The organism is Ornithinicoccus sp. (genome assembly GCF_057176825.1).
On the sequence record NZ_CM169976.1, the window covers coordinates 1 to 450,195 of the forward strand.

At 71.5% G+C, this 450,195-nt stretch carries 423 protein-coding genes, 49 pseudogenes and 3 riboswitches (1 of these 475 only partly in view); of the genes and pseudogenes, 220 read left to right on the forward strand and 252 right to left on the reverse strand.

Annotated elements, in window-relative coordinates; genetic code table 11:
* Positions 1-655 precede the first annotated feature (655 nt).
* On the forward strand, positions 656-787 hold the full coding sequence (locus AC1QRC_RS00005) for an ATP-binding protein (protein ID WP_484204860.1): 132 nt from the start codon (positions 656-658) through the stop codon (positions 785-787).
* A gap of 408 nt (positions 788-1,195) precedes the next feature.
* On the opposite strand, the gene AC1QRC_RS00010 is transcribed toward AC1QRC_RS00005, so the two are convergent.
* Positions 1,196-1,345, reverse strand: a complete 150-nt coding sequence (locus AC1QRC_RS00010; protein ID WP_484204861.1) for a hypothetical protein — start codon at positions 1,343-1,345, stop codon at positions 1,196-1,198.
* Positions 1,346-1,556: 211 nt separating this feature from the next.
* Here AC1QRC_RS00010 and AC1QRC_RS00015 point away from each other — a divergent pair, with 211 nt between their 5' ends.
* The gene (locus AC1QRC_RS00015) at positions 1,557-2,228 is read left to right on the forward strand and encodes a hypothetical protein (RefSeq protein ID WP_484206700.1); all 672 of its coding nucleotides are present in this window, start codon (positions 1,557-1,559) and stop codon (positions 2,226-2,228) included.
* A gap of 582 nt (positions 2,229-2,810) precedes the next feature.
* Here the strand turns inward: AC1QRC_RS00015 and AC1QRC_RS00020 are convergent.
* Positions 2,811-4,207, reverse strand: a pseudogene (locus AC1QRC_RS00020) (DDE-type integrase/transposase/recombinase).
* 1,140 nt (positions 4,208-5,347) lie between these two features.
* Between AC1QRC_RS00020 and AC1QRC_RS00025 the strand changes: the two are divergent.
* A complete protein-coding gene (locus tag AC1QRC_RS00025) occupies positions 5,348-9,082 on the forward strand; it encodes a glycosyltransferase (protein WP_484204862.1) in 3,735 nt (1,244 codons plus the stop codon).
* A gap of 413 nt (positions 9,083-9,495) precedes the next feature.
* The gene (locus tag AC1QRC_RS00030; protein WP_484204863.1) at positions 9,496-10,773 is read left to right on the forward strand and encodes a heparinase II/III domain-containing protein; all 1,278 of its coding nucleotides are present in this window, start codon (positions 9,496-9,498) and stop codon (positions 10,771-10,773) included.
* A gap of 2 nt (positions 10,774-10,775) precedes the next feature.
* Here AC1QRC_RS00030 and AC1QRC_RS00035 read toward each other — a convergent pair whose 3' ends face one another.
* The 3 genes from AC1QRC_RS00035 to AC1QRC_RS00045 all read right to left on the reverse strand — a co-directional run bounded on the left by AC1QRC_RS00035 (position 10,776) and on the right by AC1QRC_RS00045 (position 16,118).
* The gene (locus tag AC1QRC_RS00035) at positions 10,776-11,648 is read right to left on the reverse strand and encodes an asparagine synthase-related protein (RefSeq protein ID WP_484204864.1); all 873 of its coding nucleotides are present in this window, start codon (positions 11,646-11,648) and stop codon (positions 10,776-10,778) included.
* A gap of 653 nt (positions 11,649-12,301) precedes the next feature.
* A complete protein-coding gene (locus AC1QRC_RS00040) occupies positions 12,302-13,525 on the reverse strand; it encodes a class I SAM-dependent methyltransferase (protein WP_484204865.1) in 1,224 nt (407 codons plus the stop codon).
* A 943-nt stretch (positions 13,526-14,468) separates the two neighbouring features.
* Complete coding sequence (locus tag AC1QRC_RS00045) at positions 14,469-16,118, reverse strand: glycosyltransferase family protein (RefSeq protein ID WP_484204866.1); 1,650 nt, start codon at positions 16,116-16,118, stop codon at positions 14,469-14,471.
* Between the two features lie 252 nt (positions 16,119-16,370).
* On the opposite strand from AC1QRC_RS00045, the gene AC1QRC_RS00050 reads away from it, so the two are divergent.
* Entirely contained in the window at positions 16,371-16,709 is a 339-nt protein-coding gene (locus AC1QRC_RS00050) for a hypothetical protein (RefSeq protein ID WP_484204867.1), read from the forward strand.
* Positions 16,710-16,994: 285 nt separating this feature from the next.
* On the opposite strand, the gene AC1QRC_RS00055 is transcribed toward AC1QRC_RS00050, so the two are convergent.
* The 13 genes and pseudogenes from AC1QRC_RS00055 to AC1QRC_RS00115 form a co-directional block, all read right to left on the reverse strand.
* Positions 16,995-18,557, reverse strand: coding sequence for a hypothetical protein (locus AC1QRC_RS00055; RefSeq protein ID WP_484204868.1), 1,563 nt, complete (start codon positions 18,555-18,557; stop codon positions 16,995-16,997).
* A gap of 655 nt (positions 18,558-19,212) precedes the next feature.
* Positions 19,213-20,010, reverse strand: coding sequence for a DUF6270 domain-containing protein (locus tag AC1QRC_RS00060; RefSeq protein WP_484204869.1), 798 nt, complete (start codon positions 20,008-20,010; stop codon positions 19,213-19,215).
* Entirely contained in the window at positions 20,007-20,285 is a 279-nt protein-coding gene (locus AC1QRC_RS00065) for a hypothetical protein (protein ID WP_484206728.1), read from the reverse strand. Before AC1QRC_RS00065 ends, AC1QRC_RS00060 begins: the two co-directional genes overlap by 4 nt.
* On the reverse strand, positions 20,192-20,767 hold the full coding sequence (locus tag AC1QRC_RS00070; protein WP_484206701.1) for an ATP-binding cassette domain-containing protein: 576 nt from the start codon (positions 20,765-20,767) through the stop codon (positions 20,192-20,194). Before AC1QRC_RS00070 ends, AC1QRC_RS00065 begins: the two co-directional genes overlap by 94 nt.
* Positions 20,768-20,830: 63 nt before the next feature.
* Positions 20,831-21,175, reverse strand: a complete 345-nt coding sequence (locus AC1QRC_RS00075) for a hypothetical protein (RefSeq protein ID WP_484204870.1) — start codon at positions 21,173-21,175, stop codon at positions 20,831-20,833.
* Between the two features lie 548 nt (positions 21,176-21,723).
* Positions 21,724-21,849, reverse strand: a complete 126-nt coding sequence (locus AC1QRC_RS00080) for a hypothetical protein (protein WP_484204871.1) — start codon at positions 21,847-21,849, stop codon at positions 21,724-21,726.
* Positions 21,850-22,192: 343 nt separating this feature from the next.
* Complete coding sequence (locus AC1QRC_RS00085; protein ID WP_484204872.1) at positions 22,193-22,801, reverse strand: glycosyltransferase; 609 nt, start codon at positions 22,799-22,801, stop codon at positions 22,193-22,195.
* Between the two features lie 32 nt (positions 22,802-22,833).
* On the reverse strand, positions 22,834-23,034 hold the full coding sequence (locus AC1QRC_RS00090; RefSeq protein WP_484204873.1) for a hypothetical protein: 201 nt from the start codon (positions 23,032-23,034) through the stop codon (positions 22,834-22,836).
* Positions 23,024-23,518, reverse strand: a complete 495-nt coding sequence (locus AC1QRC_RS00095; RefSeq protein ID WP_484204874.1) for a hypothetical protein — start codon at positions 23,516-23,518, stop codon at positions 23,024-23,026. The genes AC1QRC_RS00090 and AC1QRC_RS00095 overlap by 11 nt, the downstream gene beginning before the upstream one ends.
* Before the next feature lie 1,289 nt (positions 23,519-24,807).
* Positions 24,808-25,356 (reverse strand): SDR family oxidoreductase, encoded by a 549-nt coding sequence (locus AC1QRC_RS00100; protein ID WP_484204875.1) that lies wholly within the window; start codon positions 25,354-25,356, stop codon positions 24,808-24,810.
* A gap of 7 nt (positions 25,357-25,363) precedes the next feature.
* Positions 25,364-26,176: pseudogene (locus tag AC1QRC_RS00105) on the reverse strand (hypothetical protein); the annotation flags it as partial.
* A 55-nt stretch (positions 26,177-26,231) separates the two neighbouring features.
* Positions 26,232-27,014 (reverse strand): GDP-mannose 4,6-dehydratase, encoded by a 783-nt coding sequence (locus AC1QRC_RS00110; RefSeq protein WP_484206702.1) that lies wholly within the window; start codon positions 27,012-27,014, stop codon positions 26,232-26,234.
* Positions 26,909-27,262: pseudogene (locus tag AC1QRC_RS00115) on the reverse strand (NAD-dependent epimerase/dehydratase family protein); the annotation flags it as partial. The pseudogene AC1QRC_RS00115 and the gene AC1QRC_RS00110, both read right to left, overlap by 106 nt.
* A 149-nt stretch (positions 27,263-27,411) precedes the next feature.
* On the opposite strand from AC1QRC_RS00115, the pseudogene AC1QRC_RS00120 reads away from it, so the two are divergent.
* Positions 27,412-28,197 (forward strand): annotated as a pseudogene (locus tag AC1QRC_RS00120) (sugar phosphate nucleotidyltransferase).
* Positions 28,198-28,264: 67 nt separating this feature from the next.
* Here the strand turns inward: AC1QRC_RS00120 and AC1QRC_RS00125 are convergent.
* From AC1QRC_RS00125 to AC1QRC_RS00145, 5 genes and pseudogenes are all read right to left on the reverse strand, one after another.
* Entirely contained in the window at positions 28,265-28,768 is a 504-nt protein-coding gene (locus AC1QRC_RS00125) for a hypothetical protein (RefSeq protein ID WP_484204876.1), read from the reverse strand.
* A complete protein-coding gene (locus tag AC1QRC_RS00130) occupies positions 28,725-30,854 on the reverse strand; it encodes a cell wall-binding repeat-containing protein (RefSeq protein ID WP_484204877.1) in 2,130 nt (709 codons plus the stop codon). The genes AC1QRC_RS00125 and AC1QRC_RS00130 overlap by 44 nt, the downstream gene beginning before the upstream one ends.
* Before the next feature lie 356 nt (positions 30,855-31,210).
* Positions 31,211-32,428, reverse strand: a complete 1,218-nt coding sequence (locus tag AC1QRC_RS00135) for a GNAT family N-acetyltransferase (RefSeq protein ID WP_484204878.1) — start codon at positions 32,426-32,428, stop codon at positions 31,211-31,213.
* A 77-nt stretch (positions 32,429-32,505) separates the two neighbouring features.
* Positions 32,506-33,018: a glucosamine inositolphosphorylceramide transferase family protein gene (locus AC1QRC_RS00140; protein WP_484204879.1), complete on the reverse strand. Its 513-nt coding sequence runs from the start codon at positions 33,016-33,018 to the stop codon at positions 32,506-32,508.
* Positions 33,019-33,596: 578 nt separating this feature from the next.
* Positions 33,597-34,791: pseudogene (locus AC1QRC_RS00145) on the reverse strand (IS3 family transposase).
* Between the two features lie 2,247 nt (positions 34,792-37,038).
* Between AC1QRC_RS00145 and AC1QRC_RS00150 the strand changes: the two are divergent.
* From AC1QRC_RS00150 to AC1QRC_RS00175, 6 genes and pseudogenes are all read left to right on the forward strand, one after another.
* Positions 37,039-37,227 carry a glycosyltransferase gene (locus AC1QRC_RS00150; RefSeq protein WP_484204880.1) on the forward strand — a complete coding sequence of 63 codons (189 nt, stop codon included), beginning with the start codon at positions 37,039-37,041 and terminating at the stop codon, positions 37,225-37,227.
* Positions 37,228-37,302: 75 nt separating this feature from the next.
* Positions 37,303-37,437 (forward strand): annotated as a pseudogene (locus AC1QRC_RS00155) (hypothetical protein); the annotation flags it as partial.
* A 109-nt stretch (positions 37,438-37,546) separates the two neighbouring features.
* The gene (locus AC1QRC_RS00160; protein WP_484204881.1) at positions 37,547-38,449 is read left to right on the forward strand and encodes a Gfo/Idh/MocA family protein; all 903 of its coding nucleotides are present in this window, start codon (positions 37,547-37,549) and stop codon (positions 38,447-38,449) included.
* Positions 38,446-39,342 carry a hypothetical protein gene (locus AC1QRC_RS00165; RefSeq protein WP_484204882.1) on the forward strand — a complete coding sequence of 299 codons (897 nt, stop codon included), beginning with the start codon at positions 38,446-38,448 and terminating at the stop codon, positions 39,340-39,342. The genes AC1QRC_RS00160 and AC1QRC_RS00165 overlap by 4 nt, the downstream gene beginning before the upstream one ends.
* Positions 39,339-40,133 carry a CDP-alcohol phosphatidyltransferase family protein gene (locus AC1QRC_RS00170; RefSeq protein ID WP_484204883.1) on the forward strand — a complete coding sequence of 265 codons (795 nt, stop codon included), beginning with the start codon at positions 39,339-39,341 and terminating at the stop codon, positions 40,131-40,133. The genes AC1QRC_RS00165 and AC1QRC_RS00170 overlap by 4 nt, the downstream gene beginning before the upstream one ends.
* A gap of 11 nt (positions 40,134-40,144) precedes the next feature.
* Entirely contained in the window at positions 40,145-41,377 is a 1,233-nt protein-coding gene (locus AC1QRC_RS00175) for an O-antigen ligase family protein (protein WP_484204884.1), read from the forward strand.
* 28 nt (positions 41,378-41,405) lie between these two features.
* On the opposite strand, the gene AC1QRC_RS00180 is transcribed toward AC1QRC_RS00175, so the two are convergent.
* The 9 genes and pseudogenes from AC1QRC_RS00180 to AC1QRC_RS00220 form a co-directional block, all read right to left on the reverse strand.
* Positions 41,406-41,894, reverse strand: a complete 489-nt coding sequence (locus tag AC1QRC_RS00180; RefSeq protein WP_484204885.1) for a hypothetical protein — start codon at positions 41,892-41,894, stop codon at positions 41,406-41,408.
* Between the two features lie 996 nt (positions 41,895-42,890).
* Entirely contained in the window at positions 42,891-45,725 is a 2,835-nt protein-coding gene (locus AC1QRC_RS00185; RefSeq protein WP_484204886.1) for a PKD domain-containing protein, read from the reverse strand.
* A 19-nt stretch (positions 45,726-45,744) separates the two neighbouring features.
* Entirely contained in the window at positions 45,745-47,136 is a 1,392-nt protein-coding gene (locus tag AC1QRC_RS00190; protein ID WP_484204887.1) for a PKD domain-containing protein, read from the reverse strand.
* A 68-nt stretch (positions 47,137-47,204) separates the two neighbouring features.
* A pseudogene (locus tag AC1QRC_RS00195) lies at positions 47,205-47,765 on the reverse strand (LamG domain-containing protein); the annotation flags it as partial.
* 9 nt (positions 47,766-47,774) lie between these two features.
* A complete protein-coding gene (locus AC1QRC_RS00200; protein WP_484204888.1) occupies positions 47,775-50,192 on the reverse strand; it encodes a LamG-like jellyroll fold domain-containing protein in 2,418 nt (805 codons plus the stop codon).
* A gap of 13 nt (positions 50,193-50,205) precedes the next feature.
* On the reverse strand, positions 50,206-50,652 hold the full coding sequence (locus AC1QRC_RS00205) for a hypothetical protein (RefSeq protein WP_484204889.1): 447 nt from the start codon (positions 50,650-50,652) through the stop codon (positions 50,206-50,208).
* A gap of 358 nt (positions 50,653-51,010) precedes the next feature.
* Positions 51,011-52,177 (reverse strand): glycosyltransferase family 4 protein, encoded by a 1,167-nt coding sequence (locus AC1QRC_RS00210; RefSeq protein WP_484204890.1) that lies wholly within the window; start codon positions 52,175-52,177, stop codon positions 51,011-51,013.
* Between the two features lie 427 nt (positions 52,178-52,604).
* Complete coding sequence (locus AC1QRC_RS00215) at positions 52,605-53,444, reverse strand: CpsD/CapB family tyrosine-protein kinase (protein ID WP_484204891.1); 840 nt, start codon at positions 53,442-53,444, stop codon at positions 52,605-52,607.
* Positions 53,387-54,019 carry a YveK family protein gene (locus AC1QRC_RS00220; RefSeq protein WP_484204892.1) on the reverse strand — a complete coding sequence of 211 codons (633 nt, stop codon included), beginning with the start codon at positions 54,017-54,019 and terminating at the stop codon, positions 53,387-53,389. Before AC1QRC_RS00220 ends, AC1QRC_RS00215 begins: the two co-directional genes overlap by 58 nt.
* Before the next feature lie 279 nt (positions 54,020-54,298).
* On the opposite strand from AC1QRC_RS00220, the gene AC1QRC_RS00225 reads away from it, so the two are divergent.
* Positions 54,299-54,988: a winged helix-turn-helix domain-containing protein gene (locus AC1QRC_RS00225; protein WP_484204893.1), complete on the forward strand. Its 690-nt coding sequence runs from the start codon at positions 54,299-54,301 to the stop codon at positions 54,986-54,988.
* A gap of 5 nt (positions 54,989-54,993) precedes the next feature.
* Here AC1QRC_RS00225 and AC1QRC_RS00230 read toward each other — a convergent pair whose 3' ends face one another.
* The 4 genes and pseudogenes from AC1QRC_RS00230 to AC1QRC_RS00245 form a co-directional block, all read right to left on the reverse strand.
* Entirely contained in the window at positions 54,994-55,803 is an 810-nt protein-coding gene (locus AC1QRC_RS00230; RefSeq protein ID WP_484204894.1) for an ABC transporter ATP-binding protein, read from the reverse strand.
* A complete protein-coding gene (locus tag AC1QRC_RS00235; protein ID WP_484204895.1) occupies positions 55,800-56,507 on the reverse strand; it encodes a taurine ABC transporter substrate-binding protein in 708 nt (235 codons plus the stop codon). The genes AC1QRC_RS00230 and AC1QRC_RS00235 overlap by 4 nt, the downstream gene beginning before the upstream one ends.
* A gap of 490 nt (positions 56,508-56,997) precedes the next feature.
* Positions 56,998-57,399: pseudogene (locus tag AC1QRC_RS00240) on the reverse strand (ABC transporter permease); the annotation flags it as partial.
* Positions 57,363-57,803 carry a hypothetical protein gene (locus AC1QRC_RS00245; RefSeq protein WP_484204896.1) on the reverse strand — a complete coding sequence of 147 codons (441 nt, stop codon included), beginning with the start codon at positions 57,801-57,803 and terminating at the stop codon, positions 57,363-57,365. The gene AC1QRC_RS00245 and the pseudogene AC1QRC_RS00240, both read right to left, overlap by 37 nt.
* A 112-nt stretch (positions 57,804-57,915) precedes the next feature.
* Here AC1QRC_RS00245 and AC1QRC_RS00250 point away from each other — a divergent pair, with 112 nt between their 5' ends.
* The 9 genes and pseudogenes from AC1QRC_RS00250 (at position 57,916) to AC1QRC_RS00290 (ending at position 65,405) form a co-directional block, all read left to right on the forward strand.
* Positions 57,916-58,284 carry a phosphomannose isomerase type II C-terminal cupin domain gene (locus AC1QRC_RS00250; protein WP_484204897.1) on the forward strand — a complete coding sequence of 123 codons (369 nt, stop codon included), beginning with the start codon at positions 57,916-57,918 and terminating at the stop codon, positions 58,282-58,284.
* Positions 58,285-60,002: 1,718 nt separating this feature from the next.
* Positions 60,003-61,064, forward strand: coding sequence for an intradiol ring-cleavage dioxygenase (locus AC1QRC_RS00255; protein ID WP_484204898.1), 1,062 nt, complete (start codon positions 60,003-60,005; stop codon positions 61,062-61,064).
* Between the two features lie 111 nt (positions 61,065-61,175).
* Positions 61,176-61,412, forward strand: coding sequence for a twin-arginine translocase TatA/TatE family subunit (locus tag AC1QRC_RS00260; protein ID WP_484204899.1), 237 nt, complete (start codon positions 61,176-61,178; stop codon positions 61,410-61,412).
* On the forward strand, positions 61,409-62,215 hold the full coding sequence (gene tatC / locus AC1QRC_RS00265) for a twin-arginine translocase subunit TatC (protein WP_484204900.1): 807 nt from the start codon (positions 61,409-61,411) through the stop codon (positions 62,213-62,215). The genes AC1QRC_RS00260 and tatC overlap by 4 nt, the downstream gene beginning before the upstream one ends.
* Complete coding sequence (locus tag AC1QRC_RS00270; RefSeq protein WP_484204901.1) at positions 62,203-62,784, forward strand: twin-arginine translocase TatA/TatE family subunit; 582 nt, start codon at positions 62,203-62,205, stop codon at positions 62,782-62,784. The genes tatC and AC1QRC_RS00270 overlap by 13 nt, the downstream gene beginning before the upstream one ends.
* A gap of 62 nt (positions 62,785-62,846) precedes the next feature.
* Positions 62,847-63,568 (forward strand): annotated as a pseudogene (locus tag AC1QRC_RS00275) (response regulator transcription factor).
* Positions 63,569-64,362: 794 nt separating this feature from the next.
* On the forward strand, positions 64,363-64,656 hold the full coding sequence (locus AC1QRC_RS00280) for a histidine kinase dimerization/phospho-acceptor domain-containing protein (protein ID WP_484204902.1): 294 nt from the start codon (positions 64,363-64,365) through the stop codon (positions 64,654-64,656).
* Positions 64,657-64,898: 242 nt separating this feature from the next.
* Positions 64,899-65,156, forward strand: a pseudogene (locus AC1QRC_RS00285) (ATP-binding protein); the annotation flags it as partial.
* 18 nt (positions 65,157-65,174) lie between these two features.
* On the forward strand, positions 65,175-65,405 hold the full coding sequence (locus AC1QRC_RS00290; protein ID WP_484204903.1) for a hypothetical protein: 231 nt from the start codon (positions 65,175-65,177) through the stop codon (positions 65,403-65,405).
* Positions 65,406-65,795: 390 nt separating this feature from the next.
* Here the strand turns inward: AC1QRC_RS00290 and AC1QRC_RS00295 are convergent, their stop codons facing one another.
* Entirely contained in the window at positions 65,796-66,239 is a 444-nt protein-coding gene (locus AC1QRC_RS00295) for a type II toxin-antitoxin system VapC family toxin (protein ID WP_484204904.1), read from the reverse strand.
* Entirely contained in the window at positions 66,236-66,472 is a 237-nt protein-coding gene (locus tag AC1QRC_RS00300; RefSeq protein WP_484204905.1) for a hypothetical protein, read from the reverse strand. Before AC1QRC_RS00300 ends, AC1QRC_RS00295 begins: the two co-directional genes overlap by 4 nt.
* A 213-nt stretch (positions 66,473-66,685) precedes the next feature.
* Between AC1QRC_RS00300 and AC1QRC_RS00305 the strand changes: the two genes are divergently transcribed.
* The 6 genes from AC1QRC_RS00305 (at position 66,686) to AC1QRC_RS00330 (ending at position 71,027) form a co-directional block, all read left to right on the forward strand.
* Positions 66,686-67,942: a hypothetical protein gene (locus AC1QRC_RS00305; protein WP_484204906.1), complete on the forward strand. Its 1,257-nt coding sequence runs from the start codon at positions 66,686-66,688 to the stop codon at positions 67,940-67,942.
* 65 nt (positions 67,943-68,007) lie between these two features.
* On the forward strand, positions 68,008-68,994 hold the full coding sequence (locus AC1QRC_RS00310; protein WP_484204907.1) for an aldo/keto reductase: 987 nt from the start codon (positions 68,008-68,010) through the stop codon (positions 68,992-68,994).
* Positions 68,995-69,072: 78 nt separating this feature from the next.
* Entirely contained in the window at positions 69,073-69,540 is a 468-nt protein-coding gene (locus tag AC1QRC_RS00315) for a nucleotidyltransferase domain-containing protein (RefSeq protein WP_484204908.1), read from the forward strand.
* 128 nt (positions 69,541-69,668) lie between these two features.
* Positions 69,669-69,764 (forward strand): hypothetical protein, encoded by a 96-nt coding sequence (locus AC1QRC_RS00320; RefSeq protein WP_484206703.1) that lies wholly within the window; start codon positions 69,669-69,671, stop codon positions 69,762-69,764.
* Positions 69,765-69,808: 44 nt separating this feature from the next.
* Entirely contained in the window at positions 69,809-70,777 is a 969-nt protein-coding gene (locus AC1QRC_RS00325) for an amidohydrolase family protein (RefSeq protein ID WP_484204909.1), read from the forward strand.
* Positions 70,778-70,799: 22 nt separating this feature from the next.
* Entirely contained in the window at positions 70,800-71,027 is a 228-nt protein-coding gene (locus AC1QRC_RS00330) for a FitA-like ribbon-helix-helix domain-containing protein (protein ID WP_484204910.1), read from the forward strand.
* A gap of 403 nt (positions 71,028-71,430) precedes the next feature.
* Here AC1QRC_RS00330 and AC1QRC_RS00335 read toward each other — a convergent pair whose 3' ends face one another.
* The 8 genes and pseudogenes from AC1QRC_RS00335 to AC1QRC_RS00370 form a co-directional block, all read right to left on the reverse strand.
* Positions 71,431-72,849: a fucose isomerase gene (locus AC1QRC_RS00335; RefSeq protein WP_484206704.1), complete on the reverse strand. Its 1,419-nt coding sequence runs from the start codon at positions 72,847-72,849 to the stop codon at positions 71,431-71,433.
* Positions 72,850-73,073: 224 nt separating this feature from the next.
* On the reverse strand, positions 73,074-73,502 hold the full coding sequence (locus AC1QRC_RS00340; RefSeq protein ID WP_484206705.1) for an FGGY-family carbohydrate kinase: 429 nt from the start codon (positions 73,500-73,502) through the stop codon (positions 73,074-73,076).
* Positions 73,503-73,620: 118 nt separating this feature from the next.
* A pseudogene (locus AC1QRC_RS00345) lies at positions 73,621-74,622 on the reverse strand (FGGY family carbohydrate kinase); the annotation flags it as partial.
* A gap of 5 nt (positions 74,623-74,627) precedes the next feature.
* The gene (locus tag AC1QRC_RS00350; protein ID WP_484204911.1) at positions 74,628-75,386 is read right to left on the reverse strand and encodes an SDR family NAD(P)-dependent oxidoreductase; all 759 of its coding nucleotides are present in this window, start codon (positions 75,384-75,386) and stop codon (positions 74,628-74,630) included.
* The gene (locus tag AC1QRC_RS00355) at positions 75,383-76,279 is read right to left on the reverse strand and encodes a fumarylacetoacetate hydrolase family protein (protein ID WP_484204912.1); all 897 of its coding nucleotides are present in this window, start codon (positions 76,277-76,279) and stop codon (positions 75,383-75,385) included. Before AC1QRC_RS00355 ends, AC1QRC_RS00350 begins: the two co-directional genes overlap by 4 nt.
* A 93-nt stretch (positions 76,280-76,372) precedes the next feature.
* Complete coding sequence (locus AC1QRC_RS00360; protein ID WP_484204913.1) at positions 76,373-77,770, reverse strand: hypothetical protein; 1,398 nt, start codon at positions 77,768-77,770, stop codon at positions 76,373-76,375.
* Entirely contained in the window at positions 77,700-78,290 is a 591-nt protein-coding gene (locus tag AC1QRC_RS00365; protein WP_484204914.1) for a hypothetical protein, read from the reverse strand. The genes AC1QRC_RS00360 and AC1QRC_RS00365 overlap by 71 nt, the downstream gene beginning before the upstream one ends.
* On the reverse strand, positions 78,287-78,823 hold the full coding sequence (locus AC1QRC_RS00370; RefSeq protein ID WP_484204915.1) for a SigE family RNA polymerase sigma factor: 537 nt from the start codon (positions 78,821-78,823) through the stop codon (positions 78,287-78,289). The genes AC1QRC_RS00365 and AC1QRC_RS00370 overlap by 4 nt, the downstream gene beginning before the upstream one ends.
* Positions 78,824-79,062: 239 nt before the next feature.
* Between AC1QRC_RS00370 and AC1QRC_RS00375 the strand changes: the two are divergent.
* The 3 genes and pseudogenes from AC1QRC_RS00375 (at position 79,063) to AC1QRC_RS00385 (ending at position 82,709) form a co-directional block, all read left to right on the forward strand.
* A pseudogene (locus tag AC1QRC_RS00375) lies at positions 79,063-80,376 on the forward strand (enolase C-terminal domain-like protein).
* A 23-nt stretch (positions 80,377-80,399) separates the two neighbouring features.
* Positions 80,400-81,365 (forward strand): aldo/keto reductase, encoded by a 966-nt coding sequence (locus AC1QRC_RS00380; RefSeq protein WP_484204916.1) that lies wholly within the window; start codon positions 80,400-80,402, stop codon positions 81,363-81,365.
* 906 nt (positions 81,366-82,271) lie between these two features.
* Positions 82,272-82,709 carry a hypothetical protein gene (locus AC1QRC_RS00385; protein WP_484204917.1) on the forward strand — a complete coding sequence of 146 codons (438 nt, stop codon included), beginning with the start codon at positions 82,272-82,274 and terminating at the stop codon, positions 82,707-82,709.
* 143 nt (positions 82,710-82,852) lie between these two features.
* Here AC1QRC_RS00385 and AC1QRC_RS00390 read toward each other — a convergent pair whose 3' ends face one another.
* The 6 genes from AC1QRC_RS00390 to AC1QRC_RS00415 all read right to left on the reverse strand — a co-directional run bounded on the left by AC1QRC_RS00390 (position 82,853) and on the right by AC1QRC_RS00415 (position 87,662).
* Entirely contained in the window at positions 82,853-83,893 is a 1,041-nt protein-coding gene (locus tag AC1QRC_RS00390) for a substrate-binding domain-containing protein (protein WP_484204918.1), read from the reverse strand.
* Positions 83,890-84,273: a hypothetical protein gene (locus tag AC1QRC_RS00395; RefSeq protein WP_484204919.1), complete on the reverse strand. Its 384-nt coding sequence runs from the start codon at positions 84,271-84,273 to the stop codon at positions 83,890-83,892. The genes AC1QRC_RS00390 and AC1QRC_RS00395 overlap by 4 nt, the downstream gene beginning before the upstream one ends.
* Positions 84,224-85,045, reverse strand: coding sequence for an ABC transporter permease (locus tag AC1QRC_RS00400; protein ID WP_484204920.1), 822 nt, complete (start codon positions 85,043-85,045; stop codon positions 84,224-84,226). Before AC1QRC_RS00400 ends, AC1QRC_RS00395 begins: the two co-directional genes overlap by 50 nt.
* Entirely contained in the window at positions 85,042-86,559 is a 1,518-nt protein-coding gene (locus AC1QRC_RS00405) for a sugar ABC transporter ATP-binding protein (protein WP_484204921.1), read from the reverse strand. The genes AC1QRC_RS00400 and AC1QRC_RS00405 overlap by 4 nt, the downstream gene beginning before the upstream one ends.
* A 72-nt stretch (positions 86,560-86,631) precedes the next feature.
* Complete coding sequence (locus AC1QRC_RS00410) at positions 86,632-87,057, reverse strand: RbsD/FucU family protein (RefSeq protein ID WP_484204922.1); 426 nt, start codon at positions 87,055-87,057, stop codon at positions 86,632-86,634.
* Positions 87,057-87,662 (reverse strand): glucose-6-phosphate isomerase family protein, encoded by a 606-nt coding sequence (locus tag AC1QRC_RS00415; protein WP_484204923.1) that lies wholly within the window; start codon positions 87,660-87,662, stop codon positions 87,057-87,059. Before AC1QRC_RS00415 ends, AC1QRC_RS00410 begins: the two co-directional genes overlap by 1 nt.
* A 158-nt stretch (positions 87,663-87,820) precedes the next feature.
* Here AC1QRC_RS00415 and xylB (AC1QRC_RS00420) point away from each other — a divergent pair, with 158 nt between their 5' ends.
* The 7 genes from xylB (AC1QRC_RS00420) to AC1QRC_RS00450 all read left to right on the forward strand — a co-directional run bounded on the left by xylB (AC1QRC_RS00420) (position 87,821) and on the right by AC1QRC_RS00450 (position 94,530).
* Entirely contained in the window at positions 87,821-89,317 is a 1,497-nt protein-coding gene (xylB, locus tag AC1QRC_RS00420) for a xylulokinase (protein WP_484204924.1), read from the forward strand.
* Positions 89,314-90,312, forward strand: coding sequence for an NAD(P)-dependent oxidoreductase (locus AC1QRC_RS00425; RefSeq protein WP_484204925.1), 999 nt, complete (start codon positions 89,314-89,316; stop codon positions 90,310-90,312). The genes xylB (AC1QRC_RS00420) and AC1QRC_RS00425 overlap by 4 nt, the downstream gene beginning before the upstream one ends.
* Positions 90,309-91,214 carry a shikimate dehydrogenase gene (locus AC1QRC_RS00430; RefSeq protein ID WP_484204926.1) on the forward strand — a complete coding sequence of 302 codons (906 nt, stop codon included), beginning with the start codon at positions 90,309-90,311 and terminating at the stop codon, positions 91,212-91,214. The genes AC1QRC_RS00425 and AC1QRC_RS00430 overlap by 4 nt, the downstream gene beginning before the upstream one ends.
* Positions 91,211-92,131, forward strand: coding sequence for a phosphotriesterase family protein (locus AC1QRC_RS00435; RefSeq protein ID WP_484204927.1), 921 nt, complete (start codon positions 91,211-91,213; stop codon positions 92,129-92,131). Before AC1QRC_RS00430 ends, AC1QRC_RS00435 begins: the two co-directional genes overlap by 4 nt.
* Before the next feature lie 53 nt (positions 92,132-92,184).
* Complete coding sequence (gene eda, locus AC1QRC_RS00440) at positions 92,185-92,808, forward strand: bifunctional 4-hydroxy-2-oxoglutarate aldolase/2-dehydro-3-deoxy-phosphogluconate aldolase (protein ID WP_484204928.1); 624 nt, start codon at positions 92,185-92,187, stop codon at positions 92,806-92,808.
* A gap of 9 nt (positions 92,809-92,817) precedes the next feature.
* A complete protein-coding gene (locus AC1QRC_RS00445) occupies positions 92,818-93,633 on the forward strand; it encodes a GntR family transcriptional regulator (protein WP_484204929.1) in 816 nt (271 codons plus the stop codon).
* Positions 93,634-93,732: 99 nt separating this feature from the next.
* Complete coding sequence (locus AC1QRC_RS00450) at positions 93,733-94,530, forward strand: FadR/GntR family transcriptional regulator (protein WP_484204930.1); 798 nt, start codon at positions 93,733-93,735, stop codon at positions 94,528-94,530.
* 641 nt (positions 94,531-95,171) lie between these two features.
* Here AC1QRC_RS00450 and AC1QRC_RS00455 read toward each other — a convergent pair.
* The 5 genes and pseudogenes from AC1QRC_RS00455 to AC1QRC_RS00475 form a co-directional block, all read right to left on the reverse strand.
* Positions 95,172-95,570, reverse strand: a complete 399-nt coding sequence (locus AC1QRC_RS00455; RefSeq protein ID WP_484206706.1) for an ATP-binding protein — start codon at positions 95,568-95,570, stop codon at positions 95,172-95,174.
* Positions 95,458-96,114: an ATP-binding protein gene (locus AC1QRC_RS00460; protein ID WP_484206707.1), complete on the reverse strand. Its 657-nt coding sequence runs from the start codon at positions 96,112-96,114 to the stop codon at positions 95,458-95,460. The genes AC1QRC_RS00455 and AC1QRC_RS00460 overlap by 113 nt, the downstream gene beginning before the upstream one ends.
* A 153-nt stretch (positions 96,115-96,267) precedes the next feature.
* Positions 96,268-97,860: pseudogene (locus AC1QRC_RS00465) on the reverse strand (transposase).
* 679 nt (positions 97,861-98,539) lie between these two features.
* The gene (locus AC1QRC_RS00470) at positions 98,540-99,181 is read right to left on the reverse strand and encodes a transaldolase family protein (RefSeq protein WP_484204931.1); all 642 of its coding nucleotides are present in this window, start codon (positions 99,179-99,181) and stop codon (positions 98,540-98,542) included.
* Between the two features lie 18 nt (positions 99,182-99,199).
* Positions 99,200-100,195 (reverse strand): Gfo/Idh/MocA family protein, encoded by a 996-nt coding sequence (locus tag AC1QRC_RS00475; protein WP_484204932.1) that lies wholly within the window; start codon positions 100,193-100,195, stop codon positions 99,200-99,202.
* Between the two features lie 163 nt (positions 100,196-100,358).
* Here AC1QRC_RS00475 and AC1QRC_RS00480 point away from each other — a divergent pair, with 163 nt between their 5' ends.
* Positions 100,359-102,056: a PfkB family carbohydrate kinase gene (locus AC1QRC_RS00480; RefSeq protein ID WP_484204933.1), complete on the forward strand. Its 1,698-nt coding sequence runs from the start codon at positions 100,359-100,361 to the stop codon at positions 102,054-102,056.
* Positions 102,057-102,078: 22 nt separating this feature from the next.
* Here AC1QRC_RS00480 and AC1QRC_RS00485 read toward each other — a convergent pair whose 3' ends face one another.
* The 4 genes and pseudogenes from AC1QRC_RS00485 to AC1QRC_RS00500 all read right to left on the reverse strand — a co-directional run bounded on the left by AC1QRC_RS00485 (position 102,079) and on the right by AC1QRC_RS00500 (position 105,142).
* Complete coding sequence (locus AC1QRC_RS00485) at positions 102,079-103,581, reverse strand: alkaline phosphatase (protein ID WP_484204934.1); 1,503 nt, start codon at positions 103,579-103,581, stop codon at positions 102,079-102,081.
* A 181-nt stretch (positions 103,582-103,762) separates the two neighbouring features.
* Positions 103,763-104,433: pseudogene (locus AC1QRC_RS00490) on the reverse strand (response regulator).
* Positions 104,430-104,615 carry an ATP-binding protein gene (locus AC1QRC_RS00495; RefSeq protein ID WP_484204935.1) on the reverse strand — a complete coding sequence of 62 codons (186 nt, stop codon included), beginning with the start codon at positions 104,613-104,615 and terminating at the stop codon, positions 104,430-104,432. The pseudogene AC1QRC_RS00490 and the gene AC1QRC_RS00495 overlap by 4 nt, the downstream one beginning before the upstream one ends.
* Positions 104,579-105,142: a sensor histidine kinase gene (locus AC1QRC_RS00500; protein ID WP_484204936.1), complete on the reverse strand. Its 564-nt coding sequence runs from the start codon at positions 105,140-105,142 to the stop codon at positions 104,579-104,581. The genes AC1QRC_RS00495 and AC1QRC_RS00500 overlap by 37 nt, the downstream gene beginning before the upstream one ends.
* A 349-nt stretch (positions 105,143-105,491) precedes the next feature.
* Between AC1QRC_RS00500 and AC1QRC_RS00505 the strand changes: the two are divergent.
* From AC1QRC_RS00505 to AC1QRC_RS00525, 5 genes and pseudogenes are all read left to right on the forward strand, one after another.
* Positions 105,492-105,992, forward strand: a pseudogene (locus tag AC1QRC_RS00505) (FAD-binding oxidoreductase); the annotation flags it as partial.
* A gap of 155 nt (positions 105,993-106,147) precedes the next feature.
* Positions 106,148-106,786, forward strand: coding sequence for a hypothetical protein (locus tag AC1QRC_RS00510; protein WP_484204937.1), 639 nt, complete (start codon positions 106,148-106,150; stop codon positions 106,784-106,786).
* An 85-nt stretch (positions 106,787-106,871) separates the two neighbouring features.
* On the forward strand, positions 106,872-107,834 hold the full coding sequence (locus AC1QRC_RS00515) for an ATP-binding cassette domain-containing protein (protein WP_484204938.1): 963 nt from the start codon (positions 106,872-106,874) through the stop codon (positions 107,832-107,834).
* Positions 107,831-108,598: an ABC transporter permease gene (locus tag AC1QRC_RS00520; RefSeq protein ID WP_484204939.1), complete on the forward strand. Its 768-nt coding sequence runs from the start codon at positions 107,831-107,833 to the stop codon at positions 108,596-108,598. The genes AC1QRC_RS00515 and AC1QRC_RS00520 overlap by 4 nt, the downstream gene beginning before the upstream one ends.
* A gap of 63 nt (positions 108,599-108,661) precedes the next feature.
* On the forward strand, positions 108,662-109,474 hold the full coding sequence (locus tag AC1QRC_RS00525; protein ID WP_484204940.1) for a hypothetical protein: 813 nt from the start codon (positions 108,662-108,664) through the stop codon (positions 109,472-109,474).
* Between the two features lie 3 nt (positions 109,475-109,477).
* Here the strand turns inward: AC1QRC_RS00525 and AC1QRC_RS00530 are convergent, their stop codons facing one another.
* The 4 genes from AC1QRC_RS00530 to AC1QRC_RS00545 form a co-directional block, all read right to left on the reverse strand.
* On the reverse strand, positions 109,478-109,756 hold the full coding sequence (locus tag AC1QRC_RS00530; protein ID WP_484204941.1) for a hypothetical protein: 279 nt from the start codon (positions 109,754-109,756) through the stop codon (positions 109,478-109,480).
* A gap of 98 nt (positions 109,757-109,854) precedes the next feature.
* A complete protein-coding gene (locus AC1QRC_RS00535) occupies positions 109,855-110,904 on the reverse strand; it encodes a substrate-binding domain-containing protein (protein ID WP_484204942.1) in 1,050 nt (349 codons plus the stop codon).
* On the reverse strand, positions 110,901-112,256 hold the full coding sequence (gene fucP, locus AC1QRC_RS00540) for an L-fucose:H+ symporter permease (RefSeq protein WP_484204943.1): 1,356 nt from the start codon (positions 112,254-112,256) through the stop codon (positions 110,901-110,903). Before fucP ends, AC1QRC_RS00535 begins: the two co-directional genes overlap by 4 nt.
* A 227-nt stretch (positions 112,257-112,483) precedes the next feature.
* Positions 112,484-112,672 carry a hypothetical protein gene (locus AC1QRC_RS00545; protein WP_484204944.1) on the reverse strand — a complete coding sequence of 63 codons (189 nt, stop codon included), beginning with the start codon at positions 112,670-112,672 and terminating at the stop codon, positions 112,484-112,486.
* 79 nt (positions 112,673-112,751) lie between these two features.
* Here AC1QRC_RS00545 and AC1QRC_RS00550 point away from each other — a divergent pair, with 79 nt between their 5' ends.
* Entirely contained in the window at positions 112,752-113,657 is a 906-nt protein-coding gene (locus AC1QRC_RS00550; protein WP_484204945.1) for a LysR substrate-binding domain-containing protein, read from the forward strand.
* Between the two features lie 45 nt (positions 113,658-113,702).
* Positions 113,703-115,019, forward strand: a complete 1,317-nt coding sequence (locus AC1QRC_RS00555; RefSeq protein ID WP_484204946.1) for a VOC family protein — start codon at positions 113,703-113,705, stop codon at positions 115,017-115,019.
* Between the two features lie 20 nt (positions 115,020-115,039).
* On the opposite strand, the gene AC1QRC_RS00560 is transcribed toward AC1QRC_RS00555, so the two are convergent.
* The 3 genes from AC1QRC_RS00560 to AC1QRC_RS00570 all read right to left on the reverse strand — a co-directional run bounded on the left by AC1QRC_RS00560 (position 115,040) and on the right by AC1QRC_RS00570 (position 116,449).
* Positions 115,040-115,396: a hypothetical protein gene (locus AC1QRC_RS00560; RefSeq protein WP_484204947.1), complete on the reverse strand. Its 357-nt coding sequence runs from the start codon at positions 115,394-115,396 to the stop codon at positions 115,040-115,042.
* Between the two features lie 65 nt (positions 115,397-115,461).
* The gene (locus tag AC1QRC_RS00565; RefSeq protein ID WP_484204948.1) at positions 115,462-115,944 is read right to left on the reverse strand and encodes a VOC family protein; all 483 of its coding nucleotides are present in this window, start codon (positions 115,942-115,944) and stop codon (positions 115,462-115,464) included.
* Between the two features lie 52 nt (positions 115,945-115,996).
* Entirely contained in the window at positions 115,997-116,449 is a 453-nt protein-coding gene (locus AC1QRC_RS00570) for a helix-turn-helix domain-containing protein (RefSeq protein ID WP_484204949.1), read from the reverse strand.
* A gap of 45 nt (positions 116,450-116,494) precedes the next feature.
* On the opposite strand from AC1QRC_RS00570, the gene AC1QRC_RS00575 reads away from it, so the two are divergent.
* Positions 116,495-117,439 (forward strand): hypothetical protein, encoded by a 945-nt coding sequence (locus tag AC1QRC_RS00575; protein ID WP_484204950.1) that lies wholly within the window; start codon positions 116,495-116,497, stop codon positions 117,437-117,439.
* Positions 117,440-117,458: 19 nt separating this feature from the next.
* Here the strand turns inward: AC1QRC_RS00575 and AC1QRC_RS00580 are convergent, their stop codons facing one another.
* Positions 117,459-118,157 (reverse strand): VldE C-terminal domain-containing protein, encoded by a 699-nt coding sequence (locus AC1QRC_RS00580; protein ID WP_484204951.1) that lies wholly within the window; start codon positions 118,155-118,157, stop codon positions 117,459-117,461.
* Between the two features lie 300 nt (positions 118,158-118,457).
* On the opposite strand from AC1QRC_RS00580, the gene AC1QRC_RS00585 reads away from it, so the two are divergent.
* Positions 118,458-118,721, forward strand: a complete 264-nt coding sequence (locus tag AC1QRC_RS00585) for a GlsB/YeaQ/YmgE family stress response membrane protein (protein ID WP_484204952.1) — start codon at positions 118,458-118,460, stop codon at positions 118,719-118,721.
* A gap of 201 nt (positions 118,722-118,922) precedes the next feature.
* On the opposite strand, the gene AC1QRC_RS00590 is transcribed toward AC1QRC_RS00585, so the two are convergent.
* The 7 genes from AC1QRC_RS00590 to AC1QRC_RS00620 are packed head-to-tail and all read right to left on the reverse strand — an operon-like array spanning position 118,923 to position 127,305.
* Complete coding sequence (locus AC1QRC_RS00590; RefSeq protein ID WP_484204953.1) at positions 118,923-120,140, reverse strand: phenylacetate--CoA ligase family protein; 1,218 nt, start codon at positions 120,138-120,140, stop codon at positions 118,923-118,925.
* A gap of 60 nt (positions 120,141-120,200) precedes the next feature.
* The gene (locus tag AC1QRC_RS00595) at positions 120,201-121,049 is read right to left on the reverse strand and encodes an ABC transporter ATP-binding protein (RefSeq protein WP_484204954.1); all 849 of its coding nucleotides are present in this window, start codon (positions 121,047-121,049) and stop codon (positions 120,201-120,203) included.
* Positions 121,046-122,248, reverse strand: a complete 1,203-nt coding sequence (locus tag AC1QRC_RS00600) for an ABC transporter substrate-binding protein (protein ID WP_484204955.1) — start codon at positions 122,246-122,248, stop codon at positions 121,046-121,048. Before AC1QRC_RS00600 ends, AC1QRC_RS00595 begins: the two co-directional genes overlap by 4 nt.
* Positions 122,249-122,285: 37 nt before the next feature.
* Positions 122,286-123,356 (reverse strand): branched-chain amino acid ABC transporter permease, encoded by a 1,071-nt coding sequence (locus AC1QRC_RS00605; protein ID WP_484204956.1) that lies wholly within the window; start codon positions 123,354-123,356, stop codon positions 122,286-122,288.
* 7 nt (positions 123,357-123,363) lie between these two features.
* The gene (locus AC1QRC_RS00610; RefSeq protein ID WP_484204957.1) at positions 123,364-124,236 is read right to left on the reverse strand and encodes a branched-chain amino acid ABC transporter permease; all 873 of its coding nucleotides are present in this window, start codon (positions 124,234-124,236) and stop codon (positions 123,364-123,366) included.
* Positions 124,233-126,215, reverse strand: a complete 1,983-nt coding sequence (locus tag AC1QRC_RS00615; RefSeq protein ID WP_484204958.1) for an AMP-binding protein — start codon at positions 126,213-126,215, stop codon at positions 124,233-124,235. The genes AC1QRC_RS00610 and AC1QRC_RS00615 overlap by 4 nt, the downstream gene beginning before the upstream one ends.
* Before the next feature lie 55 nt (positions 126,216-126,270).
* On the reverse strand, positions 126,271-127,305 hold the full coding sequence (locus tag AC1QRC_RS00620; RefSeq protein WP_484204959.1) for an ABC transporter ATP-binding protein: 1,035 nt from the start codon (positions 127,303-127,305) through the stop codon (positions 126,271-126,273).
* Positions 127,306-127,474: 169 nt separating this feature from the next.
* Here AC1QRC_RS00620 and AC1QRC_RS00625 point away from each other — a divergent pair, with 169 nt between their 5' ends.
* The 4 genes from AC1QRC_RS00625 (at position 127,475) to AC1QRC_RS00640 (ending at position 131,944) form a co-directional block, all read left to right on the forward strand.
* Positions 127,475-128,248, forward strand: a complete 774-nt coding sequence (locus tag AC1QRC_RS00625) for an IclR family transcriptional regulator (protein ID WP_484204960.1) — start codon at positions 127,475-127,477, stop codon at positions 128,246-128,248.
* A complete protein-coding gene (locus tag AC1QRC_RS00630; RefSeq protein WP_484204961.1) occupies positions 128,241-130,094 on the forward strand; it encodes an AMP-binding protein in 1,854 nt (617 codons plus the stop codon). The genes AC1QRC_RS00625 and AC1QRC_RS00630 overlap by 8 nt, the downstream gene beginning before the upstream one ends.
* Positions 130,095-130,324: 230 nt before the next feature.
* Positions 130,325-131,302 (forward strand): hypothetical protein, encoded by a 978-nt coding sequence (locus tag AC1QRC_RS00635; protein WP_484204962.1) that lies wholly within the window; start codon positions 130,325-130,327, stop codon positions 131,300-131,302.
* A 129-nt stretch (positions 131,303-131,431) separates the two neighbouring features.
* Positions 131,432-131,944: a hypothetical protein gene (locus AC1QRC_RS00640; RefSeq protein WP_484204963.1), complete on the forward strand. Its 513-nt coding sequence runs from the start codon at positions 131,432-131,434 to the stop codon at positions 131,942-131,944.
* Positions 131,945-131,969: 25 nt separating this feature from the next.
* On the opposite strand, the gene AC1QRC_RS00645 is transcribed toward AC1QRC_RS00640, so the two are convergent.
* The 4 genes from AC1QRC_RS00645 to AC1QRC_RS00660 form a co-directional block, all read right to left on the reverse strand.
* Positions 131,970-133,247, reverse strand: coding sequence for an alpha-ketoacid dehydrogenase subunit beta (locus tag AC1QRC_RS00645; protein ID WP_484204964.1), 1,278 nt, complete (start codon positions 133,245-133,247; stop codon positions 131,970-131,972).
* Positions 133,248-133,753: 506 nt separating this feature from the next.
* A complete protein-coding gene (locus tag AC1QRC_RS00650) occupies positions 133,754-134,182 on the reverse strand; it encodes a hypothetical protein (RefSeq protein ID WP_484204965.1) in 429 nt (142 codons plus the stop codon).
* 22 nt (positions 134,183-134,204) lie between these two features.
* Positions 134,205-135,803 (reverse strand): L-piperidine-6-carboxylate dehydrogenase, encoded by a 1,599-nt coding sequence (gene amaB, locus AC1QRC_RS00655; RefSeq protein ID WP_484204966.1) that lies wholly within the window; start codon positions 135,801-135,803, stop codon positions 134,205-134,207.
* 40 nt (positions 135,804-135,843) lie between these two features.
* On the reverse strand, positions 135,844-136,050 hold the full coding sequence (locus tag AC1QRC_RS00660) for a hypothetical protein (RefSeq protein ID WP_484204967.1): 207 nt from the start codon (positions 136,048-136,050) through the stop codon (positions 135,844-135,846).
* 1,010 nt (positions 136,051-137,060) lie between these two features.
* Between AC1QRC_RS00660 and AC1QRC_RS00665 the strand changes: the two genes are divergently transcribed.
* Together AC1QRC_RS00665 and AC1QRC_RS00670 are read left to right on the forward strand one after the other, a co-directional pair.
* The gene (locus AC1QRC_RS00665) at positions 137,061-137,267 is read left to right on the forward strand and encodes a hypothetical protein (protein WP_484204968.1); all 207 of its coding nucleotides are present in this window, start codon (positions 137,061-137,063) and stop codon (positions 137,265-137,267) included.
* Between the two features lie 30 nt (positions 137,268-137,297).
* Complete coding sequence (locus AC1QRC_RS00670) at positions 137,298-137,594, forward strand: hypothetical protein (protein WP_484206708.1); 297 nt, start codon at positions 137,298-137,300, stop codon at positions 137,592-137,594.
* A 12-nt stretch (positions 137,595-137,606) separates the two neighbouring features.
* Here the strand turns inward: AC1QRC_RS00670 and AC1QRC_RS00675 are convergent, their stop codons facing one another.
* Entirely contained in the window at positions 137,607-138,788 is a 1,182-nt protein-coding gene (locus tag AC1QRC_RS00675) for an acyl-CoA dehydrogenase family protein (protein ID WP_484204969.1), read from the reverse strand.
* Positions 138,789-138,894: 106 nt separating this feature from the next.
* Here AC1QRC_RS00675 and AC1QRC_RS00680 point away from each other — a divergent pair, with 106 nt between their 5' ends.
* Positions 138,895-139,518, forward strand: a complete 624-nt coding sequence (locus AC1QRC_RS00680; protein ID WP_484204970.1) for a TetR/AcrR family transcriptional regulator — start codon at positions 138,895-138,897, stop codon at positions 139,516-139,518.
* A 26-nt stretch (positions 139,519-139,544) separates the two neighbouring features.
* Here AC1QRC_RS00680 and AC1QRC_RS00685 read toward each other — a convergent pair whose 3' ends face one another.
* From AC1QRC_RS00685 to AC1QRC_RS00700, 4 genes and pseudogenes are all read right to left on the reverse strand, one after another.
* Complete coding sequence (locus tag AC1QRC_RS00685) at positions 139,545-140,408, reverse strand: NAD(P)/FAD-dependent oxidoreductase (RefSeq protein WP_484206709.1); 864 nt, start codon at positions 140,406-140,408, stop codon at positions 139,545-139,547.
* A pseudogene (locus AC1QRC_RS00690) lies at positions 140,311-140,709 on the reverse strand (NAD(P)/FAD-dependent oxidoreductase); the annotation flags it as partial. The pseudogene AC1QRC_RS00690 and the gene AC1QRC_RS00685, both read right to left, overlap by 98 nt.
* Before the next feature lies 1 nt (position 140,710).
* Complete coding sequence (locus AC1QRC_RS00695; protein WP_484204971.1) at positions 140,711-141,181, reverse strand: hypothetical protein; 471 nt, start codon at positions 141,179-141,181, stop codon at positions 140,711-140,713.
* 47 nt (positions 141,182-141,228) lie between these two features.
* A complete protein-coding gene (locus AC1QRC_RS00700) occupies positions 141,229-142,044 on the reverse strand; it encodes an META domain-containing protein (protein WP_484204972.1) in 816 nt (271 codons plus the stop codon).
* A gap of 398 nt (positions 142,045-142,442) precedes the next feature.
* On the opposite strand from AC1QRC_RS00700, the gene AC1QRC_RS00705 reads away from it, so the two are divergent.
* From AC1QRC_RS00705 to AC1QRC_RS00750, 10 genes and pseudogenes are all read left to right on the forward strand, one after another.
* Positions 142,443-143,381: a hypothetical protein gene (locus AC1QRC_RS00705; protein WP_484204973.1), complete on the forward strand. Its 939-nt coding sequence runs from the start codon at positions 142,443-142,445 to the stop codon at positions 143,379-143,381.
* Positions 143,382-143,790: 409 nt separating this feature from the next.
* Positions 143,791-144,054, forward strand: a pseudogene (fecE, locus tag AC1QRC_RS00710) (Fe(3+) dicitrate ABC transporter ATP-binding protein FecE); the annotation flags it as partial.
* A 1,055-nt stretch (positions 144,055-145,109) separates the two neighbouring features.
* Positions 145,110-145,628, forward strand: coding sequence for an ABC transporter substrate-binding protein (locus AC1QRC_RS00715; RefSeq protein ID WP_484204974.1), 519 nt, complete (start codon positions 145,110-145,112; stop codon positions 145,626-145,628).
* 152 nt (positions 145,629-145,780) lie between these two features.
* Positions 145,781-146,302, forward strand: a pseudogene (locus AC1QRC_RS00720) (iron chelate uptake ABC transporter family permease subunit); the annotation flags it as partial.
* A 161-nt stretch (positions 146,303-146,463) separates the two neighbouring features.
* A pseudogene (locus AC1QRC_RS00725) lies at positions 146,464-146,679 on the forward strand (iron chelate uptake ABC transporter family permease subunit); the annotation flags it as partial.
* 271 nt (positions 146,680-146,950) lie between these two features.
* Positions 146,951-147,121, forward strand: a pseudogene (locus AC1QRC_RS00730) (iron chelate uptake ABC transporter family permease subunit); the annotation flags it as partial.
* Between the two features lie 109 nt (positions 147,122-147,230).
* Positions 147,231-147,788, forward strand: a complete 558-nt coding sequence (locus tag AC1QRC_RS00735; protein ID WP_484204975.1) for an iron chelate uptake ABC transporter family permease subunit — start codon at positions 147,231-147,233, stop codon at positions 147,786-147,788.
* An 18-nt stretch (positions 147,789-147,806) separates the two neighbouring features.
* A complete protein-coding gene (locus tag AC1QRC_RS00740) occupies positions 147,807-148,772 on the forward strand; it encodes a siderophore-interacting protein (protein WP_484204976.1) in 966 nt (321 codons plus the stop codon).
* A 69-nt stretch (positions 148,773-148,841) separates the two neighbouring features.
* Complete coding sequence (locus AC1QRC_RS00745; RefSeq protein ID WP_484204977.1) at positions 148,842-149,477, forward strand: type IV toxin-antitoxin system AbiEi family antitoxin domain-containing protein; 636 nt, start codon at positions 148,842-148,844, stop codon at positions 149,475-149,477.
* Positions 149,474-149,812 (forward strand): hypothetical protein, encoded by a 339-nt coding sequence (locus AC1QRC_RS00750; protein WP_484204978.1) that lies wholly within the window; start codon positions 149,474-149,476, stop codon positions 149,810-149,812. The genes AC1QRC_RS00745 and AC1QRC_RS00750 overlap by 4 nt, the downstream gene beginning before the upstream one ends.
* Positions 149,813-150,113: 301 nt before the next feature.
* Here the strand turns inward: AC1QRC_RS00750 and AC1QRC_RS00755 are convergent, their stop codons facing one another.
* The 4 genes from AC1QRC_RS00755 to AC1QRC_RS00770 all read right to left on the reverse strand — a co-directional run bounded on the left by AC1QRC_RS00755 (position 150,114) and on the right by AC1QRC_RS00770 (position 153,845).
* Positions 150,114-151,430, reverse strand: a complete 1,317-nt coding sequence (locus AC1QRC_RS00755; RefSeq protein WP_484204979.1) for an ATP-grasp domain-containing protein — start codon at positions 151,428-151,430, stop codon at positions 150,114-150,116.
* Positions 151,431-151,514: 84 nt separating this feature from the next.
* A complete protein-coding gene (locus tag AC1QRC_RS00760; RefSeq protein WP_484204980.1) occupies positions 151,515-152,306 on the reverse strand; it encodes an esterase family protein in 792 nt (263 codons plus the stop codon).
* 71 nt (positions 152,307-152,377) lie between these two features.
* Complete coding sequence (locus AC1QRC_RS00765; protein WP_484204981.1) at positions 152,378-153,262, reverse strand: phosphotransferase; 885 nt, start codon at positions 153,260-153,262, stop codon at positions 152,378-152,380.
* Positions 153,263-153,293: 31 nt separating this feature from the next.
* Positions 153,294-153,845, reverse strand: a complete 552-nt coding sequence (locus tag AC1QRC_RS00770) for a hypothetical protein (RefSeq protein WP_484204982.1) — start codon at positions 153,843-153,845, stop codon at positions 153,294-153,296.
* Between the two features lie 127 nt (positions 153,846-153,972).
* Here AC1QRC_RS00770 and AC1QRC_RS00775 point away from each other — a divergent pair, with 127 nt between their 5' ends.
* The 8 genes from AC1QRC_RS00775 to AC1QRC_RS00810 all read left to right on the forward strand — a co-directional run bounded on the left by AC1QRC_RS00775 (position 153,973) and on the right by AC1QRC_RS00810 (position 161,440).
* Complete coding sequence (locus AC1QRC_RS00775; RefSeq protein ID WP_484204983.1) at positions 153,973-154,461, forward strand: RNA-binding protein; 489 nt, start codon at positions 153,973-153,975, stop codon at positions 154,459-154,461.
* 163 nt (positions 154,462-154,624) lie between these two features.
* Entirely contained in the window at positions 154,625-155,326 is a 702-nt protein-coding gene (locus tag AC1QRC_RS00780) for a 4-hydroxy-tetrahydrodipicolinate reductase (RefSeq protein ID WP_484204984.1), read from the forward strand.
* A gap of 63 nt (positions 155,327-155,389) precedes the next feature.
* Positions 155,390-156,355 carry a 4-hydroxy-tetrahydrodipicolinate synthase gene (gene dapA, locus AC1QRC_RS00785; RefSeq protein WP_484204985.1) on the forward strand — a complete coding sequence of 322 codons (966 nt, stop codon included), beginning with the start codon at positions 155,390-155,392 and terminating at the stop codon, positions 156,353-156,355.
* Positions 156,352-157,140, forward strand: a complete 789-nt coding sequence (locus AC1QRC_RS00790) for a 2,3,4,5-tetrahydropyridine-2,6-dicarboxylate N-succinyltransferase (protein WP_484204986.1) — start codon at positions 156,352-156,354, stop codon at positions 157,138-157,140. Before dapA ends, AC1QRC_RS00790 begins: the two co-directional genes overlap by 4 nt.
* Positions 157,137-158,297, forward strand: a complete 1,161-nt coding sequence (locus tag AC1QRC_RS00795) for a pyridoxal phosphate-dependent aminotransferase (protein ID WP_484204987.1) — start codon at positions 157,137-157,139, stop codon at positions 158,295-158,297. The genes AC1QRC_RS00790 and AC1QRC_RS00795 overlap by 4 nt, the downstream gene beginning before the upstream one ends.
* Positions 158,294-159,529, forward strand: coding sequence for a diaminopimelate decarboxylase family protein (locus AC1QRC_RS00800; protein WP_484204988.1), 1,236 nt, complete (start codon positions 158,294-158,296; stop codon positions 159,527-159,529). The genes AC1QRC_RS00795 and AC1QRC_RS00800 overlap by 4 nt, the downstream gene beginning before the upstream one ends.
* 78 nt (positions 159,530-159,607) lie before the next feature.
* On the forward strand, positions 159,608-160,213 hold the full coding sequence (locus AC1QRC_RS00805) for a dihydrofolate reductase family protein (protein ID WP_484204989.1): 606 nt from the start codon (positions 159,608-159,610) through the stop codon (positions 160,211-160,213).
* Between the two features lie 60 nt (positions 160,214-160,273).
* Positions 160,274-161,440 (forward strand): nucleotide sugar dehydrogenase, encoded by a 1,167-nt coding sequence (locus tag AC1QRC_RS00810; protein ID WP_484204990.1) that lies wholly within the window; start codon positions 160,274-160,276, stop codon positions 161,438-161,440.
* On the opposite strand, the gene AC1QRC_RS00815 is transcribed toward AC1QRC_RS00810, so the two are convergent.
* A complete protein-coding gene (locus tag AC1QRC_RS00815) occupies positions 161,425-162,093 on the reverse strand; it encodes a TetR/AcrR family transcriptional regulator (protein ID WP_484204991.1) in 669 nt (222 codons plus the stop codon). The two genes, AC1QRC_RS00810 and AC1QRC_RS00815, sit on opposite strands and share 16 nt — an antisense overlap.
* Before the next feature lie 58 nt (positions 162,094-162,151).
* Between AC1QRC_RS00815 and AC1QRC_RS00820 the strand changes: the two genes are divergently transcribed.
* The 4 genes from AC1QRC_RS00820 to AC1QRC_RS00835 are packed head-to-tail and all read left to right on the forward strand — an operon-like array spanning position 162,152 to position 164,954.
* The gene (locus tag AC1QRC_RS00820; protein ID WP_484204992.1) at positions 162,152-163,786 is read left to right on the forward strand and encodes an MFS transporter; all 1,635 of its coding nucleotides are present in this window, start codon (positions 162,152-162,154) and stop codon (positions 163,784-163,786) included.
* Positions 163,765-164,109 carry a cupin domain-containing protein gene (locus AC1QRC_RS00825; RefSeq protein ID WP_484204993.1) on the forward strand — a complete coding sequence of 115 codons (345 nt, stop codon included), beginning with the start codon at positions 163,765-163,767 and terminating at the stop codon, positions 164,107-164,109. Before AC1QRC_RS00820 ends, AC1QRC_RS00825 begins: the two co-directional genes overlap by 22 nt.
* Positions 164,110-164,169: 60 nt before the next feature.
* On the forward strand, positions 164,170-164,478 hold the full coding sequence (locus AC1QRC_RS00830) for a DUF1905 domain-containing protein (RefSeq protein ID WP_484204994.1): 309 nt from the start codon (positions 164,170-164,172) through the stop codon (positions 164,476-164,478).
* A 23-nt stretch (positions 164,479-164,501) separates the two neighbouring features.
* A complete protein-coding gene (locus AC1QRC_RS00835) occupies positions 164,502-164,954 on the forward strand; it encodes a YbhB/YbcL family Raf kinase inhibitor-like protein (RefSeq protein ID WP_484204995.1) in 453 nt (150 codons plus the stop codon).
* Here the strand turns inward: AC1QRC_RS00835 and AC1QRC_RS00840 are convergent.
* Together AC1QRC_RS00840 and AC1QRC_RS00845 are read right to left on the reverse strand one after the other, a co-directional pair.
* A complete protein-coding gene (locus tag AC1QRC_RS00840; protein WP_484204996.1) occupies positions 164,939-165,829 on the reverse strand; it encodes a glycosyltransferase in 891 nt (296 codons plus the stop codon). The genes AC1QRC_RS00835 and AC1QRC_RS00840 overlap by 16 nt on opposite strands.
* Positions 165,830-165,952: 123 nt before the next feature.
* Positions 165,953-166,441 carry an Lrp/AsnC family transcriptional regulator gene (locus AC1QRC_RS00845; RefSeq protein WP_484204997.1) on the reverse strand — a complete coding sequence of 163 codons (489 nt, stop codon included), beginning with the start codon at positions 166,439-166,441 and terminating at the stop codon, positions 165,953-165,955.
* 116 nt (positions 166,442-166,557) lie between these two features.
* Between AC1QRC_RS00845 and AC1QRC_RS00850 the strand changes: the two genes are divergently transcribed.
* The 4 genes and pseudogenes from AC1QRC_RS00850 to AC1QRC_RS00865 all read left to right on the forward strand — a co-directional run bounded on the left by AC1QRC_RS00850 (position 166,558) and on the right by AC1QRC_RS00865 (position 170,184).
* Entirely contained in the window at positions 166,558-167,667 is a 1,110-nt protein-coding gene (locus AC1QRC_RS00850; RefSeq protein ID WP_484204998.1) for a thiamine pyrophosphate-dependent dehydrogenase E1 component subunit alpha, read from the forward strand.
* Complete coding sequence (locus AC1QRC_RS00855; RefSeq protein WP_484204999.1) at positions 167,664-168,695, forward strand: alpha-ketoacid dehydrogenase subunit beta; 1,032 nt, start codon at positions 167,664-167,666, stop codon at positions 168,693-168,695. The genes AC1QRC_RS00850 and AC1QRC_RS00855 overlap by 4 nt, the downstream gene beginning before the upstream one ends.
* Positions 168,692-168,859, forward strand: a pseudogene (locus tag AC1QRC_RS00860) (biotin/lipoyl-containing protein); the annotation flags it as partial. The gene AC1QRC_RS00855 and the pseudogene AC1QRC_RS00860, both read left to right, overlap by 4 nt.
* A gap of 446 nt (positions 168,860-169,305) precedes the next feature.
* Positions 169,306-170,184: a dihydrolipoamide acetyltransferase family protein gene (locus AC1QRC_RS00865; RefSeq protein ID WP_484206710.1), complete on the forward strand. Its 879-nt coding sequence runs from the start codon at positions 169,306-169,308 to the stop codon at positions 170,182-170,184.
* Between the two features lie 120 nt (positions 170,185-170,304).
* Here AC1QRC_RS00865 and AC1QRC_RS00870 read toward each other — a convergent pair whose 3' ends face one another.
* A complete protein-coding gene (locus tag AC1QRC_RS00870; protein WP_484205000.1) occupies positions 170,305-170,889 on the reverse strand; it encodes a TetR/AcrR family transcriptional regulator in 585 nt (194 codons plus the stop codon).
* Between the two features lie 55 nt (positions 170,890-170,944).
* Here AC1QRC_RS00870 and AC1QRC_RS00875 point away from each other — a divergent pair, with 55 nt between their 5' ends.
* The 4 genes from AC1QRC_RS00875 to AC1QRC_RS00890 are packed head-to-tail and all read left to right on the forward strand — an operon-like array spanning position 170,945 to position 175,691.
* Positions 170,945-171,838 (forward strand): alpha/beta hydrolase family protein, encoded by an 894-nt coding sequence (locus AC1QRC_RS00875; protein ID WP_484205001.1) that lies wholly within the window; start codon positions 170,945-170,947, stop codon positions 171,836-171,838.
* Positions 171,839-171,842: 4 nt separating this feature from the next.
* On the forward strand, positions 171,843-172,346 hold the full coding sequence (locus AC1QRC_RS00880; RefSeq protein ID WP_484205002.1) for an N-acetyltransferase family protein: 504 nt from the start codon (positions 171,843-171,845) through the stop codon (positions 172,344-172,346).
* A gap of 46 nt (positions 172,347-172,392) precedes the next feature.
* Positions 172,393-174,906, forward strand: a complete 2,514-nt coding sequence (locus AC1QRC_RS00885) for a helicase-associated domain-containing protein (RefSeq protein WP_484205003.1) — start codon at positions 172,393-172,395, stop codon at positions 174,904-174,906.
* Complete coding sequence (locus AC1QRC_RS00890) at positions 174,903-175,691, forward strand: hypothetical protein (protein ID WP_484205004.1); 789 nt, start codon at positions 174,903-174,905, stop codon at positions 175,689-175,691. Before AC1QRC_RS00885 ends, AC1QRC_RS00890 begins: the two co-directional genes overlap by 4 nt.
* A 190-nt stretch (positions 175,692-175,881) precedes the next feature.
* Here the strand turns inward: AC1QRC_RS00890 and AC1QRC_RS00895 are convergent, their stop codons facing one another.
* The 3 genes from AC1QRC_RS00895 to AC1QRC_RS00905 form a co-directional block, all read right to left on the reverse strand.
* Positions 175,882-176,694 (reverse strand): IclR family transcriptional regulator, encoded by an 813-nt coding sequence (locus AC1QRC_RS00895; protein WP_484205005.1) that lies wholly within the window; start codon positions 176,692-176,694, stop codon positions 175,882-175,884.
* Between the two features lie 117 nt (positions 176,695-176,811).
* Positions 176,812-177,588 (reverse strand): creatininase, encoded by a 777-nt coding sequence (locus AC1QRC_RS00900; RefSeq protein ID WP_484205006.1) that lies wholly within the window; start codon positions 177,586-177,588, stop codon positions 176,812-176,814.
* A gap of 10 nt (positions 177,589-177,598) precedes the next feature.
* Complete coding sequence (locus AC1QRC_RS00905) at positions 177,599-179,227, reverse strand: BCCT family transporter (protein WP_484205007.1); 1,629 nt, start codon at positions 179,225-179,227, stop codon at positions 177,599-177,601.
* Between AC1QRC_RS00905 and AC1QRC_RS00910 the strand changes: the two are divergent.
* The 7 genes and pseudogenes from AC1QRC_RS00910 to AC1QRC_RS00940 all read left to right on the forward strand — a co-directional run.
* Positions 179,154-179,876, forward strand: a pseudogene (locus AC1QRC_RS00910) (glycine cleavage T C-terminal barrel domain-containing protein); the annotation flags it as partial. The gene AC1QRC_RS00905 and the pseudogene AC1QRC_RS00910 overlap by 74 nt on opposite strands.
* The gene (locus tag AC1QRC_RS00915; protein WP_484205008.1) at positions 179,869-180,513 is read left to right on the forward strand and encodes a sarcosine oxidase subunit gamma; all 645 of its coding nucleotides are present in this window, start codon (positions 179,869-179,871) and stop codon (positions 180,511-180,513) included. The pseudogene AC1QRC_RS00910 and the gene AC1QRC_RS00915, both read left to right, overlap by 8 nt.
* A 68-nt stretch (positions 180,514-180,581) precedes the next feature.
* Positions 180,582-181,403 (forward strand): annotated as a pseudogene (locus tag AC1QRC_RS00920) (serine dehydratase beta chain); the annotation flags it as partial.
* A pseudogene (locus AC1QRC_RS00925) lies at positions 181,334-181,822 on the forward strand (L-serine ammonia-lyase, iron-sulfur-dependent, subunit alpha); the annotation flags it as partial. The pseudogenes AC1QRC_RS00920 and AC1QRC_RS00925, both read left to right, overlap by 70 nt.
* A 112-nt stretch (positions 181,823-181,934) precedes the next feature.
* Positions 181,935-182,837: a formyltetrahydrofolate deformylase gene (purU, locus tag AC1QRC_RS00930; protein WP_484205009.1), complete on the forward strand. Its 903-nt coding sequence runs from the start codon at positions 181,935-181,937 to the stop codon at positions 182,835-182,837.
* An 87-nt stretch (positions 182,838-182,924) separates the two neighbouring features.
* Positions 182,925-183,080, forward strand: a complete 156-nt coding sequence (locus AC1QRC_RS00935) for a hypothetical protein (protein WP_484205010.1) — start codon at positions 182,925-182,927, stop codon at positions 183,078-183,080.
* A 55-nt stretch (positions 183,081-183,135) separates the two neighbouring features.
* Entirely contained in the window at positions 183,136-184,419 is a 1,284-nt protein-coding gene (locus tag AC1QRC_RS00940; protein ID WP_484205011.1) for a hypothetical protein, read from the forward strand.
* Here the strand turns inward: AC1QRC_RS00940 and AC1QRC_RS00945 are convergent.
* The 6 genes from AC1QRC_RS00945 to AC1QRC_RS00970 form a co-directional block, all read right to left on the reverse strand.
* Positions 184,394-184,963, reverse strand: a complete 570-nt coding sequence (locus AC1QRC_RS00945; RefSeq protein WP_484205012.1) for a hypothetical protein — start codon at positions 184,961-184,963, stop codon at positions 184,394-184,396. The two genes, AC1QRC_RS00940 and AC1QRC_RS00945, sit on opposite strands and share 26 nt — an antisense overlap.
* Positions 184,960-185,493 carry a DUF4352 domain-containing protein gene (locus AC1QRC_RS00950; RefSeq protein WP_484205013.1) on the reverse strand — a complete coding sequence of 178 codons (534 nt, stop codon included), beginning with the start codon at positions 185,491-185,493 and terminating at the stop codon, positions 184,960-184,962. The genes AC1QRC_RS00945 and AC1QRC_RS00950 overlap by 4 nt, the downstream gene beginning before the upstream one ends.
* 26 nt (positions 185,494-185,519) lie before the next feature.
* Positions 185,520-186,155, reverse strand: coding sequence for a hypothetical protein (locus tag AC1QRC_RS00955; RefSeq protein ID WP_484205014.1), 636 nt, complete (start codon positions 186,153-186,155; stop codon positions 185,520-185,522).
* A gap of 43 nt (positions 186,156-186,198) precedes the next feature.
* Entirely contained in the window at positions 186,199-188,118 is a 1,920-nt protein-coding gene (locus tag AC1QRC_RS00960) for a hypothetical protein (RefSeq protein WP_484205015.1), read from the reverse strand.
* 87 nt (positions 188,119-188,205) lie between these two features.
* The gene (zwf, locus tag AC1QRC_RS00965; protein ID WP_484206711.1) at positions 188,206-189,666 is read right to left on the reverse strand and encodes a glucose-6-phosphate dehydrogenase; all 1,461 of its coding nucleotides are present in this window, start codon (positions 189,664-189,666) and stop codon (positions 188,206-188,208) included.
* 97 nt (positions 189,667-189,763) lie between these two features.
* The gene (locus AC1QRC_RS00970) at positions 189,764-190,615 is read right to left on the reverse strand and encodes a class I SAM-dependent methyltransferase (protein ID WP_484205016.1); all 852 of its coding nucleotides are present in this window, start codon (positions 190,613-190,615) and stop codon (positions 189,764-189,766) included.
* 82 nt (positions 190,616-190,697) lie between these two features.
* Here AC1QRC_RS00970 and AC1QRC_RS00975 point away from each other — a divergent pair.
* From AC1QRC_RS00975 to AC1QRC_RS01045, 15 genes and pseudogenes are all read left to right on the forward strand, one after another.
* Positions 190,698-190,826, forward strand: a pseudogene (locus tag AC1QRC_RS00975) (exodeoxyribonuclease V subunit gamma); the annotation flags it as partial.
* 193 nt (positions 190,827-191,019) lie between these two features.
* Positions 191,020-192,354 (forward strand): exodeoxyribonuclease V subunit gamma, encoded by a 1,335-nt coding sequence (locus tag AC1QRC_RS00980; RefSeq protein ID WP_484206712.1) that lies wholly within the window; start codon positions 191,020-191,022, stop codon positions 192,352-192,354.
* Between the two features lie 465 nt (positions 192,355-192,819).
* Positions 192,820-193,431, forward strand: a complete 612-nt coding sequence (locus AC1QRC_RS00985; protein ID WP_484206713.1) for a hypothetical protein — start codon at positions 192,820-192,822, stop codon at positions 193,429-193,431.
* A pseudogene (locus AC1QRC_RS00990) lies at positions 193,340-193,525 on the forward strand (hypothetical protein); the annotation flags it as partial. The gene AC1QRC_RS00985 and the pseudogene AC1QRC_RS00990, both read left to right, overlap by 92 nt.
* 122 nt (positions 193,526-193,647) lie before the next feature.
* Positions 193,648-193,770 (forward strand): annotated as a pseudogene (locus AC1QRC_RS00995) (hypothetical protein); the annotation flags it as partial.
* A gap of 499 nt (positions 193,771-194,269) precedes the next feature.
* Positions 194,270-194,521 (forward strand): annotated as a pseudogene (locus AC1QRC_RS01000) (UvrD-helicase domain-containing protein); the annotation flags it as partial.
* A gap of 334 nt (positions 194,522-194,855) precedes the next feature.
* Positions 194,856-195,449, forward strand: coding sequence for a UvrD-helicase domain-containing protein (locus AC1QRC_RS01005; RefSeq protein ID WP_484206714.1), 594 nt, complete (start codon positions 194,856-194,858; stop codon positions 195,447-195,449).
* A 444-nt stretch (positions 195,450-195,893) separates the two neighbouring features.
* Positions 195,894-196,160, forward strand: a pseudogene (locus AC1QRC_RS01010) (3'-5' exonuclease); the annotation flags it as partial.
* Positions 196,161-196,314: 154 nt separating this feature from the next.
* Complete coding sequence (locus tag AC1QRC_RS01015) at positions 196,315-196,995, forward strand: hypothetical protein (protein ID WP_484206729.1); 681 nt, start codon at positions 196,315-196,317, stop codon at positions 196,993-196,995.
* Positions 196,996-197,057: 62 nt separating this feature from the next.
* A complete protein-coding gene (locus AC1QRC_RS01020; RefSeq protein ID WP_484206730.1) occupies positions 197,058-197,516 on the forward strand; it encodes a hypothetical protein in 459 nt (152 codons plus the stop codon).
* A complete protein-coding gene (locus tag AC1QRC_RS01025) occupies positions 197,513-198,409 on the forward strand; it encodes a hypothetical protein (protein ID WP_484205017.1) in 897 nt (298 codons plus the stop codon). Before AC1QRC_RS01020 ends, AC1QRC_RS01025 begins: the two co-directional genes overlap by 4 nt.
* Positions 198,379-198,579 (forward strand): annotated as a pseudogene (locus AC1QRC_RS01030) (AAA family ATPase); the annotation flags it as partial. The gene AC1QRC_RS01025 and the pseudogene AC1QRC_RS01030, both read left to right, overlap by 31 nt.
* Positions 198,580-198,676: 97 nt before the next feature.
* Positions 198,677-199,345, forward strand: coding sequence for an ATP-binding domain-containing protein (locus AC1QRC_RS01035; protein ID WP_484205018.1), 669 nt, complete (start codon positions 198,677-198,679; stop codon positions 199,343-199,345).
* 12 nt (positions 199,346-199,357) lie between these two features.
* On the forward strand, positions 199,358-199,675 hold the full coding sequence (locus AC1QRC_RS01040) for a hypothetical protein (protein ID WP_484205019.1): 318 nt from the start codon (positions 199,358-199,360) through the stop codon (positions 199,673-199,675).
* A 4-nt stretch (positions 199,676-199,679) separates the two neighbouring features.
* Entirely contained in the window at positions 199,680-200,012 is a 333-nt protein-coding gene (locus tag AC1QRC_RS01045; RefSeq protein ID WP_484205020.1) for a hypothetical protein, read from the forward strand.
* A gap of 8 nt (positions 200,013-200,020) precedes the next feature.
* Here AC1QRC_RS01045 and AC1QRC_RS01050 read toward each other — a convergent pair whose 3' ends face one another.
* The 4 genes from AC1QRC_RS01050 to AC1QRC_RS01065 all read right to left on the reverse strand — a co-directional run bounded on the left by AC1QRC_RS01050 (position 200,021) and on the right by AC1QRC_RS01065 (position 202,137).
* Positions 200,021-200,350, reverse strand: a complete 330-nt coding sequence (locus tag AC1QRC_RS01050) for a DUF4333 domain-containing protein (protein ID WP_484205021.1) — start codon at positions 200,348-200,350, stop codon at positions 200,021-200,023.
* 58 nt (positions 200,351-200,408) lie between these two features.
* A complete protein-coding gene (locus AC1QRC_RS01055; protein WP_484205022.1) occupies positions 200,409-200,942 on the reverse strand; it encodes a hypothetical protein in 534 nt (177 codons plus the stop codon).
* Positions 200,943-201,098: 156 nt separating this feature from the next.
* Complete coding sequence (locus AC1QRC_RS01060; RefSeq protein ID WP_484205023.1) at positions 201,099-201,689, reverse strand: RNA polymerase sigma factor; 591 nt, start codon at positions 201,687-201,689, stop codon at positions 201,099-201,101.
* 25 nt (positions 201,690-201,714) lie between these two features.
* Positions 201,715-202,137 carry a VOC family protein gene (locus AC1QRC_RS01065; protein WP_484205024.1) on the reverse strand — a complete coding sequence of 141 codons (423 nt, stop codon included), beginning with the start codon at positions 202,135-202,137 and terminating at the stop codon, positions 201,715-201,717.
* Positions 202,138-202,232: 95 nt separating this feature from the next.
* Between AC1QRC_RS01065 and AC1QRC_RS01070 the strand changes: the two genes are divergently transcribed.
* The 3 genes and pseudogenes from AC1QRC_RS01070 to AC1QRC_RS01080 all read left to right on the forward strand — a co-directional run bounded on the left by AC1QRC_RS01070 (position 202,233) and on the right by AC1QRC_RS01080 (position 203,203).
* Entirely contained in the window at positions 202,233-202,619 is a 387-nt protein-coding gene (locus AC1QRC_RS01070; RefSeq protein WP_484205025.1) for a helix-turn-helix transcriptional regulator, read from the forward strand.
* Between the two features lie 46 nt (positions 202,620-202,665).
* Positions 202,666-202,776 (forward strand): annotated as a pseudogene (locus AC1QRC_RS01075) (WYL domain-containing protein); the annotation flags it as partial.
* Positions 202,772-203,203, forward strand: coding sequence for a helix-turn-helix transcriptional regulator (locus AC1QRC_RS01080; RefSeq protein WP_484205026.1), 432 nt, complete (start codon positions 202,772-202,774; stop codon positions 203,201-203,203). The pseudogene AC1QRC_RS01075 and the gene AC1QRC_RS01080, both read left to right, overlap by 5 nt.
* On the opposite strand, the gene AC1QRC_RS01085 is transcribed toward AC1QRC_RS01080, so the two are convergent.
* Entirely contained in the window at positions 203,166-203,504 is a 339-nt protein-coding gene (locus AC1QRC_RS01085) for a mycothiol transferase (protein ID WP_484205027.1), read from the reverse strand. The two genes, AC1QRC_RS01080 and AC1QRC_RS01085, sit on opposite strands and share 38 nt — an antisense overlap.
* 402 nt (positions 203,505-203,906) lie before the next feature.
* Between AC1QRC_RS01085 and AC1QRC_RS01090 the strand changes: the two are divergent.
* From AC1QRC_RS01090 to AC1QRC_RS01150, 13 genes and pseudogenes are all read left to right on the forward strand, one after another.
* Positions 203,907-204,266, forward strand: a pseudogene (locus AC1QRC_RS01090) (solute carrier family 23 protein); the annotation flags it as partial.
* Positions 204,267-204,370: 104 nt separating this feature from the next.
* The gene (locus AC1QRC_RS01095; RefSeq protein WP_484206715.1) at positions 204,371-204,712 is read left to right on the forward strand and encodes a hypothetical protein; all 342 of its coding nucleotides are present in this window, start codon (positions 204,371-204,373) and stop codon (positions 204,710-204,712) included.
* A pseudogene (locus AC1QRC_RS01100) lies at positions 204,628-204,855 on the forward strand (solute carrier family 23 protein); the annotation flags it as partial. The gene AC1QRC_RS01095 and the pseudogene AC1QRC_RS01100, both read left to right, overlap by 85 nt.
* A gap of 285 nt (positions 204,856-205,140) precedes the next feature.
* Positions 205,141-205,857 (forward strand): 2-oxo-4-hydroxy-4-carboxy-5-ureidoimidazoline decarboxylase, encoded by a 717-nt coding sequence (uraD, locus tag AC1QRC_RS01105; protein WP_484205028.1) that lies wholly within the window; start codon positions 205,141-205,143, stop codon positions 205,855-205,857.
* Between the two features lie 28 nt (positions 205,858-205,885).
* Entirely contained in the window at positions 205,886-206,440 is a 555-nt protein-coding gene (locus AC1QRC_RS01110; RefSeq protein ID WP_484205029.1) for a 2Fe-2S iron-sulfur cluster-binding protein, read from the forward strand.
* A gap of 450 nt (positions 206,441-206,890) precedes the next feature.
* A complete protein-coding gene (locus AC1QRC_RS01115; protein WP_484205030.1) occupies positions 206,891-207,013 on the forward strand; it encodes a hypothetical protein in 123 nt (40 codons plus the stop codon).
* Between the two features lie 382 nt (positions 207,014-207,395).
* Positions 207,396-208,490: pseudogene (locus AC1QRC_RS01120) on the forward strand (molybdopterin cofactor-binding domain-containing protein); the annotation flags it as partial.
* Between the two features lie 470 nt (positions 208,491-208,960).
* A pseudogene (locus AC1QRC_RS01125) lies at positions 208,961-209,056 on the forward strand (molybdopterin cofactor-binding domain-containing protein); the annotation flags it as partial.
* A 143-nt stretch (positions 209,057-209,199) separates the two neighbouring features.
* Positions 209,200-209,316, forward strand: a pseudogene (locus AC1QRC_RS01130) (hypothetical protein); the annotation flags it as partial.
* Between the two features lie 106 nt (positions 209,317-209,422).
* Complete coding sequence (locus AC1QRC_RS01135; RefSeq protein WP_484206716.1) at positions 209,423-210,772, forward strand: XdhC family protein; 1,350 nt, start codon at positions 209,423-209,425, stop codon at positions 210,770-210,772.
* 473 nt (positions 210,773-211,245) lie between these two features.
* Entirely contained in the window at positions 211,246-211,371 is a 126-nt protein-coding gene (locus AC1QRC_RS01140) for a hypothetical protein (protein ID WP_484205031.1), read from the forward strand.
* A gap of 33 nt (positions 211,372-211,404) precedes the next feature.
* A pseudogene (locus AC1QRC_RS01145) lies at positions 211,405-211,692 on the forward strand (amidohydrolase family protein); the annotation flags it as partial.
* Positions 211,693-211,759: 67 nt separating this feature from the next.
* Positions 211,760-212,104, forward strand: a complete 345-nt coding sequence (locus tag AC1QRC_RS01150) for an amidohydrolase family protein (protein ID WP_484205032.1) — start codon at positions 211,760-211,762, stop codon at positions 212,102-212,104.
* A gap of 223 nt (positions 212,105-212,327) precedes the next feature.
* On the opposite strand, the gene AC1QRC_RS01155 is transcribed toward AC1QRC_RS01150, so the two are convergent.
* The 5 genes from AC1QRC_RS01155 to AC1QRC_RS01175 form a co-directional block, all read right to left on the reverse strand.
* Positions 212,328-214,889: an ABC transporter permease gene (locus tag AC1QRC_RS01155; RefSeq protein ID WP_484205033.1), complete on the reverse strand. Its 2,562-nt coding sequence runs from the start codon at positions 214,887-214,889 to the stop codon at positions 212,328-212,330.
* Positions 214,886-215,656: an ABC transporter ATP-binding protein gene (locus AC1QRC_RS01160; RefSeq protein ID WP_484205034.1), complete on the reverse strand. Its 771-nt coding sequence runs from the start codon at positions 215,654-215,656 to the stop codon at positions 214,886-214,888. The genes AC1QRC_RS01155 and AC1QRC_RS01160 overlap by 4 nt, the downstream gene beginning before the upstream one ends.
* Before the next feature lie 251 nt (positions 215,657-215,907).
* The gene (locus AC1QRC_RS01165; RefSeq protein WP_484205035.1) at positions 215,908-216,621 is read right to left on the reverse strand and encodes a response regulator transcription factor; all 714 of its coding nucleotides are present in this window, start codon (positions 216,619-216,621) and stop codon (positions 215,908-215,910) included.
* Positions 216,622-216,627: 6 nt separating this feature from the next.
* Positions 216,628-217,875: a sensor histidine kinase gene (locus AC1QRC_RS01170; RefSeq protein WP_484205036.1), complete on the reverse strand. Its 1,248-nt coding sequence runs from the start codon at positions 217,873-217,875 to the stop codon at positions 216,628-216,630.
* 83 nt (positions 217,876-217,958) lie between these two features.
* Positions 217,959-219,719, reverse strand: a complete 1,761-nt coding sequence (locus AC1QRC_RS01175) for a BCCT family transporter (RefSeq protein WP_484205037.1) — start codon at positions 219,717-219,719, stop codon at positions 217,959-217,961.
* Between the two features lie 120 nt (positions 219,720-219,839).
* On the opposite strand from AC1QRC_RS01175, the gene AC1QRC_RS01180 reads away from it, so the two are divergent.
* Complete coding sequence (locus AC1QRC_RS01180) at positions 219,840-220,970, forward strand: winged helix DNA-binding domain-containing protein (protein ID WP_484205038.1); 1,131 nt, start codon at positions 219,840-219,842, stop codon at positions 220,968-220,970.
* A 33-nt stretch (positions 220,971-221,003) separates the two neighbouring features.
* On the opposite strand, the gene hutI is transcribed toward AC1QRC_RS01180, so the two are convergent.
* Genes hutI through AC1QRC_RS01195 form a run of 3 tightly spaced genes read right to left on the reverse strand, consistent with a single transcriptional unit; the run spans position 221,004 to position 224,870 of the window.
* Positions 221,004-222,191, reverse strand: coding sequence for an imidazolonepropionase (hutI, locus tag AC1QRC_RS01185; protein ID WP_484205039.1), 1,188 nt, complete (start codon positions 222,189-222,191; stop codon positions 221,004-221,006).
* Positions 222,192-222,240: 49 nt separating this feature from the next.
* On the reverse strand, positions 222,241-223,614 hold the full coding sequence (locus AC1QRC_RS01190) for a formimidoylglutamate deiminase (RefSeq protein ID WP_484205040.1): 1,374 nt from the start codon (positions 223,612-223,614) through the stop codon (positions 222,241-222,243).
* Positions 223,611-224,870 carry an allantoate amidohydrolase gene (locus AC1QRC_RS01195; protein WP_484205041.1) on the reverse strand — a complete coding sequence of 420 codons (1,260 nt, stop codon included), beginning with the start codon at positions 224,868-224,870 and terminating at the stop codon, positions 223,611-223,613. The genes AC1QRC_RS01190 and AC1QRC_RS01195 overlap by 4 nt, the downstream gene beginning before the upstream one ends.
* A 65-nt stretch (positions 224,871-224,935) precedes the next feature.
* On the opposite strand from AC1QRC_RS01195, the gene AC1QRC_RS01200 reads away from it, so the two are divergent.
* The gene (locus tag AC1QRC_RS01200) at positions 224,936-225,409 is read left to right on the forward strand and encodes an aminoacyl-tRNA deacylase (RefSeq protein WP_484205042.1); all 474 of its coding nucleotides are present in this window, start codon (positions 224,936-224,938) and stop codon (positions 225,407-225,409) included.
* A gap of 49 nt (positions 225,410-225,458) precedes the next feature.
* Positions 225,459-226,088, forward strand: a complete 630-nt coding sequence (locus tag AC1QRC_RS01205; RefSeq protein ID WP_484205043.1) for a VOC family protein — start codon at positions 225,459-225,461, stop codon at positions 226,086-226,088.
* A 37-nt stretch (positions 226,089-226,125) separates the two neighbouring features.
* Here AC1QRC_RS01205 and hutU read toward each other — a convergent pair whose 3' ends face one another.
* The 5 genes from hutU to AC1QRC_RS01230 all read right to left on the reverse strand — a co-directional run bounded on the left by hutU (position 226,126) and on the right by AC1QRC_RS01230 (position 231,521).
* Positions 226,126-227,781, reverse strand: a complete 1,656-nt coding sequence (gene hutU / locus AC1QRC_RS01210) for a urocanate hydratase (protein ID WP_484205044.1) — start codon at positions 227,779-227,781, stop codon at positions 226,126-226,128.
* A gap of 70 nt (positions 227,782-227,851) precedes the next feature.
* Positions 227,852-229,423, reverse strand: a complete 1,572-nt coding sequence (gene hutH, locus AC1QRC_RS01215; protein WP_484205045.1) for a histidine ammonia-lyase — start codon at positions 229,421-229,423, stop codon at positions 227,852-227,854.
* Between the two features lie 72 nt (positions 229,424-229,495).
* The gene (locus AC1QRC_RS01220; RefSeq protein WP_484205046.1) at positions 229,496-229,951 is read right to left on the reverse strand and encodes a hypothetical protein; all 456 of its coding nucleotides are present in this window, start codon (positions 229,949-229,951) and stop codon (positions 229,496-229,498) included.
* A gap of 191 nt (positions 229,952-230,142) precedes the next feature.
* A complete protein-coding gene (locus AC1QRC_RS01225; RefSeq protein ID WP_484206717.1) occupies positions 230,143-230,754 on the reverse strand; it encodes an MFS transporter in 612 nt (203 codons plus the stop codon).
* 140 nt (positions 230,755-230,894) lie between these two features.
* Complete coding sequence (locus AC1QRC_RS01230) at positions 230,895-231,521, reverse strand: ArsR/SmtB family transcription factor (RefSeq protein WP_484205047.1); 627 nt, start codon at positions 231,519-231,521, stop codon at positions 230,895-230,897.
* A gap of 249 nt (positions 231,522-231,770) precedes the next feature.
* On the opposite strand from AC1QRC_RS01230, the gene AC1QRC_RS01235 reads away from it, so the two are divergent.
* The 11 genes from AC1QRC_RS01235 (at position 231,771) to AC1QRC_RS01285 (ending at position 244,563) form a co-directional block, all read left to right on the forward strand.
* A complete protein-coding gene (locus AC1QRC_RS01235) occupies positions 231,771-234,074 on the forward strand; it encodes an HNH endonuclease signature motif containing protein (protein WP_484205048.1) in 2,304 nt (767 codons plus the stop codon).
* A 59-nt stretch (positions 234,075-234,133) separates the two neighbouring features.
* A complete protein-coding gene (locus tag AC1QRC_RS01240; protein ID WP_484205049.1) occupies positions 234,134-234,406 on the forward strand; it encodes a hypothetical protein in 273 nt (90 codons plus the stop codon).
* A gap of 527 nt (positions 234,407-234,933) precedes the next feature.
* The gene (locus tag AC1QRC_RS01245; RefSeq protein WP_484205050.1) at positions 234,934-235,353 is read left to right on the forward strand and encodes a DUF427 domain-containing protein; all 420 of its coding nucleotides are present in this window, start codon (positions 234,934-234,936) and stop codon (positions 235,351-235,353) included.
* A complete protein-coding gene (locus tag AC1QRC_RS01250) occupies positions 235,350-235,589 on the forward strand; it encodes a hypothetical protein (RefSeq protein ID WP_484205051.1) in 240 nt (79 codons plus the stop codon). The genes AC1QRC_RS01245 and AC1QRC_RS01250 overlap by 4 nt, the downstream gene beginning before the upstream one ends.
* A gap of 112 nt (positions 235,590-235,701) precedes the next feature.
* Positions 235,702-236,481, forward strand: a complete 780-nt coding sequence (locus tag AC1QRC_RS01255) for an ABC transporter ATP-binding protein (protein ID WP_484205052.1) — start codon at positions 235,702-235,704, stop codon at positions 236,479-236,481.
* Complete coding sequence (locus tag AC1QRC_RS01260; RefSeq protein ID WP_484205053.1) at positions 236,478-237,323, forward strand: ABC transporter ATP-binding protein; 846 nt, start codon at positions 236,478-236,480, stop codon at positions 237,321-237,323. Before AC1QRC_RS01255 ends, AC1QRC_RS01260 begins: the two co-directional genes overlap by 4 nt.
* Positions 237,320-239,191, forward strand: coding sequence for an AMP-dependent synthetase/ligase (locus AC1QRC_RS01265; RefSeq protein WP_484205054.1), 1,872 nt, complete (start codon positions 237,320-237,322; stop codon positions 239,189-239,191). Before AC1QRC_RS01260 ends, AC1QRC_RS01265 begins: the two co-directional genes overlap by 4 nt.
* Positions 239,191-240,108, forward strand: coding sequence for a branched-chain amino acid ABC transporter permease (locus AC1QRC_RS01270; RefSeq protein WP_484205055.1), 918 nt, complete (start codon positions 239,191-239,193; stop codon positions 240,106-240,108). Before AC1QRC_RS01265 ends, AC1QRC_RS01270 begins: the two co-directional genes overlap by 1 nt.
* Entirely contained in the window at positions 240,105-241,322 is a 1,218-nt protein-coding gene (locus AC1QRC_RS01275; protein ID WP_484205056.1) for a branched-chain amino acid ABC transporter permease, read from the forward strand. Before AC1QRC_RS01270 ends, AC1QRC_RS01275 begins: the two co-directional genes overlap by 4 nt.
* A gap of 30 nt (positions 241,323-241,352) precedes the next feature.
* Complete coding sequence (locus tag AC1QRC_RS01280; protein WP_484205057.1) at positions 241,353-242,771, forward strand: ABC transporter substrate-binding protein; 1,419 nt, start codon at positions 241,353-241,355, stop codon at positions 242,769-242,771.
* Positions 242,772-243,798: 1,027 nt separating this feature from the next.
* Positions 243,799-244,563, forward strand: a complete 765-nt coding sequence (locus AC1QRC_RS01285) for an IclR family transcriptional regulator (protein ID WP_484205058.1) — start codon at positions 243,799-243,801, stop codon at positions 244,561-244,563.
* 366 nt (positions 244,564-244,929) lie between these two features.
* Here AC1QRC_RS01285 and AC1QRC_RS01290 read toward each other — a convergent pair whose 3' ends face one another.
* Positions 244,930-246,195 (reverse strand): PQQ-dependent sugar dehydrogenase, encoded by a 1,266-nt coding sequence (locus AC1QRC_RS01290; protein ID WP_484205059.1) that lies wholly within the window; start codon positions 246,193-246,195, stop codon positions 244,930-244,932.
* A 54-nt stretch (positions 246,196-246,249) separates the two neighbouring features.
* On the opposite strand from AC1QRC_RS01290, the gene AC1QRC_RS01295 reads away from it, so the two are divergent.
* Positions 246,250-246,717, forward strand: a complete 468-nt coding sequence (locus AC1QRC_RS01295) for a MarR family transcriptional regulator (RefSeq protein ID WP_484205060.1) — start codon at positions 246,250-246,252, stop codon at positions 246,715-246,717.
* Between the two features lie 31 nt (positions 246,718-246,748).
* On the opposite strand, the gene AC1QRC_RS01300 is transcribed toward AC1QRC_RS01295, so the two are convergent.
* Positions 246,749-247,579, reverse strand: coding sequence for a siderophore-interacting protein (locus AC1QRC_RS01300; protein WP_484205061.1), 831 nt, complete (start codon positions 247,577-247,579; stop codon positions 246,749-246,751).
* Between the two features lie 97 nt (positions 247,580-247,676).
* On the opposite strand from AC1QRC_RS01300, the gene AC1QRC_RS01305 reads away from it, so the two are divergent.
* The gene (locus AC1QRC_RS01305; RefSeq protein WP_484205062.1) at positions 247,677-248,987 is read left to right on the forward strand and encodes an MFS transporter; all 1,311 of its coding nucleotides are present in this window, start codon (positions 247,677-247,679) and stop codon (positions 248,985-248,987) included.
* Positions 248,984-250,999 carry a pyridoxal phosphate-dependent decarboxylase family protein gene (locus AC1QRC_RS01310; protein WP_484205063.1) on the forward strand — a complete coding sequence of 672 codons (2,016 nt, stop codon included), beginning with the start codon at positions 248,984-248,986 and terminating at the stop codon, positions 250,997-250,999. The genes AC1QRC_RS01305 and AC1QRC_RS01310 overlap by 4 nt, the downstream gene beginning before the upstream one ends.
* A gap of 557 nt (positions 251,000-251,556) precedes the next feature.
* Here the strand turns inward: AC1QRC_RS01310 and AC1QRC_RS01315 are convergent.
* Positions 251,557-251,793 (reverse strand): annotated as a pseudogene (locus AC1QRC_RS01315) (hypothetical protein); the annotation flags it as partial.
* 119 nt (positions 251,794-251,912) lie between these two features.
* On the opposite strand from AC1QRC_RS01315, the gene AC1QRC_RS01320 reads away from it, so the two are divergent.
* From AC1QRC_RS01320 to AC1QRC_RS01345, 6 genes and pseudogenes are all read left to right on the forward strand, one after another.
* Positions 251,913-253,082 (forward strand): acyl-CoA dehydrogenase family protein, encoded by a 1,170-nt coding sequence (locus AC1QRC_RS01320; protein WP_484205064.1) that lies wholly within the window; start codon positions 251,913-251,915, stop codon positions 253,080-253,082.
* Positions 253,083-253,138: 56 nt separating this feature from the next.
* Positions 253,139-254,730 (forward strand): annotated as a pseudogene (locus AC1QRC_RS01325) (circularly permuted type 2 ATP-grasp protein).
* Positions 254,724-255,041, forward strand: a complete 318-nt coding sequence (locus AC1QRC_RS01330; RefSeq protein WP_484205065.1) for an alpha-E domain-containing protein — start codon at positions 254,724-254,726, stop codon at positions 255,039-255,041. Before AC1QRC_RS01325 ends, AC1QRC_RS01330 begins: the two are co-directional and overlap by 7 nt.
* Positions 254,960-255,652 (forward strand): alpha-E domain-containing protein, encoded by a 693-nt coding sequence (locus AC1QRC_RS01335; protein ID WP_484205066.1) that lies wholly within the window; start codon positions 254,960-254,962, stop codon positions 255,650-255,652. Before AC1QRC_RS01330 ends, AC1QRC_RS01335 begins: the two co-directional genes overlap by 82 nt.
* A gap of 1 nt (position 255,653) precedes the next feature.
* Positions 255,654-256,301, forward strand: coding sequence for a transglutaminase family protein (locus tag AC1QRC_RS01340; protein WP_484205067.1), 648 nt, complete (start codon positions 255,654-255,656; stop codon positions 256,299-256,301).
* 64 nt (positions 256,302-256,365) lie between these two features.
* The gene (locus AC1QRC_RS01345; protein WP_484205068.1) at positions 256,366-256,497 is read left to right on the forward strand and encodes a hypothetical protein; all 132 of its coding nucleotides are present in this window, start codon (positions 256,366-256,368) and stop codon (positions 256,495-256,497) included.
* A 6-nt stretch (positions 256,498-256,503) separates the two neighbouring features.
* Here AC1QRC_RS01345 and AC1QRC_RS01350 read toward each other — a convergent pair whose 3' ends face one another.
* A complete protein-coding gene (locus AC1QRC_RS01350; RefSeq protein WP_484205069.1) occupies positions 256,504-256,917 on the reverse strand; it encodes a transglutaminase-like domain-containing protein in 414 nt (137 codons plus the stop codon).
* A 448-nt stretch (positions 256,918-257,365) separates the two neighbouring features.
* Between AC1QRC_RS01350 and AC1QRC_RS01355 the strand changes: the two genes are divergently transcribed.
* The 3 genes from AC1QRC_RS01355 (at position 257,366) to AC1QRC_RS01365 (ending at position 259,839) form a co-directional block, all read left to right on the forward strand.
* Positions 257,366-258,346 carry an NAD(P)H-quinone oxidoreductase gene (locus AC1QRC_RS01355; RefSeq protein ID WP_484205070.1) on the forward strand — a complete coding sequence of 327 codons (981 nt, stop codon included), beginning with the start codon at positions 257,366-257,368 and terminating at the stop codon, positions 258,344-258,346.
* A 64-nt stretch (positions 258,347-258,410) separates the two neighbouring features.
* Complete coding sequence (locus AC1QRC_RS01360; protein ID WP_484205071.1) at positions 258,411-259,184, forward strand: lysostaphin resistance A-like protein; 774 nt, start codon at positions 258,411-258,413, stop codon at positions 259,182-259,184.
* A gap of 37 nt (positions 259,185-259,221) precedes the next feature.
* Positions 259,222-259,839, forward strand: coding sequence for a bacterial proteasome activator family protein (locus tag AC1QRC_RS01365; protein WP_484205072.1), 618 nt, complete (start codon positions 259,222-259,224; stop codon positions 259,837-259,839).
* 157 nt (positions 259,840-259,996) lie between these two features.
* On the opposite strand, the gene AC1QRC_RS01370 is transcribed toward AC1QRC_RS01365, so the two are convergent.
* From AC1QRC_RS01370 to AC1QRC_RS01385, 4 genes are read right to left on the reverse strand one after another with little or no spacing between them, the layout of a single operon-like run.
* Complete coding sequence (locus tag AC1QRC_RS01370; RefSeq protein WP_484205073.1) at positions 259,997-261,025, reverse strand: hypothetical protein; 1,029 nt, start codon at positions 261,023-261,025, stop codon at positions 259,997-259,999.
* A gap of 58 nt (positions 261,026-261,083) precedes the next feature.
* Positions 261,084-261,353 (reverse strand): hypothetical protein, encoded by a 270-nt coding sequence (locus AC1QRC_RS01375; protein WP_484205074.1) that lies wholly within the window; start codon positions 261,351-261,353, stop codon positions 261,084-261,086.
* On the reverse strand, positions 261,334-261,627 hold the full coding sequence (locus AC1QRC_RS01380) for an NUDIX hydrolase (protein ID WP_484205075.1): 294 nt from the start codon (positions 261,625-261,627) through the stop codon (positions 261,334-261,336). The genes AC1QRC_RS01375 and AC1QRC_RS01380 overlap by 20 nt, the downstream gene beginning before the upstream one ends.
* A complete protein-coding gene (locus AC1QRC_RS01385; RefSeq protein ID WP_484205076.1) occupies positions 261,620-262,423 on the reverse strand; it encodes a hypothetical protein in 804 nt (267 codons plus the stop codon). The genes AC1QRC_RS01380 and AC1QRC_RS01385 overlap by 8 nt, the downstream gene beginning before the upstream one ends.
* Positions 262,424-262,487: 64 nt before the next feature.
* Here AC1QRC_RS01385 and AC1QRC_RS01390 point away from each other — a divergent pair, with 64 nt between their 5' ends.
* Positions 262,488-263,291 (forward strand): glyoxalase superfamily protein, encoded by an 804-nt coding sequence (locus AC1QRC_RS01390; protein WP_484205077.1) that lies wholly within the window; start codon positions 262,488-262,490, stop codon positions 263,289-263,291.
* 7 nt (positions 263,292-263,298) lie between these two features.
* On the opposite strand, the gene AC1QRC_RS01395 is transcribed toward AC1QRC_RS01390, so the two are convergent.
* The gene (locus AC1QRC_RS01395) at positions 263,299-264,963 is read right to left on the reverse strand and encodes an FAD-binding dehydrogenase (protein ID WP_484205078.1); all 1,665 of its coding nucleotides are present in this window, start codon (positions 264,961-264,963) and stop codon (positions 263,299-263,301) included.
* Between the two features lie 88 nt (positions 264,964-265,051).
* Between AC1QRC_RS01395 and AC1QRC_RS01400 the strand changes: the two genes are divergently transcribed.
* Positions 265,052-266,770: a metallophosphoesterase family protein gene (locus AC1QRC_RS01400; RefSeq protein WP_484205079.1), complete on the forward strand. Its 1,719-nt coding sequence runs from the start codon at positions 265,052-265,054 to the stop codon at positions 266,768-266,770.
* Between the two features lie 299 nt (positions 266,771-267,069).
* On the opposite strand, the gene thpR is transcribed toward AC1QRC_RS01400, so the two are convergent.
* Complete coding sequence (thpR, locus tag AC1QRC_RS01405) at positions 267,070-267,654, reverse strand: RNA 2',3'-cyclic phosphodiesterase (RefSeq protein WP_484205080.1); 585 nt, start codon at positions 267,652-267,654, stop codon at positions 267,070-267,072.
* A gap of 33 nt (positions 267,655-267,687) precedes the next feature.
* Positions 267,688-267,993: a hypothetical protein gene (locus AC1QRC_RS01410; RefSeq protein WP_484205081.1), complete on the reverse strand. Its 306-nt coding sequence runs from the start codon at positions 267,991-267,993 to the stop codon at positions 267,688-267,690.
* A gap of 202 nt (positions 267,994-268,195) precedes the next feature.
* Here AC1QRC_RS01410 and AC1QRC_RS01415 point away from each other — a divergent pair, with 202 nt between their 5' ends.
* From AC1QRC_RS01415 to AC1QRC_RS01425, 3 genes are all read left to right on the forward strand, one after another.
* Entirely contained in the window at positions 268,196-269,200 is a 1,005-nt protein-coding gene (locus AC1QRC_RS01415; RefSeq protein ID WP_484205082.1) for a DsbA family protein, read from the forward strand.
* A gap of 74 nt (positions 269,201-269,274) precedes the next feature.
* On the forward strand, positions 269,275-270,189 hold the full coding sequence (locus tag AC1QRC_RS01420; RefSeq protein ID WP_484205083.1) for a carbamate kinase: 915 nt from the start codon (positions 269,275-269,277) through the stop codon (positions 270,187-270,189).
* A gap of 56 nt (positions 270,190-270,245) precedes the next feature.
* A complete protein-coding gene (locus AC1QRC_RS01425) occupies positions 270,246-271,160 on the forward strand; it encodes an SDR family oxidoreductase (RefSeq protein ID WP_484205084.1) in 915 nt (304 codons plus the stop codon).
* Between the two features lie 7 nt (positions 271,161-271,167).
* Here AC1QRC_RS01425 and AC1QRC_RS01430 read toward each other — a convergent pair whose 3' ends face one another.
* Positions 271,168-271,461: a YciI family protein gene (locus AC1QRC_RS01430; RefSeq protein ID WP_484205085.1), complete on the reverse strand. Its 294-nt coding sequence runs from the start codon at positions 271,459-271,461 to the stop codon at positions 271,168-271,170.
* A gap of 89 nt (positions 271,462-271,550) precedes the next feature.
* On the opposite strand from AC1QRC_RS01430, the gene AC1QRC_RS01435 reads away from it, so the two are divergent.
* Positions 271,551-271,694, forward strand: a complete 144-nt coding sequence (locus AC1QRC_RS01435; RefSeq protein WP_484205086.1) for a ribbon-helix-helix domain-containing protein — start codon at positions 271,551-271,553, stop codon at positions 271,692-271,694.
* Positions 271,691-272,416 (forward strand): hypothetical protein, encoded by a 726-nt coding sequence (locus AC1QRC_RS01440; protein ID WP_484205087.1) that lies wholly within the window; start codon positions 271,691-271,693, stop codon positions 272,414-272,416. The genes AC1QRC_RS01435 and AC1QRC_RS01440 overlap by 4 nt, the downstream gene beginning before the upstream one ends.
* Positions 272,417-272,423: 7 nt before the next feature.
* Here AC1QRC_RS01440 and AC1QRC_RS01445 read toward each other — a convergent pair whose 3' ends face one another.
* A complete protein-coding gene (locus AC1QRC_RS01445) occupies positions 272,424-273,545 on the reverse strand; it encodes a trans-sulfuration enzyme family protein (RefSeq protein ID WP_484205088.1) in 1,122 nt (373 codons plus the stop codon).
* Positions 273,546-273,554: 9 nt separating this feature from the next.
* Positions 273,555-274,100 (reverse strand): CGNR zinc finger domain-containing protein, encoded by a 546-nt coding sequence (locus AC1QRC_RS01450; RefSeq protein WP_484205089.1) that lies wholly within the window; start codon positions 274,098-274,100, stop codon positions 273,555-273,557.
* 103 nt (positions 274,101-274,203) lie between these two features.
* Here AC1QRC_RS01450 and AC1QRC_RS01455 point away from each other — a divergent pair, with 103 nt between their 5' ends.
* Positions 274,204-275,274: an EamA family transporter gene (locus AC1QRC_RS01455; protein WP_484205090.1), complete on the forward strand. Its 1,071-nt coding sequence runs from the start codon at positions 274,204-274,206 to the stop codon at positions 275,272-275,274.
* A 182-nt stretch (positions 275,275-275,456) separates the two neighbouring features.
* Here AC1QRC_RS01455 and AC1QRC_RS01460 read toward each other — a convergent pair whose 3' ends face one another.
* The 3 genes from AC1QRC_RS01460 to AC1QRC_RS01470 all read right to left on the reverse strand — a co-directional run bounded on the left by AC1QRC_RS01460 (position 275,457) and on the right by AC1QRC_RS01470 (position 278,244).
* Entirely contained in the window at positions 275,457-276,710 is a 1,254-nt protein-coding gene (locus AC1QRC_RS01460) for a mechanosensitive ion channel (protein WP_484205091.1), read from the reverse strand.
* 179 nt (positions 276,711-276,889) lie between these two features.
* Positions 276,890-277,438 (reverse strand): type 1 glutamine amidotransferase domain-containing protein, encoded by a 549-nt coding sequence (locus AC1QRC_RS01465; protein WP_484205092.1) that lies wholly within the window; start codon positions 277,436-277,438, stop codon positions 276,890-276,892.
* Positions 277,439-277,587: 149 nt separating this feature from the next.
* Complete coding sequence (locus AC1QRC_RS01470; protein ID WP_484205093.1) at positions 277,588-278,244, reverse strand: NAD(P)H-binding protein; 657 nt, start codon at positions 278,242-278,244, stop codon at positions 277,588-277,590.
* Positions 278,245-278,530: 286 nt separating this feature from the next.
* On the opposite strand from AC1QRC_RS01470, the gene AC1QRC_RS01475 reads away from it, so the two are divergent.
* Positions 278,531-279,484, forward strand: coding sequence for a type IV toxin-antitoxin system AbiEi family antitoxin domain-containing protein (locus AC1QRC_RS01475; protein WP_484205094.1), 954 nt, complete (start codon positions 278,531-278,533; stop codon positions 279,482-279,484).
* Positions 279,485-279,575: 91 nt separating this feature from the next.
* Here AC1QRC_RS01475 and AC1QRC_RS01480 read toward each other — a convergent pair whose 3' ends face one another.
* On the reverse strand, positions 279,576-281,675 hold the full coding sequence (locus AC1QRC_RS01480; RefSeq protein WP_484205095.1) for an elongation factor G-like protein EF-G2: 2,100 nt from the start codon (positions 281,673-281,675) through the stop codon (positions 279,576-279,578).
* Between the two features lie 79 nt (positions 281,676-281,754).
* On the opposite strand from AC1QRC_RS01480, the gene AC1QRC_RS01485 reads away from it, so the two are divergent.
* The gene (locus tag AC1QRC_RS01485) at positions 281,755-283,101 is read left to right on the forward strand and encodes a multidrug effflux MFS transporter (RefSeq protein WP_484205096.1); all 1,347 of its coding nucleotides are present in this window, start codon (positions 281,755-281,757) and stop codon (positions 283,099-283,101) included.
* A gap of 43 nt (positions 283,102-283,144) precedes the next feature.
* Here the strand turns inward: AC1QRC_RS01485 and AC1QRC_RS01490 are convergent, their stop codons facing one another.
* From AC1QRC_RS01490 to AC1QRC_RS01500, 3 genes are read right to left on the reverse strand one after another with little or no spacing between them, the layout of a single operon-like run.
* A complete protein-coding gene (locus AC1QRC_RS01490; RefSeq protein WP_484205097.1) occupies positions 283,145-285,046 on the reverse strand; it encodes an ABC transporter permease in 1,902 nt (633 codons plus the stop codon).
* Positions 285,043-285,762, reverse strand: a complete 720-nt coding sequence (locus AC1QRC_RS01495; protein WP_484205098.1) for an ABC transporter ATP-binding protein — start codon at positions 285,760-285,762, stop codon at positions 285,043-285,045. Before AC1QRC_RS01495 ends, AC1QRC_RS01490 begins: the two co-directional genes overlap by 4 nt.
* Positions 285,759-286,289 carry a PadR family transcriptional regulator gene (locus tag AC1QRC_RS01500; RefSeq protein ID WP_484205099.1) on the reverse strand — a complete coding sequence of 177 codons (531 nt, stop codon included), beginning with the start codon at positions 286,287-286,289 and terminating at the stop codon, positions 285,759-285,761. Before AC1QRC_RS01500 ends, AC1QRC_RS01495 begins: the two co-directional genes overlap by 4 nt.
* Before the next feature lie 229 nt (positions 286,290-286,518).
* On the opposite strand from AC1QRC_RS01500, the gene AC1QRC_RS01505 reads away from it, so the two are divergent.
* Positions 286,519-287,448 carry a hypothetical protein gene (locus tag AC1QRC_RS01505; RefSeq protein WP_484205100.1) on the forward strand — a complete coding sequence of 310 codons (930 nt, stop codon included), beginning with the start codon at positions 286,519-286,521 and terminating at the stop codon, positions 287,446-287,448.
* Between the two features lie 25 nt (positions 287,449-287,473).
* Here AC1QRC_RS01505 and AC1QRC_RS01510 read toward each other — a convergent pair whose 3' ends face one another.
* The 7 genes from AC1QRC_RS01510 to AC1QRC_RS01540 all read right to left on the reverse strand — a co-directional run bounded on the left by AC1QRC_RS01510 (position 287,474) and on the right by AC1QRC_RS01540 (position 293,406).
* Positions 287,474-288,409 (reverse strand): hypothetical protein, encoded by a 936-nt coding sequence (locus tag AC1QRC_RS01510; RefSeq protein WP_484205101.1) that lies wholly within the window; start codon positions 288,407-288,409, stop codon positions 287,474-287,476.
* A gap of 132 nt (positions 288,410-288,541) precedes the next feature.
* Entirely contained in the window at positions 288,542-289,687 is a 1,146-nt protein-coding gene (locus tag AC1QRC_RS01515) for a hypothetical protein (RefSeq protein WP_484205102.1), read from the reverse strand.
* Positions 289,680-290,192, reverse strand: a complete 513-nt coding sequence (locus AC1QRC_RS01520) for a DUF4188 domain-containing protein (protein WP_484205103.1) — start codon at positions 290,190-290,192, stop codon at positions 289,680-289,682. Before AC1QRC_RS01520 ends, AC1QRC_RS01515 begins: the two co-directional genes overlap by 8 nt.
* The gene (locus tag AC1QRC_RS01525) at positions 290,189-290,524 is read right to left on the reverse strand and encodes a hypothetical protein (protein ID WP_484205104.1); all 336 of its coding nucleotides are present in this window, start codon (positions 290,522-290,524) and stop codon (positions 290,189-290,191) included. Before AC1QRC_RS01525 ends, AC1QRC_RS01520 begins: the two co-directional genes overlap by 4 nt.
* A complete protein-coding gene (locus tag AC1QRC_RS01530; RefSeq protein WP_484205105.1) occupies positions 290,521-292,131 on the reverse strand; it encodes a phenylacetate--CoA ligase family protein in 1,611 nt (536 codons plus the stop codon). Before AC1QRC_RS01530 ends, AC1QRC_RS01525 begins: the two co-directional genes overlap by 4 nt.
* A gap of 40 nt (positions 292,132-292,171) precedes the next feature.
* On the reverse strand, positions 292,172-292,954 hold the full coding sequence (locus tag AC1QRC_RS01535; protein WP_484205106.1) for a GTP pyrophosphokinase: 783 nt from the start codon (positions 292,952-292,954) through the stop codon (positions 292,172-292,174).
* Positions 292,951-293,406: a MarR family winged helix-turn-helix transcriptional regulator gene (locus tag AC1QRC_RS01540; protein WP_484205107.1), complete on the reverse strand. Its 456-nt coding sequence runs from the start codon at positions 293,404-293,406 to the stop codon at positions 292,951-292,953. The genes AC1QRC_RS01535 and AC1QRC_RS01540 overlap by 4 nt, the downstream gene beginning before the upstream one ends.
* A gap of 140 nt (positions 293,407-293,546) precedes the next feature.
* Between AC1QRC_RS01540 and AC1QRC_RS01545 the strand changes: the two genes are divergently transcribed.
* From AC1QRC_RS01545 to AC1QRC_RS01555, 3 genes are all read left to right on the forward strand, one after another.
* A complete protein-coding gene (locus AC1QRC_RS01545) occupies positions 293,547-296,729 on the forward strand; it encodes an efflux RND transporter permease subunit (RefSeq protein WP_484205108.1) in 3,183 nt (1,060 codons plus the stop codon).
* A 90-nt stretch (positions 296,730-296,819) separates the two neighbouring features.
* Positions 296,820-297,365, forward strand: a complete 546-nt coding sequence (locus AC1QRC_RS01550) for a SigE family RNA polymerase sigma factor (RefSeq protein WP_484205109.1) — start codon at positions 296,820-296,822, stop codon at positions 297,363-297,365.
* Entirely contained in the window at positions 297,362-298,492 is a 1,131-nt protein-coding gene (locus AC1QRC_RS01555) for a hypothetical protein (protein WP_484205110.1), read from the forward strand. Before AC1QRC_RS01550 ends, AC1QRC_RS01555 begins: the two co-directional genes overlap by 4 nt.
* 26 nt (positions 298,493-298,518) lie before the next feature.
* Here AC1QRC_RS01555 and AC1QRC_RS01560 read toward each other — a convergent pair whose 3' ends face one another.
* Positions 298,519-299,901, reverse strand: a complete 1,383-nt coding sequence (locus AC1QRC_RS01560; RefSeq protein WP_484205111.1) for a glucose-6-phosphate dehydrogenase — start codon at positions 299,899-299,901, stop codon at positions 298,519-298,521.
* Positions 299,902-300,136: 235 nt separating this feature from the next.
* Between AC1QRC_RS01560 and AC1QRC_RS01565 the strand changes: the two genes are divergently transcribed.
* Positions 300,137-300,826 carry a C40 family peptidase gene (locus AC1QRC_RS01565; RefSeq protein ID WP_484205112.1) on the forward strand — a complete coding sequence of 230 codons (690 nt, stop codon included), beginning with the start codon at positions 300,137-300,139 and terminating at the stop codon, positions 300,824-300,826.
* Between the two features lie 10 nt (positions 300,827-300,836).
* Here AC1QRC_RS01565 and AC1QRC_RS01570 read toward each other — a convergent pair whose 3' ends face one another.
* Positions 300,837-302,849: an ABC1 kinase family protein gene (locus AC1QRC_RS01570; protein WP_484205113.1), complete on the reverse strand. Its 2,013-nt coding sequence runs from the start codon at positions 302,847-302,849 to the stop codon at positions 300,837-300,839.
* A 148-nt stretch (positions 302,850-302,997) separates the two neighbouring features.
* Between AC1QRC_RS01570 and AC1QRC_RS01575 the strand changes: the two genes are divergently transcribed.
* Together AC1QRC_RS01575 and AC1QRC_RS01580 are read left to right on the forward strand one after the other, a co-directional pair.
* Complete coding sequence (locus tag AC1QRC_RS01575) at positions 302,998-304,044, forward strand: sigma-70 family RNA polymerase sigma factor (RefSeq protein ID WP_484205114.1); 1,047 nt, start codon at positions 302,998-303,000, stop codon at positions 304,042-304,044.
* A complete protein-coding gene (locus AC1QRC_RS01580) occupies positions 304,041-304,667 on the forward strand; it encodes a TIGR03086 family metal-binding protein (protein ID WP_484205115.1) in 627 nt (208 codons plus the stop codon). Before AC1QRC_RS01575 ends, AC1QRC_RS01580 begins: the two co-directional genes overlap by 4 nt.
* A gap of 393 nt (positions 304,668-305,060) precedes the next feature.
* On the opposite strand, the gene AC1QRC_RS01585 is transcribed toward AC1QRC_RS01580, so the two are convergent.
* The 3 genes from AC1QRC_RS01585 to AC1QRC_RS01595 are packed head-to-tail and all read right to left on the reverse strand — an operon-like array spanning position 305,061 to position 307,241.
* Positions 305,061-305,525 carry a hypothetical protein gene (locus AC1QRC_RS01585; RefSeq protein ID WP_484205116.1) on the reverse strand — a complete coding sequence of 155 codons (465 nt, stop codon included), beginning with the start codon at positions 305,523-305,525 and terminating at the stop codon, positions 305,061-305,063.
* 7 nt (positions 305,526-305,532) lie between these two features.
* The gene (locus tag AC1QRC_RS01590) at positions 305,533-306,300 is read right to left on the reverse strand and encodes a hypothetical protein (protein ID WP_484205117.1); all 768 of its coding nucleotides are present in this window, start codon (positions 306,298-306,300) and stop codon (positions 305,533-305,535) included.
* Positions 306,301-306,329: 29 nt separating this feature from the next.
* A complete protein-coding gene (locus AC1QRC_RS01595) occupies positions 306,330-307,241 on the reverse strand; it encodes an amidohydrolase family protein (protein WP_484205118.1) in 912 nt (303 codons plus the stop codon).
* Positions 307,242-307,310: 69 nt separating this feature from the next.
* Between AC1QRC_RS01595 and AC1QRC_RS01600 the strand changes: the two genes are divergently transcribed.
* The 3 genes from AC1QRC_RS01600 to AC1QRC_RS01610 all read left to right on the forward strand — a co-directional run bounded on the left by AC1QRC_RS01600 (position 307,311) and on the right by AC1QRC_RS01610 (position 309,686).
* On the forward strand, positions 307,311-308,522 hold the full coding sequence (locus tag AC1QRC_RS01600) for a M20 metallopeptidase family protein (protein ID WP_484205119.1): 1,212 nt from the start codon (positions 307,311-307,313) through the stop codon (positions 308,520-308,522).
* Positions 308,523-308,568: 46 nt separating this feature from the next.
* A complete protein-coding gene (locus AC1QRC_RS01605) occupies positions 308,569-309,102 on the forward strand; it encodes a DedA family protein (protein ID WP_484205120.1) in 534 nt (177 codons plus the stop codon).
* A 128-nt stretch (positions 309,103-309,230) separates the two neighbouring features.
* Positions 309,231-309,686, forward strand: a complete 456-nt coding sequence (locus AC1QRC_RS01610; protein ID WP_484205121.1) for a DUF6463 family protein — start codon at positions 309,231-309,233, stop codon at positions 309,684-309,686.
* A 12-nt stretch (positions 309,687-309,698) separates the two neighbouring features.
* Here the strand turns inward: AC1QRC_RS01610 and AC1QRC_RS01615 are convergent, their stop codons facing one another.
* Entirely contained in the window at positions 309,699-310,049 is a 351-nt protein-coding gene (locus AC1QRC_RS01615) for a VOC family protein (protein ID WP_484205122.1), read from the reverse strand.
* Positions 310,050-310,173: 124 nt separating this feature from the next.
* On the opposite strand from AC1QRC_RS01615, the gene AC1QRC_RS01620 reads away from it, so the two are divergent.
* Genes AC1QRC_RS01620 through AC1QRC_RS01630 form a run of 3 tightly spaced genes read left to right on the forward strand, consistent with a single transcriptional unit; the run spans position 310,174 to position 312,736 of the window.
* On the forward strand, positions 310,174-310,917 hold the full coding sequence (locus AC1QRC_RS01620; RefSeq protein ID WP_484205123.1) for a DNA alkylation repair protein: 744 nt from the start codon (positions 310,174-310,176) through the stop codon (positions 310,915-310,917).
* A gap of 36 nt (positions 310,918-310,953) precedes the next feature.
* On the forward strand, positions 310,954-311,892 hold the full coding sequence (locus AC1QRC_RS01625) for a hypothetical protein (protein ID WP_484205124.1): 939 nt from the start codon (positions 310,954-310,956) through the stop codon (positions 311,890-311,892).
* A 49-nt stretch (positions 311,893-311,941) separates the two neighbouring features.
* On the forward strand, positions 311,942-312,736 hold the full coding sequence (locus AC1QRC_RS01630) for a crotonase/enoyl-CoA hydratase family protein (RefSeq protein ID WP_484205125.1): 795 nt from the start codon (positions 311,942-311,944) through the stop codon (positions 312,734-312,736).
* Positions 312,737-312,873: 137 nt separating this feature from the next.
* Here the strand turns inward: AC1QRC_RS01630 and AC1QRC_RS01635 are convergent, their stop codons facing one another.
* Entirely contained in the window at positions 312,874-316,152 is a 3,279-nt protein-coding gene (locus AC1QRC_RS01635) for a DEAD/DEAH box helicase (RefSeq protein WP_484205126.1), read from the reverse strand.
* A gap of 82 nt (positions 316,153-316,234) precedes the next feature.
* Between AC1QRC_RS01635 and AC1QRC_RS01640 the strand changes: the two genes are divergently transcribed.
* Entirely contained in the window at positions 316,235-317,230 is a 996-nt protein-coding gene (locus AC1QRC_RS01640; RefSeq protein ID WP_484205127.1) for a Rossmann-fold NAD(P)-binding domain-containing protein, read from the forward strand.
* 131 nt (positions 317,231-317,361) lie between these two features.
* On the opposite strand, the gene AC1QRC_RS01645 is transcribed toward AC1QRC_RS01640, so the two are convergent.
* The 8 genes from AC1QRC_RS01645 to AC1QRC_RS01680 form a co-directional block, all read right to left on the reverse strand.
* Positions 317,362-317,979: a hypothetical protein gene (locus AC1QRC_RS01645; RefSeq protein ID WP_484205128.1), complete on the reverse strand. Its 618-nt coding sequence runs from the start codon at positions 317,977-317,979 to the stop codon at positions 317,362-317,364.
* A 19-nt stretch (positions 317,980-317,998) separates the two neighbouring features.
* Positions 317,999-319,168 (reverse strand): phosphotransferase, encoded by a 1,170-nt coding sequence (locus tag AC1QRC_RS01650; protein ID WP_484205129.1) that lies wholly within the window; start codon positions 319,166-319,168, stop codon positions 317,999-318,001.
* Positions 319,165-320,457, reverse strand: coding sequence for a phosphotransferase family protein (locus AC1QRC_RS01655; RefSeq protein ID WP_484205130.1), 1,293 nt, complete (start codon positions 320,455-320,457; stop codon positions 319,165-319,167). The genes AC1QRC_RS01650 and AC1QRC_RS01655 overlap by 4 nt, the downstream gene beginning before the upstream one ends.
* Positions 320,454-322,271, reverse strand: coding sequence for an ABC transporter ATP-binding protein (locus AC1QRC_RS01660; RefSeq protein ID WP_484205131.1), 1,818 nt, complete (start codon positions 322,269-322,271; stop codon positions 320,454-320,456). The genes AC1QRC_RS01655 and AC1QRC_RS01660 overlap by 4 nt, the downstream gene beginning before the upstream one ends.
* On the reverse strand, positions 322,268-323,491 hold the full coding sequence (locus tag AC1QRC_RS01665) for a glycosyltransferase family 4 protein (RefSeq protein ID WP_484205132.1): 1,224 nt from the start codon (positions 323,489-323,491) through the stop codon (positions 322,268-322,270). The genes AC1QRC_RS01660 and AC1QRC_RS01665 overlap by 4 nt, the downstream gene beginning before the upstream one ends.
* Before the next feature lie 13 nt (positions 323,492-323,504).
* Entirely contained in the window at positions 323,505-324,755 is a 1,251-nt protein-coding gene (locus AC1QRC_RS01670) for a glycosyltransferase family 4 protein (RefSeq protein WP_484205133.1), read from the reverse strand.
* Complete coding sequence (locus AC1QRC_RS01675; protein ID WP_484205134.1) at positions 324,742-325,944, reverse strand: glycosyltransferase family protein; 1,203 nt, start codon at positions 325,942-325,944, stop codon at positions 324,742-324,744. Before AC1QRC_RS01675 ends, AC1QRC_RS01670 begins: the two co-directional genes overlap by 14 nt.
* Positions 325,945-326,192: 248 nt before the next feature.
* Complete coding sequence (locus AC1QRC_RS01680) at positions 326,193-327,704, reverse strand: aldehyde dehydrogenase family protein (RefSeq protein WP_484205135.1); 1,512 nt, start codon at positions 327,702-327,704, stop codon at positions 326,193-326,195.
* A 21-nt stretch (positions 327,705-327,725) separates the two neighbouring features.
* Here AC1QRC_RS01680 and AC1QRC_RS01685 point away from each other — a divergent pair, with 21 nt between their 5' ends.
* Genes AC1QRC_RS01685 through AC1QRC_RS01695 form a run of 3 tightly spaced genes read left to right on the forward strand, consistent with a single transcriptional unit; the run spans position 327,726 to position 331,080 of the window.
* Positions 327,726-329,240 (forward strand): sensor histidine kinase, encoded by a 1,515-nt coding sequence (locus AC1QRC_RS01685; RefSeq protein WP_484205136.1) that lies wholly within the window; start codon positions 327,726-327,728, stop codon positions 329,238-329,240.
* Complete coding sequence (locus AC1QRC_RS01690; RefSeq protein WP_484205137.1) at positions 329,225-329,890, forward strand: response regulator transcription factor; 666 nt, start codon at positions 329,225-329,227, stop codon at positions 329,888-329,890. The genes AC1QRC_RS01685 and AC1QRC_RS01690 overlap by 16 nt, the downstream gene beginning before the upstream one ends.
* A 50-nt stretch (positions 329,891-329,940) precedes the next feature.
* Positions 329,941-331,080 carry an MFS transporter gene (locus AC1QRC_RS01695; RefSeq protein WP_484205138.1) on the forward strand — a complete coding sequence of 380 codons (1,140 nt, stop codon included), beginning with the start codon at positions 329,941-329,943 and terminating at the stop codon, positions 331,078-331,080.
* On the opposite strand, the gene AC1QRC_RS01700 is transcribed toward AC1QRC_RS01695, so the two are convergent.
* Entirely contained in the window at positions 331,044-332,846 is a 1,803-nt protein-coding gene (locus tag AC1QRC_RS01700; protein ID WP_484205139.1) for a GMC family oxidoreductase N-terminal domain-containing protein, read from the reverse strand. The two genes, AC1QRC_RS01695 and AC1QRC_RS01700, sit on opposite strands and share 37 nt — an antisense overlap.
* Positions 332,843-333,328, reverse strand: coding sequence for a glutathione peroxidase (locus tag AC1QRC_RS01705; RefSeq protein ID WP_484205140.1), 486 nt, complete (start codon positions 333,326-333,328; stop codon positions 332,843-332,845). Before AC1QRC_RS01705 ends, AC1QRC_RS01700 begins: the two co-directional genes overlap by 4 nt.
* Before the next feature lie 62 nt (positions 333,329-333,390).
* Here AC1QRC_RS01705 and AC1QRC_RS01710 point away from each other — a divergent pair, with 62 nt between their 5' ends.
* A complete protein-coding gene (locus AC1QRC_RS01710; protein ID WP_484205141.1) occupies positions 333,391-334,413 on the forward strand; it encodes an ATP-dependent 6-phosphofructokinase in 1,023 nt (340 codons plus the stop codon).
* A gap of 20 nt (positions 334,414-334,433) precedes the next feature.
* Here AC1QRC_RS01710 and AC1QRC_RS01715 read toward each other — a convergent pair whose 3' ends face one another.
* The 3 genes from AC1QRC_RS01715 to AC1QRC_RS01725 are packed head-to-tail and all read right to left on the reverse strand — an operon-like array spanning position 334,434 to position 336,609.
* On the reverse strand, positions 334,434-334,805 hold the full coding sequence (locus tag AC1QRC_RS01715; RefSeq protein ID WP_484205142.1) for a DUF952 domain-containing protein: 372 nt from the start codon (positions 334,803-334,805) through the stop codon (positions 334,434-334,436).
* 11 nt (positions 334,806-334,816) lie between these two features.
* Positions 334,817-336,112, reverse strand: a complete 1,296-nt coding sequence (locus AC1QRC_RS01720; RefSeq protein ID WP_484205143.1) for an MFS transporter — start codon at positions 336,110-336,112, stop codon at positions 334,817-334,819.
* A complete protein-coding gene (locus AC1QRC_RS01725; RefSeq protein ID WP_484205144.1) occupies positions 336,109-336,609 on the reverse strand; it encodes a MarR family winged helix-turn-helix transcriptional regulator in 501 nt (166 codons plus the stop codon). The genes AC1QRC_RS01720 and AC1QRC_RS01725 overlap by 4 nt, the downstream gene beginning before the upstream one ends.
* A gap of 353 nt (positions 336,610-336,962) precedes the next feature.
* Between AC1QRC_RS01725 and AC1QRC_RS01730 the strand changes: the two genes are divergently transcribed.
* The 3 genes from AC1QRC_RS01730 to ilvA all read left to right on the forward strand — a co-directional run bounded on the left by AC1QRC_RS01730 (position 336,963) and on the right by ilvA (position 339,972).
* Positions 336,963-338,042 carry a metallophosphoesterase gene (locus AC1QRC_RS01730; protein ID WP_484205145.1) on the forward strand — a complete coding sequence of 360 codons (1,080 nt, stop codon included), beginning with the start codon at positions 336,963-336,965 and terminating at the stop codon, positions 338,040-338,042.
* The gene (locus tag AC1QRC_RS01735) at positions 338,039-338,635 is read left to right on the forward strand and encodes a hypothetical protein (RefSeq protein ID WP_484205146.1); all 597 of its coding nucleotides are present in this window, start codon (positions 338,039-338,041) and stop codon (positions 338,633-338,635) included. The genes AC1QRC_RS01730 and AC1QRC_RS01735 overlap by 4 nt, the downstream gene beginning before the upstream one ends.
* Before the next feature lie 74 nt (positions 338,636-338,709).
* Complete coding sequence (gene ilvA, locus AC1QRC_RS01740) at positions 338,710-339,972, forward strand: threonine ammonia-lyase IlvA (RefSeq protein WP_484205147.1); 1,263 nt, start codon at positions 338,710-338,712, stop codon at positions 339,970-339,972.
* A 5-nt stretch (positions 339,973-339,977) separates the two neighbouring features.
* Here ilvA and AC1QRC_RS01745 read toward each other — a convergent pair whose 3' ends face one another.
* The 4 genes from AC1QRC_RS01745 to AC1QRC_RS01760 all read right to left on the reverse strand — a co-directional run bounded on the left by AC1QRC_RS01745 (position 339,978) and on the right by AC1QRC_RS01760 (position 343,753).
* Positions 339,978-340,682 (reverse strand): M50 family metallopeptidase, encoded by a 705-nt coding sequence (locus AC1QRC_RS01745; RefSeq protein ID WP_484205148.1) that lies wholly within the window; start codon positions 340,680-340,682, stop codon positions 339,978-339,980.
* Between the two features lies 1 nt (position 340,683).
* Positions 340,684-341,973, reverse strand: a complete 1,290-nt coding sequence (locus AC1QRC_RS01750; protein ID WP_484205149.1) for a saccharopine dehydrogenase family protein — start codon at positions 341,971-341,973, stop codon at positions 340,684-340,686.
* A gap of 187 nt (positions 341,974-342,160) precedes the next feature.
* Positions 342,161-342,502, reverse strand: a complete 342-nt coding sequence (locus AC1QRC_RS01755) for a VOC family protein (protein WP_484205150.1) — start codon at positions 342,500-342,502, stop codon at positions 342,161-342,163.
* 60 nt (positions 342,503-342,562) lie between these two features.
* On the reverse strand, positions 342,563-343,753 hold the full coding sequence (locus AC1QRC_RS01760) for an ROK family transcriptional regulator (RefSeq protein WP_484205151.1): 1,191 nt from the start codon (positions 343,751-343,753) through the stop codon (positions 342,563-342,565).
* A 67-nt stretch (positions 343,754-343,820) separates the two neighbouring features.
* Here AC1QRC_RS01760 and AC1QRC_RS01765 point away from each other — a divergent pair, with 67 nt between their 5' ends.
* From AC1QRC_RS01765 to AC1QRC_RS01810, 10 genes are all read left to right on the forward strand, one after another.
* Positions 343,821-345,362 carry a sugar ABC transporter ATP-binding protein gene (locus AC1QRC_RS01765; protein WP_484205152.1) on the forward strand — a complete coding sequence of 514 codons (1,542 nt, stop codon included), beginning with the start codon at positions 343,821-343,823 and terminating at the stop codon, positions 345,360-345,362.
* Positions 345,359-346,384 carry an ABC transporter permease gene (locus AC1QRC_RS01770; protein WP_484205153.1) on the forward strand — a complete coding sequence of 342 codons (1,026 nt, stop codon included), beginning with the start codon at positions 345,359-345,361 and terminating at the stop codon, positions 346,382-346,384. Before AC1QRC_RS01765 ends, AC1QRC_RS01770 begins: the two co-directional genes overlap by 4 nt.
* Positions 346,381-347,508: an ABC transporter permease gene (locus AC1QRC_RS01775; RefSeq protein WP_484205154.1), complete on the forward strand. Its 1,128-nt coding sequence runs from the start codon at positions 346,381-346,383 to the stop codon at positions 347,506-347,508. Before AC1QRC_RS01770 ends, AC1QRC_RS01775 begins: the two co-directional genes overlap by 4 nt.
* Entirely contained in the window at positions 347,508-348,812 is a 1,305-nt protein-coding gene (locus AC1QRC_RS01780; protein ID WP_484205155.1) for a substrate-binding domain-containing protein, read from the forward strand. The genes AC1QRC_RS01775 and AC1QRC_RS01780 overlap by 1 nt, the downstream gene beginning before the upstream one ends.
* Positions 348,813-348,964: 152 nt before the next feature.
* A complete protein-coding gene (locus AC1QRC_RS01785; protein ID WP_484205156.1) occupies positions 348,965-349,846 on the forward strand; it encodes a sugar phosphate isomerase/epimerase family protein in 882 nt (293 codons plus the stop codon).
* Complete coding sequence (locus tag AC1QRC_RS01790; RefSeq protein WP_484205157.1) at positions 349,843-350,991, forward strand: Gfo/Idh/MocA family protein; 1,149 nt, start codon at positions 349,843-349,845, stop codon at positions 350,989-350,991. Before AC1QRC_RS01785 ends, AC1QRC_RS01790 begins: the two co-directional genes overlap by 4 nt.
* Positions 350,992-351,018: 27 nt before the next feature.
* On the forward strand, positions 351,019-352,020 hold the full coding sequence (locus AC1QRC_RS01795) for a sugar phosphate isomerase/epimerase family protein (RefSeq protein WP_484205158.1): 1,002 nt from the start codon (positions 351,019-351,021) through the stop codon (positions 352,018-352,020).
* 40 nt (positions 352,021-352,060) lie between these two features.
* The gene (locus AC1QRC_RS01800; protein ID WP_484205159.1) at positions 352,061-352,585 is read left to right on the forward strand and encodes a universal stress protein; all 525 of its coding nucleotides are present in this window, start codon (positions 352,061-352,063) and stop codon (positions 352,583-352,585) included.
* Positions 352,582-353,001 carry a fluoride efflux transporter FluC gene (locus AC1QRC_RS01805; RefSeq protein ID WP_484205160.1) on the forward strand — a complete coding sequence of 140 codons (420 nt, stop codon included), beginning with the start codon at positions 352,582-352,584 and terminating at the stop codon, positions 352,999-353,001. Before AC1QRC_RS01800 ends, AC1QRC_RS01805 begins: the two co-directional genes overlap by 4 nt.
* Positions 352,998-353,384, forward strand: a complete 387-nt coding sequence (locus tag AC1QRC_RS01810) for a fluoride efflux transporter FluC (protein WP_484205161.1) — start codon at positions 352,998-353,000, stop codon at positions 353,382-353,384. Before AC1QRC_RS01805 ends, AC1QRC_RS01810 begins: the two co-directional genes overlap by 4 nt.
* 36 nt (positions 353,385-353,420) lie before the next feature.
* Here the strand turns inward: AC1QRC_RS01810 and AC1QRC_RS01815 are convergent, their stop codons facing one another.
* The 5 genes and pseudogenes from AC1QRC_RS01815 to AC1QRC_RS01835 form a co-directional block, all read right to left on the reverse strand.
* Positions 353,421-354,227, reverse strand: a complete 807-nt coding sequence (locus tag AC1QRC_RS01815; RefSeq protein WP_484206718.1) for an ABC transporter ATP-binding protein — start codon at positions 354,225-354,227, stop codon at positions 353,421-353,423.
* Between the two features lie 83 nt (positions 354,228-354,310).
* A complete protein-coding gene (locus AC1QRC_RS01820; RefSeq protein ID WP_484205162.1) occupies positions 354,311-355,405 on the reverse strand; it encodes a FecCD family ABC transporter permease in 1,095 nt (364 codons plus the stop codon).
* Positions 355,402-356,415 carry a FecCD family ABC transporter permease gene (locus AC1QRC_RS01825; RefSeq protein ID WP_484205163.1) on the reverse strand — a complete coding sequence of 338 codons (1,014 nt, stop codon included), beginning with the start codon at positions 356,413-356,415 and terminating at the stop codon, positions 355,402-355,404. The genes AC1QRC_RS01820 and AC1QRC_RS01825 overlap by 4 nt, the downstream gene beginning before the upstream one ends.
* The gene (locus AC1QRC_RS01830) at positions 356,412-356,819 is read right to left on the reverse strand and encodes a hypothetical protein (RefSeq protein WP_484206731.1); all 408 of its coding nucleotides are present in this window, start codon (positions 356,817-356,819) and stop codon (positions 356,412-356,414) included. Before AC1QRC_RS01830 ends, AC1QRC_RS01825 begins: the two co-directional genes overlap by 4 nt.
* 115 nt (positions 356,820-356,934) lie before the next feature.
* A pseudogene (locus AC1QRC_RS01835) lies at positions 356,935-357,234 on the reverse strand (ABC transporter substrate-binding protein); the annotation flags it as partial.
* Between AC1QRC_RS01835 and AC1QRC_RS01840 the strand changes: the two are divergent.
* The 3 genes and pseudogenes from AC1QRC_RS01840 to moaA all read left to right on the forward strand — a co-directional run bounded on the left by AC1QRC_RS01840 (position 357,146) and on the right by moaA (position 359,186).
* The gene (locus AC1QRC_RS01840) at positions 357,146-357,328 is read left to right on the forward strand and encodes a hypothetical protein (RefSeq protein ID WP_484206732.1); all 183 of its coding nucleotides are present in this window, start codon (positions 357,146-357,148) and stop codon (positions 357,326-357,328) included. The pseudogene AC1QRC_RS01835 and the gene AC1QRC_RS01840 sit on opposite strands and share 89 nt — an antisense overlap.
* Before the next feature lie 358 nt (positions 357,329-357,686).
* Positions 357,687-358,205 carry a MogA/MoaB family molybdenum cofactor biosynthesis protein gene (locus AC1QRC_RS01845; RefSeq protein ID WP_484205164.1) on the forward strand — a complete coding sequence of 173 codons (519 nt, stop codon included), beginning with the start codon at positions 357,687-357,689 and terminating at the stop codon, positions 358,203-358,205.
* Positions 358,205-359,186, forward strand: a pseudogene (gene moaA, locus AC1QRC_RS01850) (GTP 3',8-cyclase MoaA). Before AC1QRC_RS01845 ends, moaA begins: the two are co-directional and overlap by 1 nt.
* A 29-nt stretch (positions 359,187-359,215) precedes the next feature.
* Here the strand turns inward: moaA and AC1QRC_RS01855 are convergent.
* The 13 genes from AC1QRC_RS01855 to AC1QRC_RS01915 form a co-directional block, all read right to left on the reverse strand.
* Positions 359,216-359,455, reverse strand: coding sequence for a MoaD/ThiS family protein (locus AC1QRC_RS01855; RefSeq protein WP_484205165.1), 240 nt, complete (start codon positions 359,453-359,455; stop codon positions 359,216-359,218).
* 76 nt (positions 359,456-359,531) lie between these two features.
* On the reverse strand, positions 359,532-360,155 hold the full coding sequence (locus AC1QRC_RS01860) for an NTP transferase domain-containing protein (RefSeq protein WP_484205166.1): 624 nt from the start codon (positions 360,153-360,155) through the stop codon (positions 359,532-359,534).
* 16 nt (positions 360,156-360,171) lie between these two features.
* Complete coding sequence (gene moeB, locus AC1QRC_RS01865) at positions 360,172-361,314, reverse strand: molybdopterin-synthase adenylyltransferase MoeB (protein WP_484205167.1); 1,143 nt, start codon at positions 361,312-361,314, stop codon at positions 360,172-360,174.
* 33 nt (positions 361,315-361,347) lie between these two features.
* Complete coding sequence (locus AC1QRC_RS01870; protein ID WP_484205168.1) at positions 361,348-361,893, reverse strand: dihydrofolate reductase family protein; 546 nt, start codon at positions 361,891-361,893, stop codon at positions 361,348-361,350.
* Between the two features lie 39 nt (positions 361,894-361,932).
* On the reverse strand, positions 361,933-362,679 hold the full coding sequence (narI, locus tag AC1QRC_RS01875) for a respiratory nitrate reductase subunit gamma (RefSeq protein WP_484205169.1): 747 nt from the start codon (positions 362,677-362,679) through the stop codon (positions 361,933-361,935).
* Positions 362,676-363,464 carry a nitrate reductase molybdenum cofactor assembly chaperone gene (gene narJ / locus AC1QRC_RS01880; protein WP_484205170.1) on the reverse strand — a complete coding sequence of 263 codons (789 nt, stop codon included), beginning with the start codon at positions 363,462-363,464 and terminating at the stop codon, positions 362,676-362,678. The genes narI and narJ overlap by 4 nt, the downstream gene beginning before the upstream one ends.
* Positions 363,464-365,122 (reverse strand): nitrate reductase subunit beta, encoded by a 1,659-nt coding sequence (gene narH / locus AC1QRC_RS01885; protein ID WP_484205171.1) that lies wholly within the window; start codon positions 365,120-365,122, stop codon positions 363,464-363,466. The genes narJ and narH overlap by 1 nt, the downstream gene beginning before the upstream one ends.
* An 11-nt stretch (positions 365,123-365,133) precedes the next feature.
* A complete protein-coding gene (locus tag AC1QRC_RS01890) occupies positions 365,134-366,066 on the reverse strand; it encodes a molybdopterin dinucleotide binding domain-containing protein (RefSeq protein WP_484205172.1) in 933 nt (310 codons plus the stop codon).
* A gap of 9 nt (positions 366,067-366,075) precedes the next feature.
* Positions 366,076-366,666 (reverse strand): molybdopterin-dependent oxidoreductase, encoded by a 591-nt coding sequence (locus AC1QRC_RS01895; RefSeq protein WP_484205173.1) that lies wholly within the window; start codon positions 366,664-366,666, stop codon positions 366,076-366,078.
* Positions 366,667-367,218: 552 nt separating this feature from the next.
* Positions 367,219-368,565 carry a molybdopterin-dependent oxidoreductase gene (locus AC1QRC_RS01900; protein ID WP_484205174.1) on the reverse strand — a complete coding sequence of 449 codons (1,347 nt, stop codon included), beginning with the start codon at positions 368,563-368,565 and terminating at the stop codon, positions 367,219-367,221.
* A gap of 288 nt (positions 368,566-368,853) precedes the next feature.
* Positions 368,854-369,642: a helix-turn-helix transcriptional regulator gene (locus AC1QRC_RS01905; RefSeq protein ID WP_484205175.1), complete on the reverse strand. Its 789-nt coding sequence runs from the start codon at positions 369,640-369,642 to the stop codon at positions 368,854-368,856.
* 496 nt (positions 369,643-370,138) lie between these two features.
* Positions 370,139-370,855: an MFS transporter gene (locus AC1QRC_RS01910; RefSeq protein ID WP_484206719.1), complete on the reverse strand. Its 717-nt coding sequence runs from the start codon at positions 370,853-370,855 to the stop codon at positions 370,139-370,141.
* A gap of 300 nt (positions 370,856-371,155) precedes the next feature.
* The gene (locus AC1QRC_RS01915; protein WP_484205176.1) at positions 371,156-371,884 is read right to left on the reverse strand and encodes a helix-turn-helix transcriptional regulator; all 729 of its coding nucleotides are present in this window, start codon (positions 371,882-371,884) and stop codon (positions 371,156-371,158) included.
* Between the two features lie 115 nt (positions 371,885-371,999).
* Here AC1QRC_RS01915 and AC1QRC_RS01920 point away from each other — a divergent pair, with 115 nt between their 5' ends.
* Genes AC1QRC_RS01920 through AC1QRC_RS01935 form a run of 4 tightly spaced genes read left to right on the forward strand, consistent with a single transcriptional unit; the run spans position 372,000 to position 376,692 of the window.
* Complete coding sequence (locus AC1QRC_RS01920) at positions 372,000-372,290, forward strand: DUF2249 domain-containing protein (protein WP_141783518.1); 291 nt, start codon at positions 372,000-372,002, stop codon at positions 372,288-372,290.
* Between the two features lie 15 nt (positions 372,291-372,305).
* Positions 372,306-372,893 carry a hemerythrin domain-containing protein gene (locus tag AC1QRC_RS01925; protein WP_484205177.1) on the forward strand — a complete coding sequence of 196 codons (588 nt, stop codon included), beginning with the start codon at positions 372,306-372,308 and terminating at the stop codon, positions 372,891-372,893.
* Positions 372,890-373,939: a hypothetical protein gene (locus AC1QRC_RS01930; protein ID WP_484205178.1), complete on the forward strand. Its 1,050-nt coding sequence runs from the start codon at positions 372,890-372,892 to the stop codon at positions 373,937-373,939. The genes AC1QRC_RS01925 and AC1QRC_RS01930 overlap by 4 nt, the downstream gene beginning before the upstream one ends.
* Complete coding sequence (locus AC1QRC_RS01935) at positions 373,936-376,692, forward strand: multicopper oxidase domain-containing protein (RefSeq protein ID WP_484205179.1); 2,757 nt, start codon at positions 373,936-373,938, stop codon at positions 376,690-376,692. The genes AC1QRC_RS01930 and AC1QRC_RS01935 overlap by 4 nt, the downstream gene beginning before the upstream one ends.
* A 152-nt stretch (positions 376,693-376,844) precedes the next feature.
* Here AC1QRC_RS01935 and nagB read toward each other — a convergent pair whose 3' ends face one another.
* From nagB to AC1QRC_RS02000, 13 genes and pseudogenes are all read right to left on the reverse strand, one after another.
* Positions 376,845-377,627, reverse strand: coding sequence for a glucosamine-6-phosphate deaminase (nagB, locus tag AC1QRC_RS01940; protein ID WP_484205180.1), 783 nt, complete (start codon positions 377,625-377,627; stop codon positions 376,845-376,847).
* Positions 377,627-378,349: an N-acetylmannosamine-6-phosphate 2-epimerase gene (locus AC1QRC_RS01945; protein ID WP_484205181.1), complete on the reverse strand. Its 723-nt coding sequence runs from the start codon at positions 378,347-378,349 to the stop codon at positions 377,627-377,629. Before AC1QRC_RS01945 ends, nagB begins: the two co-directional genes overlap by 1 nt.
* Complete coding sequence (locus AC1QRC_RS01950; RefSeq protein WP_484205182.1) at positions 378,333-379,022, reverse strand: ROK family protein; 690 nt, start codon at positions 379,020-379,022, stop codon at positions 378,333-378,335. Before AC1QRC_RS01950 ends, AC1QRC_RS01945 begins: the two co-directional genes overlap by 17 nt.
* A 369-nt stretch (positions 379,023-379,391) precedes the next feature.
* Positions 379,392-380,096: a dihydrodipicolinate synthase family protein gene (locus tag AC1QRC_RS01955; protein WP_484205183.1), complete on the reverse strand. Its 705-nt coding sequence runs from the start codon at positions 380,094-380,096 to the stop codon at positions 379,392-379,394.
* A 79-nt stretch (positions 380,097-380,175) separates the two neighbouring features.
* Positions 380,176-380,901 (reverse strand): annotated as a pseudogene (locus AC1QRC_RS01960) (dihydrodipicolinate synthase family protein); the annotation flags it as partial.
* A 94-nt stretch (positions 380,902-380,995) separates the two neighbouring features.
* Positions 380,996-381,196, reverse strand: a pseudogene (locus tag AC1QRC_RS01965) (ATP-binding cassette domain-containing protein); the annotation flags it as partial.
* A complete protein-coding gene (locus AC1QRC_RS01970; protein ID WP_484205184.1) occupies positions 381,193-383,310 on the reverse strand; it encodes a dipeptide/oligopeptide/nickel ABC transporter permease/ATP-binding protein in 2,118 nt (705 codons plus the stop codon). The pseudogene AC1QRC_RS01965 and the gene AC1QRC_RS01970, both read right to left, overlap by 4 nt.
* Position 383,311: 1 nt before the next feature.
* Positions 383,312-384,268 carry an ABC transporter permease gene (locus tag AC1QRC_RS01975; protein ID WP_484205185.1) on the reverse strand — a complete coding sequence of 319 codons (957 nt, stop codon included), beginning with the start codon at positions 384,266-384,268 and terminating at the stop codon, positions 383,312-383,314.
* Positions 384,247-384,555, reverse strand: a complete 309-nt coding sequence (locus AC1QRC_RS01980; RefSeq protein WP_484205186.1) for a hypothetical protein — start codon at positions 384,553-384,555, stop codon at positions 384,247-384,249. The genes AC1QRC_RS01975 and AC1QRC_RS01980 overlap by 22 nt, the downstream gene beginning before the upstream one ends.
* Before the next feature lie 134 nt (positions 384,556-384,689).
* Positions 384,690-384,848, reverse strand: a complete 159-nt coding sequence (locus AC1QRC_RS01985) for a hypothetical protein (protein ID WP_484205187.1) — start codon at positions 384,846-384,848, stop codon at positions 384,690-384,692.
* A complete protein-coding gene (locus AC1QRC_RS01990) occupies positions 384,848-385,096 on the reverse strand; it encodes an ABC transporter substrate-binding protein (RefSeq protein WP_484205188.1) in 249 nt (82 codons plus the stop codon). Before AC1QRC_RS01990 ends, AC1QRC_RS01985 begins: the two co-directional genes overlap by 1 nt.
* Complete coding sequence (locus AC1QRC_RS01995; protein WP_484205189.1) at positions 385,093-385,332, reverse strand: hypothetical protein; 240 nt, start codon at positions 385,330-385,332, stop codon at positions 385,093-385,095. The genes AC1QRC_RS01990 and AC1QRC_RS01995 overlap by 4 nt, the downstream gene beginning before the upstream one ends.
* Entirely contained in the window at positions 385,332-385,958 is a 627-nt protein-coding gene (locus AC1QRC_RS02000) for an ABC transporter substrate-binding protein (RefSeq protein ID WP_484205190.1), read from the reverse strand. Before AC1QRC_RS02000 ends, AC1QRC_RS01995 begins: the two co-directional genes overlap by 1 nt.
* A 194-nt stretch (positions 385,959-386,152) precedes the next feature.
* Here AC1QRC_RS02000 and AC1QRC_RS02005 point away from each other — a divergent pair, with 194 nt between their 5' ends.
* Positions 386,153-386,884 carry a FadR/GntR family transcriptional regulator gene (locus AC1QRC_RS02005; RefSeq protein ID WP_484205191.1) on the forward strand — a complete coding sequence of 244 codons (732 nt, stop codon included), beginning with the start codon at positions 386,153-386,155 and terminating at the stop codon, positions 386,882-386,884.
* On the opposite strand, the gene AC1QRC_RS02010 is transcribed toward AC1QRC_RS02005, so the two are convergent.
* The gene (locus AC1QRC_RS02010; protein WP_484205192.1) at positions 386,845-387,375 is read right to left on the reverse strand and encodes a hypothetical protein; all 531 of its coding nucleotides are present in this window, start codon (positions 387,373-387,375) and stop codon (positions 386,845-386,847) included. The two genes, AC1QRC_RS02005 and AC1QRC_RS02010, sit on opposite strands and share 40 nt — an antisense overlap.
* A gap of 22 nt (positions 387,376-387,397) precedes the next feature.
* Here AC1QRC_RS02010 and AC1QRC_RS02015 point away from each other — a divergent pair, with 22 nt between their 5' ends.
* Together AC1QRC_RS02015 and AC1QRC_RS02020 are read left to right on the forward strand one after the other, a co-directional pair.
* Positions 387,398-388,069, forward strand: a complete 672-nt coding sequence (locus tag AC1QRC_RS02015) for an amidohydrolase family protein (RefSeq protein WP_484205193.1) — start codon at positions 387,398-387,400, stop codon at positions 388,067-388,069.
* Positions 388,066-388,530, forward strand: a complete 465-nt coding sequence (locus AC1QRC_RS02020) for a hypothetical protein (RefSeq protein WP_484205194.1) — start codon at positions 388,066-388,068, stop codon at positions 388,528-388,530. The genes AC1QRC_RS02015 and AC1QRC_RS02020 overlap by 4 nt, the downstream gene beginning before the upstream one ends.
* Here the strand turns inward: AC1QRC_RS02020 and AC1QRC_RS02025 are convergent.
* The gene (locus AC1QRC_RS02025; protein ID WP_484205195.1) at positions 388,506-388,889 is read right to left on the reverse strand and encodes a DUF2784 domain-containing protein; all 384 of its coding nucleotides are present in this window, start codon (positions 388,887-388,889) and stop codon (positions 388,506-388,508) included. The genes AC1QRC_RS02020 and AC1QRC_RS02025 overlap by 25 nt on opposite strands.
* 106 nt (positions 388,890-388,995) lie before the next feature.
* Between AC1QRC_RS02025 and AC1QRC_RS02030 the strand changes: the two genes are divergently transcribed.
* The gene (locus AC1QRC_RS02030; RefSeq protein ID WP_484205196.1) at positions 388,996-389,247 is read left to right on the forward strand and encodes a hypothetical protein; all 252 of its coding nucleotides are present in this window, start codon (positions 388,996-388,998) and stop codon (positions 389,245-389,247) included.
* Positions 389,244-389,915 carry an EamA family transporter gene (locus tag AC1QRC_RS02035; RefSeq protein ID WP_484205197.1) on the forward strand — a complete coding sequence of 224 codons (672 nt, stop codon included), beginning with the start codon at positions 389,244-389,246 and terminating at the stop codon, positions 389,913-389,915. Before AC1QRC_RS02030 ends, AC1QRC_RS02035 begins: the two co-directional genes overlap by 4 nt.
* Before the next feature lie 41 nt (positions 389,916-389,956).
* Here AC1QRC_RS02035 and mgrA read toward each other — a convergent pair whose 3' ends face one another.
* On the reverse strand, positions 389,957-390,997 hold the full coding sequence (mgrA, locus tag AC1QRC_RS02040; RefSeq protein WP_484205198.1) for an L-glyceraldehyde 3-phosphate reductase: 1,041 nt from the start codon (positions 390,995-390,997) through the stop codon (positions 389,957-389,959).
* A 45-nt stretch (positions 390,998-391,042) separates the two neighbouring features.
* Between mgrA and AC1QRC_RS02045 the strand changes: the two are divergent.
* Both AC1QRC_RS02045 and AC1QRC_RS02050 read left to right on the forward strand, forming a co-directional pair.
* A pseudogene (locus AC1QRC_RS02045) lies at positions 391,043-391,481 on the forward strand (YidH family protein).
* A gap of 74 nt (positions 391,482-391,555) precedes the next feature.
* A pseudogene (locus tag AC1QRC_RS02050) lies at positions 391,556-391,849 on the forward strand (DUF202 domain-containing protein); the annotation flags it as partial.
* Between the two features lie 18 nt (positions 391,850-391,867).
* On the opposite strand, the gene AC1QRC_RS02055 reads toward AC1QRC_RS02050, so the two are convergent.
* Together AC1QRC_RS02055 and AC1QRC_RS02060 are read right to left on the reverse strand one after the other, a co-directional pair.
* Positions 391,868-393,637 (reverse strand): alpha-amylase family glycosyl hydrolase, encoded by a 1,770-nt coding sequence (locus AC1QRC_RS02055; protein ID WP_484205199.1) that lies wholly within the window; start codon positions 393,635-393,637, stop codon positions 391,868-391,870.
* Between the two features lie 59 nt (positions 393,638-393,696).
* Entirely contained in the window at positions 393,697-394,473 is a 777-nt protein-coding gene (locus AC1QRC_RS02060) for a VOC family protein (RefSeq protein ID WP_484205200.1), read from the reverse strand.
* Positions 394,474-394,570: 97 nt separating this feature from the next.
* Between AC1QRC_RS02060 and AC1QRC_RS02065 the strand changes: the two genes are divergently transcribed.
* Complete coding sequence (locus tag AC1QRC_RS02065) at positions 394,571-395,383, forward strand: spermidine synthase (RefSeq protein ID WP_484205201.1); 813 nt, start codon at positions 394,571-394,573, stop codon at positions 395,381-395,383.
* Positions 395,384-395,396: 13 nt separating this feature from the next.
* On the opposite strand, the gene AC1QRC_RS02070 is transcribed toward AC1QRC_RS02065, so the two are convergent.
* A complete protein-coding gene (locus AC1QRC_RS02070) occupies positions 395,397-396,272 on the reverse strand; it encodes a hypothetical protein (RefSeq protein WP_484205202.1) in 876 nt (291 codons plus the stop codon).
* Positions 396,273-396,409: 137 nt separating this feature from the next.
* On the opposite strand from AC1QRC_RS02070, the gene AC1QRC_RS02075 reads away from it, so the two are divergent.
* A complete protein-coding gene (locus AC1QRC_RS02075) occupies positions 396,410-397,090 on the forward strand; it encodes a response regulator transcription factor (RefSeq protein ID WP_484205203.1) in 681 nt (226 codons plus the stop codon).
* An 18-nt stretch (positions 397,091-397,108) separates the two neighbouring features.
* Here the strand turns inward: AC1QRC_RS02075 and AC1QRC_RS02080 are convergent, their stop codons facing one another.
* From AC1QRC_RS02080 to AC1QRC_RS02095, 4 genes and pseudogenes are all read right to left on the reverse strand, one after another.
* A complete protein-coding gene (locus AC1QRC_RS02080) occupies positions 397,109-397,555 on the reverse strand; it encodes a CoA-transferase (protein WP_484206720.1) in 447 nt (148 codons plus the stop codon).
* Positions 397,476-397,676: a hypothetical protein gene (locus AC1QRC_RS02085; RefSeq protein WP_484206721.1), complete on the reverse strand. Its 201-nt coding sequence runs from the start codon at positions 397,674-397,676 to the stop codon at positions 397,476-397,478. Before AC1QRC_RS02085 ends, AC1QRC_RS02080 begins: the two co-directional genes overlap by 80 nt.
* A gap of 245 nt (positions 397,677-397,921) precedes the next feature.
* Entirely contained in the window at positions 397,922-398,248 is a 327-nt protein-coding gene (locus AC1QRC_RS02090) for a CoA-transferase (protein ID WP_484206722.1), read from the reverse strand.
* Positions 398,249-398,318: 70 nt separating this feature from the next.
* Positions 398,319-398,552, reverse strand: a pseudogene (locus AC1QRC_RS02095) (CoA-transferase); the annotation flags it as partial.
* 124 nt (positions 398,553-398,676) lie between these two features.
* Between AC1QRC_RS02095 and AC1QRC_RS02100 the strand changes: the two are divergent.
* Together AC1QRC_RS02100 and AC1QRC_RS02105 are read left to right on the forward strand one after the other, a co-directional pair.
* Positions 398,677-399,483, forward strand: a complete 807-nt coding sequence (locus tag AC1QRC_RS02100) for a PfkB family carbohydrate kinase (RefSeq protein ID WP_484205204.1) — start codon at positions 398,677-398,679, stop codon at positions 399,481-399,483.
* Between the two features lie 206 nt (positions 399,484-399,689).
* Positions 399,690-399,902, forward strand: coding sequence for a YchJ family metal-binding protein (locus tag AC1QRC_RS02105; protein WP_484205205.1), 213 nt, complete (start codon positions 399,690-399,692; stop codon positions 399,900-399,902).
* Positions 399,903-399,926: 24 nt separating this feature from the next.
* On the opposite strand, the pseudogene fgd reads toward AC1QRC_RS02105, so the two are convergent.
* Positions 399,927-400,942 (reverse strand): annotated as a pseudogene (gene fgd / locus AC1QRC_RS02110) (glucose-6-phosphate dehydrogenase (coenzyme-F420)).
* A gap of 469 nt (positions 400,943-401,411) precedes the next feature.
* Positions 401,412-403,226 carry a phosphotransferase gene (locus tag AC1QRC_RS02115; protein WP_484205206.1) on the reverse strand — a complete coding sequence of 605 codons (1,815 nt, stop codon included), beginning with the start codon at positions 403,224-403,226 and terminating at the stop codon, positions 401,412-401,414.
* 92 nt (positions 403,227-403,318) lie between these two features.
* On the opposite strand from AC1QRC_RS02115, the gene AC1QRC_RS02120 reads away from it, so the two are divergent.
* Genes AC1QRC_RS02120 through AC1QRC_RS02130 form a run of 3 tightly spaced genes read left to right on the forward strand, consistent with a single transcriptional unit; the run spans position 403,319 to position 405,660 of the window.
* Positions 403,319-404,392 (forward strand): saccharopine dehydrogenase, encoded by a 1,074-nt coding sequence (locus AC1QRC_RS02120; RefSeq protein WP_484205207.1) that lies wholly within the window; start codon positions 403,319-403,321, stop codon positions 404,390-404,392.
* 33 nt (positions 404,393-404,425) lie between these two features.
* Complete coding sequence (locus AC1QRC_RS02125; RefSeq protein WP_484205208.1) at positions 404,426-405,037, forward strand: ClpP family protease; 612 nt, start codon at positions 404,426-404,428, stop codon at positions 405,035-405,037.
* On the forward strand, positions 405,034-405,660 hold the full coding sequence (locus AC1QRC_RS02130; protein WP_484205209.1) for a ClpP family protease: 627 nt from the start codon (positions 405,034-405,036) through the stop codon (positions 405,658-405,660). The genes AC1QRC_RS02125 and AC1QRC_RS02130 overlap by 4 nt, the downstream gene beginning before the upstream one ends.
* Before the next feature lie 33 nt (positions 405,661-405,693).
* Here the strand turns inward: AC1QRC_RS02130 and AC1QRC_RS02135 are convergent, their stop codons facing one another.
* Positions 405,694-406,032, reverse strand: coding sequence for a helix-turn-helix domain-containing protein (locus tag AC1QRC_RS02135; RefSeq protein WP_484205210.1), 339 nt, complete (start codon positions 406,030-406,032; stop codon positions 405,694-405,696).
* Positions 406,033-406,177: 145 nt separating this feature from the next.
* Between AC1QRC_RS02135 and AC1QRC_RS02140 the strand changes: the two genes are divergently transcribed.
* Positions 406,178-407,089 carry a helix-turn-helix domain-containing protein gene (locus AC1QRC_RS02140; protein ID WP_484205211.1) on the forward strand — a complete coding sequence of 304 codons (912 nt, stop codon included), beginning with the start codon at positions 406,178-406,180 and terminating at the stop codon, positions 407,087-407,089.
* Positions 407,090-407,231: 142 nt separating this feature from the next.
* Here the strand turns inward: AC1QRC_RS02140 and AC1QRC_RS02145 are convergent, their stop codons facing one another.
* Together AC1QRC_RS02145 and AC1QRC_RS02150 are read right to left on the reverse strand one after the other, a co-directional pair.
* Positions 407,232-407,633: a VOC family protein gene (locus AC1QRC_RS02145; RefSeq protein ID WP_484205212.1), complete on the reverse strand. Its 402-nt coding sequence runs from the start codon at positions 407,631-407,633 to the stop codon at positions 407,232-407,234.
* Positions 407,634-407,703: 70 nt separating this feature from the next.
* Positions 407,704-408,405: an NUDIX hydrolase gene (locus tag AC1QRC_RS02150; RefSeq protein ID WP_484205213.1), complete on the reverse strand. Its 702-nt coding sequence runs from the start codon at positions 408,403-408,405 to the stop codon at positions 407,704-407,706.
* A gap of 87 nt (positions 408,406-408,492) precedes the next feature.
* On the opposite strand from AC1QRC_RS02150, the gene AC1QRC_RS02155 reads away from it, so the two are divergent.
* The 3 genes from AC1QRC_RS02155 to AC1QRC_RS02165 are packed head-to-tail and all read left to right on the forward strand — an operon-like array spanning position 408,493 to position 411,638.
* Positions 408,493-409,968, forward strand: a complete 1,476-nt coding sequence (locus AC1QRC_RS02155) for an ADP-ribosylglycohydrolase family protein (protein WP_484205214.1) — start codon at positions 408,493-408,495, stop codon at positions 409,966-409,968.
* 24 nt (positions 409,969-409,992) lie between these two features.
* Positions 409,993-410,649: a nicotinamide riboside transporter PnuC gene (gene pnuC / locus AC1QRC_RS02160; RefSeq protein ID WP_484205215.1), complete on the forward strand. Its 657-nt coding sequence runs from the start codon at positions 409,993-409,995 to the stop codon at positions 410,647-410,649.
* Positions 410,646-411,638, forward strand: coding sequence for an AAA family ATPase (locus AC1QRC_RS02165; RefSeq protein ID WP_484205216.1), 993 nt, complete (start codon positions 410,646-410,648; stop codon positions 411,636-411,638). The genes pnuC and AC1QRC_RS02165 overlap by 4 nt, the downstream gene beginning before the upstream one ends.
* 30 nt (positions 411,639-411,668) lie before the next feature.
* Here AC1QRC_RS02165 and xylB (AC1QRC_RS02170) read toward each other — a convergent pair whose 3' ends face one another.
* The 5 genes and pseudogenes from xylB (AC1QRC_RS02170) to AC1QRC_RS02190 all read right to left on the reverse strand — a co-directional run bounded on the left by xylB (AC1QRC_RS02170) (position 411,669) and on the right by AC1QRC_RS02190 (position 417,817).
* Entirely contained in the window at positions 411,669-413,096 is a 1,428-nt protein-coding gene (gene xylB / locus AC1QRC_RS02170) for a xylulokinase (protein WP_484205217.1), read from the reverse strand.
* Between the two features lie 31 nt (positions 413,097-413,127).
* The gene (locus AC1QRC_RS02175; RefSeq protein ID WP_484205218.1) at positions 413,128-414,618 is read right to left on the reverse strand and encodes a mannitol dehydrogenase family protein; all 1,491 of its coding nucleotides are present in this window, start codon (positions 414,616-414,618) and stop codon (positions 413,128-413,130) included.
* A complete protein-coding gene (locus AC1QRC_RS02180; RefSeq protein ID WP_484205219.1) occupies positions 414,615-415,508 on the reverse strand; it encodes a carbohydrate ABC transporter permease in 894 nt (297 codons plus the stop codon). The genes AC1QRC_RS02175 and AC1QRC_RS02180 overlap by 4 nt, the downstream gene beginning before the upstream one ends.
* Entirely contained in the window at positions 415,505-416,452 is a 948-nt protein-coding gene (locus AC1QRC_RS02185; protein WP_484205220.1) for a carbohydrate ABC transporter permease, read from the reverse strand. The genes AC1QRC_RS02180 and AC1QRC_RS02185 overlap by 4 nt, the downstream gene beginning before the upstream one ends.
* Positions 416,449-417,817, reverse strand: a pseudogene (locus AC1QRC_RS02190) (ABC transporter substrate-binding protein). The gene AC1QRC_RS02185 and the pseudogene AC1QRC_RS02190 overlap by 4 nt, the downstream one beginning before the upstream one ends.
* A 218-nt stretch (positions 417,818-418,035) precedes the next feature.
* Between AC1QRC_RS02190 and AC1QRC_RS02195 the strand changes: the two are divergent.
* Together AC1QRC_RS02195 and AC1QRC_RS02200 are read left to right on the forward strand one after the other, a co-directional pair.
* A pseudogene (locus AC1QRC_RS02195) lies at positions 418,036-418,644 on the forward strand (sugar-binding domain-containing protein); the annotation flags it as partial.
* An 88-nt stretch (positions 418,645-418,732) separates the two neighbouring features.
* Complete coding sequence (locus tag AC1QRC_RS02200; protein WP_484205221.1) at positions 418,733-418,945, forward strand: sugar-binding domain-containing protein; 213 nt, start codon at positions 418,733-418,735, stop codon at positions 418,943-418,945.
* A 107-nt stretch (positions 418,946-419,052) separates the two neighbouring features.
* On the opposite strand, the gene AC1QRC_RS02205 is transcribed toward AC1QRC_RS02200, so the two are convergent.
* The 6 genes from AC1QRC_RS02205 to AC1QRC_RS02230 form a co-directional block, all read right to left on the reverse strand.
* Positions 419,053-419,634, reverse strand: a complete 582-nt coding sequence (locus AC1QRC_RS02205) for a hypothetical protein (RefSeq protein ID WP_484205222.1) — start codon at positions 419,632-419,634, stop codon at positions 419,053-419,055.
* A 513-nt stretch (positions 419,635-420,147) separates the two neighbouring features.
* Positions 420,148-420,678 (reverse strand): SigE family RNA polymerase sigma factor, encoded by a 531-nt coding sequence (locus AC1QRC_RS02210; protein ID WP_484205223.1) that lies wholly within the window; start codon positions 420,676-420,678, stop codon positions 420,148-420,150.
* A gap of 61 nt (positions 420,679-420,739) precedes the next feature.
* A complete protein-coding gene (locus tag AC1QRC_RS02215; RefSeq protein ID WP_484205224.1) occupies positions 420,740-421,981 on the reverse strand; it encodes an MFS transporter in 1,242 nt (413 codons plus the stop codon).
* A gap of 31 nt (positions 421,982-422,012) precedes the next feature.
* Positions 422,013-423,518: a tripartite tricarboxylate transporter permease gene (locus AC1QRC_RS02220; RefSeq protein ID WP_484205225.1), complete on the reverse strand. Its 1,506-nt coding sequence runs from the start codon at positions 423,516-423,518 to the stop codon at positions 422,013-422,015.
* Position 423,519: 1 nt separating this feature from the next.
* Complete coding sequence (locus AC1QRC_RS02225) at positions 423,520-424,068, reverse strand: tripartite tricarboxylate transporter TctB family protein (protein WP_484205226.1); 549 nt, start codon at positions 424,066-424,068, stop codon at positions 423,520-423,522.
* Positions 424,065-425,069 carry a Bug family tripartite tricarboxylate transporter substrate binding protein gene (locus AC1QRC_RS02230; protein ID WP_484205227.1) on the reverse strand — a complete coding sequence of 335 codons (1,005 nt, stop codon included), beginning with the start codon at positions 425,067-425,069 and terminating at the stop codon, positions 424,065-424,067. Before AC1QRC_RS02230 ends, AC1QRC_RS02225 begins: the two co-directional genes overlap by 4 nt.
* Before the next feature lie 139 nt (positions 425,070-425,208).
* On the opposite strand from AC1QRC_RS02230, the gene AC1QRC_RS02235 reads away from it, so the two are divergent.
* On the forward strand, positions 425,209-425,625 hold the full coding sequence (locus AC1QRC_RS02235) for a universal stress protein (RefSeq protein ID WP_484205228.1): 417 nt from the start codon (positions 425,209-425,211) through the stop codon (positions 425,623-425,625).
* On the opposite strand, the gene AC1QRC_RS02240 is transcribed toward AC1QRC_RS02235, so the two are convergent.
* The 8 genes from AC1QRC_RS02240 to AC1QRC_RS02275 form a co-directional block, all read right to left on the reverse strand.
* The gene (locus AC1QRC_RS02240; RefSeq protein WP_484205229.1) at positions 425,612-426,364 is read right to left on the reverse strand and encodes a GNAT family N-acetyltransferase; all 753 of its coding nucleotides are present in this window, start codon (positions 426,362-426,364) and stop codon (positions 425,612-425,614) included. The genes AC1QRC_RS02235 and AC1QRC_RS02240 overlap by 14 nt on opposite strands.
* Before the next feature lie 42 nt (positions 426,365-426,406).
* A complete protein-coding gene (locus tag AC1QRC_RS02245) occupies positions 426,407-427,459 on the reverse strand; it encodes a TerC family protein (protein WP_484205230.1) in 1,053 nt (350 codons plus the stop codon).
* 210 nt (positions 427,460-427,669) lie between these two features.
* Complete coding sequence (gene pntB, locus AC1QRC_RS02250; RefSeq protein WP_484205231.1) at positions 427,670-429,064, reverse strand: Re/Si-specific NAD(P)(+) transhydrogenase subunit beta; 1,395 nt, start codon at positions 429,062-429,064, stop codon at positions 427,670-427,672.
* Entirely contained in the window at positions 429,061-430,611 is a 1,551-nt protein-coding gene (locus AC1QRC_RS02255) for a Re/Si-specific NAD(P)(+) transhydrogenase subunit alpha (protein WP_484205232.1), read from the reverse strand. Before AC1QRC_RS02255 ends, pntB begins: the two co-directional genes overlap by 4 nt.
* Positions 430,612-430,701: 90 nt before the next feature.
* Complete coding sequence (locus AC1QRC_RS02260) at positions 430,702-431,550, reverse strand: alpha/beta hydrolase (protein ID WP_484205233.1); 849 nt, start codon at positions 431,548-431,550, stop codon at positions 430,702-430,704.
* A complete protein-coding gene (locus AC1QRC_RS02265) occupies positions 431,550-432,161 on the reverse strand; it encodes an alpha/beta hydrolase (protein ID WP_484205234.1) in 612 nt (203 codons plus the stop codon). Before AC1QRC_RS02265 ends, AC1QRC_RS02260 begins: the two co-directional genes overlap by 1 nt.
* Positions 432,162-432,245: 84 nt before the next feature.
* Positions 432,246-432,947 (reverse strand): hypothetical protein, encoded by a 702-nt coding sequence (locus tag AC1QRC_RS02270; RefSeq protein ID WP_484205235.1) that lies wholly within the window; start codon positions 432,945-432,947, stop codon positions 432,246-432,248.
* On the reverse strand, positions 432,940-433,521 hold the full coding sequence (locus tag AC1QRC_RS02275; protein WP_484205236.1) for a sigma-70 family RNA polymerase sigma factor: 582 nt from the start codon (positions 433,519-433,521) through the stop codon (positions 432,940-432,942). Before AC1QRC_RS02275 ends, AC1QRC_RS02270 begins: the two co-directional genes overlap by 8 nt.
* 158 nt (positions 433,522-433,679) lie before the next feature.
* Between AC1QRC_RS02275 and AC1QRC_RS02280 the strand changes: the two genes are divergently transcribed.
* Positions 433,680-434,402, forward strand: coding sequence for a CHRD domain-containing protein (locus AC1QRC_RS02280; RefSeq protein ID WP_484205237.1), 723 nt, complete (start codon positions 433,680-433,682; stop codon positions 434,400-434,402).
* A complete protein-coding gene (locus AC1QRC_RS02285) occupies positions 434,395-434,952 on the forward strand; it encodes a class F sortase (RefSeq protein ID WP_484205238.1) in 558 nt (185 codons plus the stop codon). The genes AC1QRC_RS02280 and AC1QRC_RS02285 overlap by 8 nt, the downstream gene beginning before the upstream one ends.
* Here AC1QRC_RS02285 and AC1QRC_RS02290 read toward each other — a convergent pair whose 3' ends face one another.
* The 15 genes from AC1QRC_RS02290 to AC1QRC_RS02360 all read right to left on the reverse strand — a co-directional run.
* A complete protein-coding gene (locus tag AC1QRC_RS02290; RefSeq protein WP_484205239.1) occupies positions 434,953-435,252 on the reverse strand; it encodes a Uma2 family endonuclease in 300 nt (99 codons plus the stop codon).
* A 24-nt stretch (positions 435,253-435,276) separates the two neighbouring features.
* Complete coding sequence (locus AC1QRC_RS02295; RefSeq protein WP_484205240.1) at positions 435,277-436,236, reverse strand: methylenetetrahydrofolate reductase; 960 nt, start codon at positions 436,234-436,236, stop codon at positions 435,277-435,279.
* A 20-nt stretch (positions 436,237-436,256) separates the two neighbouring features.
* Complete coding sequence (gene metB / locus AC1QRC_RS02300) at positions 436,257-437,465, reverse strand: cystathionine gamma-synthase (protein WP_484205241.1); 1,209 nt, start codon at positions 437,463-437,465, stop codon at positions 436,257-436,259.
* Positions 437,466-437,558: 93 nt separating this feature from the next.
* Positions 437,559-437,679, reverse strand: a riboswitch (SAM riboswitch).
* A gap of 113 nt (positions 437,680-437,792) precedes the next feature.
* Positions 437,793-438,881 (reverse strand): LLM class flavin-dependent oxidoreductase, encoded by a 1,089-nt coding sequence (locus AC1QRC_RS02305; RefSeq protein ID WP_484205242.1) that lies wholly within the window; start codon positions 438,879-438,881, stop codon positions 437,793-437,795.
* Positions 438,878-440,539 carry a dipeptide ABC transporter ATP-binding protein gene (locus tag AC1QRC_RS02310; RefSeq protein WP_484205243.1) on the reverse strand — a complete coding sequence of 554 codons (1,662 nt, stop codon included), beginning with the start codon at positions 440,537-440,539 and terminating at the stop codon, positions 438,878-438,880. Before AC1QRC_RS02310 ends, AC1QRC_RS02305 begins: the two co-directional genes overlap by 4 nt.
* The gene (locus AC1QRC_RS02315; protein WP_484205244.1) at positions 440,536-441,492 is read right to left on the reverse strand and encodes an ABC transporter permease; all 957 of its coding nucleotides are present in this window, start codon (positions 441,490-441,492) and stop codon (positions 440,536-440,538) included. The genes AC1QRC_RS02310 and AC1QRC_RS02315 overlap by 4 nt, the downstream gene beginning before the upstream one ends.
* The gene (locus AC1QRC_RS02320; RefSeq protein ID WP_484205245.1) at positions 441,483-442,253 is read right to left on the reverse strand and encodes an ABC transporter permease; all 771 of its coding nucleotides are present in this window, start codon (positions 442,251-442,253) and stop codon (positions 441,483-441,485) included. Before AC1QRC_RS02320 ends, AC1QRC_RS02315 begins: the two co-directional genes overlap by 10 nt.
* Positions 442,213-442,455 (reverse strand): hypothetical protein, encoded by a 243-nt coding sequence (locus AC1QRC_RS02325; RefSeq protein WP_484205246.1) that lies wholly within the window; start codon positions 442,453-442,455, stop codon positions 442,213-442,215. The genes AC1QRC_RS02320 and AC1QRC_RS02325 overlap by 41 nt, the downstream gene beginning before the upstream one ends.
* A gap of 3 nt (positions 442,456-442,458) precedes the next feature.
* A complete protein-coding gene (locus AC1QRC_RS02330) occupies positions 442,459-444,099 on the reverse strand; it encodes an ABC transporter substrate-binding protein (protein ID WP_484205247.1) in 1,641 nt (546 codons plus the stop codon).
* A gap of 5 nt (positions 444,100-444,104) precedes the next feature.
* Entirely contained in the window at positions 444,105-444,692 is a 588-nt protein-coding gene (locus AC1QRC_RS02335) for a flavin reductase family protein (protein WP_484205248.1), read from the reverse strand.
* A gap of 99 nt (positions 444,693-444,791) precedes the next feature.
* Positions 444,792-445,070 carry an NAD(P)H-dependent oxidoreductase gene (locus tag AC1QRC_RS02340; protein WP_484205249.1) on the reverse strand — a complete coding sequence of 93 codons (279 nt, stop codon included), beginning with the start codon at positions 445,068-445,070 and terminating at the stop codon, positions 444,792-444,794.
* 207 nt (positions 445,071-445,277) lie between these two features.
* A complete protein-coding gene (locus AC1QRC_RS02345) occupies positions 445,278-446,675 on the reverse strand; it encodes an NtaA/DmoA family FMN-dependent monooxygenase (protein ID WP_484205250.1) in 1,398 nt (465 codons plus the stop codon).
* A 28-nt stretch (positions 446,676-446,703) separates the two neighbouring features.
* Entirely contained in the window at positions 446,704-447,942 is a 1,239-nt protein-coding gene (locus tag AC1QRC_RS02350) for an LLM class flavin-dependent oxidoreductase (protein ID WP_484205251.1), read from the reverse strand.
* A 241-nt stretch (positions 447,943-448,183) separates the two neighbouring features.
* A riboswitch (SAM riboswitch) is annotated at positions 448,184-448,298 on the reverse strand.
* Positions 448,299-448,695: 397 nt separating this feature from the next.
* Positions 448,696-449,832 (reverse strand): LLM class flavin-dependent oxidoreductase, encoded by a 1,137-nt coding sequence (locus AC1QRC_RS02355; RefSeq protein WP_484205252.1) that lies wholly within the window; start codon positions 449,830-449,832, stop codon positions 448,696-448,698.
* A gap of 25 nt (positions 449,833-449,857) precedes the next feature.
* Positions 449,858-449,973: riboswitch (SAM riboswitch) on the reverse strand.
* A 45-nt stretch (positions 449,974-450,018) separates the two neighbouring features.
* Positions 450,019-450,195: the 3' end of an alpha/beta fold hydrolase gene (locus AC1QRC_RS02360; RefSeq protein ID WP_484205253.1), read on the reverse strand. 672 nt of this gene lie beyond the right edge of the window; the window shows 177 of its 849 coding nt (coding positions 673-849); its start codon lies off the right edge, out of view; its stop codon occupies positions 450,019-450,021.

The window sequence follows — 450,195 nt, forward strand, 5'->3', positions numbered from 1 at the left end:
GCGCCGCCGCTGCCCGCCGACCTCGAGGCGGTGCTGCGCCGGCTGCGGCTGCCCCACGTCGCGGGCGCCAGGCCCCCGAGGTGCTGGCCACCGCCAAGGCCCAACGGTGGGACCCGGCCGAGGTCCTGCGCGTGCTGTTCGATGAGGAGGTCCGCGGCCGCGACGAGGCCACCAAGGCCATGCGCCGCAAAGCCGCTGGCCTGCCCGCGGGCAAGACGTTCGCCGTCCTGGCGATGAGCAGGACTCCTCCATCCCGGCACCCGACCCAGTCCGCCGCTGGCGCGCCCTGGAGTGGGTCCACCGCGCGCGAGAACCTCGTGATCAGCGGCCCCTCGGGCACCGGCAAGACGCATTCCTGCTGGAGGCCCTGGCGCAGCAAGGTCATCGACGAGGGCATGCGGGTGTCCTGGTTCACCCTGGAGTCCCTCGGAGCGCTGCTGCGACCGGGAGGGCCGCGGCCGACGGCACCGTCACCAAGGTCCATGGCCCGCGTCACCGCGGGCCGACCTGATCGTCGTCGACGACATCGGCATGCTGCCCGTCGCGGGCCGGCCGCCGCCGAGGGCGCTCTACCGCCTCGTCGACGCCGCCTACGAGACGCCGCTCCCTGGCCGTCAGCTCAGCAACCTCCACCCCGCCGGGTTCGACGACGATCATGCCCAAGACCCTGGCCACCGCCACCGTCGACCGGCTCCTGCACCACGCCCACGTGTGCCAGACCAGCGGCGAGTCCGTGCGCCTGACCCAGGCCCTCGCCGGACAGGGGGTGAGTCCGCTGAGCACCTGAGCCCACCACGACCAGTGGTGGCCACCACCGGGCAGATCCCATGGCCACCACCGGGCAGTCCTGCTGACCGTCACCGGGCAGGTCTCACGACCGCCCCTGGGCAGTTCCTACTGGCCCTTGACACCGGGTCAAGACGGCATCTGGTGCGACGGCGGTGCAGATCGTGCACAAGCGTGGCCGGCAGGTCCTGGGCCTGGAGCATGTCGGCTCTGCCCACGACGAGGTCGAGCTGGCGCTGCTGATTCGCATGGCTCACGAGCAGATCCACTCCGGGCAGGAGCAGTTGCCGCTGGGTGAGGACCGGCCTGGGCGGGCGCCCGGTGGCTGGGCCGGTCGTGACGGCCACGCCCTCGTTACTGCTGTGGGAGTCCCTCGAGCGGGTCTACGCCGACCTGGGCTTCGACGTGGTCAGGGACCGAGGCGTTCAAGCAGCTCGTCCTGGGCCGGATCATCGAGCCGACGTCCAAGGCCGACACCGTCCGGGTGCTGGACCGAGGTGGGCGTGTGGGCGCCCTCGATCTCGACGGTGACGTTCATGCGCTGCCTGTCCCGGGTCATCGAGCGCGACTACCGCGACGCAGATCAGCGCCGCCTGCTACGCCCACGCCGCCCCGACCGGTCGCCTGGCCGCGGTGCTGTACGACCTGACGACGCTGTACTTCGAGACGCCGAAAGGAAGACGGGCTGCGCAAGGTCGGGATGAGCAAGGAACGGCGGGTCGACCCTCAAGTGACCGTCGGGCTGCTGTGCGACCCCGGACGGGTTCCCGCTGGCGGTGCACCTGTTCGAGGGCAACAAGGCCGAGACCAAGACCCTCATCCCGGTGCTGACGGCAGTTCCAGCAGCGCCCACGAGGTCGACGGACATGATCGTGGTCGCCGACGCCGGGATGCTGTCGGCGGCGAACCTGCTGGCCCTGGAGGATGCCGGGTTGTCGCTTCATCGTCGGCTCCAAGGCGGCCAAGACCCCCTACGACCTGGCGCGACCACTTCAAGACCAAGGGCAACGCACTTCGCCGACGGCCAGACCGTGGAGACCACCCGGGCCATGGGCACCGGGCAAGGACCAGCGCGACCCGGCGGGTGGTGTACCAGTACTCCTTCAAACGGTCAAGAACGACGACCGGGCGATCAACGCGATGATCAAGAAGGCCGAGGACGTCGCCGCCGGGCGGCGGCCGCTGAAGCAGCGACCGGTTCGTCAAGATCGACGGCGCCACCAAGGCGCGTGGACTGGGCCCTGGTCGAGCGGGCCCGCTCGACGACCGGCCTGAAGGGCTACGTCACCAACATCCGCACTCGAGCGGATGGACGGGCCCGCGGTCGTGGCCGCCTACCAGGACCTGTACCAGGTCGAACGGTCCTTCCGGATGGCCAAGTCCGACCTGAAAGCCCGCCCGATCTTCCACCGCGCTGCGCGACTCCATCGAGGCCCACCTGACCATCGTCTTCGCCGCCCTAGCGATCTCCCGCGAGGCCGCAGCGCCGCACCGGCGCCTCGATCAAGAAGATCATCAAAACGCTCCGGCCCCTGCGCTCCGCCGTCATTACCACCGGGGAGGCCACCACCACAGCCCCGCCCGCCATCACACCCAGCGCCGCAGAGCTCTTACAGGCGCTCAACCCGGGTGGTCACTAAACGTAGCCAAGTCAGGTCGGAACCCGCCATGTGGCTGTCTGGCCCGGCGACAGTCGATCTGGCACGCACGAGCACTGTGCGCCTGGGTCGCGGGTTCTATCGACCTCGACGAGACCGCCCGTGACAGCCACACAACCGTGGGAGCACTGCCCCTTAAGCGAGTTCAGCACGAACGCTCAAGACCTGGCCGTATCCGAGTCGTGGCCTCTGTTGCGGGCCTGCGATGGACGAAGGCACCCAGAAGGCGCTGTCCGAATAGCCGACTACAAGGCTCACCTCTGGCCTCGCAGTGTCGGGGAACATCTGCGACCCCTCTCCCGAAGCGTCCAGACCGCAGCCTCAACGGCCGCCCGGAAGGTGTCAAGTCGGGTGAGACAGTTTCGGTCAGGTGGTCTGTATGAGGGCCTCCTGTGAGGGTTGGTTGATCCAGGCCGCCTTGGGCAGTTTCGGGGGCTTGGGGTCGGCGGTGGCCGAACCGCTCGGGGTGGGCGGCGTAGGCGGCGTCGAGGGTCTGCTGGCGCTGGGCGCGGACCTGGCCGGCGGTGCCGAAGTGGACGCTGGCGGGGGTGTGCAGCCCGATCCCGGAGTGGCGGTGCTCGTGGTTGTAGTGGTCCCGGAACTCGTCCATGAAGGCCCTGGCGTCGGCTGAGGGAGCCGAACCGATCGGGGAAGACCGGGGCGTATTTCAGGGTCTTGAACCAGGCCTCGGAGTAGGGGTTGTCATTGGAGACCTTCGGCCTTGAGTGCGAGCGGGTGACCTCCAGGTCGGCGAGCAAGGTGGCGACGGACTTCGAGGTCATCGAGGTGCCGCGGTCGGCGTGGACCACCTCGGGGATGCCGTGGATGGCGAACACTTCGCGCATCATCTCTTCGGCCATGGCGGCCCGGACTCTCGGGCGTGCGACGGTGGACGCCGACGAGGTAGCGGGAGTAGATATCGATCATCGACGTACGCGTCGTAGTAGACACCCCGGATGGGGCCTGCGCAGCTTGGTGATGTCCCAGGTACTAGACCTGCCCCGGTGCGGTGGCGACCAGCTCGGGGACCGTTCGGGCCGGGTGTCTGGCCTGCCTGCGGCGCTCTTTGACCAGGGTGTTCTCCCGCAGCACCCGATACATCGTGGAGACCGAGCACAGGTAGATCCCGCGGTCCAGCAGCGTCGGCGAAGATCTGCAGCGGGGTGGCATCGACGAACTCGTCGCTGGTCAGCACCGCCAGCACCTGCGGACCGCTCGGCCTGCGGTGAGCTTGTTCGGCCGGAGCCGGCCGCGGCGTCCGCGCACGGGCGTGGCGGGGCCGGGTTCTTGGCCCGGTAGTGGCTGGCGCGGGAGCGGCCCAGCAGCGCCGCACGCGCGCTGCGGTGCCGACCTGCTCGGCGAGCTCGTCGACGGCCGGGTTGATCACCGCGGCGACCGCGTCGGCTGGCTCCGCGCTCTCGGAGAGCGTCTCCAAGAGCGCGTGTGCTTTTCCCACCAGGTCCAGCGCGGCCCGGGTGCGTGGCCAGCTCGGCCTCGGCCTTCTCCGCCCGGGCCCGCAGCGCCTGCGATCTCCTTGTCGCGCCGGTCCCGGGGCTTGCCGCCCAGCCCGGTCTTGCGCGCCCGCCTGCGGCGGCCTTGCGCCACTCGATGATGTGCGAGCTGTACAGGCCCTCCCGGCGCAGGATCGCGCCACGCTCGCCACGGTCGGCGGCGTCGTACTCGGCCAGGATCGCCGCCTTGAACTCCGCGGTGAACTTCCGCCGCTTGGGCCGGTCAGCACGAGGGGTCACAGACCCCATCATCGGTGCCGACGTCAGCAGTCGTCATCGTCATCTCAAGTAGTGTCCTAATCTCGCCCCGTGCAGTGCGAAGATCAATCAGTGCTGGTGTCTCACCCCATCCTGACGCACAGGGGCCGGCCAAGCCGAGACCCTGCCACCACCTGCAGCCCGTGGACCTTCTGGTCACCTGGTGGCACCACGCATTGAGCCTGCAACACTCGCGAGGGGCGCACCCCTCGTCTCCGACGGTTTGATAGGACAGTTTGGCTTCTGCCCATCCATCCTGCCGGCCTCAGCGGCCCAGGACCAAGGAGCGCACCGAGGACTGACGTGCCGACGGATCCTGAAAAGACTCTCAACGCGCGAAATCCCGGATAGTCTGCAATCGACGTCCCAGAACCACAGAGAGGTATAGGCGTGCACGAAGATGAGAGACGGGACTCGGGCGCCCTCAGACGTGTCCTAGCGCGAGACTTCGTAGCCGACCCGGAGCGCGCCTACTCGCAGTTCGAGCAACTCCAGGCACACGAACACGAAGCTCGCAGAAGGATCCGCGAACTCGAAGCCAGCCAAAGCGCGGTATCAGAAAAGGACAGGCGTCTACGTGAAGCCACTCAGCAGTTGGGAAGTGCTCTGGCCGCATTAGATGCCTACCGAGCCGAGTCAGCCCGGCTTAAGGCAGACTTGAGATGGGTGCGTGGATCACGGTCGTTTCGCATCGGCCGAGCCATCACGAAACCAGCCACACACCTGCGGTCGCTCTCAAGTATCGTTAAGAAGCACTCCACAGCAGACCATTCGCCCTCCCAGGAGAGCGCGTCAACCGCAAGGGAGGGATCAGGCGACCAGTTGCCAGAGAAGCCAGGCACCCGTCCACTCCGCGACCTGTCCCTCGACGAACTTGTCGAGCAATTCGAGCAAGCCCCCACCGCTGACAGGCTCGGGCACGTCCTGTCACGATCCTGGTTTCAGCATGGCATGATTTCGCGACCTGCCCAATTGGTGTTGGACAATGCCGAACTCAGAAACGAACTAGACCCAGCATCTGATCTTCTTGCGCGGAGGATTCTGGGAGCCAACCGTGTTCTGGCCAGTGGATGGTCCGTGAGCGTACCGCCGCGATCCCCTGGCAGCGCCTACCAGCCCGAACGAGGTCGGGTCATGTATTGCGCTCACTCCACACCAGCCTTCAACACGAACGGGTACTCGACCCGCACTGAAGGGGTAGTGCAAGGCCTCCGGGACGCTGGAGTTGATGTCACGGTAGTCGCACGGTCTGGATACCCATGGGACACCAAAGTGGACGCTCCAGCCCCCCCCGAAAAGCGCCATGTCGCGTCAATCGACTCCGTCGACTACGTCCACCTAACTGGACCCGCCCTGTCGAACACGCCGATCGACGAATACATCATGCAGTGCGCAGACGCCTTTGTTCGCGAGGCCCGAATGCAGCGGCCTGCCCTCATACACGCGGCCTCGAACTTTCAAACTGGCCTAGCGGCACTAATCGCTGCCCGAAGAATCGGCGTGCCTTTTGTCTATGAGGTCCGTGGCCTTTGGGAGTACACGGAAGCTTCAAACCGCCCCGGCTGGGAACTCAGCGAACGCTTCCGAATGCAGCTGGAACTCGAAACGCTCGTGGCACAAGAAGCAGACTCCGTGCTGGCCATAACAAGTCAAGTACAACGGGAGCTCGAGCACCGCGGCGTGGCTCACGAAAAGATAAGCCTTGCCCCAAACGCGGTTGACACGAACAAGTTCTTTCCCCGCCCGCGAAACGTTGAGGTCGCTCAAAGATACGGGATTCGGACAGATATCCCTGTCATCGGCTTCGCGGGCAGCCTCGTCCACTACGAAGGCATCGACCTCCTTATCGACTCGGCTGCCATCCTTCGCGACGCGGGCTTGGACTTTCAAGTCGTTCTTGCTGGCTCAGGGCCAGAGGAAAAGGCACTCAGGCAACAGGTGGCCACGCTGGAGCTCGACGACTTCGTCCACTTCATTGGACGCATCCCCTCCAACACAGTCCCGCAACTCTTAAGTCTGTTCGCAATCATGCCGTGCCCTCGAACGTCCGTCGCTGTAACCGAAATGGTAGCGCCCTTGAAGCCGCTCGAATCCCTCAGCAGCGGGAGCGCCGTCGTGTTGTCAGACGTGGAACCCCACCGCGATCTAGCAGCTGAAAACAGCGGAAATCCCCGCGCGGTCCTCTTTCCCGCGGGCGACGCTGCGGCCCTGGCTACCATACTCAGGGCCCTGATCGACGACCACGACCACCGAGCGGACCTCGGACGCAGCGGCCGCCTGTGGTGCCTCGACGGCAGACGCTGGTCACATGTGGCCGCGAGTATCCAAGCAGCACATACACGGGCAGTATCCACTCATCTAAGTCAATCAACCGCATCTACCAGTCGGTCATTGTCCGAGTTGCGAATTGGCTTGATCGCTGACGAATTTACGACAGAATCCCTCCGCCCCACTGCAGAAATTATCCCACTTGATCGCTCAACTTGGAAAGAGCAACTTGTAGGGCTTGACTTGGTATTCGTAGAGTCGGCGTGGAAGGGAAACGGAGGGCAGTGGCATAGGGGAGTTGGCCGTTATTCCCCCGACGAGCATCAAGATCTCTGCCTTCTCCTCCAGGCTGCGCGCGAACTCGGCATCCCCTCGGTGTTCTGGAACAAGGAAGACCCCGTCCACTACGCGCGCTTTGCCGCAACTGCAGCCATGTGCGACCACATATTCACAACGGACACAGACTGCATCCCCCTATACCAGCGCTCCCCCGATAGCCTTGCGCAGTCCGTCTCCACACTGCCATTCTCAGCGCAACCCAAGATCCACAACCCTCTCCCGAGCGCCCGGCCATTCGAGTCAACCGTATCGTACGCCGGCTCCTTCTATGGCCCCCGCTATCAGCAACGATCCGACGAACTCGCGAAACTGTTGAGGACTGCAGGGCCTTTCGGCATCACAATCTACGATCGAGAGGCATCAAGCCCAGATAGCCCATATCGATTCCCCAGCGAATTCGAAGAGGCTGTCAGGGGAGCCCTTCCGTATACTGAGGTGATACATGCCTACAAGAGCCATCTCGCCCATATCAACGTCAACTCAGTTACGACGTCACCATCAATGTTCTCCCGACGGGTGGTCGAGATCGCAGCAAGTGGCGGAGTCGTCCTTTCTGGGGCTGGCCGAGGCATTGAAGAGACGCTTGGCACCGCGGTACCAGTCTCCGCTGACCAAGATCAATGGAGAATGTATCTGCGTCTATGGACATCGGACCAGGATGAGTGGCGTCGCGAATCCTGGCTGCAGATGCGCGCCGTCCTCAGATCTCACACCATTGACACCGCGCTCACCATCGTTGCACGAACCGCTGGAGTCCCAGTAGCAAGCGCGCCACTGCCAACCTACGCCCTCGAAGTGGTGTCGAGCGAACGAACCGTCCTCGACAGGATCGCCCGACAGTCCGTCCTTCCTACCGATATCTACCTTCCAGCAGTCGAGTCAACAGTCGTAGAGGAATTTGAGCGACTAGGTGTCCGTGTCCACGTCGGCCCATATGACCCCGCACAACCGCACGAATTTGCGTTCGTAGGCCGAGTGGCTCGGCCAATCCCGCGCACACACTTCGAGGATCTATTGCTGACCTGCGCCTTCGGAGCCTGGGAGCGCTTGATCCCAACCGACAGCACTGGCGCTCACTACCACGAACCCTTGGCTCAACAGGCTCACCGCACAGATTCTAGTCACGGTCTGGTCAAGGTTAACCGGGTCCGCGAGTACGGCAGCCTTGACCGTGCCCTGACAGCAGAAGGATTGCGCGGGCTTGCAATTCTTATCCCGCCCAGCAACTCACCAAGGCCACTCACCGTAACCCCAGTCCTCCCTACGCGACCGCCCAACTCCCCCCGAGGTAGCCGCATTCTCGTCGCGGGACACGACATGAAGTTCGCCGGGCAGATCACCGAGTGGCTACGGCGGGAGGGTGCACACGTTGAGGTCGATCTTTGGGAGTCGCACACAGAACATGACGAGTCGCGGTCACGCGCACTCCTGGCCCGGGCCGACGCAGTGTTCTGCGAGTGGGCTCTAGGCAACGCCCACTGGTACTCACGGAACATCGCGCCCCACCAGCGCCTCGTCGTGCGAACCCACCTCCAGGAGCTCGATCGCCCGTACCTGAAATCGATCGATCATGCGAACGTGGATGCATATGTGTTTGTTGGCGAGTATGTCCGAGTTGCCGCGATAGAGGGTCATGGAGTTCCTGAATCAAAAACCCACGTCATATTCAACACGGTGGATACTCGTGATCTCGCTCAAGACAAAGTAGCTTCGTCTCAGAAGACTTTGGGCCTGGTGGGGATTGTGCCGTGCCGCAAACGGCTTGACCGCGCCCTCGACGTTCTTGAAGGGCTTCTCGAGCGTGACCCCGCCTACCGCCTGCGGATCCGGAGCAGGAACCCTGAGGACTACCCTTGGATGTTACAACGCCCGAGCGAAATGCACCACTACAGGACCCAGTTCGCGCGAATGGAGCGAATCAACAACAGACACCCCGGAGCTGCGGTGATCGACGCGTACGGGGATGATATGTCCAGCTGGTACAGGAACATTGGCGTCGTCATTTCCGTTAGTGACTATGAGTCCTTTCACCTCACCATCGCTGATGGTGCGGCCTCGGGAGCAATGCCCGCTCTCCTTGCGTGGCCCGGGGCGGACCTGATCTATCCTCGCCAGTGGCTGAGCGCGAACACGGGGGACATGGTTGAGCGGATTCTCTCGGAACGTCCCTCACCCAACGAGTACCAAAAGTTCGCGCGTGACCACTTTTCAACCGAGAAAACTGCACGCGCCTTGGGATCCCTGATCGTTGGGCTCCCATGACTTCAGCTCTGAAACTGGACGAATCCGACTTCCATCGTCTGGAGTCGCTGATCAGGGGCCGCCTACCACGAGGGACCTCTGGCGCCAGCCGACGGCGTGCAGCACGCTTTTTCAGCGAGGGTGTTGTTGAGAGTCCCAGGACTGGCGAATTCCGTATCGGAGACTGGAGTGCCACAGGGACCTTCCCAGATCGATCTGTGGGTCGTCTCGTTCACGGTTTCGTGTATCTGTCAGACTGGCCACAGTTCCTCCTGACGTCGGAAGACCCCGCGCGGCGCGCGGAACAAGTACTCTCTTTGATCAGAGCATGGGAGTCCGCCTTTCCCCCTGAGAAGTGGCCTCAATACTCGATGCCTTACCATGATGAAGCTACCGCACAACGACTAATCAGCTTTCTGGCGCTGCTATCCTTCTTGGAGGAGCATCTGAAACCGCCAGAAGCGAAGTGGATACACGGATTTCTGGATCGCACAGCGGCACTCCTGGGCGCGCCCCAGTTCTATGCGGGTCAGAACAACCACGGCATGCACCAAAACCTGGCTGTCATATACTACGCCGGTCTGGCTCGTTGGCGGGATTCGGAATCGCGCCTTTCGCTTCTTGAGATGGCGCTCGCTAGACTAGACGAGTATCTGAGCTCGGCCTTCACCGCTGAGGGAGTTCATATCGAGAATACGCCCACGTACCACGTGATGGTGTCGCGAGCGGTCCGCGACCACGAGCAGTTGCTACGGACAATCCGTCACCCTCGTGCCGCCTTCTACCAGGCGCTGATGGCCAAGTTGTCGAGGTACGCAGTCCACGCGTTGATGCCAAACGGGGAGTTCCCACCCGTAAGCGACACCCACCATGGCAGGATCAAAGGTACGGCCCTGTCCACCTATGACGACCCAGAGTTCCTTTATGCTGCGACGCGCGGGCGACGCGGACGAAAACCCCGTCAGCGTGTACTAGTGTTGCCCGACTCCGGCTACGCGATATACCGGTCTGCCTGGGGGGACGAGAAGGCGACCTACATCTTCTTTCATGCGGCGTACAACTCCGACTACCACAAGCATGCAGACGAGAACTCGTTCCTACTCCGGAGCGGCGGGCTCGATCTCATAGCTGAGGCAGGCCCGCATGGATACAACTACGAAGATCCGCTCACGCGTTACGGCTACTCGCAGTTCGCACACAACACCCTCATCGTGGACGGGCGAAGCACGCCTCGAGTTGATGGTCGCGCAGACCGAGTGACCCTCACTGCCTCTCATGTGCGCGAGGACGGATTCAGGGTAATTGGCCGGAACGGAAGAATCGAAGGAACCCTACATGAACGCACCTTCGAAGTGGAGGAGTTTCAAGGGATCCCTCGGGTGGATGTGGTGGACGTGATCCAGAGCAAGGATCACCACGAATACGAACTGCTTTGGAACCTGGGCACGGGTGCGCGGGCCATACTCTACCCAGACGGCTTTGAAGTTAGAGCAGGAGGCACTGCACTGTTGGATGCTTGGATAGAGGCAGATGTAGTGTTCACGCTCTCCGTCAGCAGTGGCCAGAAGTCGCCGAACTATCTCGGTTGGAGCTTTCCTAGTTTCGGCAACGCAACCCCGGCTGACGTGGTGCGTGTCGGGTTCTCTGGCTCAGCCGCGCACGTCAGGACTGCTCTTCGGCTGGTCGACACAGAATTCTGTGCGGATAACTAGCGTTAACCGGCGCTTTCGGCCTGCCTGTGGTCGCGATATTCACTCGGGTCGAATGTCGAATAATCCTTTCCATTTACTGGAATATCGAGCAATTCCGGCCACAGTTCGTGAATAAGTGTGAGGTGGATTCGACCAGACGCCCGGTCACGTCGGGGTAGCGAGAGGGCGGCACGGTATATGTTACGACAGTTTATCGGTACACCTGTCTCAAAAGCGACGTCGCTCTCAATGAGGATGTTCTTCAACCAGACACCAACCCTGTATTCCCAGTGATGGAAGTCGAGTGGGTCGTAGCCGTAGTGTGGGACGTCGGCGAAGGAGGAAGCTGCCGACGCCTCCGCGAAAGCGTCACGGACATGCTCGTCCGTCCCCTGCATATTCGTTGCCAAGTGCATGCGATACTCGGCAGATAGGGGCTTGTCGGGTCGCCCCTTTCGTGCCAGGTATGCAGAGATTATCTCGTAGGTGTTCGAGCGGACGTGAATGGTGTCCCTGGGGAAATGCGATCGGTACGCATTCGCGAGAGCCATTGAGTGAGAGGCGTGGCGGTTAAGGAGCATCGCCTTGCGCAGCGCTGAAGGCACCGACGGGTCATCAATTGTTATCATTTCGTGGTTTAGGGAGAATTTTTCAGCCAATTGCAGGGCCGTTAGTGCGTCATGGCGGTTTGCTTGGATAAGCTCTTTGTAGGTTGTCTCGTATGTAAAGTACTGCAGATGGCTGGCATGACTTCTGCCGAGGGCCAGGGTCATGCGGGAGTCGAAGCCTGCCGAAAGCGAGCAGGCGACCGGTTGCCCCCGGGCAACTAGGAGCGAGAATCCGTGGGTCAGATCTCGTTCTAGTCGAGGGTAGATGTCAGCGAACTGTGCCTCCACTCTTCGCATCGTTGGGTAGATCCTAGTGACACGGCGCGACATTAGTTCGACTTCTGTGTTAGGCAGTTGCAGTAGGATCCCCAACCTCGTTGTCTGACGTCCAGGCGCTGTACGCATCTTTGTCTCGGTCTGATACGTCTTGCGGTTAAATGCATTTGCGGGTGCGCCGACGGCCCGCGCAACAAGATTCATGTGGGATCCCGCGACGGGTGGATAGTTTAAGTCGCTATGGAAGACGGCCCGGAGGCCGGCCGCGTCCTGCTGTAAGCGTAGCGACTCGGACCCAACTCGTATTGCGACGAACCTGCCAAAGAGCCCGTCAAGGCGACGCTGGAACTCAGCGTCATGCTGTGCTGATCGTGCCAGCCAATCGGCGATTTCGGTGTCCGAACAGGAGTCTATTTCGGGTGCCACGGCCCAGCCGACTAGGGCTGTTGAGTAATCTTGGTGCGCGACGACGTGTACTGGAAGATCGGGGGAGTGGCTAATAGTCCACTCGCCAATGCCCGTCTCGTTCCAGCCCGATTCTACGCCTCTTTGCGGTTCCCAGGACCGCGGACGTAGAAGCCAGCCGCGTGCAAACCGGAGTTGCTGGAAGTCGTCTTTCTCCTTGCGCGCACTGTGGACGTCGTGGGGGGACTGTGCCTGCCGAGTCATGATTCTGTTCCGCCCACTTCCCTTGTCAGGTGCATCATTCGACTCTGAGGTTTGAGGTTGACATCTAGCGAGTAGTCTCGGATCCACTCTTGCAGCATCGCTTCTTCGTCCTCTCGGTCGGCATCGTCCACGAATATTTCACATCGGCGGGCGAATAGAGGTTGAAGAAGGGGAAGGGCGGGGTACCTAGCATTGGGCCCTGCTCCCTTAGGCGGCCCATCGACGATCAGCAGTTCGATGCCCTGTACATTTTGCAGCGCGGATTGCGCGTACCACTTATACTCTGTTCCAGTTATGCTCATTGACTCGAGTGGCGCCAGTCTTATGTCAGCGAACTCGGTAAGGCCATGTTCGCGAATCATCGCTGTGGTTAGATCAAAGTATTCTTCGTCATGCTCGAGGGAAACAATTCTTCCCTTTTTTTGTCGTCGCAGCGCCTCAGCCACCCAAAGAGTTGATGCGCCACTCCCGCATTCCAAGACCAGGTCCGGTTTGATCCGGTGCAGAGTGGCCAGGATGCGGACCATGCTCTGGGGTTGGAGCGCCCAGCCACCCAGTGCTGGCAGAGGCAGCGTAGTGGCGTATGCCCGGTTCAATTGCATCATGGCCTGTGCCTCATTCACGACGTCGCGCCCCAACCTTGAAAGGCGGCGCGTTGTATCACGTCGCCAATCCTCGGTGGCAGCCATCGCTTCAGAGAACGTATGCAAATCGTCAAGGTCCTCGTCCGGGTCGGTGCCCAGCTTGTCTTGGCGCTCGGTCACCGCATCATCACGCTGCCCCACCGAGGAGAACCCCTCCTCCAGACGCCCCACCAACGCCGCCAAACTCCCATCCACCTGAGCACGCCACTCAGTCACCGCATCATCACGCTGCCCCACCGAGGAGAACCCCTCCTCCAGACGCCCCACCAACGCCGCCAAACTCCCATCCACCTGAGCACGCCACTCAGTCACCGCATCATCACGCTGCCCCACCGAGGAGAACCCCTCCTCCAGACGCCCCACCAACGCCGCCAAACTCCCATCCACCTGAGCACGCCACTCAGTCACCGCATCATCACGCTGCCCCACCGAGGAGAACCCCTCCTCCAGACGCCCCACCAACGCCGCCAAACTCCCATCCACCTGAGCACGCCACTCAGTCACCGCATCATCACGCTGCCCGCCGAGGAACCCCTCCTCCAGACGCCCCACCAACGCCGCCAAACTCCCATCCACCTGAGCACGCCACTAGTCACCGCATCATCACGCTGCCCCACGAGGAGAACCCCTCCTCCAGACGCCCCACCAACGCCGCCAAACTCCCATCCACCTGAGCACGCCACTCAGTCACCGCATCATCACGCTGCCCCACCGAGGAGAACCCCTCCCCCAACGCCCCACCAACGCCGCCAAACTCCCATCCACCTGAGCACGCCACTCAGTCACCGCATCATCACGCTGCCCCACCGAGGAGAACCCCTCCTCCAGACGCCCCACCAACGCCGCCAAACTCCCATCCGTTCTGATCAACCACTCTGCAATGGTGCGCTGCCGCTGGTCAATCCCCCCGAGCCCACTCTCGAGTTCCGTACGCAGCCTTCGGGACTCTAGAGCGAGGGCCCCGAGTTGCCGATGTTGATCGGCCATCGCATCGAGCCGAAACACGAGTTGGGTCCCCCACGCCGCCAAAGCTCGGCGCTGGCCCTCGAGTTCACCCAAACCCGCGTCGAGAGATTCCCGCAGTTGGCGAATCTCCATGGCCAGGAGACCCAGTTGCCTCAGACGTGGCGCCATACGGTCGAACCGCCGCTCCACCTCTGTCGAGACGTCTTCGTGCCGGCTCGCTAATGCAGTCAACTCTCCCCGAACAGCATCCAGCCTCTGCCTTGCCTCGCTATTCTCTTCCCGCAACTTCGCAAGGAGGGCTTCCTCTCGGGATATGGCGAGACGATCCGAGGCGACGATCTTCTCAGAAATGCTCTCAGACTCGAGCCGGAGGCGATAGAGACAATAAGCAGAAAAGATAGTGGGAACAAGGACAGCGACGACTCAGAAACTCCAGCCTTCCCGACAACATCCCGAAAGTGGCGCTGCCAGCAGTCGCGAGGAAGGTCGCCCAAACCAGCACAACCCGGGCTGATGGCTCTAGCACGTGGGACGGACGCCTCATCACACGCCCCTACACCGTCACATGCTTCGTGGGGTCCCCAAAAAAGACCAAACGCGACTTCTTTGCAAGGAGCTCCTGGTCCGATATTGACCAGGTGTGGCCAGAAGTGTCGGCCGATCGACGGGACACGAAGTTGAATCGGTCCGCGGAGTAAACCTTACCTCCCTCGGCTCGAACCTTGTCCAGGAACGTCGTATCAACCCGTCGCGGGAGATTCTCGAACCGGACATCAATCGCAGCACTCCTCGTCGTAACGAGAGTACCCCCCTGTACCAATTTGACGTATCTGTGTTCTGCACTGGGGAACCGCAACAACGTCGTATCGCTCGATTCAAGATGGGCGTAGTGAGCCCACTTGCCCACCACGGTCGCGTCCGTGTAGTCGAAGGCATTCAATAGGTCACCAAGGTAGTTGGGTGCATAGTAGTTGTCGTCATCCATCTTCGCGATGTATCTACCTCCCGAAATCGACAACCCAATATTCATACATTCGCCAAGCGTCTTTTCCTTCGGAATATCAAGCACGACTAAGTCTTCCAATCCCGCTGCTGCAGCCCTCGACCGAATCTCCTCTTCCGGCACTTTGAAGCCGTGAGTGAGCAGAACGAGCTCCTTGTCCCGGTGGAGTTGAGAACTGCTGAAAGAAAGCACGTTCTCCAGCATGTCAGGACGTCTCGTGGGGACGATCATAGAGACGGTGCGCTCTTTGGCGCGCACCGGTAGCCCTAGCACCGTCAACACCTCCTCGACGCGAGTACCATAGGTATGATGCTTCATGACTTCCCGCTGCGCACGGAGGCCGACTCGCGCCCGCAACTCCTCGTGCTGAAGAAGGCCCGACAGCAACTCGTCTGTCATCTCGGAATCCGTGGATACCAGGATCCCGGATCCAAAGAAGGGCTCGATGGAGCGAGCAGGTCCAGACACTACTGGCGTAGCGGCAGCCGAAAGTTCGAAGAGTCTGCGAGAGCACATAGTCGGCGACTCGGTCACGGTATTCACGTTCAAGAACACCTGATACTGCTTGTAGGCGCTAACCATCGCTTCGTAGGGAAGGGACCCGACAATGTGCTTTTCGAACCGGTCGGGAAATTGATAGCGAGCATCATCCCCCTGGAATCGAGAAAATATCTCGACCCCGTGCTTGCGCGCAGGGTCAAGAATGTACTTCATCTGCTCGCGCCTCGCGTCGTGTTTCTCGGCGAAGTAGCTCCCGGCGAAGGCGACTCCTCGCGTCCTCCCCTCTTTAGATTGAATCGGGTTGTGTATGCGAGGTTGAGCAGCGAAAGGCAAGAGCGCGACGCGATCGTGGCCAAGGTCCCGACGATACTCAGGTAGCTTTTCAGCGTCGACAGTGAAAACGTAGTCTACCAGTCTAGCTGTCCCGATGAATCTGTCGTAGTTCGGCGGGTCCTCTTTGTTCCACATTACTGTGGGAATACCAGAATAGCGGCAATACTCGATGAGATCGATGAGGCTCTGAGATATGCCTCGCCTTCCGGTCATGGCCAAACGCCAGGCCCCCCTGTTTCCATGCCATGCCGACTCGATAAAAAGCAGATCCGGCCGACTCGCGTCAATCTCCTCTTTCCAATTGGTGGGAGTCAGGTACACTTGGCTCCACTCAAACTTGAAGGCCAGTTCGGAGAAGGGGTCCAAGATTACTGCTGCCGTAATCTCTGGGCGACTAATGGGCCCAGACGGAAGGGGCGGAGCCGCGTCGACAACTGTAGCTCCTTGGGTGCTATTCGCAGGAGCATTTGAGCTTGCCGTCGACACCGACGGGCTGGGGTTGCCTACTTTACCGCCCCCCGTCCCCGCGGGGACCCCGCTACCTTGCTCAGGGGCGTTTGGTGGTTGTCCCACGCGTGCCGCGTCAATTGCGTCCCTCAGTAGTTGCGGGGTCACGCGATGTACATCTGCCGCACGCCTGGCCTCGCGCGCCACGCTGTCCGTCACCTTGAGGATGTCCTGTCTCAGGTCATCGAGGCGCCTGCCAACATCGTCTCCGCCTGGCTCTGGCTGAGGCTGTACCGGAGTTCGATCAAGCGCGCCTATCGCGTCCGCCACAACCTGGGTGGTGCGGCCAGTCGAGGTGGAAACCTCTTGCCGAAGCGTCCGGAGCAGTTTAACCGCTTCCACTTCATCGCGCCGCGAACGGCGGCGCATCCTGTTGTTCAGGACGGCGCCCGCGGCCAAAGTGACAATCGCAAGTACCGAGAGTGCGAGGCTCAGCGGGGCTTGCCGTAGGGCTTCTGAAGAGAGGACCGCCAGCACAGCTGCCAGCGCTCCTGAGCACAGCAGCCACTGAGCCGCTGTCGGTCGAGACGACTGATCTCTCTTCACTGCCAATCCTCCTGTTTGATGCGGGCGCGTCGTCCGAGCATGGGCTAATGTACAGGCCAGCAAGTGCCGATGCTCAGCCGATGCCTCCGCCCTCCCTCGCCTTGTGGGTTGGTTTGCCAGACTGAGGTAAGATCTGGACGCGGACTTGGGGAACGTCATCGTCTGCGCCCCGACCCACCTCACAACGCATCACTCGGCGGCAAACCAGAGCAGAGTTGAGTGGAGGTGGTGGACTTGGCGCACTAGGACACGGTTCTTTAGTTCCCGGTGAAGGAGCGCGTGCAATCTCCTTTGGTTAAATACAGCGTCACGCGTAGACCTATCCATTCCTGAGAATATTTCTCGCAATGCCTGACGTGCGCGCTCGAGGTCTCGTATCTGCCAAAGTGGCGCGTTCATGGACTTGGCGCGGGCGATCATCTCAGGCGTTGTCTTGTCGATATCGACCCTGCCACCCCGTGGAGCCACGCCCGCCCGTGGATTCTCCACCCGAGGTTGGTCGAGTGGTTTGGCGAACTGCCTGCGCATGACCTCCCCCCGAAGTGATTCGTATGCCGCATTCACACGCGGAGTATCAAAAGGCAGAGCCAAGAGATGTTCGTCCCAATTCCGCAGAAGGTCGAAGACCACGCAGTTTGCTGCGCGCTCTGGATGTGGCAGAGAGAGCGCTAGCCGTGGGCCGGAGAGTGTGTAGAGCGGATCAAAGCGATGGACGTATGAGTTCCAGGAGCGGGTGGTCTCCATCACAAAGTAGCGGTTTCGCACGGCGATGAATAGCCAGTCGAGCCCGGAGGCAGTGCTAAGTCCGAGGTCTGCCGCTGCCAAACGCACACGGTGGAATCGGCGGATTCGACGATCCAGGATCGACGGGGCATAGAGACCGACGTCGGGATCGGTCGAGTAGGCAGCAGTACCCCAAATTCGCTCGGCAATGCGAGCCGACTCCAAGAGAGAGAGGTTGGAGGTTTCAGCGTCAATCATCTTCGAGTAGTTGCCCTTGAGATACCCTCCAAACCCGCCAGACAACACCACTGTATCGGTTCCAACCATGTACTCGTGCGGTCCCGCCGTAAGTAGGCCGCTAGAGTAATCCATTGGCCAAAGCACCTGCTCAGTGAGAGTAGAGGGTTTGCGCAATGCCTGGGTCCCCCGCCAGTCAGTCATAGTCAGCTCGCGTTCGACTGCCAAACGCTCCGCGATTCGGCGATCTGGCATCGTAACAGGTCCCATCGACAGATACCTTAACTTGTCGGTCAGTCCGAGAGCCCCTGTAGCTGCGAGCACCATCCGTGTGTCCACGCCGCCCGTGAGGTGCGCCAGAATCGGGGGACTTTCCGCGCCCTCCTCCAAGGCTCCGACCGCAGTAAGATTCGTCTCTATCTCGTTTCGTATGGCTTCGAGACCTTCGGCATAGGTGGCGAAAGGAGTGTTGAGCTTAGATGCCACTGGATAGCGGCCAATGTGAGCGCCGCTGCTGTCAATTCGCACGTAGCCAAATACGTCGAGTGCTTCAATGCCGTCGTAGCTGCTCGCGCATAGCCCTCCGCTGCCAGTCGCTGCAACTTCCGTTGCGAAATCCAGACTGCGTCGGGGCCTGATTCCCAACGTGCCTAGTGTCTCGACGAGCGCTTTGAGGTCGGAGGAGAACGCTTGGACGCGGCTGTCTCGATAGTAGTGCACAAGGCCGCCCCAAGGGTCAGGCACGATTTCGGCAGCCCGCTCATGGCTTCGCCACACATAGAGTGTCAGCACTCCACGAATGACGGCACCTAGACTGTCCGAGCCTATGTTCCCAAGTTGATCGAGCCGGACCTGCACGTCTGCTCTCGACCTTACAAAGGCCCCGTCAATCACACCACACCCATGCAGTGCTAGTGCGGTTGTTCCAGAAGGTTTCAAGGGGGGAAGTGGCTGCGCCGAGCGCACGTAGACCCCTGGGGCTAGGCGAGTTGCCCCCGGAACGGTGAGTCCGGGGGCGACCCATACAAGGACCGGCGCAGCGTAGACGTTTGGTTCCGCAGGACCTGCCATTCCTACCCGATCAGCTATCATGAGTGGCCGCAAACATGGCCGTGCGGCCAATACCCTTCTGGCGAATCCGTTTCCTCGGCATGCGAGCACCGATCGATTCGTCCCAACTGCGCGAACGGCTCGTTCTCACCGATCCGGCCAATGTTGGGGACGCCGTCCCACTTGCTAGGGGCGCACGCCCCTACTCTGCCGCACCGACGACATCTTGCCAAGGTTGGTTTCCAGCGAGGAGAGCGCCCGCGGTTGTCTTCCACGTATGAAGGTCCGCACCTCTCTCTGAGCACCACGCCTGTTCCCGCGCACCAACGGCCCCCACGTCCCGGTACGAGTTGGCACTCACCGGTCGAGCCCGCAGGCCCATGTGTACAGGGTTCACTCACGAGGGGTCATAGCTCCTGCCTGAAGTACTGGTGCCAGGCAGCCCACCTGCCCACACCGCTCGGCCAGGCTGCCCAGTCAACTCCTCCACAACCCTTAGATAGACAGCCTCCGTGTAGTGAAATGGGGACTCGCCCCAGGGGTGAGTTGGTCCAGAAGCTACCATCGAGCGAGGGATCTTTATTCGACGAGCGCCGAGTGCCTTCTGTGCGGTGTCGAGATAGCGGCGGAATGCCTGGTTTGCCTGGGTGGAGTCGACCCCAAAGCTCGTGGGAGTGACTCCACCTCCCGCCGACTTGCGTGCCCAAGGGATATCGAGCAGCACCACTTCTGCACCGGGTAGCATCCGTCGCGCCAACCTCCCTACCCACGCGATGGCGGAGGACCAGCGTGCAAAGTGCTCATCGTCACCGAACGGCAAGTATCGACTGCCTTCAGGAAGCAAGTCCGAGTCACCAGCTTGGATGAGCTCGACTGACCGAGTCACGACTGTAGCATCTGGTAGAACGTAGACGCCCAAACGCTCGTCCACCAGGTCCACAAGCAATAGGTCCGTTGCGCCGGCGTTCAACCTGAACTCTCGCTTGAGGCTGGACTTGAAGTCGCCAGCAACCATGCGCCGCTGAAAAGGCGACGGCAGATCTGGTGCAGACACTAGCTTCACCGGGGGACTCGCTGCACTGATTGCGGATTGACGGGCCACATACAAGTGCAGCTGATGACTCGCAGGGTCAATGTGCTCAAAGGTGTCGCGCGAGACGCAGGACCCCCAGATGAACACTCCGGTCTTGCTCACCCCTGCTCCTTGACTGCCGTGCGGCGTCGCGAGCGCTTGTCGGTCACCGGTGAGCCCCGCAGAGCGTCGGCCAGCAGCCGCTCGGCGACCTCGGTTTCGCCCTGGGCGATGTTCCACGCCCACCAACGATAGGCGCGGGCGGTCTCGACTGCAGGGCCGTCGTGCACGATGACGCCGTCGTTCACCCAGATCGCCCGGCTGCACGTCTCCTCGACCGTCTGGCCGGAGTGGGTGACCAGGAAGACGGTGCCCGCCCGCTCCCGGATCTCCTCCATCCGCCGCTCGGCCCGCTCGCGGGACGCATCGTCGCCGGTGGCCAGGGCCTCGTCGATGAGCAGGATCTCTGGCTCGGCTCGCGGTGGCGATCGCGAACCGCAGCCGCGCGCCCATCCCGGAGGAGTAGGTCTTCATCGGCCGGTGGATGGCCCGGCCCAGGTCGGCCTGCTCGGTGATCTTGGCGATCGCTCCGCTCGAGTTGCTCGGGGGTGAATCCCATCGCCAGCAGCCCCAGCCGGGCGTTGGCCATGCCCGAGAGCTCGGGCTGCAGCGCAGCGTTGACCCCGAGCAGGACCGGGCTGGAGGTTGTGGTGACCGCGCCGGAGGTGGGCACGTCCAGCCCGGCGATGAGACGCAGCAGGGTGCTCTTGCCGGACCCGTTGCGCCCGATGACTCCGATCGCCTCGCCGGAGTGGGCGGTGAAGGAGACGTCCTTGAGCGCCTCCAGCGGGACCTTGGGCCGCCACCCGACGCGGGTCATGGCCCGCTTGACGGGCCCCAGGTCCTGCTCGGCCTCCAGGCTGGGCACCTGGAAGGTCCGTGCTCACCCGGTCCACCACGACGGTGGGGTAGCCCTCACCGCTCCTGGCCATAGCTCGCCTCCTGCCTGCCAGAAGTAGAAGTAGGCCATCAGCGGAGACAGCACCGCCCACAGCAGCAGGATCAGCCAGCTGCGCGCAGCGGCGGCACCGTGTCGTAGATCAGCAGGTCCCGCGACATGTCCAGCACGAGGTACATCGGGTTGGCCTGCAGCGCCCACGAGCCAGAATCCCTCGCTGACGAAGCGGGTGATGGAGTACATGACGCCCGAGGCGTAGAACCACAGCCGGGCGATGAAGGCGACGAAGAACCTCAGGTCGGGGAGCGTCGAAACCCAGCCGCGCGGCATACAGCGCCACGCTGGTGTTGAAGAGGACCTGGAGAGCGAAGACTGCCGGGGAAGAGCAACCAGGTGAGCTGAGATCGGGTTCTCTTCCGAGACCAGGAGCACCAGGACCAGAGCATCGTCGCCAGAACCGGCACCATCGAGATCGTCTCGCGGGTGAGCACCGCCAGCGGGATGGAAGCCCGCGGGAAGGAGAACGACTGCAGCATGTTCCTGCTGGTCAGCATGCTGGTCGACAGCCGTGTTGGTGACCCGCAGCGGTGAACGAGAACAGGAAGACCCCGATGAGCAGGTAGGCCGGGAAGTTGTCGATGCCCCGGTCGATCTCGGAGGATCAGCGCGAAGACGATGTAGTAGATCATCCCGTCGAGGATCGGCCGGCCGATGAGCCACAGGTTGCCCGAGCAGGTAAGTCCCGGTTCCCGGAGAACGCCCGCGCCCGCGACTCGGCGTAGATGAAGTGTCGCCGCTGCCAGAGTCTGCCGGGTGTAGTCCTGCAGCGAGGGGCGGCCACCGACGGGGCGCAGCGGTGGGTGCTCGCGCAGTTTGGGTCATGGGCGGGCGACCTCGCGGTAGGCGCTGAGGTAGGTCTCGACCAGCCGGGGCCACGTGCGGGAGGCGGCCGTATGCCGGGCCGCCCCGCCGAGGGAGTCGCGCAGCGCGGGTTCGTCGGTCAAGCCGCACCAGGGCTGCCGCCAGGTCGGTGGTCGAGTCGGGCCTCATCACCAGGCCATTCTGCCCGTCCTGGACCAGTTCGGTGAGCGCCGGCAGGTCGCGTGACGACCACGGGCTTGCCCGCCCCCATCGCCTCAACCAGCTTCAGGGGCGGCACCAGACGGGTCACGTCGTGGTCCATCCGCGGCAGCGCCACGGCGTCGAACCGGCTCAGCCACTGCCTGCGCCCCGTCGCGGGACACCCGCCCGGGCATCTCGACCGACGCCATCGAGGCCGAGCCGCTGCGACCTGGGCGCGCCAGGGACGGCCAGGCCAGCCCGTCACCCACGATGGCGAGCCTGACGTCACTGCCAGCCGCGCGGGCCTCCGCCACGGCGCTGACCAGCGTCGACAGCCCCTCGTAGTGCACGACGGCGCCGACGTAGCCGACCCACATCCCCTCTGCCGGGAGGCCGGCCAGCCTGCGCTGCGCCGCCGCGTCGGTCGGCAGGTCGAGGACGCTCCTCGTCGATGCCGTTGGGGACCAGCGAGATCCTGTCGCGGTCGACCCCGCGCTCCACGAGGTCCTCGAGCATCGGGCTGGAGATGGTGATGACGTGGTCGGCGGCCGCGGCGACCTCGGCCTCCTTGGCGCGCCACTGCAGGAAGCGGGAGCTGCCATAGGGGTCCGGGTCACCGGCGTGTCGGCGGGTCGAGGCCCAGGTCCGTTCGAGCTGACCCCGGACCTCGTGCACCCACGGCAGGTCGAGCGCCGCGGCGGCGGCCTGTGCGGCGAGCGCGTTCGGGTAGTGCGTGGTCGAGTGCAGGTGCGTGGCGCGGTGCGCCGGCTGGCCACGGCGATCAGATCGCTGGCCCACTGGTCGACCCGCTCGGCCTCGCCGGCGGCGAGGGGCAACGGCATGCTGCGCCGGTAGTCGATGCCGTCCACGCTGTCCACCGGGCCCGGACTGCACCTTGCCGATCGTCGCCGGGTATCCCGGTCGGGTCAGCGCTGTGCGCCGCGATCGCCGGCCCGCTGCTGGGCGTGCAGGATGTCGTGGGTGCGCAGGGTGTAGCCCGAGCGGGTGTGCGGCAGGGAGTTGGTCAGCACGTGCAGCACCCGCGGCGGGCCGTCGGCCGGCCACGTCCTCTCCGCCCGGGGGACGGGACGGCCGCCCGGCGCGAGCGCCTCGAGGTCACCCTTCACGCCGCTGCAGTTGCCGGCTGCCGTCGTGATCAGCCAGGGCAGCCGCGGCGGCGTCCAAGTCACCGGTGAGCCAGGCCCAGCGGGCTCGGTCTCGCACCTGGTCCGGGTCCGGCGGCAGCCCCGCATGCAGCGCCAGCGCACCTGTCAGGCGCCCCTGGCGAGCGCCGGTGAGGACCTCCCTCGCACGCTCAGGGTCGTCGAGCATCAGGTGGCCCCAGCGCTGCCAGGGTCCGTGAACGCCCGAGCCGGACTGCGGCGCCTCCCACAGCAGTCCTCGCGGACGGAGGGCAGCTTGCGCCCCGCCTGCACGACGAACCACGCCGGGTCGCTGCGCGCCAGCGTCCAGGTCGCGCGAGGCCACGGCGCCGCGTGTGCCGGAGTCGGCCGGCGCAGTGCCGACCTCACCGCCTGCGCTCGCCGCCAGCGCATGGAGCACCTCCAGGTAGATCTGGGCGCTGCGGGCCTCGTCGGCGTTCTCCTGCACCCACGCGCGCCATGCGCTCGCGGTCGGGTCGGGCCGGCAGGTTGTGCGCCAGCGCGATCCACTCCTTCGCCAGCGCCTCGTCGTCGCCTGGTGCGCGTCGCGAATCCAGCACCAGTCGTCGGTGATGATCGCGGCCGCCTCCCCGTCGACCGACGCCCGAGACGTGCATCCCCATCGCGAGCGCCTCGATGCAGCTTGGAGGGCACTGTCCAACTCAGGGCCGGCCACTCCTGCAGCATGATCAGGAAGGTGTCGGCCCACCGGTAGTGCTCGTGGATCGTGGTGCGGGGCTGAGACGCCGCGGACGGTGACCGGCACCCCGAGCTGCCTCGGCGCGTCTCGCTGCACCGGCTGCCTTGCCGGCACCCGTGCCGATGACCCGCATCGAGACCTGCACCCCGGCGTCCTGCACCCGGCGCAGCGCGCGCACGGCCGTCTCCAGACCCTGGGCCCGCCCGACGGTGCCGACGTAGGTGATGCGCAGCTCGCCGTCAGCGTCCCGGGGCTCGTGGTGGTCGTAGTTCGGGCACCGGGTGGGCGGCGTTGCGGATCACCTCCACGTGCTCGCACCCCCCGGCCCTGCAAGCACCTCGGCGAAGCTGGCGGTGGTGGTCGACGACGTAGTCGGCCGAGCAGCTGCAGGCGCGGTGATGAACCGGGATGCTCCGTGCGGCGACGATGTGCTTGGCCCTGGCATGCCTGCGGCTCCTCCTGACCGTCCCAGCGGTCGACTACGGCCAGCAGGTCGGGCCAGGCGTCGCGCACCTCCATGCACGACAGGCCGACGCAGCGTCGTGGCCACCACCCACGCCGCGAGCAGGGTGGGCAGCGCCGGGGGCGGTGGCGACGATGACATCGGGATCGAGGGCCTTGCGCTCCGCGCAGCACCCGCACGACCGTGGCCAGACGCCGTGACCATCTGGTCGGTCAGGTTCGACCCGACCGTGCCCTTGGTGGGGCGGAAGCGGACCCGATGGATCGACTCCCCGTGCTGCCCGGTCTGCGGTGCTACCCGGCACGGCGTTCTCGTGCCCGTCGAGGAGCCGGCCGAGCGGGTAGTGGGGCGGCGGGGCGACGACGTCGACGTGGTGTCCTGCCTTGGTGAACTCACGCACCAGCGCCGGACCAGCGCAACTGCGGCGGGCCGGTCTCCGGGTCGTAATAGTGCGTGAGGAGCAGAATGCGCATGTCGAGCCGCGAGTCTAGTCACCACGTGTCGCGCAGCAGGGCCACGTCAGACGTGTCGGCCAAGCCTTTACTGCCTGGTGACCTGCTGCAGGTGAGGTGCGCTACGGCCTGTTCCTGTCCAGGTTGCTAGTGAGCGCGCCCCACTGGTCGATCGGCTCGAACCCGGTGGACTCCACCCGGGCCAGTTCCAGCACGCTTCGCGCTGGCCGCGGAGCGATAGGACCCTCGCGGCCCTGCAGGTACTCCTCGGTGCTGACCGGTGTGACATCGCCGGAGTCGCGCCCCTCGTGCTCGAAGATGCGGCGGGCAAGGTCCGCCCAGGAGCATGCAGTCCCACCGCCCGTGACGTTGTAGGTGCCGACCGGCGCCTGGGACTGGAGCAGGTGGGCAGTGGCCCGGGCCAACTCTTCGGTGAACGTGAGTCGGCCGACCTGATCGTCGACGACCGACGGGCTAACCCCGTCGCGGGCCAGGCGCTGCATGGTCCGCACGAAGTTGGCGCCGTCTCCGACGACCCAGGAGGTGCGGATCAGGTAGTGGCGGTCCAGCGTCGAGACGGCCAGGTCGCCGGCCGCCTTGGACTGCCCGTAGACGCCGAGCGGGCGACAGGGGGTCGCCTTCTGCGTAGGCGCCGTCGGGGCCGCTGCCACCGGTCCCGTCGAAGACGTAGTCGCTGGAGTAGTGCACCAGCGTGCACCGCTGCTCCGCGGCGCGGCGCACGAGCTGCGGCGACGCCGTGCGCGTTGGTCGCCCACGCCGCGCGCCGGCCGTCTGCGGTCTCCGCCGCGTCGACGGCGGTGTAGGCGGCCGCGTTGAGCACCACTCCCGCCACGCGGCAGATCCAGGGCCGCGACGGACGCCGGGTCTGCCAGGTCGCAGCTCCGCACGGTCCAGCACCCGTGCGCCGGGAAACTCCGCGGCGAGCGCCTTGCCGAGCTGGCCGCTCCCGCCCAGGATCACCGTGCCCGGCGGGGCGACCGGAGCGACGTCGCCGAGCGTGGGGTGCGCCCGGTCCTTGTCGGACAGCACGGCCTCCGCCAGCGGGATCGGCCAGGGCACCGCGACGGTGCGGGTCGGCGAGGTTGAGGTTGGTGTAGGCGGCGTCCGGCGACCAGTGGTCGTTGACCAGGTAGGAGTAGGCGGTGTCGGGCACCGAGGGTCTGGTAGGAGTTGCCGACGCCCGCGGGGCACGAAGACGGCCGTGTCCTCGGTGAGCTCCTGGGTGTGCACGCGCCCCGAAGGTCGGGCCCTCCCGCAGGTCCACCCAGGCGCCGAAGGCCCGACCCGGCCGCGACCGAGACGAACTTGTCCCACGGCTCGGCGTGGATGCCGCGGGTCGTGCCGCGGCACCGCGTTGTGGGCCACCGATGTGCTGCACCGGCCCGAAGTCCGGGCAGCCCCAGCGGCGACCATCTTGGCGCGCTGCCAGTTCTCCCGGAACCAGCCGCGGGAGTCCCCGTGCACCGGCATCCGGACGACGAGCAGGCCGGGGATCGCGGTGGTGCTGACGCTCAGAGCTCCGGCATCACTGGCCCCTGGGCGGCGTAGCCCGCCTCGACGCTCGGCCTTCGCCGGAGCCCACCAGTCCTCGTGCTCGCGGTACCACTCGATGGTGGCGGCCAGGCCCGCCTCGAAGTCCGGGTAGGCCGGCTCCCAGCCGAGCTCGCTCGCGCAGCCGGGTGGCGTCGATCGCGTAGCGCAGGTCGTGCCCGGCCCGGTCGGTGACGAAGTCGAAGTCGTCGCTGTCCCGGCCGCACAGCCGCAGGACCGCCCGGACGACCTCCAGGTTGGACTTCTCGCCGTCGGCGCCGATCAGGTAGGTCTCCCCGATCGTGCCGCGCTGCAGGATCGCCCAGACCGCCGAGGAGTGGTCGGCCGGCGTGGATCCAGTCCCGCACGTTCGCGCCCGGCGCCGTAGACCTTGGGCCGCCCGCCCGTCGAGCACGTTGGTGATCTGGCGGGGGATGAACTTCTCGATGTGCTGCCACGGGCCGTAGTTGTTGGAGCAGTTGCTGATCGTGGCCCGCACGCCGAACGAGCGCACCCACGCGCGCACCAGGTGGTCGGCGCCCGCCTTGGACGCGGAGTAGGGGCTGGACGGGTCGGTAGGCCGTGTGCTCGGTGAACCGCTCGCGGGTCGTCCAGCTCGAGGTCGCCGTAGACCTCGTCGGTGGAGATGTGGTGGAACCGGACGTCGTGCTCCCGGACCGCCTCGAGCAGGGTGAAGGTGCCGACGATGTTGGTCTGCACGAAGGGCGCCGGGTCGCCGCAGGCTGTTGTCGTTGTGGGACTCGGCGGCGAAGTGCACGACCGCGTCGTCCGGCCCCGACAAGCGCTCACCAGCTCGCCCACCACGGCGCGCGTCGCGCGACGTCGCCCACGACCACGGTCGACCCGCTCCGCGGGCAACCCCTCGAGGGCGGCCGGCGATGCGGCATACGTCAGCTTGTCCAGGACGGTCACGTGCGCGTCGGTGTGCGCGAGCACGTGGTGGACGAAGTTGGAGCCGATGAACCCGGCCCCCCCGGTCACCAGGAGTCGTTGCATGGCGCGCATCGTACTTGACTATCTACTGACTAAACAGAGAGTGACTACTAAGGTGTCCGTCATGCGTGGCATCCTCCTGGCCGGTGGCACCGGCTCCCGACTCCATCCGATCACCCTGGGCGTCGAGCAAGCAGCTGGTCCCGGTCTACGACAAGCCGATGGTCTACTACCCGCTGTCAACGCTGATGCTGGCCGGGATCCGCGACATCCTGGTGATCACCACGCCGCACGACGCGCCTGGCTTCGAGCGGCTGCTGGGCGACGGGTCCCAGCTCGGCGTCTCGATCACGCTATGCCGCAGCAGCCCAGCCCGGACGGCATCGCGCAGGCCTTCCTGATCGGCGAGGACCACGTCGGCGGGCAGCGGCTGCGGCCTGGTGCTGGGCGACAACATCTTCTACGGCCCCGGGCTGGGCACCCAGCTGCGCCGCTTCCAGGACCTCGACGGCGCCGCCGTCTTCGGCTACCGCGTGGCCGACCCGACCGCATACGGCGTCGTCGAGTTCGACGAGGACGGCACGCGCCGTCTCCCTCGAGGAGAAGCCGGCCCGCGCCCAAGAGCCCGTATGCCGTGCCCGGCCTCTACTTCTACGACGCCACGCGTGACCGAGCGCGCGCAGGCCCTGCGGCCGTCCGCGCGCGGGGAACTGGAGATCACCGACCTGAACCGCACCTACCTGGACGAGGGCGGCCCTCCAGGTGGAGGTGCTCCCGCGCGGCACCGCGTGGCTGGACACCGGCACCTTCGACTCACTCAACGACGCCTCGAACTACGTGCGCACCCTCGAGGCCCGGCAGGGCGAGAAGATCGGCTGCCCCGAGGAGGTGGCCTGGCGGATGGGCTTCCTCAGCGACGACGAGCTGCGCCGAGCGCGCCGAGCCACTGCGCAAGTCCGGGTACGGGCAGCTACCTGCTCGACCTGTTGGGGTCAGCCCAGACCTGAGCGAGGGTCCTGTCTCCGCCGGAAATAGGACCCTCGCGCCAGCCGGACTTGCGTTTGGGGGCAGAGGTCAGTCGATGAACGCTCCCAGATGCCTCGTGCCGGCGGGAACTCCGATCAGGTCTGCGACAGAACTAGGGATCTCGATGGCCACGCTGGGGATGGCGTCGACCACCGAGCCGGTCGGGCTGCCGTCTTGGTGCACTGCTTCGCCGCCCTCCAGGGCCAGGGAACGGGCTTCCTGCCCGGTGCCGGACTTGAAGGCGGGCAACGTCGTGAAGATGTCGGGGTTCCCCGAACCTTGCGACCAGACGGTGAGCCATGTCGGCTCGCTCACGGCGTCTCGTTGATAGACGTTGCCGTTGGCGGTGACCTCCATGTCCTCCGCCGTGAACTCTCCGGAGTAGTCCTCGACGCAGAGGAGGCAGTTGCCCGTGGTGCCGGCGACGATGTTGTTGCGCACGGTGACGGGTCCGTTGATCCACGGCATCGTGGGGTCCGGGAAGGGCTGCCGGTAGTCGTGGCCGTAGTCATCGGGGTTGTCGCCGCGGCGTGCATCTTGGACGATGTTCAACGGTCGCCCGTTGTCGGCCAGCGTGTTGTTCCAGATCGTCACTTCGCTGGTGTTGTTCACCTTGATGCCGTTGCGGCCATTGTTCTGGATGAGGTTGCCGGCAACGGTCGCCAAGCGCAGAGATCTCGAGCGACAGACCGTGCCCTTCGTTGTCTCGCACAACACTATTGATGACTTCGATGTCGTAGACCGATGCGTCCACCCAGAACCCGGGACCATCATTTCCTGCAAAGACAGCGTTGGTCAGACTGACACCCCGCGACCGGGCGAACTTGAAGCCGCCGGATACGGGAGCCTGGTTAAAGTGCTCCACATTGTTGTCGGACGCGATCACGTGGGTGCCCGTGAATTCATCCGCCTTGTTTCCTCCGATTCCCAGGAGGCCATTGCGTTCTACCGTAACGCGATTCACGGTGGCATCCGACGCAAAGACACCGAGACCGGTCGTCGAGTTGTCCGTTACGAACAGGTTCTCCACCGTGGCGCCCGGACTCTCCAGCGTGATCGTGCCCATGTGGGGGACCGAGGGCGCGAACCGGCGGACACCGAAGCCCCGCAGGGTCACTCCCGAAGCCCGGATCTCCATGGCCCGCGCGAGATTGCTGGCCCGGACCGCCTTCCCCGACGGGTCGGAGCCGAGGTACAGGCGGTCGGTGTCGTAGTCGACGAAGAACGTGCCCGGGACCACCTGGCCCAGGGTCTCCACCTGCGCCTGTGCCTCGCCGTCGATCCACACCTGGTCCGGGTGGGCCGCCATGGGGAAGTCCGGGTTGATCCACCGCCACCCGTCCTCGGTGCCGTCTGGCGCGTCCCATTCGAACGTCGGGCTGGAGTCGAACTCGTACGTCCACCCGTCCGCACGCCAGATCGACCCGTCCTGGGTGAAGCCCGAAACCGGGATCGACCCGTCGAGCCAGACGGCCTCCCCGGGGTAGTTCTGGATCGTGACGGACTTGTAGACCGAGAAGCGCTCGTTGTAGGTGCCACCGCGCAGCACGATCGTGCTGCCATCCTGCGCCACGCTCAAAGCCTTCGTGACGGTGCGCAGGGGCGCGGACTCGCTGCCGGATGCGCTGTCGGAGCCGTCCGTGGCCACGAAGATCGCTCCGGACGGAACCGGGTACTCCGCTTCCCCGATGGGGAGCGCGCCGGTCGTCCCGATGGCGAGCTCGGGCAGGTCCGCCGGGGGGTCGACAAGGTCGGTCAGGGCTTGGAAGACGTCGGCACTCAGGCTACTCTCGCCGCCGACGACATACGTCTGGCCAGGGTCACGATCCTCCACGGTGGCGATGGCCGCAGAGTGAAGTTGCTGCGATGGAGTGAGCATCATCGGGGCGCCCTGATGGCCGGCCAACGCGGCACCCACCAGCGCGTCCGCGTATCCCTGCCCCGATGCCACGAAGAGCTGATCGCCGGCGGGGAACTTGAGGGCAATCTCCTGGGCCGTTGCGTAGCGGTTCGCACCAGCCAGACGTTGCACCGTCTTGCTCGATGAGTACGCAGCCGCCTCTTCGGCGACGGCTTCGGAGATCGCCTTGGTGCCACCGACCACGACGACCTGCTCCGGCGCCAGCCGTGTCAGCGCAGCCCTGGAAGAGTCAGACAGTTCCACTCCGTCGCTGAGTACGACCGGGGACTCATGGTGCCCGGCCAGCGCTGCAACAGCGAGCGCATCCGGGAAGTCGGCCCCGCTCGCCAGGTAGACACGCGCCGCCCCTGTCGGGTAAGTATCGGCCACCTTCGCCGCAGTCTCGTAGCGGTCGAGGCCAGCCAGCCTGCTGACCTCCCCCGATGTGGCGAACGCACTCAACGCCTCGGCCACCTCGTCCGAGACGGCCGCCGTCCCTCCGATGATGACGATGCGCCCGGGAGCGAGCCGGTCCAGCGCGTCGACGGTCGCCTCTGGCAGCGACTCCTGCTCCGTCAGCAGCACCGGCGACGCCGATGCGCCGGCACGGGCAGCGGCCGTCAGCGCATCCGGGAAGTCTCCGCCGCTGGCGACGTACAGTGTGCCGACCCCAGAGGCCCAGGACTCTGCGAGCTTCGCAGCGGTGGCATAACGGTCGACCCCTGACAGGCGGGTCACTTCACCATTGAGAGTCCCTTTGTCAGAAGGATTTTCGACTTCCGAGGGGCGCCCCTCTGCATTTGCCATTTGCGCAGTCAGCACCAAGGTTGCTGCGGCTAGCGTGGCAGTCAGACGGGCGCTCAGACTGCGTGTAACGTTCAGGTTACTTCTGGTCACAATGCTCCTTCTTGGTCGCACGTGACACTAAGCCAGAAGCAGCTACCGTGGGTTCAGAATCAGGTGGGGAACCCGCTTTCTGGCGGAAACATAGAAGAACCGTAATCGGCGTCCAAGTTTGATCGGCCGACTCGTTACTCAGACCGGGCTAAACCGAGGGGATTGCTTGAGAAACGCGTGTCTTGCCACCGAGGGGTTCAAGGCCTGCGGCTCGTCGCACCACCCGGCAAGTGTCCCATCCCCGCCTTGACCTGCGGTAGGGCTTTCCTCCAACCCAGAACGGCCCGCTTCGCCTGGCGCCGGGCAGCGAGGTAAACCACGTGCGCGGCGTAGGCAGCTGCTCCGGCTGGCGTCCGGGCGAGATAGACCTCAAACAACTCTCTGCGCCTGGCGCCGAAGTCAGCCTTGTAGGGCTCGTCGCCGACCGTTAAGTCAAGATAGGACTGCCCTCGATCGACCACGGCCGCAGCGAGCTGGTCCACGATGAGCAACCCCAACGAGCAGTTGCGATATCGGTCCAGGTCGTACCCAACCAGAACGTATACCTCACCTTCGGTCTCCATGAGATCCAGGGCCACGGCAGCCAGCTCTCCCCGCACCTCCAGCACCGTCAGGCGGCCAGGGCCGCGTCCCGCGACGCCATCGTGGGCGACCGCACGGTAGAACTCGTAGGCATAGGTCTCCTGGAGCAGGTCTTCTGCACCCATCTCTCGGAAGCGGGCGGCGCGGAACTCACGCAGGGCGAGCATGACACGGTCGACTTCCGCTGAGTCCGTGACTACACGGAGGCGATGCTCACCCTTGGGACGGAGGCGCTTGTACTTGCGACCGAGCGATCTGTTGAAGGAAGGATCCAGGCCCTCTCGCCACTCCAGCAGCCCTCCCCGGAGATCCACCACGTGAGCTCCATAGCTATGAGGTCGCGAACTGCCTCCGTCGATGAACGCAAGCACATCGTCAGGAGAGTCGGGCACCCGCTCGACCAGCATCAGGTCGAACTTTCCGAGGACGGACCGGAAGCGACCTGCCACCCTCGTCCGTGATTCACAGTCTTCGGCGAACTGTGGGTCGACCACCGGTCCCGCGTAGTCACAGACTCCCAGGTCTGCATACTCGATCCTTCTGATGAGGCCGCGGCGCCGCCGAACCAAGGGGAGGACCGCTAAAAGTTGCCCTTCAGCGCTTCGCACGGTAACGATGCACGGGGTAGCCCCGCGTCTCGGGGCTAGCGTCGCGTACAGGTGGTGCAGCCACACGCCGTCCTGGAACGAAGTTGCGTCGGACCGAGCGTGCAGGTCCCCATACTCCGAGCTGAGGAAGTCGAACTCGTCCTCCCGAGCCACCAGATAGTCGGAGCGATCGACGGAGTACTTCCGGCGGAGCCGAATCCTGGGTGAGAGGCGCGACCCGTCCACGACTTCCAGTCCCTCTACAGCGTTCAGCGTGTGTAACCGTCTTCCCGGCCATTGGGACCCCGGCTCCAACGTAGAGATCACTTGCTGCTCAAAGGCGTCGTCGTCCAGACCTCGTCACCTCGGCGATGGCAATGGCAGCCCCATAGCCCGCGACGACAGTCCTGGACCGGCCGGAGAAGGCGCCCATCAAGGCTGACGACGCGACCTGCCGGTCGCGCACTGGCGATGTCAACCAGCACCGGGTTGGCCCGATGTGGCACCCAGGGTCCGCGGATATCCGCAGCAGACCAGAGGTACAGACTGTCCGAAAAGGACCCGGCGCCACGCACCGTAGCGCTCAACCACCACCGCCCGTCGTGAAAAAAGGGCGTGGCGTCGCTTGCCTCCAGCCCTTCGAGCAGGACTGCCTCTCGCTCCCACGCATCCGGAAAGCGGACCGCACGGAAGAGTTCCACCGTGCCTGCTCCGGAGGTCTCCGGAATCATCCAGACCTGGTTATCGTGCTCGAAGCACGAAGGGGTACGACAAGTGCACATCGTGGCGCGAGGACTGGCCGTGGGGCGGCCCAACAGGCCTCCGATCGTCCCCATTCAGCGCACCGAGATGACGCCCTCTACCGACCCGGTGATCGAAGTCTTCGACGAAGACGAAGAGGCGACCGTCGTGTCTGATCGGGAAGGGTCGGCATAGAAGTGGTATCCGTCGTCTGGCAGGTCATACCACGGCCCTTTCGGCAAGTGCTCCGGTTTCAAGAGCCTCCGGACCCCCCACAGGCCGCCACCCGACCCGCCAGTGCGGTGCACGGTAGAAGGCTCGATACACGTAGCGGATCACGCCACCCGCTACTCGACGCGCTGCTAGGCCACCGAGTGACCTGGGTCTGCCCGGGCGCACCGTGGGGCGATCCGGAGCTGGCTGCGCAAACGCCTTGCCTGAGATTGCGTCGACGGTGAGGGTAACCACCCCGGCCGCGACGTCTGCCGACGGAAGATGCCAACAGGTCCGGGCGCTCAGTCCCAGGACGGCCGATCGCCTTCGTGACTCCTGAGTCATCCACGACGGTGACGGTCGGGAGCCTCCCCTCTCGAAGCGCCGACAATGCGGCCATCTCACCTAAGCCATCGTCGTAGCGAAACGGGACTGCTGCACGGGTAGGTGACAGGGTGGGTCAGGCTGCGTGAGCGGCCGGTGTGGTCATGATGGTCTCGTACTCGATGGGGGTCAATCGGCCGAGGGCGGTCCTGTCGGCGGCGGCGGTGGTAGGTGCGCTCGATCCAGGTGACGATCGCGAGTGCGCAGCTCCTCGCGGGTGGCCCAGCGTGCTGGCGGTCCAGGACGTTCTTCTGCAGCAGGGCGAAGAAGGACTCCATGGCGGCGTTGTCGCCGGCGCGCGCCGACCTGGCCCATCGAGCCGACCATGCCGTGGCGGCGCGAGGAGCCGCTGGACGTGCTTCCGGCTGCGAAATTGGGACGCCTCGGTCGGAGTGCAGGATCGCAGCCCGGCGACGTCACCGCGGCGGGCGACGGCGCTGCTCAGCGCGGTCGACGGCCAGGCGTGACTTCATCCGGGAGTCGATCGAGTAGCCCGACGATCCGGTTGGAGAAGACGTCCTTGATCGCGCACAGGTAGAGCTTGCCCTCGCCGGTGCGGTGCTCGGTGATGTCGGCCAGCCACAGCTGGTTCGGTGCCTGCGGCGGTGAAGTCGCGCTCGCACGCAGGTCGTCGTGCACCGGCGGGCCCGGGCTTCTTGCCGTTCTTGCCGCGCTTCTTGCCGAACGCGCGACCACCAGCCGTTGCTGTGAGCAGATCCGCCACGCGGTCCGCTCCGCACATCGTCCTGACCGGCGTCGCGGGCCTCGTCGGCCAGGTAGCCGGTAGCCGAACTCGGGGTCGTCGCGTGTGCGCGTCGAACAGGGCGTTGGCGCGGTAGGCGGCTCGCCAGCTCGGCGTCGGTGACCGGGTCGCGCGAGCCACCGGTAGTAGGGCTGGCGAGCGAGCTTGAGCACCCGGCACGTCACCGTGACGGGGATCCCGTCGCCGGCCAGCTCGCGGACGAGCGGGTAGACCATTTTCCCGGCAGGTTCGCCTGGGACAGGTAGGCCGCGGCGCGGCGCAGGACCTCGTTCTCCTGCTCCAGCAGCCGGATCCGCTTCTTGGCCTCGCGCAGCTCGGCGTTCTCGGCCGCGGTCGGTCCCGGGCCGGGCGCCGTCGTCGACGTCGGCCTGCGCGCATCCAGTTGCGCAGACACGACTCGGCGATGCCGAAGTCGGCGGCGATCTGCTTGATCGTCATGTCCAGGCTCACGGTTCCGAGCGACGCGCACGACGTCGTCGCGGAACTCCTGGGGATAGGGCTTGGGCACGGTGCACATCCTTCCAGCGACGCCTCGCAGCGCCACAGATCAGATGTCACCTACCCGTGCAGCAGTCCCAACCACCCAACTACCTGGTTCGGGGGCCTCCGACAGATCGAGAACGACATCGGCACTGGTCCGGTTCGCCGCGCCGTTGATCCAGACACCCCGGAGATCGTCTGGCTCCAGGAGGCCCGGCCCGAGTCGGTACAGCGCCCTTTCCAAGCGCAGCAGACGTTCGATCCTCCGGCCTGAGCGCCTGCGGGCTGACCTCTCCTCACGCACTCGGACACGGACTGACTCTCCGCAACTTGCCTCAATCCGCTCGGCAAGCAGGCGGTGCCAGCGCCTCTGAGCCCCGGCATCGAGCACGATCTCCACACTCACGCATCCTCCGGTCCGCCAAGCTACCGAGGCACGGATGCCGGGGCTGCTGGCTGACAGTCCTCTCGCGTCACCAAGAAATGTCCCACTTCTTGCCAAAAAAGTAAAGTACAAGTAAAGTTCGAGCGACGCTCAGTGACACCCGGCGCCCTCACCCGCGCCACGTCCCCCAGAGGAGTGCCTGTGAAGAGCCTCGGCTCACTCCGCCGCCCGACCCCAGACCTCATCCGGGGATACGCCCCCGGCGTGTTTGACATGTTCCACGTCGGCCACCTCAACGTCATCAACAGCGCGCGGCTCGCACTGCGACGAACTCATCGTCGGCGTGGTGACAGACGAGGTGGTGGAGCGCGTCAAGGGCCGGCCCACCCGTTGTGCCGCTCGCCGAGAGCGCATGGAGGTCGTGGCGGCCATCCGCGGGAGTCGATCGTGTCGTGATCGACGCCCACGGCGACAAGTTCGACTCGTGGCGCGAACTCCGGTTCGACGTGATCTTCAAGGGTAACGACTGGGCTGGGACGCCCAAGGGAGAGAAGATTGGAGCACGACCTGGCTGCGGTGGGCGCTCGCGTGCACTACTTCCCCTACACCCGGCACACCTCGAGCACTCTACTCCGGCAGGCACTCGACCCTGACCCTTGCCAGCGCCACGCGGCCTCGACCCCGCTCGCGCGGTCTCCTGACGTGCCACGCATCGGCAGCGCTGCACGTCGCCAGACGAGCAGTCGGCGAGCAAGGCTCAAGATCTCGTTGACGATTCAGGTAAAGTTTGCGTAAGGTGTCGTGGCATGCTTCCGCACTGACTCAAGGGGGTCGCCTACACGTGTTCTCCGTGCCACCGGACCCGGCCCGACCTCGAGTCGGCGACCACTTCAAGCAGTAACGAGGCCGATGACCACCCCAGTGAGCGCGCACCGCCACTGTCCACATCCTCGGCACTCACGGCGTGCCCGGCGGCGTACGGCGGGTTTCGAGACGGCTGCCCAGCACGTCGGCCTCCACCTTGCCTCCGCCGGTTGGCAACGTCGTCGTGCACTGCCAGGTGCCTGGTCGAGGCGCACGTTTCGACGGACGACGTGGCGTGGACTGACCCGGAGTCCTCATTCCCGAGCACCGCCCGGGCTGGCTCGGCACTGCGAGTTTCGACCGCAAGTCGATCGCACACGTGCTGCGCGGTCCCGGCGCGACGTCGATGTGTGCCTGACGTTCGGATACAACACCGGCGTCTTCAACGTCGCCCAGCGCCTCCTGGGGATACCCAACGTAATCAACATGGATGGCATGGAGTGGACCCGCGCTCGATGGGGACTCGCCAGGCAGGGGATCCTTCTGGCAAACGAGCGATTCGCTGGCCTTGTCGGAAACATCCTGATCGCTGACCACCCCGTGATCGGGGACTATCTGGGCCGCCACTTCGGTCGACGACGGGTCCGTACGGTGACCTACGGCGCCCCAGCGGTCGTTGAGCGCCCAAACTCAACCCGTCCTGGACCTGGGTTTGGAGCCGGGCAACTACGCCACGATGATCTGTCGGCCCATCCCAGAGAACTCCATCCTCGAGATCGTCAACGCCTGGTCGAGGACGCATCGTGGTCTCCCGCTCGTCGTGCTAGGCAACTACTCCGAGGCGGACGAGTACCAGGCGCAGGTCCTGCAGCGCGGCGTCGGACGAGGTGCGCTTCGTGGGGGCGATCTACGACGAAGCCGTGGTCTCAGCGCTCCGATTCCACAGCCGCGTCTACCTACACGGCCACACGGTGGGTGGCACCAACCCCTCCCTCGTCGAGGCGCTCGGGGCAGGCAACCCGGTACTCGCCCACAAGAACGCCTACAACTCCTGGGTCGCTGGCGACGCCGGTCGATACTTCGCGGATGCCGACGAACTCGGCCGTTGTCCTGGACGAAGTACTGGACGACGAGTTGGGCCTGAAGCACATGTCGTCTTCGGCCAGGTCGCGGTTCGAGCAGGAGTTCACCTGGTCCCGGATCGGCGACCAGTATGCCCAGGCCCTCTTGGACGCCATGAGCGGCCGCCGGCGCAAGCAACAAACACCGCAATGACATCCGCGAAGGGCAGGCATCATGATCAACGTTGGCGTGGTGGGACTTGGCAAGATGGGACTTTCGCACCTTGCGATGCTCAGGCCCCACCCCGAGGTGGTCGTCACCGGCGTCTGCGACCCCACGAAGTACGTTGTGGACATCCTCGGGAAGTACACTGGCGTGCCAACGTTCACGGACTACGAGCGCATGCTCGATGAGGCCGAACTGGACGCCGTCGTGATCGCCACCCCGTCCCGACTCCACGCACCTATGGTCGAGGCCGCCTTGGAGACGAGGGCTACACGTCTTCTGCGAGAAGCCGCTGTTCCTCAACCCCATGGACGGTCAACGGCTCACGCAGATCGCCGAGCAGCGCGGCCTCGTCACGCAGGTCGGCTACCACAACCGTTTCGTCGCATCGTTTGCCGAGGCGAAGCGGCTGATCGGCCTGAGGGCGATCGGTGAACCTACCTTCGCGCTGGCGGAGGCCTACGGCCCGGTCGTGCTCAAGGCTGAGGGTCGGTCGTGGCGCTCCCGCAACACCGAGGGCGGAGGCTCTCTCTACGACTACGCGGCCCACCCTCTGGACCTGCTCACGTGGTACCTCGGTCCGGCCGACTCGGTCGGCGGGAGTCGTCTCGGACAGGTCTTCTCACGGGAAACCGACGACACTGTGGCCGCGAGCCTAGGCTTCGGCTCCACCAGCGCCTTGCTGTCCATCAACTGGTCTGACGAGTCCCAGCGCAAAATGACCACGAAGATCACCATCTGGGGGACCCACGGCCGCCTGTACGTCGACCGCCAAGAGATTCAGGTGTACCGCCGGCAGGGCGCTCCTCCCATCGAGAACTACGACGCCGGTTGGACCGTCCGCTACACCACCGACCTGACTCCCGCGCCGTGGTTCTACGTCCGCGGGGAGGAGTACAGCGCGCAGCTCGACGCGTTTATCGACCGGGTAGTCCACCGCCGTACGGACGGCATCAACACGTTTGCGACCGCAAATGTTACGGATCAGGTCATCGCGATGATCGCGAAGGACGCGACCTCGGACGCCCCTTCCGTCGAGGGTGCACCGACCCTTCAACCTGTGCTCCTGCCAACGAACAGCACGCCGTCGCAATCTGTCAGAGTTCGGGCGCACGCGCTCCTCACCCGAGCACGCTCTGGCGCCCATGACCTGCGCGTGCGACTGCTCAATACCCGACGAACCCGCAGGAACTGGAGTGACGCAGCATGACCGCCACCGCGACACAGCCAAACGCCACGATCGATCGACTGCTCTTCGGCGACAACCAGTTCTTCGGTGTTAACCACATGTCGGAGGAGAAGGCTCGCGCCCAACAGATGCGGTTCCAATGCCTGGACGCGGTCCTGAACGTCCTCGACTCCGCCAATCAGGCGGGGGTTCGCACCTTCATGTGCACAACCCACGATCGCGTTGCGGACATCTGCGAAGTGGCACGGGCAGACCCCGCACGCTTCGGAGCCCTGCAGTTCATGCCCTCGATGCCCTATGCCCACAAGTACGCGAACGCCGTCACGGATGATGGTTTCCTGGGCGCGGTCCGACGGTTCCTCCCCCAAGAGGGCCTCCTGGACGCCGCGGCTCGTGGGAGCAAGTCGATTGCGCGCAAGGACATCGACGGCATCGCCACTCTGCTCATCGACGCCGAGATGAAGATGTTCGAGGGTCTACCCACCCCTGTGATCTGGCTGCAGAACGTCGTCGTCGACCTGCTGCTGGGCCTGGGGATGCACGACCCGCTCCGGACCTTTGCGGACCACGTCCAGTCGCGTTACGGGGCGGAGCCCGGCTTCATCACCATGAACCTCCCGCTCCTGCTCGACGGACTAGATTCGGTCGGGATCGACAACCCGCTCGTGTGCTCGAACATCAACAAACTCGGCTTCCGGATGCACGGAGGAGTCGACGCCTACGTCGACGCCCTCACCAACCGCCGCTTCCGGGCGGTCGCCATGTCGGTCTTTGCCTCCGGCGCCATCCCCGCCCGGGAGGCAATCGAGTGGGTGTGCGAGCTGCCCAACCTTGAATCCATAGTCTTCGGCGCCTCCAGCCGGGCCAACATCGAGAGCACCGTAAACCTGGTCCATGAGTGTTGGGGAACATGAGCACCGCACCCAGTCAGACCGACTCGCTGTCCAGCACTTACCGCCGCCTGGCCAGTGCTCAGAAGAACTCAGCCGGCGTCGCGCTGTACTCCCGTTGGGTGAACCGGCCTTTGGGCCGCCTCTTCGCGGTCCTCGCGTTCCGCCTCGGCATGTCACCGAACCAGGTGACGGCTGTGAGCGCCGCATTCACCTTCGGCGGGATCATCCTGCTCGCGGGAATGCCGCCGTCATGGACGCTCGCCGTGTCGGTCACGGCACTGCTGGTGCTTGGCTACGCCCTCGACTCGGCCGACGGCCAGGTTGCGCGGTTACGTGGCGGAGGTCGCCCCTCGGGCGAATGGCTGGACCATGTCATCGACGCTGCCAAGGCAGTGACCCTCCACCTGGCTGTGCTGATCCACTGGTACCTGTACCTGGATCTGCCATCCGCGTCGCTCCTGATTCCACTCGCCTTCGCGGTGGTCAGTTCTACCTGGTTCTTTGCCGAGATTCTGACCCAGATGCTCGAACGACTCCACCCGAGCGCGGATGCTCCACCGCGTGCGAGACCGCGGTTTCAACCGCTCCTTGCGCTGCCCGCCGATCACGGGGTCCTCTCGCTGACATTCATCCTCCTAGCGGTGTCTGACGCGTGGGCTCTGGTCTACTCCGCACTCGCCTTCATCAACTCCGCCATGTTGCTCCGCCAGTTGCATAGTTGGTACAAGAGAGTGAACACATTGGCGCGGACGCCCACTGGGCCCCCAGGGTGGGACGCCTCGCCTTCCGGACGTGAGGCAACGACTCAATGAAACCAGCCCAGGTGTCGGCGTCGGACGTCGAACATCCCGGGCACCCACACGGACGACTTAGCTTTGTCGCTGTCCTCCTGATGGTGGTCGCTACGGTCAGTTGGCGGCGGGGGGTCTACTTCGATGGCGGACTAGACCCGGTCGTGGCGGGCAAAGCATTTCTCAGCCTGGTCGCGTTGGCCCTCGCGTGGTTCGCACGTCAGGCGTGCCGGGCCCCACGTCCCCTCGGCGGTCGCACCTTCTGGCTCCTCACGATCTACCTGACGATCGCAACCTTCGGCGGCTACGCAGCCGGCCAGGTCCTCCCCGCGTTCATCTTGTCGCTGCGGCTCATGATCCTAGGCGTCACGACTATTCTGCTTGTACGGACGTTCCCACTCGAGCGCCTCTTTCGGGACCTGATGGTTGCGCTCTTGTCGGTTGGTCTTCTCGCTGCCGCCACCGGCCTGCCGAGTTATCCAGCAACCGGCCGCCTTTTCGGGGGAGTTCCCCCCCTGCATGCCAACGAGATAGCACTCCTACTCGGCATCCCCCTGATCGGCCTGGCCTGGCTCCAGTTGCAAGACATGGGAAAGACCAGGCACATCGTCCTGATCCTGGCTGCTCTCGCTGGCATTTGGCTCACCGGTTCGAGGACCGGCCTCGCGGCCGTCGTCGTGGCGGTGGCAATCATGTTCCTGCAGGCACGCCGAATGAACGCAGTGCTCGCCGTCAGCACCGCAGCCACAGTCCCGCTCGCGGTCTACCTCGTGTTCGCCAGCGAAGCTCTCACTGGCTACGTCCAGCGTGGGGGGAGCGGCAACGTCACGACGCTCAGCTCGCGGACTATTGCTTGGTCCGCGGCGTGGTCCTTCCCCGAAGATGCCTGGGCCCGCTGGATGGGAAGCGGACTGTCACAGAAGCTCATCCCGGTGAAGGGGCAGTGGTGGGACTCGCAGTTGCTCGACAGCACCTGGGTCTCCGCTCTAGTCCAGGCCGGACTCTTGGGGGTTCTGATCCTCGTGTTGTGGCTCGCCTTCGCCCTCGGGTCGAGTCTCGCCAGCCCCCCACGGGCGCGCATGCTGTTCAGCGCACTCGTGTGCTTTCTCCTCCTGCGAAGTATCCTGGAGAGCGGCCTACTCGACAGTACCCCCGAGTTCCTGACCCTGATGCTGGTCTCCCTAGGCAGCGACTCGAAGACCCGTAGTGGTTGGGCTCCCCCAGTCGATCAGGCAGCTCCCGATGCTGTACGGGCGGACTATTGATGCAGCCCGCGGCGAGCCAGAGTCGGAGTCACCCTAGCCGCGCGACGGGCCTGCTGCTTGTCTTCGACCCGCGCAGTACGAGCAGGCGCATCCCGAGTCCTCCGACAAGTGTTGCGGCGCACAGGATGTAGGGAATGAGTTCCACCGGGAGACCGGCCAGAAGCAACACAAGTGTTGCCACGAAAGAAACCGCCGCCTCCACAAGGCGGATCACCAAGACGCCGACGTGATGCCCACGTACAGCACCCAACTGGCCGTAGGGTGTACTCATGGCCGTTGCGGCCGCGAAGGCAGCCCACCCCCCGACCGCCACGACCGAAACCTCGTAGTGCCCACCCGTCAGAAGTGGGGCCAACCACGGGAGAGTCAGCATCCCGGCACCGCAGATCGCGCAGACGGCCAACAAGAGAAGGACGACGTTGCGGTCCACTCTAGGGATCTGCGTTCGGATCGGGACGGACCGGTCTACCGCGTAGCCGGCAAAGAGCACCGCGCTGACACCGGTCACAACGATCATGGCGGGAGCCATGTAGATCCGTGCGGCCTCTAGTTCCCCGGCAGCTGCAAGGGATGCCAGGGTTACGCAGGCAACCCGGACGCCCGCAAGCAGACTCGGCCGTACGACCTGTTGCGTTGCCCGCCAGGTCCCGTACTTGGCTACGGCCCGCCAGTTCGGGACTACTCCACGGCGCAACCCACTTCTCAACAGCCGGTAACAGGCGCAGACCGACCAGTGTGCCCGAACAGTTGCCCGAATGCCATGCCAAGCAGTATGTCTGCCAGATCTACACGTCCTGACACCAGATACGCCCCGACAATCCAACCCACCGATGCCACCAGTGCGGTCACATCGACAAACACGATCCTCCAGAAGGTCAGAGAGGCCATCGAGAAGTCGCCGTACGACGTCTTCGAGGAGGAAGGCGGTGGTGGCTAGGCCACACGCGATAGCGGTGCGCCAATTAAGAAACCCAATAGCCCAGCTTCCGGCACCCAACAGCCAACCCTAGGAGCACCGAGAGTCCGAACCAGTAGCTCTGGAGCGCGGATCGAATGTTCGTCTGGTGCCGGTCCAGCACGGTGAGCGAGTCGCCAACGAAACCACTGGTGATCGCTGTTGCCATCACGATAAAGGCGTAGAGGGCGGCGAATAGGCCGAGGCCCTCCACGCCGAGCAGTCGCGCGGCGAGTACCTGAAGAGTCAGGCTGGCCAGTGCCTGAGTGCCCTGTGCCGCGACCCCACCGAGCGCTTGCAGCCGTCGGCGTTGAGGTCGCCGTAGACCCCAACGCCGATCGGCTTCCGTGACGTCTCCCCAATGTCCTCACTCGCGGTTGAACATGGCGGCCGCAGCGGCCGCCGCAACCGTGATGGAGCCGATGTGGAGGTTGTCCCAGGATGCGGTGATTGGGTTGTTGGTGGATGACCCTGAGGCGTAGGACTTCAGGCCGATGGCGCCAGGTCCCTGCAAGGCATGGTGTGGTGTCGCTGGTCTGGACCTGCCATGCGGCGGGTTCAGGGGTGCCAGCTGCCCACACCTTGCCAGCGAGAGCGGTCGTGCCACTGCCTTCCACCACGAACCTCATGTGCAGGGTGTCCCCTGCCTGGGCGTTGATCGGCAATGCCTGGGTTGCGAGGATCGTTTGCCGCGCCGTTGAGGACCCGCACGAGCTGGACTTGGACACCAGTCGGGCATGACCCTGAGCAGTGAGGCGGTAGTCGCTCATTGCCAGTCCGACGGACGATCAGGCTGTTGTACACCCCTCCTCCAGTGGCAGCCTTGTCCAGCGCGACCTCAGCCGTTCCCTCCACATCAGCGGCGGAGACGGCGTTGAGATAGATCGTGGGACCAGAGCCAGGATTATTCATCGCGATGTGGCCCTTGCCGCCGCTGACCGAGATACACCGCCGAACTGCCTGCAGGTGTCCACGGTCCGCCCAGATCAGCAGTACCCAATCCACCCGTGACAGTGCGGTTGAACGTGTCCGTGACGAAGGTCTGCGCCACCGGGCGCAGCAGCCACCGTCACCTGTGCCGTGTGTCTCGTCGCTGGCACCGTCGTTATCGACGACCGTCAACGTGACCGTGTAGGTCCCGGCAGCCTCGTAGGTGTGCGAGGCAGTCACGCCAGCTCCGGTCTCACCATCACCGAAGCTCCCACAGGTAACTACTGATGGAACCATCCGGAGTCTTCCGAGTCCGAGGCGTCCACCGAGACCGTCAGGTTGTTCACCTGGTGCTCGAATGTCTGCTGTCGGAGCCTGGTTCGCCGGCGGCGGGGACTCCACCGTGACCTCCTTGGTCACCGAGTCCGTAACTCCAGCATCGTCGGTCACCGTCAGCTCGACCGTGTACGTCCCAGCAGCCTCGTAGGTGTGCGAGGTCACCTCGCCACTGCCCTCCGAGCCGTCACCGAAGTCCCAGTCAAAGTCAACGATCGCGCCGTCGGGGTCAGTAGACGCAGACCCGTCAAGGCTGACCGTCAGCCCTGCTGCCGACCAGTCGAAGTCCGCCTCCGGTGCCTGGTTGACCGGCGGGGCCGTCACCACGACAGGCTGGCTCGTAGTGCCGGTCGCACCATCGTTGTCAGTCACCGTCAACGTGACCGTGTAGGTCCCGGCCGCGGCATAGGTGTGGGAGTCGGTAACCCCCTCACCTCCGTTGCCGTCACCGAAGTCCCACTCATAGGACTCGATCGTGCCGTCGGTGTCGGTCGAGTCCGCGCCGTCGACGGAGACCGTCAGCCCGTTGGCAGCCACGGTGAACCCGGCCTGGGGGGCCTGGTTCACCGGCGGCTCGGTCACCGTGACCGACTCCGAGATGCTGTCCGACGCCCCATCATCATCAGTGACCGTCAGCTCGACCGTGTACGTCCCAGCCGCGGCGTAGGTGTGCGAGGTCACCGCATCGCTAGAGGTCGTCCCGTCACCGAAGTCCCACTCATACGACACGATCGAACCATCAGGATCAGAGGACGACAGCCCGTCGACCGACACCATCAGGTGCTCCACCGAGTGGGTGAACGCAGCCTCCGGCGCCTGGTTGGGCGGCGCAGCCTGCACCGCAACATCCTGGGACACACTGTGCACCGCACCGTCATCATCCGTGACCTGCAAGGTCACCTCATACGTCCCGGCAGCGGCATACGTGTGCCCGACCGTCACACCAGAACCGACCTCACCATCACCGAAGTCCCACTCATAGGACACGATCGAACCATCGTCATCCGCTGACCCCGACGCATCGAAACTAGCCTGCAGGAAGGTCGTGTCCACCTCAAACGCAGCCACCGGCGCCTGATTCGCCACCACCGCCACGCTCTTAGTCACCGCATGAGTCGCACCATCGTCATCAACGACCTCCAACTCAACCTGGTACGTCCCCGACGACGCATACACATGCGACGGACTCACACCAGAACCAGTCGACCCATCACCAAAGTCCCACCGGTACTCCACAACCGACCCGTCCTCATCACTCGAGGCCGAACCATCGAACGACACCGACAAGTGATCCGCCACAAACCCAAACTCCGCCACCGGCGACACATTCTCATCGCCTGGCTCCTCCGGCTCCTCACCACCACCCGGTTCCCCACCGATGGAGCCGATGTGGAGGTTGTCCCAGGATGCGGTGATTGGGTTGTTGGTGGATGACCCTGAGGCGTAGGACTTCAGGCCGATGGCGCCAGGTCCCTGCAAGGCAGGTGTGGTGTCGCTGGTCTGGACCTGCCATGCGGCGGGTTCAGGGGTGCCAGCTGCCCACACCTTGCCAGCGAGAGCGGTCGTGCCACTGCCTTCCACCACGAACCTCATGTGCAGGGTGTCCCCTGCCTGGGCGTTGATCGGCAATGCCTGGGTTGCGAGGATCGTTTCCGCGCCGTTGAGGACCCGCACGAGCTGGACTTGGACACCAGTGGGCATGACCCTGGCAGTGAGGCGGTAGTCGCTATTGCCAGTCCGACGGACGATCAGGCTGTTGTACACCCCTCCTCCAGTGGCAGCCTTGTCCAGCGCGACCTCAGCCGTTCCCTCCACATCAGCGGCGGAGACGGCGTTGAGATAGATCGTGGGACCAGAGCCAGGATTATTCATCGCGATGTGGCCCTTGCCGCCGCTGACCGAATACACCGCCGAACTGCCTGCAGGTGTCCACGGTCCGCCCAGATCAGCAGTACCCAATCCACCCGTGACAGTGCGGTTGAACGTGTCCGTGACGAAGGTCTGCCCACCGGGCGCAGCAGCCACCGTCACCTGTGCCGTGGTCTCGTCGCTGGCACCGTCGTTATCGACGACCGTCAACGTGACCGTGTAGGTCCCGGCAGCCTCGTAGGTGTGCGAGGCAGTCACGCCAGCTCCGGTCTCACCATCACCGAAGCTCCCACAGGTAACTACTGATGGAACCATCCGGGTCTTCCGAATCCGAGGCGTCCACCGAGACCGTCAGGTTGTTCACCTGGTGCTCGAATGTCGCTGTCGGAGCCTGGTTCGCCGGCGGCGGGGACTCCACCGTGACCTCCTTGGTCACCGAGTCCGTAACTCCAGCATCGTCGGTCACCGTCAGCTCAACCGAGTACGTCCCAGCAGCCTCGTAGGTGTGCGAGGTCACCTCGCCACTGCCCTCGGACCCGTCACCGAAGTCCCAGTCAAAGTCAACGATCGCGCCGTCGGGGTCAGTAGACGCAGACCCGTCAAGGCTGACCGTCAGCCCTGCTGCCGACCAGTCGAAGTCCGCCTCCGGTGCCTGGTTGACCGGCGGGGCCGTCACCACGACAGGCTGGCTCGTAGTGCCGGTCGCACCATCGTTGTCAGTCACCGTCAACGTGACCGTGTAGGTCCCGGCCGCGGCATAGGTGTGGGAGTCGGTAACCCCCTCACCTCCGTTGCCGTCACCGAAGTCCCACTCATAGGACTCGATCGTGCCGTCGGTGTCGGTCGAGTCCGCGCCGTCGACGGAGACCGTCAGCCCGTTGGCAGCCACGGTGAACCCGGCCTGGGGGGCCTGGTTCACCGGCGGCTCGGTCACCGTGACCGACTCCGAGATGCTGTCCGACGCCCCATCATCATCAGTGACCGTCAGCTCGACCGTGTACGTCCCAGCCGCGGCGTAGGTGTGCGAGGTCACCGCATCGCTAGAGGTCGTCCCGTCACCGAAGTCCCACTCATAGGACACGATCGAACCATCAGGATCAGAGGACGACAGCCCGTCGACCGACACCATCAGGTGCTCCACCGAGTGGGTGAACGCAGCCTCCGGTGCCTGGTTGGGCGGCGCAGCCTGCACCGCCACGTCCTGGGACACACTGTGCACCGCACCGTCATCATCGGTGACCTGCAAGGTCACCTCATACGTCCCGGCAGCGGCATACGTGTGCCCGACCGTCACACCAGAACCGACCTCACCATCACCGAAGTCCCACTCATAGGACACGATCGAACCATCGTCATCCGCTGACCCCGACGCATCGAAACTGGCCTGCAGGAAGGTCGTGTCCACCTCAAACGCAGCCACCGGCGCCTGATTCGCCACCACCGCCACGCTCTTAGTCACCGCATGAGTCGCACCATCGTCATCAACGACCTCCAACTCAACCTGGTACGTCCCCGACGACGCATACACATGCGACGGACTCACACCAGAACCAGTCGACCCATCACCAAAGTCCCACCGGTACTCCACAACCGACCCGTCCTCATCACTCGAGGCCGAACCATCGAACGACACCGACAAGTGATCCGCCACAAACCCAAACTCCGCCACCGGCGACACATTGGGCACCTGGCCGCTGCCCAGGCTGTAGTGCGCCTGGACCTGTGCGTCGCTGTGAGGGCGGTTGAGTAGACGCTGACCTCATCGAGCGTCCCGTTGAGGAAGTTGCTGGTGGCGCCCGACCAGACCCGGTCGCCACCCGCACGCCAATAACCGCTGTAGTTCTCAGCGACGGGGTTCGGGTTCGTGCCGACAAGCGCACCGTCGACATACATCTTCATACCGTCACCGGACAACACAGACACGACGTGGTGCCACTGCCCATCGTTGTAGGACTGCGGTGACGTCACCCGGTGTTCTTGATTGGTATAGACACCGAACACCAGCCGTCCGTCGTTCTGAATGAACGTGTGCCGATCGTAACTGGACGACAGGGTGGTGCGTTGGTTGCCAAATCCGATGATCTTGCCACCCGACGTGCTCGTGGTCTTGAACCACGCCTCGGTCGAGAACACCTGGGGATTGGTGAACTGCGCGGTTGAGGCCACGTACCCGGTGCTCCCATTGAATGCGACTGCCGGGTTCGAGACACGCCGACCAGAGCTCCAGCCTGGTTTTTGGTGTGCCCGCCCTGGTAGGTACCGTCGCTGCGCATCGGCCCGGAGTCCCTCGCGGTCGATCCGGTGGTCTCAGAGAGCCGCCAGTAGAGAGTCGGCTCCAGGTCGAACACGGAGGCGCCGTATTCGTCGCTCGGCGCCTGGGGGAGGTTCGAGGTCCGCCCTGAAGCAACGTAGTGGGCGTCCACCTGCTGCGCAGTCAGCGCATAGGGGTAGATGGCGACCTCGTCGATCCCCCCGTTCCAGTTCGCGTTGCCGGGACTCGGCCAGCCGCTCTGGTTGTCGCCGCCGGCACGCCAGTGCCCGACGTAGACCTCCGGATTCGTGATGTCCTGCCGACTCACCGACCAGTACGCCGTCGACATACAGCCTTGCCGTCGACCCGCTCAGGGTGGCCACGACGTGGTGCCATTGGTTGTCGTTGTAGGCGTTGGTGCTGGCGACCACCTTGGTCCCATCCGAGCGGAGTCCGAAGTGGACCCTCCCGCTGCTGGTCAGGTAGATCTGCCTGTCGCGGTGACCCGAGTTGCCGACCTGGAGGTCACCGAACCCGAGCAGACGCCCGCTCGTGGAGCTGGTGCGGAACCAGGCCTCAGCGCTGAACTCCGTGGGCGCCACGTGACTCCCACGGGCGTAGATGCGACCGTTGTTGTTGTTGTTCACCTGGACTGCCGTGTCCCCTGGCACCGCACCAGCCACGCCGCGCGTGACGGCGGACCCGGGGACACCGTAGTACCCGCCTACCTTGTCCCAGATAGTCGAGCTGCCGGCCGCGTCGTTCAGTGGCCAGTAGAGGTCAGGGTTGTCTTGGCGGACGGCGGCGCTGTAGGCGTTCTCGTCCACGGAGGTCGGCACGGTGACTGTGCGGGTCGCGCCGAAGACTTGGTTGCCGCTGCCATCGCGGACTCGGATCTGGTAGTTGTACGACTGACCAGGGGTGAGTCCAGAGTCGATATAGCTAAACCCGGGGACATGCCACCAGTTGGAGTCAGCCTGGAACTCTCGGACCACCCCACCCGGGGTCCGTGCAACCTGATACGTCAGTGACTTGTCGTCCATGTCGTAGCCGGCCAGCCATCCCACTCGCACGGTACCCGGAGCGATCGGGGTCAACTCAGGGATCAGAGAGTTGTCCAGGAAGGCTGGGCCCCGGTCGCCTGGCGCGGTTGGCGAGATCGCAAACCGGACCAGTCCTTGTTGGGCCGTGTTGTTGACCCGAGGGAACTCCCCAGCGATGGTGATGTATTCATCGTTGCCCGTGACATGCCATCCTGCTTGGTAGGCGCCACTGACGCTCCCCATCGCCATGGTGGGGAACCAGTGCACAATCGACGGACTGGGCGCACCTTCCCAGTTGTAGTACCCATGAACCTCACGGATGTTCTCGCCAGTGGCCTCCTTGGAAACAGCCATGGAATGCTGGTACTTCCATGTCGAGTACTGCGGGAACCCCTCGCTCACATTGCCGCAGTAGTGCGGGTGGCCCACCATGTACATGGTCTCGGCTCCCAGCCAGTGGCTATAGGTGTCCCCGTGGCAGTCCAGGACCCACTCCGTGTCACCGCTTTCGATGTCTATCCGGAACGGACCCTCGACGTTGCCTCCCGGACCGAAGTGGTAGCCGGTGCCGTAGATGGACCCACCATCGACCGAGATGCTCGTGATCGCGGAGTCGGCACCACCGTTGGACACCCGGTAGTTCTTCGCGACCAGCGCCCCGGTGACCGCATCCAGTTGCGCGATACCGCGCTGACGCACTCCATTAACGTTCTCGAACTCGCCCGCCGCGAAGACATGCTGCCCGTCCTCGCTGAGGGCAAGACCCCATACGGGTCGGTCAAGTTGCGGAGCCCAGGACAAGAGTGCACCGTTGCTGGCGTTGAACGCCGCAATGTGAGTCCTCGACTGTCCCCCCACGCCCTGGAACGATCCGCCGACGTAGACGACATCGTTGGTGGCGACGATGGCCTTGACCTGACCCGTCATCGAAGGAGAGAAGCTCGACACCAGTTGTCCGTTGCTCGTGTTATAGGCCGCAATACGATTGCGCGTCTGCCCGTTCGCCTGGCTGAAGTTCCCCCCGACGTAGACACGTGATCCGTCCGGCGACGCTGCGACGGCCACGACCTGTGCGTTGAGGTTGGGAACGAAGTTGGTGTTGAGCACGCCGTTCGTGATGTTGTAGCTCAACAGGTTGTTGCGCTGGGTTTGGTTCGTCCCCGCCGGCGCACCTGCCGGACGGGCATGCGTGAAGTTGCCACCTGCGTAGACCGTGTTGCCTACGATGGCCTGGGACCACGAGATGCCGTTGATCTGCACTGTCGGCAACGCATCAGCAGTCACGTTCTCGGGAGTACGCGGCTTGATGGGACTGATTGCTGCCTCGGCCTGCGTCGGTGTCGCAATCAGCACCGCGAAGGTGGCCACGATCATGGCGAAGATAGTGAAGACCGCAGTGAACTGGCGCCGAGAGGCCGTGGTGGTTGCCATCTGTCTGTTCCTTCTACTCAGTGCTGCCGACGAATACGGCGAGGGGCTCATCGGCGGCCGGGCTGACCTGCACGCTGAGGGGTTGTACGAGAGAGTCGTCGAGAGTGAATACGTAGATGCCAGCGGCCGACGCGCCGCCCTCCAGTTCCCCCATCAGTGGGTCGTACGGGTCCCCGAACAGAGGTAGAAGCGGCGTCCCCTTGGCGTCCGCCACCTCGACGAAGAGTGCGGAGAGATCCTGGGCCGAGCGGCCCGTGTTGGTGACGAGGACTCTCACTTCGGCAGCCTCACCACCGATCTCTCCAGGCCGACGGGCCTGGACAGTCGTTTCGCCAAGTTCGATCTCCGCCTGGAGTCCGGCCACCAACTCCACCTCTTCGTCCAAGTCGACCGGCGGAAGAGTCTCCACAACACTGACCGAGACGGGAGACAGGTCGCCGGCACCGTCTGGTGGGAGCACGAGTGTTGCCTCCTCAGAGTCTGCGAGCGCCCCATCCCCTTGCGCCGTCTCACCCGGGGTGCTCGCAGGAGAAGTGGCGGTTGCCACCGCGTCGTCGCCGACTGTTGTTTCGCTAGCGCTCCCGCACCCCACGAGGCCCCCGGCAAGCGTCAGCACAAGTGTGGGAAGTAGCACTGACCGGGAGCGAGCCTGCCACGGCCTGACCTGCGTACGCCTTGCGAGCACCTAAACTCCCCAACAGTGTCTGTCGTCACGCTGCCCGGCGCAGCCATGATCTGGGTTGAGTCCCACGTCGGACTTAACTGTCAGAAGAGTAAAGACTTAGTAAGGGCTACGCAAGGGGTGGGGAAAGGAAAGTTTACGGATGCGCCTGCAGGGCGCGGACAGCTCCCCGTACCTCGTCTTGGTACCGCTCCACGGAGAAGTTGTCGCGGGCAGAGCGTTGCCCGGCCCGGCCCAGTCGTGTCGCTTCGTCGGGATGCGCGATCAGGTGCAGGATCGACTCGGCGAGAGCCTGTGCGTCTCGGGGCTGGACCAGGAGGCCAGTACGGCCGTGGTCGATGGTCTCCACGTGCCCGGAAACTCGCGAGGCGACGACCGGTCGTCCGCCGAATTGGGCTTCAATAACGGCGTTCCCCAAGGACTCTCCGTGCGACGTCGCGAGGACGATCTGGGCCCGCGATATTGCCGGCCAGACAGGATCGACATACCCGCTGAACGTCACCGCCCCCGCAAGATCGTCGCGGCCGGCCCGTTCGCGCAACTCGCTCTCGAACCACTCGTACCCCTCGAAGGCTGTCCCGCACACCTCAAGGCGTGCATCGACCCCCTCGTTGCGAACGATGGACAACGCCTCGATCGCCACGTCCACGCCCTTCCTAGGCGAGAGCCGTGCGATCAGGGCCAGGGTGATCGGCTCAGACAACCCACTGATAGGGGTGGGTAGAGGATCCGGCTGGCGCACTCCGTTGTAGACGCGAACGCATCTGTTGCGGACCAGGGGCACGGCCTCGACCACTGTCTCCTGGGTCACCTCGCTGTTCACCATGACCTGGTTCGCCAAGACCAGCGGTCCGTAGAGCGCCCGTCGGATCACAGCCCGGTCCTGTCCCTCGGCCTCGTGGACGTGGCAGGTCACCGGCACACGGGCTAGCCGCGCTGCGAGGAGCCACCATGGGAGTGTCACCGTGTTCACGTAGACCACGCTCGGTCGGAGTTGCCTCAGGAACGCCGCCAACGTCAGCGCACTCCGCCCACCCCGGCCGGCAAGCTGTGCCATACCCACGGCACTCGCCTGCGCGCGTCTCAGCACCGGATACTGCAGGCGTTCAACCTGGGCACCTCGCCCCCGGACCAGGGGGAGAAGTGGGCCCTCGTCCGGGCTTGTGAAGACGACGTCGAATCCCCCCTGAACCAGCGCGGTCACGCTTTCCAGCACCTGGAGGTCCGAACCGTAGACATCGGCTGAAGGATTCGCGATGACAACCAGCGGCGCCGAACCCCCACCCTGCGCGCTCGTACTCACGCAGGCATCGTAGCCCTCCATCCCCGAGGCCTCGCGCGAGATCCGAGGTGGCGGCGTTGCCAATTGGTCTCGACGGTCTCGAAGATTGCCGATAGTTTAATCAACCTAGGGCTTGGCTAAATACGTGGTCAGCTTGCTATCACGAGGCCGGTCAGCCCTGTCAGGGCCACCAGCACGACTGCCCTTCACCTTCGGCGCAAGGAGGTTCGCGGATGCGCGGCTCTACGCGCGGGCACACGCGGGGGGAGGTGCGCCGCGAGCGGGTGCTCCGCCGGATTCAGGCGCTCGGCATCGCCATTCTGGTGCTGGTCACGCTCGCGATCGTGTACCAGGCGCTGAGGAGCACCTCCCCAACCCCAGGTGGAACTTCTGCCAACCTGGGCTCCTGGACGGAGGTCGACCGCACCCCGGCAAGTTGGGAGTTGCCTTACGCCTCCCCCGTGGGAACGGCACCCTTTGAGTGCCTACCCTTCGTCACTTCCTGCGGGTGAGAGGTGTAGGTGTAGGTGGAGATCGGGACTGCATTGGGGCCCTTCTGGGGAACCTTGTTGAGCACCACCCCGAGCACTCGGGCCCCCACGGTGACGAGCATCTCCAGACTGTGCGCCAGCTCGCCGCGGGTCACAGCTTTCCGACCGCAAGCGACAACGACGATTGCACCGGCGCTGCGCTTTGTGAGCACGGCGGCGTCGGTGACCGGCAGCAGTGGTGGAGCATCCAGGATCACCACGTCGTATTGCGCCTCCAGGTCCGTCAGAAGCTTCTCCATCGCCTCGCTGGCCACGAGGTCGGACGGGTTCGGAGGGATGGTGCCCGCCAGCAGAACATCCAGTCGGGGACGATAAGACTGCACCACGTCTGCCCACGCTACCGATCCGATGAGCGTGTCCGTCAGGCCGACAGCACTCTCGAGCCCGAGGTAGTCACCAGCCTGGGGGCGACGCAGGTCGGCTTCGATCAGGCAGACTCGCTGGCCGCCCTCCGCCATCGTGATTGCAAGGTTGATCGCGGTCAGCGTCTTACCCTCGCTGGGCATGGAGGACGTGATGACATACGAGCGTTCTCCCTCGGGTACATCGAGGAACTGGAGATTGGTGCGCAACTGGCGCATGGCTTCAGCACGGACGGTGTGACCGCTCGCTGCGGACACCGCGGGGGTCTTATCCGCCCGTGGGTCGACGGGGATGTGGCCCATGACGGGAGCTTCGGTCAACTGCTTGACGTCACGTTCTCCCTTGATCCGCCGGTCCAGCGCTTCCCGCGCCACGGCACCAGCCAGGCCAGCCGCGAGTCCTGCCAGCAAGCCGAGTGCAATATTGAGCTGGGGTCGGGGCGACACGGGAACAGGGGCGCCCGCGCGGCATCGATCACCGTGATACGGACAACTGCGGTCTGATCGGCGCGCATCGGCTCGAGCGTCGGCGCGACAGTGATGAACTCCTCGGCCACACGGTTTGCCACCGCAGCGGCCTGCTCAGCCGACTCGTCGTCGACGCTTACCTCCACCACCACGGTCTCCGGCACCACCGTGGCTTCGACCCGGCGGGAGAGCTCTCCAACCGAGTCGCCCAAACCAAGGTCCTCGATGACGGGCTCAAGGACGACTGCCTTGTCGATGATCTCCACGTAGGACTTCACGCGGTCCAATACGAAGTCCGAGCCTTGCATCAACTCCGAACTGGTGCTCCCCACCTCGGGGGCGACAAAGAGTTCTACTGTCGCCTGGTACGTGCGGGGGGTGAGCAGCGTAGCGACCGACGCAAGGATGAGGCCGGACAACGTGCAGATCACCAGGATCCTCCACCGGTGACGGAGGACCCTCCAGTAGTCCCTCAACTCCACAGAACTCTCCTGCCTGACGGATGGGCAGCAACCCGCGCTCCGTGGATCCCCACCGCTGCGTGCTCGTCCACGATACCAAGGTCTGACAGGGGCAAGAATCTCCCCAAGGCGCCGTCCTGTCGGAGTGGCTCGTCAGTGCCGCCGGGGGAACCACTCCGGACCTTCGTCGGGCAGTCATCGAACAAGACTTCTGATCTGAGTCATGTTCAGGTAAAGTTTCAGCAAGTGGCACTCCAATCGGCGGTGCCAGTCAGACATGTCGTGAAAGGGGAAGCGCGGATGCCCTCTGAGCACATCGTGGTGGTGCCCTGTGCTGCAACACAATCCGCGTTCGACCACACCCTTCAGGTCCTCGTCGACCATGGCCTCCCTCACGAGTCGGTGTCCACCGAAGCCCTTACCCCCTATCTCGGCCTTTCACCCCGCCCCGTCATGGGACTCGTACACGCTTCCTCCCTGACCGTGGAGGTTCTGGACGTCCTAAGACACCTCACACTTCAGAGCGTCCCCGCGTTCTCCCTCCTGGAGCAGGCGACAGAGGAGCAGGAGATGACGTTGCTTCACTCCGGATCGTGGGAGGTGCTGAATCTGACCCACACGAGTGATCGACGGCTACGAACCAGGATCGCCACCTTCTACCGGAACATGTCGCACCTGGCCCTCACTGCGCCCCGGGAGTCATACGCCATCAACAACCTCCTCGTCGATGCGGCGCGCAGAGTGGCATCGGTGGATGGCGTCCCCATCGACCTCAGCAGAATCGAGTTCGATCTGCTGCTCACCCTCCTCCGGAGCCCAGCCGGGCTGTGCACGCGCGAGGAGCTCGCGTCCGTGCTGAAGGACTCGGCCTCGCCGGACAGTCGCAGCCTCGAGGTCAACATGAGCCGCCTGCGCGTCAAGATCGAGTCGGCAGGCGGTCCCCGCCTCGGGGAGTCGGTGCGCGGCGTCGGCTACCGCCTGACGGCCTGACTCAGTCAATACCTGCGGCCGACGCAAGCCAGCCTCAGCCTGTCTCCCCCGCATAGATCGCCTCGGAGATCCTGTCGCGCAGCGCGACGAACTCCGGAGTGGAGCGCAGCTCCTTGCCCGGCAGCAGCCGGCCGTACTCCGCGGAGATCTCGCACCGGCTCGTCCTGCACGACGCGCCCGGGGCGGGGGCTCATGACGAGCACCCGGTCGCCGAGGAAGACGGCCTCCTCGACGCTGTGGGTGATGAAGAAGATCGTCTTCTTGCGCTCCCGGGCGATCCGCAGCAGGTCGGCCTGCAGCCGCTCCCGGGTGAGCGCGTCGAGCGCGCCGAACGGCTCGTCCATCAGGATGATCTCGGGGTCGTTGGCCAGCACCCGGGCGATCTGGGTGCGCTGCTGCATCCCGCCGGACAGCTCGTAGGTCTTCTTGTCCTCGAATCCGGCGAGCCCCACCAGGTCCAGCGCCTCCTCGGCGGCCTCCCGGCGGGTTGCGGCGGCGATGCCGCGGAACTTCAGGCCCAGCTCGACGTTCTTGCGGACGGTCAGCCAGGGGTAGAGGTTGGCGTGCTGGAAGACCACGCCTCGTTGCCACGACGGCCCGGTGATCGGCTCTCCGTCGACCAGGGCCCGCCCGCCGGTGGGTTTGAGGAACCCGGCGAGCACCTTGAGCAGGGTCGTCTTCCCGCAGCCGGACGGGCCGACGACACAGACGAACTCGCCCGCCGGCACCTCCAGCGAGGTGTCCGCGAGCGCGTGGACCACCTCGCCGCTGTCGGTGATGTAGCGCTGGGAGACGTTCTCGAGGGTGAAACTCACTGCCCCACCTCCACGATGGCGTCGCTGTAGATGGCCTGCTCGTAGGCGTCCTCGCTGTTGACCGCGTCGATCTCCTGCTGGTCGACCAGGAAGTCCGCGGTGTTGATGAGGTCCTGCGTCAGCGTCCCGCCGAAGTAGTCCTCGCCGGCCTGCTCGGAGGCGTCCAGGAAGGTGTAGCCGCCGAGCTGGTCCAGCACCTCATCCTCGGCGATGCCCAGCTGCACGGCGATCGACTCGGCCGCGGCGTCCGGGTCGTCCTGGATCATCGTGACCGCCTCGTCCTGCACCGCCGTCCAGACCTGCATGAACTCCGGGTTGGCCTCGACGAACTCCCGGGTCGCAGCGGCCAGGTCGAACGTCGGCGCCCCGGCCTCCGCCGTGTCGGCGGCCGACAGGATGATCTCGCCGTTCTCGGCGAGCAGCGGCAGGGTCGGGGCCCACACCCACGCGGCGTCGATCTCCTGCCGCTCCCAGGCGGCGAGCATCGCGTCCGGCGACAGGTTGGTGAGCTCGATGTCGGAGGTGCTCATCCCCTCCCGCTCCAGCGCCGCCAGCAGGGAGTAGTGGGCGGTGGAGGCGAACGGCACCGCCACCCGCTGCCCCTCCAGGTCGGCCAGACTCTCGCCAGCGCCCTCCTGCACGACGAGGGACTCGGCCTCGCCGATCACGTCGTGGATCCACACGACCTGTATGTCGACGCTCACCGGCGGCGAGACCGCCTTGGTCGCCGGGCTGGACCCCACCAGGCCCGAGGTCGACCGAGCCGGAGCCGAACGCCTGGATCACCTCGGCGCCGGAGTTGAACTTCTCCCAGGTGATGGTGGCGTTCGGCATACAGCTCTCCAGCCACCCCAGGTCCCGCACCACCAGGTCGCCGTTCGGGATCGGCTGGTAGGCCAGCGTCACGGTCGTTTCGACGGTCTCGTCCACCTCGACCGGGCAGGTGCCGGCGGCCTCGCCCATCACGCTGTCGGGGTGCACCGTGCGGCCGCCCTCGACGCAGCCGGCCAGCAGGAGCGCGACGCCCCCGCCCAGCACGGTGAGCCGTATGCCGATGCTCGCGTGACGCTGCATGCGTCCCCTCTCCCGGGTCATGCTTTGCCGTACCACGGGACGGCCAGGGTGCCCAGGTACTTGATGCAGGGCGTCGAGCGCCACGGCGGCCAGGCCGATGACGATGATGCAGGCGATGGTCAGGGCGGTCTGCAACTGCTGGCCGGAGACGTAGGCCAGGCCGCCGATGCCGGGGATGCCGGCGTTCAGCTCGGCGGCGACGACGGTCGTCCAGGCGAAGCCGACGGCGATCCGGATGCCGCCGATCACCTCGGGCAGCGTGGACGGCAGCACCACGGAGGTGCCGACCTGCCACCGGCTGGCCCCCATCGACTGGGCCGCGTGGATGCTGTCCTGCCGCACCCCGCGCACCCCGTTGATCGTGGCGATCACGATCGGTGGGAAGGCGGCCAGGAAGAGCAGCCAGTACTTCGACAGGTCACCGATGCCGAACCAGACGATCAGCAGCCCGATGTAGCCCAGCGGCGGCAGCGAGCGCAGGAAGTTCAGGTAGGGCTCGAACGCGGTGTTGACCCACCCGATGCTGCGCCATCAGGAAGCCCGACGATCGGGCCCAGCACGACGGCCACACCGACGCCCACGCCGATCCGCTGCAGCGAGGCGATCAGGTGCTCCCACATGTAGTAGTTCTGCTCCCCGCACACGGTGCGGGTCGCGCTGACCTCGGTGCAGCCGTTGGCCTCGACGAACGCGGTCCACACCGCACCGGGCGAGGGCAGGTACAGCGGCCGGACCCAGCCCATCGCGGTGACCAGCCACCACAGGAGGAGGAAGACGACCAGGACGCTCAGGCTGAGTCCGAGCCGGCGCAGCCTGCCCAGCCGGCGCGATCGGCGGTGGTCCGAGGCGACCTTGAGCGTCTGCCCGAGGTGCTCGTCCCCCGGCGCGGCCGACGGGGGCTCCGTGGGCGGTTCCTCACTGGTCAAGCGCCCTGCCGCCTTCCGATCGGATTCGTGTCCGCCGACGAGCGTAACCCCGGCCACCCCGTTGTCGTGCGAACATGGCCGTCACGACCAACCGGCCAGCGCAGAGGACTCCATGGCAACGCCACGCACCGACCCCCGTGACGAGGTCTTCGTGACCACCCGCCCCTGGGGCCAGTTCCAGCAGTTCGCCAGTGGGGTCGCCCTGACCGTGAAGGTGATGACCATCTCCCCCGGCCACCGGCTCTCGCTCCAGCGGCACGGCCACCGCGGTGAGATGTGGCAGATCCTGGACGTCCCGATCCAGGTCACCGTCGAGGACCGCACCTGGATGGCCCAGGTCGGCGAGATCGTCTGGGTCCCCTCCGGCGCCATCCACCGCATCGGCAACCCCGGCGACGTCCCCGGCCGCGTCCTCGAGCTCGCCTTCGGCGACTTCGACGAGGCCGACATCGAGCGCCTCGAGGACGACTACGCCCGCTGAGGGACCCCCTCCCACCGCCATTCCCGACCAGACGCGTCACCTGGCGGCCCCAGGCCCCCGACCGGACGCGTCGTGCTGGCGGTCCACTCGGGGCACCGGACGCGTCGTGCTGGCGGCCTGACCCGTGACCGCACACCCGCACCTGGCGGTCCATGGCTAAAGGTCAAGACCTTGTCCTTTTCTCAATACATCAGGTCAAGTCACCTGGTAGGTCTCACGGCACTCCGTCACCTCCACCGAAGGACGTCTGCCGTGAAGACGAAGACTCCCCTGTCTGGTCATCACGCTGCGCTGTCGCAATGGCTCCTGGCCGCCTGCGGCGGCGGACTCGCCCGCGGAGGAGGACGCCGCCGGCGACCGTCGGCCGCCGCTACCGAGGCCGAGCCACCGACGACAGACCAGGCTCGCGGATGCAACGCCCGACCCCGCCGCGACCGACAGCGCGGGATCCCCGCCGACGACGAGCTGGGAGCGACGACGACCGAGCAGACAGGTGACGAGGAGACACCCGGGGAGGCCGCTACGGCATACGTCATCGCGACCACCCCGCCGGAGCCCCGCACCGAGCTGGCGCCGGGCGACCGTCGTGGCCCAGCAGGTCCAGGACAGATGCGGGCCACCGTCCTGCTACGTCGTGCTGTCCGCCACCCCGGACGGCACCGATCGTGGAGAACTGGCGGTTCACCGTGGACATGGCCACCGCGGGGCAGCGACCCGGCCCACAACACCCAGCTGGTCCCCGGCCCGGGCGCGTTCAGCTCCGACTTCACCAAGGTCGTCGGGCACCGCACAGTTCCGCCTCGACCCGATCGGCTTCGACACCCAGGTCGGCTACTTCGCCACCGGACGGCACCTTCACCAACCTGTCCGGCCGCGACGAGCCCACCAGCGGGCGTCGCCCAGTCGCACCCGACCTTCGGCCCGGACGACCGGCTCTGGTATCTGGCAGCAGGCCCCACGGCGCGACCGTGGAGCTGTGGTCGGTGGCGCTCGACGGCAGCGATGCCCGCGGCAGGAGGACCCCGGGCTCACCTAGCCCGGGACAGGCGTTCCTGCTTCACCCAGGGCGGCCACCCGGTCCCGGTGTACGATCGAGCATGCAGCACAGCGCGGTCTCCGACGACGGCTCGCCTGGCGGTGAGCGACGACTACAACGGGTGGCGGGCCGGGACGTCGACCTGGCGACCCTCGACGACGCGCCCCAGCTGGCCCCGGACCCGACGTCGACGGCGACCCCGGGCGGGACCGCGCGCCCCGTCGCCTTCCTGCCCGGCAGACTACCGACCAGGTGCTGTGCGTCCAGCGGGCAGGTCGCTTCGTCTGCGAGCTCGACGTCGCCGGCGGGACGTACTGCCGTGTCCACCGGAAGAACTCCTCCCCGACCCGCGAGGAGCTGCAGGGCGAGGCGCATCGGGCGCCCGCCTGCTGCCGCGACGGTCACGGCCGCGTGGTTCACCTAGCAACAGCTGGACAGGTCGACGGCACCGATGTCGCGCGGCTGGTGTGGATGGACCCCAGCCGACGGGTCGCTGGTCGGGCAGCGCGGCCCTAGCCTACGACAACCCCAACGCGCCCTTCCCGTGGGTGGTCGGCCAGGCGCAATAAGGAATCCACCGCGCAGCGACGTTCACAGGAACCACATAGGTTCACCACAGCGATGCCATAGGGCCGCCCTCCACAGTGGGTTCACACCCACCACACAGGAGGAGCGAAGCCCGATGAGTTCCACACCCACCAACGACCAGCCCGCCTTCGAGGGACGGCCGCTCCCCCGTCCCGCGGACGACCTCGAGGACCAGGGCGCCGGCTTCGACGCCGCCACCCTGGTCACCCGCCGGCGGGTGCTCAGCGTCGTCGGGGTCGGGGTCGGCGCCGCGGCCCTGGCAGCTTGCGGCACCGACGCGACGAGCACCACCTCGACCAGCAGCACCACTTCGGCCGACGACGGCTCGGCCACCTCGAGCAGCTCGTCCGCCGACGCCGGCGCCACGACCTCCAGCGGATCGACGAGCGCCAGCGACATCGAGGAGATCCCGGAGGAGACCAACGGCCCGTACCCGGCCGACGGCACCCAGGACGTCAACGTGCTCACGGAGTCCGGCATCGTCCGCCAGGACATCACCTCCAGCCTGGACGGCGGGTCCTCCGTCGAGGGAGTCGCCCTGTCGATGGCGTTCCTCGTCCGCGATATGGCCAACGACCGGCCGTTCGAGGGTGCCGCCGTCTACGCGTGGCAGTGCGACGCCGAGGGCCGCTACTCGATGTACACCCAGGGCGTCGAGGACGAGACCTGGCTGCGCGGCATCCAGGTCGCCGACAGCGACGGGATGGTCAGCTTCACCACGATCGTCCCCGGCTGCTACTCCGGCCGCTGGCCGCACATCCACTTCGAGGTCTACCCGGACGTCGACTCGGCCACCGACGTGGAGAACGTCATCGCCACCTCGCAGGTCGCCCTCCCCGAGGACATCCTCACCGAGATCTACCAGCGGTCGGAGTATGCCGGGTCCGCCGAGAACATGGCCGCGGTCGGTTCCGTGGAGCAGGACGGGATCTTCTCCGACAGCCTCGACCAGCAAATGCCCACCATCACTGGCGACATCGACTCCGGCTATATCGCCACCCTGACTGTGGGCGTCGACACCACGACCGAGCCGACCGGCGCCGGTGGTGGACCCGGCGGTGGAGCCGGCGGGCCCGGCGGAGGCGGGGAGCCTCCCTCGGGCGGCGGCCCCAGTGGCGGCGGCGAGCCGCCCTCGGGTGAGCCCCCGACGAACTGACCCTGACCCTTCCCGGTCCCCTCACCGCATACGGCATCTCACGGCATACGCCATCTCACCGCCTACGCCATATCACGCAGACCCGCACCACCCACACCCAAGGAGATCATCATGTTGGCAAACCTCACGGGCTGGCACGCCCTCGTCATCCTGGCCATCGTCCTGCTCATCTTCGGCTCCGCAAAGCTGCCCGGGCTCGCCCGCAGCGTCGGGCAGTCGATGCGGATCCTGCGCGACGAGGTCCACACCTCCGACCCCGCCGATGAAGAGCGGGCCAGGCTCGAGACCACCGACGCCCAGACCCCGACCACCACGGCCCCGCAGGCCTCGAGCCGGCCGGCCGCATGAGCACCGCCACCGTCGCGCGGGGCACCATGCCCCTCGCCGGACACGTCCAGGAGGCGCGTCGACGCGGACTCCGCGTGACGGTGGCCCTGCTCGTCGGGGTGACCGTCGGTTTCCTGCTCGCCGACCAGGTGCTCGACCTGCTGCGCCAGCCGGTCGAGCAGCTCGCGGCGACGCGAGAGGCCAGCCTCAACTACGACACCGTCACCGGGGCGTTCGACCTGCGGCTGCGGATCGCCCTGATCACCGGGATCGTGCTCGCCAGTCCGGTCTGGTTGCTCGAGCTGTTCCTGTTCGTCACGCCGGGCCTGAACCGGCAGGAGCGGCGCTACACGGTCGGGTTCCTGGCGGCGGCGCTGCCGCTCTTCGCGGCCGGGTGCGCCTTCGGTCTGCTCGTCTTCCCGCACGTGGTCAGCACGCTGACCGGCTTCTCCTCCGCGGAGGACAGCACCATCCTCACCGCGTCCTACTACGTGGACTTCGCGCTCAAGTTGGTGCTCGCCGTCGGGGTCGCGTTCGTCCTGCCGGTCTTCGTCGTCATCCTCAATCGGATGGGCGTGCTGCCGGCGGCGACGCTGCGCCGCAGCTGGCGGCTCGTGGTCCTGGCCATCACCCTCTTCAGCGGGCTGGTCACCCCGGCGGCGGACGTGCTGTCCATGTTCCTGGTGGCCGGGCCCATGTCCCTCATCTTCGGCGCCGCGCTGCTCATCGCCACGGTGCACGACCGGCGCCTGGCCCACCGCCTGGCGGGCGCCACCGACACCACCCCATCGCTGACGTCCCGGGAGGCACCGTGTTCGGACTGACCCTCGACAAGCTGCTGCTCGTCGCGATCCTCGCCGGGGTCCTGATCGGCCCGACCCGGCTCCCGGCATACACCCGCCAGCTGGCGGGCGTGGTCCGCAGCTTCCGGGAGTTCCTGGAGCTGACCCGGGCCCGGGCCGAGGAGGACCTCCACCTCACCCGCGAGGAGTGGGAGGCGCTCGACCCGCGCCGATACGACCCGCGCCACGTCGTGCGGGAGGCGTTCAGCCAACCGGAGCCGGAGGCGGAGCCGGCCCCGGCCATCCCCGCGGACGAGCCGGTCGACCCGAGGATCCTGCAGGCAGCCACGATCCGCCCCGGTCAGAAGTACCTGGTCAGCGGGCCGGCCGCACACCCCATACGGATCCTCATCGCCTCGCTGCCCGAGGATGATCCGCGACGCATCGCCGCCGAGGTCGCGCCGAGTCCCGGGGACGAGGTTGCGCCGACGCCCGGGGACGAGGTTGCGCCGACATCCGGGGGCGCGACCGCAGCGGGCGACGACTCCACGCGGCGGCTCGTGGGCAGCTCTGCGACCGGCGGCCTCCCGGCCGCTACGGTGGCGGAGTGAGTAGCTCACCCAGGCCCGGACACACCGGGGCCCCGGACGCGTCCCGGCAGGGCACCACGGGACTGACCCGCGTCGACGGCTCGCCCGTGCGGGTGCTCGTGGTCGACGACGAGGCGGTGCTCGGCGACCTGCTGCGCGATGGCGCTGCGCTACGAGGGCTGGGAGGTGCGCACGGCGGCGACCGGCGCCGAGGCGCTGCGCGAGGCCGCGACTTCTCGCCCCGACGTCGTCGTCCTCGACGTCATGCTGCCCGACCTCGACGGGCTCGAGCGTGCTGCGCCGGCTGCGCGCCGACGGCAACGACGTGCCGGTGCTGTTCCTCACCGCCAAGGACGCCGTCGAGGACCGCATCGCCGGGCTGACCGCCGGCGGCGACGACTACGTCACCAAGCCGTTCAGCCTCGAGGAGGTCGTGGCCCGGCTGCGCGCGCCTGCTGCGCCGCACCGGCACGGCGACCGCGCGGCGACGGCCGACCCGCATGCTGCGTGGTCGGCGACCTGGTGCTGGACGAGGACAGCCACGAGGTGTACGCGCGCCGGGCGAGCCGATCGAGCTGACCGCGACCGAGTTCGAGCTGCTGCGCTACCTCATGCGCAACCCGCGCCGCGTGCTGTCAGCAAGGCGCAGATCCTCGACCGGGTGTGGAACTACGACTTCGGCGGGCAGGCCAACATCGTCGAGCTGTACATCTCCTACCTGCGCAAGAAGATCGACGCGCGGCCGCGCGCCGATGATCCACACCGCTGCGCGGCGCTGGGCTACATCCTCAAGCCCGCGCCGTGAACGCGACGCCGGACCGCGACCCGCCGGCGTGGACCCTGCGCCGGCCGCATCCTGGTCGCGGTCGCCGTGGCGGTCTGCTGCTCGGTCGTGATCGTGCGTCGCCGCGGTCGTCGCCACTGCACGGCGTCTCGTCGGACCGGGTGCGTGACTCGACCTGCGCTCAGACACGCTCAGCTCGCGGCCGCGGCTCGCAGCGCGCCAGGACGCCGCGGACCGGCCGCCGTCTCCGCGACGGGCCCGACGACGGACGCGTCCCGGACTTCCTGGAGCCCCGGCCAGCCCGACGGACACGCGCTCGGCGCGACCGTCGTCGACGGCCAGGTGCAGCGGCCGCCGTGCTCGACCACACCGGCGCCGGACGCAGGCGATGCTCGACGCGAGGCGGCCGCCCCGCTGCTCGCCGTGCCGGTCGACGGGTCGTCCACGCAGCGGTCGAGCTCGTCGCCGACCTCGGCGAGCTACCGGGTGCGTCGCCGTCACCGACCTCCGGCGGCTCGGTGACGTCACCGGCCTGTCGACGGCCGAGGTCGACCAGACCACTGGTCGCCCGACTGGCCGCGATCTTCGCGCTGGTCATCGCGGCGGTCGCGCTGCTGCTCGGCCACGGCCTGGCGCGGTCGCCCTCATCCGCGCGTCGCGCTGCGCCCGCTCGGACCGGGTCGCCGGCCACCGCGCGACGCGCGTCGCCGAGCTGCCGCTGCACCGCGGCGAGGTGGCCATGCGCGACCGGGTGCCCGACGCCGACACCGACCCGGGCACCGAGGTCGGACAGGTGGGCGTCGGCGCTGAACCGGATGCTCGGCCACGTCGACCGACGCGCTCGTCGCCCGCCAGCGCTCAGCGAGCAGCAGGTGCGCCAGTTCGTCGCCGACGCCAGCCACGAGCTGCGCACCCCGCTCGCCTCCATCCGCGGCTACGCCGAGCTGACCCGCCGCGTGCCCGAGCGAGCTGCCCGACGACGTCGCGCACGCCCTGCGGCCGGGTCGAGTCGGAGGCCGACCCGGATGACCGGCGCTGGTCGAGGATCTGCTGCTGCTGGCCCGCCTCGACGCCGGGCGCCAGCGTCGCGCCGGAGCCGGTCGACCTGACCAGCGTGGCTCGTGCGACGCGGTCAGCGACGCCCACGCCGCCGGCCCCGACCACGACTGGCGCGCTCGACGCTGCCCGGACCGAGCCGGTCACCGTCGACCGGCGACCGGCGACGCGGCTGCACCAGGTCGTCGAGCAACCTGCTGTCCAACGCCCGGTCGCACACGCCCGGCCGGGACCACGGTGACGGCCGCGCTCCGGCACACGACACCGACGCCGGGCTCCGGACCGACTCACCGTCGCCGACGACGGCCCCGGCATCGCCCGCCGAGCTGCAGCGCCGCGCGTGTTCGAGCGGTTCGCGCCGCGGCGACGCCTCGCGCTCCCGCGCGCGCCGGCAGCAGCGGGCCTGGGCCTGGCGATCGTCGCGGCGGTCGTCGCCGCACACGGCGGGGGTGTCAGCGTGACATCGGAGCCCGGGCGGACCGAGTTTGTGGTCGACCTGCCGGGGCCGAGCTCGGGAAAGTGGGAAAAGGGGCAGGATGGAGCAGCGAACTGACACAGCAGGAGGCACACCATGGCCACCAGAATCGTCACGGACGACCGCAGCAGAGCCGTGCAGCCCGGCGGGAGTCACCAGGAGTACCTCGTCGAGGACTACGAGGACGGCAGCATGTTCCTTGAACCGGCGGTCACGGTCTCCCGTGACCCGTTGGCGTACAACACCGACGCAGACCTCCGTACGTTGCTGGGCGAGGCAGCCACGTCGCAGACGGTGACGAAGTCCCGGCGGCGGCGTGACCGCTGAGGGCGCCTCTTCGCAGGTCGCACAACGACGTGCTTGAACTGTGCGAGGGCATCTTCGACAGCCCCGGCACGGTTCGGGCACGGTCGAGCGCAATCACGACGGATGACGGAGTCCGGTTTGTGACTACCCGGCGCGGGCACCATCCGTACAAGGTGTTGTGGTCCATGGACAACACCGGGCATCCTCGCAACGAAGCGGTCTTCCCGCGCTCCTGACGAGGCACGCCGACCTGTCGGGCACACGACGGCCGCCTGGCCTTAGGCCAACGCGGCCATCACATCGGTGCTGATGCTCCCCGTCCCACCCTCGGTGAACCGGCGCGTCGTCACGGCGTTCGCCACGGGATCCGCGCATCCCTCGTGACGGCGAGGCTCGTCACCCGCCGACCAACTACGCCCGAGCGGAACTCAACGGGTTGACAACGCGCAACTGGGGGAACCATGAGAAGTCACGATCGGCCGACCAGAGTTCGGTCACGCCGTGACTGAGGCAGATGGCGGCAACCCGGGCATCGTGCACCTTCGGTCCCGTGACACCGGACTCGCGGAGGAGTTGACCCAGGACCACCGGGTGGTCGGCTGCCTCGGTCAAGACCTGCAGGGTCGGGACGGACAGGAGCGTCTCCACGGCTTCGACTGCCACCGCCAGCTCTGTAGCGGGCCGATAGATCTTCGGATGGGTCACGACCGCAAGGAACTCGTGAAGACACGGCCAGGGGATCGCCCACTGCCCGGGCCCGCTGGCGATCCCCTGCAGCACGCGCTGGGCACGCTCATGGCGAGGGCTGTCCTCGCGGTGGGCGTAGACCAGGACGTTGGTGTCGACAGCGATCACGTCGGCAGTCCGTAGGAGCGGCCGACCACGTCGGTGGGATCGAGGCCGGTCGCGAGTCCCTGCCCTGCCACGGTCGGGAAGTGGAAATCGGGTCGCTCGGCTTTGCTTCGGCGCCGCTCCACCTCGGTGCGCAGCCCGGCCACCACCAGCTCACGCAAGGTCACTCCGTCCTTGCGGGCGAGTTGCTTGGCGTCCCGCGCCAGCGCGTCCGGGATCTCGACCGTCGTCTTCATACGGTTCACCATATCTCGTGACCCGTACTCCCGTATCCTCGGTCCCCAACCAGACTCGGCTGGGCCTTGTCTCCGTGGACGCCGAGCAGCGTGGGAGCAGCACCCAGAGCTCGAGCCCAAACCATGAAGTAAAGCGTTGTCCAAGTTTTTCTATACAACAGGCCAAGTGCGCTGGTAGTCTCGCGCCACCCGTGGCCAACCCAAGGATGCGCGATGAGACGGAATGCGGCACTGCTTCTGGCCCTCGCGGCCGCCCTCGCCCTCGCTGCGTGCGGAGGCGAGGATTCGCCCGCGGACACTCCGGCCACGTCGGCTGCCGACCAGCCGGCTGCCGGGGCCGAGGACGCACCCGTCGTGGAGGATGCGGCAGCACCGGCGGACAAGGAGGCCACGGAGGGCGATGCCCAGCAGGAAGGCGCCGAACCCGAGGCCGAGCAGCCCGGCGCCACCGCCTTCGTCATCGAGCAGACGGCCCCAGAGCCACGGGCCGAGCTGGCCCCTGGCGTCGTGGTGGCCCAGGAGGTCCAGCCCGACGGCGGAACGTCCTGGTATGTCGTGCTGTCCGCGGCCCCGGACGGCACCGTCGTGGAGAACTGGCGATTCACCGTCGACCAGGCCACCGCGGACGAGGACCCCGCCCACACCACCGCCCCTCTGTCGCCCGATGCGTTCAGCTCCGACTTCACCAAGATCGCCGGGACGGCACAGTTCCGCCTCGACCCGATCGGGTTCGACACCCAGGTCGGCTACTTCGACCTGTACGGGACCTTCACCAATCTGTCCGGGCGGGACGAGCCGACCGAGGGTGTCTCCCAGTCAAACCCGAGGTTCGGACCGGACGACCGCCTCTGGTATTGGCAGCAGGCACCCGGCGCGACCAGGGAGCTGTGGTCGGTGGCCCTCGACCGCAGCGACGCCCGCCACGAGGAGGTCGGCCTGACCCAGCCCGGGCAGCCGTTCGTCTTCACCCAGGGCGGTCACCCGGTGCCGGTGTACGACATGAACCTCAACACCGCGGTCGCCGACGACGGGAGCCTGGCGATCCAGGACGACTACAATGGCTGGCGTGTCGACACCGACCTGGCGGCCCTGGCCGACGCCCCGCAGCTGGCCCCGACCGAGATGACGACGGCCAAGCCGGTCGCCTTCCTTCCGGGCAGCACCGACCAGGTGCTGTGCGCCAACGGCCCGGTCTTCGTCTGTGACCTCGACGTGGCGGGCGAGACGTATGCCGTGGGTCCCGAACTCCTGCCCGACAGCGAGGACCTCCAGGGCCAGGCCAATGGGCCGCGGCTCCTGCCGGACGGCACCGTCGCATGGACGACCAGCAACAGCTGGACGGTCGACGGCGTCGACGTGGTGCGGATGGTCCGGATGGACCCCGAAGACGGGTCCCTGGTCGGCAGTGCCGCCATCGCCTACGAGAACCCCAATGCGCCCTACGCCTGGGTGGTCGGCTTCGCCGACTGACTCTGCGGCTGCGACGCCGAGTTCGCGATCGTCCCTCGTGACGAGAGCCTGGTTGGATGGCACCGATGAGTGAGACGTTCGACCGCGCCCGGTCCCTGGCCGCATTCGGTTTGCTCGGACTGGGCAGCGCCAACGCCGGCAACCTGTTCACCGCGATGACCGACGAGGACGCCCACGCACTGTTCGAGGCCGCGTGGGACGCCGGGATCCGGCACTTCGACACCGCCCCTCACTACGGGATCGGCCTGGCCGAGGAGCGGCTCGGCGCATTCCTGCGGACAAGACCGCGCGAGGCGTTCCACCTGTCGACCAAGGTGGGGCGCCTGCTCGTGGCGAACGAGGACTTCGCCGGCGAGCCGGACCCGTTCGAACAGTTCGCGGTCCCCGCGACCCGCCGCCGCGTCGTCGACTACTCGGCGGACGGCATACGGCGCTCGGTCGAGGACTCGCTGATCCGGATGGGCCTGGACCGGGTCGACGCGATCTACGTCCACGACCCCGAGCAGCACGGGGACGAGAACACCGTGCCGTTCCTGGAGTCGGCGGTGCCGGCGGTGTGCACGCTGCGCGAGGAGGGCCTGGTCGCCCACGCCGGGGTCGGCACCGGGTCCGTCCCGGCCGCCCGGGCCGCAGTCGCGATCGGCGGGCTCGACCTGCTGATGCTGGCCGGCCGCTACACCCTCCTGGAGCAACCGGCCCACCCCGAGCTGCTGGAGGAGTGCCGGGCGGCCGGCGTGGGCATCGTCAACACCGCCCAGTTCAACTCCGGGCTGCTGGCCACGGCCGACCCGGGCCGGGACGCGCACTACGAGTACGCCGCGGTGCCGCCGGACAAGCTCGAGCGGGCGATCCGGCTGGCCGGCGTGTGCCGCGAGCACGGCGTCGAGCTGCCCACCGCGGCCCTCCAGTTCGGCCTGCGGCACCCGCTGGTGGTGGCCGTCGTGATGGGCGCCGCCACCGCCGACCAGGTGCGGGAGAACGTCGCTCGCCTCGACCAACCCGTGCCCGACCAGTTGTGGGAGCAGCTGCACCAGGAAGGACTCATCCCGTGATCATCGACAGCCACATGCACGTCTGGGACCGCGCGGTCAGCGCCTCCCGTCGAATATAGGATTTGCTATCATATACGCATGCAGGACCTGGCTGCAGTTGCTCACGAGGCCGACAGGACGATCCAGACGGCACGCGCCCGCCTGGTCTCGGCAGTCCGGCAGGCGGCAGCAGAAGGCATGACCCAGCGGCAGATCGCGACCGCGATCGGGCGGAGCCAACCCGAGGTGTCCCGACTCCTGCGCTTCCACGGGACGTCTCCGTTAGGCCGCAAGATCCGCAGCGCGCGCGCCCAGGTCCTCACCTTGATCAAGGCAGCCGGCGGCACCAACGTCAGGGTGTTCGGCTCGGTCGCGACCGGCATCGACCGACCCGGATCCGACATCGACCTGGTCTTTACGATGTCGCGCCCCCTGAGCCTCATGGAACTCGCCGAGCTCGAACAACAGGTCAGCGGTGTCGTAGGAGCCAACGTCGATCTGATCCCGGATCACGCGGTGCGCCCTGACCTGCGCGAGCGCGTGGCCGCCGAGGCGGTACCCCTGTGACGCGACGCTCGAACAGATCAGAACGGGAGATCTTGGACGAGGCGCTGAATCACCTGGAAATCGTCCAGCAGCACGCGACAGGCGACCTCGACCTGCGAGTGATGCGCAACCGCATCGCTCATGGATACATGCTCGTCGATCCCGACATTATCCGCAGCACCCTGGAACGCGACGTCCCAGGAATCATCGAACGCATCCATCACGCACTCGACACACTCGCCTAGACCGGCGACCGGCGGAGCAATCACGCCAGGAAGGACTCATCCCCGTGATCATCGACAGCCACATGCACGTCTGGGACCGGACGGTCAGCTCCTACGACTGGATCACCGACGACCTCGCGCCGCTCACCGAGACGCACACCCCGTCCCGCAACGCCGACGCCCTCGCGGCCTGCGGCATCGACCAGGTGGTGCTGGTCCAGGCCGAGGATTCGGCGACGGACACGGCATACATGATCGACACCGCCCGGGGCCGCCTCGACGGGGCGCTCCCGGCCGACCACCCGACCCGGATCACCGGAGTGGTGGGCTGGGTGCCGCTGGACGACGCCGGGGCGGCAGCAGCGCAGCTGGAGTCGTATGCCGAGGGGCCGCTGTTCAAGGGCGTGCGGCACCTGATCCACGGGGACCCCCGGGCGACGGAGTTCCTCCGGCTGGACGCGGTGCACGCCGGGCTCGACGTGCTCGCCGGTGCCGGGCTGGTGCTGGACCTGCCCGACGCCTGGCCGCTGTTCGCCACCGACATCGCCGCCACCGCCGACCGACACCCGGACCTGACGATCGTGGTCGACCACCTGGCCAAGCCCCCCGCCGACGCCGGTGAGTGGGAGCGCTGGGCCGACTGCATGCGCCAGATCGGCGCCCGGCCCAACACCGTCACCAAGGTCTCCGGGCTGCACCTGGACGGCATCCCCTACACCGCGTCCGCGCTGCGTCCGTCCTTCGACGTGGCGCTCGAGGCGTTCGGCCCCGACCGGATGATGTATGGCGGCGACTGGCCGATGACGCGGCTCAATGACGGCTACGTGAAGACGTTCGAGGTGCTCGCCGAGCTGATCGGCACGCTCAGCGACGGACGAGGCCGGCGGCGATCTGGGCCGGCACGGCGGCTCGCACCTACCGGCTCTGAGGCGCCGCGACCTGCTCGCGTGGAGCTTGGAGGGGGTGATAGGCCCCTTGATGCTCCACACGAGATCTGCCCGCGGCTTCCACCAGATCGCACTGATATCGAGTAGGTGAAACCAGGAGGTGAGTGACATGGAGCAGATCCTCATCCGCAACCTTCCCGCCGGGACCATGGCCGCCCTGAAGGTGCGCGCCACACAACACCGTCGGTCCGTCGAGGCCGAGGTCCGCGAGATCCTCGCCGCAGCGCTGGAGCGCGAGCCGGCAACGCTCGTCGACCTCCTCGTCACCGACGAGGGCGCCGAGATCGAGTTCGAGCCCGAGCGCCTCGGACTGACCGCGCGCACACCCGGCCTGTGACGCCACTCGGCGTTGTCTGTCACAGCCCTTGGGCCGACTCCGCTTGACCTGAATAGATAGCAGAAACGTTATACTCAGGCATGAGTGGTGGTGACCTGATCAGGGAGGCGCGCAGGCGTGCCGGGATCTCCCAGGCCGAACTGGCGCGCCGGGCGGGCACGACCTGGGAGGCCGGGTCGCCCGCTGGGAGTCCTGCCGGACCGCCCCGAGCCTGGACACCATCCGCCGCCTGGTTCGCCTGTGTGACCTCGACCTGGAGGTCGCGATCGTGCCCCGGGACGACAGCGACCTGGCCCAGGCCGAGCGCCTGGCGACACTGACGCCTCAGCAACGGGTCGAACGTCACCAGCGGCTTGCCGCGCAATTGCGGGCCAGCCACGACCCAGCCTGAGTTCGCCCCGGCTCAGCCGGCCGCGGCGCCGACCTCCCCACACAGGTGCACGCTGATCCCCATCCCGTCGAACATCGCGGCCTTGGCCACCAGCGCGGCATCGGCCGAGGCGGCGTCGGTGCCGTAGGCGATCTGCACGTGGTTCGCCTTGTGCCGGGCCATGAACTGGTCCCGGTTCACCCCGTGCAGCACGACGTGCGCGATCGGCCACTCGGGGTTGGTGGCCTCCTTGCGGCGCCGGGTCTCCTCCTCGGGCAGCTCGACGACGGAGGCCCGGCCGATGTCGGCGTGCAGCGCGCCGTCGGCGATGTAGACCCGGGACCACACGATCTCCCCCGGCTTGGAGACGCCGTTGATCGTCGCCCCACCGGCGGGGAAGAACACGTTGCCCTGCCGCCAGCCCTCGGCGTCGGCATACCCGTTCGGGAAGTGCGAGGGCGGCACGGACCCGGAGATCTCGTAGACCCAGACGAACTGCCCGTCGAACTCCTCGCCCCACCGCACGTCGTGCAGCGTGGTCGCCGGGTCCAGGCCCATCGCGGTCCACACCCGGTTGGTCACCAGGGCGTCCACGGCGACCCCCTCGTCCACCTCGTTGAAGTGCGGGAGGGGCGCGCCGGCATACAGCTCCCGCTCCCCGTCGCGGGAGGTGACCGGCGGCCGGGACACGTTGTTGAGCAGGCCCTCGACCAGGTCGGAGGCGGGCGCGAGGTCCTTCAGGCCCTGCTGGTACTGGATGCCGACGGCGTCCAGCCCGAAGTCGTCGGAGATCCGCAGCGCGGCGACATACATCTTGTACTGCCACAGCAGCTGCCGCTCGGTGAGCTCGGTGTCCTCGTCGGTGCCGAGCCGGAACGTCATCCCGGCCTCGGTGAGCCAGCGCCCGACGGCGTCCGCCTCGGCGTCGTCGACCTGCTGCATCTCGGCCCACAGTGCGCTCTGGGAGAGCCGCTCCTTGTAGATCCCGGTCGGGTTGAGCAGCTCGTCGTCGATGATCGCGTTGTACATCCCCATGCAGCCCTCGTCGAAGACGCCGATGATCGCCTTCTCGGTGCGCAGCTGCTCGGCCAGCGCCCGGCCCAGGTCGCCGCTCGGGCGACTCCGGCAGCTCGGGCAGGTCGCGCACGTGGCGAGGCGTCGTGGGTGACGGCGCCGGTCTCGAGCCACTCGCGGACCCCGTCGCGGAACCACTGGTCGGTGCCGTCGACGGTCCACAGCGTGGCGTAGTCGCGGCCCATCTTGGTCAGCCCGGCGTTCAGCCCGAGGAGCCCGACCAGGCCCGGGCCAGTCGCCGGCGAAGTTGGCCACGGTCAGCACCGGCCCGCGGTGGGTGCGCAGCCCGGCGAGCACGTGGTGGCTGTACTGCCACACCGCCTCGGCCACGATCAGCGGCGCGTCCGGCGGGATCGCCTTGAACACCTCGAGCCCCATCCGCTGGGAGGAGATGAAGCCGTGCCCGGTCGCGGGGTCGACGTCGTTGGCGCGGGCCACCGTCCAGCCGTGCTCGCCGAGTGCGTCGGCCACGATCTGCTCCAGCTCCACCTGCACGGGCCAGCCCGCGGTGTTGGCGGACTCGCGCAGGTCACCGCTGGCGATCAGGTATGCCGTGTGCTCGGGGGCCGCGGGAGCCTCGGCGAGGTCGGGGAACTGGTAGGTCACGGTGTCTCCTTGGGGTCGGACTGCGGACTGTGCTGCAGGTCGGCGAGCGCGTGCACGACGGGCTGGGTGGCGGGGTAGAGCTCGCGGTAGTGGCGGTACAGATCGTCGTAGCGGGCACGCCGGGCGGGGTCGGGCCGGGTGGTGCTGGCCGGCGGGTTCCACGCCTCGATGTCGGCCCCCCACCCAATTTTCGTAGCGGGTTTGCTCCCCAATCCCCCATCTTCGTAGTGGTTTTGCTCGGCCGCGGCCGCGAGGAAGGCCATGCCGTAGCTGGCACCGATCGTGGTGCTCGGCAGCACCTGCTCCAGGCCGGTGACGTCGCTGACCACCTGCGGCCAGAGCGGGTGCTGCACGCCACCGCCGACGGCGACCACGCGCCGCACCTCCACCCCCTCGTCGCGGAACGCCTCGATGTTGTGCCGCACGCCGAAGGCGGTGGCCTCCAGCGCCGCGCGGTAGAGGTCGCCCCGGGTGTGCGATCAGGGTGAGCCCGGCCACCACGCCGCGCGCCCGCGGGTCAGAGACCGGGGTGCGCTCCCCGTCGAAGTAGGGCAGCATCAGCAGCCCGCGAGCACCCGGGCCGCTCGCCTCCGCCTCGGCCAGCAGCTCCTCGAACGGCGCCCCGCCGGTGAGTTCGCGCACCCACGCGGTCACCGAGCCCGAGGAGGCCATGCCGCCGGCCAGGTTGTAGGTGCCCGGGTAGGCCCCGACCGTCCCCCACATCACCTCGCTCGTCCGCGGCCGGTCCCCGGTGGCGATGAGGAACATCGTGGTGCCATACATCAGCATCAGGTCCCCGGGCTGCTGCGCCCCGACGCTCACCGCCTCGGCCCACGCGTCGATGGTGCCGGCGACGACGGGCACGCCCGCTGCCACGCCCCCGAGCGGCTCCCGGGTGTGACCGACGACCTCACCCGGCCAGGCCAGCTCGGGCAGCTCGATGCCCGGCGCGACCTGCTCGGCCCACGGCCGGTGCCACTCGCCGGCGGCCAGGTCCAGCAGCGGAGTGCACTGGCCCGCCGAGTGCCGGTCCATCCGGTAGGCGCCGGTCAGCCGGTGCACCAGCCACGAGGAGGGCATGAAGAGCCGCCGCGCCACGGCATACGCCTCCGGCTCCTCCTCGCGCACCCAGGCGACTTTGGGCCCGGCGGCCTGGCTGGAGAGCACGGACCCGCACCGCTGCCGTATGTCGTCACGCCCCAGGTCCGCCTCGATCGCCTCGATCTGGGCACCGGCCCGGCTGTCCACGCCGTAGAGGATGGCCGGGCGCACCGGCGTGCCGTCGGCGTCGGTGAGCACCACGCACGGCCCCATCCCGCTCACCCCGACCGCGGCGACCTCGACGGCACCGTCGCCGGTCAGCTCCTGGGCGATCGAGACCAGCTCGTCCCACCAGATCACGGGGTCCATCTCGACGTGGCCCGGGGCAGGACGGTCCACCGTGTGCGGCCGGGTCGCCGAGCGGGCCACCGTGCCGTCCTCGAGGACGAGCACCCCCTTGGTGCTGGAGGTGCCGACGTCGACGCCCAGGAAGCCGCGCGCCATGGGACTCACTGCCCGACGGGTCGCAGCCGCAGGCCCTGCATGCCACCGTCGACAGCCAGCGAGGTGCCGGTGGTCGACCCGGACAGCGGCGAGGCCAGGTAGGCGATGGCCCCGGCGATCTCGTCGGCCGACACGAGGCGTCCGTGCGGCTGGCGGGCCTCCAGCGCGGCCCGCTCGGCGGCGGGGTCGGGCGCCTTGTCCAGCAGCCGCCCGATCCACGGGGTGTCGGCGGTGCCGGGGTTGACGCAGTTGACCCGGATGCCCTCGCGGACGTGGTCGGCGGCCATCGCCAGGGTCATCGACAGGACGGCGCCCTTGCTCGCGCTGTAGAGCACCCGGCTGGGCAGCCCAGCCGTCGCGGCGATCGAGCACACGTTGACGACCGACGCCGCCGGCGACTCCCGCAGGTGCGGCAGCGCGGCGGCGATCACCCGGGCCATGCCGACCACGTTGACCTGGAGCACCCGGTCCCACTCGGCGTCGTCGTTGTCGGCCACGGTGCCCTGGGCGCCGATGCCGGCGTTGTTGACCACGATGTCGATCCGCCCGAACTCGGCGACGACCTGCGCGATCGCGGCGTCCACCGACCCCCGGTCGGCCACGTCGCAGGTCACGCCCGTGTGCGGCCCGTCGGCCGGCGGCGCCAGGTCCAGCACGGCGACGCGGGCACCCCGGGCAGCCAGCACGTCCGCCGTGGCCGCCCCGATGCCCGAGCCGCCGCCGGTGACGACCGCGACCAGACCGACCAGCTCTCCCGCGCTCATGCCGGGCTCCCCTCGGTCCGGCCCGCGGCGGGTGCATCGCCGACGAACTCCTGTCGCTGCCGGCCCAGGCCGTCGATCTCGACCTCGACCATGTCGCCCGGTTTCAGGTAGGGGAAGCGCCCCGACAGGGCCACGCCCTCCGGCGTCCCGGTCAGGATCAGGTCACCCGGCTCAAGGGTGAGGTACTGGCTCAGGTGGTGCACGACATACGGCACGGAGAAGATCAGGTCGGCGGTGCTGGAGTCCTGCCGCGGCTCCCCGTTGACCCAGCTGCGCAGCCGCAGGTTGCCCGCGTCGACGTCTTGCGCCGGCACCAGCCAGGGGCCGATCGGAGTCGAGCCCGGCAGGCACTTGCCCTTGGACCACTGGCCCCCGGACTCCTCCAGCTGCCAGGTGCGCTCGGACAGGTCGTTGGCCACCAGGTAGCCGGCGATGCAGGCCGCGGCCTCCTCCACCGACGCGAGCTCGCTGGCCTCACGGCCGATGACGACGCCCAGCTCGACCTCCCAGTCGGTCTTCTCGCTGCGCGGCGGGATCCGCACCGCGTCGTCGGGGCCGCCGACCGTGTTGGGCGTCTTGAGGAAGAGCACCGGCTGCGCCGGCGGCGCCGACCCGGACTCGGCGGCGTGGGCCGCGTAGTTCATCCCGATGCAGAGCACCGCACCCGGGCGGGCGATCGGGGAGCCGATCCGTATGCCGTCTGTCGCCACCGCGGGCAACTCACCGTCGGCGAGGGCCTGGCCGGCACGGGCCAACCCGTCCGCCGCGAGGAACGCCCCGTCGATCTGCTGGGTCAGTCCCGAGAGATCATATGTCGTGACGCTCCCGTCCTCGCCCTCGACCTGGACCACGGGGCGCTCCGCCCCACGCTCGCCTACCTGCAGAAACCGCACGGTGAACCCTTCCGGACGACGACACTGGCCGTGGTGCGACGCGCACACCACGACCAGTATCGCGGCCCAAACATCCGATGTCCAAGGCGGGGCTCAGGAAGTCCACGGCTGGCTGAGCGCGATCACCTCACCGTCGGCATTGACCAGCACGGTGACGATCCCGCGGAACCCGTAGAGCCAGGTCATGGCCTCGCCGCACGGCACCGGGTCGGTGATCATCGGGTCGCTGGGCCGCCGGGCGAAGCACCGGGTCTCCTCGGTGAGGGTGAACTCGTCCTCGCCGATCACCTCGACGGGGCTGCTGGGGTCCGGGTCGAAGTACTCCAGCAGCTCCACCTGCACGGTGCTGCCGTCGGTGTCGAGCAGGCGCGCCACGTGGCCGGTGAGGCCGGTGGTGTCGCCGCCGCTCTCGACGCTGGCGAGCAGACCGTCGACGTCCTGACCCGCCGTGGCCCGGATGTGCAGGCCCAGGTCCGGGACCCACCAGAAGTCGGTGGTGCCGGGGTCCTCGGCCTGGCAGTCGCCCTGGGCGTGGCGGGTGCGCGTGGCCTCGTAGCCGCCCACCTGGACGTCCTCGGTCTCGCACTCCTCGCCGGCACCCGACTGGTCCGGCTGCTCCGTGTGCCCGGCGCTCAGCGAGGCGTTGCACACCAGGTCCCCGGCGTCCTCCGGGTCGCGCAGGCACGCCCCCGTCGGCACCTCGGCGTCACCGCTGACCGTGATGGGCTCCATCACCCAGCCCTCAGGCAGCACCGCCTGGACGCCGGTGGTGAGCGGGGTGGGGGTCTGGCCGTCCGAGCGCGGCGGCTCCTCCTCCAGGCCCTCGGCCAGCTCGTATGCCGTGGCGCCGGTCACCAGCAGCTGGTCACCGTCGACCTGGAGCGTGGGCTGCCCGTCCACGAGGGTCACCCAGTGGTTGGTGGCGGTGGCCTCCTCGCCCTCGCACGGGCGGTGCGGCCCGCGGAAGTTCGCCAGGGTCAGCAGGCCCTCGTCGTCGACCTGGGCGTCCGTGCTGCCGATCTCGCACTCGCCCACGCCCAGGCTGAGCTGGAGATTGCCCGCCTCCTGCGCCTCCACCTGCAGCCCGGCCTCCGGCAGTGCGACGAGTTCCTCCACGGGCCCCTCGGGCTCGACCGACTCCGGCAGCAGGCTCCAACTGCCCTGGACGTCCTCCGGTGTGGCGGGCTCGGGCCCGTCGCCGGGCTCCCCGGCCGTGTCGGCCCTGGCGAAGGCCACGGTGACCTGGTCCTCCGGCGGGACGCCGGTCCCGTCCGTCGGCTCCTCGTCGGTGGACTCCTCGTCCGACTCCGGGTCGACCGGTCGCACCGAGAGCAGCAGCGCCTCGTCCTCGACCGTCCGGAGCCAGCCGCCCTGCGGCAGCGCGGCCATCCAGAAGTCCTCGGCCGCCTGCACGTCGGGCTCACACCCGATGTCGGTGCTGGCCACCTCTGCGGGCGGGAACGTCCCGTCGTTGACCTGCAGGCCCTGCACGCCGGCCTCGCCGCAGTTCGGCGATGGCGATGCCCCAGCCCTCCTCGGCGAATCCCAGCGTGGTCTCGTCGCCGAGGTCGGTCACCTCGTCGGGGACGGTGCCACCGGTCGTGCTCTGCAACGTCCACTCCGTGCCGACCAGGTCGTCCGCCGCGGCCGGGCTGGCTGCCGACTCATCGACGGCCTCCGACTCGCCACCAGCCTCCGAGTCCTCACCCGCGGGCACGAAGACGAAGGTCACCGCGTCCGGCGGCACGCCCGCAGGCTCGTCGGGGTCCACCGCCTCGGTGTGCTCCGCGACGGTCGGCTCCTCCTGGTCCAGCCCGATCAGACCGGGCCCGAACACGGCGCCCAGGCCGACCACACTGCATACGGCCACACCGGCGACGACGGCCCGGCGCCGGGTGCGGATGCGGCCCGCCTGCTCCCAGGCCTGGGCGCTCATGTCGGGCATGGCTGCGCCCTCGGCTCCCTGGGACAGCACGTCCCTGATGTCCATCGGCCCCTGCTGCCCGTTCATCGTTCCTGTCCTTCCATCCGGGCGGACGCTTCGGGGTCGGCCTCCCGGTCGACCACGTCCGCCTCCAGCTCCCCCCGGAGGGTCTTCAGCGCGCGATGCGCCTGACTCTTGACCGTCCCCACGCTGACGCCCAGCACCTCGGCCGTCTGCGCCTCGGTCATGTCGTCGTAGTAGCGCAGGACCAATACCGCCCGCTGCCGTTGCGGCAGCGCCCGCAGGGCGTCCCGCACCTGCCAGGACGACAGCCACGAGTCGGAGTCGTCCGGCCCCGGCTCCTCCGGCATGGTGTCGCGCAGTCGCTCCCGGCGCCGTTTGCGCCACCAGCTCACGGTGTCTCTGTAGAGGATGCGCCGCACGTAGGCGTCCGGGTAGCCGTGTTTGACGGTCTTCCATTTCAACGCGAGCTTGATCATGGCGTCCTGCAGCAGGTCCTGCGCCTGGTGCACGTCGCCACACATCAAGGTGGCGGCGCGCAGCAGGTGCTGCTGCCTGGCGGCCACGAACGCCGCGTAGTCCGGATCAATGTCCCTCATCGAGCTCCCCTTCGATTGGTCCACCTGTAACGCATCACACCGGGCCGATGGTTGTCGGCCGACGCGCCCGGGCGCCTCGGATCCGGCGCGGCTGGGTCGCGAGCTCGGGGCTAGACGTCGGACCTTCCTCCGGGTAAGACCCGGTGGACACCGCCAGAAGTCTTGCTTCAGGGGGCAGCGCCGAGCGAACATCTGATGTTTAATGGGATCTGGTCATTGCCGCATCGAGGAGGCTTTTCGTGAGCAGCATCGTGTCCCTGTCGACCATCGACATCCGCTTCCCCACCTCACGGGACCTGGACGGCTCCGACGCGATGAACCCCGACCCCGACTACTCCGCCGCCTACGTGGTCCTGGAGACCGACGCCGGCGACGGGCACAGCGGGCACGGGTTCGTCTTCACGATCGGGCGGGGCAACGAGGTGGTGCAGGGGGCGATCGATGCGCTGCGACCGCACCTGGAGGGTCAGGACGCCGAGGCGCTGCTGGCCGACATGGGCGGCACCTGGAGCGCCCTGGTCCACGACTCCCAGCTGCGCTGGCTCGGCCCGGAGAAGGGCGTGATCCACATGGCCATCGGAGCCGTGGTGAACGCCCTGTGGGATCTGAAGGCCAAGCGGGCTGGCCTGCCGCTGTGGCAGCTGCTGGGCCGGATGAGCCCGGAGGAGATCGTCGACCTGGTCGACTTCCGCTACCTCACCGACGCCCTCACCCGCGAGGAGGCCCTCGACGCTGCTGCGCGCGCGCCGAGCCAGGGCGCGCCGCGCGGGAGGCCGAGCTGCTGGCAGCCGGCTACCCGGGCTACACCACCACCCCGGGCTGGCTCGGCTACTCCGACGAGAAGCTCGAGCGGCTGTGCCGCGAAGCGGTCGACGAGGGCTGGGCCCAGATCAAGCTGAAGGTCGGCGCGGACCTGGCTGACGACATACGGCGATTGCGCATTGCGCGCGCGGCCGTCAGCGCCGGACACCGCGATCGCCGTCGACGCCAACCAGCGGTGGGACGTCGCCGACGCCATCGCGTGGGTGCAGGCGCTGGAGGACGACCAGATCGCGTGGGTCGAGGAGCCGACCAGCCCCGACGACATCCTGGGCCACGCCGCGATCGCCGAGGCCATCGCCCCGATCCCGGTGGCGACCGGGGAGCACGTGGCCAACCGTGTCGTCTTCAAGCAGCTGCTGCAGGCCAAGGCGCTGCGGGTGCTGCAACTGGACGCGACCCGGGTCGCCGGGGTCAACGAGAACGTCGCGATCCTGCTGCTCGCCGCCAAGTTCGGCGTGCGCGTCTGCCCGCACGCCGGCGGCGTGGGCCTGTGCGAGGCGGTGCAGCACCTCAGCATGTTCGACTTCGTCGCCGTCTCCGGGACCCAGGAGGGGCGGATGATCGAGTTCGTGGACCACCTGCACGAGCACTTCGTCACCCCGACGGTGATCGAGCGCGGGCGCTACCGGGCGCCGGTCGCCCCGGGGGCGGGCACCGAGATCCTGCCGGCCAGCCGCGCGGAGTACACCTTCCCCGACGGCCCGGCCTGGCGGTCGGAGCAGGCTCGCTGATTCCGTGCGGGCACACTGACTCCATGACTGCGCTCGGCCTGGGCTGCGCCGCGTTCGGCAACCTCTACTCCGTCGTGTCCGCCGACACGGCCACGGAGTCCGTGTGGACTGCCTGGGAGCTGGGCGTGCGGCACTTCGACACGGCACCGCACTACGGTCTCGGCCTGTCCGAGCGGCGGCTGGGTGCGGCGCTCGTCGGGCCGGCGCTGATCGGGCAGGCGCTGATCGGGCCGGCGCCCATCGGGCAGGCGCTCATCTCCACCAAGGCGGGCCGACTGCTGGAGCCGAACCCGGACTACGTCCCGGGCGACCAGGACCCCGACGGGTTCGTGGTGCCGGCCGAGCTCCGTCGTCGCTGGGACTTCACCCCCGACGGCCTGCGCCGCAGCCTGGAGGCGTCGCTGGAGCGGCTGGGCACCGACCGCGTCGACACCCTGTATCTGCACGACCCCGACGTCTACGACCTCGACACCGGCATCCGCACCTCGCTGCCGGCCCTGGCCGCGCTGCGCGACGAGGGCCTGGTGAGCCGGATCGGCGTCGGCTCCAACGACGAGGCCGCCCTGGCGCGGTGCGTGCGCGAGGCCGACCTCGATGTCGTCATGTGCGCCGGCCGCTACACGCTGCTCGAGCAGCCCGCCGCGCGCGAACTGCTGCCGCTGTGCCTGGAACGCGGTGTGGGCGTGGTGGCCGCGGGTGTCTACAACTCCGGCGCCCTGGCGACCGATCACTTCCCGGAAACGGTGATGTACAACTACCTCCCCGCCCCGCCCGAGGTCGTCGCCCGGCTGCGTGAGGTGCACGCGGTCTGCGCCGCCCACGGCGTGACCGTGCCCGAGGCCGCCGTCCGGTTCGTCGCCCGCCACCCCGCCGTCGAGGTCGTGATGCTCGGCGCGCGGTCACCCGAGGAGGTGCGCCAGGCACACGCCCGCTTCACCGCCGACGTGCCCGAGGGGCTCTGGGCGGACCTCCCGTCCACACCCGCCTGAACTCGCCCGTCCCACCTCGCTCCACCTCGAACCGCCCCCCGCCGCACCTCGCTCCCCCGGCGAACCGCCCCCGGCCGCGCCTCCCCACACTCGCGTGGAGGATTTCGGGGCCTATGACCCCCTTCATCCTCCACGCGAGATTCGCCGGCCCTCGTCATACGTCACACACGCCGCCCCGGGTCGCCTCGCCAGCGGCAGGAAGCACCGCCCCGTCAGCGGGCTGTGGATAACCGCAACGCCGGGAGGGCCGATCGGGGCATCCTGCCGGGGTGACCCCCGAACAGCGAGCCCGCAAGCAGCGCGGCGCGATCACCACCTCCCAGGCGGTGGCGTGCGGCATGACGATCGACGAGGTCCGGGCCAAGGTCGACTCGCAGCGGTGGCAGCGCCTGCACTTCGGCGTCTACGTCACCAACACCGCCAAGCCGTCGTGGGCGACTCGCGCGTCGGCCGCCCTGCTCTATGCGGGCAAGGGTGCAGCGCTCTCCCTGCAGACCGCGGCCTACCACTCACGGCTCACCACGAAGCAGCCCCCAGTCATCCAGATCTACATCCCCGCCTCCCGCCGCGTAGTCCCCATCGCCGGGGTATCGATCCGCCGCAAGCGAGCGCCCTTCCGCAGCAACGTCGTCGAAGGACTCCTCACCACGCCTGCTGCCCCGACCGTGATCGATATCGCCGCCGAGCCCGACCAGACCGCGGACGACATCGTCTCCCTGGTGGCACGCTCCTGTCAGTTGGGACGGACCAGCGCGGACCTCCTGCTCGCAGAGTTGCGCACCCGACGGGCGCACCCTCAGCGGCTGCTGCTGCAGCTCGCGCTCGGCGACGTCTCGGACGGGCGTCGAGAGCGCGGCAGAGTTCCGGTGCCTCAACGATGTGGTCCGGGCCCACGGCTTGCCCCCGATGACCAGCCAGACGCCGACAGGCGACGGTGGCCGACGAGACTTCGAGTCCGACTACGGCGTCATCCTGGAGGTCGACGGCGTCCAGTGGCACCAGGGGGCGCAGCTGCGCCGGGACCGCAAGCGAGACCGGGCAGCCACCCGCGAGGGCAAGGTCACCCTGCGAGCGGGCTGGGTCGACGTCGCCGTCGAGCCGTGCCAGCTCGCGGTCGACCTGGCGTTGGTGCACCGCCAACGAGGGCTGGGACGGCTGGCCCACGCCGTGCTCCCCGACCTGCGCCGTCCACACCATGCAGCAGACCTCCTGAGAGCCGAGGGCGAAGAGTTCCTGAGAGCCACGGGCGAAGACTTCCTGAGAGCCGCGTGGAAACTCGCGTGGAGGATTTCGGGGCCTATCACCCCCTTTATCCTCCACGCGAGACGGAGGCCGTCGCACTGAGGGCGGCTCGGGATGCCAGAGCGGCCGGGACCTCTCGGAGGAAGGTCCCGGCCGCCCGGGCTTGGGGGGCGAGAGCGAGCCCCGTTAGCGACGGGAGTTGCCCGCCACGCGCACGGTCACCGGCTCACGCCACGGTCACCGGCTCATTCGTAGAGCATCGCCCGGATGTCCTCGTCGTCAACGTTGGACTCGTCGACCCAGTAGGACCCGGTGTCGACCTCCTCGTCCACGTCCTCACCCTCGATCGTCGCGACCGCCGACTCGACGGTGGCGCGGCCGATGCCGGCCGGGTCCTGGGTGACCAGGCCGGCCATGACGCCGCTCTTGATGGCGTCGATCTGCGCCTGACCCGAGTCGAACCCGACGACGGTCACGTCACCCGGCGACAGGCCGAGCTCGTTGATGGCGTTCACGATGCCGATGGCCGAGCCCTCGTTGGTGCCGTAGAGGCCCGCCATGTCGGAGTGGGCCGCGAGCATCGTCTTGGCGATGTCCGCGGACTGGAGGTGGTCACCGTCGCCGTACTGGATGTCGACGATCTCGATGTCCGGGTACTCCTCCTCCATGTAGTTGATGAAGCCGTCGCGCCGCTCCACACCGGTGCTGTTGATCTGGCTGTGGGCGACGATGCCGACCTTGCCCTCGCCACCGATCAGCTCGGCCATGTGCTCACCGGCGAGCGCGCCGGCGACTAGGGAGTCGGTCTTGGAGATGTTCACCGCGTAGTCGGACTCGTCGCAGCCGGCGTCGAACTCCACGACCGGGATGCCGGCCTCCTCCGCCTGCTCGTAGAGCGGGACGCAGGCCTCGGGGTCCAGGGCGGCGAACCCGATGGCGTCGGGCTGACGCTCGATCGCGCTCTGCAGCATCTGCAGCTGGGCGTCGATCTCGGTCTCGGAGGCCGGGCCGTCGAAGGTGACGGTGACGCCGAGCTCCTCGGCCTTCTCCTCGGCGCCGGACTGGACGGCCTGCCAGAACTGGTGCTGGAAGCCCTTGGAGACCAGGGCGATGTCGTACTCCCCGTTCTCGGCGCCGCCTTCGGAGCCGCCCTCGTTGCCGCCGGCGTTGCCGCCCTCTTCCTCGGCACCGGGGTCCTCGACGAGCTCGCCGGAGTCGCCGCAGGCGGAGAGGGTGAGCGCGGTCGCGGCCGCGATCGCCAGGAGGGTCATTCTGCTGTGCTTCATATCTGCTCCCTTGCAGAAGTGGGATGCCCCGGGAGGGGCGTCAGGGGTGGGTTGGTGTGCTGTTGTCGTGGCGTATGTCGTGGACGGCCCGGATTCGCTATGCGTGCCCACCCCCCTCTGCGCGACGCTTGCGCAGGTTGTCCGCGAAGACGGCGACGAGCACCACGACGCCGACGACGACGGTCTGCCACTCGGACTGGACCGCCATGATCCGCAGGCCGTTGATCAGCACGCTCATGATGAGCGCACCGATCAGGGTGCCCAGGATCGTGCCGCGGCCCGCCGAGCAGGGAGGTGCCGCCGATGATCACCGCGGCGATGGCCTGCAGCTCATAGCCCATGCCGAGCTGCGGCTGGGCCGAGCTGAGGCGGGAGGCCATGACGACCCCGGCCAGGCCCGTGCAGGCGCCCGGCCAGGGCGTAGATGCTCAGCAGCCAGCGGCGGGTGTTGATGCCGGAGAGCCGGGTGGCCTCCTCGTTGCTGCCGATCGCGTAGGTCATCCGGCCCAGCACGGTCTTGGTCAGCACGATGCCGAGCACGAGCGCCAGGGCAAACAGGATGAGCACCGCGTTGGGGATCCGGGGGATGAACTGTCCCAGCGCGATCTGCTGGAAGCCGGGGACGGCGGACAGGTAGATGGGGCGCACCCCGGACAGCACCAGGGCCAGTCCCTCGGCGATCATCATCATCGCCAGGGTGGCGATGAACGGTGGCAACCCCAGGATCGTGACGTTGAACCCGTTGACGAGCCCGATCAGCGCCCCGAAGGCGATGCCGCCGAGCACGCCCACCACGAGCGGCAGGCCCATGTTGGTCAGCAGCAACCCGGTGACCACCGAGCACAGCGTCATCCCGGTGCCGATCGACAGGTCGATGCCGCCGGTGATGATCACGAAGGTGGTGCCCACCGCCAGGATCCCGATGACGGCCGTCGCCAGCAGGATCGAGGTCAGGTTGCTGATCGTGAAGAAGTTCGAGTTCGCGATGGAGAAGAAGAGCACCAGCGCGATCAGGGTGCCGAAGGCCAGGAACTGCTGGAGACCCTGACCGACCCGGCCGCGCCAGGACGCCGTGGCCACGTGGCCGGGATCGGGCGTGGCACCGGACCGCGGCTCGAGGTCCTGCCCGGCGGGGGGCTGCGAGCTGCTCATGCGACCACGTCCTCGTCGATGTTCTTGGTGGCCAGCACCATCACCTTCTCCTGATCTGCCTCGTCGTTGTCCAGATACCCGGTGACCCGCCCCTCCGACATCACCACGATGCGGTGGGAGAGCCGCAGCACCTCGGGGAGCTCGGAGGAGATCACCATGACCGCCTTGCCGCGGTCGGCCAGCTCGTTGAGCAGCTTGTAGATCTCCTCCTTCGCGCCGACGTCGATGCCGCGGGTGGGTTCGTCGAAGATCAGCACGTCGCAGTCCCGGGCGAGCCACTTGCCGATGACGATCTTCTGCTGGTTGCCGCCGGACAGGTTCTTCACCAGCGCCCGGGTGGACGGCGTCTTGATCCGCAGCGAGTCGATGTAGGACTGGGTCACGGAGCGGCCCTTGCCCTTGTTGAGGAAGCCCAGCGGCCCCCGGACCTTGCCCAGGGAGGACATCAGCATGTTGAACGCGACGTCCTGCTCGAGCATCAGCCCGTGCCGCTTGCGGTCCTCCGGCAGGTAGCCGATCCCGAGCCGCACCGCCTGGTCCGGACCGCTGATCCGCACCTCGCGGCCGTGCACGGCGACGGTCCCGTCGGTGATCGGGTCGGCCCCGATGATGGCCCGGGCGGTCTCGGTGCGGCCGGCGCCCATCAGCCCCGCGAACCCGAGGATCTCGCCCCGGTGCAGGTCGAAGGAGACGTCCTGCAGCAGGTTCTTGGTGGACAGCCCCCGCACCGACAGCACGACGTCGTCGGGGTTGCGCTGCACCTCCTGCCGCTCGCCCTGCTGGCCGACCAGCTCGCGACCGACCATCATCGCGATGATCTCCTCGTCGGTGACCTCGTCGATCTCCCGGGTGCCGACATACTGCCCGTCCCGCAGCACGGTCACCCGGTCGGCGATGCGGCGCAGCTCCTCCATCCGGTGGGAGATGTAGACGATGCCCACGCCGCGGTCCCGCAGCGACTCGATGAGGCTGAAGAGCACCTCGGTCTCGGCCAGGCTGATCGCCGAGGTCGGCTCGTCCATCACCAGGATCTTGGTGGACTCGAAGGAGAGCGCCTTGGCGATCTCGACCATCTGCTGCTGGGCGACGGTGAGGTCACCCACGGTGGCGGTGGGCCGCAGCCGTATGCCGAGTCCGTCCAGCAGGTCCTTGGTGCGGCGGCGCAGCGCCCGTTCGTTGAGCCACGGGCCGGTGCGCGGCTCGCGGCCGATGTAGATGTTCTGCCCGACGGTCAGGTGGGGCAGCAGGTTCATCTCCTGGTGGATGATGCTGATGCCCAGTTCCTGGGCGTCCTTGGGCCCGCCGACCTCCACCTCCTGGCCGTCGATGCTGATGGACCCGGTGTCCTTGGTGTAGATGCCGGACAGGATCTTCATCAGCGTGGACTTGCCGGCGCCGTTCTCACCGACCAGGGCCAGCACTTCGCCGCGGTCCAGGCTGAGGTTCACACCCTGCAGCGCCTGCACACCGGGGAAGCCCTTGGAGACCTCTCGGATCTCTAGGAGCTGAGCCACACACTTCACCTTCCTCGTCGAAGACCGTGCTAAACATCCTACGTCTGACGGAATCCTACGGCCTTCCGGCCGTCACACAACACCCTTCTGCACCAGATAGCACGAGTAGGGGATGGTCTCGCCGGTCTGGATGAAGAGCATGGCGCCCTTCGCCTGGGCGTAGAAGTCAAATCTCTCGACCGGGGTGATCGTGACCTCTGCCCCCTCGGCGTCGGCCGCGAGCCGCCCCAGCGCGGTCGTCGCCTCGGTCAGCCGCTCGGGCTCGTCGTCAATTTCCATCCGCCAGATCGGCGAGGGCACGAAGCCGTCGAGGGGGAACACGCTGAGCAGCGCCCGGGCGGCGGCCTCGGTGTCGGCGCCCCGCAGGTCCACGACGGGGACCTGGTAGCGGTAGGCCGGGAAGTTGCGGTCCACCAGGCCGAGCACGTCGCCGTGGCCCATCTCGTCGAGGAGGTGGAGCAGCGAGCCGGTGAGCAGCGGGTCGACGTTCTTGAGCATCAGGTCCTCCGTGGGTAACCGGTGTGGTCGGGGTTGGGGCGGGTGGTCCAGCCGCCGGCGCCGTCGTCGACGACGAGGGCGGCCATCCCGCCGGCGTCCTCGATGAGCGCGTAGTCCTGCCCGGAGTCGGCGGGGTAACAAAACAGGGTGACGAACGGCTCATCGCCGGTGTTCACGCTGCGGTGCACCCAGTGCCCGGGCACGTGCACGGCCTCGCCCGCGGTCAGCGGGACCGCCTCGGACCGCCCGTCCACGGTCTCCAGGAGCATCACCCCGCTGCCGCTGAGGCAGTGGTAGAGCTCGGCCCGGTTCGGGCGGGCGTGCAGGTGACCCCGGGTGACGGCATACTCCTCGCCGACGCGGCCCGGCAGGAGGGTGCTGGTGCCGATGATGAGCGCGCCGTCGTCCTCGACGTTGCGGTGCTCCTGGACCGTGTAGACCACGGCATCGGCACCGCGCCGCGCCACCTCCTCGGCGTAGGCGGCCCTGTCGCGGTAGACGCCCGCCATGTCGCCGAGACGCTTGGTATAGCTGCCCGTCGCGCCCGCCAGGCTGCCGTCGCGGCCGACCGTCAGTCGACCGGGATCGGGGGGTGCGCTCGTCATCGGGCCGGGCCTCCTCGCAGGGGTGCGCCGCGGGTGCGGTGCAGTGCGGCACACCCTAGAACCAATCGGATGTCATGACAACCCCTTGACAAGGGTGTCATGACAGGGGCACGCTCGGACCGCAACCATCCAACCTCTGGGAACAGGCGGCCGCACAGATGATCGTCGCGCACGACCTCGGGACGACCGGAGACAAGGCGTCACTGCACGACGAGACCGGGCGCACCGTCGCCACCTTCACCGCGGAGTACCCGACCAGGTTCGGGCCCGACGGCGTCGCCGAGCAGGACCCGGAGCGGTGGTGGGACGCCGTCGGCGATGCGACCCGTGGCCTGCTGCAGCAGACCGGGATTGCGCCGGATCGGGTCCGAGTCGTCGGCCTGTCCGGCCAGATGATGGGCGCGGTGTTCCTCGACGAGCAGCACCGACCGACGCGGCCGGCGATCATCTGGGCCGACCACCGCAGCCAGCCCCAGGCGGACCGGCTGCTCGCCGCGGTCGGCCAGGACACGGCATACCGGGAGTTGGGCCACCGCATCCACCCGACGTACACGCTGGCCAAGGTGATGTGGGTCCGCGAGCACGAGCCCGAGGTCTGGGAGCGCACCCGACACGTCTGCGTCGCCAAGGATTTCGTGGTGCACCGGCTGACCGGCACCCTGGTCACCGACCCGTCCGACGCCTCCGGCACCGACGCCTTCGACCAGGGCTCGGGGCAGTGGTCCACCGGGCTGCTCGCGGCAGCGGACCTGTCGGCCGACCTGTTCCCGCCGATCGTGCCGTCCACCACCGTCGTCGGCGGCCTCACTCCGTATGCCGCATCCGCCACCGGACTGCCGGTGGACACCCCGGTCGTGCTGGGCGGCGGCGACGGGCCGATGGCCGCCGTCGGTGCCGGCGTGATCACGCCCGCGGACGCCGCCTACGCCTGCCTGGGGTCCTCCTCCTGGATCTCCTGCTCCTCCCGGCAACCGCTGCACGACCCCGAGATGCGCTCGATGAGCTTCAACCACGTCGTGCCGGACCACTTCGTCCCGACCGCGACGATGCAGGCCGGCGGCGCGAGCCTGAGCTGGGTGATGGACCTGTTCGGCGGGGGCAAGGACGCCTACGACCGCCTGCTGCCGGAGGCGGCCGAGGTGGCTGCCGCCGACGAGGGCCTGTTCTTCCTGCCCTACCTGCTCGGGGAGCGCTCCCCGAACTGGAACGCCAACGCGGCCGGGACCTTCGCCGGGCTGCAGCGCCACCACGGCCCCGCCCACCTGGTCCGGGCGGTGCTGGAGGGCGTGGCCTTCAACCTGCGCACCTGCATGGGTGCCTTCACCGACAGTGGCGTCGCGCTGGACCGGGTGGACGTCATCGGCGGCGGCGCGCAGAGCGAGGTGTGGATGCAGGTGCTCGCCGACGTCTGGCAAGTGCCGGTGCGCCAGCGGACCATCGTGGCCGACGCCAACAGCCTGGGGGCCGCCGTCACCGCCGCCGTCGGTGCGGGCCTCGTCGAGGACTTCGAGGTGGCCAAGTCGCTGTCCGAGCTCGCCGCCGAGTTCACCCCCGACCCCGATCGTGCCGCCCGGGCGCCCGAGCAGCACCAGATCTTCCTCGCGGCCTACGAGTCGTTGGTGCCGTGGTTCGACTCCCGGGTGGGCGCCCGGTGAGCACCACGACCGCGTCCTCGTCCGGGGCCAGGGCCGTCCGCACCGTCCTGGTCACCTCGCGCTCCTTCTCCTCCGGCTCCCTGGACCTGACCGGCCGGCTTGAGGCGGGCGGGCTTCGCGTGGAGCGCGGACCGGCCGACCACGACCTGGCCGAGCTGAGGCCCCTGCTGGCGGGTGCCGCCGCCTGGATCGCCGGGACCGGCCCGGTCACTGCCGAGCACCTGGCCGCGGCCCCGGGCCTGCGGGTGGTGGCCCGCTATGGCGTGGGCACCGACGCGGTCGACCTCGCCGCGGCCGCCGCCGCGGGCATTCCGGTCAGCAACACCCCCGGGGCCAACAGCGAGGCGGTGGCCGAGCACGCCGTCGCCCTGGCCTTCGCGGCGCTGCGGGCGGTGCCCGCGGGCGACCGCCGGGTGCGCGCGGGCGACTGGGGCGTCACCCGCGGTCGGCAACTCGCCGGGTCCACCGCCGGGGTCGTCGGCTTCGGCCGGATCGGACGCGCGGTCGCCCAGCGGTTCGCCGCCCTGGGGTGCCGGGTCCTGGTCCACGACCCGTTCGTGGCCGACGAGGACGTCCGCGCCGCCGGGCACGAGGCCGCGTCCCTGGAGCAGATCCGCATCCAGTCGGGCCTCGTCTCGCTGCACGCCCCGGGCGGGGACGTCGTCGTCGACGGGGCCTGGGTGTCCGACTGCGCCCCGGCGCAGGTGGTCGTCAACACCGCCCGGGCCGCGCTGGTCGACGAGGCCGCGGTCGCCGCCGGGCTCCGCGCGGGGCTGTTGCACGCCTTCGCCGCCGACACACTGAGCACGGAGTCCGACGCCGAGCGCCACTCACCGCTGCTCGACCCCGACCTGGCCGACCGGGTCGTGCTCACCCCGCACCTCGGCGCCCAGACGGTCGAGGCCGTCGACCTGATGGGGTCGATGGCGGTCGAGGATGTGCTGGCGGTGCTCGCCGGCGGGCCCCCGGTCCATCCCGCAGGAGCCACCCGATGACCGCCCGGATGCGCTTCGTGGGCGTCACCACCGGCGCCTCCTCGATCATGCGGATCTTCCCCGTCTGGGCCGACATCCTCGGGCTCGACGCCGAGCTCGTCGGACTGGACATCCCCCTCGGGGCCGACCCCACGGCATACCGGGCCGCGATGACGCAGATGCGCGAGGACCCGGCCTGCGTCGGCGCCCTGGTGACCACCCACAAGATCGCGCTGCACGAGGCGGCGCGCGACATGTTCGACGAGTTGGACCCGTTCGCGGCAACCTGCGGGGAGATCTCCTCGATCGCCTTCCGCGGATCGCGCACGACCGGGGCGGCCAAGGACCCGATCACCGCCGGTCTCGCGCTGGAGGAGGTCCTCGCGGAGGACCACTTCGCGGGCGGCGGCGAGGTGCTCTGCCTGGGGGCGGGCGGCGCGGGCACCGCCATCGGCTGGTACCTCGCCGGGCGTCCCGACCTGCCCGGCCCGCTGACCTTCGTCGACGTCTCCGCCGAGCGGCTAAACCACCTGCGCGCCGTGGTGGCCGACCACGCCCCGGACACCGACCTGCGGACCGTGCGGGTGGAGGACGCGGACCTGCCGACGCTGCTGGAGGCGCTCCCGCCCGGCAGCCTGGTGGTGAACGCCACGGGCCTGGGCAAGGACCGGCCAGGCAGCCCACTGCCCCAGGGGACCGTGCTGCCCGAGGGCGCCGTCGTGTGGGAGCTGAACTACCGCGGCAGCCTGGAGTTCCTGGCGCAGGCCCAGGCCCAGCAGGACGCACGCGGCCTGACCGTGGTCGACGGCTGGCGCTACTTCATCCACGGCTGGACCCAGGTGATCGCCGACGTCTTCGACCTGACGATGACGCCCGAGCTGGTCGCCGAGTTGTCCGCCGCCGCCCGGGAGGCGACGCCGTGACCGCGGTCGTGCGCACGGTGCTGGGCGACATCGACCCCGCCGACCTCGGGCCCACGGACTACCACGAGCACCTCTTCCAGGTCTCGCGGCTGCTCCCCGACGACGACCTCGACGACGAGTCGGCCAGCGCCGCGGAGGCGGACTCGCTGCGGGCCTCCGGGGCCGCCGCCGTCGTGGAGGCGACCCCGCTCGGTCTGGGCCGCAACCCGGCCGCCGTGGCCCGGATCGCCCGGTCGAGCGGGCTGCACGTCGTGCACACCACGGGGGTGCACCGTCAGGAGCACTACCGGGGCGGCGACCCGCTCCTGCGGGCCTCCGCGGCGGCGCTGCACGACCGGTTCCGGCAGGAGCTGCTCGCCGGGATGGACGACACGGGCGTGCGGGCCGGGCTGGTCAAGGCCGGGGTCGGTCTGTGGTCCATCAGCCCGTTCGAGCGCCGGGCCCTGGAGGCGGCCGGTGCCCTCGCCGCCGAGCTCGGGGTGCCGGTCATGGTGCACCTGGAGCACGGCAGCGCCGCCCACGAGGTGCTCGACCTCCTCGCCGCCCAGGGGTGCCCCGCCGACCGGGTGGCCCTGGCGCACGTCGACCGCAACCCCGACCCCGGGCTGCATGCGGACCTGGCCGCCCGGGGCACCTACCTGGGCTACGACGGCGCGGCCCGGCACCAGCGCTGGCCCGACTCGGTCCTCGTGGACTGCCTCGCGGCGACCGTCGCCACGGCCGGTGCGGAACGGGTGCTGCTCGGGGGTGACGTCGCCCGGCGGTCCCGCTACACGGCATACGGCGGTATGCCGGGTCTGGCCTACCTCTTCGACCGTTTCGTCCCGCGCGTGCGGGCTGCCGTCGGGGACGAGGTCACGGACACGGTGCTGCGGGCGAACCCGGCGCGGTGGCTGGCCTGGGAGCCGGCGCCGTGAGCGCGGCACCCCACCCTCGCGACCCGTCCCGCGACCTGAAGGAGACCCCACCGATGACGCCGGCCGATCTGATGGCCCTCTCCCCCGTGATCCCGGTCGTGGTGCTGCCCGACGTCGAGTCGGCGGTGCCGCTGGCGCGGGCGCTGGCCCGGGGCGGCGTCGGCGTCATCGAAGTGACCCTGCGCACCGAGGCCGGGTTGGAGGGGGTGCGCCGGATCGCCGCCGAGGTGCCCGAGATCGTGGTCGGCGCGGGCACGGTCACCACCCCGCTGCAGGCCGAGCAGTCCGCTGCCGCCGGGGCACGGTTCCTGGTCACTCCGGGCACGCCCGCGCCGGTGCTGGATGCCGCCCTCGCCACGGGCCTGGCGTTGCTCCCGGGGGCCGCGACCCTGACCGAGATGATGACGCTGATGGACCGGGGCCTGACCGCGATGAAGTTCTTCCCCGCGGTCCCCGCCGGCGGCACGGCATACCTCAGTGCCGTGGGCGGCCCACTGCCCGACGTGCGGTTCTGCCCCACCGGTGGCATCACCCCCGAGAATGCCCCCGACTTCCTGGCGCTGCCCAACGTGGGCTGCGTCGGCGGCTCGTGGCTCACCCCGACAGACGCTGTGCGGGATGGCGACTGGGGCCGCATCACCGAGTTGGCCGCCGCGGCGACCCGGTTGGGGGGCTGAGGGGACATCATGGGCGTCGTGGAGCCAGATCGGGAGGCAACGCCGCCGACGCGGACCATCGACAAGACGTCGTCGGTCCCGTACTACCACCAGCTCAAGGACATCCTCCGGGAGCAGGTGACCAGCGGCGCCCTGCGCCCCGGCGACCGCCTCGACGGGGAGCACGAGCTGGCCCGCGTCTATGGGGTGTCCCGTCCTGTGGTGCGCCAGGCGCTGGCGGGGCTGCACCGCGAGAACGTGCTGGACCGGATCAAGGGCCGCGGCACCTTCGTGGCCAGCCCGCGCACCTCGCAGAGCCTGGTGCAGAACGTGCACGGTCTCTACGACGACGTCCACGCGATGGGGCGCACGCTGCGCAGCGAGGTGCGCCAGATCCTCGTCGAGCCTGCCGAGCCCGACATCAGCCAGCGGCTCCGGGTGGCGGCCGACGCTGCCGTCGTGCGGCTGGAGCGGCTGCGCTTCGTCGACGCCGAGCCCTGGGTCTACACCATCAGCCACGTGCCCTTCGCCCTCGCGCCCGACCTGGTGCGGCAGGACTTCACCCAGCAGTCCCTCTACCACCTGCTGCACGAGAACTACGGCCACGAGATTGTGCGCAGCGACCGCGTCGTCGAGGCCCAGCGCGCCGACTCACAGCTGGCCAAGGACCTCCAGATCCTCGCGGGTGACCCGGTCCTGAAGCTGACCAGCGTCAGCTTCACCTCCGACGACACCCCGGTCGAGACGTTCGTCGCCTATCACCGCGCCGACCGGTCGCGCTTCGAGGTGAGCCTGACCCGCTCCGAGGCCGGCCGTCCGCCGGCTCCGGTCGTGCGGTTGGTCTAGGCGTACTGCCCGGACAGGTTGGTCGTCCCCGCCCCGGCAGGCCCAGTCCCGGGGTCGCGACCGGCGCTCACCAAAACGTCCGACCTCTAGGATGGCGCCATGTCGCTGACCGACCAGGCCATCGTGAAGATCAAGGAGATGATCATCTCCGGTGAGTTGCGACCCGGGGACCGTCTCCCGCCGGAGCAGGGGCTCAGCGAGAAGCTCGGCCTGTCCCGCAGCTCGCTGCGCGAGGCGATCAAGGCCCTGACGATGTTCCGGGTCCTGGACGTGCGGCGCGGCGACGGCACCTACGTGACGAGCCTGAAGCCGTCCCTGCTTACCGAGGCCATGGCCTTCGTGGTCGACCTGCACCAGGACAGCAGTGTGCTGGAGCTGATGGAGGTGCGCCGGGTGCTCGAGGCTGCCGCGGTGCGCCGGGCCGCCACCCGGATCACCGACGAGCAGGTGGCGGCGCTGTGGGAGGCGATCCCCTCCAGCGAGGGCCTGGGAGCGGAGGAGCTGGTCGAAGCCGACCTCACCTTCCACCGGCTGCTCGCCGAGGCGTCCGGCAACGACTACCTGGTCGGCATGCTGGACGGGCTCTCCGCGAGCACCGTCCGCGCCCGGATCTGGCGCGGCCTGACCGAGGAGAACGCCGTCACCCGCACCATCGACGAGCACGGCGCCATCGTCCGCGCCCTCGAGCAGCGCGACCCCGCCCTGGCCGAGGCCTCCCTCGTGGTGCACATCGGCGGGGTCGAGCAGTGGTTGCGGCACACGCTGACGACCGAGGAGCTCGCTGACCGCGCGGCCGAGGCGGCCGAAGCGAGTGCTGACGAGGTCGGCGCAGCAGGCGCGGAAGATGCGGGTGGCGCAGCAGGCGCGGAAGATGCGGGTGGCGCCGACGAGGGCTGAGGCAGCAGCCCGGACCACGCCGCCCGTTTTCCCCGGCCTGACCTGCAATGTCCTCGAAACGAGGACACCTCCGGGACGGACACCCGGAATGCCGAGCCCCGCCAGTGTCCTCGAAACGAGGACATCAGAGCCTCCCGGCAGCCCACCCGGCCCACCGGCTCACACTCGCGTGGAACATGGAGGGGCCTATGACCCCCTCCACAGTGCCACACGAGATCAGCCCCGCCGATGGCGAGGGCCCTGGCAGCGACCCGGACCGCCCTCCACTTTCCCCAGGCTGACCTGCAATGTCCTCAAAACGAGGACACCCCGAGCGGGCCCACCCACGGCGAGTGTCCTCAATACGAGGACACCCCGGGACCTCGACAGCCCGCCCGGCCCACCGGCCCAGCTCGCGTGGAACATGAAGGGGCCTATAACCCTCTCCAAGTGCCACACGAGATCCACCCCGGCGACGCAGACGGCCCTAGCAACGCCCGGACCCCGGCCCTCCGCTTTCCCCGGCCTGACCTGCAATGTCCTCAAAACGAGGACACCCCGAGCAGGTCCACCCACGGCGAGTGTCCTCGAAACGAGGACACCCCGGGACCTCGACAGCCCACCCGGCCCACCGGCCCAGCTCGCGTGGAACATGAAGGGGCCTATAGGCCCCTCCAAATGACACACGAGATCAGCCCCGCCGATGGCGCCGGCCCTGGCAGCGACTCGGACCCCGCCCTCCACTTTCCCCAGGCTGACCTGCAATGTCCTCGAAACGAGGACACCCCGGACGCCGACAGCCCACCCGGCCCACTGTCAAGGGCCAGTAGGAACTGCCCAGGGGCGGTCGTGAGACCTGCCCGGTGACGGTCAGCGAGGACTGCCCGGTGGTGGCCATGGGATCTGCCCAGCGGCTGGCCACCACTGGCCCGTGGTGGGCTCAGGTGCTCAACGGACTTCACCCCCTGGCCGGCGAGGGCCTGGGTGAGGCGGACGGACTCGCCGCTGGTCTGGCAGACGTGGGCGTGGTGGAGGAGCCGGTCGACGGTGGCGGTGGCCAGGGTCTTGGGCATGAGCTCGTCGAACCCGGCCGGGTGCAGGTTCGAGCTGATCGGCGACGGAGCGTTTCTCGTAGGCGGCGTCGACGAGGCGGTACAGGCCCTCGGCGGCGTCGGTGGCGACCGGGAGCAGGCCGATGTCATCGACGACGATCAGGTCGGCGCGCAGGACGCGGGCGATGGCCTTGGTGACGGTGTCGTCGGCGCGGTGGCGGCGCAGCAGCACGCCGAGGTCTTCGAGGGTGAACCAGGCGACCCGCAGGCCTTGCTCGACGGCCTGCTGGCCGAGGGCCTCGAGCAGGAACGTCTTGCCGGTGCCCGAGGGCCCGCACACGACGAGGTTCTCCTTGCGGGTGCACCCACTCCAGGGTGCGCAGCGCCTGCTGGGTCGGCGCCGGGATCGAGGAGAGGGCCTCCGGTCCCAGGCGTCGAAGGTCTTGCCGGTGGGGAACCCGGCGGCGGTGCGGCGGGTGGCCAGGGCGGAGCGGTCGCGGCCGGCGACCTCCTCGGCGAACAGGGCTCTTGAGGACCTCCGGTGGGGTCCCAGCGTTGGGCCTTCGCGGTGGCGACGACCTCGGGGGCATGGCGACGTATGTGGGGCAGGCGCAGCCGGCGCAGCAGCGCCTCGAGGTCCTCGGGCAGCGGCGCCGCCGCCGGGACGCCGAGGGTCGGGACGGCCCTGCCGTGGTCGTGGTCGGGCTCATGAGGCCACCTCGCGCTCGTGGCGACCTGTCGGCGGTGCTATGTGCTGGCCGAGCGCGGCCCATCCGGCGGTGCCCTGGGTCAGGGACGCGGTCCTCGCCGGCGCGGTGCTCGCCGAGCCTGACCGGTGGCTCGGTGGCGTGGTGGTCCAGGATCGAGGGCAGGTCGGCCTCGGCGAACCGGCCGTGCACGGCGGCGTGGCCCAGGGCCCAGTCGACCTCGGTGGTGTCGAAGAGCTTGGCCAGCGAGACGGCCTCGGCCATCTTGACCCGCATCTTCGTGGTGCCCGGCCGCGGCGGCCTCGGTCAGCCACAGCCTGGCCCCGTCGCCCAGGGCGAGGAACTCGGCCTCGGCGGCGCTGCTTTGCGTCGTGGTTGGCGCGGTCCAGGGCGCCGGGCGGGCGCGGGCGGGAAGTGCTCCATCGTCGAGTCGCGGGCGTGCCGGGGGTGGCTCGCGGGCGTGGCGGGCGACCTCGACCGGCCCGTCGGTCGCCGACGTGGACGATGACGACCTGCTCGCCCGGCGCCGCTGGCCGTGGACCCGCTGACCCACACGCTCTGGCCCCGAGCAGGGTGTGCGGGACGGAGTACTGCCCGCCCTCGAACGTGACCATCGGCGCTGTTGGCCGGCACGTACCCTGGTGGTGCCCAGCGCGACCGTGTGCGGGGCCGGCGGGACCGTGCGTGCAGCCGGGCGCGTTCCTGCAGCGAGCATCTCCACCGGGGCCCGCCTGCGTGACCCGGTGAATGCGGTTGTTGACCTTCTCGCCGAACGCCGCGCAGGCGGCCTCGAGCTCGGCGAACGACGCGTACTCGCCCCGCAGGTTCGTCTCCTTCGGGACCAGGTCGGCCTTGGCGACCTTCACCGTCGACTCCGACCCGCCCTTCGACGCCGGGATCAGCCGGCTCACACGTGCAGCACCGTGAGCCGCGTAGTGCGCGGGCGAAGGCCGACCATCTGCGGGTTGCGCACCGCCATCCCGGCCACGTGCTCGACGGTCACGGTCTTCTCGTTGTCGGTCAGCACGTACGTCGGCGACCCCGCCCAGCCGCCGGAACGTGACGTCCAGCGCGGCGAACACGCTCGGGGCGGTCTTGTCCCGGATCGGGAGCACGACCCGGAACCGTGACCACGCCAGCCACGCGCACGAACAAGCACCGTCTTCACCCCGTCGATGACCGGGCCCGTCGCCGTAGTCGTACTGCAACCACATGCCCGGCTCGGTGACCCAGGGCCGGTGCACCCGGACCTGCCCGAGCCCGGTAGGACTTCTTCACCGCCGCGACCGCGCGACGGGTGGTCCGCTCCGAGCCGGTGTAGCCCAGGGCGAGCAGCCTGTCGTGGGCGACGTCGGCGCGGACCTTCCCGCGCGAGCGTTCCACCCACTCCTCGACCTTGGGCAAGAACTCATCGATCAGCTGCGGACGCGCCGCCGGCCGGTCCAGCTCAGGCGCACCGGCAGCACGCGCGGTGCACGTAACGGGCTTGACGGTGTGGTGCGAGCACCCCGGCCAGCTCGCCGGCGTCACGCAACGACCTGGTCAGGTCGTAACGCATCCAGAATTTCCATGATCTCCTCGGCAGACTTCACGTTGTCCCTCCTCAGGGGCGATGGGCGCTTCAGCACCGTCGATCGCACCCGAGGAGGGGCCCCGAACCGCGGGAACGCGGCGAGGCAACGGAACGTCGTGTCGGGCAGATCCCATGACCGTCAGCGGGCAGTTCTCATGACCGCCACCGGGCAGCTTACCTGGCCGTCTCCGGGCAGTCTGCCGTGGCCGCCGACAGCCCACCGGCCCAGCTCGCGTGGAACATGAAGGGGCCTATAACCCCCTCCAAATGACACACGAGATCCACCCCGGCGACGGAGACGGCCCTAGCAACGCCCGGACCCCGGCCCTCCGCTTTCCCCTGGCTGACCTGCAATGTCCTCAAAACGAGGACACCCCGAGCAGGCCCACCTACGGCGAGTGTCCTCGAAACGAGGACACCCGATCGGGCCCATCCACGGCGAGTGTCCTCACCACGAGGACACTCCGGGACCTCCAGAGCCCGCCCGGGCAACCGGCTCAAACTCGCGTGGAGGATGAAGGGGCCTATAGCCCCCTCCAAATGACACACGAGATCCGCCCCGCCCACGACGACGCCCTAGCAGCAGCCCGGACCGCGCCCGTCCACTTTCCCCCTGCCTGACCTGCGATGTCCTCACCACGAGGACCCGCAACGAGGACACCGCAACGAGGACACCGCAACGAGGACACCGCAGCGCGTCAGAGGCGCCCGGCAGCAGCAGCCTCAAACTCCTCGACAGCCTGCAGCGACAGCTCGTCGTCCACCATGGCCCGGGCAACCGCCTCGCCGACGGTGAAGTCGGGCACGCCCGCGGCGGCGAGCTCGGCGACGGCGTCGACGGAGCGCAGCGACGCCGCCAGGATCCGGGTCGGCTCGGACCCGATCGCCTGCTGCATCCGGATCACCGACTCCACGCCCGAGCGGCCGGCGTCGCTCATCCGACCGACGTACGGCGCGATGCCCTGGACCCCCAGCTCGCGGGCGAGCAGCCCCTGGACCGGGTGATAGACGGCGGTCAGCAGCACCTCGGCGCCGTCGCGCACCAGGGTCCCGGCCACCTGCAGGCCGGCGGACGTCGCGGGCACCTTCACCACGAGCGGCCCCAGCCCGCGCAGCCAGGCCGCCGACTCCAGCATCGCCGCGGGCGTGGTCCCGACGACCTGGGCGTAGAACGTGCCCACCCCCAGCTCGGTCAGCCAGCCATAGAGGTCGGGCAGGTCCTGCTGGCCCAGCCCGGACCGCGCCAGGATCGTGGGGTTGGTGGTGACCCCGCGGAACACGCCGGTGGGCCACAGTTGCTCGATGAGCGCGCGGTCGGCGGAGTCGATGTAGAGCGCCATGCTGGGATCCTCCCGGGATCAGCGGGTGTGGCCGGCTGCGGTGGCCAGCCGGTCCAGGGTGCGGGTCGTGTATGTCGTCAGTCGCCAGTGCGCGTCGTCGCGCGCCCCCGCGCGGACCTGGTGGGCGAACGCGGACGCCTGGGCGGCGTACTGGTCGCCGGTGACGGTCAGCTCCCGCCGTTCGGTCTGGTCCTCGGGGCCGGTCTCCAGCACCATCGCGCCGACGCCGCCCACCCGGTCGGGGCGGAACACGTCGGCCAGCGTGACCGTCCCGCGGGTCCCGATGACGGTCGCGGTGCCGCGGAACGGGCTGTCGAAGCTGCAGTCGAAGGTGGCGACCACGTCCCCGTAGCGCAGGGTGCCGGCGAACCGGGTGTCCACGCCACCCTCCTCGTCCCGCACCGCGACGGCCCCGACCTCGTCCGGCTCGGCGCCGGTGAGCAGGCCGAACAGGTCGACCGGGTAGCAGCCCGACGTCCAGCAGGCTGCCGCCGCCGAGCGCGGGGTCCAGGCGGATGTCGCCAGCCCCGGCGGTGCGGTCCAGCTCGAAGTGCAGCCGTGCCTCGACCGCGACCAGCTCGCCCAGGGTGCCGTCGGCCAGCAGGTCCGCGGACAGCGGCCGAGCTGCGGGTGGTGCCGGTACATGAAGGCCTCGGCGAGGACCACCCCGGCGCTGTCGGCGGCGCGCTCCACCGCCTCGAGCTCGGTGGGCCCCAGCACGAGCGGCTTCTCACAGAGCACGTGCTTGCCGGCAGCGGCGGCGCGCTGGATCCACTCGGCGTGCACCCCGTTGGGCAGGGCGATATAGACGGACTCGACGTCGGGGTCGCCCAGCAGCTCCTCGTGGGAGGCGTAGGCCCGCGCGATCCCCAGCTCCTCGGCATACGGTCCGGCCTTGCCGCTGGCACTGCTCACGGCGACGACCTCGCCGGCCCCGGCCCTGCGGATGGCCGGGATGACCTGCTCCCGGGCGATCCGGGCGGCCCCGATGATCCCCCACGTGGTGCGACTCATGGCAGCGTCCTCTCCCAAGACCTCGGATGTCTGGACCCAGGCTATCGGTCGCGGGAGGCGCCGCAGCGCACCGGGACGCCCTCCGGCTCCCACCAAAGATCGGATAACCTGGCGCCACCGCGGGGCGCAGTGGCCCCGGCTGGCGGCGAGGAGAGGAAGTCCCGTGGGCAGAGTCATCGTGTTCGGTTCGCTCAGTCAGGATCTGCACCTGCCCATGGAGCGGCACCCGCGCAGCGGAGAGACGGTCATGTCGGGGGACATCGAGTACCGGTTCGGCGGCAAGGGCGCCAACCAGGCAGTCGCCGCGGCGCGGGCCGGGGCGGGGTCGGTCTTCGTCGGCAAGGTCGGGGACGACCCGCAGGGGCGGGAGTATGTCGAGCGGCTGCGGTCCTTCGGCGTGGACACCTCGCACATGGAGATCGTGGAGGGTGCGCCGACCGGGACGGCCATCATCTACAACGACCGCGACGGGGAGAACATGATCGTCGTCGCGCCCGGGGCGAACCACCGGATGGGGATGGCGGACCTCGCACGGCTCGACGACCTCACCGACGAGGACGTCCTCCTGATGCCCCTGGAGCTCCCGCTGGACGTGGTGGCGGCCGCCGCCCGGCAGGGCCGCGAGCGCGGGGCCCGCGTGGTGCTCAACCTGGCCCCGTTCGCCGAGCTGCCTGCGGACGTGCTCGCGCTCTGCGACCCGGTCGTGGTCAACGAGCACGAGGCGGGCCTGCTGGCCGACGCCGGCCTGGAGGTCCCCGAGCTGCTCACCACCTTGGGGGCGGAGGGTGCCCGCTGGGGTGACCTGCAGGTGCCCCTCGACACCGGTCACCCCGGTCGACACGACCGGCGCGGGCGACGCCTTCTGCGGCACCCTGGCCGCCGCGCTGTGCCGGGGCGAGGACCGGGAGCGGGCGATGACCCTGGCCGCGGAGGCCGCAGCCGCCAACGTGCTGCACCACGGCGCGCAGCCCCCGCTCCCCTCGGAGGAGTCCGTATGAGGATCGGGTGCCACGGACTGGTGTGGACCGGGGACTACGACGCCGCCGGGATCCGGCACGCGGTCGCACAGACCCGGGAGGCGGGGTTCGACCTGATCGAGTTCCCGCTGATGGACCCGGCGACCTTCGACGCCGCGACCGCCCGCGCGGCCCTCGACGAGCACGGGCTCGAGGCCACCGGGAGCCTGGGGCTGAGCGCGGAGACCGACATCAGCAGCGAGGACCCGGCGCGGGTGCGCGCGGGTGAGGAGTTGCTCAACCGGGCCGTCGACGTGCTCGCCGAGCTGGGCTCGGAGCACCTGTGCGGCGTGATCTACAGCGCGATGCAGAAGTACCAGGAGCCGGCGACCCCAGGGGGCATCGCGAACAGCCGCGAGGTGATCGGCCGGGTCGCGGCCCGGGCCGCGGCGGCCGGCATCACGGTCAGCGTCGAGGTGACCAACCGCTATGAGTCCAACGTGCTCAACACCGCACGGCAGGCGCGGGAGTTCGTCGCCGGCCTCGAGCCGCCCGTCGGGGTGCACCTGGACAGCTACCACATGAACATCGAGGAGTCCTCGATGTTCGGCCCCGTCCTGGAGACCGCGGACCAGCTGAGCTACGTGCACATCGGGGAGAGCCACCGCGGCTACCTCGGCACCGGCAGCGTCGACTTCGCCGGCCTGTTCACCGCGCTGCACCAGATCGGCTACGACGGCCCGATCGTCTTCGAGTCCTTCTCCTCGGCGGTCGTCTCCCCGACGCTGACCAGCGCCCTGGGCATCTGGCGCAACCTGTGGGAGGACGGTGCCGAGCTCGGCGCCCACGCCAACGCCTTCATCCGCGGCCAGCTCACCGCGAACGCCTCGCTGCGGCACCACTGACCGGAGAGGCTCCAGCGGGCCCCTACTCCTCCGAGCCACCCTCAACCAGGTGCTCCCGCACCACGACGGCGATGTCGGTGTTCTGCAGGTAGCCACCGCGGACCGGGTCCTCACCGACGGCGACCTGGTCCAGCTGGGGCGCCAGCGGACCCTTGGCATACAGCGGCACCAGCTGGTGGGTGTGGTAGTGCGGGGCCTGTGCCGGGTCGTCCGGGTCGACGTCGGTGAAGTCGGTGTACTCCGCCGCGGGCAGTCGGCCCTGGCTCCCGGTGATCGGCTGGAACTCCCCGCTCTCCAGGGTCCCCGCCCCCCACAGGTTGCCGGTCTCATGGTCGGAAGTGACGATCACCGTGGTCTCCTCCCAGCTGGAGTGCTGCTCAACCCAGTCCACGGTGGCTTCCACCGTGTCGTTGAGCGCGACCTGCTCCTCGATCTGCCGGCCCAGCTGGCCGTGGTGGCCCGCCGAGTCGATGGTCGCCGCCTCGATCACGGTGAAGAAGCCGACGTCCGAGGCCCGGTCCAGCACGGTGAGGTTGGCCAGGGCCAGCTCGTCCAGCCGGGCGATGTTGGGCGCCATCGGGTCCCCGAACGGCCGCTCCGCCCGCAGCGGGCGGTCGTGGAAGAGCGCCCCGTCGGTCTGGGCCAGCCCCAGCAGCTTGTCCGGCACCGCCGTCTCATCACCCCCGGCGGCGAGCGCCCGGAAGTCCTTGCGCTCGTCGACGAGGGTCCAGTCCGGCAGGCCCGGGACCTCGTCGCCGCCGTTGAGGGCGGCCCATTCGGCCTCGGGGACGTACCGGTGGTAGGCGTCCTTGGGGCGTCCGGTGTTGGTGAACTCCGGGTGGCCGCCGCCGATCAGCACGTCGAGCTCCTCGTGGTAGAGCAGCTGCTCCACGATCCCCTCGGGGTCGTCGTCGTCACCGTGCACCACGAAGCCGGCGGGGGTGTCCGCCCAGAACCGCGCGGTGGTGACCAGGCCGGTCGCCATCCCCTGCTCGGACGCGACGTCCACCATGCCGACCAGCGGCTCGCCGTCCCGGTCCCAGCCCAGGTAGCCGGTGCGGGTCCGCACCCCCGTCGACATCGCGGTCGCGGCGGCCGCCGAGTCGGTGACGTTGAGCCGTTCGACGGGGTTGGCCCGGGTCGCGTGGGCCGGCGACGCCCAGGCGTCGACGGATTCGTAGGACTGGCTGAACACGTAGCCGGTCTCCACCCCGACCTGCGTGGGGAAGGACTGGTACACCTGCGAGGGGACCGACGGGCTCCCGTCCTCGGCGAGGAACGGGTTGTCCTCCTGGGACTGGTACCTCGCCTCACCGTGCTGATAGAGCGAGCCGATGTCGACGGAGTTGTAGCCCATCCCGTCACCGATGATCAGGATGACGTTGCGCCGGGCCTGCTCCCGGGGCTCCGACCCGTTCCCGTCGGGGTCGGCCGCGGCCATCGTCCCGGTGACGGCTACCAGGCCGGCGACCGCGAGGGCGATCACCCGTCGGCGGGTTCTCGGTGCGGCGAACGGGGAGGTCATGGGGGCCCTTTCGAGAGGAGTCGGTATGTCGACCTCCACCGCATCCCGCGCCGTCAACGAGGCGATGAACACGACACGCACGGGCCGAGACGACCACGTGACGCTTGCGTATCGGGCTGCACCCCAGGCGATTGCCCGGCGAGAGCGTCGGGAACGGCGAAGCGACCGGGCCCGACCGGCCTCAGCCGCGTGCCTCCCGCGGCTGGACCAGGCCGGACTCGTAGGCGAAGACGACCAGCTGCGCCCGGTCCCGCGCGTGCACCTTGGTCATCGACGCGGGACACGTGGGTCTTGGCCGTGGTCGGGCTGACCACGAGGCGCTCGGCGATCTCGTCGTTGCTCAGCCCGTGACCGACCAGGGCGACCACCTCCCGCTCCCGGGGCGTCAGGTGCCGCACGTCCCCGGCGCGCACGTCGCTGACTGGCCGCGCGACGAACTCGCTGATCAGCGTGCGGGTGATCCCCGGCGACAACAGCGCGTCGCCCTCGGCGACCACCCGCAGCCCCTGCACGCAGCTCGGCCGGGTCGGTGTCCTTGACCAGGAACCCGGCGGCGCCGGCGCGCAGCGCGGTGAAGACGTACTCGTCCAGCCCGTAGTTGGTCAGGATCACCACCCGCGTCGCCGCCAGGTCCTCGCGCGCCGCGATCCGCCGGGTCGCCTCGATGCCGTCCGTCCCCGGCATCTGGATGTCCATCAGCACGATGTCCGGCCGGTGCTCGACGGCCAGCGCGACCCCCGCGGCGCCGTCGCCACCCTCGGCGAGCACCTCGAGGTCGTCCTCGGAGTCCAGCAGGGCCCGCAGGCCCGTCCGGATCAACGGCTGGTCGTCGACCAGCACGACCCGGATCACCGCGGCTCCTCGGGTGTGGCAGGGGCCGGGGCGGAGTCGGCCGCCCGCACCGCCGGCAGTTCCGCCCGCACGGTGAACCCCCTGCCCGGCCGACCCTGCGCCACGAGGCGACCGCCGAGCGCGGTGGCGCGCTCCCGCATACCGATCAGTCCCAGGCCGGACCCGGACTGTGGCCCCTGCATGCCCGATCCCGTCGTCGTCGACCTGCACGGTGACCTGCTCCGACCCGTAGTCCACCCGCACCCGCGCGCTCGCCCCGCCCGCGTGGCGGCTCACGTTGGTCAGGGCCTCCTGCACGATCCGGTATGCCGCACCGTCGACCTCGGCGGGCACCTCCCGCGGGTGCCCCGTCACCTCCAGCGAGGCCTCCAGCCCCGCCGTACGGCTCCGGTCCAGCAGCGCCGGAAGGTCCCCCAGCCCGTGCCGGCCGTTCCGCCGCACCGGTGTCGCGCCGCAGCACCCCGAGGGTCTCGCGCAGCTCCCGGGCGGCGTCCCCGGCGGCCTCCTGGATGGCCAGCAGCGACTCGGGCACCTCCTCCCCGCGCTTGCGGGCCAGGTGCGCGGCCACCCCGGACTGCACCTTGACCACGGAGATGCTGTGCGTCAGCGAGTCGTGCAGCTCCCGGGCGATCCGCAGCCGCTCCTCGGCGGCCACCCGCTGGATGACGGCCTCCCGGGTCCGTTCGGACTCGGCGAGCTTGTCCTGCACGGCGCTCCAACCGCCCCCGCCACTCGTGGAAGGCCGCCGTTCGCGATGAGCGCGGAGACGATCCAACCGCTGACGAACAGGCCCGTCTTCAGGCCGTTCCTTGCGCATCCTTCGACTGTAGTGAGCACGCCCCCACGGCCGCGTCCTCTTTACGGAGTACGCCTCACCTGCTCCCACCGTCGTATGCCGTGGGCCGGGGTCGTGCCCGGAGCGCGTCGCGAGGTGTCTCCCGCGGGGCCGACGACCCGGCGGCCCCGAACGCGGACCGTGGAGGTCATGAGAAACGACTCCCCACAGACCGCGACCCGACCCACCACGTCGAGCCCCTTCCCGACGCGGCGGACACGACATACCCTGCTCGCCCACCTGGCCCGGGAGATCCCGGGCGGCGTCCTGCTTCCCGGCGACCCGGCCTACGCCGAGGCCGTCGCCACGCTCGCCGGGCCGGGCACGCCGGACCTCGTCGTCCGGCCGCGCACCGCCGCAGGAGGTCGCCGCCGCGGTCAGGTACGCCCGGGAGCGTGGGAACCTGCCGCTCACCGTGCGGGCCGGCGGGCACAGCATGGCCGGCCTCTCCACCCCCTCGGAGGGCCTGCTGCTCGACCTGCGCCGGATGCACCACATCGAGGTGGAGCCGGACACCCGCCTGGTCCGGATCGACGGCGGCGCCTGCTGGGGCCGGGTCGCGAAGGCCCTGCAGCCGCACGGCCTGGGCCTGACCGCCGGCGACACGGCCGGCGTCGGCGTCGGCGGGCTCACCCTCGGCGGCGGCATCGGCTGGATGGTGCGCCGCCACGGCCTGGCGATCGACAACCTCGTCGGCGCCGAGGTGGTCACCGCGGACGGCGCGATCCTGCAGGTCAGCGCCGACCGGCACCCGGACCTGTTCTGGGGGCTGCGCGGTGGCGGCGCCGGGCCTGGGCGTGGTGACCCGCTTCGACTTCCGCGCCCAGGAGGTGACCGACGTGGTGTTCGGGACGGTGCTCTTCGCGGCCGAGGACCCCCGTGCGCTGCTCGGCCGCCTGGCGGGACGCCCAGCGCGGCGCCGACGAGCGGCTCACCACCACCCTGTCGCTGCTGCCCGCGATGGGCGAGCGCCCGGCCGCCGCGATGCTTGGCCTGTGCTTCGCCGGCCCCGAGGCCGACTCCGCCGAGGTGCTCCGCCCGCTGCTGGAGCTCGGGACGGTGCTGGCCTGCCGACGTCGCCGTCCCGTCCGTATGCCGAGGTGCTGGCCGACGAGGAGCCACCGCCCGGGATGCGGGTCGCCGTCGACAACACGCTGCTGCCGGAGCTGGACGACGCGGCGCTGGACGCGATCGCCGCGGCCTACGCCAGCGGCGGCACGGTGCTGTCGCTGCGCGCCCTCGGCGGCGCGTTCTCCCGGGTCGCCGGCCGACGCCACGGCGTTCGCCCACCGGTCGGCCGAGGTCATGGTCACGGCGCTGCGGATGGCCCCCGGCGAGGTGCCGAGCCTGGACGGCCTCCCCGGCTGGTCGCAGCTGCGGGAGGCGGGCACCGGCTCGTACCTGAACTTCCTGTCCGCCACCGGAGACGCCGCCACCGCGGCCTCCCACCCGGTCTGGGCCGCCCGCCGCCTGGCCCGCCTCCGCGCCGAGTACGACCCCACCGCTCTGTTCGCCTAACCCACCGGACGCGCCGTCTGGCGGCCTTTCACCCCCACCGGACGCCCCGACTGGCGACGTCCCCCACCCCTCCCGGGAGGAACCCATGCCCTACGCCTTCGAGACCCACGGACTCACCAAGCGGTTCGGCAGCACCCAGGCCCTGGCCGGCGTCGACCTGCGAGCCAGGCGAGGCACGGTGCTCGGCGTGCTCGGACCGAACGGCGCCGGCAAGACCACCCTGATCCGGATCCTGGCCACCCTGCTGCGCCCCGACGCCGGCCGGGCCGTCGTCGCCGGGCTCGACGTGGGTCGGGACGCTGCCCGGGTGCGCCGGCTGATCGGGCTCACCGGGCAGTACGCCACGGTCGACGAGGACCTCACCGGCGCGGAGAACCTGGTCCTCATCGGCCGCCTGCTGGACCTGTCGCGCGCCGAAGCCAGCGCGCGGGCGGCCGGGCTGCTGGAGGAGGTCGGGCTGGCCGAGGCCGCTGACCGGAGGGCCGCGACCTACTCCGGGGGCATGCGCCGCCGGCTCGACCTCGCCGCCGGGCTGGTCGGCCACCCGAGCATCCTCTTCCTGGACGAGCCGACCACGGGCCTGGACCCGGGCAAGCGCGAGGACCTGTGGCGCACCATCCGCGGCCTGGCCGACGAGGGCCGCACGGTGCTGCTCACCACGCAGTACCTCGAGGAGGCCGACGCGCTGGCCGACGAGATCACGGTCATCGACCAGGGCCGCGTCATCGCCCACGACACCCCGGCCGGCCTCAAGCAGCGGGTCGGCGGGCAGACCCTCGTGGTCCGCCCGCGCGACCCGGACCAGCTCGGGCGGGCCGCCGAGGTCCTCCAGCGGACCCTGGCCCACTCGCCGGAGCGGCGCCACGACGGCACCCTCACCGCCCCGGCCCAGGGAGACCGCGACCTCGCCGCGGCCGTCGACGGACTGCATACGGCCGGGGTGAGGGTGGCCGAGCTCGCGCTGCGCCTGCCCGGTCTGGACGAGGTCTTCTTCACCCTCACGGGTCGCCCCCCGGCGCCGCACCCCACGACTGGAGTCCCCGCATGAACAAAGCCCTGCTGCGCCACAGCCTCGCGCTCGCCGGCCGCAGCGTCACCCGCACCCGCCGCAAACCCGAGCTGCTGGCCGACGCCGTCCTGTTGCCGATCCTGTTCCTCGTGCTGTTCGTCTACCTCTTCGGCGGCGCGGTGGCCGGCTCGACCCGGGAGTACCTGCAGTACCTGCTGCCCGGCATCCTCGTGCTGAGCACCGTCCTGGTCGGGCTGACCGCCACCGGCGTGACCCTCGTGCTGGACATGAAGAAGGGGGTGTTCGACCGATTCCGCAGCCTGCCGATCAGCCGCGCCGCCCCGCTCATCGGGTCGGTGGTCGGGGACAGCATCCGGTATGCCGTGGCGATCGTCGTGCTCTTCGGGCTCGGCTTCGCGTTGGGGTTCCGGGTGCAGACGGGCCTGGTGTCGGCCCTGTCCGCCGTCGCCCTGGCGGTGGTCTTCGGGTTCGCGCTGAGCTGGCTCAGCGTGCTCGTCGCGGCGCTGCTGCGCGATGAGGTCCTGGTGAGCACCGTCGGGTTCATGCTGCCCTTCCCCCTCGTCTTCGGCACCGGCATGGCCGTGCCGACCGAGACGATGCCGGGGTGGCTCCAGGCGTGGACCGACGTCAACCCGGTCAGCCACGCGATCGACGCCAGCCGCGGGCTGCTGCTCGGCGGACCTGTCGCCGGGCCGGTCATGATGACGCTGCTGTGGTCCGGCATCTTCCTCGCCGTGCTGGTGCCGCTGGCCATCCTGGCCTACCGTCGCCAGGCCGACTGACGGCGCCGGTCGTGCCATATTGGTCTGCCGAAGCACACCGACGCCGACGTCACGGGAGCAGTCATGGCAGAGAAGAGGTCCTCCTCGGGCAAGAAGGTGGTCCGCGCCCCGAAGGCACCGGCCGACACCGGGGTCGACGCCCCGGCGGGCGCCGAGCCGGAGCGGGAGTCGACCTGGCAGGCCACCCCCGAGGCCAGGAAGCAGGCCGGGACCCTCCGCCTCGTCGCGGGGCTGCTGTGGGCCCTGGCGATCGCCGGTGAGGTGGTGGCCATCGTCTGGGTGCTGCGCCAGGCCGAGGTCAACATGGTGCTGCTGATCGGCCTGATCGTGCTGATCGGCGGCCTCGCCATCGGCGGCTCGCTGCTGTGGAAGAAGGCCAACCGGCTGGATCCCGCGGAGCGCAAGGACACCGTGCGCTTCTTCGTGCAGAACCAGCTCGGGGCGATCATCACGATCATTGCCTTCCTGCCGCTGATCGTGATGGTCCTGGCCAACGACAACCTCGACAAGAAGGACAAGGCGATCGCCGGCACCGTCGGCGTCGTCGTCGCGCTCATCGCGACGTGGATCAGCATCGACTGGGACCCGCCGTCGGTGGAGCAGTACTCCGAGGAGTCGGCGACGGTCATCGAGATCACCGGGCAGGACCTCGTCTACTGGACCAGCGCCGGCGAGGTGTTCCACCTGTGCCAGGAGGCCTCGGCGGTCAACCTGGAGTCCCAGGACAACACGATCTATTCCGGCACGGTCGCCGACGCCCACGCCGCGGGCAAGTCCCGGCTCACCCTGCAGGTCGACATGGAGAAGCGGCAGTGCGGCTTCGACACCGACGAGACCGACCCGGCCGACGACGAGGACGCCACCGGCGCCCCCTGATCGCTACTGCGCGAAGACCATCCCCGGACTCCACCCGGACGTCCCGGAGTGCTGGGTCGCGTCGTCGACCACAACCTCGGCCTGCCTGACCCCGTGGACGACCCCGGCGAAGTCATCGGTCGCCGCCGACCCAGGGGAGACCCCCAGGATCTGGGCCCCCACGCACACCACCAGCGCCAGCACCGCCACGAGCCAGGACGTGAGCAGGCCAACGAGCTCCTTGCGACCAGGCTTCGGCCGGTCCACCGCCGCCGCCTCCGCAGCGGCCTCATAACGAATCATCGAGACCCCCTGTCGCTTCCCCACGTGCCCGGCCCCTGCCGGACAACGCACTGCAGACTACCAACACCGGGACGATCCCGCCGTCTCTGCCCGCATGCTCAGTCGCCCCAGCAGTTGCGCACCCCGAAGGCCACGTCCCGGGCCTCCACGCCCGGGGTCGGTGCGCCGGTGATCAGCACCGCGCCGGTGTCCAGGAAGCCGCTGGGGGCCGGCCCACCGCGGGCGTGCTCGGCGAGGGCGGTGACCCCCTCGCGCGCCATGTTCTCCGGGTACTGCTGCACCGTCGCGTCGATCCGACCGGGGCGGACCGCGTCCTTGATCGCCTCGCAGCCCCCGTCCACGGCCACCACGACGACGTCGGCCAGGTCGACGTCACCGTCCTGCAGCGCGGTGACGGCGCCGAGCGCGGCGGGCTCGTTCACGGCATACACGACCGTGAGGTCCGGGTGCTCGGCCAGCAGCGCCCGCATCGCCTCCTCCCCCTTGGCCTGGTCGCCCTCGGTGTCGGCCGACCCGACGATCTCGGGGGCATCCTCGGCGATGCCGAAGCCGTCCAGGAAGCCAGCGCGCCGCTGCTCGCCCGAGGCGATCCCGGGGGCCAGGTCCAGGATCGCGATCCGCGGCTCGAGCCCGAGCTCCTGCGCCTTGGCCGCGGCGTACTCCCCCGCGAGCCGACCCGCCTGCTCGTTGTCCGTGGCGAAGACCGCGTCGACCGCCGACTCAGGGTCGGTCGGGGTGTCGACCGCGATGACGGTGACACCGGCGGCGCGCGCCTCCTCGATCGCCGGCACCAGGGCCTGGGAGTCGGTGGGCGCGATGAGTATGCCGTCAGCCCCCTCCTCGACCATCCGCCGGAGGGCCTCCTCCTGGCTCTGCACGTCGACGTCGCTGGTGCCGGTCGCGGTGAGCAGCTCGACGTTCTCCTCGCCGGCGGTGGCCTCGGCGACCTCGCGCATGGTGACCCAGTACGGATTCGCCTCCTGCTTGGTGATCAGGCCGACGGTGACGTCGGGGTCCTGACCGCCACAGGCGGACAGCAGCAGGCCCAGCCCCAGGGCACCGGCGAGGGCGGCGCGGCGGGCACCCCACGGCATACGGAGGGTCCTCGGCATACGCGGGGTCCGGGGGTCGGACGCGTCGGTGGTCATGCGCTCGCCTCCTCGCGCGGCTCCCCCGGTGCGGGGAGGGTGGGCCGGTCCCGCAGCTCGAAGACGGCGTAGGCGGCGACGATCGCCAGGCACCCGGCCGGCACGATGAACCCGAAGGCGGTGTCGCCGACGTTGTCCATGACGGCGCCCTGGACCAGCGGCAGGATCGCCCCGCCGAGGATCGCCATCACCAGCCCGGCCGCGCCGAACTTGGCGTCCTCGCCCAGCCCCTCCAGGGCCAGGCCGTAGATCGTCGGGAACATCAGGGACAGCGACGCCGAGATGGCCACCACCGCGATGAGGCCGACCATGTTGAGGGAGAACATCGCGACCAGGCAGCAGCCGACGCCGAAGGTCGCCATGATGAGCAGCAGCTTGGAGGGGCGGAAGATCCCGAGCAGGTAGACCATGGCGAACCGGGCGAGCAGGAAGACGATGAGGCTGGCCTGGAGGTACCACCCGGCGGCGCCGGAGGAGACCCCGACGACGTCCAGGGCGTAGATGATGGTGAAGGTCCACACGCAGGTCTGCGCGGCGACGTTGAAGAACTGGGCGATGACGCCGAAGCGGTAGCGGCGGTTGGCCCAGAGGCGGCCCGCGACACCGCCCGGTTTGGCAGCGCTGTCGGCGAGCGGGTCGTCCCGTTGCTCCGAGGGCAGCTCGGGCAGTTTGCGGAAGGCGATCAGCAACCACAGGATCACGAGGACGGCGGCGATCCCGAGATAGGGGCGCAGCACCAGGAAGAGGTCGGCCTCCTGCGAGGCGCGCAGCTCCTCCGAGCTCATGATCGTCTTGGCTGCCTCGGAGGTCAGCCCGGGCAGGATCAGCAGGGCGCCCAGCAGCACGCCGACGTTGGCGCCGACCGGGTTGAACGCCTGCGCGAGGTTGAGCCGGCGGGTGGCCGTGGCCTCCGACCCCATGGCGATGACCAGCGGGTTGGCGGAGGTCTCCAGGATCGACAGGCCCGCGGCCAGCACAAAGAGGGCGACGAGGAAGGCCTCATAGACCAGCATCTGGCTGGCCGGGAGGAACAGGATGCCGCCGGCCGCGGCGAGCCCGAGACCGGTGAGCATCCCGGTCTTGTAACCGAACCTGCTGTTGATGAAGGCCGCCGGCAGCGCCAGCAGGAAGTAGGCGCCGTAGTAGGCCGATTGCACCAGGGAGGACTGCAGGTTCGACATGTCGAAGATGCTGCGGAACACCCCGACGAGCACGTCGGTGAGGTTGGCGGCCGCGCCCCAGGCGGCGAAGCAGGCGACGACGAGGATGAACGGGACGAGCAGGTGGCGCTCGACCAACCGGGCGCGACCCTGGTCGGCGTCTTCGGTGGGCGCGTTCGTGGTCGTGGCCACCTCGGTGCCCCCAGACGTCGTCGACTGCGTGCTAGGGGACCGACAGTAGCGCCCGGGGGCGCCGTTGTCTGCGGTTCAGCGGCTTTCGTCGTCCTTGCGCAATTCTTCCACCAATTTTCGCAGCGGGTTTGTCGTCACACCCGGAACTTCGTAGCGGGATTGCTGGCGGCGCAGGGGGCGCCGCAGTCAGCGGCGCATGGGGCGCCGCGGCCAGCGGCGCGGGGCGGTCAGCGGTTGCCGGTGCGGGAGGGCAGGATCGTCATGGCCACACCGCGGGAGGCGGGGTAGGCAGCGATCTCGCGGGCGGCGCGACGGCGCTCGGCGCGCTCGGGGTCGCTCGCGCGGATGGCCTCCAGGCGACGAGCGATCGCGCCGAAGCCCAGGGTGGTCGTGGGGGTCAGGGTGCGGGTCGTCATGCCATCAAGTGTCCCGCGACCAGGGCCTATACGTCCAATGAGTGGAAAGTATCTAATACATGCGCAATCATCATGTGTCATGGAGACGCGAGACCTGCGCTGGTTCCAGCAGGTGGCCGACGGCAGCACGGTCACCGAGCTGAGCGACCTGGAGGGCACCACCCAGCCCGGGGTGTCCCGGGCCCTGGCCCGGCTCGACCGCGAGGTCGGCACCCCGCTGCTGCGCCGCTCCGGCCGCACGCTGCGGATGACCCACGCCGGGGCCGCCTTCAAGCGGCACGTCGACGCCCTGTTGCACGAGCTCGACGACGGGCTGGCCGCCGTCAACCAGCTGATCGACCCCGAGACCGGCACCGTGTCCCTGGCGTTCCACCCCTCGCTCGGGACCTGGCTGGTGCCGGACCTGGTGAGCACCTTCCGGGCCGAGCACCCGGACGTCCGGTTCCAGTTGCTGCCCCAGCCCGACACGACGACCACGGCCGTCGGGCAGCGCAGCGGCGTCGACATGGAGCTGTCGACGGTGCGTCCCCGCGGCGGCTCGACCCGGTGGCGCGGGCTGGTCGAGGAGCCCCTGCTCCTGGCGGTTCCCGCTGACCACCGGCTGGCGGACGGCACCGGCCCGCTCGATCTCGCGGACGCGGCGGACGAGCCGTTCGTGCTCATCCGGCCGGGGTCCCTGTTGCGCGAGACCACGCTGGAGTTGTGCACCCGGGCCGGCTTCACGGCATACGAGGCCTTCGACTGCGAGGATCTGGCGACCGTCCGCGCCTTCGTGGCCGCGGGCCTGGGGGTCGCCGTTGTGCCCCGACCCAATCCGTATGCCGATCCGGCCGGGGGGCGGATCCGGCACCGGCCGCTGACCGACCGGTTCGCCGTGCGCGAGATCGGGATGGCGTGGTCGCCGGAGCACCGGATGCTGCCGGCGGCACGGCTCTTCCACGAGCACGTGCTCGCCCGCGCGGCGGAGGGGCTGTCGCCGGCGTGAGTGCCGACCCTGGTGGACTGACGGGGTGGGTGGCAGCCTGGGGACATGACCGAGAACGACGCGGTACTCACAGCCCAGGAATTCCAGCAGGCCGCGGGCACGGGCGACTGGCGGGTGATCGGGGCGGGTGCCAGCGCCTGGTTCGCCGCCCCGTCCCATGCGGCGGGCGCCGCGCTGGTGCGGCGCATCGCCGAGGTGTGTGGCGGGTCCGGGATGCCCGACATTGCGGTGCGCAGCCAAGGGGTGCGGGTCGACCTCCGGTGGTCCGGGGGCGGGCTGGCCGCCGCCGCCGCGGACACGGCCCGCGCGGTCTCGACCGCTGCCGGGGAGCTCGGCCTGACACCCGACCCGGCGGCGGTGCAGGACGTCCAGCTCGCCTTCGACGTGCTCGACCAGGGCGCGGTCCAGCCCTTCTGGGAGGCCGTCCTGGGTTATGAGGCCATGGGCGAGGAGGACATCGTCGACCCGGGGCGCCGGCTGCCACCGATCTGGTTCCAGGACCAGGACGCACCGCGCCCGCTGCGCAACCGGCTGCACCTCGACGTGGTCACCACCCAGCCGGTGGCGCAGGCGGCGGTCGCGGCCGTGCGCGGGTTGGGGGCGCAGTCCGTCGCCGACCACGACTACTACGCGACCGTCGCGGACCCCGAGGGCAACGAGGCCGACTTGCTCCCGCTGCCCGAGGGCGCCGACCGGTGGGAGGGGGCGGGCACCGAGGACTGGCGGCTCGTCTTCTCCGCGATGGCCTGCTACCCGGTGGGCTCGGCGGAGCAGGCGGCCGAGCTCAGCGGCGCCGTCGCGGCCCTGGCCGACGAGGCCGGGCTGCCGCTCGGCATCGACCTGCGCCCGGGGCTGGTGACCCTGGACTCCGGCAAGGACCTGTGGGAGCAGGATGACGGCTACCAGCCGCTGGCCGCACGCATCCAGGAGGCCGCCCGCGCCCTGGGGCTGACCGCCGACACGACCCTCCCGCGCTTCGTCCAGGTCGGGATCGACGCCGCCGACATCCCAGCGGTGCGGGCCTTCTGGCGGGCGGTGCTGGACTACCAGGACGACCCCCGCGAGGGCGTCACCGACATCCTCGACCCGAGGCACCTCACGATGCCCTTCATCCTGCAGTCGATCGAGGAGTCCGAGACCGAGCGCCGGGCCCAGCGCAACCGGATCCACGTCGACGTCTTCGTGCCCCACGACGTGGCGCAGGCCCGGATCGCGGCGGGGGTGGCGGCGGGTGGCCGCGTCGTCTACGAGGGGAACGCGCCGTTCGGGTGGACCCTGGCCGACCCCGAGGGCAACGAGGTCGACATCGCCGTGACGGTCGGGCGGGAGGAGGCGTGGCGGGCAGCGCAGGAGCGGGGGTGAGCAGTAGCCACGCCGCGTGACTACTCGTGCACCAGCAGGCGTTGCAGCCCGGGGCTGGAGACGTGCAGCGCCCAGGAGCCGGGGGCGATCTCGAACGGCGCGGAGACAGTCACCTGCGCGATCCCACGGAGTCGGGCCGCTACCGGAGCGAGCACGGGGACGCGCACCCCGAAGGCCGCGTCCTCGCTGCTGAGTTGCCCGACCCGTTGCACGAAGATGGGCACCTCACCCGCGAGTTCCAGCCAGTCTGGTTCCCCGCTGGCCGCTGCGGCATCGGCGGGCTCCAGACCCAGCCCGTCGCAGAACACTGCCCGGGCCAAGGCCGGGTCCGTGGTCTGGTAGAACACCGAGCCAACCCGGGCTGGTGTGGTCTCCATTCCGCTCCCTCCGTGCCAGACACTTCGGCGATCCGGCTCTCACCGGGACACCAACCTACGCCGCCTCACCGCGCCTGACCGGACCCCTCGGCATACCGCTCGAGCATCTCGGGGGTGAACTCCCCCATCTGCTCGGCCGGCTGGGTGATCCGCAGGCTGTTGCCGAACGGGTCGCGGATGCCGCAGTCGATGCCGTAGGGCTGCTCCGTCGGCGGGTCGGTGATCTCCACGCCCTTGGCCTCCAGCGCGGCCGCCGTCGCGCGGCAGTCGTCGGTCGTGAGGATGAAGCCCAGGGCCAGGGCACCCCTGCTCATCAGGTCGCGGGTCTGCTCCGCGCTCTCCTCCGAGACGCCCGGGCCGCCGGGCAGGGTCAGCAGGATGTGCCGGTCGTCGCCGGGCACGCACACGGTGAGCCAGCGCATGACGCCGAGGTCGACGTCGGCGCTGACCTCCAGGCCGAGCGTGCCGACGTAGAACTCCAGTGCCGCGTCCTGGTCGGTGACGTAGAGGGAGGAGTGGGTGATCGAGGTGAAGTGGGTCGTCGTCATGCCCTGACCGTATGCGGACCGGTCGGCCGGGCGCTTCTCCGAAACTGCTCGATCAGGCACCGCCCGGCGGGCGCCGTTCCCGGGGCCGTTCCCAGGTCTTGCGGTAGCAGGTCGGTGCTGGCCCGTCCTCGCGGGCGCGGGCGTCCCGCCGGAACTCGGTCGGTGACTGCCCGACGATGTCGCGGAAGGTCCGCCCGAAGGTGCCCAGGCTGGTGAACCCAACGGCCAGCGCCACCTCGGTCACCGGCTGCGCCCCCGTCCGCAGCAGCGCCATCGCCCGCTCGATCCGCCGCCGCTGCAGGTAGCGGTGCGGCGTCTCGCCGAAGGCCTGCCGGAACGTGCGGATGAAGTGGGCGGGCGAGACCAGCGCGATCCGGGAGAGGGCGTCGATGTCCAACGCCTCGGCATACGAGCGGTCCATCGCGTCCCGCGCGCGCAGCAGCCGGCGGTTGGCCTCCCGCCGCTCCTGGGCCGCGGCGCTGGGCCGGGATTCGCTGGCCGTCATGGCGATCAGAGTATGCCGATCGTCACCCCTTGCTACCGTGTCACGATGAAAATCAGGGGAGAAAATCGCAGGTCACGACATCGTCCGGGGGACGGCCGCACCACGCGTCGCCGCGGCACTGGCCTGGCCCTCGTGCTCACCGGCGCGTTGGCACTGGGTGGGTGTGGGGGCTCGGACGGGGACGAGACCGACCCGCCGGGCGGGACCGCCGACGAGCAACCGGATGGGCCGGAGACCACCGACGAGGCAGTCGGCGACGGGGACGAGACCAGCGAGGCAGCGGTCGACGACGGGGAGGAGACCAGCGAGGACGAACCGGACGGTTTCGACGAGGCCCTGCCCCGGTTCGAGCCCGGCGACATCGTGGAGGGCAGCGCCGATGACGACCCGTGGAGGGGTGTGCTGGAGGTTTCGGAACAGTCATTCGTGACCCTGGATGCCCGGCAGCCGTTCGAGTCGGTCACCGGGCGGCGGAACATGCAGGTCACCGACCTCTCCGGCGACGTCATCGCTGAGGCCGAGCGGCAGCGGGGCCTGGCCGTTGACATCGGCGGGATCACGGGCGACCCGATTGTCTACCTCGACCTGGAGCCAGGGGAGTACCTGGTGTCCCTGCGGGTTGACCCGCAGGGTGACGCTGCGGACTTCGCGCTGAACGCCTACGTTCCGCCGGAGATCGAGGTCGGGAGCACCACGGAGGTGCAGGTGCCCACCTACGCCGAACGGATCGAGGAGCCCCTGGGCGACGGGATGCTCTTCGGGATTCGGATTCCCGAGGACGGCGTCTACACCTTTGAGGCGCAGTCTGATTCGCTCGCACAGTTCGTCTCGTTGCTGGGCGCTGAGGACCAGAAGCACTGGAGCGACTACATCATCAACGACACGTGGGGCTCGTTGCAGACCGAGCTGCCGGAAGGCAGCTACACCGTGATGGTGTCCAGTCGGGACTCCGAGGCAGGCACGGCGGTGTTGGAGGTGTCCGGCGGCTGAGCCTGCTCCGGGGCGGGCCTCAGGTGCCACCGCGGAGGACGTCGACGTGGACGTGGTCGAGGTGTCGCAGCACCTCGTTCGCGGGGTCGGGCGACTCGTAGTCGCGCCAGCCCCGGGCTGATCCCTCGACGCCCCAGTACTGGTCGTCGAAGATGACGTACTGCACGTTCAGGTCAGAGGCGTGCGCCACGAGCCAGTGGGCCAGGAGCCAGCCCTGCCGTCGGTTCTCCTCGCTGACCGGGCGGTAGAACACGTCGATGGCGCGGCCGTCGTAGTGGGTCGACTCCGCGCCGTGCCCCGTGCCGACGCCGCCGGGCTGGAAGCCACCGAGGCTCTGCTCGCCGAACACCGCACCCATCTCCTGGCGGACCGTCTCGGCCCGGGGTGTCAGGCCCGAGTCCGTCAGGTCTTCCCGGCTCAGGTCCTCATCGCGCGTGACCCGGCAGGTGAGGCCGGGCCCGGCATCCTGCTCCGGCCCGTTGGTGAGCCGCTCCATGACTGACGCGTCGATGTCGTCGGTCGTCGGTGCGGTGAGCCCCCGCTGCCGGAGCACCACGGCGGTCGTCGCCCGCTGCGCCTGCTCGACGCTCAGCGCCACCGGCCCGTCCGACGTGTCCACGGTGCACTCGGGCCCCCACGGCAGACCTGACCCCGACCCCGTCGGGGCGCGCACCAGGGCCGGGCCGACGAGGACGGCCACGACGAGGGCGACGGGCACCAGGAGCAGCCACCGCCTCGGGCTGCGCCGCGGGCGGTGGCTTGGTGTCGGATCGAGCGGGGGCACGTGGGGTCAACGGGCACAGCCACGCATCGGGTTCCCTGACCGGAGCGGCCCGGGGCTTCCGAGGCCAGGGTGCCGGCCTGTGGATGTGCAGTCGGAGCGAGGGTGCCCTAGGGTGAACGGCCGAGGGGGCATGGGCATCCGGCGCGCATCCAGTCTCGCGCTGGCGTGCCTCACTGTTGCCCACAGCGTGCCCCCACCGACGAAGGACCACTCCCCACACCAAGGAGCATCACCATGGAACTCGGCTTCATCGGCTGGATCGTCATCGGCGGACTCGCCGGCTGGATCGGCAGCAAGATCATGGGCACCGACGCCCAGCAGGGACTCTTCCTCAACATCGTCGTGGGCATCATCGGCGGTCTGCTCGGTGGCTGGCTGCTCGGCCTGCTCGGCTTTGACGTGGCCGGCGGCGGCTGGATCTTCAGCTTCTTCACCGCGCTGCTCGGCGCCTGCATCCTGCTGTTCGGCGTCAAGGCGATCACCGGCCGCAAGGCCTGAGCACACCCGACGGGTCGACGGCCCGGCAGCCCTGGCTTCGTCCGGGCTGCCGGGCCGTTCCCGTTGCAGGGCGTCGAGCGCCACACCACCCGTCCGGTGCCCGATGAGACCGCCACATCACCCGTCCGGTGGGCGGTGGGAGGCCGCCACACCACCCGTCTGGTGCCCGGTGTGAGCCGCCACACCACCCGTCCGGTGGGATTAGGACCAGTCGCGGGTGTCGACGATGGGGCCCTCGCCGGGGGTGAGGTGGCTGACGGCGACGACCTCGGCGCGGAAGCGCAGGCCCTCGCGGACCCGGGGGGCCAGGTCGGCGACGAGCAACTCGGCGTCGGTGCCGGGGTCGGGCACGACCTCGCAGCGCAGCGAGTCGACGTGGTCGACGCGGCCGATGACGAACCGGTAGTCCGCCACGCCGGAGGCCCCGGCCATCACGGACGCCACCTGGGTCGGGTGCAGGAACATCCCCTTGACCTTCACCGCGGCGCCGGTCCGGCCGAGCACGCCGCGCAGCCGCAGCGAGCCGTCGGGACCGGTCGTCCAGCCGGACAGGTCGCCGGTGCCGAAGCGGACGAGCGGGTAGTCCGGCCGCAGCACCGTCACCACGACCTCGCCCTCGGTGTCATCGCTGATCGGCTCCCCGGTGCCGATCTCGCAGACCTGCACCAGCACCCCGTCGGCCAGCACCATCCCGGCGCCGTCACCGTTCTCGTAGGCCAGCAGCCCGGTCTCCCCCGTGCCGTAGGCCATCCGCACCGTCCCGACCCGCTCGGCCAGCACCGCCCGCAGCGAGTCCGGCAGCGGCTCCGCGGTCACCATCGCCCGATCCAACCGCCACGCCGCGCGCTCGAGCCCGGACTCGTCATACCGCTCGATCAGTGCCTTGAGATAGCTCGGCAACCCGGTGTATGCCGTGATGCCGAGGTCGGCGATCGCGCGCACCTGGAGGTCCTGGTTGCCGATGCCGCCGGGCACCACGCGGGCCCCCACGGCGAGGGCGCCCTCCTCCATCATCGCCCCGGCCGGGGACAGGTGGTAGCCGAAGCAGTTGAGCACCGTGTCACCCGCCCCGACCCCCATGTCGCCCAGCACCTGGCCCCAGCGCCAGCTGTCGGCACCGGCCAGCTGCGGCTCGTAGAGCGGGCCGGGCGACTGGAAGACCCGGACCACGTCGGCGTCCTCAGCGAGCAGCCCCCCGAACGGCGGCCGCTGCGCCTGCAACCCGATCACCTCGTCCTTGGGCAGCACCGGCACGGCGGCCAGGTCGGCCACGGACCGGACCCCGGCGGGCTCCACCCCGGCGGCCTCCAGCCGGGCGGCGAAACCCGGAACGCCGGCGGCGCGACCGACCAGGTCGGCGACGGCACGGTCCAGGTCGTGGCCCTCCAGGTGCGCCCTGAGGGCAGCGTTGATCGACATGGCTCGACTCCTCGACTGAGCAGGGGTGCGGGTGGTGCGTGCGAATCCCGGGTGGGTGCCCTACAGCCAGCGCTTGCGCCGCTTGTAGTGCTTGACGTCGCGGTAGCTCTTGCGGCCACCCTCCTCGCCCAGCCCCAGGTAGAACTCCTTGACGTCGGGGTTCTCCCGCAGCTCGGCGGCCGGCCCCTCGAGCACGATCCGCCCCTGCTCCATGATGTAGCCGTGGTGGGCGACCTCGAGGGCGCGGCGGGCGTTCTGCTCGATGACGAGCACGGTGAGCCCGCGCTCCTCGTTGAGCCGCTTGATGTAGCCGAAGATCTCCTGCACCAGCAGCGGCGCCAGGCCGAGCGACGGCTCGTCCAGCATGAGCAGTTTGGGCCGGGACATCAGCGCCCGGCCGATGGCGAGCATCTGCTGCTCGCCGCCGGACAGGTAGCCGGCGACCCGGTTGCGCATGTCGGCCAGCTTCGGGAAGAACTCGTAGACGACCTCGAGGTCCTCCGCGCCGTGACCTCGCGGCTGGGTGTAGGCCCCGGCCACGAGGTTCTCCGCCACGGTGAGGTGCTCGAAGACGTGCCGGCCCTCCATGCACAGGCTCATCCCCTGCTTCACCCGCTCGGCGGGGTCCATCCGGGTGATGTCCTGCCCCTGGAAGGTGACGGTGCCGTCGGTCACCTCGCCGTGCTCGCTGGGCAGCAGCCCCGACACGGCCTTCAGCGTGGTCGACTTGCCCGCGCCGTTGGACCCCAGGAGGGCCACGATCTTGCCCTCCGGCACCGCGAGGGACAGCCCGCGCAGCACCAGGATCACGTCGTCGTAGATGACCTCGACGTTGTTGAGGGAGAGCATGGCCCCCGCCGGGGCAGCCTGGGCTGCCCCGGCGGTCGCCGTGTCGGGGACGGAGCTCATGGCGTGGCGCCGGCCTCGAGCTCGACCATCTCGCCGTCCTGGGCCTGGTAGATACCGGTCGAGGTGGAGCCGCGGTGGCTGTCCTCGGCGAACTCGACGGTGCCGTCACCGATGACGCCGCCGGTGTCGATGCCGCCCATGGTCTCCAGCGAGGCGCGCAGGTTCGGGCCGTTCAGCTCCTCGCCCTCGGCGAGCGTGTGGGCCATGCCCTCGGCCATCACGTGCATCACGTACCAGCCCTGCACCCACGAGGTGCCGATGGTCTCCGGGTCGGTGCCCTCCTCCTCGAGGAACTCGGTGATGACGCCGTGGCCCTCCTTCTCCGCGCTCATCGGCGCGAACGGCTGGATCAGGATGTGGCCCTCGGCCTCCTCCGCGCCCGCCGTGTCGATGAACAGCTCGTTGCCGCACCAGTTGAGGCAGACGATCTTCATGTCCAGGTTCTGGCTGGCGATGTCCTTGGCGACCAGCGCGGCCGGGGAGGCCACGTTCTGGATCACGATGTACTCCGCGCCCTGGGACTGTGCCTGGGAGAGCAGGCCGACGTAGTTCTGGGAGCCGGCCGGCATCGCGTAGGAGGAATAGCCCAGGTCCAGGCCGGACTCATCGATCCAGGTCTGGCCGTCGGCGACCGGGGCGGTTCCGAACGGGCTGTCGTGGTGGAAGACGGCGACCTCGGCGCCACCGCCGGAGTCCTCGTTGATCCAGTTCAGCGCGACGCGCATCTGGTCGGAGTAGGTCGGGGCGACCACGAAGTTGTAGGGCGCCTCCTCCGGGTCGGTCAGCGGCTCGGCGAACGAGCCGGACATGAACGGCAACTCGTCGTTGCCGACCGCGCCGGACAGCGCCTCGGTGTCACCGGTGCCCCAACCCTGGACGGCCACGACGTCCTCGTTGACGTACTGCTTGTAGAGCTGCTCGGCCTTGGGCACCTCGTAGGCGTAGTCGTTGGAGCTCGGGTCGAGCTCGCGGCCCTCGACACCGCCGTTGGCGTTGCGCCACTTGATGTAGGCGAGCATGCCCTGGTTGTAGGGCGTGCCGACGTCGCCGGTGGCGCCGGTCAGGTCGGCGATGATGCCGACCTTGATGGGCTCGTCGGAGTCGGCGTCGCCGCCTCCTCCACCGCCGCCACAGGCGGATAGCACGAGAGCGGACGCGGCGGCCAGCGCCACCGCGGCTGAGCGGTTCCTTGCGAACATGTGGTGTCTCCTTGTGTGGTGGGCTGGTCGGGCAGAGCTAGTAGCGGAACGGCCAGAATCTGATGTAGTCCTTCATCCGGTGCCAGATCCGGTCCAGGCCGCGCGGCTCGAAGATGAGGAAGCCGATGATGATCACGCCGAACAACGCGTTCTGGATGGCGGGGAGCTGGTTGGCCAGGAACGGCAGCGAGGACTCGGCCGAGTTGGCCGCCTCCTGGATGAACTCGGGCAGCAGCGTCATGAAGATCGCGCCGTAGACGGCCCCGGAGATGCTGCCCAGGCCGCCGACGATGATCATCGCCAGGTAGAGGATCGAGACGTCCAGGGTGAACTTCTCGAAGGAGATGACCTCGCTGTAGTGGGCGGTGAGCGCCCCGGCGAGACCGACGAAGGCGGAGGACAGCGCGAACGCGGTGAGCTTGGCCCGGGTCAGGTTGACCCCGATCGCCTCGGCGGCGATGTCCTGGTCCCGCACCGCCATGAAGGAGCGGCCCAGTCCGGTGCGGAACAGGTTGCGGCCGGTGATCACGGCCAGCACCGCCAACACCATCAGGATCCAGTACCACTGCGTCTCGAAGACGTCGCGGCCACCGATCCGGAAGCCGCCGATCTCGAGCCGGTCCACGTTGATGTAGCCGCGGCCCTCGGTGAGCCAGCCGCCGTAGTCGCGGCGGATCAGGAACTCGATGATCATCTGGCTGGCCAGCGTCGCAATCGCCAGGTAGAGGCCCTTGAGCCGGAGGCCGGGCAGGCCGAAGAAGGTGCCGACGACGGCCGTGAGGAGCACCGCGAACAGGATCGCCAGCGGCGTGGGCAGCCCGATCCGGTCGGACAGGATCGCCGAGGAGTAGGCCCCGACGGCCAGGAAGCCGCCCTGCCCGAGCGAGATCTGGCCGGTGTAGCCGACCAGGATGTTCAGCCCCACGGCGCCGATCACGGCGATGCAGATGGTGTTGACGACCGAGAGCCAGTAGTTGTCCAGGACGAAGGGGACGACCAGGAGCAGCACCAGCATCAGGGCGAGCCGGAAGTACTCGGACTTGGTGGCCCGCAGGCGCAGCTCGGAGGTGTAGCTGCGGTGGTGGATTCCGGTAGCGGTGGCGGCCATCGTCAGCTCACACCCTCTCGATCCGGGTCTCGCCGAAGATGCCGTACGGGCGCACGAGCAGGATCAGGACGAGCACGATGTAGGGGACGACCGTGGCAAGGCCCGGGTCCCAGTAGCCGGCCGTGAACTGTTGCACCAGGCCGATGACCAGGCCACCGACGATGGTGCCGGGCACCGAGTCGAGACCGCCCAGGATGACGACCGGGAAGACCAGGAGGCCGAAGGAGGCGATGTTCTGGTCGACGGCGGAGATGTCGCCGAGCAGGATGCCGGCGATCAGGGCGCTGACCGCGGCCAGCGCCCACGCCATCGCGAAGATCCGGCGCACCGAGATGCCCATCGTCATCGCCGCCTGCTGATCGTCGGCCACGGCCCGCATCGCGATGCCGTGCCGGGACCGGCGGAAGAACAGGGTGAACGCGGTGAGCACGACCGCCGCCACCAGGATGGCGACCAGCCGGTTCAGCGGCACCGAGGCGCCGAGGATCTCCACCGAGCCGCGGGGCAGGATCGCCGGCTGGCTCTGGGGCCGGGTGCCGTAGAACATCTGCACCAGGGCCTTGAGCAGTGCCGACAACCCGATCGTGACCATGATGATGCTGATCGGGTTCTCCCCGATCATGGGCCGCAGGATGAGCCGCTCGACGAGCACACCGATCAGAGTGGCGACGACCACCCCGACCAGGACGGCGGCGATCAGCGGCAGGCCGAAGAGCACGAACGCGGTGAAGAACATGTAGGCGCCGACCAGCAGGAACTCACCCTGGGCGAAATTGATCACCCCGGTCGCCTTGTAGATGAGCACGAACCCGAGCGCGGCGAGCGCCAGGATCGACCCGTCGGCCAGCCCGTAGGCGAGCTGGTTGATGAAGTTGCTCATCGGCGGCCACTCCAGACGGGTCGACGTCCCCGGCCCTCCGGGATCGTGTAGGTGGTCAGGTCGAAGATCTGCAGGACCAGCTCGCGCTCGACGCTGCTGCCGTCCTGGTAGGTGATCCGGCTGCGGATGGTCACCCGGTCATCGCCCCGTTGCAGCGCCGCGATGATGTCGGCGTAGCGGTCGGCGATGACGTTGCGCCGCACCTTGCGGGTGCGGGTGATCTCGTCGTCGTCGGGGTCCAGCTGCTTGTGGAGCAGCACGAACCGCTGCACCCGGATGGTCTCCGGCAGGTCCTCGTTCGCCCGGGTCGACTCCTCGGCGATGAGGTCGTAGACCTCGTCCTTGGCCGCCAGGTCGGTGTATGTCGTGTAGCTGAGCCGCTCGTGCTCGGCCCACGACCCGACGGTCGCCGGGTCCAGCGTGATCAGCGCGGTCATCCCGCCCACGTCACCCGGGGCATCGCCGGGCGCGAAGACCACGGCCTCCTCGACATACGGGGAGAACTTCAGCTTGTTCTCGATGAAGGCGCTGGAGTAGCGGGTGCCGTCCTGGGCGGTGAGCACGTCCTTGGCCCGGTCGATCACGACGAGGTGACCGTTGTCGTCCAGGTAGCCGGCGTCCCCGGTGCGCAGCCAGCCGTCGGCGTCGACCGTGTCGGCGGTCGCCTCGGGCTGCCGGTGGTAGCCGCGGAACACCGAGGCCGAGCGGAGCAGAATCTCGCCGTCCTCGGAGATCCGCAGGTCGGTGCCGGGGATCGGGGTGCCGACGGTGTTGAACGGCACGTCGTCGTCACGGTGCACGACGGCGATGCCGCAGATCTCGGTCTGCCCGTAGATCTGCTTGAGGTTGACGCCGATGGCGTGGAAGAAGCGGAACACGTCGGGGCCTAGCGGCGCGCCGCCGGTGTAGCAGCGGCGGATCCGGGCCAGTCCGAGCTGGTCGCGCACCGGGCGGGTGGCGACGGCGTCGGCCAGCCGGTGCTGCAGCTTGAGCCCGGCGCCGGGCTGCTTGCCGGTGACCCGGATGCGGGCGACCTTGTCGCCGACGTCGTAGCCCCAGCCGAAGACCTTGCGCTTGAGCCAGCCGGCCTCGTCGATCCGGACCTGGACCTCCGAGAGCATCGACTCCCAGATCCGCGGCGGGGAGAACATCACGTCGGGGCCGATCTCACGCAAGTCGGACCGTTGCGTCGCCGAGTCCTCCGGGAAGGACAGCGTCAGCCCGCGGGACAGCCCGCAGGCGACCGCCAGCATCTGCTCACCGATCCAGGCGAACGGCAGGAAGGAGACGTAGCGGTCCTTCGGCCCGATCGGGTCGACCTCGGTGAGGTGGTCGGCCATAGCCAGCAGGTTGTGGTGGCTCAGCTCCCCCAGCTTGGGCTTGGAGGTGGTGCCGGACGTCGTGCAGATGACCGCGATGTCGTCCGAGGACCCGGCGGCGACCTGCTCGTCATACCAGTCCTGGTGCTCCTCGCCCCAGGCCCGGCCCTGCTCCTCCAGCGCGGTGAACTCCAGCAGCACCGGGTCGGTGTAGGCCTCCAGCCCGTGCGGGTCGTAGTAGACGACCCGCTCGAGCAGCAGCGGCTCGCTGCCCTCCGGCGGCTCCTCGGCGATGAGCCGGAGCAGCTTGTCGACCTGCTCCTGGTCCTCGGCCACCACGACGCGGGCGCGGGACAGGGTCAGGATGTGCCGCAGCTCCTCCCCGATCGAGGTCGGATAGATCCCGACGACCGCGGCGCCCATGCTCTGCGCGGCCAGCTCGGCGATCAGCCACTCCGGCCGGTTGTCGCCCAGCACCGCCACGATCTCGCCGCGCTCCACCCCGAGGGCGGCCAGGCCGTGCGCCGTGTCCCTGACCCGCTCCGCGTAGCCGGCCCAGGTGATCGGCTGCCAGATGCCGTACTGCTTCTCCTGCATCGCGACGTCGTCCGGCCGCGTCCGCGCCAGCTCGAGCATCAGCCTCGGGAACGTCGCCCCCATTTTCGTAGCGGGTTTGTCGCCCGTTCCCGCATTTTCGTAGCGGGTTTGCTCCTGCTCAGCCACGGTCGCCCTCCTCCCGCTCCCCGCCCTCGAGCGACTCCCCGCCCTCGATCAGCTCCGCCTGGCGCCGCTCGGAGGCCTCCTGCTCGGCCCGCGCCTCCTCGTCGTGCGCGTGCTCGGCCTCGATCTGCTCCTCCATCTTGGCCAGGGCCTCCTGCACCTCGGCGTCCTCCTCCTCGGCACCCAGGTAGGCCTCGATGACGGCCGGGTCGGCCTTGACCTCGTCGGGGGTCCCGTCGGCGATGAGCGCCCCGAAGTCGAGCACGCTGACCCGGTCGGAGATGTCCATCACCACGTTCATGTCGTGCTCGATCAGGACCACGGAGACACCGGCGAGCTCGTGCACATCCAGGATGTAGCGCGCCATGTCCTCCTTCTCCTCGGCGTTCATCCCGGCCATCGGCTCATCCAGCAGCAACAGCGCCGGCTGCAGGCACAGTGCCCGCCCGAGCTCCACCCGCTTCTGGATGCCGTAGGCCAGCGAGCCGACGGGCTTGCCGCGGAACGCCTGGAGCTGCAGCAGGTCGATGACCTCCTCGACCAGCCGCCGGTGCTCGATCTCCTGCCGCCGGGCCGGGCCGAGCCAGAGCATCGACTTCAGCACGCTGTGCTTCATGTGGATGTGTCGGCCGAGCATGAGGTTCTCCAGCACGGTGAGGCCGTGGAAGAGCTCGATGTTCTGGAAGGACCGCGCCACACCCAGGCGGGCGATCTTGTATGGCGGCAGGCTGGTCAGCCGGTGCGTGCGCGTCTCTCCCGGGGTCCCGTCGGCGGCGGGCCGCGCCGAGTGCAACCGGATCTGGCCCTCCTGCGGGTGGTAGAGCCCGCTGATGCAGTTGAGCAGCGAGGACTTGCCAGCGCCGTTCGGCCCGATGACGGCGTGCACGTGCCCCTCGGTCACCGTGAAGGAGATGTCCCGCAGCGCCTTGACCCCGCCGAACCGCAACGAGATGGCATCGACTTCCAGCAGCGTCTCGCCAGCCGGCAGGTGACTGCCGCGCAGCGAGTGCTGGTACGCCCTGGTGAGCACGGGCCACTCCTGAGGGGTTTCGACGGTGAAGCCTGGCGGACCTGACGCTACATTTTCACTATCTGAAAGACAAGCACTGTGATCGGAAAGTTACGAGCACATCTGCGTACCCACTACCGGCTGCCGGAATCGGTAGGGCACTATGAGACGGACGAGAGGAGGCCGCGGCATGACGACGAACGAACTCGCCGAGCCCGGCCCCAGCGGGGGACGCGGGGGCCTGGGGACGGTACGCAACGCGGTGCGGCTGCTGGAGCTACTGGGTGAGGGGCCGGCATACCAGCAGCTCACGGACCTGGCCGAGCGGTCCCAGATGTCGATCCCGACGGTGCACCGGCTGCTGCGCTCCCTGGTGCTCGCGGACCTCGTGGTGCAGGACCCACGCTCGTCGCGCTACGGGCTGGGGCCGGAGCTGACCCGGCTGTCCAACCACTACCTGTCGCGGCTGCCACTCCTGGGCGCTCTTGGCCCCTACCTGTCGCAGCTGCGCGACCAGCTCGGCAGCACCGTCCACGTCGAGACCCTCGTCCACGGGGAGGTCGTCTATGTCGACCGGGTGGACGGCACCGACCGCGGCCCTTACCGGGACACCCACCGGGTCGGACCGGCCCTCTCCTGCGCCGGCGGTCGGCTGCTCGCGGCCCGGGCGGACCATGACGGGTGGCTGCGCGCCCTGGACCGGGCCGAGCCGGTCGACCGCGAGGCCGCGGAGGCCGACGGCGCCCGTCAGGACTGGGCCACCGCGGACCACCTGGTCCTCGAGCCCGACGACCCGACCCTGCCGGCCGAGGTCGCCGTCGCCGTCGTCGACGGGCAGGGCACCGCCGTGGCGGCGCTCGCCGCGAACATCGACGACGCGCTGGACCACGACCGGGTCGCGCGGGTCGCCGCCCACCTGGGCCGGGCGGCACGCGCCGCGGGGAGGACGCTGGGCCATGCCTGAATCGCTGGGCACCACTCCCCCCGCCGCGTGGGCGGGCGTCGCCGACCTGATCACCTTCGACACGGCATACACCGACCTCTGGCAGCCCGGCCCCCGCTCGGGCCACTGGTTCGCCGGCGGCACCCTCAACCTCTCGGTCAACTGCCTGGACCGGCACTTGCCCGACCGCGGCGACCAGGTGGCGCTGCACTGGGAGGGGGAGCCCGGCGACCGCCGGTCAATGACGTATGCCGAGGTGCACGACCAGGTGGCCACGCTCGCCCGGGCGCTGCGCGGCATGGGCGTCGGGCCCGGCGACCGGGTCGGCCTGCACCTCGGCTGGCTGCCCGAGACCGTCGTGGCGATGCTGGCCTGTGCCCGGATCGGCGCGGTCCACACCGTGCTCCCGGCGCCGCTGCCGGTCGAGCCGCTCGCCGACCGGCTGGAGCTGCTGGACCTGAAGGTGCTGTTCACCCAGGACGGCGCGTGGCGGCACGGCACCGTGCTCCCGCTGAAGGCCCGCGCCGACGAGGCGCTGCTGGCCGGTGGGTCCGTCGAGCACACGATCGTGGTGCGGCGCACGGGGATGGACGTCGCGTGGTTCGAGGGCGACCGGTGGTATCACGACCTGGTCGCGGCGAGCCGCCCCGGACCCGGGTCCGGGGCGACCTCGGGTGGGCGCACCGGGGACCCGGCCGCGCCCGTGTCGCTGCCCGCCGACCACCCGATCGCCACGATCCCGCTGGCCAACAAGGGTGGCCACCCCGTGTCCATCGTGCACGGGACCGCGACCATGCTGGCCGGCGCCCTGGCGGTGCACCGCCGGCTGCGCACCGGCGGCGCGTTCTGGTGCGCCGGCGACATCGCGTGGGCGGTGACCCAGATCCACGGGATCTACGGCCCGTTGGCCTTCGGCGACACCGCGGTGATGTACGAGGGCACGCTCGACGTGCCGACCCACACCCGGGCCTGGGACATCATCGCCCGCTACCGGGTCGAGACGATGGTGAGCAGTCCCTCGGTGGTGCGCACCGTCCGCGGCTGGGCCCGCGAGCTGCCGGAGGTCTCGGCGATCCCGTCGCTGCGGCGGGTCGTCACGGCCGGGGAGCCCGTCGAGGAGGAACTGGCAGCCTGGCTCGCCGACGCCTTCGGCTCCGGTGACCTCGACGTGGCCGACGCCTGGGGGCAGCTGGAGCTGGGCGGCATCGTGCGGGTGACCGGTCTGGATGCGGGCGGGTCCGGGGCAGACGCGCTGCCCGACAGCGGGCTCACCATCGTCGACCAGGACGGCGTCCCGGTGCCCGACGGCGAGATCGGCGAGGTCGTGCTGCGCCTGCCGTGGGCCGGGACGATGGTCGGGGTCGAGGGCTCGCAGGCCGCGGTCGCCGAGTCGCACTGGACCCGGCACCCGGGGAGCTACTCCACCGGCGACCTGGCCGTGCGCCGGCCCGACGGCACGGTCGCCTTCCTGGGCCGGACCGACGACGTGGTCTCCATCTCGGGGCAACTCGTCTCGCTCCGGGAGGTCCGGGAGGTGCTCGCCGAGCACCCCTACGTCGCGCAGGCCGAGGTGACCTGGCGCAAGGACCCCGAGCTCGGCCGCTCCCTGGTCGCCGCCGTGGCCCTGGCCGACGAGGCCGGTCCCGAGCCGGACCTGGACGCCGTGGCCGTCGAACTGATGGACGCGGTCCGCGAGGTGATGGGCGGCCTCGCCCGCCCCCGCGCGGTGCTCGTCGTCGACCGCTTCGGCGATGAGCTGGGCCGCACCGAACGGGCCCACGCCATCGGCACGCTCGCCACCCCCGACCGGGCCGGAGCTCCCCGGCAGGTCACGTGGGAGCAGATCCTGGCGGCAGCCGGGCAGTAGGCCACAGCCAGGCGCGAGGTCGACCGGGGCTGCTCCGCACCGGTCGAGGCGTCCATCCGTCCCCGCGGCCACTCCTACCCGCTGTGGCCGACTCGTCACCGCTCTGACGGCGGGTACGAGTCAGCCATACCGGGTACCAGTGAAGGTCGGAGTCCGTCGGCGACCGGGAGTTATCCACAGATTCCGCCGCGCCGCTCCGACGAGGGCTGTGGCACCGCATGCTGTCAGTCATGGACGATGCCGCGCTGTTCGCCCAACGCCTGGTCGCACGCGCCAACCACGACGTGCTGACCCTGGCGGATGCCCGGCGGGCGGGCGCCAGCAAACACGACATTTCCTCGCTGGTCGCCGGGGGCCACCTGGTGCGCCTCGTGGACGGCACCATGACGAGCCGTGCCAGGTGGGAGTCCTGCGCCACGCCCGAGCAGCAGCACGCCCTTCGGGCCACGGCCCTGACGCTGCTGCTGGGTGAGCACGTCGCCATCAGCCACACCTCCGCTGCGGCGTTGCATGACCTGCCCCTGCTACACCGCCCCGGGCGCCGCATCCACCTGTGCCGGCTCGGGCCGGGGCGAGGCCGCACCCGGCAGGGCTACTCCCTGCACAGGACCTACCCCGACACGGGGGATTGGCTCCACCCAGAGAGCGATCCGCTCGTCGTCACCCCCGCTGTCGCTGCTCTCGGCGTTGCGGCACTCCACGGCTTCGTTGCCGGCGTGGTCACCCTCGACGCAGCACTGCACACGCAGGTCGCGACCCCGGAGGAGTGTCACGCACTGCTGGCCGTCATGGAGCGGCGCCCCGGTCTCCGCCTGATGAGCAGAGTGGTGCGCGCGGCCAACGGCAAGGCGGAGTCGGCCCTGGAGAGCCAGGCCCGATTGACGGTCGAGGCGTTGGGCTTCCGGGTGACGCTGCAGGTGGTGCTGTACACCGAACAGGGCGAGTTCGTGGCCCGTGTCGACATGCTCATCGAGGAGCTCGGCGTCGTCATCGAGGTCGACGGCCGGATCAAGTACGTGAACCCGGACAGCTCGGCCTCTGTCGAGTCCGTCCTTTCCGAGAAGCATCGGGAGTCGGCGATCCGCGATCTCGGGTACGGACTCGTCCGGCTCGACCACCCCGACCTGAGCCGGCCAGAGCGCATCAAGGCACGGATCCTCGCGGCCGCGCGACAAGCCGACCCCTCGCGCCAGCGTCGGACCGCCTGACCCTCACTGGTAGCCGGTGTGTCCGACTGGTAGCCGCCCTCACAACGGTGACGAGTCGGCCGCACGGGCTAGCAGTGCGCCCCCCGGTGCTAGCTTTCTTCTGACCGACACCCTCTCGGAGGGACGACGATGAGTGCTCAGAGAAGCGTGGCAGCGATAGCAGCCCTCACGCTCGCAGTCGCCGGGTGCTCAGACGAGGGGCCAGACGACGTCAGCGCCGACGAACCACCGGCAGCGACGACCGACGACACCTCACCGGACAGCGCGGGTGACGAGGCACAGGCCGTTGACGTGATCGGCAGCGACCCGAGCGCACTCGTTCGGCGGCATGCTCCCGACCCCTCGGACGGCAGGCATGCCAGTGCCGTGTCGGGATCGGTTGCGGTCTCGGACAGCGGTTGCCTCGTCCTCGTCGACGAAGGTGACCACGCCTGGACCATGGTGCTGCCCCATGGCAGCGACCTGGTCGACGGCGAGGCGACGCTCCCAGACGGTGAGAGCTTGGCGGTCGGCGACGAGATTGATCGGGCAGGGATGTGGGCTGATCCGGCGTTGGTGATCCTTCCCGAGGAGGCTCAGCAGTGCCCGGCAGACGGGTTCGCGCTCCTGTTCCCACCTGACGACGAGTCGACGACACGCTGACCCGACCCGACGCGAGGCGCAGCGATCACCGAGCCAGCAACGCCCGAGCCGCAGCATCGACCTCATCCTCGCTGACCAGCACCAGGGTGGCCGCGTCACCGAGCGGGATGAAGCTGTCCTTCGCGGCGACCCGCGCCAGGTGCCCTGAGTAGCCGGCGTCCACGAGCGCGGCCAGCACGCCCTCGGACACACCGCCACTCTCCCGGGTCTCGTCCACCACCAGTACCCGCCCCGTGGCGGTGGCCGCCGCGACCAGGTCCTCGACCGGCAGCGGCGCGAGCCAACGCAGGTCGAGCACCCGCACACCGACACCCTCGGCACCCAGCCGCTGGGCCACGCGCAGGCTCATCGGCACCCCGTTGCCGAACGTCACGATCGTCAGGTCCGTCCCGTCGCCGTGCACGCGCCCCCGCCCGATCGGCACATGCTGCTCGGCCCACCCCGACGGCCCCACCCAGGGGGAGGTCCACGCGCCGTCCCCCTCGGCATACAGGTCGGTGGAGTGGTAGAGCGCGATCGGCTCCAGGAACACGCTGACCGTCCCGTCCACCTGTGCCGCGGCGACGCAGGTGCGCAGCATCGCCGCGGCATCGTCAGGCCGCGAGGGCGAGGCGATGACCAGGCCCGGCACGTCGCGCAGCACGCCGACGGCGTTGTCGTTGTGGAAGTGCCCGCCGAACCCCTTCTGGTAGCCATAGCCGGCAACGCGCACCACCATCGGGTTGCGGAACTGCCCCGCGGAGAAGAACGGCAGCGTCGCCGCCTCGCCGCGCAGCTGGTCCTCGGCGTTGTGTAGGTAGGCGAGGTACTGGATCTCCGGGATCGGCAGCAGCCCGCTCACGCCCGCACCCAGCGCCAGCCCGAGGATGGTCTGCTCATCGAGCAAGGTGTCGAAGACGCGGGCCGCCCCGAACTGCCTGGCCAGCCCCTTGGTCACCCCGTAGACACCGCCCTTGACGCCCACGTCCTCCCCGAAGACGAGGGTGTTGTCGTATGCCGTCAGCACATCTCGCAGGGAGCGGTTGATGGTCTGGGCGAGGGTGAGCGACGGGGCGTCCCGGTCCGCTGCGGCGTCCTGACCAGCAGCGACGCGCTCGGCCAGCCGGGCGACCTCGGCGGCGACGGCGTCCGGACGCCGGGGGGCGAGCGGAGCCATGACCGCCTCGGCGGTCGCGAGCTCTGGCCGATCTGCGGCCTCCAGCAGCGTGGTCCGCACCCGCTCGCCAGTGACCTCGTAGCGCTGCAGGATCTCCGCCGGCGACAGCACCCCGGCGCCGACCAGGAGTCGCGCCGTGCCGAGCAACGGGTCGCGCGCCAGGTCGGCCTGGAGGTGTGCCGGGCGACGGTAGGCCGACTCCAGGTCGGTCCCGGCGTGGCCCCATCAGCCGGACCGTGCGCAGGTGCAGGAAAGCGGGGCGACGCTGCTCGCGGACGAACTCCGCGGCTTCCCGGGCTACCGTCCACGTCTGCGCCAGGTCCGAGCCGTCCGCGGCGAAGTAGGGCAGGCCCGGGCGATCGGCAAAGGTGTGGGCGACCCACCCGTCGGGCGTCGGCACGCTGATGCCCGAGCCCGTTGTCCTCGCACACGAGGAGCAGCGGCATCGGCAGCCCGCGGTAGCCGACCTGCACCGCCGCGTTGATCGCGCCGGTCGCGGTGGAGTGGTTGACCGAGGCGTCGCCCAGGCTGCACACGGCGACCGCGTCGGCGGGCCAGGGGCTAGTCGGCACCCAGCCGGGCGGCGCGGCCGATCGCGAAGGCCACCCCCACGGCCCGTGGCAGGTGTGAGGCGATGGTCGAGGTCTGCGGGATCACGGCCAGCTCGTGCCGGCCGAAGACCTTGTGCCGCCCGCCCGAGATCGGCTCCTCGGCCGCCGCGACGAGGCCCAGCAGGACGCGACGATCCCGCATCGACCCGTCCGAGCCGCAGCACGCCGGGCCCGCTCCAGGTAGAAGGCGCCCGACCGGTAGTGCAGCAGCGCCGGGTCGTCGCCCCGCAGCGCCGCGGCCACGGCGGCGTTGCCCTCGTGCCCGGCGGAGCCGATCGTGTAGTAGCCCCGGCCCCGGGCACGCAGCCACCGTGCGGCCAGGTCCAGGTGCCGGCTCGCCAGCTGGGAGTCGAGCAACCCGAGCGCGTCCTGCGCCGCGAGCCCCTCGGGCAGCGCTGCCTCCCCCGCACCGGCACCGCGCGCCAGGTCGCCCAGCCGGTCCCGGACGTGGCGGTCCAGCTGCTCGTGCACCGGGATCACGGAAGTTCGACGATCACGCGAACTCGACGCCCTGCGCCAGGGGGAGCTCCCCGGAGTAGTTCACCGTGTTGGTCGCCCGCCGCATGTAGGCCTTCCACGCATCGGACCCCGACTCGCGCCCGCCGCCGGTCTCCTTCTCGCCACCGAAGGCGCCACCGATCTCGGCGCCGGACGTGCCGATGTTGACGTTGCTGATGCCGCAGTCGGAGCCGTCGGCGGCGAGGAACCGCTCGGCCTCGCCCTGGTCACCGGTGAAGATGCTCGAGGACAGCCCATGCGGCACCGCGTTGTGCAGCGCGACCGCCTCGTCGAGCTCGTCGTAGGTCAGCACGTAGACGATCGGGGCGAAGGTCTCCTGGCGCACGATGTCACTCTGCCCCGGCATCCGGACCACGGCCGGCTCGACGTAGTACGCGTCCGGGGCGACGTCGCCCAGCACCCGCGCCCCTCCGCATACGACCTCCCCGCCCTGCTCGACCGCGGCGGCGAGGGCGGCGGCCATGTGCTCGTATGCCGTGGAGCCGATGAGCGGTCCCACGAGGACCCCGCCTGTGGTCGGGTCGCCGATCGCGAGCGTGCGGTAGGCGGCGGCGACCCGCTCGACCAGCTCGTCGGCCACGGAAGTGTGCGCGATGACGCGGCGCATCGTGGTGCAGCGCTGCCCGGCGGTCCCGGCGGCGGCGAAGACGATGCCGCGCACCGCCAGGTCGAGGTCGGCCGAGGGCGCGACGATGGCGGCGTTGTTGCCCCCGAGCTCCAGCAGGTAGCGACCGAACCTGCCGGCGACCCGCGGCGCGACCTCGCGACCCATCCGGGTGGAGCCGGTGGCGGACAGCAGCGCCACGTCGGGGTGGTCGACGAGGGCCTCGCCGACGTCGCGGCCCCCCAGCAGGAGCTGGCTGACGTGCTCCGGAGCGCCGGTGTCGGCGATCGCGCGGTCCAGCAGCGCGGCGGCGCCGAGGGAGGACAGCGGGGTGGCCTCCGAGGGCTTCCAGATGACCGGGTCGCCGCAGACCAGGGCGACCGCGGTGTTCCAGGACCAGACGGCGACCGGGAAGTTGAACGCGGAGATCACCCCGACGACGCCGAGCGGGTGCCAGGTCTCCATCAGCCGGTGGCCGGGACGCTCGGAGGGCATGGTGCGCCCGTAGAGCTGGCGCGACATCCCGACCGCCAGGTCGCAGATGTCGATCATCTCCTGCACCTCGCCGCGGGCCTCCGAGGTGGTCTTGCCCGCCTCCAGGCTGACCAGCACGGCCAGGTCGTCCTTGTGCTCGGTGAGCAGCTCGCCCAGTCGCTTGACCAGGGCCCCGCGCACCGGGGCCGGCGTAGTGCGCCAGGTCGCGAAGGCCCCCACCGCCCGCTGCACGGCGGCGTCGACGTCGGCGGCACCTGCCCAGGAGACCCGGGCCAGCTCGCCGCCGGTGATCGGGGTCGTGGCCGACTGCTCGCCCCCCAGCGCGGTGTCGTCGACCCCGCAGGCCTGCAGGGCGGCGCGGGCCCGGGCGGCCAGGTCCGTGGTCTCCGGCAGTCCGGGTCGCTGGGCGGTGGGCTGGGTCGGGTCCGTGGTCACGGCGTGCTCCTCGTCGTCGGCGGCTGCACCACGTCCCATGATGCCTCCGGGCACGCGAGGTCGCGCCCGGGGGTCGGGCTCAGCCGGCGAGCATCCGGGCCAGCTGCAGGTGCACCCGGAAGCTCAGGTTCATCGCAGCGGTAGCGCGTGGAAGTTGAGCACCACGTGGGCGTCCTGCTGCGGGGTAGGAGAACATGTGCGTGGCGAAGTACGCCGAGGCCCCCGACGGGCTCGCGGCAGGCCCGCGGAAGAGCGGTGGCGTGAACTCGCCGAACCGGAGCGTCATCGGTCCCGGCGCCGTAGTGGATGCCGCGGCGGAACCGGTGCCGCGGCGCGCCATCCAGGCGCGCAGCGTCTCGGGTGAGACGAGCGCGCCCGCCGTGCAGCGCCTGCTGGAAGCGCGACGAAGTCCGCGCGGCGGCGCCGACGATGCCGCCGCCCGCCCAGTCCAGGCTCACGCTGAGTGCGCGCGCTGAGCTCGTGGCCGCGCCGATCCAGAACGGCTCGACGTCGAGACTCGGCGAGGTCGCGCGGGACCGAGCGTCGCGTCGTAGGGCGTGGAGGCTGCGCTCCATCCCGGCGGGCTCGAAGATCCGGGCTGCGCAGCAGCGTCGCTGAACGGCTCCCCGGCCACCTCCTCGGCGATCCGGCCGAGCAGCACGCAATGCCGTGTCGGAGTAGACGGAACCGCTCCCCCGGGCGCCCGACGGCCGGCAGTCCGGCTGCACCTCGTCGAGCAGCGTCGGCCGGGGTCCACCGTCGGTCCGGGATCGCTCGGCGGCGGTCCGCGACCGAGGCGGCCGTGTCGCTGACCCCGGGGCGGCTCGAAGTAGTCCGGGCAGCCCGCTGGTGTGGGTGAGCAGGTGCTCGACCGTGACGTCCCGTGGCGACGTCGACGCCGTCGGCTGCCGGGCAGGCCCGTCGACGTCGGCCGCCGGCAGCACCGCGCCCGAGCGGTGTGTCGAACGCGCAGCCGGCCCTGCCTCGACCAGCATGCGCGATGAGCGTCGCCGTCATCACCTTGCCGACGCTGGCGCGCGTGGAACGGCCGCTCCAGCGTGCACCGTGCTCGAACTACCACGCCGGGCGCGCTGCACGAGCACCTGCGGCGCGCGGCAGCCGCGCGGTGCCCGCCGTCGTGTCGAGCCGGTCCAGCGCAGCTGCTCGAGCCTGCGCGACTGCCCGCGCCGGTCGTGCCTTGCGTCGTGCTCATGGATCAGCCTCTCGCCGTCATATCTCTCATAGATATGTCTAGTAGACATGTCTATGAGAGTCAAGGGCTCTAGGCTCGGGGTCATGGCGCACGTGATCCTCGGGCTGCTGCTCATCGCACCGCAGAGCCTCTACGACCTGATCAAGAGCTTCGAGGCGGGCGTCTCGCTCTTCTACAGCGCCAGCTCCGGCAGCATCAAGCGCGCCCTGGACCGGCTGCTCCGAGCAGGGGCTCGATCGAGGTCGCGGCCGCCGAGCCGGGCGCCCGCGGCCGCAAGGTCTATCAGGTGACCGAGGCCGGGCGCGCGCGAGTTCCACGACCTGGATGACCGGGCCCGTGACCGGGTCCGACGCCGAGGCGGCCGGGCTACCCCGCCTGTTCTTCCTGGGCCTGGCTCCCGGCCGACCGGCGCCCGCGACGTGCTCCGATCCATCATCGCCCGCATCGAGGACGACCTGGCCGGGTTGGAGCGCCTCAGCGCACAACTCGCCACCTTCGAGGCCCCCGAGGGGCTGGAGGACGTCGCCACCCACCAGCTCGCGACGCTGGACTACGGCCTGACCCAGCACCGCAACGCCCTCGCCTGGTTCCGCAGCCACCTCGCGGCCACGTCGTGACCGGTCGCCGCCTCAGCGGAAGGCGGACTCCCCGGTCAGCGCCTGGCCGATGACCAGCTGGTGGACCTCCGAGGTGCCCTCGTAGGTGAGGACCGACTCCAGGTTGTTGGCGTGCCGCATGATCGGGTACTCCAGCGTGATGCCGGCCGCACCCAGGATGGTGCGCGTCTCCCGGGCGATGGCGATCGCCTCCCGGACGTTGTTGAGCTTGCCGAGGCTGATCTGGTGCGGCGTGAGCGTACCCTCGTCCTTCAGGCGCCCCAGGTGCAGCGCCAGCAGCATCCCCTTGCCCAGCTCCAGGCTCATGTCGGCGAGCTTGGCCTGGGTGAGCTGGTAGGCGGCCAGCGGCCGGTCGAAGATCTCCCGCTCCCGGGCGTAGGTGATGGCGGTGTCCAGGCAGTCGCGGGCCGCACCCAGGGAGCCGAAGACGATGCCGAAGCGGGCCTCGTTGAGACAGGACAGGGGGCCGGACAGCCCCTTGGCCCCGGGCAGCATCGCCGAGTCCGGCAGGCGCACGTTGTCCAGCACCAGCTCGCTGGTGACCGACGCGCGCAGCGACAGCTTCTTCTTCACCTCCGGCGCCGAGAACCCGGGGGTGTCCGTCGGCACCACGAAGCCCCGCACCCCGTCGTCGGTCTGCGCCCACACGACCGCGACGTCGGCGACGGAGCCGTTGGTGATCCACATCTTGTTGCCGGTGAGGACCCAGTCCTGCCCGTCGCGGGTGGCGCGGGTGCGCATCCCCCCGGGGTTGGAGCCGAAGTCGGGCTCGGTCAGGCCGAAGCACCCGATCGCCTCCCCCTTGGCCATGCGGGGCAGCCACTCCTGCTTCTGCTCCTCCGACCCGTGCTTCCAGATCGCGAACATGGCCAGCGACCCCTGCACGCTCACCAGCGAGCGCAGCCCCGAGTCGCCCGCCTCCAGCTCCAGACAGGCCAGTCCGTATGCCGTGGCCGTCGTCCCCGCGCAGTCGTAGCCCTCCAGGTGCATGCCGAGCACGCCCAGGCGCCCCAGCTCGGGGGCCAGCTCGCGCACCGGGACGGTCCCCTCCTCATACCAGTCGGCGATGTGCGGCCGGATCTGGTCGGTGACGAAGCGGCGCACGGTGTCGCGGATGGCCAGGTCCTCCTCGCTGAGCAGCTGATCGGTGGCGAAGAGACCGAGGGGCGAGGTGGGCGTGGTCGTGCTGGCCATGGGAACTCCCTGCGAGACGGCGATCGGGCTAACCCTGAATCTAACACTGTAAGGTTAATGGGACAACAGACCGCGACGCCCGTCGCCCCGCGTGGAAAGGTGGACCGTGGCCCGACCGAGCTCCCCCCTGCTGAGCCGCCCGCGCATCCGCGACACCGCCCTTCACCTCATCGACACCGAGGGCCTGGAGAGCTTCTCCATGCGGCGGCTCGCCGGCGCCCTGGGCGTCAGCGCCCCCTCCCTCTACGCGCACTACACCTCGCGGGAGCACGTGCTGGACGAGGTCGTGGACCTGGTGGTCTCCGACGTCGACACCAGCGGCTTCGACCGGGGGTGGCAGGAGGGGATCCGCACCTGGGCCCGCTCCTACCGGGCGGCCATCGCGGCGCACCCGGCCACCGCGCCGCTGGTGGCGTCCGGCGCCCAGCACCGGGCGCAGTTCCTGGCGATGGCCAACCGCGCCCACGGCGGCCTGATCGCCGCGGGCTGGCCAGCGCGCCGGGCCACGGAGATCTCCGGGGGCGTGAAGTTCCTGGTCATCGGCGCCGCCTGCACCCCCTTCGCCGAGGGGTTCTCCGACGACCCCGGCGTCTACGCCGACAGCTACCCGCACCTGGGCCAGGCACACCGCCTCCGCAGTCAGGCCGAGCGCATCGACCAGGACGCGTTCGAGTTGGCCCTGGGCGCCCTCATCACCGGGCTCGCCGCCGAGCCCGACGCCCCGCGCTGACCCGCCGACCTCAGCCGGCCCGCCGGTCAGATGACGTGGGTCTCCGGGCGGGACCCGGCCCCCGCGAACCGGCGGGCATCGAGCGGGGAGGTGTCGACATACGGCTCCCGCCCCAGGCAGAGGTCGCGCAGCACCTCCCCCACCGCCGGCCCCATCAGGAAGCCGTGGCCGGAGAACCCGGTCGCGTAGAGGAACCGGTCGACGTCGGGCGCCTGCCCGATCAGGGCGTTGTGATCCGGGGTCATCTCGTACAGGCCCGCCCAGCCGCTGGTCAGACCGACCTCCATGAGGCGCGGGGCGCGACGCTCGATGGCCTCGCCCAGCCCGGTGAGCCAGGCGTCGTCGCGCTCCAGCCGGAAGCCGGGGGTCTCGTCCGGGTCGGACATCCCGACGAGCAGACCAGGGCCCTCGCGGTGGAAGTAGAAGCTCGTCGCGAAGTCGAGCGTCATCGGCATACGAGCGGGCAGGTCCGGGACCGGCTCGGTGACCACGATCTGGCGGCGCAGCGGCGTCACCGGCAGCTCGACCCCGACCCACTCGCCGACCTCGCGCGACCAGGCGCCCGCCGCGCAGACCACGGTGTCGGTCTCGATGGTGCCGCGGTCGGTGACCACCCCCGTGATGCTGCGGCCACTGGTCCGTATGCCGTGTGCCCGGGTGCGGGTGAGCAGTCGCCCCCCGAGGTGGCGGGCCGCGCGGGCGAACCCGAGGACGACCGACTCCGGGGTGCAGTGCCCGTCGGTCGGTGAGTACGCCCCCGCCAGCAGCCCGTCCGGCGCCGACCAGCGGCGCGAGCTCCAGCACCTCCTCGACGGACAGCATCCGGCTCGGGACGCCGTGGGAGTTCTGGAGGGCGACGCTCTGGGTGAACAGGTCGACCGCGCCGGGATCGTCGAGCAGGAAGAGGTAGCCGACCTGGTGGAAGTCGATGTCCTGGCCGAACCGCTCCGGGAACTGCTCGAACACCTCCAGGCTGCGCCGCCCGAGCTCGATGTTCAGCGCGTCGGAGAACTGCGCCCGCACCCCTCCCGCCGCCTTGCTGGTCGACCCCGACCCGAGGTCGTCCGCCTCGAGCAGGACGACGTCGCCCACCCCCGCCTCCAGCAGGTGGTAGGCCGTGCTCACCCCCACGACTCCGCCGCCGATGACGACGACGTCCGCGCGGGAGGGGACCTGGTCTGACCGGGACACCTCAGCCTTCGCCCCCGCCGGGCTGCTGTGGAACCTCCCGGGGGACCGCGCGAGACGATCGGAACCGTGCCCGGCCTTTCTGGGTGTACTTGAGCCGACGCAGATCCCGCCAGAGTCGAGTAACGGGGTCCGGCGTGGTGGCGCTGTTGAACTCCTCACGGAGGATGTGCGCGAGATCCTGGCGCGCCTCTGACTTCTCGGCATCCGTATGCCCCTGACCGGGGTCGAGCACAGTCATCACACCGCGAAGGTCATCGATGACGACCGGCGACACGAAGCCCACGTCGTTCAGTTCCACGAGCAGGTTCGCCACACGTGCCCACAGCTGGCCATAGTCGTGGGAATCGTCGTCGATCAGTTCGCTGTAGGCCTCGTGGCACAGCCGCGCCGACCTCAGTCGGCGCGCTTTCTGCGGACGCAACCACCGCGCGATGATCCCGATCGACGCCGAACCGGTGGTGATCGGATCCATGGCTCACCACTCCTCCCTGCAACCACCCTGCCATGCAAGGTATCCGGTCACTCCTCGCCGCGCAGCCCCAGCCCGACGTCGTCGGCCATCAGGGTGAGCGTGTCGCCCTCGATCGTCATCGTGAGCTCGGGGCTGTTGAGCACCTCCATAACCGCGTTCTCCAACTCGCCCTCGGCCCCCTCGCAGAGCACCAGAGTCTGCCCGATGTCGCTCAGCACGAGGGTGTCCCCGTCCACCTCGTAGCTGCCGCTCCCGGTGTTGCAGCCCGGCTCCACGGCCACGCCCCCCTCGCCGTCAAACACCAGGGTCGCCGTCGCACCGGCCGGCGTGGTGCTCACCGCCTCTCCGGAGTAGAGCGACTCGACGGTCCAGGTGGTGCCCTCCAGCTGCAGCGGCGGGTGCGCGACGGCGCGGTCCACCAGGGTCAGCACGGTGTCCTCCGAGGTCAGCACCAGGCTGTCGCCGTCGACGGCGATCTCCGGCTGCGACTCCAGGAACTCCAGCAGCCAGGTGTCCTGCGCGTGCAGCTCGGGGTCGCACCCCATCTCGGTCATCCCGCCCCCGGTGAAGGCCACGGTGCTCCCGTCGACCTGGTAGCTGCCCAGGATGTGGTTGCACCCGGCCCTCGCGGTCACGTCGCTGTCCCGGAAGTCCAGGCTCACTTCGGTCCCCTCCACCAGTGCGTATGCCGATCCGCCCTCGGTGATGTCGGTCGCCACGAGGCTCCGCCCGGCGAGCTCCACCCCCGCTGCGCCGTCCCCTGCGCCGCCATCCCCTGTTCCGCCGTCCCCCGGCCCCTCGTCGGAGCTGCTGTCGCACCCGGCCAGGGTGAGCGCCAGGAGCAGACCTGCCGTTGCCGCCACCGCGCGATTCATACGGATAGGACGCAGGGAGGCCCCGCAGTGTTCCCCGGCGGCTCCGACTCTCCCGCCATGCACGAGCTCCTCGTGGAGGGGTGACCTGTCAAAGCGGGTGCCGTAGCCCTCCTCTGACAGGTCACCCCTTGGCGAGAGGAGTTGTCCACAGCCTCCCCCGCGCCGGTCGGTTGTGCGGCAGGCTGGTGGGCGCACGGGGGATTCGCGAGAAGCACGGAGCAAGGGGGCCTCATGACACAGCCGGACACACCCACGCGGGCGGAGCAGCCAGACACACCCACGCGGGCGGAGCAGCCAGACACACCCACGCGGGCGGAGCAGCCGACAAGCGCCCGCGGGGCGCGCAGCGCGCTGCGCGGAAGCGCCGTCAGGTCGTCGCGCGCGGGATGAGCGTGCTGCGCAACGGCGTGGTGCACCGCGCACACCTGCGGCAGCAGGGCATTACCCGGGAGCACGTGCGGGTCGAGATCCGCGCGCGACGCTGGGTCAGGCTCGGGCGGCACACCGTCTTCGTCGGCGACCCCTGGCCCGACCAGCACTGGAACCCTTCGGCACCGCCCGCCTCCGGTCCCGGGGACTGGACGGCCCGCGCCTGGTGGGCCCTCTGGGAGACCGGGTGGGGCGCCGTCCTGGACGGCCCGTCCGCCCTGATCGCTGCGGGACTGGAGCGCTACGGCGAGGCGGTGATCCACGTGCGGGTGCCGATCAAGGCGCGCGTCCGCACCCTCCCGGGCGTCGTCGTGCGCAGAAGCCGCAGGATCGAGGTGGCTCCCGGAGGGGGGCCGCCGAAGCTGGCGTTGCCACGGGCGCTCCTGAACGCGGCGGCGCACGCGAAGTCCGATCGGCAGGCTGCCTACCTCGTGGCCGCCACCGTCCAGCAGGGGATCGTGTCGTCGCAGGACCTCCTGGAGCAGTGGCGCGCCACGCACCACCGGCCGCACCGCGCAGTCTTCCTGGGCCAGGTCATCTCGGACGTGTGCGACGGTGCGCACGCCCTGTCGGAGCTCGAGTTCGCCGCGTTGTGCCGGGCCCGGGGCCTCCCCGAGCCCTCCCGGCAGGTGGTGCGCCGGGGGCCCGACGGGCGGATCTACCTCGATGTGTGGTGGGAGGAGTTCGGCGTCGGGGTCGAGATCGACGGCGTGCAGCACGGCTGGGGCCTGCAGACAGTGCGCGACGCCCTGCGCGACAACAGCATCCTCCTCCAGAACGGGCTGATCCTCCGCATCCCCGCCCTCGGCCTGCGGGTATCCCCGGACGCCTTCATGGACCAGGTGGCAGAGCTCATCGAACTGGGCCGACGCCGCCGCGCGCGTTCCGGGGCCTGATCGGTGGGTGACGCCACCGCGTGATCGGAGGTGACCTGTCAAAGCGGGTCCCGTAGCCCTCCTCTGACAGGTCACCCCCGCCGAAGGCCTGACAGGTCACCGCGCCGAGGGAGGGGCCGTATGCCGAGGAGGACCTGTGTGAGGACGTTCACAGGCCGCGCCTGGTGAGGGCGCACTTAGTTCGGTTAGCCTGCCCTAATGGACTCCTCCGAGACTGCGGTCGCGACGCCGGAGCGCGCCGACACTGCGGCTGCCGGGTTTGCCCTGGCCGGGCGGGACCTGCACCTCGCCTACGGAGCGCACGAGGTGGTGCACGGTGCCGGGCTGCGGCTGAGCCCGGGCCGGGTCACCGCCCTCATCGGGCCCGAACGGCTCGGGCAAGTCCACCGTCCTGCGCTCGCTGGCCCGGCTGCACCGACCGGACTCGGGCACGGTCTCGCTCGCCGACGTCGACGACGTGCTGACACTGCACCCCAAGGCCTTCGCCCGACGGGTCACCATGCTCTCGCAGAGCCGCCCCACCCCGGGCGGCGTCGCGGTGCGTGACGTCGTCGGCTTCGGCCGGCACCCGCTACCGCGGCCGGTTCCGCACGCTCCGACCCGGACGGCCCCCGGGCCATCGCCCACGCCATGGACGGTCACCGGCATCACCGGGATGGCCGACCGCGGCGTCGACGAACTGTCCGGCGGCGAGCTGCAGCGGGTCTGGCTGGCCACCTGTCTGGCGCAGGACACCGAGCGTGCTGCTGCTGGACGAGCCCACCAACCACCTGGACCTGCGCTACCAGATGGACCTGCTCGACCTGGTCCGCGACCTGGCCACCGAGCACGAGCGTCGCCATCGGCGTCGTGCTGCACGACCTCAACCACGCCGCGACCGTCGCCGACGACGTCGTCCTGCTGCACCACGGCGACGGTCCGGGCCAGCGGCACGCCGGCTGGAGGTGCTGACCACCGAGCTGCTCAGCGAGGTCTACGGCATCCACGTCGACGTCCACCTGCATCCACGGCACGGCCAGGCCGGTCTGCGAGCCCCGCAGCCGGCATGCGGAGCGCGCCGCACGGCACTCCGTCGCCGTCTGCAGCCGCCCGCAGCCAGCCACCGAACTGCACCACCACCACGACGTCCCACAGCACCACCCGCGCCGGCCCGCCGGACCGAGCGGACGACATACACCCGGAGGAACCACGCCATGCGCCTGCCCCGCACCACCCCTGCCGCGAGCATCCTGCTCGCCACCGCCCTCACCCTCACCGCCTGCGGCACCACCGAGGACGCCCAGCCCGACAACGGCGACGGCGGCAGCCGAGGACGCCGGCGCCGACGACACCGGAGCCACCGACGACGGGGCCGGCGGAGAGGCCGCCGGCGGACCCGGTCACCTACACCGACGAGCGGGGCGAGCACACCCTGGACGCGCCGGCGCAGGACGTGGTCGTCGCTGGAGTGGGGGCTGACCGAGAACCTGCTCACCCTCGGCGTGACGCCGGTCGGCGCCGGCGGACGTGGAGGGCTACAACACCTGGGACACCTCGATCGAGCTGGACCCCGACGACCGACCGACGTCGGGATGCGCGGCGAGCCGAGCCTGTCCGACATCACCGCGCTGGAGCCCGACCTCATCGTCACGGTCACCGACGTCCCGGAGAACGTCATCGCCCAGCTCGAGGACATCGCGCCGGTGCTGGCGGTCCGCGGGCTCGGACAGCGAGGACCCGCTGGGCTACATGCGCGAGACCGTCGAGCTGCTGGGCACCGCCACCGGCAAGGAGGCCGAGGCGCAGGAGGCGCTCGACTCCTTCGACGCGGCGCTGGAGGAGGGGCGGACCGCGATCGCCGACGCCGGCCTGGAGGGTGCCGAGTTCGTGATGGCCGACGGCTGGCTCAACAACGGCGTCGTCTCGGTCCGGATGTACACCCCCGGCTCCTACTTCGGCGCCATCGGCGAGGAGCTCGGCATGGTCAACGCCTGGACCGAGGGCGGCGACCCCGACTACGGGCTGGCGCAGACCGATGTCGAGGGCCTCACCGCGTTGGAGGACGTGCAGTTCATCTACGCCGCCAACTCCTCCGAGGCGGACCCGTTCGTCGAGGGACTGGCCGACAACCCGATCTGGGAGCAGCTGCCCTTCGTCACCGCCGGCAACGTGCACCGCATCCCCGACGGCATCTGGATGTTCGGCGGCCCGCTGTCCGGCGAGGCCTATGTCGAACGCCACCCTGGACGCCCTCAGCGAGTGAGGTGACCACGACGAGCACGCCACCTGCCACCGACCCCGTCCTGGAGACCGGACGGGGCCGGACGCAGACCCCGACCCCCGTGGGCGACCCGTCGGCGACCCCGCGACGGGGCCGTATCTCGGTCACCGGGGTCAGCGGCGCGTTCCTCGTCGTGGCCGTGCTGGGGCTGTTGCTCGCCTCGGTCCACCTCACGCAGGGCACCGCTGCCGTCGGCGCGGGCGACCTGTGGCGGTGGGCCACCGGCGGCGACGCGCTGGATGAGACCGCGGCCGTGCTGGTGGCCTCGCGGGTGCCGCGGCTGCTGGCCGGGGTCCTGGTCGGGGTCGCGCTCGGGTTCGCCGGCGCCCTGCTGCAGTCCGTGGCCCGCAACCCGCTGGCCTCCCCGGACACGCTGGCAGTGAACGCCGGGGCCTACCTGACCATCGTCGCGTTCTCGGTCTTCGGCATCGCCGTGCCCTTCTACCTGCAGGGCACCATCGCCTTCGCGGGCGGCCTCGCCGCGGCCATCCTCGTGCTCGGACTCTCCCGGGGTGGCGCCGACGGCCCGAGCCGGTTGATCCTGGCCGGCTCGGCGATCACCCTGGCGCTGCACTCCCTGGTGACGATGCTCCTGGTGCTCTTCGAGCAGGAGACGCAGGGGCTGTTCGCCTGGGGTGCCGGCTCGATCGTGCAGTCCGGCAGCCGCACCCTCACGTTGGCGCTGCCCGTGCTCCTGCTCGGCCTGGTCGCGGCCCTCGCCGCTCTGCCACCGGATGGACCTGCTGGCCCTGGGCGACGACGCCGCGACGGTGCTCGGGCGTCTCGGTCCGCAGCACCCGGGTCGCCGCGATCCTGGTCGCCGTGCTGCTGGCGGCGCTCGCGGTCACCATCGCCGGGCCGATCGGGTTCGTCGGCCTCGCCGCCCCGCTCATCGCCCGTCTCGTGGCGCGCCGGGTCCCGGGGCTCGGCCGGCACGTCCTGCTGCTGCCGTTCGCCGCGCTGCTCGGCATCGTCGTCGTGCTCGGCGCCGACGTCTTCCTGCGGGTGCTGGTGCCGACCGCACGCACCACGGCGGTGCCCACCGGCGTCGTCACCAGCGTCCTGGGCGCCGCGCTGCTCGTCTGGTTCGCCCGCCGGATGCCGGACACGGGCCCCGGTCTGCAGCAGGCCTCCGGTCACCTCGGGCGCCCCCGGACCACCCGCACGTATGCCGTGGTGGCGGCCTGTCTGGCCCTCACCCTGGTCGGTGCCGGGCTGGCCGCCATCCTGCTGGGCGACCGGCTGATCCTGCTGGGCGACGTCGCCAACTGGCTCGGGGACGTCTCCGGGCCGCGAGGTCACCCTCGAGATGGGACGCCGGGTGCCGCGGGTGCTCGCGGCGCTGCTGGCCGGCGCGGCGCTGGCCCTGGCCGGCACCATCGTCCAGGCCGTGTGCCGCAACCCGCTCGCCGAGCCCGGCCTGCTCGGGGTGACGTCCGGGGCCGGCCTCGGCGCCGTGGCCATGATCCTGCTGGTGCCCGGGGTCGGGCTGTGGCCGATGTCCGCGGCCGCCGTCGGCGGGGCGTTCCTGATCACCGTCGCTGGTCTTCGCCCTGGCGCACCGCGGCGGGCTGAGCTCCACCCGCCTGGTGCTCATCGGCGTCGGGATGCAGGCCGGGGTGATGGCCCTGATCAGCCTGCTCATCCTGGTCACCCGCCCGTGGGAGGTGAACCTGGCGCTGACCTGGCTCGCGGGCTCGACCTACGGCCGGACGATGGAGCAGCTCGTCCCGGTCGCGGTCGTCCTGCTCGTGGTGACCCCGCTGGCCGTGCTGCTGCGCCGCGACCTGGACATCGTCGCGCTCGACGAGGACACCCCGCGGATCCTGGGCATCGGCCTGGACCGGACCCGGCTCCTGCTGCTCGGCGCGGCGGCCCTGCTCACCGCCGCTGCCGTGGTCGCCACCGGCGTCGTGGCCTTCGTGGGCCTGGTGGCCCCGCACGCCGCCCGCGCCCTGGTCGGGGCCCGGCACTCCCGGGTCATCCCGGTGGCGATCCTGCTCGGCGCGATCCTGGTCTCCGGCGCCGACACCCTCGGCCGGTGGGCGTTCGCCCCCGTCCAGATCCCGGCCGGCGTGGGCACCGCGCTGCTGGGCACTCCGTACTTCATCTACCTGCTGTGGCGCAGCCGCGGCCGCGACACCTGAGCCGAAGAGGAATCCCCGATGACGACCACGACCACCCAGACCGCTGCCACCTGGCGGTTCTTCGACGTCACCGTGGCCGGCCTGGAGCGGCTCGGCCCCAGCTTCCTGCGGGTGACCTTCACCGGTGCCGGATCTGGAGCAGTACGCCGACCTCGGCCACGACGCCCGGATGAAGCTGGTGCTGCCCGACCGCGGACGGCTACCGAGCACCTGCCCCGGGGCCAGGACTGGTACGCCGCAGTGGCGCGACCCTGCCGGACGGCGCAGCGCAACCCCATCCGCACCTACACGACGCGGGCGGTGCGTCCCGAGCGCGCCGAGGTCGACGTCGACGTGGTGCTGCACGGCGACGCCGGGCCGGCCTCCCGGTGGGCCAACCGGGTGGAGATCGGCAGCCCGCTGGTGGTGATGGGTCCCAACACCGTGGCCGAGGGGCCGCACGGTGGCGTCGAGTTCCGCACGCCCGCGGCCGGTCGCCCGGTGCTGCTCGCCGGTGACGAGACCGCCGTGCCGGCCATCGCCACCATCCTGAGCCAGCTGTCGGCATACACCACGGGTGCGGCGTTCCTGGAGGTCCCCGAGGAGGGTGACGCCCTGCGAGCTGTCCGCCCCCGAGGGCGTCACCGTCACCTGGCTCGCCCGGAACGGCCAGTCGCACGGGGACCTCCTCGTCCCCGCGGTGCAGGCCGCCGCCGCCACGATGACCGGTGCCGCGCGCACGGCCGCCCGCGCCGACGACGCCAGCCGCGAGGTCGCGGACGTCGATGTCGAGGACGATCGACTGTCGAGGACGTCGATGTCGACGAGGACATCCTGTGGGAGGTCGCCGAGGGCGGCGCCGCCGAGCAGGAGCTCTATGCGTGGTTCGCCGGCGAGGCCGGTGTCATCAAGACGCTGCGCCGCCACCTCGTCGGCGAGCTGGGGGTCGACCGGGGCGCGGTGTCGTTCATGGGCTACTGGCGGACCGGGCGCGCCGAGGGCTGATCCGCACCGGTTATCCACAGATTGCCGCCGTCGCCGCCGGGACACCCCCGAATCGGCCAGAGTGGAGCGATGGACCTGGACCTCCCCGCCTCTCTCACTGCGGACGGCGGCATCGTCACCACCGCCAGTGCGCGGCAGGCGGGCCTGACGCGCTATGACCTCAGGACCCTGGTGAGGCGCGAGCGGTTGGTCCGGATCCATCCCGGCGCCTTCGTCCCCCGGGAGATCTGGGACACCGCCACGCCAGGAGAACGGCACCGTCTCCGAGCCGTCGGACTGGTCCACAGCATGACGATCGACGTGGCGATCAGCCACGCCTCGGCCGCCCTGGTGCACCAGCTCCCGCTGTGGGGACCGGCGCCACGACACCTGCACCTGTGCCGGACGGGAGCAGGGCGGGGCTGGCGGCGGGCGGGCTACACGGTGCACGCCGCATTCGGGCCCGAGTCGACGGTGCCGGACTCCGCGCCGCCCGTGGTGCTCCCGGTCCTCGCCGCGCTCGGCCTGGCCGAGAGGGACGGCTTCCTGGCGGGCGTCACAGCCCTGGACGCTGCCCTGGCCCGCGGCCTGACCACCGAGGCCGAGGCCCGGACCTGGCTGCGCACGCTGCGCCGGCGCCCTGGCGTGCGGACGATGACCCGGGTGGTCGAGGCCGCCGACGGGCTGCAGCGAGTCACCCGCTGGAGACGAAGGCGCGGCTGGTGATCATCGGCCTGGGCTACCGGGTCTCGTTGCAGGTCACGCTCCGCACCGTCGACGGCGAGTTCGTCGCCCGGGTCGACCTGCTCATCGAGGAGCTGGGCGTGGTCATCGAGGTCGACGGGCGCAGCAAGTACCAGCGCGAGGACGGGACGGGATCGGTCGAGGTGCTGCTCTCGGAGAAGCACCGCGAATCCGCGATCCGGGACCTGGGCTACGGCCTCGTGCGGGTCGACAACCAGGGCCTGGACGATCCCGCAACCCTGGACCGCCGGATCCGGGACGCCGCCGGGCGCGCCTCGCCCGCTGTCCGCCGGCCACCCCCATCGGAGACGGCCTGAGACCGCACTCTGCTACTCACATGGTCACTATGCACCGCTCCGGACAGTCGCCTAGTGACCACGAGAGTCGCCTAGTGACCACGAGAGTCGCAGAGTGACCACGAGAGTCGCCTAGTGGCCACGAAGCACGTCTCGTCACCTCGTCGCCACCGACTGAGATCGCACTCTGCTACTCACATGGCCACTATGCACCGCTCCGGACAGTCGCCTAGTCGCCACGACAGTCGCAGAGTGACCACGAGAGTCGCATAGTCGCCACGGGCACGTCTCGTCACCTCGTCGCCACCGTTCGGCGGACAGCTCAGCTCTCGCTCGCCACCGACTGGGTCGCCGGGTCGGTGACGGCAGCCTCCGGGTGCGGGGTCTGCGACGGCCCGCCGGCCAGCGCCTTCTGGTCCTTGACCCACAGGCCGACCAGGCCGCGGAAGTGCGCGAGGAACTTCTCCTGCTCATGGGCCGGGTAGGTGCTGCGCACGGTGTCGAGCAGGATCGTGTCGAACCCGTCGGAGTCGACCCATTCCAGGACGGCCTCCGGCAGGTGCGGGAGGTGCTCGTCGCACCAGTTCCAGTAGTTCTCGGTGTCGAAGTGCTCGTCCGCCAGCCGGCGGTAGGCCTCCATCTTGGCCTGGTAGTCGAGGCTGTCGTCGTCGGCGATCTCGTAGTAGCGCCGCGTCTCCAGGTCGACCGTGGCGGGCCGGTTGGTCGCCAGCGAGTAGACCGACCAGCGCACCAGCGCGGTGATGGCCCACGGGAAGTAGTAGTGCAGCGAGGTCACCGCGACGTCCGGGCAGGCGTTGGCGTAGTCGATCGGGTGCACGTCGTCGCCGGCGATGAGCATCTCGGCGGAGTTGAACTCCCACCCGAAGAAGGCGTTGACCACCTTGCTCACCGTCTGGGCCTCCCACCCGGCCTGCGGGGTCAGGAAGTCGTAGCTGACGGCATACCGGTTGTGCATCGGCTGCTCGGGCCGGAAGTCCATCACCATCGTCTCCGGCCCGATGGACAGGGCGCGGGCGAACTTGTCGTAGTCGACCGTGGCCTGCAGGTGCATCAGCATCTCGCCGGACTCGTCGTAGGACCGGTGCAGGCCCTTCTGGTCCTCGATGCGGGACACCCCGCGCCAGCCGCCGCCGTCGAAGGGCTTCATGTACATCGGGTAGCCCACCCCGTCGGCGATCTCGTCCAGGTCGAAGGACTCGTTGTACTTGGCCGAGGTGTAGGCCCACCGCACGTTGTCGACCGGGTTCTTGTAGGGCACCAGCACCGTCTTGGGGATCTTCATGCCCAGCCGGAGCATGGCGCAGTAGGCGCTGTGCTTCTCCATCGACTGGAACGTGAACGGGCTGTTGAGCAGGTAGGTGTCGTTCATCAGCGCGGCCTTCTTGAGCCACTCGCGCGGGTGGTAGTACCAGTACGCGAGGCGGTCGATCACCAGGCCGGGCCGCACCGGCTCCGTCAGGTCGAACGGACTGATCCGCAATCGTTCGGACGTGATCTCGACGGTCTCGCCGCCGACCTTGAGCGGGCCGACCAGGCCCAGGATCTGCTCGAAAGCCCGCGGCCAGTCCTCCTCAGCACCGAGCAGGAGACCGATCAGGGCGTTGCGCTTGGCTGCCATGACGGCAACCTATCGCGACGGGGCCTTCTCCGGTATGCCGTGGGGCAGGTATCCGGGTGACGCGGCCCCGTCGCGCTGGTCCCGTCAGCAGAACCGGGGCAGGTGGTGGGCGATCTGGCGGCGCCACCACGGCCAGTCGTGGGCGCTGTCGTGACCCCACATGTCGAGCTGGTGCGGCACCCCCTTGGCCCGCAGCACCGCGGCGAGCTGCTGCGCACCCGGCAGCGACTTGGTCGGGTGCACCTCGAACGGCCCCTGGCCGACGACCAGCAGCACCTGCACCGCCCGGCGCAGGAACTCCAGGTGATCGCCCTCAGCGTTGGCCAGGTAGGCGGTCGGGTTGTTGAAGTAGGTGGCCTGCCCGATCTCGCCCCAGCCGCGCCACGACGTCGGGTCGTAGTTGCCGCTGAGCCCGATCGCGACCGGGAAGAGGTCGGCGCGCTTCAGCGCGAAGTTCACCGCGTGGTAGGCCCCCATCGAGCAGCCGGTCGTGACGATGCCCTGGTGGCCCGGGGAGTCGGCGTTGATGGTGGGCACCACGTGGTTGACGATCCAGTTCTCGTATGCCGAGTGGCGGCGGGCGCGTTCCTCGGTCGGCAGGGCGTAGTGGGACCAGGACAACCGGTCGAAGCTGTCCACCGCGTAGATCTTGATGCGGCCCGCGTCGACCAGGTCGCTGACGGCGTCGACCATCCCGTTGTTCTCGTAGTCCCAGGCGCGGCCCGCCTCGGAGGGAAAGGCGATGACCGGCCGCCCGTAGTGGCCATAGCGGATGACGGTGCCTGGCCGGTCCAGACCCTCGCCGTAGATCTCGACCTGCTCCCGCTCCACGCCATCTCCTTCGTCCAGGGACCCGCCGGACCCGGCGGTCGGCATACGGGACCCCGTGCTGCCTGGGGCAAGTCTGCTACATCGGCGACCGAGCGCGCGCCCGTGTCCCCGAGCCGCTACCGCCGGTCACCCAGCACCTGGTCGAGCATCGGGCGGACATGGACGGCGTACCGCTCCGGGAAGGTCGTCGCACAGCCGAGCACCCAGGCCAGCACCTCGACCGACCGGAGCCGTCGCCACGGGGCCAGCGCCTCGTCCGTGGGGACGGGTCGTCCGGTCAGGCGGCAGTACTCCGCCAGCGCGGCTGGCCCGTCCGGGGCGCCGGACAGCACCGCCAGGTCCCACTCGATCGGCCCGGCCCCCGCCTCCTCGAAGTCGATCCAGCGCCACCGACCGTCCGCGGCACGGATCACGTTGCCCGGGTGCGCGTCACCGTGCAGCACGACCACGTCGGTGCCACGCCCCTCGATCCCGGCGAGCGCCGCCTGGTGCGCGGCCCGGACGGCGCCGAGGTCGTCCGCGGCGAGTGACCCGTGCCGCTCCACGAAGTCCAGCGCGTCCGTCACGGCGTCCGTGGCCACCGGCAGCCACGGGAGCTGCGGGACGACGTCGGTGAGGCCGGTGTGCAAGCGCGCCAACAGGTCCGCGACGTCCTCCGCCGCAGGCACGGTGCCGTCGTCGCCGACGTCGGTCCACAGCGAGATCCAGAGCCCGTCGACCTGGTGCGGGCCGGGGTCGACCCCGGGTGCCGGCGGCACCACGGGCAGGCTGCGCTCCGCGGCCAGACGTGCCACGAGGAGCTCGGTCGCGAGCCAGCGCCTGGGGTCCGCCCGCTGCGCGCCGGTGTGGGTGGAGACCCGCGCGACGAGGCCCGCCACCCGCACCATCAGGCTGCCCCGGTCGGACAGCACCTCCGGTATGTCGTCAGCCAGGTCGAGCGTGCGGGCGAGGGTCTGCACGGCGGCCAGACCGCGGGCACGCAACGGGTTGGTCGTGCTCACCCGGTGAGCGTGCCAGGCCCGAGAGCGGGTGTCACTGCCGGGGAGCGGGTGTCACTGCCGGGACACCCCACGGGCCGCGCCGCACCAGGGTCGCGGTGAGGATGACCGCCACGGCCAGGGCGGTGCCGATCACGACCATCCCGGGCAGCATGTGCCACCACCCGTAGGCGTCGCCGGCCGCGCTCCACACGGGGCCGGGGACCAGCACCCAGACCAGCGCCTGGGCGATGTTGACGCCCAGGACGGTGCCGAAGAGCCACTCGGGGCGGGCCCACAGGGCCAGGATGCCCAGCGCGTTACCAGCCAGGAACAGCACGCCCAGGAAGCGGAGACCGACGAACGCCGCGGTGGCCGACGCCGGCTCGGCCAGGCCGGCCCCGACCAGCCCCTGCTCGACGACCGGATGGTCGAGCGCGGCGAAGACGTGGAGCGCGGTCGCCACGGTCAGCAGCACCGAGCAGGCGGCGACCAGCACCTGCAGCCGGCCGGGCCGCACCTCGGCCCGGGGCTCGCCCACCAGCTCGGCCAGGGACGGCCCGACCTGCGGCGGGGCTGCCATCGGGTGACGGGTGGTCGCGCTCATGAATCCACCATGCGGCATCCGAGGGCCTGACGACATAGGGTTTTCCCCCGAGTCGCCCCCCAGGTATCCCCCTGACGGGCCAGGGTCGCGGGGCGCAGGGCCCGCCCCGAACGGAGAGGAGGCCGCCGTGGATCCGGAGGCGATCGTCGCGTTCACCGGTCTCGGGCTGGTGGCGCTCACCGGCATCGGGATCGCGGTCTTCGTCCTGCGACGCTCCCTGCGCCGGATCGACAACCCGCTGCCGGTCCAGGTGCAGCGCGACGGCGTGCGGGTGGTCGAGATCCCGACCCGCCAGGCCGCCCGAACCACCCCGGGCCTGCCGCTCCTCGCACTGGGCCAGTTCACGGGCACGGGCCTGCTCCGCATCGTGCCCGGGGGCCTGGAGGTGGAGGGCCTGCGGGAGAAGTTCGTCCCGCTCGAGGAGATCGCCGGGGTCGACACCATCGGCCGACGGGACGACTACCTGGCGCTGACCATGAAGCGGGGCCGCGGCTACGGGTTCATCACCGCCTCCCCCGAGGGCACCGACGCCGCCCTCCTGGAGCTGGCGCCGCACCTGCCGTTCGGTGACCTGGCCCGGGAGCGTCTCGCCCGGCTCCGCCCGCTCCGAGGGTGAGAGGCATCACATTCCGAACTTTCGGCGACCACGGGCGAGCACTTGCGCGGCTCCAGACGGGGCGCCGGAGATCGTCCGGTCAACCTGCCTCTGCGCCGAACGACCTCGCTGACCTGCGGTTTTGTGGTCCTGACGGCGGGTCGGACTCGTCCATACTCGACGGATGGCATTGCGCATCGGGATCTTCGGACGGGGCCGGCTGGGCTCCGCCGTCGCCGCTGCCGTCGACACCGCGCACGACCTCGAGCTGACCTGGACGACCGGCCGGGAGGGCGCGCCGGACGACGCACCGGTCGATGTCGCGCTGGACCTGAGCAACGCCGCCGGCGTGCCCGACCACCTGACCTGGGCGGCCGACACCGGCACCGACCTGGTGATCGGGGCGACGGGCTGGGTCCGAGACCTACTCGCCGCGACCCCTGCCGAGACCTTTGGGGTGCTCACCGCCCCGAACTTCTCGCTCTCCGTGGCCCTGATGCGCCGATTGGCCCTGGTGCTCGGACGGTATGCCGAGGCCGCCCCCGAGCCCGCCGACCTCGCCGTCTCGGAGGTGCACCACACCCGCAAGGTGGACGCCCCCAGCGGCACCGCGGTGCTCCTCCAGCGTGCCCTCGCCGAGGGCTCGGGACGGGACATCGGCGCGGTGCAGACCGCAAGCCTGCGACTGGGCAACGTCGTCGGGCGGCACGACGTGCACTACGAGACGCCGTCGGAGTCCCTCGTGCTCACCCACGAGGCGCACAGCCGGGACGCGTTCGTGCCCGGGGCCCTCACCGCCGCCCGGTGGCTGCACGGACGCACCGGGCTGCACACCTTCGACGACCTCGCCGCGGACCTGCTCGACCCCATGCTCGCCAAGCCCTGAGACCCACCCGACCAGCACGTCCACCCAACCAGCACGTCCACCCACCCACAGAAGGAGGAAACCATGAGCGGTGTTCAGTTCACCGGCCTCGGCGTGGCGCTCGCCACCCCGTTCACCACTGGCGCGGAGGCGGCACGCAAGCCCGCCGATGGCACCCCCGACGGGGTGGTTGCGCGCAAGCGCCCCGAGATCGACCGGGAGGCGTTCCGGCGTCTGGTCTCCCACGTCGTCGACGGCCGCGCCGACTTCCTCGTCGTGCTCGGCTCGACCGGCGAGGCCGCGACCGTGACCGAGGAGGAGCGGGCCGAGCTCATCGGCATCGCCCGGGACCAGGCGCCCCGCACCCCGATCGTCGTCGGCACCGGCCACAACAGCACCGACCAGGCCGTGGCGCTGTCCCGCCACGCGGTGGCCGCGGGAGCCGACGGGCTGCTCGTGGTGACGCCCTACTACAACAAGCCACAACCGGCCGGCATCGTGGCCCACTTCCAGGCCATCGCCGAGGAGCTGCCCGGCGTGCCGGTCATCGCCTACAACGTGCCCGGGCGCACCGGCAGCAACCTGACCCCGGAGACGCTGGCGGACCTGTGGGCGATCCCGGAGGTCGTGGCCGTCAAGGAATCCTCCGGCGACCTGCGCCAGATCGCCCGGATCTGCCAGGAGGCCCCCGCCGGCAAGACGGTGCTGGCCGGCGACGACGACCTGGCCCTGCCCGCCATCGCGGTCGGCGCCCAGGGCCTGATCTCGGTGTGCGGCAACGTCGCCCCCGACGAGACCCGGGCGCTGGTCCAGGCCGCCCGCCGGGGAGACCTGGCGCAGGCCCGCGAGCTCGCCATGCTGCTGACACCGCTGATGTCGGCACTGTTCGCCGAGTCCAACCCGGTGCCACTCAAGGCGGCCCTGGCCTGCATGGGCCTGGCCACCGGCATGGTCCGGGCACCGCTCGCGCCGGCCGCACCCGACACCTGGTCCCGCATCCAGTCGGTGCTGTCCGACCTCGGGATCGGCGCCCGGGCGGTGGCATCGTGACGGCCACCAGCACGCTGCAGCAGACTGACCCGATGACCCCCGAGCAGGCGACCGCCTTCCTGGACGACCTCGAGGCGGGGCGGCGGCGCGCCGCGACCCGCGACGCCGACGGCACCTGGCAGGTGGACGCCTCCGTCAAGGAGGGCATCCTCGCGGTGTTCCGCCTCAGCGAGGTCGTGCCGCTGCCCGGCTGGCCGGGCGGGGCGGTCGACAAGGAGCTGGTCCCGGCCCGGGAGATCACCGCGGCCGACGGGGTGCGCCTGGTCCCGGGCGGCACCTCGGTGCGGCGCGGCGCTGCGCTGCGACCCGGCGTCGTCGTCATGCCGCCCAGCTACCTCAACATCGGTGCCTACGTCGGAGAGGACTCGATGGTCGACAGCCACGTCCTGGTGGGCTCCTGCGCCCAGGTCGGGGCCCGGGTGCACCTGTCCGCCGGAGTGCAACTCGGCGGGGTGCTGGAGCCCGTCGGAGCCCGCCCGGTCGTGGTCGAGGACGACGCCTTCGTCGGCGCCCAGTGCGGCCTGTTCGAGGGCGTCGTGGTGCGGTCCGGAGCCGTGCTGGCCCCCGGCACGATCCTGACCTCGCGCACCGTGATCCACGACCTGGTGCACGAGCGCGAGGTCCGTGGCGAGGTGCCCGAGGGTGCCGTCGTGGTCCCCGGCTCGCGCCCGGCGCGGGGGTCGTATGGCGAGGGGCTGGGGCTGTCCCTGTACGCCCCCGTCATCGTGAAGTACCGCGACGACGCCACCGACGCCTCGACCGTGCTCGAGGAGGCCCTGCGATGAGCATCCCCACGATCAGCGGCTCCGCCCGGGTCGCAGGGCTGCGCCCGTCCACGATCCGCGCCATGGCCGTCGGTGCACCCGAGGACACCATCGACCTGGGCCTGGGCGTCCCCGGCTGGGACCTGCCCGGCCCCGCCCGGCAGGCGTTGGCCGACAGCGCCGCCGGACCCGGACCGCTCGGCTACGGGCCCAACGAGGGCCTGCCCGAGCTGGTCGCGGCGATCGCCGCGCACCACGGGCTGCCCGGCGTCAACGGTGACGCCGGGGAGTCCGCCCAGCGGGTCATGGTGACGGCGGGGGCGCAGGCAGCCCTATACGCCCTGTTCCAGGCCCACGTCTCCCCCGGCCAACGGGTGCTGGTCCCCGATCCCGGCTTCCCGGCATACGGCACCCTCGCCCGGCTGGCCGGTGGCGAACCCGTTCCCTACCGCCTCGGCGAGCACGGCGAGCTGGACCCTGAGGCGTTCGGGCAGGTGCTGGACGCCACCGACGGGGTGGCCCTGGCGGTGCTCAACCACCCGGGCAACCCGACCGGCGGCGGCGCGTCCCCCGAGGCGCTGCGGGCCGTCGCGACCGCGGCCCGCGCGGCGGGGGTGCTGCTGCTTTCCGACGAGGTCTACCGCGAGGTGCACCTCGGCCGGCGGCCTCCGTCGCTGCACGACGTCACCGACAGCGGCGTCGTGGTGTCCTCGGTCAGCAAGGGCTGGGCGGCCCCAGGGCTGCGCGTCGGGTGGGCCGTCGGTGACCCCGGCCTGCTGGCCCCCGCCCGGTTGGTGCACAACACCATGACCACGGCGGCGGCCGTGCCGAGCCAGCGGGCCGCTGCCGCGCTGCTCCGGCACTCCCCGGACGTCCTGCGCGACACCCGCCGCCAGCTGATCGCCCGGTGGTCGGTCGCCCAGACCGCACCCGAGCCGGTGCGCGCCCGCTACACCCCCGCCGGCGGCTTCTACCTGTGGCTGCCGCTGCCGGAGTGGGCCCTCCCGGACCCCGAGGGGCACTGCCGCCGGCTGCGGGACGAGGGCCGCGTGGTCGTGGTCCCGGGCACCGCCTTCGGGCCCGGCGGCTCCGGTCTCGTGCGGGTCTCCTGCGGCGGGGACCCGCGCGCCCTCGCCGAGGGGCTGTCCCGGATGGCGCCCTTCTGGGAGCGTCCGTGAGCGTGGCGGCTCCCCCGCGACTGTTCGCGCTCGACGACGGGCGGATCCGGGAGCTCGCCGCCCGGGGCACGCCCTGCTTCGGCTACGACCTGGACCTGGCCAGGGCGCGGTTCCGGGCACTGCGGGACGTGCTGCCGGAGCGGGTGCTGCTGGCCTACGCGGTCAAGTCCAACCCCGGCCCGCCCCTGCTGCAGGCCCTGGCCGCCGAGGGCGCGTGGTTCGACTGCGCGTCCGCGGGCGAGGTCGAGGCGGTGCGGGTGGCCCGGCGCGAGGCGGCCCTCGCCGGCGCGGTCCGGGACGAGGCGGGGATGGTGCTCGCCGGCCCGGCCAAGAGCGAGGCCGACCTGCTGGCCGGGCTGGACTACGGTGCCCGGATCCAGGTCGACGGCATCGAGGACGTGGCCCGGCTGGCCGCGCTGCACGACGAGCCGGAGCCGCTGCCGGTCAACGTGCGGGTCCACCCGGCGACCGGGGTCAGCGAGTCCGCCTCCATCATCGGCGGCGCCGGGCCCTCGGCGTTCGGGGTCGACGAGGAGGAGCTGCCCGCCTTCGTCGCGGCGGCCGCCCGGCACCCACGGGTCCGCCTCGCGGGGTTGCAGGTGTTCTCCGCCAGCAACGAGCTGGACGCGGCGGCGCTGCTGGCCAACCACCGCACCGCCCTCGAGATCGGCCGGCGGCTGCACCACGACCACGGCATCACCCTGGAGCTGATCGACATCGGCGGCGGCCTGGGCATCCCGTATGCCGAGGGGCAGCCGGAGCTGGACATCGCCGAGCTGGGTGCGGGGCTGGCGCAGTTGCTGGCCGAGCACTCCTGGTTCACCGGGGAGCTGCTGCTCGAGCCGGGGCGGTGGCTCTCCGGCCCGACCGGGGTCTACCTGACCCGGGTGGTGCGGGTGAAGCCGAGCCGGGGCGCCACGTTCGCCGTCCTGCAGGGCGGCATCAACCACCTGTTGCGTCCGCTGCTGACCGGGCAGTCGTTCCCGGTCCGTGCCCTCCCCGCCCCGCGGGACCCTGCGGGTGCCGCACCGGAGCGCCCCGGCGAGCTCACGACATACACCCTGGCCGGGCCGTTGTGCACCTCGCTGGACCGGGTCGGCACGGCCGAGCTGGGGCCGCTGGCGCCCGGCGACCTGCTGGTGTTCGGTCAGACGGGGGCCTACGCCTCCACCCAGGCGATGACGCACTTCCTGTCCCATCCGCCGCCGGAGCAGCACTGGCTCGGCGGCTGAGGGCGCACGGGTCGATGAGTTCTGCCGCCGCCGGTGGTCCATCCCCCGTCAGCGTCCACCACCCCCCGGGAGCCCGCCGTGCCACCTGTCACCGTGACCATGTCCATCTCGCTCGACGGCTACGGGACCGGCCGCGACCAGACCCGGGAGCGGCCCTTCGGCGACCTTCCGGAGGGGATGCTGCACCGGTGGATGGAGGAGGACGCCGAGGCCAACCGGGAGGCCAAGGAGGCGATCCTCGACGCCGGGGCGTTCATCATGGGCCGCAACATGTTCGGCCCGGTGCGCGGTGAGTGGACCGGGGACTGGCGCGGCTGGTGGGGCCCGAACCCGCCCTACCAGTGCCCCGTTTTCGTGCTGACCCACTACCCGCGCGAGCCACTGGTGATGGAGGGCGGCACCACGTTCCACTTCGTCACCGACGGGATCCACGCCGCCCTCGCCCGGGCCCGCGAGGCGGCGGGCGACCGGCAGGTCCACGTCGCCGGCGGGCCGACCACCGCCAACGCCTACCTCGCCGCGGGCCTGGTCGACGAGCTGCGCCTGCAGATCTCCCCGGGTCTCGCGGGGGGCGGCGAGCGCCTCTTCGACGGGGTCGGGCCGGTGGACCTGGAGCAGGTCTCCTCCGTCTCCACCCCGCTGGTGACGCACGTCCACTACCGGGTGGTGCGACCCGGCACGTGACGCCGGACCAGGCTGCGATACTGCTCCGGTGACCCTTGCCCGGAAGACCTCGGAGGACCTGTGAAGATCGCCATCGTCGGGACCGGCTACGTCGGCCTGTCCAACGCCGTGATCCTGGCTCAGCACCACGACGTGGTCGCGCTGGACATCGACGCCGCCAAGGTGGACAAGATCAACCGGCGCGAGTCGCCCATCATCGACGCCGAGCTGCAGGAGTACCTCGCCGAGCGGGAGCTCTCGCTGCAGGCCACGCTGGACCCGGCGCAGGCCTACGAGGGCGCCGAGTTCGTGGTCATCGCCACCCCGACGGACTACGACGAGCGCACCAATTTCTTCAACACCAGCTCGGTCGAGACGGTCATCAAGGACGTCATCGGGGTCAACCCGCAGGCCACGATGGTCATCAAGTCCACCGTGCCGGTCGGGTTCACCGCCCGGATGCAGCAGGACCACCCGGACGCCACCATCATCTTCTCCCCGGAGTTCCTGCGTGAGGGACGCGCCCTCTACGACAACCTGCACCCCTCACGGATCATCGTCGGGCAGGACTCCGAGCGCGGCCGCGCCTTCGCCGACCTGCTCGTGCAGGGCTCGCTGGAGCCCGACGTCCCGGTCCTGATCACCGGCCCCACCGAGGCCGAGGCGATCAAGCTCTTCGCCAACACCTACCTGGCCCTGCGGGTGGCCTACTTCAACGAGCTGGACTCCTACGCCGCCACGCACGGGCTGGACTCCAAGCAGATCATCGAGGGCGTCGGGCTCGACCCCCGCATCGGGTCGCACTACAACAACCCCTCGTTCGGCTACGGCGGCTACTGCCTGCCCAAGGACACCAAGCAACTGCTGGCCAACTACCAGGACGTCCCGCAGAACCTGATCAACGCGGTCGTGGACGCCAACACCACCCGCAAGGACTTCATCGCCCGCGACATCCTGCGCCGTGAGCCCAGGACGGTCGGCGTCTACCGGCTCATCATGAAGTCGGGGTCCGACAACTTCCGGGCCTCCAGCATCCAGGGCATCATGAAGCGGATCAAGGCCAAGGGCGTGCCCGTCATCGTCTACGAACCCACCCTGGAGACCTCGGAGTTCTACCACTCCGAGGTGGTCAACGACCTCGAGGAGTTCAAGCGCCGCTCCGACGTGATCGTCGCCAACCGGCAGGCGGAGGCCCTCGACGACGTCGCCGACAAGGTCTACACCCGCGACCTCTACGGCCGGGACTGACCGACCGAGCCACCGGCTCCCGTGGGCGCGGCCTGCTCGTGCTCCTCGTGGCCGGCGTACTCGCGCAGCAGCGCCTCGCCGTCGGTGGCGATCCCGCGCAGCAGCGCCACGACGACCGCCTCGATCTCCTCCGGCTCCATCGGGTCGGAGCCCAGGAGCAACCGGAAGAACACCAGGGAGCTGAGGGCGTCGACGGTGAGCGGCAGGTCGACGTCGTCGCGCAGGTCGCCCCGCCGGCGTGCCTCGAACAGGGTGCGGTGCACCGCCCGCCGCGGGGGCTCCAGCACCACGGTCGTGAGCTGTTCGTGGAGTGCGGCGTCGTCCGACCCCTCCGCGATGAGCTGCGCGAGAGTCCCTGCGCCCAGGCGGCGGAAGGCGGCGGTGAAGAGCACCAGGCACTCGTGCAGGTCGCACAGCGTGCAGCCCGTGCTCGGCCCCTCGATCCGGCCCAGCCGTTCCGCGAGGACCGCGAGCGCCAGGTGGCGCCGGTTCGGCCAGCGCCGATAGACCGCCGCCTTGCTCACGCCGGCCCGGCGGGCGACCTCCTCGATCGCCAGCCCCCGGTAACCCCCCTCGTCCAACTGCTCCGCCGCCGCCCGGAGCACGTCCTCGTCGATGTGCGCCTGCCGGGGCCGGCCCCTGCGGGTAGCCATCCGGTCTCACCTCCCGTAAAATAAATACGAGTCGTACCGTATCATATAAGGAGTGGGTATGTCGTCAGGCACGGCAGGCAGCGCAGGCGCGGCGGACACCCGGGCGTGGGTGGGCCTCGGCCTGCTCATGGTGCCCATCTTCATGGCCGCGCTCGACATGACCGTCCTCTTCCTGGCGATCCCGACGATCGCCGCCGAGCTGCTGCCGTCGGGCACCCAGCAGCTGTGGGTGCTGCACATCGGCGACATCGCCGGGGCGAGCCTGGTGCTGACCGCCGGCCGGCTGGTCGACCGCTTCGGCCCGCGGCGCCTGCTCGTCCTCGGGATGCTCGCCTACGGCCTGGCCTCGGCGCTGGCGGCCTTCGCCCCCTCGGTGGAGCTGCTCATCCTGGCCCGGATGCTGCTCGGCGCCTCGGCGGTCACGATGGCACCTGCCGGGATGGCCCTGCTGCGGCGGATGTTCCCGCTGGCGCGACAGTTCTCCACGGCGCTGGCCCTGTTCATGGCCGCCTTCTCGGGCGGGATGGCGCTGGGGCCGCCGATCGGCGGGCTCCTCCTGGAGCACTTCTGGTGGGGCTCGATCTTCCTGCTCAACGTCCCGGTGGCCCTCGTCGTCGCGGCGCTGGCGGGGCGACTGCTCCCGGCGGTGCCCGGCAGCGGGCAGGGCCGCATGGATCTGGCCAGCATCGCCCTGTCGGCCGCGGGGATCGCCGGTGTGGTCTATGGCGCCCAGGAGCTCGCGGCGCACGGGTGGTCCCCGGGTCGCGGGCTGGTCCTGGCGGCCGGGCTGCTGCTCATCACCGGCTTCGTCCGGCGCCAGGCCTCGCTGGAGAGCCCGTTGCTGGACCTGTCCCTGTTCCGCTCGGTGCCCTTCACGGTCGGCCTGGTGGCGATCTGGCTGGTCATCACCGCCACCGCAGGGGCGGACCTCCAGTTCGCCCAGCACCTCCAGGTGGTGCTCGGGCACTCGCCGCTGAGCGCCGGGGCGCTGCTGGTCGTCCCCGCCGTCAGCTCGGTCGTGGCCACGGCCGCCTCGCCGCTGCTGCTGCGGTGGCTCCGCCCGGGGCCGGCCATCGGGCTGGGCGTGGTGGTCGCGCTCGCCGGCGCCCTCGCCATGCTGGCCGTCGTGGGGTCCGGGACGGCAGCCTCCACCGGGCCGCTGCTGGCCGCTGCCGCAGTCATGGCGGCCGGGGTGGCGCCCGTCTTCTCCCTCGGGACGAACGTCGTACTGACGCACGCGCCGGTCGAGCAGACCGGCTCCGCCCAGGGGATGCAGGAAGTCGGCGGCAGCCTGGGCAACACCGCGGGACTGGCGCTCGGCGGGACCGTCGCCTACCTCGGCTACTCACGCACCCTCTCCGAAACCCTCCCCGGCGGCCTGGCCGAGGAGACCGCCCGACAGAGCACGCAGAGCGTCGGCGGCGCGCTGGCCGCCGCGCAGGACCTCCCACCCCGGGCCGCGGCGCAGCTCACCGAGGCGGCGCAGGCGGCGTTCACCGTGGCCACCCGGGACGCCTACCTGCTGGCGGCCGGCGGCCTCGCGGCGCTCGCGGTGCTCGTGGTGGTGGGCCTGCGCCACGCCCGGCTCGATGAGGACCCTGCGCCGCAGGACGGAGCCGCACAGCCCGCACCCGCGCCGGAGGGCGCACCCGAGCCCGAGGAGACCACGTCGTGCCCGACGCCCCACCCGTAGTCCGCACCTTCGACACCGCCCGGCACGCCGGGACCGTGCAGCTGGCGCCGCACCGGATCTTCCTCACCCCCGCGGTGGAGGCCGCCGAGGGCGGTCCGCTCAGCGCCTACACCGCCCACCTCGGCGCCGGGGAGCGGGCGGACCTGCCGGCCCCGTATGCCGAGGTGTGGGTCGTCCTCGCCGGGCGCCTGCGCGTCACCGGGGCGGGGGCCGACCGAGACGTCCGCCCCGGAGAGTTCCTGCACGTCCCGGAGCAGACGCCAGGCGCCGTCGAGGTCGTGGAGGACGCGACCCTGGTCTGCGTCTCCGCCCCGGCGCACTGAGTCTCGGCTGCACCCGACCTGCTGCACCCGACCTGCTGGACGCGACCGGGTCGGTCGGGTATGACTACCGGGTGGACTTCACCGTCACCGGACCGGTCATCGAGTGGCGCGGTCCGGCACCGTTCTGGTTCCTCGCCGTCTCCACCGGAGGACAGCGAGGACATCAAGGAGGCCGCGCGGGGCCTGGAGTACTGGGGCCAGGTCGCCGTCGAGGTCAGCGTCGGGACGACCACCTTCAACACCGCGCTGTTCCCCAAGGACGGTCGCTACCTCCTCCCGCTCCGGGTGGCCGTGCGGCGGGCCGCCGGCATCGAGCCGGGTGACCAGGTGACGGCCTCACTGGTGCTGGCCGACCGGTCGCCGGGCTGAGAGCCCTTCGACAGGATGGGGACATGGCTGAGAACCTGACGATCACGAGTGACGACTTCGAGGCCGACGGTCCGCTGCCGGACCGGTTGGCCCGCGACCACGGCGAGGAGACCCCGACGCTGCACGTGTCCGGCGTGCCGGACGGCACCGTCGAGCTCGCGGTCGTGTGCCACGACCCGGACGCCCCACTGCCGCGCGGCTGGGTGCACTGGGCCGTCTACGGCCTGGCGCCCGACACCACCACGGTGGACGCCGCGGTCGTCGCCTCGGCCAGGGTCGGCGCCAACACCTGGGGCGAGCCCTCCTGGGGCGGGATGCAGCCGCCGCCCGGGCACGGCGAGCACCGCTATTACTTCTGGGTCTACGCGCTGTCCGCCCCGGTGGACGGCGCCCCGGGCTACGAGGAGTTCCTGGACCGGCACGCGGGCGACATCCTCGGTCAGAACCGGGTCGTGGGGACCTACCGGGTCGACTGACCCCGGGCCGCTGGCTGCCGCTGCCGGTACTGCTCGAAGGCGTCCACCAGCGTCGGGAACTTGGCTCCCAACTCGGTGAAGTCCTCGATCTTCGGCAGCGAGCGCAGCTTGCGGAGCATCTCGCGCCGGGTCGCCTCCGGGTCCTCCCCCACGTGGGAGTCCTGGCTGGGGTGCCGGACCTGGATGAAGGCCACCGAGCGGGAGTCGACCACGGTCGGGAAGGTCTTGTGCACGTGCCGGTGCGAGACCAGCGCGGGCATGTCCAGGCCGCTGCGGGTGCGGCGCCCCAGGTAGGCCTGCCCGACGGAGTTGAACGGGAAGTCCAGGCCGCGGAACTCCACCAGTTCGCCGTCCCGCATCCGGGCCACCAACCCCCGGCCCAGGGACACACACCACCCGTGGTGCTCGGGGACCACATAGGGCTCGAGCTGGTCCAGGAAGTCGGCCGACAGGATGTCGTCGTCGTCCACCCGCAGCATCACCACCTGGCCCCTGCCGGTGCCGCCGTCGAGCCGCTGCGCCACGGTGTCCCGTGCCTCGACCCACCCGTCCACGGGCACCAGGTCGAGCACGGGGTAGGCCCGGGCGAACTCGTGCAGTTGCTCGGTCCACTCGGCGGGCAACCCGGGTGAGTACTGCACCAGGATCCGGTAGTCGTGCCGCTCGGCCAGCGCCTGGTGGATGGGCAGCGACACCTTCCCGAACATGCGCATCCGGGGCTCCATCCGCTCCGGCGACCACAGGTAGTCCCGGTAGTCCTCCGCGCTGGAGAAGGCCCCGGAGTTGGTGGCCCGCCACCCGCCCCAGTCGGGGTCGAAGACGCTGAACCGCACGACGGCGCGGAACTGCGTCGGCCCTCGCCACGGGATCCTCACAGGGCAACCTCTCTTCGCTGGCGCCGGGCCGGGGGCGTGGCCGCGGGCGCGGTGTAGGGGTGCATCGTAGCCAGGACCGGGGGTGGGATGCCGCATCCGGTCCCTGCCGACCGGGGCGCCCGGTCACCCCGCGGTTTCCTCGAAGATCAACCAGGTCCGGGTCGATTTCACACCGGGGATGGCGTGGATGCTCTCCAGCACCAGGTCGCGCAGTTCGTGGTTGTCCCGGGCCCGCACCTCCACGATGACGTCGAAGTCGGCCATCACCAGGGTGACCCGCTGGATCGCCGGCAGCGCCGCCAGGGCGGGAGCGACGGTGCGGAAGGTGTTCTGCTCGATCGAGATGGAGATGTATGCCGAGGTGCCGTACCCGATCTTGTCCGGCGCCACCTGCGCGGCGAACCCGGTGATCACGCCCTCCTCCTGCAGCCGTTCCAGGCGGGCGTAGGCGTTGGCCCGGGAGATGTGCACCCGGTCGGCGAGGGCGCGCACCGAGAGCCGACCGTCGGCCACCAGCTCCTCCACGATCCGCAGGTCGGTCGCGTCGACGACAGACTGTCCAGCCGGACCGCCCTGAGCGCCGCTTCGATCAGACAGATTGCGCTTCTCCATGCCCAGATCATGCCAGACGTCTTGACAGTGCCGACATTGTTGAGCGCTCTGTCCAGCGTCAGCGACCATAGAGGACACGCATGATCACCGTGGATCCGCCGGAGGAGAGGCCGACAATGACGAGCGCAGACGTGCAGGACCTGCTGCCCTGCCCGGAGCCGGTGCGGTTCCTGGACGAGCGCGGCACCCTCGTGCCGGGTGGCCCGGGCGAGCAGGCGAGCGCCCGGGGGTACGCCATGCCGGAGCCCGAGGCCCTGGTGCAGGTGTGGCGCCACATGGTGCTGGGCCGCCGGTTCGACGCCCAGGCCACCGCGCTGACCAAGCAGGGACGGCTGGCGGTCTACCCCTCCTCCCGCGGGCAGGACGCCTGCCAGGTCGCCCCCATCCTGACGATGACGGAGCCGGACTGGTTGTTCCCGACCTACCGCGACTCGATGGCCCTCTTCGTGCGCGGGCTGAACCCGGCCGACTCGATGGCCCAACTGCGCGGCAACTGGCACTCCGGCTATGACCCCAAGGCGACCCGGACCGGCCCCCAGACCACCCCCCTGGCGACGCAGGCGCTGCACGCCGCGGGATCGGCATACGGGATGACCCGCAGGGGCACCGGCGGCGTGGCCCTGTGCTACATCGGCGACGGCGCCACCAGCGAGGGTGACTTCCACGAGGGCCTGAACTTCGCCGCCGTGTTCCACGCGCCCGTCGTCTATGTGGTGCAGAACAACAAGTACGCCATCTCGGTGCCGCTGGCCAAGCAGACCAAGGCCCCGACCCTGGCCTACAAGGGCGTCGGCTACGGGGTGCGCTCCGAGCAGGTCGACGGCAACGACCCGATCGCGATGCTCGCGGTGTGCCGCGCGGCGTTCGAGCACGCGCGGTCCGGTGGTGGCCCGTTCCTCATCGAGGCGCACACCTACCGGATGGAGGCGCACACCAACGCCGACGACGCGACCCGCTACCGGACCGCCGACGAGGTCGACGAGTGGGTCGGGCGCGACCCGATCGTGCGGCTGCAGACCTGGCTGCTCGCCGAGGGCCACCTCGACGACGCCACGGTGGAGCAGGTCCGGGCCGAGGGCGAGGAGATGGCCGCCGGCATCCGTGCGGTCATGAACGAGGACGCGGTCCTGGACCCGATGGAGCTGTTCGCCCACGTGTTCGCCGAGCCCACCCCCCAGCTGCGCGAACAGGCCGAGATGGTGGCCGCCGAGGAGGCACTGCGATGACCCAGACGACCTTTGCCCAGGCCCTGAACCGGGCGCTGCGCGACGAGCTGGCCGCCGACGAGGACGTCCTCGTCTTCGGCGAGGACGTGGGCCAACTCGGCGGCGTCTTCCGGATCACCGACGGGCTGACCCGCGACTTCGGGGAGGAGCGCTGCTTCGACACCCCGCTGGCCGAGGCCGGGATCGCCGGCTTCGCGGTCGGCCTGGCGCTGCAGGGCTTCCGGCCGGTCATCGAGATGCAGTTCGACGCGTTCGCCTATCCGGCGTTCGAGCAGATCGCCTCGCACATCGCCAAGTACCGCAACCGCACCCGCGGTGCCGTCAACCTGCCGATCGTCATCCGGGTCCCCTACGGCGGCGGCATCGGCGGTGTCGAGCACCACTGCGACTCCTCCGAGGGCTACTACGCGCACACCCCCGGCCTGCAGGTCGTCACCCCCGCCACCCCGGGCGACGCCTACTCGATGCTGCGGGAGGCGATCCGCAACCCGGACCCGGTGGTCTTCATGGAGCCCAAGGCGCTCTACTGGTCCAAGGAGGACCTGGACCTGCCGGCCGAGCGCGAGCCGTTCGGCAGGGCCGCGGTCCGCCGCGAGGGGTCCGACGTCACCATCGTCACCTACGGCCCGCAGGTGGCCACCGCCCTGAAGGCCGCCGAGGTCGCCGCCGCCGAGGAGGACTGGGACGTCGAGGTCGTGGACCTGCGCACCATCGTGCCCTTCGACGACGAGACCGTCGCCGCCTCGGTCCGCAAGACCGGGCGGGCCGTCGTGCTGTCCGAGGCCCAGGGCTTCGCCGGGGTCGCCGGCGAGGTCGCCGCACGGATCTCCGAGCGCTGCTTCCACTCCCTGGCCGCACCCGTGCTGCGGGTCTCCGGGCTCGACATCCCCTACCCGCCCCCGATGCTGGAGCACTCCTACCTGCCCGGCGTGGACCGGGTCCTGGACACCATCGCCCGCCTCCAGTGGGACGACGAGCCAGACACCCACCACCTGCCGGCCGGCGACCGGGAGCAGGTCTCGGCATGACCCAGGTCTTCAAGCTCCCCGACCTCGGGGAGGGACTGACCGAGGCCGAGATCGTGGAGTGGCACGTCGCCGAGGGTGACGAGGTCACCATCGACCAGAATGTCGTCACCGTCGAGACCGCCAAGGCCGCCGTCGAGGTGCCCTGCCCGTATGCCGGCACGGTCCTCACGCTGCACGGTGACGCCGGGTCGGTGCTCGAGGTGGGCACCCCGCTGATCACCATCGGCGGCGAGGTCGCCGGGAACGCCGACGCCCCCGCGCCGGCGGGCGGCGAGCAGTACCGGCACGAGGAGCGCGCCGGGGCCCGTGTCCCGGCCGAGGTCGACGGCGGGCAGCCGGTCGGCGAGGTGCAGGAGCAGGCCGAGCGGCCGCTCATCGGCTTCGGCGCCGGTGAGGGTCCGGCGCGGCGCACCCGGCGGCGCAACCCGCGGCGCAGCGCTGCCCTGCCGTCGACGAGCCCGTCGCAGGCCCCGGCAGCCGCTCCCGAGGCCGCCGCATCCCTCCGCGCGCTCCCGAGGCAGCCGCCCCCGCGGCGCCGGCCGCAGCCGTCAAGGTCATCTCCCCCCTGGTCCGCAAACTCGCTACGGAAATCGGGGTGGACTTGTCGTCGGTGCGCCCGAGCGGTGAGGGCGGGGTCATCCGGCGGGCCGACGTGGAGGCCGCAGCCGCCCCGGCGACAGCCGACGCCCCCGCCACCGCCGGCACCCCCGCCACCGCGACCACCACGGCCTCCCCGGCTGCCCCGACCACCTCGACCGCCCCGACCGCTGCCGACACCGCCGCCGCGATCAGCGGCGGGCAGACGCGGGAGCCGCTCGTCGGCATACGGAGAGTCATCGCCGACAAACTCACCACCTCGCGCCGGGAGATCCCGGAGGCCAACGTGTGGGTCGATGCGGACGCGACCGAGCTCATCGAGGTCAAGGACGCGCTGAAGCGGGTGGCGCCGGACAGCGGCATCGGCATCCTCCCGCTGATGGCGCGCATCGTGGTCACCGGGCTGCAACGGTTCCCCGAGCTGAACTCCTCGGTCGACACCGAGGCGGGCGAGATCGTGCGCCACCACGGGATCAACCTGGGGATCGCTGCCCAGTCCCCGCGCGGCCTGGTCGTGCCCGTCGTGCACGGTGCCGACGCGATGACCACGACGCAGCTGGCCGCCGCGCTCCGCGAGCTCACCACCAAGGCCCGCGAGGGGACGCTGACCCCGGCGGAGCTGACCGGGGGCACCTTCACGCTGAACAACTACGGCGTGTTCGGCACCGACGGCTCGACCCCGATCATCAACCACCCCGAGGCCGCGATGCTCGGCGTCGGCCGGGTGATCGACAAGCCCTGGGCGCACGAGGGTCAGGTGGCGCTGCGCAAGATGACGGTGCTCTCCTTCGCCTTCGATCACCGGGTGTGCGACGGCGGTGTGGCCGGCGGGTTCCTGCGGTTCGTGGCCGACTGCGTCGAGCAGCCGGCGGTGCTGCTGGCGAATCTCTGAGGCACTGACTGCGACGAATCGGTACGCACCGCGTTCGGGCTCGGTCTCGCGTGGAACTGGAGGGGGCCTATGACCCCAGAAATCCTCCACACGAGATGTGCCGGGCGTCTCGGGCGGGCGTCAGGCGCGCTCGGCGCCCCGCAGCGCCGCCGCGAGCAGACCGTTCAGCTCCACCTCGACCTGGTCGAGCGGCTCGATGGACCGGGTGCTGCGACAGAGCACGACCGCACCCTCGATCAGGGCGATCACGGTCCACGCCAGTGACCGGGCCCGGGCCGGCGGGACGCCCGAGCCCTCGACCACCTCGGCGATGAGTGCCTGCCAGGAGCGGAAGGCGTCGGCCGCGGCACGGTGCGCGGCGGTGTCGCCGGCGGGGCCCTCCACGGTGGCCACCGCCAGGACGGGGCACCCGCTCTGGAACTCGCTGTCCACCAGGATCGTGCGCCAGCTCTCCAGGAAGGCCCGCACCGCGGCTTCCGGCCCCTCGGTCCGCGCCTGCTCCAGGTGGCCCCGGATCCGCGCGCTCACATAGCCGAGGGCCTCGTCGACCAGCTGGTCCTTGCCACCCGGGAAGTGGTGGTAGGTCGAGCCTCGCGGCACGTGGGCGAACTCGGCCAGCTCCCGCACGCTGGTGCCGGCCAGCCCGCGGGTGGCGATCATCTGCGCGGCTCCGGCCAGCATCCGCTCCCGGGTGGACGTGCTCATGAGGGTGAGGATACCGGTTGACTATGACACTCGGCATACCGTAGATTCCGGCGCTATGACGATCGTCATAGCCGAGTCCACGGTGATCACCGCCGACGATGGGCGGGAGCTGGCCGCCGCCTGGTACGAGCCGCCCGGCGATCCCGTCGGCGTGGTGGTGATCGCCCCGGCCATGGCCACCCCCAGCCGGTTCTACCGCTCGTTCGCGACCTGGCTGTCCGAGCGTGGCTTCCGCACGCTGACGTTTGACCTGCGCGGGGTCGGCGGGTCTGCCCGCGGGCACCTGCGGGAGGAGCCCGGCGACATGCTGCGCTGGGCCGGTGATGCCGCTGCCGCGCTGCGCCACGCCCGGGACCGTGCCGACGGGCTGCCGATCAGCTGGGTCGGGCACAGCCTCGGCGGTCAGGTCCTGCCGTTCGTGGACCACGAGGACGTCGCGAGCGCAGTGCTCGTGGCGACCGGGAGCGGCTACTGGCGCCTGGCTCCCCCGCGACTGCGCCGGGCCGTGCCGTTGCTCTGGTATGCCGTGGCGCCCGTCGCGAGCCGCCTGTGCGGCTACTTCCCGGGCGGGCGGTTGCGGATGGTGGGCGACCTGCCGGCCGGGGTGATGCTGCAGTGGGCACGGTGGTGCCGTCATCCCGACTACATCGCCAGCGAGTCCCCGGAGGTACGGGAGCGGTTCGCCGCCGTCCGCACCCCGATCCTCGCCCTGACCTTCACCGACGACACGATGATGTCGCGCGGCTCGCTGGACTCACTGTTGAGCTGGTACCGCCGCACGGAGCCCCGGGTCGTGGAGTCCTCCCCCGAGGACCTCGGCGTCAGCGCGATCGGCCACTTCGGCCTCTTCCGACCCGAGAGCCGGCATTTGTGGGACTCCCTGGTGCTGCCCCATCTGGCCAGCAGCGCGGGCACAGTGCGACCGCCCTCCACCGCGCCTGCAGAATAGATCGGTGGACGTCCGCCCCTGCACCCCCGCCGACCTGGCCGCCCTCGATCGGCACTGGCCCTCCGGGACCATCCACGCCGCACACCTGCGGGCCCAGCAGTCGGGATCGGCCACCTTCCTGGTGGCCTGGGACGGTGCCGAACCGCTCGGCTCCGGGATGGTGCAATGGTGCGGTCCGGTGGGTGAGGCCGCGCGCACGGCATACCCGGACGCGGTCGAGATCAACCACCTGCAGGTGCGTCCCGAGCACCGGGGCGCCGGCGTCGGCACCGCACTGATCGGGTATGCCGAGGACCTCGCCCGCGAACGCGACCGGCACCTGGCCGCAGTCGGGGTGGCGGTCGACAACCCCGGCGCCGAGCGCCTCTACCTCCGGCTGGGGTATCGGAGGACGGCGGTCGAGGACGTCAGTGAGTACGACTGGGTGGACGAGGACGGGACCACCCACCACGCCGTGGAGCGCGACGTGCTGCTCGTCAAGGAACTCGGCGCGAGCGGCAGGTCCTGACGGTCCCCCTTCGACATCGACCCCCGGGCACGGGGAGACTGGGCACATGCCCGCCGAGTACGACGTCCGAGCCTGGCTGGACTCCCGCACCGAGGAGCAGCTGCAGGCCCTCCTGGAGTCCCGCCCCGACTTGAGCAGGGGTGCACCGGTGCGGGACCTGGACGACCTCGCCCGCCGACTGCGACACCCATCGTCGGTCTACTCGCTCCTGCTGAGCCTGCCGAGTCCGGCGGTCCAGGTCCTGGAGGCGGTCGCTGCCCTTGGCACGCGCGCGACTCTGGAAGAGCTGACGGCGTTGCTGGACGCCGGTGCCCGAGACGACGACGAGCAGCGGAGGGCGGTGCTGCACTGGCTGCACGGCCTCGAAGCCGTCGCACTGGTCTGGCAGGACGGCGAGCGTTGGACGCCCAACCCCGGGGTCCACGGGGTCCTCATTGCCCCGCTGCTCATGGGCCCACCGGCCAGCGTCCTGGCCCGAGAGCTCAACGTCGACCGCCTCAGGCGGCTCTATTCCGCGTTCGGGGTCGCCCCACCGGCCCGCAAGGCCGAGCTCGTGGCGGGGTTGGACGAGTTGTATGCCGACGCCTCCCGGATCCGGAAGATAGTGGCAGAGGCCCCGCCCCGGGTCGTCGAGTCCCTCACCCGGTATGCCGACGAGTGTGCCCGCGCCTCGATGTCGGGGGCCCGGAGCCGGGAGGATGAGGAGGAGGAGTACTGGTCCGCAGAGGCCCAGCGCCGCCTCCGCGAGGAGATGGAGCGGAACCGTTGGGCCCTCGATGAGGGCCTCGCCTTCGGCGCCGGGGGGACCTCCTACGCCTACGGCTACACGCCGGTCCAGTACCCGGCGGAGGTGCTGTTGGCGCTGGTGCCGCCCACCTACCGGGCGCCGTTCCAGCCCGAGCCCCCGGCGCTGCTGACGGCGCGGGTCTCGGTGGAGCAGACCGAGCGCGACTCGGCGGCGGCGATCACCGGACTGCTGGCCGCGCAGATGGCCGTCCTCGAGCTGACCCTGCGAGCGCCGGTGAAGCTGCTGAAGTCCGGCGGGGTCGGTGCTCGCGAGCTCACCCGGATCGCCAAGGGCGTGGGGGTGTCGACCGCCGAGGTGCGGCTGGCGCTGGAGCTCGGGGCGTCCCTCCGGTTCTATCCACGTGGTCCGGATCTGCGGGCCGGCGGTGAGTTCGAGGCCTGGCGCAGTCGCAGCCCGGCCGAACGGGCCACGGACCTGGTGCTTGCCTGGTGGCGTGAGACGGCGCCGCCGACCCGCGAGCGCGATGCCGAGGGCAAGGCCCGACCGGCGCTGGCAGAAGTGCATCACGGCGGACCTCCTGCGGCCGCGATGGTGATCAGCCTGCTGATCGGCCTGGAGGAGGGCGCCGTCACCGGGCTGGAGCCCGTGCTGGACCAACTGGCCTGGGCGCACCCCCTCGTGGAGCTGGACACCGAGGACCTGCGCTGCGCCTGGGACGAGGCGTCCCGGTTCGGCGTCGTGCGCGACGGGAGGCTGACCCGACTCGGACGGGCCGTCCTGACCGGGGACCGGGAGCCGGTCCGCTCGGTCCTGGAGGAGTTGCTCCCCGCCGAGAGCGGAGAGGTCCTGTTCGGCTCGGACCTGACCGTCGTCGTGCCCGGCAGCCCCGGAGCCGCGGTCGTCGACCTGCTCGACACGGTCGCCGTGCGCGAGTCCCACGGGGTCGGCGCCTCCTGGCGGGTGAGCGAGGACTCCGTCCGGCAGGCACTGGACCGGGGCTACACCGTCGACGTCCTCCTGGCCGAGCTGCGCGAGGTCGCCGGGCGGGCGCTCCCCCAACCCTTGGAGTACCTGCTGCGAGACGTGGAGCGACGCCACGGCCGGATCGGCGTGCGCCCGGCTGCCTGCGTCGTGGTCTCCGACGACGAGAGCCTGGTCGCGGAGTTGGCCGCGACCCGGGTGCTGCGTTCGCTGGGGCTGACGGCGGTGGCCCCCACCGTGCTCCTCGGCACCAAGGACGTGCCGACCACCCTGGCGGCGCTTCGCAAGGCCGGCTACCTGCCGGTGGAGCAGGAGGCCGGCGGCACCCTGACCGTGCAGGTCCGCTCGCGCGGCCCGGTCGCGGAGCGCAGCCCGGAGCCGAAAGAGGCGACCGGGCCGGAGGAGCAGACCACCGAGCAGCAGACCACCGAGGAGGACTGGGCCGCCCTACTGGAGCTGCCCCCTGGCCAGCCGGTGGTGCCCCGCTCGGCACAGCGCACCCGCTATCGCCGGGAGGAACCCGCCGAGCTCGCGGCCCGGCTGAGGGCCGGCGGGCCCCCTCCCGAAGCGGTGGTCGACCCCGGGGTGCTCGCCCAGGTCGAGGGCTGGGGCAGACGGCTGCTCCCCGAGGAGGTGCGGCACCTGGCCCATGCCGTGACGGCCGGCGAGCCGGTGCTGATCCGGTACCGCAACGAGAACGGGAACGAGACCGACCGGAAGGTCTCCCGCCCCCAGGTGTCGGGTGGCTATCTCACCGGCTACTGCCACCTGCGCCATGATGAGCGCTTCTTCCGACTCGACCGGATCCTGTCGATCCTGCCGCTGTCGTGACCGTGCCGGAGACACCGCTCACGGTGCTCGGGATCCCCGTGACGGACGAGCAAATCGATCGCTGGCTGACCTACTACAGCCCCGACCGTCAGCCCTTCCGCACCCACCAGGTCGCCGGAGCCTCGTCCGAGTCGCCCGCACCGGAGCTTGCCGACGAGTTCCGGGACACCTTCTTCATGTACGGCGGCGGGCCGTGGGTGTGGCTGACGGAGGAGGAGTTCAACGAGGTTCCGCCGGCAGTGCGCTCGGAGCTCGTGGCGGAACGTCGCCGGCGCATCCGGCCCAAGCCCGTGCCGGCCTGGCCGTCCGACCCACTGCGCGTCCCCCGGCTGGTCCGGTGGATCGAGGCCGGGGCCCGCCCCAGCCTGCACGCCCTCGCCGACGACCAGCTCCGACGGGCTGCCGCGGGCCCGCTCCCGGGCGCCCACGAGCTCACCGGGACCTTCCCGGAGCGCTCCGGACCGAACTGCTTCGGCACGGTGATGACCGCCGCCGGCGAGCCGGACGCGGCCGGCTGGGTCCAGCTGGACCAGTTCCAGCGGTGGCTCGCTGAGCGCACCGACCCGGACGCGCGTGCCGGCCGGGACACCGACGTCGGTCGGGTCCTCGTCTGGCACCTGGACGGCCAGCTGGCCCACGCCGCCGTCACCATCGGTGGGGGTTGGGCCCTGCAGAAGCCGTCCCAGTCCTGGTCCAGCCCGGTCGTTGTCACGCCCGTGGATGAGGTGATCCGGTCCTGGCGGCTGCCCGGCGCGTCACTCTCCCGGCACCAACTCATTCGGTGACCGCCAGAGGAGATACCGGTCAGGCGGGCGGGGCGGCCCCGCTCGCATGCCCACCTTCGGTATGTCGTGGCGGAGGTCGCCAAGGTGCTCGCCCTGGCCGTCGGCGGGGTCGCGCTGCTGCAGACCTGAGGCGGACACCGGGCGAGTCCGCCGCTCGACCCGGGCGGCCGGCTGGGCCCCGGCGGCCAGCTCAGCCCGGCGGGGCTCCCAATCGCGCCGAGACCTGCGCGGCGGCGGCTGCGACCCGGTCGCCCAGCCCACCGATGTTCTCCGGGGCGACCCGGTAGTAGGGGGCGGCGATGAGCACCCCGGCGACGACCTCACCGCGGTGGTCCCGGACCGGGGCGCAGATGCCGACCTCCTCCGGGTAGGTGTCGCCGTGGTTGACGGCATACCCGCGGTCCCTGGTCTCCTCCAGGCGGCCCAGCAGTTCCTCCACGCCGATGGCCGAGTCGTCCGGCGCCGCGGCCGGCCCGTCCTCGATCAGCGCCCGGGCCCGGTCCGGCGGGAGCTCGGCCAGGAAGACCTGGACCGAGGAGTTGAGGGCCGAGGCATAGCGCGTGCCCAGCGGGCTGGTGTGCTTGATGTTCCGGGTGCTCGGCACCTGCTCGACAGTGACCGCCTCGGTGCCGTCCCAGACCATGAGGGCAGTGGTCTCCCCGACCTGGACCGAGAGCTCCTGCAGCGTCGGGAGCGACACCCTCCGCACATCCAGGTTGGCCAGCAACGGGCCGGCGACAGCGATCAGCCCGAGGCCGAGGCGGAACTTGCGGGACGCCTCGTCCCGCTCGACGATCGCCTGGCGCTCCAGGGTCGCCAGGATCCGGGAGACGCTGGACTTGTGCAGGCCCACCTGCGCCGCGATCTCGGTCACCCCCTGGAGCGGCTCCTGCACCGTGAAGCAGCGCAGGACGTCGATGACGTTGACGATCACCGACGCGGCTCGCTGGCCAGACCCCTCCGCGGCCTGCCGGGTCAGCTCTGTCTTTGGGCTGCCAGCCATCACACTCCCTCTTCGTCGTCCTCGTCCTGCCCAATGCACGGATGGCCGTGCCTCATCGCTCGGTTGGGCCGCCACGGTATCGGAGCCCGACGCCGTGACGGCCCGCACGCCGCAGGTTCAGCCCCTCAGTTCGGCAGTGAGGTCCGCCGCCAGGTCTGCGGTGACCTGGTCGAACAGCAACCTCCCCTGCGCCGCCGTGGCGCCACTCGGGGCCGAGAGGCATCCGCTCGCCGGCGTGCGCTCCGGCCGCGTCGGCAGCCGGTCGAACCGGGGCAGCTGTGCCGGCGGGTGGTCGACGGCCCGGTCCAGCCGGACCAGGTCCGGCTCCAGGTGCAGCATCAGCGCGGTCTCCAACACACCGCCGTGCTCGACATCCCAGCCGGGGAAGGACCCCTGGTACACCTCGTCCAGCGTCTCTTGCGAGACGTAGTCCCAGTAGGACAGCAGGAGCACGCAGGGGTCGTCGTCAGGGCCGAGCCCGGCCTCGCGGACCGCGAGGTCGACCCCTTCGTAGAGGAACTGATAGTTCTCGTAGTGGCCGTTGAGGAAGACCACGTGCCGCACGCCCTGGCGCAGCAGGCTGGACACGAGGCAGCGGGTGATCCCGATCAGCGTCGCGGCGTCCAGGCTGGTGGTGCCCACGAGGTGGTCACCACCGCCGGACTTCTGCTGCGATTTGTAGCCGTAGCTGATCGGCTGAGCCACCTTCGCCCCCGTCGACGCCGCGACCGCCTCGGCGATCCGCGCCGACAGGATCGCGTCGGTGCCCATCGGCAGGTGCGGGCCGTGCTGCTCGAGCGCGCCGACCGGCACCAAGACGGTGCGGGCCGCCGAACCCAGCCATTCGGCGTACGAGTGCGCGTCCAGCCGGGCCAGGGTGACCGGTGCCTCCATGCGTCCTCCTTCAGTCGCCGTGCAGGGGCCGGCCCTCGGCGGTGACCGGCAGCCCGTCGGCATCCACGAACTCGTCCTCCGGCAGGTGCCGGGGGTCGTTGACCACCTTCTCCAGCCGCCGGATCTCCTTGTTCCGGGAGCGTAGCCGCCGGACCAGGTTGGCGATCATCAGCAGGATGACGAACGAGAACGGGAACGCCCCGATGATCGTCCCGGTCTGCACCGTGTCGACCACGGCGGTGCCGCCGATGGACAGCAGGAGCAGCGCCACCGAGCCGATGCTGGCGACCAGCACGACGCGGAACAGCGGGCCGGACTTCTTCGGGGCGGAGACGAACTCGGCCAGCGCGTAGGTGCCCGAGTCGAGGCTGGTTACGTAGTAGGTGGCGACCAGGATCGTGGCCACCACGAGCAGGATCCCGCCGATCCACGGCACCATGTCGAGCATCGAGAAGAGCCCGCTCGCGGTGTCGGCCGCCACGTCGTCGGAGATCGACCGGGAGCTGGCGTCGTCGTAATAGATCGCGGCCGAGCCGATCACTCCGACCCAGATCATCACGATCAGCGACGGGATCAGGGTGACCCCGATGATGAACTCGCGCAGCGTGCGGCCGCGGGAGATCCGGGCGATGAAGCCGGCGACAAACGGCGAGAACGCGATCACCCAGCACCAGATGAATACCGTCCACCAGCCGTTCCAACTGTCCTGCCAGCTGTCCAGCGAGGAGGTCGCCGACTCGGCCTCGGACCAGAAGCTCATCGGCAGGAAGTTGAACGCGAACGACCCGAAGGTCTGCACCATGTTGGACAGGATGTAGATGATCGGGCCGAAGACCAGGACGCCGGTCACCAGGACGATGCTCAGGATGGAGTTCGCCTCGCTGATCCGCTTCATCCCCTTGTTGACGCCCATGAAGGCCGAGACCGCGGTGAGCCCGCCGAGCACCACGATGACGCCCACCCAGACCGCCCGGCTCGACTCGATGCCGGTGACCGAGGAGAGCCCCGAGGTGAACTGCAGCGAGGCGAAGCCGAACGAGGTGGCCAGCCCGAGGACGGTGGCGATGATCGCGAGCAGCTCGACGACGACACCCGCCGGTCGGCGGACCTTGCGGGGGAGGATGTCGACCGTCGCCTCACGGAAGGTCAGCGTCTTGCCGAGGTTGTGGTGGGAGTAGGCCAGGCAGACCGCGACCACGCAGTACATCGCCCAGGCGGTCAGGCCCCAGTGGAAGTAGGTCCAGACGATGCCGCCCTCCCCTGGGTTGGCGCCCGCCGCGATGAGCGGCGTCTCGTCCCGGAGCATGATCGGCTCGGCGACCGACCAGAAGATCAGGCCGATTCCTTGACCGCAGGCGAAGAGCATGGAGTACCAGGCGAAGTGCCCGTGCTCGGGTCGCGCCTTGGGTCCGCCGAGCCGCACCCGGCCGACCTTGCTGAACGCGATCCAGGTGCAGACCGCCACGGCGATCAGCGAGTAGAGGATGAAGAACCAGGTGAAGCCGGAGGTCACGCGGGTGCGCAGGTCGCCGATGACGCTCGCGGCGCCGTCCGGGTGGTCGTGGGGCCGCGGTAGGCGTGAGGTCATCGCCCGGATCGCCCCGGACCTGGACGTCTCGAAGGAAGGGTTCGGCTTCATGGAGTTCAGGGAGACCGTGCTGGCCTCCGGCATCCCGGCCCGGGTCTGCCGGATCACCTTCTCCGGCGAACTGGCCTTCGAGGTCAACGTGGCCACCTGGTACGGCCTGCGGGTCTGGGAGGACATCGCCGCCGCCGGCGCGGACCTGGGCATCACGCCCTACGGCACCGAGACGATGCACGTGCTGCGCGCCGAGAAGGCCTATCCGATCGTCGGACAGGACACCGACGGCACGGTGACACCGCAGGACCTCGGCATGGACTGGGTGGTGTCCAAGACCAAGGACTTCATCGGCAAACGGTCCTACGCCCGGACATCGCACACGGATGCGGTGCGCAAGCAACTGGTGAGCGTGCTCCCGGTCGACGGGTCTCTGCGGCTTCCCGAGGGCACCCAACTGGTCGAGCTCGACGCGCTCGGCGACTACGACGGGCAGGGCCTGCCGGAGCGGCCGATCCCGATGCTCGGGCACGTCACCTCCAGCTACCACTCCCAGGCGCTGGGCCGCAGCTTCGGGCTAGCCCTGCTCAAGGACGGCCGCAACCGGGTCGGCGACACCGTCCTCGCCTCCTTCGGCGGGCAGTTCGCCGAGGTACTCGTCAACGAACCCGTGCTTTACGACAAGGAAGGGGCCAGGCGCGATGGCTGACACCGTGTCCACCGCCACGACCACGACGACACCCGGTCGCGCGGAGGTTCTCGCGCTGCGACGCAGTCCCGCGCACGACCTGGCAGACGCCTTCGCCGCAGGGTCCGGCACCGCCGTCCGGCTGCGGGAGGTTCCCTTTCTGACGCAGCTGACGCTGCGCGCCGCCCCCGAGAGCCCGGCGGAGGCCGCCCTGCGCCAGGCCCTGGACACCGACCTGCCCGGACGGGTCGGGGACGTCACCGTGGGACCGGGCGCAGCCCACGTGCTGTGGCTCGGGCCGGACGAGTTCCTCGTGGTCGCGCCCGACGAAGCCGAGTCCGGTGTGCTCACCACGGAATATGCGGACCGCCTGGCGGCGGCGCTCGGCGACCACCGGGGGCAGGTGATCGACGTGTCGGCCAACCGCACCACGTTCGAGCTGTCCGGGCCAGCCGCCCAGTCGGTGCTGGACAAGAGCGTCCGGATCGACCTGCACCCGCGGGAGTTCCCGGTCGGCCGCGCGGTCGCCACCCAGCTCGGTGCGACGCCGGCGATCCTGTGGCGCACCCAGGAGGACACCTGGTGGATCCTGGCCCGCTCCTCCTTCGCCACCCATGTCGGGTCCTGGCTGCTGGACGGGATGCGAGAATACGGCTGATGGCACTCAGCGCTCTGGACCTCTTCTCGGTCGGCATCGGACCCTCCTCCTCGCACACGGTCGGACCGATGCGGGCTGCCCAGCGGTTCGCGGCCGGGCTGGCAACGGACGACCTGTTGCAGGGCACCGCCCGGGTGAAGGCACAGCTCTTCGGCTCGCTCGGCGCCACCGGGCACGGCCACGGGTCGGACCGGGCTGTCCTGCTCGGCCTGGAGGGCGAGGTCCCCGAGACAGTGGACACCGACCGTGCGGTCACCCGGGTGGCCACGCTCAAGCAGGAACGGTCGCTCCACCTGGGCGGCAGCCACCTGATCCCGTTCGACCCCGATGCCGACCTGGTGATGCACCGCCGCCGGTCGCTGCCGGCGCACCCGAACGGGATGACCTTCCAGGCCTACGACGGGTCCGGGGCGTTGCTGCGCGAACGGACCTTCTACTCCGTCGGCGGCGGGTTCGTGGTCGACGAGCAGGCCGCAGGGGCGGACCGGATCGTGGAGGACAGCACGCCGCTGCCCTACCCGTTCAGCACGGGCGCCGAGCTGCTCGAGGCCTGCCGCAGGGCCGATACCTCGATCGCCGGGGTGATGCTGGCCAACGAGCTGAGCTGGCGGACCGAGGCCGAGCTGCGTGCCGACCTGCTGCACATCTGGCAGGTCATGCAGGAGTGCGTCGAGAACGGCTGCACCCGCACCGAACGGGTCCTGCCCGGGGGACTGCGCGTACCCCGACGCGCGCCCAGGCTGCGGGACCGTTTGGTCGAGCGGGAGGCCGAGGCGACGCAGGGTGGCCTGCAGGTCACCGACCCGTTGTGGGCCATGGAGTGGGTCAACCTGTTTGCCCTGGCCGTGAACGAGGAAAACGCCTCGGGCGGCAGGATCGTCACCGCGCCCACCAACGGGGCGGCCGGCATCATCCCCGCGGTGCTGCACTACTACGCCCGAGTTCGTCCCCGGCGCCGACGAGGACGGCGTGGTGGACTTCCTGCTCACCGCCGCCGCCATCGGCATCCTCGTTCAAGCTCAACGCCTCGATCTCCGGTGCCGAGGTCGGCTGCCAGGGCGAGGTCGGCTCGGCCTGCTGCGATGGCGGCCGGCGCGCCTGGCTGCCGTGCTGGGCGGCACCCCCGAGCAGGTGGAGAACGCCGCCGAGATCGCGCATCGAGCACAACCTCGGGCTCACCTGCGACCCCGTCGGCGGCCTGGTGCAGATCCCCTGCATCGAGCGCAACGCGATCGCCGCGGTCAAGGCGATCAACGCCGCCCGGCTGGCGCTAGCACGGCGACGGCAGCCACAAGGTGAGCCTCGACCAGGCCATCAAGACCATGCGGCGAGACCGGCTGCCGACATGAAGATCAAGTACAAGGAGACCTGCCACGCGGCGGCCTGGCCGTCAACGTCATCGAGTGCTGAGCGAGGACCGCATGACCCAGCAACCACCCGCCCCGGCGGCCGAGCGCGTACCCAGCGGACCGGCATACGTGCTCACCCTCGACTGCCCCGAGCGTCCCGGCCTCGTGCACGCCGTGACCGGCTTCCTGCTGGAGCGGCACGCCGACATCCTGGAGCTCAAGCAGTTCGACGACTTCCGCGCGGGGCGGTTCTTCCTCCGGGTCCACTTCGCGCTCGAGGCCGCGCACGGCGACCCGGGCGCCGCCGGCCTGGCCGAGGAGTTCGCCCCGATCGCGCAGGAGTGCGGCGGCACCTTCGAGGTCCGGGAGGACGGGGCTCGGCGGCGGGTGCTGATCATGGTCTCCAAGTTCGCCCACGGGCTCAACGACCTGCTATTCCGCGCCCGCACCGGGGAACTGGCCGCCGACATCGTCGCCGTGGTGTCCAACCATCCCGACCACCGGGGGCTGGCGGAGTGGCACGGCGTCCCGTTCTTCCACGTGCCGGTCATCAAGGAGTCCAAGCCCGAAGCGGAGGCCAGGCTGCTGGAGCTGGTCGAGCAGTTCGACGTCGAGTTAGTGGTGCTGGCCCGCTACATGCAGATCCTCAGCGACGACCTGGCCCGGAGGCTCACCGGCAGGGCGATCAACATCCACCACTCGTTCCTGCCCAGCTTCAAGGGCGCCAAGCCCTACCACCAGGCCTACGAGCGCGGGGTCAAGACGGTCGGCGCCACCGCGCACTACGTCTCCAGCGACCTGGACGAGGGGCCGATCATCTCCCAGCAGGTGCAGGAGGTGGACCACGCCTACGGCCCAGAGGAACTGGTCGCCGCCGGCCGCGACACCGAGTGCAAGGCGCTGTCCAACGCGGTCCGCTGGCACTGCGAGGGGCGCGTCTTCCTGCACGGCAACCGGACCGTCGTGCTGCGCTGACGCTGCCGCAGCCTCCCGGTTTGTGCCCGGGCCCGGTCCGCGACAGGGTGGGACTCCCGGCCTGACCCGACCACCCTGGAGGCCCCCATGTGGCGCACCATCATCCGACTCGCCCCGCTCGCCGTCGCCGCCTACAAGTGGTGGCAGCGCAGGCAGGCGACCAAGAACGGCCAGCCGGGCGCCGCTCCTCGCGGACAGGGCCGACCGGGCGCCCCTGGCGTGCAGGACGACCGGCTTCCCTGACGACCCGCGACCTCCGCGGCAGGGCCACGTCGTCGCGTCGCTAGGGTAAGGCCCGATGGCTGACGACGAGACCGAATCGTGGCTGCAGGAGTCGCTCGGACTCGTGCGTCTCGCTGGCGTCCTCCTCGCCAGGCACTGGCTGCTGCTGTGCGCGATCGCCGCCGCGAGCATGCTCGCCCGCGAGCTGGTCGCCCGTCTCGCCGTGGCCGCCGGGGGGCTGGGCCCGGTCCCGGGATTCCTGGCACTGGCCCTGGTGCCGCTGGTGAGCCTGGCCGCGCTGGTGGCGATGCTGCTGGTGGTACGCAGCCGGGAGGCGCGGCGCTCCAACCTCTGGGGCGTGGTCGCCGTGGCGGGGAGCGTGCTCGTGCCGTTCCTGGTCGTCTACGAGAGCCGGGGGGACCTGCGCGTCGACCTGATCGACTACGTCCGGGGCACCCTCTACGAGAACCTCGGCAGCGAGGCCCCGCTCAACGTGCTCCCCCAGATCGCATCGTGGCTCGTGCTGGGCATCGTGGCCGTCGCCCTGGTGGTGCGGGCCCTCGGCGCCCGGCTGATCGACGGTGACCGGATGGGGGACCAGGACGACGCTCGCCGTGGTCTGGTGCACGTCGTCACGGGGTATGCCGAAGCCGTGTGGGTGACGCTCGGGGCCTGGGTGGTCGCCGGAGTCCTGGCCAGCCTGAACGGCTGGTGGTCGGCCCGGGTCGTCGCGCAGGGCATCGCCGAGAACTGGGCCGGCGTGCGCGAACGGCTGCCCACACTCGGCGCGTTCGGCGACTGGGTCGTCGGCGCCCTCCCGGTGCTGGCCGACGCCGTCATCACCGGCCTCCTCGTCCCGATCTCGATGCTCACCATCGCCGTCATCGTCTATGGCCTGCAGGTGGCCGACACCGTCAGCCCCGACGACGTGGTCCGGGCCGTCCGGCGCGGACGGTGGGCGAGCCTGACCGGCAAGATCGCCGACGCGCCGCTGAAGCAGGCCTGGGTCCGGCTGACGGACACGACGGGACGCTTCGGCGCCCTGGTGGGCGGCATCACGCTGGTGCTCCGGTCGGCCTTCGCCCCGGTGCTCGTCTACTGCGTCGCGTTCACCCTGCTCGCGCAGCTCGACGTGGTCGTCTGGTGGGTGGCCCGCACCGCGCTGGGGTGGCGCGAGGAGTTGACCTGGGCGGCACTGCACGGGCCGCTGGACGGGATCGCCGAGCTGCTCACGCTGGTGCTGACCGCCGTGGTCACGGCCGTGTTCGCGGACCGGCTGCTCACCCGGTTCGGCGCGGCCGGTCAGCTGCGTGGGACGGGCCGTGGCAGCAGCACTAGGAAGTCAGCGGCAGCTCGATGAACTCCGCCGGCGGGAACTCCCTCGCCGTCAGCCGGACCTCGGTCAGCTCCGCATCGTCCGGGACCAGCACCAGCACCGACTGTCGGCGCGGCACCGGGTCCTCCTCCGGATCGGTGCTCCCGCAGCGCAGGCGCGAGGTGTAGGGGTCCCCGCCGGGGACCTCCTGACCGGCCAGGAACAGGCGGCCGCGGGCGTCGCCCACGGTCACCTCACACGTGGTCAGCTGCTCGTGGGGCCCGGCCTCCACCTCGAGATCCAGCGCGAGATAGGCATAGCCCGCGGGCGGCCGGTCACCGTCGACCTCGGAGAGGGTCTCGACATCCGCGAGCCGCACCCGCACGGTGTCGAGACCGGCCCACCCCTGTGCGTCCGGCCCGACGGCGTCGTGGGCGCCCAGGGCCCACCACCCGGCGCGCGCGTTCTCGGAGGCGAACCACCCCCACCCGGCCAGCGACACCACCAGTGCCCCCGCCGCCGCGACGGTGGTCAGCCGCCAGCGACGCCGCGGCGGGTCGGCGACCTCGACCTGCTCCTCCGCGCTCATCGCTCGCCCTCCGCCAGCACCGTCGCGCGCTCCAGCGCGACCGGGTCCGTGGTGGAGTCCACGGTGAGCGGGACTCGTAGGAGTGCACCGGGGCGGTCGGCCACGAGCCGCTCGGGCCGGAACTCCAGGGAGAGCCCGTCGAGCGCCCCGACCGGCACCTCGAAGAGGAGCGTGCCCCGCAGCCAGATGTCCGGCCCGGCGGCCCAGGGCCCTCCGTCGCTCCCGAAGCCGGTGGGCTGCTCGAACTCCCGCCCCCCGACGTCGACCAGGACGACCTCCTCCGGCGTCTCCCAGGCCTCCGTCGTCGCGTAGGCGAGGTCGACGACGACGAACGTCGCCGGGCTGGTCTGCACCTCATCCCCGTCCCCGAGTTCCGGCGACGCGGTCGCGCCGTGCACGTGCACCTGGAACGGGCCGACCACCTGGTCGGCACCCTCCTCGCCGGTGACCACCGTGTGCCAGCCGCTCGCCAGGTACCGGTCGTCGATCGTGTTGGCCGCCCCGCCCACGGCGACAGCTGCCACGAGCATGGCACCCAACGCCCACCTGCCCCGTCTCACTCGTCGACCTCCTCGACGACCGAGGCCGGCGGCTCGCCGAGGGGCAGGTCCACGTCATACGCCTGCGGGGTGGCCCGCCAGGTGTACTGGCCAGCCTCGATGTTCCACCGGGTCCACTCGGTCTGGTTGATCGTGAGAGTCAGCTCGGGCGGGGGGTCCTCCAGGCCGGTGGTCTGCCAGAGCAGGACCGCCTCGTAGGTGACGCCGGGCTGCGCGCTGCCCAGCCGGCTGCCGGTGTCGACGCGGAGCACCTCGTGGGGGTTGGCGAAGCTGTCGTTCGGCACCGAGTCGGGCAGCTCGAAGGTCGGGTCGCTGAAGGCGACGCTGATGGGCTCCGTCCCCTGGTTGGTGATCTCCACGACCACGCCGACCCAGCGGGAGCCGTCGTCCAGGCTCCGGGGCTGCACCCGGTCGGAGACGAAGTAGGACTGCGGCACGACACGGTAGGCCCCGGTGTCGGTGGCCGCCCCCGGCTCGAGGGTGCGCGGCGGCGGCTCGGCCCGCGCGAACCCGCCGGTGGCCGCCATCACCACCGGGACGAAGAGCAGGAGGCCGAGCAGGACGCGTCTGGGCCAGGTGGCCAGCAGGAACGCCAGCGCGGTGCGTGCGGTGATCTCCCCCGGCTCGGTCACGCCCCCAGGCTAGCGCGACGCGCGGTGGGGTCTGCCCCGGCGGCTAGCGGACCACCGGCGCCACGTACTTCACGAGCTCGAAGTCGATGCCGGTGACCACACCGTCCCCGGTGGGGTCCGTCCGCTTCAGCAACTCCGAGATCTGCGGGGTCAACTCGATCCCCTGGCCCGGCTTCAGCTCCGTGGTCAGCCGCTCGGAGATGCCACCGCCACCGACCTGGACCCGCTCGAGCTGCTCGCGTTTCTTGCCGAGTGCGCGTCGCGCCGCTCCCGCGACCGTGGCGTCCGCGACCGTGGCGCTCACGGCCGCAGCCTCAGCGACCGAGGTGCCGATGGCCGCCGTCCTCGCCGCCTGCACGGAGAGGCCCGGCGCCGCCTGCAGGTCACCGGCGACCGCACCGGGGTCCTTGGGTGGCAGCGGCTGGGGGTTCAGGCTCACCTCGACCCCGCCCAGCGACTCCCGCACGGCCCATCCCTCGCGGACCACCTGCGAGACCCGGTCGGGGGCGGCTCCCTTCTTCGCCGGTCGGACCCGCACGATCCCCGACCACCCGGAGGGCGCCGCGGAGAAGTCCGTGCCGTACCACCGCTTGCCCGGGGCGACCGACACCGAGAAGGTCAGGTCGGCGTCGATCGGCACCTCGCTCACCCGGTAGTGCCGCCGGTAGGTCGCCTCGTCGTCGTCCTCCCACAGCGCCGTGAGCGTGCCCACCTTCTCCATCGGACGCGCCAGCATCCCCGGCTCGCCCGGTTTGGGCGTCTCGACCGTCACCACGAGGTCGTCGGCACCGCGGGCGAACTCGACCAATCGCCGCGCCACCTCCGTGTCCCCGAGCACCGACCGCAGCTCCACGACGGACCCGGCCGCGATCCGACCCAGTGCCGTCTGCCTGGCCTCCGCCTCCATCGGCGCGAAGCCCGCGAGCGTCGCCGCGTCGAGGCCCGCTTCCGGTGCGCTGCGTTGCACGACCTCCACCGAGCCCGCGTGCTCCGCCGGCACCTCCAGCGTCGGCGCGGGGGTGGCCGGTGCCCCCGGCGGGTGCTCAATCAGCAGGGCCGCGGTGGTCAGCTGCACCGGCAGCAGGTAGGGCGTCACGCCCGCGGCCAGGATGGCGACGGACGGGTTCTGGGTGCTCCCGAGCGTCCGGGGCCAGCTGATCGTCCCCTCGACGACGCCCGACCGGTCGTAGCCGCGGGCCACCAGGACGAGGCTCAACATGCCAGGGGGCGCACCGTCCAGGCGCAGGCCACGCAGCACTGTCCCGCTCCCGTCGAGGACGTCGACGACCACGTCCAGGAACCAGTAGCCCGCATTCGCCAGCTCCTTCAGCTTCTGGTTCACCGGGGCGATCGCGTCGTCCAGGAACCGGCCGTTGACCAGGTCGGCGAAGTCGGTGCGGGCGATCAGCTGCTGGAGCTCCTCGACGAATCGGATGCCGCGGAAGAAGGCCACGACGTCGTCGATGAAGAATGCGATGTCCGTAACCAGGCTCATCGAGTCGATGTCCGGGGCGAGCACCTTCAGCGAGCGCAGCGGCAGGACCTTCACCGCCCCGGTCGCCGATGTCGGCAGCTGCACCGGGAAGGTGAAAGACAGCCCGAAGCCGAGGGAGACGCGGGGGTCGGCCCACCGGCCCAGGACCGTCGGCTGGGTGGAGCTGGCGGCGATCCGGCTGCGCCCGGTGGTGCAGGTGAGCAGGACCGTGCCGGTGTCCTCGCGGGTGGCGGAGATCGACAGCTGCGGCGAGATGTCGATGTTGAGGTCGTAGAGGGTGAACCCCGGGTGCAGCAGGTCCGCCGCCCCGAGCCGCTGCGCGAGCTGGGCCGCGAGCTTGGGCGCCACGGTGGGCCAGGCGGCCTTGATCAGGTCGTCGAACGTCCCGGGCAGGTAGTCCACCGGGGCGGGGGCGCCGTCCCCAGTCGCCTTGGCCAGTCCGATTCCGGTTCCGATGGGGAGCGTCATGATTCAGCGTACGCCCGGGCCCAGGGGGTGTCTATGCCCGCGAGGCCGCCGGGCCCGCTGTTGCAGCAGGTCCGCTGTCGCAGCGGGTCAGCCGGGCTTGGTCTGCTCCCGCCAGGCCCGCTCGAACGGCAGCCGCCACGCGTGCGGAGCGATCAGCTGGTGGATCGCGTTGGGGCCCCAGGTGCCAGGCGGGTAGGGCTTGGCCGGCGGCGGGTTGTCCAGCAACGGGGCGGAGCGCTCCCACAGGCTCTCGATCCCCTCGGCGGTGGTGAACAGGGTGTGGTCGCCGCGCATGGCGTCCAGCAACAGCCGCTCGTAGGCCTCCAGGACGTCCTCGGCCGCCTCGGTCTCCCGGGTGGAGAACTGCATCGACAGTTTCTCCAGCTTCATCCCCGGGCCGGGCCGCTTGCCGTAGAAGGACAGCGACACCTTGGACTCGTCCGCCAGGTCGAAGGTGAGGTGGTCCGGCCCGGCCTGGCCGACCCCGGAGTTGGGCGGGAACATGGTGCGCGGCGCCTCCTTGAAGGCGATCGAGATGATCCGCGCGCCCTCGGCCATCCGCTTGCCGGTGCGCAGGTAGAACGGGACACCGGCCCAGCGCCAGTTGTCGATCTCGGCGCGCAGCGCGATGAACGTCTCGGTGTCGGAGTCGCGGGCCACCCCCTCCTCGCCGCGGTACCCGGCATACTGACCGCGCACCACCTGACCGGGGTCCAGCGGCAGGAGCGAGCGGAACACCTTGTTCTTCTCCTCGCTGATGGCGTTCGGCTCCAGGGCCGTCGGCGGCTCCATCGCCACGAACGCCAGCACCTGGAACAGGTGGGTCACCACCATGTCCTTGTAGGCGCCGGTCTCCTCGTAGAAGCCGGCCCGCCGGTCCAGGCCGAGGGTCTCCGGTATGTCGATCTGCACGTGATCGATGAAGTTGCGGTTCCAGATCGGCTCGAAGAGGCCGTTGGCGAAGCGGAAGGCCAGGATGTTCTGGGCCGCCTCCTTGCCCAGGAAGTGGTCGATCCGGAAGATCTGTTCCTCGGCGAACGTCTCGTGCACCCGGTCGTTCAGGTCCACGGCACTGGCCAGGTCGGTGCCGAACGGTTTCTCCATCACGATCCGGGACCCGGCGACGAGCCCTGCCTCACGCAGACTCTCGATCACCGACAGGGCCGCCTTCGGCGGCACGCTCAGGTAGTGCAGCAGGCCGGACCCCTCGCCCAGCGCGGCGGACTCGGCGCGCACCACCGTGGCCAACTCCTCCGCTCCGGCAGACTGCGGGACATAGTGCAACCGTTCGGCGAAGGCGAGCCACTCCTCCTCGCTCAGCGCGTGGTTGCCGAAGTCCGCGAGCGCCTGCCGTGCGAAGTCGCGGAAGCCGTCGTTGTCCAGGTCCTCCAGGGACGTCCCCACCACCCGGATCTCCGGGGCGAGGTCGGACACGGCCAGGTAGGCCAGGCCGGGCAGCAGCTTGCGCCGCGCCAGGTCGCCGCACGCGCCGAACAGCACGATGACGTGGGGCGCGGCGAACTCCGCGGCGTGTGGCCGGCTTCCCAGGCCGGGGTAGGAAACGGTCTGGGCTAGCGGCTCGATCCGGTCCGTCACGACAGGGAGTCTGGCAGCACGCAGGTCGGACGTCGAGGGTTGCCGCCCGTCAGGGGTTCGCCGCGGTCACCAACCAGGTCGCGCCGGGGAACTGCACCACCCCGTCGACCCGGTGCCTCGCCACCTCCGCACGCGCCTGCTCCACCAGCTCCGCCCACCCCTGTTCGCCGAGCCGGGGGTGGAGCTGCTCGCGGGCCAGGCGACCTCCGGTGGTGGACAGGATCATCGCCATCCGTTCGTCCACCCCGTCACTGCCGCCCATCCCGTAGACACAGGTGAAGTCGAACGCCTCCACCACGACCGACGCCCACCCGGCATCTTCCAACAGCACCCTCAGCCGGTCCCCGTCGGCGAAGGCCGTCGGCCCCGGGGCACCGGGTGCCGGGCGCTCGGGTCGCGGGTCCATCCGGCTGGTCAGCACCTCGGTGCCCAGCGTGAAGCTCGGGTTCTCCTCCAGCCCCCGCCAGCACGCGAAGCTGAGCCCCGCGCCCTGGCGGGTGGCCCGACGCAGGTTGCCGAACGCCGCAACCGGATCCTCGAAGAACATCACCCCGAAGCGCGACACGACCCGGTCGAACGGCTCCCCCGGCGCCCCGGCCAGCAGGTCCGCCGCCTGGGCGTCGGCGACGACGACGGTCGCGGACGGCACCCGGTCGGCGGCCGCCCTGACCATCACCGGCGAGATGTCCACGCCCACCATCTCTGCCCCGGCGCGGGAGCCCTCCTCCAGGAGGGTGCCCGACCCGCATCCCACGTCGAGTACCCGCAGTCCCGGTGCCGGACTGCTGCGTTCGAGGATCGCGGCGGTGACGGGGGCGAACACCGCGTCGAAGATCGCCTCGTGCTCCACCCAGCCGGCGCCACCCTGCGCCCAGTTCTGCCGCATCGCCTCGTTGGCCACACGCCGACTGTATGCCCTGTCACACCCGGGCAATACGGTGTCTCCGTGGGCCTCTTCATCCATCGCGCGGAGCGCACCGACCGTGCTCGCCGACGAGCTCGGCGCCGGCTGCTCGTCGACGCCGCTGGCGGACCCGTTCGCCGAGGAGGTCGTGGTGGTGCCTGCGCGCGGGGTGGAGCGCTGGCTGACGCAGCGGCTCTCGCACCGCCTCGGCGCCGGCCCGCGCGGCGGCGACGGGGTGTGCGCCGGCGTCCGGTTCCTCACGCCCCACCTCGCTGGTCGCGCTGCTGCTGGGCACGCGAGCGGGACGACCCGTGGGACCCCGACCGGCTGGTCTGGCCGCTGCTCGCAGGTGATCGACGACAGCGCTCGACGAGCCGTGGGCGCGCACGCTCGCCCTGCACCTGGGCCACGGCGGGGACGACGAGGAGGAGTCGGCGCTGCGGCAGGAGCGTCGCTACGCCGTCGCCCGACGCCTGGCCGGGCTGTTCTCCTCGTATGCCGTGCAGCGGCCGACGCTCCTGGCGGACTGGCGCGAGGGTCGGGACAGCGACGGCGCCGGTCACCCGCTGGATGCCGACCTGGACTGGCAGCCCCGGCTGTGGCGTGCGCCTGGTCGAGCGGGTGGGTGCCCCGCCGCCGGACCTCCGGCACGCCGACACCGTGCAGCGCCTCCGGGACGGCGGCGACGGGCTGCGATCTGCCGCCGCGGCTGTCGCTGTTCGGGCACACCCGGCTCGCCGGTCACCGAGGTCGAGCTGCTGGACGCCCTCGGCGCGCTGCGCGACGTGCACCTCTGGCTGCCGCAGGCCTCGCCGGCGCTCTGGGACGACGCTGGCGCGCCGTCGCCGACCGGGCCGGTCCCGCGCGCGCGACGACCACCACGACCGCCCTGGTCGCAGCCACCCGCTGCTCGCCTCCCTGGGCCGCGACGCCCGCGAGCTGCAGCGCACCCTCGCGGTGGCCCACGCCGAGCCCACACCGGAGCCGCGCGACCTGGCCGACTCCGCATACCCTCCTCGGCTGGTTGCAGACCGACCTGCGCCACGACGCCCCGCCCGACCCCGCCACCCGGGCGGGACGGGTGGTCGACCCCGCCGACGACACCCGTGCAGGTGCACGCCTGCCACGGCGCCGCCCGTCAGGTCGACGTGCTCCGCGAGGTGCTCGTCGGGCTGCTGGCCGACGACCCCACGCTCGAGCCGCGCGACATCCTGGTGATGTGCCCCGACATCGAGACCTATGCGCCGCTGATCCAGGCCGGCTTCGGGCATCGGCCGACCGGTCGCTGGACCAGGCGGGCGACGGGCACCCGGCGCACCGGCTGCGGGTCCGGCTCGCCGACCGGGCACTGTCCAGCACCAACCCGCTGCTGGCCGTCGCCGGCTCGCCTGGTCGAGCCTCGCCGGCGGGCGGGTCACCGCCACCGAGGTGCTCGACCTGGCCTCGGCACCGACGCCGGTGCGGCACCGGTTCGGCGCTCACCGACGACGACCTGGAGCAGATCGCCGCCGTGGGTCGGCAGCGTCCGGGATCCGGTGGGGGCTCGACCGCCGAGCACCGCGGCCGCTACCAGCTCTGCACGCCTACGGGCAGAACACCTGGCGCTTCGGGCTGGACCGGGTCCTGCTCGGCGTCGGCGATGGCCGAGGACGAGCACCGGTGGCTCGGCACCGCGCTCCCGGTCGACGACGTGGCCAGCGACGACATCGACCTGGCGGGCCGGTTCGCCGAGCTGATCGATCGGCTCGACCTCAGCGCTCCGCTCGCTGGACTCGGCCGGCACCGTCGCCGGCTGGGTGGCCGCCCTGACCGAGCGGGGTCGCCGCGGCTCGACCGACGTGCCGGCGACCGAGGCCTGGCAGGTGGCCCAGTTCGAGCGCGAGCTGGCCGCGGATCGACGACGCCGCGGGCGCCGGCTCGCCGACACCGCCGCTGCGGCTGCGCCGACGTCCGTGCGCTGCTCGAGCAGCGGCTGTCCGGCCGGCCGACCCGCGCCAACTTCCGCACCGGCACCCTCACCGTCTGCACGATGGTCCCGATGCGGTCGGTGCCGCACCGCGTGGTCTGCCTGGTCGGGCTCGACGACGGCGCCTTCCCCCGCAGCGCCACCATCGACGGCGACGACGTGCTCGCGCGCGAGCCCGCTCACCGGGGAGCGCGACACCCGCAGCGAGGACCGTCAGCTGCTGCTCGACGCGATCATGGCGGCCACCGACAAGCTGGTGCATCACCTACACCGGCGCCAACGAGCACACCGGCGCCGCCCGTCCCCCGGCCGTGCCGCTCGGCGAGCTGCTCGACGCCGCGTTCGAGACGGCGACCCACCCGGCCCACGTGCGCACCGGGACCGACCTGGTGGTCCGGCACCCGCTGCAGCCGTTCGACCGGCGCAACCTCGGTGCCGGGCGGGCTCGGTGCCGGGCGAGCGGCCCGTTCAGCTTCGACCGGGCCGCCCTCGACGGGGCCCGCGCCGCCGCCGCGCGACCGCGTCCGCCACCCGCCCGCTCCTCGACCGCGCCCGCTGCCGCCTCGCCGGACCACCGAGGACGTCGAGCCTGGCCGACCTGCAGGCGTTCTTCGCCCACCCGGTCCGGCACTTCCTGCGGCGCCGGCTCGACGTGTCCTCGCCGCTCGCGGCCGAGGAGACCGCTCGACGCGCATGCCGATCGAGCCCTGGACGGCCTGGAGAAGTGGGACGTCGGCGACCGGCTGCTGCGCGACATGCTCGCCGGGATGTCGACCCGATGCCAGCATCGACGCCGAGCGGATCCGCGGCCTGCTGCCACCGCAGCAGCTGGGGGTCGCCACGCTGACCGAGGTGTGTCAGGCGGTGCAGACCGCTGGTCAACTCCTCGCGCTGCGCTGCGCGCCGGGCCGGCCCGCAACGTCGACGTCGACATCGACCTGGGCGACGGTCGGCGGCTGACCGGCACCGTGCCCGGCGTCCACGGCGAGCGCGTGGTCAGCGTCGACCTACTCCTCGCTGCGGGGCCAAGCAGCGACTGGCCTCCTGGATCAACCTGCTGGCCCTGGCCGCTGGGCCACCCGGACACCGCCTGGACCGCCCACGCGGTGGGCCGCTACGGCAAGGGCGGCCGGGTCAGCGTCGATGCGCGGCCGTCGACCACTCCGCGGCCACCTGGTTGCGGGACCTGGTCGACATCTACGACCGGGGCCTGCGCGAGCCGGTGCCGCTGCCGGTCAAGACCGGGCGAGGCGTATGCCGACGCCTGGGCCCGCGCGCACGATCCGCACGATCCGCAGGTCTACAAGGCCGCGACGGGCGGGTGGACGACCGACCGGAGCAAGCCATACCTGCCACCAGGGGAGAACGAGGACCCGGCCCACGTGCGCATCTACGGCGCCGGGTCACCGGTCGACGGTGCTGCTGCGGGCGCGCCCCGGCCGGACGAGACGCTGGAACGACTCCGCCCACCCGGCTGGGCCAGTACGCCCTCCGCGTCTGGGAGCCGCTGCGCGCCCACGAGCAGGCTGGACAAGCTGTGAGCGCGCTGCAGCCCTTCGACATCCGCGACCCGCTGCCCACGGGCACGACCCTGCTGGAGGCCAGCGCCGGCACCGGCAAGACCTGGACCATCGGTGCCCTGGTGACCCGGTTCGTCGCCGAGGGCGTCGCCGCCGCTGGAGGAGATGCTCGTCGTCACCTTCGGCAGCGCCGCCAGCCAGGAGCTGCGGGAGCGGGTGCGCGACCAGCTCGTCGAGGCCGAGCACGCCCTGGCCGACCCGGCCACGGCGACCGTCCGACAACGAGGTCATCGCGCTGCTGCTGGACTGCGACCCCGCCGAGCAGGCGCGTGCGGCGGCAGCGGCTGCGCGACGGCGCTGGCCGACTTCGACGGCGCGACCATCGCGACCATCCACCAGTTCTGCCAGCAGGTGCTGCGCAGCCTGGGCGTGGCCGGGGACACCGACGCCGCGGCCACGCTGGTCGAGGACCTGGACGACCTGCTGGTCGAGGTGGTCGACGACCTGTACCTGCGGGGCTTCGCCCGCTCGGAGCGGCCCGCCTTCAGCCACGGCGAGGCCCTCGCGATCGCCCGCGCGGCCGCGGGCAGCAATCCGCGGGCCAGGCTCGAGCCGGCGGTGCCACAGCCGGGCACCGCCGCCGAGCGGCGGGTGGGCTTCGCCCGCGCGGTGCGCGCCGAGCTGGACCGGCGCAAGCGACGGCTCGGGGATCCTCAGCTACGACGACCTGCTCTCCCAGCTCGCCGACGCCCTGCTCCGGGAGGACGCGCCTGCCCGCGACCGGATGCGCCGCCGGTGGAAGGTCGTGCTGGTCGACGAGTTCCAGGACACCGACCCGGTGCAGTGGCAGGTGTTCGACCGGGCCTTCTCCGGCCACGCCACGATGGTGCTGATCGGCGACCCGAAGCAGGCCATCTACGCCTTCCGGGGCGGTGACGTCGTCACCTACCTGGAGGCGGCTCGCACCGCCGCGAGCGCGCAGACCCTCGGCACGAACTGGCGCTCCGACGCTGCCCTGCTCGACCGGGTGCAGGCGGTGCTCCGCGGGGCCGCGCTCGGCGACCCCGAGCATCGTCGTGCACGACGTCCGCGCCGAGCACCAGGCGGTCCCGCCTCACCGGGGCGCCGCACCCCGACCCGTTCCGGCTGCGGGTGGCCCGCCGCGACCAGTTCGCCCCGGGCTACCGCGGCGGCCCCCCCGACCGTGGGACCGGTCCGGCAGCACATCGCCCGCGACGTGGCCCGCGATATCGCCGAGCTGCTGGCCTCCGGCGCCCAGTTCGACGGGAGCGCCGCTGGAGCCCCGGCGACATCGCCGTGCTGGCCCACGCGGGCGACCGGCTGACCGAGGTCAGGGACGAGCTGCGGGCACTGGGGATCCCGGCGGTGGTCGTCCGGTGGCGGCACCGTCTTCCAGACCCCCGGCGCGACGGAGTGGCTGACCCTGCTGGAGGGGCTGGAGCAGCCGCACCGGTCCGGCCCGGGTCCGGGCTGCGGCCCTGACCGCCTTCCTGGGCCACACGGCCGAGGACCTCGATGCCCGCGGTGATGCCCTCACCGACGCGGTCGCCCGACCGGCTGCGCGACTGGGCGCGAGCTGTTCGACCGGCGCGGGGTCGCCGCGGTGATGGAGGCCGCCACCATCGACGGCCTGCCCGCCCGGGTGCTCGACCGGGCCGACGGGGAGCGCCGCCTCACCGATCTGCGGCACACCGCCCAGGCGCTGCACGAGGCTGCCGTCACCGGCCAGCTCGGCCTGGTCGCCCTGCTCACCTGGCTGCGGCAGCAGATGGCCGAGGGCCGCCCCGCGGGGACCAGCTCACGGACCCGGCGGCTCGACAGCGACGCCGCGGCCGTCCAGTTGGTCACCATCCACGGCAGCAAGGGGCTGCAGTACCCCGTCGTCTACCTGCCCTACCTGTCCGAGCGGCACCTGCCGAGGTCCATCGACATCCCCCTGTTCCACGGCCCCGAGCCGGAGCGGCTGCGCTCTCTCGACGTCGGCGGGCCCGACCCCGACACGTTCGCCGAGCATGTCGCGCGGCACCGCGCCGAGGAGGCCGGGGAGTCCCTGCGACTGCTCTACGTCGCGCTGACCCGGGCCCAGTCCCAGGTGGTGGCCTGGTGGGCCCCCAACACCAACACTGCCGGCCTCCGCGCTGCACCGCGTCCTGCTCGGGCGCACGGCCGGGGTCACCGAGGTGTCCGACGTGACCCACACCCCCTCCGACGACGAGGCCGCGCAGGCCCTCGCCGCGTGGGCCGCGGCGGGCGGGCCGTCCATCGAGCCGTCGGTGATCGCCGACCCCGTCGCGGCGGACCTGCCCACGACCACCGACGAGTTGGGCGTGCGCGAGTTCGGCCGACAGGTCGACACCGACTGGCGGCGCACCTCCTACTCCGCGCTGAGCCGCGCCCTGGAGCAGGCCGATCACCGTCCCGACGCGGTGGGCAGCGAGCCCGAGGAGCCGCCACGCGAGGACGAGCCACCCGCGGAGCTGCCGGTCAGCGACCTGCCCGCTCCCGACGCGTTGCTCCCCGACCCCACCCTGACCGTGCCCTCGCCGATGGCCGGGCTCCCGGTCGGCGCCACCTTCGGGTCGCTGGTCCACGGGGTCCTCGAGGAGGCCGATCCCGGCGCCGCCGACTTGCCGCCAGGAGCTGCTCGAGCAGATCGGGGAGCAGTTGGTCCGCTGGCCGGTGTCGCTCGACCGGGACGCGCTCGCCGACGCCCTGGTGCAGGTGTGCGACAGCCCGCTCGGCCCGCTGGCGGGCGACGCCACGCTGCGCGGGATCGGCCTCGCCGACCGGCTGCCCGAGATGGAGTTCGAGCTGCCGCTCGCGGGCGGCGACCGGGTGGACTACGACGCGGCGACGGTCCGACTGGGTGACATCGCCAGGCTGCTGCGCCGGCACCTGCCGGACGACGACCCGCTCATGCCCGTACGCCGAGTTGCTGGAGACCCAGCCGCTGCTCGCCGACCAGGTGCTGCGGGGCTACCTCACCGGGTCGGTCGACGTCGTGCTGCGCGTGGGCGACCGCTACCTGGTGGTCGACTACAAGACCAACTGGCTGGGCACGGCGGACACCGAGCTGACGGCATACGACTATCGTCCGGAGGCGCTGGCCGCGGCGATGGGCCACTCCGACTACCCCCTCCAGGCCCTCCTGTATGCCGTGGTGCTGCACCGGTTCCTGCGGTGGCGGCAGCCGGGCTACGACCCAGACCGGCACCTGGGCGGCGTGCTCTACCTCTACCTGCGCGGCATGTGCGGCCCGGGCACGCCCGTGGTCGACGGGCACCCGACGGGCGTCTTCTCCTGGCGTCCGCCGACCGCGCTCGTGCTCGAACTGTCGGACCTGCTGGACGGGGTCACCCCCGCATCCGACCTGACGGAGGGGACGGGATGAGCGAGCTGACCGATCCCGCCGACCAGTTCGACCGCCGGCTCGCGCTGACGGCCGACGGCCTGCTGCGGGAGTTCAACGACGCGGGCGTCCTCACCGCGGCCGACGTGCACGTGGCCCGTCGGCTCGGGGTGCTGGGCGAGGAGCATGACGAGCGCGTCCTGCTGGCCGTGGCACTGGCGACCCGTGCCGTGCGGCTCGGGTCCGTGTGCGTGGCCCTCGCCGCCGTGGCCGGCCTCACCGAGGTCGGGGACCTCGCGCCGGACCCCTCGCCCGCCGGACTCCCCTGGCCGGATCCGCAGGAGTGGGCCGAGGCGGTCGCGGCCAGTCCGCTGGTCGAGGCAGGGGTGCTGCGCTGGGAGTTCGACCTGCTCTACCTGGACCGCTACCGGCAGCAGGAGGTGCAGGTGGCGCAGGACCTGGCCGACCGGGCCTCCCGGCCGGCACCGACCGTCGACGAGACGGTGCTGGACGCGGGGGTGGTGCGGGTCTTCCCCGACGCCGGGTATGCCGAGCAGCGCGCCGCGTCGCTCCAGGCCGCCCGGCAGTGGACGACCGTGCTGACCGGAGGTCCGGGCACCGGCAAGACCACCGCCGTGGCCGGGCTGCTGGCCCTGCTCGCCGAGCAGGCCGAGCACGCCGGCGACCCGCCGCTGCGGATCGCGCTCGACCGCCCCCACCGGCAAGGCCGCCGCCCGGCTGCAGGGCGCCGTGGCCGAGGCCTCGGCCCACCTGCCCGCGACCGACCGGGACCGGCTGGGCCCCCTCACCGCCTCGACCGTGCACCGGCTGCTCGGGGTCCGGCCCGGACAACGGCACCCGCTTCCGCCACGACCGCACCAACCGGCTGCCGCACGACGTGGTCGTGGTCGACGAGACCTCGATGGTGTCGCTGACGATGATGGCCCGGCTCCTGGAGGCGCTGCGCCCGGACACCCGCCTGGTGCTGGTCGGGGACCCCGACCAGCTGGCCTCCGTCGAGGCCGGTGCCGTGCTGTCCGACCTGGTCGCAGGCCTGGGAGACGACGCACCGACGAGTTCGCCGGTGGCCGCGCTGCGCACCGCGCACCGCTACGGCCGGGAGATCGGGGCCCTGGCCGACGCGCTGCGCGCGGGCGACGCCGACGGCCGTCCTGGAGGCGCTGCGGACGGGCGGCGAGGCTGTGCAGTTCGTCGAGGTCGACGACGCGCTCGAGGCCGCCGAGGCGCTGCGCCCCCACCTCCTGCCCGCCGCGATCTCCCTACGGGAGCACGCCCTCCGGGGCGACCCGGCCGGGGCGCTCGCGGCGCTGGAGCGCCACCGGTTGCTCTGTGCCCACCGGGCCGGCCCGTTCGGGGTGCGCACCTGGAACCGGCGCGTCGAGCAGTGGATCACCGAGGAGACCGGCGACCCGTTGTGGGAGCCGATGTATCCCGGCAGACCCCTGCTGGTGACCGCCAACGACTACGGTCTCGGTCTCTACAACGGGGACACCGGGGTCGTGGTGCGGCCACCCGCCCCCGGCCCGGGCGCCACGGGCGGGTCGGCCCCGCCGGGCACCAACGCCGTGATCGCGGGAGCCTCCGGCACGGTGCAACTGGCCACCAGCCGGCTCTCCGACGTCGACACGATGCACGCCATGACGATCCACAAGAGCCAGGGGAGCCAGGCCGACGTCGTGACCGTGCTGCTGCCCGACGCGGAGTCCCGCCTGCTCACCCGGGAGCTGTTCTACACCGCCGTCACCCGCGCGCAGACCACCGTCCGGGTGGTCGGCTCCGAGTCCGTGGTCCGGGCGGCGGTCGACCGCCGGGTGCAGCGGGCGAGCGGCCTGCGCCACCGGCTGGCCTGACACACTGTCCGGATGAGCCAGGGGGATCACGGTCAGCCACCGGCCCCTCGCATGTCCCCGGGCCGGATCGTCGCGGCCGTCGTTGCAGTGCTCACCGCCGTGCCGACGGCCGTGGGGGCCTCGTTCGTCGTGCTGAGTCTCTCGACGGACGGGGACGTCCACGGGTACGTGCTCATCGGCGGACTCATGCTCCTGGTGCCCGCGGGGCTGGTCTTCTGCCTCGTCCTCCCCCTGGCATTCGCGCCGGGACGCCGGGTCCGCTACTCGCTCACTGTCGTTGCCGTGCTGGCGCTGGCACTGGTGGCCTACAGCATCTCCCTGAGGATGTGAGCCGATGCCCGACCAGGACACGCGCCCCCGCACCGACGCCCCGAGGCCGGAGCCCTACCGTCCGTTCGCCATCCTGGTGAGCGTGCTGGCGACGGCCTTCATCCTCGTCTGCGTCTGGGCGGTGCTGGCCAGTCCGCCGGTCGAGGAGGGGCCAGACCCACACGGGAACCGCCGGATCTTCGCCTTCGTCCTCATGGTGCCCGGCGCCCTGGCGCTGATCCTGGCCCTCCCCTGGGCGCTGCCGCGGGCCTGGCGCAAGGTCACCCTCTCGGTGTCCCTGACCATCGTGGGGCTCGCCGTGCTGCTCGTGGTCTGGGTGAACCTGTTCGGCCCCTGAGCCCGGAGTCAGTCGGGGTCGCCCACCGCCAGCGGCTCCAGGCTGTACCGCACCTCGTCGTCCATCACCTCGACGGCCTCCACCCGGATCCGGTCCACCTGCTCGCCCGCCTCGTCGACACCGACGATCTCGACGTCACAGATGACGGTCGCCCCGACCTCCGGGGGCAGCCCGTCCCGGCAGTCGACCGACTCCAGTTGCAGCCCCTGGCCCTGCGCCTCGTCGCGGATGCTGTCCTCAAGGTCGCCCGCGGACACCTCCCGGCTGCACCCGGTCAGGCCGAGCACGGCGAGCGTCAGTCCGGCGACGACATACGGGGCACGTCGGGTGCGGGGCATCGGATCTCCTCGTTCGGGGCTGTCCTGCGCCCACACTAGGCGACGGGGGTCCCGCCCTTCACCAGCGCGCGGTCGACCAGACCTGCCCGGACTCCCCGACCAGCTCGACGGCCTCGACCTCACCTGCCGGGCCGGACACGACCCAGCTGTTCACCCGGTCGGGATCCAGCTGCCAGGTGCCGACGTCGGCACGGGAGCCGTCGGCGAGCACCAGCCGGCAGGTGTAGCTGGCGCCCGGCGGGCCGTCGGTCACCTCGACCACCCACACCTCCTGCCCGTCGGCGATGCTGGGCGCGACCCTGCCGACCGTGGTCCCGTCGGCCGTGAGCAGCGCCCCGGGCTCCGGCGTCACCGTCGCCGTGGCCGAGGGCGTCGACGGCGGATCCGCCTGCGGGGCTCCCCCGCCGACGGCACCGATGGCAAGGGCTGCACCGGCCACCAGCCCGACGACGCCCGCGGCGACCGCCGGCCAGGCACGCCCCCACCACCTGGGTCGACCCTCCGCGACGGGATCGGAGACCTCCTCGTGGGCCAGCGCCGCCAGCACGCGGGAGCCGAAGCTGGGCGGCGGAGCGACCCTGGGGACCGCCACCAGCGTCTGCTCGATCGCGGCGGCGACGATCGTCGTACTCCCGACGGCAGGCGGCGCACCCGGCCAGGTGCTCCACGAGGGCGTCCTCGGACGGACCTGCGCCGTGGCCCAGCGCCAGGTCCAGGATGACGTCGCCCCCCGGGTGTCCGGTCGACGTCACGGCGCGCCTCCCTCGTCCTCGGAGGCCAGGGCGGCCTCACGCAGCCTGCGCAGCCCGGTGCGGATCCGGGTCTTGGCGGTCCCGAGCGGGATGCCCTCACGGTCGGCCACCTCGGCTGCGGTGCACCCACCGATCACGGCGAGCACGACGGCCCGGGCCTGGTCGGGGGCGATCCGGTGCAGCCCGCGCACCGCCCGGGCGGTCTCCAGCCGGTGCAGCGCGGTCTCGGCGAGGTCGGGCTCGGTCAGGGTGTCCTGCACCAACTGGGTCAGGAACGCTTCCTCGGTCGGCACCGCGCGCCGGGTGCGCACCGCGTCGATCGCCGCGTTGCGGGTGATGGTCAGCAGCCAGGTCAGGACCGAGGCCCGCCGGACGTCGTAGCTGCCCGCCGCCCGCCAGGCCCGGACGAAGACCTCCTGGCTGACGTCCTCGGCCAACCCCGGGTCCCGGGTGATCGCGACGGCCATGCCGAAAACGGCGCCCTGGAACCGCCGGACGAACGCGGCGCAGACCGCAGGGTCCTCCAGCGCCAACCCGGCCAGCAGGGCGGCGTCGTCGGCCCGGTCCGCGCGGGAAGGTCCGGCCATGGTTGAGAGTACGTCGCGGGGCCCGTCAGGGATTGCGCGCCGCGAGGACGTCGAGGTAGTGCTGGTTCTCCATGATCCCGAGCACGTTGCCGAACGGGTCCCGCACCGACGCCGTGACGAAACCCGGCCCGCGCTCGGTGACCGGCTCCAGCCCGGCGGCCCCCAGGTCGAGCAGCCGACGGTGGGCGGACCTCACGTCGTCGACGGCCCAGTAGGCCACCGAGGCGCCACCGCCTGGGCCGTCGGCGGCGCCGTCCTCGGGCCAGTAGCGGCGGTCCATGATGCCGAGCTCGTGGGTGTAGTCGCCGATCCGGAACTCCACGTAGGCGGGCGGGCCCTCCTCGGGGCGGCGGAAGTAGGGCTGCGTGCCCAACACTCCGGCATACCAGTCCGCCGCCTCCGCGACGTCCTCGGCGGTGTAGACGATCGTGCTCAGTCCTCGCAGCATGGTGCTTCTCCTCATCGGTGTCGGTTGACCTCGTCACCCCACTCTGGCGTCGAAAGTGCTCACCTTCTGACTACTTTTCGTGACACGATTCCGAGATGCGCGCGGACCGGCTCGTCGCGGCGCTGCTGGTGCTCCAGCAGCGCGGCAGGGTCACGGCCGCCCAGCTCGCGGACGAGCTCGGGGTCTCCCTCGCCACGGCCCGCCGCGACCTGGAGGCGATGGCGAGCGCCGGCATACCCGTCTATCCGCAGGCCGGACGGGGTGGCGGTTGGTCCCTGGTGGGGGGAGCACGCACCGACCTGAGCGGGCTCACCGCACCGGAGGCGGAGGCGCTGTTCCTCCTCGTCGGCCCCACGGCCGCCGCCTCGGAGGAGGCGAAGGGCGCGGTGCGCAAACTGGTGCAGGCGCTGCCGAGCACGTTCCGGTCGGGAGGCCCAGGCTGCCGCCGGGGCGACGCTGACCGACCCCACCCGGTGGGGTGAGACCGCCCGGCCCCGCCCCGCGGTCGTGGACGAGCTGCGGTCGGCGGTGATCCGGGCCCGGTCGGTCGACCTGGGCTATCGCAACGCCAGGGGCGAGACCAGCAGCCGCCGGATCGACCCGTGGGTCGTCGTCGACAAGGACGAGACCTGGTATGTCGTGGCCGGCACCGACCGCGGTCCCCGCACCTTCCGGGTGGACCGCGTCACCTCCGTGCACACCACCGACGCGACCGTTCGCGCGCCCGGACCCGGCCACCCTCGAGGCGGCCTGGGCGCAGGTGGTCGAGGAGGTCGAGGCGCGCCGGTCCCGGACCTGGACCACGGTGCTGGTGCAGGAGCAGTTCGCCGACGTCCTGGCGCACCAGTTCGGCCGGCACGTGGTCCGGGAGGAGGGCGCCCCGGCAGGTCGCGCCCGGTTCCGGCTCGGCGCGCCGACGGCCCTGGACCTGGCCCGCAACCTCGCGGGCTGGGGTGGCCTGGTCGAGGTGCTCGAGCCGGCGGAGGTCCGGGACCACCTGGCCCGGATCGGTCGTGAGCTCCTCGCGGCTACTCGCCCGTCGCGCCGTCGATCGACTCCCGGATGAGGTCGGCGTGCCCGCAGTGTCTGCCGTACTCCTCGACCATGTGGAGCAGGATGTAGCGCAGGTTGACCGGCTCCCCCTCACGGGGCCGCGCGGGCCGCCACCGCGTCCAGGCCCTGCGGCCGGGCGAGCGCGTCCGCCGTGACCCGCTCGGAGGCGGCGACCGCGGCGTCGAAGCGGGCGAGCAGCTCCTCCGGCGTCTCGTGGGCCGCGCTGGTGAAGTCCCAGTCGTGGCTCGGCGTCCCAGTCGACCCCGGCCCACGGCTCGGACTCCTCCTCCCCGAGGAACACGCAGGAGAACCACCAGTTCTCGACGAGCGCCAGGTGCTTGAGCAGCCCTCCGAGGGTCGAGCTCGGAGGGCGGGTGCCGGGTGTCCAGCTGCGCCGCGTCCAGCCCCTCGGCCTTCATCCGCAACGTGTCGCGCAGGAACGCGACGTATGCCGTGAGGAGGGTCGCCTCATCACCCTGAGGCGGTGGATCGGTCCGGTGCGGTGGGGCTCATGCGGCCCGAGGCTAGTGCCGTGGGCCGTCGGCCCGCACGCGATATTCCGACCCCTTGACGGACGCCGCAACCCTCTCTACATTATCCCCTCAGCGGAATCTGATTTTCGCATGGCGGTATACGCCGGCTCAGCCGGCTCGGACCAGCTGCCACAGTACGTAGTGCCGCATCGAGTCACGATCGCGGTCCGAGGAGTGCCAACGATGTCCTCCACCTCATCCCCTGCTGCATCCCCCGACTCTGTCGAGACCGCACCCCGCGCCACCCACCCGGTGGACGAGGTCCTGCCGGTCCCCAAGCTTGCCATCTACGGCACCCAGCACGTCCTCGCGTTCTACGCCGGGGCCGTGGTGGTGCCGATCCTGCTGGCGAACGCGATCGGCCTGACCACCGAGCAGCTCATCCACCTGATCAACGCCGACCTGTTCACCTGCGGGATCGCCTCGATCATCCAGTCGGTCGGCTTCTGGAAGGTCGGGCGTGAAGCTGCCGCTGCTGCAGGGCGTCACCTTCACCGCCGTGTCGCCGATGATCGCGATCGGCCTGGCGGCCGGCGGCAGGCACCGACGGGCCTGCTCGTCATCTACGGCGCGGTCATCGTGGCCGGGCCTGTTCACCTTCTTCATCGCGCCCTACTTCAGCCGCGCTCATCCGGTTCTTCCCGCCCGTGGTCACCGGCTCGGTCATCACCATCATCGGCCTGGCGCTGCTCCCGGTCGCGGCCACCGACGCCGCCGGCGGCGCGGCCCACTTCGAGCCCACGAACCTGCGCAACCTGGCCTACGCCCTCGGGCACGCTGCTGCTGATCGTGGTCATCCAGCGCGTCTTCAAGGGCTTCATGGCCACGATCGCGGTGCTGGCCGGGCCTGGTCATCGGCACCTTCGTGGCCTGTGACCCTGGGCGACGCCACCTTCGACGCCGTCGGCGAGCCTCCGACTGGTTCGGGGTCACCACCCCGTTCTACTTCGGCTGGCCGAAGTTCTCCTTCGCCGCGATCGTCTCGATGATCATCGTCATGCTGATCACCGCGGTGGAGACCACCGGTGACGTGTTCGCCACCGGCGAGATCGTCAAGAAGCGGATCACCAAGGACGACATCGCCCGGGCGCTGCGGGCCGACGGCCTGGCCACCACCATCGGTGGCGTCCTGAACTCCTTCCCCTACACCTGCTTCGCCGAGAACGTCGGCCTGGTCCGGCTCACCCGCGATCCGGAGCCGCTTCGTGGTCGCCGCCGCCGGCGTGATCATGATCGTCCTGGGCGTGCTGCCCAAGGCCGGTGCGCTGGTCGCGGGGATCCCGCACCCGGTGCTGGGCGGCGCCGCGCTGGCGATGTTCGCCACCGTCGCGCGTGGTCGGCATCCAGACCCTGTCCAAGGTGGACTTCGACGACCACCGCAACGTGGTGATCGTGGCGCAGCAGCCTGGGCCTGGCGATGTACGTCACCGCCGTCCCGGAGGTCGCCCAGTCGGTGCCGAGCTGGGCCGAGATCCTCTTCGGCAGCGGCATCACCATCGGCAGCATCACCGCGATCGCCCTCAACTTCGTCTTCTTCCACGTCGGCAAGAGCTACGGCCCCGCCGTGGCCGGCACCCCCGGCGACCTGATCCGGCTCGACCAGGTCAACTCCATGGGCGAGGAGGACTTCACCGAGACCTTCGGCGGCATCTTCCAGGGCCCGACCTGGCCGGTGGAGCGCGCCTACGGGCTGCGGCCGTTCTCCGACACGGTGGACCTGCGCCGTGCCTTCCAGGAGGCGCTGTTCACCGCCACCACCGAGGAGCAGTTGGACCTGATCAACAGCTACCCCGACCTCGGCGCCGCGGGCGGGCACCGCAACCCGGACTCGCTGCGCGACCAGTCCTCGCTGGGGCTGGAGCGGCTCGCCGACGAGGAGCACGAGGAGATGTCCGAGCTCGCCGCGGCCTACCGCGAGCACTATGGCTTCCCGCTCATCATCTGCGTGCGCGAGCAGACCTCGGTCGAGGACCTGCTGCGGGGCGGCTGGGAGAGGATGGGCAACCCGGAGGTGCAGGAGCACGCCGCCGCACTCGTTGAGGTGGCGAAGATCGCCGGTCACCGGTTCGATGACCTGGTGGCCGGGGCGAACCCGATCCACTCCGCCCGCAAGCGGACGATCGGCTCGGAGTGACATGATGGGCGACAGAGGAGCAGGAGCGATGACAGCGTTGCACGCCACCGTGAACGGCAACCAGGCCTCCCTCGACGGGGTCAGGCCGCACACCACCGCGCTCAACTGGCTGCGCGACCAGGGCCTGACCGGCGCCAAGGAGGGCTGCGCCGAGGGCGAGTGCGGGGCGTGCGCGGTCCTGGTGGCCCGCGCCGGACGAGAACGGCGGCACCCGCTGGACCGTCGGTCAACTCCTGCCTGGTCCCCGCGGCGTCGCTGGACGGGCAGGAGGTCGTCACCTCCGAGGGCCTCGTCCGCCGCGGCGGCGCTGCACCCGGTGCAGCAGGAGATGGCGGTGCGCGGCGGCTCGCAGTGCGGCTACTGCACCCCCGGCTTCGTCTGCAGCGATGGCCGCCGAGTTCTACCGGCCCGGCCGCTGCGGCTCCGCCGAGGGCGGCTGCCCGGGCTCGGCGGGGCACGAGGGCAAGGACGAGCACGAGACCGGCCCGAACGGGTTCGACCTGCACGCCCTCAGCGGCAACCTGTGCCGGTGCACGGGCTACCGCCCGATCCGGGACGCCGCGTACGCCGTCGGGTCGCCTGACGGAGGACGACCCGATGGCCCGGCGGCGCGAGCGAGCCCGCCCCGCCGCCGGTCGCCACCGACCATGCACGACGGACGAGGGCGCGCTTCGTGCGGCCCGCCGACCTCGCCGAGGCGCTGGAGGCTGCTCGCGCGAGCGAGCCGGACGCCACCGCTGGTGGCCGGCGCCACCGACTACGGCGTCGAGGTCGAACATCCGGGGCACCGCGTCGCGCCGCTGGTCGTGGCGATCGACCGGCTCCCCGAGCTGCGCACCTTCACCGAGCGGCACCGAGCACGATCGAGCTCGGTGCCGCGCTCACGCTCTCCGAGATCGAGCGGCGGCCTCGACGGCCGCGGTGCCGCTGCTGGACGCGCTGTTCCCGCAGTTCGCCTCCCGGCTGATCCGCAACGGCGCCACGCTCGGCGGCAACCTGGGCACCGGCTGCCCGATCGGGGACAGCGCCGCCGGTGCTGCTGGCGCTCGACGCCGACGCTGGTGCTGGCCTCGGTCGCGCGGCGACCCGCGAGGTGCCGCTGGCGGACTACTTCACCGGCTACCGGCGAGACCGTGCGCGAGCCGCGGCGAGCTGATCGCGCGCGGTGCGCATCCCGCTGCCGCTGCTGCCGGCACGACCGCGTTCCACAAGATCGCCAAGCGCCGCTTCGACGACATCTCCAGCGGTCGCGGTCGGCGATCGCCGCCGACGTCGTCGACGGCGTGGTGCAGCGAGGTCCGGATCGGGCTGGGCGGCGTGGCCGCCACGCCGATGCGCGCCCTGCGACGACCGAGGAGGCGCTGCGAGGGCCGGCCCTGGGACGCTGGAGACGCGTCCGCCGCGGCCGTCCCCTGCTGGCGGCCGAGGGCACCCCGATGGACGACCACCGCGCCAGTGCCCGCTACCGCGCCGCGATGCTCGAGCAGAGCCTCGCTGCGCAAGCTCTACGCCGAGTCCACACCTGAGGAGGTCGGAGCATGAGCCACCTGTCGCCAACGCCCCGCAGTCACGCGGTCCGTCGGGCTCGAGATCCCGCACGAGAGCGCGCGCCGTGCACGTCACCGGCGCGGCCCTCTACACCGACGACCTGGTCGGCCGCAGCGCCCGGAGCGCTGCACGCCTACCCGGTCCAGGCGACCGCACGCCCACGCCCGCGTCACCGCGATTGCGACGTCGAGCCCGCGCTGGAGGTGCCGGGCGTCGTGCGGGTGCTCACCGCCGAGGACGTCCCGGGGGTCAACGACGCCGGCGTCAAGCACGACGAGCCGCTGTTCCCCACCGAGGTCATGCTACTATGGGCACACGCGGTGGCGTGGGTGCTCGGCGAGACGCTGGAGGCGGCCCGGCTGGGCGCCGCGGCCGTCGAGGTCGAGCTACGAGGTGCTGCCCGCCGCTGGTCACGGTGCGCGAGGCCATCGACGCCGGCAGCGTTCCAGGGCGCCGCGCAAGCACGCTGTCCCGCGGCGACGTCGACGCCGTCCATGGACGACTCGGCGCACCGTGTTCACCGGCGAGTTCGAGTTCGGCGGGCAGGAGCACTTCTACCTCGAGACCCACGCCGCGCTGGCGCTGCGTCGACGAGGCGCGGCCAGGTCTTCGTGCAGTCCAGCACCCAGCACCCCTCGGAGACCCAGGAGATCGTGGCGCACGTGCTGGGCCTGCACAGCCACGAGGTCACCGTGCAGTGCCTGCGGATGGGCGGCGGCTTCGGCGGCAAGGAGATGCAGCCGCACGGCTACGCCGCGATCGCCGCGCTGGGCGCCACGCTGACCGGCCGCCCGGTGCGGGTGCGGCTGAACCGCACCCAGGACATGACGATGACCGGCAAGCGGCACGGCGTTCCACGCCACCTGGGAGGCCGGGCTTCGACGACGACGGCCGGATCCGTGGCGCTGCGCGCCACCATCACCGCCGACGGCGGCTGGAGCCTGGACCTGTCCGAGCCGGTGCTGGCCCGGGCGCTGTGCCACATCGACAACGCCTACTGGGTCCCGAACATCGAGGTGCACGGCCGGGTCGCCAAGTCCAACAAGACCTCCCAGACCGCGTTCCGCGGCTTCGGCGGCCCGCAGGGCATGCTGGTGATGGAGGACCTGCTCGGCCGGGTCGCCCCGCCGCTCGGGCTGACCGCCGAGCGAGATCCGGCGAACGCAACTTCTACGCCCCCGGCGCAGACCACGCCATACGGACAGCCCGTCCGGCACGCCGAGCGGATGCACAAGATCTGGGACGCAGGTCATGCGAGCACGAGCGACTTCGCGGCCCGGTCGGCCGCGGTCGCGCGAGTTCAACGCAGCACCCACGAGCACGCCAAGCGGGCGATCGCGGCCACGCCGGTGAAGTTCGGGATCTCCTTCAACCTCACGGCGTTCAACCAGGCCGGCGCGCTGGTGCTGCGTCTACAAGGACGGCTCGGTGCTGATCAACCACGGCGGCACCGAGATGGGCCAGGGCCTGCACACCAAGATGCTGCAGGTGGCCGCCACCGCCCTCGGCGTGCCGCTGAGCGAAGGTCCGGCTCGCCCCGACCCGCACCGACAAGGTGCCCAACACCTCCGCGACCGCGGCCAGCTCCGGCGCCGACCTCAACGGCGGTGCGGTGCAGAACGCCTGCGAGCAGATCCTCGAGCGGCTGACGCGCAGGTCGCCGCCGGCCAGCTGGGGCGTGCACCCCACCGACGTGCCGCTTCGAGCGACGGCCAGCGTCACCGGCCTCGGGCGCTGGAGAAGCGCTGACCTGGGACGAGCTGGTCGCACGCCGCCTACTTCCAGCGGGTCCAGCTGTCCGCGGCCGGCTTACTACCGGACCGAGGGGCTGCACTGGGACGCCGAGACGCATGCAGCGGCGAGCCGTTCAAGTACTTCGCCTACGGCGCCGCGGTCACCGAGGTCGAGGTCGACGGCTTCACCGGCGCCTACCGCACCCGGCGCGTCGACATCGTGCACGACGTCGGCGACTCGCCTGTCCCCGCTGATCGACCTCGGTCAGGTCGAGGGCGGCTACGTGCAGGGCGCCGGCTGGCTGACCCTGGAGGAGCTGCGCTGGGACACCTCCGACGGCCCGCACCGGGGCCGGCTGACTCACCCAGGCGGCCAGCACCTACAAGCTGCCGAGCGTTCTCGGAGATGCCCGAGGAGTTCAACGTCGACGCTCTTCGCGCGACGCCCACGAGGAGCGGCGTGGTCTACGGCGGCAAGGCCGTCGGGCGAGCCGCCGCTGATGCTGGCGTTCGCGGTCCGGGAGGCGCTGCGGCAAGGCGTGCGGCGTCGTTCGGCCAGTCCGCAGGACCGTCCGACCGAGCTCGGCTGCCCCGTCCACCCCGGAGGCCGTCTACTGGGCGCTCGACGCCGCCCAGCAGGAGGCCGAGCCGCAGACCCGGCACACCGCCGGGCAGGCCGCGCCCGTCGCCGCCCCCGGGCAGGTCCGCCCTGCCGCCGCAGCCTCCGCCTCCGCCCCGCAACCGGCGCCACAGCCGGCCCTCACCGCGGAGTAGGTCGTGGCCACCTGGTTGCAGGCCGTCACCCGGCTGCGCGCCTCCCGCACCGCCCGCGGTGCTCGTCACGGTCGTCGACCGTGCGCGGGCACGCGCCGCGGGACGCCGGCGCCAAGATGGTGGTCGACGGCCCGGGAGGTCCACGACTCGGCATGGGCGGCGGGAACCTGGAGGAGACCGCGATCGCAGCGGGCCCGGGAGATGCTGCACCGGCGAGCGCGCCGACGCCGGAGGAGATGGACCCTCGGGCTCACCGAGCAAGGCAGTCAACCGAGCACGGTATGCAGTGCTGCGGCGGTGAGGTCACGCCTCCTGCTGGAGCCGCTCCCGGTGGTCCGGCCGCCGTCGCGATCTTCGGGATGGGCCACGTCGGGCATGGAGCTGGCCCGGATCCTGTCCCGGCCACGACCTGGAGCTCTACCTGGTCGACAGCCGCGCCGACCAGGTCGCCCCCGAGCGTCTCGCCGCGCTGGGCGACTGCCCGGCGCCGCGTGCACGTGCCACCACGCCCGCCGTGCCCGAGTTGGTGCTGCCGCGCCAGGCTGCCGCACGGCACCCACGTGCTGGTGCTCACCCACGACCACGGCGAGGACGCCGCCCTGTGCGACGTCGCGCTGCGCTGCACCCACCTGGGCTCGATCGGCCTGATCGGCTCGTCGCGCCAAGTGGGCCCGGTTCCGCAAGAAGCTCGCCGAGGAGGGGCACGACCGAGGACGACCTGGCCCGGATCACCACCCCCGATCGGCGTGCCCTCGACATCAGCGGCAAGGACCCCGCGACGATCGCGCGTCAGCGTGGCCGCCGCCCTGGTGCCGGCGTTCGCACAGGCGCCCCACGGCATACGGCAGGGATCCCGGTGACCACGCTCTACCGGGCCCGGGTGCTGGACACCCCGCAGAGCCCGTTCACCGGCGGCACGCTGCGCTCCGACGACGACGCCGGCGCTGCTCGTGCGAGGACGGCGCCATCGTGGCGCGCGGGCCGTTCGCCGAGGTCAGCGCGGACCACCCGGACGCGCGAGGTGGTGCGACCTGCGCGACGGGGTGCTGCTGCCCGGCTTCGTCGACACGCACGTGCACTTCCCGCAGGTCCGGGTCGATCGCCGGGCTCGGGGATGCCGCTGCTGGACTGGCTCGACGCACTGCGCGCTGCCGGAGGAGGCCCGGCTCGCCGACGCGGGCTACGCCCGGGGCGTGGCCGCCGACTTCGTGCGCGGCCTGGTGGACGCCGGGCACGACGACGGCGCTGGTCTTCGGCTCGCACTTCGCCCCGGCCGTCGACGAGGTGTTCAGCGAGGCCGCGCGCGACCGGGCTGCGGATCACCGCAGGTCTGGTGCTCAGCGACCGGATCCTGGAGCCGGCCGAACTGCTCACCGACCCCGGAGCGGGCCTACGCCGAGGGTCCCGGGCGCTGCGCCGACCGCTGGCACGGGACGGGTCGGGCCGCGGTATGCCGTGACCCCCCGGTTCTCGCCTCTCGGCCAGCGACCCGATGCTGGAGGCCTGCGGGGCGTTGCTCAAGGACGTCCCCGGCTCCTGGTTCACCTCCCACGTCAACGAGAACCCCGCCGAGGTCGCGACCGTGGCCGAGCTGTTCCCCGACGCCCACGACTACGTCGACACCTACGACCGGCACGGGCTGGTCGGGTCCCGCAGCGTGCTCGCGCACAACGTGCACCCGTCCGACCGGGAGCTGGCGGTGCTGGCCGACCAGGACGCCACCGTGGCGCACTGCGCCACCAGCAACGCGGCCCTGGGCAGCGGGCTGTTCCCGCTGCGCCGCCACGTCGAGCACGGGGTGCGGGTGGCGCTCGGCTCCGACGTGGGCGCGGGCACCGGGTTCTGCGATGCTCAAGGAGGGGCTGCAGGCCTACTTCGCCCAGCAGCTGCTCGGCGAGCAGGGGCTGCCGCTCACCCCGGCGCACCTGCTCTGGCTGGCCACCCGCGCCGGTGCCGAGTCGCTCGGGCTCGGCGAGGAGGTCGGCGACCTCTCCCCCGGGCGGCAGTTCGACGCCGTGTGGGTGCGCCCGGCGCAGGGCAGCACCCTCGACGTCGGCCTGCGGCACGCACCCGACGCCGACAACGCCCTCGCCCGGATCTTCGCGATGGCCGGCCCCGCCGACCTGGCCGGAGTGTGGATCGGCGGCGACCGGGTGAGTGACGGTCGGCACGGGGCGGGCCAATTTTCGTAGCGGGTTTGCCGTCTCGACCCGCATCTTCGTAGCGGATTTGCTGCCGTCGGCGCGCAGTGTCATGCGCTTCCTGCGCTATGGCCCCGGTTCTGCAAGACCGAGATCGCATGACGGTCCCGGCAGCGCGCGCCCGACGCCGTCGACCACCGGCTGAGTGAGGGCCGGTTGGGCTGACCCACCCGGCCGGCTCACGGCATACGGCACACGACTCACGGCATACGGCTCAGGGCACCGCCAACCCCGCGGCCGGGGCGATCCGCGCGGCCCGTCGGGCCGGCAGCACCGAGGCCAGCAGGCCCGCCACGACCGCCAGCCCCAGGACCGCGGCCAGCTCGCCCCACGGCACCCCCAGCACGACGGGGGTGTCGTCCGGCATCAGGGTCTGCACGCCGAGCCAGGCGTAGGTCGTGCCCAGCGCCACCCCCAGCACCGCGCTGACGACCGCCACGAGGAGCCCCTCGGTGGTCAGCATCGCCCGCAGCTGGCGCCGGGTCAGCCCCAGGGCGCGGACCAGCGCGTTCTCGCGGGTGCGCTCCAGCACCGACAGGGCCAGCGTGTTGGCGATGCCGACGACCGCGATGAGGACCGCGACCCCGAGCAGGCCGGTCGTGACGAGCACCAGGACCCGCAGCACGTTCTCCATCTCGGCCCGCAGGGCGGCCGCCCCGTCGACCCAGGCACCCTCGGGCTCCACGACCCCGCGGATGTCGGTGACCACCGCGCCGACGTCGGCGTTGTCCGCGAGCCGGATCGCGACCCCGGCGGTGCCCGCGTCCGGGGCGAGCTCCTCCAGCGTCGGCGCGGGGACCAGCCAACCGTGGCCCAGACTGGCCGCCACGAGGGTGACCTCGCGACTCCCCGCCGGTCCGGTGAGGGTCATCGTCTGCCCCTCGCTCAGCCCGTAGGCGCGCAACTCGTCCCGGGGCATCCCCAGGGTGCCGGGTCGCAGCCCGTCCAGCACCGCGGGGTCCCGCAGCGCCGGCGTGAGGCCGGCCGGGTCCACCCCGTATGCGGGGGCCTGGGTGAGCATCGCGCCGTCGCCCTCCGCGAGCTCCAGGAGGGCCCCCGGCAGCGGGGCGGCAACCTCGACCCCGTCGAGGGCGTCGACCTGATCCACCACCGCCGGCCCGAGGGCGCGGAGCGCACTCTCGTCCGGGACCTGGCCGTCCGTGACCTGCGACCAGTCGTAGGTTGCCTGGACGGCCACGTCCAGCGGGAAGCTGGCGTTGATCTCCTGGTCCGCCGTCCGGGCCGCCGAGGCGGCCCCCACGGAGGTCATGGTGATGAGGGTGACCCCGATGAGCAGGGCCGCGCTGGTCGCCGCGACCCGGGCGGGATTGCTCACCGCGTTGCCGACCGCGAGCCGCCCGGGCACGCCGGCCGCCCGGGCGGGCACGCCCAGGACCCGGATCGCAGCCGGCACCAGGAAGACGGCGCCGACCAGCACCCCGACGAAGCTGAGCAGCCCGCCGAGGACCCCGATCGGCACCGACCGCTCCGCCACGGCATACCCCAGGGCCGCAGCGCCGGCCCCGACCAAGCCCACGGCGCCCACGATCCGGGCCACGCCGGGACGGGAGGCCGCGGCCGGGGTGCCCACCGGCTGGAGCGCGGTCAACGGCGCCACGCGGGTCGCCCGGCGGGTGGGCCACCAGGCCGCCGCCATCGTGACCACCAGGCCGACCAGCCAGGGCGCGACCAGGGCGGTCGTGCTGGGCACCAGCGCCAGCTCGATCGGCATCCCGAGGTCGACCTCGCCGACGACGGAGGCCGCCGCGGCGACGACGCCGACCCCGGCGAGCACCCCGAGGGTCGAGGCGACCGCGCCGAGCAGCAGCGCCTCCAGCAACACGGTCCGGCGGACCTGGCCGCGGCTGGCCCCGACGCAGCGCAGCAGGGCGAGCTCCCGGGTGCGCTGGGCCAGGACGATGGTGAAGGTGTTGGCGATGACCAGCGCGGTCGTGGCGAGGGCGACGGCACCGAACCCGAGCAGCACCGGGCCGAGCAGGTCCGTCCCGCCGGTGACCGCCTCGACGCGGGCGGCCGCCTCCTGCGCCCCCGTGCGCACCGTCGACCCCGGCGCCGCCTCCTCGATCTGCGCGCGCGCCCGTTCCTCGCCGGCACCCGCCAGGTCGAGCGCGACGTGCTCGAACTCCACGTTTCCGCTCCAGACGGGCAGCGCTTCCTCGGCGGCCACGACGACGTCCTGCCAGGCCAGACGCGGGTCGTCGCCGACCTCGACCACCCCGACGATCGTGGGGCTGACCGGCCCCGGCTCGCCTGCGGCACCGGTCTCCTCCTCAGCCAGGGGATAGGGGGTGAAGGTGACGGTGTCGCCCACCCCGGCACCGGAGGCGCGGGCGTAGTCGGCGGAGACCGCGACCTCCTGCGTCCCGGTCGGTGCCCGGCCCTCCAGGAGGGCGGCCCCGGTGCCCTGCGGCATGGTCGTGGCCAGCATCGGCGCGTCCTCGGCGCCCGTCCCGTAGACCCGCGCCGAGACGTCCACCACGTCCAAGCCCTCGAGCTCGCGCAGCGCCCCGACGGTCTCCGGGGCGAGCCGTTCGGCCCCGTCGGTCACCACGAGGTCGCGCCCGGCCACCGCGCCCGCGACGGTGTCCTGGACGCCCCTGTTCAGGGCGTTCAGGGCCAGCAACGTGGTGGTCACGAAGGCCACGCCGAGCATGACGGCCAGGACCGTCGCCCCCAGCCGGCGGGCGTGGCCCCGCAGTCCCGCGACGGCGAGCATCCCGGTGCCCGCCCCGGCGCCGCGTGCGCCGGCACTCATCGCGTGCCCAGCCCGGCGAGCCGCTCGAGCACGTGCTCGGGCGTCGGGTCCTCGATCTCGTCGGCCACGCGGCCGTCGGAGAGCAGCAGCACCCGGTCGGCATACCCGGCGGCGACGGGGTCGTGCGTCACCATCACCACAGACTGCCCCCACCGGTCGACACTGCGCCGCAGCAGGCTCAGCACCTCGGCCCCGGTGCGGGAGTCCAGCGCGCCGGTGGGCTCGTCGGCAAACACCACGTCCGGTCGGGTGACCAGCGCCCGGGCCAGGGCGACCCGCTGCTGCTGCCCGCCGGAGAGCTCCCCCGGACGGTGCGCGAGACGGTCCTCCAGCCCCAACCCGGTCACCACCGACCGCAGCCACGCCGGGTCCCCCTGCGACCCGGCGAGCTGCAGGGGCAAGACGATGTTCTGCTCGGCCGTGAGGGTCGGCAGCAGGTTGAAGGACTGGAAGACGAAGCCGACCCGCGATCGCCGCAGCCTGGTCAGCGCCGTGTCGTTCAGGTCGGTCAACTCCACATCGCCCAGGAACACCCGGCCCGAGGTCGGGGTGTCGAGCCCGGCCAGCAGGTGCATCAGGGTCGACTTGCCCGAGCCGCTCGGGCCCATGATGGCGGTGAAGCGGCTCGCCTCGATCTGCACGTCCACGCCGTCCAGGGCGCGCACGGCGGTCTCACCGGCGCCGTAGGTCTTGGTCAGGTCGGTCGCGCTGGCGGCCAGCGCCGTGCCAGCGCTCGGGGCACCGGTCGGGATCAGGGTTTCGGTCATGCCAGCAACGCTATGGAGGGCACCCCCGCCCCGTCGTCGGCCCGCGGACTGGACCTGCGCAGTGCCCGCTACGACGCCGGACGCACCCCTCGTCATACCGGGGGTGGACCAATTTTCGTAGCGGGTTTGCCGTCTCGACCCGCATCTTCGTAGCGGATTTGCTGCCGTCGGCGCGCAGTGTCATGCGTCCTCCCTGTGCAGAACCACGCCAAAAATCCGGGAAGGGCGGACAAAACCTCGGCAAAAATTGGCTAGGGGCCGACGAGTCCGGTCTCGTAGGCGGTGATCACCATGTGGACCCGGTCGCGCAGGCCCAGCTTGTGCAGGATCCGACCGATGTGGGTCTTCACCGTGGCCTCGGCCAGGAACAGCTCGCCCGCGATCTCGGAGTTGCTCAGGCCGCGACCGACGGCGACCAGCACCTCGCGCTCCCGGTCGGTGAGCGCCGCGAGGCGCTCCTCGGCGCGCGCGGCGGCCGACGGCTCGTCGGACCCGGGCCCCGGCAGGTGCTCCACGAACCGCTCGAGCATCCGCCGGGTCGTGCTGGGCGCCACGACGGCATCGCCGGCGTGCACCGCCCGGATGGCGCTGAGCAGCTCGGCGGGGCCGGCGTCCTTGAGCAGGAAACCAGCGGCCCCGGCCCGCAGCGCCGCGAAGGCGTACTCGTCCAGGTCGAAGGTGGTCAGCACCAGCACCTTCGGTGTCGGGCCGGCGTCGGAGAGCCGCTGGGTCGCCTGCACGCCGTCCAGCCGCGGCATCCGGATGTCCATCAGCACGACGTCGGGCCGCACGGCGGGGATCGCCTCCAGCGCGGCCTGCCCGTCACCGGCCTCCCCGACGACGGTCATGTCCTCCTGGGCGTCCAGCACCATCCGGAAGCCGGCGCGGACCAGCTCCTGGTCATCGACCAGGAACAGCCGGACCGGCCCGTCACCTGTCGCTGCCGCAGTGTCCTGCTCGTTCACCACACCTCACCCATCCCAGCGTCCTCCTGTCTCCGGGTCGCCCCGGTCCAGCGGGATCGAGGCGACCACCTCGAACCCTCCTTCCGCGCGCGGACCGGCATACAGCGTGCCGCCGAGCACCTCGACCCGCTCGCGCATCCCGATGATCCCGTTGCCCTGCCCGTCGCCGGTGCCCCGCCCCGCCCCGTCGTCGGTGACCCGCACCAGCAGCGCCGAGGGGTTGCTCAGCACGTCCACCACGGCAGCGGCGCCACGCCCCCCGTGCTTGAGCACGTTGGTGAGCGACTCCTGCACGACCCGGTATGCCGCGAGGTCGGCCTCGCGGGACAGGCGCCCCAGGTCGGCGCGCACCGTGAGCCGGACCGGGATGCCGGAGTCCTGCAGCCGCTGGACGAGGTCGTCCAGGTGCGCCAGGCCCTGGGCCGGGGTGTACTCGGCAGTGCTGCCGCTCTCCCGCAGCACCCCCACCAGCCGGCGGGTGTCGGCGAGGGCCTCCCGGGCGGTCGCCGCCAGGGTCTCCAGGGTCTGGGCGGCCTGGTCCAGCGCCGCCCGGTCGCCGCCCTGCGCGGCCGCGCGGTCCAGCGCGGCCCGGGCGGTGTAGGCCCCGCCGTCGGCCTGCACCACGACCACCGACAGGGAGTGGGCGACGATGTCGTGCATCTCCCGGGCGATCGCGGCCCGCTCCCCGGAGGCGGCCAGCGCCTCCCGCTGGGCCTGGTCCCGGGCGAGCGCCTCGTTCTGCTCGCGCAGCCGGGAGACCACGGCCTTGCGGCGCCGCACGACGTCCCCGAGGACCCACGCCGTCGTCACGGCCATCGCGAGCACGACGACGAACGGCAGGATCTGCAGCAGCACCGTGTCCGACGTGGGGTACTCGGAGGCGAAGACCCAGTCCACCGCCGCGACGACCGATCCGACCAGGCCCAGGCCCAGCACGGCCAGCGACCGCCACCGCTCCCGGGCGTGTGCCGCGACGCTGTAGATGACGATGAGCACCGCGACGTTCGCGCCGAGCGGGGTGCTCATCAACGCCACCTGGACCAGACATCCCGCGGCGACCAGCACGGCCGCGGTCAGCGGCTCGACCCGGCGCAGCGCCAGCGGCAGCACCTGCAGGGCCGAGACCAGCAGGTAGGAGTCGGTGGCGGGCAACCCTGCCCCCGCCACCAGCACGAACAGCAGCGCCAGGCTCGTGGCCAGGTCGACGAGGAACGGGTGGTCGCGCAGCCACCGATAGCCCGCTCGCACACCCATGGAGCCGACTGTATGCGGATCGGTCGCCTGGATGCGTCAGACCGCGGTCGACAGGTGGGTACGACCGCGGTCTGACGCGTGGTTCACGTGCGGGTGTCGCTCAGGTGGGGGTGTCGCCGCGTCGCGAGAGCACCTTGTCCACGTGCTTCTCGACGTGCTCCTCTACGGGCTCGCCGAAGTGCTCCTGGAAGTTGTCGGTGAGCTCGCTCGTCACCTCCGAGCCGACCGCCCGGGCCATCTCGGCCCGTGCCTGACGCCGGTTGGCGCGCACCATGGCCGCGTGCTCGCTGCGGAGCTCGCGGTAGGTGGCGTAACACATGGCGAGCATGATGACGCTGAACGGCAACGCCGTGATGATGGCGCCGGTCTGCAACGCGCCCAGACCACCGGCCAGCAGCAGACCGATGGCCACGGTGCCCTCGATGACACGACCACAGCACCCGGCTCCAGGTGGGCGGCTCCGGGTCACCGCCGGAGGCCAACATGTCGACCACCAGCGAGCCGGAGTCCGAGGAGGTGATGAAGAAGATGGTGATCAGCACGATGGCGACGCCGGAGAGCAGGCCCGCCGCGGGCAGCCCGTCGATCAGGTTGAACAGCACGTTCTCCGGGACCACCGAGGGGTTGCCCTCCTCGTCCGTGCCGACCAGCCCGCCCTCGCCGAAGATCTCCCGGTAGAAGGCGCTCCCGCCGAGCACGGAGAACCAGAGGAAGGTCACGAAGGTCGGGACCAGGAGCACGCCGGCCACAAACTCGCGGATCGTGCGGCCGCGGGAGATACGGGCGATGAACACACCGACGAAGGGTGCCCAGGAGATCCACCAGCCCCAGTAGAAGGTGGTCCACGCGCCCTGCCAGACCTGCCCCGCGTCACCGGAAAAGGCGTTGGTGCTGAAGGTGAGCTGGACGACCTGCTGCAGGTAGACCCCGATGTTCTGGATCCACTCGCGGAGCAGGAACAGGGTCGGGCCGAGCAGCAGGATCGCCAGCAGGAAGCAGCCGGCCATGATCAGGTTGATGTTGGACAGCCACTTGATGCCCTTGCCGACGCCGCTGACCACCGAGGCGGTCGCCATGAGGGTGATCACCCCGATGAGCACGACGAGCACCAGGTCGGTTGACTCCTCGACGACCCCCATGTGCTCCAGGCCGGCGGCGATCTGCTGCACGCCGATGCCCAGCGAGGTGGCGACACCGGCAACGGTGCCGACGATCGCGACCGAGTCGATCACGTCGCCGACCCAACCGCGGACCCGGTTGCCCAGGAGCGGCTCGAGGGCCCAGCGGATCGAGACGGGGCGGCCCTTGCGGTGGATCGCGTAGGCCAGGGCCAGACCGACCACGACGTAGATGGCCCAGGCGTGGAAGCCCCAGTGCAGGAAGACCTGCGCCATGGCGTTCTGCGCGAGCTCGGCACCCTCACCGGGCATCCCCGGCTTGGGGTCGGAGGCAAAGAAGGTGAGCGGCTCCGCGGCCCCCCAGAAGACCAGACCGATGCCCATCCCGGCGGCGAACAGCATGGAGAACCAGGCCGCGACGCCGAACTCGGGCTCCTCGTCGTCCTTGCCCAGCTTGATGTCGCCGAAGCGGCTCAGCCCCATCCACAGGGAGAAGCCCACGAAGACGGCGACGATGACCACGTAGTACCAGCCGAACCCGCTGACGATCGTCTCCTGGATCGTCTGGAGCGCGGCCTCGGTGCCGCTGGGGAAGGCGATGGCGAAGAAGCAGGCCAGGACCAGCACCGACAGGGACGGCCAGAAGACGCCGGGGTGGACGCCTCCCCACCCCTTGTTCATGATGAGGTCCTCCTGGGACGGTTCGTGCTGCGGTGGGGCAGTCAAGGAATGCTCCTTCGGGCTGTTCAGCGGGCGTTCAGGTCCGTCGGCAACCCTGACAGGTTGGCCGTGCGGACCGCAAAACGACCCACCGCCCGATCGGCCCCGGGGTGCTAGCGTCGACGGGTGAGCACCGTTCTGTCGCTGCGGATCCTGAACCGGTCGACGCTGCGCCGACAGGGACTGTTGGAACCGTTCGCAGGGTCGGTCGCCGAGGTCGTGGACCGGGTGGCCGGGCTGCAGGCCCAGCACGCCAACCCGCCCCACATCGCGTTGTGGTCCCGCCGCACCGGGCACCGGCTCACCGACCTCGACGACGCCCTCGACGACCGCTCCGTGGTGCGGGCCACGCTGGTCCGCAGCACCCTGCACATCGTCGCCGCCACGGCATACCCGGATCTCAACCGCGCGTCGGCGGTGTCCCGGCTGGCCACCTGGGGGCCCAGCGCCGAGCGGGCCGGGGTGGACCTGCTCGGGCTGAACGATGAGGTCCGCGCCTTCTGCGCCGAGCCGCACACCGGCCCCGAGATCGCCGACCACCTGGACCGGCAGCACGTCGGCGTCGATGCTGACGGCTCGATCCCGGACGGGGTGCGCAACGCCTGGTTCCAGCTCGGCACGGCCGGTGGCAGCCTGGTCCACGTCCCGCCGAGCGGACACTGGAAGCAGCACGACCGCCCGCAGTTCCTCGTCGCCCGCCGCTGGCTGGGCGAGTTCTCCGAGCCCGACCCCGAGGATGCCCTCACCGGCACCATCGAGCGCTACCTCACGGCATACGGACCCGCCTCGCTCGAGGACATCATGAAGTGGAGCGGCCAGTCCCGGAAAGGTCAGGTCAGGGCGGCGTTGGACGCCCTCGCCGACCGGTTGGTGCACTACCGGGACGAGGACGGCCGGGACCTGCTGGACCGTGCCGGGCTGGAGCCCGCCGACGACGGGCCTGCCCGACCGCGGTTCCTGGCGCGGTGGGACAGCGCCCTCATCGGGTATGCCGCACGCGACCGGATCCTGCCCCCGGAGCACCGGGCCGCGGTCGCCAAGAAGAACGGGGACTTCCTGCCGTCCTTCCTGGTGGACGGATTCGTCGCCGGCCTGTGGTCGGTCACCGCGAAGAAGGGGCGGGCCACGCTGGAGTTGCAGCCGTTCGGCCCCGTCCCCCGCGCGGACCGTGCCGACCTGGAGGAGACCGGCCAGGCCCTGGTGCGCTACGTCGAGCCGGACGCCGACGCCCACGAGGTCCGCTGGTCCCGGGCCTGAGGCACGCAGCCCCCTCCCCGGCCCGGCCGTCGCTCAGACCTGCAGGGTGTGCGCGATCGGCACCCCGACCCGGTAGGGGATGTGCAGGTAGCTCGGCGCATCGAGCACCGCCATCTCGGCCAGCGCCCCGTGCCGCACGACGCCGACGTCCTCCCTCCGCAGCGACTGCGCGGCGACCACCGTCGCGGCCCGCACCGTCTCGGCCGGGGTCATCCCCATCTCGCGGACGGCCAGCGCCATCATCAGCGGCATCGAGGAGGAGTAGCAGGTGCCCGGGTTGCAGTCCGTCGCGAGCGCGACCTGCACCCCGGCGTCGATGAGACGCCTCGCGTCGGGGTAGGGCGAGCGCGTCGAGAACTCCACCCCCGGCAGCAGCGTCGCGACCGTGTCGCCGTCGGCGAGGGCCGCCACGTCCTCGTCGGAGAGGTAGGTGCAGTGGTCCACGCTGGCGGCGCCGAGCTCGACCGCCAGCTGCACGCCCGGCCCGTGCCCGAGCTGGTTGCCGTGCACCCGCAGGCCCAGCCCCGCATCGCGGCCGGCGGTGAGGATGTGCCGGGCCTCCTCCCCGGTGAAGGCGTGCGGGCTGGCCGGCTCACAGAAGACGTCGACCCACTTGGCGTGGGGGGCCGCGGCGGCCAGCATCTCGCCCGCGACGAGGTCGACGTATGCGGACCGGTCGCCCCGGTGCTCCGGTGGCACCACGTGCCCGCCCAGGTAGGTGACCTCCTCGGTGACCTCCGCCGCCAGCCGCAGCGCCCGGACCTCGTCCTGCACGGTGAGCCCGTAGCCGGACTTGATCTCCACGGTCGTGGTGCCCTGCCGCCGCATCTCCTCCACGCGGGCCCCGATGAGGTCGCGGAGCGTCGCGTCGTCGGCCGCCCTGGTCGCCTCGACCGTCGTGGCGATCCCACCACCGTCGTAGGGCGTCCCGGTCATCCGGGCCGCGAACTCCGCGGACCGGTCGCCGGCAAAGACCAGGTGGGCGTGGCTGTCCACGAAGCCCGGCAGCACCGCCTTGCCCCCGAGGTCGATCGACCAGTCCGCGGCAGGCGCCCGGTCGGCCTGGCCGACCCACTGCACGCTCGTCGGCGCGTCCTCGTACGGCGTCCCGACGACCACCGCGGCGTCCCGCAGCAGCCCGAGCCCCTCACTGTGGTCGGCGCCCTCCAACGTCGGGTCGCAGGTGATGAGCTCGCTGATGCCGGTGACGAGGATGGCCATGGGCCAAGTCTGTCAGGATGCGGGGCCGACCGTGTGCGGCCGGCGGCCCCTACGCCCAGAGCTGCTCCAGCACGCCGGTCAGCTGGCTGCCCACGGTGCGGGACTCCTCGAGGCGGTGGCGTCCCTCGGTGACGATGGTCTGCCCGTCGACGACGACGGTGTCCACGTCGGCGGCGGTCGCGGCGAGCAGCACCTGACCGGGGTCGGCCCCGGCGGTGCGGACGGTGTCGAGCCGCACCGCGACCAGGTCGGCACGGGCCCCGACCTCGATGCGCCCGGCGTCGGGCCAGCCGATCGAGGCGTGGGCGGTGGCCGCCTCGAGCAGCTGCCCGGGGGCGAACCTGCCGCGCTCCAGGGTGCGCAGCCGCTCATGCATCTCTAGGGCCCGCGCCTCCTCGATGAGGTCGACGACGGCGTGCTGGTCCGAGCCGAGGGACAACTGCACCCCGGCGTCCCACAGCTCGCGGGCCGGGCCGATCCCATCCGCGAGGTCGCGCTCGGTCGTGGGGCAGAAGCACGCGGTGGCCTGCGCCGCGCCGAGCAGGCCGATGTCCTCCCCGGTCAGGTGCGTGGCGTGGACGGCGCTCAGGTGGGGAGCGAGCACCCCCTCCTCCGCCAGCAGCTGGGTGGGGGTCAGCCCGTGGACGGCCAGGCACGCCTCGTTCTCCGCAGGCTGCTCCGACAGGTGGATGTGGAGGGGGTCCGTCCCGTCGACGACGCCACAGTCGGGCACCAACCCGAGCTGGTCGCGCGGGACGGCCCGGACCGAGTGGATCGCCCCGCCCATGCGCAGGTGCCCCGGCCCACCCGCCGTGTGGTCGGCCAGCCGGGAGACACGGGCGGCCCAGGAGGCGACGTCACCGTCGCCGAACCGCAGTTGCGGCCCGGCCAGGGGCACGTGCCCGTCGGCGGTCAGTCCCCCGGCCAGGTAGCAGGTGTCCAGCAGGGTCAGCCTGATCCCCGCCTGCCCGGCCGCCTCCACCAGGGCGGCGCCCATCGCGTTGGGGTCGTCGTAGGGGACGCCGCCGGGGCCGTGGTGCAGGTAGTGGAACTCCCCGACCGCGGTGATCCCGGCGAGGGCCATCTCGGCGTAGACGCCGCGGGCCAGCTCCAGGTAACTGTCCGGATCCAGCCGCGCGGACACGGCATACATCCCCTCCCGCCACGTCCAGAAGGTGCCGCCGCCGTCGTGGGTGCGCCCCCGCAGCGCCCGGTGGAACGCGTGGCTGTGGCAGTTCGCCAGACCCGGGAGGACCACGCCCGGCAGCCGCTCGGCACCGTCCCCGGCGGCCTGCGCCGGGGGCACCCCCGGCTGCACCCGGGTGAACCGACCGTTGTCGGCGACCAGGAGCACGTCGCGGGCCAGCCCGTCGGGCAGGTGCGCGTAGGAAGCGTGCCACCGTTCCTGACCGATGGAGCTCACGGCTGCACCGTCCCGGCGGTCGCGTCCGGGGCCGCGTCCGTGAGGTCGGCGACGCACGCGGCGAGCGCCTCCACCCCGGCGTGGCAGTCGTCCCGCTCCGCGTGCTCGGCCGGGCTGTGCGACACGCCGGTGGGGTTGCGGACGAAGAGCATCGCCGAGGGCACCCCGGCCGTGGCCAGGATGCCGGCGTCGTGCCCCGCACCGGTGCCCAGCACCGGCACGCTGAGCTCGGTCGCCGTGCCGAGGGTGGTGCGCAGCCGGTCGGACAGGCCGGTGTCGAAGGCCGTCGAGGGCGTCCAGGACTCCTCGGTCACGGTGGCACCGAAGTCACGGGCCCGGGCGGTGAGCTCGGCCACGGTGGCCCGCACCGCCTCCGGGTCGGCGCCCCGACTGTCCAACCAACCGGTCACGTGGCTCGGGATGGCGTTGACCCCGCCCGGCTCGACCGCGACCTTGCCGACCGTCGCGACGCACCCCTGCTGGGACGCCACGTGCCGGGCGGTGAGCACCAGGTCGGCGTAGCCGAGCATCGCGTCGCGGCGGTCTTCCAACCGGGTGGTCCCGGCGTGGTTGGCCTCGCCCGGGAAGTCGAACCGCCACCGGCCGTGCGGCCAGATGTCGCTGGCGACGGCCACCGGCAGGTCCAGGTCGACCAGCCCGCGCCCCTGCTCGACGTGCAGCTCGACGAAGGCGCCGACCCGGCGCAGCGTCTCCTGGTCCGGCCCGATCGCTGCGGGGTCGCGGCCCGCGGCCCGCAGCGCGTCGGCCATCGTGGTCCCGTCGGCATCGGTGAGCCCCAGCGCCCGCTCGGCGGTCATCGCGCCGGTGATCACGCGGGACCCCGCGCAGGCCACGCCGAACCGGGCGCCCTCCTCGTCCACGAAGTTCACGACCGCGAGCGGCCGGCCCGGCGTGAGCCCCTGCGCGCGCAACGCGTCGACCACGGCGAGCGCGGAGACCACACCCAGCGGTCCGTCATACGCCCCGCCGTCCGGCACCGAGTCCAGGTGCGAGCCGATCGCCACCCCCTGACCGGGGGCCGCGTCGGGGTCCCCCCACCAGGCCCACTGGTTGCCCATCCGGTCCTCGACCAGGTCCAGCCCGCGCTCGGCGCACTGCGCCGCGAACCACTCGCGCAGGGTGTGGTCCTCCCGGGTCCAGGCGAAGCGTCGGTAGCCACCGGAGCGGGCCCGCCCGACGGGCTCCAGCTCCTCCCACATCCGGTCGAACTGCGCCGCGCTGTTCTGTGAGGTCACCCTCCTGACCCTAGGGCGGTCGGAGCGTCGGGGGAAGGCGCCCCGGGCCGTGGCACCCTGGGGTGATGAGCGAGGAACGCGCCGTCGCGGCGGTCGAGGCCACCGGCATCCCGTATGCCGTCACCCGCCACGGGCGGGTCCGCAGCCTGGAGGAGGCGGCGGCCGCCCGCGGGGTCGCACCGCGCGACCTGATCAAGACCCTGGTGGTGCGGCGCGCCGAGGACGACTACCTGTTCGTCCTGGTCCCCGGCGACCGGGAGATCTCCTGGCCCAAGCTGCGGGCGCTGCTCGGGGTCAGTCGGCTGTCCATGCCGGACGCCGCTGCCGCACAGGAGGCCACCGGCTACGAGCGCGGCACGATCACCCCGTTCGGCTCCACCACGGCGTGGCCGGTCATCGCCGACGCCAGCATCGTGGAGCCCGCGGACCGGACGATCTCGCTCGGTGGCGGGGCTCACGGCGTCGGCCTGACGGTCGACGCCCGGGCCGTCGTGGAGGCCCTCCAGGCGCAGGTCGCGGACGTGACCTCCGTCTCATGACCTGCCTCGGAGTGCCGACGCTCCCAGGCTAGGGGGTAAATTGGGGCCCGTGCAGACAAGGATCGACCACCTCGTCCTGGCCGGTCCCGACCTTTCGCAACTCGTCGACCACGTCGCCGAACTGACGGGAGTGGAACCGCAGGACGGAGGCCCCCACCCCGGGCTCGGCACCCACAACGCCCTCCTCGGGCTCGGTGGGATGCGCTATCTCGAGCTCGTCGCCCCGGACCCCGGTCAGCCCGAGCCGGATCAGCCACGTCCCTTCGGGATCGACGGACTCACCGCTCCCTCGCTCGTCGGCTGGGCGGTCCGCACGCGGGGCATCACCGAGTTGGTCGACGCGGCACGACACTCCGGCTACGACCCGGGTGACGTCGTCGCGATGAGTCGCCAGCAGCCGTCCGGGCAGACCCTGCAGTGGCAGGTCACCGGGCTGTCGGGCGGGCTCGGCGGCATCCTGCCGTTCCTCATCGAGTGGGACGAGACCCCGCACCCCAGCGAGGGGCTGCCGCTCGTCGAGCTGGTCACCCTCGACGTGGTCCACCCCGACCCCAACGCCGTGGCCGCCGGGCTCCGGGCGCTCCGGCTGCGCACCGGCGCCCCGGTCCGGATCGAGACCGGGCCGCCGCGGCTCACCGCGACCCTCAACACCGCCGAGGGCCGCGTCGAGCTCTCCTGAGGCGTCGTCAACCTGCGCGCTCACTCCTGCCGCATCCTCACTCCTCGCGCATCGGGACCCGCACCCCGCGCTCCTGCGAGACCTCCTCTGCCTCGGCATACCCGGCGTCGACGTGGCGGATCACGCCCATGCCCGGGTCGTTGGTGAGGACCCGCTCCAGCTTCTGCCGGGCCAGGTCGGTGCCGTCGGCCAGCGAGACCTGGCCCGCGTGCATCGACCGGCCGATGCCGACCCCACCGCCGTGGTGCAGCGACACCCACGACGCTCCGGACGAGGTGTTGACCAGGGCGTTGAGCAGCGGCCAGTCGGCGATCGCGTCGGACCCGTCGGCCATCGACTCGGTCTCCCGGTAGGGACTGGCGACCGAGCCGCAGTCCAGGTGGTCGCGGCCGATCACGATCGGCGCCTCGACCTCGCCCGCGGCGACCATGTCGTTGAACTTCACCCCGGCCTTGTCCCGCTCGCCGTAGCCGAGCCAGCAGATCCGGGCCGGGAGCCCCTCGAAGGCGACCTTCTCGCCGGCGCCGCGCAGCCACTTCTGCAGGTGGTCGTTGTCCGGAAACAGGTCCATCACCGCCTTGTCCGTCGCGGCGATGTCGGCCGGGTTGCCGGACAGCGCGGCCCACCGGAACGGGCCCTTGCCCTCGCAGAACAGCGGCCGAATGTAGGCCGGGACGAAGCCCGGGAACTCGAAGGCCCGCTCGAAGCCGCCCTTGCGCGCCTCGTCGCGGATGCTGTTGCCGTAGTCGAAGACCTCGGCGCCGCCGTCCAGGAAGCCGACCATTGCCTCCACGTGCTTGGCCATCGAGGCCTGCGCCCGGTCGGTGAACTCCTCCGGCTTCTTGGCCGCGAGGTCGGCCCAGTCCTCCAGGGCGACCCCCTCGGGCAGGTAGGACAGCGGGTCGTGCGCCGACGTCTGGTCGGTCACGATGTCGATCGGCACGCCGCGCCGCAGCAGCTCGGGGAACACCTCGGCGGCGTTGCCGACGACGCCGATGGAGACCGCTTCCTTGGCCTCCTTGGCGGCGAGCGCCCGCTCCACCGCGGCGTCGAGGTTGTCGGCGACCTCGTCCAGGTAGCGCGACTTCACCCGGCGCCGCAGCCGCGACTCGTCGACGTCGACGATGAGGCAGACCCCGCCGTTCAGGGTGACCGCGAGCGGCTGGGCCCCACCCATCCCGCCACAGCCCCCGGTGAGGGTCAGCGTCCCGGCCAGCGTGTCGGCATACCGCTTGGCCGCGACAGCGGCAAACGTCTCGTAGGTGCCCTGCAGGATCCCCTGGGTGCCGATGTAGATCCACGAGCCGGCGGTCATCTGCCCGTACATCGTCAGCCCCAGCTGCTCCAGCCGCCGGAACTCCGGCCAGGTCGCCCAGTCCGGCACCAGGTTGGAGTTGGCGATGAGGACGCGGGGTGCCCACTCGTGGGTCTGGAAGACCCCGACCGGGCGGCCAGACTGGACCAGCATGGTCTCGTCCTCGCGCAGCGTCGTCAGGGTCCGGACCATGGCGTCGAAGGACTTCCAGTCCCGCGCGGCGCGGCCGGTGCCGCCGTAGACGACGAGGTCGTCCGGGCGTTCGGCGACCTCGGGGTCCAGGTTGTTCATCAGCATCCGCAGGGGGGCCTCGGTCGCCCAGCTGCGTGCGGTGAGGGTGGTGCCGCGGGCTGCGCGGACGGGGCGTGCGCCTTCCATGATGACTCCTTGTGGGTATGCCGTGTGGTGGGTATGTCGTGTGCTGGGCTGCTGCTCTCGGGCCGGTGGGTCAGCGCAGGGCGCCGGTGACCTCCTCCGCCGCGTGTCGGACTCGGCCGTCGGCGACCAGGTCGACGACGGTCTCGATCTCGGGGGCCAGGAACCGGTCCGGGCCCGGGCCGGCGACGGGCTCGTAGTCGTCGCCGCCACCGCGCAGGAGCGCGACGACGGCGGCGGACGCCGCGGCGGGCTGGAGGGGGGCGCGCAGGTCCAGCGCCCTGGCCGCGGTGAGCACCTCGACGGCCAGCACCCTGGTGAGCCCGTCGATGCTGCGGCGCAGCTTGCGCGCCGCCGACCAGCCCATCGAGACGTGGTCCTCCTGCATCGCCGAGGACGGGATGGAGTCGACGCTGGCCGGCGCCGCGAGCCGCTTGAGCTCGGAGACGATGGCGGCCTGGGTGTACTGGGCGATCATGTGGCCCGAGTCGACCCCGGGGTCGTCGGCCAGGAACGGGTTGAGCCCGTGGTTGCGCGCCACGTCGAGGAAGCGGTCGGTGCGGCGTTCGGAGATGCTGGCCACGTCGGCGACCACGATCGCCAGGAAGTCCAGCACGTAGGCGACGGGGGCACCGTGGAAGTTGCCGTTGGACTCCACCCGGCCGTCGGGCGTCACCACCGGGTTGTCGACGGCGGCGGCCAGCTCGTGTCCGGCCACGGCACGGGCGTGCGCCATGGTGTCCCGTGCCGCCCCGTGCACCTGCGGGCTGCACCGGAGGGAGTAGGCGTCCTGCACCCTGGTGCACGCGTCCGGGTCGCGGTGGCTGTCCCGGATGGGGCTGCCCGCCATGACGGCGCGCAGGTTCTCGGCCGAGAGCGCCTGGCCCGGGTGCGGCCGCAGCGCCTGCAGGTCCGCCGCGAAGACGTCATCGGTGCCGAGCTGGCCCTCGACGCTCATGGCGGCCGCGATGTCGGCCGTGGTCAGCAGGGTGTCCAGGTCGTGCAGCGCCAGCAGCAGCATGCCGAGCATGCCGTCGGTGCCGTTGATGAGGGCCAGTCCCTCCTTCTCGGCGAGCTGCACCGGCTCGATGCCGGCGGTGGCCAGGGCGTCCGAGGCGTCCATCAGGTCCCCGTCCGCGTCCCGGACCAGTCCCTCCCCCATCACGGCGAGCGCGCAGTGGGCCAGCGGCGCCAGGTCCCCGGAGCACCCCAGGGAGCCGTACTCGTGCACCACCGGGGTGATGCCCGCGTTGAGCAGTGCGGCATACGCCTGCGCGGTGTCCGGATGCACGCCGGTGCGGCCGGTCGCCAGGGTCGAGAGCCGCAGCAGCATCGTGGCCCGGACCACCTCGCGCTCCACCTCGGGACCGGACCCGGCCGCGTGGCTGCGCACCAGGCTGCGTTGCAGCTGGGCCCGCATGTCCGCGGGGATGTGCTTGGTCGCCAGCGCCCCGAATCCGGTCGAGATCCCGTAGTGCGGCACCGGGTCCTCGGCGAGGGCCTCGATGACCCGCCGGCTGGCCGTGATCCCCTCGAGTGCCTCCGCCGCGATCTCCACCGGGGCCCCGTGGCGGGCGACCGCGACGACCTCGGCGGGCGACAGGGGGCCGGTGCGGACGGTGACGGTGCTCAGTGGGTTGGTCATAGGTGACATTCCACCGGTCCCCGACCGTTCGGCATACCCATTGCCGTCGGGTTGTGTCTCACTGGTGAGACATCACGCCTGGTCGCCCGACGCCGCCTCTGCCTGGGCCGTGGCCGCGGTGACGCGTGCGGTGTTGATGCGCGGGAGGGCGTACCAGAGGAGGGCCAGGTGGGCCACGCCCGCGAGCAGGAACGGGGCACGCAGGGCCCAGTCCCGGCCGAGCACCGGCTCACCCAGCGTCACCAGCAGGCCCCCGAGGAGGGTCCCCAGGGAGATCGTGCCCCAGCCGAAGAACCGGTAGACCGAGTTGACCCGGCCGAGCAGGTGGTCGGGGATGATGCGCTGGCGCAGCGAGACGGTGATGACGTTCCACAGCACCATGAAGAACCCGCCGACGATGCCCACGAGCCAGAAGGCGGGCGCCCAGCTGACCAGGCCCATCACGGCAAACACGACCCCCGACCCGGCGATCGAGACCAGGAGTGCGGTGCCGTGCGTCAGCCGGGCTGCCGCCCGGTCGGCCAGCACGCGAGCCCAGGACGGCTCCGGCCGCCGTGCCGGTGAGCACCAGCCCGAACTGCCAGCCCTCGAAGAGGCCGAGGACCTCCTGGGCGAAGAGCACGATGAGGGCGAAGACCATCGCGCCGAGCATGTTCATCGCCCCCAGCAGGATCGCCAGGGAGCGGAGCAGGTCGTGGCTCCACAGCCAGCGGAACCCCTCACCGATCTCGCGGCGCCAGGCGATCTTGCCGCTGCTGGTCCGCCCCTTGGGCGCGAAGCTGCCGGCGAGGGCGAAGACCAGCGCCGCCGACACGGCCAGCATCCCTGCGTTGAGGAAGAAGGGCAGCGCCAGGGCGATGGCAATCACGACCCCGGCCAGCGGCGGGCCGACGAAGTTGTTCATGGTCATCTCGGCGCCCCAGAGTCGACCGTTCGCCTTCTCCAGCTGGGACTTGTCCACCACGGAGGGCATCAGGGTCTGGGCGGCGTTGTCGCGGACCACCTCGGCGAAGCCGATCAGCAGGGCGGCCAGGCAGAGCAGGGCGAGCAGCAGCCCCGCCGTCCCGTGGTGGCTCCGCCCCGTGTGCGAGTTCCTCCGGCGTGGGCAGGCCCTCCTGGTGCAGCAGCACCGCCACGCCCAGCGCCGCGATGACGACCAGCCTGGCCACGTCCATCCAGGCCACCAGGAGCCGTCGGTCCATGCGGTCGGTGATGACCCCTGCCGGCAACGAGAAGATCAGCCAGGGCAGGCGTGAGGCGAGCCCCACGAGGGCGATCAGCGTGGGCTCGCGGGTCAGCGACGAGGCCAGCCAGAGGACCGCGACCGCCATCAGGCCGTCGCCCAGGTTGGTGCACACCGACGCCGTGAACAGCTTGACGTAGTTGGGGCCCAGCCGGCGACGACCCTGGGTCGCGGTCGCCTCGGTCTCGGTTGCCTCGGTCTGACCGCCCTCCTGCTCGGGCGTGACACTCACGGCTTCGTCCCCTCGTCGGGTCTCTCGTCGGACTCCTCTTCGGACTGCTCCGGCAGCGCCGGTCGCCGGGTCGGATAGAGGCCCATCACGAGGGTGTAGGTCGCGTCCCCCTCCTTGGGCTGGTCCCAGAACTCCACCACGAGCTCGTTGAGTCGCTGCGCCCACTCGGCCGCCCGTGCCACCGGGATCCGGGCGTGCTTGGCCACGGCCCAGAAGTCCTCGGTGTCGGGCGGCAGCGCTGCCATCGCTGCGGCCGCCTGCGCCATCGTCCGCTGCTCGGCCCCCGCGGCCTCCCCGACGCGTTCGTACAGGAAGGTCCGCGCCGTCCGCCCGTAGTACTTGGCCTCCAGCGCACGCACCCGCACCGTGCGCACCACCCTGACCAGACCGGCGCGCTCCAGCACCTTGAGGTGGTGACCCACGGTGCCCTTGGGCTTGTCCAGCGCCTCCGCCAGCTCTGAGGTCGTGGCCGCCCGCTCGCGGAGCAGCTCCACGATCTGCGCCCGGGTCTCCTCGAACAGTGCGCGGTACTGCGCGGGGTCTTCCAGCGCGAGTGTCTCCGGGAGGTCGTAGTCGGGGTGGCTGTGCTGCGCCTCGCCGGGAACCTCGTTATGGTCGGCCATAATCGTATGGTCGGTATTTCCCGACCATTTGTCAACGCACCGGCAACCAGCTGCCCTCGACCAGCCCTGTCGACCAGCCCTGTCGCGCGATCCCCCGCGGTTCGTCCACAACGCGGGATTGGCCGGCCGGTCATCCACAGGTGCGCGTGGAGCTCCCGCTCTGTCGGACTGGTGTTCTAGACTGGGGGCACCAGCAAAGTTCCGGTTCGGAAGGGCCGGGACCCGGACCGCGGAGGGGCGGTGAGATCGGTGGCGGACTACCCAGACACTGCTCTCGCCTCGGCGCGCGAGGACGTCCCGGACGCGGAGTGTGAGCACTGGCAGGCGATCGACGCCGTGGACTGGGCGTGCGAGCCGGCCACCTATGGGATCACGGAGGAAGACCTCGAACGCGCCGCCCGGAAGGATCGTCTCCTGTGGCTCGTCCCGCCCGAATCCGGCACGACCGCCGAAGCATCCGATTCCGGCACGACCACCGAGCCGCTCAACCCCGCCGCGCTCTCCGCACTCTTGACCGCAACCCTGGATGTCGCGGGCTTCCCCCGGCACGTGGCCGACCAGCTCTGTGCCCTGATCCCCGTGATGGCTACCCGCGACAACCCCGCCCCCGGCGACCACGACCCCGGCGACAACGACCCCAGCCACAACAACCCCGACAGCCCCGATCCCGAAAGGGCAGATTCCAGCACTCCTCGACCGACCAACCGGGAGCTCGCCGATGCTTCCGACGCCCTGGTCATCATCGGTCGGTGGACCGATGCCTGCCTGTTCGACGTCATCCGTGACATGGCCATCGTGACCGGCGAGGAACTCCTGGCACGCAAGAAGGTCGCCGACCCGTCCGAGCTGTCCAAGACCGCCCGCGAACGGTGGCGGGCCATGACCAAGTCGGCCATCGCCAACGAACTCCAGGTGCTCACCGGGTGGGGCATCCAGGACTGTCACGACCGGGTCGGCTTCGCGCTCGCTCCCCGCTGGGTGACGCGGGCGGCCGAGCACGCGCTGGCGATCGGCGACGTCGACTGGCGCCAGGTGCGGACCGTGTGGCAGGCCTGTCGGCACCTACCCCCCGAGGTCGCTGCCGACATCTTCGATCGCACCCTCGGGCCCGGCTCGCGGTGGGCTCCGGATCCTGACGACGAGGAATCCGGTGGCGGAGCACGCCAGTCCTTCGGCCAGCTCCAGGACGCCCTGAACCGCGAACTGATCCGCGCTACGGGCACGGATCCCCGCAAGGCGCGTGCCGAGCGTCGGGCGGCAGTCGCTCGCCGCGATGCCTTCGCCGTCCTCGAGGACAACGGCACCGGGACGCTGACCGTCACCGGGGGCACCAGCAACGTGGTGGGTGCCATCGCGCGGATCGACAAGGCCGCCCGAGCCGCCCGGGCCGCCGGAGATCCCCGCACGCTCGCCCAACTCCGGTCCGATATCGCCCTCGGTCTGGTCCTCCACGGCACGCTCATCCCCACCCAAGGAGGCGCGCCGGACGACGCCTCTCAGGGGGACGTCAGACCGGAGACCGACGGGTCGAGCGATGCCCCCTCAGGCAGCACCCCGCCCACCAGCGCCTTCTCCGACGAGGCCGAGGTCATCGGCGAGGTCGGGGAGATCGTGGCTCGCATCCTGGCGGCCCAACCCCAGATCGCTCTCGAGATCGTGGTGCCGCTCGATGCGCTCACCGATGTCGGTTCCACCGGGGTGGCTCACATCCCGGGCTACGGCTACATCACCGCCGAGCACGCCCGCGAACTGGCTCTCGAAGCGAACGTCCTGCACCGCATCGTGTACGACCCGCTCGACGGAAGGCTCGTCGAACGCACCGTCCAGGCCTACCGGCCCGACCAGGCCATGCGCGACCAGATCCGGGCGGCCGACCGACACTGCAGGGCGCCCGGGTGCACGGTGCCGGCCGAGCGGTGCCAGCACGACCACGAAGTCCCCTACCAACACGACGAACCCGGGGGAGGCGCCGGCAGGACGAGCGAGGATCAACTCAACCTGAAGCACGGGCGCCACCACCAGTTCAAGACCTGGGGGCTGTGGACCACCGTGATGGACTCGCAGCGCAACGTCACCTGGACCACCCTGTTCGGTCGCTGCTACCGCACGCGCTCCCATGACTACCGGCTCTACACCAACGACGCCCCCGGAGGCGGCAGGGCCAGAGGACCCGCTGGTGCCAGTCGACCTCCCGGCTCGGTGTGGGAGGCCTTGCACCGGCTCACCCGGCACGGGGTGGACCCCGCTCGCGACCACGACCTGAGAGACCGTCTGATCTATGCGGCCCTGGCCCAGCGTCAACAGGAGGACCGGCTCTCCGGCCCCGAGGACGATGCCGACAACGACCTCACCCCACGGTGGGACAGTCGACTCCATCGCGACCTCCCCATCACGCTCCGCCACCGACCCCACCGGGCCACGCGGCGCCACGGCCCACCCCCGGACCAGCTCAGGCCGGAGGAGGTCCTCCACGCCCACGAGCTCCTGATCACGGAGGAGCGGCAGCGGGCGGCGAATCCCAAGCCGGGCGAGGCCCCGCCACCACCCTTCTAACCTGCCTCTGCGATCTGCCGCGACCCCCGCGCACCGCCCGAGCCGTGCAGTATGGAGGTATGCCGATCTCGCCCTGCATCCGCAGGCTCCGCGAGCACGTAGGCCACGACCTGCTCCTGGTCCCCTCCGTCGCCGTCCTCCCCCGGGACGAGGCCGGACGCATCCTGCTGGTGCGCCAGGCCGACGACGGCCGGTGGGCCCGGGCCGATGACGACGAGACGACCGAGGTCGGGTGGTTCACCCCGGAGGAAGCCCACCAGTTGGACGACCTCGGCGACTTCGCCCGGTTGACGTTCGAGCACCTGGGCCTGGGGGACGGAGGGCAGCGATGACCACGCCGGCCCAGCTGCGCAAAGCCGCCCTCGACCTCCCCGAGGTCGAGGAGGGAACGCATCACGGAATGGTGGCCTTCACCGTCCGCGGCAAGGGATTCGCCGGACTGGACCGATCCGGCGAGGTGGTCCAACTGCGACTGTCGGGCGAGGACGCCGGCGAGGCCCTCGACCGGTTTCCCACCGCCGAGGCGCTGGCACGGGGCGGCGCCCAGATCGGGATCCGGCTACCCCTGGCCGACATCAACGGCAAGGACCTGAACGACCTGGTGTTCCGTGCCTGGCGACACCGGGCACCGCGACGCCTGGTCGCGGTCCAGGATGCGGCAATAGCCGGCAGTACGCCCGCAGGGATCCGACCTGCCCCGAAGCCTCGGCAAGCCAGCGACCCGGGCCCTCCTGGGAGCCGGCATCTCCACCGTGGCGCAGGCCGTGCAACGCTCCGACGACGAGTTGCTGGCGCTCCACGGGGTGGGACCCAAGGCGGTCCGGATCCTGCGCGACCTGGAGGCGGAAGGGAAGAGGCCATGAACGGGACAATCCTGGAGCCCGGACCTGATCACCCGATCACGATCGAGCCCACCCCCGGACGGGTGGTCGTCACGGTGGCCGGGAACGTGGTCGCCGACAGCACCCGCGCGCTGACCCTGCGCGAGGCGAACTACCCGCCCGTGCAATACATCCCGATGGACGACCTCGACCACACGCTGCTCGAAGCCAGCGCAACGAGCACGTACTGCCCCTACAAGGGCGCGGCGTCCTACTTCAGCGTGCCGGTGGGAGGCGAAGGCTCGGTCGACGCGCTGTGGGTGTACCCGACGCCGCATGCTGCCGTGCTCCCCATCGCGGGGCACGCGGCCTTCTACCCGGACCGCGTCGACGAGGTCAGAGTCGACGAGATCAGCGTCGACGAGAGGGACGTCGCCGAGGGAGACAGCGCCCGATGACCCAGGACCCCGACCACGCGCTGAGAGCCTTCGACCCGACCCAGCGGGACGGGAACGGTCTGAGCGACCGCCGGCTGGACCAGCGGCGCCGGGATCTCGCGAGCCAGCGCGCCGGCCTGCCCGTCGATGCGCCCACCCACCGCACCAGTCACCCGCGCGTGGCCGCGCTGGGTCGCCTCGTGGGCACGCCGGGTCGCCTCCTGGACCCGGTCGGCCCGGCGGTGACTCGGCAGTAGCCCGGATCACGGTTCGGTTACAACTCGCCCGCAGCAGCGCGGGATCCGGCAGGTCAACACTATGTTCAGCGCAACCGACCGTCCCCGTCCGATCGGCCCCTGAGGAGCAAAGGTGCTCGCCGTCCACAATCTCGAGGTGGTCTACGAGGACGTCATGCTCGCGCTCCGGGGCGCGAGTCTTTCGGTGGGGCCGGACCGGATCGTCGCGCTGCTGGGGGCCAACGGGGCCGGCAAGACCAGCCTGTTGCGGGCAATGACGGGGCTGCTCGACGTGCACCGCGGCCGGATCACCCGCGGATCGGTGACCATCGACGAGCGGCAACTCGACACCCGCAACGCCGCCGCGGTCGTCCGGGCCGGGGTCGGGCAGGTGATGGAGGGTCGCCGGGTCTTCGTGGAGTTCACCGTGGAGGAGAACCTCCGGGTCGGTGGCCACACCACGTCCGCGAAGTTGGTCGCCGAGCGGCTCGACCGCGTCTACTCGATGTTCCCGGTGCTGGCCGACCGCAAGGGCGGACGGGCGGGCTACCTCTCCGGCGGCGAGCAGCAGATGCTCGCGATCGGCCGGGCCCTGATGGCGGAGCCGCGCTACCTCCTGCTGGACGAGCCCAGCCTCGGGTTGGCCCCGAAGATGGTGGAGCGGATCCGCGACCTGATCGTCACGATCAACGAGGCCGGCACCGGGGTGCTGCTCATCGAGCAGAACGCGGCCATGGCCCTGTCCATCGCGCACCACGGGTATGTCATGGAGAACGGCATCACGGTGATGGACGCGCCCGCCGAGAAGCTGCGCGCCGACGCGGACATCCAGGAGTTCTACCTAGGGGTCGGCGGGGAGTCCTCACTGCGCGACGTCAAGCACTACAAGCGACGCAAGCGGTGGCTGTCGTGACTGACACGCCACTCCTCGACGTCCGCGACACCACCCTGCGTTTCGGCGGCAACACCGTCCTGGACGACGTGGCCTTCGACGTCGCGGAGGGCGAACTGTTCGCGATCATCGGGCCCAACGGTGCGGGCAAGACCTCCATCTTCAACTCCATCTCCGGGGTCTACCGCCCCCAGGTCGGAGACCTCGCCTTCCGCGGGCGGTCCCTGCGAGGGATGCGGCCGGACCGGATCGCCGCACTGGGGGTGGCCCGCACCTTCCAGAACATCGAGCTCTTCGACAACCTCACCGTCCTGGAGAACCTCCTCCTCGGACGGCACCACGCGCTGGGCGTGCCGTGGTGGCAGGCGATGGCCTGGCTGCCGTCGGCGCGGCGCGAGGAGTATGCCGCACGCCTGGCGGTCGAGCACATCATCGACTTCCTCGACCTGGCCGCCGTCCGGGCGATGCCGGTCGGGATCCTGCCCTACGGCATCAAGAAGCGGATCGAGCTGGGTCGGGCGCTGGCCATGGACCCGGCGCTGCTGCTGCTGGACGAGCCGGTGGCCGGGATGAATGCCGAGGAGACCGAGGACATGGCCCGGTTCATCCTCGACATCCGGGCCGAGTTGGGCGTGGCCATGATCATGGTCGAGCACGACATGCGCCTGGTGATGGACCTCGCCGACCGGGTGCTGGTGCTGGACTTCGGCAAGGTGATCGCGCTCGACACCCCGGCCCAGGTGCAGCACGACCCCGCCGTGATCGCGGCCTACCTGGGCGGGGCGAGCGAGGACGTCGTGGCCGAGGTGGCCGACGCCGACATCGCCGACGAGGTCGTCGACGAGTTGGAGTCGCTGGAATGACCGAGCCGACCTACCTGCCCAGGCTGCTGCGCGAGGCGGCGGCCGAGTCCCCCGACGCCGTGGCGCTGCGGGAGAAGCGCTACGGCCTGTGGCAGGACATCACCTGGGCCGACTACCTGCGCAACGTCGAGCAGGTGGCCTACGGCCTGGCCGCGCTGGGTGTGGGGGCGGGTGACCGGGTGGCGATCCAGTCCGAGAACCGCCCCGAGTGGCTCTACACGGACCTGGCCGCCGGCAGCCTGCGCGCCGTCATCGTCGGCTTCTACCCCACGAACCCGGTCGCCGAGGTGCGCTACCTCCTCGGCGACTCCGGCGCCCGGGTGCTGGTGGCCGAGGACCAGGAGCAGGTCGACAAGGCCCTCGAGCTCGTCGACGAGATCGACACCCTGGAGTGGGTCGTCTACCTGGACGCCCGAGGGATGTCGGACTACAGCCACCCGCGGTTGCTGTCCATCGACGCGATGATCGAGCGCGGCGCGCAGTTGCGCGCGCAGGACCCCGACCTGCTGGAAGGGCACGACGCGCAGCGCACCGCGGAGGACCTGGTCACCCTCATCTACACCTCCGGCACCACCGGGCCACCCAAGGGCGTGATGCTCACCGCCCGCAACGTGGCCTTCGGCACCGACACCTATGCCCGGGCACCGGGGATGTTCGGCGAGCGGGGGCTGGGCAGGGACGACGTGCTGGTCTCCTACCTGCCGCTGTCCCACGTCGTGGAGCGCGCCGTGAGCACCTGGGGCGGGGTGCGCAACCGCACGGTCGTCCACTTCGCCGAGTCCATCAACACGGTCACCGCGGACCTGGCCGAGGTCCAGCCGACGGTGCTCTTCGCGGTCCCCCGGATCTGGGAGAAGATCCAGGCCGGCGTCGCGATCAAGGTGGCGAACGCCTCCCGACTCAAGCGCACGGCATACGCCCTCGGCAGCCGTCTCGGGTTGCGGGCGGCGGACCTGAGGATGGCCGCGGACGGTCGGCAGACCCTGCTGTCCCGGGTGTTGGGCGCGCTCGCCTGGGTGCTGGTCAACCGCAAGCTCGCCCGCCACCTCGGTCTGGCCAAGGTGCGGCACGCACTGTCCGGCGCGGCGCCGATCTCCCCCGAGGTGCTCCGGTTCTTCCTGTCCATGGGCGTGGTGATCCACGAGGCCTACGGGATGACCGAGAACACCGCCGTGGCCACGACGAACTATCCGGGGCGGGTGCGGTTCGGCACCGTCGGCGAGGCCCAGCCGGGGATCGAGCTGGCCCTCGACGAGGCGACCGGCGAGGTGCTGACCCGGCACGACGGCACGTTCGCCGGCTACTGGAACAAGCCGGAGGCCACCACCGAGGTGCTCGGCGAGGACGGCTGGCTGCACACCGGCGACGTCGGCGAGTGGGTCGACGGCACCCACCTGAGGATCGTGGACCGGATCAAGGACATCATCATCACCGCGGGCGGCAAGAACATCTCCCCCAGCGAGATCGAGAACGCGATCAAGGCCTCGCCCTACGTGCGCGAGGCGGTGGTGATCGGAGACCGTCGCCCCTACCTGACCGCTCTCATCGGCATCGAGTACGACACCGTGGCCGACTGGGCCTCCCGGCGCCGGATCGAATACACCACCTACCGCGACCTCTCGACCCGGCCCGAGACCGTGGACCTCGTCGCCGGGGTGATCCGGGAGGTCAACACCCGCTTCGCTCGGGTCGAGTCGGTCCGCAAGTTCCGGATGTTGCACAAGGAGCTGGACCACGAGGACGGCGAACTGACGGCCACCCAGAAGCTCAAGCGGGCCGCGTTCGCCGCCACCGTGCCGCACCTGGTGGACGACATGTATGCCGACACCTCCGAGCACGCCGGCGCGGACCTGGGGAGGGCCGGCTGATGGGCACCGCCACCGCGGCCGTCCTCAGCGGGCTGGGGACCGGCTCGGTCTACGCCCTCATCGCGGTGAGCTTCGTCATCATCTTCCGGGCCACGGGAGTGCTGAACTTCGCCCAGCCGGGCCTGCTCATCCTGGGCACCTTCTTCACCTCGGTCTTCGCGGTCGACCTGGGCTGGCCGTTCCCGGTCGCCGTGCTCCTCGGGATGCTGGTCGTCGGCGTCGTGGGAGCGGCTCTGGAGCGCGTCGCGATCCGCCCGATGGTGGGGCGCCCCGCCTTCTCCACGGCCCTGGTCACCGTCGGGCTGTTCATCATCCTGCTGATCGTGGCCTTCCGGCTGTTCGAGGCCCGTGCCCGCACCGTGAACGACCCGTGGCAGCTGAACCGGATCTGCCTGATCGAGGGGTCCGGCCCGTTGTGCTCCGTCCCGGTGTACCAGCACAGCATCGGGCGGTTCGTCGTCGCGATGGTCGTGCTCGCACTGCTCGGCTGGTGGTTGGGCCGCTCCCGGACCGGGTTGGCGATGCGCGCCACCTCGCTAGACCAGGAGGCCGCGCTGGCCCAGGGCATCAACGTCGGCCGGATGTTCTCACTGTCCTGGGCCATGGGCGGCGCCCTCGCGGCCCTCGCCGGGGTGCTACTCGCCGCCGACGGCTCGGTCGTGCAGGCCAACGACGCCCTGTTCGCCCTGGTCGCCCTCCCCGCCCTGATCCTGGGCGGCCTCGACTCCTTCCGCGGCGCCGTGATCGGCGGCCTGGCGATCGGGGTCATCTCGGCCCTCACCAGCGCCTACCAGCCGATCCACGCGCCGTGGCTCGGGCCCAACTTCGAGAACGTCGTGCCGTATGCCGTGATGATCGCGGTGCTGCTGATCCGACCGTACGGGCTGTTCGGCACCCCGGAGGTGCACCGGGTATGACGACTCTCCAGCGTGACGCGTCCGACGGCAGGTCCCGGCGCCTCGGGGGCCAGTCCCGGGCACTTGAGCCGCGGCCCGGCGGCGGCAGGGTGCCCCGGTCGGTCGCCCGGGGGCGGCCGCGGCTGTTCACCCGGTATGCCGACGACCAGGCCCTGCTGAACACGCCGGCCAAGCGGTGGTGGAGTCTGCTGGCGCTCGTCGTGGCGCTGGCGGCGCCGTTCCTGCTCACCCGGGACCTCACCCACCTGTTGTCCACGGCGATGGTGATGGCGATCGCCGGGATCGGTCTGAACCTGCTGACCGGGTACGCCGGCCAGATCTCGCTGGGGCACCCGTTCTTCATGGCGTTGGGCGCCTACACCGCCGCCGTGGTGGGCGGCAGACCGGGGAACACCGTCCTGGGGATGGAGCTGGACCTGGCCCTTGCGCTGCCTGCCGCGGCGGTGGTGCCGGCGCTCGTGGGCCTGGCCGTGGCCCCGCTGGCGACGCGGGTCCGCGGCCTGTACCTGGCGGTCCTGACCCTCGGGCTCCTCATGCTCGGGGAGCAACTGTTCAAGCAGTGGGCCGCGGTGACCGGCGGCTCCGGGGTGGGCCGCGCGGGGGCGCTGCCGGTCCTGTTCGGCAACGACCTGACCCGCACCTATGCCCTGGGTCCGCTGCTGATCACGCCGCCAATCTCGCTCTACCTGATCTGCCTGGTGCTGCTGGTGGTGCTCGGCGTCGCCGCACGCAACCTGGCCCGGAGCCGGACGGGGCGGGCCTTCGCGGCCGTCCGGGACCGGGACATCGCCGCCGAAATCATGGGGGTCAACCTGCTCCGGACCAAGACCCTGGCCTTCGTGCTCTCCTCCGCCTACGCCGGCGTGGCCGGTGCCCTGCTCGCCATCCTCATCGGCCGCGTCGCCCCGGAGCAGTGGAACATCCTGATGGCGATCAACCTGCTGGCGATCGTCGTGATCGGCGGGGTCGCGACGATCACCGGCACCCTGATCGGGGCCGCCTTCGTCGTGCTGCTCCCCCGGGTCCTGGAGTGGGCGTCGCACTGGATCCCGTTCGTGTCCACCGGCAGCGGCGGACTGATCAACGTCTTCCAGCTCCAGTCGATCCTCTTCGGGGTGCTGATCGTCGTCTTCCTCATCCTGGAGCCGCGTGGCCTCTTCGGCCTCTGGCACCGCGTCCGCACCTACTTCAAGGCCTGGCCCTTCAGCTATTGATCCGTCCCCACCACGCACAAAGGAGTGCACATGTCCACCACCCGAACACCACGCACGCTGCTGGCACTGTGTGCCGCGGGGGCCCTCGCCCTCGCCGGATGCACCGCCGTCGACGACGAGGACCCCGATGTCGCCGCCGCCGAGGACGCGGACGGCGGCGAGGCAGACGCCGACGCTGACGCCGATGACGAGACCGGTGACGACGCCGACGACGCAGGCGACACCGGAGACGGCACGATCCAGACCGGCGAGGGCGTCACCGAAGAGCCCTGCCCGGACGGGGTGAACCCGGACAACGGGTGCATCTACCTCGGCGTCCTCTCCGACCTGACCGAGGGGCCGTTCGCGGCGCTCGCCGTGCCGATCACCGACGCGCAGCGCAACTACTGGGCGCAGGTCAACGAAGACGGCGGTATCGCCGGCTACGACATCGACATCGACACCTACACCCGGGACACCAAGTACCAGCCGGCGGAGCACGCCTCGGCCTACCAGTCCATCGAGCCGCACATCCTGGCGATCGCCCAGAGCCTGGGCACGGTGAACACCGAGTCGGTGCTGGCGGACATGGACGCCAACGACATCGTGGCAGTGCCCGCCTCCTGGTGGTCCGGCTACGCCTTCACCGCCAACGACATGGGTCTGATCCTGGAGCACGGCTACTCCTACTGCGTGGAGTCGGCGGCGGGGCTGGACTGGTTCACCGAGAACCACGGCGAGGTGGCCTCCATCGCCGCCGTGGGCTACCCCGGTGACTACGGCGGCGACTCCGCCGCCGGCGTCGAGCTGTGGGCAGGTGCGAACGGCGACCCGGACGTGACGGTCGTGCCGACCGGTCCCAACCAGGTCACCGGCAACCAGGACGCGGTCGTGGCCGCCGTGATGGCGGCCGACCCGACCGTCGTCGTGCTGGCCACCGGACCGGCCGAGAACGCCGAGATCGTCGGCAAGCTGGCAGCGAGCGGCTACACCGGCACCTTCCTGGGGTCGCTGCCCACCTGGAACCCCGCGCTGCTGGACAGCGGCGCGGCCCCGGCGCTCCTGGCCATGTACCACCACATGGCACCCACCGAGCAGTGGGACGGTGCCAGCGAGGGTGTCGCGGCCATGCAGGCGTCGCTGGACGGCGAACTGCCGGCCAACGGTGGCTACCTGATCGGCTGGACGATGAACTACCCGATGCACGCCCTGCTGGAGCAGGCCGCCGAGAACGGCGACCTGACGCGGGCCGGGCTGCGCGCCGCCGTCGACGGGCTCACCGTCGACTTCGCCGGGATGGCCGAGCCCATCACCTACGGCGGCGAGGGCAAGGACGTCGCGGTCTCCGGTGTCATCGTCTCCACCCCCAACCCCGACGCGCCGCTGGGGACCGAGTCCGAGGGGACCTTCTTCCACGGCAGCACGTTCGACGGGATGGACTACACCGAGGCCTGCTCGGCGAGCAGCTGAGCGGGCCACACGCCCAACATTCGAAGCCCACATAGGTGAAGGGCCCTCGGCAGTATGAGTGCCAAGGGCCCTTCGGGCGACCGGTGGACGGTGACGCTTCCGGCCTGCTCCTCCGGTCCGATCGGATCCACCGACCCCGTCACCGGGCCGGTCCTTCGGGCCGAAGCCCTCCGGGTGCTCACGGGCCGAAACCCGTGTGCGTGCTCATGGGCCGAAACCCATGTGCGGATCCTCGTCTCCGAGGGAGTGTCACCTTCCCTTGCGGGAAAGCGATAGGAGATTTCTACGTGGCCGCACGCCGCAATACAAGACCCCGGACCAAACTTTCTCGACAAATCTCTTCGTGCACAGGTTTCTCCCCAGGAATCACTCCGTTACCCACCGAAATCTGCCTTTATCCACCGGCTGTCCACACCCGGCTGTGGATAGTCCGAGGGAATCCCGCCAGGAGGTGGCGCGGTGCGCGAGGCCCACAGTCGTCCCCACATAGGTCATTCGTCCCCACATAGGTGAAGGGCCCTCGGCAGTATGAGTGCCAAGGGCCCTTCGGGCGACCGGTGGACGGTGACGCTTCCGGCCTGCTCCTCCGGTCCGATCGGATCCACCGACCCCGTCACCGGGCCGGTCCTTCGGGCCGAAGCCCTCCGGGTGCTCACGGGCCGAAACCCGTGTGCGTGCTCATGGGCCGAAACCCATGTGCGGATCCTCGTCTCCGAGGGAGTGTCACCTTCCCTTGCGGGAAAGCGATAGGAGATTTCTACGTGGCCGCACGCCGCAATACAAGACCCCGGACCAAACTTTCTCGACAAATCTCTTCGTGCACAGGTTTCTCCCCAGAAACCTCGCGTTTACCCACCGGAATCATGAGATGTCCACACTCTATCCACAGGTGGCTGTGGACACAGTTCCCGGGAGGCCCTCGGCAGTATGAGTGTCGAGGGCCGGCCACACACCTGCCGCACGGGCACACTGACGGCTCCTGACGACATACTCGACTCATGGCTGCCGACCCGGGACAGAGGTGACCGTGGCGACCGCACCCGCCGCGGGGCACGCGCTCGCCGTCCTCAAGCTGCTCGCCCGGCACGCCGGCCCGCTGCCCGCCGCCGCGATCGCGCGGCAACTGGGTCTGCCGCGGTCCAGCACCTACCGGTTGCTCGCCGAGCTGGTCGGCCAGGGGTTCGTGGTGCACCTGCCGGAGGAACGGCGCTACGGGCTCGGGGTGGCGGTGTTCGAGCTGGGGTCGGCCTACTCCCGGCAGGAGCCGATGCAGCGGCTGGCGCGGCCCCTGCTGGCCAGGCTCGCGGACCGCACGGGCCAGAACGGGCACCTGGTGGTGCTGCACGGCCGGGACGTGCTCTATGTGATCGAGGAGCGCGTCGCGGGTCGTCCCTCGCTGGTCACCGACGTCGGGGTCCGGTTGCCGGCCACGCTGACGGCCAGCGGCCTGGCGGTGCTCGCCCAGTTGCCCAGTGCCCAGGTCAGGGCGCTGTACCCATCGGCGGAGGCCTTCGTGCAGCGCAACGGTCAGGGCCCCACGTCGCTGAGCGCGCTACGACGGCGGCTGACCGAGATCCGCGCGGCCGGATTCGCCACGGAGGTCGGCACGGTGACGCCCGGTCTCGCCTCGGTGGCCAGCGCCGCCACGGACCACAACGGCCACCCGGTGGCGGGCATCGCCCTGACCTACCCCAGCGCGGAGGTCGGCCCGGGCGCGCAGCAGGAGCTCGTGGGCGCCGTGCGGTGGTGCGCCGGAGAGCTGAGCCGCCGACTGGGTGGCAGAACGGGATGAAGGGCCCCCGGCAGTATGAGTGCCGGGGACCCTTCGAGACCGGGAAGTGTGACGCTCCGGTCGACACGATCAGGGAGGGCCGACCCGGGCAGCCGCGTCACCGAACTGCCTGGCGGAGACCGCCGAGGGGTCGTTGTCTCCGATCGCATCGCGCCGCCACCGGGGTGAAGGCGCAAGGACATGCCTACGTGCTCTCGCCCCACCGGCGCAAGGCCTCGCAGGTGAACTTTTGGCCCGGATCGCCCGGTCGCGGCGTGTCGTCCCCAGGTCGGGCCTTGTCGTCCACAGCCCACGGCTGCTCGTCCACAACTCCCCGCCCCTGCCTGTGGACAGCCGGGGCGGACCGACGGCCCGTATGCGGAGTGGTCACCCCGTCGTGAGGCGGAGCACCGAGCCCTCGTCCAGGGACCGGCTGGTCACCATGAGGTACAACGCACCCTGCTCGTCACGGTCCAGGTCCCACAGGTAGCCGCCCACCGGGAGGAACGACTCCCCGAGCTCCACCTCACGCATGACCCACGGCGGTTCGCCGGGCGTCGCTGCGAAGAGGGAACCGTTCCAGTCCGAGACCAGGATCGAGCCCTCCAGCTCGGGGATCCCGCTGTCACGCACCGGGACGACCCCGCTCAGGATCCGCCCCTGCTGGCCGGGGTAGGAGGCAGCGGGCGGGGTGAGGGCCGCGCCGTCCGGCCCCTCGGTGCACCCGGTGACGGCCACCCCGTCCTCCCAGCAGGAGTAGGGCAGGCCCGGGTACCCGGCGTTGTCACCCGCCTCCGGCAGGTGCACCTGCTGCTCCCCGTCGCGGGACATCGCCACGCCGACCAACACCCCCAGGGCGGGGTCCCACGCCACACGCCAGGGGTTGCGGTAGCCGGTGGCGTAGACCTCCGGCGCCCAGCCGTCGTCCCGCTCGGCGGCGGCGCCGTGCGGGTTGTCCTCCGGCACGGCATACCCCTCCTGCCCCGACACGTCCAGGCGCAGCACGGTGCCGACCAGCTCGGCCGGGTCCTGCGCCAGGTCGGCCTCGGGGCTGTCCACACCGAGCGCGGTGACGAGCATCCCCTCGGAGTCGAAGACGATCTCGCCGCCGGAGTGATCGACCGAGCTGCGGGGCACCTCCACCAGGACCTCCTCGGAGGCCGGGTCGACGGTCAGCGTCGCGGGGCCCGCGGTCCAGCGCGCAAGGGTCGAGGTCTGCCCCCGCGCACCGTCCGCCGCGGGGTAGGTCCCGAGGGTGTAGACGCGGCCGTTGTCCGCGAAGCCGGGGTCGAGCGCGAGACCGAGCAGACCTCGCTCCAGCTGCTGACCCGTGGGTTGCTCCAGGTCGGCCGTCAGGTCGAGGAACGGCTCGTCCCGCACCTCGCCGTCGGTCAGCACGAGCACGACACCCTCCTGCCCCGAGATCAGCACCGTGTCGTCGTCGATGGTGATCACCTCGCGGGGCACCGCCAACGCGGTGGTCACCGTCTCCACCCCCACCTCCGGCAGGTCGAGGACGTCACTGCTGCGACCGGTGGACACCTCGACCTCCGAGGAGCCCGAGGAGCCCGTCGAGGTCGTCCCGCCACTACAGGCAGCGACCCCGCACAGGACGGCGGCCAGCACGGCGACACGGTGTCCGGCGACTCTCATGTGGGGAGATTACTACGATTTCGTAGCATTTTCTCCAAGCCCTACCCTTTCCCCATGCCCACACCGCCACCGCAACAGGGACTCGAGCCGACGCCGCTCCTGGAGGTCTTCGTGCTGGACCGCGCGGTGACCTCGCTGCTGGACGCGGCGATGCGCGGCGGCCCGCTCACCCCCCGGGACTACGCCGTCGCCAGCCTCATCGAGCTGCACCCGGGCATCAGCGCGAGCCGGCTGGCGGCACACCTGTCCGTCCCGCTGACCACGGTGATGGAGTGGCTGGCGCACCTGATCGACGCCGGCCTCGTCGAGCGGCAGCGGGACCCGGACGACCGGCGGCGACAACGACTGCGGCTGACGCCGGCAGCGACCGGCCCCATGACCCAGGCCCGCGCACGGTTCGGGCGTGCCTACCTGGAGTTCCTGGAGCACACGGGGCAACGTCCCGAGGAGACGATGGCGGTGTTGCGCGACCTCACCGCCGCCGCTCGGGCGGCGACGACCGCCCTCGAATCTGACGGCTGACTGCGGACGGCCAACCGCTGACCGTATGCCGTCAGGCCGGCAGGATCTGGCCGATCGGCTCGCGCTTCTCCGCCTGGAACCGGTCCTCGGTACGACCGTAGGCCCAGTAGCCGGACAGTGACACCTGGGCCCGCTCCAGCTCCCGCTCCCCGAACAGGTAGTCGCGCAGCGACTTCATCGCCTCGCGCTCCCCGTGGGCGAAGACGTGCACCCGCCCCTCGCGCCACGGCACCGCCCGCAGCCCGTCGGCCAGCAGGCTGGTGGTGCCGGGCACCGCTCCGTCGCGGTGCAGCCAGGTGACGGCGACGCCCTCGGGCGCGTCCAGCTCGAGGTGGTCGGCCTCGGAGTCGACCTCGAGCACGACCGCCCCGACGGCGTCCCGGGGCAGCGCCTCGAGCGCGGCGGCGATCGCCGGCAGGGCCGCGTCGTCCCCGGCCAGCAGGTGCCAGTCGGCCTCGGCGTCCGGGGTGTAACCGCCACCCGGACCGTTGAACACGACCGGGTCGCCGACCTGGGCCCGCTCGGCCCAGGGCCCGGCGATGCCCTCGTCCCCGTGCGTCACGAAGTCGATCGCCAGCTGCCCCGCCTCGTGGTCCACCCAGCGCACCGTGTAGGTGCGCCGGCTCGGCAGCTGCTCGGGGGCCAACTGCTCCCGCAACGCGTCCAGGTCGTAGGGCGGGGTGAGCCCCAGCGCCGGGTCGGCGAAGAGCATCTTCACGTACTTGTCCGTGTGGGGGTTGTCCTCGAAGTCGGCGAACCCCGGGCCACCCGCCACGATCCGCACCAGGTGCGGGGCGAGCCGCTCGACCGCCACCACCTCCAGGACGGTCTGCCGGCGGGGCCTGCGCTGCTGTGGGGGCATGGTGAACTCCAGAATCGGGGCACGGGATTAAGACAACATTCGAGTTCACTATATCCACGCGGTCGCGGGCGAGCCCCGCGGGACTAGTCTGCGGCCCATGCCACGCATCCCGCGCCGCGCCGTCGCCGGCTACGCGGCGGGGAGCGTCGGCACCGGCGGGTTCGGCACCCTGCCCGGACTGGTGCTGGCCTACTACCTCACCGACACGCTCGCGGTCCCGGCCATCCTGGCCACGCTGGTGGTCATCGTCCCCAAGGTCTGGGACGTGCTCATCGACCCTGCGGTCGGGGCGCTGAGCGACCGCGAGGCAGGCGGGCGCGGCACCCGCACCCGGCTGATGACGGTGGGGGCGATCACCCTGCCGGTCGGCTTCGTCGGCATGTTCGCCGTCCCCGACGGCCTCGGCCCGGCCGCGTCCGCCGGCTGGGTGATGGTCTGCTTCGTGCTCGCCACGACGGCGTTCAGCCTGTTCCAGGTCCCCTACATCGCGCTGCCCGCCGACCTGACCGACAGCTACCACGAGCGGACCCGGCTGATGGGCTGGCGGATCGCCGTCCTCGCGCTGGCCATCCTGCTCGTCGGCGCGGGCGGGCCCGGCGTGCGGGACGCCGCGGGCGGCGGGGCCACCGGCTACCTGGTGATGGGGGTGGCGGTCGCCGTGCTGCTGTGCGCGGGGATGCTGGGCACCATCCTGGGGGTGCGCGGACACCGGTCGGGGCCGGCGCGTCCCTCCGCCGTCGGTGGCACCCGGCTCCAGGGCTACCGGGAGGGCCTGGCCGCGCTCCGGGAGGTGACCGCCTACCGGGTCCTCCTCACCACGTTCGTGCTCCAGGCGCTCGCGACCGGCACCATGCTGGCGGCCGCGCAGTACGTCGCGACCTACACCCTGGGCGCGCAGTCGGTGCTCACCTTCCTCTTCGTCGCCCTGGTCGCCCCCGCCCTGGTGGTCATGCCCTGGTGGACCCGGTATGCCGCACGGCACGGCAAGCCGCGCGCGTTCACGCTGGCCTCGGTCCTGTTCGCCGTCGCGACGACGGCCCTGGTGGGCCTGGTGTGGGTGCCCGGCGCCTGGCTGTACCTGCCAGTCTGCCTGGCCGGTGTCGCGTATGCCGGCATGCAGCTCTTCCCGCTGGCGATGCTCCCCGACGTCATCACCTCGGCGGGCCGGGCACGCGGCGGGGCCATGAGCGGCCTGTGGACCGCCGCGGAGACCGCGGGCCTGGCCGCCGGCCCCGGCATCGTGCTGGCCCTGTTGGCGCTCACCGGCTTCCGGTCCACCACCGCCGACACCGTGCTCGCCCAGCCCGGGGCGGCTCTGGTGGCGATCGTGGTCGCGTTCTCAGTGCTGCCGGCGGCGCTCGTGGCTGCCAGCCTGCTGGTGCTGCGCCGCTACCGTGAGCCCTCATGAGCAGCCCACGGATCGACACCGAGGCCGTCCTCGCGCGGCTGGCCGCCTACCGCGAGCACGACGCGCCGACCCACGGCGGACGGGTGCTGTCCTACGTCTACGACAGCGGCCTCGCGGCCCTGGACGAGCTGGCGGCGCGGGCGGCCCGTGAGGTGCAGGCGGTCAACGGGCTGGACCCCACGACGTTCCCGTCGGTGGCCCTGATGGAGGGGGACCTGGTCCGCTTCGGCCGGGAGGTGCTCCACGGCCCCGACGCGGTCGGGTCGGTGACCTCCGGCGGCACCGAGAGCTGCCTGCTGGCCGTCAAGGCCGCCCGGGACGCCTGGCGGGCGCGGACGGACGGGGACGCGCCCGGCGACGGGTCCGGACGCCACCGCACCCGGCCCACGATCGTGCTCCCCTCGACGGCGCACGCCGCGTTCCACAAGGCGGCCCACTATCTGGACCTCACGGTCGACGTGGTGCCGGTCGACCCGGCGACGGGGACGCTGCCGGCCCGCTCCCTCACCGACCGGTTCGACGAGGCGACCGCGCTCGTGGTCACCAGCGCCCCGGCATACCCCCACGGTGTCCCCGACCCGGTGGCCGAGGTCGCCACGGCCGCCCGCGAGGCCGGGATCCCCTGCCACGTCGACGCCTGCATCGGCGGGCTGGTGCTGCCGTTCTGGGAGGCTGCCGGGGGTGGGCCGGTGGCCCCCTGGGACTTCCGGGTGCCCGGCGTGACCAGCATCTCCGCGGACCTGCACAAGTACGGCTACGCCCCCAAGGGCGCCTCGCTCGTGCTGTTCGCCGACCGCGCCCTGGACCGGGCACGCTACTTCGCGCTCACCGACTGGCCGGGCTACCCGGTGGTGAACCCGACCGTCCTGGGCTCCCGGTCCGCGACCTCCCTCGCCGCGGCGTGGGCGGTGACCAGCGCGCTCGGGACGCCGGGGTATGTCGAGCTGACCGGGCGTCTCGTCGCCGCCACGGCGGCGGTGCGGGCCTGCGTCGGGGGAATCCGCGGGCTGCGGGTGCTGGGCGACCCGGTCGGGCCGCTCCTGGCGGTCGTGGCCGACGAGACCGTCCCGGCCGCCGACCGCGTGGATCCGCACCGGTGGTCGGCTGCCGTCGCCCGGCGCGGGTTCGTGCTCCAGGGCCAGCCGGCGCTCACCCAGGCCGACGGCACGGTGCTGCCCCGGTCGACCCACCTGACGATCACGCCGGTCACCGAAGGACTGGTGAAGGACCTCACGGCCGCGCTGGTGGCGGCGGCCGACGAGGTCCGTGGCGACGAGGTCCGTGGCGACGAGGTCCGTGGGGATGCCAGCGATGCTGGCGCGGGGCAGCGTGCCGTTCCCGACCCGGCCGAACTGGCCCGCGCCGCCCGGCAGGAGGGCGAGCTGGACCTGACGGCGGTGCTGGCCCTGATCGAGACCCTGCCCCGGGAGCAGAGCGCCCGGATGCTGGTGGAGTTCCTGGCCGCGTTCACCGAGCCGGAGGATCCAGGAGCGCAGCAGGCGCGCGAGGACTACGGTGGGAGGGTGAACGACACCGGCGGGCGAGCCGGCTCGGATGACGGGCTGACCCCCGGGCCCGGGCCGACGCCCAGCGGGGCCGAGGAGGCCGCGCTGGCCGAGGCGAGCGACTGGGTCGGCGGCGCAGGTCTCCGCCGTGGGGCTGGGGCAGACCGACGACGGGGATCCCTGCGTCGTGGTCTACGCCGGCACCCCCGCCCCGGACCTGCCCGGCACGGTGCACGGACTGCCGGTGCGGGTGGTGCTCAGCGACCCGGTCGTGGCCCTCGAGGAGGACGACCCACCGGGCTGACCGATCAGGGCCAGATCCGCACCTGGAGGGCCAGCTGCACCGTCGCGATCGGGTTGTGGATCGTGGCCACGGACGAGCCGGCGAAGAGCAACCCCACCGGCTGGTTGTCCCAGTCCAGCACCAGCGACCCGCTGTCGCCGCCGGCCGACATGTTGGTGGTGACGATCTGGTTGCAGAACCGGGCCACCCGACCCGCCCCGTAGCCGACGTTGACCGTCGCGTTCAGCACCGTCACCTGGCCGGTCGTGAACTGGGTGGTGCGGCCGGTCTTCTTGACCAGCTGACCCACCGTGGCCGGGGTGGCCGCAGTCGTCGGGTAGCCGGACCAGTAGATGTCCCGGTCGATGGTGTCGAACGGCACCTCGGCGATCGCCGCGTCGACGTAGTTGCAGGTGCCGTCGTAGGTGATCGGGACGTAGCGGGCGAGGCGACCGATGGCGTCATCGGGCCCTCCGCCGTCGTAGACACCGGGCTGGTAGATCGGGTCACCGATGCTGGCGTCGTTGCTGTTGGCGATCACGTGGTTGTTGCTCAGGATGTAGTAGCGCGGCGGCATGCCGGGCAGCGGGTTGAGGTCGTAGCAGCCGGCGCCGATGGTGCCGGCCGTGACCTTCGGGTGGCCCACGCTGTATCCCGGCCGCACGGGACGGACCCGCGTGGCGAGTGTCTGGGCGTCGACCGCCTGGAGCGGCTGGGCCACGCCTCCGCCGGCGAGCAGGTGTCCCACCTCGAGCACGTCGGTGGGGGTGCTCTCGACGGTCTTGGTGATCTTGTCCCGGCTGTCCAGCATCGTGTCGGGCAGCTTCTGGCTGACCAGCACCATCACGCTGGGGGTCTGCGTCATCTCACCGTCGGTGATCTTGTGGCCGAGCCCGACGCCGACGACGTTGGCCCTGCCGAGGAACTTCTCCTCGGCGGCGCCGCGGGCGCTGGCCAGACCGGCGAGGTCGCCCGAGGCTGCGGCGGCCTCGGCCTCGAAGAGTTCGTGGTCGTTCATGGTCTTTCCCTTCCGCGGGTGGCTGACACCGGGAAGAGACCCGCGCAGCGGGTTCTGATACCGGCCCACCGGGTGCGGCAGACTGGGCCCCGACGGCCGCCGACGAGGGAGTAGGCACCATGCAGCGCACCATCTTCACCGAGGACCACGAGGCCCTGCGCGACACGGCCCGGGAGTTCGTCGACCGGATGCTCCGGCCCCGGGCGGAGGAGATGATCCGGGAGCACACCATCCCGCGGGAGGTGTGGCTGGAGGCGGGCAAGCAGGGGCTGCTCGGCCTGGAGATCCCGGCGGAGTACGGCGGGGCCGGGGCGGAGGACTTCCGGTTCAACGCCGCCCTGGCCGAGGAACTGGCCCGGTTCAGCGTGTCGGCCTCGTCCTGTCTGGGGATCCACTACGACGTGTGCCCGCCCTACCTGGTGACGCTGGGCACCGAGGAGCAGAAGCAGCGCTGGCTGCCGGGGATCGCCTCCGGCGAGCTGATCATCGCGATCGCGATGACCGAGCCGTCCGGCGGCTCGGACCTGGGGGCGCTGAAGACCTCTGCGGTCCGGGCCGACGACGGCTCGGGCGACTGGCTGCTCACCGGCTCCAAGACGTTCATCACCAACGGCCACCAGTGCGACCTGGTGATCGTCGCGGCCCGCACCGACCCCGAGCGCGGGCACCGCGGGATCAGCCTGTTCGTGGTCGAGGCCGGCACCGAGGGGTTCACCAAGGGTGAGCCGCTGGACAAGGTGGGCCTGGCCGAGGCGGACACCTGTGAGCTGTTCTTCGAGGACGTCCGGCTGCCCGCCTCGCACCTGCTGGGCGAGGAGGGCCAGGGCTTCATCGCGATGATGCAGCTGCTGACCCAGGAACGGGTCGGCGCGGCCGTGGCCAACATCGCCCACGCCGCCCAGATCCTGGACGAGACCCTGGCCTACACCAAGGACCGACGGGCCTTCGGGCAACCCGTCGGCGCCTTCCAGCACAACGCGTTCACCCTCGCCGAGCAGGTCACCAAGGTCGAGGTGACCCAGGCCTTCGTGGACCAGTGCATCGTGGCGCACGCCGAGGGGCGGCTGTCCTCCGTCGACGCCGCGAAGGCCAAGTGGTGGTCGGCCCAGGTGCAGGGCGAGGTGCTGGACGCCTGCGTCCAACTGCACGGCGGCTACGGCTTCATGAACGAGTACCGCGTGGCCCGGGCCTGGCGGGATGCGCGGGTCACCCGGATCTGGGCCGGCTCCAACGAGATCATGAAGGAGCTCATCGCCCGCGACCTCGGGCTGGGCCGGGCCGCCCGCTGACGGGGTGCCCCCCGGGGTCACCGGCCGGAAACACCGGCCTCGTTACACTCGCCGCCATGACCGGCCTCTTCGACGACTACCCCATCCCGGCCGGGGTCCATGACGAGATGTTCGCCACGGACGGCGAGGACTTCCGCGAGGCCTACGGGCACCTGGCCCGGATGCTGGACCGGGTCGGCCCGGACGAGATCGCCCAGCGTGCCGAGTACCTCTCCAGCACCTACCGGGACCAGGGCATCACGTTCGACATCGGCGGCGAGGAACGCCCCTTCCCGCTCGACATCGTGCCGCGGGTCATCGAGGCTCGCGCCTGGGCGCGGGTCGAGGAGGGCGTGGCCCAGCGGGTGACCGCGCTCGAGCGGTTCCTGGACGACGTGTACGGCGCCGGGACCGCGTTCGCCGACGGGGTGCTGCCCAAGCACGTCGTCACCTCCTCCAGCCACTTCCACCGGGTCGCCTTCGGGATCCGGCCGCTGAACGGGGTGCGCATCCACGTCTCCGGGCATCGACCTGATCCGGGACGCCGACGGCGCCTTCCGGGTGCTCGAGGACAACGTGCGCATCCCCTCCGGGGTCTCCTACGTGCTCACCAACCGCAGGGCGATGTCCTCGGTGGCCCCCGAGATCGTCGGGGCGCACCGGATCCGCCCGGTCGCCGGCTACCCCCAACGGCTGCTGGCCGCGCTGCGCGCCTCGGCCCCCGGCGGCGTGGCCGACCCCACGGTCGTGGTGCTCTCCCCGGGGCCCTACAACTCGGCATACTTCGAGCACTCGCTGCTGGCCCGCCTGATGGGGTGCCGGCTGGTCGAGGGCCGTGACCTGGTCAGCCAGGCCGGGCGGGTGATGATCCGCACCACGCACGGGCTGCACCCGGTGCACGTGATCTACCGGAGGGTGGACGACGACTTCCTCGACCCGGTGCACTTCCGCAGCGACTCCGTGCTCGGCGTGCCGGGGCTGACCAACGCGGTGCGGGCCGGCAACGTCACGGTGGCCAACGCCATCGGCAACGGGGTGGCCGACGACAAGCTCGTCTACACCTACCTGCCCGACCTGATCCGCTACTACCTGTCGGAGGAGCCGATCCTGCCCAACGTGGACACGTGGCGGTTGGAGGATGCCGACCACCGCGAGGAGGTCATGGACCGGCTGGACGAGCTGGTGCTCAAACCGGTCGACGGGTCGGGCGGCAAGGGCATCGTGATCGGTCCCCGCGCGGACCGGGCCGAGCTGGACGAGCTCCGGGCCACGATCACCACCGACCCGCGGGGCTGGATCGCCCAGCCGGTCGTGCAGCTGTCCACCGTGCCCACCATGGTGCCGGACGGCATGCGCCCGCGGCACGTGGACCTGCGTCCCTTCGCGATCAACGACGGCAGCCGGGTGTGGGTCCTGCCGGGCGGGCTGACCCGGGTCGCCCTCGGGCGAGGGCGAGCTGATCGTCAACTCCAGCCGGGGCGGTGGCTCCAAGGACACCTGGGTGCTGGCCGGCGACGGCCGGCGCCGCCGCGTCGAGGCGCGGCCCCGGCCCGCGGAGCAGGAGGCCGAGCCCCAGGTGCGGCTGCAGCACTCCGAGGCCGAGCCGGCCGAGCAACAGCAGCAGCAACAGCAACAGCAGCAACAGCAGGGAGGTGGACGGTCATGCTGAGTCGCATCGCGGAGGCGCTCTACTGGATCGGGCGCTACCTGGAGCGGGCCGAGGACACCGCCCGCCTGCTGGACGTGCACGTCCAGCTGCTGCTGGAAGACCCGGTCGTCGACGAGGAGGGCACCTCCGCCGCCCTGCTGTCGGTGATGGGCGCCGAGGCCGACGGGCGAGACCGACATCCAGTCTGTGATGCGGGTGCTCGGCTGGGACAGCAGCCTCGGCCTCCTCCATGGTCGCGGCCTTCTGGGGTGCCCGCGAGAGCTGCCGCCGGTCCCGGGAGACCGTCTCCACCGAGATGTGGGAGGCGCTGAACACCACGTGGAACGTCATCAGCGGCGGCAAGCTGCAGCGCTACCGCCCCCACCAGGCCTGCCAGTTGATCCGGGAGCGGTGCGCCGTCATCAACGGCATCGCCGACAGCACGATGAGCCACGACCAGGGCTGGCTGTTCATGGTCCTGGGTCGCAACATCGAACGGGTCGACATGACCGCCCGGATGATCGAGTCGGCCGCCTACAACGTGGACTCCCCGCACGCGTGGACCCAGACGTTGCGGGCCTGCGGCGCGCACCACGCGTTCGTGCGCACCTACAGCGGCGCCGAGTCCGACCGGGACAGCGCCGAGTTCCTGCTGCTGGACCGGCTCTTCCCGCGGTCGGTGGTGTTCTCCCTCGACCAGGCCGAGAGCTGCCTGACCAGCCTCGACGTCGGCGAGCGACGGGCCGGCTTCACCGGCGAGGCGATGCGGGTGCTCGGCCGCGCCCGTGCCGAGTTGGAGTACACCCCGCTGCAGGAGATCCTCACCGACCTCCCCGCCCGGATGACCCAGCTGCAGCGGACCTGCAGCGCGGCCAACGACGCCATCGCCCGGCGCTACTTCGAGGGCGCCAACCCGATCACCTGGCACGCGGGGGTGCGTTGAGATGATGTTGCGCATCGTGCACCGCACCGGCTACCAGTACGAGGGTGGCGGCGCGAGCTCCTCCTACAACGAGGCCCGGATGACGCCGCGGTCCACCCTCGACCAGCAGGTGCTGCACACCCGGGTGGAGATCTCCCCGGCCGCGTGGACGCTCACCTACACCGACTACTGGGGCACCAGCGTCACCGCCTTCGAGGTCCACGACCGGCACGAGCGGCTGACCGTGACCTCCTCGGCCACGGTGGACGTGCAGCGCGCTCCCGCCCGCGGCGAGGGGCTGTCGTGGGCCGACCTGCGCTCGGACGACGTCCGGACCACGCAGCGGGAGTACCTCCAGGTGTCGGACCCGGTCCGCCCGCCCGAGGACCTGCTGGAGCACGTCCAGCATCTGGCGGCCGCCGCGGCCACCCCGGCCGACTGCGTCGCCTCGGTGATCGACCACATCCATGAGGAGATCAAGTACGTGCCCGGTGCCACCGGGGTCCACACCCGCGCGGCGGAGGCCTGGCGCAGCCGCGCCGGCGTCTGCCAGGACATCTCCAACCTGACGATCGGGTGCCTGCGCTCGGTCGGGCATCCCCACCTGCTACGTCTCGGGCTACCTGCTGCCGCCGACGGACCCGCAGATCGGCGACACCCACAAGGGTGAGTCGCACGCGTGGATCCGGTGGTGGGACGGCAGTTGGATCGGCGCCGACCCGACCAACGACGTGGTGCCCGGGGAGCGGCACGTCGAGGTCGCCCAGGGCCGGGAGTACGGCGACGTGCCGCCGCTGCGCGGCATCTTCACCGGCACCGGGACCTCCTCGATGTTCGTCGAGGTGGAGCTCACCCGGCTCAGCTGAGGCGGCTCAGCCGATCCGCACCAGCGCGGCGGGGTCCTCCCGGGGCAGGTCGCCGGCGGCGACCGCGGTCACCGTGAGCTCGCCGAAGTCGACCCCGCCGGTGTGGACCGTGAAGAACGAGGTGTCGGCGGCGTCGGCTCCCGTGCCGATCCGCACCAGGGAGGCGCGCGGTGCCAGGCGGGTCGCGTCGACGACGTGCCAGGCGCCGTCCACGTGCGCCTCGACGACCGCGTGGAAGTCCATCGGGTCCAGCCCCGGCGCGTAGACCGACACCAGCCGCGCCGGCACCCCCCGGGCCCGGAGCAGCGCGATGGTCAGGTGCGCGTAGTCGCGGCAAACCCCGGCCCGCGCCAGGTAGGTGTCCGAGGCGCCGTCGGTCACCCGGGACGAGCCGACGATGTAGCTGAGATGCCCGTTCACCCAGTCGGTGACCCTCCGCAGCAGGTCCGACCCCCTCCAGCCCACCGAAGAGCGCCCCGGCGGTCGCCTCCAGACGGTCCAGATCGGCATACCGGCTCGGTCGGAGGAACCGCACGCGCTCGTATGCCGCACGGTCGCCCCCGTCCGTCTCGTCCGCACCCGCGCCGGCCGCCCCGCCGGAGGTGGCGGTCGCCCGGTAGTCCACGCTCAGCGCCCCCGGGGCCACGTCCCGCAGCAGGTGCAGCCGGGTGCCCTCCTCGCCCTGCAGCTCCTCGGGCTCCAGTGCGCGCCCGTCGAGGGTGACCGTCAACCGTTCGTCGGCAGGTTCGGCCGACCGGGCGACCGCGACGGACAGCACGATCTCGCTGGGGTCGGTGACGGTGGCAGTGATCCGGGCCGAGACGGTGCGGTGCATGCGCTCCATCCTGTCAGCCGTAGGGTCGGGACCATGCAGGCCATCACCCTCCCCGAGTACGGGGGACCCGACGCGCTGGTCCCCGCCGAGGTCGAGGCGCCCACGGCGGGCCCCGGCGAGCTGCTGATCGACGTCGCCGCGGCGGGGGTGAACCGTGCGGACGTGCTGCAACGCCAGGGCCACTACCGGGTCCCGGACGGCGCGTCGCCGCTGCCCGGCCTGGAGGTCAGCGGGAGGGTCGCCGCGCTGGGTGAGGGGGTGGACGGCTGGGGCGTCGGGGACCCGGTCTGTGCGCTGCTCACCGGCGGCGGGTATGCCGAGCAGGTCGCCGTGCCCGCGGGGCAGGTGCTCCCCGTGCCGGACGGCATCGAGTTGCGCGACGCTGCCGCCCTGCCCGAGGTCGTGTGCACCGTGTGGAGCAACGTCTTCCTCGTCGCGAACCTGCAGCCCGAGGAGGTGCTCCTGGTGCACGGCGGCTCCAGCGGCATCGGCACGATGGCGATCCAGCTGGCGCGGGAGGTCGGCGCCAGGGTGGCCGTCACGGCGGGCAGCCCGGAGAAGCTCGCGGCCTGCACCGAGCTGGGCGCGCAGATCGCGATCAACTACCGGGAGCAGGACTTCGTCGAGGAGCTGCGCGCGGCCACCGACGGGCACGGGGCCGACGTCATCCTGGACGTCGTCGGCGCCAAGTACCTGCACCGCAACGTCGACGCGCTCGCCACCAGCGGTCGGCTCGTGATCATCGGGATGCAGGGGGGCACCAAGGCCGAGCTCAACATCGGGAAGCTGCTGGCCAAGCGGGGCGCCGTGATCGCCACGACGCTGCGCAACCGCCCGGCGCAGGAGAAGGCCACGATCGTGGCCGCCGTCCGCGAGCACGTGTGGCCGCTGGTCGCCCAGGGCCGGGTCCGGCCGATCATCCACGAACGGTTCCCGCTGGCCCGCGCTGCCGACGCGCACCGGCTGATGGAGGAGAGCAGCCACATCGGCAAGATCCTGCTCGACGTCTCGTGACGGCCTCTCCCCCGACCTCTCCCCGGCCTCCCGGCGGCCGCCGCTGCCGGTCCGGGTGCTGGTCATGCTCCTGGGGACGGGCCTGGTGTGGGGCCTGGTGCTGGGCGTGAACTCCGCCCTGTTCGCCGGCGAGCTGACGATTCCGGCGCGCCTGGTCAACGCCGCCCTGGTCTGCGGCCTGGCCGTCCCCCTCGTGCTGCTCGCCCGGCGGCACCTGGACCGTCGGACCTCGGCCGGGCTCGGGCTCACCGGCCCTCCCGCGGCGTGGCGCCAGTTCCTCACCGGTGTCGGCGCGTTCCTGCTCCCCTCCGCCGTGGGCCTCGGCGCGGCCGTCGCCACCGGGTGGGTCAGCTTCCGGGCGGAGGCGCCGGCCGCCCAACTGCTGGGCTGGACGGCGCTGCTCGTCGTCCTGGTCCTGACCTACGAGGCGCTGCCGGAGGAGTTGGTGTTCCGCGGGTATCTGCAGCGGAACCTGACGACCGTGCTGGCGCCCTGGCAGGCGGCGATCGCCCAGGCCGTGCTGTTCTCCCTGTTCGGCACCGCACTCTGGGTCGTCGCCGAGGGGTGGGGCGTCCTCGCCGAGCGGGGCATCATCTTCCTCGCCGCGGGCATCGGCCTGGGCATGCTGCGGGTCCAGGCCGGCAACCTATGGACCCCGATCGGGTTCCACCTGGCCTTCCAGGTCGTGGCCCAGATGCTGCTCGGCCCGCAGGTCAGCACGGACAACGAGTCCGGGGTGCTCCTGGCCGGGATACTCACCGCCTTCGTCCTCGGCCCCTCCCTGGTCGCCCGGTTGGACCGCCGCGCGGTGAACTGGAGTCGGGCCGAGCCGGAGTAGGCCCGCGCCGGTCCGCACGATCCGGCAGGATGGGGGAATGACTGATCGACCGGAGCAGCAGGACGGGCCGGAGCAGCAGGACGGGCCGGAGCAGCAGGACGGGCCGGAGCAGCAGACCGAGGCCGGGCACGGGGACGTGGGGTCTCCCGTCCCCGCGGCGGACGGGGACGGCGAGGGTCGGCGCAGTCCCCGGGACCTGGTGGAGCAGCCCGCCAAGGTGATGCGGCTGGGCACGATGATCAAGCAGCTGCTGGACGAGGTGAAGAGCGCGCCGCTGGACGAGGCGGGCCGACAGCGGCTGGCCGAGATCCACCGGCGCTCCATCACCGAGCTCGAGCAGGGGCTGTCCTCGGAGCTGGTCGAGGAGCTCGAGCGGATCACCCTGCCGCTGTCCTCGGAGGCGCCGAGCGAGGCGGAGCTGCGCATCGCCCAGGCCCAGTTGGTCGGCTGGCTGGAGGGACTGTTCCACGGTATCCAGACCGCGATCGTCGCCCAGCAGATGGCCGCCCAGCAGCAACTGCAGCAGATGCGGCGGGCGCTACCGGGCGGCCAGCAGATGGTGCCCGGCCAGACCGTGCCCGGCCAGGCCTTCCCGGGCGTGCCGGGAGGCCAGCGTGGGGAGGAAGACTCCGGACCGACGGGGCAGTACCTCTAGGGGGAGGTACTCGCGGTGCACAGGACAATCTGTCGCGCCCCGAACGTCGGGACACCCACTGTGCTACTCCGATGGTCACTATGCGTCGGTCCGGACAGTCGCAGAGTGACCATCTCGGTAGCAGAGTCGCCACGTCAGTAGCAGAGTCACCCCGGACCTACTCGAAGAGGACGTACTCCGGCTGCGGGTCGAGGCCGAGGACCTCCTCGCCGGTCATCAGCGGACCGAACTCGCCGTCCTCCTCGTAGAACAGCTTGAAGCCGGCGACCACGTGGTCCGGCTTGTTCTCGTTCACCCGGTCGTAGGTGTCGATCTTGTCCTTGGGCGGGCCGATGCCGTCGACCGACTTGATCAGGACGACCCCGTCGTGGGGCTGCAGGTCCTGCTCGTCCTGCACCACGGAGGTGTGGACCTGGTGGTAGACCATCACCTTCTCGGGCAGGTCGTGCTCCTCGACGATGTCGGAGAGGTACGACGCGACCTCGTCGAGCTCCGCGCCGCTGGTGCGGCCGTACACCTCGCCCGGGACCTGTCCCTCGCCGACGGCCCACTCCGGGTCGAGGGCCACGCCGACGTCCGGCTCCTCCAGCCACTTCTCCCAGTGCTGCACCTCGTCCATGAAGGTGGACCGGCCCGGCTGGATGTTGAGCAGCAGGATCCCGTCGTGCCGGCGGGCGGCGTCCAGGTAGTCCTGCACGACCTCGTCGGACATGTGGGTCCGGTAGGTCCCGTCCGCCCCCGGCGTGCCGTGCACGACGGTGGCGATGAGCTCCAGCACCGGCATCACCTCACGGTCGTCGGCGAACTCCGCGCCGCGCTCCTCCATCTCCTCGACCCGCTCGTCCAGGTCGCCGATGCCCAGGCGTCCCAGCCCCTCGGACCCCGGAGCCCCGGAGTACCCGAACAGTCGGTACTCCGGGAAGAACTCGGTGCCGCCACGGGGCAGTTCGAGCGCCCCCTCGGGCTCGCCGTCCTCCCCGCCCGTGGGATCCGGCCCGTCGGTCGTGGCTCCCGCGCCGTCGGTGGTCCCCGCGTCGTCGACCGGCGCCTGCGACGTCGCCGACCCGTCCTCGCCCGGCGAGCCGTCGCTGCAGCCGGCGAGCACCAACCCCGTGGCCAGCGCCATGCCCATCACGCGGCGCAGCCCGGTGCGGCCGTGCCCTGTCCGTGGTTCCCCGTGTCTCACCCAGCCAGGGTAACCACGCCGCCGGCCGGGCAACGAGCCGGCGGCAGCGGGCGTCGCCTCAGTCGGCGGGCCGCCCGGGGTCGCCCGAGCTGCCCAGCATCGTGCCCTCCCTGCGCGGCGCTGCCGCGGTTGCGACCAGGCGCAGGATCTGGCGGGTCTCCAGGTCAGCGCTGCGCAGCTGCTCGGGGGCGCACCAGCGGGCGCGGCGAGCCTCGTGCGCGAGCCGCAGCTCCGGGCGGGTGTCGAGTCGGACCCGGAAGATCACGTCGACGCTCTGGGAGCGCGGGTGGACCCCCGTGACCAGCGGCTCACCGGGGTCGATGACCAAGCCCGACCTCCTCGCGGACCTCCCGGGCCACGGCCTGGGCCGGTGTCTCACCCCGGTCCAGCAGCCCGCCGGGCAGGCTCCACCCGCGGCGGTGCGGCTGGGACAGGAAGAGCACCTCGCCCGCGTGCTCCAGCACACAGACCGCGCCGATGGTGTAGTTCGGGGTGCCGGTGCGGACCAGGGCCCGCTTCAGCCGCCCGGGCAGCACGCGGAACAGCGACAGGGCCGCCGTGCCGGCCTTGCGGCGCGCCGTCGCCAGATCCACCTCAGGCACCGGCGAGCGAGTCCAGCACCATCCCGGTGTCCGCCTGCCCGAAGTAGTCCTTGACCAGCACGTTGAGCTCGGGGACGAGCCACACCTGCGGCGTGAACGTCTCCCCGGTGACGCCGCAGGTCACCCGCCACGTCTCATAGGTCGCGGCCAGCCCGCCCAGCTCGGTCTCCGTCGTGGTCAACGGGGCGCCCTCGGCGTCGGTGACCGTCAGGTTCGGCTCCTCGTCCTCGGGGTCGGCCTCCTGGTCGAACGGGCACAGCAGCGGCTCGGCGTCCCAGCGCCAGCCTTCGGCCTGGCCCGGCTCGTAGGCCTGGCCCGCACCTCCCGGCAGCCAGTCCCCGCCGACCGCGACCAGGACCCCCGCGCAATCGTCCACGGCCGGCACGGCATACGAGGGGGTGAGGCACCACCGGTGCGGGGCGACCTGCCCCGCGACCGGCTCCACGGCCTCCGCGTCCCCAAGGTCCTGCACCGCCCAGCCGCCCGGCACCAGCACGGACACGGTGCTCAGCACCGCCTCCTCCTGCCCCGCCGTCGTCGGGGCGACGTCACCACCCGGCACCGGCAGGGTCGTGGCCACCGGGTCGACCGGACCGTCCGCGGTCACCGGCGCACCCTCGTCCGGCTCGGGGGTCTGGGTGGGTTCGTCGGTGGCGGTGACGACGACGGTGTTGCCGGCCTGGTCGGTCGTGGTCACCGTGGTCACCGACCCGTTGTCGCTGCACGCAGCCACCCACACCACGGTGGCCAACGCCCCCGCGGCGAGGATCGCCCGGAGGGGCCAGCCGCGTGCCATGGAGGTCAGCCAACCACATCCGTCGCCGGACGGCGCCCCGACGGGTCGGCGCGGGAGACAATGGATGATGCCGACCACACCGGAGCCGACCGAGGCCGTCCCCGTGCTGCGCGTCCTCGACGCCGACCTGGCAGTGCCGTTCTACCGCGACTACCTGGGCTTCCGGCAGGACTGGGAGCACCGGTTCGCGCCCGACCTACCGCGCTACACCCAGCTGTCACGGGGCGCTGCCCGGGTGCACCTGAGCGAGCACCGGGGAGACGGCACGCCCGGCGGCGCGGTGCTCCTGGTCATCCCGGACCTCCGGGCGCTGCACACCGAGCTGCGGGGCAGGGACGGGGCCACCCCCGGGGTGGAGCAGGAGGAGTGGGGCCCGACCCTGACCGTGCACGACCCGTCCGGCAACCGGGTGACCTTCCACCAGCCGCCTGACGCCACCTCGGCCGCGGCGCCGATCCGGCACCGGCTCGAGCTCCCCTGCTCCGCAGCGCACGCCTTCGGGGTGTTCACCGGACGGATCGGACGCTGGTGGGACCCCGCCTACAGCCCCGACCCGGACGGGTTCACCGGGGCCGATATCGAGCCATGGGTCGGTGGGCGGGTCACCATGACATCCGCGTCGGCGGAGCCGTTCCCGTGGGGCACGGTGACGGTGTGGGAGCCGGGGCGGGAGTACGCCCAGACCTTCACCCTGGCTCAGGACCCCGAGCACCCGAGCGCCCTGCGCGTCCGGTTCCAGCCCACCCTCGACGGGTGCGTCGTCGAGTTCGAGCACGGCGGCTGGACGCCCGACAACGTCGCCGTCCGGGAGAAGTTCGGCGACTGGCCGCACCTGCTGGGGCGCTTCGCCGCGTTGGTCCGCGGATAGACGGCGCTCACCTCACGGAAGTCGCTGCGGCCCGTCCCGCGGCCCTCCCCGAGAAGAGGCAGCCGCCGAGGAAGGTGCCCTCCAGGGAGTTGTAGCCGTGCACCCCACCGCCGCCGAACCCGGCGACCTCACCCGCGGCATACAGGCCGGGCACCGGCGCACCGTCGGCCCCGAGCGCCCGCGACTCCAGGTCGGTCTGGATCCCGCCGAGCGTCTTGCGGGTGAGTGTGCGCAGCCGCACCGCGATGAGCGGGCCGTTGGCGGGGTCCAGGAAGGCGTGTGGCGGGGCGGTGCGGATCAGCTTGTCGCCCCGGTAGGCCCGTGCCGCCCGGACGGCCGCGATCTGGGCATCCTTGCCGAAGTCGTTGGCCAGCTCCCGGTCCCTGGCCTCAAGCAGGCCCTGCAGGCTGCCGGCATCGATCCGGTCCCCGCCGGCGAGCGCGTTCATCGCCGCGGCCAGCTCGGGCACCGTCTCGGCCTGCACGAAGTCCTCGCCGTCGTCCAGGAAGCGCTGCACCGGCCCCGGCGCCCCCTTGCGCACCCTGCCGAGGACCTGCTTCACACTCTTGCCGGTGAGGTCCGGGTTCTGCTCGGACCCGGAGAGCGCGAACTCCTTCTCGATCACCTTCTGGGTCAGCACGAACCAGGAGTGGTCATGCCCGGTCCCGCGCAGGTGGGCGAGGGTCCCGAGCGTGTCGAACCCCGGGTAGCACGGGGCGGGCAACCGGTGACCGTCCGCGTCCAGCCACAGCGAGGACGGGCCGGGCAGGATCCGTATGCCGTGTCCCGGCCAGACGGGGCTGTGGTTGGCGATGCCCTCGGTGTAGTGCCACATCCGGTCCCGGTTGACGATGCGGGCTCCCGCGGCCTCGCTGAGCGGCAGCATCGAGCCGTCCACGAACGCCGGGACGCCGACCACCAGGTCCTCCGGCGGGGCTCCCAGTCGCTGCGGCCAGTACTCCCGGATGAGGTCCAGGTTGGCCCCCACCCCGCCCGAGGTCACGACCACCGCACCGGCCGACAGCTCGAAGTCACCGACGCTGCTGCGGGTGCTCGACACCGCGCGACCGACCCCGTCCTCGGCCAGCCGCTGCCCCCGGACCCCGGTGACCGCGCCGTCCGTGGTCACCAACCCGGTCACCTTGTGCCGCCCCAGCACGGTCAGCAGACCGTCGTGCTGGGCCGCACGGCACCGCGCCTCGAACGGTGCGACCACCCCCGGGCCGGTGCCCCAGGTGATGTGGAACCGCGGCACCGAGTTGCCGTGACCGGTCGCGGTGCCGTCCCCGCGTTCGGCCCACCCGACGACGGGGAAGAACCGCACCCCCAGTCCGTGCAACCAGGCGCGCTTCTCGCCCGCGGCCCACTCGACATACGCCCTCGCCCAGCGGGCCCCCCACGTGTCCTCCGCGTGCGGACCGTCCAGCCGGTCGAACCCGGCGCTGCCCGACCAGTCCTGCCAGGCCAGCTCCAGACTGTCCCGGATTCCCATCCGGCGCTGCTCCGGGCTGTCGACCAGGAAGAGCCCACCGAAGGACCACCAGGCCTGCCCCCCGAGGTGCTCGGCGGACTCCTGGTCGACCAGCACCACCCGGCGTCCCGCCTCGACCAGCTCGGCGGTCGCCACGAGCCCGGCCAGGCCGGCCCCCACCACGATCACGTCAGCGTCCATGCCTCTCCTGTCATCGAGTGCCCTCCTCGGTCCAGCGGCCCCACTACCCGCTCCGGGTGCCAGAGGGTCCGCTTAGGATCGCAGGGCGATGTCCGATGTGGAAGCCCCCGGGGCTGATCAGCCGTCCCGGCAGAGGAGCCGTGCGCGCCTCCGCCGGGGGCTGCGTCACGCCGTGACGGTGCTGGTGCTCGCGGTGGTCGGCTACGTCGGCGGCCTAGCCACCACGAGCCTGTGGCCCATCACGGTGCAGACGGAGCACTTCGAGGCCTCCGTGCGGATCTCCCCCTCCTGGTCCAACAACTCCACGATCCACGTGCCGACCGTGTTCGGCGATATCGACCTGGCGTTCGCCGGCCCGACCCCGGCGCCCGGCATCGAGGCCCGGGTGCAGGTGCGGGAGGAGATCACCGAGCTGTTCACCGGCGGCGCCGTCGACGTCGAGCAGCTCACCCCCGACCAGGCCGAGCTGCGCACGGTGATGGTCGACGGCCTGACCGAGCTGGGGTGGAAGTTCGTCGGCGGGGTGCTGGGCACCAACCTGGTCCTGGTGGGGTTGTGGTTCCTGGGCCGGCCGCGTCGGGACAGCCACTCCTGGTGGCGCCCCGCCGAGGCCGTGGCCGGCGCCGTGATCGTGGCAACCCTGGTGCCGGGCGTCGGGTCGGTGCTGACCTACCGGGAGAGCAACTACGCCGCCTTCACCACGACGTCGCTGCTCTCGACCGTGCGCGGCAGCAGCGGCATGTTCACCGACATCCAGGGCCAGGCCCGGCAGGCCACCCCGTACGTGCAGAACCTGCTCGCGCTCTCCGACGCGCTGCACCAGGAGTTCGTCAACCCCGACGCGTTCCAGCCCCCGGCCGCCCGGTTCCTGCTGGTCTCCGACATCCACGGGATGAACTACTACGCCCTGATGGAGCGGATCATCGCCGACGAGGAGATCACCGCCGTCATCGACACCGGCGACCTGGTGAACTTCGGCCGCACCCGCGAGGGGGAGATGGCCGGGATCTTCTCGGCCATCGAGGACCTCGGGGTCCCCTACATCTTCGTGCGGGGCAACCACGACGCCACCAGCCCCACCGACGAAGGGGTGCTGCGGCGGATGGCCGAGATCCCCAACGTGGTCCTGCTGGAGCCGACGGCGGGCTCGTATGTCGAGGCGCGCGTCAACGGGGTCCGCATCACCGGGTTCAACGACTGGCGGTTCTTCGGCGAGGTGAACGACGACTTCCGGGCGCAGGCCCGCGCGGCCGCCGAGGCCTACGCCGAGGGCACCACCGGGTGGCCGCTCCCGGACATCCTGGCCACCCACCAGCCGACCCCGCTGAACAGCCTGGACAGCGGTGGGGTCAAGATCAACGGCCACATGCACACCGCCTCGCTGAGCGGCAACCAGATCACCGTGGGCTCGTTCACCGGGGGCGGCCTGGTCAACCACTTCCAGGTCCCCCAGGACGAGGACGAGGAGACGGCCGGCGAGCTGGTCGGTGTCCCCTACGCCTTCGACATCCTCAGCTTCGGCGAGGACTGCCAGATGCAGACCCTGACCCGCTACGTCTACCGCAACCTCGTCTCCGGCCGGCCGCAGTTCGACAACGTCAGCGTGCTCAACGGGGAGCAGATCGCCGCCGACCCCGACGACGACGCCGCGCCCCGCACCTGCTCCCCCGACGTGCCGCTCGAGACCGTCCCGATCGTGCCCGTCTCCGAGGACAGCGACGACGGCGGCGACAACGGGGACGGCGACGGCGCCCGCGACGACGGCAGCGACAACGACGGCGGCGCCGGCGACGACGCGGAGGGTTAGCCCAGGCCTAGTGCGGGAGCGGCTCGGCCTGTCGCTCGCCCTCGTCGAGGTGACGTTGGGGAGACGGTATGCCGTCCGCCACCTCCTCCGGGGTCAGTGGGCCGGGCTCATCGGGGCCAGTGCGCCGGCCCACGGGCTGGGTGGTCGCGACGCGGCCGGCCCGTCTGTGTCGGTGGCTAAGACTCGCGTGGAGGATGAAGGGGCCTATAACCCCCTTCATCCTCCACGCGAGCTGTTCCGGGGTGTGGCGGGCGCGATTGTTGAGGGGTGTGGAGGGGAGGAGGGTGACCGGTGCTGGGTTAGCCCTGCCGCGCCGCGCCGACGCGGAAGCGCCATCGCACCTCATACCGCGGCGATCCGGCGGCGCCCTGCCCGAGGTGCGAGGCGATGAGCACGACCTCCGCCACCCGGAACCGCGGGCCGCGGTAGGCATCCAGGGACTGCACCCACCGGCCGGCCGCGCGCCTCCTGGGGGAGCGGGCCACCGTGACGTGCGGGGTGAACCGCTGGCCGTCGACCTCGGCGCCCGCGTGATTGGCGTGGTCGCGCAGGGCCCGGGACCACGCCCGCAACTCGGCGGCGGCGTCCTCCTCGGGCACTCCGATCCACATCACCTTCGCCGCACCGGGGTCGGGGAAGGCACCCGCTCCACCGAACGACATACCGATCGGTTGTTGCCGTTGTGCCCACGCGGTCACGGAGTCGGCCAGCGGGTCCTCACGGTGGTCGGGGAGGTCGGGCAGGAAGGCGAGGGTCAGGTGCAGGTGCTCTTGCCTGGTCCACCGCCAGTCCCTGCCGGTGTCGGCGTCCCGGCGGGGTTGCAGGTGAGCCAGGAGGTCCTCGTGCACCGGTGGCGGCGGTAGCACGGCGAAGAAGGCCCGCATCCCCCCATCGTGCCTGCTCCGTCGGACGGTGGCCTACTGCTCGTGCAGATTGGTCGGCGGCAGGTGGCCCTTCTCGATAGCGGCGGCCACGTCCCGGATCGCCTGGCCGCTCTCGCTCCACCGGCCCGCGGGCTCCTCCCAGACCGGAGTCCAGCCGCGGCGGGCCTCGATCGTCCAGTGCTGGCCGAAGAGGACCCGCCCCAGGATCGCGAACGGCAGCACCACCAGCACGAGCAGGAATTCCAGACCCGCCACGACCAGGAGGATCAGCAGCGGTATCGACAGGATCAACAGGATCAGGCCGACCACCATGCTGATGGGGTCGTCACCCAGGGGCATGTCGGGAAGCTTGTCCAACACACCCTTGATTCGTCGGCGCCACGGGACCCACCGTCTCGTCACTCGCCAGGTCTGTCCCCCAGGGTCCTTCACCTTCACGGGAAGCACCGTACCCGAACCTCTCGAGTGAACCCGAGGTTCCCCACAGGTGGCGGCCGAGGGCGAGGCCGGCCGGCGATCGGCCCGACGTAGGGTGGGGCGGGTGAGCACCCCTCCGGGTCAGGTGCCGCCGGGGCGGGACGACCCGGCGGGCCCGCAGCCCCCCGAGTCGACGTCCGCGCTGCCGCCCGAGGCCCCGGCACAGCCGCCTGCACCGCCCAAGGGCCAGGCGGCGAGCATCATGTGGGCGGTCGCCACGATCGTGGTGGCCCTGGTCGGCGGCTTCCTGATCTACACCGCGATCACCCACGACGGGGCAGACACGGCCGGCACGGAAGGGCCCGCGGCCACCGACGACGCGGGCGCGGGCGACGACGCGGGGCCGGGCGACGACGCGGGGGCGGGCGACGACGCCGGGGCGACTGACGCCAGCAGCCCGACGAGCGGGCCCACGGACGAGGACGGGGATGAGGCCGGGCGCACCGCCGCGGCGCCGGAGGAGGCCCCGTCGTCCGGTCCTGCGGAGATGACCGAGGAGCAGAAGCAGTTCGTCCTGGCGCTGCAGCGGCGCGAGGCGGACGACCCGATGGCCGTGGGCGAGGTCGACGCCCCGGTCGTGATCATCGAGTACGCCGACTACCGGTGCCCGTTCTGCGCGGTCTGGGGGCGCGACATCCAGCCCGAGCTCCAGCACTACGTGGACGACGGCACGGTCCGCATCGAGTTCCGCGACCGCATCCTGTTCGGCGAGGAGTCGGAGGCGACGGCGCTGGCAGCCCGCGCCGCGGGCGAGCAGGGGATGTACTGGGAGTACCACGACGCCGTGTTCGCCGCCGCCCCCACCAGCGGGCACCCGGACATGCCGCGGGAGAAGCTGATCGGCTTCGCCGAGGAGATCGGGATTCCCGACGTGGCGCAGTTCGAGCAGGACCTGGACTCCCCGGAGCTGCGCGCGGCGATGGAGGCCGACCAGGCCGAGGGATCCTCGCTGGGGATCAACTCCACCCCGACCTTCCTGGTCAACACCACCCCGCTGGTCGGGGCGCAGCCGGCCCAGGTCTTCGACCAGGTGATCCGGCAGGAACTGGCCGCCGACGACGCCGGCTGAGGCCACCGCACGGCATACTCTGCACCGGAGGACGGCGCACCGTGGCAGCGCCGCCCGGAGCAGGAGGAGACCTGATGCGGATCGTGGTGGCCCTGGGCGGCAACGCCCTCCTGCAACGGGGGCAGGTCCCCGACGCCGAGTCGCAGGTGCAGAACATCCGGGTCGCCGCCCAGGCCCTGGCGCCGCTCACCGACGAGCACGAGGTCGTGATCACCCACGGCAACGGCCCCCAGGTCGGGGTGCTGGCGATGGAGAGCGCCGCCGACCCGCGCCTGACCAAGTCCTACCCGTTCGACGCACTGGGCGCGATGACCCAGGGCCTGATCGGCTACTGGATCCTGCAGTCGATGGGCAACGAGCGCCCCTACCGGCAGTTCGCGGCGATCCTCAACCAGACCCTGGTGCTGGCCGACGACCCCGCCTTCGAGAACCCCACGAAGTTCGTCGGGGAGGTGTATGCCGAGGAGGAGGCCCGCGCGATGGCCGCCAAGCAGGGGTGGCAGGTCAAGCAGGACGGTGACGGCTGGCGCCGGGTGGTCGCCTCCCCCCGGCCGCGGGAGATCATCGAGACCAAGCTCATCGACCACCTGCTGGACGAGTCGATCATTGTCGTGTGCGCCGGGGGCGGCGGCGTCCCGGTGGTGCGCACCGAGACGGGGGACCTGCAAGGCGTCGAGGCCGTGATCGACAAGGACCTCTCCGCGGCCCTACTCGCGAACCGGCTGAAGGCCGACCGCCTCCTGGTGCTCACCGACGTCGAGAGCGTCGTCGAGGACTTCGGGACCGAGCGGGCGCGGCCGATCGGGCGGACCACCCCCTCCCACCTGCGGGCGCTCGACCTGCCCGCCGGGTCGATGGGACCCAAGGTGGAGGCCGTATGCCGTTTCGTCGAGAACGGCGGACGCTCGGTGGCCGCCGCGATCGGCAACCTGGCCGAGGCCAAGGCGCTGCTGCACGGCGAGCGCGGCACCTTCGTCACCCCCGACTGAGCGGGCCACTCAGGCGCCGGCGTGCGCGGACCCGGGACACTGCATACCGTCGGTGGATGACACCCCACCCAGACCTGCAGCCCCCCATCGCCCGCCGGGCGGCCTCACTGACCAACGACAAGGGCGGCTTCCCCGCGCAGGAGCAGCAACCGCCCGGGCTGACCGCCCCGATGGACCCGGCGCCGGACCACGGCGAGGAGAGCTACGTCGGCCACGACCGGCTGGCCGGGCTGCGCGCGCTCATCACCGGTGGGGACTCCGGGATCGGCCGGGCCGTCGCGATCGCCTACGCCCGGGAGGGTGCGGACATCGCGATCGGCTACCTGCCCGAGGAGCAGGAGGACGCGCAGGAGACGGCCGACCTGGTGCGTGCCGCCGGCCGCACGGCGGTGCTGCTGCCCGCCGACCTGCGCGAGGAACAGGCCTGCCAGGACACCGTCGATCGGGCGGTGCAGGAGCTCGGCGGGCTGGATGTGTTGGTCAACAACGCCGGCTACCAGATGGCCCGGACCCACGGGCTCGAGGAGTTGCGGACCGACCACCTGGACCGGGTCCTCAAGACCAACCTCTACGCCATGTTCTGGGTGACCCGTGCGGCGCTGCCCCACCTGGGCCGGGGCGCCAGCATCATCAACGTCAGCTCGATCCAGGCGTACGACCCCTCGACAACGCTGCTGGACTACGCCGCGACCAAGGCGGCGATCAACAACTTCACGGTGAACCTGGCGGCCGAGGTCGGGGAGCGTGGCATCCGCGTCAACGCGGTCGCGCCCGGCCCCATCTGGACACCGTTGCAGCCGGCGACGCAGGACGGCGAGCACCTCAAGGAGTTCGGTGGCGACACCCCGTTGGGGCGTGCCGGCCAGCCCGCGGAGCTCGCGGGGGCCTTCGTCTTCCTCGCCTCACCGTCGGAGGCGAGCTATGTCTCGGCGACCGTGGTTGGGGTCACCGGAGGCAAGCCCGTCTTCTAGCGGACTGTCAGACCTGGTCCGCCCACGGCCCGAGCACGACGGTCCACTCCCGGACCTCCACCCGCTCGACCAGGCCCTGCTGCTGGAACGGGTCCTCGCGGAGCAGGTCCAGGACCCGCTGCGGGTCCTCCCCGTGCACGATGAGCAGCGCCCCGGGCGGCCCGTCCTCGCCCAACGGACCGCTGCCCCGCAGCGTCCCCTCGTCGGCGAGGGAGCCGAGGAAGGCCCGGTGGGCCGGCCGGTGCTGGTCCCGGCCCGCAGAATCGTCGCTGTAGTGGTAGCGCACGGCATACGTCGTCATGGCGAGAGTCTGGCAGCACCCCAGCCACCGGGGTCGACCTCCCCCCACCGTCCCTTGCACCAGGCGCCCTATGTTGCTAGCATTCTGTCATGAGCGAGCCCAAGGTGCAGTTCAACGTCTACCTTCCGCCGGACCTCGTCCGCGCCATCAAGCACCGCGCCATCGATGAGGACAGCAGCCTGTCGGCACTGGTCGAGTCGGTGTTGCGGACCTACCTGGAGGAGAAGCAATGATTACCGCCCGTCCCGTCCGGTTCACCAGCGACCTGCCCGCCTGGCGCGAGCTGCTCGGCGCGGTCGGCGCGACACTCGTGACCGACGCCGAGGGGTGGACCGTGTATGCCGTGGGGTCGGGTCGTCTCGCGCTGCACGCCGCGGGCGAGGACTACCCGAGCGGCCTGACCACCCTGGGGTTCGAGACCGACGACCTCGACGCCTGGGCCGCCGCCGCCAGTGAGGCCGGGGCACCTGTCGTGGTCGGTGAGGCACCGCACGGCAGGGCCGGCACGGTGACCGCCGGGGACGGCACGACGTTCACCGTCGACCCGGCCGAGCAGGCCATGGAGGACCCGCCGGCCGACAGCTCCTTCGCGGTGCTCCCGATCTGGTACACCCCCGAGAGCGAGCAGGCCCGCGAGGTGCTGCGCCGCCTCGGCATCCCAGAGCGGATCACCGGGGACAACGGGGTGTGGACGGACTTCACCTGCGACGGCGGCGGGCTGGCCGCGGTCCACCGGGCCGAGACGGTGGGGGTGGAGCTCGGCTTCGAGTTCGGCGGCGACATCGAGGCGCTGGTCCCGCTCCTGGAGCGCACGGGGCACAAGGTGGCCCTGATCGACGAGAGCCACAACCGCACGCTGCGCGTCGCCGACCCGGACCGGTCCGGCACCGACCTGTGGATCAACGAGGAGCAGCGCGACCTCTACGGCTACCGGGCGGTGCGGGCCGAGGGCTGACGGCCGGTCAGGAGTCCGCGGCGCCCACGGCGGCGTCCAGGGCGCCCGCCAGGTCGGCCCAGAGGTCCTCGACGTACTCGATGCCGACTGACAGCCGCAGGAGGTTCTCCGGGACGGTCTTCGCCTCGGCCTCGTAGCGGCGGCGCCGCTCCAACTGGGACTCAACCCCGCCCAGGCTGGTCGAGTGGGTCCACAGCCGAACCCCGGCGCTGACCTGCTCGGCCGCCTCCGGGCCGCCGGCCACCTCGATCGCCAGCATCGCCCCGAAGCCCGGGTAGCGGACCCGCTTCACGGACGGGTGCTCGGCGAGCCGGGCGGCCAGGTCGGCGGCGTTGGCGGCGGCGCGCTCGACCCGCACGTGCAGGGTGCGCAGTCCCCGGAGCGCCAGGTAAGCCTCCATCGGGCCGGGGATCGCCCCGTGGGTGCTGCGGTGCGCCAGCACCCGTTCCCGCAGCGCCCGCCCGCGGTCGTCCGCGGGGGTCACGACCGCACCGAGGAGCACGTCGGAGTGCCCGGCGAGGTACTTGGTGACGGAGTGGACGACCAAGTCGGCCCCGTCGGCCAGCGGCTGCTGGAGCACCGGCGTGGCGAAGGTGTTGTCACAGGCCACCAGCACCCCTCGCTCGTGCGCGGCGGCAACCAGGGCCGGGATGTCGGCGAGCTCCATCATCGGGTTGGTCGGGGACTCGATGATCAGCAGGTCAGCCCCCTCCAGCGCCTCGACGACCTGCTCCGTCTCGTCGATGTCCACCGGCCGCACCTGCAGGATCCCGACGGCCGCGCGCTCACCCAGCAGGGCCGTCGTGCCGTTGTAGGCGTGCCGGGCGGCCACGACCGTGCCGCCCAACGGCACCAGCGAGACGACGGCCGCGATGGCGGCCATCCCCGACCCGAAGGCCAGCGCCTCGCCACCCTCGAGTCCTCCGATCGCTTCTTCCAACGCGGTCCAGGTCGGGTTGCCCACCCGTGCGTAGCTGACGTCACCGTCGGCGAGGTAGGTCGAGGTGAAGGTCACCGCCGGGTTCACCGGACTCCCCGTATGCCGTGCCGGACGCCCCGCGGCGACGGCGCGGGTCTGCGCGTGCCAGGTGGGGTCGACCGGGTGCAGGTGCGGGTCGGGCTCGCTCATCGCCCCAGACTAGGACTGCTCCTCCCCCTGCTTGCGGGCGCGGTAGGCAGCCGCCGCGACCCGGTTGCCGCAGCCGCCGTCGCAGTAGCGCTTGGAGCGATTGCGGGACAGGTCGATGAGGACGTTGTCGCAGTCGTCGGCGGCGCAGGTCCGCAGCCGGGTCAGCTCGCCCGAGCGGACCACGTCGACCAGGGCCATCGCCGCCTCCACCGCCATCCGCTCGGCCAGCGGGGCCTGCGGGGTCGTGGCGTGCAGGTGCCAGTCGTACTCGTCGTGGCGCACCAGTTGCGGCAGCGCCCGAGCCTCGAGCAACAGCCGGTTCACCCCCTCCACGATCTCTGGCTCCGTCCCGACCCAGATGGCCCGCAGCCGCGGCCGGAGCCGCCGCACCTGCTCCAACTCGCGTGCGTCGTGGGCCCGGTCGCCGGTCCACCCCCAGTCCCGGACGAAGCCGTCGAGCTCCTCGGGCGTGCTGATCTCGTCGGGGTCGCCGGCCGTGTTGACCAGTGCCGCAGCCGACTGCAGCGCTACCTCGGTGTCATGGGCGAAAAGCACCTTGACTCCTTACGTCGTGCTCGGATACCGTCATGAGTGTAACGAACTTTGACTCATGATGCCTCAAGGGTGAGGCCTCGCAGCACCGTAGAGGAGGACAGACATGGACCGCAGGGTCACCACCGGCCTGCTGCTGGCGCTCGCGTCGGGGGCGGCATTCGGCACATCGGGGGCATTCGCCAAGGGGTTGCTGGAGGCCGGTTGGTCGCCCGGCGCCGCGGTGACCTGGCGGGTCGCCGTGGCAGCGCTCGTGATGGCCCTGCCCGCCGCGCTGCTGATGCGCGGCAAGTGGCACCGGATGCGCCGGGGCTGGCCGAGCGTCGTGCTCTTCGGTCTCGTCGCGGTGGCCGGCTGCCAGCTCGCCTACTTCCTGGCGGTGGAGCGACTCTCGGTTGCCGTGGCGCTGCTGCTGGAGTACCTCGGGATCATCCTCGTCGTCGGCTGGCTGTGGCTGCGCCACGGCGAGCGGCCCCGCCCGCTGACGGTCCTGGGCGCCGGGGTCTCCGTGGTCGGCCTGATGCTCATGCTCGATGTCTTCGGAGCGGTGCAGGTCGACCCGATCGGCGTGATGTGGGGTCTGATCGCCGCGACCGGTCTGGCCACCTACTTCCTGCTCTCGGCCGACGAGAGTCACGGGCTGCCCGCCCTGGTCGTGGCGACCGGCGGCCTGGCCGTGGGCGCGGTCGCCCTGGTCGTCGCTGGTGTCCTCGGAGTGCTCCCGATGGTGTGGAACACCTCGGACGTGGAGCTGGCCGGGATGCAGGTCCCCTGGTGGACCGACGTCGCGGCGCTCGGCGTGATCGCCGCCGCGTTCGCCTACGGCAGCGGGGTGATGTCGGTGCGGCGACTGGGCTCCAAGCTGGCCTCGTTCGTCGGGCTCACCGAGGTGATGTTCGCGGTCCTGTGGGCCTGGCTGCTGCTCAGCGAGCTCCCCGCCCCGATCCAGCTGCTCGGAGGCGCCCTGATCCTGGCCGGCGTCGTCGCCGTGAAGCTCGATGAGCGCCCCCGCGCCCGGGTCCCCGAGGTCGCGTCCCACGCGGTCCCGGACGACGCCACCCCCGTGGTCCCCGAGGACGCAGCCCCCGCGTTCCCCGACGAGTCGGCGGACGGCATACCGGCTCCCCCGCGACACCCCGACGAGGGCGAGCGACAGGCCGAGCCGCTCCCGCACTAGGCCCCCCGCGCCCGCCACACCCCGGAACATCGCCCCCGCCACACCCCGGAACAACTCGCGTGGAGGATCAAGGGGCCTATAGCCCCCTAGATCCTCCACGCGAGTTCTGAGCCGCCAACACAAACGGGCCGGGCGCCTGCGGATCAGCTCCGCAGGCGCCCGGCGCGTTGGTGACGAGGAGGTCAGGCGGTCGGGGTGTCACCCGACTTGCGCTGCACCTTCTCCAGCGAGCGGGCGGCCGCGTCCCGGCCACCCAGCCCGTAGGCCAGGGCGGCGGCCAGCGCGCCACCGACGACCACGGAGCCGAACGCCAGGTTGATGATGGAGTCGGCGATGCCCATGTACTGCAGGCCCATCGCGACGAACAGCACCAGGGTGGCGTAGCGGATGATCGTGCTCGCCGTGCCGTCGCCCACCGCGCGGGACAGCAGGCTGGCCACCAGGAAACCGGCGGCGATGATGGCACCACCGAACAGCACCCGGCCACCGAGCTCGAGCACCTCGTTGAGGATCGCGGTGACCTCGGGGAAGTTCAGCGTCCGGGTCGCCATGATCGCGAAGAAGATCATGATCGCGACCTGCGCCACCTTGGTGATGATCGAGGAGGCGCTGGTGCCCTCGGGGACGATGCCCAGGCCGGAGACGGCCCGGTCGGTGCCGAGCCCACGCAGCGTGCTCTCCAGCAGCTCACCGACGAACTTGGCGATCAGGAAGCCCAGGCCCAGGATCAACGCCGCAGCGATGATCAGCGGGATGGCGTTCAGGATGATCGTCAGCATCTGCTCGGCGGGGTCCGAGATGGCCCGGATGCCCAGGATCTGCAGGGCCGCGATGGAGACCACGATCAGCACGACCGCGAAGACCAGGTTGCCCACCAGCGAGGGGAGGTTGCGGACCAGGTCCGAGCCCGAGCCCTGCTCGGCCGGCGCACCCGCCTGACCGGGGGCGGCCTCGCTGGCCTGCGGGGTCCCGGAGCCACCAGCACCGACGGCGCGGGCGGCCTGGTTCGGGTTCACCTTGGCGGCCAGGCCCTCGAGGTTCGCGGCGCCGAGGGCGGTCTCGACCAGCTGCTTGAGGATCTTCGCCAGCACGAAACCGATGAAGAAGACAAAGGCGGCACCGATGATGTTCGGGAGGTACTGCATGACATTGTCGAGCAGCGTCTGGATCGGCGTCAGGGCGGCATGCAACGCAAAGACCTGCATCACCGCGACCAGACCGAAGAGCCACACCAGGAGTGAGGCAATCTGACCCAGTGAGTCACCGACGGATTGACCGTCCGATCCCTGCTTCTGCAAGAACCCGACCCTGCTCACGAGCTTGCTCATCGCCCACTTGACGACGCGCGCCAGGATCCAGGTGGCGACCAGGATCAGGATGGCGATCACGACGTTCTGCAATATCTGCGGCCAGTCGTAGTTGTCGAGGAAGTCCACGACATCTCCTTCGAAATAGGGAATCTGCTGGCGGTTGAGGGCTTTCGTTCCCCCAAACGGCCAATCACATTACACGCCGGAATACAGAACACAACCCTGTTGACGTGAATAGATGACGCGGAAGGACCCCACGACCAGCAGGTCGTGGGGCCCTTCCGCGGGGGTCTGCGCCCGGGGGCTCAGGCGGTCTGTCCTGCGTGCTCGCCCTCGGCCAGCTCCTCGATCAGCTTGTCGTTGAACGCCGGCAGGTCCTCCGGGGTGCGGCTGGTCACCAGGCCGTTGTCGACCACGACCTCCTCGTCGACCCACTCCGCCCCCGCGTTGCGCAGGTCGGTCTGCAGGCTGGCGTAGGAGGTCACCGTGCGCCCGCGCAGGACGTCGGCGTCGGTGAGGATCCACCCGCCGTGGCAGATCGCCGCCACCGGTTTGCCCTGCTCGAAGAACGCCCTGGTCAGCGCCACGGCGTCGGAGTCCATCCGCAGCTTGTCGCCGTTGACGACGCCGCCCGGGAGCACGAGCCCGGCGTAGTCGGTGGCGTCCGCGTCGGCGGCCGTCAGGTCGACGCCCGCCTCATAGCCCTTCTTGCCAGTCAGCGTGCCCGTCTCGGGGGCGATGAGCACGGGCTCGGCCCCCGCCTCGGTCACGGCGTCCCAGGGGCTGGTGAGTTCGCTGTCCTCGAAGCCGTCGGTGAGCAGGAAGGCAACCTTCTTGCCGGTGAGCTGGGTCATCGGGATTCCTTTCGTCGGTGGTGGGCACCGTCAGCATCGACGGTATGCCGGATGGTCCGGTGCCGCCCGCCGGGAGGGCACGGGCGCGGGGTCGGGTTGGTCGGGGGCTGGCGCGGCGAGCCAGGTCGGCCCGGCGGATTGGGCGGCGGTCAGCGCGCCAGCGAGTCCAGGGCCTGCTCGATCGGGACGTCGCCGTTGTTGAACTGCACCGTCACCCCGGCCTGGTCGTCCCGGTCGATGACGGCGGCGGCCACGGCCGCGACGTCGGCACGCGCCACCTGGCCGGCCTCGACGTCGGGGCCAAGCTCGATCCCGCCGGTGGGGGCGTCCAGGGTCAGCCCGCTGGGCGCCAGGATGGTCCAGGCCAGGTCACTGCCGCGCAGGTAGGCGTCCGCGGCCGCCTTCGCCTCGGCATACGCGAAGAACGGGTTGTCCTCGGGGACACCGTGGTCCGGGCGCGCCCCGAAGTAGGACACCATGACATAGCGCGGCACGCCCGCGGCCACCGCCGCGTCGACGGACCGGATGGCGGCCTCCCGGTCGACGGCCCGGGTGCGGTCAGGGTTGCCCCCACCGGCCCCCGCGGACCAGACCACCACGTCGTGACCGCGCAGCAGCTCGGCGATGCCGTCGGTCTCGAGCGTCTCGACGTCGGCCACCACCGGCGTCGCTCCGGTCGCGGCGACCTCCTCGGCGTGGTCGGCGTTGCGGATCACCGCCGAGACGTCGTGGCCGGCCGCGGTGAGCAGGGGTTCCAGCTCCAGCGCCACCTTGCCGTGTCCGCCGATCAGTGCGATGCGTGCCATGCCTCTCCTCCGTGGTGCCTGGGGTCCCTCCCGGCCGCGCCGGGAGTGGGCGTGCTCTCTGGGCAACAGGCCGGGAGTCGATCGTGTTCCCCCGCTCGCGACCCGTTCACGATCGTGACCTCGCGGGCTTGGGGTGGGGTAGTTCGCTGCACCTATAGGTACAGCGAACTACCCCACCCCCTGCGCGGCTCCCGCGAGCGATGCTCAGTGCCCTGGGACGGCGACGACGGCCCGTGGCTGTGGACAACCACGACGGACGGCCGGGCAGCCGACGCACGCTAGGGCGATGGACGTGGAGGCCCTGGCCGGGCAACAACATGGCGTGGTGACGCGCGGTCAGGCACTGTCGGGCGGGCTCAGCCCGGGCATGCTCCGCAGCCACCTGGGGTCTGGTCGATGGCAGCGCGTCCACCCCGGCGTCTATCTCACCCACAGCGGCGAGACGACCTGGCTCGCCCGCGCCTCCGCGGCGCTGCTGCACTGCGGGCCCGGCGCAGCCCTCGCGTTGGAGTCCGCCGCCCACCTCCTGGGTCTGCACGACCGACAGCCTCAGGTGCTCCACCTCATGGTGCCCTGGGAGCGCAAGGTGGTGCGGGTCCCCGGCACCCGGGTGCGACGCCGCCGTCGGCTGCTGACCACGAGCAGGCAGAAGTTGACGGTCACATCACCGGCGCAGACCGTCCTGGACCTCGGGGCGGAGCCAGGCTGCTCCGTCGACGAGGCCGTCGCTGTGGCGGTGCGGGCCTGTCAGCGGGCACAGGTCGAGCCCGCCGAGATCCTCGCCGAGCTCGCGCTCCGGACCAACCACCAGCACCACGACCTGCTGATCCTGGCGCTGGGCGACGCCGAGCAGGGGGTGGAGAGCGTCGGAGAGTTCCGGTTCCTGCAGCACGTGGTCCGCCTGCACGGCCTCCCCGCGCCCTCCTGCCAGGCGCCGACGGCCGACGGGCGAGGGCGGCGCGACTTCGAGTGGGTGGAGTTCGGTGTCATCGCCGAGGTCGACGGTGTCCAGTGGCACCAGGGTGCGGCCTTCCACCGGGACCGACGGCGCGACCGCCAGGCGGCCCGGGGCGGCAAGCTCACCCTCCGGTCGGGATGGCTCGATGTCACCTGCGACCCCTGCGAGCTCGCGATCGACCTCGGCCTGTCGCTGCAGCAACGGGGCTGGCGCGGCCAGCTGCAGCCCTGCTCACCCTCATGTCCCGTGAACCGGCTGGGAGCTGACCACGGGGCGGGCTGAGTCGGGGTGGGGTAGTTCGCTGTACCTATAGGTGCAGCGGATTACCCCAGGCCCAGCGAGCGGCGTGCCCCAGCTTGCTGCGGCCGCAGGCTCAGCGGGAGTTGCTGCCGATCTCGGTCGCCAGTTGCGGCGGCAGGTAGTCGTAGCGCACAAACTCCCGGGTGAAGGTGCCCGAGCCGTGGGAGACCGAGCGCAGGTCGATGGGGTAGCGGCTCAGCTCGTGCTGCGGCACCTCCGCGTGCACGATGGTGTGCCCCTCCTCGCCGGCTTCGGTCCCGTGCACCTGGGCCCGCCGACCGCGCAGGTCGGCCATGACCGGGCCCACGTAGTCGTCGGCGACCGTGACGGCGATGTGGTCGACCGGCTCCAGCAGCGCCACGGTCGAGTCGTTGGCCGCCTCCCGCAGGGCCAGGGCCCCGGCGGACTGGAAGGCCATGTCGGAGGAGTCGACCGAGTGCGCCTTGCCGTCCACCAGCGTCACCCGCAGGTCCACGACCGGGTAGCCGGCCAGCACCCCCTGGGCGACCTGGGCCCGACACCCCTTCTCCACCGAGGAGATGAACTGGCGGGGCACCGCACCACCGACCACCTTGTCGACGAACTCGATCCCGGCCCCGCGCTCCAACGGCTCCAGCTCCAGGTGGACAACGGCATACTGGCCGTGCCCGCCAGACTGCTTCACCAGCCGGCCGGTCGTCTTCACCGGGCGCACGAAGGTCTCCCGGAGCGAGGTCTTCACCGGGTCGACCTCGACGTCGACGTGGTGCCGGTCGCGGAGCCGGGCCAGCAGGTCGTCGACATGGGCGGGGCCCAGGGTCCACAGCACCAGCTGGTGGGTCTCGGGATTCTGCTCCATCCGCAGCGTGACGTCCTCGGCGACGACGCGCTGCAGTGCCGAGGCGAGCTTGTCCTCGTCGCCGGGCGAGGAGGCGCGCAACGCCACCGGCAGCTGGGGCTCGGGCAGCAACCAGGCCGCGACCAGCGCCGGATGCTCCATGTCGGAGAGCGTGTCGGAGGTCTCGGCGTGGGCGATCTTGGTGACCAGCACCAACTCCCCCGCGATGGCCCCGTCGCGGGCGGCAGTGCCGTCCACCAGCGGCGTGCTGATCTGCCCCACGCGTTCGTCGTCCTCGTCGTGACCGGGGTGCCCGGCGATCTCGTGCCCGGCGGCCCAGGACAGGTGGCCGGAGACGTGCAGCCGGTCGTCGCCGCGCAGCGTGCCGGAGAAGATCCGGACCAGGGACATCCTCCCGACGTACGGGTCGGTCGTGGTGCGCACCACCTCGGCGACCAGGGGCGCGGCAGGGTCGGCGACCACCTCTCCGTAGTCGGCCCCCTCGGCGGTGGAGACCGGCGGTATGCCGGCAGCCGGCGGGGCGGGGAAGCCCACCTGGATGACCTCGAACAGTTCCTCGATCCCGGCCGCGGTCGGCGGGTGGACCGGGATGATCGGGAAGAAGCGGGCCGTCGCCACCGCGGCCCGAAGGTCGTCGCGCAACATCGCCAGGTCGACGTCCTCGCCCTCCAGGTACCGCTCCAGCAGCGCCTCGTCCTCCGACTGCTCGATGACCGACTCCAGCACCGGCCCCCGTCGTTCCTCGATGTCGGCGGCCTCGGCCTCGCTCGGCGACTCCGCGTCGGTGATGCCCCCGGCCGGGTCCACCCGGCGGACCCGGCGGCGCAGCAGGTCCAGGACGCCGGTCACCGTGCCGTCCTCCAGGATCGGGCGGTACAGCGGTTGCGCGTCACCGAACACCCGCTGACAGTCCGCCACCACCGCGTCGTAGTCGGCGCGGGCCAACTCCAACTGGGTCACGGCGACCGCCCGCGGCATGCCGACCGCGTCACACTCGCGCCACAGCATCCGGGTCGCCTCGTCGACGGTGTCACCGGCCGACACGACGAACAGCACCGCGTCCGCGGCCCGCAGCCCGGCGCGCACCTCCCCCACGAAGTCGGGACGTCCGGGGGTGTCCAGCAGCGTGACGACCAGGTCGTCGCGCGGGACGGAGACCGCCACCAGCCCGGTCGAGGGGGTCTGGTCCCCGGGGCGCACCTGACTGCCCTCGGCCGAGGTGAGCCGCTCGAACAGCATCGACTTCCCGGCGCCCCCGGGGCCGACGAGCACCACGTTGCGGAGCTGGTCCGGACTGGTCGGCGGGAGGAACGGTCGCGACTCGGTGCGGCTCATGGACCTACCTAAGTCGTCCTCCCGCGCCCGCACAAGGGTCGGGCGGAATAGATGAAGCCTGCACGACCTTGATCTCCCCATGCCCCTGCGTTCGGACCACACCACAGCCGCGTCCGCAGGCGCCCCCACCGCCCCGCACCCCGCGTCCACGGACGTCGGCCCCCGGGAGCCCTCGCGGACCGGCCGCCTGCTGCTCTTCGGTGCCCTGGTCGCCATCGGGCCGCTGACCATCGACATCTACCTGGCCGCGTTCCCGACCCTGGTCGAGGAGCTGCGCACCACCGAGGCCGCCGTCCAGCTCACCCTCACCGCCACCCTGGTGGGCCTGGCCGTGGGACAGCTGCTCATCGGCGCGGTGGCCGACGTCGTCGGCAGGCGACGTCCCCTGCTGGCCGCGCTCACGGCATACGTCATCATCTCGGTGGTCATCGCGCTGTCCAGCTCCCTCACGGCACTCCTGGTGCTGCGGTTCCTGCAGGGCCTGGTCGCGGCCGCGGGGATGGTGCTGAGCAACGCGATGGTCCGCGACCTCTACAGCGGGTCGCAGATGGCGACGTTCATCTCGCGGCTGTTCCTCGTGGTCGGGGTGGCGCCGATCATCGCCCCCACGCTCGGGGCGCAGTTCCTGCACTTCGGCAGCTGGCGCACGATCTTCTGGGGTCTGGCCGTCTTCGGACTGGTGCTGGTCATCGCGGCGCTGACGATGGCGCGCGAGACGCTGCCGCCCGCCCGGCGCCGCAGCGGGGGCCTCACGCCGGCACTGCGCTCGTATGCCGTGTTGCTGGGTGAGCGCCGGTTCATGGGCCTGGTGCTCACCGCGTGCACCGCGATGGGGGCACTGTTCGCCTACATCAGCTCGGCGACGTTCATCTTCCAGGACCTCTACGGCATGAGCACCCAGGAGTACGCCCTGGTCTTCGCCGCAGGGGCGGGGGCCCTGACCGTGGCGAGCCAGGTCAACGGCTTCCTGGTCAAGTCCTTCCACCCGGTGCGCATCCTCATGGTGGCCCTGCCCGCGGCGGTGCTCATCTCCTCGCTGCTGCTCGTGGCGGCGCTGCTCGACCTGGGGGTCGTCGCGGTCGTGATCGGCGTCGTGCTGGTGCTCGGCGCGACCGGCTTCGTGATGCCCAACGCCCCGGTGATCGCGCTGAACGACCACGGCGAGCGGGCCGGGTCGGCCGCGGCGCTGCTGGGAGCCGGCAACTTCATCTTCGGCGCCCTGATCTCCCCGGTCACCGGTGCCTTCGACGCCGCGTCGGCGGTGCCGATGGCGGCGGTCATGGTCGGCTGCGGGCTCCTGTCGCTGCTGGCCTACTGGGTGTTGGCCCGGCCCCGTGACATCCTCGCCACGATGCCGTGGAACGAGGACGAGGCGCAGGCCGAGGTGGCCAGCGCCCAGCCGGTGCCCGGCCCGGCCGCCGGCTGAGCCGCGGGCCGCCCCCTCCCGCGGTCCGCGACACGGCTCCGCGCTACTCGGTCCGGATCAGTTCGGGACGGATCTGGGGGTTGGCCGCCAACGAGGTGACCGCCCCGACCAGGAGCGAGCCGGCCACGGCCGCCGCCAGGAGCGGCCAGAAGAAGCCCGCCGGGATGCCGGCCGAGGTGTAGTCCGCCAGCCCCAGGTAGGTGTCGCCGGCGAACCGCCCCAGCCCGAGCGCCAGCAGGCACCCGCCGGCCAGCGGCGCCCCGGTCTCCAGCCACTGGCTGCGGCGCAGCACCCTCCCGGGCACGCCGACGAGCTGGAGGCCGATGACCTCCCGGCGGCGCTCCACCGCCCGGTCGAGCGCGGTGACGCCGAAGCTGAGCAGCCCGACCCCCAGGACGACGGCGCCCAGGAGCCGGAGCAGGTCCAGCATCCGGCCGGTGGACCGGTATTCCTTGAAGTCCCACCAGCCGGACAGCTCGAACCCCGCGGCCATCAACCGGTCGGGAAGGTCCTGCGCCGGGTCCGCGAGCACGACGAACTCGGTCGCACCGTCCTCGGCGAGCTCCGCCGCCCCCAGGAGCGAGTCCGGGATCAGCTGCTCGGCCCCCAGCACGTCGTGGGCGACCCGCGAGACCTCGAGTGTCTCCTCGGGGTGGGGCAGGGTGAGGAGCGCCGGGCTCCACTCCTCGCCCAGGTCTGCGTGGACGTCCACCGGTCCCGCACTGAGACTCTCGTACGCCGTGGCCCCCTGCTCCCGGACCTTCACCATCGTCGCCGGGCACGAGGTCATCTCCGGCGCGAGACGCTGCAGCCCCTCGCAGCTGGCCACGATCGCGCTGTCCTCGCAGAAGCGCATGCCCTGGTCCTCCGTGCAGTTGAGGACCACCCTCGTGACCGGCACGGCGTCACGCACCCCGTCCATGGCGAGGACCTTCTCGCGCAACACCTGCGGGTCCGCGCCCACCGCGTCGACCCGGGCATTGGCCTCCACCGTCGCGTGGTGGTGCGGGTTGGCATACTGCGGCACCTCCTCGAAGGCCACGGCCACGGCACGTGCGCCGGTCACCACGAACAGCCCGATCAGCAGCGCCGACAGGACCCGGGTCATCGCGACCGGCTGGGACTGCAACCGCCGGGCGGCGACCGTGGCCGAGGGACGACTCACCCGCAGCAGGAGGTCAGCCACGAGACGGACGAAGACGGGGAGCAGGAGCAGCATCCCGAGGCCGAGCAGGGCGATCCCGGCGAGCATCGCGTAGCCCCGCGGGTCGACGGGGCCGCTGGAGCGCGCATAGAGGCAGAGCACGACGCCGAGCACGACCGGCGCGAGCCGCCACCATCCAGGCCGCCGGGCGTCCGCGCTCCGGGCGGTGCGCAGCACCGTCTCCCCGGAGCGGCGCCGGGCCAGCGCGAGGACCACGACCAGCACGGGCACGGTCGCCAGCACGAGCAGGTGGGCGCCCGGGCCGGGAGCGAGTTGCGCCCAGGTGTAGGTGCGGCCTGCCAACGGCACCCGGGGGAGCACCGGGGCCAGGGCGTAGAAGACGGCGACGCCGGCGAGCCAGCCGGCGAACGTCACGACCCCGGCCTCCACCGCCGCGGTGAGCCGCACCTCACCGGGCGTCATGCCCAGCAACCGCAGTCCGGCGAGACGTCGCTCGCGCAACGCCGACGACAGGCGACCGGCGGTCGCGCTCAACACCGCGACTGGCAGCAGCACGGACAGCACCACCGCGCCGAGCGCGAGGGGCCCCGGCCCTCCGGTCTCCGAGGTCCACGCGCCCTCTGCTGCCGGACGCGCCGCACCGCTGAACGCCAGGACGAGGAGCAGGAGCACGGTGCCGATCAGGCTGGCAACGGCAAGCAGCGAGGAGCGCCAGCGCCCGTGGCCGGTCGCGCCCAGGGCCAGCCGGATCCCGAGGGCGACCGGCGGCCGCAGGCTCATCGCATCACCGTCGGATCGGGCACGACGCGCCCGTCCCGCATCGTGACGTGGCGGTCCAGGTGCGCCGCCACCCGGTGGTCGTGCGTCACGACCAGGAGGGCGGCCCCCAGGTCGCTGGCCGCCCCGGTCAGCGCGGACATCACGGCGTCGGCGCTCACCGTGTCCAGCGAGCCGGTTGGCTCGTCGGCGAGCAGCAGCGCGGGGCGGTGCACGAGCGACCGGGCCACCGCGGCCCGCTGCGCCTGACCGCCGGACACCTCGCCCGCCCGCCTGTCGGCGACCGCCGCGACACCGAGCTGCTCGAGCACCTCCATGGCCCTGCCGCGGGCGTCGGCCCGACGCTGCCCGAGGAGCTCGAGCGGCAGCATGACGTTCTCGACCAGGGTGAGTTCGCTGACGAGGTCGCCGAACTGAAACACGACGCCCAGCTGGGCCAGCCGCAGCCGCGCCCGCTCCCGCTCCGCCAACCCGGTGATCTCCCGACCACCGACCGCGACCCTCCCGGAGGCGGGCACCAGGATCCCGGCCAGGCAGTGCAACAGGGTCGACTTGCCGGACCCCGACGGCCCCATCAGCGCGACCTTCTCCCCCGCCCCGACGGCCAGGTCCACCGAATCCAGGGCGACGGTCTGGCCGTAGGAGAAGTCGACGCGCTCCGCGGCCACCAGGGCTCCCCGGGACTCCGTCCCCACCGTCTGCACCGCCGGGCTGGTCACGACTCCTCCCCCAGCGCGGCCCGGAGGGCCTCCAGCCGGGTGCCCGCCTCCTCGATCCAGGACAGGTCGGCATCCAGGTGGGCCAACTCGTAGGTGAGCGCCATCTCGGCATGCGCGTCGGCGCCCTCCCGCGCCCGGGTGAGCGTCCGCATACGGGCCAGGTGGTCCGCCCGCTGGGTGTCCAGCACGGCCGCGGCGTCCCTGCCCGACAGCAGCGCCACCGAGACCCGGGCGAAGAGGGTGGAGGTGGAGAAGACACCCGGCTCCTGCGGCTCGTAGACCCAGGCGTCCACGACCGCGACCCCGTCCGGGGTGATCCGGTAGCGCTTGCGCTCCGGCCCGGACCCGGTCTCCACGTCGACGACCTGCGCCCAGCCGTGCCGTTCGAACCTGGCCAGGGAGGCGTAGACCTGCCCGTAGGCCAGGGGCTTGTCCTGGCCGAACCGGGCGTCGTAGTCCTTCTTCAGCGTGTAGCCGTAGGCGGGCCGGTGCTCCAGCAGGCCCAGGAGCGTGTGCGCGATCGACATGGGGCGACTATACACATCATGTATACGTGCTGTGAATAGGCTGCGCCCACCCCCGTCCCGCTGGTATAACTGGGCGACTACGTGCTCACCCGTGACGCTCGTCAGGACAGCCATGCATGCGCGGACGTTGGTGTTGGTCATCCTGCTCGCACTCGCCAGCAGTGGCTGCTCCGGGCCCAGTGACCCACCAGGCGACGCAACGGCGCCGGTCGCCGCACCCCCCGATGCCGTGACGAGCAGTCCTGGCCCGGAGCCCCCCGACGGATCCGACGTGGTCACCGCGACCGGGGTCGCTGAGGAGGTCGCACCCACGGACGCGGAGGAGTCGGCCAGCACCTCCGAGGCCGACGCCGCCGACGAGACATCGACCGAGGACGCCCCAGAACCGGCTGGCCCGCAGGTGTGCGGCGAGGTCCAGAGCGTGACGAACCCGGTCTACGTCGAGATCATCCGCGGTTCGTTGACCTGCACCGAGGCCGAGGCACTCCTGACGACCTACTACCACGACCCGCCGGAGCCGCCGCAGGGCAGCGGAGGGTTCGTGAGCATCGGCCCCTGGGACTGCATCAGCACCTCCGCGGCCGAGCCGTCGCCCCGCGTCTCCTCCTGCCGCACCGAGGACGGTGACGAGGTCGCCGCGTGGTCGGAGCCGCCCGTGCTCGAGCAGGGCCCCACCTGGCCGGCCGACGAGACCTCCGAGGCATCGGGTGCCTACGACGTCTCCGGACAGGCGGTCTTCACCACTCCCGCCCGTGCCGCCTACTGCATCCTCAGCACCAGCGACTACCTCGGCTCCGCGTCCGTCTACTGCGAGGTCCAGGCATCGACCCTGCCGGACGGGCACAACCTGGTCGGCGCCTGCCCCGACGACTTCGGTTACTACGTCCAGTTCGTGCCCGGGCAGGCCCACGAGTTCTGGTGCAACAACCACGGCAACATCCCCTCCGACCCCCGGCCGCTCGACTCGGACGACGGATGGGTGCAACCCTCGGCCACCGAGAGCCTGCCCGCTGGCCGGGTGATCGGGGTGCTGCAGGACGGCCAGGTGCTGCGGCACGGCGGCATCGAGTGCACCACCGCGCCGGGCGGCCTCACCTGCACCACCAGTGGCGGGGAGCGCGGATTCGTGCTCACGACCGACCACTACGAGCAGTGGTGACTCCCCGCTGGGGAGGCGCCTCGGTTTAACGGCTCGACGGGTCGGTGAGCCGGTGCGACGCGGCGGGGGACTGCTCGGGCCGGCCGAGGCGGAACACCGCGTATGCCGACCGCTTGCCCCCGAGCGCCCGCGCCACCCGGTCCTGGGTGCCCGGGTGGTCCAGCAGCTGGCTGAGCGGGTGGGCGAAGAGTCCGCGCCGCCCGGCGCCGAGCCAGACCCGGAGCAGGTCGCGTCCGAGCTCGAGCACCGCCCCGTCGGTGAGGTCGGCGGGGGCGGTGAGCGCCACCACCGTCCCCAGCGGCCGGGCGGTCGCCGACCGGGCCAGCGCCCGGGTCAGCCGGGTCCGGCGCAGCAGCGCCAAGGGTGTGGCTCGCAGCGCCCACCGCAGGCCGGTGGCCTCCCACCGGGCGAGGCCCATCGCGGTGTCGGTGAGCCCGTCCTGCGTGTACCGCGGGTCGTCGCGGTCCAGCCGGAGCCAGTCCCGCAGCTCCGCGGTGGCCGGCCCCTCGAAGGTCCACCGGTCCGCCGCGGGGAGCGCGGCCGCGACCAGGTCCGGTGACAACACCTCCAGGCCCACCCCCTCGCCCAGCCCGGAGGCAAGGGCCACCGAGGCGACCTCGTCCGGCGTGGCGGGCGGCTCGGCATACCTGCCGCGTGCGGTCCGGCGGGCCCTCAGCTCGGCGACCGTGAATCTCTGGTCCCGATCGCCAGACGACGCGTCCGGTGGGGTCGAATTGCCGCCAGACGACGCGTCCGGTGGGGTCGAATTGCCGCCAGACGACCCGTCCGGTCGGGGGTAGGGCTGCAGGCGGAGGGTGGCGGCGGAGCGGGTGGCGCGGTCGACGTCCGGGGTGAGGCGCACGGCATACCCGAGGTCGGCGGCGACGATCGCGAGGGCCTCGGTGACGCAGCCCAGCGACAGGAACAGGTCACGCCGGGTCGGGTCGCCGACCTCGAGCACCCGGTCGGCGTGCCACCCCAGGCGCAGGGCGTCCGGCCCGTCGGCCGTGACCAGCCAGGGTTGGGTGTTGTGCGCGCTGGGGGCGCGGCCCCAGTCGGCCGAGCGGGCGAGGAGCCTGGTCGGCCGGGGTGCTCACGCCAGTTCCTTGCGATAGAACGTCACGCCGTGCAGCGGCCGCCCGCCCATCGCGGCGAACTGCGCGGCGGAGGCGGGATTGTCCTCCCCGATGAAGGTGACCCGCAGGCTCCGGTAGCCGCCGTCCACGAGGTTGGCCAACAGGCGGTGGGACAGCACCGACATCAGGCCCTTCCCCTGCGCCTCCGGCACGGTGCCCTTGATGATGAGCACCGCCTCCTCCCGGTAGCGGCGCCGGGTGAGCAGCAACCGCAGCTGGTCGCGCCACGCCATCCGCCCGCCCGTCGCCATCACGAACCGGCTCAGGTCGGGGACGGTGAGCACGAACGCCGCCGGCTCGCCGGCCACCGTCAGCCAGAGCAGCAGGCGCTCGTCCAGCAGCCAGGCCAGTCCGTCCGTGGCGACCGCGAGCTCCTCCTCGCTGATCTCGGTGTAGTAGGGCAGTTGCGCGAAGCTCGGGTTGAGCATCGCCCGCAGGATCCCCAACTGGCGGGACAGCCCGCGCCGCCTGCCGTGGTGCAGCGCGACCTCCGCCGGCAGGTCACCGGACCCGCGGGGGAAGACCGCGTCGGCGTCGAGCGCGGTGAGGTCCTCGCAGATCCACGTCGCGGCCGGCCAGACCGGCGCGAAGCCCGCGGCCTCCCACGCCGCGGGGTAGTGCCCGGGGTTCCACGGCGAGTCGACGAAGCCGCGCTCGGCGAACCCGGACGTGACCACCCCGCCGGTCTGGTTGGGCAGCAGCGAGACGGGGCCGAGTAGGACCGTGCGCCCCTGGGCACGGGCGCGGTCCTCGGCGTATGCCGTCAGCCCGGCGAGCGCGTCCGCGCCGGTGAACTCGGTGGCCCCCAACAACTGCGTGGGCGCCCCGATCTTGGCGTCCATCCGGTCGTCGGTGTGCACGGTGCTGCGGCCGACGACCGCACCGCTGGCGTCGCGGGCGAGCACCAGCTCGACCGCGCCGTGGGCGGTGTGCGGCCCATCGCCGGTCCACCACCGCCGGATGCTGTCCTGCCACAGCGGGACGTAGCGGTCCCGGGGGTGCAGCCGCAGCGGCAGGTCGACGAAGGCCCGCAGGTCCTCCTCGGTCCGGACCGGGGTGACGGTGACCGGGCCGAGGGTGACCGGGTCGACGGCCTCAGCCATCGGAGGGGGTGCCGGCCGGACCGGTCGGCGAGACGTCCCCCCGCACGTCCCCGCGGGTGCGGCGGACCCGCTTCACCGGCGGCCCGACCTCCTCGCGCCCGATCGGGGTGAACGTCTCGATGTTGCGCATCTCGTGGTCCTCGGCACGCCACACGCCGTTGGTGTAGCCGGACTCGTGCGCGGTGTAGACCCGGATCCAACCCCCGGTGGCGTTCTTCGTCCCGTCGACGACCCAGTCCATCAACTCCCGGTGGGTGCCGGTGCGGGCGAACCGCATGAGGTCGTCCATGGTGTCGAACCAGGCGATCGTGCCGAGGGTGAACGGCGGCTGCCAGTAGGTGCGGTGTCCCCGGTAGCCCTTCATCCGCTTCATCTCGCCGATCATGGTGCGGTAGCGGCCGGCGTGCCGCAGCCAGGCCGCGGGGCTGGTGTAGCGGGTGCCGCCGGCAAACATCACACCCGCTTGGGCGATGTCCGGCGCGCTGGAGAAGTCGGTGGTCCTCATGGTGTGCCCTCCCCGGGCTCGTCCTGCGTCTCGGACCGGTAGATCCGGATGTATCCACCTGAAGCGTTCTCCGGGGCGAGCACCCAGTCCATCAGGTCGCGGTGCTCACCGGTGCGGGCGAAGCGCAGCAGGTCCTCCTCGGTGGCGAAGAAGCCGAGGGTGCCCAGGCTGAACGGCGGCTGGTAGTAGACCCGGTGGTATCGGTAGCCCGGCATCCGCCGCATCTGCCGGACCAGCCGCACCCACCGCGGCGCCAGCCGCAGCCAGGCCAGCGGGCCGGTGTAGCGGGTCGCCCCGACGAACACCGCGCCGGCCTCCGCGACGGCGCTCACGTCGCGTCCTTGCGGAGGTAGACCCGCTTGAGCTTGGTGTTCTCGGCGGCGAACGGTCCCGTGCCGTGGTCGTGCACCCGCACCTCGATGTCCCCGGTGCGGTCGGACTCCTCCAGCGACTGGGCGAAGTCCCGGCTCACCCGGGCCAGGTATCCGACGACCCCCGCCTTGGCGTCGTCGGCCAGCTCGACCCGCGCAGCCTCCTCCAGCGCCACGCCCTCGCGCAGCTCCAGGTGGATCACCGGCTGGCTGTCGGTCCCGCCGTCCCGCTCCTCCAGGGTCAGCGTGAACGAGGCGAGCCGGGCCGCCCGGGAGGAGTCGTCATACAGGCCGTTCTCCACGTCCTGCGGGTAGATGTTGGCCCCCATGAACGAGATCGTGGCGTCCTTGCGGCCATACAGGAGCAGCAGCGGCAGCTTCATCCCCTGCTTCTCCCAGGCGGCGCGTGCTTCCTGCCGCCAGCGGGGGTTGCGGCGCAGGATCGCCGCCAGGTCGTGCCAGTCCAGCAGCACCCCCTCGTCGCCGATGTTGTAGCGCAGCTTCGGGCTGAGCACCTGGGTCGAGGTCAGGGTGCACAGGATCTCGCCGTCCTCCGTGGTCTCCAGGTAGGTCTCGAGCGGGTTGTACTGGAACACCATCGGGGTGCGGGTCTCGTCCGGCCCGAGAACAGCCTCGCGCAGCTCGGGGTCCTCCAGGAGGGCCCGGCGCAGCCACACGGTCAGCTCGGTCTCGCCGCCGATCCCGATGGTCAGGTCGGAGGCGCCGTAGCCGGAGCGGACGGTCAGGAAACGCTCCTCGCAGTAGTCGCGCAGCGCCTCGGTCATCCCCTCGCCGCCGACGAGTCCGTGCATCCGGTAGCGGGACCAGTCGAGCCCCTCGGCGTCCAGCCGGTCGCGCAGGTCCTTCAGGAACGGCGGGTAGGCGGTGACCAGGTAGGTGAAGCCCGGGCCGAAGTGGTGGATCGTGTCGACGATCTTGTCCAGCTCCGGGCCGGTGTTCTTGACCATCGCGATCTTGGCCATCGCGATCCCGGTGTTGGTGCCCGTCGCCCACGCCCCCATCGAGTAGGCGTTGATCACGAACAGCCGCTCCTCCTCGCGCATCATCAGCGAGGTGAACCCGGCGACGTTGCGGTGGATGTCGGCCAGTTCGTCCCGGCCGCGCACCCAGTTGAACGGCGTGCCCGACGACCCGGACGACTCGTCGACCAGGGTCCCCCGCAGCGACAGGTCGCCGTGCCAGCAGCGCTCCTCCTCGGGGTACTGCGCGACGTAGCTGTCCTTGCTCGTCGGCGGGTAGTTCGTCAGGTCCCACCACCGGAAGGTCCAGCCCCGCTGCTTGAGGAAGTGCTTGTAGGCCGGCACGTGCAGCGAGGCCAGCTGGCACGTCATCCAGGCGTGCCGCCGGGCGAAGTCGCCCATCCACGGCTGGTAGTTGGTCGCGGTGACCCGCCACATCGCCGGGTGCACCTTGTAGAGACTGTAGGTCTCCGTCAGTGCCTTGGTGCCGACCCGCAGCGTCGTGCGCCGCGCGACCTTGAGCGGCACGCTCGTCCAGACCTTCTCACCGACTGCGTAGAGGCGCTGCCCCACCTGCTCCTGCGACATGCGCCGAGTATGCCCTGTCATGCCCGCTCCGACGCCCCCCTCACCCGCCCGGTTCCCCTGCGTCGCCAAGTCCGTCCCGGATGGCACGCAGCTGCTGCAGCACCTCGTCCGTCGGGACCAGGTGGTTGTCCGGGCGAGGCACCTCGGCGTCCCCGGAGTGCACGCGCTGGTGCAGATCCTCCATCAGCTCGTCCAGCCGGTTGGCCGTCTCGGCAGCCTGGGACAAATGCTCCAGCACCTCCGGCGGGGCGGACCGCTGGTACTTGTAGTAGATCTTGTGCTCCAGGCTCGCCCAGAAGTCCATCGCGATGGTGCGCAGCTGCACCTCCACGACGACGGGGACGACGGAGTCCGAGAGGAAGACGGGGACCTCCAGGAGGGCGTGCAGGCTGCGATAGCCGTTCGGCTTGGGCTCCTTGACGTAGTCCTTGACCTGCACCACGCGCAGGTCGGACTGCCCCGTGAGCAGATCGAACAGGCGGTAGACGTCGGAGGTGAAGCTGCAGGTCACCCGCACCCCGGCGATGTCGGTAATGCTCTCCCGGATCGAGCCGAAGGACGGGTCGACCCCCTTGCGCGCCACCTTGCCGATGATCGATTCGGGCGTCTTCACGCGGGAGCTGACGTGCTCGATGGGGTTGTAGTCGTGCAGCAGCCGGAACTCCTCGCGCAGGATCCCGATCTTGGTGGTGATCTCGTCGACCGCGAACTGGTACTGCAACATGAAGCGGGTGAACTCGGCGCGCAGCTTCGCCAGGTCCTCCAGCAAGTGCTCGGGCGGCGGCACGGGCGGCCACGGGGGCATCGACGCAGGCCCGGTCATCCCCGGCCCTCCTCGGCGTCGATCTCAGTCGCGACCTCGACGAGCCTGCCGAACAGCCGCTCCAGGTCGGCCAGCTCCGCCAGCGACAACCGCGCCAGCACCCGGTCCCGGTGCTGGTCACCCAGTCCCTCCAGGACGTCGAGCACCTGGTGCCCCTCGTCGCTGAGCGTGAGCAGCACCCGCCGGCGATCGGCCGTGTCGGGCTCCCGGACCAGCAGGCCCTTGCCGGCGAGCCGGTCGACCAGCCCGCTGATCGTCGGGGTCGAGACGGCCAGGGACTCGGCGAGCGCCTGCCCGGTCGTCCCCGGGGCGGACCGGACCACCAGCAGCAGTTGGATCTGCCGCAGCGTGAGGTCGTCGGGGAAGGCTGCGGGCCCGCCCCACCGGCTGATCAGCCGGCGCAGGTCGCGGTCGTGCCCCTTGATGCGCTCCAGGAGGGACTCCGGCTGCACGACCTCCTCCTCCCGGGGGCTGCCGGCAGGGCAACCGCGGCGGACCCTATTGATTAGGAGATGACTAACTATTCCCCGCATACTAGCGAGGGCCCCGTCGCTGTCCAACCGCCGTCGATCCACCGAGGACATCCACGCCGATGAGCAAGCTCACCCTCTTCAGCGTGCGCAACCGCGCACTCATCGCCCTCGCCACGATCTTCACCGTCGTCGCCGGCCTGAACGCGATGGTCTCCCTGCCGCGCGAGCTCTTCCCGTCCCTGCAGTTCCCGGTCCTCGCGGTCGCGACCGGAGTGCAGGGCGCCAGCGCCGAGGTGATGGAGGAGCGCGTCAGCGACCCGATCGAGGTCGCGGCGCAGGGGCTCGGCGGTGTCGTCGAGGTGCAGTCACAGTCGAGCGAGGGGTTCTCCGCGGTCACCGTGGAACTGGACTACGGCACCGACCTCGGGGCCGCACAGACCGACCTGCAGCGGGCCGTGCTCACCCTGCCGAACCTGCCGGACGGCGCCGAGCCGACCATCTTCGCCGGCAGCATCGACGACTTCCCGATCATCCAGATGTCGGCCACCGGCGGTGAGGACGCCGAGGACCTGGTGCGCCTCCTGCGCCAGGTGGTGATCCCCGACATCGAGGACATCGACGGGGTCCGTGACGCCCAGCTGACCGGCGTCTCCGACCAGGTCGTGCGGATCGACCTGGACCAGGCCGCCGCCGCGGAGGCGGGGGTGAGCGCCGGCGACATCGGGCAGCTGCTCCAGGCCAACGGCCTGGTGGTCCCCGCGGGCCGGGTGAGCAACGGCGAGCAGGAGCTGGCGGTCCAGGTCGGCACGCGCCTGCAGTCGGTGGACGACATCGCCGCCCTGCCGCTGCCCGGCGCCGACGGCGCGACCCTCTCCGACCTCGCGGAGGTGAGCCTGACCACGCCGGAGGCGACGGCATACACCCGGACCAACGGGGCCGAGAGCGTCGGTCTCAACATCACCAAGACCCCCGACGGCAACGCCGTCGAGATCTCCCACGAGCTGGAGCAGCTGCGCCCCGAGCTGGAGGCCGCCCTCGGCGGGGAGATCACCGTGATCTTCGACCAGGCACCGTTCATCGAGCAGTCGGTGGACGACCTGACCCACGAGGGCCTGCTCGGGCTCGGGTTCGCCATCCTGATCGTGCTCGTCTTCCTCCTCTCGGTGCGGCTCACGCTGGTCACCGCGGTCAGCATCCCGCTGTCCCTGCTCATCGCGCTGATCGGGCTGCAGACCGCGGGTTACAGCCTCAACCTCCTCACCCTCGGCGCGCTGACCATCTCGATCGGTCGCGTGGTCGACGACTCGATCGTGGTGATCGAGAACATCAAGCGGCACGCCGGCCTCGGGGAGGACCGGTTGACCTCGATCGTGCGGGCGGTGCGGGAGGTCGCCGGCGCGATCACGTCCGCGACGGTCTCGACGGTGGCGGTGTTCCTGCCCATGGCGTTCGTCGGCGGGCAGGTGGGCGAGCTGTTCAGCCCGTTCGCGCTGACCGTGGCGATCGCGATGGGCGCCTCGCTGCTGGTCTCCCTGACGATCGTGCCGGTGCTCGGCTACTGGTTCATGGGCCGGGCCGCCGACGCCCGCGCCACCGACCACGGCACCCCCGGGGAGGGGATCCCCACCGAGGGGCAGTCGGCAGGACACGACGAGACGTATGCCGTGGGGCCGGTCCCCGGCGACGAGCCGGACCGGTTGCAGCGGGCCTACCTGCCGGTGCTGCGCACCGCAATCTCCCGCCCGGTCTGGTCCCTGGTCCTGGCCGTGCTGATCCTGGTCGGCACCGGGGTGGCGGCGGGTCAGCTGCAGACGAACTTCATCGGCGACGCCGGCGGCAACTCGGTCACCGCCACGGTGCAACTGCCCTCCGGGGCGACGCTGGAGGAGACCGACGAGGTCTCGCGGGAGGTCGAGGACTGGCTGGGGCAGCGCCCGGAGGTCGAGGCGTTCCAGGCGACGGTGGGCTCCTCGGGCGGGATCGAGGCCGTCTTCCTCGGCTCGGGGAGCAACACCGCCAGCATCGCGATCACCCTCACCGAGGGCACCGACGGCGACGCCTTCGGGGACCTCCTCAAGGAGCAGGCTCCGGCCCCGGAGGACGCGACGGTGACAGTGGCCGCGGCGACCGGTGCCCCCGGGGCGACGGAGCTGCAGGTGCTGGTCACCGGGCTGGACCAGGACGACCTCGCGGCCGCCGCCGAGGACGTCGTCGGGGCGATGGAGGCGACCGGCGCGACCGACGTGACCAACGACCTCACCGACCTGGTGCCGTCGCTGGAGGTGACCGTCGACCGGGACGCCGCCGCCGGGCTCGGTCTCACCGAGGCCGGCATCGGCCAGGCCGTCGCCGCGGCCACCGACGGCAGCACGGTCGGCCAGGTCGAACTGGGCGCCGCCGAGGTCCGTGTCGTCGTGCACCAGGGTGAGGCGCCCGCCGACGTCGAGGCGCTTGAGGCGCTGGCCGTCGGGGCCGGGCCAGAGGGGCCCATCACGTTGGGAGACGTCGCCACGCTGGAGGAGGTGGACCAGCAGGTGCGGGTGACCCGGGTGGACGGGATGCGCAGCGCCAGCATCACCGGGACCCCCACCGGGACGGACCTGGGTGCGGTGAGCGCTGACCTGCAGGAACGGCTGGAAGCTCTCGGCCTCCCCGAGGGGGTCCGCGCCGAGATCGCGGGTGTCACCGCCGACCAGGAGGAGGCGTTCGCCCAGCTCGGCCTCGCGCTGCTCGCGGCGATCGCGATCGTCTACCTGGTGATGGTGGCGACCTTCAACTCCCTGGTGCAGCCGCTGCTGCTGATGGTCTCGGTGCCGTTCGCCGCGACCGGTTCGCTGCTGATGCTGCTGGCCACCGCCACCCCGCTCGACGTGGCGGCCTTGATCGGCATGCTGATGCTGGTCGGCATCGTCGTCACCAACGCCATCGTGCTCATCGACCTGGTCAACCAGTACCGCAACCGGGGCCTGGGCGTGCACGACGCCCTCATCGAGGGGGCCCGGCACCGGTTCCGTCCCATCGTGATGACGGCCCTGGCCACGATCGGCGCGCTCACCCCGATGGCGCTGTCGATCACCGGCGGCGGCGCGTTCATCTCCCAGCCGCTGGCGCTGGTCGTGATCGGCGGCCTGATCAGCTCGACCGCGCTGACGCTGCTGCTGGTGCCGGTGCTCTACCAGTTGGTCGAGGGCGCCAAGGAGCGGCGGGCAGCACGCCGGGCCGAGGGCGGGCCACGCCGTGGCCTGTTCGGCCGGCGCGGCAAGCACTCCGAGGCGGTCGTCGCCGACCTGGCCGCCGACTGACCCGGAGCGGCACCGCAGCACCCGCGCCGGGCAACCTTTCGCCGTGCCTCGTCGTGGAAGGGGTATGCAGCGCAGTGGCAGGCTCGGTCCGTGAGCACCGACGCCGACGACGAGTTCGCGGCCTTCGTCGACCGCGAGGGTGCCGCGCTGCTCCGCGTCGGTTGGTATCTCACCTCCGACGCCGACGAGGCCCGCGACCTGGTGCAGGAGGCCCTGACCCGGGTCTACCCGCGGTGGTCGAGGTTGCACCCGGGCCAGCAGTCGGCATACGTCCGCCGGACGATGGTCAACATCCAGCGTGACGCCGCCCGCCGCCGCGGCCGTGCCGCGCTGCTGCCCTGGCACCGGACCTCGGGGGTCGACGGGGGTCGACCCGCGGCCGATCCGGCCGTCGCCGTCACGGAGCGGGGTGCGCTGGTCGCGGCGCTCCAGGCCCTCCCGGCGCAGCAGCGGGCCGTGATCGTGCTGCGCCACGTGTGCGACCTGTCCGAGCAGCAGGTCGCCCAGGAACTCGGGATCTCGGTGGGCGCGGTGAAGAGCGCCGCCTCCCGGGGTCTGGCCACGCTGCGACGGCTCGCCGCGGCCGACCAGGACGACTCCACACACCACCCGGACGCAGAGGTGAGGCGATCATGACCGATGACGAGACCTGGCTGCGCGACCAGTTGCTGCTGGCAGACCCGCCGGCGATGGCGCCCCTGGACGGACGTGCCGTCCTGGACCGGGGCCAGGGCAGGAGGCGGCGCCGGCGCATTGCGGCCACCAGCTCCGTGGGGACGGTCGGCGCACTCGTCGTCGGCACCGTCCTGTGGGCCGGCCAACTCCTCCCCGGCCCCCTCCAGGACGCGCTGCCGGCAGCCCCGGGGAGCACGGCGCAGTGCCCCGAGTTCCTTGCCGGCGGAGCCCCGTCGGCAACGACGGGCGCACGCACCGAGATCGCCTCGGACGTAACGGACCTGACGCTGCTGGACTGGGTCGCCGCGGACGGGACCGTCGTCCGGGTCATCCGGACCACGGGTGGGTGTCTGGTCCCCCGCCCCGAGGACACCGGAGACGCCGCAGCCTCGGGCGTGGGGGTCAGCGTCGTGACGCAGCAGCCGGGCGGCCCGCTGGTGCTGCACGGCTCCCGGGACCCGGGTGAGGACGTGCAGCGGTGGGGGGCCGAATTGCTGGAGGTCCCCGGCCAGGACTCCATCATCGCGATCGTGCCCCCGGACGCGGCGCGGGCGGGGCTGGCCGGCGGCGAGCCGGTCGAGGAGTTGCGCCCGGTCCTCGACGACGACGACCAGGTGCTGGCCAACGTGGCGCACCTGCCCGTCACTGGCGGCGAGGGCCCCGCCGCCCTGCTGTGGGAGGTCGGCGAGGAGTGGTCCGTGCGGTGGGTCGCTGCGGACGTGGTGGGGGTCCCGCCGCCGGAACGCAGTGGTCCTCAGCTGGCCCGGTCGGAGTCCGATGGCCGGTGGTCGGTCTGGACCGGCGGGCGCCAGGTGTCCGAGCCGGTCGCCGTGCCCGAGGGCCCCTGGGCGCTGCAGGGGTCAGACACCGGGGGCCAGGTCCTTGCCGGGTGGCTGCCGGAGGGCACCCGCGAGCTGATCGTCGACGGGGAGTTGCACGACCCGATCAGCCTGCAGCAGACCATCGGCCTGCCCCTCGAGGGCCTGGAGCCGTTCGCGGTCGACCTCGGCTCGGCAGCACACCGGGTCGAGGCCGTCGCCGCAGACGGCACCCGCACCCCCATCCCGATCGTCGACACCTCGCGCTAGCGGCACGGGGGGGCCGGCTGCAGCGGTCAGCCGGGCGCGGGCACCTGGCCCCAGCCATCCGGACCCTGCGACCCGGCCGGGTACTCCTGCATCGGCACGGACCCGGCACGCCAGGCCGCCAGGACCGGGTCGACGATGCGCCAGCAGTCCTCGGCGACATCGCCGCGGATCGACAGCAGGGGGTCGCCGTCCAGGATCCCGGCCAGCACCTCGCCGTAGGGCAACATCCGCGGTTTGCCCAACTCGGCCCGGATCGCCTTCTGCTCCAGCTCGAAGGGGTTGCCCTCGGCGTTCATCGACAGCACGAGGTCGACCGCCCCGGGCCGCAGCTCCAGGATCAGCTGGTCCGGCTCGGTGCAGTCCTTCAGCCCGTCCGGCACGTGCCGCGGGGGTCGGAAGGTGACGACGACCTGCTTGGCCTGCTCCCCCAGCGCCTTGCCGCTGCGGAGCACGAAGGGCACGCCCGTCCAGCGGGCGTTGGCGACCTCGAGCACGACCTCGGCCAGGGTCTCGGTGTCGTTGGCCGGGTCGACGCCCTCCTCGTCGACATAGCTGGGCACGTCCCGGTCCACCGCGCGCCCGGCGGTGTAGCGGGCCCGGCGGGAGGCCGTCGCGGGGTCCTGCCCCCAGATCCGGGTGGCGCGGAGCACCTGGGCCTTCAGCGAGCGGACCTCCTCGGCGTCCAGGGCGGCGGGGGCCTCCATCGCGAAGAAGGCCAGCACCTGCAGCAGGTGCGACTGGATCATGTCGACCAGGGCACCGGCCCCGTCGTAGTAGCCCGCCCGCCCCTCCAGCGCCAGCGTCTCGCCGTAGGAGATGTCGACCCGCTCGATGTGCTCGGCCGACCACATGGGCTGTAACAACCGGTTGGCGAAGCGGATGCCGATCAGGTTCAGGATCGTGTTGACCCCCAGGAAGTGGTCCACCCGGTGGACCCGGTCCTCGGGCACCAGGCGCAGCACCTGGACATTCAGCTCCTGGGCCGACTCCAGCTCGTGGCCGAACGGCTTCTCCAGCGCGAGCCGGACGTCCTGCGGCAGGTCGAGGTCCTCCAGGAGTTCACAGACCTGCTGGGTGACCTGCGGGGGCAGCGCGAAATACAGCACGAGCGGACCGGTCAGACCCTCCAGGGTCGCGGCCAGCTGGTCCGGCTGCAACAGGTCTGCCCGGACGTACCGGGCGTCGGCGAGCGCGACCCCCGCGGTCTCTTCCGGCACCTGCGCTGCGGTGAACGCCTCGCTGATCCGGTCCCTCCAGGCAGCATCGTCCAGGTCGGCCCGGTCCGCCCCGATGACGCGGACGCGGCGGTCCGGTTCGGCGGCCAGCAGGCTCCCCAGCCCAGGGAGCAGGAGCCGACTGGTGAGGTCGCCGGAGGCGCCGAGGACCAGCAATGTGGTGGGGTCTGTCATGCCCGCCATCCTGACATTTCGGCTCGATCCGTGCCCTCCGGGCACGCCCGGGCCCCCGACCTGCTGAATCACATCGCCGCGGTGACCAACCTCACAACGGGAGGCCGCCGGACCCCAGCACGACAGCCGGAGCGCTGCAACCCGTGAGACTTGCGCCCCTCCCGCGGGGACGCTTCACTCGACGGGCGCCACTGCGGCGCCCGCCCCGTCCCCGCCCCCTGCGTTTGGATCACTGATGACCCGCACTCACTCCCGCCTGTCCGCTGCCCTGCTCTCCGCCTGCGTCGCGGTCCCGCTGCTGGCCTCCGCTCCGGCCAACGCCGCTCCCGCCGCCCCCGCCACGAGCCCGACCAGCGCCACCACCACGGTGGCCCCCGCCTCGGGCTTCGAGGCCGCCGGCACCAAGGTCACCCGCTACGTGAAGTCGCCGGCCAAGCTGCGCAAGGGCCCTGGCACCAACTACGCCAGCCTGGGCACCTACCGGGTCGGCGCCAAGATCACCGGCACCCGGACCGGCAACGGCTGGATCAAGATCGCCGACCAGCGCTACGTCTCCGAGTGGCTGACCCAGGCCGACCCGCCCAGCAGCGGCGTGACCGGCGAGCAGGTGCTCACGGAGGGCCGCAAGTACTTCGGCATCATGTACAAGTCCGGCGGCAACACCCCGGCCGGCTTCGACTGCTCCGGCTACACCCAGTACGTCTTCGGCCGGCTCGGCTACTCGCTGCCGCGCACCGTGTCGGCGCAGAAGGCGGCCACCACGCCGGTCAGCTCGCCGAAGAAGGGTGACCTGGTCTTCTGGAGCAACTACCACGTCGCGATCTACGCCGGCAACGGCTACATCTACGACTCGGGCAAGCCCGGTCTGCCGGTGCAGAAGCGCAAGATGTTCTCCGGCGTGACCAGCTACGGCCGGGTGCTCTGAGCCGCACCGCCTAGCGTCTGGCGCCCCAGGAGGTCCGCGCCTGGTCGGCGAAGGCCACGGCCAGGGCCCGCGCCGCCAGCACGAACGCGAACAGGAACAGGGTGGCCCCCAGCACGGGGTAGAGCCCGATTCCCTCGGACAGTTCCGGTCCCCGGTCGGCCAGGATCAGCAGGATCCCGCCGATGGCCGCGGCCCCGGCGAGCAGCGTCACGGTCAGCTGCTGGACCAGCCCGGACAGGAACGAGCGGTCCCGCTCGTCGGCGAGCACCCGGACGTTGACCGAGAGCTCGCCGCGCTGGGCGGCGTCCGCGAGGGCGTCCACCCGCCGCGGGAGCCGCTGCAGCACCGGCAGGAGGTGCAGCAGTTGCTCCTCCAGCGACTCGCGCAGCTGGCCGGGGGCCATCCGGCCGGCCGCCATGTCCCGCCCCGCGGCCCGCGCGGCGTCCATCAGGTCCACGCCGGGGTCGAGCACCCGCAGCGTGCCCTCCAGTGCGCCCAGCGAGCGGAAGGCCGCGGCGACGGCCGGTGGCACCGAGAATCCGTGCCGGACCACCAGCGCCATCAGGTCGCCGAAGAGGCCGGCCGAGCCGGCGCCGCCGAGGCCGTGGCCGTAGCGGGCGATCAGCCCGCCGAGCTCGCGTTCCACCGCGCGGTCGTCGAGCCCCGCGGGTCGGTCCAGCACCCCGAGCAGCGCGTCCGTGGCACCGACCGAGTCCTGCCGGTCGACGGCGAGCACCAGCCGGGTCAGGCCGCCCCGGGCCGCGGTGTCCAGCCGGCCGACCGAGCCGAAGTCGAGCAGCCCCAGCGCACCGTCCTCGTCGACGAAGACGTTGCCGGCGTGCAGGTCGGCGTGGAACACCCCGCTGTCCAGCACCTGCCGCAGCACCGCCGCGAGGAGGGTGTGCGCCATCTCGCGGCGCCGCTCCGGTGCGAGGCCGGCCAGCAGGTCCCCCGCGCGGGACAGCTCCCGGCCGGCCATCCGCTCCATCACCAGGACCCGCTCACCCGACCACTCGGCATACACCGTGGGGACCCGGACCGGCACCGCGCCCGTGCCGGCGGACGCCAGGGCCACGGCGTGCATGTTGGCCGCCTCCACCCGGTAGTCCAGCTCCTCGTCGAGGCTGGCGGCGAACCCCTCGGCGAGGCTGCGCACCCGCAGCGCCCGACCCCAGTCGGTGGTGCGCTCCAGCCAGCCGGCGAGCCGCCGGATGATGTCCATGTCGGCGGTGACCTGCGCCCGGGCGTCGCTGCGCTGCACCTTGACCACCACGGGTGAGCCGTCGCGCAGCCGGGCGGCGTGCACCTGCCCGACGGACGCCGCGGCCAGCGGCTCCTGCTCGACCCGGTCGAAGACCTCGGCGGGATCGGCGCCCAGCTCCTCCCGCAACGTCTGCTCGACGACCGCCCAGGGCTGGGGCGCGACGTCGGAGGTGAGCCGGCCCAGCTCCGCGGCGAACGCCGGGCCCACCAGGTCGGGTCGGGTGGACAGCATCTGCCCGAGCTTGACGAAGGTGACGCCGCCCTCGGTCATCGCGAGACGGAGCGAGCGGGCCACCCTGGGTGCCTCGTCGCCCAGTGCCGTATGCCGTCGCGCCCGCAGGAATCCGCCCAGCCCGTGCCGCACGGCGATGGCGACGATCGCCCCATAACGCCGGGACCGGCGGCGCCGGGCGGGCAGGTCGCGCAGCAGCACCAGCGGCCGGGGCAGCGTGCCGGTCGGCACCATCGCCTCCAGGATCACCAGCGCCCCGATGCCGAGCGCAACCGCCCAGGCGATGATCAGCACGAGCAGCATCGCCGCCACCGCCGGCTCCGCCCCGGTGACCAGGCCGTCCTCGCCCACCTCGATCCCGAGCCCGGACGTGATCGCGTTGATCAGGCCGCCCATCCCGGTGAGCACCAGGGCGCTCACCACGATGGTGCGCGGCCAGCCGATCGGCTGCCCCAGCAGCCGCCGGGTCACGAAGCCGAGCAGCAACGAATTGAGGATGACGGCCAGAACGCTGGCGACGAACAACACGAGTGCGGTCCTTTGGTCCGGGACGCGCCCTACCCTGCCGCAGGGCCACCGGACCGATGAGTCCTGCGGGTCCGGATGGTCCACATGCTAGAGGGCTCGGCGCCGGGCCCTCCCCACGGCATACTCGATGCTGGCGAAAGGACCTTCGATGAGCAGCCCCCCACGGACGCACGACGAGCACGGCGGGTCGACCGGTGAGGACCCTGCAGGACGGGGCGACTTCACCGCCCGGGCCGAGCAGTACCGGCGCGAGCTGTTCGCGCACTGCTACCGGATGTCCGGCTCGGTGCACGAGGCCGAGGACCTGGTCCAGGAGACGTTCCTGCGGGCCTGGCGGGGCTACGGCGCGTTCGAGGAGCGGGCCTCGATGCGCACCTGGCTGCACCGGATCGCCACCAACGTGTGCCTGACCTCGCTCGAGGGCCGGCCCCGGCGGCCGCTGCCCACCGGGCTGGGGCAACCGTCGGCCGACCCCCGCGAGCCGGTGCACGCCGAGGGCGAGGTCCCCTGGCTCTCGCCCGCCCCGGACGCCCTCCTCGCCGCCTCCCCCGAGGGCTCCGCCGAGAGCCAGGAGAGCATCCGCCTGGCGTTCGTGGCCGCCCTGCAGCACCTGCCCGCCCGGCAGCGGGCCGCGCTGGTGCTGCGCGACGTGCTGCAGTGGAAGGCCGCCGAGGTCGCCGAGGCGGTGGGCACCAGCACGGCAGCCGTCAACAGTGCCCTGCAACGCGCCCGGGAGACGGTCCGGAAGGCCGAGCTGAGCCGGGACGGGGTCGCCGGGGAACTCACCCCCGACCAGGAGGCCCTGCTGGAGCGCTACGTCCAGGCGTTCTGGGACAAGGACATCGAGGGGCTGGTCGGGATGTTCACCGACCGGGCGGTGTGGGAGATGCCGCCGTTCCCGGGCTGGTACCAGGGCCCGGAGGCGATCGGGACCCTGATCGACTCGCAGTGCCCGGGCCAGGCCCGGATGATGGCGATGGTGCCGACGACGGCGAACGGGCAGCCCGCCTTCGGGCTCTACATGCGCGGCCCGGACGGCAGCTACACACCCTTCCACCTGCAGGTGCTCACCCTCGAGGGCGACCGGGTCTCGCACGTCGGGGCGTTCTTCGACGACGCCCTCTTCAGCACCTTCGGGCTACCCCCGGCGCTGCCAGCCGACGCGGTGTCGGACGACGGGGTCCTGGCCCCGTGACGCACCCGGCCCGCCCGGCACCGGCCCTGCCGGAGCTGGGCCTGCTGGAGCGTGCCATCGGCTACACCCGGGTCTCTCTCGCCGCCGTCCCCGCCACCGACCCGCACGCGCCGACGCCGTGCCGCGGCTGGGACCTGACCGCCCTGCTGACCCACATGGACGACTCCCTGCGGGCCATCGAGCAGGCGGGACGCGAGCACACTGTGTCGCTGCACCGGGGCGACGGCCGGTCCGGCCCTGGGCCCGGCCCCGGTCGTGACGGACGACCGCCCGCGACACCGTTGGAGCTGGTGCATGCGATCCGGGACCGGGCCTGTGACCTGCTGGCGGCCTGGTCCGAGCACGACGGGGAGCGGTTGATCTCGGTGGCGGGGTCCCCGATGCAGGCGGGGGTGCTGGCAGCTGCGGGATCCCTGGAGATCGCCGTGCACGGGGTCGACCTGGCGCGGGCGTGCGCCCTGGACCACCCGCTACCGGACGCGCTGGCGGCCGACCTGCTGGCCTACCTGCCGCTGCTGGTCGGGCCGCGGGACCGGCCGACCAGATTCGCCCCGGCGCTCCCGGTGACCGCGGCCGCCCCCGCGCCCGACCGGCTGCTGGCGGCGCTGGGCAGGACACCCTGAGCCCGACGCGTCGCCCACAGCAGGAGCACCGCCGCGCCAGCGGCCACGACCTGGCCGCTCAGCACCATCGGCAGCCCCAGCCCGACGGCGACCAGGGCCGCGACGGCGGCCGGCCCGAGGGCCCCGGGACGCTGCCGCGCCAGGGCCCAGAGGGTCAGCACCAGCGCCAGCACGAGGAATACGCGGGCCGGTGACTGGCTGCCGCTGAGCCCCGCGACGACGGTGGAATACCCCCCGACCGAGATGTAGTCGCAGATCAGGCCGCCCTCCCCGGAGAGGTCGGCGATGCAGGTGGGGCCGCTCCCTGGGGTGTAGGAGAGCGAGGGTGTGGTCCACGGCAGACCCAGCGAGAGCAGCAGGAGCAGTGCGGCGGTCCACACCGCCGTGGTGCGCTCAGCCACCGACCGTTCCCGGCTCACGGCGCGCACGCGGGACGTTCCCACGGCGGGACTGCCCGGCATACAGCAACAGCGCAGCGGCACCGAGGGCGGCGACCTGTCCACTCTGCGCGGCCAGGCCGGTGAGGGGCACCCCCAGCAGCACCGCGGCTCCGGCGAGCGCCAACCAGGTGGTCCGCTGGTGCCGCCAGGCGAGCACGATGAGGATCAGGGCGCCGACCAGGAAGACCCGTGCCACCGCCTGCGATCCGGACTGCGCAGCCGCCCCGACATACATCCCCGGGGACACGTAGCCCCCAGTGCACCACATCGTGCCGTCGAAGAGGTTGGTGGTGCAGGAACCCGGTGCGTACCACCCGGGGACGTACTCCCTGCTCGACGCCGACCAGGGTAGCCCCAGCGCCAGCAGGAGCAGGAACGCCGCGGTGGGCACCGCGACCCGGCGGGCGGTGGTGCTCACCGGCGCCTCACAGCCTCCGGCCGGGGCTCAGGGCCACGGCGCCGACGGCGCAGGCGGTGCCCAGGGTCACCAGGAAGGCCATGTTGGTGCTGATCATCGGCAGCATCAGCAACGTCCAGAACAGCAGCAGACCCCCCGCCCCGGCGGCGCCGACGGTCCACGCGTTGCCGCCCAGCGCACCCTTGCCGAGCAGCGGGGCACCCTGCGCCACGGCCGCCGCGGTCGCGAATCCCGCCCACGCGGCGCTGTCGCTCCACAGGACTCCCAGGTCGTCCATCGGGATCGAGATGCCGAGCACCACCAGGAGCAGGGCGAGCGCGTGCAGCACGATCCGCACGAGCGTGCCGCTGTCCATGCTCGTGGCTCCCGGCGTGGGTGTCGTCGCGGTGGGGGCCCCGGCATACGCCCCCGGCTGGCCCTGGGCACCCGGCTGGCCCTGGGCGCCCGGCTGGCCCTGGGCGCCCGGCTGCTGGCCCGGCTGTCCGTATGCCGTGTGCCCCCAGGGCTGTCCCTGCCCCGCCCCCTGGGGCTGGGCGTAGGACTGGCCCGGGCCCGGCGGGCGGTTCGCCTGCTGACCCTGGGCGCCCGGTTGAGCGGTGCCACCGTGCTGGCCCGCGCCACCCGGGGAGGTCGGCCACGTGCTGGTGGGCGGCCCCTGAGGACCGCCCTGGGGCTGACCCCACGACTGCGGCGAGGCCTGGGGTGACGACTGGCCGGGCGGTGGCCCGGTCGGTGGATCCTGCCGGCCCGGGTTACCCGACTCTTCGGTGCTCACGTGCGACCCCTCTGCGAACGGTGATGACGTCAGGGCGAGCCTAGCCCCATGAGCCGCGCCCCGTTGCGCCACAGCACGCCCCGCAACCACTCGTCCCCGAGGTCGAGGCGGGCGAGGGCCTGCAGCTGGTGGGCGTAGGGGTAGGGGATGTTCGGGAAATCCGACCCGAGCACCACCTTCTCCCCCAGGTGGCGCAGCACCGGCAGGAAGTCCGCGGGCAGCGGCAGGTGCGCCTCGACATAGTCGGTGCCGGCCATGGTCGTGTCCAGGTGCACGCCCTCGTGCCGGTCGGCGAGCTCGGCGAACTCCAGGTACTCCGGCATCCCCAGGTGCGCGACGACCAGCACCAGGCCGGGGAACCTGCGCAGCAGCCGGGCCACCCCGTCCGGGCCGGTGTGTTCCCCGGCGTGCGGCCCCGATCCCGCATGCAGCACCACCGGCGCCGCGGCGTCCCGCAGCGCACCCCACACCGAGTCGAGCAGGGGATCGTTGGGGTCGTAGCCGCCGACCTGCACGTGCGCCTTGAACAGCCTGGCCCCACGCTCGAGGGCCGCGGGGACGTAGTCGGCGGCCTCCGGCTCGGGATAGAAGGTCCCGGAGTGCACCGCGTCCGGCACCCGGGCGGCGAACCCGGCGCACCAGTCGTTGAGCCAGGCCGCCATGCCCGGTTTGTGCGGGTACGTCAGCGCGGGGATCGCCTGGAGCCCCAGGGCGCGCACCGTGGCCAGCCGCTCCGGCTCAGCCAGTCGGTAGCGGATCGGCCAGTCCCCCGGCTCCTGCCACCCGTTGCTGTCGAAGGCGTGCCACACCTTGGCCAGCATCCGCTCGGGCAGGAAGTGCACGTGGATGTCGGCCAAGCCGGGCAGGCCGAGGGAGTCGGTGTAGGCCGGCACGTCCTCGTCCCGCGCCGGGCCCGGCAGCGACGGTGGGGTCGTGGCCACGGATGTTCTCCCCTTCGGTCGGTGCACCCTGTCGGGCCCAGCGTAGGCAGCAGCGAGAGGATGGTGCCCATGAGCACCCTCGACCTCGCCCGGGAGTTCGCCCCGGACCTCATCGCCCTGCGCCGCGACCTGCACCAGATCCCCGAGCTGGGCCTGCACCTGCCGCTCACCCAGGAACGGGTCCTGGCCGAGCTGGAGGGCCTGGACCTGGAGGTCCACACCGGCCGGGGCCTGTCGTCGGTCACGGCGGTGCTGCGGGGGACCGCCGTGCCGCGCGGCGAGGGCCCCACCGTGCTGCTGCGCGGCGACATGGACGGGTTGCCCGTCACCGAGCAGGTGGACCTCCCCTACCGGTCCCGACACGAGGGCCAGATGCACGCCTGCGGGCACGATCTGCATACGGCCGGCCTGATCGGCGCCGCACGGATCCTGAGCCGGATGCGCGACCAGGTCGCCGGCGACGTCGTCTTCATGTTCCAGCCCGCGGAGGAGGGACCGGGCGGTGCCGAGCCGATGATCGAGGAGGGTCTGCTCAGCGTGTCGGGGCGCCCCGTCGACGCGGCGTTCGCGCTGCACGTGACCTCCTCGGAGTACCCGCTCGGTCAGTGGTTCGCGCGGCCCCGGGAGATGATGGCGGCCGCGGACACCGTGTCGATCACGGTGACCGGCGCGGGCGGCCACGGGTCGCAGCCGCACCGGGCGCTCGACCCCGTCCCCGCGACGTGCGAGGTGGTGCTGGCGCTGCAGACGATGGTGACTCGCACCTTCAACCCGTTCGATGCCGTGGTGCTGACCGTCGGGCGGGTGAGCGCGGGGACCAAGGACAACATCATCCCGGACACCGGGGAGATCTCCGCGACGCTGCGCACCTTCTCCGCGGAGAACCGGGACACCGCGAAGGACGCGATCCGGCGCACCGCGAGCGGCGTCGCCGCGGCGCACGGGCTGACCGCCGAGGTGACCTTCAGCGAGGGGTACCCCGCCACGGTCAACGACGACGCCGAGTACGCGCTCGCCCTGGAGACGGTCGTCGACCTGTTCGGCGAGGACCGGTTCTCCGAGCGGCCGCAGCCGGAGATGGGCTCGGAGGACATGTCGTTCGTGATGGAACGCGTGCCCGGCGCCTACTTCTTCATCGGCGCCTGCCCGGCCGAGGACTACGCGCACGCCCCTGACAACCACTCCCCGATCGCCGAGTTCGACGACTCCGTCCTCCCGGACGCGGCCGCCTGGCTGGCCGAGGTGGCGCTGCGCCGCCTCCGCCGCCCCCTCCCCGCCTGACCCCGGGTCCGGGCCCTGCAGGACTATCGAAGGGTAGCCTTACCTGGTGTTCCAAGACCGGCCCTTCCTCATCGCTCTGGCGGCGCTCTTCTCGATCGTCATGGCGCGCGGACAGGCCACGTACTGGATCGCCCGGGTGGTGACCGAGCAGGCGCTGCGCCGGACCCACCCGGTGGAGGGCTGGAAGGCCTCGGTCCACGGGTGGCTGCAGGGGGAGGGAGTGGCCCGCGGACGCCGGTCGATCGAGTGCTGGGGCCTGATCGCGGTCCCGCTGTGCCACCTCACCGTGGGAGTCCAGACGCTGGTGCTCGCCTCCGCCGGCATGGTGCGCATCGCCTGGCCCATTTTCACCCTCGCCCAGATCCCGGGGGCCCTGGCCTGGGGCACCATCTATGCGACCATCGGGTTCGCGGCGTGGGACGCGGGGGTGGCTGCGGCCGCCGGGTCCCCCTGGGGCGTGGCGGGCCTGGGCCTCATCCTGCTGGTGGTCCTCGGCCTGGTCCTGAACCGCAGACACCGGGCAAAACTGGTCCGCGAGGCGGTCGAGGACAACCTCCCGGCCGAGGCACCGCAGGACTGAGTGGCCTGAGTGGCCAGGGGCCACGTCCGCACACGGCCCCGGTTCCCCGGCCCGTTCACCCGTGTCGCACCGCACGATCCCCCGCGCGGGTGACGCCCCGGGTCTCGACCGCGGGCGAGCGTGGACCCATGACGACGACACCCGCTGCCCATCCCACCCGCTCCACCGACCCTCACCCGGCCGCACCGCAGGCCGTCCGCACCGCCCACCGCCCGACGATCTTCGCCGGCTGGTGGATGGTGGGGATCGCCGTGCTGCACACGGCGGTCTTCCTGTTTCACGAGTACTGGTCCGCCTGGCTCGCCGGTGACCTCTGGTCGGCCGACGCACCGATGGAGTCGATCGCCCTGTTCTGGGCACTGCCCGGCAGCTTCGTAGTGGTCCTCGCCGTACTCGGCCTGCTCGTGGTCCGGATGGGCCGGCGGGACGAGGCGGTGCCGCGCTACGTCGGCTGGTCCCTCGGCCTGTGGTGTGTCGGCTGCCTGGCGCTGATCGGCCCCAGTGGTTTCCTCACCGGGCTGGTCCCGGCAGCAGTACTCATCGCGTCCGGGCTCCGTAGGCCCGGCACCGGGGCCAAGGCCTGACGGCCCGCGAGCTCACACCTGGACGACGCAGAACTCGTTGCCCTCCGGGTCGGCCAGGACGGTCCACCGCGTCCCCCACCGATCCTCCTCGGTGAGCACCGTCGCGCCCAGCCCGACGAGCCGCTCGACGTCGGCGGCGCGATCGTCGGAGCGCAGGTCGGCGTGCATCCGGTTCTTCGCGGTCTTCGGTTCGGGGACCTGGAAGAACAGCCACCCCTGCCCGTCCGTCGCCCCGTCGCCGATCATCGCGAACTCCGCGTCGGAGCGCTCCGCGAGCTGCTTGCCCAGGGCGGCGGCCCAGAACTCGGCAACCCGCCGGGCATCGGCACAGTCGAGGGTGATGTGGTGCAGGGCCAGGGTCATGGTCGCTCCCCGTTCGGTGATCGGTCCGGTCGGTGCCGGCAGGGAGCACGCTACGGCCCACCCACCGGTGTCGGCCACCAGTGCCAGGATGGGGCGGACAGCCGGCCGACCCACGAGGAGAGCGATGGCGCCGCCGCCCGACACCCCCGGGAGACCTGCGGGGCCGCACCCGGAGCTGGTCGCCGACGTCCGGGAGGCGCTGGCCGCGGCCGGCGACCCGGAGCGGGCGATCGGGCAGCAGCGCTACATGAAGTCGGCGCTGCCCTACCACGGCCTGACCACGCCCGAGTTCCGGGCGACGGTGCGCCCGATCCTCGGCCATCCGGCATACCGGCTGACCGACCGGCCCACCTGGGAGGCGACGGTCCGCGCACTCTGGGACGGCGCCACGCACCGGGAGCAGCGGTATGCCGCCACCGCCCTCGCCGGGCACCGGCACTACCGCGGCTGGCAGGACCCGCAGACGCTGGAGCTCTACCGACACCTGGTGATCACCGGCGCCTGGTGGGACCACGTCGACGACATCGCCTCGCACCTGGTCGGCCCGATCCTGCGCGCGCACCACGACGCGGTCGAGCCGGTGATCCGGGCGTGGGCCACGGACGACGACCTGTGGGTGCGGCGCACCGCGATCCTGTCCCAGCTCGGGGCCAAGGCGGACACCGACACCGCACTGTTGGAGCACTGCGTGGGCGCCAACGTGGTCGACAGCCGGCACGGCGGGGAGTTCTTCATCCGCAAGGCGATCGGGTGGGCGCTGCGCGAGTATGCCAAGACCGACCCCGACTGGGTCCGTGCCCTCCTTGACCGACACGCGATGGCGCTCAGCCCGCTGAGCCGGCGGGAAGCCGCCAAGCACCTCGGCTGACAGGGGCGCGACCGGGGTGTTCCGTACGCTGGACCGGTGACCCCCGAGGACGAGGAGGCGGCCGGCGCCGGCCTGGTGCGCGCGGCCGTGACCGAGCTGTATGCCGTGTCCGCCGGTGAGTTCATCGCGCGCCGGACCGCCCTGGTCAAGGCGGCCAAGGTGGACGGGCACAAGGAGGCGGCGCGACAGATCGGGGCGCTCCGCAAGCCCAGCGTCGCCGGCTGGGCCCTCAACCAGGTGCTCCGGCAGCGACCGGACGTGCTGGAGCGCCTGGGCGATGTCGGCGTCCGGCTCCGGCACGCCCAGTCCGCCCTGGACGCCGCGGGGATCGCCGGGCTGCGGGGCGAGCGCGACACCGTGCTGGCCGAGTTGGTCGCGGCGGCCGCCGAGGTGTCCTCGGCACGAGGACAGCGGCTCACCCCGGCGGTCGAGGCCGAGATCCGGGACACCGGGATCGCGGCGCTGGCCGACGAGGCTGCCGCCGAGGTGGTCGCCTCGGGCGGGTTGACCCGGGCGCTGCACTACTCCGGGTTCGGCGAGGTCGACGTGGCCGACGCCGTGGCCCGGACCAGCACCGGGGTGGTGCTGACCCGAATCGAGGGCGGGGGTGAGCTCCAGGCGTCCGAGCCGGCGGCAGCACCGGATGAGCCCGAGGAGGCGCCGCCGGAGCCGGATCCGGACCCCACCGCGGAGCTCCGGGCCGCACTGGCCGCGGCAGAGCACCAACAGGAGCGGACCGCCAAGGAACTGTCGGTCTGCACCTCCCGGCTGGATCAGGCCCGTGGCCGCAGCGAGTCGACCCGCGCCCGGATCGAGAAGCTCCGGGCAGACCTGGCCGCGGCGGAGGCCGCGGACGAGCAGGCCCTGGTCGAGGTGACCCGGGCCATGGAGGCGCGCACGGCCGCAGCGGCAGCCGAGGTCGAGGCGGCCGCGGAGGTGGACCGGCTCCGGTCGGCCCTCGACGGGCCCGGCTGACCCGCCGCTGGCAGACGCCGCTGGACCACGCCTGTGGCACGCTGGGCCGGTGAGCAACGGCATCAGCACCGACGTGGTCGACGGCGTGGCGCGGGTCCGACTGGACCGGCCGGACAAGCTGAACGCGCTCACCCTGCCGATGCTCGACGAGCTGGCGGCGACCGCCCACCGGCTGCGTGCCGACAAGGATCTGCGGGCGGTCGTACTGTCCGGCGAGGGCGATGCGTTCTGCGCCGGGCTGGACTTCGCCAGCGTGCTGCCGGACCGCGTCGGCATCGCCCGGGCCTTCGTCCCGCGGCCGTGGCGCGGCACCAACACCTTCCAGGAGGCCTGCTGGGCCTGGCGCCGGCTGCCGGTGCCCGTCGTCGCCGTCGTGCACGGCCACTGCCTCGGTGGCGGCGTGCAGATCGCGTTGGGCGCCGACTTCCGGTTCACCACCCCCGACGCCCGGTGGTCGGTGCTCGAGGGCAAGTGGGGCCTCATCCCCGACATGAGCGGCATCCGCAGCCTGGCCGAGCAGGTCGGCAAGGACACCGCGAAGCGCCTGGTGATGACGGCCGAGTGGGTGGACGGCACCGAGGCGGCCCGGCTCGGCCTGGCCACCGCGGCCGTCGCCGACCCGTATGTCGAGGCGCACGCCCTGCTCGGGCAGCTGGCCGAGCGCTCCCCCGACGCCATCGCGGCGGCCAAGCGGCTCTTCGAGCGGACGTGGACATCCGGCCCACGGCGCACCTTCGCCCGGGAACGGCTCGAGCAACTGCGCCTCCTGGGCCTGCCGAACACGGCCCGCGCCCGCAAGGCGGCGTTCTCCCGGGACGCCCCGCAGTTCGGTCCGCGCCGCTGACCGGCCAGGTGACCGGCCAGGTGACCGGCCAGGTGACCTGCCAGACGAGGGCTACGGCACCCGCTTCTGCAGGTCACCCCGGACTCCCGTCAGCCGGCGCCCTCGCCCCGCCAGCAGTCCGGTCGCGAGGACCCAGGTCAGTCGTCGGCGAGCAGCGCCCGGATGTCATCGGGGGTGATCGCACCCGACGGCTCGCCGCCGCCGTCCACGACCCTGTCGAACAGGTCCCGCTTGCGCTCCTGCAGGGCCAGCACCCGGTCCTCGATGGTGTCGACCGAGACCATCCGGTAGACGAACACCGGCTTGTCCTGGCCGATCCGGTGGGCCCGGTCGATCGCCTGGTTCTCCACGGCAGGGTTCCACCAGGGGTCGAGGACGAACACGTAATCGGCCTCGGTGAGGGTCAGCCCGACGCCACCGGCCTTGAGGCTGATCAGGAACGCCGGTGCTGACCCGGTGCGGAACTCCTTGACGACCCGGGCCCGGTCCCGGGTCGAGCCGTCTAGGTAGCAGGTCTCGATCCCCTCGGCGGTGAGCCGGTCGCGCACGATGCCGAGGAACCGGGTGAACTGGCTGAACACCAGGGCCCGGTGACCCTCCTGGGCGAGCTCGGTGAGGTGCTCCACGAGGGTCTCGACCTTGGCCGAGTCCACGCCGGCGAACTCCTCGTCGACCAGCCCCGCGTGCAGCGCCAGCTGCCGCAGCCGGGTCAGCGCCGCGAGGATCGCGACCCGGTTGCCGTCCGGGTCCTCCAACAGGCCGAGGACCCGTTGGCGCTCCCGCTGCAGGTGGGTCTGGTAGATCCGCCGGTGCCGGGGTGAGAGCACCACGTCGAGCAGTTGCACCTGCTTCGGCGGCAGGTCGGTGGCGACCTCCTCCTTGGTGCGCCGCAGCATCAGCGGCCGCACCCGCGTGCGCAGCCGGTCCAGCAGGTCGGGGCGTCCGCCTGCCTCGATGGGGCGGCGGTAGTGCTCGGTGAACCGGGCCGGGTCGGGGTAGAGCCCGGGCGCGGTCAGCGCCAGCAGGGACCAGAGATCCATCAGGTTGTTCTCGATCGGGGTGCCGGTGATCGCCAGGGTCAGGCCGCGGTCCAGGCGCAGCAGGGCACGGTGCGTCTTGGAGCGGAAGTTCTTCACCGTCTGCGCCTCGTCCAGCACGAGTGCCGACCACCGGATGGAGCGGAACGCCTCGGCGTCCAGGCGCGCGACGGCATACGAGGTCACGACCACGGCGGCACCGTCCACGGCGTCGGCGAGGGGGGTGCCCCGGGTGCGGCTGGTCTGCTCGATCGCGACCACCGGCAGGTCGGGGACGAACTGCGCGGCCTGACTCGTCCAGGCCCCGATGACGCTGGTGGGTGCCACGACCAGGACGGGGCCCTCGAGGTCGTCCTGCTCGCGGGCGCGCTCGATCATGGTGAGCGTCTGCAGCGTCTTGCCCAGGCCCATGTCGTCGGCCAGGATCCCCCCGAGCCGGCAGCGCCACAGGGTGGACAGCCAGGCGTACCCGTCCAGTTGGTAGGGACGCAGCGTGGCCCGGACCGACTCGGGCACGGGCGGCGTCTCCAGCGCGGACAGGTGGTCCAGCGCGGCGACCGCCTCCTTCCAGCGTTCGGACTGATCCATCACCAGACCGAGGGACTGCAGCTCCTCCCAGAGCGAGAGGTGGTAGCGGCTCAGCCGGAGACCGGACGCCTCGGGGTCCACCAGCTGGCGCGCCTCCTCGATCCAGTCCCGCAGGTCGTCCAGCTCGGGGACGTCGAGGTCGAACCACGTGCCGGAGTCCAGCACCATCTGGTCCTCCTCCCCCACGAGCGCCTGGAACACGTCTTGGAACGGCACTTCCTCGTCCTCCACCCGGATGCTCACCTGGAGGTCGAACCAGTCGTTGTCGATGCCGTCACCGACCTCGATCTCGATGACCGGCGGCTCCTGCGCCTCGGTGAAGTCCGGCACGTCGTCGGCGACCTCGACGCAGATCCGGTCGTGGTCCTGGAGGCGGTGCAGCGTCTCGTCCATGAAGTCGACCGCAGCCCGCCGGGTCAGCACCGTGGACTCCGCCAGCAGCACGTGGGAGCCCGGCGGGACCAGCGCCCGCGACCCGGGGATGTCGTCCAGCACCGCGAGCGCGCGCACCAGGTCGGCCTCGGCCGCCAGGTCGCGCACCGCGGCCACGCTGCTGGCCCCCACCGGCACGTCGACGGCCGTCTCCCCGGCGCCGTAGCGGAACCCGAAGCGCACCCGCACCGAGGTGTGACCGGCCCGCTCGACCCGGACCAGCAGCTGCGGCGGGGCGGAGTCCGGCAACGATACGGACCCGTCTGTGGAGACCACCTGGGTGCGGCGCCGCAGCACGGGCAGGTAGTCACCCAGGAAGGTGGCGACGTCGTCGGCCGGGATGGTCACCTCGCCGCTGGACACGAGGTCGCCCACGGCCCGGTCGATCACGGTGTCGAAGGCCACCAGGTGCAGCACGTCGTCCTCGTCCCACCGCGCCAGGCCGTGGGGCGGCCGCCCGATGAGTGCCTGGCGGACGCCCTGCCCGGTCTGCGGCTCGGGGGTGATCCGGGCCCGCACCCGCAGGGCCCCGTCCTCGGACCGGGCGAGGTCGACCTGGACGGCGCTGGGCTGCTCCTCCAGCACGACGCTGCCCTCGTCACCGGGCTCGGCGAACAGGGGCATCCCTGCCGCCACGGCCCGGCGCAGCGCGTGCCACAGGTCGGGGCCCAGCTCGTCCAGGTGCACCGCCTGGTCGCCCAGCCCGGCGTAGGCCCCGGGGGTGCGCCGCTGCAGCCGCAGGATCTCCTCGCACACCTCGCGGTGGCCGGGTCTGGGCTGGAGCGCCCCGTGGGGCCCCACCAGCCCGGTGACGTCGCCCCACGCGGTGCGTCGGTGCCACCCGGTGCGGCCGTGCTTGCTGGGCCGCAGCCGCAGCCGGATCCCGGGGCCGCCGTCCCAGACGGCCGCCGGGTCGGGGACCTGCTCCACGACCAGCCCGACGTCGAAGGGCTCCGGACGGGGACCCCGTGCCACGTCCTCGCGCACGCCGCGCAGCACGTGCCGCCAGTCGGGGGCGGCCGCGGCCGCCTCGCCGGTGTCGCGCAGCTGCTGCCGGACGGCGACCAGCAGCGCCGCCGCATGCTTGCAGGAGACCGCGACGGGGCAGGTGCACCGGCTGCTCCACGGCGCTCCGCGAGGCCGCTCCGACCGGGTAACGATGGAGGTGTAGGGCGTGGGCCGGGTGCCGGCCACCTCACCCACCAGCACGCGGCCCCGGTCCGCGACGGTCACGTCTCGCACCAGGGACTGCCGGGCGTAGTCCTGCCCGCGCTGCAGGGTCGGCGCGTCGAAGACCGCGACCAGTTGGTCGTCCCCGAGGTCGCCCACCCACTCGGCACCGCGCAACTGGAATCCCATAGGCCGACGGTAACGGCCGTTCACGACAGTGCGTCCGCGTTATCCACCGGCGCCGGGCGCGACCGGCCACTACCGTGACAGGATGCGGATCCTCGTGCTCGGTGGCAGCGTGTTCCTCTCCCGGGAGGTGGCGGCGCAGGCGGTGGAGCGTGGCCACGAAGTGACCTGCGCCTGCCGCGGCACCGGCGGCACCATCCCGGACGGTGCGCGGCACGTGCCGCTGGACCGGGCCGCAGACACCGACACCCGCTCGGGACCCTGGGCCGGGCTGGCCCGGGGCGCCTGGGATCTGGTGGTCGACGTGGCTCGCACCCCCTCCTGGGTGGCCACGGCGACGGAGGCCCTCGGCGGTGGCCCGCACTGGGTGTTCGTGTCCACGATCAGCGCGTATGCCGAGCCGCTCGCCCCCGGCGGTGGGCCGGATGACTCGCCCCTGCTGGCGCCCGCGGAGGAGGACCTGCCGGATGACGACCCGACGGCATACGGGCGCAACAAGGTGGCCTGCGAGGACCTGGTGCGCGCGTCGGCCGACCGGTGGTGGGTGGTGCGCCCCGGCCTGATCGTGGGCCCCGGCGACCCCAGCGGACGGTTCACCTACTGGCCGGTGCGGCTGCACCGGGGAGGCACGGTCCTGGCCCCGCTGCCCCGGGAGGCGCCCGTGCAGGTCATCGACGTGCGCGACCTGGCGGGCTGGATCGTCCGGGGCGCCGAGCAGGGGCTGACCGGGACCTTCGACGCGACCTCCGCGGCGGTGTCGCTGGACACCGCCCTGGCCGCGGTGGCCTCCGGCGTCGACTCCCGGGCCGACCTCCGGTGGACGGACCCAGCGGCACTGACCGCGCGAGACGTGCGGCCCTGGGCGGGGCCCCGCTCGCTGCCGTTGTGGCTGCCGGTGCCCGAGCTGGCGGGGATGTTGGACCGGGACGTGTCGGCATCCCTGGCCGCCGGCCTGGTGTGCCGCCCGCTGGCGGACACCGCGCGCGACACCCTGGCCTGGACACAGCAGACCCCCGACGCGAACGTCGGGGGTCTGCTGGCCGAGGAGGAGCGCCAGGTGCTCGACTCTCTCGGCCGATGAACCCACCAGTCAGGGGCCTGGTGGTTCACTGAGCCGTCCGGTCGGGGAGTCCGCGGCGACGGAACGGGGGCGGTGCCGCCGGGGTGGGCACGGCCGGCTCAGGGCTGGTGGCCGCTCAGCGCGGGGTTCGCTCAGTCGTCGTCATCATCATCGTCATCATCGTCGTCGTCATCCCAGTCGTCGTCATCGTCGTCGTCCCAGTCGTCGTCATCGTCGTCGTCCCAGTCATCGTCGTCATCGTCGTCGTACCAACCCCCGTTGCCGGGTGAGACCGGCGGCGGGGAGACGGCCCGGGGCGGGTTGTTGGCGGCGGCCTCTTCCTCCCTCTTCTTGGCGGCGGCCTCCTCCTCGGCCTTCTTGGCAGCGGCTTCCTCCTCCGCCTTCTTCGCGGCGGCCTCCTCGGCGGCCTTTTCCTCCGCCTTCTTGTCGGCGGCCTTCTTCTCCTCGAGGGCGGCGACGACCTCGGGGTGGTCGGCGCTCATGCCGGCGATGAAGGCCATGGCCTGCTCCACCATGGCGGCCTCGCGCAGCGAGGCACGCTCCTCGCGGGCCTCCAGGGCCTCGCCGCTGGAGGCACCGCCGGCGCCGGGCTCGGCGGCGACGGGTGCGGAAACGTCGCCGGGGCTGGCCTCCGAAGAGACCACGACGCCGGGGCGGCTCAGGTCGTCCTGGGAGGTGGCGTCCCGCCACAGGAGGACACTGCCGGCCCCGACCAGGATCAGGGCGAGTGCAGAGGCAACCAACTTCATGTGTCCCACTCTCTCCCGCTCAGGTTGTAGACCGATGAGACAAAGATGAGAGATCTCTCATCTTGGCGCCCGCCCAGGCCAGGGCGAGGTCCCGGTGGCGGGGTCGGAAGGCATAGAGGCAGGCCAGCCGCAGCCGCGTGGCCTCGGCATACACCGCCAGACGGTCGTGGTCGACGCCGAGGGCGCCCACCACGCGCGTCACGGCCGACTCGGCGACGGCCGCGTGGTCGGCCGACCAGAGGCCCTGGTCCTGCCGCAGCCGGACGTGCACCAGCAGGTTCGCCAGGTCCAGAGCCGGCTCGGCGAGCGCGGCGGTGTCGAAGTCGAGCAACCCCAGGGTCCGGCCGTCGGCGAGGACCTGCTTGTCGTGCAGGTCGCGGTGGCTGACCACCAACGGCTGCGGCGTCCCGGTCGTGAGGGCGGTGGTGACCTCGTCGACGCGCTCCTCGAACGCTGCGGCGAGTTCGGCCGGCAGTGCGGCGAATCGGTCCACCCGCGAGGTCCACCGTCGCAGGTTGACGACTTCCTCGTATGCCGTGTGCTCGGGCAGACCGGCACGGTCACCGGCGACCAGGGACGGCCAGCGTCGGGCCCACCCCGCCCACCAGTCCCGCCAGATGGCCAGATCGGTGACCGCTCCCAGCTCGTGCAGGCTGGCTCCGGGCAGCACGGTGAACTCGGCGTGGTCGTCCCCGGCCCCGAGGACCTCGGGCGCGACGAATCCTGCCGCGCCCGCCAGGGCGTGCCCCCGAGCGGCCAGCTCGGCGACGCCCCGGCCACGACCCGGGCGCACCACCTTGACGAACCGGTCGGGGTGCCGGACCACGGCCCGCTTGCCGAAGCGGTGCACGACGACCGTGCCCCCCTCGCTCGCGGCGCGCAGCCCGGGGAGCTTGCGGTCGACCCCGGGTCGGGTGAGCTCGGCCCTGGTCACCGACCAGCCGAGGTCCTCGTGGGGGCGCAGGTGCAGCCGGGCAGCCCGGACCCTGCCGAGGGTGTCGGGGCCCTCGACGATGAGCGGGTGCTCCCCGTCGGTGGAGCGCCGGTCGAGCGGCCAGGCCCGGGCCACCGTGAGGAAGTCCTCGCCGCACCGCACGGCCGCCGGGACGGGGCCCCGCAGCATGGCCACGTCGGTGTCCCGGCCGGCAGCCCCGGCGTCCCGGCCGAGGGCCTCGGGTGTCCCGGTCATCGGTCCAGCACCCCCTCCACCTGGTCCAGTCGGTGGTGCACACCCGGGAGCCAGTCGGGGTCGGCGTCACGGAACGGCTCGAGGACCCGCGCCAGCAGGGCCCGGGCGGTCCAGGCCCGCAGCACCGGGGAGTCCGGCAGGGCGCCCCCGGCGCCGCGGTAGCCCGCGACCAGCGACGCCGTGAGCGGCAGCTCCTGCACCGGCACCAGGCCGGCAGCCTCCAGGAACTCCACCGCCGCGAAGCTGCCCAGGTCGGCGGCGAGCGGACCTACCCCAGCACGATCGAGGTCGATCAGGCGCACGCCGGACTCCTCCGGCCCGCCGACCAGCACCTGGTCGGCGGAGAAGTCCCCGTGCACGGGTCCGGTCGGGTGGTCGGTGCGCTTGAGTTGGTCCGCCACCCACTCGGCCAAGACCCCCATCCGCTGCCCGGCATCCGGGTCCAGCAGGGTCAGGTCGGCGACCAGGGGGCCCAGGGCCGCACGGGTGTCAGCTGCCGTGCCGGCCTCTGCCCCCAGGGCAGCCTGGGTGCCCTCCGTCAGACCGCTCGCGCGGTGCAGTGTCGCGAGGGCCACGCCGGCCTCCGCGGCCGCGTCGCGCTGCGTGGACGGGTGGCAGCCTGGCGCACCCAGGTGCCCGATGCCATACCAGGGCCACACGCTCACCCGCCGGGTCCGTGGCGCCAGGCCGGTCCCGGCCGGTTCCACGATGGGGACGCCGGCCGCGGCGACGGCGGCCAGGGTCCGGGCCAGGTCGTACTGCTTGTCTGCGGTCACCCGGACCACCGTCGGTGGCTGACCGGGGGTGTCCCGGCGCAGCACCAGCCGCCGCTGCGGGTTGTAGCGCAGCACCGTGAGGCGGCCGCCGGCCACCGCCTGCCGCACGGAGGGGTATGCCGTGCGCACGGCATCGAGGCCGCGCTGCAGCCGGGGGTCGGTGTCCAGGTCGCCGTGGGCCAGGTGCAGTTCGCCGGCGGTGTCGGGGACCCGGGCGACGTGGATGTGCTGGCCCCGGTCGGCGGACCGGCGCAGGGCGTTGCGCAGCTTGTCCAGGTGCTCCGGCCGGGTGGCCTGCACCCAGCCCGGCGCCTCCGGGTGCGGGGACCCGACCTGCGGGCCGGCCGGGAGCAGGGCCCCCACCGTGGACAGTCCCGACTTGTGCCGCAACCGGGCGGCGCGGACCTGCGATCCGACCAGGGAGGAGAGCCGGGCGGCGTCGATGAGCAGGTCGGCGGTCTCGCGGCCGGTGGCGGCGGTCGCCACGGGCGGCGTGGTCGGGGCGGCGCTCATGTCCGCACCGCCTCACGGTCGCGCACCGGGCTGGCGCCGGCCTCGCTGAACGCCGCACCGGAGGGCAGCTCGCCGTCGGCGGGCCCGTCCCAGCGGACCCGGCCCTGCTCGATCCACACGATCCGGTCGCAGGCCCGGGCCGTCTCCTCGTCGTGCGTCACCACGATCGTGGTGCGTCCGCGGGTGAGGTCCTCGATTGCGTCCCGGACGGCCGAGGCGTTCTCGGCGTCCAGGCCGGAGGTGGCCTCGTCGAGGATGACCACGGCCGCGTCGCGCAGCAGCGCCCGGGCGATGGCGATCCGCTGGCGCTGGCCGCCGGAGAGGGTGGAGCCCCGCTCGCCGACCTCGGTGTCGTAGCCGTCCGGCAGACGCTGGATGAACTCGTCCGCGCGGGCCATCCGGGCGGCCCACTGCACCTGGTCGTCGGTGGCCTCGAGCCAGCCGTACCGGATGTTGTCGGCGATGGTGCCGGTGAACAGCACCGACTCCTGCAGCACCACGGCGACCTGGGAGCGCAGCTCGGACAGGTCCAGCCGGCGGACGTCGATCCCGTCGATCCGTACGGCCCCCTGGGAGACGTCCATCATCCGCAGCAGCAGGGAGGTGATCGTCGACTTGCCGGCGCCCGAGGGGCCGACGAGGGCAACCCGCTGGCCGGGCGGGATGTGCAGGTCGATGCTGCGCAGCACCGGGACCCCGTCGCCGTAGTCGGCGTGCACGTGGTCCAGGTCGACGGCCCCACGCACCTGCTGCAGCCGCCAGGGCTCACCGGGGGAGGTGATCTCGGGACGCTCGTCGAGCAGGTCGGCGACCCGCTCGCCGGAGGCGGCGGCGCGGGCGATCCGGCCGGTGTACTTGGCCAGGTCGCGCAGCGGCTTCATCGCGGTCTTGAGGTAGGTCAGGAAGATCACCAGGTCGCCCGGGGTCATCGCACCGTTCATCACGCGGGAGCCACCCAGCAGCAGCACGGCCGCGGTGGCGACCCCGACGAGCACGTCGGTGCGGCGCTCCAGGGCCGCGGCGAGCCGCCGAGCCTGGACACCGTCCTTCAGGGACCGGTTGTTGCGACCGCTGAACTGCTTCTCCAGGGCGGGCTCCAGCCCGTAGGCCTGCACGACGGTGATGCCGCCGAGGGTCTCCTGGGCGATGTTGGCCAGGTCGCCCTCGCTCTTGCGCGTCTTGCGCGAGGCGCTGGTGATCTTGCGGGTGCTGGTGCGCGACATCAGGGCGAAGGTCAGTCCGGCCAGCACCACCACCAGGGCCAGCATCGGGTCCAGCCACAGCATGACCCCGAGCATGGCGAACAGCGTGAACACGTTGACGACCAGCGGCATCCCGGCGCTGACCGCCACCTCCTGGAGGCGGCCGACGTCGCCGATCATGCGCTGCACCAGGTCACCGGAGCGGGCCGTGGAGTGGTACCGCTTGGAGAGCCGGTTGACGTGGCCGAAGACCCGCTGGCGGATCTGGATCGCGATCCGGGAGCCCCCGAGGGCGAACGCGACGGTGGCCAGGTAGTTGCACAGGGCCCGCATGCCCACGATCGAGATCGTGGCGAGGGCACACGCCAGCAGCAGCTGCACGCTGGCCTGCGGGCCGGGGTCGGCCAGGTCGGCCCCCAGGGACCGGGTGACGGCGTCGACCACGAACTTCACCGGCCAGGGCTCGAGCACCCGGAAGACGACCTCGAGGAGCAGGGCGAACCCGCCGGCAGCCAGCAGCGGAGCCTGCGGGCGCAGGTGCGGCCGGACCAGGCCGAGGGTGCGGCGCATCGCCGACCGGTTCACGGTGAGGGGCTGGGACTTGGTGCTCACGCCGGCACCTCCTGTCCCGCGCGCTCCCGCGGGAGGCTCAGCGGGGCGAGGATGCGGTCCAGCACGGCACCCCAGGAGTGCTCGCGCACCATGAGCTCCCGACCGGCGCGGCCCATGGCGAGCCCGCGGGCCGGGTCGGCCACCAGGTAGTCGACGGCCCTCGCGAGCGCCGCCGGGTCGGAGGGCGGCACCAGCAGCCCGGTGTGGCCGTGCCGCACGACGGCGGGCACCTGCCCGACGCGCGAGGCGACGACCGGCAGGCCGGCCGCGGCGTACTCGTAGACCTTCAGGGGGGAGAAGTACTGGCCGGAGGCCCCGACGTCCTGGGGGTAGGGCGCGACCGCGATCGAGGCACCGCCCAGCGCGGCCGGCACCTCGTGCGGCGCGACGGCACCGCGGAAGTCGACGTCGAGACCGAGCCGCTCCGCCTGCTCCGCCAGCGCCGGCCCCTGCGGACCGTCACCGACGACCCGGACCCGCCAGGGTCGGGCGGCCAGGGCGGCCGCGTCGAGGAGCACCTCCACGCCGTGCCACGGCTTGAGCGTGCCGACGAACAGCACGGTCGGCACCCCGGCTTCGTGAGCCCTCTCCGGGTCCGGCACGATCCGGTCGGTGTTCACCCCGTTGGGGGTGACGACGACGCGCCCGGCCGCCTCGGGACACTGCTCCAGGACCCAGTCCGCGACCGGCTGGGACACGCAGGCGACGACGGCGGCCGCGGCCACCTGGACGCGGAGCGTATGCCGCGCGCCGGCCTCGTCGACCAGGTGCCGGTGGGTGGCCTGCTCCTCGATGAGGGGGGCGTTGACCTCCAGGATCCCGGGGATCCCCAGCTCGGCGGTCACCTGGGCGAGTGCGGTGGAGAACAGGGAGTACCGCTCGTAGACCAGGTCGGCGCCGTCGGCGACGGCGCGGGCGGCGAGCTGACCGGCGGCTGTGGCCTGGTCCTGCTCGCGGGCCGCGGTGCGGGCGAGCGGGTCCAGGTCCTTGCTGCCGCCGTGCACGGGGACGTGGTGGACGGGGACGTCCGCCAGGTCCGGCGGCACCAGGTCACCGGTGCGGACGGCATACAGCCCCACCTCGGCTCCCCGGGCGCGGAAGGCACGCACGATCTCCTGCACGTGCACCGAGGCGCCCTTGCTGCCGAAGACGGGCACACCGGGGTCGCCGCTCAGGTAGGCCACGCGGGCGGGGTGGGTCGACATCACTGGGTTCGTCATGGGTTCTCTCCTCTCAACCGGCCAACAACGCCGGGCGCTGCTGGTGGCCGCCCAGGAGGCGGGACTGGCGGGCGGCATCGAACCGCTCCTCGATGAGGGCCCGGGCGGCGCGCGCCACCTCGACCCGGGGGAAGGCAGGGTCGGCGACCCGGCGCAGTGCAGCAACCAGCGCCGCTTGGTCACCGGCGGGCAACAGCAGGCCCGTGCCGGGGTCGGCGCCCTCGCCGTTGCGGACCGCCTCGGGGATGCCGGTGACGTCGGTGCCGATGACCGGCAGGCCACTGGCCATCGCCTCGAGCAGCACGGTCGGCAGCCCGTCGGCGTTGCCGTCGGCACCCACCACGCAGGGCGCGGCCATCACGTCGGCCCACCCGAGCAGGTCACGGACCTCGGACTGGCTGCGGGGGCCGAGCAGCGAGACCGACGCGGCGACGCCGGCTGCCTCGATCTGTCGCGCCAGCTCCTCGCGCAGCTCACCGTCCCCGGCGATGCGCACGTCCAGCTCGGTGCCCTCCGCGGACAGCTCCGCGGCGGCCCGCACCAACTGGTCGAAGCCCTTCTTCTCGACCAGGCGGCCCACGGCGAGGACCTTCAGCGGCCCCCCGAGGGGAGCCGGATCGGCATACGGGAACCGGGTGAGCTCCAGACCGTTGCGGATCAACACCGTGTGGTCCGCGGCCTCGGGGTAGTGGGTGCGGATGAAGTCCAGGTTGTACTCGCTGATCGCGACCACGTGGTCGGCCTCGCCCAGCACCCGGCGCAGGAGGGCGGGGTCGACGCCCTCGTGGAAGAGGTCCTTGGCATGCGTGGTGACCGAGTAGCCGATGCCGAGCAGGCCCGCCGCCACCCGGGCCACCCGGGCGGCCATCGAGGCGAAGTGGGCGTGCAGGTGGGTGATCCCCTCCTGGTGCGCCCGCATCGCCAGCTCGATGCCCTGCACGGCCTCGGTCGCGTCCACCGCGGTGAGGAACGGCAACTGGGCGGCGAAGCGCTCGTCGAAGTCCGGCAGCACCTCGCGGGCCGCCCCGAGCAGGCCCCACGACTCGGAGAGCTTCACCGGCTTGGGCAGGTGGTGCACCGGTGCCTGCACCCGCGCGATCTCGGGGTGGAACCGGGCGTCCGTGGTGGGGCGCAGGGCGAAGATCGCCAGGTCCTCCCCGGCGGCCTCGCGGGCCAGGATCTCGGTGACCACAAAGGTCTCGGAGAATCGCGGGTAGACCTTGAGGACGTAGCCCACGCGGGCGGAACGGTCAGCCGGCAGCACCGGAGTACTCCTTCGTTGTGGTGGGGGCGGTGGTCAGGTGGGCCGCCCGTCGGGCGACTCCTGCCAGGCCTCGCAGGTTGATCCCCGTGCGGGGCTGCTGGCGTCGGACCGCCGTGGCGATCCACTCCCCGAGCCGCCCCGGGGTGAGGTCGTCCTGGCGGATGAGGTCGGCGGCGCCGGCGCTGTCCAGCGACCGGGCCCGGATCAGCTGCTCCTGCCGGGGCAGCTCACGGGGCACCAGGAGCGCCGGGGTGCGGGTGCTCATCACCTCGCAGACCGTGTTGTAACCGGCCATGGAGATGACGGCGGAGGCGCCACGGATCGTGGCCAGGCCGTCGGGGACGGAGGCGACCACGCGGGTACGGGGCCCCGCGGACCGCTCGATCTCGCGCCGCGCGGACTCGGCCATCTGCGGGCCGGTCACGACGACGTGGCGGTAGCCGGCGGGCACCGGCGCGGCGGCGGCGGTCCGGCACAGCGCCATCCCGTCGCTCCCCCCGCCGACCATGGTGAGCAGGTAGGGCTGCGGGGTGGGCTCGGCCTCCGGGACCCAGTGCCGTCCGGTGGCCAGGTAGCCGGTGTAACGCACCAGGTCATGCAGCTCCGACGGGACCTCCCCGGTGGCGCACACATCGTGCACCTTCCGGTCGCCGTAGACCCAGATCTCGTCGAAGATCTCGCGGACCTGCGCCAGGTCACCCAGCGCGTCCCACTCCCGCGCGACCGAGGCGGGGTCGTCGAGCACCTCCCGCAGCCCCAGCACGACGGTGGTGTCCGGCTGGTGCTTGCGCAGGTCGGTCAGCGCCCGCCGCAGCTCGCCGTCCACCCCGAAGGCGTGCCGGTCGATGACGACGAGGTCGGGCTGGAAGCCGCGGACCACGGCGCGCAGCATCCGGTCGCGGACGTCGATCAGGTCGGTCATCGGCACCTGCACGTGGCGGGGGCGGTAGCCGCCCCGGCCCTTGCGGACGCCGGGCAGCGAGACCACGTCGAAGCCCTCCGGGGGGTTCAGGTCGGCCCCGTGGCCCACGCCGGTCAGCAGCAGCCCGGTCACGGCGCGGCCGGTGAGCTTGGGCAGATGCCGGGCCAGGCCGTGGGCCAGGGCGAGGTTACGACGGATGTGCCCGAGCCCCACGGAGTCGTGGGAGTAGAGCAGCACCCGGATGGGGTCGGCGGTCGTCCGGGACATCCGGTCACCTCCTGTCGTCTGCGCGGCACCGTGCCTCGGTGCGTTCCACTACTACACACCCGCCGGATGAGCAGGCGGTGAGGCCAGGGTGAGAGCCCTCTCATGAAGGCGGTGGGGTAGATCACACAGCCTGCGGCGGACCGCCAGATGACGCGTCCGGTCCCGGTCAGTACCGCCAGATCAGGCGTCCGGTGGGGGTGTGGGACCGCCAGACCACCCGTCCGGTCGAGGGGGGGTGGGAGGGTGGCCTACTGCCAGGGCTTGCGGCCGTGGAGCAGCCGGACGGCGCGGCGCAGGACCGGGTCGACCTTCTCGCGGCCGAAGGTGGTCAGCTCTACGGGCGGGGTGAAGCGCTGCCGGGCGATGGACTTGGCGTAGCAGAACTCGCGCAGTCCGTCGGCGCCGTGGATCCGGCCGAAGCCGGAGCCGTCGACGCCGCCGAAGGGCAGCGCGGGGATCGCGGCGAAGCCGATCACGTTGTTGACCGCGGTCATCCCGGTGCGCAGCCGGGAGGCCAGCTCCATCCCGCGGCGGCGCGAGTACACCGCCGACCCCAGCCCGTATGCCGTGGCGTTGGCCCGCGCGACGGCCTCGTCCATGTCGGCCACCCGGTCGACGGTCAGGACCGGACCGAAGGTCTCCTCCCGCTGGATCCGGGACTGCTGCGGGGAGTCCACGAGCACCACGGGCTGCACGACCGCGCCGACCCCATCGTCGAAGCGGGCGGGGGTGACGGGGTCCGCGTGCCCGACCACCGCCCTGGCGCCCTCCTCCACCGCACCGGCGACGTGCTCACCGATGATCCGGGTCTGCGCGGGGAGGGTGATCGGCCCCAGGTCTGCGGCGTCGTCGGACCCGGCGCGCAGCTCCGACGCCACCCGGGTGATCTCGGCGACCACCTCGTCGTAGACCGCCGTGTGGGCATAGACCCGTTCGATCCCGATGCAGGTCTGCCCCGCGTTGCTCATCGCCCCCCAGACCGCGGCCCGTGCCGCGGCCGGGACGTCGGCGTCCTCGTCGACCAGCAGCGCGTCCTTGCCACCGGCCTCGATCGTTACCGGGGTGAGGGTCTCGGCGCAGGCCGCCATCACCGTCGTGCCGGTGGCCGTGGAGCCGGTGAACGCGACCTTGTCCACGCCGGCCCGGCACAGGGACGCGCCGGTCTCCCCCGCCCCCGTGACCACCTGCAGCGCGGGGTGGGCGGCGGCGCGGGCAAAGCTCTCGGCGAGCCACACCCCGGTCCCGGGCGTCAGCTCGGACGGTTTGAAGACGACGGTGTTGCCGGCTGCCAGGGCGTAGCCGATCGAACCCAGCGGCGTCAGCACGGGATAGTTCCACGGGCCGATCACCCCGACGACGCCCAGCGGGTGGTACTCGACCGTGGCGGCCAAGTGGGAGGCCAGGAGGGTGGACCGCACCCGGCGCCGGCCCAGCACCTTCGGGGCGTGGCGCGCAGCCCACGCCAGGTGCTCGACCGCGAGCCCGATCTCCAGCATCGCGTCGCCGTGCGGCTTGCCCGTCTCGGCGCGGACCACGTCGGCCAGTTCGGACATCCGGTCGGCGAGGTCGGCCCGCCAGCGGTCCAGGACGGCCCGGCGACCGGAGAACCCCAGCCCGGCCCACCACGGCGCCAGCTCCCTGGCCGAGGCGACGGTCGCCCGCACCTCGGCGTCGGTGCACCGGGGGTGGGTCCCCACGACGTGCCCCGTGAGCGGGCTGGTGATGGTCAGACGGTCCGTCGCGGTCCGGAGTTGTTCCACGGTCCCTATCCTGTCAGGCAGATGGACGAGCCCACCGCACCGCCGCAGACCCGCACCCGACGCCCCTGGTCGGTGCGGGTGCGCGTCGTCGCCCTGATGACCGCGGTGATGGCGATCGGCCTCGTGGTCGCCGGCGCCGTCACCTTCACGGTGAACTTCGCCGAGCTGAACCAGCGGGTGCAGTCCGAGCTGCTGCAGGAGGTGGATGAGCTGCAGCAGATGGCGCTGCAGGGTCCAGCGGAGGACCAGGGCCCGTACCAGGACCTGGAGGAGCTGTTCAACGACTACATGCGCACCTCGGTCCCCGGCGACCACGAGTCGATGATCACGTTCGTGGACGGCCGGGCCTTCCTGGTGCCAGGCGGTGACGAGGGGTTCGACTTCGAGGACCCGAACGCGGTGGCCCTGGTGCAGGTCGCGGCCGACTCCGCCTTCCGCGAGGGTCAGACCGTCGTCACCGACATGGACCTGGAGGGACGCCGCCTGCGGATGGCCGTGGCGGACGTCCGGCTGGCCGACGACCCGCGGCCGGGGATGCTGGCCGTCGTCATCGACATCGGGGTCCAGCAACGGGCGATCTGGAACACGGCGGGCACCTACGCCATCGTCTCCGTGGTCACCCTCCTGCTGACCGGGCTGGCCGGGCACCTGGTCACCGGCCGTCTGCTGCGGCCCCTGACCCAGCTGCGCGCGGCCACCTCGGCCATTAGCCTGGAGGACCTGACGCGGCGCGTCGAGGTCTCCTCCGCCGACAACGACATCGCCCAGCTGGCGCTGACCTTCAACCAGATGCTGGACCGGCTCGAGGCCGGGTTCGCCGAGCAGCGGCAGTTCCTGGACGACGCCGCGCACGAGCTGCGCACGCCCCTCACCATCATCCTGGGCAACCTGGAGCTGATGGACGCCGGGGACGCCACGGACGTCGACCAGACCAAGGAGCTGGTGCTGGACGAGCTGGGCCGGATGAAGCGCCTGGTGGAGGACCTGCTGCTGCTGGCAAAGTCGCAGCGCCCGGACTTCATCCGCCCGCAGACCTTCGACGTCGCCGAGCTCGCCGAGGATCTCAAGGACCGGGTGCACCTGCTCGGCGACCGCCAGTGGGAAGCCTGGGGCGGGGCGACCGGGGTGATCGTCGCCGACCGGCAACGCTTGCAGCAGGCCGTGGTCCAACTGGCCGCCAACGCGGTCAAGTTCACCCAGCCGGAGGACACCATCGAGCTGGGCCTCGACTGGTCGCCCCCGACCGCCGAGGTGCGCGAGAAGGTCGAAGTCGCCGCCGAGCGCTACCTGGTCGTCACCGTCCGGGACACCGGGGTGGGCATCGACCCGGACCAGGCCGAGCGGATCTTCGAACGGTTCGGCCGCGGTGAGGACACCCACGGGGTTGAGGGCGCCGGCCTCGGGCTGCCCATCGTGGTGGCCATCACCCACGCGCACCGCGGGACGGTCACCCTGGACTCCCTGCCCGGCCGCGGGAGCACCTTCCGCCTGTGGATCCCCGACTCTGGGATGCTGGAGCCATGGCCAGCATCCTGATCGCCGAGGACGAAGTGCGGATCGCCCGGTTCATGGAGAAAGGGCTGCGCGCCGCCGGCTTCCAGACCACGGTCGTCTCGGACGGGATGAGCGCCCTGGAGTACGCCTCCAACGGCGAGTACGACCTGGTCGTGCTGGACGTGGGCCTGCCCCGGATGGACGGGTTCACCGTGCTCAAGGTGCTCCGCAGCATGGGCCACGAACTGCCCATCATCATGTGCACCGCCCGGGACGCGGTCGAGGACACCGTCGCCGGGCTCGAGGGTGGGGCGGACGACTACCTGGCCAAGCCGTTCAAGTTCGAGGAACTGCTGGCCAGGGTGCGCACCCGGCTGCGCACCAAGGGGTCGAACGAGGCCACGACGGTGCTCACCCAGGGCGACCTCAGCCTCGACCTGACCACCCGGATCGCGACCGTCGCGGGCCGGGAGGTCGAGCTGTCCGCCCGGGAGTTCGCGATGGCCCGGGAGTTCCTGGAGCACGCCGGCCAGGTGCTCTCCCGGGAACAGCTGCTGTCCCGGGTCTGGGGCTACGACTTCGACGTCTCCTCCAACGTCGTCGACGTCTACGTGCGCTACCTGAGGACCAAGCTCGGGGCCGACCGGCTCACCACGGTGCGCGGGGTCGGCTACCGCCTCAACACCCAGTGACGCAGCCCCCGCACGGGCAGCCAGCAGCACCGACCCGCCCGCCCGGCCCGGTGGCGGCAGCATCGTTCGCCAGCAGCTTCGACCGGTTCGCAGTCAGCCCCCTCCTCGTGCTGGTGGCCGTGGACCTCGGCTCCACCCTGGCCCAGGCGCTGGCCGTCGCGAGCGCCTACTTCCTCGCCTACGGCCTGTGCCAGCCCCTGTGGGGCGTCCTGTCCGACCGGTTCGGCAGGGTCCGCCTGATGCGGGCCGCGCTCCTCGCGGCGGCCGCCGCCGGGGTCCTGTCCGCGCTGGCACCCACCCTGGGCCTACTCGTCGCCGCACGGGCGCTGACCGGGGCCTTCTTCGGCGCCGTGGTCCCCACCTCGCTCACCTACGTCGGCGACACGGTGGACGAGGAGCACCGGCAGCCGGCGCTGTCGGACCTGATGGGTGCCATGGCGGTCGGCACCGCCCTGGCCACGGCCGTCGCCGGGGTCCTGGGTGACCTGGTGGGCTGGCGCGTGGTCTTCGCCCTCCCGGCCGTTTTCGCCGTCGGGTGCTCCGTGGCGCTCCGCACCCTGCAGGAGCCGCCCCGGGAGGTCCGCGGCGGGGCGCTGGCCCTGATGCGGGAGAGCCTGCGGCACCGCTGGGTCCTGGTCGTCATCGGCCTCGCCCTGGTCGAGGGTGCCGTCACGCTCGGGGTCCTGACGCTGCTGGCGCCCTCGCTCCAGGCGCAGGGCACCAGCGCCGCCACCGCCGGGCTGGCCACCGCCGCCTACGGCGTGTCGGTGGTGCTCACCACGCGTCTGGTCCGGCTGGCGACGCACCGCCTCGAGATGGCCGGGCTGATGCTCGTCGGCGGGTCTGCGGTCGCCCTCGGGTATGCCGTGCTGGCCGTCCACGTGTCCGTCACCACCGTCCTGGTGACCGCGGCGCTGATCGGGGTGAGCTGGGCGTTCCTGCACACCTCGCTGCAGACGTGGGCGACGGCGGTCCTGCCGCACGCCCGGGGCACGGTCGTCTCGCTGTTCGCGGCCTCCCTGTTCGCCGGGAGCTCCCTCGGGGCCTGGGCCGCCGGGCCGCTCGGCCACCACGACCACTGGTCGCTGCTCTTCGGCCTCGCCGCCGCGGCCGCGGCGTTGCTGACGCTGGCGGCCGTGCTCGCCCGCCTCACCTACCGGCCGGGCCCCCTCGCGGGCTCCGCCCGCTGAGCACCGGGCTCCACCGGGCCCACCGGATCGAGCGGCCCCACCGGCTCGAGGGGCAACCGCAGCGCTCCGGGTGCGGGCCCGGGCACCGCGGGCCGCACCGGCGGCACCGGGCGGGTCACGGCATACGGCTGTCCCGGGGCGGGCCTGGGGTCCGGCTCGCCCCGGTTCGGCCACAGCGCCATCGCCCGCTCGGCCTGGGCGGTGATGGTCAGCGAGGGGTTGACGCCCAGGTTCGCCGAGACCGCAGAGCCGTCGACGATGTGCAGCCCCGGGTAGCCGTGCACCCGGTGGTAGGGATCGATCACCCCGCGCGCGGCGTCCTCCCCGATCACGCAGCCCCCGAGGAAGTGCGCCGTCAGCGGCCGGTCGAACGGCTCACCGATGTTGCCACCGGGGCTCCCGCCCACGATCCGGGCGATCCTGCGGACCGCCTCGTTGCCGGCCGGGATCCACGTCGGGTTCGGCGCCCCGTGCCCCTGCCGGGTCCCGAGCACCCACCGTCGGGTGAGCCGGCTGCGCCTGGGGTAGGTGGTGACCGAGTTGTCCAACGACTGCATGACCAGGGCGATCACGGTGCGCTCCGACCAGTGCCGCACGTCGTAGCGGTCGAGCAGGTCCCGCCGCTGCCGCCACATTTCACTCAGCCACTCGCGCCACCGGGGTCGACCGGTGTCCCCGTCGGTGAGCACCGTCTGGAGCAGCCCCATGACGTTGCTGCCGTGCCCGTAGCGGACCGGCTCGACGTGGGTCCGGGCGTCGGGGTGGAAGGAGGAGGTGATCGCCACGCCCTGCGAGAAGTCCGCATGGGTCGGCCCCGTGCCGGCCGGGCGCATCGCACCCAGGATCGACTCGGAGTTCGTGCGGGACAGCTCGCCCAGCCGGGGCGACAGCTCCGGCAGGTCCCCCTCCGCCCGCAGCCGGTGCAGCAACCGCTGGGTGCCCAGGGCGGACGCGGCGAGCACGACCTGCTCCGCCCGCAGCACATGCCGCCGGCGGCTCCGGGTGGGTCGGGTGTCGCGGACCGTCACCTCGAAGCCCCCGCCGGGGTCCGGACGGACGCGGGTGACCGTGGTCAACGGTCGGACCTGCACACCAAGCCCCTCGGCCAGGTGCAGATAGTTCTTGACCAGCGTGTTCTTGGCGTTGTGCCGGCACCCGGTCATGCATTCCCCGCAGTGGCGGCAGGCGGCACGTTCCGGCCCGGCACCACCGAAGTAGGGGTCCGGCACGGCCTGCCCCGGCGCGGCTCCCTCGGGCCCGAAGCAGACGCCGACGGGTGCCGCGCGGAAGGTGTGGCCGACGCCCATCTCCCCCGCCACCTCGCACATCACGGCGTCCGCCGGCGTGTGCCGGGGGTTGGGGGTCACGCCCAGCATCCGCCGGGCCTGGTCGTAGTAGGGCGCCAACTCGGCCCGCCAGTCGGTGATGTGCCCCCACTGCGGGTCCTCGTAGAACTCCTGCAGCGGCTCGTAGAGGGTGTTGGCGTAGACCAGCGAGCCGCCACCGACCCCGGCGCCGGACAGCACCATCACGTCGTCGAGCACGTCGATGCGCTGGATGCCGTAGCACCCGACCTCCGGCCGGAACAGGTAGCGCCGCAGGTCGAACGACGTTGTCGCGAAGTCCTCGTCGGCGAATCTCGCGCCGGCCTCGAGCACCAGCACCCGGTAGCCCTTCTCGGCCAGCCGCAACGCCGCGACGGACCCGCCGAAGCCGGAGCCGACGACGATGACGTCGGCGTCGCGCCCCGGCCCGGCACCGGTCACGGCAGGTGGGCCTCGATCGCCGCCACGACCTCCGGGGCCTCCGGCTCCGTGCGCGGGCGGAACCGGCCGACCACCTCACCGGCGGGGGTGAGGAGGAACTTCTCAAAGTTCCACTGGACATCCCCCGCCTCCCCGGCCGCGTCCTGCGCCGCGGTCAGCTCGGCATACAGCGGGTGCCGCCCCGCCCCGTTCACCTCGACCTTGTCCATCATCGGGAACGTGACGCCGTAGGTGGTCGCGCAGAACGTCTTGATCTCCTCGTTGCTGCCCGGCTCCTGGCCCATGAACTGGTTGCAGGGGAACCCGACGACGGTCAGCCCCCGGTCGGCATACGTCTGCTGCAGCCGCTCCAGGCCCGCGTACTGCGGGGTCATGCCGCACCGGGAGGCCACGTTGACCAGCAGCAGGAGGCGGTCCTCGTAGGCCGACAGGGACGTCGGCTGCCCGTCGAGGTCCGTCAGGGGGATGTCGTGGATGCTCACGCAGCGCAGCCTACGACGCCGCGCATTTCCGGTTCGGCGGCGGACCGACCAGACTTGGCCCCGTGAAGATCGGCATCCTGACCAGTGGCGGCGACTGTCCCGGCCTGAACGCGGTGATCCGCGGCGCGGTCATCAAGGGCGACTCCATCTACGACCACCAGTTCCTCGGCATCAAGGACGGCTTCAAGGGGCTGGTGCTGGACAAGATCAGCAAGCTGCCCCGCAAGCAGGTCCGTGGCCTGGCCAAGCAGGGCGGCACCATCCTCGGGACCTCCCGGACCAGCCCCTTCGACCACGGGGGCGCGGAGCGGGTCAAGGAGGTGATGGCCAAGCACGGGATGGACGCGGTGATCGCCATCGGCGGGGAGGGCACGCTGACCGTCGCCCGGATGCTGCACGAGGACGGCGTGCCGATCATCGGGGTCCCCAAGACGATCGACAACGACCTGTCGGCGACGGACTACACCTTCGGCTTCGACACGGCCGTCGCCATTGCCACCGAGTCCATCGACCGGCTGCGCACCACCGCCGAGTCGCACCACCGCTGCATGGTGGTCGAGGTGATGGGCCGTCACGTCGGGTGGATCGCGTTGCACGCCGGCCTGGCCTCCGGCGCCCACGCGGTGCTGATCCCCGAGGTGCCGGTCACGATCGAGCAGATCACCGGGTGGGTCAAGGCCACCGTCTCCCGCGGCCGTGCCCCGGTCGTGTGCGTCGCCGAGGGGTTCCGCCTCAAGGGCGAGGAGGACGTCGTCGCCAAGCTGGGGCTGGACCACATGGGCCGCCCCCGCCTCGGCGGCATCGGGGACCAGCTGACCCCCATGATCGAGGAGCTCTCCGGGATCGAGACCCGCTGCACCACCCTGGGGCACCTGCAGCGGGGCGGCGTGCCGACGGCATACGACCGGGTGCTGGCCACCCGCTTCGGGATCGCCGCCGTCGACGCGGTCACCAAGAAGAAGTGGGGCACGATGGTCGCGCTGCGCGGCACCGAGATCCAGTCGGTGCACCTGTCCGACGCGACGCACGAGCTCAAGGAGGTTCCGTACTCCCGCTGGGAGGAGGCGGCGATCCTCTTCGGCTGACCGGTCGGGCCTGCCGAGCGTCAGGGTGCCGGGTCGACGGTGAGTATGCCGTCACGCACCCGTGCCGGCCGGGCCGCGGTGACCGCGCGGAGTGGGATCGGGCCATAGACGTGCGGGAACAGGGGCGACTCCGGATCGGCGGGGTCGCCGGGCTCGTCGCGGACGGGGGATCCGGCGGCCTCCAGCCGGGCCCGGTCGAGCTCGAGCACCACGTAGTCGCCCGGTGCGCCGGCGTAGAACGCGGCGACCACGCCGGGCAGCTGCGCGGGATACGAGCAGTGCACGAACCCGACCTCCGCCAGGGACGCGCCGAGAGTGGACCGCCGGTAGCTGCCGGCCTCCCGGGCCGCCGCCCACTCGGCCGCCTCCGCGAGGTGCCACAGGGTCGTCATGGCGGGTGAGGCTACCGCTCCACCCCCGTCGCTGCCGCCGCGCCACCCACCGCGTGATCGGTCTCGACGGGGACACCGCCCTCCAGGGTGAGGCGGCGCAAGGGCCGGTTGGTCGCCGCCACGGCCAGGACGCCGACGACGCACAGGGCGCCTCCGGTGGCCAGTGCGATCGGGGCCGAGGTCAGGCCGGCCACGACGCCGCCGCGGAAGTTGCCCAGGTTTGGCCCCGCGACCCCGATGACGTGCTCGACCGAGGAGACCCGGCCCAGGTGGCTGTCGGGGGTGACCAGCTGGATGGTGGCACCCCGCGAGGTGACCGACACGGTGTCGGCGGCGCCGGCGAGGGCCAGGCAGGCCAGGGCGAGCCAGAGGGGGCCGGCGAGCCCGAAGCCCGCCAGGCCAAGCCCCCAGACGGTGGCCGCACCGAGCTGCACGGCACCGAGCCGGCGGGCCCTGGTGGTCAGCCCGGAGAACAGGCTCGCCAGCACGCCCCCGACCGCAATCGCCGACAGGAAGTAGCCGAGGGTCCGCGGGTCGCCGCCGAACCGGATCTCGTTGATCATCGGGAAGAGTGAGATCGGCATCGCCAGCAGCGTGGCCAGCAGGTCGGTCACGCAGGAGCCGTGCAGCACGGGGCGGCTCCGGATGAGTCGCAACCCGTCGGCGATGGAGCGCAGCCCCCGGGGCTGGCCCGGCGTCCTGGTGAGCGGGGGCAGCGGCGGCAGACCGAGTACCCCGACGAGGCCGGCGCAGACGGCGACGGTGTCGACGACGTAGCAGACGGTGAGGCCCCATTCGGCGATGATCAGCCCGCCCAGGGCCGGACCGACGAGCATCGCCACCTGGAAGGAGAGCAACTGCAACGCGATCCCGGCCGCCACCTGGTCGCGCGGGAGGAGTCGGGTCGGGAAGGTCCTGCGCGCGGGGGCTCCCAGGGCGCCGCACCCGGACGACACCGCCACCAGGCCCAGCAGCAGCGCCAGGTTGTCGGCGTCGGCCACCGCCTGCGCGGTGAACCCGAGCGCCGCCGCGATCTGCCCGAGCGTGGTCCACAGGACCAGGGAGCGCCGGTCCACCGCGTCGGCGAGCGAGCCGCCCCAGAGTCCGCACACGATCATCGGCCCGGCATGGGCCAGGCCGATCGCCCCGGTCCAGAAGGGGCTGTGCGTCATCTCCCACACCTGGAAGAGCACGGCCACCGTCATGATCTGGGCGCCGATGGCCATCAGCGAGCTCCCCGCCCAGAGCCGGGCGAAGGGCGCGCTGGTGCCCAGCGGACGCAGGTCGATCAGGCCGGCGCGGCTCATGACGGCTCCCCCGCAGGCCCACCGGCGTCGAGGCGGTCGGCGATGCGCGTGGTGAAGTCGCGCTCGGCCAGCCGCTCCCGGACGGCGGCGATGTAGTCACCGATCCCGAAAGGCAGCTCGGCGTCCAACTCGGCGATGGCACCCTCCGTGGCCCGCCACTCCGCATCCAGGAACGGCACCAGCTCCCGGCCCCGGTCGGTCAGGTCCACGACGCGGGTGCGGGCGTCAGGGCCGGGCGCGGTCTCGACCAACCCCTCGCCGCGCATCGCCGTCACCGTCTGGCTGACGGCCGAGTGGGTCATGTCGAGGCTCTCGGCGAGCTCGCGAATGGTGAGCGGGCCGGTGTGCGAGAGCCGGAGGAGCGGGTAGGCGAACCGGGGGCGGACGCCGACGATGTTCCGCTCGGCATACAGCCTGGCGATGGCGTCGTCCATCTCCTGCTGCAGCTCGCGCAGCGGCCGCCAGTAGCTCTCATGGGTCGGGTCAGATTTTGTCACAGCGCTAATATAACAGTCCTTACATTATTCTCCGTTCACCGAGCCGTGCGCCCGCCGTCATGCTCCGCTGCCGCTCGCGTTGCCTGGGGCGGGCAGGGTCGAGAGGAGCCCGCCGCCCGCACCACAGCCCGAAGGACCGCCCATGAAGCGCGCACCCCTCGTCCTGTCCGGCGTCATCGCCGCGCTGGCCCTCGCCCCACTCACCGCCCCGGCCACGACCGGCTCCGACGGCTCCGACGTGGGGCCGGGAAGCGAGGCCGCGGACCGACCCGGCTTCCGCGTGCTGCCCTACCTCCTCAACCCCGCCGAGACCTCGATGACCGTCGTCTGGTTCAGCGAGACCCCCGAGCCGGGTGAGCTGGAGGTCAGCGGCCCACGCCTGCGCGGAGGCCGTGGAGCGGCATACCTCCGAGCTGGAGTTCCAGCCGCTGCTGGGCTACACGCAGGCGGAGCTGGACCAGGAGATCGCCGGGCTCGAGCAGGGGTCCTGGCTCAAGGGTCCCTCCAACTACAAGCACGTCGTCGAGCTCACCGGCCTGAAGCCCGGGGAGGGCTACGACTACACCGTCACGCAGGGTGGCCAGAGCCACTCGGCCACCTTCACGACCGCCCCGCGGCGGCACTCCTGGGACTCCGTGCGGATCGTCGCGTTCAGCGACACCGAGACCGAGCCCTACGGGCGGATCGAGCACCGGGAGTGGGAACTGAACCCTATCTCCGGGCTCAGCGAGGGGTCGCTGGACCGCCCAGGGCCGGGGTCGGCGTGGGCCGAGCGCTTCGGCAGCGCGATCCGCTACGGCGAGTTCACCCTGAACTACCCGCTGAGCCAGGACACCGCGATGCGGGAAAACTATGCGCACATCGAGGCCGCGGATCCGGATCTGCTGCTTGTCGCGGGCGACCTGGCGCAGGGGTCCGGCTACCAGCCCGCCTGGGACGAGTTCTTCGGCTATGTCGCCGGGGAGCACGGCGCCCTGGCGTCGCGGACGCCGCTGCTGACGGCGCTGGGCAACTGGGAGACCTTCGCGGCCCTCAACGGCGGATACGGCACGGACGCCGACCGTAGCCCCGCCGTGATCTCCCGGAACAAGTACCACGCCTACTGGGAACGGCCGGGTGACTCGGACAACCCGCAATACCGCGGCTCCTACTACCGGACCGACCACGGGCCGGTGACGATCCTGACGCTCGACTCGACGAACGGCATACCCGACGAGGACACCCGCACCGGCGAGACCAAGCCGGTGTTCAGCGGTGACGACACGAACCTCACCCCGGAGAACCTGTCGACCGACACCCAGGGCGAGTTCACCGCCGAGTCCTACACCGAGGCATTCCTCGACGTCTTCCCCGGCAGCACCCCTGCCGACGTCGACCTCCCCAACGTCAACGAGGGCACCGCCCAGTGGGCCTGGACACAGCGAGCAACTTGACCCAGGCCCGCGAGGAGAACCGGATCGTGCTCGTCCAGTTCCACCACGCTGCCTACTCCAGCGGCGTGCACGGCACCCCGCCGAACCACGAGTTCCCGGACAACCAGTCCGGGGTGGCCATGCGGGCCTACTCCCCCATGTTCGAGGAGTTTGGTGTGGCGGCGGTGATCTCCGGGCACGACGAGATGTTCGAGCGCTCCTGGGTCGACGCCGACGGTGACGGCCGGGGCTTCCACAGCTATGACGTGGGCGTGGCTTCCGACGGCCTGCGCGGCGAGCAGCTCGTGCCGGACGGGGACGGCGGCTACCAGCCGCTCCGGTTCAACACGCACTCGGAGTGGATGGCCGCCACGGACGAGCCGGAGACCTGGGTCGAGGAGGACGGGGTGCTGCAGCTGCAGGACGGCGGGCTGCACTACGGCCACCTGCAGATCGACATCGTGCGCCAGGGACGGGACGCCGAGGTGACGCTGACGCCGGTCTACATCTTCCCCGTGCTCGACTCCGACTACGACCTGGTGCGGACCGAGCGCCGGGTGTATGACGATGTCGTCACCTTCCGCACCGGTCGGGACGGTACCCCCAGGGGCTGACGCTTCCCCTGGGCCGCGGACGCCCGGGGCGGGCGGGTGCGCGGGGGGACCCACCGGGCGTGGGAGGCTGGAGCATGCCCGTTTCGACACCGACGGTGAACGCCGAGGACATCGACGCCGCGGCCCAGCGCCTCGCCGGCCTGGTCAGCATCACGCCGCTGACCCGCAGCCACCGGCTCTCCGAGGCCACCGGCGCCAAGGTGCTCCTCAAGCGCGAGGACCTGCAGCCGGTCCGCTCCTACAAGAACCGCGGCGCCATCAACCTGATCTCCCAGCTGCCGCCCGAGGAGCACGCCAAGGGCGTGGTCTGCGCGAGCGCGGGCAACCACGCCCAGGGGGTCGCCTTCGGCTGCGCAGCCCTGGAGGTGCCGGCCCGGATCTTCCTGCCCCGCACCACACCGCGGCAGAAGCGGGACCGGGTGGCCGAGATCGGCGGGGAGTTCGTCGACGTCGTCGTCGGGGGCGCCACATATGACGAGGCCGCGGCGGCCGCGCTGGAGCACTCCCGCCGGACCGGCGCCACCCTGATCCCCGCCTTCGACCACCCCAAGACGATCGCCGGCCAGGGCACCGTGGCCCGCGAGATCGTCGGCGTCATCGGCCACGCCCCCGACGTGCTCGTGGTCCCCGTGGGCGGCGGGGGGCTGCTGGCCGGGGCGCTGACCTGGCTGCGCGCCCAGCCCGACGGCGACCGGACCCGCGTCGTCGGGGTGGAGCCCGCGGGCGCGGCCAGCATGGCCGCGGCCCTCGCCGCGGGCGAGCCGGTCGCCCTGGCCGAGGTCGACCCGTTCGTGGACGGAGCGGCGGTGAAACGCGCGGGGGACACGACATACCCCCTCGTGCGCGACGGGCGTGCCGAGCTGGTCACGGTGCCCGAGGGCCGGGTCTGCCAGGAGATGCTCGCGCTCTATCAGACCGAGGGGATCGTGGCCGAGCCCGCCGGGGCTCTCGCGGCCGCGGCCCTGGACAGCCTCGACCTGGCGGCGGGTCAGACGGTCGTCGCCGTGCTGTCGGGGGGCAACAACGACGTGCTGCGCTATCCCGAGGTCGTGGAGCGGGCCCTGGTCCACGAGGGACGCAAGCACTACTTCCTGGTGAACTTCCCGCAGGAGCCGGGGGCCCTGCGGCGGTTCCTCGACGAGGTGCTCGGCCCCGACGACGACATCGCGCTGTTCGAGTACGCCAAGCGCAGCAACCGGGAGATCGGCCCTGCCCTGGTCGGCATCGAGCTGGGCCGGGCCGAGGACCTGCAGCCCCTGCTGGACCGGATGGCACGGTCCTCCATCTCCTCCGAGCGCATCCCGCCGGACAGCCCGCTGTTCCGCTTCATCCTGTAGGCGGATCACCCGGCGGTGAGCAGCAGCCACGCCCCAGCGGCCGCGGCGGCCGTCGTGACGATCGCAAACACCCCGACCCAGAGGATCGCCGGGAGACCTGTGAGCCCGGCCAGCTGGTCGGCGTCGGACGTCCGGGCCCGGCCACCCCGGCGCTGTCGGGCGAGCTCCACGACCGAGCGGGGCGCGGCCAGCAGCAGCCCCCACACGAGCAGGTAGCCGATCCAGCCCAGCACCCCCGGCGGCAACAGCCAACTGGCCGCGGCGACCCCGCCGCCGAGCACCAGGACCACCCACAGCCCGTAGAGGTTGCGGACCAGCACCAGCATCAGCGCGCACGAGGCGACGACCAGCCAGAGCAGCCCCACGGCATACCCCCTGGTCAGCAGCCAGGCGGCACCGAGGGCGAAGACCGCGGGCGCCGGGTAGCCGGCCGCGAGCGTGGCCACCATCCCCGGGCCGCGAGGGCGGCCGCGGGAGACCGTGACCCCAGAGGTGTCGGCGTGCAGCCGGATGCCGGTGAGGCGACGCCCGGACAGCACGGCGACCAGCGCGTGCCCCGCCTCGTGGACGACGGTGACCAGGTACCGGACCAGGCGGTAGCCGGCCGGGGAGCCCACCACCACGAGCGCCCCGACGCCGAGCGCGACGACGAGCGCCGTCCCGGGGACGGGCTGGGTGGACGTCGCTGCGTCCCAGATCTCCCGGAGCACGTCAGCCCGTCGGCAGCGACTCGCTGGCCAGCGTGAAGCCACGGCTGCGCAGCCGCTCCACCAGGAACGGTCCGAGCGCGGTGGCCGGGGTCAGCACGCCCGCCCCCGTGCCCTCCCCGGCGGCGAGCGCCAGCGCCGCCTGACCGAACATCACCGCCGTGCCGTCGTAGCCAGGGTCCAGGTCGGCGGCCACGGTGGTGCGGTAGCGGGCGCCGGAGTCGGTGCCTGCCAGGATCTCCATGGTGAAGGCGCCCTGGGCCCGTTCCTCCTGGGTCGGGCCGTCCCCCGGGGCGGGCAGGAACCGGTCGAGCACCGCCCGTGTGGGGCGGAACGCCAGGCCCGCCCCGACCGCTGTCAGACCGCCGACCGCCGCGGCCGCACGGGCCGCCCCGCCCGGGCCGGCCCCCACGTCGTGCAGCTCCCGGTACCGGAACGCCGACCCGTAGCCCTCCGCCAGGGCATGCGACCGCCGGACGACCGGGGCGTTGAAGCCACCCATCACGAAGGGCACCCGCCACCTGCCCGTGGCGGGGTCCTGCCGGACGGATCCCACCCCGCGACCCCGTCGGCGCGGTGCGGCGACCGGCTGACCGGACGGGTCGGGCTGCGGCGTGCGCACCGGGGCCGGTCGGGGCCCGGACAGGGCCTCGGGGTCCGCCAACACCGCCCGGGCACCGGCGTCGGCACGGGCCGCGATCACCTGCTGGCGCATCGAGTCGATGGTGCCCCCGGAGAGGCCGCCGCGCAGCCGGCGCACCGTGAGCTCGGTGTCGGTCAGCCCCCCGCGCCCGTCCCGGCCGGCCTGGCGCGCCGTCACCCAGACCCCCAGGTCGGAGGGCACGGAGTCGAAACCGCAGGCGTGCACGATCCGGGCGCCGCTCTCCCGCGCGACCTCATGCAACTCCTGCACCGTCCGGTGCACGAAGAGGACCTCACCGGTGAGGTCGGCGTAGTGAGTGCCCGCCCGGGCACAGGCGCGGACGAGCGGGAGCCCCCGCACGGCATACGGTCCGACGGTCGTGGCCAGCGCCGTGGTCCTGCTCGCGAGCGCAGCAGCCGCCGACGGGTCCGTCGCATCCACCTCGATCAGCGGCCACTCCGCGGCCCCGCCGGGCAGCTCGCGACGGAGCGCCTCCAATCGCTCCCGGGAGCGACCGGCGAGGCCGATGCGCAACCGCCCGGGCGCGGCCTCGGCCAGGTGCGCCGCGGTCAGGCGGCCGACGAAGCCGGTGGCACCGACCAGGACGAGGTCGAACTCGCGGGCTCCGCCCGCGGCGGACTGCTCGGGCACATCGTCGGCGGGGGACGGGGCGGGCGACGAGGCGGCGACGGGGCGGCAGACGGGGCGGCAGACGGGGCGGGCGACATGGCCCCATCGTGGCACCTCCCCCTGCCAATTTTCGTAGCGGGTTTGACGCCCGATCCCGCATTTTCGTAGCGACTTTGCAGGTCCCGGTCACGGGCCAGCGCGTCCCCGGTCAGCGCGGAGCGCCGCCGACGCCGACCTCGTTGCCATCGGGATCGCGGAACAGCGCCTTGCGGACCCCGTTGTCGTAGGTCTCGCTTGCCGCGGGCTCCAGGCCCCGGCCCGCGGCCGCCGCCAGGAAGGCGTCCAGGTCGTCCACGAAGAGGGTGACCATGGAGTGCCCGGCCCGGGCCGGCGCCACCTCGACGTAGACGTGGCCGCGCCCGGTCACCGTCCAGACGTGCTCGGAGTCATTGGGCCGGAAGGTCTCCACCTCGCCGAGGAGCCGGTCGAACCAGTCGACGGCGCGCGGCAGGTCACTCACGGCGACGCCGGCAAAGACATCGATCTCCATGCGCTCCTCCTCATCGGCAGCAAACCCGCTACGAAAAGGCGGGATCGGGGGGCAATCCCGCTACGAAATTTGGTGGGACGCCGCGGCGGCCTCGATCGCCTCCGGCGACAGGACGTGACCGATCGCCATCATCGCGGCACCGAGGACACCGGCGCGGGCACCGGCGGAGGAGGAAACGACCCGGAGGTGCTCGGTGGCCAGCGGCAGCGACCGCTGGTAGACGACCTCGCGCAGGCCGGCGATCAGGTGCTCCCCTGCGTCGGCGAGGCGTCCGCCGATCACCACGACGGAGGGGTTGATGAGGTTCACCATCGTCGCGACGACCTCCCCCAGGTCGCGACCGGCCTGGCGGACCTGCTGGACGGCGGCCAACTCCCCGGCGCGCACCAGGTCGACGACGTCCTGCGGTCCGCGGGCCGGGATCCCCGCCTCCGAGAGGCGGGCGGCCAGCGCCGGCCCGGCGGCGACCGCCTCCAGGCAGCCCTCGTTGCCGCACCGACACTGCACCCCGGCGCCGCTGCTGACCCGGACGTGCCCCAGGTCGCCGGCGGTGCCCTGGGCGCCGCGCTGCAGGCGGCCCCCGGAGATGATGCCGGCACCGATGCCGGTGGCGACCTTGATGAAGACCAGGTCGTCGACGTCGGGCAGGTGGGTGCGCTGCTCCCCCAGCGCCATGATGTTGACGTCGTTGTCGATGAGCACCGGGACCGGGAAGGTGCGCTGCACCGTCGCGGGCACGTCGTAGCGGTCCCACCCCGGCATGATCGGCGGGTTGATCGGTCGCCCGGTCGAGTGCTCGACCGGCCCGGGTAGCCCGATCCCGATCGCCGCGAGGTCCGCGACCGGGCGACCCGCCTCGCCCAGCAACCGACCGACCGTGTCGGTGACCCAGCGCAGGACGGACTCGGGCCCGTCCGCGATGTCCAGGTCCGCCCGGACGGTGCCGAGGATCTGCCCCGCCAGGTCGGAGAGCACCGCCACCGCATGGCTGGCCCCGATGTCGATCCCCGCGACCACCCGGGCCGAGGGGTTCAGCGCAAACAGCGACGGGGGCCGCCCGCCTGTGGAGCGCGCGTCGCCGTAGGGCGCGACCAGGCCGAGCCGCATCAGCACATCGACCCGCGCCGTGATCGTGGACCGGGCCAGCCCGGTCGCCTCCGCCAGCTGGGCACGGGTCCGCGGCCGACCGTCCCGGAGCAGCTCGAAGACATCACTGGTGCGCACTCCGGCAGTGAACCACGAAGACTTCATCACGTCCATACAACATCTTTTGTTTGTCTCTCGACAAAAGCCTGTGATCCGTGCCATAGTCCGAAACGTGCCGTCCACCGTCGTGCCCACCACGTCAGCGAGCCCCGCCACGGAGCAGGTCGCACCCCTGCTGCGTGCCCGGGGTCTGACCAAGCGCTTCTTCGGCAACGCGGTCCTGCGGGACGTCGACCTCGACCTCTACCCGGGCCGGGTGCACGGGCTGGTCGGGGAGAACGGCGCGGGCAAGTCCACCCTGATGAAGGTCCTCGCCGGGGTCCACCAGCCCGACGGGGGCACGGTGGAGATCGCCGGGGAGCCGGTCCACTTCAGCCACCCGGTGCAGGCCCAGCAGGCCGGGCTGTCCACGGTCTTCCAGGAGTTCAACCTGCTCCCGGACCGGACGGTCGCGGAGAACATCTACCTGGGCCGCGAGCCGCGCAACCGCGGGCTCGTCGACACCCGGCAGATGCAGCGGGACACCACCGAGCTGCTCGCCGGACTGGGGGTGACGGGCCTGTCCGCCACCCGCGTCGTCCGCTCACTCTCAGTGGCCGAGCAGCAGATCGTGGAGATCGCCAAGGCGGTCAGCTACGACGCCCGGATCATCTCGATGGACGAGCCGACCGCGGCGCTGGCCGACAACGAGGTGGAGCTGCTCTACACGATCATCGAGCGCCTGCTCGCCCGGGACGTCGCGATCCTCTACGTCTCCCACCGGTTGAAGGAGATCTTCGACCTCTGCGAGACCATCACGGTCCTCAAGGACGGGGCGCACGTCGCGACCTCACCGGCGACCGAGCTGGACGACGCGTCTCTGGTGCGCCTCATGGTCGGCCGCCCCATCTCCTCCTTCTTCCCCGACCCGGCACCGGGCACGGAGGCGGGCGAGGAGCTGCTCGGCCTCGCGGGGGCAGGCAACGGGTATGTCGACAGCATCGACCTGTCCCTGCGCGCCGGTGAGATCGTGGGTCTGGCGGGGTTGCAGGGGTCCGGACGGACCGAGGTGCTCGAGGGCATCTTCGGGGTCACCCCGTTCACCCGCGGGTCCGTGCGGCTGCACGGGGCGAACGTCCGGATCGGCTCACCCCGCCAGGCGATCCGGCACGGGATGGCGCTGGTCACCGAGGACCGCAAGGCCAAGGGACTGTCCCTGAACCAGTCGGTCCTGGACAACGCGCTGGGCGTGGTCCGGGCCGTCTTCCCGCGGCGCACCGGGAGCGCCCGCCGGGGGATGCCCGGCCTGTTGTCCTCGCTGCAGGTCGCCGCGCGCGGCATGGACCAGGAGGTCCAGTTCCTCTCCGGCGGCAATCAGCAGAAGGTGGTGCTGGCCCGCTGGCTGAGCACGCACCCCCGCGTGGTGCTGATGGACGAGCCGACCCGGGGCATCGACGTCGGCGCCAAGCACGGGATCTACGAACTGATGCGTGGCCTGGCGGCTGAGGGGGTCGCCGTCCTCATGGTGTCCAGCGAGCTGCCCGAGGTGCTGGGCATGTCCGACCGGATCCTGGTGATGCGCGACGGTCGACTGGCCGGGGAACTGCCGGCCGGGTCCTCCGAGGAGGACGTGCTCAACCTGGCCACCGGCGCGACCGAGGCGGGCGCGGCATGACGCCCCGCTCCGGGCGCGCGGGTGCGCCGATCACCTCGACGGCCATCGTCTACCTGGTGCTGCTGCTGGTCATCGTGGCGGGCGCGGTGCTGACCGCGCTCTCCGGGCGCAACTTCTTCAGCCCGGGCAACATCTCGGCGATCCTGACCGGCACCAGCATCCTGGGCTTCATCGCGATCGGCCAGACCCTGGTCATCCTGGCGGGCAGCCTCGACCTGTCGGTCCCCTACGTCACCAGCCTCTCCAGCCTGATCGCCGGCGGCCTGATGGCCGGACAGACCAGCAACATCCTGGTCGGGGTCGTCGTGGCGCTCCTGGTCTCGGCGGCCATCGGCCTGGTCAGCGGGGTCGTGGTGGCCCACTGGCGCGTGCACGGCTTCATCGCCACCCTCGGGATGGGCCTGATCCTCTCCGGCTACCTGGCGACCAACTACAAGGGCACGGCCGGGTCGGCGCCCCGCGACTTCCGCCTGATCGGGGCGACCAACATCGGGCCGGTCCCGGTCTCCACCCTGATCATGCTCGGCTGCGCGGTGCTGGTGATCCTGATGCTGCGCCGCACCCGGATCGGGCACCACCTGTATGCCGTGGGAGGCAACGCGGAGATCGCCCGCATGTCCGGGCTCCGCACCGCGACGCCCGTCGTGCTGGCCCACGTGCTGTGCTCGGTGCTCGCCGGGATCGCGGGTCTGCTGCTGCTCGCGCGCCTGTCGGTGGGCAGCCCCACCATCGGCACCCAGGGCGGCTACGACCTGATGTCGATCGCCGCCGTCGTCCTCGGCGGCACCGTGCTCGCCGGAGGCAAGGGCAACGTGCTGGGCACCCTCGGGGGCGTGGCCATCTTCGCCGTCCTCGACAACGTGATGGGCGTCATGGAGGTCAACCCGTTCCTCAAGGACGTGATGCGCGGCCTGGTCATCATCGTGGCGGTCGCCGTCTACGCCCGCCGCACCACCGACCGACGGCCCGCCCGCTTCGCCAAGCCGTCCCTGACCGACGCAGCCCTCCAGGAGGCACGGTGAGCACCGCGACGACCCCCGGGCTGGGACTGGACCGCTCCGGCCGGGCCCCCCTGGCCGAGCACCAGGGCAGCGTCGGGCAGCGCGTCGTGCGGGCGCTGGGGACACCCGGGGGCGCAGTGTTCCTCCTCACCCTCGCCCTCCTGCTCGCCGTGATCACCGCCAACCCCAACTTCGGCGAGCCCGGCTCCCTGATCCGCTTCGTCGGCCGCACCGCCCCCATCGCGATCGCCGCGATGGGCCAGTACTTCGTGATCGTCTCCGGCGAGTTCGACCTCTCGATGGGGTCGGTCGTCACCATGCAGGTCGTGGTGGCCGGCAACCTGATCGGCCAGGACGAGTCGCGGATCCTGCCGGTGATGGCGCTGATGGTCGGGCTGGGAGTGCTCGTCGGGCTGGTCAACGGGCTGGCGACCACGCTGCTGCGGGTACCCAGTTTCATCGTCACCCTCGGCACGATGCTGGCGCTGTCCGGGCTGGTGCGCTACCTCACCGGGGGCGCCGCCACCGGCAACCCGGTCGACAGCTTCCGGCAGATCGGCCGCGGCGGCATCCGGGACGTCCCCGTCCTCGACATCATCCCCTACCCCGCGATCATCCTGCTGGTCACGGCGCTGCTCGCGGTCTGGTTGATGCGGCGCCCGTTCGGCCGCACCCTGATCGCCGCCGGCGACAACGCGCAGACCGCCCAGCTCTCCGGCACCGCCGTGTGGTGGTTGAAGACCCGGGCCTTCATCCTGTCCTCCCTCGCCGCGACCGTCGCCGGGATCATCCTGGTCGGCTACGCCGGGGTGCACCCCTCCGTCGGGCGCGGCTACGAGTTCACCGCGATCACCGCCGTCGTCCTCGGCGGGGTCGTCCTCGGCGGCGGCCGGGGCTGGGTGCTGTCGGCCGCGGCCGGCGCCTTCGCGCTGGAGCTGCTGTTCACCCTCCTCAATTTCCTCGGCGTCGCCTCCACGTGGCGCGACACCGTGCAGGGCGTGATCATCATCCTCGCCGTCGCCGCGGCCGGACGCGCGTGGACCGCCCGGCGCCGACCCCAACGCGCGACTCCCGAACCCCCCGGCACCTCCCGTGCCACCGTCCCCACCCCGCCCGCCCCGGGCACCACCACAGGAGAGAACTGATGCGCAGAACGAAGCTGGCACGCCCCCTGGCGGCCGTGGCCGCGCTCGCGATACTCGCGGCGTGCTCGACAGATGATTCCCTCGACGACCCCGACACCGCCTCCGCCGAGGACGCCGCCGCCGGCGACGACGCGGGTGACGACGCCGACGACGCCGCCACCGATGACGACGCCGAGGGCGACGACGACGGCGGCGAGGACGACGGCGAGGACGACGGATCGAGCGAGGACTGGTTCGACCAGTCGGTGTTCGACACCCAGTACGACCAGCGCTCGGCCTCCTTCGAGGGTGACCCCGAGCAGCCGTGGCTGCAGTACATCGACGGTCCGATGACCGACACCTCCGAGTACGCCTCGGACGGCGCGAAGAAGGTCTGTTTCGCCAACGCCTCGATCAGCAACCCGTGGCGGCAGACCGGCTGGATCACGATGAACGAGCAGCTCAAGGCGCTGCAGGAGTCGGGCGTCATCTCCGAGATGGAGACCCGTGACGCCGCGGACGACGACAACACCCAGATCGCCGACATCGACTACTTCATCGCCGAGGGCGACTGCGACGCGTTCGTCATCTCGCCGAACTCGACGGCCGCGATGACCCCGGCGGTGGAGCGGGCCTGCGACACCGGCAAGCCGGTCGTCGTCTTCGACCGCGGCGTGGAGACCGACTGCGCCACCACGTTCATCCACCCGATCGGTGGCTACGCGTGGGGCATCGACACCGCGGAGTTCCTCGTCGACGGCCTGAACGAGGGCGACAAGGTCGTGGCCCTGCGGATCCTGCCGGGCGTGGACGTCCTGGAGCACCGCTGGGCGGCCGCCGAGCGGATCTTCGAGGAGAACGGCATCGAGGCGGTCGACTACTTCACCGGTGCCGACCCGACGGAGATCAAGAAGATCATCTCCGACGAGCTGGCCCGCGGCGACGTCCACGGCGTGTGGATGGACGCCGGGGACGGCGCGGTCGCCGCCATCGAGGCGTTCGAGGACGCCGGCGCCGACTACCCGGTGATGACGGGTGAGGACGAGATGAGCTTCCTGCGCAAGTGGGAGGACACCGGCCTGACCGGCCTGGCCCCGGTCTACTCCAACTTCCAGTGGCGCACCCCGCTGCTGGCGGTGGAGCAGATCTTCGCCGGCGAGGAGGTGCCCGCCGAGTGGGTGCTGCCGCAGGAGCCGATCACCGAGGGCGAGCGCGCCGACTACCTCGCGGCCAACGAGGGAATGCCGGACGGGCACTACGCCAAGTTCGGCGGCGAGGAGCTGCCCGGCTACCCCCAGGTCTGGCAGGACCGCGTCATCCCCTGACCGGCGCGCCCGTCAGGACCACACCGGTGATCGCACCGGTCCCGTGACGGGACGGCGGGTCCGCCGCTTCGGCTGCGGACGGGCCCGCCGTCCCTTGCCCCCGACCACCCACCGGCCACCCCCGGCCATCCCCGTGCAGGAGCGTGCCCACCGTGCGACCCCTCGGCATCAACACCTGGGTCTGGACCTCGCCGCTGACCGACGCGGACCTGCCCGGTCTGCTCGCGCACGTCGCGGCACTGGGCTTCGACGCCGTCGAGTTGCCGCTGGAGAACCCCGGCGACCTCTCCCCGCCCGCGGTGTCCGCCGCCCTGGCCGACACCGCACTGCGTCCGTATGTCGTGGGGGCCATGGCGCCCGGCCGTGACCTGGTCGACACCGACCCGGCGACGGTGGTCGCCACCCAGGACTACCTGCGGGCCTGTGTCGACCTGGCGCACGCCGTCGGGGCGCCCGCCGTCTGCGGCCCGTTCTACGCGGCCACCGGCCGGGTCTGGCGACTGACCCCCGAGGGGCGCGCGTCGGCATACCAGCAGTGGCGCGAGCACCTGGCGCCCGTCGTGGACCATGCCCGGGCGGCCGGGGTGCGGCTCGGGATCGAGCCCCTCAATCGCTACGAGACGTCCCTGGTCAACACGGTGGAGCAGGCCCTGACCGGCCTGGGCGACCTGCTGGCCGACGGGGCGGTCGGCCTCGCCCTGGACACCTACCACCTCAACATCGAGGAGCGCTCCTCCGCGGACGCCGTCCGCCGCGCCGGCAAGCACCTGGTGCACCTGCAAGTCTGCGGCAACGACCGCGGAGCACCGGGCGGCGACCAGACCGACTGGCCCGCCCTGGTCGACGCGCTCGACGAGGTCGGCTACGCCGGGGCACTGAGCATCGAGAGCTTCACCGCCGACAACGCCTCCATCGCCACCGCCGCCTCCATCTGGCGCCCACTGGCGCCGAGCCAGGACGCGCTGGCCGCAGACGGCCTGGCCTTCCTGCGCACGCTCACCACCGACCGACCCACCCAGGGGGACCCAGCATGAGGCACCCGACCAGCCCGGCATCGCCCGCCCCGGCAACACTCGGGGTGGCCGTCATCGGCTACTCCTTCATGGGCAAGGCCCACTCCAACGCCTGGCGCAACGTCGCCGCCTTCTACCCCGACGTCCCCGGGGTGCGCCAGCAGGTGCTCGTCGGTCGGGACGACGCCCGCGTCAAGGAGGCTGCCGCGCAGTTCGGCTGGGCCGAGGCCGCCACCGACTGGCGGCGGGTCGTCGAGCGGGACGACATCGACATCGTCGACGTGTGCACCCCCGGTCACCTGCACGCCGAGGTCGCCCTCGCCGCGCTGGCCGCCGGCAAGCACGTCCTCGTGGAGAAGCCGTTGGCCAACACCGTCGCCGAGTGCGAGGAGCTGGTGGCGGCGGCCGCCGCCCCCGGTGCCGGGCGCGTCATGCTGGGCTTCAACTACCGCCGCGTCCCGGCCCTGGCCCTGGCCCGCGACCTGGTCCGGGAGGGCCGCATCGGGCAGGTGCGGCAGGTCCGGCTCAGCTACCTGCAGGACTGGCTGAGCGACGACCAGGCACCGATGACCTGGCGGTTGCGCCGGGAGACCGCCGGCTCCGGGGTGCTGGGCGACCTCGGCTCGCACGCCGTCGACCAGCTGCACCACCTGCTCGGGGAGCCGGTGACCGCCGCCAGCGGCGAGCTGCGCACCTTCGTCCCCGAGCGCCCCGGACCCGACGGGCCCGAGGAGGTGACCGTCGACGACGCGGCGTGGGCCACACTGCATACGGCCTCCGGTGTCGTCGCCAGCCTGGAGGTGAGCCGCGTCGCGACCGGCCGCAAGAACGCCCTGCAGGTCGAGCTCTACGGCACCCGCGGGTCGATCCGGTTCGACCTGGAGCGGCTCAACGAGCTGCAGGTCCTCGGCGCGGGCGATGACGGGGCGGCCACGGTGCTGGTCACCGAGCCGGACCACCCCTACCTGCAGGCCTGGTGGCCCGCCGGCCACGTGCTGGGCTGGGACCACACCTTCACCTCCCAGGCCGCCGACTTCCTGCGCGCCATCGACACCGACGGGCCGATCCACCCCGACTTCACCGACGGGCTCGCCGTGCAGCGGGTGCTCGACGCGGTCGAGGCCAGCGCGGCGGACGGCGGTCGCCGCGTGGAGACCGGAAACTAGAGACGCCGCACCGACCAAGGAGACACCATGGCACGCCGCTTCACCCTGTTCACCGGCCAGTGGGCCGACCTGACGCTGGAGGAGGTCGCCGGGCTCGCCGCCGGCTGGGGCTACGACGGGCTGGAGATCGCGGTGTCCGGGGAGCATCTGGACGCCTGGCGGTGGGACGACGAGGAGTATGTCGAGGGCCGGCTGGAGATCCTGCGCCGGCACGGGTTGGGGGTCTGGGCGATCTCGAACCATCTCAAGGGCCAGGCGGTGTGCGACGACCCCATCGACGAGCGGCACCGGTCGATCGTCGGCTCGACCGTGTGGGGCGACGGGGATCCCGAGGGCGTGCGGCAACGGGCTGCCGAGGAGTTGAAGCTGACGGCACGACTGGCGCAGCGGATGGGGGTCGACACCGTCGTCGGGTTCACCGGGTCCTCGGTGTGGCAGTACGTCGCGATGTTCCCGCCTGTGCCCGCCGCGCAGATCGAGGCCGGCTACACCGACTTCGCCGACCGGTGGAACCCGATCCTGGACGTCTTCGACGAGTGCGGCGTCCGGTTCGCCCACGAGGTGCACCCCTCCGAGATCGCCTACGACTACTGGTCGACTGTGCGGGCGCTGGAGGCCATCGGGCACCGGGAGGCCTTCGGGCTGAACTGGGACCCCAGCCACATGCTGTGGCAGGACATCGACCCGGTCGGGTTCATCACCGACTTCGCCGACCGGATCTACCACGTCGACTGCAAGGACACCCGGATGCGGATCGGCAACGGCCGCAACGGCCGACTGGGCTCCCACCTGCCGTGGGGCGACCCACGGCGGGGCTGGGACTTCGTCTCCACGGGCCGCGGCGACGTGCCGTGGGAGGACTGTCTGCGGGCGCTGCGCTCGATCGGCTACGACGGCCCGATCTCGGTCGAGTGGGAGGACGCCGGGATGGACCGCCTGCAGGGCGCGCCCGAGGCGCTGGAGTTCCTCAAGCGGCTCGACTTCGACCCGCCGAGCGCCTCCTTCGACGCCGCCTTCGCCCAGGAGTAGGGGCTCCCCCTGAGGCCTCAGCACCCGCTAGCCTCGAAGCGTGGAGAGCACGCGCCCCTCCGGGTACGGCCGCTGGTCCGGGGACGAGCCCCGGCGCTGCCTGGTCGTGGGCATCGAGCCCGGCCAGGACCGCCGGGTGCTGCAACGCGCTGCCGAGGTCGCCCTGCCGATGGGGGCGGGCCTGGTGTGCGTCTGGGTCGACAGCACCCAGATCATCTTCGATACCGGGGCGGACGGCTCCGTCCTGACCACCCCGCTGGATCCCGACCAGCTGGGCGCCGACGCCGTCGTCCTCGAGCCCGACCTGCTCGCCCTGGTGCAGGACGCCCTGGGTGACAGCCCGATCAGCTGGCGCCTGGAGAACGGCTCTGGCGATGTGGCCGCCGGTCTCAGCCAGGCGGTCCGCCGGTTCGAGGCCGAGATGGTGGTGGTCGGCACCCGCCGACCTGGTTTCGCCGGGTGGATGAACGAGGTGGTCGGCGGCTCCATCGCCGCGCGCCTGGCCCACACCCAGGAACGTCCCGTCCTGGTGGTGCCGGTCCACGTGCGCGGCGCCAGGTCGTGACCCGACCGGCGCACCGCGAGCCGGTGCTGCTGCTGGTGGTCGCGGCGGGAGGCACCGTGGGGACCGCGGGCCGGGCCGCACTCGCCGAGTGGCTCCCGCACGAGGCGGGACTGCCCGTCGCGACCCTGCTGGTCAACCTGGTCGGCGCGTTCCTCCTCGGGCTGCTGCTGGAGTCCCTGCTGCGGCGCGGGCCGGAGACGGGGCGCGGCCGACTGCTCCGCCTCGGTCTGGGCACCGGCGTGCTGGGGGGCTTCACCACCTACTCCGCGCTCGCCCTGGAGCTGCAACAACTGCTCACGAGCGGGGACCTGCTGCTGGCCGTGGGCTACGGCGTGGGCAGCGTCGGGGCCGGCCTGGTCGCCTGCGTCCTCGGCATGGCCACCGCCGCGCGGATCACGCCGGGCGGCGACCGGTGACCCCGCTGACCCTCGCGGTCGTCAGCGTGACCGGCGGGTTCGGGGCCGCGTGCCGATTCGTCCTCGACGGCGCCATCCGGGATCGCTGGCCCCGGGAGCTCCCGATCGGCACCCTGGTGGTGAACGTCACCGGATCGTTCCTGATCGGACTGCTGGCGGCGTTGCTCCTGGCGACCGGGCCGGTGGCGCACCCGGCCTACCTGGTGGGCGCCACCGGGTTCTGCGGGGGCTTCACCACCTTCTCCACCGCCATGGTGGAGGGCGTGCGCCTGGCCCGCAACGGCGACTGGCGCCGGGCCGCTGCCTACACCCTGGGCAGCCTGCTCCTCACCCTGGCCGCGGCCTGCCTCGGTGTCCTCCTGGGGCAGTCCCTCACCGGCTGATCACGACGCCGACCACCGCGGGACGCACCGCCGCCGTCAGTCCCCTGCGATCCCGGGTGCCGAGGTGGGCCGGTGCCGGCCCCGCGGGATGACGCTGCAGTCTCCGGACTCCTCGTCCCAGAGCACCCTGCTGGGGATGCCGAACACCTGCTGCACCGTCTCCGGGGTCACCACCTCGCGCGGGGCGCCCTGGGCCAGGATCGCCCCGGACCGCATCGCGATCAGGTGGTCGGCGTAGCGGGCCGCCAGGGCCAGGTCGTGCAACACCATCACCACGGTGGTCCCGTGCTCGTTGCGCAGGTCCCGCACCAGGTCCAGCACCTCGACGGCGTGCGCGATGTCCAGGAACGAGGTCGGCTCGTCCAGCAGCAGCAGACCGGTCCGCTGGGCCAGCACCATCGCGATCCACACGCGCTGCCGCTGCCCGCCGGACAGCTGGTCGACGGGACGGGAGGCCAGATCCACCGTGTCGGTCAACTGCAGCGACTCGGCGACCACCCGCTCGTCCTCGGGGGTCCACTGCCGCACCAGCCCGTGGTGCGGGTGTCGGCCCCGGGCCACCAGCTCGGCGACCGTGATGCCGTCGGGCACCACCGGCGACTGGGGCAGCAGGCCCACCCGCCGCGCCACGGCCTTGGTGGGCAGGCTGTTGATGTCCTCACCGTCCAGCAGCACCCGGCCGTGGCTCGGGCGGAGCAGTCGGGACAGTCCCCGCAGCACGGTGGACTTCCCGCACCCGTTGGCGCCCACGATCGCCGTGACCTGCCCGTCCGGCACCCTCAGGTGCAGCCCCTCCACCACGACCCGTCGGTCGTAGGCCAGGGAGATGTCCTCGGCGCGCAGCCCGGTCTCCCCGGGTGGGGCACCGGACGCGTCGGTGGCCGTCGGGTCCGTGGGATGGCCCGGCCTGCTCGGCAGCGGCGTGCTCACGCGGTCTCCTTGGGGGTGGTCCGGCCGGTGATCAGCAGCCAGAGCAGGAACGGGGCGCCGGCCAGGCCGGTGATCACACCCACGGGAAAGTTGCGGCCGGGCATCCCGTAGGCGGCCAGGTAGTCGGCGGCCACCACGATGAGGGCGCCCACCAGCGCGGCCGCCAGCAGGGAGGCGCGCCCCCGCAGCAGGCGCCGGGCGATCGGCCCGCACAGGAAGGCCACGAACGCGATCGGCCCGCAGACCGAGGTGGTGACCGCGGTCAGCACCACGACGAGGGCGATCGCCGCCAGCCGCACCCGGGCCGGTGGCTCACCGAGGCCGTGCGCCAGGTCGTCCCCGAGCTCGACGACGTGGAGCCGGCGTCCCACGAGGAGCAGCGCCAGCAGACAGACGGGGACCACCACCGCCAGCCGGGCGATCTCCGGCCAGGTGACCCCGGTGAGGCTGCCGGTGAGCCACACCATGGCGTCCTGCGCCTGGTAGACGTCGGCCCGGACCAGCACCCAGTGGATCACCGACGTCAGCATGGCCGCGAACGCGATGCCGACCAGGATCATCCGGGTCGGGGCACCCCCGGACAGCAGCACCAGGGCGAGCGCCACGGCCGCTCCCCCGACGAGCGCCGCCGCGGAGACGACCGGCCCGGAGCCGCCCAGGATCACCTGGGTGAAGACCGCGGCCGCGCTGCACCCCAGGGTTATCCCCAGGACGTCGGGGCTGGCCAACGGGTTGCGCGTCATCGTCTGGAAGGTGGCGCCGGCGGCCCCCAGCGCCAGCCCCCCGAAGGTGGCAGCAAGGGCGCGGGGCAGTTTGGACTCCATCAGGATGTAGGTCGCCCCGGGGATGTCGGCGCCGGTGACGATGCGCACGAAGTCGGGCACGGTCACCGTGTAGTCGCCGAGTAGGACGCGGCTGGCGAACGCCGCCAGCCAGGCCAGCACCAGCAGCCCGACCACCAGGCTCCATCGGCGGCGCGGTGCGCGCCGCGCCCCGCGGACCCGGGTCACCACCTCGTCCAGGTCGGGTGCGCCCGCCGTCTCCGGGGGCTCCGGTGCGCCGGCTTGGCGCATGGTGGGGACGGCGGTCACCGCAGGGCCGCCCGTCGGATCAGCAGGATGAGGGCGGGAGCACCCAGGACGGCCGTCATGATGCCGACCTGGATCTCACCGGGCGGCAGCACCACCCGGCCCAGCGTGTCGGTCGTCAGGATCAGGATGGGGCCCACGAGCGCGCTGCCCAGCAGGATCTTCCGGTAGTCGGGGCCGCTGACCAGGCGCACCAGGTGCGGGACGACGAGCCCGACGAAGGCGATCGGGCCGGCCAGGGCGACGGCGGAGGCAGCCAGCCCGACGGCGCCCACCGCGACGATGCCGCGGGCCAGCAGGACCCGCTGGCCCAGCGCCCGTTCCAGGTCCTCCCCGAGCGCGGTCGCATTGAGCACCGGCCCGGACAGCGCCACGATGACCAGGCTCACCAGCAGCAGCGGGAGCACCTCGAGGATGAACCCGGGGCTGCGGCCCGCGACCGAGCCGACCTGCCAGAAGCGGAACTGCTCGAGGGCTCCCTGGTTGCTCACCAGGATGCCGGCGATCAGGCTGGTGACCCCGGCGGTGAGTGCCGCGCCCGCCAGCACCATCGTCATCGGCTGGGACCCGCCGGGCCCGATGGTGGCGATGCCATAGACCAGGGCGGCCGCGACGAGACCACCGAGCAGCGCCAGCCACACATAGCCGGAGACGGTCGCGACCCCGGCGAACTGCAGCCCGAGGACGACCGCCAGCGCGGCGCCGGAGTTCACCCCGAGAATGCCCGGGTCGGCGAGCGGGTTGCGGGTCAGCCCCTGCATCGCGGCGCCCGACATCCCGACCGCCACGCCCACGACCAGGCCGAGCGCGGTCCGGCCCAGCCGCCCGCGCACGATGCCCTCCGCGGGATGACCCTCGCCCTGCCCGGTGACCAGACCGACGAGGGCGTCGAGCTGGTCACCGGGCCAGATGAAACGGGAGCCGACGGTGACCGAGAGGACGACGGCAGTCGCGAGGAGCAGGACCGTCAGGAGGACGGCGGCCCGTCGCGAGGTGCGCCGCCCGTGGGTCACTCGACGTTCTCGGCCGCGTCGGCCACCAGCGGCAGGAACTCCTCGAGCACCACCGGAATCGACAACGGGGTGGGCGAGGTCATCGCGGTCACCAGCGGCATGTCGGTGGTCGCGACGTAGGCACCGGACCGCAGCGCGGGGATCTGGCCGACCAGACCGTCGTCGAGCAGCTGCTGGGTCTGCGAGTCGTCCTCCACGTAGACGAACAACAGGTCAGCGTCCAGGGTGTCGGCCTGCTCGGCCGACAGGTTCGCCGAGAAGGCGCCGGGGTTGTCCTCCGTCAGCTGGGTCACGACGTCGGCGTCGACCAGCCCGAACTCGTGCATCATCTGGGGCCGCAGGTCCACCGCGGTGTACACACCGATGGTGCTCAGGTCGGTGGCGGTGAACCAGGTCCAGGCCATGCTCAGGCCCTCCAGGTCGGAGTACTCGGCGAGGGCCTGCTCGATCTGGCGCCTCGGTCTCCTGCTGGATCTCCTGGGCCTGCTCCTCCTTGCCGAGGGCCTGCCCGACCAGGTCGAGGGAGTCGCGCCACGGGGTTCCCCACGCGGTCTCGGGGTAGGCCACGACCGGGGCGATCTTGGACAGCGAGTCGTAGTCCTCCTGGGTCAGCCCGGAGTTGGTCCCCAGGATGAGGTCGGGCGACAACGCCGCGATCTCATCCGCAGGCACGCCGTCGGTGTCGTCGTAGCGGGTGATGTCGGACGGGTCCCCACCGAGCTCGGCGAGGGTGGCGTCGAACCAGTCCGTGGACCCCTCGCCGTTCCCGCCCCAGCTGATGTTGGTCGCCCCGACCGGGATCTCACCCAGCGCCAGCACCATGTCGTGGTCGGCCCACCCGACGGTGGCGATCCGCTGCGGCTTCTCCTCGATGGTGGTCTCGCCGAACGCGTGCTCCACGGTCACCGGGTAGGCGTCGGAGGCCGGGGCGTCCGCGGTCTCGCCGCCGGTGTCGTCGGCCGGGGCGTCGTCCCCCGCCCCGTCGGAGGTGCTCGCGGGGCCGGTGCTGCAGGCGGCGAGTAGGGTCAGCGCGGCACCGAGGGTGCCGAGGCGGAGCAGGGGGCTGTTCATGGGGGCGGGTTCTCCTGACAGGGGGGACGAAACGAAGCAAGGTTAGGCACTCCTAACCCTCGACGCAAGCCCGGCCGGTCGCCGCCGGGCTGAGCCGGTGCCCCCGCTCCCGGGTGCGCGACACGGCATACGAAGAACGCGCAGGTCAGCGGCCACCACCCGGGCGGCAGCCGAGATCCTGAGCACCTACCATGGGGAGGGTGACGCAGCGACAGGACACCGAGGAGACACCCGAGCGGGTGCTCGTCATCACCGTGTCCGACCGCTCCGCGGGGGGCCAGCGGGAGGACCGGTCCGGCCCGCGTCTGGTCGAGCTGCTGACGCAGCAGGGGTATGCCGTGTCCGGTCCGACGCTGGTGCCCGACGGTGTGGAGCCGGTCCGGTCCGCGCTGGAGCAGGGCATCGCCGAGGGGTACCGCGTGGTGGTCACCAGCGGCGGCACCGGCGTCTCGCCGCGCGACTTCACCCCGGAGGCGACCCGTGCGCTGGTCACCCGCGAGCTGCACGGCGTGGCCGAGCACCTGCGGCGGGAGGGGGCCCGGCACACCCCGTTGGCCGCGCTGTCCCGGGGTGTGATTGGGGTGGCGGACGCGCAGGAGGGGCCCGGCACCCTGCTGGTCAACCTCCCCGGCAGCCTGAAGGCCGTCGACCAGTCGGTCGAGGCGCTGGCCCCGCTGCTGCCGCACCTGTTGGACCAGCTACGAGGGTGGGACCACTGATGAGCCGCCTCGTCGACCGGCACGGCCGGGTGCACCGTGACCTGCGGGTCTCGCTGACCGACCGGTGCTCGCTGCGCTGCACCTACTGCATGCCCGCCCAGGGTCTGCCGTGGCTGCCCAAGGACACCCTGCTCTCGACCGAGGAGCTGCTCCACCTCATCGGGGTCCTGGTGGACCTCGGGATCGACGAGGTGCGGCTGACCGGCGGTGAGCCGCTGCTGCGCCCCGACCTGGTGGACGTCGTCGCCGGCACCGCCACGCTCGGCCCCGAGGTCTCGATGACCACGAATGCCCTCGGCCTGGACAAGACCGCCACGGCCCTGGTGGACGCCGGTCTGATCCCGGGTCAACATCAGCCTGGACACACTGAACCCCGACACGTTCGCGACGCTGGCCCGCCGCAACCGGCTGGACGACACGCTGCGCGGCATCGAGGCCGCCGCCGCGGCCGGGCTCACCCCGGTCAAGCTCAACACCGTCCTGATGCGCGACATCAACGACGGGGAGGCGGTCGACCTGCTGGCCTTCGCCCTGGAGCACGACTACCAGCTGCGGTTCATCGAGCAGATGCCGCTGGACGCCGGGCACACCTGGAGCCGGGAGGGCATGGTGACCGGCGAGGAGGTCCTGACGCGGCTGCGCACGGCCTACGACCTGGAGCCGCTGCCGGGGCGCGGGAGCGCGCCCGCCGAACGCTTCCTGGTCGACGGGGGGCCCGCGACGGTCGGGGTCATCGCCTCGGTGAGCGCACCGTTCTGCGGGGCCTGCGACCGGATGCGGCTCACGGCCGACGGCCAGTTGCGCAACTGCCTCTTCGCCCAGGGGGAGACCGACCTGCGCGGACCCCTCCGGGCCGGCGCCAGCGACGCGGAGCTGGCGGACCTGGTGCTGGAGTGCCTGGCGGGCAAGATGCCGGGGCACGGCATCAACGAGCCAAACTTCCTGCAGCCGCCACGCCCGATGTCGGCCATCGGCGGCTGAGCCGCCGGTCAGGAGCGTCGGGCCCCGCCTCAGCCGCCGGCGAACGGCGGGAGCACGTCGAGCACCGACTCGGCGTCCAGCGCCGTGGCCCGGTCGTCGACGTAGCGGCCCTCGAACAGCACCGAGCTGCGCGCCAGCACCCGGCCCAGCTCGGGTCCGTGCAACTCCTCCAGGCGTGCCAGGAGCTCACCCAGGTCGCCTGCCCGGACCTGCTCCTCCTGGACCCCGGCGGCCTCTGCGGCGGCCGCGAAGTAGCGGACGGTCGCCATCGGCGATCACTCCTCCCAGCGCTTATGCTCCGAGCTCGTCGTCCGGCCATCATGGCACCGATCTGCCGCGCGCGGGTCACCCGCCTCCCGCGCCGCCCAGGCGCCGCTCCCAGTCGGCCGCGTCCTCCCACGTGTCCAGGTCGCCGACGTGCTCGGCCGGGACCGCGACCTCGGCGAACACCAGCCCGGCGACCAACCGCCGCACCGAGGTCCCGTGCCAGTCGACGTCACCCAGGGCCCGGGCCAACCGTGGGGTCCGGTATGCCGACAGGAGCCACTGCCGGTATCCCTCCGGGTGCGCGGGGCTGACCGCGTCCACGTCGGCGGCGGTCGCCGACAGCCGGTCCAGCAGCACCGCGACGGCAGGGGCGACGCCGGGTTGGTCGACAGCCAGCACGAGGGTCCACGGCGGTCGACCGCCCGGGTCACCCAGGGCGGCGAATCCCGCCGCGATGCCGGCCGCTGGCCCGCCCCCGGGTGGCTCCTCGGAGGTGACCAGGACACCGTCGGGGACCTCGACCGGACCCACCACGACGACCCGGCGTGCCCCGGCGGCGGCCGCCAGGGCACGGTCCAGCAGGGAGCGTCCCGCGAGCACGACCGCGGACTTGTCGATGCCCCCGAGACGCTCGCCGCGGCCTCCCGCGAGCACGATCACGTCGTGCTCCGGCACCGCCGGGTCGGGGGTGGTGGGGGTCACGACAGCACCGACCCGGTCAGTACCGGGGAAGCGAAGGGTCGACCTGGTCGATCCACCCGAGGATCCCGCCGTGCATCAGCGCGACGTCGGGGTGGCCCAGGCGGATCAGGTGGGCCGCGGCGCGCTCGGCACGGGGCCCCGCCTTGCAGTAGACGACGACCGGGCCGGACGGCAGGTCCGCACCGGTCCACGTCAGCACCTCGCCCACCGGCACGGGCTGGGCCCCGGGCACGGTGCCCATGGCGTGCTCGGCCGGCTCACGCACGTCCAGGACCGTCACCAGCGCAGCGTCGAGGTCGCGAACCTGCCGGGGAGTCAGCTCGCGCAGCGGCAGCACCTCGCGGACGACGTGCCCGTCGGCGTGCGTCTCGTCCGGGTGGCGCGCACCAGGGTCGGGGGGCGCGCCCACCGGGCGCAACGGCACCTCACGGCTGCGCTGGGTGAGCGCGTCCAGCAGCAGGACCCGACCGACGAGGGGTTCCCCGAAGCCGGCGACAAGCTTGACCACCTCGGCGGCCATGATGGAGCCGACCTGCCCGACGAGCGCGCCGAGCACGCCCGCCTCCGCGCAGGAGGGGACGTCCTCGGGCCGCGGCGGCACCGGGTAGAGGTCCCGCAGTGTCACCGACTCCGGCAGGCCCGGGACGAAGGTCGAGATCTGCGCGTCGAAGCGCAACACGGCGGCCCAGACCAGCGGCACCCCGAGCTCGCGGCAGGCGTCGCTGACCAGGTAGCGCGTATCGAAGTTGTCGGTGCCGTCCAGCACCACGTCGTGCCCGGTCAGCACCTCCTGCACGGTGTCGGTCGTGAGGCGGGTATGCCGTGGGCTCAGCGAGACCTCCGGGTTCAGCTCACGCAGCGCCCGGGCGGCGCTGGCCACCTTGGGGGTCCCGACGTCCTGGACGCGGTGCAGCACCTGGCGCTGCAGGTTGGTCACGTCGACGACGTCGTCGTCGATCAGGGTGATCGCGCCCACCCCAGCCGCCACGAGATACGACAACGCGGGGCACCCGAGCCCGCCGGCCCCGACGACGGCGACCCGGGCGTTGCGCAACCGGCGCTGGCCGAGCATGCCGACCTGCGGCACCAACAGGTGCCGGGAGTACCGGCTGACCTGCTCGGCCGTCAGCTCCGGGCCGGGCTCGACGAGGGGCTCCACGGTCTCAGTCTCCCCCACGCCCGGACCGGGCGCTCAGGGGCGGTAGCGCACCAGCGTGGCCCCGTTGTCGAAGGTGCGGTTCTCGACCAGGGTGAGACGCGGTGCCTCGTGCCCGCCGGGGAAGAGGCGGCGGCCACGGCCCTGGACGACCGGGTAGACGAACAGCCGGTACTCGTCCACCAGGCCCGCCCCGATCAGGGCGTGGCACAGCCTGATGCTCCCGGTCACGCCGATCTCCTGGCCCGACTCCTCCTTGAGAGCATGCACCCGGTCGAGCCAGTCGGCGCCCAGGATCGTGGAGTTCTGCCACCCCGGCTCCTCCAGGGTGCGGGACACGACATACTTCTGCACCTCGTTGAGGATCGCGGTGACGCCGGTCTGGTCGTCCTCCTGCGCCGGCCAGTAGCCGCGGAAGTCGGTGAACGTCTGCCGCCCGAGCAGCAGGGCGTCCTCCCGCTCGCTCAGTTCGTGGGTGGCCTCCAGCATGCCCGGGTCCTGGTCCGCGGGGTCGAACCAGTCCCCCAGCATCTCGATGGAGCCGTCGAGGGTGATGTTCTGGGTGATCACGAGGTCTCTCATAGCCGTACCGACCCCGCGGGGCGCCCGGATTCATCGGCCTCATTGTCCTCCCGGGATGCGTTCCCACCCCCGCCGCGGCGCCCGGGTGCCCACCGCTGTCCCGGGTCGGCGGTCCCGGCTCCGATAGACGATGTAGGGGCGGGTGAAGTAGCCGAGCGGGGCGCTGAAGACGTGCACCAGCCGGGTGAACGGCCACATGGCGAAGAGGAGGAACGCGGTTAGGGCATGCAGCTGGAAGCCCAGCGGCGCCTCGACCATCAATTGGGGGTCGGGTTGGAACCAGAAGATCGAGCGGAACCACGGCGACACCCCGTCGCGGTAGTTGTACTCCCCGCCGAAGCGGAAGATGCCCCCGGCGATGGTGTTCCAGATGCCCAGCACCATGACCAGGGCGAGGAAGAAGTACATCACCTTGTCGTTGACCGTGGTGGCCGAGAAGACCGGGCCGACGGTGCGCCGACGGTAGATCAGGATGGCCAACCCGGTCAGCGCGGCGACGCCCGCCGGGATGCCGCCGACCATGGCGATGACGTGGTAGGCGTGGTGGCTCAGCCCGACCCCGTCGGTCCAGCTCTGCGGGATGACCAGCCCCATGAAGTGCCCGACCACGACACCGAGGATGCCGAAGTGGAACAGCGGGCTGCCGATCCGCAGCAGCCGGCTCTCGTAGAGCTGGGAGGAGCGCGTGGTCCACCCGAACTTGTCGTAGCGGTAGCGCCAGACGTGCCCGACGACGAAGATCGCCAGGCAGATATAGGGGAAGATGACCCACAGCACGGTGCTCATCGGGGGGCTCCTTGGGGCGAACGGGACGCAGCGGGCTGGCCGCGGGAGACATCGATCAGGGTGAGCGGAGCGAATGCCGTGCCCGCGGGGGCGTGCACGGGGGGCGGGGCGCTCGGGGTGAGCGCCGGGTCGTGGCTGCCGTAGGGCGAGGAGTCCAGGCCCACCTGCTCCTGCGGCGGGCCCTGGGCGATCAGCTTGCGGAGGGCCTGCTCGTCGTCGCCGTCCAGCGCCGGCAGCGTCGCCCGGAGCGCCTCGACCACCGGAAGCCAGCTGGAGTCCCGCCGGACCAGCGCCCGGTGCAGCAGCTCGATGCCGACCCGGTGGTCGTTGAGCAGCTTCCACGCGGTCTGGGCCTCGCAGGTGGCCCCGAACTCCAGGACCACGCAGAGGTGGTCGGGGAGCTCGAGCTGCTCGTCGGCGAGCTCGACCCCGGCCCGGCGGTAGGCCTGCTTGAACTGCACCAGGGCCACGCCGCGCTTCCGGGTGTCCCCGTGCGTGTAGTAGGTCAGGTGCAGGCAGCACCGGCGGGTGACGTCGAAGGTGTCGACGTACTCGGCCTGCAGGGCGGCGAGCGCGCCCTCCTCGTCCAGCCGGTCCAGGAAGGTCCCGAGCGGCCCCGCGACGCCCGGGGGCAGCTCGCCGACCGCCTCCCGGAGCATCGGGACCCGGTCCACGAGGAGCTGCTCGGGATACTCCAACAGCAGCGAGACCGCCTGCCAGGCCAGCGCCTGGTGGTGGGCGTCCAGGCCGGGGGCGGAGCGGCGGTGCCGCAACCAGGTGAGCATCACTGCTCCTCGTCCTTGTCCGGGAACAGGCCCTTGGGCATCCCCTTGCCGTCCCAGTTCAACAGGTTGACCCGGCCCTGCTTGCTGCCGCCGCCGACCAGCTGGTCGGCGGTCTGCCGGTTCTGCAGCATCTGGAAGTTCTCGACCGCGACCGGGGTCGGCCGACCCGAGCCCTCGCCGAACGGGCCGGAGCCGCGGGTGACCTCCTCGTCGAAGCCGCTGACCGGGCAGTCGGTCGCCAACTCCTCCAGGGCGTGCGCCTGCTCACCGTGCGCGGTCGGGATGACGTAGCGCTCGTCATACTTGGCCAGCGCCAGCAGCCGGAACATCTCGTACATGTCCTCCTCGCTCATCCCGACGGACTCCGGGATGTGCGCCTGAGGGTCGCGCCCGAGGTTAATGTCCCGCATGTAGCAGCGCATCGCGGCCATCTTGCGCAGCACCGAGTCCACCGGGCCGGTGTCCCCGGCGGTGAACAGGTTGGCGAGGTACTCCACCGGGATCCGCATCTTCTCGATCGCGGCCAGGAGGGTGTCCTTGTCCTCGGCGTCGGCGCCGGTCCCGCTCACCGCGTCCACCACCGGCGACAGCGGCGGGATGTACCAGACCATCGGCATGGTCCGGTACTCCGGGTGCAGCGGCAGGGCCACCTTGTAGCGGTTGATCAGCGCGTAGACCGGGGACTTCTTGGCGGCCTCGATCCAGTCGCCGGGGATGCCGGCCCGCTCGGCCTCACGCTGCACCTCCGGGTCGTTCGGGTCCAGGAAGACCGAGCGCTGCGCCTCGTAGAGGTCGTGGTCGTCCTCGACGCTCGCGGCCTCGAGCACCCGGTCGGCGTCGTAGAGCATCAGCCCGATGTAGCGCAGCCGGCCGACGCACGTCTCGGCGCACACCGTGGGGATGCCGACCTCGATCCGGGGGTAGCAGAAGGTGCACTTCTCGGCCTTGCCGGTCTTGTGGTTGAAGTAGACCTTCTTGTAGGGGCAGCCGGTGACGCACATCCGCCAGCCCCGGCACTTGTCCTGGTCGACCAGGACGATGCCGTCCTCCTCGCGCTTGTAGATGGCGCCGGAGGGGCAGGACGCCGCGCAGCTGGGGTTCAGGCAGTGCTCGCAGATCCGCGGCAGGTAGAACATGAAGGTCTGCTCGAACTCCATCTTCACCCGGTCCTCCAGCCCCTTGAGCATGGGGTCGCGGACCGCGTGCTCCTGGCTGCCGCCCAGGTCGTCGTCCCAGTTGGCCGACCACTCGACGTTGACGTGCTTGCCCGAGATCAGCGAGAACGCCTTGGCCACCGGGAACTGGTCCTGCGCCGGGGCGTTGAGCAGCGTCTCGTAGTCGTAGGTCCACGGCTCGTAGTAGTCCTGGATGGAGGGCATCTTGGGGTTGGAGAAGATGTTGAGCAGCTTGTTGAGCCGGCCACCGGCCCGCAGCTTCAGCGCGCCGCGGTCGGTCCGGATCCAGCCGCCCTGCCACTCCTCCTGGTCCTGGTAGCCGCGGGGGTAGCCCAGCCCCGGGCGGGTCTCCACGTTGTTGAACCAGACGTACTCCATGCCCGACCGGTTGGTCCACGCCTGCTTGCAGGTCACCGAGCAGGTGTGACACCCGATGCACTTGTCGAGGTTCATCACCATCGCCATCTGCGCCATGACTCTCATGCCGGGCCTCCTCAGTACGCCACGGGGGCGGTGCGCTTGCGGATCATCGTGACCTCGTCCCGGTTGTTGCCGGTCGGTCCGATGTAGTTGAAGAAGTAGGACAGCTGGGCGTAGCCGCCGATGATGTGGCTGGGCTTGACCATGATCCGCGTCATCGAGTTGTGGATGCCGCCGCGCTTGCCGCCCTTCTCGGTCAGCGGCACGTCGATGAGCCGGTCCTGCGCGTGGTGCATGTAGACGGTGCCCTCGGGCATCCGGTGGCTGACCACCGCCCGGGCGGCGACCACCCCGTTGCGGTTGGCCAGCTCGATCCAGTCGTTGTCCTTGATCCCGACCTTCGCGGCGTCCTTGTCCGACATCCAGACCGACTGCCCGCCGCGGGAGAGGCTGAGCATGAACAGGTTGTCCTGGTACTCGGAGTGGATCGACCACTTGTTGTGCGGGGTCAGGTAGCGGACCGAGACGCCCAGCTCGGTCTGCTCCCCGAGCGGGGTCTCGCCGAACAGCTCGGTCATGTTCAGCGGCGGGCGGTAGACCGGCAGCGCCTCCCCCATCCGCAGGATCCAGTCGTGGTCCAGGTAGAACTGCTGCCGACCGGTCAGCGTGTGGAACGGCTTGTTCCGCTCGATGTTGATGGTGAACGGCGCGTACCGCCGCCCACCGGACTCTGACCCGGACCATTCCGGGGAGGTGATCACCGGCACCGGCGCCGCCTGGGTGTCGGCGAAGGAGATCCGTTTGCCCTCGTGCTCGGCGGACAGGTCGTGCATCTGGTGACCGGTCCGCTGCTCCTGGGTCTTGAATCCCTGCGTGGCCAGGTGCCCGTTGGTCGTCCCGGACAGCGACATGATCATCTCGGCGACCTGGATGTCGGTGTCCATCTTGGGTCGCCCGTCGGCGGGGCCGCCGCGCACCGTGCCGTGCAGCCGCCCGGCGCGCTGCACCTCCGAGGCTCACGTCGTAGGTGATCGCCCTTGCAGGCGGTGCCGAGCTTGTCCAGCAGCGGCCCGACGGAGGTCATCTTGTCGTAGATCGCGGTGTAGTCCCGCTCCACCGGCGACCAGCACCGGCAGGGTCTTGCCCGGCACCGGCTCGCACTCCCCGGCACGCCAGTCCCGCACCACGCCGTGCGGGGTCGCCATCGCCTCCGGGGTGTCGTGCCACAGCGGCTTGGCGACCAGGTCGGTCCGGGTCCCCAGGTGGGTCCTGGCCAGCTCGGAGAACTCCTTGGCGATCTCCTTCCACGCGTCCCAGTCGGTCTTGGCCTGCCACGGCGGGGCGATGGCCGGGTTGAACGAGTGGATGAACGGGTGCATGTCCGTGGTGTTGATGTCGTGCTTCTCGTACCAGGTCGCGGCGGGGAGCACGACGTCGGAGAGCATCGTGGAGCTGGTCATCCGGAAGTCGATCGTCATCAGCAGGTCGAGCTTGCCCTCGGGTATGTCGTCGGGCCAGGCGATGTCCTTCGGGCGCTGCTCCGGCGGGGCCTGGGTCGCGTCGACCGCGTTGGTCGGTGCCGAGCAGGTGCTTGAGGAAGTACTCATCGCCCTTGGCGCTGGAGCCGAACAGGTTGGCACGCCACAGGGTCAGCACCCGGGGCCAGTTCTCCTCGGCCTCGGGGTCCTCGACGGCGAACTTCATGGCGCCCGACTTCAGCTGGTCCACGGCATACTCCTCCGGGGCCTGACCGGCCTCCTTGGCCTGGTCCGCGATCGCCAGCGAGCTGCGGTCGAAGGTCGGGTAGCTGGGCGTCCAGCCGAGGCGCACCGACTGCGCCAACAGGTCCATCACGGTCTTGCCCTCGAAGGCGCCGGTGCCGGCCCCGACGGTGTCCGCGGTGTAGGTGTCGTAGCGGTACTGGCTGGTGTTGACGTACCAGTACGCCGTCTGGTTCATGTGCCGCGGCGGGCGGGACCAGTCCAGCGCGAAGGCCATGTGCTGGAAGCCCATCAGCGGCCGGACCTTCTCCTGCCCGACGTAGTGCGCCCAGCCGCCGCCGTTGCGGCCCTGGCTGCCGGTGATGGTGGTCAGCACCAGCATCGCCCGGTAGATGAGGTCGGAGTGGTACCAGTGGTTGGTGCCGGCCCCCATCAGGATCATCGAGCGCCCGCCGGAGTCCACGGCGTTCTGCGCGAACTCCCGCCCGATCCGGGCGATCTGCTCCGCCGGCACCGAGGTGATCTCCTCGGCCCACGCGGGGGTGCACGGCGCCCGACGGGTCCTCGTAGTCCGTCGGCCAGCTGCCCGGGCAGGCCCGGACGGGCCACGCCGTACTGGGCCAGCATCAGGTCGAAGACGGTGGTGACCACGCGGTCCCCGATCCGCCGGACCGGGACGCCGCGGGCCTCGTAGACCACCTGCCCGTCGAGGGCGTCGAACCGGGGCAGCGCGACGCTGACGGTGTCCTGCTCCGCCGAGCCCTCGGCATACAGGGTCAGGGCGGGGTCCAGGTCGCCCAGGTCCAGGTTCCACTTGCCCGACGCCCTCGTCGCCGAAGCGGTGGCCCAGCGACCCGCTGGGGCACGGCCGGCTGGTCGGTCGCCCGGTCGAGCAGGACCGGCTTCCACACCGGCGTTCTCCGACTCCCGCTGCGGGTTGTCGAAGTCGGCGGCGGTGAGGAACTTGCCGGTGCGCCACCCTCCGTCCGACTCCTCCAGGGTGACCAGGAAGGGGAGGTCGGTGTACTTGGCGGTGTAGTCGTGCGAAGAACGGGGTCTGCTGGTCGACGAAGAACTCGCTTGCAGCACCACGTGGCCCATCGCCATCGCGAGCGCGGCGTCGGTGCCGGGGGCGGAGGCCACCCACTCGTCGGCGAACTTGACGTTCTCGGCGTAGTCGGGCGCGATCGCCACGACCTTCTGGCCGCGGTAGCGGGCCTCGGTCATCCAGTGCGCGTCGGGGGTCCGGGTGAGCGGGACGTTGGAGCCCCACATGATCAGGTAGCCGGCGTCCCACCAGTCGCCGGACTCCGGCACGTCGGTCTGGTCCCCGAACATCTGCGGGCTGGCAACCGGCAGGTCGGCATACCAGTCGTAGAAGCTGAGCATGGGGGCGCCGATCAGCTCGTTGAACCGGGCGCCCGAGACGTAGCTGACCTGCGACATCGCCGGGATCGGGGAGAAGCCGGCGATCCGGTCCGGGCCCCAGCGCTTGATCGTGTAGACGTGCGCGGCGGCGATCATCTCGACGGCCTCGGACCAGGTGGACCGGACCAGGCCGCCCTTGCCGCGGGCGGACTTGTAGCGCGCGGTCTTGTCCGGGTCCTGGACGATCTCGGCCCAGGCCAGGACGGGGTCGCCGAGCCGGGCGCGGGCCTCGCGGAACATCTCCAGCAGCACGCCCCGCACGTAGGGGTAGCGCACCCGGGTGGGCGAGTAGGTGTACCAGGAGAACGCGGCGCCGCGCGGGCAGCCGCGGGGCTCGTACTCCGGGTCGGTCGCCACCGGTCGAGGGGTAGTCGGTCTGCTGCGCCTCCCAGGTGATGATCCCGTCCTTGACGTAGACCTTCCAGGAGCAGGAGCCGGTGCAGTTCACGCCGTGCGTGGACCGGACCACCTTGTCGTGGCTCCACCGGTCCCGGTAGAACGCGTCCCCGCTGCGGCCGCCCTCGAGGCTCAGCGTGCGACGGTCCTGCGAGACGGTGCCCCGGGTGAAGAACCGGCGGGTCCCGACCAGGGCATTGCCCAGGGGGCCGTCCAACGGGGCGGGTGCGTGCTCGGGCCGGGTGTCGGTCATGTCGTCTCTCCTCGGTCGGCGAACTGGGCGGGAACGGTCAGGTGGGCCACGCAGGTGCGGCCGGTCACGAGCGGTTGGAGGTCGACCTCGACGGACTCCTCGCCGAGCTCGTCGAGCGCTCCCCGGAGCAGGCCACGGTGCACCCCGCAGACCGTCTCGGGGGTGCCCTGGGCCAGGTCCAGGAACGGGCAGTCGTGCAGCACGATGTCGACCTCGCGGGCCCCGGACCGGGTGCGCAGGTCGGGCTGGTGGCCCCAGCCGCCGAGCAGGTCCAGGACGGTGCCGACCTTGCCGAGCCAGGCACCGGGCGTCCGGGCCGGGGTCGGCCGGCGCTCCGTCACCGGCGTCGCGGCCGCCACCTGCTCCCGCACCCAGTCCCTCGCGGCACCCTCCAACGTCTCCCCCGGCACCGGCGCCCCGTCGACGGTGAGCCCGAGCACCTCGGCCAGGGCGGCATAGGCCCGGTGGGTCGCCGGGTCCGCCGCGCGCGGCGCGGCCCAGGGCACGGCATACCGCTTCCGGGGCCGGCCGGCCCCGTGCGGAGCGTCGTCGCGGGCCACCAACAACCCCGCCCCGACGAGCAGGTCCACGTGGAAGCGCACCGTCGTGACGTGCAGCCCGACGACCTCGGCCAGCTCCGCGGCGGTGAGGCCCTGCCCCCGCGTCCGGCCCCCACCGGCCGGCCCGTCGGCCTCCTCTGGCAACCCGGCGAGGTGGTCCACGAGGCGACGGCGCACGTCCGACCGCAGCAGGGTGATGCCCTGCCGGGAGCCCGTGGTGCTCATCTGGACCTCGCTCGAGGAGGGAGGTTTAACGGAACAAGTACTACAGAGAGTAGCGCCCTGTGCCGGTCCTCCACCAGAGGGGCCCGACCATCCGATTAGGACACACAGATGTGTCCTAATACCGCGCTGACCTGCGCAGACTTTCGATCACGGCATACCACCACGGACCGCGCGACGCCCCCTGCGCCACGTCGGGATCGACGGTCGCGGGAGGGCGTCGGAACGGCCCGTGGTGGAAAAACTGCATAAAACGGATTAAGCGGAGACGGCGTCCGCCGCCAGCTTCTCCTGCTGCGCGTTCTTGACCACGGTGAGGGTGAGCACCAGGGCGACGAGCGCCGTGGCCGACAGGAGCAGCAGCCCGATGGCGTAGGACTGGGTGCGGCCGTAGACGTCAGCCCATGATCAGCGGCGGGCAGGAACCCGCCGAGGCCACCCGCGGCGCCCACGATGCCGGTGACGCCACCTACCCTGGCGGGCTCGGTGACCTGGGCGATCAGCGCGAAGGTAGCCCCGCGACCCGGCGCCGAGCGCGGCGGCCATCCCGAGGAAGGCGGCGGTCCCGATGTGCTCGAGCAGCGGCGTGCTCGCGGCGATCGCCGAGCCCACCACGACGACCGCGAAGCAGCCGGCGAGCACCTTGACGGCACCGAACCGGTCGACTGAGGGCACCGCCGACCGGCCGCATCAGCACCGCGACGACGACGAAGCCGGCCATCCGGTTCGAGGCGTCACCGGCCTCCAGGTCGTAGGCGACCTTGAGGTAGGAGGGCAGGTAGACCGAGAAGGCCACGTAACCGCCGAAGGCCACCGCGTAGAGGAAGGCGAGGCCAGCCAGGTGATCGAGAGCTTGGAGTTGGCCACGACCCGGCTGACCATCGAGCCCGTCGGCGACGGTGCGTCCCGGAGCATCGCGCAGGATCGCCCACGCGGCGACCGCATACACCGCCAGCACGACCGCACAGATCAGGAACGGGAGCGTGGCACCGGTCGAGTAGAGCGGGACCGTGGTCAGCGCGCTGATCGCGGTGCCACCCATCCCGGCGCCGAAGATGCCGATGGCCAGGCCCCGCTTGGCCGGCGGGAACCAGGCGTTGACGAACGGAACCCCGACCGCGAACGCGGTGCCGCCGATGCCGAGGAAGAACCCGACCGTCAGGACCGCGATCAGGCTGCTGTTGGCCCAGAACCCCAGGAGCAGGACCGGGACGATCGTCGGCGGCGGAGACCAGCGGGAACATCACCCGGCCGCCGTACTTGTCGGTGAGCGCACCGACCGGGATCCGGCCCAGCGACCCGACGATGACGGGGACGGCGACCAACAGCGCGACATCGGACTCACCGATGTCGCCGAGGGTGCCGTCGTCCCTCCAGAGGGGGCCGAGCGGGCTCAACAGGGCCCAGGCCCAGAAGTTGACGGCGAATCCGAGGGTGGCCATCGCCAACTGCACCCAGGGGTTCGCGGCGGTGGTGGAAGGGGCCCTTCCGGTGTCGGCGGTCGACATCGTGCTCCTCAACGGTCGTGCGCGGAACGAGGCGGTGAATCGGGAGTGGTTCCGGCTCGGGTCAGTGCCAGCCGGCAGGCCCCGGGCTCGATGAAAGGCTCAAGGTGTGCAGTTGTCCTGCTCGCACCGTAGTGCTCCAGGGCGCCCTCGACCAGCCCTAGGTGCACCTGGCACACGACCTCCGGGTGGGCGGTGGCCAGTTCCAACAGGGGACAGGTGGTCAGGGCCAGGTCGTCGGGCCGCTCGACGGGGGTGAACCCGAGGTTCCCGAGCAGGTCGACGACCCGCTCGGCGGCGGCCTCGTCGGCGTCCTCCGCGGCCTCCCCGCCCGCGGGGCGCGAGACCGGTCGACGGTGATCGGCGTTGCGGGCCAGCTGTGCGCCCCAGGCACGGCCGATCTCCTGGGACTCCTGGGCGGGGTCGCTCGAGGTCCGGGACAGGTGCTGGACGAAGACGCTGGTCAGGCCCTGGTACTCCTCGAAGGTCGGGTCCCCGGTCCGCACCTGGCTGCGGCCCTGGACCGTCGGCCGGTAGCCGTGGGCCGGCCGTCCCCGCCCCTCGGACGGGATCGATCCCCGCTCCACGAGTCCGGCCCGGGTCAGCTCCCGCAGGTAGGAGCGGACCGTGTTGGCGTGCACCCCCAGCGCGGCCGCGAGGTCCGGCACGGTGACCGGCTCGGCCGCATCGGCCAGGTGCCGCAGGACCCGGTCGGCGGGGCCCTCGGGGGACGCCTCCACCGGGGTCCAGGGGGCCGGCCCCAGGGGCGGATTTTTTTTCACAGTTGTAATGTAATAATTGTTCGGAGTGCCGCGCAAATCGGAGCGCGGGACCCACGAGGAGAAGGAAGAGACGATGACCGAGCCCACCCCCATCCCGGTCCAGGACGTCAGCGGCTGCGGCTGTGGCGAGCACGACGAGGACGCCCCCGAACTGGACGTGCGCGCCGTCCCCCACAAGATCCGGCACGCCACCGTCTTCGGTGCGCTGGAGGCGATCCCGTCCGGTGGGTCGTTGATCCTGGTGGCCCCGCACAACCCGCTTCCGCTGCTACGCCAGATCGAGGCACGCGACCCCGGCGCCATCGAGGTCAGCTACCTGGACGAGGGCCCCGAGGCCTGGCGGCTGCGGCTGCACCGGCGCTGAACGAAGGGACTGCCCATGTGTTCGTACTGCGGGTGCGAGTCGATCTCGGTGGTGGGGCGGTTCATGCGCGAGCACGTCGACATCATCAACGCCTCGGGTGATCTCCGTCGGGCCGTGGCCACGGCGGACCACCGCGCCGTGGAGGAGGCCGCGGACGTGCTGGCCGGGCTGCTCAACCCGCACACCCACGCCGAGGAGGTCGGCCTGTTCGCGGTGATGCGCGAGCAGGAGGAGTTCACCGAGCACATCGACTCGCTCTGCGCCGAGCACGACACACTCGATGAGCAGCTGGCCCGGCTCAAGGCCGGGGAATACGACCTGCTCGACGAGTTCATCCACACCCTGCGGGTGCACATCGACCGCGAGGACAACGGCCTGTTCCCGGCCTCGGCCATCGCCCTCGACGGCCCCGACTGGGAACGCGTCGACGAGCAGACGCCCGAGGCCGGTGGCGAGTCTGCTGACGGTGGCCACCCGGACGACGCCCACTCCCACGATCACGACCACCCGCACGACCACGACCACCCGCACGACCACGCCCATCCGCACCAACACGACGCTCACCCCCACGCCCACGCGACGGCGGGTGAGCCCCCCTCGTGAGCCGACCGGTCCGACTGTTCCTGCTCGCCCTGGGGGCGGGCTGTCTCCTGGCCGGGCTGGACGCCGCACTGCTCCTGCTGGGCCTGCCGGCGCCGGTCGAACGCGGCGCACTGCCCGGGCTGCACGGGGTGCTGATGGTGCTCGGCTTCTTGGGCACCGTCATCGCCCTGGAGCGGGCGGTGGCACTGCGGCAGCCCTGGGGCTACCTGGCCCCCGCGCTGCTCGGTGCCGGCGGCCTCACCCTGCTGACGCCGCTGCACCCGGTCGTCGGCCAGGTGTTCCTGCTCAACGGCGCGCTGGTCCTGGTGGCGGTGTACGCCGCCCTCTGGCGCCGCTCGGGTGAGACCACCGTCCTGGTCCAGCTCCTCGGCGCCGTCGTCGCGGCCTGCGCCGCGGGGTTGTGGCTGCGGCTCGAGGTCGCCGACCTCGTCCCCTGGCTGGCTGCCTTCGTGGTGCTGACCATCGCGGCGGAACGGGTCGAGCTGGCCCGCATCGCCGTCCCTGCCCACGCCCCGCGGGTGCTGCTGGCACTGTCCACCGCCCTGGTCGTGGCGGTGCTGGCGACCCTCGTCTGGCCGGTGTGGGGCGGTCGCCTGTTCGGCCTGGCCCTGGTGGCGCTGGTGTGCTGGCTCGCCCGGATCGACGTGGCCCGCAAACTCGTCCGCAGCACGGGGCTGCCCCGCTTCTCCGCGGCGGCACTACTGTCCGGGTATGCCTGGCTCGGCCTGGCCGGCCTGGTCTGGGTCGCCGTCGGGGCCCCGGTCACGGTCCCCGCCTACGACGTCGTGGTGCACGGCACCTTCCTGGGCTTCGCGATGTCGATGGTGCTGGCCCACGCCCCGGTGATCCTGCCCGCCGTGCTCAGCGTGCGGCTGCCCTACCGCCCCGTCCTCTGGGCCCCGCTGGTGCTGCTGCACGCCGGCATGGTCGTGCGGGTGGTCGGCGTCACCGCCCAGGGCGTGGTCTGGCAGGCCGGGTCGGTGGTCACGGTTCTGGCCATCCTGGCCCTGGCCGGCACCGCCCTCACCCTGGTGGTGACCGCATGATCCCGGTCCGTCCCAGCACCTCCACGCAGGCCCCTGGACCCGCACCGAGCCGGGGCACCTGGGCCCTGCGCGACCGGACCGCGATCGTCTGGCTGCTGGCCGCCGTGGTCATCGCCCTGGTGCACCCGTTCGTGCCCGAGTCGCGCTGGCTGATGGTCCACCTGGTGCTCCTCGGCGCACTCACCCACTCGATCATGGTCTGGACCCACCACTTCGCCCAGGCCCTGCTGAAGACGCCGCCGGGGCTGGACGACCGGCGCCGCCAGTCCCAGCGCCTGGTCCTCCTGCTCGTCGGGGTGGCGACCGTCCTGGTTGGCGTACCCACGGGCTGGTGGCCGGTGACCGTGACCGGCGCCGTCCTGGTCACCGCCGCGGTGACCATCCACGGCATACAGCTCTGGCGCCGCCTCCGGGCGGCCCTGCCCGGCAGGTTCCGGGTGACCATCCGCTACTACCTCTGCTCCGCCGCCTGCCTCCCCGTGGGCATCCTGTTCGGCGTCCTGCTGGCCCGCGGCCCGTCGGCGGAGTGGCACGGCCGCTTCCTGCTGGCCCACACGATGCTTAACGTGCTGGGCTGGATCGGCCTGACCGTCACCGGCACCCTGGTCACGCTGTGGCCGACGATGCTCCGCACCCGGATGGACGACCGGGCCGAGCACCAGGCCACCCGGGCCCTCCCGGTCCTGGTGACGGCACTCGTGGTGCTGACCGGCGGCGCCCTCCTGGACGTCCGGGTCGCCTCGGCTGCCGGCCTCGTCCTGTATGCCGTGGGGCTGGTCGTCTGGGGCCGGGCCCTGGTCCGGCCGGCCAGGACCCGGCCCCCGCGGGAGTTCGCGACCGCCTCGGTCGGGGCGGCACTGGTGTGGTGGGTGGTCGGCATCGGCTGGCTCGCCGGGGCGACCCTGACCAGTGCCGACTGGACCGAGCTGACCACCGGCTTCGGTCCGATCACCGCGGTCCTGGTGGTCGGCTTCGCGGCCCAGTTGCTGCCGGGGGCGCTGTCCTACCTGATCCCCTCGGTGCTGGGTGGCGGGCCGTCGGTGGTCCGCGCCGGCCAGCGGTGGTTCGACCGCTGGGGCACCGCCCGGCTGGTCGTGATCAACCTGGGGCTGCCGCTCTGCCTGCTCCCGGTCCCCAGCGCGGTCCGGGTGACCGTCTCCGCCCTGGTGCTGGTGGCCCTGGCCGCGTTCATCCCGCTGATGCTGGCTGGCGCCGCCGCCAGCGTGCGGGCCAAGCGGGCCGTGGCCCAGGAGGGCCCGGCCCCCGCGCGTGGTCCGCGCGGCCCCGTGGAGCGTCCGTCGGTCTGGTCCGCCGGGCAGCTCGTGGCCGCTCTGTCGGCGGTAGCCGTCATGGTGGCACTCGGGGTCGGGTTCGACCCTGCCGCGGCCGGTCTCGGCTCGACCTCGGGAGGCGGCCCGGCGGGCGGTGCCGCAGCCGGGGTCGAGCCGACCGGCCAGACCACCACGGTCCAGATCTCGGCACAGGACATGCGGTTCGTGCCCGACCGGGTCGAGGTCCCCGCCGGTGACCGGCTCGTCGTGGAACTCGTGAACGACGACCCGTCCAACGTGCACGACCTCACGCTCGGCGGGCAGACCACCCCCCGGCTCTCCCACGGTGACACCGCCACCCTCGACCTCGGGGTGGTCGGGACCTCGCTGGAGGGCTGGTGCACCATCATCGGCCACCGGCAGATGGGGATGGTCTTCTCCGTCGACGTGGTCGGCGACGCAGCCAGCTCGGACGGCTCGGACGGGGACGGGGCGCACGCCGATCACGGGGCCACCGGGGAAGCCGGCGGGGACGTGCAGGCCGGCCCCACGGCATACGGGATCGTCCCCGACCCCGACGCCACGGTCACCTCCGCGGTGGACCCCGTCCTGCCGCCGCTGGGCGAGGACCGGGTGCACCGGCTGACGCTCACCGCCCGGGAGGTCGAGCTGGAGGTCGCGCCGGGCGTCTGGCAGCGGCGCTGGACGTTCAACGGTCAGGTGCCGGGACCGACGCTGCACGGACGGGTGGGCGACACCTTCGAGATCACCCTGGTCAACGACGGCACGATGGGGCACTCGATCGACTTCCACGCGGGCGCGCTCGCCCCGGACGAACCGATGCGCACCATCGCGCCCGGCGAGTCGCTGGAGTACACCTTCACCGCGGGCCGCGCCGGGATCTGGATGTACCACTGCTCCACGATGCCGATGTCCAGCCACATCGCGGCGGGGATGTTCGGGGCGGTGGTCATCGAGCCCGACGACCTGGCCCCGGTCGACCGCAGCTACCTGCTCGTGCAGTCCGAGACCTATCTGGACACGTTGGCCACGACGCCGGAGGAGGCGACCGACGTCGACCCGGACAAGGTCGTTGCGGAGGTCGCCGATGCGGTGTCCTTCAACGGGATCGCCTTCCAGTACGACCAGGAGCCGCTGACAGCCACCGTCGGCGAACGGGTCCGGATCTGGGTGCTGGACGCCGGTCCGAACCGTCCGAGCAGCTTCCACGTCGTCGGCGGGCAGTTCGACACCGTCTACCTCGAGGGGTCCTACCGGCTGCGGGACGGCACAGGGCCCGACGTGGGGCCGTCAGTCGGCGCGACGTCCGACGGCGGGAGCCAGGTGTTGGGGTTGTTTCCCGCCCAGGGTGGCTTCGTCGAGCTCACCCTCCCCGAGGCCGGGCACTACCCCGTGGTGTCCCACCTGATGATCGACGCCGAGCGCGGTGCCCACGGCATCCTCGAGGTCACCGACCCATGACGGGCAGCCTGTCCGTGTCTCGATCGCCAGATCACGCGTCCGGTCACCTCCCAGCACCGCCAGATCACCCGTCCGGTCACGGGTGGGACCGCCAGGCCACCCGTCCGGTCGCAGGGGGCGGGGGCGGGTGGGGCGGGTGGGGCCGGGTGGGGTTAGATGCCCTGCCAGTCCGGCTTCCCGGCCCAGGTCTGCCGGTAGTAGTCGGCCAGGCGCAGCCGGGAGGCCGCGGCGTCGTCGAGCAGGACCGTGGTGTGCGGGTGGAACTGCAGCACCGTGGCGGGCCACATCGCGCTCACCGATCCCTCGACCAGGTGGTGCACCGCCTCGGCCTTGCCGACACCGGTCGCGATGAGCACCAGGTGGCGCGCCTCCATGATGGTGCCCAGCCCCTGGGTGAGGCAGTGCCGGGGCACGGCGTCGACGTCCCCGCCGAAGAACCGTGCGTTGTCCGTCCTGGTCTGCTCGGTGAGCGTCTTGATCCGGGTCCGTGAGGCCAGCGAGGAGCCCGGCTCGTTGAACGCGACGTGCCCGTCGGTGCCGATCCCCAGGATCTGCAGGTCGACACCGCCCGCGGCGGCGATCGCCCGTTCGTATGCCGTGCACGCGGCGGGGATGTCCGTCGCCTGGCCGTCGGGGCCGGCGACGGCACCCGGCGCGAAGTCAACGCGGGAGACCAACTCCTCCTCGATCACGCTCCGGTAACTCGCGGGGTGTCCCGGGGGTAGCCCGACATACTCGTCCAGGGTGAAGCCGCGGGCCCGGGCGAAGGAGATCCGGCCGGTCTCGTGGCGCCGCGCCAGCTCGTCGTAGACGGCGAGCGGGCTCGAGCCCGTGGCCAGGCCGAGCACCGCGTCCGGCGTGCTCGCCAGGAGACGCTCGATGGCGTCGGCCACCAGGTCGGCGATCCGCCATGCGTCGGTGACGACGACCTCCATCAGCGGCCTCCTTCCCGGGGCGCTGCGCCGCGGGCGTCGTCTGCAGAGCGCTCCCCCATGGCGGCGACGAACCAGCTGGTGATGGTGCTCGGGTGGGTGATCGCGGTGCCGACGCAGACGCTGTGGGCCCCCGCGGCCAACCCGGCCGCGGCGTGCTCGGGGGTGTGGAACCGTCCCTCGGCCACCACCGGCAGAGCGCACCGGGCCGCGATCTGCGCGATCAGCTCGAGGTCCGGTCCGTCCGTCTTCGGCCGTTCCCCGCTGTAGCCGGCCAGGGTGGTGCCCAGCAGGTCGGCACCCGCGTCCTCCGCGGCCACGGCGTCCTCCAGCGAGCCGCAGTCCGCCATGACGAGGACGTCATGCTCGGCCCGCAGGCCGGCGATCGTCTCGGCGAGGGTGCGTCCGTCCGGGCGCGGACGCCGGGTCCCGTCCAGGGCGACAATGCCGGCACCGGCCCGCGCCACCGCCCGCGCATGCTCCAGCGTTGGGGTGATGAAGACCCCCTCCGAGCCGTCCTTCCACAGGCCCACGACCGGCACGTCGACCGCGGCGACGGTCTGCCGGATGTCCTCGATCCCCTGCAACCGGAGCGCTGCGGCGCCGCCGACCACGGCGGCCTGCGCCACCCGGCGCATCGTGTCGGGGTCACGCATGGCCTCCCCCGGGTAGGCCTGGCAGGAGACGACGAGCCGCCCCCTGATCTGTTCAGTCGCCGATGCCATCGGATGCTCCTCGCTGCTCGCTCTGCACGTGCGGGGCCGACACTGCGCCCCGGGCCGACACCTCGCGCGCCGACTCCGCTGCTCCCACGAGGGGGGCCGCCCCACCGAGGGTCCCGGCCAGGACCGGCAGGTCCGCCAGGACGTCGATCAGCTCGGCCCGCATCGCGCTCTCCATCGGAGCCCACCACACCGCACCGGCACCCGCCAGCCCGCCGGTGACCACGACCACCTCGGGGTCCAGCACGGTCACCGCCCCCGCGACAGCCCTCCCCACTGCGGCCGCCGAGTCGGCGACCGCGCGAGAGGCCAGGGGGTCGCCGTCGCGGGCCAGCGCGACGACCGCGACCGCATCGGCCACCTGCGGATCACCGGCCAGGGACAGGTAGTGCCGGTGCAGCCCCACCCCGGATCCGATCGCCTCGAGGTGCCCGGGTCGTCCACAGGGGCAGCGCAGGTGCGCGGCGGCCCCGACGGGCACGTGCCCGAGCTCGCCGGCGACGTGCCGGGAGCCACGCAGCACGGCGCCGTCGAGGATCACGCTGGCTCCCACGCCGGTCCCGACGGCGACGACCAGCGCGCTGCGACTGCCCCGGGCGGCGCCGTGCCGGAACTCCCCGAGGGCGTGGGCGTCGACGTCGTTCTGCACGTGGACCGGCGCCTGAGACCCGATCACGGGGGTCAGGGCCTGCCCCGAGGAGGTCCGCCAGGAGTGTGCCCGGCCAGTCCGCGAAGGTGTCGGTCGCCGAGACGATCGCGCCCCGGGAGACGTCGACGACGCCGGCCGTCCCCACCCCCACCGCCCTGACGGCGGCCCGCTGGGACGCCGCACCGGCGGCCGCACCAGCAGCGATCCCGGCGGCAATCCCGGCGGCGGAGAGCACCTCGCGGACGAGCGCGACCACCGTCGCCACCACCCGGGTGGGCCCCTCCCGGGCCGGGGTGGGCGCGGTGCGCACCGGTCCGCATACGCCCCGGGCATCCACGAGCGCGGCCGCGGTCTTCGTGCCGCCGATGTCGACGGCCAGCACGAGGTCGGCAGTCATCACCCGACAGTCAACCCCACGTCGGCGAGGACGGTGCGGATCTGCTCGACGGGAGCGCCCTCGAGGGCCCGGACGGGGTGGGCCATCGTCGCCGTCTCGATCAGACCCTGGGCGGCCATGGCGGCCTTGAAGGCCCCGACCCCCGCGGCGTCGCCGCTGCGGCCCTGCGGCACGAAGACGATCTCGAACAGCCGGTTGAGCCGCTCCTGCTCCTTGCGCGCCGTCTCCCAGTCCCCGGCCGTGGCAGCGTCCCAGAGCCGGACGTACCCGGCGGCGTCGACGTTGCCCAGCCCCGGCACGACCCCGTCGGCCCCGACGTAGAGCATGGCGTCCACGACCACCTCGTGCCCGGTGAACACCTGGAGGGGATGGCCCGCCGCGGTGTTCAGCGCCAGGAGGCGGCGGAATCCGACGTCGTCTCCGGAGGAGTCCTTGACCCCGGCGATGACGCCCTCGGTGCCCAGCCCGACGAGCAGGTCCCCCGACAGCTTGGAGTGCACCCGCACGGGCACGTCGTAGGCCCACAGCGGCACGTCCAGCGCGGCCGCGATCCGGCGGAAGTGGTCGGCCGTCTCGTCCGGGGAGTTGATCGCATAGACCGGTGCCGTGCAGACCACGGCCTGCACCCCGGTCCCGGCGAGCGCCCGCGCGGTCTCCGACACCCGCCCCGCGGTCAGCTCCATGGCGCCGGCGATGATCGGCACGCGCCCGCCGCAGGCGGACGACGATCGTGGAGCAGACCTCCACCCGCTCCCGCTCGGTCAGGTAGGCCGTCTCGCCGGTCGATCCGAGCGCGAAGAGGCCGTGCACCCCGCTCCCGACCAGGTGGTCCACCAGTCGCTCGAGCGAGGGGTGGTCGACCTCACCGCCGGGCGTGAACGGCGTCGCCACCGGCGGCACGACACCGGTGAAGGTGGGGGCGGTCGGCGCGGGGACGCCCTCGGTTCGGGTCATGGTGGGTTCTCCGGTCATCGGGTCTGGCCGGCGCCGTCCGGCGCCAGGAGGGAGGGGGCCGCACCCAGCAGGGAGCGGGTGTAGTCGTCCGACGGGTCGTCGAAGATCTGCTGGGCCGTGCCGTACTCGACGATGCGGCCGCTGGTTCATCACCGCGATCTCGTCACTGACGTAGCGGACGGTCTGGATGTCGTGCGAGATGAAGACCATGCCCAGATCGAGCTCGTTCTTGAGGTCGGTGAGCAGGTTGAGGATCTGGGCCCTCACGGAGACGTCCAGGGCCGAGGTCGGCTCGTCGGCGACGATGATCTGCGGGTCGAGGACCAGCGCCCGGGCGATCGCCACGCGCTGCCGCTGACCGCCGGAGAGCTGGCCCGGCAGGGCGTCGAGGGCGGACGAGGGCAGGCCGACCATCGCGATCAGGTTCTTCACCCGCGCCTCCCGCTCGGCGCGGGTGCCGATGCCGTGGATCTCCAGCGGGTCGATGAGCGCGTCGCGGATCAGCATCCGGGCGTTGAGCGCGGTGGCGGGGTCCTGGAAGACCACCGACAGCACCCGGCCCAGCCGCTTGCGCGACGGCGGGGGTGAACCGGGTGACCGGCTCGCCGGCGAAGACCACCTCGCCGCTCGTCGGCTGCTCGAGCCCGATCAGCACCTTGGCCGTCGTCGACTTGCCGGACCCGGACTCGCCCACGATGCCGATCGTCTGCCCGCGGCGCACCGCCAGCGAGACCCCGTCCATGGCCGTCACGTACTTCCTGCGGAACAGCGAGGAACTGCGGGAGGTGAACCTGACGTGGACGTCGCGCAGCTCGACGACGGGCTCCTGGCGCAGGGTGTCGGTGCTCATCGTGCCGCTCCGATCGGGCGGACCGGATCGTCGTCCGGGTGGCCGTTGTAGAAGTGCTCGGTGCCCTCGATCTGCCGGCGGACCGGGCGGACGCCCCGGTGCCGCTCGGGGTCGGCCGACCGCGGGGCGAACCGGTCGCCCTCGGGGAAGTCGCGGGGCGAGGGGACCGTGCCCGGCACCTGGTGCAACCGGTCGGATCCCGACTCGATGGACAGCACGGCGCCCAGCAGGCCCCGGGTGTACTCGTGCACCGGCTGGGTCAGCAGCTCGGAGGTGCGGCCCTGCTCGACCACCTGCCCGGCATACATCACCGTGATCCGGTGGGCGAGCTCGGCGACCAGGGCGAGGTCGTGCGAGACGAAGAGCATTGCGAAGCCGAGCTCGTCGCGCAGCCGGTTGAGCAGGTCGATCACCTGGGCCTGGACGGTCACGTCCAGTGCCGTGGTCGGCTCGTCGGCGATCACCAGGCGGGGATCCCGGGTCAGCGCCATGGCGATGAGCACGCGTTGGCGCTGACCGCCGGACAGCTCGTGCGGGTAGGAGGCCAGGGTCCGCACCGGGTCCAGCCCCACCAGCTCCAGCAGGTCCTCGGCCGAGCGGGTCCCCCCGCGCGACGTGAGCTGCTTGAGCTGGCTGCGGATCAGCATCGCCGGGTTCAGCGAGGACAGCGCGTCCTGGTAGATCATCGCCAGGTCGTTGCCGCGCAGCGCGTTGCGCTGCCCGGGCGACATGGTGAGCAGGTCCTTGCCGTCGAACAGGATCTCGCCGCTGATGGTCGCCCGCGGGTCCAGCAGACCCATGATCGCCAGCGAGGTGATCGACTTGCCGCAGCCGGACTCCCCGACCAGCGCCATCGTCTCGGAGGGGCGCACCGTGAAGTTGACGTTGTCGACGACCCGGACGTCGCCGTGCCGGGGGAAGGAGATGCTGAGGTCCTTGACCTCCAGCAGGGGGGAGCCCCCGCCGTCGTGCACCAGACGGTCCCGGCGCTCCAGCTCGCGGACCCGCAGCTCGGTGAGCCGCTGCTCCAGCGGGACGACCGTAGTCGTGGCCTGCAGCGCGGGCTCCACCTCGACGTCGGCCAGGTCGGACACCTCCGCGGCCTCTCCGGCCACCAGGTGCGCACCGTCCTCGTCCGCCGTGTCCGCGACGTCCAGCCCGGCGGCGACCGCCACCGGGTCGGCGTCGGCCGTCAGCGGCGCCTGCGCGGCCTCCAGGTCGTGGGTCGCCTCGTCCGCGCCGGCCGCGTCGTCGCTGACCCTGCGCTGACGCGGGGACACCATCGCGTCGGTCATCCCCTCGGACAGGATGTTCAGCGCGAGGACGGTGAGCATGATCGCCAGACCGGGGAAGAAGGTGGCCCACCAGAAGCCGCCCATCACCAGGTTGCGGCCCGCGGCGATGATGTTGCCCCAGGAGGGCTCGGGGTCGGGGACGCCGGCCTGGATGAAGGACAGGGAGGCCTCGAAGATGATCGCGTCGGCCACCAGCACGGTGGCGAAGACCAGGATCGGCGCCAGACAGTTGCGGGCCACGTGCTTGGCGATGATCCGCGGGGTGGAGGCGCCCATGACGCGGGTGGCCGCGACGTAGTCCTCGCCGTACTGGTCCAGCACGTTGGCGCGGACCACGCGGGTCAGCTGGGGCACGTAGAGGAAGGCGATGGTGAGCACCAGCACCGGCAGCGACCGGCCGAACACCGAGACGAACACGGCGGCGAGGGCGATGCCGGGGAAGGACATGACCACGTCCAGCACGCGCATCAGCGCCTCGGACAGCCAGCGGGGGGCGGTCGCCGCGATCGAGCCGAGCACGGCGGCGACGGCCAGCGCGATGCCGGTGGCGGCCAGCCCGATGACGAGGGAGTAGCGCGCGCCGTAGGCCATCCGGGCGAAGATGTCGCGGCCCTGCCGGTCGGTGCCGAACCAGTGCTCGGCGCTGGGGGCCTGCACCGGGGGCCCGGAGGCCAGCGGATCGTAGGCGGAGACGAGCGGGGCGAAGACGGCCACGAGCGCCACGAGCAGCACGAATCCGACCGCGATCCAGGAGGTCGGGGGCAGCCCGCCGAGGCGGAGTCCGGGGACGGAGAGTCGCTGGGTCAGTCCACGTCGCATGTCACACCGACCTGATCCGGGGGTTGATGAGGACGTACAGGAGGTCCACCACGATGTTGATCACCACGAAGGCCAGGGCCACGGTGAGCGTCACGCCCTGCACCAGGTTCGGCTCGTTGTTGGTGATCCCGTTGAGGATGAGCGTGCCCATCCCGGGCAGCGCGAAGATGATCTCGATGATGACGGCGCCGCCCAACAGGTAGCCCACCCGCAGGCCGAGCACCGTGACGGGGGTGATCAGGGCGTTGCGCAGCACGTTGCGTGCCACCACGACGACGCGCGGCACCCCGGCGCCGACGGCGGTCCGCACGTAGTCCCGGTCGAGTTCCTCCACGACGGCGGTGCGCACCACCCGGGACAGCTGCCCGATGACCGGCACGGCCAGCGCGAACGCCGGCAGCGCCATCCGACTCAACCAGCCACCGAAGTCCTCGGTGGGGCCGGGGAGCGCACCGGACGCCGGCAGAACGCCGAGCCCGAGGGTGACCGACTGGATCAGCAACATCGCCAACCAGAACGACGGGGTGGAGAGCGCGGCGATGGACACCAAACGGATCGCCTGGTCCGGCCAGCGGTCGCGGTACACGGCGGCGACCACGCCCAGCACGACCGCGCCCACGACGGCCACGAGCAGCCCGAGGAAGGTCAGCTGGAGGGTGATCGGGAAGGCCCTGGTCACCTCGTCCATGACGGGCAGCTGCCGCGCCGAGTAGGTGCCCAGGTCACCGCGGAGCAGGCCACCGAGGAAGCCGAGGTAGCGCACCAGCAGCGGGTCGTTCAGGCCGTGCGCCTCCCGGTAGGCCTCCCGCTGCTCCAGGGGTGCGTTCTCGCCGAGCGCGTTGAGGGCGGGGTCCACCTTGGAGAAGGACATCACGACGAAAACCAACAGGGTGATGCCCAGGATCATCAGCGGCAGCTGCAGGATCCGGGTCCCGATCAGCCGGAGCACGTTCGACACTGGTGGACCTCGCTTTCGGGGGTGGTGGGGGCAGGGTGGACCTGCCCGGTGACGGCGGGGCCCGAGACAGGCCCCGCCGTCACGGGTGGCAGGGTCAGCCGTTGGCGACGCCGACGTTGAGGAAGTACAGTCCCCGTCGTGGGCACCGGGTTGAACCCGGTCAGTGCCTCGTCGTCCCACGCGGTCGGCAGCTGCCGGTGGAACAGCGGGTAGAGCGGGACCTGCTCGCTCATCAGGTCGTAGACCTCGTTCCAGGTGGACTGCTGCTCGTCGCCCTCCTGGCGCACCGCGGCGTCGAGGAGCTCGGTGATCTGCGCCGAACTCGGGGGTGTCCGCCCAGCGGTAGCGGTCGTTCGGCCACACGCCGTCGTCGTACCACCAGCGCATCAGCAGGTCGGCGTCGTTGCCGAAGACCGACGGGTCACCCGGGGCGATCATCACCTCGAGCTCGCCGGAGTCGACCTTGGCGTACTGGGCCGGCGGACTGGCCGATGTCCAGGGTGGTGTTGATCCCGACCGCGTCGAAGGACTCCTTGAACAGCGGCGCGATCTCCTGCACCCAGCCGGTGTCGGTGGTCATCAGGTTGATGCGAGAGGTCCTCGACGCCGGCCTCGGCCAGCAGCTCCTTGAGCCTTCTCCGGGTCGTAGGTGTAGACTGCGTGGCCGCCGGGTTGTAGTTCGGGTGGTTCTCCGGCAGGAAGCGACGTGGCCGGCTCGGCGTTGCCGAGCAGCCCGGTGCCGATGATGGTGTCCATGTCCAGGGCGTAGAAGAACGCCTGACGGACGCGGACGTCGTCGAACGGCTCCAGCTCGGTGTTGAACATCATGAAGAGCAGGCCGAAGGACTGCGACGCTCTCCACGTGCACCTGGTTGCTCAGGCCGTCGACGTCGATGTAGGGCACGTCCTCCATCGCGTGGATGGTGCCGGAAGTCATCGCGGTCGCCGCGGGCGGCGGGGTCGGACAGCAGGTTCCAGTTCATCCCGGCGGCCAGGGCCGGGCGCGGCCCGTTGTAGTCCTCGAACTTCTCGAAGACGAGCTTGTCGTCCGGGACGGCGGACATCAACTGGTAGGGGCCGGTGCCGATCGGGTTGGCGCCGAAGTCCTCGGGGTCCGCCTCGACGAGCGGCCTGCGGGACGATCTTGACCACGCTCGAGGCGCTCGTTCACCAGCGAGAACGGGTAGTCGGTGGTGATCCGGACGGTGTCCTCGTCGACCGCCTCGGCGGTGTCGATGAAGTCCACGAAGCCGGCGAAGAAGCCGCTCTCCTCCGGGTCCGTGGTGCGCTCGAAGCTGAACACGACGTCCTCGACGGTGACCGGCTCACCGTTGTGGAACGTCGCGTCCGGGCGGATGTCGACCTCGTATGTCGTGTCGTCGACCTGGGTCGGCAGGTCCACGCCCAGGGCGGGGTAGACCTCGCGGGTCACCGGGTCCATCTCGGTGAGGCCCTCGAAGATGTGCCAGTTCGCGGCGACGGTCACGGCGCCGGAGGCCAGGACCGGGTCGAAGCTGCCGCCGAGCGGGTAGGAGATACCCGCCTCGATGATGGCGTTCTCGTCGTACTCGCCCTCGGCGGGCGGCTCGGCGGTGGCGCCGGCCTCCTCGGAGTCGTCGTCGGCGTCGTCACTGCCACCTCCGGAACAGGCGGTGAGCAGGAGTGCGGCCGACGCGATCGCGGCGACCATGGTGCGAGTGCGCCGCGGGCGGCGCTGAGAGGTGGTTCCGTACATGGCACTCCATCCACGTCGTTGTCTGATGTCTGACGTACTATAAACACAGACGCCGTCCGGCACAATACGGGTGACTCACCGCGGGCACACGGGTGACGCACGGCGGACAGCACGGGACGACGGCAAGGGACGACACCGAGGATGGACAGATGACTCGCGACACGACGGCGCGGCGCCCGGTGACCAGGCGCTCGGAGCGGATGCGTCGCTCGACCACCGCCGACCAGATCAAGGAGCTCATCCTCACCCAGGGCCTGCACACCGGCGACCCGTTGCCTACGGAGGCCGAGCTCTGCGAGCAGCTCGACGTCTCCCGGTCCTCGGTGCGGGAGGCGATCCGGTCGCTGGCCACCCTCGACATCGTCGAGGTGGTGCACGGGCACGGCACCTTCGTTGGCCGGATGTCCTTGGACCCGATGGTGCAGGCGCTGGTGTTCCGCGGGGTGCTCTCCCCCGGGGACCAGTTGCAGGCGCTGCGCGAGGTGGTCGAGATCCGCCAGGCACTCGACCTGGCGATGGCCGAGAAGGTCGTGGCCGCCGTCTCCGGCAGCGAGCAGCCCGAGCTGGAGTCGCTCGTCGGGCAGATGGTCGACCAGGCTGCGCAGGGCAACACCTTCCTGGACGCCGACCGCGCCTTCCACACCACGCTGCTCGACACCGTCGACAACGGGCTCGCGGGCCAGCTCGTCGCGGCCTTCTGGGATATCCACACCACGGTCCTGCCGCGCCTGGGCCTGGCCCTGCCCGGCGACATCGCGCTCACTGCGAAGGCCCACGGCGACATGCTGACCGCGGCACGCGCGGGGGACGTCGACGCCTACCGGACCGCCGTGGTCGACCACTACGCGCCGCTCCAACGGTCCCTGGCGAAGGTCCGGTGACCGTGCTCGTCGCTGCCCACCGGATGCTGCAGGCCGACGGGGCCCTCGGCGCCGGCTGGCTCCGCACGGACGGCGACCGGATCGTCGCCACCGGGACCGGCGCGCCGCCGGCAGGGGCCGACCTCACGGTGCCGGTGCTCTCTCCCGGGTTCGTGGACCTGCACTGCCACGGCGGCGGCGGTCACTCCTACGACGCCGGCAACCTCGACGACGTCCGGGCGGCCCTCGGTGCGCACCAGCAGGAGGGCACGACGACCACGCTGCTCAGCCTGGTCTCGGCCGACATCGACACCCTCGCCGGGCAGGTGAAACGCCTGACGGAGCTGTATGCCGCGGGAGACATCGCCGGCATCCACCTGGAAGGCCCGTGGCTGAGCCCGTCGCACAGCGGGGCGCACGACACCGCGGCACTGTGCACCCCGACCCCCGAGGGGATCGACCGGCTGCTCCGTGCCGGCCGGGCGGAGCCGCCCGGCCAGCACCGGGGACACCGACGCACCGGGAGCCGTGCGGATGGTGACCCTCGCCCCGGAACTCCCCGGGGGCCTGGACGCCGTGCGTCACCTGTCCGGGGCCGGGGTCGTCGTCGCGATCGGCCACACCGACGCGGACGAGGACGATGCCGCCCGGGCCGTGGAGGCCGGCGCGTCCGTGGCCACCCACCTGTTCAACGCGATGCGCCCCGTGCACCACCGGGCGCCCGGCCCCGTGCCCGCCCTGCTCGGTGACGACCGGGTGGTCGTGGAGCTCATCGCCGACGGGGTGCACATCCACCCCGCTGTGCTGGCCATGGCCGCCCGCAGCGCCCGCGGGGGCTTCGCCCTGGTGACCGACGCGATGGCCGCGGCAGCGGCGCAGGACGGCGACTACCTGCTGGGTGGGGTGGACGTCGAGGTCCGCGACGGCACCGCCCGGGTCGCCGCCACCGGCGCGATCGCCGGCAGCACGCTCACGATGGCAGGTGCCGTGCGCACCGCGGTGCGTGCCGGCATACCCCTCGCCGACGCCCTCACGGCGGCGACGGCCGTGCCCGGCCGCACCCTCGGGCTCGGCGATGTCGGCGTCCTGGCGGAGGGCCGTCGGGCCGACCTGGTCTGTCTCGACGATGCGCTGCAGGTAACGTCGGTGCTCCGGGCGGGCACGTGGGTCGTCCCGCCACCGGGCACGACGACAGGGGATCCATGACGGACGACCGCACGACAGCACCACTGCTGACCAGCGGGATTCTCGCCAGGGCCGCCGCGACCGGTGTGGCCGGTGCCGCGCTCAGCGTCGACCGCCACCCGACGGCGATGCGGCGCCTGGGGCTGCTCCTCGGTGCCGGCGCGGGCGGGGCGGCCGCGCTCGTGGCCCGTGGCCACCTGCGCACCGACACCGACACGGACGGGCCGGCGGGGGGTTCCGCCGCCTCCGAACCGCCGATGGGCCCGGTGGCGGCCGCGGCCCTGGGGGTCGGGGTCTTCGCCGCCACCGCCGGGGTCAGCGAGGCAGGGCTGCGGGCACAGCGCGGCCTCGAGCGGTGGGCTGCCCGCACGAACGGGCACCCGCGCCTGACCGTGGGCCTGCTGACCGCGGCCATGTCGCTCGGCATCGACCTGGCCGAGCGCGCCGCCTCCCGCCGTCAGCCCAGCGCCACCGAGCGCTGACCGGAGCGGGCGGCCCGCCACCACAGGCAGGCCCAGGAGGTCACCACCAGGAGGAGGACCAGCGCCTGGAGCAGCCGGAGATACTGCCCCGGGTACACCACATCCGTCAGATAGTGCTCGATGAACCCGCCGGCCACGAGCTGCTCCCGCCCGGCCTGGACCCTGGCCCAGTTCTCCAGCGCGGTGAGCGGGCAGCCCCATCCCATCAGCGCGGTCGAGAACCCCCAGGCGACCGCGGGCAGGTGCCACCAGAGGACTCCGGGGTGCCACCACAGCGCGAGGTATCCGCCCAGCGCCACGAAGAGCAGAAACGCCAGGTGCACCACCATCGCCACGTCGGCGAGGACCCGGTACGCCATGTCCCAGGATACCCGCACCGAGCCCTGTCCCCGGGGGGTCGCGGGCGGAATCGGGAGCTGACCCCCGCACCCCCAGGGCGCCTCCCCGGGGTCTACAGTCCGCCTGGTGAGCACCGGTCCACTCGCGGGCGGGAGCAGGTCAGCGGCCCGTGCGGGCACGGCGATGGCCGTGGCCTCGATGACCGGCGTACAGCTCGGACTGGCCGTCGCCGTGCTGCTCTTCGACCGGATGGGTCCCGAGGGAGCCGGCTGGGTGCGGCTGACCTGGGCCGCGGTCATCTTCGTGCTGGTCGCCCGGCCCCGCCCCTGGCTCATGGCGCGCCGGCACCTGTTACCTGCGTCGCCCTCGGGGTGGTGACGGCGGGGGTCACGCTGCTGTTCATGTATGCCGTGGAGCGGCTGCCGCTCGGCACCGCCAGCGCCCTGGAGTTCCTCGGGCCGCTCGGGGTGGCGGTCGCCCGCAGCCGGGACCGTCGGGCGTTGCTCTGGCCGGTGTTGGCCGGCGTGGGGGTGCTGCTGCTCACCGAGCCCTGGCACGGACGCATCGACGGGCTGGGCGTCGCGTGCGCGCTGGGCGCCGCGGTGTGCTGGGCGCTCTACATCCTGCTCACGCAACGGGTCGGCGACGCCCTCTCCGGGGTGGACGGACTGGCCATCTCGATGCCGGTGGCGGCGCTGACCGCGACCGCGCTGGTCGGCCACATCGCGCTGCCGACCATGTCCTGGGAGAACGCGCTCCTGGGGCTCGGGCTGGCCGTCCTGCTGCCCGTCGTCCCGTTCGCCCTCGAGCTGTCCGCCCTGCGCCGGCTCACCACGGCCGCCTTCGGCACGCTGATGAGCCTGGAGCCGGCGATCGCCCTGCTGCTGGGCCTGGTCGTGCTGCACCAGCAGCCCGGGTGGTGGCCGGTCCTGGGGATCGGCTTCGTCGTGGTCGCCGGCATCGGCGCGGAGCGGACGGGGGCCCGTGACGAGGGGCCGCCCGATCCGGACGTCAGCACCGGAGAGGCCCGGTTCGTCGTGCCCTGAGCGGGCCACGCCAGCCCCCAGCCCACCACCGTGCGCGGGTGTCACTCCCCGGTGCGGGCTCCCTGCCACAGGTCGATGCCGGCGTCCACGGCATACCGGTCGATGGTGGCCAGCTCCTCGGCGGAGAACGACAGGTTCTCCGTCGCGGCGACGTTCTGCTCCAGCTGGCGCACGCTGCTGGCGCCCACCAGGACCGAGGTGACCCGGTCGTCGCGCAGCGCCCAGGACAGCGCCATCTGGGCCAGGCTCTGGCCGCGCCCGACCGCGATCTCGTGCAGCGCCCGGACGTAGCCCAGCGCCTCCTCGGTCAGGAAGTCCGGCGACAGCGACTTGCCCTGGGCCGCCCGCGAGTCCTCGGGGACCCCGTCGAGGTAGCGGTCGGTGAGCATCCCCTGCGCGAGCGGTGAGAACGCGATGCAGCCGGCGCCGACGTCCTCGAGGGTGTCCAGCAGTCCCTCCTGCTCGACCCAGCGGTTCAGCATCGAGTAGGACGGCTGGTGGATCAGCAGCGGGGTGCCCAGGTCGGCCAGCAACCCGGCCGCGCGGGCGGTGTCCTGCGGGTCGTAGGAGGAGATGCCCACGTAGAGCGCCTTGCCGGACTGCACGATGGAGTGCAGCGCACCCATCGTCTCCTCCAGCGGCGTCGAGGGGTCGGGCCGGTGGTGGTAGAAGATGTCGACGTAGTCCAGCCCCATCCGGGTCAGCGACTGGTCCAGGCTCGCCACCAGGTACTTGCGGGACCCCCCGACCTGGCCGTAGGGGCCGGGCCACATGTCCCACCCCGCCTTGCTCGAGATCACCAGCTCGTCACGCAGCCCGGCGAAACTGCGCCGCAGGTGGCGACCGAAGTTCTCCTCCGCGGCGCCGTAGGGCGGGCCGTAGTTGTTGGCCAGGTCGAAGTGCGTCACCCCCAGGTCGAAGGCGCGCCGCAGCACCGCCTCCTGCCGGTCGAACGGGACGTCGTCGCCGAAGTTGTGCCACAACCCCAGGCTGACCGCCGGCAGGTCCAGGCCGCTGCGGCCCGTCCGCCGGTAGGGCATCGCGTCGTAGCGGGTCGGGTCGGGGGCGTATGCGCTGGCCATGCCACCATCCTCCCCGAGCACGGCGGGCGGGGCTACGGTGGGGTCGTGACGCAGCACGAGCAGCCACCCGGGACGGACTCCGCCGCCGGGGCCCCCGTCTCCCGGGAGGCGCTGGACCCCGACCGGCGCTGGCTGGCCCGCACCCTGCTGCCGGGCGGGGAGGAGCCCGACCCCCGGTTCACCCTCGCCAACGAGCGCACCTTCCTGGCCTGGATCCGCACCGCGATGGCGCTGCTGGCCGGGGGGATCGCGATCGAGGCCTTCGCCGTCGACCTCTTCGAGGTGCCGGTCCGCAAGGCGGTCGCACTGCTGCTGATCGGCCTGGGGATGTTCGTGAGCGGCGGGGCGTTCCTGCGGTGGATCGGCGTCGAGCGGGCCATCCGGCACCGGGCGCCACTGCCCGCTGCCGCTCATCGCGCCGGTGCTCGGGATCGGTGGGGCCGTGGGGGCGTTGGTCGTTATCTACTTCATCGCCACCCGATGACCGTCCCCCCGTGGGTGCCGCGCCCTCCGGCGCCGCCGCCGACCCACACGGCGGCGGCTCTCGACCCGGGGCTGCAGCCGGAGCGCACCAGCCTGGCCTGGAGCCGCACCTGGCTGGCCATGGTCACGGTGAGCGCGGTCTTCCTGCGCTGGCTGCCGCACTACGGGCCGGGGCTGCTGCTCCTGCCGCTGCTGACCCTGCTGGCCGCCGTCTGCGTGGCGCTGACACAGCGCTACCGCACCCACCGCGACGTGCTCGGCATCCAGGAGGACCGCGGCGTCGCGGACCCGCTGCCGCCGCTGCTGCTCCTGCTGCTGGTCGTCGCGCTCAGCCTCGCCGGCGCCTGGTTCGTGCTCGCTGCCCCGTGACAGCGGCCGGGCGAGGGGTCAGCGGGTGTAGATGACCAGGCTGTAGGGGCCGACGTCGACGCGCGCATGCGCGGGCAGCCCGTCGTACTCCCCCGCCTCGGCAGCGAGGTCACCCGAGGCGTGGTCGCCGAACAGGGCGCTGTAGGTGCGGGCGTCGGAGTTGAAGCGCAACCGCCAGGTGCCGTCGCCGGGCATCCCGATGAGGTGCCCGGAGCGTGCCTCCTGGCTGGCGTTCAGCACCACGACCACGTCCTGGCCCTCGCCGTCGGTGCGCAGCCACGCCCCGACCTTCGCCGTGTTGTCCAGGTGCAACAACCGGGTATGCCGTCCGCCGAGTCCCGCACTGTCGCCGGCGTGGTTGCGGCGCAGGTGGATCAGGTCGCTGAACATCCGGACCACGTCGCGGAAGCCCTCGGCCCGGGGCCAGTCGAGCGGCACGTCGTCGCGGAACCACTCGTCCTCCAGGAACTCCTGCCCCTGGAAGACCATCGGGATCCCCGGGGAGGTGAGCACCACGGCCGCGCCGAGGGTGGCCAGTTTCTGCGCCTGCCAGCCGGACGGGTTCGCGCCGTCCACCTCGTGCGGGACCCGGGCCTTGCCGTTGGCGACCTCGTCGTGGGACTCGGTGTAGATAACCCGGTCGAAGGGGTGGGCGTACTCATAGCTGACCGCCGCCAGCAGCGTCTTCATCGACCGGTGCGCGTCGTCCCCAGCCGTGAGCACCTCGCGGACGGGATGGACGAACTGGTTGTCCCACTGGGCGTGGAAGGCCGCCCCGCCCGGCCCCGTGGAGGTGACGGCCGGCTCACCGTGCAGATCCTCGGCGATCATGATCGCGCCGGGGAACTCCTCGCGCACGGCGAGCGCGATCTGGCGCATCAGGTCCCACCCCTCGGGGATGTCCATCCCGGTGGCGTCGACGCTGCGCATGTAGGGCGTCATATCGAAGCGCAAGCCGTCGATGTGGTAGCGGCGCAGCCACATCAACGCGTTGTCGTGGATGAATTGACGCACCTGGGGACGCCCGTAGTCGGGGCGGGTGGCACCCCACGGGGTCTGCGCCCTGTGGTCGTTGTAGAAGTAGATGCCGCCGCCGTCGCCCTCGCCCCACCCGTCGAAGCGCCACAGGTCCAGGTCGCTGGGCCCGAAGTGGTTGTAGACGACGTCGAGGATGACCGCGATCCCGTGCCGGTGGGCCTCCTTGACGAACGCCTTGAGCGCGTCCGGGCCGCCGTAGCCGGACTCCACGGCGAAGATGTGCGCCGGGTTGTAGCCCCAGGAGAGGTCGCCGGCGAACTCCATGAGCGGCATCAGCTCGATGGCGTTCACGCCGAGGTCGCGCAGGTAGTCCAGCTTTCCCGCCGCCAGCTCCAGGTTGCCCGGCCCGCCCGGGCCGCCGACGAAGGACCCGATGTGGGTCTCGTAGATGACCAGCTCGTGGTGCGGCGGGCAGGAGAAGTCGTCGCCCTCCCAGTCGAATGCCCCGTCGTCGTAGATGATGCCGTTGCCGACCGAGCTGGTCACCATGCGGGCGTACGGGTCGACCCGGTCGAGCGTGCTGTCACCGACCTGCAGCCGGAACTTGTACTCATCCCCCGGCCCGGCCTCCGCCACCTCTGCGGCCCAGTAGCCGTCCGACTCGTGGGTGAGCGGGTGCGCCGTCCCGGACCAGTCGTCGAAGGTCCCGGTCACGTGGACGGCGTCGGCGTTGGGGGCCCAGACCCGGAACGTGGTGCCGTCACCGTGGGGGACGGCGCCCATGCCGGGGCTGACTTCGGCGGCGGTCATCGGTGGTGTGCTCCTCGCGGGTGGGGGCGTGCCGGACGGTCAGCCACCCTACCCGCGGGTCAGTCCCGTTGGAGCACGGCGAGGACGTTGCCCGCCGGGTCGGTGAACCAGGCGATCAACGGCCCACCCCCGCGGTGGATGCCCCAGTCGTCCTGCGACATACCGTCGTAGCGCAGGAACGTGAGGCCACGCGCCGTCAGGTCCCGGACGGCCGCCTCGACGTCTGCCACCGGGAAGTTCAGTACCGTGAAGGTCGCCGGGACGTGGTCGTCCTTGGCGTAGATGAGCAGCTGACGACCGCCCAGGGTGAGGGTGAGCAGTCCCATCCCGGGATCGTGGGTGACGCGGAGCCCGAGCGTGCCGCCGTAGAACTCCTGCGCCGCCCCCAGGTCGTCCACGGAGAACCCGCTGAACGCCTCCGAGGCCAGCAGGCCGCCGGCGAGCGGGCCGTCCCTGCCCTCCATGGCGGTGCGGTGCTCGTCACTGAGCTGGATCACCTGCACGTAGTTGCCGTCGGGGTCCTGGGCGGTGGCGAACAGGCTGCCGTCCCTGTCCTCCACGGGCGCGACCCACCGGCCGCCGGCCTGCTCTACCCGGTCGGCGAAGGCGCGCACGTCGTCGACGTCGAAATTGAGGATGGTCCGCGCGGGGTCGGGGTGCGCGGCCTGCACGTCTGCCCGCGGGTCGATGAAGAGGTAGAACTCGTTCGCATAACCCAGGATCCGGTAGTCCCCCTGCCGGTCGTCGCTGCGTGGCGGCAGCACCGCGGTGTACCAGGCGTGCAGCCGGTCGGGGTCGGTGGTGCCCAGCATCGCGCTCCCCAGGATCGTGCTCATCGTGTCCTCCGGTGTCGTGGCGGCCGGCCAGCCCGGCCCCCTGTGCCCACGACCGACCGGTCCCGGGCGCGGGACTCATCGGTGCGACCCTGGGTGCGTGCACGAACTCCGACCCGGGACCCGGCTGACCCCAGACCCGGAGGTCCCCGGCTGCTGGCTGCTCGAGATGGGCGGCGCCGCCCAATCCTGCGTCGACCCGGCCGACCCCACCCACCTGGTCTTCGACTACGTCCGCAGGATCGGCGACGCGCTCGACCTGCACGGCGAGCCCGGGTCCGCACTGCGGGTCGTGCACGTCGGCGGCGCCGCGATGACCCTGCCGCGCTACCTGGCCGCCACCCGACCGCGCTCGTCCCAGATCGTGCTGGAGCCCGACGCCGAGCTCACCGCCTTCGTGCGGCATCACCTGCCGCTGCCCCCGCGCAGCGGGATCCGGGTGCGCCCGGTGGACGGTCTCATCGGGGTGCGGGCGATCCGGGAGGACCACGCGGACGTGGTCGTGGTGGATGCGTATGCCGGGGAGCGGGTGCCCCCCGAACTGACGACCACGGCGTTCCTCACCGAGGTGCGTCGCGTGCTGCGCGCCGACGGGGTGGTGCTGATGAACCTGGCCGACCAGGCACCGCTGACCTACCTGCGCCGGGCGGCGGCAGGGGTCCGCGAGCTGTTCGGCGACGTCGTCGTCTCCGGCGAGCCCGCCGTGCTGCGGGGGCGCAGGTTCGGCAACCTCCTCGTGATGGGCAGTCGGGGGAGCCTGCCGGTGGCCGGCCTGGCCCGGCGCGCCGCGGGGTCGGCGTTCCCCTACCGGGTGGTGCACGCTGAGGCTCTGGCGCGGCTCGTGGGACAGGCCCGGCCCTTCACGGAGGAGGACAGCGCGGCCTCGCCCCCGCCCCCGACGGGCTGGCGCTGACGCGGGGCAGCCTTCAGGCCACGATCCACCGTCCACCCGACTCGTCGCGGCGCGCCAAGCCGGCCGCCAGCAGCCGGTCCAGCTCCTCGATCGGCAGGCCCCGACCCCAGCGCTCGGCGAACAGGTTCGCGTTGCGGACCAGCCGTCTGACGTCGAGTTCCTCGTGGTCGGTATGGGGGCGGAACTGCCGGAACGCCGGCACGCCGCCGACCCTCACCACCGTCCCCCCGGCGGCGGACACGGCGTGGGCGAAGTCCACGTCGATCCCCTCCTGACCGCGGAACTGGGGGAAGAACCCGCCGGTGGCCCGGAAGTCCTCCGCGGTGATCGCGAAGGAGTCGCCGCTGAAACCCTGGACGGGGTGCTCCACGGCCAGGTGGTCCACCGGCAGCAACGACTCCACGTCCACCGCCTGGGAGTCCAACCGGTAGACGGGATACCCGATGACCGGCGGCGGTGGCGGCAGGCTCCGCAGTTGACCACACCACAGGACCGGCGCCCGGTGGCGCGCGCCATCGCCGAGTGCGTGCTCGGCATACCGCTCCACCAATCGGGCACCGGGGATGCACTGGACGGAGAGGAAGATCAGGACGTCGGCGCCGGCCTCCATCGCCGTCGCCGCCCCCAGGTTGCGTGCGGTCGCGAAGGGCAACCGGGCCGGGTCGACCGTCTGGGCGGCCCGGGTGATGGTGCGCCAGCGGTCCGAGGTGATGGGCAGGCGACCGCGGGAGACGTCCGCGTCACCCATCCCGATGACCACGTGGACGTCCGGCACCCTGCTGCCCACCGCCATGCCACCGACGTGCGACATCAGCTCGTCGTGCTGCCCGTGCACCACGGTCACCAAGGCCGTGCGCGGGCGCGACTCACCAAGCCCTACAGGGTCCATCGATGCTGCCTTTCGGTGACGGATCGCCCCCGGGTGAGGAGGCGGCGCGGATGGCCCGGGTGGGGGGCCGGGCGTGAGCGTAGGCAGGATCCGCTCTCGCGCGGTACACCCCTAGGGGTGGGATCTAGGCTGGGGGCATGACCAGCCAGACCGCAGGCGAGCGCATCAAGGTGACCCTGGCCAACGACGTGGAGGTCGTGGTGCACGGGTTGGCCCAGATGCTGGCGCCCTACAGCGACCTCATCGAGGTGGTGGACCTGGACGTCGAGCTGGCCGACCTGAATGGCCCCGCGGCCGACATCACGCTCTACGACACCTTCTCCCAGGGCCAGGCCGACGGTCCCGGGATCGACCGGGTGCTGCAGGACGACCGGAGCGGCAGGGTGGTCGTCTTCACCTGGAACACCCAGCCGGAGCTGATCAACAAGGCGCTCGGCAAGGGCGTCGTGGGCTACCTGACCAAGGCGTTGCCGGCGGCCGACCTGGTGGCAGCGCTGCAGGAGATCCACCGGGGCCGCACCGTGGTCCACCCCGGCCCGGACGACGAGGACGGTGAGCCCCTCGGTGGTGACTGGCCGGGCCGGACCAAGGGCCTGACCGCGCGCGAGGCCGAGGTGATCTCGCTGATCACCCAGGGGCTGCTGAACCAGGAGATCAGCGTGCGCTGCCGGTTGAGCATCAACTCGGTGAAGTCCTACATCCGGGCGGCCTACCGCAAGATGGGTGTGACCACACGGGCCCAGGCGGTGCGCTGGGGGGTCGAGCACGGGATGCTGCCGGAGCGCCACGCACGGACGGGCGACAAGCCCGGCGCCTGATGCGGGGAGCACATCGGCTCAGCCCCTGACCATGACGGGCGCCCCCGTCGCCTCCACCACCTGCTCCGGGGTCACGCCGGGGGCGCACTCGACCAGGTCGAAGTGGTCCCCGGCAACGTCGAGCACGGCGAGGTCGGTGACGATCCGCTGCACGACACGGGTGCCGGTCAGCGGCAGCGACGCACGTCGGCGAGCACCTTGGGTGCGCCGTCGCTTGGCCTGGTGCTCCATCAGCACGATGACCCTCTGGGCGCCGTGCACCAGGTCCATCGCGCCGCCCATGCCCTTGACCATCTTGCCCGGGATCATCCAGTTGGCCAGGTCGCCGTTGCGGTGGAGACCTGCATGCCGCCGAGCACCGCCACGTCGATGTGGCCGCCGCGGATCATCGCGAAGCTCGTCGGCGGAGTCGAAGAACGCCGCGCCCGGAGCGACCGTGACGGTCTCCTTGCCGGCGTTGATCAGGTCGGGGTCGACCTCGTCCTCCGTACGGGTAGGGCCCCACCCCGAGGATGCCGTTCTCGGACTGCATCACGATGTGCACGCCCTCGGGCAGGTAGTTCGGGATCAGCGTCGGCAGCCCGATGCCGAGGTTGACGTACTGGTCCGTCGGCCAGCTCCAGCGCGGCCCGGGCCGCCATCTGCTCGCGGGTCCAGTGCCACCTCAGGCCTCCTCGGTCCGGGTCGTCGCGTCGCTTCTCGATCCGTTTGCGCGGTCGCTTCCTCGGGGGTCAGCTCGACGACCCGGCTGCACGAACACGCCCGGGCAGGTGCACCGTCGTCGGGGTCCAGCTCGCCCGGCGTCGACGACCCGCTCGGCCTCGACGACGGTCAGGCGGCCGGACATCGCGGCGGGCGGGTTGAAGTTGCGGCGCCGCGGCGTGGAACACGCAGGTTGCCGTGCCGGTCGGCGACGGCGGCCCGGACCAGGCGCGACGTCGGCCACGATGGCCGGTCCTCGAGCACCATCGGACGCCCGCCGAAGTCGCGCACCTCCTTGGGGGAGCGAGGACTGCGCCACCGACCCGTCGGCGTGATACCGGCGTCGGCATGCCCGCCCTCGGCGACCTGCGTGCCGACGCCGGTCGGGGTGAAGAAGGCCCCGATGCCGGCGCCGCCGGCGCGCAGCCGCTCGGCGAGGGTGCCCTGCGGGGTCAGCTCGACCTCGCAGCTCGCCGGCCAGGTACTGCCGCGCGAACTCCTTGTTCTCCCCGACGTAGGAGGCGATGACCGCGCGTCGGATCCGGCGCGCCTCCAGCAGCATGCCCGAGGCCCTGGCCCCGTCCACGCCGCAGGTTGTTGCTGACGATCTCACGGTCAGCCCGTCGGCCCCCTGCTCCAGCAGCGCCTCGATCAGGATCCACGGGATCCCGGCGAGGCCGAAGCCACCGACCGCGATGCGTCGACCCCGTCCGTGATGTCGGCGACCGCCTCGGCCGCCGACGCCGACCACCTTGTCCACGATTCAGTCCTCCTGTGCGCGGTCCACCGGTGCCCCGACTGTATGCCGTGTCCGCGGCCCTCGGCCCGGGGGTCCGGCACCTGGTGCGGCAGCCGCCGCTCCGGTGGTGGGAGGATCGGACACCATGACTGATGCTGCACCCCTCGCCCTGACCATCGCCGGCTCCGAGGCGACCGGTGGCGCCGGCGCACAGGCCGACCTGCGGACGTTCCAGGCGATGGACGTCTTCGGGATGGTGGCCCTCACCTGCATCGTGTCCTTCGACCCCAAGGCCGACTGGGGGCACCGGTTCGTGCCGGTCGAGCCGCAGGTCCTGGCCGACCAGCTCGAGGCGATCACCTCCGCCTACCCGCCGGAGCAGCTCGCGGTGACCAAGATCGGGATGCTCGGCACCCCGGACACCATCGGCACCGTCGCCCGGGTGCTCGGCGAGCGGCCGTTCCGCCACGTGGTGCTGGACCCGGTCCTGATCTGCAAGGGCCAGGAGCCGGGGGCGGCGCTCGACACCGACACCGCACTCAAGGAGCAGGTCGTCCCGCTGGCGACCTTCATCACCCCGAACCACTTCGAGTCGCTGTCCCTCTCCGGGCTGGAGGCCATCGAGACCGTGGAGGACCTCACGGAGGCGGCCCGCCGGATCCACGAGCTGAGCGGCGCGGCCGTGCTGGCCAAGGGCGGCGTGCACCTGCCGGGCCCCGATGCGGTCGACGTGTTCGTGGACGCCTCCACCACCGAGGTGCTCAGCGCACCCAAGGTCGGCGAGGTCGCCGTGGCCGGTGCCGGGTGCACGCTGGCCGCCGCGGTGGCCGCCGCCCTGGCCCGGGGAGCGGAGCCGCTCGAGGCAGCCCGCACCGCCAAGGAGTTCGTCACGACCGGGATCCAGGGGCGCCTGGCCTCCGCCGCACCCTTCGACGTCGTCCGCCAGCACTGACGGTGCCGTGACGGTGCTGTCCGACACCGAGCCGTGTCCCTGTGGCGCGGGGGTGTCGTATGCCGGGTGTTGCCGGGCGTACGTGGTGGACGGTCTCCCCGCACCGACGGCGGAGGCGCTGATGCGCAGCCGCTACACGGCATACGCCCTCGGGGTCGAGGACCACGTGTTCCGCACCTGGCACCCCCGCACCCGGCCGAGCGTCGGTGGAGCAGGACCCGAGCCTGCGCTGGCTCGGCCTGGAGGTGGTCTCGACCAGCGGGGGTGGGCCGGAGGACGAGGATGGGACGGTGGAGTTCCGGGCCCAGTGGATCGCCGGGCAGGGCGCGCACCGCCAACGGGGTGTGCACGCCGAGCGCAGCCGTTTCGTGCGTCGGGGCGGGCGCTGGGTCTACGAAGGCGACGCGTCCGACGACTGAGGCCGCGCCGCGGACCCGCCCTGCTCAGCCGAGGTCGCGCAGCCGCGGGGCCAGGTCCGGCCTCGAACTGGGTCAGGAATCGCTCCTGGTCATGGCCCGGCCCGTGGAAGACCAGGTGGGTGAAGCCGGCGGCGACGTACGGCTCGACCTGCGCGACGACCTCCTCGGGGTCCGCGGACGACGATCCACCGCTGGGCGACCTGCTCGATCGGCAGCTCGTCGGCGAACCGCTCCATCTCGATCGGGTCGTCGATGCTGTGCTTCTGCTCGGCGGTCAGCGACAGCGGGGCCCAGAAGCGGGTGTTCTCCAGGGCCTGGTCCGCGTCGCGGTCGTAGGAGAGCTTGATCTCGATCATCCGGTCGATCTCCCCGGCGGTGCGCCCGGCCTTGGCCAGGCCCTCCTCGACGGCGGGCACCAGCTTCTCGGTGTAGAGGTCCATCCCCTTGCCCGAGGTGCAGATGAAGCCGTCGCCGGCGCGACCGGCATACCGGGCCACCATCGGACCGCCCGCGGCGATGTAGACGGGCACCCCGCCCTCGGGCACGTCGTAGATGCTGGCACCGGACGTGCGGTAGTAGTCGCCCTCGAAGTCGACCCGGTCGCCCTTCCACAGCTCACGCATCAGGCGCACGGACTCGCGCAGCCGGGCGAACCGCTCCTTGAACTCCGGCCACTCGCCGGTCAGCCCTCCGGTGGCGATCTCGTTGAGCGCCTCGCCCGATCCCACCCCGAGGATGACGCGCCCCGGGAAGAGACAGCCCATGGTGGCGAACGCCTGGGCCACCACGGCCGGGTTGTAGCGGAAGGTGGGCGTCATGACGGAGGTGCCCAGCACGATCCGCTCGGTGCGGGCACCCACCGCGCTCATCCAGGAGATCGCGAACGGGGCGTGGCCCCCGTTGTGCCGCCACGGCTGGAAGTGGTCGCTGACGAACGCCGAGTCCATGCCGTGGGACTCCGCCCTCACCCCCAGGTCCACCAGGTCCCTGGGGCCGAACTGCTCGGCCGACGCCTTGTATCCCAGCTTGAGTGCGCTCACCCGCCCCACTCTCCCAGACCGGGGCCGGCGCACGCACTAGGGTCGGGGAGCGTGACGCCGACACCGCAGCAGCCCGAGGGACCGACCGACCTGAAGGAGCGCCTGCGCGGCCTCCCTGTCCGCAGCCATCCGGGGCCGGGACCGCGTCGCGGTCAGCGCGCTCCGGTCGGCCATCGCCGCGGTCGAGAACGCGGAGGCGGTCGACCCGACGGGGCCCGACCGGCTGGGACCGGCGGCGCCGCAGTCAGGCCGAGGAGGAGGGCCCGGTGGCGGGATCCGCCGTGGGGGTCGGGGCGGCGGAGGCGGAGCGTCGCCGGCTGACCGGAGACCAGGTGGCGGCCATCGTGCGGGCCGAGGTGGCCGAGCGCACGGAGGACCGCGGCAGAGTTCGACGGCCTGGGGCGCCAGGACCGTGCCGACCGCCTGCGGGCCGAGGCCGCGGCGATCGAGGCCGTCCTGGGGGCGTGAGTCACCACCCCTCCAGCAACACCCGGGTCACCACCGGCCCCTCCTGGGCCAACCAGTCGACGCGCCGGGTGATCACCGCGCCGACCCCCTGGTCCCACATCCGGCGCCAGCCCCCGCCGTAGATCCGCGCCCGGTGCTCCATCAGGTGCCAGGAGCGTCGGCTCCGTGCCGCGGCGAGCTCCACGAGCCGTTCCCGATCGTCCCGCCCCAGCCCGTAGGCGTCGGCGAAGACGCGGCACCGGGCGAACACCTCCTCGTCCGGCATCGCCGGCTCCCGGTCGTCGGGGTGCGTCAGCTGCCCCCAGTGCACCAGCGCGTTGGTCACCTCGAGCAGCCGGCTGGCCGGGCGGGCGAGGTCGAAGTCGATCAGCGCCGCGGCCACCCCGTCGCGAAAGACGACGTTCTCCGGGGTGATGTCCTGGTGCCCCAGCACCTCGTCCGGCTCCGTGACATCCGGTATGCCGTGGGGCAGCCCGGGCGTCTCCCACACCCCGTCGAGGGCGGGTGGGACGACGAACCCCTCCATCGCCCGGTGGTAGTCCCGCAGGAGCAGCGCGACCGACGCCACCCGCTCCCGGTCCCGGAACCATGTGGGGCGGGGACGGCCCGCGACCTCGCCCGGCAGGAACGACAGCACCTCCCGACCCTGACCATCGACCCCGAGGAAGCGCGGGGCGCCCCCGAATCCGGCGGCCTCCAGGTGCTGCAGGACGACCCGGACCAGCGGGGCGTGCGGGTCCCACGGACGTCGCACGGTGTCGCCGATGCGAACCAGCTCGTCGGTGACGTCGCCGCCGACCAGCAGCCGTGGCTCCGCTGCCGGGTCCGGCTCCGGGAAGACGGGCGGCTCGACGTCCGGCTCCACCCGGGCGGTGACGTCCAGCACCCGGTGCAGTGCCCCGAGGGTCAGCGGTTCGTCCAGGAACTCGGCGACCCACGCGGCGTTGTCGGCCCGCCCGGCGTCGTCCCGGGCCGTGAGCCACCGGCGGCACCCCTCCTCCAGGATGTGGCCGAGCTGGGCCACCGCCTGGGTGAAGTCCCCGAGGTCCCGGACCCGTCCGGGGCCGCCCGCGGTGAGGTACCCGGCATACAGGTCCGCCAGGCGGTCCTCTTCCTCCGCACCGAACTCCAGCAGCACCAGGGCCAGCTCCTGCGACGGGTCACCCGGCCCCGCGTTGTCCCAGTCGAAGACGCACAGGCTCCCGTCGGGCAACGCCCGCACGTTGTCGGCGAACAGGTCCAGGTGACACAGCTGCACCGGCGCGTAGGGCTGCGAGACTTCGGTGACCGCAGCCAGGTCGGGGTGCAGCGCCAACAGGCGGCCGGCGAACGGTGCACCCGCGGCCTGCAGGTCGCCCACCAGGTCTGCCCACCGTTGGACGGGCACCGGCTGGGCGAACCAGGGGTCGACCGGGCCGTCGGCCGGCAGGGCGAGCCGGTGCAGCGCCGCGACGAGCCGGCCGACGGCGACCGGGTCCAGGGTGCGGTTCGCCGGGGCCAGGTCGAGCCAGGTCAGGACCTGCACCGTGCCCCCCGCGACGTCGGCGACGACCTCCCCCTCCGGGGTCCGGACCACCTCCGGGGTGGGCACCCCCGCGGCCAGCACCCGGTCCTGCAGGTCGGCCTGCCGTGCCAGCGCGGCCCGGTCCACCCCTCCGGGTGACTCCTTCACCGCCCACGACCCGTCCGCGGTGTCCAGCCGCCGCACCACGCCGACCCGGCCGGGGACCGGGGCGCCGGTGAACCGGGCGCCGTCGCCGAGACCGAAACGCTGCGCCACCGCGCGGGCGCGCGCCTCCTCGACCCCGACGTCCATGTCCCCATTCAAGCCGCCATGATGGGACCACGTCACCCGATATCCCGGCTGATGCGACCGACGCGGACCACGTGCGGAAGGACGGTATGCCGATGGGCCGGCCCCACCTCTGGGTGCGCCACGAGGTGCGCAGCACCGAACGACGTTCGCCGGTGACGCCCGAGGACGTCGGGCGGCTCGTCGCGGCCGGGGCGGACGTCACCGTCGAGGAGTCCCCACAGCGGATCTTTCCGCTGGAGGAGTATGTCGCGGCCGGCGCCCGCACCGCTGCGTCGGGCAGCTGGGTCGAGGCTCCGGAGGACACCTACGTGCTGGGCCTCAAGGAGCTTCCCGCGGAGCCGGCGCGGTTGCGGCACCGGCACATCTACTTCGGCCACGCGTTCAAGGGTCAGGCGGAGGCGCCCGCCCTGTTGGAGCGCTTCCGGGCCGGCGGCGGGACGCTGCTCGACCTGGAGTACCTGGTGGACGACGGAGGCCGGCGGGTCGCCGCGTTCGGCTACTGGGCGGGCTACCTGGGAGCGGCACTGGGCGTGCTCCACCTGCGCGGCACCCTCCCGGCGCCGCTGACCCCCACGACGCGCGAGGACCTCGACGCCGCACTACGGTCGGGCGCTGACGAGACCATCCGGGTCCTGGTCACCGGCGCTCTCGGGAGGTCCGGGCGCGGGGCCGCCGACGCCCTGGCCGTCGCCGGCCTCGGCGCCACCGGGTGGGACCGCGCGCAGACCCGGGAGCTGGACCGCCCCGCGTTGCTCGACCACGACCTGCTGGTGCACTGCGTCCTGGCCACCACGCCGTCCCCGGCGTTCGTGCGACCGGAGGACGTCGCGGCGCAGGACCGGCGGTTGTCCCTGGTCGTGGACGTCACCTGCGACACGTCCTCCGAGCTCAACCTGCTGCCCGTCTACCGGGACCTGACGTCCTGGACCGAGCCGGTCCGCCGGGTCGCCGACGCCAGCGGCACGCGGCCGCCGGTGGACGTGATCGCGATCGACAACCTGCCCTCGCTGCTGCCCCTGGAGGCGAGCCGCACCTACTCGGCCGACCTGCTGCCGACCCTGCTGTCCCTGGTCGCCGAGGGCGTGGACTCCGCCGTGTGGGCGCGTGCGCGGGGCACCTTCGAGCAGGCGCTGACGGCGGTTTCTGCTCACGGCAGCAACGGCTAGGCCGATCCGTCGGGGGCGACGCACCGTGGAGCCATGGCTCCCGCAGAGACGACCCGACCGCCCGTTGATCCCACCCAGACCCGATTGCTCGACCAGCGCATCCTGCTGCTGGACGGGGAGTTGGACGACCGGGGCGGCACCCGCCTGACGGCGCAGTTGCTGCTGCTCTCCGGCGAGGACCCCCGCGCCGACATCAGCCTGTGGATCAACTCCCCCGGCGGCTCCGTCCCGGCCATGCTCTCGATCATGGACGCGATGCGGCTGGTGCCCAACGACGTGTCCACCCTCTCCCTGGGCATCGCCGCGAGCGCCGGTCAGTTCCTCCTGTCGGCGGGGACCCCGGGCAAGCGCTTCGCCCTGCCGCACAGCAAGATCCTGCTGCACCAGGGGTCCGCCGGCTTCGGTGGGACCGCGGTCGACATCGAGCTCCAGGCGGACGACCTGCGGCACACCCGCGACACCGTGCTGGGCCTGACTGCCGAGCACACCGGCCAGCCTGTCGAGCGGATCTTCGAGGACTCGCTGCGGGACCGCTGGTTCACCGCGGATCAGGCCCGCGACTACGGCATGGTGGACGCGGTCCTGGATTCCCTGGAGATGGTGCGGCCCCAGCGGAGCCTCGCCGGACTCGGGGGCCGGGCATGAGCAACTACCCGATCCCCAACGTCGTGGTCCAGCACCCGCGGGGTGACCGGGTCACCGACGTCTACAGCCATCTCCTCGGCGAACGGATCGTCTACCTCGGCACCGAGATCGATGACGGGGTGGCCAACACGGTGGTCGCCCAACTGCTCCACCTCGAGGCGGACCGACCCGAGGGCGAGATCAACCTCTACATCAACTCCCCCGGTGGGTCGCTGACCGCGACGCTCGCGATCTATGACGCGATGCAGTTCGTCCGCTCGCCCGTGGCGACGACCTGCCTCGGGCAGGCGGGCGCGACGGCCGGTCTGCTGCTGGCCGCCGGCTCTCCCGGCCTGCGCGGCGTCCTCCCGCACGCCCGGGTGATGCTGCACCAGCTGTCGGCGCAGAGCCGGGGCACCATCCCGGACCTGATCCTGGAGGCCGAGGAGGTGTCCCGGTTGCGCAACGAGGCCGAGCTGGTGCTGTCCCGGCACACCGGGCAGAGCGTCGAGCGGTTGCGTCACGACACCGACCGTGACCTGATCCTGACGCCCCAGGCGGCCGTGGACTACGGCATCGCCGACCACGTCGTCGCCTACCGCAAGGAGGTGGCCGCCCCCGACCCGGTCCCCGCACTCGGGTAGCCGGCGTGGCGCACAGGCGTGACGGCGTGCCGGTCAGGCTGCGGCGGCGAGCACGGACACGACGGGTCCGCTGCGGGGCGGAGCCGACACGAGCCGCAGCCCCCGGGCGGCCCGGAGGTCCCGGGCGGTCAGGTCCAGCACCTGGTCCAGGTCCAGGTGCAACGCCCCGGTGATGGCGGAGATCATCTCCGAGGACGGGTCCTTGCGGCCCCGCTCGACCTCCGAGAGGTATTGCGGGGAGATCCCGGCCCGTGCCGCCGCCTCGGTGAGGGTGAGCCCCCGGCGCTGCCGCATCCGCCGCAGCCTCCGACCGAGCACCTCCCGCCACAACGGGGGAGGCACCTCACGGCCGGGGACAGCGCGCTCCGTCATGGTCCGACCGTACCCCCGGACCTCCGCGCCCGCCCGGCTGTTCGCCGCAGGCGGACGTGCCCGCCGACCCCGGCACACGACATACGCCCGAGGGACACGCGCCGGGAGGTGTGCGTGCACGCCCCCATCACCCAAGATGGACCCCATGCACACTGACCGCTGGCGCCCGGCGGCCGCGCTGCGGGAGAGCCGGACCCGGGCTCGGATGACCCAGGAGGCGCTCGCGGAGGCCTCCGGCGTCAGCGTGCGCACCCTGCGCGGGTTGGAGAGTGGGCGCATCAGGAACCCGCACCGCCCGACCCTGCTCGCCCTCGCCGCGGGGCTGCGCCTGGACCAGCGGCAGACCAGCGAGATGGTCGACCTGTGGCGCCGCGACCCCACGATCCTGACCCTGCCGGACATGCTCGATCCGCGGGCCGATGTCGAGGCGATGATCGCCCGCTTCGGGGAGCGCAAGGAGGTCTTCTTCAGCGACGTCAGCTGGAGCACGCGGACCGTGATCGGGCCGGACCGGCTCATGGTCTATCGGGAGAGCCAGTTCGTGAAGACGGCCGTGGTCGACGGCGTGGACTCGATGATGTTCATCTTCGGCGGCGACCCGATGCTGGACGCCGACAAAGTCCGGGTGATCCCGCTGCGGGGCTGTGACCTGGGCGAGCTGATCCCGCTGCCGGAGACCAACGAGGTGCTCTTCTTCCTGGACCTGGGGCGCCCGCTCCAGGTCGGCGAGACCGTCTCACCCGCCTACGGCCTGGAGCTGGGCGACGCGCTGCTGCCCCCCGAGGAGTTGGCACGGCAGGGGATCGAGTTCGAGCCCTGCACCTGGGTGACGAGCACGCTGCGCACCCCGGTCGGCCACTTCCTGTCGGTCGTGGAGTTCCGGGATGTCGAGCCGCCCACCCGGGTGTGGCAGGTGACGGCGCGGGGTCCGCACGCGGAGCAGATCCACGTGAAGGACCTGGTCGTCGACCGGTTCGGCAGCGTCCACATGACCGCCGACAACGTGCCCGTGGGCACGCACGGCATCAAGTGGGAGTGGGACGGCGACCCCCACTAGGCCAAAGTTGCCGCCTATCTTGCCTGTTCTGCCGGGCCCGGGAATGGTGCGATAGACCCTGTCGGCGGCCCGCACCGTGCATGCGGAGGGGGATGCACGGCGCAGGTTGCCGTGGATCCGGACGCTTGCCGACACGATCCCATCAGGCGAAGAGGCAGAACGGGTGCCCCGCCGGGTCGAAGAGCACCCGGACATCGTCTTGGGGCTGGTGCTCGGCCAACCTCGCACCGCACTCCATCGCCCACGCCACGGACTCCTCGAGGTCGTCCACCCAGATATCCAGGTGCTGCGTGGCCCGCTGCCGCCCCTGCTCGCTGGGCCACACCGGCGGCTCGTGGACGCGCTCATACTCCAGGTTCACCGTGATCCGTCCGTGGTCACCCACCGTCCGCACCTGTGCCCAGCCCGCCTCCGGGGGCTCGCCCGGCCCGGGTGGCTCCGAGGCGGTGACTTCGGCGGACAATAGCCGCGCGTAGAACTCGGCGAGCTCCCGGGGCGCCGGGGACCCGATGGTCACGGAGGTCAGCTGGAGGCGTGGCGTCATCGGCCCAACCTACGGCTCCCGGCGACCGCCGCACTGGCGGCGACCACCACACTGCCGACGCCGAGCCCGTTCATCCCCGCCGCAGGACCGGCGGGTGGAGCTGCTCGGCCGGCCCTGCGACATACAGCTGGGCCGGGCGACCGCCCCCGCGGGTGGTGCGCTCCCCCGTCTCGCGCAGGAAGCCCTCGGCGTTCGTGACCTTGCGGTGGAAGTTGCGGGGGTCGATCCGGGTGCCCCACACGGCCTCATAGACCTCGCGCAGCTCCCCCACGGTGAAGTTCTCGCCGAGGAAGGCGGTGGCGAGGGTGGAGTACTCGAGCTTCGCCCGCGCCCGCTCCAGTCCGTCGCGCAGGATCTGGGCGTGGTCGAAGGCCAGGCGCAGACCCAGCGCCTCCTCCACCTCGACCCACCGGGCATCCGCCGCATCCGTGCCCGCCGCAGGCTCCGGGAGGTCGGCGCCAAGCGCGAGCCACGCGACACTGACCACCCGCATCCGCTCGTCCCGATCCGGGTCGCCGTAGGTGCGCAGCTGCTCGAGCCTAACGTCCCGGCGCCCGATCCCGCACTCCTCCTCCAGCTCCCGGTAGGCCGCGGCCTCGATGTCCTCCCGATCCCGGGTGAAGCCGCCGGGCAGCGCCCACTTGCCCTCCTCGGGCCACCTGCCCCGCCGGATCAGCAGCACGTGGAGGCGCCGGTCACGCAGCGTCAGCACGACCAGGTCGGCCGTGACGGCGAAGGGTGGGTAGGCCCTCGGGTCGTAGCTCTCGGACATGCCGCCACCCTACCTAGTAATCGTCAACTTGACGAATGTCGGTGGGTGATGCCATGCTTTATGTCACTTCGACGAAAAGGAGTCCGGATGAACGCATCCAAGACCGAGCACGACCGCGCCGCGGGCGTGCTGCTGACCCAGGCCGTGGGCGACGCCCTCGGCGTCCCCTACGAGTTCGCGGCACCCCCGGCGGGTGAGCCGCAGATGCTCGGCGGCGGGCTCGGCCCGTACGCCCCCGGCGAGTGGTCCGACGACACCCAGATGGCGGTGTGCATCGCGCAGGTCACCGCGACCGGCGCGGCCCTCGACGGCCCGGAGGGGCTGGACGCGGTGGCCGAGCGGTTCCTGGGGTGGCTCGATTCGCCCCCGGCCGACATCGGCGTCCAGACCAGCCAGGTGCTGCACACCGCCCGGCCCGGCACCGGCTCACCCGCCGAACGCCTCACCGCCGCGGCCCGCGACCTGCACCAGCGCACCGGCCGCACCGCCGGCAACGGCGCCCTGATGCGCACCGGAGTCGTGGGGCTCACCCGGGTCAGCGACCGGGCGGCCACCGCCCGCGCGGCTCGCGCCGTCGCCGAGCTGACCCACGCGGACCCGCTGGCCGGGGACTCCTGTGTGCTCTGGGCCGAGGCGATCCGGGTCGCGGTCACCGAGGCCCGCCTCGACCTGGCCGGCGGGCTCGATCTCCTCCCCGCCGACCGCCGCGCCCAGTGGGCCACCTGGATCGAGGAGGCGCAGGACCGGGCGCCGCAGACGTTCCGCGCGAACGGCTTCACGGTGACCGCACTGCAGGCCGCCTGGTCGGCGATCACCCACACCGCCTCCGACGCCAGCGGACCGGACCACGTCCGCGCCGCCCTCACCGCCGCCGTCCAGATCGGCCACGACACGGACACCGTGGCGGCCATCGCCGGTGCGCTGCTCGGCGCGCGCTACGGCGCCTCGGCCGTCCCCTTCGAGTGGAGCCGACGGGTGCACGGCTGGCCCGGCCTGCGTGCGAGCGACCTGGTGTCTCTGGCCTCCCGCACCCACCGCGGCGGTCAGGACGACCCGCAGGGCTGGCCCTCGATCGCCGAGCTGGACTACGGGCGCCTGCGCCGGCTGGCGGCGCCGCACCCCCACGACGACCAGGTGCTCCTGGGCACCGTCGCCGACCTGGAGCACCTCGACGAGCTCGGCGTGGACGCGGTCGTCTCGCTGTGCCGCCTCGGCACCGCGCAGCTCCCCCCGACCTCCCGTGTCGCACCGCAGGACCACACCGTGGTGTGGCTGATCGACCACGAGGACCCGGACCACAACCAGCACCTGGACTGGGTGCTCGCCGACGCGGCCCGCGCGGTCCACCAGTTGCGCAGCGAAGGCCGTCGGGTGCTCCTGCACTGCGTCGCCGCACAGCACCGCACCCCGTCGGTCGCGCTGCGCTATGCCCGGCTCCTGGGCCACCACGGGCCCGAGACCGCCGACCGGATCGCCGCCGCGGTCGGCTACGACCCCACCGGCCTGCTCTGGGACACCGCCCGGCGGGGCACCGCCGGTGACCCGCCCCCCGCCGCCAGCTGACGGCATACCAGGAAGGAGCCCCCCATGCACTGGACCGAGATCGCCGGCTTCGCCACCGGTGGGCTGTGCGTCTGGCTGGTCGTCCGGCAGAACATCTGGACCTTCCCGGTCGGCATCGCCAACAACATCTTCTTCATCGTGCTCTTCCTGCGCGTCGGCCTCTACGCCGAGGTCGGTCTGCAATTTGTCTACATCGTGCTCGGGCTGCTCGGCTGGTACTGGTGGCTGCGTGGTGGGCCGGACCGCAGTCGCCTGGTCGTCCGCGCCACCCCGGCGTGGGTGTGGCCGGTGGCGCTGGCCGTGATCGTCGGCGGCACGCTGGCGCTGTGCTGGCTGCTGACCACGCACACCGACTCCACGGTCGCCGGGTGGGACGCACTCACGACCACGATGAGCCTGGTCGCCCAGCTCATGCTGAGCCGCAAGTGGATCGGCAACTGGCTGGTGTGGATCGCCGCCGACGTCATCTACATCGGGCTCTACGCCGCCAAGGGGCTGTGGCTGACGAGCGTGCTGTATGCCGTGTTCCTCACCATGTGCCTGATCGGCCTGCGGCAGTGGCGGGCCGCACGGGCGGCGGAGCTGGCCGAGTCAGACCTGACCGCGTCAGACGGCGCCGAGCCAGACGGCGCCGTGCCGGTGGACGCGCTCCCCGGGGCCACGGAGGCGGTGCGGCCATGAGCCGGAGGTTCCGCCACGGGCTGGTGCTGGGCAAGTTCTACCCCTTCCACGCCGGGCACCAGCTGCTGATCCGCACCGCTAGTGCCCTGTGCGAACGACTCACCGTGCAGGTGCTGGCCAACTCGGCCGAGACGATCCCGCTGGAGGTCCGCGTCGCCTGGATCCGCGAGGAGCACCCCGAGGTCACCGTCGTCGGCGGGATGGACGAGGCCGAGGTCGACTTCGACTCGCCCGCCGCCTGGGACGCGCACATGGAGGTGATCGAGGCGCTGTTGGACGCCCCGGTCGACGCGGCCTTCACCTCCGATGCGTACGGCGCGGAGCTGGCCCGGCGCCTCGGCGCCACGTGGGTGCAGGTCAACCCGGGCCGGACCGGGATGCCGGTGTCGGGGACTGCCGTCCGAGCAGACGTCGCCGGCTACTGGTGGGCCCTGCCCGCGCCCGTCCGCGCCTGGCTCACGCGCCGGGTCGTGGTGCTCGGCGCGGAGTCCACCGGCACGACCACCCTCTCCCGCGACCTGGCACACGCACTCGGCTGCGGGTGGGTCGCCGAGTTCGGCCGGCAGTGGTCGGCACAGCGCCCCGGCGGACTGGGGGCGCCGTGGCACACCGCCGAGTTCGACCTGGTCGCCCGGGAGCAGGCACGGGCCGAGGACCAGGCCGCACGGCAGACCCCCGTGCCGTTCCTCGTCTGCGACACCGACGTCCTGGCCACGACCGTCTGGCACGAACGCTATGTCGGCTCCCGCTCCGGCACCGTCGAGGCGCTCGCCGCGGCACGGCAGCCGAGCCTGTACGTGCTGACCTCCGACGACATCCCGTTCGTCCAGGACGGTCTCCGCGACGGCGAACACCTACGGGGCTGGATGACCCAGCGCTTCCGGGAGGTCCTCGACACCCAGCCCGTGCCGTGGATCGAGGTGTCCGGCGGCCGCCAGGAGCGACTCACCGAGGCACTCGCCGCGACCGCATCACCTGCTCGTTTCTGAGGGACGCGCGACGCCGGGTCCCAGCACAGATCAGGGCGTTGCCACCCCGTGCACGGTGCGCAGCAGCTCCTGGTAGCGACCGGTGATCTCGGTCGCCTGCGCGGCGCTCCCCGTCTCCTCGGTGGCCGACTCACTCACCGCCATCGGCCACCGTGGCGGGTCGGGGGTCTGTGTCAGTGCCCAGGCGGCCTGGCGGGCGGCGCCGAGCGCGACGTACTCCTGGGCCGGGGGCACCACCACCGGCACCCCGAAGAGGTGGGAGGCGACCTGTTGCACGGCCGTCGACGCGCTGGCGCCGCCGATCAGCAGCACCCGTTCGACGGCTGCACTCTGCTCGCGCAGGGCGCCGACCCCCGCGACCAGGTTGAGCAGCATCCCCTCGACCGCGGCGCGGGCGAGGTTCTCCGGGGTGGCGTTCGTGCGGGTCAGCCCGCTCAGTGTGCCGGTGGCACCGGGCAGGTCGGGGGTGCGCTCCCCGTCCAGGTACGGCAGCAGGACGAGACCGCCGGCACCGGGGTCGGCCGCCAGCGCGAGGCGGTCCAGCCCGGCCAGGTCCACCCCCAGCATGCTCGCCGCAGCCGTCAGGACCCGGGCCGCGTTGAGGGTGCACATCAGCGGCAGGTAGGCGCCGGTCGCGTCGGCGAAGCCGGCCACGGCGCCCGTCGGGTCCTGCGGGCAGGTGTCGGAGGTGGTGAACACCGTGCCGCTGGTGCCCAGCGAGACCGCCACGTCCCCGCTGACTAACCCCAGGCCCAACCCGGCGCCCATGTTGTCGCCGGTGCCTGCCGCCACGAGCAGGCCGCCCCCCGTGGTGCCGGCGGCCTCGCTGGGGCCCAGCACCCGGGGCACCCCGAACTCCCGTCCCAGGGCCCGCCGCATGACGTCGGTGTCGTACTCCCCGGCGCTGGAGGACCAGTAGCAGGTCCCCGACGCGTCACCGCGGTCGGTGGTCCACCCCGTGAAGCCGCCCTCCTCCTGCAGGATCCGTCCGGTCAGCCAGTCGTGCGGCAGCACCACGGTGGCGGTGCGCCCGGCGTTCTCCGGCTCGTGCTCGGCCATCCAACGGAGCTTCGTGGCTGTCATGCTGGCGACGGGAACGACCCCGATGCGCTCGGCCCAGGCCTGCGCCCCGCCGAGCTCGGTGACCAGGTCGGTGGCGGCACCCGAGGAGCGGGTGTCGTTCCACAGCAACGCGTCGCGGACGACCACACCGTCCTCATCGAGCGCCACCATCCCGTGCTGCTGGCCGCCCACGGCGACCGCGGCGACCCCGTCGAGGAGCCCGTCGGCCACCGCGTCCTGGTAGGCCTCCCACCAGCGGTCGGGGTGCACCTCCGTGCCGTCGGGGTGCGCGGCACGACCCTGCCGGACGACCTCCCCGGTGTCGGCGTCGACGACGACGACCTTGCAGGACTGGGTGGAACTGTCGACTCCGGCGACCAGGTGGCGATCCGTCACCGGGGCCTCCATCCTCACGTGTCGGGGCCCGTCATCGGCGGACCAGTGCCTCTACCGTGGCGCGGGCGCCACGGGAGTGCAAGGACTCCAGAGCCGCGGCGTATGCCGTGGTGAACCGTTCGTGCTCGACCAGGTCGCCGAACAGGTCGGGGTCCCGCAGGAACGCCAGGGGGTCCTCCTGCTGACGGGCCGCGGCGGCCATGACCCGGTCCTTGAGCCGGTCCACCACCTCGATGGGCTCACCCTGCTCATCGCGCCCCTCGGCATACCGGGCCCATGAGGCGACCACCAGAGCGGCGTACTCGACCGACCCCCCGTGGGCGAGGTTCTCCCGGATCACCGGGACCAACCACTTGGGGATCCGGTCACTGCTCTCCGCGCAGAGCCGCGCCAGGGTGTCGCGGACCTCGGGGTTGGCGAACCGCTCGATGAGGGTGTGCCGGTAGGCGTCCAGGTCGGTATCGGGCACCGGCGGCAGGGTGGGCGCACCCTCGGTCGCCATGTAGCCGTGCAGGAAGTCGACGAACAGGGGGTCCTGGCACACCTCGTGGGCGTAGCGGTAGCCGGACAGGTAGCCGACATAGCACAGGGCCTGGTGGCTGGAGTTGAGCATCCGCAACTTCATCAACTCGAACGGGACGACGTCCTCCACGATCTGCACGCCGACGTCCTCGTAGGCCGGACGGCCGGCGGTGAAGTGGTCCTCCAGCACCCACTGGGTGAACGGCTCGCAGACGACCGGCCACCCATCGGCCACCCCGAACTCCTCGGCCAACAGGGAGGTGTCCTCCTCGGCGGTGACCGGTGTGATCCGGTCCACCATGCAGTTCGGGAACGCGACGTGCTGGTCCATCCAGTCCGCCAGGTCCGGGTCCTTGAGCCGGGCGAACGCGGTGATCATCTTGCGGGCCACGTCCCCGTTCCCGGGCAGGTTGTCGCAGGAGTTCACGGTGAACGGTGGGGTCCCGGCCTCCCGGCGCGCGGCCAGCGCCGCGACGATGAACCCGAACGCGGTGCTCGGCGTCGCCCCCTCCTGCAGGTCCTGCTGGATCCCGGGGTCGCTGGGGTCGAACTCCCCGGTGACCTGGTTGACCAGGTAGCCGCCCTCGGTGATGGTCAGCGACACGATCCCGGTGGCCGGGTCGGTCATCACGTCCAGCACGGCCTGCGGGTCCTCGGGGGCGAAGATCATCCGCCGGATCGAGCCGATCACGCGGGGCTCGCGCAGGCCGTCCGGGTGCTTCACGATCAGGGTGTAGAGACCGTCCTGGGCGTTCAGCGTGTCGACGATCCGCCGGTCGTGCGGCAGCACCCCGATGCCGCAGATGCCCTGGTCGAGGGCCTTCCCCTCGTTCATCAGGGCATCCAGGTACATCGCCTGGTGGGCACGGTGGAAGCCGCCGACGCCGAAGTGGACGATGCCAGTGCTCACCGCGGCGGGATCGTATGCCGGCACCGCCACCCGGTCGTCCAGGTCACCCAGGGTGGTCAGGGACAGGGCGGAGGGTGCGGCGTCACTCACTTCACGGCTCCCATCGACAGACCCTGCACCAACTTGTCCTGGGCGGCGAACCCCGCCGCCAGCACCGGCAGCGACACCACCAGGGAGGCGGCGCAGACCTGCGCCAGGAACAGCCCCTGGCTGGTGACGAACCCGGTGAGGAACACCGGCGCCGTCCCGGCCACCGTACCGGTCAGCACCCGGGCCAGCAGCAGCTCGTTCCAGCTGAAGATGAAGCAGATCAGCGCGGCCGAGGCCAGGCCGGGCATGACGACCGGGGCGATGATCGAGCGGAGCGTGCGGATCAGGCCCGCCCCGTCCACCTGCGCGGCCTCCAGCATCTCCGCGGGGACCTCCGCCAGGAAGGACTGCAGCATCCAGATCGCGATCGGCAGGTTCATCGAGGTGTAGAGGATGATCAGCAACCAGATCGTGTCCAGCAGCTTGAACTGCTGGGCGAAGATGTAGATCGGGAGCAGGCCGGCCACGATCGGCAGCATCTTGGTGGACAGGAAGAAGAACATCACGTCCGTCCACTTCTTCACCGGCCGGATCGACAGGGCGTAGGCGGCGGGGAAGGCCAGCAGCAGCACCAGGATGGTGGAGACGACGCTGGCGGTCAGCGAGTTCAGCAGCGGCGGCCACGGGTTGGCCCCGAAGAACGAGCGGTAGCCCTCCAGGCTGAACGGCGCGAACCAGCTCGGTGGGTTGGTGGCGGCGTCGGTCTCGGAGTGGAAGGAGGTGAGCACCATCCACAGCACCGGCGCCACGAACAGCAGCCCGACCACCCAGGCCAGCAGGGTCAGCAGCCGGTTGTTGCGGGGGCCCTGGGGCTTGCCCACCTTGGCCAGGTGCGCGGCGGTGGCGGCGTCCGGGTCCAGGGCCGGCGCGCTCGTGCTCTGGTCGCTCATCGGGACTCCTCCTTGAACAGGGTGAACACGGTGCGCAGCGCCGCCATCGCGATGATCAGCGTGCCCAGCACCACGACCACACCCGCGGCGGACGCCCGGCCGTAGTCCTGGGCGGTGTAGAAGGTCTGGTAGATGAAGTAGGGCAGGTTCGCGGTGCCGAGACCGCCCGAGGTGATGGTGAAGACGTGGTCGAAGTTCTGCACCACGTAGATGGCGCCCAGCAGCCCCGACAGCTCGATGTACTGGCGCAGGTGGGGCAGCGTCATGTGGCGGAAGATCTGCCAGGAGCTGGCGCCGTCGATGCGGGCGGCCTCCACGACGTCCAGCGGCCGGGACTGCAGCCCCGCCAGCAGGATGAGCATCATGAACGGGGTCCACTGCCAGACCAGCGAGACGATGATCGCCCACAGGGGGTTGTTGGTGATCCAGTCCGGTTGCGGGGCGTTCTCCCCGAACACCGTCGTGAGCAACCCGTTGAAGAGGCCGTACTCGGGGTTGTAGAGCGCGTGCTTCCACAGCAGAGCCGCCGCCACCGGCACCACGAGGAACGGGGTGATCATCATCGTCCGGACGATGCCGCGGCCCAGGAACTTGCGGTCCAGCAGCATCGCGATCAGCAGGCCCAGGACCAGTGAGATCAGCACCACCGCCACGGTGAGCATGATGGTGACGAACACCGCCTGGCGGGTGTTGGTGTCGGTGAAGACCCGGGCGAAGTTGGCGAACCCGGCGAACCCGCGCTCGTCGGGGTAGTAGGCGTTCCAGTTCATGAACGAGATGACCAGGGTGGCCGCGAACGGCAACTGGGTCATCACGATCACGAAGATCAGCGCCGGCAGCAGCGGCGCCCGGCGGGCCCAGTCGCCCGCCTTGCGCAGGGCCGGCGACTCGGCGGTCGGCGCCCCGCCCGGGGGTTTGGTGGCCGCGGCGGTGTCGGTGCTCATTCGGATGCCTCCCGGGACAGGTAGCGCTCGGCGACGTCGCTGGCCAGGTCCTGACCCCGCTCCAACGCGTCCTCGACGGACATCCGTCCGGCGATGGCGCTGCTGACGTCCTGACTGACCTGGGTCCCCAGGTCGGGGAACTCCGGGATGCCGACGAACTGGATGCCGATAGCGGGCCGGGGCTGCACCCCCGGGTTGGTCGGGTCAGCTGCCTCGATGGCGGACTTGGTCGGCTCCGCGAAGGCGCTGGCGACCTCAAGGTAGTCGGGGTTGTCGTAGGTGGAGGCCCGCTTGCCGGCCGGCACACTGGCCCAGCCGATCTCCTCGCCGACCAACTCCTCGTACTCCTTGCTGGACGCCCAGGAGACGAACTGCCAGGCCGCGTCCTGCTTCTCGCTCGCGGCCTGGATACCCCACGACCACGAGTAGAGCCAGCCGGCACTCTCGGTCTCGACGACCGGCGCCGCGACATACCCGATCTTGCCCTGGACGGGTGAGCCGTCGGCCTCCAGCGTGCCCGCGGCCGCGGTGGAGTCGTACCACATGGCGACACTGCCCTGGGTGAGGTTGTTCAGGCACTCGGTGTAGCCGGCCTGCGGGGCACCCGAGGGGCCGTAGTCGTTGACCAGGTCCACATAGAAGTTAACCGCCTCGGTGAACTCCGGGGCGTCGACCTGGGCCTGCCAGTCCTCGGTGAACCAGGTGCCGCCGAAGGTGTTCACCACGGTCGTCAGCGGGGCGAAGATCTGCCCCCACCCGGGCTGGCCCCTCAGACAGATGCCCGACATCCCCGGCTCCGCACCGTCCAACGCCTCGGCGAGCTCGCGCACCTCGGGCCAGGTGGGCCGCTCGGAGACGGTGAGACCCAGCTCCTCGGTCAGGTCCTTGCGGTACATCAGGAAGGAGGACTCGCCGTAGAACGGCTGGCCATAGATCTGGTCCTCGTAGGACAGCGAGGTCTGCATCGGGGCCAGGATGTCCTCCTGGTCGAAGTCGGGGTCTGCGGCGATGAAGTCGTCCATCGGGGCGACCCAGCCGGCGCCCGGCGTAGATCGGGATCTCGAAGTTGCTCAGCGAGGCGACGTCGTACTGCCCCGCTTGGCTGGAGAACTCCTGGCTGATCTTGTCCCGCACGTCGTTCTCCGGCAGGACGGTGAAGTTGACGCTGATCCCGGTCTCGGCCGTGAAGTGCTCGGCGGTGAGTCGTTGCAGGTCGATCATCTGGGGGTTGTTGACCATCAGCACGTTGATCGTGTTGGGTCCTCCTCCCCCGATCCCGCCGCCGCCCCAGCCGGCGCAGGACGTCAGTCCCAGCGCGGCCCCGGCCACGGCGGCCACCACGGTCACCCGACGTCGTCGGCGCATGCCACTCCTTACGTCCAGGAGATCTCCGCCGTGACAGTGGCGACCTCACCGTTGAGAGTTGCTCATCTGAGCGAGGATGAGCCACATATGAGTAAACTGCCGATGTCGTAGCGTGTCAATAGCCGTCCCGGCGTTGCGCGGCGGCGTCCGGTTCGTGACAAGGAATGTCAGGAGGTGGGCTCGTGAGCCCCAGCCAGGGACCCGCCGAGTTGGTGCTCATGGCGGCCGTCGCGCGGCACCACTACCTTGAGGGTCGCTCGAAGGTGCAGATTGCCGACGACCTGGGCCTGAGCCGGTTCAAGGTCGCGCGCCTGCTGGACGCCGCACGGGAGTGCGGCCTGGTCCGGATCGAGATCGGACAGGTCGACGGGCTGGACCTGGACCTCTCTGCCCGCCTCCAGGAGGCGTTCGGCCTGACGCACTGCGCGGTGCACAGCACCCGCGGTGCGGGCGCCGGGGAGTCCAGGACGGTCCTGGGTCGCACCGCCGCCCGCCTGCTCGCCGAGATCCTGCGACCCTCCGACGTGCTCGGCCTGCCCTGGTCCCGCTCGGTCCTGGCGATGACCGAGCACCTCACCGATCTGCCCCAGGTCAAGGTGGTGCAGCTGACCGGCGCCATGGAGGTCGCCGGGATCGACGCCAGCGCGGTCGACATCGTGCGCCGGATCTCCCAGGTCTCCGGTGGCGCCAGCTCGATCTTCCACGCCCCGTTCGCCCTGGACGACGCGCAGAGCGCCACGGCGATCCGTCGCCAGGCCTCCGTCCGCCAGGGGCTGGCAGAAATCGACACGGTCACCCACGCCGCCGTCGGTGTCGGCGCCTGGGCCGACGGCCTCTCGAGCATCTACGCGGTGGCCACCGCGGAGGAGCGGGCCGACCGCGGCGGCCGAGGACGTCATCGGGGAGGTGTCCGGTGTGCTCTTCGACGCCTCCGGGGCGCCGGTCACCAACAGCCTCTCCGACCGGCTCATCACGCTGTCTGCCGAGCAGCTCGTGTCCATCCCCGACGTCGTCGCCATCGCCGTCGGCCGTGACAAGGCCGACGCCGTCCGCGCCGCCCTCCACGGCCACCTCATCAACGGACTGGTCACCGACGATGCCCTGGCCTCCGCCCTCCTCCCCACCTGACCGGACGCGCGACCTGGCGGCCCCATCACCCCACCGGAAGCGCGACCTGGCGGCCCTATCACCCCACCGGAAGCGCGACCAGGCGGCCGCCCGTTCAGGACTTCCGTTCAGTCGCCCCGGATCTCCTCCCGGCTCCCGTCCGGGTCGACCCAGGAGATCTCGGCGTCCGGCGGGGCGCTGACCCAGGCGAAGCGACCCTCGACGTCACTCTGCTCGAGAACCTCCGCGTACCGGATCTCGACCCCGTCGGCCTCCCCACCGTCCGGGCCCTCGACTGCGACCGCGTGGTCCGCGCTGGGGAGGTACCCGACGACCTCACGCCCGTCACCCCCGTCGAGCTCGACCGCCCACCCGGAGCTGGAGTCGCCCTCCCAGCTCGCCTGCTCGTCGCCGAGCCAGACGTGCCACGTCCCGTCCCGCCCCTGCGCCACGAACGGTGGCGGGGACCCGCTCCCGTCGTCCTCGAAGTCGGCGACGACCTCCAGCACCTGGGTCCAGATGACGCCCCACGTCCCGGCCTCGTCGCCCCACGCCATCCCGAGGGTCTCCTTCTCCGGGTCGGTGAACTCGGTGGTCACGTAGGCGTCCAGTCCGGTGCCCGGCAACGGCCGGCGGGTGACCTCGACCGGCGCGCCCGCGGACAGCACCCGCAGCACCGGGGCGTCGGCGTCCACCAGACCGAAGAGCACCTCGCCCTCCGGGGTCGGCTGCGACCTGCGGCGTGACGGTCCTGCCCTCGCGCAGGAACCGCAGCGTGTCGGCGCCGGGCTCACCCCAGCCGCCGACCTCCAGGTCACCGTCGGCCCCCCGGGTGGCGTAGGCGAGGCGTCCTCCGGACTCCCCGCCGCACGCGTCGAACGCGACGACCGCGGTCGTCCCTGCCGCGGACCCGGCGAGCGGCACCTCGGCATACGCGACCCGGTCCAGGTCGATCCGGGTCCCGCCCGGCCCGGCGACGATCCCGCCGCAGTCCACCCAGGGCGCGGCCGGCAGGACCGCCAGGGGACCGGCGTTCAACCCACTCGCCCACAGGGCACCGAGCCCGACCGCGGCGACGGACCCCGTCGCCAGTGCACCCCGTCGGGCCCTGCGACGACGGTCGGACCGGTGGACGACGCCCAGCACCTCGTCGGGATCGAGCCGCAGCCCCGGTGGGGACTCGACCGTGTGCAGGGAACGTGCCAGGTCGCGCTCGTCGGTGATCATCGGACCGTCTCCTCGGTGCGTGCATAGTGCTTCCTGAGGTTCGCCAGCCCCCGCGCGGCCGTGCTCTTGACCGTGCCGGTGCTGATCCCCAGCTCGTGGGCGACCGTCGCCTCAGACAGGTCGCAGTAGTGCCGCAGGACGACCACCCGGCGTTGCTGCTCGGGCAGCGCCGCGAGGGCCTGGATCAGGTCCCGCTGGGCCGCGACGTCGTCGGCGACGCAGCGCCCGGTCGACCCGCGCCAGCACCCGTCTTCGGACGGTGTGTGCGGGTCGACCAGCACCTCGCGGCGTCGCCTGCGCCAGGTGTCGTTGCGGTGGTTCACCAGCACCGTGCGGGTGTACGGCATCGCCTGGCCCGGGCGCACCCGGGACCACGCGGCATACGTCTTCGTCAGCGCGGCCTGGACCAGCTCCTTGGCGTCCTCGACGTCTCCGGTGAGGAACCAGGCGACACGGAGCAGCTCCGGCGTCGCGGCGCGCACGAAGTCACTGAACTCCTCGTCCCGCTCCCGCTTGCGCACCCGCATTCACCTCCCGATCCCGTGCCGACACCACCACCTACGCAGCATCCTGTCGAAAGGTTGCTCCTCACTCCTCGAGTTCGTCCGAAGGCATCACGACCGAGCGGAACGGCGACAGCGTGAGGATCAGCGCCGCCACGACCAGGCCGCCGACCGCCACCGCGATCGCCGGACGATTGCCGTATGCCGAGGCGAACCATCCCGCGAGCGGTGCCGACACGGTGATGGTCCCCCAGTTGAACGACCGGATCGTGGCGTTCATCCGGGCCCGCAACCGGTCCGGCGTGACGGCGTTGCGATAACTCCCCTCGAGCGGTCCCTTCAACCCGTTGGCCACCCCGTAGACCAACTGCCCGGCGAGCAGCACCAGCACCCCGCGCGGCCCGACCGGGGCCGCCAGGGCGATAAGGAACGCCACCGGCGTCAGCCAGTCGGCGAGCACGCAGATCCGCCCGAGTCCGAACCGCTGGGCCAGCCGGGGCGTCAGGCCGGCCGCCAGCACCCCGGTGACCCCGGAGGCCGCGAGGACCAGCCCGATCGCCACCGGACCCAGGCCGATCTCCTGGGTGGCGTAGAACACGAAGATCGTCATCACGGCGGAGTTGAAGAAGAACCAGGTATGCAGAGCGATCGCGTAGGGCGCGAGTGTGCGGTGCCGATAGACCCACCGGGCACCCTCGCGCAACTCCCTCCCGATGTGCCGGTCGGGGGCCCGGGCCGGCGCCGGCTCCTGCACCCGGATCGTGCTGACGAACAGGGCGGACACGGCATACGTCACGGCGTTGACCAGGATGGCGACCGGCGCCGAGAGGAATCGCACCAACGCGCCCGCGAGGAGGGGGCCCACCGACTCGGCGGCCGTCATCGACTGCTCGAGCCGGGAGTTGGCCGACGGCAGCAGCCGCACCGGCACCAGCCGGGGCACGAACGACTGGTGAGCTGCCACCGACGCCACCGACGCGGTCCCGGAGACGAAGACCAGGGCGGCAACCATCGGCACGGTCAGCTGACCGACCAGGGCCAGCGTCGCGATCGTGGCGAACACCACGGCACACAGCGTGTCGCCGGCGATGAGCACGGGCCTGCGGCGGACCCGGTCGACGAGCACCCCGACCAGCATCCCGAGGAGCAGCGAGGGCAGCCACTGGGCGGAGCGCACGAGGCCCAGGTCGGCCTGGTCGGCCTGCAGCGTCTCGATGAGCAACAGCTGGAGGGCCAGGTTGGAGGTGAACAGGCCCAGCCACTTCGTGGTGTCGGACAACCAGAGACGGACGAAGGCCGGGTACTGGAACACCCCGGACCCGGCCATGGGACCAGTCAACCAGCCGGCGCCACCATGCTCAGAAGTCGGCCTTCTGTCGGTTGCGGACCTTGCCGACGACGCTGATCGCGATGGCCAGCAGGAGGAAGACGTAGAGCGTGATCGAGATCCAGCTGCCGACCAGCGTCGCCGGGTCGTTCTGCGAGTTGTTCATCGCGCTGCGCAGGGAGTCCTCGGCGAGCGGGCCCAGGATGACGGCGATCAGGACCGGGGCGAGCGGCACGCCGAACCGGCGCATCGCGAAGGCCAGCACCCCCAGCCCGATCATCAGGGCGAGGTCGACCATGGCGGCCGTCGCGGCATACACCCCGAGACAGGAGAACATCCCGATCGCGGCGTAGAGGTAGGCCTTCGGGATCTTGAGCAGCTGGGCCCACAGGGGCGCGAACGGCAGGTTCAGGATGAGCAGCACGACGAGGCCGATGAAGAGGCTGGCCAGCAGTGCCCACACCAGCTCGGGGTTGCGGTCAAACAGCAACGGGCCGGGCTGCATGCCGTATTGCCGCAACGCCAGGATCATCATGGCGGCCGTCGCCGACGTGGGCAGGCCCAGCGCCAGCAACGCGCCCATCGCGGTGCCTGAGGTGGCGTTGCCCGCCGCCTCGGGCCCGGCCACACCGCGGATGGCGCCGGTGCCGAACTTGGGGTCCTTGCGGCGCCGGTCCAGCCGTCGCTCCAGGCCGTAGGACAGGAACGTCGGCACCTCGGCGCCGCCGGCGGGGATGACGCCGAAGGGCACCCCGAAGCCGGTGCCGCGCAGCCAGGCCGGCAGGGCCTCGCGGAACTCACCGCGGGTCAGGAACGGGCGCCCCTTGGAGGGCATCAGGCTCTGGTCGTCGGGGCGGCCGACCTTGGAGGCGACGAAGATGACCTCCCCCACGGCCAGCAGCGCCACGGTGATCACCACGATGCTGATGCCGTCGAACATCGCGATGTTGCCGAAGGTGAAGCGCTGCACGCCGCTCACCTGGTCGGTGCCGATCATCGCCAGCGCCAGGCCGATCAGGAGTGCGGCCAGGCCCTTGAGCGCCGAGTCCGCGACCACGGCGGAGATGGCGACGAAGGCGAAGATGGTGAGCGCGAAGTACTCCCCCGGGCCGAATCTCGTCGCCCAACTGGCCAGCGAGGGGGCAAAGAACACGACCAGGGTGGTGGCGATGAGCCCGCCGGTGAAGGCGCCGATGGCCGAGGTGGCCAGGGCCTGCGGCGCCCGCCCGGCCTTGGCCATCCGGTGGCCCTCGAAGGTGCCGGCGATGGCGGTGGAGTTGCCCGGGGTGTTCATCAGGATGCCGGCGATCGAGTCACCGAACAGCCCGCCGAAGTAGATCCCGGCAAACATCACCAGCGCTGACAACGGGTCGAGGGTGAAGGTGATCGGCAGGAGCAGCGCCACGGCCATCGCCGAGCCCATGCCCGGCAGCACGCCGACGCCGGTGCCGATGAGCGCACCGAGCAGGACGTAGAACAGTGCCTTGAGGGTCAGGACGTCGCCGAAGCCACCGATCAGGCTGGTGATCTGGTCCATGTCAGCCGCCCATCACGCCGGGGGGCAGGTTGAGCCCCAGGAGTCCGGAGAACACCAGCTGCATGATCGAGGACATCGCGAGCCCGACCAGCAGGTTGAGGACGTACCGCCGGTTGCCCAGCCCGATCGTGATCCCCCAGAAGACCAGCGCCGCGGCGATGATCCACCCCACGGTCTCCAGGATGAGCGCGAAGCCGACGAAGGACCCGACGGTGATCGCCACCGCGGGCCAGTTGCTCGCGGTGCCCGCTCGGAGCGTGCCGTCCTCCTCGATCATCGATTCGGGGACGTCCGGGCTGCGCAGGATCTGGATCGTCAGCAGCACCCCGACCACGAAGCACGCGATGGCGGCGATCCACGGGAAGGCCTTGGGCCCGAACAGTTCGCCGTCGTCGGCGACGTCCATGACCGAGTTGCCGTAGACCAGGAACACCCCGAGGGCGAACAGCACGGCCGGGATCACCAGTCCGCTGCGCCCGGTCCAGAAGCTGTGCGGCCCGGCCGGTTCGTGCACGTCGTGGGCCAGCGGCGAGCGTGGTTCGTCGGTCATTGCACCAGCCCCAGGTCGACGAGGATCTCGGTGATCCGTTCCTGCTCGGTCACCAGGAAGTCCCCGAACTCCTCACCAGTGAGGAAGGACTCCTCCCACCGGTTGCGCTCCACGGCCTCCTGCCACTCGGGGGTGTCCACCATCTCGGTGACGATCTCGATGAGCACGTCCTGCTCCTCGTCGGTCAACCCTGCGGGGGCGACGTAGCCGCGCCAGTTGACCAGGTCGACCGCGGGGTAGCCGACCTCCTCCATGGTGGGCACGTCGAGCCCCTCGAGCCGCTCCGGCGCGACGACTGCGAGCGCCCGCAGCCGACCGTCCTCGATGAGGTCCCGGAAGTCGTTGAAGCCGCTGATCCCGACCCCGGGGGTGCCGGGGGCGGTGGAGAGCAGCGCGATCGTCAGGTCGCCACCGCCGGCGTATGCCGAGTACTGGATCTCCCCGGGGTCGATCCCCGCCTCGCGAGCCAGCATCGCGGCCACCATGTGGTCGATGCCTCCGGCCGACCCGCCCCCGATCGGCAGCGCCGCCGGGTCCGCGGACCACTCCTCGATCAGGTCCTCCAGCGTCTCGTACTCGCTGTGCTCCGGGACGGCGATCACCTCGAAGTCCTCGGCCAACCGGGCGATCGGGGTCATCTCCGCCAGGTCCAGGTCGCTCGGGCTGAGCGCGATCCCGCCGAGCATGACGGTGCCGGTGACCATCATGGTCGAGGACTCCCCGTCCATCCGGGTGAGTTGGCTCAGCCCGATGGTGCCGCCCGCCCCCGGGACGTTGACGACCTGCGGGTTGACCACGATCTGGTTGCTCCGCAGCGCCTGTTGCGACTCCCGGCCGACCAGGTCCCACCCGCCACCGGCCGCGGCCGGCGCGATGATCACCAGCTTGGTGTGCGCGTCGGACCGGGATCCCGAACGGTTCGCGTCGATCCCGGCGGCGATCACCAGGACCGCGACGGCCAGGATGCCGAGCACCCAGCCGACGTTCCTCGGGATCTTCATGGTGCCTCCTGGGCGGCCACCGTGCCGCACATCCTGTCTGATGGTCCATGCCTGGGCCAGGGCGGCTCCGAGTCTGCCACGAACCGCGCGGAGTCGCTTACGATGCGAAGCACCCAGGCAGTCCCCCATGGAGGCCCCCATGTCCGTCGCGGTTGCCCACAGCGAGTCCGCCGAGGGCATCGCCGCCCTCCTGGCCGCCACCGACTGGGCCCACACCCACGGCACCGATCTGCTGGTGCTCCACGTCGAGGGCGACACTGCCGCCCAGACCCACACCCCGGCAGCCAGCGCCTCGGGGGTCCACGAGGTCGAGCGGGAGGTCGCCCAGGCGCTCCGGGAGCACGGTGCCCACCCGGTGGACTGGAGGGTCGTGGCGACCCCGTCCGGGGGCGACGTCGCCTCGGCCCTGCTGGACCTGGTGGTCGAGCACGCGGCAGACCTCCTGGTGGTCGGGTCCCAGCGACGCAGCCGGGTCGGCAAGCTGATCATGGGCAGCACGGTGCAGCGGGTGCTGCTGGACAGCCCGGTCCCGGTGCTCGTCGTCAAGGCTGGCTGACGCCCGACGCCGGCCGCTGCCACTCCACCCGCAGGGCGGTGGGCACGCCGCCGAGGTGCTGCACCATCCCGTGCGAGTCCCGGTTGAGCACATCGGTCTCGGTGACGATCTCCCGGACGCCGCGCTCCCGCAGCCGCGCCACGACGGTGGTGAGCAACGCCGGCGCCAGCCGGGTCCGCCGCCACGGACGCCGGACGCCCAGGCATCCCAGTCGCGGAGCCGGACGACGGTCCCAGACCCGCACCAACCCGTCGTAGCAGCCGGTGTCGTCGTGCACCGCGATCAGGTAGAGCGCCGGGTCGAACTCGTCGTCGCGCAGCGTCTCCAGCAGGTCCTCCGTCGAGCCCTCCCACCCGGCCGCGCCCGGGATGTCCTGCCTGATCTCGTTGTCCAGCCGGGCCACCCGCCCGGGGTCAGCGTCGGTGACTCGTATGACGTGGTGCCGGTCCGCGACCAACCGCCGGTCGGGGAGTCGGTCCAGCGGGATCCGCCAGTGCTGCTCCCGCCGGGTGGCGCGAAACCCGGCGCCGCGCAGCGCCGGCTCCAAGGGGGTGTCCTCAGCGGTCTCGAGCACCAGGGGGCCGTGGGTGTCGGCCGCGACCCGTGCCAGGAGCGTGGCCGCAGCGGCGCTGTCGGCCGGCAGGAGGACCACCCCCTTGCCGTCGGGACGGGGGGCGACCCGGGCGGTCGAGCCTCCCCAGACCCACCGGTCCGGTCCGACCCGCCGCACCGTCGCCATGACGGGCGAGTACAGCAGGCCGACCGGACGGGGGCAACGGGTTTACCGTGCGCCGGGGTCCTCGGAAGGCTCCTCGGACGGCTCCTCGGCGAGCTCCTGGCCGTCGGCTCCGTCCTCGACGGACCGCCGCGCCGTGGCGCGCATGCTGATCAGCGAGGCCACCACCGCGACGGTCATGGACACGACGATGACCAGCAGGGAGTGCCAGGTCTCGATGTGCGGCACCCAGGAGATCGGCTCGCCACCGTTGATCCAGGAGATCTCGTTGGCCTCCATCGCGTGGAAGACCAGCTTGACGCCGATGAAGCCGAGGATGGCGGCGATGCCGTAGTGCAGGTAGACCAACCGGTCCAGCAGCCCACCGAGCAGGAAGTACAGCTGGCGCAGCCCCATCAGGGCGAAGATGTTGCAGGCGAAGACCAGGAACGGGTCGGTGGTGACCGAGAAGATCGCCGGGATCGAGTCGATCGCGAACATCAGGTCGGTCATCCCCAGCGCCAGGATGACGAACAGGAACGGGGTCACGTAGCGGGTGCCGTCGATCGTGACGGTCGACTTGCCGCCGTTCCAGGTCTCGGTGACGTTCATCCGCCGCTTCATCAGCCGGATGAGCGCGTTGTCCTTCTCCCCGGCGTCCTCGTCCTCGCCCACCGCCTGCTGCCACGCGACGTAGACCAGGTAGGCACCGAAGATGTAGAAGAGCCAGGAGAAGGACTCGATGAGCTGCACCCCGACGACGATGAAGATGCCGCGGAGCACGATCGCGATGAGGATGCCGATCATCAGCACCCGCTGCTGCATCACCCGGGGCACCGCGAACCGGTTCAGGATGATGATGAAGACGAACAGGTTGTCGATGGACAGCGAGTACTCCAGCAGCCAGCCCGTGACGAACTCGCCGGCGTGCTGGACATCGCCCATCAACAGCAGGACACCCGCGAAGACCAGGGCCAGGGAGACGTAGAAGCCCACCCATGCGGCGGCCTCCTTCATCGACGGCACGTGGGGCCGCTTGACGACGAGCAGCAGGTCGAAGATGAGGATGGCGGTGAGCACCGCCAGGGCGGAGATCTCGAAGATCTGATAGCCGGACAACGCAGGGGGCCTCTCGGTCGGGGAACGCAGAACGGGCGCGAACGTCTCTCCCGCGCCTGTCCGTTCGACATCGCGCCCCGCGACCGGGGTCTGCCCCGTGATGACGATCGCGGCGTGACGGGATACTCCCCTTCGCCGCCGGTCAGTCTATCCCCGCGGGGCGACTCCCCGGTCATCCCGCCGGCCCCGCGCACCCGGGAGTGACCGGGATCACAGGTCGCGCAGGATCCCCTCGACGGCCTCCTTGGCGTCGCCGAACAGCATGCGGGTGTTGTCGCGGTAGAACAGCGGGTTCTGCACCCCGGCGTAGCCGCTGGCCATGGACCTCTTGAGCACCACGACGTCGCGGGCCTGCCACACCTGCAGCACGGGCATCCCGGCGATCGGGGATCCCGGCTCGTCCACGGCGGCGGGGTTGACGGTGTCGTTCGCCCCGATCACCAGCACCACGTCGGTGTCGGCGAAGTCGTCGTTGATCTCCTCCATGCCGAGGACGATGTCGTAGGGCACCTTCGCCTCGGCCAGCAGGACGTTCATGTGCCCGGGCAGTCGCCCGGCGACGGGATGTATGCCGAAGCGCACCTGTGCGCCCTGCTTGCGCAGGCGGGCGGTCAGGTCCGCGACGGGGTACTGCGCCTGGGCCACGGCCATCCCGTAGCCGGGGGTGATGACCACCGAGCGCGCGTTCCGGAGCATCGCGGCGACGTCGGAGGCGTTGCTCTCGCGGTAGTCCCCGACGCGTTCCCCCTCCTCGAAGACGGCGCTCTCGGTCCCGAAGCCGCCGGCGATCACGGACAGGAACGAGCGGTTCATCCCCTGGCACATCAGGTAGCTGAGGATCGCACCGGAGGACCCGACCAGGGCCCCGGTCACGATGAGCAGGTCGTTGCCGAGGATGAACCCGGCGGCCGCGGCGGCCCAGCCGGAGTAGCTGTTGAGCATCGAGACGACGATCGGCATGTCGCCGCCACCGATCGAGGCGACCAGGTGCCACCCGAAGGCCAGGGCCACGATGGTCATCAGCACCAGCGGCAGGACCGCATGGCTGAGCATGAACCACACCAGCAGCCCCGCCGACGCGACGAGGGCCAGGAGGTTGAGCAGGTGCCGGCGGGGCAGCATCAGCGGGTTGGCCGAGATCCGGGCGCTCAGCTTCAGCGCTGCCACGACGGACCCGGTGAAGGTGACCGCGCCGATGAAGATGCCGAGGAACACCTCGACCAGGTGGATGGTCTCCTCCGCACCGGTCAACGGGCCGGGGGCAATGTAGGCGTTGTAGCCGACCAACACCGCGGCGATCCCGACGAAACTGTGCAGCAGCGCGATGAGCTGCGGGATCGCGGTCATCTCCACGACCCGTGCCCGCCACAGGCCGATCGTGGCGCCGACCGCCATCGCCGCCGCGATCAGGACCAGGGTCAGCAGCGGGTCCTCCGCTTCGAGCGCGGCCAACCAGACGGTCGCCCCGAGCGCCAGGGTCATCCCGACGATCCCGAAGACGTTGCCCCGCCGGGCGGTCTCGTGCCGGGACAGCCCGGCCAGGGACAGCACGAAGAGCACGGCCGCGATGATGTAGGCGGCCTGCACCAGGTTGAGGGCGCTCACGACGCCTCGTCCCTGCGGAACATGCGCAGCATCCGCCCGGTCACGGCGAACCCACCGAAGACGTTGATGCTGGCCACCACGACGGCCCCGAGGGCCAGGGTGCGCACGAGGAGGTTGTCGTTGCCGACCTGGAGCAGGGCGCCGACGAGGATGATCGCGCTGATCGCGTTGGTCTCGGCCAGCAGCGGGGTGTGCAGCGCGTGGGTCACGTTGGTGATGACGTAGAAGCCGACGATCACCGCGAGGGTGAAGACGGTGAAGTGCCCCAGGAAGGCGGGCGGGGAGACGCTGGCGACCAGGGCGAAGAGCACGGCGGCCAGCCCCATCGCGACGTACCGCCGACGGGGGTCCGGCGGCGGCTTCTCCGGCGCTGCCCCGGCGGGCTCCCCCGGCCCCGCCGGCGCGGGTTGCGGCGCGGCGGACACCCGGACGGGCGGTGGCGGCCAGGTCACCTCTCCCTCATGGACGACGGTGAGACCGCGCTGCACCTCGTCGTCGAGGTCCAGCACCAACCGCCCGTCCTTCTCGGGGGTCAGCAGTGCCACCAGGTTGGCCACGTTGGTGCCGAACAGCTGGGAGGCCTGGGTCGGCAGCCGACCGGGCAGGTCGGTGTAGCCCACCACCCGCACCCCGTTGCCGGTGGTCACGACCTCACCGGGCTCGGTCGCCTCGCAGTTGCCGCCGTTGGGGGCGGCCATGTCGACGACCACGCTGCCGGGCCGCATCGCGGCGACGGTCTCGGCGGTGACCAGCCGCGGGGCCGGCCGGCCCGGGATCAGGGCGGTGGTGATGACGATGTCGGCGTCGGCGCACTCGCGGGCATAGACCTCCATCGCCCGGCGCTCCAGGTCCTCGTCCATCTCGCGGGCGTAGCCGTCGGCGCTCGGTCCCTGGTCGGGCAGCTCGACCCGGACGAACTGCGCGCCCATGGACTCCACCTGCTCGGCGACCTCGGGTCGGATGTCGAAGGCCCGGACCACCGCGCCAAGACTGGAGGCCGCACCGATCGCGGCGAGGCCTGCGACGCCCGCACCGATGACGAACACCTTCGCCGGGGGCACGGTGCCCGCCGCGGTGACCTGCCCGGTGAACACCGAGCCGAACTGGTGGGCGGCCTCGACGACGGCGCGGTAGCCGCCGATGCCCGCCATCGAGGACAACACGTCCAACGACTGGGCGCGGGAGACCCGGGGCACCGCGTCCATCGCCAGCGCGGTGACGCCCCGTGCGGCGAGCGCGGCCAGCAGGTCGGGGCTGAGCGCGGGGGCCAGGAGTGCCGCGAGGGTGGACCCGGGCTGCAGCAGGCCCACCTCCGCCTCGTCCGGGGCGTTGACCTTGAGGACCACGTCGGCCGACCACACACCCGGTCCGTCGTCCAGCGTGGCGCCCGCCTCGGCATACGCCTCGTCCGGGTAGCTGGACCGGTGCCCCGCGCCGGACTGAACCGTCACGGCATACCCCAGGGCGATCAGCCGACCCACCGTCTGCGGGGTCGCGGCGACACGTGTCTCCCCGGGGCGCGACTCCATCGGGACGCCGATCCGCACGGGGGCTCCTTCGCCTCGGGGCGGTGACGGTCCCCCTCTGGACCTGCCACCGACTGGCACCCTACAAGGCGGTCCCGACGGCGCCCCGGCTCACCCCACCCTGTCCGCGAGGCGGGCCACGGCATCGGCCAGGGGTGGGCCGAACATCTCCGGGTCGTTGTGGTCCACCCCGTCCAGCACGACCTCCTCCACCAGCGTCCCGGCCCGTGCCGCCACCTCGGCGCTGAGCCGCGTGGGGACGACCGAGTCCGCCGTGCCACGGACCACCGTGACCGGGACGGGGCTGTCGGCCAGGTGCTCCACGACGGGGAACCGGTCCCGCAGCAGCCACCCGACCGGCAGCAGCGGATAGTGGTGGGAGCCGACATCGGCGAGCTCGGTGAACGGCGAGCGGAGCACCACCCCTGCGGGCGGACGCTCCGCCTGCAACCGGGCGACCACCCCGGTGCCCAGGGACTCACCGAGGTAGAGCGTGCGCTCGGGCGCGAACCCCTCCTCCTCCAGGGCACGGGCCGCCGCCAGGGCGTCGGCGGCCAGACCCTCCTCCGACGGGCCGCCGGGGTTGCCGCCGTAACCCCGGTAGTCCAGCAGGAGCACGGTGAACCCGCGCGCCGCCAGTTCCTGCGCGATGCCGGTGCGGCCGGCCCGGTTGCCGCCGTTGCCGGGCGCGTAGAGAACCGCCATGTCCCGGTCCGCGTCGGGCTGCGCGGGCAGCAGCCAGGCGGTCAGGGTCAGGCCGTCATCGGTGGTCAGCGCGACCTCGCGAGCCCCCGGCAGCACCTCCCCGACCGGGGGCGGCTCGGAGCCGTCGGGGCCGTAGATGAGGGAACGTTGGAAGGTCGCGAACACTCCGAGCACCACCACGATCAGAAGGACGAGGACGAGTGCCGCCCGCGTCACCCTGCGCAGTGCGGGGTGTCGGGCCGGCCGGTTTGCCATCACCCCATGGTCGCACCGGCGGGCGGGAGCACCTTCCGGGCGCCCGCGGCGATGGCGGCCTTCCACCGGGTCCGGTGTCGGACCATGAAGTGCCCAGCCCCCCGGAGCAGGTGGTGCTGCGCCCGCCCGCCGCGTGCCCGAGCGCGCTGCACGGCGGCGTGAGAGTCGCGCGGGCTGGTCCAGGTGTCCTCGCTCCCGTGCACCACGACCAGCCTCGTGTCGGCCGGGATGGAGTCGGCGTCGTCCTGCGGCCACCACGGGGCGAGGGCGAGGACGCCGACGACCGCGTGGTGGGCGGCGAGGGCGGCGGCGACCCGGCCGCCCATCGAGTGGCCGACCAGCACGACGGGGCATCCTGGGTGCTTGGTCCTCAGCGTCACGAGCGCTGCTCGGCCGTCGGCCACGGCATGCCGTTCGGGCTCGTTCCACCCGCGGTGCCGGTAGCGCAGGCGGTAGACCGCGGTGTCGGGCAGCGCACGACGCAGCGTGCCGGCGACCCCGACCATCCGTGCGTGGGACAGGTGCCACGCGCGGGAGGGGCTGGTGCTGTCCGGCTTGCCCCCGGGGAGCACCAGGAGCACCGCCTCCGGGTGGCTCGGGGCGCGAGACACGAGACCAGGTAGTGCGTGCGGGTCACACCGGGTCTTCGGTGCCGGTGATCGGGTGGATGGTCGGGCCTTCAGTCAGGTCTTCGGTCAGGTGGAGGCCACGGGCAGGTCGGACACCAGGCGCACGGTCTCGTCGGCCGAGTCGATCCGCACCTGGACGACCTCCTCCCGCATGATCGCCGCGTTCATCCGGCAGACCACCGTCGCCTCGGCGCCGATGAACGTGCCGGAGCTGAACTCCTCCCCGGACGTCGAGACCAGCACCACCTCGAAGGTCTCCCCGATCTCGAGCCCGTCGATCTCCAGCAGCGTCTCGGTCCCCCAGGTGTGTGCCACCAAGGAGGCCTCGATCCGGCTGCCCGTCGGCTCGCCGGTGAAGCTGATCTCCTCCACGGCGCCCAACGTGCCGGGAGGCCCTTCCACCGGTGCATCCACCACGCGCTGGTAGGTGAGCGTCCCCGCCACCCCGACCCCGACCAGGCACGCCGCCGCAGCAGTCAGGAGCCAGCGCGAACGCCGGGGCGGAGCGACGGGCGCGGGCTCGTCCGTGACCTCGCGGTCGGCAACGGCGGCGACGCGGTCGGCCAGGTCCTCCGGCGGGTCTGCCTCGACCCAGCCCAGCCCGGCGCCGTCCAGGCGTCCGAGGGTGTCCCGCAACTCCGCCAGTTCCTGCTGGATCGAGGGGTCCCGGCGCGCGGCCTCGTCGAGTTCTGCCTGCTCGGCGGGGGTCAACTCGCCCGCGAGCGCGCCGGCGATCAACTCCGCCCGGCGGTCTGCGTCCTCACTCATCGTCTTCCTCCTCGGCCAGGATCTCCCTCAGGGCCCGCAGGCCGCAGTACGTCCGACTCCGCAGCGTGCCGACCGGCACCCCCGTGCGCTCGGACAGCTGGTCGTAGCCCATCCCCTCGAGCTGCACCGCCACGAGGACCTCCCGGTGCTCGGCGCTCAACCGGGCCAGGCCGGCGAGCAGCACGAGTCGGTCCTCGACCGCATGGTCGGTATGCGGGGTGGCCGGTTCCGCGATGCCGTGCGCCTCATCCTCCGCCACCAGTCGCGGTCGCCGGCCCCTGGCCCGCAGCGCATCGACCACGACGTTGCGGGCGATGGCGAACAGCCAGGTGCGTTCGGACGCCCGCTCGCGGCGGTAGCGGTCCCGGGCCCGCCAGGCCCGCAGGAAGGTCTCCTGCACGCACTCCTCGGCCAGGCCGCGGTCGCCGACCCCGTTGAGAGCGAAGCCGAAGAGCACGCGCCCGTGCTCGGCATACGCCCGGCGCACGTCGAAGCCGGCGGGAGGATCGTCGTCGTCCAGGGCGACCACCTTCTCGTCGTCGGCTGACCTCGTCAGGACGCTCGTCGCGGTCACCTCCTCCGGTCCCGGGGGATACGCCCACCGGGCCCGGCGCGTTCACCGACACCGTCGGAAGGATTCGTCCTGTGGCTGCTGAACGCGGCGACCTCATCTGTCGTACACCCTCACACAGCGGCCCGGCTCGCGGCGCCGCACACACCGGAGGAACCACGATGCACACCAGGACCACCAGCACCCGGATCCGTCTCGGCGCCCTCGGCGGACTGGCCGGCGCCGCCGCCCTGCTCACCCTCGGCACCGTGCCCGCGCACGCCGAGACCGAGGTGGACCGACCGGACACCTTCACCTCGGCATACACCGTGATGGCGACCCCGGACAACGTCATCGACCCGGACGGCAACGCCGCGCCGGGCGAACCGGGCGCCACCGGCACGTTCAACTTCATGATCAACGCGGAGGAGGAGATCATCTGCTTCGACATCACCCTCGAGGGCGTGACGCCGCCGTATGAGTCCCCCGCCAAGACGGCCACCCACATTCACCAGGCGAACGCCGGCGAGCCCGGCCCGCCGCGGCTCGCCTTCCCGAACCCGGCCGGTGACGGCGAGGTGCTCACCAGCAGCGGGTGCCTGCAGGGGCCATTCACCACCGGGGTCGAGGGTGACGACGGCAGCGACACCGGCGAGGGCTTCTCGCTCGCGGAGATCGAGGCCAACCCCGCCGGCTTCTCGGCGGACACTCACACCTCGCAGTTCGTGCCCGGCGCCGTGCGCGGGCAGCTCGTCCAGGTGCCCGTGGGTGGCGTCGAGACCGGTCTCGGCGGCGCGGCCCCGGCCTCGTCCCAGGACACCACCCCCCTCGTGCTCACCGGGTCCCTGGCGCTGCTGGGCGTCGCCGCCGGCGCGATCGCCGTGCGTCGCGGTGCGCGTGGCTGAGCACCCCCACACACCTCCGGCACCAGCCGAGACCGCCGCGACGTCGGCGGCGCCCACCGCACCCGCCACGACCACGCCCGCCACCACCAGCATCCCCGTCCCGGCGCCACCGGGCCGACTGCTGATCCCCGTGCTGGGATTGGACGAGCCGTTGATCGACCTCGGCCTGGCAGACGACGGCTCGATGGAGGTGCCGGCGGACCCGGACCGGGCCGGGTGGTTCACCGGGGGTGGACGACCCGGCGGGCACGGACCGACGGTGCTGGCAGGGCATGTGGACTCCACCGCGGGGCCGGCGGTCTTCGGCAGCCTCACTCGACTGCGCCCCGGCGACGAGGTGCTCGTGGAGAGCACCGACGGCCGACGGGTGACCTACCGGGTGGACCGGGTCGCGGACTACCCCAAGGGGGCCTTCCCGACGGAGGAGGTCTTCGGTGCGACGCCGGCCGACGAGGTCCGGCTGATCACCTGCACCGGCGCCTGGGACAGCCTCGCCTCGGCATACGAGGACAACCGCGTCGTCTACGCCTCGGCCCAGCCCGAGCCGTGATCAGTCCCGGACCAGGTCGTCCGGGACCACCCGCACCGGCCACGGCACGGTCATCGAGGCCACCTGCCGCCCGATGGCGGGTGCCGCCTCGTGGAAGGCCCCGTCGCCCAGTTCCCAGGCCTGCAGCGACGGCTCGTCCGGGTCGACGATCCAGTACGCCGAGGCACCGGCGGCCTCGTAGCGAAGCCGCTTGGTGCCGAGATCGAGGTAGCGGGTGCTGGGGGACAGCACCTCGACTGCCAGGGCGGGTGGTCCCTCGACCCCTCGTGCCGTCACCGACGTCGTCGCGGCCACGATCACGTCCGGCTGGACGACCGCGAGAGCTCAACCACTGGCCAGGCGCTCCCTGAGGTGCGCCGCCAACTGCACCGAGGCGTCGATCTCGACCCGGCGGATGGACACGCTCTCGATGTTGAACCCGAACGGCATTCCCAGCCGGGTGCAGAAGTCTGCGAGACCGGCGGCGATCTCGGTGCACTGCCGGAACGACTCGGCGAGCGGGTCGTCCGCCCGCTCGATCTGGTTGAGCAGCCACCGGGGTAGGTGCACCCCCAGCCAGCGGAGGAAGTCCAGCGTCTTCAGCGACCCGCACACCGACAGGGTGAACACCAGGGGTGCCGGCCGGATCCCCCGGTCGACGCACGCGTAGTAGTAGTCCGAGACCAGGTCCTTGGCCGCGTCGACGTCGTAGACGACCTGGGTCACGAAGAAGGAGGTCCCGGCGTCCTGCTTGCGCAGCATCCGGGTGTGCTCGTCGCCCCGAGCGGCGTGCCGCTCCGGTATCGCCACCGCCCCCAGGGACAGCCCGGCCCCGGCATCGCGCCACAGGGACTGTGCCTCGGTGAGCCTGGTGCGCACCTGCTTGGAGCCCGAGGAGGCTCCCACGAGGACCGTGGCGACCCGCGCCGGGTCCTGGTCGCTGAGCCACTGCTTGAGCTCGGTCGGCTGATACTTGCCCACCGAGCGGTAGATCACGACGGGTCGGTCCCAACCTGCGGCCAGGTGCCCGGCGTGGAACCGGGCCGGGTCGAGGGTCGGCAGGTAGGGGAAGGGGCGCTCCTCGGGGTTGCGGTCGCTCTCGTCCTCGATGTCGTAGAGGATCAGCGCGTCCAGGTCCAGGTCCCCGAGCCGCCCGGTGGTGACCTCGGCGATCCTGCGCAGGTCCTCCTCGGGGGTGTTGCGCCGGGGCGGGGTGATGCTGAACAGCAGCAACGGACGCTCCGGGAGCGCCAGCCGCGCGGCGAGACCGGTCGGCACCGTCTGCTCTCGCTCCCGATCGCTCACCGGGCCTCCTCCCGACACCCTCACGCTACCTCGCTGCGGCCCAGCGCCCCCGCAGCCTCCGCGGCCGCCAGCGCCCGGTCCAGGGCCCCGCGCACGTCGGCCACGAGGTCGGCAGGGTCCTCGATGCCCACCGACAGCCGGAGCAGCCCGTCGCTGATGCCCGCGACCTCCCGGGCCTCGGGGGTCATCGAGGCGTGCGTCATCGTCGCGGGGTGGGCGACGAGGCTCTCGGTGCCACCCAGCGATTCGGCCAGGCTGAAACATCGCAGCCCGTCGACGAAGGCCCGCACGGCAACCTCACCGCCGACCAGCTCGAGGGAGAGCATCGCCCCGAAGCCGTCCTGCTGTCGCGCCGCGAGGTCGTGACCGGGGTGGTCGGGCAGGCCCGGGTAGTAGACCCTGGCCAGTGCGGGGTGATCGGCGAGCTCGTCCACCACGGCGGCGACGTTCTCCTGGTGCGCCCGGATCCGGGTGTGCAGGGTGCGCAGCCCACGCAGGGTGAGGTAGGAATCGAAGGGGCTGCCCACGATCCCCAGCACGTTGGCCCAGTAGGCGAACTCCTCGTGCAGCTCCGGGGTGGCGGCGATGACCGCACCGCCCACGACGTCGCTGTGGCCGTTGATGAACTTGGTGGTCGAGTGCACCACCGCGTCGACACCGAACTCGAGGGGCCGCTGCAGGATCGGGGACAGGAAGGTGTTGTCCGCCACCACGATCGCACCGACCTCGTGCGCCGCCTCGGTGACCGCCGCGAGGTCGGTGATCCGCAGCAACGGGTTGGACGGGGTCTCGATCCAGACCACCCGGGGGGCCGTGGGTGCGGCGAGCGCCTCCCGCACCGCCGTCAGGTCGCTGAAGTCGACGGTCCGGCTCTCGAACTGCCCCCGTGCCGAGAGCGAGTCGAAGAGCCGCCAACTCCCCCCGTAGCAGTCGTGGGGCACCAGGATGGTGTCGCCCGGGCGCAGCAGCGCCTGGGTGCACAGTGTGATCGCCGCCATCCCCGTCGCCGTAATCGTCCCGGCGTGGCCGCCCTCCAACGTGGTCAGCGCCTCGGCCAGCACGTCGCGGGTCGGGTTGCCGCTGCGGGTGTAGTCGTAGGTCCGCTTGACGCCGAACTCGGCGAAGCTGAAGTTGCTGGACAGATACAACGGCGGGATGACCGCACCCTGCGACGGGTCGGCGTCGATGCCGGTCCGCAGACCGCGGGTGAGTCGGGAGATCTCGGTCATGTCGGTGGCGCCTTTCCCAGGTGTCCGGCCGCCAGATCCTGCGACATGCGGACGATGGGCGCCTCTCGCCAGCGGGCCACGGCCCGTCCGCGAGCTCCATCTTCCGGCCAATCCCCGAGGGACGCCGCAGGATTTGGCACCTTTGCCGCGGGTTGCCCCGCGGCAGGCTGCCCCGGCTTCGTCGGGCCTGTCCCTCAGCCGGTCGTGATGGATATCGTTCGGCAGCCTAACCCATCTGGGCCTCAGGACGAAAGGTGACCCTCGACACGATCCCCGACCGGCGCAGGATCTTCGGCGCGCCGGTCAGCGACACGACAAACCGTGCCGTCAGCCGGCTGCCAGTTCCGGGGCCGCGCCGAACGCCGGGTTCACCGGCGCTGCCAGCGGACGGGACGGGATCTCCCGGCGCAGCACGGGCGCCACCTCGGACTGGAACAGCTCGAGCGTCCGCCGGTGCTGCTGGGGGGTCAGGCCCTCCCCGTCGGCGTGCAGGTGCTGCACCTCGTGCCCGAGCTGCTCGTGGTAGCGGTGCACCTTCTCGATCACCTGCTGCGGGCTGCCGACGAGCGCCGAGCTGCGCTCCAGGAAGTCGTCGTAGTCGCGGAACGACGGCTCGACCCCCGCCGCCGCAAACTGCCGGGCCCGCGCCTCGTAGACGGGGCGGTGCAGCGCGACGGCCTCCTGGCTGTCCCGGGTGACCACGAAGCCCGCGGACCCGGCGCCGACGAGCGCGTCGGACGGGTCGCGCCCCGCCGCGGCCCACTGCTCCCGGTAGTACCGGACCAGTTCGGCATACGGCTCGATCCCGTGCGTGACGTTCGCCGAGAAGAGCGGTTCGCCGAACTCGACCGCCACGTCGACCGACGCCGTCGAGGTCGCGCTGCCGTGCCAGACCCGGATCGGACGCTGCAGCGGCTGCGGCCACACCTCGGCGTCGACCAGCGGCGGGCGGAACTGCCCGGACCAGGTGATCCGGTTGTTCCTCCACAACCGGCGGAACACCTCGTAGGACTCCCGGTTGCGGGCCCACTGGTCCTCCGGGGTCACGTGGAACAGCTCGCGCTGCGCCGACCCGTTGCCCTTGCCGATGATCAGCTCCAGCCGCCCGTCGGCCAGGTTGTCCAGGGTCGCGTAGTCCTCGAACGCGCGCACCGGGTCCAGCAGGCTGAGCGTCGTCACCCCGGTGAACAGGCGGATGCGGCTGGTCCGTGCCGCGATATGGCTCAGCACCACGGTCGGCGAGGAGGAGATGAACGGCCGCTCGTGCCGCTCCCCCACGGCATACCCGTCGAACCCGAGCTCCTCGGCCAGGACCGCGTTGTCGACCACCTGCCGCAGCCGTTCGTATGTCGACAGCCGGGTCCCGGTGACCGGGTCGGGCAGGTGGGTGATGAGGGTGAGGACGAGGAACTTCACGCCGGGACTCCTGCGGTGTGGTGTCGCGTCCCGGCGATCGCCGAGAGCAGCTCGTGGGTGTACGGGTGGGTGGGACGCTCGAAGACCTGCTCGGTCGGGGCCAGTTCGACCACCCGGCCCTGGCGCATCACGGCCACGTCATGGGCGATCTGCCGGACGACGGACAGGTCGTGCGTGATGAACAGGTAGGCCAGGCCGTCCTGCTCCTGCAGCTCCGCGAGCAGTTCGAGCACCTGCGCCTGCACCGAGACGTCGAGCGCCGAGACCGCCTCGTCGCAGACCACGAGGTCCGGCGACAGGGTCAGGGCGCGGGCGATCGCGACGCGCTGCCGCTGCCCGCCGGACAGCTCGGCCGGCTTGCGGGCGAGGGTGCCGTCCGGCAGGGCGACCCGGTCCACCAGGCGTGCGGCCAGCTCCCGTTGCGTGGCCCGGCTGCCGACCGAGAACGCCCGCAGCGGCTCGGTCACCAGCTCCTCGACGGTGAACCGCGGGTCCAGCGAGGCGTACGGGTTCTGGTAGATGAGCTGCGCCCGGCGCCGCAGGTCGCGCCACTCCCGTCCCTTCGCGGTGGTGATGTCGGCCCCGTCGAAGGTGACGGTGCCGGACGTCGGGTCGGCCAGGCGCAGCACCAGCCGCGCCGTGGTCGACTTCCCGGATCCGGACTCGCCGACCAGGGCCAGGGTCTGGCCCCGATGCAGCGTGAAGCTGACGTCGTCGACCGCCCGCACCGTCCGCGGACCGCTGCCGCGGGTCGCCGGCAGGGTGAAGTCCTTGATCAGGTGCTCCACCCGGACGAGCGGGATTGCCCCGGCGGACGCCGGCGCGGGCCGGCGGTATGCCGTGCCGGTCACCCCCGCGCCGGTGCCGGCGCCCAGGCCTAGCCCGGGAGCACTGGCCAGCAGCCTCCGGGTGTAGTCGTCCTGCGGGTCCTGGAGGATCTGCCGGACCGGGCCCTCCTCGACGACAAGCCCGCCCTGCATCACCACGATGCGGTCGGCCCGGTCTGCGGCCACGCCCAGGTCGTGGGTGACCAGCAGCATGGAGCTGCCCAGGTCGGCCGTCAGGGTCTCCAGGTGGTCCAGGATGCGCCGCTGCACGGTGACGTCGAGCGCACTGGTCGGCTCATCGGCGATGAGCAGGTCCGGCTCACCGGCGATGGCGATCGCGATGAGGACCCGCTGGCGCATGCCGCCGGACAGCTCGTGCGGGTACTGCCGCGCCCGCACCTCGGGCCGATCCAGCCCGACCTTCTCCAGCAGCGTCAGGGCCTGCGCCCGGGCGACGGCCCGCGGCAGCCTCCGGTGCGCCGTGATGGCCTCCACGACCTGGGGCCCGATCCGTTTCACCGGGTTGAGCGAGACGCTCGGGTCCTGCGGCACGAGGCCGACCTCGCGGCCCCGGACGGTGCGCAACCGTCGCTCGCTCCACCCGCTGACGTCGCGCCCGGCGAGCTCGATGCTGCCACCCTCGACCGTGGCGTTGTCGGCGAGCAGCCCGATGACCGAGTGGGCCAGGGTGCTCTTGCCCGAGCCGGACTCCCCGACCAGGGCGACCACCTCGCCCTTCCCGACGGCCAGGTCCACCCCCTTGAGGGCCTCCACCGGTCCCCGGGAGGTCTGGTAGGCCACCCGCAGGTCACGCACCTCGAGCACGGTCACCGGAACGCACCCCACTCCCCGTCCAGGGCCTTGGAGACCCGGTTGACCGCGAGCACGGTCGCCGCGATGGTCAGGCCGGGCAGCGTGGTCAGCCAGCTGGCGCTCGCCAGGTAGTTGCGGCCCTCCGAGACCAGCGACCCCCACTCGGGCGCGGGCCGGGGCGCCCCGTAGCCGAGGAAGCTCAGGGCCGACACGGCCAAGATCGCCATGCCGAACTCCAGCACCGCCAGCGCCAGGATCGGGCCGGACGCGTTGGGCAGGATGTGCCGCCGCAGCGTGACGTGCCAGCGGGACCCGAGGGACCGGGCGGCCTCGACATACGTGGCCTGGCAGACCCGCAGGGTCTGCGACCGGGCGATCCGGGCGAAGGTCGCCACGCTGCCGACGGCGACCGCGATGGCCACGTTCGTGGGCCCGAAGCCGAGCGCCGCAATCAGGGCCAGCGACAGCAGCAGCGACGGGATCGCCATGAGCACGTCGACGACCCGCATGACCGCGTGGTCGACCCAGCCGCCGAGGAAGCCGGCCACCACCCCGAGCAGCCCCCCGGCGGCCAGCGCCAGGCCGACCGCGATGAGGGCGGTGCGCAGCGACAGCGCGGTGCCGTGCACGACCCGGGTGAACAGGTCCCGGCCCAGGTTGTCGGTGCCGAACCAGTGCGCCGAGTTCGGGGCCAGCAGCTTCTCCGCGGTGACGCCGACGTCGGGGTCACCGGGGGCGATCAGACCCGGGGCGAAGGCCGCCACCACGACTACCAGCAGGAGGGCCACGCTCAGCAGCAGGCCGGGCCGGCGCAGGCCGAACCGGACCACCCGCGGCAACCGCGGGGCCCGGGCCAGGCGGCGCGCGGTCGACCGTGGTCGCGCCGGGGCGGCGGACGTGCCTGCCGGGGCCTCGGCGGACCTGTCGGCCGGGGGCGGGTCGAGGAGGACCGTGGTCTGGGTCAGCGACATCGGGCGCTCCCTCCTAGGAGTAGGACCGGCCGACGGCGACCCGGGGGTCGGCGAGCGGCAGGACGAGGTCGACGATGAGATTGGCCAGCACGAACACGGTGGCGCCGAGGACGACGACGCCCTGGACGACCGGCAGGTCCTGGAAGCTGACCGAGGTGACGGTGAGGCGCCCGACACCGGCCCTGCTGAACACGGTCTCGACGATCACCGAGCCGGCCAGCAGGTTGCCCACGACCAGCCCGAGCACCGTCAGCACCGGCAGCGAGGCGTTGCGCAGCGCGTGCCGGGCGTGGATCGCGCAGTCGGCTGATCCCCTTGGCGCGCGCGGTCACGATGTAGGGCTCGGCCAGGGCGTCCTTGAGGCAGGTCGCCAGCACCTGGGCGATCAGCGCGCCGATCGGGATCGCGAGGGTCACGGCCGGCAGCACCAGGGAGCGCCAGCCGTGGTCCCCCAACGCGGGGAACCAGCCGAAGGTGAAGCTGAACCACTGCACCAGCACCAGGCCGACCCAGAAGGTGGGCAGCGACACCGCCACCGGCGGCAGCGCGAGCAGGAACTGGCGCAGCCAGCCGACGGAGGTGTAGGTCGCCAGCACCGCCAGCGTCCCGCCGAGCAGCACGGCCAGCACCAGGGCGCTGGAGGCCAGCTGCACGGTGCTCGGGAGGGCCTGGGCGATCGCGGCGGTCACCGCCTGCCCGGACTGCACCGAGGCGCCGAAGTCACCCTGCAGCGCGGCCAGGAGCTGGGTGCCGTACTGCACGAGCAGGGGGTCGTCGAAGCCGTACTGGGCACGCAGCGCGGCCAGCTCCTCCGCGCTGACGGGTGCGCCCTTCCATGCCGCCGGAGGCCATGGCGGCCACCGGGTCGCCGGGCAGCAGGTAGAGCACCAGGAAGGAGACCGTGTAGGCCGCCCACAGCACGCCGACCGCCAGGCCGAGCCGCACCGCGACATACCGCGCCATGGCCTACTGCTCGATCCAGGCGTCGTAGAGCTGCACCCGGGACCCGGCGTCGAAGGTCACGCCGTGCACGTCCTCCCCGACGCCCAGCACGGTGGTCAGCTCGACGACCGGCACCACCAGTCGCTCGCCGACCAGGTGTTGCTGGGCCGCGGCGAGGACCTCGCCCCGCTCCTCCTCGTCGGCGCTCCCGGCTTGCTCGACCAGCAGGTCGTCCAGCGCGGAGGGCTCCAGCCGGTAGTTGTTGGCCAGGTCCGTGTGGAACGACGAGCGCAGGATGTCGCCGTCGGCCCGGGTGAGGTTGCCCCAGTTGGTGTCGTAGTTGCCCTCGGCGACCGTGGCCGTCCAGTCGGCCACCTGTCCCTCGGTGAGGCTGACCTCGATCCCGACGGCCGCCAGCTGCTGCTGGATCAGCTCCAGGGTCGGTGCGTTGGTGGCGGCGTTGTTGAACCAGAGGATGTCGAAGGACACGCGCTCCCCGTCCTTGGCGAAGACCCCGTCCTCCCCCTTGGCGTAGCCCGCCTCCGTCAGCGCGGCCTCCGCGCCCTCCGGGTCGAACTCCAGGAGAGCCGACTGGTCGGCATACAGCGGGGTGGTGGAGGCCAGGATGCTGGTGGCCGGCACCGCGTAGGAGGTGTAGACCGTGTCGACGATCTCCTGCCGGTCGATCGCCAGCGCGATCGCCTCGCGGACCGCCGGGTCGGACAGCACCTCGTGGTCGTGGTTGACGTAGAGGCTGAACGGGATCCCGGGGTTGGACCGGGCCAGCAGCTGGGCACCGGAGGCGCCCAGCGTCTCCTCGTCCTGCGGGGCGATGTTGCCGATGACGTCGACCTGACCGGACGTCAGGGACCCGCTGCGCACCCCGGACTCGGGCACGATCGTGAACTCCAGGGTGTCCAGGTAGGCCTCCCCGGTGTGCTCCCACAGCGAGGAGCCCCAGTCGTAGCCCTCCCGCTTGGTCAGCGTGATCGAGCTGTCCGCCACGTAGTCCTCGAGCTCGAACGGGCCGGAGCCGACGACGCCGGCGCAGCGCTCGTCGTCGGTCTGCTCCGCCGACTCCGGCGACAGCAGCCCCAGGGTGTGGGTGGACGTGGCCTGGAGGAACTGGGCGTTGGGTCGGTCGAACTCGACGGTGAAGGTGCGCTCGTCCTCGATGGTGGTGCCGGTGTAGCCGTCCAGGTAGCCCTTGATCAGGGCACCGCGCACCCCGATGTCCTGCGCGCGGTCCAGGTTGGTCTGCACCGCCTCGGAGTCGACCGGGGTCCCGTCGCTGAAGGTGGCGCCCTCGCGCAGCGTGAAGGTGTAGGAGCTGGCGTCGTCGTTGACCTCCCAGGACTCCGCGAGCCAGGGAACGATCTCGCCGGTCTCGGGGTCCTGGTCGGTCAGCGAGTCGACCAGGTGCCGGATCGAGTAGATGGTGTCGTTGCTGCCGACCTGTTGCGGGTCGACGCAGCCCTGGTCGGACCCGACGGCGAAGCGCAGGGTGCCGCCGGGCGTGACGTCCTCGGGGCTCGACGCGGGCAGGGCGCTGGCGGCCGCGCCGGCGCCGCCCTGGCTGCCGGGCTCGGCCGTGCCGCCGGGTGCGCAGGCCGCGAGGAGGAGGGCCGCGCCCAGGGCTCCGGTGATGGGTCGGGTGTGGGTCATGGGGGTCACCGTTCGGGGGAAGGGTCAGGGGTGGAGGTGTGCCCGGTGCCGCCGCGGGCGACGTCGACCACCTCGCGGTAGCCGCCGTCGTGGTAGGCCAGCGGGGCACCGGGGGTGTGCTCGATGTCGACCACCTCGGCGAGCACGACGGCGCTGTCGCCGACGTGGGTCCGGCTGCGGACCGCGAGGATGAGCCGAGCCAGGGACCGGTCCAGGACCGGCAGCCCGTGCGGCCCGGAGGCCCAGCGGCCGGCGGCGGCGAACCGGTCGATGCCGCTGGTCGCGAAGGCCGAGGCGACGTCCTGCTGGTCCCGGTGCAACAGGTGCGCCGCGATGTGACCGGCCCGCTGCACGGTGGGCCAGCTGGAGGCCGTCCGGGAGATGTTGAAGCTGACGTAGAGCGGGTCCAGCGACACCGACACCAGCGAGGTGGCGGTGAAGCCGACGGGGCGCAACGGACCGCCGGCCGTGATGACGCTGACCGTGCCGACGGCGCTGCGGAACGCCGCCCGGAAGGCCGCGGGGTCGGGTGTCGGGTCCTGGCCCGTAGCGCCGGCCAGTCCGTCGTGCCGGGAGAAGGCGTGCGCGGTCACCGGGTACCTCCCGCCGGGGCGTCATCCCTGGCCGGGGCGTCGTCCCGGGCTGGCGCTCCGGCTCCGGTCAGGGCACGCTGCAGGTCGCCGGCCCGCTCGCTAGCCCAGTCGGCGACGATCCGTCTCGGCGTCCGGGACCTCGGGCTCGAGCAGCGACACCGCCCCGGCCGGGACCTGCGCCCCGAGCTCCTCCAGGAGCAGGCGCAGTGTCGCCGCGACGGAGTCGCGGTGGTCCGGCTTGCCGGCGATGGCCACCGGCACCGCGACCACCCCGGCGAGGTCGCCGGCCTGGTAGCCGTCCAGGAACAGCTTGAGCAGCCCGGTGTAGGTGCCCTTGTAGGTCGGCGTGGCGACGACCAGCAGCCGGGCCGCCCGCACCGACCCCCCAGGGGTCGGGGTGCGGCGCGGGCGCCGATGCGGGCTCGGCGGTGAACGTGACGCCGACCAGGTCGGCCAGCTCCAGGACCTCGGGCTCGCCACCCAGGTCCAGGTCCGGCAGCTGCCTGCGGACCTGGTCGGCCACCGTGCGGGCCAGGGCCGCGGTCCGGGACCCGGCGCGCGGGTTCCCCACCAGGATGACGGTGCTCATGCTGACTCCTTCCGGGACCCGGCGACGGCCCGGTCCTCCCACTCCACGGCGGGGCGTGCGGCGGACAGACCCAGGTGGTCGCGCAGGGTCGACCCCTCGGCATACGAATCCCGCAAGGCCCCCCGCTCCACCAGGATCGGGACCACCCGGTCGACGAAGTCGTCCAGACCGCCGGGGGTGAGATGCGGGACGAGGATGAAGCCGTCGCTCACCTCGGTCTGCACCGCGCCGATGAGGGCGTCGGCGATGGTGCGCGGGCTGCCGACGAACGCCTGGCGCTGGCTCTGGTCGATGACGACCTCGCGCAGCGAGAGGTTCTTCTCCTCGGCGACGGCACGCAGCCGGGCGACCTCGGCGTGCGCGTCGTCGACGTGCCGGGCCCTGCCCTGGATGATGCTGGACGGGCCGGTCTCGGGCCCGATGTCGGGCAGCGGCCCGTCGGGGTCGTAGCCGGACAGGTCCCGGTTCCAGACCTGCTCCAGCAGCAGCAGCGCGGTCTGGCCGCTGACCTGCTGGCGCCGGATGTCGGCCGCGAGCTCGGCCGCCTCCTCGTCGGTGTCCCCGACCACGAAGGTGACCCCCGGCAGGACCTTCAGCTCGTCCGGACCGCGCCCGTAGCGGGACAGCCGGGCCTTGATGTCCCGGTAGAAGGCCCGGCCGGCCTCGGGCGTCCCGTGACGGGTGAAGATCGCGTCGGCGGTGCGCGCGGCGAACTCCCGGCCACCGTCGGAGTCCCCCGCCTGGAAGATGACGGGGTGCTGCTGGGGCGTGCGCGGCACGTTGAAGTGGCCGGCGATGTCGAAGTGCGCGGAGCGGTAGGCGAACTCCCCGACCGTGCCGTCTGCCAGGAAGCGGCCCGTCTCCGGGTCAGCGACCACGGCGTCGGCCTGCCAGGAGTCCCACAGGTGCCGGGCCGCAGCGACGATGCTCTCGGCCCGGTCGTAGCGCAGCTCGCGGTCCAGGTAGCCGCCGCGACGGAAGTTCTCACCGGTGAAGGCGTCCGAGCTGGTCACCACGTTCCACGCCGCCCGGCCGTCGGAGAGCAGGTCCAGGGTGGCGAACTGGCGGGCCAGCTCGTAGGGCTCGTTGAACGTGGCGTTGATGGTGCCGACCAGGCCGAGGTGCTCGGTGACGCCGGCCAGCGCGGCCAGCACCGGGAGGGTGTCCGGCCGGCCGACGACGTCGAGGTCGTGGATCAGCCCGCGCTGCTCCCGGAGCCGGAGGCCCTCGGCCAGGAAGAGGAAGTCCAGGTGTCCGCGCTCGGCGGTCTGGGCGAACCGGCGGAAGGAGTCGAACTCGATGTGGCTGCCGGAGCGGGGGTCGCTCCAGACGGTCGTGTTGTTCACCCCGGGGAAGTGCGCCCCGAGGATGACCTGCTTGAGGGGTGTGCTCATGTCAGGCGTCTCTTTCGTGTCGGGGTGGTCAGGACGCGGTGGCGTAGCGGTTGACCGCAACGGGCAGTCCGAGCCGCTCGCGCAGGGTGGTGTCGGCGTAGGTCGTGCGGAACAGCCCGGCTCGCTGCAGCGCCGGGACGAGGGCCCCGGTGATCGCGGGCAGGTCGACGGCGTGCTCGATCGGCCGGAGACGGAACCCCGCATAGCCGAGGGCGTGCCAGCGCTCCGTCAGGTCGGCGAGCTCCGTCGGGTCGCACGCGAGGACGAGGGCGTCGGAGCGGTGCTCCGCGCCGGCCAGGTCGTTGAGCGCCGCCAGCCGCGCTGGCCCGTCGCCGTGCTCGGGAGTGGTCAGCGCCACCTCCAGGTCGGCGAAGACGAGCAATGGGGTCTCACTGGTGCGGTGCAGGGCCTCGATCTCCCGCACCTCGCTCAGGATCGCCGCCGCGTCCTCGTCGTCCTGGGGGGTCACGAAGAGGACGTCGGCGCCCCGGGCGGCCAGTTCGTAGGGGATCCGCTGGTGACCGAGCGCGGTCACCACCGGCTGGCCCTGCGGTGGACGCGGCGTGATCGAGGGGCCCTTGACCGAGAAGAACTCGCCCTCGAAGTCGATGTAGTGCAGCTTGTCCCGGTCGATGAACCGGCCCGTCGCGACGTCCCGGATCTCGGCGTCCTTCTCCCAGCTGTCCCAGAGCTGGCGCACCACCTCGATGACGTCGGCGGCCTCCTCGAACAGCGCCCGCAACGCGGCCTGGGCCTCCGGCGAGTGCAGCTGCTGCACGTCGCGGACCTCGCCGAACGGCGCCGGGCGGCGACCGAAGTGGGCGGCGTCCCCGGCGCTCGGGGAGGTCTGCACCCGCCACCCCGCCCGCCCCAGGCTGACGTGGTCCAGCGTGGCCAGGTTCTTGGAGACGTGGAACGGCTCGGTGTGCGTCGTCGTGATGGTCGGGACGATGCCGATCCGCTCGGTCCGGGTGGCGACCCAACTGGCGAGGAGCGAGGCGTCCAGCCGGCCCTGCAGCCGGCTGGGGTCCGGACCCTGCCCGCTGCCCAACGGCGTCGGGGACTGCGGGCCGAGGGAGTCCTCGATGGTCAGGAAGTCGAGCAGACCGCGCTCGGCGACCTGGGCCTGGTCGGCCCAGTAGCGGCCGCCGAAGACCTCGGTGGCGCGGGCACCGGCGCGGCGCCAGGAGGCGGGGTGCCACCCGGTGCCGTCGAGCGCCACGGCGAGGTGGAGCGGGGATTCGGGGGTAGGCAGGACAGAACTCAAGGGAAACTCCTGGAGGGAGGCTGGTCCGTCGTCGGACCGGGCTGGGCGGGGAGCGGGTCCCCGGGGCTGGTGCGGAGGCGGTGCGGGGCGCGGGTCGCTCAGCGACAACAACTGCGCGCGCGCACCGAGGGCATCTCGGGGCGCGCGGCGGTCGCGAGGAGAGTCATGCCGCGGGGGACGAACGAGGTCCGGACGTGCTGCGGGTCCGGGGTGACCGTCTTCAAGGGAGGGACCTCCGTGGGTGTCGCACTTGCCGATCGCGGTCTTGCGAACGGCCCGGTCCTCACCTGGAGCACCCCACTGCGAGAGAGGGTTGCCGCCCAGCAAGCCAGGGCTTGACGCTGGGGCTCATGACCGAGATGAACATAACACAACCTTGGTTGATCAAGTCAACTGCGTTATGCATCTCCCCGACGTGACCTCCCTCACTCCCGACCGGACGGGTGGTCTGGCGCTCCTACCCGGCACCAGACGGGTCGGCTGGCGGTCCTACCCGCCACCAGACGGGTGGTCTGGCGGTCCTACCCGCCACCAGACGGGTCGCCTGGAGATCACCCCCGCCACCCAGCCCATGGCAGGGAGCCGAGACAGTTGCGTGAGGATGCGGCAGACCGACAGCGTGCCGCCCGGCAGCGCGAGACCACCTGTCCGGCCACCCGCTAGATCGCCAGACCACCCGTCCGGCCACCCGCTAGATCGCCAGACCACCCGTCCGGTCACCCGCTAGATCGCCAGCCCGCCCGTCCGGTCGAGTTAGGGGCGGGCGTGCCAGGCGGCGGCGAGCAGCTCGAAGGAGCGGGCGCGCGCCTCGTAGTCGTGCGTGATGGTCGTGACGAGCAGCTCGTCCGCGCCGCTGGCGGCCTGGAGGACCGCGAGCTGGTCGGCAACCCGCTCGGGGCTGCCGACGAATCGCGTCCTCACCCGGTCTGCCACGAGCGCCTCCTCCTCCGCCGGCAGCGGTTCAGCCGCAGCCTCCTCCGGGGACGGGTAGGGGATCGCGCCACGGCCGGTGCGGATCGAGGCGACCCACTGGCCATAGCCGGCTGCCAGGAGCTCGGCCTCCTCGTCGGTCGGCGCGACGACGACGTCCGCCGACACCGTGACGTGCGGTGCCGCCAGGCCCACTCCGGGGACGAAGCTGTCGCGATAGTGGCTGACTGCGTCCAGGACCCCGGAGGGCGCCACGTGATAGTTCGCGCCGAAGCGCAGGCCCCGTGTGCCCGCGAGGGCCGCCGACTCGCCCTTGGAGCTCCCGAGGATCCACAGCTCGGGGTCGCTCGGGGTGTCGGCGGCGGCCTCGGGGAGAGCGAGTCCCTCGACCTCCAGGGCGCCGCCCAGGATGTCCTGGATCGCGGTGACGATCTCGGCATATCCCTCCGGCTGGGAGCCCTCGAGGTAGAGCAGGGACTGGCTGGCGCTGAACCGGGGCCCGGACAGCAACGGCCCGAGCGCCACCGGCGCCGGGATCAGCAAACCCTCGGGGGTGGTGTGCTCGGCCACCGCGGGCGGGGACGGGGGCGGACCTGCCGGCTGGCCCACCCCAGGTGCCCGCCGCACTCCCGAGCGGCCCAGACCCAGGTCGATCCGCCCCGGGAAGGCAGCGGCCAGGAGCGCGAACTCCTCGGCTATCGACAGCGCGGTGCGGTGCCCGGCGAGCACCGCACCGGACCCGAGCCGGATCCGGCTGGTGTCCCCGGCTGCGAGCGCGATGGTCAAGGCGGGTGAGGACCCGACGACGCCGGGGTTGAGGTGGTGCTCGGCGAACCAGTAGCGGTGATAGCCCGCCTCTTCCGCCCGACGCACCAGGTCGCGACTGTGGGCCAGCGCCTGTGCGGCGGTCGCACCGCTGCTGACGGGAACGAGGTCGAGGACACCCAACGGGACGGCCATCTGAGAACTCCTGGAGTGAGAGCGGCATACGTGCTTGCCGACCCGGGCGGGCCAGCCTGGTCATCACCTGGAGCACCCCGTCACCATGCGGAAGGGTTGCCGTCCGGCTCAGCCAGGGCTTGGACACCGGAACTCTCGACCGGCACCGAGGATACCGACCCGCCGAGCAGGCCCGACAACCTGCCCTCAGACCCTGATCTGGTCCAGGAACTCGTCGACGGCGTCCTCCCACCGCTCGGGAGCCTCCAGGTTGGGCAGGTGCCCGGCCCCGGTGATCCGCACGACACCCCGCCCGTCCTGCACGGCGGCGACCGCCCGCTCACACATCCGGTGGTGGTCGACGTAGTCCAGCTCGCCGACGAT

Excerpts from the sequence above, each read along its gene's own strand:
- AC1QRC_RS01430 (WP_484205085.1), bottom strand. The coding sequence starts at position 271,461 with ATGACGACGTATGCCGTGCGCTACCACTACAGCGACGATTCTGCGGGC.
- AC1QRC_RS00900 (WP_484205006.1), bottom strand. The coding sequence starts at position 177,588 with ATGGAGGCACCGGTCACCCTGGCCCGGCTGGACGCGCACTCGTACGCC.
- AC1QRC_RS00940 (WP_484205011.1), top strand. The coding sequence starts at position 183,136 with ATGGCTGACGACGAGACCGAATCGTGGCTGCAGGAGTCGCTCGGACTC.
- AC1QRC_RS01615 (WP_484205122.1), bottom strand. The coding sequence starts at position 310,049 with ATGACCCTGGCCCTGCACCACATCACCCTCGACTGTGCCGATGCCCGG.
- AC1QRC_RS01895 (WP_484205173.1), bottom strand. The coding sequence starts at position 366,666 with ATGAGTACTTCCTCAAGCACCTGCTCGGCACCGACCAACGCGGTCGAC.
- AC1QRC_RS00370 (WP_484204915.1), bottom strand. The coding sequence starts at position 78,823 with ATGAGGGACATTGATCCGGACTACGCGGCGTTCGTGGCCGCCAGGCAG.
- AC1QRC_RS02125 (WP_484205208.1), top strand. The coding sequence starts at position 404,426 with ATGGCTCCCGCAGAGACGACCCGACCGCCCGTTGATCCCACCCAGACC.
- AC1QRC_RS01620 (WP_484205123.1), top strand. The coding sequence starts at position 310,174 with ATGGCGCCGCCGCCCGACACCCCCGGGAGACCTGCGGGGCCGCACCCG.
- AC1QRC_RS01515 (WP_484205102.1), bottom strand. The coding sequence starts at position 289,687 with ATGGCTGAGGCCGTCGACCCGGTCACCCTCGGCCCGGTCACCGTCACC.
- AC1QRC_RS00550 (WP_484204945.1), top strand. The coding sequence starts at position 112,752 with ATGGAGACGCGAGACCTGCGCTGGTTCCAGCAGGTGGCCGACGGCAGC.
- AC1QRC_RS00380 (WP_484204916.1), top strand. The coding sequence starts at position 80,400 with ATGACTGCGCTCGGCCTGGGCTGCGCCGCGTTCGGCAACCTCTACTCC.
- AC1QRC_RS00410 (WP_484204922.1), bottom strand. The coding sequence starts at position 87,057 with ATGCTCAAGAACGTCGACCCGCTGCTCACCGGCTCGCTGCTCCACCTC.
- AC1QRC_RS00950 (WP_484205013.1), bottom strand. The coding sequence starts at position 185,493 with ATGCTCGTGGCAGCTGTCGCCGTGGGCGGGGCGGCCAACACGATCGAC.
- AC1QRC_RS01290 (WP_484205059.1), bottom strand. The coding sequence starts at position 246,195 with ATGAGAGTCGCCGGACACCGTGTCGCCGTGCTGGCCGCCGTCCTGTGC.
- AC1QRC_RS02115 (WP_484205206.1), bottom strand. The coding sequence starts at position 403,226 with ATGGACGTCGGGGTCGAGGAGGCGCGCGCCCGCGCGGTGGCGCAGCGT.
- AC1QRC_RS02060 (WP_484205200.1), bottom strand. The coding sequence starts at position 394,473 with ATGAGCACGATCCTGGGGAGCGCGATGCTGGGCACCACCGACCCCGAC.
- AC1QRC_RS00895 (WP_484205005.1), bottom strand. The coding sequence starts at position 176,694 with ATGGCTGGCAGCCCAAAGACAGAGCTGACCCGGCAGGCCGCGGAGGGG.
- dapA (WP_484204985.1), top strand. The coding sequence starts at position 155,390 with ATGAGCGGTGTTCAGTTCACCGGCCTCGGCGTGGCGCTCGCCACCCCG.
- AC1QRC_RS00330 (WP_484204910.1), top strand. The coding sequence starts at position 70,800 with ATGGAGCAGATCCTCATCCGCAACCTTCCCGCCGGGACCATGGCCGCC.
- AC1QRC_RS01870 (WP_484205168.1), bottom strand. The coding sequence starts at position 361,893 with ATGAGAGACCTCGTGATCACCCAGAACATCACCCTCGACGGCTCCATC.
- AC1QRC_RS00050 (WP_484204867.1), top strand. The coding sequence starts at position 16,371 with ATGTACATCTGCCGCACGCCTGGCCTCGCGCGCCACGCTGTCCGTCAC.
- AC1QRC_RS01155 (WP_484205033.1), bottom strand. The coding sequence starts at position 214,889 with ATGAGTGCCGGCGCACGCGGCGCCGGGGCGGGCACCGGGATGCTCGCC.
- AC1QRC_RS01720 (WP_484205143.1), bottom strand. The coding sequence starts at position 336,112 with ATGAGCCGCGCCGGCCTGATCGACCTGCGTCCGCTGGGCACCAGCGCG.
- AC1QRC_RS02015 (WP_484205193.1), top strand. The coding sequence starts at position 387,398 with ATGGTGACCCTCGCCCCGGAACTCCCCGGGGGCCTGGACGCCGTGCGT.
- AC1QRC_RS00260 (WP_484204899.1), top strand. The coding sequence starts at position 61,176 with ATGTTGGCAAACCTCACGGGCTGGCACGCCCTCGTCATCCTGGCCATC.
- AC1QRC_RS01985 (WP_484205187.1), bottom strand. The coding sequence starts at position 384,848 with ATGACCACCGACACCGGCTGGGTGCAGGAGATCGCGCCGCTGTTCAAG.
- AC1QRC_RS01920 (WP_141783518.1), top strand. The coding sequence starts at position 372,000 with ATGACCGAGCCCACCCCCATCCCGGTCCAGGACGTCAGCGGCTGCGGC.
- AC1QRC_RS00400 (WP_484204920.1), bottom strand. The coding sequence starts at position 85,045 with ATGAGCAGCTCGCAGCCCCCCGCCGGGCAGGACCTCGAGCCGCGGTCC.
- AC1QRC_RS01830 (WP_484206731.1), bottom strand. The coding sequence starts at position 356,819 with ATGGCCTGGACCTGGTTCACCGCCACCGACCTGAGCACCATCGGTGTG.
- AC1QRC_RS02025 (WP_484205195.1), bottom strand. The coding sequence starts at position 388,889 with ATGGCGTACCGGGTCCTCGCCGACGTGGCGATGGTGGTGCACCTGGCG.
- AC1QRC_RS01240 (WP_484205049.1), top strand. The coding sequence starts at position 234,134 with ATGCCGATCTCGCCCTGCATCCGCAGGCTCCGCGAGCACGTAGGCCAC.
- AC1QRC_RS01650 (WP_484205129.1), bottom strand. The coding sequence starts at position 319,168 with ATGACCGGGACACCCGAGGCCCTCGGCCGGGACGCCGGGGCTGCCGGC.
- AC1QRC_RS00570 (WP_484204949.1), bottom strand. The coding sequence starts at position 116,449 with ATGACGGCCAGCGAATCCCGGCCCAGCGCCGCGGCCCAGGAGCGGCGG.
- AC1QRC_RS00385 (WP_484204917.1), top strand. The coding sequence starts at position 82,272 with ATGACCAGCCAGACGCCGACAGGCGACGGTGGCCGACGAGACTTCGAG.
- AC1QRC_RS01425 (WP_484205084.1), top strand. The coding sequence starts at position 270,246 with ATGACACCCCACCCAGACCTGCAGCCCCCCATCGCCCGCCGGGCGGCC.
- AC1QRC_RS00315 (WP_484204908.1), top strand. The coding sequence starts at position 69,073 with ATGCAGGACCTGGCTGCAGTTGCTCACGAGGCCGACAGGACGATCCAG.
- AC1QRC_RS02210 (WP_484205223.1), bottom strand. The coding sequence starts at position 420,678 with ATGCGGGTGCGCAAGCGGGAGCGGGACGAGGAGTTCAGTGACTTCGTG.
- AC1QRC_RS01040 (WP_484205019.1), top strand. The coding sequence starts at position 199,358 with ATGAGCCAGGGGGATCACGGTCAGCCACCGGCCCCTCGCATGTCCCCG.
- AC1QRC_RS01645 (WP_484205128.1), bottom strand. The coding sequence starts at position 317,979 with ATGAAGTTGGTTGCCTCTGCACTCGCCCTGATCCTGGTCGGGGCCGGC.
- AC1QRC_RS01760 (WP_484205151.1), bottom strand. The coding sequence starts at position 343,753 with ATGAAGTCTTCGTGGTTCACTGCCGGAGTGCGCACCAGTGATGTCTTC.
- AC1QRC_RS00625 (WP_484204960.1), top strand. The coding sequence starts at position 127,475 with ATGACGACGAACGAACTCGCCGAGCCCGGCCCCAGCGGGGGACGCGGG.
- narJ (WP_484205170.1), bottom strand. The coding sequence starts at position 363,464 with ATGCTCACCTGGTTGCGGCACCGCCGCTCCGCCCCCGGCCTGGACGCC.
- AC1QRC_RS00555 (WP_484204946.1), top strand. The coding sequence starts at position 113,703 with ATGACCGAGAACGACGCGGTACTCACAGCCCAGGAATTCCAGCAGGCC.
- AC1QRC_RS01500 (WP_484205099.1), bottom strand. The coding sequence starts at position 286,289 with ATGTCGATCGCGCACACGCTCCTGGGCCTGCTGGAGCACCGGCCCGCC.
- AC1QRC_RS00520 (WP_484204939.1), top strand. The coding sequence starts at position 107,831 with ATGAACAAAGCCCTGCTGCGCCACAGCCTCGCGCTCGCCGGCCGCAGC.
- AC1QRC_RS00850 (WP_484204998.1), top strand. The coding sequence starts at position 166,558 with ATGACGAGCGCAGACGTGCAGGACCTGCTGCCCTGCCCGGAGCCGGTG.
- AC1QRC_RS01400 (WP_484205079.1), top strand. The coding sequence starts at position 265,052 with ATGTCCGATGTGGAAGCCCCCGGGGCTGATCAGCCGTCCCGGCAGAGG.
- AC1QRC_RS00390 (WP_484204918.1), bottom strand. The coding sequence starts at position 83,893 with ATGAAGCACAGCAGAATGACCCTCCTGGCGATCGCGGCCGCGACCGCG.
- AC1QRC_RS00445 (WP_484204929.1), top strand. The coding sequence starts at position 92,818 with ATGGGCGTCGTGGAGCCAGATCGGGAGGCAACGCCGCCGACGCGGACC.
- AC1QRC_RS00660 (WP_484204967.1), bottom strand. The coding sequence starts at position 136,050 with ATGACGCTCCGGTTCGGCGAGTTCACGCCACCGCTCTTCCGCGGGCCT.
- AC1QRC_RS01780 (WP_484205155.1), top strand. The coding sequence starts at position 347,508 with ATGCGCAGAACGAAGCTGGCACGCCCCCTGGCGGCCGTGGCCGCGCTC.
- AC1QRC_RS02260 (WP_484205233.1), bottom strand. The coding sequence starts at position 431,550 with ATGGCAAACCGGCCGGCCCGACACCCCGCACTGCGCAGGGTGACGCGG.
- AC1QRC_RS00675 (WP_484204969.1), bottom strand. The coding sequence starts at position 138,788 with ATGGCCAGCACGACCACGCCCACCTCGCCCCTCGGTCTCTTCGCCACC.
- metB (WP_484205241.1), bottom strand. The coding sequence starts at position 437,465 with ATGACCGAGATCTCCCGACTCACCCGCGGTCTGCGGACCGGCATCGAC.
- AC1QRC_RS00065 (WP_484206728.1), bottom strand. The coding sequence starts at position 20,285 with ATGGAGGAGATCCGGGAGCGGGCGGGCACCGTCTTCCTGGTCACCCAC.
- AC1QRC_RS02005 (WP_484205191.1), top strand. The coding sequence starts at position 386,153 with ATGACTCGCGACACGACGGCGCGGCGCCCGGTGACCAGGCGCTCGGAG.
- AC1QRC_RS00070 (WP_484206701.1), bottom strand. The coding sequence starts at position 20,767 with ATGACCCGCGTCGGGTGGCGGCCCAAGGTCCCGCTGGAGGCGCTCAAG.
- AC1QRC_RS02215 (WP_484205224.1), bottom strand. The coding sequence starts at position 421,981 with ATGGCCGGGTCCGGGGTGTTCCAGTACCCGGCCTTCGTCCGTCTCTGG.
- AC1QRC_RS00150 (WP_484204880.1), top strand. The coding sequence starts at position 37,039 with ATGCCGACGAACTCGGCCGTTGTCCTGGACGAAGTACTGGACGACGAG.
- AC1QRC_RS00745 (WP_484204977.1), top strand. The coding sequence starts at position 148,842 with ATGGACCTGGACCTCCCCGCCTCTCTCACTGCGGACGGCGGCATCGTC.
- AC1QRC_RS00535 (WP_484204942.1), bottom strand. The coding sequence starts at position 110,904 with ATGACCACCGACGCGTCCGACCCCCGGACCCCGCGTATGCCGAGGACC.
- AC1QRC_RS02130 (WP_484205209.1), top strand. The coding sequence starts at position 405,034 with ATGAGCAACTACCCGATCCCCAACGTCGTGGTCCAGCACCCGCGGGGT.
- AC1QRC_RS01320 (WP_484205064.1), top strand. The coding sequence starts at position 251,913 with ATGCAGCGCACCATCTTCACCGAGGACCACGAGGCCCTGCGCGACACG.
- AC1QRC_RS02150 (WP_484205213.1), bottom strand. The coding sequence starts at position 408,405 with ATGTCCGAGAGCTACGACCCGAGGGCCTACCCACCCTTCGCCGTCACG.
- AC1QRC_RS00630 (WP_484204961.1), top strand. The coding sequence starts at position 128,241 with ATGCCTGAATCGCTGGGCACCACTCCCCCCGCCGCGTGGGCGGGCGTC.
- AC1QRC_RS01395 (WP_484205078.1), bottom strand. The coding sequence starts at position 264,963 with ATGGACGCTGACGTGATCGTGGTGGGGGCCGGCCTGGCCGGGCTCGTG.
- AC1QRC_RS01790 (WP_484205157.1), top strand. The coding sequence starts at position 349,843 with ATGAGGCACCCGACCAGCCCGGCATCGCCCGCCCCGGCAACACTCGGG.
- AC1QRC_RS02345 (WP_484205250.1), bottom strand. The coding sequence starts at position 446,675 with ATGAGCACACCCCTCAAGCAGGTCATCCTCGGGGCGCACTTCCCCGGG.
- AC1QRC_RS01270 (WP_484205055.1), top strand. The coding sequence starts at position 239,191 with ATGGGCACCGCCACCGCGGCCGTCCTCAGCGGGCTGGGGACCGGCTCG.
- AC1QRC_RS00640 (WP_484204963.1), top strand. The coding sequence starts at position 131,432 with ATGAGTGCTCAGAGAAGCGTGGCAGCGATAGCAGCCCTCACGCTCGCA.
- AC1QRC_RS01685 (WP_484205136.1), top strand. The coding sequence starts at position 327,726 with ATGGACGAGCCCACCGCACCGCCGCAGACCCGCACCCGACGCCCCTGG.
- AC1QRC_RS00870 (WP_484205000.1), bottom strand. The coding sequence starts at position 170,889 with ATGAGCACGTCCACCCGGGAGCGGATGCTGGCCGGAGCCGCGCAGATG.
- AC1QRC_RS00830 (WP_484204994.1), top strand. The coding sequence starts at position 164,170 with ATGACTACCGGGTGGACTTCACCGTCACCGGACCGGTCATCGAGTGGC.
- AC1QRC_RS01855 (WP_484205165.1), bottom strand. The coding sequence starts at position 359,455 with ATGGCGACCGTCCGCTACTTCGCGGCCGCCGCAGAGGCCGCCGGGGTC.
- AC1QRC_RS00740 (WP_484204976.1), top strand. The coding sequence starts at position 147,807 with ATGACGACCACGACCACCCAGACCGCTGCCACCTGGCGGTTCTTCGAC.
- AC1QRC_RS00225 (WP_484204893.1), top strand. The coding sequence starts at position 54,299 with ATGCCCTCTGAGCACATCGTGGTGGTGCCCTGTGCTGCAACACAATCC.
- AC1QRC_RS00010 (WP_484204861.1), bottom strand. The coding sequence starts at position 1,345 with ATGACCCGGGACAGGCAGCGCATGAACGTCACCGTCGAGATCGAGGGC.
- AC1QRC_RS00200 (WP_484204888.1), bottom strand. The coding sequence starts at position 50,192 with ATGGCAACCACCACGGCCTCTCGGCGCCAGTTCACTGCGGTCTTCACT.
- AC1QRC_RS01480 (WP_484205095.1), bottom strand. The coding sequence starts at position 281,675 with ATGAGCCGCACCGAGTCGCGACCGTTCCTCCCGCCGACCAGTCCGGAC.
- AC1QRC_RS00935 (WP_484205010.1), top strand. The coding sequence starts at position 182,925 with ATGTGGCGCACCATCATCCGACTCGCCCCGCTCGCCGTCGCCGCCTAC.
- AC1QRC_RS01360 (WP_484205071.1), top strand. The coding sequence starts at position 258,411 with ATGCTCCTGGGGACGGGCCTGGTGTGGGGCCTGGTGCTGGGCGTGAAC.
- AC1QRC_RS01475 (WP_484205094.1), top strand. The coding sequence starts at position 278,531 with ATGGACGTGGAGGCCCTGGCCGGGCAACAACATGGCGTGGTGACGCGC.
- AC1QRC_RS01635 (WP_484205126.1), bottom strand. The coding sequence starts at position 316,152 with ATGGGATTCCAGTTGCGCGGTGCCGAGTGGGTGGGCGACCTCGGGGAC.
- narH (WP_484205171.1), bottom strand. The coding sequence starts at position 365,122 with ATGAGAGTCATGGCGCAGATGGCGATGGTGATGAACCTCGACAAGTGC.
- AC1QRC_RS00165 (WP_484204882.1), top strand. The coding sequence starts at position 38,446 with ATGACCGCCACCGCGACACAGCCAAACGCCACGATCGATCGACTGCTC.
- AC1QRC_RS00610 (WP_484204957.1), bottom strand. The coding sequence starts at position 124,236 with ATGAGCAACTTCATCAACCAGCTCGCCTACGGGCTGGCCGACGGGTCG.
- AC1QRC_RS01050 (WP_484205021.1), bottom strand. The coding sequence starts at position 200,350 with ATGCCCCGCACCCGACGTGCCCCGTATGTCGTCGCCGGACTGACGCTC.
- AC1QRC_RS00575 (WP_484204950.1), top strand. The coding sequence starts at position 116,495 with ATGAAAATCAGGGGAGAAAATCGCAGGTCACGACATCGTCCGGGGGAC.
- AC1QRC_RS02055 (WP_484205199.1), bottom strand. The coding sequence starts at position 393,637 with ATGACCGCCGCCGAAGTCAGCCCCGGCATGGGCGCCGTCCCCCACGGT.
- AC1QRC_RS00855 (WP_484204999.1), top strand. The coding sequence starts at position 167,664 with ATGACCCAGACGACCTTTGCCCAGGCCCTGAACCGGGCGCTGCGCGAC.
- AC1QRC_RS01335 (WP_484205066.1), top strand. The coding sequence starts at position 254,960 with ATGGTCGCGGCCTTCTGGGGTGCCCGCGAGAGCTGCCGCCGGTCCCGG.
- AC1QRC_RS01530 (WP_484205105.1), bottom strand. The coding sequence starts at position 292,131 with ATGTCGCAGGAGCAGGTGGGGCAGCGCCTCTACGCAGTCGGTGAGAAG.
- AC1QRC_RS01545 (WP_484205108.1), top strand. The coding sequence starts at position 293,547 with ATGAGCAAGCTCACCCTCTTCAGCGTGCGCAACCGCGCACTCATCGCC.
- thpR (WP_484205080.1), bottom strand. The coding sequence starts at position 267,654 with ATGCGGGCCTTCTTCGCCGTGCTACCGCCGCCACCGGTGCACGAGGAC.
- AC1QRC_RS01995 (WP_484205189.1), bottom strand. The coding sequence starts at position 385,332 with ATGTCCGCCGTCCCGGACGACAAGCTCGTCTTCGAGAAGTTCGAGGAC.
- AC1QRC_RS01600 (WP_484205119.1), top strand. The coding sequence starts at position 307,311 with ATGAGCACCCTCGACCTCGCCCGGGAGTTCGCCCCGGACCTCATCGCC.
- AC1QRC_RS01045 (WP_484205020.1), top strand. The coding sequence starts at position 199,680 with ATGCCCGACCAGGACACGCGCCCCCGCACCGACGCCCCGAGGCCGGAG.
- AC1QRC_RS01355 (WP_484205070.1), top strand. The coding sequence starts at position 257,366 with ATGCAGGCCATCACCCTCCCCGAGTACGGGGGACCCGACGCGCTGGTC.
- AC1QRC_RS02225 (WP_484205226.1), bottom strand. The coding sequence starts at position 424,068 with ATGACCGACGAACCACGCTCGCCGCTGGCCCACGACGTGCACGAACCG.
- AC1QRC_RS01905 (WP_484205175.1), bottom strand. The coding sequence starts at position 369,642 with ATGAGCACCACGGGCTCCCGGCAGGGCATCACCCTGCTGCGGTCGGAC.
- AC1QRC_RS00365 (WP_484204914.1), bottom strand. The coding sequence starts at position 78,290 with ATGAACGGGCAGCAGGGGCCGATGGACATCAGGGACGTGCTGTCCCAG.
- AC1QRC_RS00615 (WP_484204958.1), bottom strand. The coding sequence starts at position 126,215 with ATGGGGGCGACGTTCCCGAGGCTGATGCTCGAGCTGGCGCGGACGCGG.
- AC1QRC_RS01365 (WP_484205072.1), top strand. The coding sequence starts at position 259,222 with ATGACTGATCGACCGGAGCAGCAGGACGGGCCGGAGCAGCAGGACGGG.
- eda (WP_484204928.1), top strand. The coding sequence starts at position 92,185 with ATGACGCCGGCCGATCTGATGGCCCTCTCCCCCGTGATCCCGGTCGTG.
- xylB (WP_484204924.1), top strand. The coding sequence starts at position 87,821 with ATGATCGTCGCGCACGACCTCGGGACGACCGGAGACAAGGCGTCACTG.
- AC1QRC_RS01385 (WP_484205076.1), bottom strand. The coding sequence starts at position 262,423 with ATGGCACGCGGCTGGCCCCTCCGGGCGATCCTCGCCGCGGGGGCGTTG.
- AC1QRC_RS00715 (WP_484204974.1), top strand. The coding sequence starts at position 145,110 with ATGCGCGAGACCGTCGAGCTGCTGGGCACCGCCACCGGCAAGGAGGCC.
- amaB (WP_484204966.1), bottom strand. The coding sequence starts at position 135,803 with ATGGGACGTGGTGCAGCCGCCGACGACGAGGAGCACGCCGTGACCACG.
- AC1QRC_RS01440 (WP_484205087.1), top strand. The coding sequence starts at position 271,691 with ATGATTACCGCCCGTCCCGTCCGGTTCACCAGCGACCTGCCCGCCTGG.
- AC1QRC_RS00605 (WP_484204956.1), bottom strand. The coding sequence starts at position 123,356 with ATGGCCGCCACCGCTACCGGAATCCACCACCGCAGCTACACCTCCGAG.
- AC1QRC_RS00485 (WP_484204934.1), bottom strand. The coding sequence starts at position 103,581 with ATGACCTCCCCGTTCGCCGCACCGAGAACCCGCCGACGGGTGATCGCC.
- AC1QRC_RS01310 (WP_484205063.1), top strand. The coding sequence starts at position 248,984 with ATGAGCAGCCCACGGATCGACACCGAGGCCGTCCTCGCGCGGCTGGCC.
- AC1QRC_RS00305 (WP_484204906.1), top strand. The coding sequence starts at position 66,686 with ATGAGACGGAATGCGGCACTGCTTCTGGCCCTCGCGGCCGCCCTCGCC.
- AC1QRC_RS01295 (WP_484205060.1), top strand. The coding sequence starts at position 246,250 with ATGCCCACACCGCCACCGCAACAGGGACTCGAGCCGACGCCGCTCCTG.
- AC1QRC_RS01305 (WP_484205062.1), top strand. The coding sequence starts at position 247,677 with ATGCCACGCATCCCGCGCCGCGCCGTCGCCGGCTACGCGGCGGGGAGC.
- AC1QRC_RS02235 (WP_484205228.1), top strand. The coding sequence starts at position 425,209 with ATGTCCGTCGCGGTTGCCCACAGCGAGTCCGCCGAGGGCATCGCCGCC.
- AC1QRC_RS00600 (WP_484204955.1), bottom strand. The coding sequence starts at position 122,248 with ATGTTCGCAAGGAACCGCTCAGCCGCGGTGGCGCTGGCCGCCGCGTCC.
- AC1QRC_RS01110 (WP_484205029.1), top strand. The coding sequence starts at position 205,886 with ATGACAGCGTTGCACGCCACCGTGAACGGCAACCAGGCCTCCCTCGAC.
- AC1QRC_RS02230 (WP_484205227.1), bottom strand. The coding sequence starts at position 425,069 with ATGAAGATCCCGAGGAACGTCGGCTGGGTGCTCGGCATCCTGGCCGTC.
- AC1QRC_RS01280 (WP_484205057.1), top strand. The coding sequence starts at position 241,353 with ATGTCCACCACCCGAACACCACGCACGCTGCTGGCACTGTGTGCCGCG.
- AC1QRC_RS00585 (WP_484204952.1), top strand. The coding sequence starts at position 118,458 with ATGGAACTCGGCTTCATCGGCTGGATCGTCATCGGCGGACTCGCCGGC.
- AC1QRC_RS00180 (WP_484204885.1), bottom strand. The coding sequence starts at position 41,894 with ATGATCGTTGTGACCGGTGTCAGCGCGGTGCTCTTTGCCGGCTACGCG.
- AC1QRC_RS01755 (WP_484205150.1), bottom strand. The coding sequence starts at position 342,502 with ATGGAGATCGATGTCTTTGCCGGCGTCGCCGTGAGTGACCTGCCGCGC.
- AC1QRC_RS01565 (WP_484205112.1), top strand. The coding sequence starts at position 300,137 with ATGACCCGCACTCACTCCCGCCTGTCCGCTGCCCTGCTCTCCGCCTGC.
- AC1QRC_RS01945 (WP_484205181.1), bottom strand. The coding sequence starts at position 378,349 with ATGGCATCGGCGACTGAACAGATCAGGGGGCGGCTCGTCGTCTCCTGC.
- nagB (WP_484205180.1), bottom strand. The coding sequence starts at position 377,627 with ATGGAGGTCGTCGTCACCGACGCATGGCGGATCGCCGACCTGGTGGCC.
- AC1QRC_RS00985 (WP_484206713.1), top strand. The coding sequence starts at position 192,820 with ATGGCGGCCACCGACAAGCTGGTGCATCACCTACACCGGCGCCAACGA.
- AC1QRC_RS01025 (WP_484205017.1), top strand. The coding sequence starts at position 197,513 with ATGAGCGAGCTGACCGATCCCGCCGACCAGTTCGACCGCCGGCTCGCG.
- tatC (WP_484204900.1), top strand. The coding sequence starts at position 61,409 with ATGAGCACCGCCACCGTCGCGCGGGGCACCATGCCCCTCGCCGGACAC.
- AC1QRC_RS01690 (WP_484205137.1), top strand. The coding sequence starts at position 329,225 with ATGGCCAGCATCCTGATCGCCGAGGACGAAGTGCGGATCGCCCGGTTC.
- AC1QRC_RS01225 (WP_484206717.1), bottom strand. The coding sequence starts at position 230,754 with ATGGCGGTCGCGGTCCTCTGGCTGGCCTCGTCGCTGACCCGCGAGCCC.
- AC1QRC_RS00960 (WP_484205015.1), bottom strand. The coding sequence starts at position 188,118 with ATGACGCTCCCCATCGGAACCGGAATCGGACTGGCCAAGGCGACTGGG.
- AC1QRC_RS00495 (WP_484204935.1), bottom strand. The coding sequence starts at position 104,615 with ATGCAGGGGCCACAGTCCGGGTCCGGCCTGGGACTGATCGGTATGCGG.
- hutH (WP_484205045.1), bottom strand. The coding sequence starts at position 229,423 with ATGACCAACCCACTGAGCACCGTCACCGTCCGCACCGGCCCCCTGTCG.
- AC1QRC_RS02100 (WP_484205204.1), top strand. The coding sequence starts at position 398,677 with ATGACTGATGCTGCACCCCTCGCCCTGACCATCGCCGGCTCCGAGGCG.
- AC1QRC_RS01435 (WP_484205086.1), top strand. The coding sequence starts at position 271,551 with ATGAGCGAGCCCAAGGTGCAGTTCAACGTCTACCTTCCGCCGGACCTC.
- AC1QRC_RS02120 (WP_484205207.1), top strand. The coding sequence starts at position 403,319 with ATGGGCCGGCCCCACCTCTGGGTGCGCCACGAGGTGCGCAGCACCGAA.
- AC1QRC_RS00565 (WP_484204948.1), bottom strand. The coding sequence starts at position 115,944 with ATGACGACGACCCACTTCACCTCGATCACCCACTCCTCCCTCTACGTC.
- AC1QRC_RS02240 (WP_484205229.1), bottom strand. The coding sequence starts at position 426,364 with ATGGCGACGGTGCGGCGGGTCGGACCGGACCGGTGGGTCTGGGGAGGC.
- AC1QRC_RS00590 (WP_484204953.1), bottom strand. The coding sequence starts at position 120,140 with ATGTCGATCAACGCTGCCCTCAGGGCGCACCTGGAGGGCCACGACCTG.
- AC1QRC_RS00530 (WP_484204941.1), bottom strand. The coding sequence starts at position 109,756 with ATGATTCGTTATGAGGCCGCTGCGGAGGCGGCGGCGGTGGACCGGCCG.
- AC1QRC_RS00795 (WP_484204987.1), top strand. The coding sequence starts at position 157,137 with ATGAGCATCCCCACGATCAGCGGCTCCGCCCGGGTCGCAGGGCTGCGC.
- narI (WP_484205169.1), bottom strand. The coding sequence starts at position 362,679 with ATGAGCACCGTGCTGTGGGTCATCTTCCCCTATATCTGCCTGGCGATC.
- AC1QRC_RS02280 (WP_484205237.1), top strand. The coding sequence starts at position 433,680 with ATGCACACCAGGACCACCAGCACCCGGATCCGTCTCGGCGCCCTCGGC.
- AC1QRC_RS00885 (WP_484205003.1), top strand. The coding sequence starts at position 172,393 with ATGCCCGCCGAGTACGACGTCCGAGCCTGGCTGGACTCCCGCACCGAG.
- AC1QRC_RS00815 (WP_484204991.1), bottom strand. The coding sequence starts at position 162,093 with ATGGCTACCCGCAGGGGCCGGCCCCGGCAGGCGCACATCGACGAGGAC.
- AC1QRC_RS01445 (WP_484205088.1), bottom strand. The coding sequence starts at position 273,545 with ATGAGCGAGCCCGACCCGCACCTGCACCCGGTCGACCCCACCTGGCAC.
- AC1QRC_RS01770 (WP_484205153.1), top strand. The coding sequence starts at position 345,359 with ATGACGCCCCGCTCCGGGCGCGCGGGTGCGCCGATCACCTCGACGGCC.
- AC1QRC_RS00755 (WP_484204979.1), bottom strand. The coding sequence starts at position 151,430 with ATGGCAGCCAAGCGCAACGCCCTGATCGGTCTCCTGCTCGGTGCTGAG.
- hutU (WP_484205044.1), bottom strand. The coding sequence starts at position 227,781 with ATGGAAGGCGCACGCCCCGTCCGCGCAGCCCGCGGCACCACCCTCACC.
- AC1QRC_RS00280 (WP_484204902.1), top strand. The coding sequence starts at position 64,363 with ATGCTCGGCCACGTCGACCGACGCGCTCGTCGCCCGCCAGCGCTCAGC.
- AC1QRC_RS01265 (WP_484205054.1), top strand. The coding sequence starts at position 237,320 with ATGACCGAGCCGACCTACCTGCCCAGGCTGCTGCGCGAGGCGGCGGCC.
- AC1QRC_RS01715 (WP_484205142.1), bottom strand. The coding sequence starts at position 334,805 with ATGACGACCCTGTGGCACCTCGCGGAGGCGGCCGAGTGGGCGGCGGCC.
- AC1QRC_RS00450 (WP_484204930.1), top strand. The coding sequence starts at position 93,733 with ATGTCGCTGACCGACCAGGCCATCGTGAAGATCAAGGAGATGATCATC.
- AC1QRC_RS01300 (WP_484205061.1), bottom strand. The coding sequence starts at position 247,579 with ATGCCCCCACAGCAGCGCAGGCCCCGCCGGCAGACCGTCCTGGAGGTG.
- AC1QRC_RS01575 (WP_484205114.1), top strand. The coding sequence starts at position 302,998 with ATGAGCAGCCCCCCACGGACGCACGACGAGCACGGCGGGTCGACCGGT.
- AC1QRC_RS00525 (WP_484204940.1), top strand. The coding sequence starts at position 108,662 with ATGGCAGAGAAGAGGTCCTCCTCGGGCAAGAAGGTGGTCCGCGCCCCG.
- AC1QRC_RS00695 (WP_484204971.1), bottom strand. The coding sequence starts at position 141,181 with ATGGATCCGATCACCACCGGTTCGGCGTCGATCGGGATCATCGCGCGG.
- AC1QRC_RS02000 (WP_484205190.1), bottom strand. The coding sequence starts at position 385,958 with ATGGTCGCCGCGATCGCGTCGGCCGCACTCCTGCTCACCGCCTGTTCC.
- AC1QRC_RS00820 (WP_484204992.1), top strand. The coding sequence starts at position 162,152 with ATGTCGTCAGGCACGGCAGGCAGCGCAGGCGCGGCGGACACCCGGGCG.
- AC1QRC_RS02220 (WP_484205225.1), bottom strand. The coding sequence starts at position 423,518 with ATGGACCAGATCACCAGCCTGATCGGTGGCTTCGGCGACGTCCTGACC.
- AC1QRC_RS01970 (WP_484205184.1), bottom strand. The coding sequence starts at position 383,310 with ATGCGACGTGGACTGACCCAGCGACTCTCCGTCCCCGGACTCCGCCTC.
- AC1QRC_RS00665 (WP_484204968.1), top strand. The coding sequence starts at position 137,061 with ATGGCGCACGTGATCCTCGGGCTGCTGCTCATCGCACCGCAGAGCCTC.
- AC1QRC_RS01200 (WP_484205042.1), top strand. The coding sequence starts at position 224,936 with ATGAGCGAGGAACGCGCCGTCGCGGCGGTCGAGGCCACCGGCATCCCG.
- AC1QRC_RS00140 (WP_484204879.1), bottom strand. The coding sequence starts at position 33,018 with ATGGGGACGATCGGAGGCCTGTTGGGCCGCCCCACGGCCAGTCCTCGC.
- AC1QRC_RS01535 (WP_484205106.1), bottom strand. The coding sequence starts at position 292,954 with ATGACCGGGCCTGCGTCGATGCCCCCGTGGCCGCCCGTGCCGCCGCCC.
- AC1QRC_RS01655 (WP_484205130.1), bottom strand. The coding sequence starts at position 320,457 with ATGAGCGCCGCCCCGACCACGCCGCCCGTGGCGACCGCCGCCACCGGC.
- AC1QRC_RS02165 (WP_484205216.1), top strand. The coding sequence starts at position 410,646 with ATGAGCCGGAGGTTCCGCCACGGGCTGGTGCTGGGCAAGTTCTACCCC.
- AC1QRC_RS02020 (WP_484205194.1), top strand. The coding sequence starts at position 388,066 with ATGACGGACGACCGCACGACAGCACCACTGCTGACCAGCGGGATTCTC.
- AC1QRC_RS01935 (WP_484205179.1), top strand. The coding sequence starts at position 373,936 with ATGATCCCGGTCCGTCCCAGCACCTCCACGCAGGCCCCTGGACCCGCA.
- AC1QRC_RS02315 (WP_484205244.1), bottom strand. The coding sequence starts at position 441,492 with ATGTCGCTGACCCAGACCACGGTCCTCCTCGACCCGCCCCCGGCCGAC.
- AC1QRC_RS02070 (WP_484205202.1), bottom strand. The coding sequence starts at position 396,272 with ATGGACCCTGTAGGGCTTGGTGAGTCGCGCCCGCGCACGGCCTTGGTG.
- AC1QRC_RS01340 (WP_484205067.1), top strand. The coding sequence starts at position 255,654 with ATGATGTTGCGCATCGTGCACCGCACCGGCTACCAGTACGAGGGTGGC.
- hutI (WP_484205039.1), bottom strand. The coding sequence starts at position 222,191 with ATGGCCATCCTCGTCACCGGCATCAGCGAGCTCATCACCTGCGACCCG.
- AC1QRC_RS00915 (WP_484205008.1), top strand. The coding sequence starts at position 179,869 with ATGGCTGACACCGTGTCCACCGCCACGACCACGACGACACCCGGTCGC.
- AC1QRC_RS01150 (WP_484205032.1), top strand. The coding sequence starts at position 211,760 with ATGCTCAAGGAGGGGCTGCAGGCCTACTTCGCCCAGCAGCTGCTCGGC.
- AC1QRC_RS00005 (WP_484204860.1), top strand. The coding sequence starts at position 656 with ATGCCCAAGACCCTGGCCACCGCCACCGTCGACCGGCTCCTGCACCAC.
- AC1QRC_RS00415 (WP_484204923.1), bottom strand. The coding sequence starts at position 87,662 with ATGACGAGCGCACCCCCCGATCCCGGTCGACTGACGGTCGGCCGCGAC.
- AC1QRC_RS00310 (WP_484204907.1), top strand. The coding sequence starts at position 68,008 with ATGAGTGAGACGTTCGACCGCGCCCGGTCCCTGGCCGCATTCGGTTTG.
- AC1QRC_RS01465 (WP_484205092.1), bottom strand. The coding sequence starts at position 277,438 with ATGACCCAGCTCACCGGCAAGAAGGTTGCCTTCCTGCTCACCGACGGC.
- AC1QRC_RS01160 (WP_484205034.1), bottom strand. The coding sequence starts at position 215,656 with ATGACCGAAACCCTGATCCCGACCGGTGCCCCGAGCGCTGGCACGGCG.
- uraD (WP_484205028.1), top strand. The coding sequence starts at position 205,141 with ATGTACGTCACCGCCGTCCCGGAGGTCGCCCAGTCGGTGCCGAGCTGG.
- AC1QRC_RS00395 (WP_484204919.1), bottom strand. The coding sequence starts at position 84,273 with ATGGCCTCCCGCCTCAGCTCGGCCCAGCCGCAGCTCGGCATGGGCTAT.
- AC1QRC_RS02140 (WP_484205211.1), top strand. The coding sequence starts at position 406,178 with ATGCACACTGACCGCTGGCGCCCGGCGGCCGCGCTGCGGGAGAGCCGG.
- AC1QRC_RS00780 (WP_484204984.1), top strand. The coding sequence starts at position 154,625 with ATGGCATTGCGCATCGGGATCTTCGGACGGGGCCGGCTGGGCTCCGCC.
- AC1QRC_RS01665 (WP_484205132.1), bottom strand. The coding sequence starts at position 323,491 with ATGACGAACCCAGTGATGTCGACCCACCCCGCCCGCGTGGCCTACCTG.
- AC1QRC_RS00705 (WP_484204973.1), top strand. The coding sequence starts at position 142,443 with ATGAGCGTGCTGCGCAACGGCGTGGTGCACCGCGCACACCTGCGGCAG.
- AC1QRC_RS00515 (WP_484204938.1), top strand. The coding sequence starts at position 106,872 with ATGCCCTACGCCTTCGAGACCCACGGACTCACCAAGCGGTTCGGCAGC.
- AC1QRC_RS01485 (WP_484205096.1), top strand. The coding sequence starts at position 281,755 with ATGCCCCTGCGTTCGGACCACACCACAGCCGCGTCCGCAGGCGCCCCC.
- AC1QRC_RS00350 (WP_484204911.1), bottom strand. The coding sequence starts at position 75,386 with ATGAGCGCGGGAGAGCTGGTCGGTCTGGTCGCGGTCGTCACCGGCGGC.
- AC1QRC_RS02135 (WP_484205210.1), bottom strand. The coding sequence starts at position 406,032 with ATGACGGAGCGCGCTGTCCCCGGCCGTGAGGTGCCTCCCCCGTTGTGG.
- AC1QRC_RS02270 (WP_484205235.1), bottom strand. The coding sequence starts at position 432,947 with ATGAGTGAGGACGCAGACCGCCGGGCGGAGTTGATCGCCGGCGCGCTC.
- purU (WP_484205009.1), top strand. The coding sequence starts at position 181,935 with ATGACCCAGCAACCACCCGCCCCGGCGGCCGAGCGCGTACCCAGCGGA.
- AC1QRC_RS01420 (WP_484205083.1), top strand. The coding sequence starts at position 269,275 with ATGCGGATCGTGGTGGCCCTGGGCGGCAACGCCCTCCTGCAACGGGGG.
- pnuC (WP_484205215.1), top strand. The coding sequence starts at position 409,993 with ATGCACTGGACCGAGATCGCCGGCTTCGCCACCGGTGGGCTGTGCGTC.
- AC1QRC_RS00845 (WP_484204997.1), bottom strand. The coding sequence starts at position 166,441 with ATGGAGAAGCGCAATCTGTCTGATCGAAGCGGCGCTCAGGGCGGTCCG.
- ilvA (WP_484205147.1), top strand. The coding sequence starts at position 338,710 with ATGCCCGTTTCGACACCGACGGTGAACGCCGAGGACATCGACGCCGCG.
- mgrA (WP_484205198.1), bottom strand. The coding sequence starts at position 390,997 with ATGGCCAGCGCATACGCCCCCGACCCGACCCGCTACGACGCGATGCCC.
- AC1QRC_RS00475 (WP_484204932.1), bottom strand. The coding sequence starts at position 100,195 with ATGAGTCGCACCACGTGGGGGATCATCGGGGCCGCCCGGATCGCCCGG.
- AC1QRC_RS00760 (WP_484204980.1), bottom strand. The coding sequence starts at position 152,306 with ATGCCGACCGCCGGGTCCGGCGGGTCCCTGGACGAAGGAGATGGCGTG.
- AC1QRC_RS00835 (WP_484204995.1), top strand. The coding sequence starts at position 164,502 with ATGGCTGAGAACCTGACGATCACGAGTGACGACTTCGAGGCCGACGGT.
- AC1QRC_RS01610 (WP_484205121.1), top strand. The coding sequence starts at position 309,231 with ATGACGACGACACCCGCTGCCCATCCCACCCGCTCCACCGACCCTCAC.
- AC1QRC_RS01070 (WP_484205025.1), top strand. The coding sequence starts at position 202,233 with ATGCGCGCGGACCGGCTCGTCGCGGCGCTGCTGGTGCTCCAGCAGCGC.
- AC1QRC_RS01245 (WP_484205050.1), top strand. The coding sequence starts at position 234,934 with ATGAACGGGACAATCCTGGAGCCCGGACCTGATCACCCGATCACGATC.
- AC1QRC_RS00945 (WP_484205012.1), bottom strand. The coding sequence starts at position 184,963 with ATGAGCGCGGAGGAGCAGGTCGAGGTCGCCGACCCGCCGCGGCGTCGC.
- AC1QRC_RS01230 (WP_484205047.1), bottom strand. The coding sequence starts at position 231,521 with ATGGCCGACCATAACGAGGTTCCCGGCGAGGCGCAGCACAGCCACCCC.
- AC1QRC_RS00875 (WP_484205001.1), top strand. The coding sequence starts at position 170,945 with ATGACGATCGTCATAGCCGAGTCCACGGTGATCACCGCCGACGATGGG.
- AC1QRC_RS01470 (WP_484205093.1), bottom strand. The coding sequence starts at position 278,244 with ATGGCACGCATCGCACTGATCGGCGGACACGGCAAGGTGGCGCTGGAG.
- AC1QRC_RS01330 (WP_484205065.1), top strand. The coding sequence starts at position 254,724 with ATGCTGAGTCGCATCGCGGAGGCGCTCTACTGGATCGGGCGCTACCTG.
- AC1QRC_RS01675 (WP_484205134.1), bottom strand. The coding sequence starts at position 325,944 with ATGTCCCGGACGACCGCCGACCCCATCCGGGTGCTGCTCTACTCCCAC.
- AC1QRC_RS02075 (WP_484205203.1), top strand. The coding sequence starts at position 396,410 with ATGACCAGCCAGACCGCAGGCGAGCGCATCAAGGTGACCCTGGCCAAC.
- AC1QRC_RS00255 (WP_484204898.1), top strand. The coding sequence starts at position 60,003 with ATGAGTTCCACACCCACCAACGACCAGCCCGCCTTCGAGGGACGGCCG.
- AC1QRC_RS01555 (WP_484205110.1), top strand. The coding sequence starts at position 297,362 with ATGACCGATGACGAGACCTGGCTGCGCGACCAGTTGCTGCTGGCAGAC.
- AC1QRC_RS01080 (WP_484205026.1), top strand. The coding sequence starts at position 202,772 with ATGTCGTGGCCGGCACCGACCGCGGTCCCCGCACCTTCCGGGTGGACC.
- AC1QRC_RS01060 (WP_484205023.1), bottom strand. The coding sequence starts at position 201,689 with ATGGCCGGACCTTCCCGCGCGGACCGGGCCGACGACGCCGCCCTGCTG.
- AC1QRC_RS01250 (WP_484205051.1), top strand. The coding sequence starts at position 235,350 with ATGACCCAGGACCCCGACCACGCGCTGAGAGCCTTCGACCCGACCCAG.
- AC1QRC_RS01065 (WP_484205024.1), bottom strand. The coding sequence starts at position 202,137 with ATGCTGCGAGGACTGAGCACGATCGTCTACACCGCCGAGGACGTCGCG.
- AC1QRC_RS02355 (WP_484205252.1), bottom strand. The coding sequence starts at position 449,832 with ATGGCCGTCCCGTTGGGTGTCCTCGACCTCGTTCCCGTCAGCAGCGGT.
- AC1QRC_RS00770 (WP_484204982.1), bottom strand. The coding sequence starts at position 153,845 with ATGAGCGCGACCACCCGTCACCCGATGGCAGCCCCGCCGCAGGTCGGG.
- AC1QRC_RS02325 (WP_484205246.1), bottom strand. The coding sequence starts at position 442,455 with ATGGCGCGGTATGTCGCGGTGCGGCTCGGCCTGGCGGTCGGCGTGCTG.
- AC1QRC_RS00545 (WP_484204944.1), bottom strand. The coding sequence starts at position 112,672 with ATGACGACCCGCACCCTGACCCCCACGACCACCCTGGGCTTCGGCGCG.
- AC1QRC_RS00170 (WP_484204883.1), top strand. The coding sequence starts at position 39,339 with ATGAGCACCGCACCCAGTCAGACCGACTCGCTGTCCAGCACTTACCGC.
- AC1QRC_RS00470 (WP_484204931.1), bottom strand. The coding sequence starts at position 99,181 with ATGGCGCTCTACATCGACTCCGCCGACCGCGCGCTCATCGAGCAACTG.
- AC1QRC_RS02145 (WP_484205212.1), bottom strand. The coding sequence starts at position 407,633 with ATGACGCCACGCCTCCAGCTGACCTCCGTGACCATCGGGTCCCCGGCG.
- AC1QRC_RS01170 (WP_484205036.1), bottom strand. The coding sequence starts at position 217,875 with ATGGGTGTGCGAGCGGGCTATCGGTGGCTGCGCGACCACCCGTTCCTC.
- AC1QRC_RS01390 (WP_484205077.1), top strand. The coding sequence starts at position 262,488 with ATGATGCCGACCACACCGGAGCCGACCGAGGCCGTCCCCGTGCTGCGC.
- AC1QRC_RS00160 (WP_484204881.1), top strand. The coding sequence starts at position 37,547 with ATGGACGGTCAACGGCTCACGCAGATCGCCGAGCAGCGCGGCCTCGTC.
- AC1QRC_RS00075 (WP_484204870.1), bottom strand. The coding sequence starts at position 21,175 with ATGCCGCGCGGCTGGGTTTCGACGCTCCCCGACCTGAGGTTCTTCGTC.
- AC1QRC_RS00290 (WP_484204903.1), top strand. The coding sequence starts at position 65,175 with ATGGCCACCAGAATCGTCACGGACGACCGCAGCAGAGCCGTGCAGCCC.
- AC1QRC_RS00250 (WP_484204897.1), top strand. The coding sequence starts at position 57,916 with ATGGCAACGCCACGCACCGACCCCCGTGACGAGGTCTTCGTGACCACC.
- AC1QRC_RS01410 (WP_484205081.1), bottom strand. The coding sequence starts at position 267,993 with ATGCCCCTGGGTGACGACCCCATCAGCATGGTGGTCGGCCTGATCCTG.
- AC1QRC_RS01795 (WP_484205158.1), top strand. The coding sequence starts at position 351,019 with ATGGCACGCCGCTTCACCCTGTTCACCGGCCAGTGGGCCGACCTGACG.
- AC1QRC_RS01560 (WP_484205111.1), bottom strand. The coding sequence starts at position 299,901 with ATGACAGACCCCACCACATTGCTGGTCCTCGGCGCCTCCGGCGACCTC.
- AC1QRC_RS00430 (WP_484204926.1), top strand. The coding sequence starts at position 90,309 with ATGACCGCCCGGATGCGCTTCGTGGGCGTCACCACCGGCGCCTCCTCG.
- AC1QRC_RS02180 (WP_484205219.1), bottom strand. The coding sequence starts at position 415,508 with ATGAGCGACCAGAGCACGAGCGCGCCGGCCCTGGACCCGGACGCCGCC.
- AC1QRC_RS01275 (WP_484205056.1), top strand. The coding sequence starts at position 240,105 with ATGACGACTCTCCAGCGTGACGCGTCCGACGGCAGGTCCCGGCGCCTC.
- AC1QRC_RS02155 (WP_484205214.1), top strand. The coding sequence starts at position 408,493 with ATGAACGCATCCAAGACCGAGCACGACCGCGCCGCGGGCGTGCTGCTG.
- AC1QRC_RS00320 (WP_484206703.1), top strand. The coding sequence starts at position 69,669 with ATGCTCGTCGATCCCGACATTATCCGCAGCACCCTGGAACGCGACGTC.
- AC1QRC_RS00595 (WP_484204954.1), bottom strand. The coding sequence starts at position 121,049 with ATGAGCTCCGTCCCCGACACGGCGACCGCCGGGGCAGCCCAGGCTGCC.
- AC1QRC_RS02185 (WP_484205220.1), bottom strand. The coding sequence starts at position 416,452 with ATGAGCACCGACACCGCCGCGGCCACCAAACCCCCGGGCGGGGCGCCG.
- AC1QRC_RS01490 (WP_484205097.1), bottom strand. The coding sequence starts at position 285,046 with ATGAGCCTGCGGCCGCCGGTCGCCCTCGGGATCCGGCTGGCCCTGGGC.
- AC1QRC_RS00300 (WP_484204905.1), bottom strand. The coding sequence starts at position 66,472 with ATGAAGACGACGGTCGAGATCCCGGACGCGCTGGCGCGGGACGCCAAG.
- AC1QRC_RS00335 (WP_484206704.1), bottom strand. The coding sequence starts at position 72,849 with ATGGGGCTCGAGGTGTTCAAGGCGATCCCGCCGGACGCGCCGCTGATC.
- AC1QRC_RS02330 (WP_484205247.1), bottom strand. The coding sequence starts at position 444,099 with ATGACCCACACCCGACCCATCACCGGAGCCCTGGGCGCGGCCCTCCTC.
- AC1QRC_RS01990 (WP_484205188.1), bottom strand. The coding sequence starts at position 385,096 with ATGATGTTCAACACCGAGCTGGAGCCGTTCGACGACGTCCGCGTCCGT.
- AC1QRC_RS00560 (WP_484204947.1), bottom strand. The coding sequence starts at position 115,396 with ATGGAGACCACACCAGCCCGGGTTGGCTCGGTGTTCTACCAGACCACG.
- AC1QRC_RS00635 (WP_484204962.1), top strand. The coding sequence starts at position 130,325 with ATGGACGATGCCGCGCTGTTCGCCCAACGCCTGGTCGCACGCGCCAAC.
- AC1QRC_RS00905 (WP_484205007.1), bottom strand. The coding sequence starts at position 179,227 with ATGAAGCCGAACCCTTCCTTCGAGACGTCCAGGTCCGGGGCGATCCGG.
- AC1QRC_RS00025 (WP_484204862.1), top strand. The coding sequence starts at position 5,348 with ATGTATTGCGCTCACTCCACACCAGCCTTCAACACGAACGGGTACTCG.
- AC1QRC_RS01640 (WP_484205127.1), top strand. The coding sequence starts at position 316,235 with ATGCGGATCCTCGTGCTCGGTGGCAGCGTGTTCCTCTCCCGGGAGGTG.
- AC1QRC_RS01520 (WP_484205103.1), bottom strand. The coding sequence starts at position 290,192 with ATGAGGACCACCGACTTCTCCAGCGCGCCGGACATCGCCCAAGCGGGT.
- AC1QRC_RS01925 (WP_484205177.1), top strand. The coding sequence starts at position 372,306 with ATGTGTTCGTACTGCGGGTGCGAGTCGATCTCGGTGGTGGGGCGGTTC.
- AC1QRC_RS01455 (WP_484205090.1), top strand. The coding sequence starts at position 274,204 with ATGGACCGCAGGGTCACCACCGGCCTGCTGCTGGCGCTCGCGTCGGGG.